We start from the raw sequence: 461,373 nt of genomic DNA on the forward strand, positions 1-461,373 counted from the left end.
GCCGCGCCTGTCCCTATTGCTGTTTTTACTGTACGATATCCAATTTTAAACATATCATTACTCCTATATGTATAAACGTATTTACAGCTAGTATAAAAAAAGGATGACACAATGTCATCCTTTTCTACTTATTATTCACATAACCTTTTCATATTACAATATTTTTTGTAAAAATTGTTGCGCACGTTCACTTTTCGGCGCTGCAAAAAATTCTTCTGGCGCACTATCTTCTACAAGCTTTCCTCCGTCCAAGAAAAGAACACGATCTGCCACTTCTTTTGCAAAACCCATTTCATGTGTAACGATAGCCATCGTCATTCCTGTCGTAACTAACGATTTCATAACTTCTAACACTTCTTTCACCATCTCTGGATCTAGCGCCGATGTCGGTTCATCAAATAACATAACTTCCGGTTCCATTGCTAACGCTCTTGCAATTGCTACACGTTGCTTTTGTCCTCCCGAAAGACGATTTGGATACGTATCTTTTTTATCTACTAATCCAACCTTTTCTAAAAGTTTCTCAGCTTTCTTTTCAGCTTCTTGCTTCGTTACCCCTCTTACATTGATAGGAGCATACGTAATATTTTCTAATACAGTCATATGAGGAAATAAGTGAAAATGCTGAAATACCATACCGACATTTTCACGAACATGCATAACATTCGTTTTCGGATTGGTTACTTCTTCCGTTCCAATCCAAATGTGACCATCCGTTGGTGCTTCTAACATATTCATACAACGTAAAAATGTTGATTTTCCTGATCCAGAAGGTCCTATAATTGCAACTACTTCCCCTTTTTCAATCGTTGTTGTAATTCCTTTTAATACTTCGTTTTTACCAAATGATTTATGAAGGTTTTCAATTTTAATCACTTTTCTTCATTCTCCCTTCAATTGCCTTCCCGACTAATGTAAGAATAATGACTAACATATAATAAATCAGTCCAACAAAAAGTAATGGTTCAAGATATTTAAATGTCTCACCGCCTACAATGTAAGCACGACGCATTAAATCAGTCGCGCCTATTACTGTTACTACAGCCGATTCTTTCGTAAGTGTCGCAAATTCATTCACAAGCGCTGGTAATATATTTTTTAATGCTTGAGGGAAAATAATATTTCTCATCATTTTTCCGTATGGTATCCCTAAAGCCATTGCTGCTTCTGTTTGTCCTTTATCAACCGCTTGAATACCAGCACGAATTACTTCTGACATGTATGCACCTGAATTCAAGCTAAACGCAAGTACAGCTGCTAAGAATGCTGGTATTTCATAACCAATTATTTGTGGGACGCCGAAATAAATAATCATTAATTGCAATACAAGTGGTGTACCACGAAAAATTGATGTATAAAAATCTGCTGCTATATTTAATGCTCGTATTCTAACAATTTTACAAAGTGCTAATAGCGTTCCTAAAATAAATCCTGCTAAAGCTGATACCGCTACAATTTTCAAAGTAACTTCTAAACCTTTTAGTATATATGGTATCGAAGGCGTAATCGCCGAAAAATCTAAATTCATTCTTTTCATTCCCCTCACAGAAAAGTGAAAGGCAGCTTATTTTCCGCTGCCAAACCATTTCTTCACTAATTTATCCATTTCTCCATTTTCTTGCATTTTTTTAATTACTTTATTAAATTCAGCTGTTTTATCACTGTTTTTCGGAAGGGCAATTGCTGCTCCAACTTCTTCTGGTGCTTCTTTAATTTCAATTCCTTGTAAATCTTTCATTTTCTCTAAATAATTTTTAGCAACTGTGTCTTCTATAATTGCAGCCTCAAAACGACCAGCTTTAATTTCTTGTACGATTTCTGGTATACGGTCACGTCCCTCAACTTGGAAATCTACTTGTTTTTTAAATTCGGCTGCTTTCTCTTCTTGAATAGACCCTGTTTGTACTCCTACTTTTTTCCCTTTTAAATCCTCTACAGATTTAATGTTAGAATCCTTTTTAGAAACGACCATATTTTTCGCAACAAAATAAATATCTGTAAAATCAACGTTATTTTTACGCTCTGCAGTTGGCGTCATGCCTGCCATTACGAAATCAACTTTTCCTGAACTAAGAGATGCTAATAAACCACCAAAATCCATATCTTTCACTTTCACTTCATACCCAAGTTCTTTTCCGATATATTTAGCAACATCAACATCAAAACCAATAATTTCATCACTTTTTGAAGCTTCCACGTATTCATATGGTTTATAATCCGCTGAAGTCCCCATTACGAGTACTTTCTTATTTCCTTTTGTTTCTTTCGACTCCCCATTACTACAAGCGCTGAATATACTTACAATTAAAATAAGTGCAAACGATATTGATACTAACTTCTTCATCTTTCTTCCCCCTAATAATGTATATTTAAAAGTTTAATAGAATATTTATTCGATGTTTGTATTGTATCAGCACTTTTATTTTTATGCAATATATAAAATAAAAATAAATAAAACAGCAATACAAACGATGTTTATTATGTATAAAAAATGCATAAAACAACATAACTATGCATATCTCAGAAATTTTAATAATAAATAAAAAAGCGGCACATCCACTTGATTGTGGATGTGCCGCTTTTTCTCTTATTTTTTATAGTTCTTCACAATTCTCTTCGAAATACGATTGTAGTTTCGCAATAACTTGCATCGGTTCATGACCTTCAATTTCATGACGCTCTACCATCGTTACAATTTTTCCATCTTTTAATAAAGCAAATGATGGAGAAGAAGGTGGGTACCCTTCGAAATATTCACGCGCTCTTGCTGTCGCTTCTTTATCTTGACCTGCAAACACCGTTACAAGGTGGTTAGGACGTTTATCATAATGTACGGAATGCGCAGCAGCAGGACGAGCAATACCACCTGCACAACCACATACAGAGTTTACCATTACAAGTGTTGTTCCATTTCTTTTAAATGCTTCTTCTACCGCTTCTGGCGTCGTCAATTCTGTATATCCAGCAGAGACAATCTCTTCACGCGCTTGGCGGACAACATCATTCATAAAAAAGTTAAAATTAATCACTCTTTTCCCTCCTCTAAAACTACCTATTTGTATCTTACCAGTTAATGTTTATGAAATACAAGTAAGTTTACTTGTATTTAAGTATAGAAAAGGTGTTAGAGCTCTTGCTCTAACACCTTTTCTTTAATGACCACGATGTTTTTGCTTTACTTTTTGTACTTTAATTAAACGTCTTCTTTCTTTTTCAGCTTCTCGCTTCTCTTTAGACTGCACTTTCTTTTCTTGCTTATGCAATTCATAAGATAAACTAATCGCCTCTTGCGCCTTAGTAAAACGTTTAATAGTTGTTTCTTTTGCTGCTTGTCGTATGATACGCTTTATGTTTTTAGGACGCTGTTTTTCATTAACTTCTACACCACATTTTGCAAAGTGCTGAAAATGCTCTAAAATTGAACCATTCACAAACATAAGCACTTCTTCATCTGACGGTTCCGCTCCAAAAATATACCTCGCTCCATACAATTTCCCTTTTTCTTTACATGTAATAATTCCAACAAAAAATTGACCATCGTGATATACTGTCAAATCCATTGACAGCCCCTCCTTTAAAAGATTAGAAATACGGGACATCCCGGAGGGGAAGGTTACTGACATGAAATCATGCGTCTGGACTACCAACCAGAGCTGTGTTTTTGTATTTCTTTCACTATTATTATATCTTTTTTTCCATAATCTTCATATATTCAGCAATCATTTTTTTATGCGATCCTACAATATAGTCAGGTAGTTCTGTTAGTGAAAAGAATTTAAGCTGAACTGCTTCTTCTTTATTCATAACAAAATCCCCTTCGTATTCATCCGTATAATAGGCGGTTGTTACAGATTGAAATTCATCACCGTTTGCTAATTTTGTAAAGTAGTTCGCTCCAGAAAATACATTGATTAGTCGCAAATTCTTCACTTTTATTCCTGTCTCTTCATATACTTCACGATAAGCTGTTTCTTCTGGTGATTCACTAAGCTCCATTAGCCCGCCAGGTAGCCCCCATTTTCCGTACGGCTCTGTCCGCTGCTGTAATAAAACATATCCATTTTCATTTATAACGAGTACAACAGCACCAACTAAAATTAAAGGGCGATGACCAACTATTTTTCGTAATTCTTCTACATATCCCACCGTATCGCCTCCTTTTTCGTTGTCCACACTATTGTATCATATGTACGAAACGACAAAATGCGTATATCTTTCATTTTTTTAACAAAATATTTATTTTATGTGATTCATCTATTGTAGCTAACATGATAGATTCGACTTCTGTACTCTCCTCTAGCAATTCTCTCGCCCACGCTTCTGTTTTTCCTAATAATGCAAGAACATCTTTCTGTATCCTCCCATCCTTTACTAATACAAAAGAAACTGGAGATTTTTTTCCCGCCACTTTAAGATCAAGCCGCGAAACTGCTTCATATTTTGGATACCGAAATATAGAAACGACACCGTTTGCTTCCCATAATGCTAATTTAATCGTTTGAATATCGCTCACATTTCGCATACGAAGTTCCGAAAATAAATATTCCGCCGTAATTCTCGCCTTTTTCAAATTGCTACAATCAATGGAACCATTATGTATAAGAATAATCGGTGCAGGCTTTAAAAACCGTCTCCATCTATCCCATTTCAACATTAAAATAGAGCTTACAATATGAAGTACAACTAGTATACAAATTGTACTCATTGAACCAAGTAATCCGACCTTTTCATCAAAAACTGCATTAGAAATATTCCCGCCAAGTAATAACACTAATACAACATCTAAAAAACGAAGTTGTGCGATAGACCTTTGCCCATCGCTTTCGCAACTAATATTAAAAATATGTATGCTATAATAGCCCGAATAACCCATTCACTATTAGAAAGATGCCGTGCTCCTTCAAAAATATGCATATGCATCACTTTGCACTCCTTACCCGTCTCAAACTGCTATCCTGTTTAGTTTGCAACGTTTATGAGCATATATGTAAAAAAGCTGGTTCGTTTAAAAACGAACCAGTTTTTTTTACTTAACTGAAAACATATATTTTTTATAAGTTTTCCGTACCGATAGTATAAGCCCCATCATAATCATATTCGAGAATAAGGAACTTCCCCCATACGATAAGAAAGGTAATGCAATACCTTTTACAGGCATTAATCCAACAATCATACCGATGTTTTGGAATATTTGAACTGTTAATATACCGATCGATCCAGCGCATAATAATGTACCAAATAAATTATCAGCGGAATAACCAATAATAATTGTTCGATATAGTAGTAATAGGAACAAGAAGACAACTAAGGCTGCTACGATAAATCCACCTTCTTCGGCAATTGTAGCGAAAATAAAGTCAGTATGCTTCTCTGGGATATAGACGCTTCCTCCCCCAAACCCTTTGCCTTCCATTCCTCCACTACCTACAGCTAAAATCGATTGCTGTGTTTGATAACCTTGATCTGCATTTTCAAATGGATTTAACCAACCTACAATACGCGACTGTTGGTGAGGTTTTAGTAAAGTAACTAACTTATTATAGAAAAAATCTGGATACTTAAAGAAAATAAATATTAATGTAGATAATATGGTCACCGGAATAACTGTACATAATGCTATCAATTTTTTTTGAATACCTGACATAAATAAAATACATGCAATAGCAGCAGCATATAAGAACACCATACCTGTATCCGGTTGGCTATATACAACAGCCATAGGAGGAAGAGAAACTAGCATAATTTTACCTACTAATTTTAAATCCGTTTGGAATGTCCTTGCCATATACTGCGCATTATGTTTCACAGCTATGCTTGCTACTACAAGAAGCAATGCAATTTTGAAAAACTCAGACGGCTGAATTTGTCCAAGTACTGGAAAAACGAACCATCTTTTTGCACCTAATTTTTCAGGTGTGAAGGTGGAAACCGGTAGTATTTTCAAAAGAATAAGTGAACCAAACCCGGCAATATAAAGTGGCCAAGACAATTTTTGCAATTGATCTAAGTCGATGCTTGCAACAAGAAGTAACAATACAATCCCAATTATGTAGTTAACACCTTGTTTCATAGCAAAGTTTGCAGCTCCATACTGTCCCGTTTGCTGACTGCTATATATAGCAGCTATACTCGTCACACATAGTGCACACAAAATTAAAATTAATTTTACATCTAAACTTTTTAGAAACTCGGTACTTCTTTTCATGACATCCTCCTGAAACATTGTTACGGCAAAAATAAAAAACCAGGAGTCAACATTCTTCATGTTTTGACGACTGATTACACATTATCTATAAAACACTTATATAGAATAACTCTCTTTTTCATACAATACAATATATTATACTACAGTTTCATCAGTAAGATTTGCCAAAAAAATTATTCTTTTCTTATTTTATATCCATATACCATATATCAGCAATGTATTTTCGTAAATTCCTAATACATAATCGTTTATTGTAAGATTACTGGGAAAGATATTTATACATATAGTAGGATGTAGATGAAGAAATAAGATAATAAAAAGCTCGCATAAGCGAGCTTTTTATCATCTTCGGCAAGAAGGTAGGCTGAACTCTTTTGTTTCGCTCATAATAATTTTCAAGGCGAATGTTTGTTTCTTTTTTTCTTACGATATCATGTAGATAAGGAGGGAATAGATTGTAAGACAACGAAATTAGATAATGATTATCATTCCGCTACTTGATCCAAAAGGAATTACGATGAAGACCATGTTCGCATGTTGTTTCATTTCGTTTCAAATATTGATTTGTCAAAAGTAATGAACTCTCTAAGAAAGGTGGTGAAAGAAATGGCTAGAAAGAAAGCAGTGAAAGTATTACGGAAACAAAAGAAAAGAGAAAAGATGCAACGATTCACGCAGAAACAGAATATCGGACGAACTATCCTGACTGCAAAAGAATTTCGTTTACTTGAGCGTATGTCGCATAGTTCAAAAGCTTTGCGAAATGTTGGCTTGTACACGATGAAACAAAGTTACTTAAACAATAACAGGATGGCTACTGTAAAAGAAGTGGATACTGCCATGCAAGCCGATATGAACTACTCGGGCGTTCAATCAAACTCTGTTCAAGCGATTCGTAGAGCCTTATTTACAGAAGTGAAGAGCTTTTTTAAAGCAATGGAACAGTGGAAGAAACATCCTGACAAGTTCACAGGTCGTCCTAAGTTTCCGAATTATTCTCGTTCCACTGACAAACGAATCATCGAAATCTATAAAGCTCCAAAAGTGGATGATAATGGGTATTGGATAATTCCGATGAATGTGGCATTCAGAAAAAAATTCGGTTCCATTAAAATACGTATGCCAAAAAATTTAAGACATAAAAAAATCTCCTACATTGAGATTGTACCGAAGCAAAAAGGTCGGTTCTTTGAGGTGCATTATACATATGAAATGCACGTTTCTCAAATGAAGAAACCATCCACGACTACGAGTAACGCTTTGAGTTGCGATTTAGGTGTAGATAGATTAGTAAGTTGCGTAACCAATACAGGTGACGCCTTCTTAATTGATGGGAAAAAATTAAAATCTATAAATCAATACTTCAACAAAACGATACGTAATCTACAACAGAAAAATATGGAGAATGGACTTTCAAAACGAGTTGTAACGAATAAAATCGCTGCACTTTGGCATAACCGAGAAAAACAAATAAATGGTTACATTTCACAAGCGGTAGGCCTGTTGTTCAAAAAAGTGAAAGAATTCGATATAGATACGATTGTTGTAGGGTATAACGCTGGTTGGAAACAAAAATCTCATATGGGGAAACAGAATAATCAAAAGTTTGTTCAAATCCCATTTCATAAACTGATTGCAGCGATTGAGAATAAATGTATAAAAGAAGGCATTCGATTTTTAAAACAAGAAGAAAGCTATACTTCAAAAGCTAGTTTTCTTGATAAAGATCCGGTTCCAGTTTGGTCTAAGGATGATAGGACGCAGTATCGCTTTAGTGGCAAACGAATTACTCGCGGTCTGTACCAAAGTAAAGCAGGAACATGTATCCATGCTGATATTAATGGTGCGTTGAATACATTGAAAAAATCAAAAATTGTAGAATTGGATGAAAATCTGAAAGTGAAAACGCCGATTCTATTAGAAGTGCAAAAACGTAAGGCTGTTACTTCGCGCATAGCTTAGTGGGTGCGTCAACCATCCATGTGTACTTGACTTGTCGGGGCTTGTAGCACACGCCGGATTCATCTGAGCGGTGGCTTCTTCCATAGGGAAGAACTTCTCTTTTTCGAAAGAGTGGTGCAAGTGGGAAAACAATCGTTCGTTGTCAGTACCGACCAAAAATATACTTGGGGTGTTACCATAAGGTGACATGAATGCTAGAGCGTCAAACTGTCTAGCGATAGCCGAAAAGACCTAGCGTTCAAACTCAAGCCCCCACTGAAATGCTTCATCTCAGTGGGGGTAGTTGACTAATATACAGATGTATTATTTTCTGACATGTTTTCTAAAATTTCTTTAACACGTCCTAAGAACTTACCACAAATTAAACCATCAAGTACTCGGTGATCAAGTGATAAACATAAGTTAACCATGTCACGGGCACCGAACATACCGTTATCCATAATTACTGGGCGTTTTACAATTGATTCAACTTGTAAAATAGCCGCTTGTGGGTAATTAATAATACCCATAGATTGAACAGAGCCGAATGATCCTGTGTTATTAATTGTAAATGTTCCACCTTGCATTTCGTCCGCTTTTAACGATTTCGTACGTACTTTTCCTGCAAGTTCTGTAATTTCACGAGCGATACCTTTAATTGTTTTCTCGTCCGCTTGCTTAATTACTGGTACAAATAGTTCTTCCTCTGTTGCAACAGCGATAGAAAGGTTAATATCTTTCTTCTGAACAATTTTATCGCCAGCCCACATTGAATTAATTTGAGGATACTCTTTTAACGCTTGTGCTACTGCTTTTACGAAGAAAGCAAAGAACGTTAAGTTAAAGCCTTCACGCTTCTTAAATTCACCTTTAATTGAGTTACGGTATGACACAAGGTTTGTCACATCTACTTCAATCATCATCCAAGCATGTGGTGCTTCGTGTTTACTACGTAACATGTTTGCTGCGATTGCTTTACGCACACCTGTTACTGGAATTTCGATATCTCCAGGCATTGTAGGTACAGAAACTGGTTTCGCAGCTTCTACTTTTTGCGCTACTGGTGCTGCTTTTGGTGCTTCTGGGTGAGCTTCTACTACTGCCGCTACAGCTTCCTCTTTCTTCGCCGCACCTGCTTGTGGAATCTTTCCAGATTCCACTAGCTTTAAAATATCTTTACGAGTGATACGGCCGTTTGCTCCCGTACCTTCTACTAAATCTAAATCAACGTTATGCTCACCCGCAAGTTTTAACACAGCTGGTGAAAAACGTGGTTTTCCATCAGTTGGTTGTTTTACTTTCGGTGCTTTTTCAGACGTAGCTACTTCTGCATTTGGTTCTTCTTTTGTTTTTTCCTCAACAGCTGTTGCTGCTACTTCATCTGCGCCTTCTACTTGAATCACACAAACTACTTCACCTACAGCTAACGTATCACCTTCACCAGCGATTAACTCTTTCACAATACCCGTGAAAGAAGATGGTACTTCAGCATTTACTTTATCAGTCATTACTTCTGCAAGCGGATCATACTTGTTTACGTGATCGCCAACATTAACGAGCCATTTACTAATTGTGCCCTCTGTAACGCTCTCCCCGAGCTGAGGCATTGTAATATTTTCTACAGCCATGTATAGTCCCCCCGATTAAAATTCCGCAAGTTCACGCATTGCTTTTTCAACTTTATCTGGATTTACCATAAAGAATTTTTCCATTGTTGGTGCATATGGCATTGCTGGAACGTCTGGACCTGCAAGACGTGCGATTGGCGCATCTAAATCAAATAGACAGTTTTCAGCAATAATTGCTGCCACTTCACTCATAATGCTTCCTTCTTTATTGTCTTCTGTTACAAGAAGAACTTTACCTGTTTTAGAAGCTGCTTCAATGATTGCTTCTTTATCTAATGGATATACAGTACGTAAATCAAGAATGTGTGCAGAGATGCCATCTTGTGCTAACTTTTCAGCCGCTTGAAGAGCAAAATGAACACATAATCCGTACGTGATAACTGTAATATCATCACCTTCACGTTTTACATCTGCTTTTCCGATTGGTAATACGTAGTCATCCTCCGGCACTTCACCTTTAATTAAACGATATGCACGTTTATGTTCGAAGAATAATACTGGATCTTCATCACGAATGGCTGCTTTTAATAAGCCTTTTGCATCATATGGTGTAGAAGGGATAACGATTTTTAAACCTGGTTGGTTTGCAAACATCGCTTCTACAGATTGTGAATGATACAATGCACCGTGAACACCCCCGCCAAATGGTGCACGAATTGTAACTGGACAAGTCCAATCATTATTAGAACGATAACGAATTTTTGCTGCCTCAGAAACAATTTGGTTTACTGCTGGCATGATGAAATCAGCAAACTGCATTTCAGCGATTGGACGCATACCATACATTGCCGCACCAATTGCTACCCCAGCAATTGCAGATTCTGCAAGCGGTGCATCAAGCGCACGATCTTCACCAAATTGATCATACAAACCGTGTGTCGCTTTAAACACACCACCTTTTTTACCAACATCTTCTCCTAAAACGAATACTTTCTCATCGCGTTCCATTTCTTCGCGCATTGCTAATGTAATAGCATCAATATAAGACATTACAGCCATGAAACGTTCCCCCCTATTCTGCGTATACGTGCTTCAATGCATCTTCAGGTGCTGCATACGGAGCATTTTCTGCATATTCTGTTGCTTCATTTACGATATGCATAATTTCGTCTAACATTTGTTTTTCCGATTCCTCAGTTAACACACCAGCTTCTTTTAAATAAGCCGCGAATGTTATAATTGAATCTTTTTTCTTTGCTTCTTCTACTTCTTCTTTATCACGATAAACACGATCATCATCGTCACTAGAATGTGCTGTTAAACGATATGATACTGTTTCAATTAAAGTTGGGCCTTCACCACGACGACCGCGATCTGCTGCTTCTTTTACAGCTTTATATACTGCAAGCGGATCGTTTCCGTCTATTGTATATCCAGGCATACCATAACCAATCGCACGATCTGATACGTTTTTACATGCTAATTGTTTTTCAACTGGAATAGAGATTGCATATTTGTTATTTTCACACATAAAAATAACAGGTAGTTTGTGTACACCAGCAAAGTTTGCCCCCTCATGGAAGTCACCTTGGTTTGAAGAACCTTCTCCAAATGTAACGAACGTTACTAAATCTTTCTTCTCCATTTTTCCAGCTAGTGCAATACCGACTGCATGTGGTACTTGCGTTGTTACTGGAGATGAACCTGTAACAATACGATTTTTCTTTTGACCGAAGTGACCAGGCATTTGACGACCACCAGAGTTTGGATCTCCAGCTTTCGCGAAAGCAGACAACATAAGCTCTTTAGCTGTCATACCAAATGCTAGTACAACACCCATATCACGGTAGTATGGTAATGCATAATCTTTCTCTCTATCAAGAGCGAACGCCGCTCCAACTTGTGCAGCCTCTTGTCCTTGACAAGAAATTACGAATGGAATTTTACCAGCGCGGTTTAATAACCACATACGTTCGTCGATTTTACGTGCAAGTAACATCGTACGGAACATTTCTAATACTTGCTCATCACTTAAGCCAAGCTCTTCATGGCGCTTTTCTTTTACTTCTGCCATTTTTCATAACCTCCTAAATCCACATTTTTATGCGTGTAACGCTCTTCCATCTACAGCAAGTGCTGCTTCACCAATCGCCTCAGATAATGATGGATGCGGATGAATTGTATGTGCTACTTCCCAAGGTGTTGCATCAAGTACTCTTGCAAGACCAGCTTCAGAAATCATATCTGTTACATGCGGTCCGATCATATGAACACCAAGAATGTCATTTGTCTCTTCATCAACTACAAGTTTTACGAAACCATCTGATTCTCCGTATACAAGTGCTTTTCCGATTGCGCGGAATGAGAACTTACCTACTTTTAACTTATAGCCTTTTTCTTTCGCTTCTTGTTCTGTTAAACCGACAGAAGCAACTTCTGGACTGCTATATACGCATTTTGATACCATAGAGTAATCAATTGGTGTAACTTCTTTCCCTGCAATATGTTCTACTGCAGCAATTCCTTCATGAGAAGCAACGTGAGCAAGTTGCAGGCCACCGATTACATCTCCAATTGCGTAAATATGTGATTCTTTCGTTTGATAAAACTCATTTGTTTGAATGTATCCTTTTTCCACAACGATATCTGTGTTCTCTAAGCCAATATTTTGCGTATTCGCTTGTCTTCCTACAGATACAAGCATTTTTTCTGCTTTAAATTCTTTATTTTCACCGTTGTGTTCAGCTTGGATTGTTACTCCATTATCTTTTACCAATGTTTCTGGTAATACTTTTGCACCAGTTACTACTTTAATACCTTTTTTCTTGAATAGACGTTGCATTTCTTTTGAGACGTCTTGATCTTCTAGTGGTAATATCGTTTTCGCATACTCTAATACTGTAACTTCTACACCGAAGTCAGCAAGCATAGATGCCCACTCAATACCGATTACACCGCCACCAACAATAATAATCGAACTAGGAAGCGTTTCCATTTTTAGAGCATGATCTGAAGACATTACGTACTCTCCGTCTAATTCTAAACCTGGTAATGAATTTGGACGAGAACCTGTTGCAATAAGTACATTTTTTGGAATTAACATTTCATTCTCTTCTCCACTTGCAAGTTCAACTGAAATTGTCCCTGGCATCGGAGAGAAAATAGATGGGCCAAGAATACGGCCAATACCTTCAAACACATCAATTTTACCTTGTTTCATTAAGTGTTGAACGCCTTTATGAAGCTGCGTTACAATCTTCTCTTTACGCTCTTGTACTTTCGCAAAGTTTAGTTCTACATTGCTTGCAATAACTCCGAACTCTTCGCTTTTTTTAGCAGTTGCATATACTTCCGCACTACGTAAAAGAGCTTTACTAGGGATACATCCTTTGTGTAAACAAGTACCACCAAGATTTTCTTTTTCGACTAGTGCAGTTTTTAACCCTAGTTGTGATGCACGAATTGCAGCAACATATCCACCAGTACCGCCGCCAACGATGACTAAATCATATTCTTTTGCCATTATCTCAACCCCTAGCTACCGTTTCTTTTTCACGTACAACGTATTCTTTTGGAGCTTCTTCTTCACGTAATACACGAAGTGCTCCTTCTGCTAACGCTTCTAACTCATCTTCGCCTGGATGTACAATAACATCTGCAATCCAGTCCACTCGCTCTTTTATTTCATCGACAAGAATTTTACTGTATGCCAGTCCACCAGTTAATACGATTGCATCGATTTTCCCGTGAAGTACAGCGCTAGCTCCGCCAATCTCTTTTGCAACTTGATATGCCATTGCTTTATAAATAAGAGTTGCTTCAGGATCACCTTTTTCAACCATTTTCTCTACTTTAATCGCATCATTTGTACCGATTAAACTTACAAGTCCACCTTGTCCGACAAGCTTTTTAATCATTTCATCTCGGTAATACTCACCAGAGAAACACATTTCTACTAGTTGCCCTACTGGTACTGTACCAGCACGCTCTGGACTAAATGGTCCTTCTCCGTTTAAACCGTTATTCACATCGATTACTCTTCCTTTTTTATGAGCACCAACTGTAATACCACCGCCCATATGTGTAACTAATAAATTTAAATCCTCATATTTGTGGTTTAACTGTTCGGCTACTTTACGAGCAACTGCTTTTTGATTTAATGCATGGAAGATACTTTTACGTTCCATACCAGCAATACCACTTATACGAGCAACTGGCTCCATCTCATCTACAACGACAGGATCCACAATAAATGCAGGAATGTTTAATCCAGAAGCAATTTCATATGCTAAAATGCCTCCAAGGTTTGAAGCGTGATGACCGCTAAACCCATTTTTTAAATCTTCTAACATCGCATCGTTTACTGTATACGTACCGCCTTCGATTGGACGAAGTAATCCACCACGTCCACAAACAGCGTTTAATTTTGAAATGTTAATACCATGAGAATGTAGAACTTCTAAAATCGTTTCTTTTCGAAACTCATATTGGTCGATAATTCGCTTGTATTTCCCAATCTGTTCTACGTCATGACGAATCGTTTCTTCTAAAACGGGTCTTTCATTATCAAAAACACCAATTTTTGTGGATGTACTACCTGGGTTAATAACAAGAATTCGATTTACAGACAATGTTGCTACCTCCACTAATAAATTCAAAAGGAAGCGGAAACCTCATAAGAGGTAACCACGCCTTTTGTAAAAGTTATATATGAATGATTAGCGACGGCTAATAATATCGTGACCGTTGCGTAAGTAAGTGCTACGAGAATTTTTCAAGCTTGCAATGCGCTCTTCAGCTAGACGATCTGCCGCTACATAAGTTGCTATGCCATCGCGTTTTGAAATTTCGATTACTTTTGCAATTGTGTCATAAATAGACTCAACACGTTTTAGTGCACGTTCTCTATTGTATCCATATAATTCGTCTGCTACGTTAATTACGCCACCTGCATTAATTACATAATCTGGTGCGTATACAATACCCATTTCATGAATGATGTCACCGTGACGATTTTCTTTTAATTGGTTATTTGCAGAACCTGCGATTACTTTTGCTTTAAGTTGTGGAATAGTTTCATCATTAACTGTTGCGCCTAATGCACATGGTGCGTAAATATCGCATTCAACACCGTAAATTTCATTTGGTTCAACTGCTGATGCACCGAATTCTTCTACAGCACGTTGTACAGCTTCTTTATTAATATCTGTAACGATTAATTTTGCTCCTTCAGCGTGTAAATGTTTGCATAGGTGATATGCTACGTTACCAACGCCTTGAACAGCAATTACTTTTCCTTCTAAATTGTCAGTACCGAAAGCTTCTTTTGCAGCTGCTTTCATACCACGGTAAACACCGTATGCAGTTACTGGAGATGGGTTACCAGAAGAACCGAATGATGGTGAGATACCTGTTACAAAGTCAGTTTCTTCATGGATAATATCCATATCATCTACTGTTGTACCAACATCTTCAGCTGTAATGTAACGTCCGTTTAGTCCTTGGATATAACGTCCTAGTGCACGGAACATTGCTTCGCTCTTATCTTTACGAGGATCACCGATAATTACTGTTTTCGCACCACCTAAGTTTAAACCAGCTGCTGCGTTTTTGTATGTCATCCCTTTTGCAAGACGCAATGCATCTTCAATCGCCGCTTCTTCAGAATCATATGTCCACATTCTTGTTCCACCAAGAGCCGGTCCAAGTGTTGTATCATGAATTGCAATAATTGCTTTTAAACCAGATTCTTTATCTTGACAAAATACTACTTGCTCATAATCATATTTTTCTAAGTATTCGAAGATTTCTAATGTCATTGTCGTTTCCCCCTAATGTTTTACCCTTTTTGGTTTATTTTGAAGCAGTCGCAACTGCCAATGCTAATGAATATACTTTTGTTTCTGCTGAATCAGCACGAGATGTTAAAACAATCGGTGCTTTTGCGCCAGCAATCATTGCTCCTACTTTTGCATCCGCAAAGTATACGAGTGATTTATATAGCACATTTCCAGCTTCAATCGTTGGGACGAGTAAAATATCTGCCTTACCTGCTACATCACTTACTATGCCTTTATGCTCTGCTGCAATTTGTGATACTGCATTATCTAAAGCAAGTGGTCCATCAACGATACAATCTTTAATTTGTCCGCGGCGATTCATTTGTGTTAACATCGCTGCATCAATTGTCGCCTGCATCGCTGGATTCACAACTTCTACTGCTGCGATTGGTGCCACTTTGGGCAAGTCGATTCCTATTGCCTGGGCAACTTCTACAGTATTTTGTATAATAGCAGCTTTTTGTGTTACGTCAGGTGCGATGTTCATCGCTGCATCTGTAACGAAAATAAGACGGTCGTAATTTTGAACTTCAAATGCTGCTACATGTGAAAGTACGCTACCTTTACGTAGGCCCCACTCTTTGTTTAACACAGCCTTCAAAATATTTGCTGTTGGGATGTTCCCCTTCATAAGCACATCTGCTTCACCATTTCTCACAGCTTTAACAGAAAGTTCTGCAGCTTCAGCACTAGACATTGCTGCAATCACTTCAACATGTTCTGAAGTTTGTAAACCATGTTCTTGTAGCATCCCCATTATTTTTTCTTGATTTCCATATAGACGAAATTGAGCTAGCTGTAATTTAATTGCTTTCGCTACAGCTTCAATTACTTCATGATCTTCAGCTACTGCTACAGCCACAGTTTTTTTAGGCTGTCCTGCTTGATCAATTAAGTATTCTAACTTCATATTTTGTAATCAACCCTTTCCGTCGTCCCTCGTCCATTTATAAAGCAAATACCGTGCCAACTTTTAAAAGTGGTCTTACCAATAATGAAAACGTATTCAAAATGCAGTAAAATCAATACTTTGGAAAATAACGAAAAATTCTGTCTTATCTTGTCGCTTTTTGTATACCATGCAATAAATTGCACGGTATGCAATTTATTGCGTGCTATTTTTTGCATGGTTATACTTTTCTAGCTTGTAATATAAATTTCGAACGGAAATTCCTAACGCTTTTGCAGTTTGTGTTTTATTCCCATCAAATCTCTCCAAATATTCATAAATAATATTCCCTTCAAACTCTGTCACTAAATGTTCAAGTGGCTTTTCTTCTAATTCAGGTAATAAATGAGATTGCTTTGACTCCACCTGCTCTTCGTTATGTAATGGCGGTAAATGGTGTACATCAATATAGGTCTCGTTATAATTCATAAAGATAATAGCTCTCCCCAAAATATTTTCAAGTTCCCTCACATTTCCTGGCCATTCGTATGATTGTAAATATAAAACGGCTGAATCAGTGAGCCCTTCTACATTACGACCGTAATCTTGATTAATTTTTTGAATCAACCTGTCCGCAATTGTCGGTATATCTCCTTTACGTTGACGAAGAGATGGAATTTGAATTGGGATTTTATTTAATCGATAATATAAATCCTCCCTAAACTTCCCTTCTAGAATAGCCTTTTCTAAATTCACATGTGTCGCTGCAATTACTCGAACATTAATAGGTATCGCTTTCGTTCCACCAACTTTTACAATTTCTTTTTCCTGCAATACACGAAGGAGTTTCGCTTGTGTATTTGCAGACAACTCCCCTATTTCATCTAAAAAAATACTACCGTTATTCGCTTCCTCAAAGAACCCACGTTTCCCGCCTCTTTTCGCTCCAGAAAACGCCCCTTCCTCATAACCAAATAATTCACTTTCTAACAACGTCTCCGAAATGGCCGCACAGTTTACACGGACGAACTTATTGTATTTTCGATTACTTCCATTATGGATTGCATGTGCAAACAATTCTTTACCAGTCCCAGATTCCCCGCGTAACAGTACTGTTGCTGGTGTATTTGCTCCTAGCTTCGCCTGTTCGATAGCTGCAGTTGTTTCATCTGAATTTCCGACAATATCATCAAATGAATATTTCGCTTCTAATGTGCGAATAATTTGCCTTGCTCTATTCAATTCATTTGTTAATTTTTGAATTTCCGACACGTCACGGATAACGCCGACGCTTCCTTTCAATATTCCATCCACAATAACTGGTGCTACGTTTACAATTACATCTCGCTTTTTTTGCCCAATCTTCATATGTATTCCGCGCACCGCACGACGCGTTCGAAGTACTTTCATATGCATACTTTCGCCTTCTACAATATCAGTTGTAGCAGGCTTCCCAATAATATCTTCTTCTGTTAAACCCGTTAATTTCGTATATGCCGGGTTAATGACTAAACCTCTTCCTTTTTCATCCACAACTGAAATCGCTTCTTCAGATGAGTTAATAATTGCCTCTAATAGTGTTTGAATTTCTTTTAAATCTGTAACTTCTTCCGCAAGATCTACAACTTCTGTTATATCTTTAAAAATTGCAAATGCCCCTTGCACCTCTCCGCCTTCTTTTAATATTGGAATACGCGTTGTAATAATTTTCTTTCCATTCTCTAATGTCAGTTCATAATTTACTTCTATTTGTTTCGTACGTATAATGCGAAGTAATTTACTAGTTGGAATGACTTCTAAAATATATTTTCCTATCGCCTCTTCTTTTTTATATCCGATAATACGCTCTGCACTTTTATTAAAAAGACGAACTTGTCCCTCTCGATCAATTACGATCATGCCGTCATGTGTAGAATTTAAAATTAATTCTCCTTGTTGCGTTTGTTCCTCTAACTGCCCAATTAGCCCTTCCTTCTCATGCGCTAATCCTGTAACAATTTTTGCGATATCACCTGGTATAAGAAGAGTGTCTTTTTTCTTTTTTTCCAATAAAACTTTATGTACATCATCTTCACCTGTCATATCAAATATTACATCAATATGCATAGAAAGAAATGGAGTTACACTTTCTCCAATTGCAATCCCGTATTCCTTAGCAATTTGTAATCCTTTTGCCAATGGATTTATATCAATAATCCCTATAATTTGAAATATATTCGAACTTTGTAACAGATTCAGCAGTGCGCTCCCGCCTTCACCTGCACCAACAATTAATACTTTTTGTTTCATATATTACACTTCCTCTCGAAGTAACTCTGCAAATTTTTTCACACCCTTATCTTACTCGTTCAGCACCCTCTTGACAAACCCCTTTCCGTATAACATCATTAAAATATACGAAATAATCTGAAAAGGAGTATTATGTATGCAGCGTTACGTTGCTCTACTATTAGCACTCATCCCTATTTCATTAGCTGTATTTGGTATAAAGTTAATGAGAGATACGGTATTCGGGATTCTATTTCCACCAATTTCTATACTGTGGTTACAATTTTTAATCGGCGCTCTCTGCTTCGCGCTCGGCTTTTATATCTTTGGTGGCTTCGTCTTGCACCGAGATCGCAAACGAAATAAAGTACAAGCTCGCTTTAGAAGATAGGAATGCCCCACTATTTATAAATAAAAAAATGAGACCGTTACACGCGGTCTCATTTTTTTATTGGCAATAACGTTCTTGCCGTTTCAGGGTAATCAGTAATAATCGCCGATATATTCATATCAAAATATTTACGCATAAGCGTTTCTTCATTAATTGTATAAGGGCGAACCTCTACACCACTTTCCATCGTTAGTTCGACAATAGCATCTTGAAGGTAACGATAATTCGGATGTACTGCTGTAGCCCCCATTTTTTTCGCGTATGCCCACGGACTATGCAAACCTTCGCGATATAAAATTGCTGTTTGAATATCAGGAGCCATCATATGGCACCGTTTCATACTGTAGTGATTAAACGAAGAAAATACAACACGATCCTCTAAACTAAATTTCCGTACAAGCGTTATAACTTCTTCCTCTAAACCTCTGTATGGAATTTTATTATTTTTAAGTTCAATATTAAGTAGCAAACTCGTTTGTTCAAGCCATTCTAATACCTCTTCTAAAAGTGGTATTTTACAAAAACCTACTTTATCACCAAATTTATAACTTGCATCTAACTTACATAAGTCCTCATATACATAATTCCGAACCGCACCTTTTCCATTTGTTGTCCGGTCCACCGTTTCATCATGAATGACGACAACTTTCCCATCTTTCGTTAATTGAACATCAAGTTCAATTCCATCCGCTCTAAAAGACTCAGCCGCTTCAAATGAAATCATTGTATTTTCTGGGTACGTTCCAGCCGCACCACGATGTGCAAATATAAGAGTCATCCTCACTCCCCCAATCTTATGCTATACTATACGAAAAAGGAGGTACTTCTATGAAACCATTACAAATTTCTCCAGACACTGCAGTCCGCTTATCAAAAGCACTAGGTGTTCCACTTGAACAACTCATGCATATGCCGCAGCACATTTTAATTCAAAAGCTAGTTGAATTAGAAAAACAAAATAAAGACGAAGAATAATACAGTCCTGTTTTGCAGGACTTTTTATTATTTTCTATTATATCATGGATGCCTTTCCTACTAAAATCCTTTAACAGATGTGCTACGATGCAATTTAGCCGTCCCTTCATCATTTAATAATGAATCACACCTTTTCTTTTTTGTTACATGTAATAAAGAAAGCAGACCATTTATTTATAAGTTCCCATTGCGTCCTAAAAACACGATCATAAAAAAACTAGAAGCCCTTTATATTATTTTTTATTGAACGTGCGGAGCATCCCCTGATTCGTACAATTCTTTCGCTTTTTCCTCCCCGAATGTAGTTAAAATATAATGTTGCTCTTCTAACGCATCCATTGCTCTAGTTGCTTTACAAATGCTATCTTCTTGAGCATCCGACAAATAACTGTGACCTTCTACAATTTTACTAAAATCCTTTTGTACCCATCTATTAGCAATTGCTAATAGCTCATTTTTCTTCGCAAAGCTATTCTTATTTATAATTTCTTTTAATTTTTTAGCATTATTTTGAATAATTGGGATAGAGCCCGATTTTCGTCCTGCCACCACTTTTTGATGAGTCATGCGATGCATTGCTGTAATGACTTCTCTTTCAGTAGAATTTTCAGTAACATACACATCAACAAAGACTCCATCTATCTACTATTGTTTGGTCTTCTTTTTTATCTATTTGAGCACTCTCTTCTTTATCTACTGGATTATGGGCAAGTTCTAACATTCCAAATGTAACTGCAATAGCAAGAACTCCCATAGCTGCTACTATTCCTAGCCAAGTTGAAATTTTATTTTTCATTCCCCTTCTCCCTATCTATATCTATTTAATTGCCTTATAAAAAACTCACTTACATGTAATATTACTAAAAGTAGGTTTTATTTTCCATGATATCAAATAGTCTCTTTTTCTCAACAAAATAAAAAGACCAACGAATTATAACATTCATTGGTCTTTCATTAAAAAGTTTATTGATTTTAAAATTACTATTGAGCATAGAGTTCCAGCATGCATCGGTTTTACTAAAACGAAAACCCTTTGGTACTTCTACTCTCAGCTAGCTTTATGTTCAAGTCTCAACTTATCCGCAACCATTGCGATAAACTCAGAGTTCGTAGGTTTTGCTTTTGACATGGATACTGTATAACCAAATAAGGACGATATAGAATCAATATTCCCACGGCTCCACGCTACTTCAATTGCGTGACGAATTGCGCGCTCCACACGGCTCGCTGTCGTATTATATTTCTTTGCGATATCTGGATACAATACTTTCGTAATCGATCCTAATAATTCGATATCGTTGTATACCATGGAAATCGCTTCTCGTAAATACATATATCCTTTAATATGAGCGGGTACACCAATTTCATGAATGATACTCGTAATACTCGCATCTAAGTTTTTCGGTTTTCCATCTACTGTTGTTGCTGATCGGAATGATGGTAGTGGACGTTTAATCATAGCGTTTGCTTTACCACTCACTTGACGAATATGACTTGTTAAATTCTCCATATCAAATGGTTTTAATATGAAATATGAGGCACCTAAGTCAACAGCTTTTTTCGTCACATCTTCTTGCCCGAATGCCGTCAACATAATTACGCTAGGCTGTTTTAACCTTTCAATATGTCGCATTTTTTCCAATACAGCTAAACCGTCTAAGTGTGGCATAATAATGTCTAAAACGAGTACATCAGGTTGCTTATCTGTTAATAAGTTTAAACACTCTTGACCATTATAAGCAGTACCGATTACTTCCATATCATCTTGAGCGGCTACATAGCTCTCTAACATTGATACTAGTTCTTTATTATCATCCACAAGACATACTTTAATTTTCTCCACAGCTTTTCCTCCCTTACCGAATCGATTCTCCGACATGTGTATCCTTCTAGGCTACATGAATTGTTCGACAATTGTGTGAAAATTCCCTTTTAAAGTTTCTTACTTTCCGATAAAATCACAAAAAAATATGTTTATCGTTCATTTATTCCCTTTCGCAACACATTCCATCATAGAAATACAACGAAACGTTCAACCCTTTCCTTTTATTTTACAACAAAAAACACCTCTTGCGGAGCTTTTACAAAATTTCAACGAATTTTTCAACAGAAAAAGCGAGCTAATAATATATATTAGCTCGCTTTTTTCTCTTGATCATAAATATTAATTCCAGCTTGATGTAACATCCATTCAATATGAACACCATATCCTGATGTTGGATCATTTACAAATACATGTGTAACAGCACCAATTACTTTTCCATTTTGTACAATTGGACTTCCACTCATTCCTTGTACGATACCGCCCGTTTTCGCTAATAGACGTTTATCTGTTACTTTTATTACCATACCCTTTGTAGCTGGGAATTTTTGCTGCACTGTACTAACAACTTCAATATCAAACGCCTCTACTTTATCTTGATTAATAACTGTTAATATTTTTGCTGGTCCTTCTTTTACTTGATGAGATAATGCAATAGGCATTGCTTTATCCATTATACCGTTTTTCATATTCGTCTTTAATTTTCCAAAAATACCATATGGACTATTAATTGTAATATCGCCAATCACTTCACGGTCTGGTGAGAATCTTGCTAATTTCTCTCCTGGATTCCCATGACTACCTCTTTCAATCGATGTAACTGTCGAGCGCATAATTTGTCCATCTTCGACTTGAATCGGCTTTTTCGTATCATTATCAGAAATAACATGACCAAGTGCCCCATATTTCATAGAATCTGGATGAACAAATGTCATCGTTCCAATTCCAGCTGCCGAATCACGGATATACAAGCCAATTCGATAAGACGATTCACCGTTGTCTTTTTGTGGAGTTAGCTTCGTACGAATATATTTTCCATCTCTTAACAATACAAGATTAAGCGGTTCACCTGTTTCTCCACTATTATGAATAAACGGTGCTACATCACTCATTCTTTCAATTGTTTTACCATTAATTTCAGTAATCATATCTCCGATTTGTACACCTGCTGTTTCACCAGGAGATATTTTACCTTTTTCAGTTTGAATTAAATGATGGCCTACAACAAGTACACCTTTTGTATTTAATTTCACACCAATTGATTGTCCACCTGGAATCACTTTAAAATCTTTTAACACTTTCACATTTACTTTTTTCACTGGAAAACCAGCAAGCTGAAATACCATATCAGCTTCACCATTTTGATGAGAATTTACCATAAGTCCTTGTTTTTGTTCATTCGAACTCACTGTAAATACATGACGATTTGTGGATGAAGCTTTGAAAACTGGTAATGATGATATTTCTGATTGTTGTCCTTCAAAAACAACAAGTTGTTTCGGTGATGAAATAAACGTTCGAAGCGGTTTAAAACATCCAATAAAAACTAAAGAAACAAGGAGACAAAGACCTATTATTTTTCGAAATTTTTCTAATTTCAACTTGTTCACTCTCCTCGCTCCTACCCCACATTCAGCCTCTTGGCTTCACTTTTTAATCTCTCCTTGCAATGCTTTATTTATAACCGGAAGAATTAAGAAATCTTCATTTGAGAAAAAAAGCTATCCATTACTGGATAGCCTCTGCTGTCTGTTTAAAATGATGCGCTTGCGTAAGTAATTCTTTCGCATGCTCTGTCGTTAAATCTGTAATTTCCACACCAGAAATCATTCGAGCTATTTCTGTTACTTTATCCTCCATAGTTAAAACAGTAACCGAAGTAATTGTCCGATCATTCGCTACTTGTTTTCGAATAAATAAATGCGAATCCGCCATTGAAGCTACTTGAGGTAAGTGCGTAATACAAAGTACTTGCGAGTTTACTGATACTCGATAAATTTTTTCTGCAATAGCCTGTGCGACCCGGCCACTTACACCCGTATCCACTTCATCAAAAATAACAGATGCAACCCCTTGATGCTTAGAAAAAATGCTTTTTAAAGCTAAAATGATACGAGATAACTCTCCTCCAGAAGCAACCTTTGAAAGTGGTTTTAGCGGCTCTCCTGGGTTCGTTGAAATATAAAATTCCACATGATCGTAACCGTCCGCCGTAAGTCTTACCGGTGCACCTTCCACAAGGGGCTCTTCTGCATTTCCTTCTCTCTTCATAATTCTCACTTCAAATTTCGTTTTTTCCATATATAATTCTTTTAATTCCTGATGAATTGCATTTGTAAGATGTTCTGCAAGCTCATGACGCATATTACTTAACAACGTTGCTTCTTTCAGAATAACACTTTCTAATTCCTTCAACTGTTTCTTCGTCGTTTCAATATGAACGTCTTTATTTTCAATCGTAAAAATTTCCTTTTCAATTTTATCAGCATACGCTAAAATCTCTTCTACAGTATTTCCATATTTTCTCTTTAGCATACGAATTTCATTCAAACGTGTTTCGATTTCATCTAAACGATTTGGATCATATTCCATCATATCGAGCTTTTCTCTCAGTTGATAGGCAACCTCTTCTAATAAGTAATAACTATTTGCAATTGAATCATGATTCTCTTGATACACTTCATCTAAATGTGTAATACTTTCCATTTGCCCCATTGCACTTCTTACATTATCTAATCCTTGTCCGTCGGCACTTAACGAACGATATGCATCACCTAACGCTTTATAAATCTTTTCAAAATTAGAAATTTGTAATCGTTCCTCAGTTAATTCATTTTCTTCATCCAGCTTTAAATCCGCCTTGCGAATTTCTTCATGCTGAAACTGAATTAAATCTAAGCGATGTGCCATTTGTTGTTCATTTTCACTTAACGATTTCAATTGTTTTTTTAATTTTTCATAGTCAGCGTATACGTTTTGATATATATCTAATTGTTTAACGATTCGATCCCCATCAAAATGATCAAGCATAAACAGATGTCGTTCTTCATTCATTAAATCTTGCGTTTCATGCTGTCCATGAATATCAACAAGTGTTTTCCCAATTTCTTTTAATATGCTAAGTGTAACAAGCTTCCCATTTACACGACATACACTCTTCCCGTTCGCAGCAATATCACGCTTTAAAATAATCATGCCATCTTCTATTTCTATATCTAACTCTTCTGCCTTTTCAATACATGGATGCTTCTCATCTTCAACATAAAATAACCCTTCAATCTCAGCCTTTTCTGTTCCATATCGAACAAATTCTGCTGACCCACGGCCACCTACAAGTAAACTAATTGCATCAATAATAATCGATTTTCCGGCCCCTGTTTCACCGCTTAAAACCGTTAAACCTTTTTGAAAAGAAATATTTAATGCTTCAATAATAGCAAAGTTTCTAATCGATAATTCCGATAACAATGCCCCATTCACCTCGTTATAAAATAATCCCTTACTAAAGGATTTTCTCAGTTCTTCATTCAAATAATCATGCTATATATTTGTATGTATATACTCTTCTAACCCGCTTCATTGTACCAAACATTTGTTTTACGGGTCAATCCATCTATTTTTTAACTTTATACACACAAAATATTATATTACAATTGAAAATTCATATTTTTAAACAATAAAAATATCTTGTTCACTTTCCACTTTATGATGGAAAGCAAACAAGATTTTTTGTTACAACATATTTAAGAAACGATCAGAGACAACACCTGTATCTTCAGGTGTACGGCAAATAATTAAGCAAGTATCATCACCACAGATGGTTCCGATGATCTCATCCCACTCTAAATGATCAATAAGTGCTCCAAGTGAATGAGCGTTACCAGGCAATGTTTTTAGCACAAGCATATGTCCTGCCGTGTCTAATTTTACAAATGAATCCACTAGATTTCGTTTTAATTTTTGTAACGGGTTAAATCGTTGATCTGCTGGCAAGCTATATTTATAGCGCCCATCATGTAATGGCACCTTCACTAAGTGCAATTCTTTAATATCGCGCGATACTGTTGCTTGCGTTACATTAAATCCCTCATTACGTAAAATATCAACTAATTCATCTTGTGTTTCAATTTCTTTGTTTGCAATAATTTCCCTGATTTTAATATGGCGCTGACCTTTATTCATACATTTGCACCTCACACTATCTCTTACCATAGTTTAAACATTGGTATACTTCACTTATTTATGTTAACTTATAATTCGTTTCTTGTACACAATTGTTTTTGCAATCATTATACAATTACAGCAAAAAGAGGAACAACGTATGTTATTCCCCTTTCCCTTTTTGTTTTAGAACGTCATGCGCTTCTGTAACAACTTGCTCTATAGAAATTGGAGAATGATTTTCGCCATTCTCGCGTTCACCATGCCATTTCAGATGAATTAAAAATTCAATATTACCATCCCCACCCGTAATTGGTGAGAATGTTAAACCTTCCACATCATAGCCTTCTTTTAAAGCAAAATCGACAATCATTTCTACAACAGCTTCATGTACTTTTCTATCACGAACGATACCTTTTTTCCCAACTTGCTCTCTTCCAGCTTCAAACTGCGGTTTAATTAACGCTGCTACATCTCCGTTAGGCATAAGCATTGTTTTTAAAACTGGCAGTATAAGCTTTAATGATATAAATGAAACATCAATACTTGCAAATTGCGGTAAACCACGTTCTAAATCTGCTGGTGTCACGTAACGGAAGTTTGTTCGTTCCATTACAACAACACGCTCATCTTGACGTAATTTCCACGCTAGTTGATTGTATCCTACATCTAATGCATAAGATAATTTCGCTCCATTTTGAAGCGCGCAATCTGTAAAGCCACCAGTTGATGAACCAATATCTATCATAACTTTATCTTGTAAATCAAGATGAAATGTCTCTAATGCCTTTTCAAGTTTATAACCACCACGACTTACATACGGCATAACTTGTCCTTTCACCGTAATCTCAGTATCTTGCGAGATTTTCTCTCCTGGCTTATCAAGTCTCATCTCATTTGCATATACGAGTCCGGCCATAATGGCGCGCTTTGCCTTCTCACGCGTTTCTATAAGTCCTCGCTCTACTAATAGTACATCTACTCTTTCTTTTTTTACGCTCATTTGTTACGCCCTTTTTTGTTTTGATGGAATCATTGTATGAATACGGTCTACAACAGCATCTGTCGTTAAACCAATTTCTTCTAATAATTTTGTTACACTTCCGTGCTCTATGAAGCGGTCTGGAATACCCATTCGTTCAACTAATGCACTATGGTAACCATTTTCAGATGCAAATTCAACTACTCCTGTTCCAAAACCACCAATTAAACAAGCTTCTTCAATCGTTAAAATCGGTATATTCTTTCCTAGAAGATCATGTAAATATGCTTCATCCATTGGTTTAATAAAGCGAGCATTCACTACTTTCACTGAAACCCCAGCTTTTTCAAGACGCTCAGCTGCTTCCATTGCCATTGGTATTGTCGTACCAAACGTTAAAATAGCTGCTTGTGTACCCTCTTTTAACGTCTCCCACGTACCGATTGGAATCGCCTTTAATTCTTCATCCATATGAACGCCAAGTCCATTACCGCGCGCATAACGCAATGCGATTGGTCCATCTTCATATTGCATCGCCGTATAAACTAAATGTTGCCCTTCATTTTCATCTTTCGGCATCATAAGCACCATATTCGGCAAGTGACGTAAGAATGAGATATCAAATACGCCTTGATGCGTTTCACCATCTGCTCCTACTAATCCCGAGCGATCTATTCCGATGAAAACATTTAAATTTTGGCGGCATATATCATGAACAACTTGGTCATATGCTCTTTGTAAAAATGTCGAATAAATTGCTAAGAATGGCTTCATTCCTTGCGTTGCCATACCTGCTGCCATTGTTGTAGCATGCTGTTCTGCAATACCTACATCAATCATACGATCTGGGAATTCTTTTTGGAATTTCTCAAGTTTTGATCCAACAGGCATTGCAGGTGTAATTGCTACGATACGCTCATCTGCTCTCGCTAGCTTAAGTACTGTTTCACTAACGACAGCACTCCATGCTGGTGCAACTTCTTTCGGCTTAACGAAGTCACCTGATTCAATTTTATAAGGTCCTGTTCCATGCCAAGTACCGATAACGTCACTCTCAGCCGGTTTATAACCTTTTCCTTTTTTCGTAATAACGTGAACGAGTACTGGGCCTTTTGTTTTCTTTGCATATTGCAACGTTTCGAATAACTTTTCATAATCATGCCCATCGACTGGACCTAAATATGTAAAGCCTAACTCTTCGAAAAAGACACCAGATACTAGTAAATATTTAAGACTATCTTTTATTTTCTCTGCTGTCGCAGCCACTTTCCCGCCAACTGCTGGAATTTTCTTTAATATATACTCTAATTCATCTTTTACCCAGTGATATTTTCCTGCAGTACGTAAACGACCGAGTACATTATGAAGCGCACCAACGTTTGGTGCAATTGACATTTCATTATCATTCAAAATAACAATCATGTCTGTTTTTTCATGTCCAATATGGTTCAATGCCTCTAAAGCCATTCCGCCTGTTAAAGCACCATCTCCAATAATTGGTATAACATATTCTTTCGTTTTCTTTAAATCACGTGCCAGAGCCATTCCCATTGCAGCCGATAACGAAGTCGAGCTATGACCAGTTTCCCATACATCGTGCTCACTCTCGCAACGTTTCGGGAAACCACATAGACCTTGATATTGCCTTAATGTACCAAACTCTTTCGCGCGTCCAGTTAAAATTTTATGTACATAGGATTGATGTCCTACATCCCATAAAAATTTATCTTGCGGGCTATCAAATAATTTATGCAGAGCAATTGTGAGTTCTACTACACCTAAATTAGGTGCAATATGTCCACCTGTTTGAGAGAGCTCTTCAATTAAAAACTTACGAATATCCTCACTCAATCCCTCTAGTTCACTGATAGACATATCTTTCAAAAAACTAGGGTTTTGAATTTGCGTTAGATCCACATGGATCACTCACTTTCATTTCATAATCTGTCAACATGTCAAATATTATAAAAAAACATTTACACAAAACAAGAAATTCTCTTTTCTATTTTTCGTCTTGTCCCGCTATTAACCAGTCTATTGCGCCCTAATCCTATTATAAACCATATTTCTTTAGGCGATGAAAAAAATAGCCGCTAACACGAAGTGATAACGGCAATGTAATCTACATATATTTTTGCCAATAACAAGAAAAGAAAAACCTTTTCCTACATTTATATCATAAAATGATGAATGACTCAACAAATGAAAACGCTGTTATATTAGTTATTACGTTTTGCAATCAAATCACAAATAGATAGTAAATATTCATCTTGTAATTGCAAGGAGCTAATCGCACCTTTTGCTTCTGCAATTGTTTCTTCTAAAATATCCTTTGCTCTATCTATAGTAAACAACGTCGTATATGTGCTCTTTTCGTTAGAAAGATCGCTACCAATCGGTTTTCCAATCTCTTCTTCAGTTCCTTCGACATCTAAAATATCATCTCGAATTTGGAAAGCTAGACCGATATATTTAGCAAAAGTAAGCAACTTTTCTTCTTGCTCTTCTGTCGCATCAGAAAGTATCGCACCCGCAAGTACAGCAAATTCAAGCAGTTTTCCGGTCTTATGTTTATGGATGTACTCCAATTCATCAATCGTAAGGCGTTTCCCTTCCGCTTCCATATCTGCCACTTGTCCGCCAACCATTCCTTCTGGTCCTGCTGCTTTTGCAAGTTCAAGTACAAGTCTTACTTTTTTTTCAGCAGAAATTTCTTTTTGCTCATATGCCATAATAACTTGAAAAGCATACGTCAATAAGCCATCTCCTGCTAAAACTGCCATCGCTTCACCAAATACTTTGTGATTTGTGGGCTTTCCTCTTCTTAAATCATCATCATCCATACAAGGTAAATCATCATGAACTAACGAATATGTATGAATCATTTCAAGAGCACAAGCTGCACCTACTCCAAGATTTCTTTCTTTCCCAAACGCTTGTAATGTTGCAAACAAAAGTAACGGGCGGAGACGTTTTCCACCCGCTTCCAAAGAATATGCCATTGCTTCACGAAGTACATTTGGACATTGTAATTCATTTGCATAGCTTACAAGTTTTTCTTCTACGAAAGTTTTACTTTCTTTCAAAAAAGTATCAAAAGCAATCGTCACTATGCTTCATCTCCTAAAGCAGTAAACGGTTCAAGCTCTCCATCTTCCCCAAGAATAACTGCCATTTGTTCTTGTACATTCTTCAGCTTCTCATCACAAAGCTTAGATAATTCCATACCTTCTTTAAAATAAGAAATCGCTTCTTCTAAAGGTACGTCACCTTGTTCTAGCTTAGAAACAAGATGCTCAAGTTGCGAAATTGCCTCTTCAAAGCTTAATTTATTTTCCATTATTCAATTCACGCTCCTCTATGCCTGATACGCTACAATCTAGTATTCCATCTTGTAATTGAACTGAAACAGCATCTCCAAGGCTTACATCTTTCACACTTTTTAACACTTGCTTCTCTTCATCATATACAAGCCCGTACCCTCTCATCATTACTTTAAGCGGACTTAACGCTTCAAGTTTTTGAGCAGCTCTTACAAAGGCAAATTCTTTCGTTTGAAGTAACGTTTGCATTTCACGTTGTAATTGCTTTTGCAACGTTTCAACAGCTACCTTTGTTTGCATAATTTTTTGAGATGGGTGGTGCTTCTCTAAATAAAATGAAAGTTGCTTTAACTGATTCACCTTTTTATCAATATAGCGCTCTTTCGCTAAAACAAGCTGTTCTAGCGCTCTATCTAATTGCTCTTCCTTTTGCTCATATACTTGTCTTGGATAACGGAACGCATACGATTTTTGCAACACTTGTAGTTTTTCTTCTTTTTTATGTACTAACTCTCTCATCGCTCTTTGCAATCTCAGAGTTCTTTGTAATACCTTTTCTTGTAACTCTATAATGTTAGGTGCTGCCAGCTCAGCTGCTGCAGTCGGTGTTGGCGCGCGTAAATCTGCAACAAAATCTGCGATTGTAAAATCCGTTTCATGGCCTACTGCCGAAATAATAGGAATTTCACTCTTAAAGATTGCTCTTGCAATCATTTCCTCATTGAAAGCCCATAATTCCTCAATAGAACCTCCACCACGGCCAACGATTAGTACATCTATCTCTCCCATTTCATTCGCTGTACGAATCGCTTGTACAATCGAGGGAGCCGCTGACTCCCCTTGTACAAGTACCGGAAATACAATAACATTCCCAATTGGATAACGACGTTTAATCGTTGTTATAATATCACGAATCGCTGCTCCTGTTGGCGACGTAATCACACCTATTGTTTTAGCGTAAGGAGGAATTGCTTTTTTATAAACTTGAGAAAAAAGTCCTTCTTCTTCTAAACGAACTTTTAACTGTTCGTACGCTAAATGTAAATTTCCGACTCCGTCAGGCTGCATGTCTTGAATATAAATTTGATAAGAACCACTCGCCTCGTAAACAGAGATTTTCCCTTTCACGAGTACCTTCATCCCATTTTCAGGTTTGAATTTAATATTACGATTATGACCCGCAAACATAACCGCTGCGATTCTTGCATTTTCATCTTTCAATGTAAAATACATGTGGCCACGGCTATGATTTTTAAAGTTGGAAATTTCACCTTTTAACCAAACAGACTGCAAATGCGGATCATATTCTATTTTTGTTTTTATATAGCGTGTTAACGCTGTAACGGTTAAATATTGCTTCTCCATTTCTCTCTCCTCATAGCCGATTCAAATTATTTACAAACGACACCTGCACGTTTGGCAGATTCAACAGTATTATGAAGAAGCATTGTGATTGTCATTGGACCAACACCCTTTGGTACAGGTGTAATGTAACCCGCAACATCTAACACGTTGTCAAAGTCAACATCACCACAAAGTTTTCCTGTTTCTAAACGGTTAACACCAACATCAATTACAACCGCTCCTTCTTTCATATAATCAGCTGTTATCATTTTAGGTCGTCCAACAGCTACGATTAAAATATCAGCTAACTTCGATAACTCTTTCATATTTTGCGTCTTAGAATGACAATATGTGACAGTTGCATTTTCATTTAAAAACAATTGCCCCACTGGTTTACCGACAATATTACTTCTTCCAATTACTACTACATGTTTCCCAGAAATATCAAGATTTGTTTCTTTTACTAATTCTACAATACCATGCGGTGTACATGGAAGGAATGTATCTTGTCCCGTCATCATGCGTCCCACGCTGATTGGGTGAAATCCGTCTACATCCTTTTCTGGTGAAATTCTTTCAATGATAGCTTTTTCTTCAATATGTTTTGGTAAAGGTAATTGCACTAATATACCATTAATACGGTCATCGCCATTTAAGCGATCGATTTCAGCAAGCAAACGTTCCTCAGTAATTGTTTCAGGAAGTTCAATTAGCTCTGAGTAAATTCCTACTTGTTCACAGCCTTTTTCTTTTCCTTTCACATAAGAACGAGATGCTGGATCTTCTCCAACTAAAATAACTGCTAATCCTGGTACAATACCTTGCTCTTTCAACTTCACAACTTCTTCTGTTAATTGTGCTCGTTTTTTCTCCGCAACTTCATTTCCTTTGATGATTACTGCTACCATTTTAAGATTCCCCCTTAAAGAATTTACAGTGTATCTTTTATATTAGATAAAACGCCGTTAATAAAACGACGAGATTCCTCATCCCCAAATGTTTTTGCAATTTCAATTGCTTCGTTAATTGTTACGTTATGTGGAATTTCTTCCATGTACTTCATTTCATACACAGCTACACGTAAAATACTGCGATCAACAATACTAATACGCTCAAGCTTCCACTTTTTTAAGTTTTGACGAATCGCTTCATCGATTGCTTCTTTATTTTCTACAAAACCTACTACAAGTGACTCTAGAAACTCATTTGTTTCTTCGCCTTCATCTAGCGTGTTTTCCACTGCTACTTTCGGTTCTAATTCACCTGTAATATCCATTTGGTATAATGCTTGCATTGCTCTTTCTCTAGCCGTCCTACGTTTCATTGTAACTCTCCTTTATGCTTCAAGTCTTTCCTTATACTTTGTTATATTATTATAATTTATAAGCCGTCAATTCACTTACTCTTACAGTTTTCATTGATTTTCCAACCTTATAATACAATGATAATAACACAATTTATCGTTTCACACACGGGTTACAAGGCTGAAAAATAATAAAAAGATTAACTTCAAGTTCCATATCTTATCACAATGTACGTTTTTTGGAAAAACGACACATTTTCTTGTTTATTTCTTATTTTTTGAAATAGTATAATAATTAGAGGGTTGTAATTTGTGAAGAAATGAAACGATAAAAAAGATGCCTATGTTACTAGGCACCTTTTCATTCTTACACTGGTTCGATTTCTGTTTTTTGTGTTTCGAATGTTACGCCAACGATGTGAACATTCACTTCTTTTGGCTCAAGTCCTGTCATTGTAAAGAGTGCTTGGCGAATATTGTCTTGAATCTTTTGTGCAACAACTGGAATTGCTACACCAAAATACATTACAACATAAAGGTCAACGATAATATCTTCGTTTGCTAATTCAACCTTTACACCTTTACCATGATTTTTCTTACCTAACTTCTCAACAACATCTGTAGCAAAATTACCGCGCATTGCCGCTACACCTTCTACTTCAGCAGCTGCAATACCTGCAATTACTTCAATTACTTCTGGTGCAATTTCTACTTTACCAAGAGTTGTATCTTGACCCATATCTAACATATGTTCAGCCATGAAAAAAACCTCCTTTAATGTATCACTGCGTCACAAGTTCATGCTCTTCCAAAAACTTCGTATTAAACTCACCTTTTACAAAATCAGGATGATCTAACAATTGCAAATGGAACGGGATTGTTGTATGTACGCCTTCAATGACAAATTCACTAAGTGCGCGCTTCATTTTTGCAATTGCCTCTTCACGTGTTTTTCCGTGAACAATTAATTTAGCAACCATCGAATCATAGAAAGGTGGGATTGAATATCCCGGATATACAGCTGAATCGACGCGAATACCAAATCCTCCTGGTGGTAAGTACATTTCTACTTTACCTGGAGATGGCATAAATTTTTTGGCAGGGTTTTCCGCATTAATTCGACATTCAATTGCCCAACCATTAAATTGTACTTCTTCTTGCTGTAACGATAACTTTTCTCCTGAAGCAACAAGAATTTGCTCTTTAATTAAGTCCATTCCCGTTACCATTTCAGTAACCGGATGCTCAACCTGAATTCTCGTATTCATCTCCATGAAATAAAAGGTTTTCGTTTTATATTCATAAATAAACTCAACCGTACCAGCACCTGTATAATCAACCGCTACCGCCGCTTTAACTGCCGCTTCACCCATCTGCTTGCGAATATCTTCATCAAGTGCAGGTGATGGACTTTCTTCTAATAGTTTTTGCAAACGGCGCTGAATTGTACAATCACGCTCTCCTAAATGAATGGCATTTCCGTGTGTATCTGCCATTATTTGAATCTCAACATGGCGGAAATCTTCAACGTACTTTTCTAAGTATACACCAGGGTTCCCAAAAGCGGTACTAGCTTCTTGCTGTGTAATTTGAATTCCTTTTATAAGCTCTTCTTCATGGCGTGCAACACGAATACCTTTTCCGCCGCCACCTGCAGTCGCTTTAATAATAACTGGATATCCAATTTGATTAGCAAGCTCGATCGCTTCTTCGGTATTTTTAATAATCCCTTGTGAACCTGGTACAATCGGAACCCCTGCTTCTTTCATTGTATCACGAGCAACGTCTTTTGTGCCCATCTTTGAAATAGCTTCTGGACTTGGACCGATAAAAATCAAGTTACATTCACGGCATAACTCTGCGAAATCTGCATTCTCTGCTAAAAATCCGTATCCCGGATGAATAGCATCGCAGCCTGTTAACTTCGCAACGCTAATAATGTTTGTCAAATTTAAATAGCTTTCTTTCGAAATCGTTGGTCCTACACAATACGCCTCGTCTGCAATCTGTACGTGAAGTGACTCTTTATCTGCTTCTGAATAAATTGCAACTGTTTCAATATCCATTTCTTTACAAGCACGAATAATTCGTACAGCAATTTCCCCACGATTGGCTATTAATACTTTTTTTATCATCACAAAGACTCCCTTATTACGCTTTTACAAGAAATAGCGGTTGTCCATACTCAACAAGCTGTCCGTTATTAACAAGAATTTCAACAATTTCGCCATCTACATCAGCATCAATTTCGTTAAATAACTTCATAGCCTCGACAATACATACGATAGAATCTTTCGATACTCTATCCCCAACACTTACATATGGAGGTGTATCAGGCGAAGAAGAAGAATAGAATGTACCTACCATCGGTGATGTGATTTTATGTAGGTTTTCATTTTGAACAGCCTTCTTCTCTTCTTGTTTTGGTGCTTCTGCTTGCGCTGCTGCTACTTTCGTTTCAACTTCAACAGGCGCTACTGGTTGCATAGCTTGTTTTGCTGCAGGTGCTTGCACAGCAACAACTTCATTACCACGCTTTTTCATTTTGATTGTTGTACCGTCTTTTTTGTATTCAAATTCATCAATATTAGAGCTATCAATTAATTTAATTAATTCGCGAACTTCTTGAATTTTAAACATGTAAAATCCACTCCCATACTCTTGTTTGTCCCGTTTTTACAGATTCTCGTCACGAAAACTAGATTGACTGTAAAAATACGATGTATTCTATTAGAAAATATATTTCATTAACTAATAGAAATATTTACTATTTCCATCTTACGATAAATTTTTTAAACATTCCAATTTATATTTCTTTATAATAAATCGAAACTCCTGTAAAAATATTATTCCAACAAAAAATTAATACCTAGTAATAATACCAAGTTTCACATGAAATTGGCAAGACCACTTCTTAAAAAACATTCACTACTTTTTCAAAACGTTACACAGCAAACATGCCATTCCCTCTCCACTCTTCACCACATCTATAGTCAATAATATATTTTTACCAAATATTATTTTTTTGTTTACACGCCGTTCATCATTCCTTCATATAAGAATAGTATGTTCAAGGTGTAGAAAATATATTGTGTCGAGGTGTGGAAATATGATATGGCTCATTCTCTTTTTACCTGCCGTAATCGTTTGGGCATGCGTTCTTTTCATCCACGTCAAATCCGGAAAAAGTAATCATCAGTACCATGAACCATTAATCTTTTACTCACAACGTGTTTCTCCATTCCGAGTTGAACATAATAAAAATAAATACAAAGACGAAATAGAAAAAAGCTATCGAAAATGATAGCTTTTTTCTATTCACACGCTTACTTACATACTCTATTTTACTATTTGCATACCTTTTGCTTAGTAAAAGATAATAATCCGCAGGGAAATCCCTACGGATTAAAGTTTCACTTATTTCGCTGGTGGATCAAATTTCACACCTACATCTTTTGATCCACCTTCACTTCTTACAAGTTGAATAATTTTATTTGCTTCTTTCTGTGAATGTTTTGCCGCTTTAACCGTTACTCTAATATCAGTACCATCAGCTCTTACAAGAGCATCTGGATATCCTCCTTGAGATTTAATTACTGTCTCAAGTAATTCTTGCTTCGTTTCCATTGTAGTGATTGCATCAAAGTTATCTTTCGCTTTACTCTTTTCTGTCGCTGAAGATTTCGAAGAATTCATCACTTCTTGTAATTTTGCTTTCTCTTCACTACGCTGATCTTCCATTTGCATACGTAAAGCTGTGAAATTCTCATCACTTGATTGAACTGATACATTACCCTCTTTTTTACTTGTTTCTTTTTTTGCATTTTCTTTTTTGTCTGTTTCTTTATTTGTTGTTTCCTTGCTTGTATTTTCTTTTTTCGGAGTTTCTTTAGGCGCTTCGTTTGTTACCGCTTTATCAGTACCTTGTTTTTCTTGTCCAATCTTTTCACCTGTTGCTGGCGATGCTGTATTCATTTTGTCAGGAGTTGTCACGTAATACACAGATAGTACAACAACTAAACTTAACATCGTTAATAGCCAAACTGTTTGTTTTTTTAACACTTTATTTCCTCCCTATCAATTTTTCGGTGAAACTGAAACGCGATGGGCCGGTACATCTAGCAGCCTTATCACAGCTTCTTTTACCATTGCTTTAACTTGTATATTATCCACTCCCTTTGCTACGACAAGAACACCACGTACTTTCGGCTTCTCTGTTCGTAAAACAACAGGAGTTTCTTTATCCCCTTCACGTATAATGACAGTCTTTTCATCAAGAGACTCGTCCTCTACTTCTCTCTTACCGCCTGTTTTATCTGTTTCACCTGTTGTTTGTGAGCGTTTCACTGTATTTTTTTCTAAAATTTTTTCTTCAGATGAATCTAAATTCACTTTAATCGTTACGTCTTTTACTCCTGCTATTTCTTCTAAAGCAGTTTTTAATTCTTGTTCATACGCTTTTTCATATTTTTCTACATTTGACATACTATCATTACTTTTTTGTCCGAAAGTTGGTACGTCTTTTTCTTGGTTTTGAGTTTTTTGTTCTTTAAATACAGGTACTTCTTCTTTTTTACTTGAAAAGAGACTACTAGAAAACATAAGCAAAATTCCAAGTATGAGTAGGACAAGTAAAAACTTAGGTGTTACCTTTTTACCCTTCTCGTTGCTTTCTTTTTGATCCCCATTCAATAAGTTTCGAAAAAATGAGAACTTCGAATTTTTATCTTTATTGTCCATTTACTCTACCTGTCCTCCCTTCCATTTGAACTTGGATTTGTTTACTCTCTAGTTGCCACCTGCTTGAAAAGAAATCTTTCATTTCTCCATTCGTTTCTTCCACTTTTTTTGGAGGCTCTTTCGTGTTAATTTCAATTGGCTTTACTGTTTCAATTGCATCATTTTTACTACGTTCTTTTTCTTTCAACGTCACAACAACAGATTGAATATCTTTCGCTGACTTTACTTCTTCTGTATTTTCTGCTGCGACTATTTGTATTTCGGAGACAGTCATACCATACTTTTTCTCAAACTCTTTTCCTACTTCTTTTTTCATTTTGGTAGCCATCTCTTCTAAACTATATGCACGTGTTAGAGCTTGTATTTCTTTTTTCTTCGAATCTATTGAATTTTTTACAGATCCTTCTGCTACGTACTTTTCTTCATTAAAATTTGCAATTACTTCATTTATATCTGTCTGCAATAGTTTAAAAAGAGGCGTTAAAATTAATACGACTAACAAAAGACTTACAACGAATTTAACGTATTTTTGCAAATTCGAATTTGGAAGAATAAGATGAAGCATTGTTGCTAAGAGCAAAAAAACGATAATATTTCTGATCCACTCTGTAACAAATTGCATACTCTTCACCTCCTATCGCATCATAAGTGTAATATTCCCCGCAGCAATAATAATTGTAATACTTAAAAAGAACATAAATGATACGATAGCTAAGCAAGCAAATACGTAAATGATGCTTCGTCCAATAATGTCTAAACATTGAATAATTGCTCCGCCGCCAATCGGTTGCAATACTGCTGCTGCAAATTTATAAATAAATGCAATACAGAAAATTTGAATCGCAGGAAAAGCAACAATTAAGCATAAAATGACGAGCCCAATAATTCCGACTGTGTTTTTCAATAATCCTGATGCGCTAATAACAGTATCTGCCGCTTCGGTAAACATCCTTCCAACTACTGGAATGAAGTTTCCTGTTACAAATTTAGCAGTTTTCACAGCTATTCCATCAGCAACGGCTGTCGCTGTTCCTTGTACAGATAATACTCCTAAAAAAATCGTTAAGAAGATACCGATAATCCCAACGCTAACGTTTTGCAGAAGCTTGGACAATTTCGTAACTTTATATTGATCACTCATTGTACTTACAATACTTAATATCGTTGCCAGTAATAAAAGCGGTAGAACGATATAATTCATAAGAAGCCCGCTTGTATTCATTAAGAAAATGATAATCGGATGAAAGAAAGATACAGATACAACCCCGCCACCAGTCGCTATAAGCGCCAATAAAATTGGCAATAGCGCTAATATGAAATCTACCATTGTTTGTATCGTTTCTCTTGCATATGTCATAACGACATAAAAACTATTCAAAGCAAAAATAATAAGTACCATATATACAACAGCATCAGCAATTTTACTTACACTACTTTTTGAAAAAGCAGATTGTAGTGATTGCAACAATGCACTAAAGATTGTGAGCATAATGAGTGTGCCAAGCAGTTTTCCATTAGCTGCAAGCTCATGAAATAAATATTTTAATAACCCTATCATCCACTCTTTTAGAGAGAATTCTTTTTCTCCCTTTACAAACTCCATAAAACTCCCTTTTTGACTCTCTGGCAAATAGCCTCCATATTTTGTAACAAGCCCGTCCCAAAATTGCTTCACATCTTCAATTCCGAGCTTATCCAATTGTTGATCAACGACGTTTGTTTCTACAGGAGAAGCTTGTACAACAACCGGTAAAGAAAAGAAAAGGAAGCAAGCAAATAGCAGCTTAGCTCCAAACCTCCTCAACATTCACTCCCCCTTATCCCGTCGGTAAAAATCCGAGAATAGTTTCAATTACAACCGTCAAAATAGGAATTGCCATAACGAGAATTAAGATTTTCCCAGCAAGTTCAATTTTCGAAGCGATGGCACCTTGACCAGCATCTTTTGTGATTTGAGCTCCAAACTCAGCAATATAAGCAATTCCAATAATCTTTAGTAACGTTTCCACGTAGACATTACTAACTTTCGCTTCACTCGCTACTCTCTCAATCATTTGTAAAATAGAATGAATTTGATCGATTAAAATAAGAAACATCACACTGCCTACGAACACAATAAATAAAGATGTAATACTAGATTTATGCTGGTTCAAAACAGCAGCTAAAAACGTAGCAACGAGGCCTAATCCGACAATTTGTATAATTTCGATTCGAACCGCCTCCTTTACTGGAAGAGAAAGACACTTTTAATCTTGTCGAATAGCGTATTAATTAAAAATGCAACATGAAATAAAATGACGACAAAACCGACAAGGATAACCCAATTTGCAATATCCTCACGCTTCAATTCTTTTAGTACAGTATGAATGAAAGCTAAAACAATGCCGATTCCGGCGATTTGAAATATTAATCCAACATCAATGGACATCGCCTTTCTCCCCCCTATAGCAGTAAAATTACAATTAGTAGCCCTGCTAGTACCCCTAAGCTCTTGATCATTTTTTCGTATTGCAGTTGTAAAGCTTTTGCTTCCTCTTCTTCTCTCTCCAAATGTGTAATACATAAGCGAATATGTTTTTGTTGTGATTCACGATCATGTTGCCCGAGAGTTTCACCAAATTGCTGCAGTATTTCATACTCGGTTTGTTGAAAAGCCGTCAACTTCCAATTCTCTTTCAAACTATCTATCCAAGCTTCCCTTACTGTTTGTTCTCCACTTTCTAGTTTTTTAGCGAAACTTTGAAATATCCAATTTAATGGCTTTGGCATTTGTTTAACTAATCGCTCGGCAGCCTCAGATAAAGGTGTGTGTCCATACATAATTTCTGCCTCTAATGATTGAAGTGCTGATTTTAATAACCTAAGTTGCCTAGGCCTCTCACTGTATCTTTTAGCGTACGAAAACCCGAAAAAGGTGCTGACCGCAACGATTAACACTGCACCAAATATTTTCACCATACGCCCTCAGCCTTTCTATTTGATAACACTGGTTTTCCATATTTATCTTTCACCTGCATAACCGTTCCTGGACCCCTCGCTTTTGACAACTCCACAAACCTATCAAATATACCAAGCTCTAGCACTGCCTTGAGCGATGGACGTCTCACAACATCCTCATAGGAAAATCCGTGTGCACTTATAAAAAGCTGAACACCTGCATGCACTGCCTCCATAATTGCTTCACTATCTTCTTTACGGCCAATTTCATCTACGATCAAAATATCAGGACTCATAGAACGAATCATCATCATCATTCCTTCTGCCTTTGGACATGCGTCTAACACATCGACTCGGGTACCAAAATCGTATTGCGGGATCCCTTTCACACAGCCAGCAATTTCTGACCGTTCATCAACAATCCCCACTTTACAGGAAGGAATTTCCGAAGCACTTACCCCTTGACTCATGCAACGTGCTACATCTCTTAAAAGTGTCGTTTTTCCTGTTTGGGGAGGGCCAATTACCATCGTGTTTAACCACCTTTTTTCATACAAATATGGCAAAAGTGGTTCAGCAATCCCTATTTTTTGACGAGCAATACGAATATTAAAGGAAGAGACATCACGAATCATTTTCACTGCGCTTTTTTCTGTAATGACTTTTCCTGCTAACCCGATTCTATGCCCCCCGCGAAGCGTCACATACCCACGTTTTAATTCCTCTTCCATCGTATAAATTGAGAATTGACTTAACTTATTCAATAAGTAAATAGCATCCTCTGCAGTAGTAATATAGTCATAAAAAAACACCTTTCCGTGTGCAATACACTCTAGCGGCCTTCCAATTCGAACACGAATTTCCTCTAAAGCATCGTATTGCTTACATTCTTCAATTAAGTACTTCATCGTTTTTGGTAAAACTTCTAATACCTCTTTCATCGGCTTCTCCCCACTATACTCGACTTACTATTTCAGTAATGCGATAAAAATACAGCAAATTCCAAGCGCTAGAAAAAAGAGCTTCAAGAAAGAAATTTCACTTGCTACACTCGCTATCCCAATTGTCATTGTTAAAATTAATACGGTAGGTCCAACAAACGCCAACATACCATTTATAAACAACGCTTTCTTCGCATCATTCACATAAAGCATAAGCAAAGCAGCAAATATCTCCGCACTACCTGAAAATAATCGAAGTGCTCCCATAACAAGCACAGATGTTTCCATTGCCGCTAGCCACTGTTTCATTCTTCCACCTTCTCCCGTAACAGTTACTAACTTCGTATTCTAAAAAAGAATATATTTGTACAACCATATGCAGAGGTTGTCTATTTCAGAAGTAAAAACATAATTTTTCTCTAAAGTCTGAATTATAATCTGAATATTCATATTATTTTATGGTATATTTAGTTTAAAAGGGGTATAAACCATGCAGCACGTCACTTTATTACCACTAGATTTATGCTATACAAATGTGATTTTCGAGCTATCAAATGATCTACATATAAAAAATGCATTGGGGATAACGGTAGAAAACATCGAAGATACGAAAGCATTTCTTCTTTTTGCAATAGAAGAAGAACGTCAAAAGAAATCCTTATCGAGAATGATTGTGAATGAAGAGGATGAAATAATTGGCCTCACCACACTTAAACATATTAATAATGAGAAGAAGCAATCTCACATTGGTAGTTGGCTTGGCTATCCGTACTGGGGAAAAGGCTATAACGAGGCTGCTAAAAAAGAAATCTTTAAAATCGCCTTTTTAGACTTACAACTTTCCTACGTATTTGCTGGTGCTAAAACGAATAATATCCGCTCATTAAAAGCACAAGAAAAACTACCTTATATTTCATTGCATGTGGAAAACAAGTTTCCAGATGAACACGCTGCACTAGAGAAAGAAGTAAAGTCACCTTGCTCTCTGCATGTCGTGTCACGTGAAAATTTTTTAAACTGGTTGAAATTACAGAATGAGGAGGAAAAATATGAAGGCATTGAAAGTTAGTTTAACCGTTGTAGTAGAATTAGCTCTTATTTATCTTTTTTCATTATTGGTCGGTTGGTCATTTATAGAGACCTTTTTCCTTGGTAGTTTAGCAATATTTGCAATTATGTGGTTAATTATTATGAGTAACCATAGAAATAACATTACAGATCACGCAATAAGTAAAACATTAACTGGCGTTGAGACTGGCGAAATAAAACCATTTCAAATTGTTTTGACTCCATCTATTATGGGTACTCTTTCACTTGTTTTAGTCAGTTTTATAATAACAGCTATTTACTATCTACCCTATTTCCTATAAAAAAGCACTCGTGAATTATCACGAGTGCTTTTCTACTATGCACGAGAAACGTATTTACCTTCACCAGTGTTGATGATAAGCATTTCGCCTTCGTTAATGAAGATTGGTACTTGTACAACAAGACCAGTTTCTAATGTAGCTGGTTTTGTTACGTTAGAAGCAGTATCACCTTTAATACCAGGCTCTGTTTCTGTAACTTGTAATTCAACTGTGTTTGGAAGTTCAACACCAAGTACTTCGCCTTGGTAAGTCATGATTGCTACTTCCATGTTTTCTTTTAGGAATTTAAGCTCGCGCTCGATTTGGTTTTCACCAAGTTCGATTTGCTCATAAGTTCCGTTATCCATAAATACGTGAGCCTCACCGCTTGCGTATAAGTATTGCATACGACGGTTTTCGATGTGTGCTTTTTCTACTTTCTCGCCTGCACGGAATGTTTTCTCTTGAACAGAACCTGTGCGAAGGTTACGTAGTTTAGAACGAACGAATGCAGCACCTTTACCTGGCTTTACGTGTTGGAAATCAAGTACTTGCCAAAGGCCATTATCCACTGCAATTGTTAAACCTGTACGAAAATCGTTTACTGAAATCATGTAAAAAAATCCTCCTGTATGTTACAAAATAATAAGTTCTTTTGGTGATTTCGTAATTACTTCATTACCTTCACTTGTTACAATGATATCATCTTCAATACGTACGCCGCCAATACCTGGAATATAAATACCTGGTTCTACTGTTACAGCCATACCTGGTTCAAGAACTGTATCAGAACGGAACGCTAAACCTGGTGCTTCATGGATTTCAAGACCGATTCCATGGCCAGTAGAGTGTCCGAAGTATTCACCGTATCCTTTTTCCGTTATGTAATCGCGCGTTAACGCATCCGCTTCACGGCCTGTTAAACCAGCTTTAATACCGTTCACACCACGTAGTTGTGCTTCTAAAACGATATTATAAATTTCTTTCAATTTATCAGATGGTTCACCAACTGCAATCGTACGAGTAATATCAGAACAATATCCTTTATAATAAGCGCCGAAGTCTAATGTAACGAAATCTCCTGTTTCTATCACTTTTTCAGATGCCACGCCGTGCGGTAATGCCGAACGAAGACCTGAAGCAACGATAATATCAAACGAAGAAGATGTTGCTCCTTGTTTTCTCATGAAAAATTCAAGTTCATTTGACACTTCAATTTCAGATACTCCCGGGCGAATGAATGATAGAATATGCTCAAAGGCAGCATCTGCAATCTGTGCAGCTTCCTTTAATATCTTAATCTCTGAATCAGTCTTTATCAAGCGTAACTTTTCTACAAGGCCAGAAGTCGGGATAAATTCAGCATCAATCGCTTCCTTATGCACTGAATAAGAACTATATGTAAGAGTATCTTGCTCAAAACCAAGCTTTTGAATTCCAAGCTCTTTCACTTGCTTTGCCACTTCATCAATGATCAATCCTGCGTGCTGCACAATCTCATATCCAACCGCTTGTTTACTTGCCTGCTCGACATAACGGAAATCTGTAATAAATTGAGCACGATCTTTTGAAATAAGAACAACACCAGCTGTTCCTGTGAAGTTAGCCATATATCTACGACTATGTTCATTTGTTAACAAAATACCGTCAATACCAGCCTCATCAAATGCACTTCGTAATCTTTCGATTTTCTCCATTACTTTATGCCTCCCTCAATTTCTCCATTAATGCAAATAACGCTAACTTATAGCCATAAAAACCAAATCCAACAATTTGTCCCGCACAAACAGCTGCCGTCACAGATTCATGACGGAACGACTCACGCTGGTGAATGTTAGAAATATGTACTTCAATAACAGGAATCGAAATGCTCGCAATTGCATCTCGAATCGCATAGCTATAATGTGTAAATGCTCCAGGATTTAAAATGATCCCTTCATATATATCTTCCGCCTCATGAATACGATCGATAATCGCACCTTCATGATTCGATTGGAAACATTCTAACTCCACTCCCATTGTTTCTGCTTCTTGCTTCATATCTGCTTCAAGTGTCGCTAGCGTGCCCTTTCCATATACATTTACCTCACGAACACCAAGGCGATTTAGGTTAGGACCGTTTACGAGGAGTACCTTTTTCATATGCTTAAAACTCCTTATTATTAAATGTCTATACAACATTTTAACATAGGAGTTACTTATTTGAATAGTTTGTCTTCTCTTCCCCTTCTCGCTCGGCCTTATTGGTATTTACTGCGTAAGAAACAGAGTAGGCTATAAACACACCATACAATATAAAAATGCATATGGTCGTCACAATTGTTTCTTTCGGTAAATGGAGTGCACTTTTAATAGCAGGAGCCATTAAACCCATCCCCAAAAACAGTAGTGCCCACCAAAATAGCCCATAAATAATTCCCGCTATAATCCCTTCAAACTTCGCAAAAAATGCTTTATACAAAAAGGCAATCAAAATTGAAAGAAGTCCCATACACACTATTCCGGACACATTGCCCCATACACCCTCTTTCCAACTTCCAAACGCAAATGGTAAAAGGAAATAATTTGGTCCCGCCTCCGTGAATGAAAATATATGAAGGAAATACCATATTCCGCCCCAAAAGATTCCACCAAACAAACCAATCTGCACAAAATTCCTTGTTCCTAATTGTTCTTGACTCACATCAACACCTCCGCTCAATAGTATGCCCGAAACTATTTTGAAGCATGTTTAAATACTGCGAAATTTGTCTATAAAAAGAATAAGAAATGTCCGACTCTCATAACATTTTCACTTGTCATCTACTTGTATTTGCCGATAAAATAAAGGAAACTCGGTGATTGTCTTATTTCAAAACGACAGAACCCAGTATGACAATTGCCTCTTTTTCTACATAAGAGAGAAACAAATACAGGTTGGTGTTAACATGGCAGAAGAGTCAAAACAAATATATGGCGGGCAAGCGGTCATAGAAGGAGTTATGTTTGGCGGTAGAGAATATACTGTTACAGCGGTTCGTCGTAAAGATAAATCGATTGAATTTTATCGATTACCACGCGTTCGTAATAAAGTACTATCTACCCTAAAAAAAATTCCATTTTTACGAGGGATTGCCGCTATTGTGGATGCAAGTGCGAATGGAGCAAAGCATTTAAACTTCGCTTCAGAACGATTTGACGTCCACCCAGAAGATGATGAACAAATTGCAAATAAAAAAGAAGAACAATCAAAATTAACGATGGTATTAGGAGTTGCAGCTGTTGGCGTTTTATCTTTTATATTCGGTAAAGTCATTTTCACAGCAGTTCCTGCACTATTAGCTGAATTAACGAGACCGATTTTCCCATCTCATACTGGGCAAATCATTGTCGAAAGTGTCATTAAGCTCATGCTATTATTGAGCTATATATACTTTATTTCTTTAACCCCACTTATTAAGCGGGTATTTCAGTATCACGGTGCAGAGCATAAGGTAATCAATGCTTACGAGAATAACCTTCCTCTGACTGTAGAAAACGTTCAAAAGCAAACTCGTCTCCATTATAGATGCGGCAGTAGCTTTATTATATTTACAGTCATTATTGGAATGTTCGTTTATTTCCTAGTCCCTACAGACCCTCTTTGGGCACGAGTTATAAACCGAATTTTATTAATTCCAGTTGTACTTGGTATTTCTTTTGAAGTATTGCAATTTACAAATCGATTAAGAGATATTCCCGTATTACGCGTACTTGGATATCCTGGGTTATGGCTACAACTATTAACAACGAAAGAACCAACAGATGACCAAGTGGAAGTAGCAATTGCATCGTTTGAAGAATTATTACGTTTAGAGAACAAACAATAATTATTTAAAAATGGTGTTCAACTCCTTTCCTCATCGTTAATATACTAATTTTAATATACGTTTTTAGGAGGTGTCCCTTATGAACGGTCGTTCGTTTACTTTCGCTATATTTGTGCTTATTATCGGATTGGCAATATTCGGCCTTGTTTCATCTGTTATTACAAATCCCATGGGTGTATTAAGAAATATCGGGTACATGTTACTTGTTGTCGGTATCTTTTACTTGCTATACAAGATGTTTACAAATTCCAGTGGTTCTGCAAATTCGCAAAGCTCATATAAGCGTGCGGCAAAACAATCGAACCGCAAACATGGGAAACAAAATGTAGCACCCCTAGGCAATTCTTTCTTTAAGTCAAATACTTCTAATGACAAAATTAAAAAAGGGAATTCTTCCACTTTGAAACGAAAAAGAAAACAGTCTCATTTAACTGTCATTGAAGGCAAAAAAAGCAAAAAGAAAGACCGTGCTTCCTTTTAGGAAGTACGGTCTTTTTTTATACTTTGAAGCACTTCTTTTAAACTTTTCTCTTTCATACTTTCAATTCGAAGATGATGATTTTCAAATGGTAAATTCCGCGTCACATCATTAGGTACCACAATGCACGTTAATCCCGCTGCAACTGCTGCTCTCAATCCATTTAATGAATCTTCAAATACAACAGCTTCAGACGGCTTAATTCCTAATTCTTCTATTGCAACTCGATAAAGAGCTGGATCTGGTTTTACCTTCTTAACATCTTCTCTCGTTTTAATTACTTCAAAATATTCTCGAATTTGTAGTTCTTCTAAAAAATGAATAACCCATTCTCTAGACGAACTAGAAGCTAGTGCGATTTTTAATCCCATTTCTTTCGCTTCTTCTAAATATTCTTTTACCCCATCACGAGCTTTTGGTATTTTCATTTTCTCTTTATGTAAAGTTGCCACTTTTTCTTTTAATGCACTTTTGTTAAAATTCTCTTTTAATTGATCATTTAAATATGCATAAAGTACCTCATCTGTTGTTCCAATGCATTTCGCAAATTCCTCTAAAGGTAGTTCCCCGCCGTATTCACGAACAGCATCTCTGAAAGAGTGAAACCATATCGTTTCTGTGTCCACAATTAATCCATCAAAATCAAAAATAATTGCTTTCATAATTCTCCCATCCTTTTCGAATTGAAATAAAAAAGGAAACGCCATACGTTCCCCTTAATTACTTTTCTCTTCATTTGCTCTTTGAACACCGCGAAGTGTTTCCACTCGGACTGCATCTTGTTCAAAGTATTGCACTAAATCACCAATGCGATCAATCGCTTCCCAACTTAAATGATGTTCAATTCCTTCTACATCATTGTAAATTTTACCTTCATCCACACCGATAATACGCATAAATTGCTCTAGCAAATCATGACGATATACGAGACGTTCTCCGATTTTTTTACCTTTTGTTGTTAATACAAGCCCTCTATATTTTTCATAAATTAGATATTCATCTTTGTCTAATTTTTGCACCATTTTTGTTACAGAGGATGGATGTACACTAAGCGCTTCAGCAATATCAGATACGCGGGCATAACCCTTTTCATCAATCAACAAATAAATTTGTTCAATATAATCTTCCATACTAGGGGTAGGCATCGGTTTCCTCCATCCAAGTTCATTTTGCTTATTCCGTACGAAGCAATCAATAAAATGATACACCAGAAAGAATAACGTGACAAGGTGGAAACGAGCCTAAATATATAAAACAAAAAAGAATCTGTATTTGCATACAGACTCCCCTTAAGTAAAATATTGTATTTCGGCATTAGGGAAAAACTCATTTATATAACCTCTTATCGTTTCTTCCAATACTGTTGCATCATCCTTTTTATATACATATTTTCCGATGCCATATCGTCCCCATTTATACTTTCGCTTCTCTTCATCCATTTCAAGCTTCGTATTTGGATAACGCTCTTGAATAACCTTTTTCGCTGGTTTCGTAAAACGATGCTGAATTAATTCAAACGTTAAATTTGGTATCGTCATATCTTTCAGCGCATTGTACAGTCGCTCAAATAGTTCACGATATCCTTCTTCCCATCCTTCATGCATATAAAGTGGCGCGACTATAAAACCAAGTGGATAACCTGCACCTGCTACTTTACGCGCCGCCTCTATTCGCTCCTCAAACGGCGATGTCCCTGGTTCAAAATTTTTAATTACATATCGTGAATTTATACTAAACCTGAAACGAGTTTTCCCATTATGTTTTGCATCTAATAAATGATCAACGTGCGAATATTTCGTTACGAAACGTAAGCGCCCATGTTCACTTTCTCCAATGAATTCAATCGCCCGCTTTAATGCATGTGTTAAATGGTCAATCCCAACAATGTCTGATGTACACGCTGCTTCAAATCTTGTTATTTCAGGTGCCCTTTCATCCATATATTGCTTTGCCTTCTCAAATATTTCATCAAGATTGACATACACACGAACGTAAGGCTTACTCCCAAGTGTCGTTTGCAAATAGCAATAATGACAATGTCCCATACACCCTGTTGCGAGCGGAATTGCATATTCAGCTGACGGTTTTGACGTATCAAACTTTAGCGTCTTCCTTACTCCAACAACAAGTGTAGCCTTTGCATTACGATACTTTTGCAAATCATTTTCTCCTGGCAAATTTCTAATTTGATTATGTGATGTCGTTTCACGAATTTCTAATCCCATCTTCGTAAACTTCTCATAAAGCTCTTTTCCAAGTGGATATTCAAGTGCCTTCGGTTCAAAGTAAACGAGTTTTGGCATAAATGGTTTCATACGCTTCCCTCCTCTTGTTAGTATGAGGAACGCGGAAAAATTAAAACACATTAAAGTTTTCCACTTCAGTAACTCGCATTGCAAGTTACTGGATGTTATAATTTGGATAACAGCTACCTTGCAACGCAAGTTACCTGAGTAAAAGGTGGTGAAATCATGCACAGCCAAATGTTAAAAGGTGTACTAGAAGGTTGCATCCTATACATCATTTCACAAGAAGAAGTGTACGGATATGAACTGAGCACAAAATTAAATAAACATGGCTTTACATTCGTAAGCGAAGGAAGCATCTACCCTTTATTATTACGTATGCAAAAAGAAAAATTGATCGAAGGAACATTAAAAGCTTCCTCACTCGGTCCAAAGCGAAAATATTATCACGTAACCGATAAAGGGTTAGAACAACTTGAAGAATTTAAACAAAGTTGGGGAATGGTTTCTACTACGGTAAATAACTTATTACAGGGGGAGTGATGGGGATGAATGCACAAGACATGATTGAATTGAATAATAAAAAACGTGAGTTTCTAACTTCCGAAAACGAAGCTGCTTATGGCGATATGTTAGTATATCTTCGAATATCAAACGTACCTGAGCAACAAATGGAGGAACTGTTACTAGAAATATTAGATCACCTCATCGAAGCACAAACAGAAAATAAAAGCGCTTATGACATTTTCGGTAGTGATTTACAATCTTATTGCGATGAACTTATATCAGCTTTACCAGCCCAAACAAAATTAGAAAAAACTTCTTTAATCGGTTTTGTTGTTAGCTTACTTCTTGCTATACAGTTTGGCATAAATGCAATTATTTCATTTTTTATGTTTCTCTTTGAAAAAAACAATACATTATCAAGTCCGCCTTTTAGCATCCTTGGAACTACTTTGTCTGTTTCAATAATTATACTAGGTATACTATTTATTTTATATTTATTAAAGCGTTACTCATTTAATCAGAAAATGAATTGGAAAAGAAGAATTCTATTTGGATTCGCATTTGCTACTCCATTTTGTTCCGCTGTATTCTTAAATATTTATTTCCAAAAGCAACCTTATCTCATTTATCATCTAAACTTTTGGCAAAATGCTTTAATTGCTATCTTATTTTTTATTTTATATAAATTACTATATAAAAAATCAAATTTTTAACAGCCCTTCAAAAGGCTGTTTTTTCTTCTGTCTAATTTTACAAATTGAAAAATTTCATAAAGAAAATAAGAAAAATGCAAAATAATTAAAGTTAATTGTTGACGTGATGCTTTTATTATCGGTATCATAAATCTTCGTGAGCAATTATTTTTCGTTATACGATTTTTTTATTATTACTGAATTTTTGAGAGGAGAAATTAGATGTCAGTTAAGAAGAAAACGCAAGTACGCACCGGCAAAATGGTACGTGAACTAATGTTAGCAGACGAAGATGTAAATGCTTCGCTAATTATGGTATATAGTGAAAACGGTGTAAACGCAGAAATTAAAATCGAGGGCTTAACGCCGAAATGTAACGAAGAATTATTTTTGAGCGGAAACGTGGATTGGAACAAGAGTGTTATTTATAAAATTGTTGATTTCACTGGAAACGCTGAAGTTGGTAAAGTTACATTAACAGCGATGAACAAAAACAATGTTTCTCTAGAAATTGAACGCGTTATGTGGAGTAAAGAAAATAAAGAAGCTGCCGAGCAAGAAGAAACACGGGTAGAAGCAGCACCGAAAAAAGAAGTAGTTGTAGAAGCTCCAAAAGCAATTACACCTGCTCCTAAGCCTGTTACGCGGGTGGAAACACCTGCTATGGCACCTAAGCCTACTCCGGTACCGACACCGAAGCCAGTAAGCGTAGAAGCAGCTGTAGAACTAGCAACTCCAGCGCCTGTGAAAAAAGCAGTCCCTACTCCAGTTACAAAGCAAGAGACAGCACCGGTTGCTCCTGCAAAACCGAAGCAGCCTGCTTTGACTGAAACAAATTCAAAACTACAAGAAAATTATGTTAAACTCGTGAAAAAGACAATTGAAGTTTGTCAAGATTACGAGCTTGGCATCGACATAGATGATTCTATTGAAAGCTTAAAAGAAGAACTACAAAACCAAGGTATTAGCGTTACATTTGACAAAGAAATTATGGACGTTGTAAGTCGCCTTCGTTCTTTACAAGATAAAGGAATCAAAGTAGAAAAAGTACTTAATTTACTATAAAAAATAAGAGATGGCAATTGCCATCTCTTATTTTTTATAGTTCCACTCATTACTTTCATACTTTTCTTTCGCTAACGTTTGAACTTCATGTAACTGTTCTTCTGTTAATTCATATGGAACAAGTTCTATATCTAATCCTTCTTCAAAGCCAACTTCAAACGCTTTAATTAACTGTTCTATCGTAAATGTACGGTCTGTTAATTCATTAATTGCTACTGCTTTAGAAGAGAACATACTCTTCATACGTTCCTTCACACGTTCATTTGGGAATAAAAATAGATCATATAGTTCATCTAAATCAATTTCTAATGGAATCGATCCATGCTGTAAAATAACACCTTTTTGACGTGTTTGAGCACTACCAGCAATTTTTCGTCCTTCCACTACAATTTCATACCAAGATGGTGCATCAAAACATACGCCTGAACGTGGATTTTTTAAATTTTCACGATCTGCTTCTGTTTTTGGAACTGCATAATAGGCTTCTAACCCTAATGCCTTAAAACCATCTAATAAACCTTGCGAAATAACACGATACGCTTCTGTAACTGTTTTCGGCATGTTCGGATGATCTTCAGACACAATAACACTATACGTTAACTCTTTGTCATGTAGTACCCCCCTGCCGCCTGTTTGACGACGAACGAATCCATATTTCTTTTCGTTAACTACATCCATATTAATATCTTTTTCAACACGTTGAAAATATCCAACTGTTAATGTTGGTACTTCCCATTCATAAAAACGAATTGTTGGTGGCATTTTCTTGTCACTTTGCCAATTTAACAAACATTCATCTAACGCCATATTAAATGCCGGTGAACATTGACCAGAGTTAATATAACACCATTTTTCTTTTCCCATCCTGCACCTCATATAACCAATTATTTTTCACATTCTCTAGTCTACCAAATTCGACAAAATTTGTGAAAGAATACGAAATTTCTTCTTATATGCAAATGAATCTGTTGCATAAATACATATGGGCATTATAATATTGAAAGTAGGATAAGAAAAAAGGGAGCGATAGAATCGTGTCAACAACTTGGATTATTTTATTAGCCGTAATCGTAGCATTTATCGGCTACACTGTATGGATGTACTTCTATCAGAAAAAATTAATTAAAACTCTTACAGAAGAAGAATTTCGCGCTGGCTACCGTAAAGCACAGCTTATCGATATTCGTGAAGCAGACGAATATAACGCAGGGCATATTTTAGGTGCACGTAACATTCCGTTATCACAAATTCGCCTTCGCCATAAAGAACTTCGTCAAGATCAACCTGTTTACTTATATTGCCAAAGCGGATTCCGTACAGGTCGTGCAGCGCAATACTTAAAAAAACAAGGCTACAAAGATTTCTACCAATTACAAGGTGGATTTAAATCTTGGACAGGCAAAATTAAAAAGAAATAATAACATACAAAAAACTAGCTGAATAAATCAGCTAGTTTTTTCATTTCATCTTATTCACAATGTATAATAAACTCTGCTTGATTACCTTTTCATCGTTCTCTTCTACATTCCGATATAGCAGGCGATATTCAATGCCTTTCTCTTTCCACGTTATTCTCACACATTTTGACAACACTTTTTGCAAACAAAAAAGACCCCTATTATTCTTACGCCCAAGTGAAAAGGTTACGCGAATAAAAAGAAGTCTTATTAATACCATAGTTTGTGAAAAGCTTTTCAGGTCAAGATTTTTTCTTTCTTATTATTTTCCCTTTATAATAAGGGAAAGAGGTGATACATATGGCCAATATAAAACAAATTGCTAAAACTGCTGGTGTATCGATATCAACTGTTTCTCGTGTCCTGAATAATCACCCTTACGTAAAAGAAGAAAAGCGTAAGCGTGTTCTAGATGCTGTTGAAGAATTAAACTACGCAAAAAATATAAATGCTGTCCATTTAATAAAAGGGAAAACATATACAATTGGCGTTATGCTTCCTTTCATTAACCTCCCCTACTTCAGTACGATTATTGAAGGAATCGGAAACGAAGCGTTATTAGCTGGGTATCATATTAATTTATGTCAAACGAATTACGATAGCATTGAAGAAATTCGTGTTCTTGAAATGATGAAAATGAAACAATTTGATGGGATGATTATTTGCTCCCGAACGAGCTCTTGGGAACAAATCGAACCTTTTGCAAAATTTGCCCCTATTATTTCATGTGAAAAAATGAAGCATCCCCTCATTTCATCCATCTACGTAGATCATTATGAAGGTTTCCGTCTCGGTACTGCCTATTTACTAAGTAGAGGCCATGAAAAAATCGGAATTTGTTTAGCAAGAAAAACAAGTGTAAATTCCATGGAGCGCGAAAAAGCATTCGCCGATACACTTCGTAACGAAGGGAAAACGTTGCATCCTGAATGGATTTTCCACCAATGCTATACAATGCAGGATGGTGCACAAGTACTCCATCGTATTGTAAACATGAAAAATCGTCCAACTGCTATTTTTACAGCGAACGATCAAGTTGCAGCTGGTTTATTAACAGAGGCTCGAAAACATGGCATTCGAGTACCTGAAGACCTTGCTATCCTTGGATTTGATAATCATGAAATTTCAAAGGCATTAGAAATTTCCACAATTGAACATCCCGGTCTCGCAATGGGCTCACATGCTTTTTCTTTATTCCATAAGCAGATCCAAAGCGAGCAAATTGTCGGCAGTGCAAAAGAGCTTTCATTCCATTTAATTGAGCGAGAGACTGTCTAAAAAGAGCGTTACCTATAACGCTCTTTTTCAGCTTTTCACCTATTGACTTTATATTTTCCATCTCATATAATGAACCTAACGAACGTTAGGTAGGGGATGAAAATGACAGCAAACCGCATTAAAGCTGTAGCACTTTCTCATTTCGCACGCTACGGCTACGAAGGAACTTCATTAGCAAATATTGCTCAAGAAGTTGGGATTAAAAAGCCATCGATTTACGCACACTTTAAAGGAAAAGAAGAGCTATATTTTATATGCTTAGAATCCGCTCTTCAAAAAGATTTACAAAGCTTCACTGACGATATCGAAAAATTTTCAAATTCGTCTACTGAAGAATTGCTCTTACAATTACTAAAGGGCTACGCAAAACGATTTGGTGAAAGTGAAGAATCAATGTTTTGGTTACGAACTTCTTATTTTCCGCCTGATGCATTTCGCGAACAAATTATCGAAAAAGCGAATGCGCACATTGAAAACGTCGGAAAACTTTTATTCCCTATATTTAAACAGGCAAACGAGCAAAGTGAACTGCATAACATTGAAGTGAAAGACGCTCTAGAAGCTTTTCTATGCTTACTGGACGGACTTATGGTTGAACTACTATTCGCAGGTTTAAATCGCTTTGAGACTCGTTTAAACGCCTCTTGGCAAGTATTTTGGCGAGGCCTTTCAAACTGACGGATTGCTCCTTTGCAATGCGTCGTTTTTAAGCCCTTTACCTAACGACTGGTAGGAAGGAGAAATGACAAATGGCATGGATTTATGTAATCTTAGCTGGTATTATTGAAATCTTTTGGGTGATTGGATTAAAACACGCGGAAGCACCACTTCAATGGGCTGGTGTTGCTCTATTAATTACAATTAGTTTCGTCTTATTATTTAGAGCTTATAAAGATTTACCTGTCGGCACTGTATACGCAGTCTTTACAGGTATTGGAGCTGGTGGAATCGTTCTTACTGAGATTTTCGTTTTCGGAGAACCTTTCTCTATCGTAAAAGTTTTATTAATCGGTTTAATCTTCTTCGGAGTAATTGGTTTAAAACGAGTAACAGAAGAAAAAGAAGCGAAGGAGGCCGCATAAAATGGCTTGGGTATTTTTAATTCTAGCTGGTATTTGTGAAATTATTGGTGTACTCTTTATGAAAGTAGCCACTGAAAAGAAAGGCTGGGCACCAAAAGTTATCTTAATCGCTAACTTCGGCATAAGCTTCTTCTTCTTATCCCTTGCGATGAACACATTACCGATGGGAACTGCTTACGCGATTTGGACTGGAATCGGAACTGCCGGAAGTGCACTTCTAGGCATTCTCATTTTCCGAGAATCAGCGGATTGGCGTCGTCTTGCTTTCTTAAGCTGCATTCTATGCGGCGCTGTTGGCTTAAAACTATTAAGCTAACGTGAGGTGAATGTCATGTGGAAAGAAAAAGGAAAGAAAATATTAGCATGGATCACACTTGGTATCGTCATTCTATTACAAATAAGTTTTCATATAATAGAATCATTGTTTCATAAAGTATTATCCATTCTCACATTCCTTCCTAACATGACACTTGAAATTATATCGATTGTTTGGTCCATTATCGCCTCCATTGCAATCGTCATTATATGGAGTATCGCCAAACTATGGAATAAGTTATTAAAAAAGGACAGTACTTCTGAAAAAGAATAACTGTCCTTTTTTATATTCATTCAGACTTTCTGTAGAAGTTAGATGTGATAAGACAAAACAGACCAATTATAACAATACTTATACCAATTGCTTTATGCAAATTAGGAAACGGTGATGGTATGTCTGAATAAAAATTTGCTAATATGAGACCGATTGAAACGAAAAGTACCCCTATTCTATATAACCATTTTCTTTTGTCCATCATTCTCCCCTCCTAAAATTTTTCATACACTCCTTTCTTTTGGACATACTACCTAAAAAAGGAGTGAATAATATGCAAAATTCTATACATAAGCAAATCCTATTTTTATTTTTCCTCTTTCTTATTCTCGTTATCGTTTTCAGCTTTATATTACATACTCCGAAAGATGTGCCAAATAGCGTTTCTTTTTATAAACTACTGCTCTCGTATTGTCGTTATTGAAGAAGGTGCCTTTTATAGGGCACCTTTTAAAATTCTCTTTTTTCATATATTTTTACTGAAACAAAGATAGATGCTATGAACATGCACATTGAACTAATGAATAACAAGCTGTTGTATAGTTGAATTTGTTCTAAGTTAATTTGAAACAAAGCTTCTAAAACAACTATCGGTGCCATGAATATTACTATCGTAATGAAAATGGTTTTCTTATACCCTAGCCAAAAGGATATTGGTAAAACAAAACTTAAATACAATAAAATAAAGCTAATACTAGCAACCATTGTCGTTTCAATAAATTCAAATAAGTTAACCCCGCTCTTCATTCCCATCGTGAAACAACCGACCGTTACACTTATAAAAAGAATAATAATTGCTACTATATATTTCGCATACACAATTTGTTTTCTCAATATTGGTAAACTATTTACTATAACTTCACTCTCATTTTTACTATCTGCTTCAAATGTTTTTACTGTTGCCCCAATTGTAATAATTACTGACATAATGATGAACAAATTTTCCGTATCTGTTAAGGCCATATAAAAGAAAACAGGATACAATATGTACCAAATTAAAAATTTCCATTGAATGATGAAATCTTTTAAAATTAGTGGCTTGATCATGTATTACCCCTCCTAATATGAAAATGTCCCTTCTATAACTCTGCCTCCTGAAACATTTTCATTGAGAGAAACATTGATATGACTATACTTACTAACACTCCGATACCAAGAACACCCATTGCTTGTGTAGCCTCTTGAGAGTGAAGTACTTTTAACATAATTGTTTTATCACCAAAAATATTGCACATAAGACCAATCATACCCATTAAAGGAAAAAGCATAATCAAATTCAAGACAGTAATAGCTTTATATCCCCCAATGTAATTAGTCGGTATCGTTACTGCACAATAAATCAAAGTTGCTACTATTGCTGAAAATATTGCATATCCAGGCATAACTATATCTCTGTTCAATAAAATATTTCCTAATATTACGACTATAAAAGTTACACTCAAACCAGCCATAATAAATAATGTACTTGAAATATATTTAGCTATAATTATCTCTTTTCTCGTTATAGGCAAACTCACTAATACTTTTTCTGCCTTACTTTTCTCGTCATAATAAAAAGAAATATATATAATCGTACTACATGTTATAAATAATCCTATTGCAATCCCCATTGGTTCGACGGAATTCTTAAAAATAGATAAAATGGGTATTAAAAAATAGAAAGGAAACATCTTCTTCTGTAAGAAAAACTCCTTCAAAATCAACTGTTGCATATGAACTCTCCTCTCTATAAATCACACGTTTCATAAATTTTAATTGTAAGAAACATAGAAGCGATATAGACACTAGCTAATATCATTCCTCCAACTATAAATACACCAATATGTACTGGATTCATAATCCACTCACTGAATGAAGATGTTGTTTCATTCAGTCCATCACTAATAAATATCCAAAGAATTACACCCACTCCTATTGATGCTGCTGATACTATACTTCTTACTACCTTCGATTTTGTACCATAATAACTAGGAAAAAACGTGACAACAAAAAATGTGGCATAAACAGCTCCATTTATGACTTCATACCATGGAATTTCAATGTATAGATTAGTATGATATACACCGATATCACTAATAATCACAATACCTCTTATAAGAAAAACAACTAACATCGTAGAGATCATGCCACCTACAATGAATATTGCACAGGAAATATATCTAGCAATTATGATTTCCTTTCGACTTACCGGTAAACTATTTATAACAATGTCACTTTTATTTCTTTCATCCATAACGGTTAACGTCATAACCGATGAAAAGGTTATAAATAGACAACTCATTGGAAATAACAATTCACCACTTGCATCTAACATAAAGAACAAAAGGGGCATAACAAAATTCACTAACCACATAACCCGAAAAAAGAACAAATCTTTATATACGAGCTGACGCATAGGCACCTCTCCCTTTCGCAGTGTAAACGATGATATCGTCTAATGTAGGCTTTTCTATTACAACCTCATTTCCAAACCAATCGATAATTGCTTGTTTATCCTTCGCTAAACCTTCAAAACCAAATTTATTTTTTCGTAATCCAACAAATAGTTCTTTTCCTTCTTGATCTAATAAATCATTGCTTCCCTTTACGATTACGTAGTTCTCCATTAATTCATCTTTTTCACCAGTAAATATAATCTCTCCATCATTGATGAACGTAATATAATCTGCAATGCGCTCTAAGTCTGTTGTAATGTGTGTTGAGAATAATACAGATACTTCATCTTCCATTACAATTTCTTGCAACATATCAAGTAATTCACTTCGGACAACTGGATCTAATCCTGCTGTCGGTTCATCCATAATAATGAATTCAGCATGATGTGAAAGCGCGATTGCAATCGCAAACTTCATTTTCATCCCTTTAGATAGCTCTTTAATTTTTTTATACTTTGGAACTTGTAATCTGTGCATATACGATTGGTATTGATTTTCGTCCCACTTTTTATATAACGGTGCAATAATACGTTTCATTTGTTCACACGTTAAATCTTCGTAGTAATGATTTTCATCATATACAAAGCCGATATTTTGTTTTATGTCCTTTCCGGCTTTCTTATTGTCTTTGCCAAAAATTTTTATATAGCCGCTATCTTTTCTAATTAAATTCATAATCATTTTGATCGTCGTACTTTTTCCGGCCCCATTCGGTCCGACAAACCCCATAATATATCCGCGTGGCAGTGTAAAACTTATATTTTCCACTGCGAAATCTTCATAACTTTTACAAACGTTTTTTAGCTCTAACACCCTTTATTCCCCCTCATATAAACACGCAATCATCTGCTGTAAATCTTCAAGTGAAAGCTGCAACGCTTTACTTTCATTTACAACCTCTTCCGCTTTACTTTCCAATAGACGAAGCCTTTGTTCTTTTAGTAGTTCATTATTTTTACGTGAAACATAAGTCCCCTTCCCAGCAACAGTTTCTATATATCCTTCTTTTTCAAGCTCCTCGTACGCACGCTTCGTTGTAATTACACTAATTTGTAATTCCTTCGCTAAGCTACGAATAGACGGTAATTGGTCTCCACCCTTTAAACCACCATTTAAAATAAGCTGGCTTAATTGTTTTCTTATTTGTACATAAATAGGGTCTTGGGAAGAATTCGAAATAATAATATTCATGTTTTCCTCCAGTGTGTATATACTGTATATACCTTATATATACAGTATATACACACCATCCTATTTTTGGCAAGAAAAAAAGACCAACATTGCCCTGTTGGTCTTTCGTATATGTATCACTTTTCAAAGCGATCTAACATCTCGTCTCTCATTCCGAAACTTACTACTGCAATTCCTATATACATAAACAGAAGGAATGCCGGATGAACCGTGTTGTACCAGCTGCTGTCAACGATTAAGTAAACCGTTAATGCCACAACAAGAACAAACGCTAAGATAAACATATAAAAGTGTCTTGTACTACCCATGATAAACTCCTCTCTTCTCACTTCACCATTCAACAGTTTATTTTATCGAATAATTGGATATGACTCAAGGTTAACTTTCTGTTATGTAATCAAGTTCCACCTTTACAATATCCTCACATGCTATTGAAATGATTGTTCCTTGTTTATCAATCGCCGTCACTTCTCTATTATCCATTACACGATTTGCTACTCTTTCTAACACTTTTCCTTGGTCTCGATAGCAAAATTCTTTTACATCTTTAATTGTTTCTCCATTTTCTAAATGGTATACCATTCTATAACATCGATATCCCACACTTTCACCCCCGTCTTGCTCGTTTTTTCACATATACATAAAAATGAGTAATCTTTGCCTCATCACACCTTCTTAATTTCAATAAAATTCTAACAAAAATAAATACTTTTATCAAACCGACTTTTTCAACAAAACTACCTATAAAACTACATCTTTACACCATTAGGAAACAAAAAATATAATTTTTCAACATTTTCTTCACTATTTCTGCATAAAGTGAAACTTTAATCAGTGGGGATTTTTGTTCATCTCCACTGATTATTAGTTGAACCAATCGGGCATTAACGGACAGTTTATCTCCCACCTGACTTCTTTGCACCAGCTAAGTTTTGAGTTGGGAGTTTACTGTCCGTTAATGCGGGACAAATTCTCCATACAAAAAAAGAACTCGCATATAGCGAGTTCTTCCTTTGTTATTCTAATCAAACTTGTACAGGAGCTGGCTTTTCATAACGTAAAACTGGTTTACGTGCAGCCATCGTTTCGTCTAAACGTTTAATGACTGTCGTATGCGGTGCTTCTTGTACAACTTCTGGATTTTCTTCTACTTCTTTAGCGATTTGAATCATCTTATCAATGAAACCATCTAATGTTTCTTTTGATTCTGTTTCTGTCGGCTCAATCATAATACATTCTTCCACATTTAATGGGAAGTAAATTGTTGGTGGATGGTAACCGAAATCAAGCAGACGTTTTGCAATATCTAATGTACGTACACCAAGTTTCTTTTGACGACGACCTGATAATACAAATTCATGCTTACAATGTCTATCGAATGGAAGATCGTAGAATGGTGCTAATCTTCTCATCATATAGTTCGCATTTAATACAGCATACTCAGTTACTGCACGCAAGCCATCTGGACCCATAGAGCGAATATACGTGTATGCACGAACGTTAATTCCGAAGTTACCATAGAATGGTTTCACACGACCAATTGCTTCTGGGCGGTCGTAGTTGAAGTGATAACCATTTTCCGTTTTCTCTAAAATCGGTTTTGGTAAGTACGGAATTAAATCAGCTTTCACACCTACTGGACCAGAACCTGGGCCACCACCGCCGTGAGGACCTGTAAATGTTTTATGAAGGTTTAAATGCACAACGTCAAATCCCATATCTCCTGGGCGTGCTTGGCTTAATACCGCATTTAAGTTTGCACCATCATAGTATAATTTACCGCCTGCATTATGGACGATTTCTGCCATTTCTAAAATATTTTCTTCGAATAGACCTAATGTATTAGGATTTGTTAACATAAGTGCTGCTGTTTCTTCGTTTACAACACGTTTTAAATCTTCTAAGTCAACAAGACCATGTTCATTTGATTTTACTGTAATTGTTTCAAAACCAGCTACAGTTGCAGATGCTGGATTCGTTCCGTGAGCAGAGTCAGGAACAATTACTTTCGTACGGTTAAAATCACCATTTGCTTCATGGTATGCACGAATTAACATTAACCCTGTCCATTCTCCGTGTGCACCAGCTGCTGGTTGTAATGTAACAGTATCCATACCTGTAATTTCAATTAAATGCTCTTGTAAGTCGTACATTAATTCCATTGCACCTTGTACTGTCTTTTCATCTTGCAGTGGATGAATATTTGCAAATCCTGCGAAACGAGCTACATTCTCATTAATTTTCGGATTATATTTCATCGTACAAGATCCAAGTGGATAGAATCCAGAATCAACACCGTGGTTACGGTTTGAAAGTGCTGTATAATGGCGCATAATATCAAGTTCAGATACTTCTGGTAGCTCCGCATCTTCTACTCGAATATAATCGCTCTCAAATACATCTTCTAGTTTCACTTCTTCTACATCTAATTTTGGTAGGCTATATCCTATGCGTCCTTCTTTACTCACTTCAAAGATAAGTGCTTGGTCTTGGTTCTTCATTGGATAGCCCCCATTTCGTTTACAAGTGTGTCAATTTCCTCTTTTGTTCGAAGCTCAGTTACTGCTACAAGCATATGGTTTTCATGCTCTTTATAATCACGGCCTAGGTCGTAACCGCCGATAATATTCTTTTGTAATAATGCATCGTTTACTTCTTTCACTGGACGTTTGCAATCTACAACAAACTCATTGAAGAATGGTCCAGAAAATGTTACTGTGAAGCCTTTCGCTTCAAATTGACGTTTGGCATATTGTGCTTTAGAAATGTTTTGACGTGCCATTTCCTTCACACCTTGTTTGCCAAGTGCCGTCATTGCAACAGAAGCTGCTAATGCATTTAACGCTTGGTTTGAACAAATGTTAGATGTCGCTTTATCACGACGAATATGCTGTTCACGTGCTTGTAACGTTAATACAAATCCACGTTTACCATCTGAATCTACAGTTTGTCCAACAAGACGTCCTGGAATTTTACGCATAAATGCTTTCGTTGTTGCAAAGTAACCACAGTGCGGTCCACCAAACTGCGTTGGAATACCGAATGGTTGTGCATCACCGATTACAATATCAGCACCAAATTTCCCTGGTGGTGTTAATGCGCCTAATGATAATGGATTTGAAGAAACGATAAATAATGATTTTTGTTGATGAACGATTTTTTCAATATCAGCTAATTTTTCAACTTGTCCGAAGAAGTTTGGATATTGAACGATTACACAAGCAACTGTATCATCTACTTCACTTTGTAATACGTCTAAATCTGTTACACCATCTTTATGATTAATTTCAACAACTTCAAGATTTTGACCTTTTGCATACGTTTCAAGTACTGCTCTTGATTCTGGATGAACCGCACTAGATACAAGAATTTTCTTTTTGCGAGTATGGCCAGCTGCTAACATTGCCGCTTCAGCTAAAGCTGTTCCCCCGTCATACATAGAAGAGTTTGCTACATCCATTCCTGTTAATTCACAAATCATTGTTTGGAATTCAAAGATTGCTTGTAATTCCCCTTGTGAAATTTCTGGTTGGTATGGTGTGTAAGCTGTATAAAATTCTGAGCGAGAAATAACATGATCTACAATTACTGGAGCGTAATGATCGTATACGCCTGCTCCTAAGAAAGAAGCGTATTCTTTTAAGTTAGCATTTTTACTAGCCATTTGAGATAGCTCTTTTAAAAGCTCTGGCTCTGATTTTGCTTCTTTAATTTTTAAATCCCCTTTAAAACGAACACTCTCTGGAATATCAGAGAATAATTCATCGATCGTTTGAACACCGATCGTTTGTAACATTTCTTTTTTGTCTTCTTCTGTCATTGGAAGATAACGATGCAACATGAAATCTACCCCTCTCCCCGTTACTTTGAACGTTTGTAAAATGGTGTTGGAACAACTACTGCTTTGACGCGTTTATTACGAATTTCAATTTCTACTTCTGTATCAACTGCTGCGTATTTTACATCAATTAGTGCTAAACCAATGCTTTTCTTTAACGTTGGAGATTGTGTACCACTCGTTACTTCCCCAATTTTTTCTTCACCAATAAATACAGGGTAATGCGTACGAGGAATTCCACGTTCGATTACTTCGATGCCGACTAATTTACGAGGCGCACCGTTTTCTTTTTGCTCTTTTAACGTTGCTTTTCCAAAGAAGTCTGCTTCTTTATTTGTTTTTACCGCAAAGCCAATTCCAGCCTCAATCGGTGTAATATCTTTTGATAATTCTTGTCCATAAAGTGGTAATGTTGCTTCGAATCGAAGTGTATCACGAGCACCTAAACCACATGCTTTTAAGCCCTCTTCTGCTCCAACTTCAAGAAGTTTCTCCCAAAGTTTTGCAGCATCTTCACTCTTACAATAAATTTCGAATCCATCTTCACCTGTGTAACCTGTACGAGATACAAGTGTTGGAATTCCATCTACAAGAATATCGTTTTTAAATTTAAAGAACTTAATTTCTTTCAAATCTTCTGACACAACTTTTTGTAAAATGCCTTCTGCTTTTGGTCCTTGAATTGCAAGCTGTGCAACTTCACTAGAAACATTGACTACTGTCGCATCGCCAATTACATGACTTGCTAACCATTCGTAATCTTTCTCGATATTTGATGCATTGATTACTAATAAATAGTCTTCTTCACCACGTTTGTAGATTAATAAATCATCTACTGTACCACCATTTTCGTAGCACATAGCTGTATATTGTGCGCCCCCTACCTTTAAGGTAGATACGTCATTTGTAACAACACGTTGTAAAAATGCTAAACTATCTACACCTTTTACCTCAACTTCTCCCATATGAGACACATCGAACAAACCCGCAGCTGTACGTACAGCTTCGTGTTCTTCTTTAATGCTTGAAAATTGAACTGGTAATTCCCAACCACCGAAGTCGATTGTTTTCCCACCATACTTCGCGTATACATCAAATAACGGTGTACGTTGTAATGTAATCATGCTCTCTCCCCCTTATGCTTTGACAAATCAATAAAAGTTGCTTCCCTTTTCTAAACATTTTCATTCTGAAAAGATAGGATATACGGAATCTCATTATATTTTTTTATGAAAGCGTAAATAAAAAATCACTTTCTTGGATAAAATACGAAAGATTCCACACATTTCACACCATTATCCTAACATCATTCGCTATATTTCATCAATATTCTAGCATAAAAAATAATTTAGAATTTTTTATGTTAAAACACAATAAATACAGCTTTTGAGATTTAATACTTTATTATTGTCTATCATATAGCCTTTAATAACGATAATTATGCCTTCTTTTAAGGCAAATCATCATACATTAAAAAATAATTACTTTAGTTTATAAAAGGTGGGAGAGTTGTAATGAATGTCGATATTTCCGTAGATCGGACATGGCAAAACAATTTTTTAAATAGAATTGACGAAGATGGTCCTTGGACAAACTGGGATTTATATCACTTAGCTTATGAAACAGAAAAATCGTTACTTGTTCCTACTTTTGATGGACTACAAGCACCGAAACATTTATCCCATTTCACACCGCTTCCGCATCAATTAGAAGTCGCTCAAAATGTGATTGAACAAATGAACGGTAAAGCGATTCTAGCAGATGAAGTAGGCCTTGGAAAAACAATCGAAGCTGGACTTATTTTGAAAGAATACATGGTCCGCGGGCTTGTGAAAAAGGTACTTATACTTGTCCCAGCTTCTCTCGTATCACAATGGGCATACGAACTGAATACAAAGTTTTTCATTCCCGCTGTAGCACAAAAGAAAAGCTACTCATGGGAACAAGCTGACGTAATCGTATCATCAATTGATACTGCGAAACGTTCACCACATCGCGATATCGTGTTGAACTTGGAATATGACCTTATTATTATCGATGAAGCACATAAACTGAAAAACAATAAAACAAAAAACTATGAATTTGCACAACGATTAAAAAAGAAGTTTTGTTTATTACTAACCGCTACTCCTGTTCAAAATAAGATTGATGAAATTTTTAACCTTGTTTCTTTATTAAAACCAGGACATTTAGGCAATCAATCCAACTTTGAAGAATATTACGCTTCCAAAAATCGCTCAGCCGAATCAGATGAAGACTTAAAAGCTCTCATTAATAAAGTAATGGTGCGAAATAGACGACATAATACCGGTATCGATTGGCCGAAGAGACATGTACGTACAATTTTTGTTGAGTTTAATGAACAAGAACAAGCTCTATATAATGATATCGAAAATTGGCGAGGACAAGACGCCTTCACATCTGCTTTCTCATCGTTAACTTTAAAACGGGAAGCGTGTAGTAGTCGGGAAGCTGTTTACTATTCATTGAAAAAGCATGTAGAAAAAAGACAGAAAGAAAATGAACATTATATAAAAGATCCACATATCGATGTGCTAATGGACAAAATTAATCATATTCCTTTCAACTCAAAAGCAAATAAAGCTCTTGAGCTTATAAAAGAAATTGACGATAAAGTCGTTATCTTCACAGAATATCGAGCGTCACAAATGTACTTACAATGGTTTTTACAACAACACGGTATTTCTTCCGTTCCATTCCGCGGCGGGTTTAAACGCGGGAAGAAAGATTGGATGAAGGAGCTTTTCCAAAACCACGCACAAGTATTAATTGCAACTGAAGCTGGTGGTGAAGGGATTAACTTACAGTTTTGTAGCCATATGATCAATTATGATTTGCCATGGAATCCAATGCGTCTTGAGCAAAGAATCGGACGTATTCACCGTCTTGGACAAAAAAATGATGTTCATATTTATAACTTAGCTACAAAGCATACTGTTGAAGAACATATTCTGAAACTGTTATATGAAAAAATCAACTTATTCGAGCGTGTTATCGGTGAACTCGATGAAATTTTAACAAGAATTAATATGAAAAACATCGACGCGCACATTCAAGAAATTTTCGCGCAATCAAAAAGCGAAGGTGAAATTAGAATTAAGATGGAAAACTTAACATCTATTATCGACTTTGCGAAACGAAATGAAGCTGAGGTGCAAGGCTATGCAGCAACATGAAATTCATAATTACTTATACAATTTCTTTGAGGCGAATAACTGTGAAATTTTAGAACGTTCTCCTCATTTATTAGATGTACAGTTAACAATTGAGATGGATAAATTATTAATGAATCGCCCTTTTTATTGGCACTATCTTGAGAAAACAGGAGGCGTACCGAATCCAATGCGCCTTACTCTTATTACAAATCCAGAAAATGAAGAAAATGATGGTGAGCTTATTCACTACGGTTCACCACGTCTACATCAAATTTTCCAAACGACAAAAGAATTAGGCTCATACATACGTTTATATGAGGATGTAAGACATAATGGGGCAACACATACACCGCTCCACCCTTGGCTCGGTATTAATATAAAAGTTTTCTATCAATGTGATCGAAAAAAAGACATCCTTCACTCGATTGGTATTCATCTCATTTCTGGAACAATGATGGCAAACTTTCATGAAACATTAACAAACATTAAACTTACACCAAAAATACCTGATTTTTGTTTTACGCTCTCGCCCATCATTAAACCTCAAAGTGGTTTACAACGCATAGAAGACGCTTTAAAAAATATAATTGCAGAAGATGACCATACGTGGGCAAAAGAAGCAAGAGTGCGTTGGAATCATGATTTAGACCTTTTAAACCGTTTTTATGAAGAAAGTGACGAACTTCCTGAGAGCTATGAAATTGAAAAACAAGCTCTGCAAGAACAGTATGAACCACGTATTACAGTGCAAATTATTAACGGTGGACTCTTTTATGTTACCGCGAATCATTTTCTATCAAAATAAAGCTCCTTCTGCTTTAGAAGGAGCTTTATTTCGAGTTATTCTCTATCCTCATTACGCTCTTGTTGTTTTTGCTTTGCCATGCGTTTTTGATACGCACGATCCTTCGCGCTCACATGATTTGCATCAGTTGGAAGATTTTCTTTCGAACGTCCAATTCCATTGCTCATCTTTCCCACTCCTTTTTACGTTTTTCAGAATACATGTTTATTTTCAGCTAGAGTTACAATCCTTATACAAAAAAAAATAAGAGCAGCCATTGGCCACTCTTACTCGCTCACATATTTTTGAAACATATCATGGATGCCTTTATTTACTAGGTTCGAGATCTGCTCGTCAGATTTATTCGGATAACGATCACGCAATCTGATAGATGCCTTCACCATTAAATTTTCTAATACAGAACGGCCACCTTCTCCATAAATAATTTCAGCATATTTAACAAGCCTTCCATCCTCTACTGTTGCTGGATTATGATTGAAGAAAAATTTACTCATTGTCTCCACCTCTCTCTTTTGATAACGTTTACATTTATATAGATTATTTATGTTATTTATTTCACAATATTGTATGCATGTATATTTAATTAGTTTCATTATAAAGCAACATATAGATAGTAAATATGTGATTTTCCGTCCATTTTGTGAACAAATCAAAATGAAAGCGTTTCCTTTATTATATACTAAAAAAACTTACTACGCTAGGGGCAATTTTTTTCAATCTACTAACCCCTCGAAAATTGATATATTTTTTCTTTTCCCATTAAACCTTATACAATTTTCAGAAATTATATTATAAAATATATGTATGACTTAAGGAGGCTTTGTATGAATCAAAATAAAAAAGCTATATTAGATCTTGTCTTTTATCTCGTAATCCCATTCCTCATTTGGAAATTTGCAAAACCTTATATCGATCCTTATTACGCGATGTTACTTTCCTCTGTTCCGGGGATTATTTATACACTGTATACCTTTAAAAAAGAAAAACAGTTTAACGTGACAGGGTTCTTTATTTTAATTACACTTATTTCTAATACAACGGTAGATTTATTATCTGGGTCAGCTGAACGAATGTTGTGGAATGATGCATATTATCACATCGTACTCGGTATTATCGTCATCTGTACAATTTTCATAAAAAAACCACTCATGTTATATTTCGCTGCGGATATTGCAGCGCTGCAAGGGCATGACCGCGATAAAAGTCGTGAGCTTTATCGTGATAGTCGTATCTATCCAGCACTACAATATTTAACGTTATTTTTCGGGCTGCAATTTATATTAAAAAGCTTTTTAAAAATTTATTTCATCTCTGTTTTTGGTGTAGATGGCTATGGTGAAATGAGAGCGATTATGACCGCTGTCGGCTGGGGCATTTCTATTTGTATCGGAATAGGGTTCGTATGGGTTAACAATAAAATACATGCCGTTACGGAAGAAAAAGAATCCGTGCAGTAAATAAAAATCCCCTAGTGTAATACGACACTAGGGGATTTTTGGTTTGCTAGACATATGACTAAAATTTAACTTGATTTTTTTCTTTTACTTTTTACATTTCGGTAAAACAAAGCAGCACTCAGCGGCATAACACCAAACCACTTATTCATAAATGGCTCTTTTTCAGCACGGCGTTGTTCTTTCTTTTGTTTTCGATCTTCTTTTGGAGCATCCATATACGACACAAACTGCTGCGTCACAAAGCGAACATAATCATTAGTAGACATATTATCATCACCTCTACTTGATTAGTATGTCCACTTTTTTATACATTAATCTTTTCCTTTAACTCATTCATAATTTGCCTTACAGACTTATTTGTCGTATCGATATGAATGTGAGCCTCTTCATAATAAGCTCGGCGTGATTCAAATTTCTTTACGAATGCATCTATATCTTTCTTTTGAAATAGTGGACGTGTCGTATCTTCACGAAGCCTTTCTGCAATTACATGCGGATCACAATATAAATACACGACAGTTCCGTTCTCTTTCATCCACTTGCGATTTTCCGCTCGTTCAATAATTCCCCCACCAGTTGTAATAATGACATTATGGACTGGTAGCGAACGTAACATTTCGCTTTCATATTCCCGAAAAGCCATTTCACCTTCTTCGGCAAAAATATTTCGAATTGCCTTCTCTTGCTTCTCTTCAACTTTTTGATCAGTATCTACAACATCTATTTGAAGTTCTTTACTTAACGCTTTTCCAATTGTTGTTTTTCCTGCTCCCATATAGCCGGTTATGTATATAGATTTCATTTTCTGTCCTCTCAATCGTCATTTATTAATTGTTATTATAACGAAAGATGCTACTTTGTTTAATAAAAAACGTTTTGTTCTTATACTATGAAGAACAAAACGTAACACTCGCTTTTACTTATAAGTACCTCTTCTCACCCACTGCGTTGCAATCCATTTCTCGCCTTTCGTTACAGGTGCCCCTCCGTGTAACGTAAGCTCATTTAGTGATTGATCTTGATAAAAATACTCAAAGTATACTGCCATTCCCTTTCTAGGGTGTACAGAAAGATTTAATTTCGGGAAGTACGTTTCCCCGCCTTCTTCTACATCATTTAAGTACATTACAAGCGTACTAATACGATTGTTAGCAGCTGATCTACTATGTTCCGCAAAATAATCATAGTGTGCTTTATATTGTTGATCCACTTCATAATTTAAAATGTGCAATCCTTCACCATGCGACGCAGGAACATTCATGATAGATGAAATTCGTTTTTCAATCTTTAAAGTAAGTTCACTGTCTTCTAAAAATGCACCGCTACTTGTTCGAATATCATTTACATCACGTGATGAACCAACTTTAGAACGCTTCATTTTATTTTTAGACATTTCAATTAATTCATCACACTCTTCATCACTCAGTACATTTGCTAATACGACAATAAGAGGTTCTTCGAATTTTGAAATAATGTGTATTTCTCTATCTTCTGTCATAATCGTATTTCCTTTATGATCAAAAATAGTTTGTTCCTTATTTTCACCTATTTGATTGTTGTTTGTCATTTCCCTATTCTCCCTAAAAATAATGATTGGATAGCATGAATATATCACATTCTTTCTACCTTTCTCTTTTTTGAGAAAATTTAAACTTTTAATCATTATATTTATCCATTTCTTCTAAAAAATCAATTCAATTTACAATAGAAATCCCTGGTTTTTCTTCGTATTTTTTACATATTATCCTTCTATCCAATCGACTATTTTTCCATCCTTTTTTCTATACCGAAAGCTCACCGTATAGAAAGCTTCCTGTTTGAGTGTGCACTGTAACGCAACGAGAATTAAATCATTTTCAAAGACATAATTTCCACTCGCTTCTCCCTTTTCATACTGAAAGAAGAATGTACCTTCATTTTCTTGTTGCTGTAAGTCTTTTTTTATATCTGTAATAGATCGGTTAAGTAGTTCATCCAGTAAAAACTTTTGTTCTATTTCTATATAAAAATTTTTATCTGTAAACAACATATTTGTTTCGTATATAAAAAAAGAAGTTAATAAAATAAGAAAGATAATCGTCCCAGGCATTGTAAATCCATTTTGCTTTCTCATACGTTTATTCCTATTTCGCTATATCGCATAACTACACCTTCATATATTTCCCCACTAGTATCTTTCACATTTATAATGAGTACATGAGGTGTTAGTTTGTAAGAAACCGTTCCAATATTTTGTAAAACAACTTCCCTCCCGCGCCTATTTACCTTTCTTATAAGACGACTATTCTCTTTTTCATACGATACTTCACTCCCATTACGCGATCGGAATCGTAAAATACTTTCTCCATTTTCAAATGCTAGCTGTTCTCCAGATGATACTTCACGAAACTCCAATTGCATTTGACCTAAAAACACATTCCACTCCCAATCATTTAACCCTTTCGACTGTTTATTTTCCATTTCAATGAAATGTAGGCGGGGAAAGAGCAAAAAAAATATTGATAATAGAAACAGACATACAATCATTTCTATTAATGAAAAACCAAATTCTAATTTATTTTTTCTCCTACATAAAAGCATTGTTCCATCATTCTGTCTTTCACATCTCTCCACATGGTACAAACTTCGTTGCCTCCCCAATATGTGTAATACACAATTCCATTTATATTCTTTTCTATTATTCGCTTTTCTTCATTTCCATACATATATATAGCTGCTTCTTTTTTTAATAACCCAGATGCCTTATAACGAATTTGTATATTTTTTCTTTCTTGCATAACTAATGCTGTTTGCGGTAGTAGTAACGATACAGCCATCATTAAAACACTTAACGATACAATCATTTCAGCCATTATGGATCCTTTTTGACATTTCACGATACGTAAATCTCCCTCTTCCAAGCTGAAATACAATTTCATATTTATAATTTCTATACGAAATTATAATCGTACCACCTCTATTAATATTTCCACTTGGATTATATGTCATCGGATTTGGAAACGTATGCAAATCGATTTGTATATCTTCTTCATACTCTCGCTTGACGATATAATACTTTGTACCTGACTCTTTTATAGCATACATATTTCTATCTTTATGCCAACGTAATGTATAGTGCTTTTGACGGTTTATCGCTAATTGCTGCATATATAAAATATCATTTGAAAACTGTCTCAAAAATTGTTCAACTTTTTGTCGCTCATATAAGGAATGAACACTAAAATACGTAACTATACTTAATACAGAAATAGCAAATAAAACGAGTAACATTTCTAAAAAAGTAAATCCTTGCTGTTTCACAATGCCCTAATTGATACTGTGCCATCATCTGATATATGAATAGATTCGCCATTCGGACACTTATCAGCTGTAATATACTTTTCATCTGCCAGTTCTTTTAACGATGGAATTTTATTATGTTGTAATTGATATACTTGTATTTGCGCTTCTATAGATTTCACGTAAGCTGCACACCCTTTTCCTTGGACCGATGAGCGCTGTGTAACTACATTCGGAATAATTAATAGTAATAATATAGTTATGACAACCATTACTAATAGCATCTCTAACAGAGTAAATCCTTCCTCATTTTGCATACAAATGCCCCCTAAATAGAATCCATCATTTGAAACATCGGCATAATCATCGCTAAATACATAAGGACAACGATTCCTCCAATACATGTAAATAAAATAGGCTGAATGATAACTAACATATGTTTAATTTTCCGTTCCATCTTTTCCATAATAAGATCGCTATAGTCACCTAATTCAATCCCTAAATTGCCGTTTGCTTGTCCATGGGTAATAACATAAGAAAGTTCTTTCTCGTAATACCCACTTTTAGCAATGATAGATTGTAACTGTTCTCCTCCAATTAATTGTCTTTCAATCCGGCTCGCTTCATATTGAAAGAACGGATGATATCTTTGCTCCATCATTATTGTTAAAGCTTCGCATACTGATAGTCCACCATTTAATAAACCACTCAACTGAGTAGCAAAATAATGTGAATGCTTTAAAATAAGAAATGTTTTGATGAGAGGAATACGAAGCATGATTTTTACCTGTCTAATATGTGGAAGTTTCCTAAAATACAACATATATAAACTACATCCAATAATAACAGTTAAAATAGCGGTTAAAATAATGTAAGGTAGCAGTTTTATTGCACTTAGAATTTGTTCTGTAAGTAGTGGTGTATTAGAACCGAACGAACTATAAACCATTTCAACCTGAGGTAATAAAATAAGTTTAAAAATAAAAAGCATGATTAGTAAAAAAAACATCAAAAACATAGGATACTGCATTATTTTCATCATGTCTCTCCTATACTTATCTTTCTTATAAAGAAGTGCACTTCCTTGTTGCAAAGCAAAAGAAATATCACCATGTTGCTCGGCATAAAATAAATAACTTAACATGTCCTGATGAAACTTTAACTGATGAAAAGAATCGTGTAGACTTTTCCCATCTTTTAACCCCTCAATCATGCCCTGCAATTGTACTTTCTTTTCTACAGGTAATTGAAACTGTAAAAATTCTAATGCTTGTAAAAGAGAGTAGCCTTTTTCTAATAATTCTCCTAAACGTTTCAACAATACTACTTGATCACTTAAACTCCAAGTTTTCTTAAACATAAACATCTTCTTCTAAAAAACCTAAAGCATATCCTTTTCGTATTGACGATTCTAAAGTCTCATGTTTGTAAGTAACACATTCTCCATCTGCTTCTTTAAGCGCTTGTTTTAACTCATATCCATATAGTAGCTCATAAATGCTTGCTTGCCTTACTTGCCTCATTGATTTACATAAAGTTGAGCACTTTCCTCTGCAAAACGGACACTTCAATTCGACAAGTCGCTGTGCAGCCACAGCCAATAAAGACTGTTCAATCTCTTGCCTCGTTATACCATAATCCATGAAACGAATGATTGCTCCTTTCGCATCATTCGTATGCAGCGTTGTCATTACTAAATGTCCTGTCAAACTTGCTCTTATAGCTATTTTTGCTGTTTCTTCATCACGTATTTCACCGACTAAAATAATATCTGGATCATGACGTAAAATAGCCTTTAATCCTGTTTCATATGTGAGACCCGCTTTTTCATTTATTTGAATTTGTAATACATCGTCACTTCTTTTTTCAACCGGATCTTCAAGTGTAATGATGCGGCGTGTTTTCTTTTTTCTAATTACCTCTAATAATGCATACATTGTCGTCGTCTTCCCAGATCCAGTCGGTCCAGTAAACACGAGTAGCCCCTGTGAATAGCGTAAAAACGAGAGTAGTTTTGCTGCTGTACTTGGAAATAACGAAAGATGTGATAAGGGCTGAACAGATGCTTGTAAATGGAGGCGAATAACAAGACTTTCTTGATATACTGTTGGAAGTGTTGAAAGGCGTAAATACACTTCTTGTCCATCAATTTGCAAATACAACGAACCATTCTGTGGCTTCCGTTTCTCTCCTATGTCCATAGATGCTAAAAATTTGAAATGTGAGACAAGTTTTTCTCCAAACTCCTTTTCAATACACTGTCTCGTCATTAAATCTTTTCCTATACGTAGTTGCACCGCTACATCATTCTGCCGGGGCACAATATGTAAATCTGACGCTTGTACCCTACACGCTTCTTTTAAAATTGCATTCGCAAAAATTTCAATCCCATTCATCACTTTTCCCTCCTCACTATGTATATAGCATGAAAACATGCGCAATAAAAATTGGGACTTTTGTATTTTCAATAGAAGAAAAAGGAAAAATATGTTTGTGAAATTATGAACAATTTCCGAATTATTGTCTGAAATTACCTATACTTATGTTTATCTGTATTATAATGTTATTATCTTGGATAAAGTGATAAAGGTGGAGATCCTCATGGAACAAGCTTTAAAAATTACAGGTGTTTTAGCTGACCCAACTCGTTATTACATTTATAAATATATTTCGCAAAAACATAGTTACGTAACGGTACAAGAAATTGCAGATGAATTCGATATTCATCCAAACGTAGCACGTTTACATTTATCTAAATTAGAAGATGTTCATATGCTTAAATCGGAAACGAAGAAAACTGGAAAAGGCGGAAGACCAAGCAGATTATATGTCTTATCTGAAGATGTTATTCAATTGCAATTTCCATTCCGTGATTATCAATTGTTAGCAAGAATCGCATTCAATTCTTTACTTAGCCTTGGCGCTGCTGGTGAGAAAGCGCTATACGAAACAGGAAAACAATTTGGGGCAGAATTAATGCAACAACATATGCTGCGTTTAAATGTGAGTGAAGATGCTTTAACAGTGGAACAAAAGGTTCAAATTGCAAAAGAAGCTTTCTCAACAGCTGGCTTATCACCTGCATTTGAATTAAGTGCAGATGGAACAAAAATTTTCTATGATGTACACAATTGTCCATTTAAGGAAGTTGCTGTTCATCACCCAACTGAAATTTGTAACATGCACGGAGATATGATGAAAGGAATTTTTGAAATCCTATTCCCTAACATGGAATTAACTCGAAATGATAGTCTATTAGATGGATGTAAATCTTGTAATTATAAACTAACAATTTAATTTCTCATATAAAAAGAAGCCATTTATAAATGGCTTCTTTTTATATGAACGAATATTTACAATAGTAAGAAAAATAAACTATAATGAGGTGAGGTTTACTTTTTTTAGAAAAGGAGGGAGATGGCATGGAGCGCATGTTTCGCGTTCTCGGCTTTTGGACTGGAATTTTCTCGGTTATGTTTTACGTAGGGGATATGCAACAGGCCGCACTACTATTTTTAGGACAAACAGGATTCTTCGTACTTTTAAGCTATTTAAAATTAACAGAGCGTATGTATATATACGTATTCGGGGCATATTTAACTGTTTTCTTCATAGGATTTACATACTACACGACATTCTTACTTGTGCCTGGAGCTGGACATTAAAAGATGGCATTTTGCCATCTTTTTTTTAATTCCGTAATTTCCTAGTTGACTTATAGGTTTTATTACCTTATATTCTATATAACAGATTGGAATTAGGGGGAATCAACATGAATACACTGCTTGTCGGAATTAACGTTGCAGTCATGCTCATCTTAGTTGGCGTATTATATTATATGCAACGTAAGCATGTATCTTTTAATAAACGTGTATTTACCGCTTTAGGAGTCGGTATTTTATTCGGTCTTATATTACAATTTATTTATGAGCCAACTTCTAAAGTAATTATTGAATCAAATACTTGGTTTGGCTTAATCGGTAACGGTTATGTAAAATTACTTCAAATGATCGTTATGCCACTTATTTTAGTATCTATTATTTCAGCATTTACAAAATTACAGTTAACGAAAAATCTTGGTAAAATTAGTGGCCTTATTATCGGTATTTTAATTCTTACTACAGGAATCGCTGCAGCTGTCGGTATCGCTGCAAGTGCAGGATTTGATGTATCTGCAACAGGCCTACAACAAGGTGATGCAGAATCTGCTCGTCTGAAACTAGTTGAAGAAAGATTTACTTCTATTGAAAAGACAACAATTCCAGATAAATTATTAGAGCTATTACCTACAAATCCGTTTCTTGATTTAACAGGCGCTCGTCCAACATCAACAATTTCTGTCGTAATATTTGCAGCCTTTATCGGCATTGCCTTTATAGGTGTAAAACGAAAATATCCAGAACAAGCAGAGCTATTTAAGAATATGCTTGATGCTGTATATGCAATCGTAATGCGTATGGTAACATTAATTTTACGCCTTACTCCATACGGCGTATTAGCTCTTATGGCAAAAACAGTTGCTGGTAGCGATATAAATGCTATTTTAAAACTTGGTAACTTCGTGTTAGCCTCTTACGTAGCACTTATCGTAATGTTTATCATTCACTTATTATTAATTGCATTGTCTGGTTTAAATCCAATTCAATATTTGAAAAAAGTGTTCCCTGTACTAACTTTTGCATTCACATCTCGCTCTAGTGCTGGTGCGATGCCATTAAATATTGAAGCTCAAAAAGAAAAGCTTGGTATTTCCGAAGGAATTGCAAACTTCGCAGCTTCATTTGGGGTATCTATCGGACAAAACGGTTGCGCAGGTATTTATCCAGCAATGCTTGCAATGATGGTCGCTCCAACTGTAGGAATTGATCCATTACAACCACAATTTATTTTAACTTTAATCGCTGTTGTTGCTATTAGCTCATTCGGTGTTGCCGGAGTTGGTGGCGGCGCAACATTCGCAGCTTTAATCGTACTATCTACGATGAACTTACCAATCGGTATTGTTGCTCTAGTTATCTCGGTTGAGCCATTAATCGATATGGGGCGTACAGCTCTTAACGTAAGTGGTTCTATGACAGCAGGTCTTATTTCAAGTAAATGGCTTGGTGAATTAGATCAAGATACGTACAATCAAGATGATACAAAAACTGGTGAAATTGCTTCATAATGAAAAAAGACGCTAACATACAATTGTTAGCGTCTTTTTTATTCCGTTCCCTCTTTATAGATTTTATCTTGAGAATTATCACTCCAAGTATTCTTCTAGTTGCTCTTTTAACTCTTCCTCAATCTCATAACAAGATTCATCAGCGAGTTCCCCTACTTTCTTACTCCCCAAAATGTTTGATTGAATTGGCATTCCTAAAAAGATTCTTTCGCATTTCCAAATTAGAATATTATGAAATTCAATCATCTCTTTTTCTTCATCTAATATAGCTATAGCAACTGATGAATAATAACCCACCTCAAAGGGATTCTCTTTTTCTCTTGCAAATCCCATATCTAATTCCATGTGTTTTTCTATGTATAAATGCGAATACTCTTTATGCAGTTTAAGTGATATTCGCTCTATTTCCTTCTCCATACATTGAATGTTCTCTTTTAACTCCAACGTAAACTCCTGTTCTTTATATTTCATTTTCGCCTCCTTAAACATAGAAAAAGAGAATACAATAACATATCCTCTTTCCTCAAATATATTTCATTATCTCACAGCCCGTCCTTTTCACAAATAACCATTTTGTTCGCACCATTTATGAAATTGTCCTACGTCTACTCCAACTAACACGATATCCTTTAGCTCTACATCAATGATTTGTTCTCCAATTACAATAGCAAACTGCGATGCTAATTTTGTCTTGTTTTTCTTTACAATTCCAATTCGGTTCCGATGCGGTCCATCTTTTATATATGCTTTTTGTCCTACAATATCAAAGTTCAAGATTCTCACCTCTTTTACTGCGCTCAAATTGGAAATACGATCTCCACCTCGGAAAATTTCCTTTCATTGCACTATTTCTCTATATATATGACGAAACAATAAAAGAGTCCTTCCTTCTTTACAATTATTTTTTCTTTGTTTCATTTTTGTGATTGAAACGTAAAGTTTATAATAAAATACATTTGGAAGCGCTTTCTATGTAATTTTTTATGTTATAATATATAAGTAGAACTTCGCAAAGAGGGTTAAAAAATGAATACAAAAATGATTAAAAAAGTAATTGAAGCATTAAAAGTATATGGCTTTCAGGATGTATCATTCTGTGACAAAACGAAGCAATTTTTATTTCATAACGAAACCGATATTATGAGCGGCTATGCAGAAATAACATATAGTAGTCAATTTGAAAAATTCAACGTACAAATTCATCCAATTGAAACACATCACCAAGCAGAGTTACAAGAGATTGAAAGACATATACAAGCTTGTATAAGAAAAGTGGAATATTTAAACGCACTTCTTACCGGGCAGACAAAACTAGATGATAAAATTATTATTATGTAAAAAAGAACGTGATCCAATCACGTTCTTTTTTCATTATACGTTCATCTTTTCCTTTAGTTGTAATCCTGTAACAGATTCTAATACATCCATCGATTCTCCAAATGTCATATCAAAAATTGTCTTGTCCTCTATGTATGGAAATTGTCTGAAACGCTTTTCTAACACCTTCACAGCATCTGATGTAAAGCTTGCACTATCAATGCCAAATTCTGTTTCAAGAAGAACTATCCAATCTAGCACATGAAAACCTAATCCATTGACGAATGAAATAAGTTTTTCTTCTGGGTTTGAAGATAAGAATACTTGGCGTTCCATCTCACTAAAAAGTTCTTCTCCTAAGATTTCAGCTAACTCATCATCATGTTCACGTTCAACAAGTTCTTCGTAGCCGTAATCATCCACAAGCTCTTCTACTTCTTCACTATCCTGACAAAGCAATTGACTAAGAAGTGCCTCTTTCTTAAATTCACTATTTTGTACGACTTCTAAAAAGCTCGTTTCCCATCCATTTTCTAATTTCATATTATGTACTCCTTTATATACGTTTCTTATCATCACTGTACCCAAAAGATCACTTTTATAACCTTTTAGGTAGTTACTATTATTTCATATGATTCATAACATAAGATGCAAACTCAGCTACATCTCCTTCAAAAATATTTATTTCCGGCAAGTGATAGAACGTTGTTTGGAGCGGGTTTTCTGCCTGATATACATATATCGTTTTCTCTAGTGCAATCGCCATTCCAAACTCTGTATGGCTCCCGTTTCCGCCATCTAATATAAGTAAAAATACATCCGCTTTTTTTACAGCGTTTTGTTCTGCCTGACCAATTTCTCTTAATTGTTCTTCATTCGCTACTCTTTCGTTTTTTGTCCAATCATATGTATGGTGCCATCCTGCATGTTTCAGTTCATTTGCTACGGAACGTACAAGATGTTTATTTTGGAAACCTGAGGCGATATAAAAATTCATTTATATACACTCCTTCATTATGTATGGGGAAACTCCTTTTTAGCGTTATTTGTTATAGCTATAATAAAGAACAACTTCAAAAAAAATCCCCATCTTTAAAACTTATTTGCGTTTAAATGATGGGATGCTTCATGGTCTTCTTTTATTTTTTGTTTTTTATAACTTTCATCAGCTAACATTTCTAGTTCAGCTGTTATCTCTGACTTTTCAAGCTCTCTTTCTTGCGAAAATTTCCTTGAAATATAAACAATAACACTACCAACGTACAACACAAAGCATATAATAAGTGCAGTATTTTCATAGAGACTTAGCTCCAACACAGTCACTCCTAATCCATTCGTATTTTCACGCTTCATTAATTGGAATTTCCCTATTAACCCATTTGTTATCCCGCTATTTGAGGGCAGTAAGACTCCCTCCTCAAAATTCAGTAAAAGTAAAGAAGTTAGATGTGGGATGCACCCAACTGATTAAAGTTTCACTTTATTGTAACATAAAAATATCAATTCTTGGAATCTTTCACCCTACTAAAAGAGGCATGATTGTTTCATCATGCCTCTGAAATATTTTGAATGATTGTTTTAATTGCTTCTTTTCCATTATATTTTTTTAGTGCTGTTTTATACTTCTCATTATTTTGATTCAATTCTTCGACATACTTTATAAGAGATTTTACAGTTACATCTTCTTCATATAATACGGAGGCATACCCTTTCCTTTCAAAGGACTCTGCATTTAATATTTGATCTCCACGGCTTGCAAATTTCGATAATGGAATTAAAACCATCGGCTTTTGTAATGTTAAAAATTCAAAAATTGCGTTGGAGCCCGCGCGTGAAATAACAAAATCTGTTACCGCTAATATATCTGGCAGTTCTCCATGTACATATTCAAATTGTCTATATCCATCTTTATTTTGTAAACTTTCGTCAAGGTTACCTTTTCCGCAAAGGTGAACAATTTGATACTTGTTAAGAAGTTCTGGTAATGCTTCTCGAGCCGTATCATTAATTTTTTTCGCGCCCAAGCTGCCCCCCATAATCGTAATAACTGGCTTTTTACGTGAAAAACCTAAAAATGCTAAACCTTTTTCACGATTTCCCTTCAGCACTTCTTCACGTACAGGAGATCCCGTATATATTACTTTTTCTTTCGGTAAATGTTTCGCTGCTTCTTCAAATGTAACAAATATTTTCGAAGCAAAACGAAGCGCAATTTTATTTGCTAGTCCTGGCGTCATATCAGATTCATGTAATAAAACTGGTACTCTATTTAGCCATCCTCCAATTACGACTGGTACAGATACGAAACCGCCTTTTGAAAAAATCACATCTGGTTTTAGTTTTCGAATCCTTACATACGCATCCATAACACCCTTCATTACAAGAAAAGGATCTTTTATATTTTTCAAATCAAAATAACGACGTAGCTTTCCACTCGAAATACTATAGTAGGGAATGCCTTCCTTTTCTATAATCGTTTTCTCAATACCTTGATGAGAACCAATATAAGAGATATCCCAGTTGTCTTCCTGTAAATATGGGATAATGGCTAAATTAGGTGTTACATGTCCTGCCGAACCGCCACCTGTAAAGACTATTTTCTTCATACGTCTCCCCCTTCAAGACTATAATACACTAAAATATCTTGCCTCAGGGTGAGAAAATACCATAGCCGTTACGGATGCTTCTGGCTCCATCATGAATCCTTCTGTTAATGAAATACCTATTTCCTCTGGATGAATTAAGCGAAATAGCTTTTCTTGATCTGCAAGTTCTGGACACGCTGGATAACCAAATGACACACGTATTCCTCTATATTTCGTACGGAAACGTTCTTCCATCGTCAGTTCAGGTGAGTCCGGAATGCCCCAGCGATCACGAATGAGCATATGTGTTTTTTCAGCAAGTCCTTCTGCTAATTCAAGCGCTAACGATTGAATGGCATGACTACGTAAGTAATCACCTTTCCCCTTCCACTCTTCAGCAATGTCCCGAACTCCTTCCCCAACCGTAACAGATAAGAAAGCAACATAGTCCATCTCATCTCCAATTGGGCGCAAATAATCACTTAAAGTACGATAGGGGGCCTTTCCTTGTCTAGGGAATGTGAAACGCTCTATAACACGCGTATGATCTTCTGGATCATATATTACAATGTTTTGTCCGTCGCTTTGCGCTGGGAAAAATTGATACACTGCTTTCGGCTTTAACCAAGATTGTCCTTCCTGCAATAATTCATCTATTAAATCATTTAATTCATGCGCTCTCTTATCTCCCTCTTTCAAAAGCTTCTTCACATTTCCTTTTAATCCAAGGTGATGCCCAAGTAGCATTTGTCTATTTAAAAATGGGGCGAGATGAAGGGCCGGAATATCGCGTAATACAATTCGTTTTGTTGAATCAGGCACGATAACTTCAGCCTTCGGTAATAGCTCAATTACTGCTGGAATTTCTACTTTCTTCTCCTCTTTTTTTACGATATGAAGATGACGTTCTTTTTTATCCTGTTTCATCTTCTCACGCTCTTCTTCTTTTTGAAGCTTATTAATAATATCGAGCCCCGTCATCGCATCACTCGCATAACAAACGAGCCCTTTATATGATGGTGAAATCCGATTATCTGTAAACTTTCTCGTTAACGCTGCACCACCTACAACAATGGGCACATCAATATTTGCTGCTTTTAAATCTTCAGCAGTCGTTACCATTTGTTGCGCTGATTTTACTAATAAACCTGAAAGACCTATAATGTCTGGCTTCTTTTCTTGTACTTCTTGAACAATTCGATCCGAACGTACATTAATTCCTAAATTAATAATCTCATATCCGTTATTCGCTAAAATAATTTCAACGAGATTTTTCCCAATATCATGCACGTCACCTTTTACAGTTGCTAATAACACTTTCCCTTTTTTCGCACTATCACTAGATTCCATATGTGGCTCTAAATAGCTTACAGCGGCTTTCATACTTTCGGCACTTTGCAATACTTCAGCAACAATAAGTTCATTATTATTAAATAGTCGTCCTACCTCGTCCATCCCTGTCATAAGCGGACCGTTAATAATATCAAGAGGTTTTCTTCCTTCTTCAAGTGCAAGACTTAAATCCTCGTGTAATCCTTGTTTCGTACCTTCTACAATATAATTTGCTAGTCTTTCATCAAGCGTTAACGTTTCTTGCACAACGACATCTTTCTTTTTAGCAACTCGGTAAAAATTTGTAAATTCTTCCAATGTCTCTTTCGTCGTTTCAAACAGTAATGCATCTGCAAGTCGTTTTTCTTCCTCTGGAATCGACGCATAGCGTTCTAATTTTTCCGTATTCACAATCGCGTAATCTAATCCTGCTTTCGTAGCATGGTATAAAAAAACTGAATTTAATACTTCACGTCCAGCCGGTGGTAAACCAAATGATATGTTACTTACACCTAAAATCGTTAAACACTCTGGTAACGCTTCTTTAATAAGGCGAATTCCTTCTATAGTCGCTGCCGCTGAACCAATATATTCTTCATCACCTGTCCCTACTGGAAACACAAGTGCATCAAAAATAATATCTGACGGGCGTATCCCATACTTCTTTGTAAGTAATTCATAGCTTCTTTTCGCAATTTCTATCTTTCTTTCCGCACTAACCGCCATACCGTCTTCATCAATTGTTCCTACAACTATAGCGGCACCATACTTCTGAAGAAGCGGTGTCACTTTTTTAAATCGTTCTTCTCCATCTTCTAAATTAATTGAATTAATAACAGCTTTTCCTTGAATATAAGTAAGAGCTCGCTCCATCACATTTTCATCTGTTGAATCAATCATAATCGGTACTTTTAAAACTTTCGTAACTTCTGCTAAGAAGTTTTCCATATCTTCTATTTCATCGCGATCAGGATCTGCCATACAAATGTCAATAATATGAGCATTTTTCTTCACTTGCGCTCTTGCCACTTCAGCAGCCTCTTCAAATTTCCCTTCTGCTACTAATCGTTTAAATTTACGTGACCCAATAACATTCGTTCTTTCACCCACAAATAACGGTCTCATAGACTCATCATATTGCAGTGCTTCTAATCCACTAACTCCATGCCCTTCTCTCTCATGATGGTCACGAGGCTTAAGAGGTGCTAGCGCGGATTTCATTGCTTTTATATGTTCTGGTGTCGTGCCACAACAACCACCAATAATATTAACCCATCCTTCTTCAGCAAATCGCTTCACCTTTTCAGCAAGAGAAGATGGAGATTCATGGTAATGTCCATCTTCATCAGGAAGACCTGCATTTGGATAACAAGAAATGTAACACTCCGATAAATCAGATAGTGAACGAATATGGTCCCTCATAAACTCCGGACCAGTCGCACAGTTTAACCCAACAGATAATGGTTTCATATGTTCTACTGATAAATAAAAAGCTTCAATTGTTTGCCCAGCCAGAGTCGTTCCCATTGGCTCAATCGTTCCTGAAATCATAATAGGAACCGTTTTTTTCAGTTCTTCAAATGCAGCTTGAATTCCAATATAAGCTGCTTTCACGTTACGCATATCTTGACTCGTCTCAACGAGTAATACATCAACTTCTCCTTTTAATAATCCTCGTGCTTGCCTTGTATAAGCCTCAATCAATTCTTCAAAAGTCACACCACCAGTAACACTAATTGCTTTCGTTGTTGGTCCCATCGCTCCCGCAACATATACTTCCTTCCCGCTTTCTTTAACAGCTTGCTTCGCCAAAAGTGCTGCCTTTTCATTTAGTTCTTCATCTAAATGAGACAGCTCATAATCACTTAGTACAATATTCGTTGCCCCAAATGTATTTGTTTCAATAATATCCGCTCCAGCTTCAATATAAGTTTTATGAATCTTTAAAATAACGTCTGGTCTTGTTTCTACTAAATATTCATTACAGCCCTCGTACTCTTCCCCTCCGAAATCTTCAGCAGTTAAATCCTCTTGCTGAATCATTGTCCCCATTGCACCATCTAATATTAAAATGCTATTTTTTAATTTTTCTTCTATACACTTCATCAATTAATACCTTCTTTCACTTCTTGCTTTTCTCTTACATATTTAACAAGATGTTCTGTAATTTCATACTTTAAAAATGGTGTAATAAGATAAATACCATTAAAATATTTCATCGCTGCGTCAATCAATTCTTGTGAAATGCGAATCCCTTCCTCAATTGCTGCCTCTTTCGTTTCATGTCCATCCATTCTCTCTCTTATTTCTTCAGGAAGAGTAATACCCGGCACCTCAAAATGAAGAAAATCTGCATTCCGCTTACTTACTAACGGCATAATTCCAATAAAAATAGGTTGTTCCAAATGCTTTGTCGCTTCATACACTTCTTCAATTAACTTGATATCATAAATTGGCTGAGTTAAAAAATACTCCGCTCCAGCATCTATTTTTCGTTCCATCCGCTTAACCGCTGCTTTTAAGTGCCTTACATGAGGATTAAATGCGCCGCCTACAGAAAACCTTGTCGCCGGTCCAATTGATTTCCCTAAAATTGAACGTCCACCGTTCATTTCTTTAATCATTTTAATAAGCTCAATAGAGGATAAATCATATACAGAAGTGGCACCGGGAAAATCACCAACGCGCGCTGGATCACCAGTTAAAGCTAACACTTCTTCCATCCCTAACGCCGATAAACCTAACAAATGAGATTGTAGTCCAATGACGTTATGATCTCTACACGTTAAATGCGTCAATACCGGGATATCATGCTTCGTTAATAACGCACCCATTGCCATATTAGAAACACGAGGTGATGCTAATGAATTATCTGCTAGAGTAATAGCATCTGCTCCCGCTCTTTTTAACGCTCTTGCTCCTTCAAAAAAACGCTGTGTATCTAACGTTTTCGGTGGATCTAATTCCACTACAACTGTCGTTTGTTTTTTCGCTTTCTCTGCTAGAGTGACGTGAGCCTTCGAGCGTTTCTCATGCGTATGAACGACTTTCGGCCTTTGAATCGTGTCTTTTTCTATTACAGGGGTAATATTCGCAACAGCGCGCTTCATACTTTGAATATGTTCTGGAGTCGTACCACAACAACCACCCAATAACCGAATACCTTGCTCAATAAATCTCGGTGTCATCGCTTCGAAATAAGCTGGGCTTCCCTCATATACGTAACGTCCCTCCACATAATTCGGGAGACCTGCATTTGGGTATGCTGATAAATAGCCATTTTGCGGAATCGATATCATTTTGAAAGCTTCCGTCATATGAAGCGGCCCTAGTTGACAATTCAATCCAACAACATTTGCACCGTAATCTATAAGTTGCTTTAATATTTCATTGACATCATTTCCATTTTGAGTCGTACCTGCTTCATGTAACGCTAATTGAGCAACAATTGGAATATTCGTTTGCTTACGCAATACTTTAACGGCATGAAGTAATTCAAATTCATCGTAAAAAGTTTCTAATAGTAATCCATCAACCTGTTCTTCTAGTAAAGCCTCCGCCTGTTCAAGTAACATAAACTCTCTTTCCATATCAGTCGTTGTAACAGCTCCGATATGTTTCATACCACCGATTGTTCCTAAAATTGCATTTTTATCTGCCACAGATGCTTTCGCCAGTTTTACTGCCGCTCTATTAATTTCTGTAACTTGATTTTCTAAACCATACATACGTAATTTCGCCTCATTTGCTCCATACGTATTCGTTTGAATTACATCTGCTCCAGCAGCTACATATTGTTTATGAATTGATATAATTAAGTCTGGATCAGATACATTCAATTCTTCAAAACTACTTTGCAAACCATGTGAATGCAATAACGTCCCAACCGCACCATCACCTATTACAATTCCTTTTGATAATAAATCTAGTAATTTCACGAATCTCCCTCATTTCTATCAATATAAAAAACCCCTCTTCACTTTGAAGAGGGGGACATAATCGTTCCTCCTCTTATTATGCAAAACATTCGTTTTGCAGGTATTAGCACCGTTTCAAACATTTCGTTTGAAGGTTGCCGGGTTTCACAGGGCCTTTCCCTCCACCGCTCTCAATAAGAGTTGTCTTTATTATTTTATTTATGTAGCTAAAAGGAAATGTGTTCCCCTTTTAACAATGTTTGTTAATTTTTTATAAATTTAGCATGCACAAAAGTAAAAGTCAATGACAATTGCGGAAAAATAAAAATTATTTAAAATAAAGTTGCAATTCAATTATCTTTTGTTGTAAAGTTAAAAACATAATAAAAATTTCATACGAACATTCTTATCTAGAGAGGTAGAGGGACTGGCCCTGTGACGCCTCAGCAACCATTAACATTTTGTTAATAAGGTGCTAATTCCAGCAAATTGTGAAAGATTTGACAGATGAGAAGAAGACTCTATTCAAACCGAAAGCCTTCTTCTTAGAAGGCTTTTTTTATTTTATATTCACTTAATGTTTCAATTTAAAAAGGAGGAATTTTCACATGTCAACAATCGAAACAAAACTAGCACAAATCGGAAATCGCAGTGAAACTAAAACTGGAACGGTTAATCCACCAGTTTATTTCTCAACCGCTTATCGTCACGAAGGAATTGGTAAATCTACTGGCTTTGACTATTCACGAACTGGCAATCCAACTCGCGGTCTTTTAGAACGGGCGATCGCAGACTTAGAATATGGCGAACAAGGTTATGCCTGTAGTTCAGGGATGGCGGCTGTTCTCCTCGTCCTTTCTCTATTCCGCTCTGGAGACGAACTTATTGTATCTGAAGATTTATACGGGGGAACGTATCGATTATTTTCTGAGCATGAAAAAAAGTGGAATGTTCGATGTAGATACGTAAATACACAGTCTATTAAACAAATTGAGCAAGCTATCACAACTGAAGTGAAGGCTATTTTCATAGAAACTCCAACTAATCCATTAATGCAAGTTACTGATATTGCTGCTGTCGCAACTGTAGCGAAAAGGCACGGACTACTTCTTATTGTAGACAACACATTCTACACACCTTATATACAGCAACCATTAACAGAAGGTGCTGACATTGTACTTCATAGCGCAACGAAATATTTAGGGGGACATAACGATGTACTAAGCGGGCTTGTCGTTGCAAAAGGAAAGGAACTTTGCGAGGAAATCGCTCATTATCATAATGCATCAGGTGCAGTTTTAAGTCCATTTGACTCATGGTTATTAATTCGCGGTATGAAAACGTTAGCGCTTCGCATGAGACAACACGAAGAAAATGCGAAAGCAGTTGTTGCGTATTTAAACGATGAAGACGGGGTAACAGATGTATTTTATCCAGGAAGAGGCGGCATGATTTCATTCCGCCTTAAAGATGAAGCTTGGATTAATCCATTCTTACAGTCTTTATCCTTAATTACATTTGCCGAAAGTCTTGGTGGTGTAGAAAGTTTAATGACTTATCCAGCAACGCAAACACATGCTGATATTCCTGAAGAAATTAGAACAGCAAACGGCGTATGTAATCGTCTTCTTCGATTCTCAGTTGGCATTGAAAATAGTAACGATTTAATTCAAGACTTAAAGCAAGCTATTAAACTCGTAAAAGAAGGTGTAAGAATATGAGCTATTCTATAGATACACTCTTACTACACAACCAATATAAACATGACTCGCAAACAGGCGCTGTGAACGTTCCTATTTATAACACATCAACTTTTCACCAGTTTGATGTAGATACGTTCGGAAAATATGACTATAGCAGGTCAGGAAACCCAACTCGTGAAGCTCTTGAAGATATCATTGCTTTATTAGAAGGCGGAACAAAAGGATTCGCCTTTGCATCAGGCATTGCAGCGATTTCCACTGCATTCCTCCTTCTTTCACAAGGTGATCACGTACTCATTTCTGAAGATGTATACGGAGGCACTTACCGAGTGATAACTGAGGTACTCTCCCGTTACGGTGTTTCACATACATTTGTTGATATGACCAATTTAGAAGAAATAAAACAAAACATTAAACCAAATACAAAGCTCTTTTATGTAGAAACACCTTCTAACCCACTTTTAAAAGTGACAGATATTCGCGAGGTTTCTAAACTCGCAAAGTCTATTGGCGCTCTTACTTTTGTTGATAATACATTTTTGACACCACTATTCCAAAAACCATTTGAACTTGGAGCTGATGTCGTTCTTCATAGTGCTACAAAATTTATTGCTGGTCATAGTGATGTTACTGCCGGATTAGCAGTAGTAAAAGATGCAGAACTCGCTCAAAAGCTTGGATTTTTACAAAATGCATTCGGTGCTATTTTAGGGCCTCAAGATTGTTCTCTCGTACTTCGCGGTCTAAAAACATTACATGTACGCCTCGAGCATTCAGCTAAAAATGCCAATAAAATTGCACATTATTTACAAGAGCACGCTAAAGTACAAAATGTCTATTATCCGGGATTACAAACACATCTCGGATTTGATATTCAACAATCTCAAGCAACATCAGCTGGCGCGGTCTTGTCGTTTACTTTGCAGTCTGAAGATGCACTCCGCCAATTTTTATCAAAAGTAAAATTACCTGTTTTTGCAGTTAGTTTAGGAGCTGTAGAGTCTATTCTTTCTTATCCAGCAAAAATGTCACATGCAGCACTGTCGCAAGAAGCTCGTGATGAAAGAGGAATCTCTAATTCATTACTTCGGTTATCAGTCGGTCTTGAAAATGTTAACGATTTAATATCCGATTTTGAAAATGCCCTTTCTTATGTAGAAGAACCTATAAATGCATAGAGAAAAAAGAAGATATGAGATTAGGTTTTCATATCTTCTTTTTATGCGGTTTAGTTATATTCATTTGAATTTCTTCTTTTCTTATAGTCCATAAAAAAATAAAAGTATATCATCTATTTCTAAATAATGGATTAATTGATATATTAAGAAATGAACAGGGGTGAAAATAATGGTTACTTGTGCAGATATTTTAATCGTTATCGATTTACAAAATGGCGTATGTTATAGCGGAGAGCATTTATTTGATTTACAGAACTTACTAACAAAAGTAAATAAAAGAATTTCTTCATACAGAAAATTAAATAAACCAATCCTTTTTGTTCAACATTGTGATGATGATTTAGTACCCGAGAAAGAACTTTGGACTATTCATACCGATCTAGATGTTCAAGAACAAGATTTTTTTGTAAGAAAAACACATGCAAATTCATTTTATAAAACAAACTTTAAAGAAATTTTAGATCAATTATCTGTAAATCGCATTGAATTTTGTGGTGCCCAAACAGAGTACTGTATGGATGCTACGATTAAGTTTGCCCACGGGCTGGGATACGAAAACTTTATGGAACAGAAAACAACCTCTACGTTGAATAATCCTTTTATGTCCGCAAAAGAGACAATTGATTTTTACGAGAACATATGGAATCACAGATTTTTAACGTTGCTAAAAGATGAATTTTAGAATAAATGACTACTGACTTGATTATCCTAAGATTTATCAGCCGTAATCAAATATTTCATTATCACCATAAAGAAGCGAATTACATTCAGCTTCTTTTCTTTTAACCTGTTTTATATTCTATATATATCATTATAATTCCTTTGTCATATTATTTTAAAAATTTAGTATATTCATTTGAAAGAATAAGAAAATCATGATAAAATTGTGTTACAAATATATTTATATCTTTCAATTTTTAAAACGCATCGAAATTTTCACCCAAAAATGTCATTTTACAAAAACGTGCTAATTTACCTATTTTATTTACATCAGGGTCTCTTTTCTTACAATTTCTTTACTTTAGGACTTTTTTTCTGCAACAACTATTTTCTTTTCTTTAAATTTTTGGTATGTATAGTATGGTATAATAGCTCACACGGAGGTGGAAAAGAACATGTTAGAAACCTTTCAAAAAGAATTAGAACTATATGAAAGTAATGCAGAATTATTAAAAGTGCTAGCTCATCCTGTTCGTTTATGTATCGTAAAAGGATTAATCGAGCGCGGTCCAAGCAACGTTTCTACAATGTATACTGGATTAAACATGCCACAATCTACAATTTCACAGCATTTAGCAAAATTAAAAAGCGCTAAAATCGTTTCTAGTGAAAGAAAAGGATTAGAAATTTATTACAAAGTAGAGAACGAAACAATAATTCAACTCGTTCGCGTATTATTAGGTTAGGGACTAATAATCGCAGAAAAAGAACGTATTCTATATTTTTTATCTCATATCTTTAATATAAATATATATCATGAGAGGAAATATATAATACTACATAAGTCGTATTAAAAAACAAGACACAGTATATACTGTGTCTTGTTTTTTATATTGTTACATACCGATCCAAATGTAAATGTTGCATATCTTTTGTATGTATAACAACATCAAACGAACTCCCTACTCCTCCATTTAAAATCATAGAACGAACTGCTCGATTTTGTTTTTGCGTTTCAGAAAAAGGATTCATATCTTGATGGCTCGTAAGCTGTTCTAATATCCCTGCAGCTAACAAGAACTCAGATTGTTTCTTATGCCATACTGCACTCATTCCTTGCATACTAAACATCTCCTTTAGCTCGTCCCAATGAATATGAGTAGTAAGATCCATTTCACCTGGATGCGCTAGTGGATTACGTATTAGCTTGTGCTGATAATACCCTCGCAAACTTCCTTCACGGTGTGCTGGATGCATCCATTCTTCTTTTGTGTATCCGTAATCAACTGTAATACATATACCTCTTTGAAACCATTTCGCAATTTCTTTTATATAATCCTCCATCACAATTGGTACTTCAAAACGTTGCCCTTCAGCAATATGAATATTATATTTCAATAAATAGCGACCAATTCTTTTATCTAACGGCCTACATACTTCCGAAAGGTTTCCTTCCTCTGTATATGTAATACGCACTTCATACAACATACCATTTCTTTTCTCAATTATTTCAACAGGAAATGCATCAAACAACTCATTCGAAAAAAGAATTCCCTCGAAAGAATCTCCCATTTCACTATAAGAGGTATAGTACGATACATTAGAAAATGAGCCAAGGTGCTCCTGCTGTAATTTTCTATGAAAAGGGCTCACTTCAATCATTGAATAGTTTAAATCAATAAAGGTTTTTGGAGATAATTGCTTCCATTCTTGTAAAACATCATAGGCAAACTTCCCTGTTCCTCCACCAATTTCACAAATATTCGGAGCAACTTCACCATTTTCAACAAGACGAATAAAAAGTTTAGCAAAAGTTTTTGCAAACACAGAGGATACGTTGCTACTTGTAAAAAAATCACCTTGTCTTCCAATCTTTTCACGTTCTTTCATATAATATCCATGACCTTCTGTATACAATACAAGGTTCATATACGTACTATATGAAATTGAATAATCCTTTTCTTTCCCCATCCATTCTCTTAAAATGAGCTCCATTCCCATAATGACTCCTTATTGTAAAAACGGATTATTTTCTTTTTCAAAGCCAATGCTTGTTTCTGGACCATGTCCACATAGCACCGCTGTTTCATCTGGTAATACAAATAATTTCTCTTCAATACTTCCAATTAATTCAGCGAAACTTCCACCAGGTAAATCTGTTCTTCCAATGCTCATTTGGAACAATACATCTCCTGAGAATACAGCATTCGCCTCTTTACTATAATAAGAAATACTTCCTGGAGAATGTCCTGGTGTCTCAAAAATTTCAAAATTAAATGATCCAATTGTTAATGTACCTTCTGCATCAATAATATGATCCGCCGGTTTTGCTGTAATACTGCGGTTCATCATAAAAATTTGAGAGCCGTTTACAGTTGCATCTCCTAACCAATCTGCTTCTTCTTTATGTACGTACACAGGAATATGAAAAGCGTCTCTTACCGCATCAACAGCACCGATATGATCAAAATGAGCATGTGTTAATAAAACAGCCAATGGTTTTAATTGTTCTTCTTGTAAATATGTAACGAGCTTTTCACCTTCATGACCAGGGTCAAAGATAATGCACTCTTTTTGATCGTTCATTAAAATATAAGCATTTGTTTGTAATGGGCCTAACGGCATTTGTATCCATTTCATATGAAAATCTCCTCCAGTTATTAAACTTACTTTTAATGATACAACATTTCTTTCTCTGAGGAAAAGAAAGGATGCTATCTCGACAATCATTTTTAAAACATGTACAATATAAAAGAGTAAATATTCCAAAAACTCATAATAAGAAATGGGTAGACAGAGGAGGATATTGTATGGGCCTTGTTATTATTTTTACACTTGTCACTCTGTTAGCTGTATTCGCTACGCTTAGAACACTTCGTGAAAAAAACTTTTTCGCAAGCGGCTTTGCAATTGCAACTGTACTCGTTTTCGGATGGTTTACGATCATGACTGTTCTATATAACGGGTATCCACCAGCAGCTTAATTCGTTTACACTTTATTCTTCATCGAGATTTCACACAAAAAGAGGAAGGGTTCCCCTTCCTCTTTTCATATTTCACAACTTATATCATCTTCGCTTCGTATTTGTGCTTTTTTACAAGCCAAGCTCCTCCGATAACACCTGCATCATTACCAAGTGTTGCAATAGCTAACTTCGTGCTCTTTACAGCACGTGAGAAAGCATATTGCTCGAAATAGCGTTGAATTGGTTCTAATAGCGCATCTCCAGCTTTAGACACGCCTCCACCAATAACAATTTTCTCTGGGTTCAACGTACTAGAAAGGTTCGCTACAGCTAATCCTAAATAAGAAGCTACTTTTTCTACTACTTCTCCTGCTAATTCATCACCTTGTCCAAGTGCTTCAAAGACATCTTTTGATGTAATACGTCCTTCTTCAGCTAACATAGAACGCAACATGCTCTCTTTATTAGTCTCTTGTATTTTTTGCATAGCAACACGTACAATACCTGTCGCAGATGCTACTGTTTCTAAGCAACCAGACTTCCCGCAATTACATGGGAAAGCATTTTCTGTAACTACTGTAATATGTCCAATCTCACCAGCAGCACCACTCACGCCGTGTACAATCTCACCATTGGCGATTACACCACCACCAACGCCCGTACCAAGTGTCATACAAATTAAATCTTTTGCACCTTCACCAGCACCTTTCCACATTTCACCAAGCGCTGCTAAGTTTGCATCATTATCAATAACAACAGGTAATCCTGTTTCTACTTCTAATAAATCTTTTAGTGGATAATTTTTCCACCCTAAATTAACCGCTTCATAAATCATTCCAGATGCCACATGTACAGGACCAGGAGCCCCCATACCAATACCAATTAACTTGCTCTTCAATTCGCCTAATTCTTCTAGCTTTTTATCAATTGCTTTCGCAACATCAAGTGTAATATGTTTTCCTTGCTCACCTGTATTCGTAGGGATTTCCCACTTATGTAAAATTTCACCGTATACATTAATAAATGCTAATTTAATCGTTGTACCACCAAGGTCAACACCAACTAACCATTTCTCTTCCATGTTGCTTACCTACCTTTATCTAATTCTTATTTAGCTCTTTTTGAATTTCTTGCTTCAATAAAAATAAAGCTGTTTGATAGTCTTGTGGATCGATTAGCTGTGATTGATTTAATTCACGCAATTCATCTTGCATTAATTGTAAATCTGCAATTCGATCTCCCGTATAAATAATCGTACCAAATTTCTTTAGCAATTGCTGAATATCATAAATAGATACCATTTCATCACCCTCTATACTCACTTACTATAAAAAATTATAATAAGAAAACGTTCACATATTTTATTATAATCAAGAAGAAAAAGTCTCGTCAATTTTTATTTGTCTATACAAGCTTATTTATAAGTATTGTTCCTTTTTCTGTAATAATTTTTTCTATGTTTTTATCAAATGGCTCTACCGGAATGTGTTTTACCATTTGAAAATCATACGCTAATGATAGCGTTTTCCCTTTATAATGCACGAGATAACGATCATAATAGCCACCGCCGTACCCAATTCGCTCTCCTCGTTCTGTATAAGCTACGCCCGGCACAATTTGAAGATCAATTTCATCCATATTCACTTCTTCCGTAAGCCCAGGAATCGGTTCACGTAAATTCATATACACCGTTTCTAATTGATCAAAATTATTAATTTGCCGGAAAGACATCGTTCTTGTTCCTTTATTACACTTAGGAACTACAACTTTCTTTCCTTCTTCCCAAGCTTTTTCGATAATAGGATATGTATTCACTTCATTTTCCATTGAAAGAGTAATTCCAATTGTTTTAGCTTCAACCCACTCTTTTTGCGCATACAACGAAAATGCAATCTGTTCTGATAAAGTTGTATACTGTTCTTCTGATAAAGAATTCATGTGTTCTATTATTTGTTTACGTAAACGTACTTTCTCTACTTTCACACACTCTCCCCCTTACAGTGACACTTTACTCTATGCTGATAGTGTATCACTTTTAACATAGGAATCGAATAAAAAAAGAAACAGTAGGAAAATATTCCTACTGCTTACTTTGTTTCACGGTGTAACGTAGACTTCTTGTCACGCTTGCAATACTTTTTAAGCTCGATACGCTCAGCGTTGTTACGTTTATTTTTCTTTGAGATATAGTTACGATCTCCGCATTCTGTACATGCTAGAGTAATATTCACACGCATTCTTATTTCCCTCCAGTACTAATAACTTAAATCAGACTATACTATAATACCACTTTTAAAATAAAAATTCTACACCTTTTGATATTGTCTAATTTTTTCTATAAGATTTTTCATGTTTTCCCTTGCTATTACTGGGTTTCTAGCATGTGAATACACCAAAAACTTTGGTTGTTTTGTGTCAGAAACGATATAAGACCACTCTTTTTCAGTATATTTGAACTGTACTCCTTCAAATATACCTTCTCCCTTCCTTTCCATATCATCCAATAATTTCCTCATAATTTCTCCTTTTTCATTCCATGAACATACCACTTCATCATAAAGTAAATAGAGCGGAGGTGATTGCTCTACTATGCTGAGAAACGTTTTTCCTTGCAATGCTATTAGCTCAAATAATTTTCCAATTCGATATAAAATATCTCGCTTCCACCTTACTTGAAACGACTTTCTTTCATCCTGCGTATAAAATAGAAGATAACATTCTCCTAACTTCAAAGACATTGGGTAAATATTTCCTGTCGATTCGAGTAAGAAATCCGGAATATCTACCTCTTCCAAATCTGTACCTTGGTAAATATTACTATGTTTATCGTATAACTCGAAATGATTTCCTTGCTCAGAAAACATAAGAGCCATATTCGCTTTACTTGATTTCATCAAAGCTTTCACATGATCTTTTTGTTCGCTTGCATAAATCCATGTAACTGTACAACCAAGTCTTTGCAGAAAGAGCATGAGTAAATGTTGCAACGTATCATTTCTCTTATTAATAAGAAGATGAAACTTCTGCATCTGTATTTTCTCGATATCAATATGCTCCAATATAACTTCTATATACTCATTCATAGAAACATGAACCAGCTTATTACGCCCCATTTCTTTCTCATGCACGTAATAAAACAATTCGGACATATATACTTGTTCTATCTCTTTTTGCTGCTTATACGTTAACGGCATGCCAGCTTGACCGTATAACTTTATAACAATCTCATTCCCATTCTCCACTTGAATGAAAACACCACCTGCACATTGCAAATGATGAACACTATATTGAAAAAGTGACTCGTTCATTTCTTTACATTCCATCGTATGAATCCCTATACCATGAATAGCATGTAAAAATAAATTTTTATAAGAGGTTGTTTCTATATTTTCTTGACTTCCAATTAATATACTTTCTCCTTTTGTAAAAAGAGAACCATACGCCATCGCAATCTTCACGATAAACTGGGGAGTAATTTCAACATTCCCTCTTCCTACAATGCGGCTTTTTTGTAACCACCCTGCACTCATTTCACTCTCTTGAATACCAGCCGCTCCTACTATCGAATGACTATCAATCGCCTTATAAGGCCATAGTTTTCCTTTTTGCTTAATTACCGTACTTCTCCCGATATGACAGTGATCCGCTACAACGCTTTTTTGAAACAGTGTAACATCATCTTCAACTATTGTACGCTCTCCTATTGTCGTTTCTAATAGTTCACAATACTTCCCAATGTGGGCATTTGCAAAAACAATACTCTTTTGAAGATGAGAATAATTTGAAACGATACTATTTTTCCCAATAATAGAATATGGCTCAATTACAGCTCCTGTACCAATCTTTGCTCCTTCTCCAATAAAAGAGGGGCCATGAATTTTCGTCCCTTTACCAATCGTCACCCCTTCTCCCATCCATACCATCGGTAATACTTCCGTATAAGGAATAGGTACTTGTAACTTTTTCGTTAACAAATCAAATTGTGCTTGTCGATATTGATTAAATGTGCCGATATCTAACCAATAACCTTCTGACAAATATGCGAATAACACATTTTTGTTTGCCAATAGCGGAAACACATCATGACTGAAATCAAAAAATTGCCTAGGCGGTATGTAAGAAAAGATTTCTGGTTCCATAATATATATGCCTGTATTCACAACATTAGATACTACCTCATTCCAGCCCGGCTTTTCTATATATCGTGTAACCTCCTGGTCTTTATTCATTACAACCAATCCAAATGAGAGTGGATTTTCTACTTCTTTCACAAACATTGTTACCATTCTTTTCTTTTGTTCATGAAACCCAATTCCTTCTGATAATTGAAAGTCAGTTAATGCATCCCCGCTTATCACAACAAATGTTTCATCTAAAAATTGTTCTGCTTGTTTAATACTCCCTGCTGTGCCAAGCGGAGGAGAGTCTTCAAAATAATACAAGTTAACTCCCCATTTACTACCGTCACCAAAATATTGCTTAATGGTCGTACTCATATATTGAACAGTAATTGCAATTTCACGAATACCATGCTGGCGTAATAACTCAATATTATATTCTAAAACTGGTTTTTCTAATAATGGTAACATCGGCTTTGGAGTATTACATGTTAATGGCCTAAGGCGTCTTCCTTTTCCTCCAGCTAAAATAACCCCCTTCATATACTTCAGCCTCCACTTATATAATGTTCAATAACTCCATATACCATATGTATATTCCCTATCCCACATGAACTAGCAGCATAAACTTGATTAGTTAAACAAATCCTCATTTAGAAGACCATATAATTAAATTTCTCACCTATAAAAACGTACGTTTCAAACAACAAGAAAGCGCTTACTATTAATTGTTAAATAATACTTATTAACGACAAACATATATACTAATTTTTCCATTATATTATGATACATCTTATCATCATAAACTAAAGGAAACAACGAGCTTTTTTTGTCATGTTTTGACTAAAAAAAGCAGGTGATTTCTCATCACCTACTTTAATTCCTACTCATTCAATAAATAATGCTTTCCTTTTACTAAATAAAAGACATTTTCAGCAATATTTGTAATATGATCTGCTACACGCTCAATATATCTCGCGACAAATGATAATTGTGTAATTTGCGTAATTGCTTCTGGTTGTTCCGGAACTGAAGATATAAACTCACGAATTGCTTTTCCATATATTTCATCAACGGAATCATCCATTTCAGCAATTTGTTTCGCAAAAGTTAAATTTTCTTGTTCATATGCTTCTAACGCTAAATGCAACATCTCATTTGCAACCGCAAACATTTCATCCAGGTTGTGCAAACTAACAGCCACTTCTTTTTCCCCAAGACGAATTGTAGCCTTTGCAATATTAACAGCATGATCTGCAATACGCTCTAAATCTGTCGCTGTTTTAATTGAAATAAAAATCCTTCTTAAGTCACTTGCTACAGGTTGCTGCTTCGTAATGAGCATAAGCGCAAGATCGTTTATTTCCTCTTCTAAATTATCCATGCGGTAATCACCATCAATGACCTCTAACGCTTTCTCTACATCCCTTGTATGCAGACCTTCCATAGCAATCAATAAAGCCGCATTTGCTAATTCTCCAAGCTCGATCACCTTTTGCTGTAACGCTTTTAAATCACCTTGAAACTGTTCTCTTACCATTTTTCTTCCCCCTCAATATTATGTGCCATTATATAAAAGTGAAACTTTAATCAACCCTCATCAATCGGGCTTTTATAGGCAGCAAGATCCCCTCCCTGACTTCTTTGCTTTCGCTAAATTTTAAGGTGGGGGCTTACTGCCTGCAAATAGCGGGGCAAATCTCCTACATAGCCTCTTGCGCTTGTAATAAACCTTAAGATAAGGAGAAGTATTACTTCTCTATTAACAGTAAGATAAAATAAGAAATGCCCTCTGTTAAGAGGGCATTTGCTCTTAGCTTTGAAACGATATCAACCAAAGCGACCTGTAATATAATCTTCTGTACGCTTATCTGAAGGAGTCGTAAATAATTTGTTTGTATCTGTATACTCCACAACTTCCCCGCTTAAGAAGAAAGCTGTTTTGTCTGAAATACGCGCTGCTTGTTGCATATTATGCGTTACGATAACAATACTAAAATCTTTCTTTAGCTCTTGAATTAATTCTTCTACTTTTAATGTTGAAATTGGGTCTAATGCCGATGTTGGCTCATCCATTAAAATAACGTCTGGCTCAATAGCTAAGCAGCGTGCGATGCATAGACGCTGTTGCTGTCCACCAGATAAACCATATGCATTATCGTGCAAACGATCTTTTAACTCATCCCAAATCGCTGCTCCACGTAAACTTTTTTCAACAATTTCATCTAATGCCTTTTTGTCACGAATACCATGGATTTTTGGACCGTATGCTACATTCTCATAAATAGATTTTGGAAATGGATTTGGCTTTTGGAACACCATTCCTACATGCGTTCTTAATTCTTCAACTGGATATGATTTATCAAATATATTGCGTTCTCTATACTCAATTACACCTGTAGTTCGAACGATCGGTACTAGCTCTACCATGCGATTTAATGTTTTTAAGTAAGTTGATTTACCACAGCCACTTGGACCGATAATGGCTGTAACTTCATTCTCATGAATACTTAAATTAATATCTTTTAAAGCATGGTCTTCCCCATACCATAAATTTAAGTTTTTCGTATCAAATACTACCTTCTTTGGCGCAGTCTCGATTTTCTCTTCGTTTTTCACCTGTACATTTACTACTGTTGCTACCATTTGAATTCCCCTTTCATCCACTTCCAACTTATTTTCGATTTCGTAACCATAAAACAAATATATTAATAAATAGCAACAAACCTAACAAAACAATCATCCCAGCTGCTGCTACATACTGAAATTCTTCTTTTGGCCTACTCATCCAATTAAAAATTTGAATTGGTAGAACTGTAAATCTATCAAACATACTAAATGGAACATAATTTGCAAACGCAAGTGCCCCAATAACTAATAGTGGTGCAGCTTCTCCAATTGCTCTTGATATCGCTAACGTACAGCCCGTTATAATCCCTGGGAAAGCATATGGCAATACAATTTGATACATCGTTTGCCACTTCGTAGCACCTAATCCGTAAGAACCCTCTAATAATACACTTGGTACTGATCGAATTGCTTCTTGACTCGCCACAACAACTGTTGGTAAAACGAGTAAACTCATCGTCAGTGCTGCTGCAACTATACTCTCTCCTAAATGAAGAGCATATACAAAAATAGTTAAACCAAGCAATCCAAATACAACGGATGGTACTCCTGCTAACGTTTGATTATTAATCACTATTATTTTTTTAAATAGAGATTCCTTCGCATATTGCTCTAAATAAAGTGCTGTTCCAACTCCAAATATAAAAGAAACAGGTATAACAATACTCATAAATAATATTGTCCCTGACAAAGCTGCAGCAATACCAGCTTCTTTCGGATTACGTGAAGCGAAATTTGTAAAGAAATCTATTGAAAGATAACTTATACCTTTTTCAACAATTTGAAACAGTAACAAAAACAAAATTACAATTGAAAATAAAATTGCTATATAAAATAACAATTTGTAAATTCGATCTTTTAAAAAGCGTGATGCCATGTTTTTTTGTATTTTTTTATGATTCAACATTCGCATATTATGTCATCCTCCTAAAACGGCGCATAATTGACTGCGAAATGATGTTCATAATAAAAGTAAACAAAAATAACGTTGCACCTACAGCATACATGCTGTAATACGTAATCGTTCCATGCGGAGCATCACCTAAACTTACTTGTACAATATAGGCTGTTAACGTTTGAATAGAATGTGTCGGATCAAGCGATACATTTGGTGTGGATCCTGCTGCAATTACAACAATCATCGTTTCACCAATTGCACGAGAAGCCGCTAATATAATTGCTGCCATAATCCCTGTAAAAGCGGACGGAAACACCACTTGTTTTACCATTTCAAACCGCGTCGCTCCGAGTGCTAATGAAGCTTCTTTCGTCCCTTTCGCCACAGCTCTCATCGCGTCTTCAGATAGAGATGCAACTGTAGGCATCATCATAAATCCGATAACGATTCCTGGACTAATCGCATTAAAAAACTGTAAGTCTGGTATAATCCTTTGTAAAAGTGGCGTAACAATTGTTAATGCAAAAAAACCATATACAATTGTCGGGATACCTGCTAATAGCTCTAACATCGGCTTTAATATTTTCCGTGCACTATTTGAAGCATATTCGCTTAAAAATACGGCACACGCTAAACCGATAGGAATTGCTACAAACATAGCAATTGCTGTTACAAGGAACGTTCCACATATAAGTGGTAATATGCCGAATTTAGGATCTTCAAAAAATGGTAACCATTCTTTCTCCGTCAAAAAGGAGTATAATGATATTTTTTGAAAAAACATGATTGTTTCATTAGAGAGCGTAAAAACAATTCCAAGTGTCGTCACAATAGAAACGCTAGCAATTATTTTTAGTAATAAAGGTACTATTCGATTGATTCGCTGCGTTTTTTTTCTTTGTTTTGTATTTCTTTCAATCAAATGTTGTACAGAAAATGTAATTTGACTTTTGTCATTATGAGCCAAAGATGAAAACCCCTTTCCACCCCGACATTACCTTTTTATTTCTGTTAACATACGCAGCTGTTCATTGTATTTTTCTTTTCGTAATTTTACATACCCGACCTCTTCAGCGAGGTTACCGACATGCTGAATCATAAACTCAACATAGTTTGCTACATTCATTTTATTTCGGATAGATGCATTATTCACATAAGCAAGTAGCGGCCTAGATAACGGCTTATACTTACCTGATTGAATGGTCTCTTTCGTCGGAAATACACCATTTACTTTTATTGCTTTCACCTTATCTCGATTAGCCATATAATAAGCATATCCTACAAAAGCAATGGCATGTTTATCATTCATTACCCCTTGCATAATAACTTGATCATCTTCAGACAAAGAGACTTTTTTTACAATGCGATGATTTTGTAAGATGACATTTTGAAAATAATCATACGTACCAGAGTCTACGCCTGGTGCATAAAACTTCACTTGTTCACGTGGCCATGTTGAATGAATTTGTGACCATCGCTTCTCTCTTCCATCTTCACTCCAAAGTAGTCGTAACTCGTCTACTGACATATCGTCTACCCATGTATTGTGGCGATTCACAACAATCGTAAGACCGTCGTTAGCAACCTCAAAAGGTGTGAACTGAATAGAGTTTTTCTTCATTTCATTTTTCTCGACTTGTTTCATTACTCTCGAAGCATTATTTATATCTACTTCTCCTTTACTGAAACGATTAAATCCTCCCCCAGTTCCAGAAATACTGATGGAAATTTTCACGTCTGGATGCACCTTTGTATATTCCTCCGCTACTGCTTCTATAATAGGAAAAACCGTTGAGGATCCATCAACTCTCACTTCTCCCGTATCATTTAAAGCAAATGCAGTAGACATTTCAAAACAGAGGAACCATATTGATAATACGAAAATTTTAATAGGTGTACGCATCCATTTCACGTGTTCTTCCTCCTAGAAGTAACCGGAAATAACAGGATTACAGATATAAGAATACTGCTAAACTATTAATTCGGTTTTAATTGTTTGTAAAAGTTTTGTAAAGTTCCACAAAAATCAACATACGATACAATTTTAATTCATTAGTAGCTATTCATTTCCTCTGATGATTTCCCTATAAAATATTTATCCCCTATCCCACCATATACAAGTATCATTTATACGGCCGCGCTTTTTCCAATGTTGTATACTTGTCCACATTTATTACACGATATGCATAAACCATAAAAAAAAGCACACTATCTTTTCAGATAGTGTGCTTTTTTACAACTTTTTTATTCATCATCTTGATCTTTATTTTTATTGTCTTTATCATCTTTTGAAGCTTGACCATTTACTTCTTTGTTTTTCAAATCAAAGTAAGCATCCATAATTTCACGACCAATATATCCATTAATACCAGTCTTATCATCATGTACCCACGGAACGACAACAGAGAATGCTACTTCTGGATCTTCAAGTGGCGCATAACCTACTAATGTTAAGTTATATGTTTCCACACGTTCACCGTTTGCCTTTCTACCAATCTCTTTATCTCCGCCATACACAGTTTGCGCGGTACCTGTCTTCCCTGCCGCTTTATATTTTGCACCTGTAAAGTATTTTGTAGCTGTACCACCCGAATCATTATACACTTGTCTAAATCCTTCTTGAACGCGTTTAATTTGCGATTCCGGCATATCAACACGATTTAATACTTTCGGTTCCATAGATTGAACAACTTTCCCAACTTCATCTGGTTTCACTGCCGGTTGACGAATTTCTTTTACAACTTGTGGTTGCATACGATATCCGCCATTGGCAATCGTCGAAATATATTGCGCTAATTGAAGCGGTGTATACGTATCATACTGTCCAATTGATAAATCTAGTAAGAAACCTGGTTGACTACTTCTACCCATCTGACCAGCAGATTCATTCGGTAAATCAATTCCTGTTTTTACACCAAGTCCAAACTGTCCGAAATAATAACGCATCGTATCAAATGCTTTTTGAGGTATATCTAACGTACCACCTCTCACATACTGAACACCGGCGATATTCATCGCTGTTTTAAACATATAAACGTTAGAAGACATTTTTAAAGCTGTAAGGTCATTAATATATCCCATCGTTTTCCAAGACGACTTCGTAGGTGTACCTTTTAATTTAATTGGTTCATCCAATTGTACTGCCCCTGGTTGAATCGCACCAGTTTGATATCCAGTAAGTACTGTTGCACCTTTTACAGTTGATCCCATCGGATAAGAACTTGTCATGGTACCTAATGCAAAGTCATTTACTTTCGTTTGGCCATCTTCGTTAACTAATTGTTTCCCCGCCATAGATAAAACTTCACCATTTTTTGGGTTCATCATTACAACGAATGCGCGATCTAAAAGAGGTTCGCTTCCTTTAAACCTCATTAAATTCTTCGCAAGAATATCTTCCACGCGCTTTTGTAATTCCATATCAATTGTTAAGTTCAGGTCATTACCACTTTGTCCTTTTGATACATTAATCGTTTCTAAAATATTACCGTTTTTATCTGTAACATTTCTAACTTCTGCTTTCGTACCGTGCAGACTATCTTCATACTGTTGTTCAAGATAACTTTTTCCTACTCGGTCATTTCGATTATAATCACGAACAAGATAGTAATCTAGTCTTTCTCTCGGTAAGCCTTCATCAGATGTCGACACCCCACCAAGTACACTTCGGAATAAATCATCGTACGTATATTTTCGCTCCCAATCAACATTCGTATCTACACCTGGTAATGCTGCTAGGTTTTCACTAATAATCGAATATTCCTTTTCTGTAGCATCCTTTTTAATAACTTGAGGTGTCATTGCATATCCGCCGTCCATCTTACTTTTAATCGCTAGTATTTCTAGATCTTTTGCGGATAATTGATTAATCTCTTCTTCTGTTACACGACTTCTCTGACGCTCGTCTAATTCTTTATCATCAATTTTTTTATCTTTAAACTCTTGACGATCTTTATTCGTAATTTTTTCTTTAGCTTCCTCTTTATGCATAGCAAGCCAATAATCTTTTTTATCGCGATCTGTTAATTTATCTGTCGGTACTTCAATCAAATCTGCTAGCTTTTTCGCTGTTTCTAAGCGATCTTCTGCAGTTGATCCTTTCATTTTTGTAAATGTAATAGTACGAACGGCTGCATTATCTACTACAGGTCGCCCATAACGGTCAAATATTTTCCCACGCGGTACAGGATTACTTATCGTTGAGTTTTCTTTCTTCTCCACTTCATTCTTATATTCTTCACCGCGAACAATTTGTACATATCCGAGCCTTACAATAACCGCGGAGAACATTAAAAACACGCAGAAAAACAGCACGTTTAACCGAAAAGGAACGTGGGTCTTTTTCTTATTTTGCTTCTGCTTCTTGCTCATACAAACCCCCTCTACCAACAGCTATGTAATGTGAAAGGGACACCTTCTACAGGTGTCCTCACTGCTGTCTTACATCTTTTTCTATTCTAGCATAAAACAAACGAGAAGTTAACCTTCTGGTTCAGTTTGGTTTTGCGCGTTCCCTTGCGTTACAACACTTGTTTTACTCGCATTTCCCTCATCATATTTGACATTTTTAACTGCAAAATAAATAAGAAAATGTCCAGCACCTAAAATACATAATAAGTAAGGTAAACTTTTTTCAGGTGGAAAGAATAGTACAGCACATAAAAAACTTAAAATGGAACAGATTCTTCCGGCGTTTAACCACAGCTCCCGAACAACGACATATTCCACACGCCATTCTCTCGCATTTTTCGCTCTACCAATTACGTCATATGTCATTGATCCGTACGGAACAAGTAAAATAGGATATGCAACCGCAATACATGCCGCATAAATAAGTAATTTCGTGTATGTAACATTGAAAATGACTAAAAAGACGACAGCATATAAAATAATGCCCCCAAGTAAAATTGCTTTTTTTCGCCACTCTTTCTTTAACATACGAGCAACTAAGTAATAACATACAAAGGATACAGCAGAGTTAACTAAACTGTATTTTCCTAATGCGAACTCACTATTAGTTGCTAAATAAACATATACTGAAATGACAAAAATAAACGTTCCTTCTCTCAATCCTTGGAAAAAATGAGCTCGTGTAATCTTTCCCCAATTTTTATCAATCCGTCGTTCTTTCAATACTTGCACGATTTCATAACGCCCTTCACATTCTCTTTTAGATAAAAAGAAGCTTAAGACGACAGCAATTGCAAATAGAACTAATGAAAGAAAGAATATAACAGTATAACCACTCCATTTCTCCATACGTGAAATTGTGTATCCTGCTGCTATTGGTCCGATCATCCCAGAGAAGGATGTAAGAAGTCCAAGAAACCCATTAAAGAAATCTCTTGTTTCTGGTTCTGTAATTTCAAATGTCAATAAGTTAAAAGCCAACCAGTAAAAACCGTATCCTACTCCTAAAAGAGCCCCCATTAATAAAATATACTGAGAAGCACTTTTTCCTGCTACTAAGACAACGATAAAAAAAATTGCGAGCGTTCCTACCCCTATCCGTAATAAAATCGAGCGATCGATACGTTTCGCTAATTTCCCCCCTACAAGAAATGTGAGAGGCTGTAATACCACGCTGGCTAAATTATACAAGCCAAGATTCACATAATTTTGTGTTTGTTTCCATAAATAAATATTTACAAACGTATTCGATAAAGAAATTGCGAGCGTGTATAAACCTCCTATAAGGAGCAATAACACTAAATCCCGATTCACTTCAACGTCACCAATTATATGTTTCCATTTCATACACAACTCTCCTTTACTTCATGTTCTAGTCTTCCAAAGACAAGCCCAATTATGTAAAAGGAAAGCATAGAAAAAAGCTAGGGGCTCTCCCCTAGCTTTTTCTATATTTATTACAATTATTTTGCTTCTTGGTAACGTTTTTCAGCAGCGTTCCAATCTACAACGTTCCAGAATGCACCGATGTAGTCTGGACGACGGTTTTGGTAGTTTAAGTAGTAAGCATGCTCCCAAACATCTAAACCGATAACTGGCGTTTTACCTTCAGTTAAAGGAGAATCTTGGTTTGGAGTGCTTGTTACTTCTAACTCACCATTGTTTACTACTAACCAAGCCCAACCAGAACCGAAGCGAGTTGCGCCAGCTTTTGCGAATTCTTCTTTGAATGCATCGAAGCTACCGAATTTTGCTTCAATTGCAGTTGCAAGTTCACCTACAGGTTGTCCTCCGCCGTTTGGAGATAGGATTGTCCAGAAGAATGTATGGTTAGCATGTCCGCCACCATTGTTACGTACTGCTGTACGGATTGCTTCTGGTACTTCGTTTAAGTTTGCAACTAATTCTTCTACGCTTTTGTCAGCTAATTCTGCATGACCTTCTAAAGCAGCGTTTAAGTTTGTAATGTACGTGTTGTGATGTTTTGTATGATGGATGTTCATTGTTTCTTTGTCAAAGTGAGGCTCTAAAGCATCATACGCATAAGGTAAATTTGGTAATTCGTGTTTTGCCATTGTTATATTCCTCCCAGTTTATGTATTGCCACTTAAGTGACATACAACTTCATTCTACCCTAATTGCCATAGGGTGCAAACAAATAAATCACATTGTCTTGCTATCATTAAAGTAGCAAAATTCCCACTTCTTTTCAATTAAAATGCTCATATATTCCGTAAAAAAAGCTTCCTTCTACAAGGAAGCTTCCTGCTAACATAATAAACATGTGAAATGGATATGGACCCTGTAGGACTCGAACCTACGACCGGACGGTTATGAGCCGTCTGCTCTAACCAGCTGAGCTAAGGGTCCACAATTATGTATGTAACAACATATCAAATAAAGGAATTCCTATCGGATATGCCCTTTAAGAAAGGTAAGATAAATTTACCATATAGAAAAGAAAAGTGTCAATTGTATTTTTCTTATTTAAAAGAAGAAAGTTAATAAAAAGAAATTTAGTTATCTCCACTATATGTAAATATAATATATCTTGAGATTCTCTAGATTCCTACGTTACAATGATTTTATACATACATAAAGGAAGTGAATCTATGTCCATATTTACCCAATTCGTAAAAAGCATATACTCGCCTAAAGATATGGCGCTATTCCGTTTTCAAAAAATCGGTAAAACCATTTTGTATATTATGCTACTTTGCTTAATTACTACTATTCCAAGAACTTTTTTGTACGGTAGTTTTATCCAGGATGGTGTAGGCATGGTAAATCAAGTCATCGATAAAGATTTACCTGATTTTAAAATTGAAAATGGCGAACTAAAAGCCGATATTGATCAACCTATTGAAAAAGAAGAAGGAAATGCACTTTTCGTATTTGATCCAAATTCAACAGACCTAGAAAAATATCAAAATAAAACAGGTTTATTTGTTTTAAAAGATAAAGTAGTCTCTATGGGAAATGGTCAAACACAAACGTATTCTTATAACGATTTGTTAGGTGCATCTCTTGAGAAAAAAGATCTACAAGAATTTATTTCTTTATTCGATAATATTTACCCAATTTTATTATTTGTTATTGGATTTTTAGTGTACCTATTCCAATTATTCATCACTTTTGTAGGCGTGACTTTACTTGCGTTCATCGGTTCTGCTATGAGCGGTCAACGTAAACTATCCTATAAACAAGTTTGGACACTAACTGCATATAGCTACACAATCCCAACCATTTTCTTCATGATTATGGATTTATTCAAAATCGTCGTACCTGGGGCAACGTTCATTTATATCGCTGTTGTTTTAATCGTTCTATACTTAACGATTAAAGAGGTACCCAAACCGAAAGAAAAATAAAAAATGCCTAAATAGGCATTTTTTTTTTGGACAAGCATATATTCCTAGCAAAGGAGTGAAGAATATGAAGAGATTAGGTATATTCCTATTCGTGCTTGTTCTCGGTTATATATTTTATTACGATATAAAAATCGGTACTTTACCGATGTTAAGTGCATATAAAAAAACAACTACTGCTCAAACGATTAAAAAAGAAAACACAGACAGCCAACAAAATAAAGAGAACAAAACAGAAAAAGAAACGGATGTATCTTATAAAACAATTGAAGTAAAAACTGGTGAGACAGTTCTTTCTATTACAGAACAAATTAATAAGAAAAAAATTCCTTCCATAGAAAAAGTCATTGACGACTTTAAACAATTAAACAAAAGTACATCTGCTACAAAAATACAAATTGGAAAGTCTTATAAATTCCCCTTATATCAATAAGCTATCACTTAATCCTTGTCAATTACATAAAGGCGCTGATACAATAGTAAAAGTGAAACCGAGTACTTCGGTTTCTATAGCCCTATATCACGTATACTATCATTGATATGAGGGACTAAATAAGAAACTTCTTTTATAAGGAGAGCGATCTATTCGTGAATGAAATGACTCATCGTACAAAAACACGTCCAGTTAAAGTCGGTAATTTAACAATCGGCGGTAATAATGAATTAATTATACAAAGTATGACAACAACAAAAACACATGATGTTGAAGCAACAGTTGCTGAAATCAAGCGTTTAGAAGAAGCCGGCTGTCAAGTCGTGCGCGTTGCCGTTCCAGATGAACGCGCAGCAGATGCTATTGCTGATATAAAAAAACAAATCAACATTCCACTTGTTGCTGATATTCATTTTGATTATCGCCTTGCTTTAAAAGCAATTGAAGGTGGCATCGATAAAGTACGTATCAATCCAGGTAACATCGGTCGTCGCCATAAAGTAGAAGCTGTTGTAAATGCAGCAAAAGAGCGCGGTATTCCAATCCGTATTGGTGTAAACGCTGGTTCATTAGAGCGTCACATTTTAGAAAAGTACGGGTACCCAACTGCAGATGGTATGGTCGAGAGCGCGCTACATCATATTAAAATTTTAGAGGACTTAGATTTCCACGATATTATCGTATCTATGAAAGCCTCTGATGTTAACTTAGCAATCGAAGCATATGAGAAAGCTGCTCGCGCTTTTGATTATCCATTACATTTAGGTATTACAGAATCTGGAACATTGTTTGCCGGAACTGTAAAAAGTGCTGCTGGTCTTGGAGCAATCTTAAATAAAGGCATCGGAAATACATTACGTATTTCATTAAGTGCTGATCCAGTTGAAGAAGTAAAAGTTGCTCGTGAACTATTAAAATCATTCGGTCTTGCATCTAACGCAGCAACACTTATCTCTTGTCCAACTTGTGGTCGTATTGAAATCGATTTAATTAGCATCGCTAACGAAGTGGAAGAATACATCTCTACACTTCAAGTACCAATTAAAGTCGCGGTACTTGGTTGCGCTGTAAATGGCCCTGGTGAAGCTCGTGAAGCTGATATCGGTATTGCCGGTGCACGTGGAGAGGGATTATTGTTCCGTAAAGGGCAAGTCGTTCGTAAAGTACCAGAAGAAACAATGGTAGAAGAACTGAAAAAAGAAATCGACGTAATTGCTGCTGAAATGGCTGCTGAACGAGAAAAAGAAAAAGAGACGCAAGAACAATAAAAAGAAGGTTGCCACAATATTTGTGAGCAACCTTCTTTTCTACGTAAAAAAGCTCGTCAGTTATATAACCGACGAGCTTTTACTTTGCACATTTTGGACAACGACCATATATTTCAAACTTATGACCCGTTACTTCATAACCGGTAAAATCTTTATTCATAAAATCCATTGGGCAGGAAGTAATCTCTTTCGTTCCTCCACAATCCAAACAAATAAAATGATGATGATGTTCCATAATAGAACAAGTAAAACGAAAATGTTTTTCACCATTTAATTCCGTTTGTTCTAAAACACCAATCTCAGCAAAAACTGTTAAGTTACGATAAATCGTATCAAAACTAAGCCCTGGATAATCATCTTTCATATGCTCTAAAACATCTTTCGCAGTTAAATAACGATTATGTGCTGCAAATAATCTGAGCATCTCTTCTCTTTTTCCAGTATGTTTGTATCCTTTTTCTTTCATTAGGCGTAAAGCTTCTGTTAGATTCATACCTATCCCTACTTTATGCAGTTTTTTTCTTCTTCCATAAAATCGCACCGATTAAAATAAGAACTGCTATCATAACAATTGTACCACCTGGCGCTAGATCAAGTTGATACGAAGCAAACATTCCACCAATTACTGCAATTTCACCAAATAAAATGGAAAAGAAAATTGTTTGTTTAAATCCTTTAGCAATACGAATACTTGCTGCAACTGGTAACGTCATTAATGATGATACGAGAAGAACCCCTACTACACGCATTGATACTGCAATGACAAGAGCAACTAATATAATGAAAATAAAGTGAATCCATTTCGCTCTTAAACCAGTTGATACTGCGTATTCCTCATCAAATGATAATAGAAACAGCTCTTTATATAATAAAATAATTGTCGCAACAACAACAATTGCTACAATCCCAATAATAATTAAATCTGTACTTGTTACAGCACTGACACTACCAAATAAATAACTAAATAAGTCTGTGTTAAATCCATTTGCAAGTGAAATGAAAATAACTCCAACCCCCATCCCTGCCGAAAGGATAATCGGAATTGCTAATTCTTGATAGTGCTTATATACAGTTCGTAACTTTTCGATTAGTAGCGCTCCACCAATCGAGAAAATCATCCCCATATATAAGGGGTTTAAAAATCCACCTGTAAAAATGGTTTTTTCAAGTAATAAACTTGCTGCAATACCCGATAACGTCACGTGACTTAATGCATCCGCAATAAGAGATAAACGACGAATAACAACAAACACACCAATTAGTGGTGCAACAAGTCCAATTAAAATACCTGCGTATAAAGAATTACGTAAAAAGTCATATTGTAAAAAATCTTGTATCATTATATCCTCCCGTGATGCTCATGTTCGTGTTCTAAACGATGAACATGATGTCCATATAAGACGGACATTTCTGCATCTTCTAACTCTCGGAACTTCTCTACATTTCCATGGAAATGTAGATGTTGGTTTAGGCATGCAACATGTGTTACTTTTTCAGTAACAGCTCCCATATCATGAGTAACAAGAATTAATGTGATCCCGAGCCTTTTGTTTAAATCCTCTAATATTTCGTAAAAACTTTCCACATTTTTCACATCGATTCCAACAGTAGGCTCGTCCAAAATAAGCAATTCAGGATCACTAACGAGCGCACGAGCAATAAATACACGCTGTTGCTGTCCACCAGAAAGCTCTCCAATGTTACGACCTTGAAACTCACTCATCCCTACATCAGCAATTGCTTTTTCTACCTTTTTCTTATCCTCTTTTGTGAAAAAGCGAAAAAGCCCTTTTTTCGAAACAAGTCCCATTGACACAACTTCAGAAACAGTTGCTGGAAAACCAGAATTGAAACTATTTGCCTTTTGGGATACATAACCAACTTTGTTCCATTCCTTAAACTTCTTACTATCAACGCCAAACACGCGAATGCTTCCTTCTTTTGGCTTTAAAACACCTAATAAACACTTAAGTAAAGTTGATTTACCTGAACCATTCGGTCCCACTAAACCTAAAAAAGCTCCCTTCGGAACTTGCAAATTAATATTTTCTAACACATTCCGATCTTCGTATTGGAATGTTAAACCTTCAATTTCTAATATATTATTCATAGCATCTCACCTATTTTAATTCAGAATGATTCCGATTTATATCTATTTGAATTATAGTACAGCTTATTATAGTTGTAAACCAATCTGCCTAAAATATATCTATTTTTTCAAGAAACCTTACTATTATAACAAAAAGCAGAGAAAAATTCTCTGCTTTCGAAAAATATTCCTATAAACTTTTTAGTGAATAGCCGATTTAAACTTACCACCATTTGTCTCTTGCGTGCTCATAATCGTAACAAACGCATTTTCATCAATTTCATGCACAATTGATTTTAACTTCGTCACTTCTAGACGCGTTACAACTGCATAAATAACTTCTTTTTCTTTATCCGTGTAACCACCTTTCGCTACAAGCTTTGTAGTTCCACGGCCAAGACGATGCAAAATCGCGTTTGATACTTCCTCATATTGATCAGATACAATTAAAACCGCCTTCGTTTCATCTAGCCCTTGAATTACTGTATCGATCGTTTTAAATGCGATATAGTACGTCATAACAGAATACATCGCTTGTTCCACACCAAACACAAATGCTGCCCATGCAAAAATAAATAAGTTCACAAACATTACGAATTCACCAACAGAGAACGGTAATTTCTTCGTTAATAAAATCCCCATAATTTCAGTTCCATCTAGCGATCCACCATGACGAATTACAAGTCCTACACCAAGCCCTAAAATAAGACCACCAAACACTGTCGCTAAAATAGGTTCTGTTGTAAATGGTGGTACCGCATGTAACGTTGACTCAATGAAAGCTAACGCTACAATACCAAATGTCGAAGATAACATAAATGTTTTTCCAATTTGCTTATAACCGGAATACATAAATGGGATATTGAGAACAACGACTAAAGTAGAAAAACTTAACCACCAAATGTTAGGAGTAAGATAATCTAATATAAGAGAAATACCAATAATTCCACCATCAATAATTTTATTTGGCATTAAAAATAGTTCAATTGCTACCGCCGCGCATGCTGCTCCAAAAATAATCATAACTAAACGATAAATGAGATGAATAACACTTTCTTTTCGATGTTGCTTTTGCTCCATAAGCCCTCCCTGTACTCTTTTTCTGTAGTTTCGTTCTTATATTATAACATACGCTTCTTTTCCTCATGAAAAAAGAAACTCCATACGAATATGTACAAGCTACATGCTCATATATTTCGATAGAAGAACGCGTGAAGGAGGATAACAAGATGAACCTCATTAAACAAATTGTTAATAAAAAATTAAATCATATTTCTACAAAAGAGTTATTAAAATATAGCAAAGAATACGAAGTTCCCATTACAGCAGCACAAGCTGATCAAATTGTTTTACTTATGAAGGGTAAAAATATTAATATTTACGATAACAACGAGCGACTAGAGCTCTTAAAACAGATCGCAAAAGTAACTTCCCCTGCCACTGCCCAACAAGTAAATACGTTATTTCAGCAACTACTAAAATAAGGAGGGGATTTCCCCTCCTTATTGCGCTTTAATTTTTTCAAGAAGCCCTTCATCAAAAGTGCCGTTTTTCAGCATTTCGATTTCCAATTTGTATGGTGGCTTCTTATCTTTTTTATCTTCCCCTACATACGGTGTTTCAAGAATTTTTGGTACATGCATTAACTGTGGATGATGTACAATGTGATGCAATGCTTTATACCCAATGTGACCAAATCCAATGTTTTCATGACGGTCTTTTCCTGCTCCGCGTACATTTTTACTATCATTAATATGAAGTACTTGTAAACGATCTATACCAACGATCTTATCAAATTCGTTTAATACGCCGTCAAAGTCATTTACAATATCATATCCTGCATCGTGCGTATGACACGTATCAAAGCATACAGATAGCTTTTCATTATATTTCACACCATCAATAATCTTTGCAATTTCTTCAAAGCTACGACCGCATTCTGTTCCTTTTCCTGCCATCGTCTCTAACGCAATGTTAACCGTCTGTTCTGGCGTTAATACTTCATTAAGCCCTTTAATAATTTGTTGAATACCAGCATCTGCTCCAGCACCAACGTGCGCTCCTGGGTGAAGAACAATTTGTTTTGCTACACCTAATGCCGATGTTCTTTCAATTTCCATGCGAAGAAAGTCTACGCCTAATTGGAATGTTTCTGGCTTCGTCGTATTCCCAACATTAATAATATACGGTGCATGGACGATAATTTCCTCAATTCCGTTCAGCTCCATATGTTTTCTTCCTGCTTCTATGTTCAATTCTTCAATTGGTTTTCTTCGTGTATTTTGCGGTGCACCTGTATAAATCATAAACGTTGTTGCACCGTATGAAACAGCCTCTTCACTTGCTGCTAATAACATTTTCTTACCACTCATGGAAACATGAGATCCAATCTTTAACATACAATCACCTCTTCAATATACAATAGATATAATGATAGCATAATTTGTAGAAATATGTAGTGAATTGTTTGTTCACAAAAGACGCACTACACAAATTCATATGACTATTTAGACAGACTATACTCTTCATTTAAATTAGCAGGATAAAAAAAAGATAAGGGAAATCCCTTATCTTTTTTTATGGCTGTATTTTCTCTTCACTTTGTCACGTTCTGTTGCAAGTTTACGTTTATAGTTTGGTTTTACTTTTTTCGGTTTTTTAACAACTTTTGTTGCCATAACATCAAGTTCGTCATTTGGCTTTTTACGGCTCTTACGACGACGACGCTCACCTAAATCTGCCCACTCATCTCCACGTAAATCTACATGTTTAAACTCGATATGACGTTGTTTTTCTAAGCTATCTAACGCTTCTTCGTTTGCTGGATCATAAATCGTCACTGCAATACCAGAATGCCCCGCACGTGCTGTTCTTCCAACGCGGTGAACGAAGAAATCTAAATCTGATGGTAGCTCATAGTTAATAACATGGCTAATCCCTTCAATATCAATACCACGTGCTGCTAAATCAGTTGCAACAATATATTGGAATTCCAGGTCACGAATTTGTTTCATCATTTTTTTACGATCACGTGGTGATAAATCCCCGTGAATTCGTCCAACTTTTAAGCCACGTTCCATTAATCCATCAGCAACTTGGTCTGCCATCTTTTTCGTATTCGTGAAAACAACTGCTAAATACGGTTTAAATTGAAGTAGCATTTTATGCACTAAATCAATTTTATTACGATGTTTAGAAGGCACTAAATAGTGTTCAATGTTTCCAGCTGCAACTTGTTTTGGATTGATATGAATATGTTCTGGATTCTCCATATACTTCTTCAGAAACGGTTTTAGTTTTTGAGGAATTGTTGCAGAGAAAACTAACATTTGCAAGTTTTTAGGCATGCGTGCTGCAATTTTATCTACATCATGAATGAATCCCATATCAAGCATTAAGTCTGCTTCATCGACAATAATCGTATTTGCTTTATGAACAAATAATGCTTGCTCTTCTCCTAAATCTTTAATACGTCCTGGTGTTCCAACTACGATATGAGGTTGTTTTTTCAACTTTTCAATTGAGCGTTGTTTATCAGTTCCACCAATTAAACAACGTGCTGTAATCATTTGGTCTTCCGCACAAAACTTTGTTAATTTCACGATTTCTTCGTAAATTTGTTGTGCTAACTCACGAGTAGGCGCTGTAATAACAAGTTGTACTTCTTCACGGCTTGCATTAATTCTGTTTAATGTAGGAAGTAAGTATGCATGTGTTTTCCCAGAACCTGTTTGGGATTGTCCAATTACACTTACACCTTTTTTCACAACCGGGAAAATTTTCTGCTGAATTCCTGTCGGCTCTGTAAAGCGTAGTTCACGAACTGCATCTATTAAAAATGGTTTAAAATCATACTGTGTAAAAGTTTGTTGTGTCATAAGTTACACCTTCTTTCTAAAATTTCTACTGCGCGCACAAATCAGTCAAGTCTACATTATATCGAAATCTACAAGTAAAATCCATCTTTAGTTTAGGTTTTCACTTCAAAAACTAACCTTCTTCCCTTTTATTGCATATTGTATGTGTATATACCTAACTGAAGAAAGGAGGATTTCTCACATGTTTCCGAAATCCCCTACAAGGCAAATGTATCCGAATCCAGGGCAGCAACCTTATACACCATATCCAATTCCACAACTACCACCAATGGTACAAAAAAAGAAAGGTTTTCTTGCCAAGCTTTTTAAAAAACACGATCCAACCGAGCCTTTTATGCAAATGGTTCCACCTTACCGACAAATGGAAGGGCAACCGATGATGCATCAGCAACCACCGTCGCCGCCGCAATATCAACAGCAATATCAGCAGCAATACCACCAACAATATCCGCAGCAACATCCACAATATCAACCATACATGCAGCAACACCCTGAGCAAATGATACCGCCTCAAATGTATGAATCAAATGAAACGCGCGGCGGCGCAACTACAGCTGCGGCAACAGCAAGCAGTGGCATCGGCAGTTTTTTTTCGAACTTAATTTCGAATCCAACTAATATGATAAATAACATCGAAAAAGTATCCCAAGTCGTTCAATCTGTAGGTCCTGTTGTCGAACAGTACGGTCCTATTATGCGTAGTCTACCAAGCATTGTTAAAATCCTCACCTCTGGAAAAAGCACGGAAGAAAATCAAACAGAAAATGTAACAGAGCCAGTTGAGGTAGAAAGTCCGCCTCCTGCACCTCAAAAAAAGAAACGAAAACGAAAGAAAATAGTGATTGAACCTGTAATACAAAAAGAGTTACCGAAAGAACCAGTTCAACAAACAGCAACAAAACCAAAACTATATGTGTAACAATCCTTTGTTTTCTATCCACTCCTCCTTTATAATGTAAAAGACTATGCACAAAAGTATCCCTTGTTTAGAAGGAGAGGATTACTCATATGAAAATTGTTAAAATTTCCCCTCGTGGTTATTGCTACGGTGTTGTCGATGCAATGGTAATTGCACGTAACGCCGCATTAGATAAATCATTGCCGAGACCCATTTATATTTTAGGTATGATTGTTCACAATAAACATGTTACAGACGCTTTTGAAGAAGATGGAATTATCACATTAGACGGTCCAAGTCGCTTAGAAATTTTAGATAAGATTGATTCTGGTACTGTTATTTTCACAGCACACGGTGTTTCTCCAGAAGTTAAACAACGCGCAAAAGAAAAAGGTTTAACAACAATCGATGCCACTTGCCCAGATGTTACCAAAACGCATGATCTTATCGAAGCTAAAAAAGCGGAAGGATATCATGTCATTTATATCGGTAAAAAAAATCATCCTGAGCCAGAAGGCGCAGTTGGTATTGCACCTGACATCGTTCACCTTATCGAAAGAGCCGATGATTTAAAAACATTAGAAATCCCAACAGATAAAATTTTAGTAACGAATCAAACAACGATGAGTCAATGGGATGTTCAACATTTAATGGAGGACATTCAAAAAAAATTCCCAACAGCAGAATTCCATAAAGAAATTTGTTTAGCAACTCAAGTTCGCCAAGAAGCTGTCGCTAAACAAGCTGATGTTGCAGACTTAACAATTGTTGTTGGCGATCCGAAAAGTAACAATTCAAATCGCCTAGCACAAGTATCACAAGAAATCGCGGGTACAAAAGCATATCGAGTTGCTGATGTAAGCGAAATTCAATTAGAGTGGCTACAAGGTGTAGAAAACGTAGCTGTCACAGCAGGTGCTTCTACACCAACGCCGATTACAAAAGAAGTTATCGCGTTCTTAGAGCAATATAATCCAATGAATCCCGCTACATGGGAAAGAGTTCGAAAAGTACCGTTACAAAAGATATTACCTCGCGTAAAGGTGAAAAAAGAAGAATAATAAAAACCGTTGCCCTAATGGAGCAACGGTTTTTATTTTTCTTATACAAATGTGAATGGATCTGTATGTAACTGCGAAGCATGAATTTGAACATTGAATTTCTTTGCATCCACTTTTTCTTGCAGTTGCTTTTGTACACCTTGCTTCATTACTTTTTCAACATTATGTCCTGGGTCAACTATATTTAAACCAAGCATCATCGCATCATGAGCAACATGATAGTACATGTCACCAGTTACATATACATCTGCTCCTTTAAATTTCGCTTGGTTTATATATTTATTACCATCTCCACCAAGTACAGCTACTTTACGCACTTTATCATCTAACTTACCGACAACTCTTGCACCCTTAACATCTAATGATTGTTTCACATGTTCTGCAAATTGACCAAGCGTCATTTCTTCTTGTAAATATCCTATTTTTCCTAAGCCTAACGTTTCACCTTTATTATCAAGCGGATACACATCGTATGCTACTTCTTCATAAGGGTGCGCCGTTACCATTGCTTTAATCACTTTTCGCTGTAATGAAGCTGGAATAATCGTTTCGATTCGCACTTCTTCTACACGTTCTAACTGTCCAGTTTCCCCGATATAAGGATTTGTCCCCTCTTGAGGTACAAATGTGCCTGTACCCTCGCTACTAAACGTACAGTGGCTATAATTGCCGATATGACCAGCACCTGCGTCTCCTAATGCTTTCCTTACTTCTTCTGCATGAGTGACTGGCACAAACACAACAACTTTTTTCATTTCTTCTGCATATGTTGGTGCCAAAACTTCTGTATTTTGCAATCCTAACGCCTCAGCAAGTAAATCATTTACCCCGCCCTTAGCAACATCCACATTTGTATGCGCTGCATAGATTGCAATATCATTTTTAATACACTTTTCAATAATTTTCCCATACGCCTTATCTGTATGAATCGCTTTTAACGGGTTAAAAATTAAAGGGTGATGAGCAATAATGACATTTGCCCCTAATTGAATCGCTTCTTCCACAACTTCCTCCGTTACATCTAAAGCAATCAATACGTGCTGCACAGGTTGATTAAGCGCTCCAATCTGCAAACCAATCTTATCACCTTCCATCGCTAAATGCTTTGGATACATACTTTCAAATAAAGAAATTATTTCATGACCATTCGGAATTTTACTCATGATAAAATCTCCCCTATCATTTTCATTTTCGCTTCTACTTCTTCACGTTTCGCTTTTGTTTCTTCAGAATCAGTCGCACGTTCTAACTGTTTTAAAATATTTTGGAAGTTTTTTAATTCTCCTTCCCATTTTTCAACAAAAGCTTCACTTTTTTCTTTTATTAAAAATGGTCCCATAAACAATTCAGCTTGTTTATTTTCAGAATAAGGCAACGCGATGTTTCCCCGCTCCCCTACTAGAATTTCATAAATTTTTCCATCTTCTTTTACGATTTTTTCATGGATAAGCTCCCATCCATTCTCAATAAACCATTCACGAATGTGATGCGCTGCAATATTCGGCTGTAAAATTAAACGCGTTACACCTTTTAATTTTTCTTTACCACTTTCTAAAATATCACGAATTAACGCTCCACCCATCCCAGCAACCGTAATTACATCTACTTCTCCTGGCGCGATAACAGCTAATCCATTCCCTTTACGCACATCTATCTTATCTTGTAAGCCACTTTCAGCTACAGTTGCTTGTGCAGAGCGGAATGGTCCATCTACAACTTCTCCTGCAACTGCTTTTGTAGCAATATTATTTATAATTGTATAACACGGTAAATACGCATGATCCGATCCAATATCAGCAACTGTAGATCCTACTGGTATTTCACGCACAACTTCTTCTAATCGTTTTGAAAGCTTTACTTCATTCATGTATTTCCATTACTCCTTCTCTTGTCAGTCTGTCTCCATGATAATGAATTTATAGTAGTTGTTGCAACCCCATAACAACAATTCACCACTCTATCATTCATCGTATTTTAGAAAATATAGAAAAACAAGCCCTTTGCATAAGCAAAAGGCTTGTCATACGGAACTTTATTTTTTCTTCGATAACCAATCAGCTACTTTAGCAGCTTGATCAGCTGGAACTATATTGGCAGGCATATTGCCTTTTCCTTTCGAAAGAATTTCTTTAATTTCATCCTTTGAAAGTTTCCCACCAATTTTTTGTAAGTTAGGTCCAACTGCCCCTTGTAACTGATCACCATGGCAGCTCGTACAGCTTTGCTTCACAATATCCTCTGGTTTTGATGCTGTTTGTGCTGGCTTCCCGCCATTTTTTGCATCAGCTAACTCTTTAGATTTATTTAGCCCCTGAAATGAAAATACAAACATAACGATAATACCCAATGCTGCAATAAGAGCGAACGGAATCAGCGGATTACGTTTCATATCTCTTCTCCCCCCTCTATACCCCTAAATAGTTAGATGATTCAGTCATTTATATTGTACTTGAAAACGCTCTATCAGAAAAGAGCAAACTACTACTTGTTAAAAATATTCCATAAATTCAGTTTATTGTTTTTTATTGTCATATCGCTTATTATTTCGATAATTATTAACGTTTCTCATCATATTTTTCGCTTTTCTACATATATTTTTGTATATAATAAACAAAATTAATCGAAAAATCGAAAAATGAGCATTTGCAAATCAAAAGACAATTCTGTAAAATAAATTACAAGAAATTGTAATCGTTGCCCACAGCTAAATTTTAACAAAAATTAACAAAATAAAAAAGTTTACTTCACAAAGGTGAAGTAAACTTAAAAAATAACCTATTCTAAGAAATCCTTAAGACGCTTACTACGGCTTGGATGTCTTAATTTGCGAAGTGCTTTTGCTTCAATTTGACGGATACGCTCTCTCGTTACGCCGAATACTTTCCCAACTTCTTCAAGCGTACGAGTTCGTCCATCATCTAAACCGAAACGAAGACGTAGAACATTTTCTTCACGATCTGTTAGCGTATCTAACACATCTTCTAATTGTTCTTTTAGCAATTCATAGGCTGCATGGTCCGCAGGCGATGTTGCTTCTTGGTCTTCAATAAAGTCACCTAAATGGGAGTCATCTTCTTCACCAATTGGTGTTTCAAGAGAAACTGGCTCCTGTGCAATTTTTAAGATTTCACGTACTTTTTCTGGAGCAAGATCCATTTCCTCACCAATCTCTTCAGGAGACGGTTCGCGACCTAAATCTTGTAATAATTGACGTTGTACACGAATTAACTTATTAATCGTTTCAACCATATGAACTGGAATACGAATTGTTCGCGCTTGGTCTGCAATGGCACGTGTAATAGCTTGGCGAATCCACCAAGTTGCATACGTACTAAATTTGAAACCTTTACGATAATCGAACTTTTCAACAGCTTTAATTAGACCCATATTACCTTCTTGAATTAAGTCTAAGAAAAGCATACCACGGCCTACATAGCGCTTTGCAATACTTACTACAAGACGTAAATTTGCTTCTGCAAGACGACGTTTCGCTTCTTCATCGCCTTCTTCAATACGCGTTGCAAGTCGAATTTCTTCTTCTGCAGATAGTAAGTCTACACGACCAATTTCTTTTAAATACATACGAACAGGATCGTTGATTTTAACCCCAGGTGGTACACTTAAATCATTGAGGTCAAACTCTTCTTCTGTTTTTGAAATTTGGCGATTATTAGGGCCTTCTTCGTTGTCATTATCACCAACTAAGTCAATGCCTTGTTCACCTAAATATTCATAGTATTCATCCATTTGATCGGATTCAATTTCAAATCCATTCATGCGTTCTGCAATCTCTTCATATGTAAGAACGCCACGTTTTTTTCCGAGCTCAGTGAGTTGTTCTTTCACTTGCTCAAGGGTCATTTCAGTTTCAATTTGTTTAGAACGAGCTGGTTTGTCAGCCATCTGTTCCCCTCCTTACGCGAGATACAAACATTCATTATACTAAAAATTTATCAAAAAAGCTATTTTCTCGCTTTTTGATTTTGTAAATATGCTACATAATATTTAGCAGCCTCTACAGGATCTGTTTTTTCCATTTGTTTCACTTTAAAGATGATCTCCATCTTTTCAAGTTTTTCCTGATGCCGTCTAAGCGTCTCCAAATGGCCTTGCAACACTTCTTCAGTGTATTCTGGATTAATAAATTCATCCGTCGAAATATCAGTGATAATATTTTTCAACTTTTCATCAGAGAGCCAACTTAAAAATGTTCCGACTGAAGGTTCATTTCCCTTTTCATAATATGCGTATAGTTCATATAAAATCCCTTTATGTTCTTCTGTATGAAAATCTTCTATATGGGATTCCATACGAACAGCTACTTCTGCACTTTGCAACATATGGTAAATAATTTCTCTTTCCGCTCTTTCAAAACCTGTTAACTTAGGTTTTGTTTGAACGACTTGAGACGGTTTAGCAACCTGCTTTATTTGTTTTTGCTGTACCTTTTGTTCTTTGCGATATTGGTGCAATTGGTTCAAAAGTGTTTCCATTGAATACGAAAATTCTTGCGATAATGACTTCAAATATGACTCTGCCTGCATCGCATCTTGTAACAACGATAACTCTTTTAAAACACTTTTCACATATTCTTCTTTGCCAGACTCATCTTGCAAATTTTTCCCTAAACGCAAATAATTTATTTTAAAACCAACAAAACTCACACTTGATTTCACAAGATTTTCAAAAGCAGTAGTGCCATATTGTTGCACATATTCATCAGGATCAAGCTTATCTGGCAAGGATGTGACTTTCACTTGGCAACCAACTTTTAGCAGTAATTGCCCTGCTTTCATCGTCGCTTCTCGCCCTGCTTTATCACCATCATAGCAAAGAACAACAGTTTCAACGTTACGTCGCAGAAGTTTTGCTTGTTCTTCAGTTAAAGCTGTTCCCATTGTCGCAACAGCTTCTTCCACACCACTTTTTACCGCAGCTAGCACATCGGCATATCCTTCAAAAAGAACCACCTGCCCACGCTTTCTAATAAACGGTCTTGCTTGGTGAAAGTTATACAACAATTTACTTTTGTGAAAAATCGGCGTTTCAGGGCTATTTAAATATTTCGGAGTGTCATCTCCTAACGCCCTTCCACTAAATGCTATTACCTTACCTTGTAACGTATAGATCGGGAACATAACTCTTCCGCGGAAGCGATCGTAATGACTACCATCCTTCTCACTTCTTATTAGAAGGCCAGCTTGTTCCATACTAGACAGCGATAAACCTCTTTTTTGTAAAATTTTCGTCGCTGCGTCCCAAGCAGGTGATGCATAACCAATTTCAAACTTCTCAATCATTTCTTTCGTAATACCACGGTTTAATAAATATGAAAGTGCTTCATTTCCCTCTTCCGTATTTACTAATAAATGATGATAATACTTTTTCAATAATTCATGAGCTTGCTGCATGATGACAGTGTCATCAGATATGTCTTCTTGTTGTCCTTGCCCTGATGTGTACTCTGCAACCGCAATTCCATTTCTTTCGCCTAGCTTTTGAACAGCCTCGGTAAAAGCCAGTCCTTCCATTTTCATTAGAAAGGAAAATACATTTCCACCTTCTCCACATCCGAAGCAATGAAAAATTTGCTTATCGGATGAAACAGAGAATGAAGGAGAGTTCTCACCATGAAATGGACAAAGGCCGAAATAGTTACGCCCCTGTTTTCTAAGTTGAACGTATTCACCAATGACTTCTACAATATCGGATGATGTCCGAATTTGTTCAACAACTTCTTCGGGAATTCTGTTCCCCATAACTCCATCTCCGTGTCGTATTTTGTATTCGATATAAATTAAAAAATTCCTTTATAATTCGACAATATTTTTCTAAACTTGTTAGAAAGTGTTGCCGATTACATTGTATAAACGATTTTGAACCTTCCTATAGGTCCTTTATATGCATAAATCGCATATACATACTTGCTATATAAAATTGTATACATTTGCTCATCTGTTACAAATGTATCTCTTAGAAACAATACATATAGACCTTTTTACAAGAACAGTAGCAAGCCACATATACTGTTTGACCTTGAGATCTGTAACTTTTTCATGTTGATCCATATAACAATCAACTACATTTTGTTCAGTATCTACAAAGATCCAATTGCCTTGCTATTTTCCAAAAGGATGAGCATATGATGCGACAAACAAAATTCCGACATGAAATTCCGCTCCAACTTGCACAACTTCAGCCTTCACGGGACATACATATACACCAACTGATATGTTGTTGATGTTTTGCATATTTCTGTATTCTACATCCCTTCTGTGAATCCTTCCATAATGTGCGTTTTCTTGTATAGATTTTGTCGATTTAACGTAATTACATGTCTTTTTCGTAAATCCTATCCCTAGTTTATTCTGAAAAATTAAAGTCTAAACGTAAAATATAGGTTTTTATCACAATTTTTTATTATAATATATTTTCTTCAACTACGCTACATATCCCTTTATTTTTTCATCTTACATTTCAGGATGACAAACTCACACCTTGAATATACTAAAAGACAAAGGAGTATAAGTATAACCATTACAATACAATCTATTACAAAATCCATAGGTGTCATATTTCACACGAGCGAAAAAAGCACATTCACCTTTGGTAAATGTGCTAAAACATTTTTTGGTTTTGCACTGCATTCACAATAATATTTGCTGTTTCTTCAATCGCTTTATTCGATACATCGATTACTTGGCAATTTATTTTACTAATTACTTCCTCAAAGTGATCAATTTCTTCTTGAATACGATTAATATTTGCATATGTTGCTCCGTCACTTAATCCAAGTGATTTTAATCGCTCTTTTCGAATATGATTTAACTTATCTGGCGTAATTTTCAAACCGAAACATTTTTCTTTTGCCACTTGATATAGTTCTTCAGGTGGGTCAACTTCTGGCACGAGTGGTACATTCGCAACTTTCAAGCGTTTGTTATGAGCTAAATATTGGGAAAGTGGTGTTTTTGATGTACGCGAAACACCGATCAACACGATATCTGCTTTTAAAATACCTCGTGCATCTCTGCCGTCATCATATTTCACAGCAAACTCAATCGCTTCAATCTTTTTAAAGTATTCTTCATCTAACCTACGGACAACACCTGGCTCATATCTCGGCACTTGCCCCGTAATTTCTTCAATTTGATCAATAAGAGGGCCAATAATATCGTATGCCTCTACCCCTTCTTTTGCAGCCTCTGTTACTAAATACTGGCGCATATCAGGCTTAACTAACGTAAAACATATAAGTGCTTGATTACTCTTAGCAATCGAAATCACTTCTTTTAATGTCCCTGTATCTTCTACATACGGTACACGTCTAATATCAGGAGCAAACGGGAATTGCCCCATTGCTGCTCGAACAACCAAATCAGCCGTTTCCCCTACAGAGTCAGATACGACATATACGATTTTATTATCCATTACATTACCTCACTTTAAACAAATTACACTTATTCGTTATTTACTAAATTTACAAACGCACGTGTAATATTTGTTTTTGTAATTCGCCCAATCACTTCTAAACCTTGTTTCGTATCTTTTACAACTGGCATTGCATCAATCTGTCTTTCTATTAATTCCATCGCAATATCATATAAAGAATCCTCTCTACGACACATCGCAATGTTTGGCATCCTTGTCATGATAATATTAACCGGAAGAGAGGTTAAATCCTGCTTTCCTAAGCTCGCTCTTAATAAATCTTTACGAGACACAACACCAACTAATAGAGTCATCTGATCTACAACGAACAATGTACCAACGTCCTCTAAAAACATCGTACAAATTGCATCGTATACGGAAACATTTTTATCAATTACAACCGGTCTAGATTGATAATCTTGTACTTTAATTTTCTTAACAGCTTCAGATAATAGCTGCCCCCCAGTTTTACCCGTATAAAAATAACCTACGCGTGGACGTGCTTCTAAATAACCAGCCATCGTTAAAATTGCTAAGTCTGGTCTTAGCGTCGCACGTGTTAGACCCAATTGTGCTGCAATTGATTCCCCTGTAATAGGACCGTGATCTTTTACAATCTGAATGATATGTTCTTGCCGTTTATTCAGCTCTATGATAATCACCACCTTTAATGCACAACGAAAAAAGTTATACTATCTCTTAAATATTATATACTAAATATGCTATTCGAAAAAGAAAGTATGTAAAAAGGACCGTATACGGTCCAAAATTATATTTGAAACTTATCAAGTTGTTCTAAAAAACGTCTTGATTTCAAATAAATTCCGCAATATTCATCATAATATGTATTCAATACTAAACGCATTTGTTTTTTTGTGCTATCCTTTACCGATACATTTCCGAGCCTATGTAAATCGAAATGGAAGAAAAGACGTAATAATTTATGAACAGCTTCTCCTACCGGTATACGATATGGGTCTTGCTCTGCATGACGTGAGCACAGAAAACCGCCTTCCCTGACGGAGAAGGCGACAAAGTCTGTTTCTTGATGACAAATCGCACAAGTATCAAAGTACGGGCGCATCCCTAATACTGGAAGCATTTTCGTTTGATAAATTAATGATAATACTTCTGAATCAACACCCTCACACATATAATGCAACGTTTGATATAACATTTCAAATAAGTACGGATTATGTTTTTTATCTTCTGTTGCTTTATCAGTTAACTCAACAATAAATGATGCATAAGCAGTTAAAAATATATCCTCGCGAATTTCTTTCATAGTTGAAATAATCTCGCCTTGTTGCAATGTTCCAAGCCCAGATCCCATTTGAATAAGAAAATGGCCATGTGTCATTAATTGCGACACAGATGCTAATCGGCTTTTCGGTTTTTTTGCTCCTCGTGCCATTGCACTTACCTTACCAAGTTCTCTTGAGAATATTGTAACAATCTTGTTCGTTTCTCCGTAATCTGTCGTACGGATAACGATGCCCTCAACTTTTTGAAACATGTTCGTCACCATCCAAGGTTTGAACAAAACGGGTCAAGAAATTGGAGAGTCTAGATGCGCTAGCTCCTCTTCATGTTGATCCATCTCATCGTTTACGTCTTTTTCCATTTCTTTCAAAAGCAAGTACGTTTCAATGCTTCCTGTTTTGGAGAAAAACTTCCAGGTAAAATCTAGCATAAGAATCCACCTTTCTCAATAAGCGTAGCCTATAAACCAATTTCCTTTGTTGTTATTAAATTGACCCATTTTGTCCATTTTCATGTGAGAAAAATTTTTCCTAATTTATCAAAGTTCATAAAAACCAATAATCAGCGGATGAACCAACCATCCACTGATTACAGCTTGACTCTATTTTAGTACTCATCCTCGCGGAAACCTAGGTCACGAAGCTGAGACATTTTATTACGCCAATCTTTTTGCACTTTTACCCATACTTCTAAAAATACTTTAGAACCAAGTAGCGCTTCAATATCAAAACGAGCTCGTTTACCAACTTCTTTTAACATTTTTCCTTGTTTTCCGATGATGATTCCTTTTTGTGATGCACGTTCAACAACAATCGTTGCATTTATATAAACTGCCCCACCCTCACGCTTTTGAATCGCATCGATAACAACAGCCACAGAATGCGGTACTTCTTCACGTGTTAAATGTAGTACTTTCTCACGAATAAGCTCTGCAATAATAAATCTCTCCGGATGATCCGTTACTTGATTATCTGGATAGTATTGTGGTCCTTCTGGTAAATACTTTTTAATTGTTCCAATTAAAGCGTCCACATTATTACCGTCTAACGCAGAAATTGGTACAATCTCTGCAAACTCATGTAGTTTACGATATTGATCAATTAACTCTAGTAATTGCTCTGGATGAAGTTGGTCAATTTTATTAATTACTAAAAATACTGGTTGTTTCGTTTCTTTTAATTTCTCAATGATGAATTCCTCACCACGACCAAAGCCTTCGACAGCATTAACCATAAACAGAACGATATCAACTTCTTTTAATGTCGTTTGCGCCATCTTCACCATGAAGTCGCCTAGTTTATGTTTAGGTTTATGTATTCCTGGTGTATCAATGAAAATAACTTGTGCATCATTTTCTGTATATACACCTTGAATTTTATTACGAGTCGTTTGTGGCTTATCACTCATAATAGCAATTTTCTGGCCGATAATACGATTTAAAAATGTAGATTTTCCAACATTCGGTCTGCCAATAATAGAGACAAAACCTGATTTATAACCTTTTCTATTCATGTAAATCCTCCGCTAAAAATGCTCCTGGTAACAATTCTCCGACTGTCGTCTCTTGAACGTCACCATGTAAATTTGATAAGTATACTTTCGTATCCTGTTTACATAATTCTACCATAACTTGTCGACATGCTCCACAAGGAGGTACTGGGCGCTTTGTATCTGCTACAACCGCAATGGCTACAAATTCTTTATCTCCTTCAGAAACCGCCTTAAATAAAGCTGTTCTTTCAGCACAATTACATAAGCCATATGATGCATTCTCAACATTACACCCACGATATACTTTTCCACCGCGCGTTAATAATGCTGCACCTACTTGAAATTTAGAATATGGTACGTACGCTTGTTTACGCGCTTCGATTGCTTCTAGAATTAATTGTTTACTATTCATATTCCCGCATCCTTCCTGTTCACAGCTATGAAGAGATACACTCTCTCATTAAAGGCCCTTACGGCACTTCCAAAGCTTAATAAAAGCTTCGGAATGCAACTATACCATATACGGTAAAAAGATAATAGCACCAATTATAACAGCTATAATTGTAAATAATAAAACCGCTCCTGCCGCAACATCCTTTGCAATTTTTGCAAACGGATGAATATCGGCAGTCGCTAAATCTACCGTTTTTTCCACAGCCGTATTTACCATCTCTAAACTCATTACAATCCCTATTACAATAAGTAATATCATCCACTCTATTTTCGTAATATGGAAATAAAAGCCGCAGCATATAACAATGACTGCGGCTAAATAATGGATTTTCATATTTCGTTCATGACGAAAACAAAAGAATATACCAGCTATAGCATATCCAAAACTATCTATAAGTTTTCCTTTTTTCATCTTCCTAATCCAAAAGCTTCTAAAATTTCTTTTTGTCTTCCGAACATTTCTTTTTCATCTTCTTCCGTCATGTGATCATAACCAAGTAAATGTAAAAAGCCATGTAACGCCAAAAATCCAAGTTCACGATCGAAAGAATGTCCGTACTCTTCAGCTTGCTCTTTCGCCCTTGGAATAGAGATAATAAGATCACCTAACATGCGCGGCATCTCTGCACCAACGATCTCCATTTCTCCTTCTCCCATCTCTTCCATGGCAAAAGATATTACATCTGTAGGTTGATCTTTATCTCGGTAATCACGATTAATTTCTCTAATGCGCTCATTATCTACAAATGTCACCGATACCTCCACGCCATCCTCGATATTTTCCATTTGAGCTGCTTTTTCTAACACTTCACGAATTAAACTCATATACGCTTCTTTTACTTCTTCTGTTTCATCAATAAAATCAATTAACAAACTCATTCTTTCTCCTTTTCTTCCGGAAGTTCCGGATATGTAATACGCGAATGGAAAATACCATTTAACGTTTCACACAACGTTTTCCCAACGATTTGTAGTTCTTTAAACGTCAAATCACATTCACTAAATTGACCGTCTTGCAATCGATCTTTAATAATACTTTGCACTAAATTATTAATTTGTTCTGGCGTTGGGTGATTCATAGAACGTACCGCAGCTTCTACACTATCAGCAATACCAACAATTGCCGATTCTTTCGAAGTTGCTTTTGAACCTGGATAACGGAACATCTCTTCTGTATATTTTTCTTTATCTTCTTTAATTGCTTTATAATAAAAATATTTCAGTAACGTTGTACCGTGATGTTGCCCAGCGATATCAATAATTTCTTGTGGAATATGATATTCTTCGAGCATTCTTACTCCATCCGTTACGTGAGCAATTATAATATCTTTACTCGTTACAGGATCTAATTTATCATGCGGGTTTTCAATTCCCATTTGGTTTTCAATAAAGAATTGCGGTTGTACTGTTTTTCCTACATCATGATAATATGCACCTACACGTGCTAATACACCATTTGCCCCGACTGCTTCACACGCAGCCTCAGAAAGATTCGCTACCATTACACTATGATGATATGTCCCTGGCGCTTCTAACAAAATTCTACGTAAAAGCGGATGATTTGGACTTGATAGTTCCATAAGCTTCATACTTGATACGATTCCAAGTCCACTTTCTAAATATGGTAAAATCCCCATAGCCAAAACGGACGATATAATCCCTGAAAGTGAAGCCATTAATAATTGCGTACCAATTTCAAGAGGCGAAAAATTCCCATTACGTAATAATAAGAGCGCCGCCAATACGACTACATTTAATACAGAAACGAGTATACCAGCTTGTAAGATCATTGTACGACGATTTTTTTCTCGCAAGAAAATACTAACCGATAATGAACTTAACAATACGTAAATCCCTACACTATAATTTAACGTACTCGTTACTCCTTCATTAAACATAATACTTCCGCATACAGAAAAAATCATACTCGTTAAAAAGACAAATCGATCACCAATCATTAGTTTTACAAGTAATGTTCCCATCGCAACTGGGACAACATATGCAATCCCTGCGTATTCAAGTTTTTGAAACAAACTAATGATTTTCATTAAGACGATTGTGATAGACAAAATTGTAATATACGCTAAAACATACGGTCTATCTTCTCTTTTTCTCTTTAAAAACAATTCAAATTGTTTATGCATAAAGTATAGTAACACACTAATGAGTACCGCTAATCCAACATAAGGTTGAAAGCCATTCCCTTTTTCTAACAAACCAACTAATTTCAACTGATTATACACATCACTTGAAATTGTTTCACCTTCTCTAACAAGAACTTGTCCTTGAAGAATATAAACAGGTGGAACTAAATCTTCCTCTGCTTTTCTCTTCTCTTTCGTTAAGATCGGGTCATAAAAATAGTTCGCTGAAATTGCATATCTTCCTAGCGCCTTAATTGACTCTTTTAAACCATTATCAACATTAACACTATTCATCTCACTTACATATCGTTCTTTCGCATCTTTCAATTCGTCCATTTTAATATGCTCAGTCATGATACTATTAATCGCTGTGACCGCAGCATCTTTCGCTAATACTAATTGGCCCGAATCTGCATTAATCAAATTTAGTAAGTTTGAATCAGATAATTCTTTCGTTAAGTCAGCAGGTAGTTTCTTTTTTAACTTATCCACTTTCTCAGCATCAGTAATCTTTTTTTGATCATCCGGTCCAACAGCTTTAATCTCTTGCACCACTTCATCCACTTTAGCGAAGACGTCATTCACAATATCAACTTTATTTTGTTTATACTCACTTTTATATGTATATTGATCTTCAACTTTTGTAGCGGCTTCTTTTTTCTTTTTATCCGTTGTAACTTTATCTTCAATTTTTATAGGAGAATGGATTGTCTTTTTCGCAATAGAATACATGTTAACATCTAATTGCTCTGGTTTTACATTATTCATAAGCGCAAAAAACAACACTGCTCCTAATACAACGTAAGAAATCCAACTTAGTTTTTTCGAATGTTGTAAATTACGAAACCACTTAGAAATTTCTTGAGATCTTGACATGATTTCAATACTTCTCCTCTCCAGAAATAAAGTGAAACTATTTATAGCTTTCATTTCTTCTACCCAACGATACTTTGAGGCAACATTTTATACACCAGTACCTATAGTTTATTTTCCTTATCTTTCATGATAGTAAAAAATATGACGTTCGCCAACCTTATCATACAAAAAGAAATGATCCTGACAAATAGGATCATTCCATTTTATCATATGCCTCAATAATACGTTGCACCAATGGATGTCTCACAACGTCTGTTTGTTCTAATGTAATAAATGACAGACCTGATACACCAGATAAAATATTAGAGGCTATAGATAGCCCTGATTTTACCCCTTTTGGCAAGTCTACTTGTGAAGGATCCCCTGTAATAACCATTTTAGAACTAAAACCTAATCTCGTTAAAAACATTTTTATTTGAGCACCCGTTGTATTTTGAGCCTCATCTAAAATAACAAATGAATCATCAAGCGTACGTCCCCTCATATAAGCAAGTGGCGCGATTTCAATTACTCCTCGCTCCATCATACGCTGCGTATATTCTTGTCCAAGAATATCATGTAAGGCATCATATAATGGACGTAAGTATGGATCAACCTTCTCTTTCAGATCCCCTGGTAAAAAACCTAAGTTTTCTCCAGCTTCTACAGCAGGTCTTGTTAAAATAATTTTCTTTACATATCCTTGTTTTAAAGCCCTCACAGCCATTACTACAGCTAAGTATGTTTTTCCAGTTCCTGCTGGCCCTATTCCAAAGACAATATCATTCTTCTTCATCGCATGAATATATCGTCTTTGCCCCATTGTTTTTACACGAATGGATTTACCTTTTGCAGTCTTGAAAATTTCTTCTTCATATAACTCTTCAAATTGAGCAATTTTCCCTTGTTGTGCGAGCTGAATTGCATACGCAACATCTCTCTCCGAAATTGATATACTTTTACGAATTACAACAAGTAATTGCTGTAAGATTTTTTCTACGAGTGTTACCGTTTCAACTGCCCCAGATACATGAACAGTTTCTCCTCTAGTTACGATCGATACATTGAGTTCTCGTTCAATTACTTTTAAATGCGCATCATTGACTCCAAAAAGAGCGATTGCTTCGTTAGTATTTTCCAATTGTTGGTTCATTTCTACTAATTGTTCTGCCATTACTCAGTCTCCTTGAATATCGGATTCAGATATTGGTTGTGGCTCTGCAATATTTTCAACTACAGTATAATGCAATGTGACCTTTAGTTGATCCGCCTCAACCTCTTTACTCAAAATCTTATCACTTACAATCATAGCATGTTCATCCAATTTTTTCTTTAGTTCTTTTTCGGCCATCTCTTTCGCTACTTTTAACGCTTGCTTTTCTGTATATTCTCGATTCGCTTCTTCCTCTTCTCTCACAACATCTTTTTCATATGCAATCGGCAGTGTAAAACCAAATAATTTCACATCGTGCTTTACACTTTCAGTACGAGAGCGTTTATACTTATCATGTTGAAATCCCCATATTTTTATTTTCGTATCCCCAAATTTAAGAAAATGTTCATTGTATACATTACCAGTATACACTTGAAATTGCGTCTTTAACGGGACATTCACTTTAGAGGTATACCACGTTTCGCCATACACAATACCTTTCGCTGAAACAATTGTCGGGCTTTCCTCATTACCATATATTCCAGATACGAGAATCTGCCCTTTTTCCACATGATCATTTTTCAGTACAACCGGTTTTCCAACTTCTACAAACGTTTTTGTAATAATCGCTTCTTTTTTTGCTACTAAATTTTGTGGCCTTTGTTCCTTTTCTTTTTTCGGTTCGTTTTTTTCAACAATTTTAAAATGATACGTCGTTCCTCTTACTTCTAGTCCCGCCCAAGTAATGGCATTAATATTATCTGTCAAATGGCGTTGTACATCCTCTACATTCGGCATTTGAAACTGTAGTTTCCCTTTTTTAATACCCATTTTATCCAATTCTTTCATTAATATATATTCTGTTTCAGGTTTTGCTCCTGTAATTTCAATTTTCCAAACCATATTTGACATTGCAATCACACCAAAAAAGAAAATTAAAAACCCAATTAAAAATCCACTATTTTTAATTAAACGCTTATTCCAAAAAGGAAAACCATAACGTCCAATAAAATATAATTTACATTCATTTTTTCTATAAATTGGTTTTATTTTTTTCACATCGCGTAACAATATACAAAAAACTAACGTTTCATCAGCTATCTTCTTAACATCCCAAACTAATAAATTCCTCCGTACACATTCATTAACAAACCGTTCTGCCCCTCTACCTTCAATTCGCACTTTTACATACCCAAGCCACTTTATAAACCATTTATTTTTCATTTACCACCTTCACTACCTTTCTAAAAGTAGGTATACGACTTTTTATTTGAAGCATTAAAATAGCTCGTACTAAAATGAAACAGAGTAAAACTGTAATCAGTCTCTATCAACGGAACTTTTACAGGATAAAGAAGAAAAACTTCACAAATGGAAGTTTCACTTCAATCACCTTTTTTTTCATTTTCTAAAAATGTTACTTGCTCAATTATACCTTCGAGTAAAAGCTCTTCTGGAAGAATCGTTTTAATAACAAAGGATTGTCCTTTAATTAATAATTGACCATGTTTTAAAAGTAATCGCACTTCTTTATCTGAAAACACTAATAACCCCCGATGATTTTCTATATAAATATGTATTTGCCCAACAAGAGTAATCCGAGGCAGATCCATTAATACATCCACTGGTAGATCTACTTGTTTTGTTAACCAATTTTTCATTTGTTCTAATTTCTTCATCTCGAAAGACCCCCTCCTCATCCCATATATATATATGTATTTCTTCACAAGTGCCTATCGTGTTATAACGACTTCACTAACATAACTATATTCTGTAAGAGTTCATATCATGTTAATTAAAACAGTCGCTATATGAAATCATATTTGTCAGGACAATGATGGATCAGAGGATATTACCTTTAATAATAGAAGTATTAATACAAGAATATGCGCCCCTACAGGATATCAGTACAAGTTACATTAAGAAATTGAGCCTAGCGAGAAGTTGGAAACTTGAAAAAACCTGTTACAATTCGTTCTGGACGTGACATACTGACCATAGAATAAGTAGTTGTCATTTATTGGACAAATGAGATAAAGTGAAACTTTAATCAACCCTCACCAATCGGGTTGCCTGTTAATGCGGGATAAAATTCAAAAAAGAAAATTTCCCCGCTCTGAATGTTACGTTGTAAGTAAGAATATTTTATAGATGGTTGTTATATGAATTTCAAAAAATATTAGGGTTCATTAAAAGATGAATTAATAAATGAGGAAATACGAAAGTAAATTGGCTTTGGTCAAGAAATTTTGAATGCTATAAAACAAGTTATCGACAGTCATATCCGGCCATTTTATGCAACTGATGCAAAATCTAATATAGTTAGAATCTCTTTTGTTACCTTCGAGGATTATGCTGAAGAGCACGCTATAAAACTTCAATCTGAGTTTCAGAAGGCTCGGTACTTAGCTTTTATTTGCGAAAGAAGTTTTAGTCAAGGAAGTAAGAACAGGTGTAGAATCAGAATTATACAAGGAAATAATAAATTGAAACTTTAACTAGAGGGGTTTCTATCACTTACAGAAACGCTTTTTAAGCAATATAGCGTTTCTCCTTAATAAGAACAATAAAAAAACGTCTCATACGAAATGAGACGTTTTTTTATGCTAATAGCTGGATAACCAGCTTATTCACAAGTGATCCGTCTGTTTTACCTTTTACTTTCGGCATAACAGCAGTCATCACCTTACCCATATCTGCTTTAGAAGTCGCACCAACTTCAGAAATAACTTGCTTGATTACATCAACTAGTTCTTCTTCAGTTAATTGCTCTGGCAAATATGCGCTTAAAATCTGAATTTCACTTTGCAGTTTATTAACAAGGTCTTCACGACCAGCTTTTTTAAATTCAAGGAGGGAGTCCTTATACTGTTTTACTTCACGAGCTAAAACTGTTATTTCCTCTTCTTCAGTAAGAGTATGTTGCAGTTTAATACCTTCATTTTGTAAAGCAGCCTTAACCATACGAATAACGGTTAATTTTTCTTTTTGTTTATTCTTCATCGCTTGTTTCATATCATCGTTTAAACGACCGAGAAGACTCATAACTTACACCCTCTCTTAGAATTTACGCTTTCTTGCCGCTTCAGATTTCTTCTTACGTTTTACACTTGGTTTTTCATAAAACTCGCGCTTTCTTGCTTCAGCAAGTGTACCAGTTTTAGAAACCGATCTTTTAAAACGGCGAAGTGCATCCTCCAAAGACTCGTTTTTACGAACGACTGTTTTTGACATTCTCTTTCCCTCCCTCCGAAACATCACACTTACATACTAACTTCAGCATGCAAAAAGAAACACTTCTTCAGCATGTCTTTTACGATTATAATACATTTTATCACTTCAGGTCAACTATTTGGCAGAATAAAAGAAGAATAGAAGCATTTCCTTTTCAAAAGTTATGGCAAATAGCTAGTATCCTTCACTGATGAAGACAACTATATTTTTATCATTTCATCTTTTTTCATACAGGGATGCATGAAACGCCTCCACGCCCTCTAGTACTTAACCGATTCAAATAAAGAAAGCATGCAAACCGTTTCCGGTTGCACGCTCTTTTTATGCACTAGCTGATTCTTTTTTTACATCATCTTCAAGAACACGAACAAATTGCGCTTCGTTATATGGATAACCAGCTTTCGTAATTTTCACTTTCACTAGCTTACCAATTAATTCTTCTGATCCTTCAAATACAATTTTCAAGTAGTTATCTGTATAACCTACATATAACCCTTCACGGTCGCCCTCTTTAAATTGCTCTTCCGGAATGATTTCAAGCACTTCACCTTCAAACCCTGATGCGTACTCTTTCGCTAATTGATTAGATAGCTCAATTAAACGATGAACACGATCGTTCTTCACATCTTCAGGAACTTGATCTTCCATGCGTGCTGCAGGTGTTCCTGTACGTTTTGAGTAAGGGAACACATGTAACTCAGAGAAGCGGTTCTCTTTAATGAAATTGTATGTTTCCATGAATTCTTCTTCTGTTTCACCTGGGAAACCAACGATTACATCAGATGTAATCGCAAGGCCTGGTAACGCTTCTTTCAAACGATCTAAACGCTCTTGGAAGAACTCCATCGTATATTTACGACGCATACGTTTTAATACAGTATTAGAACCAGATTGCAACGGAATATGCAAGTGGCGTACAACTACTTCAGATTTATCTAACACTTCAATTACTTCATCTGAAATTTGACTCGCTTCAATAGAAGAAATACGAAGACGTTTTAATCCGCCTACTTCCGCTTCCATATCACGAAGTAATCCAGCTAAGTTATAATCTTTTATGTCTTCGCCGTATCCACCTGTATGAATACCCGTTAATACGATTTCTTTATAGCCTGCATCCACTAATTGTTGTGCTTGTTTAATAACTTCTTTTCCATCACGAGAACGCATTAAACCACGCGCCCAAGGAATGATACAGAATGTACAGAAGTTATTGCAACCCTCTTGTATTTTTAAAGACGCACGTGTACGATCCGTGAAATAAGGTACATCAAGTTCTTCGTACACGCGTGTTTTCATAATATTGCGGACAGCATTAATTGGTTGACGCTCTTTACGAAATTCTTCGATGTAACCTAACATCTTTTCACGATCCTGTGTACCAACTACAATATCCACACCTGGGATTGCCATAATTTCCGCTGGAGATGTTTGTGCGTAACATCCCGTTACACAAATAACTGCATCTGGATTTTGACGCACAGCACGTCTAATTACTTGACGACTTTTTTTGTCCCCAGTATTCGTTACTGTACATGTGTTAATAACATATACATCAGCTTTCTTTTCATATTCTGTTCTTTCATAACCACCTTGTTTAAACAATTGCCAAATGGCTTCTGTTTCATAGTGGTTTACTTTACAACCTAACGTATGGAACGCAACAGTTGACATTGATCATCACCCCATCAATTCAAAATGATACGAAGCAGCACTTAACGCGTATAATGGCGCCGTTTCTGTTCTTAAAATTCTTGGTCCTAAACTACATGGTACAAATTTATGTTCACGAAGCGCTGTAATCTCTTCCTCAGCTAAACCGCCTTCTGGGCCAAATACAATCAATAGCTTTTGACCTGGTTTCATTGTCGTTAAAGCTTTCGCAAAATTAGATTTCTCGCCTTGTTTTGCTTCCTCTTCGTAAGCAACAAGACAAACATCATACTCACCACTCATTGAAAGCAATTGCTTAAATGATGCCGGAGCATGTACTTCTGGAATTTCACTTCTATGTGATTGTTCCGCAGCTTCTTTCACAATTTTTCTTAAACGCTCAACTTTTTTATCAGCTTTTTTCGCATCCCATTTTACGATAGAGCGAGATGCTTGAAATGGTAAGAATGCAGCTGCCCCAAGCTCAGTTCCTTTTTGAAAAATTAACTCTAGCTTGTCTCCTTTTGGCAGTCCACTTGCAATCGTCACGAAAACAGGAAGTTCACTTGACGCCTCTACCCATTCTACAATAGTCGTATTAATAAATTCACTGGTAATTTCATCAATTGAACATACTGCTGTTTTTCCGTTTACACAGCAATAAATATGATCTCCAGCTGACATACGCATCACTCTTGCGATATGATGTACGTCATCACCTACAATACGAATACTTGTCTCATTTACATATTTCTCTTCTACAAAATAACGTTGCATATAATCACCTTAGTAGAGTTTCGTTCCTTTCGTAAGTCAACACTTACGAAAAGAACGAAACGTTATCATTTTTCATATAACAAACGGCAAGTCCCTCACCTTATAGTGAGAGACTCCCCTTTTCATTATAGACTAAAATCTATATTACGCATTTCGTGCAATAATTGCTACCCAATCTTCCATTCGTAACACTTCTTCAATTGTAAATCCAGCTTTTTCTAGCGCCTCAGAAATTACTTTTTCCTTCGTAGCAATAATGCCCGATGTAATAAATAATCCACCTGATTTCACAACTCTTGCTGCATCTTCAGGGAATAATAGAATGATTTCTGCTAATAAGTTAGCTACGATTAAATCAACAGGACCTTCAATACCTTCTAAAAGACTATTTTGTCCAACAGACACGATATCATCTGTTTTATTTAAACGTACATTCATTTCTGCACTTTCAACCGCAACCGGATCTAAATCATATGCTTGAACAGAAGACGCACCTAATTTTGCCGCTGCAATACTAAGTACACCAGAACCTGTTCCTACATCAATAATAGTGTCACCTGGCTGTACTGTTTTTTCTAAAGCACGTATACACATCGTTGTTGTTGGATGAGTTCCTGTACCAAACGCCATACCCGGGTCTAATTCAATGATTTTTTCATCAGGAGAAGATGGTGTATATTCTTCCCAAGTCGGTACGATTGTGAATGTATCAGAAATTTGTACTGGATGGTAATATTTTTTCCAAGCAGTAGCCCAATCTTCTTCATTGACTTCGTTAACGGTAATATTTCCAGTACCAATTTCGATGTCGTAAGATGGAAGCACATCAATAGATGATTTTACACCTGCAATCGTTTCATGTAAAGAATCGGTTTGCGGGAAATATGCTTTTATTAATACACCTTCCGCTGGATATTCATCGGGATTCAATGCATAAATTTCACCATATTGTTGCTCGCGCTCTTTCGTTAACTCCGCTGGGTCCTCAATCGCAACTCCGCTAGCACCAGCTTCGTGTAAAATATGAGAGACAGCTTCTACTGCTTCTTCTGTTGTATGAATACTAATTTCTGACCATTTCACAATTTACCAACTCCATTTTTTATTTCCATTATTCCCCTTTGAAAGCACGTTTAAGCTTTCCGAATAAACTATCATCCTGCTCTTCTTGTCCTGCAAATTCACGTAATAAATCTTTTTGCTGTGAAGTCAATTTCGTTGGTACAACAACACGAACGACTACATATTGATCTCCTTGGCCGTATCCACGTACGTTCGGAGCACCTTTTCCTTTTAAGCGGAATTCAGTTCCAGTTTGTGTTCCTGCTGGAATTTTCAGCTTCACTTTACCATGAACAGTAGGAACTTCCACTTCATCACCAAGCGCCATTTGCGCAAATGTTAATGGCATTTCGCAAATAATGTGATCTCCTTCACGCTCGAAGAATTCATGATTTCTTACATGAACGACAACATATAAGTCTCCTGCTGGTCCGCCATTTACGCCGGCTTCACCTTTTCCAGACACACGAATTTGTTGACCATTATCAATACCCGCTGGAATTTTAACATTAATTTTTTTACGTTTACGAACTTTACCTGAACCGTGACATGTCGTACATTTTTCTTTAATAATTTGTCCAGTTCCTGAACAATGACCACAAGCTTGACGGTTTACGATACGACCAAATGGTGTGTTTTGTTCAACACTCACTTGACCAGAACCTGAACAATGTTTACATGTTTCTTTTGAAGTTCCTGGTTTTGCTCCACTACCTTTACAAGTATCACATGGATCTTCTACTGGAATTTCCACATTTAATTCCTTACCAAAAATAGCTTCTTCAAAATCTAAAGTGACTTGATATTGTAAGTCAGCACCTTGGCGCGGAGCATTTGGATCACGACGTCTGCCGCCGCCACCGCCAAAGAAAGAACTAAATATATCTTCAAAACCGAAGCCACCGCCGAAGTCTCCTCCGCCGCCAAATCCACCGAATCCTTGATTTGCACCAGCATGACCAAATTGATCGTACTGCGCACGCTTTTGATCATCACTTAACACTTCGTATGCTTCTTGTACTTCTTTAAACTTTTCAATTGCATTTTCTTCTTTACTTACGTCTGGATGGTATTTTTTAGCCAAACGACGATACGCTTTTTTAATTTCATCTGTTGCAGCGCCCTTGCTAAGTCCAAGGACCTCATAATAGTCTCGTTTACTCATAAATTCACAACCCCCGATTCTTTCACATAAACGTAATTTTAACACCGAAAGAAAGTGCTTTGCAACAAAGTTTCCTCACTTACAGTATGCAAAGCGAAAAACTTAAGATCCTCACACATCGCTTCTCATTCGTGAAAAAAGCCAAAGTCAAGGCACGCTTGACTTTGACTTTTTGTCATCTTACTTATTATGTTTACAGTTGAATTACTTGTCTTCTTTTACTTCTTCAAACTCAGCGTCAACTACATTATCTTTCTTCGCGCCAGCGTCTTGTGCACCTTGCGCACCTTCTGCTTGACCAGCAGCAGCTTGAGCTTGCTCGTATAATTTAACAGTTAACTGTTGTACGATTTCTTGTAAAGCATCTTTTTTCGCACGAATTTCTTCAAGCTCGTTTTTCTCAATTGCAGCTTGTAATGCTTCTTTTGCTTCTGTTGCTTTTGCAACTTCAGCTGCATCTACTTTACCTTCTAAATCTTTTACAACTTTGTCTGTTTGGAATACAAGTTGGTCAGCTTCGTTACGAAGTTCAACTTCTTCCTTACGTTTTTGGTCAGCGTCAGCATTTGCTTCCGCTTCTTGTACCATACGTTCTACTTCTTCATCAGAAAGACCTGAAGAAGATTGGATTGTAATAGCTTGCTCTTTGCTTGTTCCTAAGTCTTTCGCACGTACGTTAACGATACCGTTCGCATCAATATCGAATGTTACTTCGATTTGTGGAATACCACGTGGTGCTGGTGGAAGGTCAGTTAATTGGAAACGACCTAACGTTTTGTTGTCAGCTGACATTGGACGCTCACCTTGTAATACGTGAATGTCTACTGCTGGTTGATTATCAGCAGCTGTTGAGAATACTTGTGACTTACTTGTTGGAATTGTAGTGTTACGCTCGATTAATTTCGTGAACACGCCACCCATAGTTTCAATACCTAAAGAAAGTGGAGTTACGTCTAATAATAGAACGCCTTCTACATCACCAGTAAGTACGCCACCTTGAACTGCAGCACCTAATGCTACAACTTCATCAGGGTTTACACCTTTATATGGCTCTTTACCAGTTTCACGTTTAATAGCTTCTTGTACAGCTGGGATACGAGTAGATCCACCAACAAGAATAACTTTATCTAATTCGCTTGGAGCAAAACCAGCGTCTTTTAATGCACGACGAGTTGGCTCTAATGTTCTTTCAACAAGACCTGCTGAAAGCTCTTCGAATTTCGCTCTTGTTAACGTTAATTCTAAGTGTAATGGACCAGCAGCTCCAGCACTAATGAATGGTAATGAAATTTGAGTTTGTGTTACACCAGAAAGATCTTTTTTCGCTTTTTCAGCTGCATCTTTCAAGCGTTGAAGCGCCATTTTATCTTGGCTTAAATCAATGTTATTTTCTTTTTTGAACTCAGCTACTAAGTGATCGATGATAACTTGGTCAAAGTCATCGCCACCAAGACGGTTGTCACCAGCAGTTGAAATAACTTCGAATGTGCCGTCTGCTAACTCAAGGATAGATACGTCAAATGTACCGCCACCTAAGTCATATACTAAGATTTTTTGTTCTTCATCTTGTTTTTCTAAACCGTAAGCAAGTGCTGCTGCTGTTGGCTCGTTAATGATACGCTCAACTTCTAAACCAGCGATACGACCAGCATCTTTCGTTGCTTGACGCTCTGCATCGTTGAAGTATGCAGGTACTGTAATAACAGCTTTCGTTACTGTTTCACCTAAGTATGCTTCAGCAGAAGCTTTTAAGTTTTGTAAAATGATTGCAGAAATTTCTTGAGGTGTATAATCTTTACCTTCAACTTCTACTTTGTAGTCTGTACCCATATGACGTTTAACAGACATGATTGTATTTGGGTTTGTAATTGCTTGGCGCTTTGCAACTTCCCCAACTTGACGTTCTTCATTTTTGAAAGCTACAACAGAAGGTGTTGTACGATTTCCTTCTGGATTTGGGATAACCTTTGGTTCTCCACCTTCCATAACAGCTACACAAGAGTTTGTTGTACCTAAGTCAATACCGATAATTTTACTCATGGCGAATCCTCCTAGTTTTATGTAAATTATTGATTTACTTTTACCATTGATGGGCGAATCACACGGTCTTTTAGTTTATAACCTTTTTGGAATTCTTCTACAACCGCGTTTGATTCAAATTCACTATCTTCCACTTGCATAATAGCTTGGTGTTCATTAGGATCAAACTGTTTACCAACAGCTTCAATCACTTCCACACCTTCTTTATTCAGTGCTTCTAACAATTGACGATGCACCATTTCCATACCTTGTAACAAGGATTTCGTTTGCTCATCAGTCGCTTCCACTTGCATCGCTCTTTCAAAATTATCAAGAGCTGGCAAGATGTCTGAAACTAGACTTTGTGCTCTATATTTTTCAGCAGCCTGTTTATCCATTTGGACACGGCGCTTATAATTTTCAAAATCAGCTTGTAGACGTAATGTGCGACCTTCCGTTTCCGTTAGTTTCGCTTGTAACTCATCTACTTTTTCTTGTAAAAGAGCAGCCTCACTTTTTTCTTCTACAGTTTCTTCACTGTTTTCTGGCGTGACAGCTTCTTCAACTTGCGCTTCTTTTACTTCTTCTACCACTTGTTCGTTACGCTCTTCCACAATATTCACCTCCTTAAAAGGTATTAGGTATCATGCATAGCATGATTACCTAAGGATTATATATTACACACAGCAATGAAAATTTCATCACTTGAGCGAATGTATTACTCTCATTTACTTTTTAAGCCCATCAGTAAATTGTCTCGTAAATAACTGTAACAAACTAATTACACGAGAATATTGCATTCTCGTAGGACCTAAAATAGCAATTGTTCCAAGTTGCTCTTCGCCGATCGAATATGTTGCAGAAATTAAACTACAATCCTCCATAGCCGTCGAAGAATTTTCCCTACCAATTTTCACTTGAATCCCGACTTGTTTATGACGCAAAATGTCATAAAATTCGGCTTCATTATCAATCATGGTAAGTAAAGATCTAACCTTTTGAATGTCATGGAACTCTGGCTGCGAAAGCATATTTGCTTTTCCTCCAAAGTATATCTTTTCCGATAACGGAACTTGAAATGTACCATCCAACATTTTTATTGCACTATCGTAATTATGAACATACCCACGTAAAACTGTAACAATCTCTTTAAAGATTTTATTATGAAGTTCTTCCATCGGTACGCCAGATAGCTTTTCATTTAAAATATTAACCATTTTTTCTAAATCTGATAAATCAACAGATTCCGGAACGGTAATCGTTTTACTTTGTACATGCCCTGTATCAGTTACAATAATAGCGACTGCAGTTTGACGATCAAGCGGCACAATTTGTACATTTTTAAGTTTATTTGTACTTAACTTCGGTCCAAGAACAATGGCCGTATAATTCGTAAGTTCTGATAAAATTTGAGCAGATTGCTGTGCAATTTTTTCCGCTTCAAAAATTCTTTCGGCAAATAAATCTTTAATTTGTACAATTTCAGCGTTTGGTAAGTTTTGCGGCGCTAAAAGATGGTCTACATAAAATCGGTAGCCTTTCTCAGAAGGAACACGTCCAGAAGAACTGTGCGTTTTTTCAATAAAACCTAATTCTTCTAAGTCCGCCATTTCATTTCGAATAGTAGCTGAACTAAATGTAATTTCATCTTTTTTAGCCAACGTTCTAGACCCAACGGGCTGCGCTGATCCAATAAAGTCATCAATAATTGTTTGTAAAATTAAGAGCTGACGTTCCGTAAGCATCTCATCATCACCTCTGTTAGCACTCTTTGTCTTTGAGTGCTAAATCTATTAATAACTTACCAAAATTGACATTCAATTGTCAACGGAAACGTCACGAAATAATGAAAATTTTTCACACCTATGGAACATTTAATTAGTCAATCAAAAATGATTGGAATACTTCATTCCCTAATAATTTTCCTTTTCGCGTTAAACGTACATGTCCATCTTCCTCTTCAAGCAATCCCTGCTCTTGATTGCTTTGTAACTGCTTCGCGAAAACTTGATCCATCTCCACATTAAATTTATTGCGGAACGACGTTTTAGAAACACCTTTTGTTTTTCGAAGCCCTAAGAACAGTTCTTCTTCCATTCTTTCTTTCTCCGTCACTTTGTGAACATCTAAATACGGAAATCTTGTTTCATCAATTTTATTAAAATATTGCTTCAGGGGACCTACATTTTGAATACGTTCCCCGTTCACATAACTATGAGCTCCAGCTCCAAATCCATAATACTCTTCATTATTCCAGTATGTGAGATTATGTCTACTTTTATTGTCACCTTTTGAGAAATTACTAATTTCATACTGGTTATAACCGTGTTTCTCCATTTCATCCATTACTATTTCATACATTTTCGCTTCATGGTCTTCACCCGGAAGACGCAATTTCCCTTTGTTCATTAAGTTATAAAACACTGTTTTTGGTTCCACAATTAATGAATATGCCGAGAAATGTTGTACACCAAGCGTAAAAGCAATATCTAATGTTTCTTTTACATCTTCTATCGTCTGTCCTGGCAAAGCATAAATAATATCTACATTAATATTTTTAAAGCCTACTTCCTGTGCTTCTCGAATCGCTAGGAATGCATCTTCCCTCGTATGCTTGCGCCCAATTTTCTCAAGCAGTTCATCACGGAACGTTTGCACACCAAAACTAATTCGATTCACTCCACCTTCTAGCAGTACATTCAACTTCTCTTTCGGTAGATCTCCTGGATTCGCTTCAAATGTTAATTCACAATTCGGGGCGAACGGACGCAAATGACGATTAATAATCTCGAGTAATTTTTTTGTCTGCTCCATATTTAACGCTGTCGGAGTTCCCCCGCCCACAAAAATCGTTTTCATACTATCAAACGGAACTTTTTGAACCGTATTTATTATTTCCTTCTCTAGATAATCTAAATATTGATCAACCGGTTGGCGTTCAATAAACACTTTATTAAAATCACAATAGTGACAAATGTGCTGACAAAACGGAATATGAATATATGCAGCTTGTACCAAATATAACTCCTACCTTTCTAAAAAGAAAACCTCCGCACTCCGGAGGGTTCTCTACTTCTCTAACGTATTACGAATTTGTTCCATTCGCATTTTTCCCCAATCATACATCATTTCAACGATCGGTAAAAGTGACATGCCTAGTTCCGTCATATAATACTCAACGCGAGGAGGAATTTCGGGATATACTGTCCGATCAACAATCCCATCTTCCATTAACTCTTTTAATTGGTTCGACAAAACTTTATGAGAAATGCTTGGGAATAACCGTTGTAATTCACTGAAACGATGCGGCCCTTCCACACCAAGATGCCACAGTATCACAACTTTCCACTTTCCACTAATAATAGAAAGCGTCAATTCCTTTTCACAATTAAAATTACCATTTTGTATTTTATCTTGAATATCTTTTCGAATATTTTCGGACATTAACAGTCTCCTAACTCTATATGAACTAAAAAGCTCTCTCATTATTGTAAATGAGAGCTGCTCAGATGTCTAAAAAGTAATTATACAGAAAAAAGAAGCCGCACAAACGACTTCTTTTTTATTTCAAATATTAGTTGTCATCCATTTTCAGTACAGCCATGAATGCCTCTTGTGGTACTTCTACAGAACCAACAGACTTCATACGTTTTTTACCTTCTTTTTGCTTATCAAGAAGTTTACGCTTACGAGAAATGTCACCGCCGTAACATTTTGCAAGTACGTTTTTACGCATCGCTTTAATTGTAGAACGTGCTACAACTTTATTTCCGATAGTCGCTTGAATTGGCACTTCGAACTGTTGTCTCGGAATTAATTCTTTTAATTTCTCTACGATTACTTTACCACGGTCATACGCTGAATCACGGTGTACGATAAATGATAAAGCATCCACTTGTTCATTATTTAAAAGAATATCCATTTTCACAAGTTTAGATGGTTTATAGCCAATTAACTCGTAGTCAAATGATGCATACCCTTTCGTATTTGATTTCAATTGATCGAAGAAGTCATATACGATTTCTGATAACGGGATTTCATATGTTAATGTAACACGCGTTTCATCTAAATATTGCATATCAATAAACGTTCCACGTTTACCTTGGCAAATCTCCATTACAGCTCCAACATAGTCATTCGGAACCATAATTGAAGCCTTCACAAACGGCTCTTCTACACGATCGATAGACTGTGGATCTGGCATATTAGATGGGTTATCAACTATAACATCTTCACCGTTAGTTAAATAAACTTTATAAATAACGCTTGGCGCTGTTGTAATTAAGTCAATCTTAAATTCACGTTCAATACGTTCTTGAATGATTTCCATGTGAAGAAGTCCTAAGAAACCACAACGGAAACCAAATCCTAGCGCTTGAGATGTTTCTGGTTCAAACTCAAGAGCAGAATCGTTTAACTCTAATTTTTCTAATGCATCACGTAAATCGTTATAACGAGCAGAGTCAATTGGATACAGACCACAGAATACCATCGGGTTTAACTTACGGTAACCTGCTAACGGCTCTGCAGCTGGACGTTTCGCATGTGTAATCGTATCACCAACGCGTGTGTCACCAACATTTTTAATCGATGCTGCTAAGAAACCTACATCACCTACTGTTAACTCGTCACGTTGTGTAGTTTTCGGTGTAAATACACCTACTTCTGTTACTTCAAATTCCTTACCCGTTGCCATCATACGTACTTTATCGCCAACTTTTACTGTTCCATTTACAACACGGATATAAGCAATTACACCGCGGTACGGATCATATAAAGAGTCGAAAATCATACATTGTAACGGCTCTTCTGAATCACCCGCCGGAGCTGGTACTTTTTCAACAATTTGCTCTAAAATTTCTTCAATACCAATTCCAGCTTTCGCAGAAGCAAGTACCGCTTCTGATGCATCTAAACCAATTACGTCTTCCACCTCTTGACGTACACGTTCCGGATCCGCACTTGGTAAGTCGATTTTATTAATAACTGGTAAAATTTCTAAATTATTATCAAGCGCTAAGTATACGTTTGCTAACGTTTGCGCTTCAATACCTTGCGCTGCATCTACTACAAGAATCGCGCCTTCACAAGCCGCTAAACTACGTGATACTTCGTACGTAAAGTCGACGTGTCCTGGTGTATCAATTAAATGAAGAATATACTCTTCACCATCTTTTGCTTTATAGTTTAATTGTACTGCGTTTAATTTGATTGTAATACCACGCTCACGCTCTAAATCCATAGAGTCAAGCAACTGAGCTTTCATTTCGCGTTGTGTTAACGCGTTTGTTTTCTCTAAAATACGGTCTGCTAACGTTGATTTTCCGTGGTCAATATGAGCAATAATAGAGAAATTACGAATTTTGGACTGTCTTTTTGCTCTTTCTTCTTTATTCATCTATGTTCTCAACTCCTAATAGTCTCGCCAATATACACTAGCACTGATTATATCAATAGAGCAACAAAGATTCAATGAAAACTCGTGCTGCTTACGATACAAATCATTCTATCTATATCTTATGCGAATAAACCATAAGAGACAAACCCTTTTCAAATTTTAAAACGGCTGTCTTACAAATCAGTAAAACAACCTTCTCCCATGTTACTCTTAGCTAAAAATTTCTTTTATTTTCCCAACAACTATATCCGTTCCGAACTTCGTCATTTCATAAGCTACACTTGCTACAGCCATCCCAATTCCTTCTACAACATTAAAACTTCTTAAACGTTCTAATTGTTGTTGTTTTTCTGAGGCCGAAAACGAGCTACCCAAAATTTCTGATTCAGCACCTGTACTTTCTGTCCCTGTCATATGAGCGATTTGTTCATATGACAATTGCTGATAGCCTTTCATACTTTTCAAACCATGATTAGCAAGTGCCACTCCTGCTATCATCATAAGTAAACATAAAGCTACACTACATATACACAAAAGCGTAAAGCGACTCAAACGATAATCATCTGTTCCCCTCAATGTGTATATGCTCCCGTATTATCTTGATCAATTTGATGATGCAGCGCCGCATTTAAACCACTCGCTATTACATTCGCCATATCCTCAATAAAAGTATCTACTTCTTTTGGGGTTACCATTAAATTATGACCAAGAGGAGATAGCACCTCATAAATCAGCCTTCTTTTTTCTTCTTCTTCTAACGTACCAACAGCACCTAAAAACATATTTCTGCTCTTTTCATCCGGCATATCTTCTTCTGTTAATTTTTTCTTTTCTCCAAATAAAAATCCCGCTGGTAACAAAGATCGTGAAGGTTTATTTCCTTCTTTCATCTCCCGGCCAAAATGTTTCAAAATAAAATCAATCGTATCACTTGTAATCGAAACAGCATCGACCACAGTCGGAACACCAATTGCGATAACAGGGATACCTAATGTTTCTTTACTTAGTTCTTTACGTTTATTCCCAACCCCCGATCCGGGATGAATTCCAGTATCAGAAATTTGTATCGTGCTATTTACTCGTTCAATAGAACGGGCAGCTAATGCGTCAATCGCAATTACAAAGTCCGGGTTCGTCTTCTCAATAATCCCATAAATAACATCGCTCGTTTCGATCCCTGTAATCCCCATTACCCCCGGCCGAATTGCACTAACAGGCCTAAACCCTTCTTCTACACTTTCAGGCTGTAATTGAAACAAATGTCTCGTTACTAATACATTTTCTACAACTATCGGTCCAAGAGCATCTGGTGTTACATTCCAATTCCCAAGACCTACAATTAAACAGCTTGCTTCTTTTGTAACGCCAATCTCTTCTAAGAAATAAGAAAATTCTTTTGCAAAAATACGCTCCACTTTTTGTTGAAGTTCTGTATCTTGCTGACGTATACCTTGAACTTCAAGCGTTAAATAATTTCCAGGCTTTTTACCCATCGCTTCAGAGGCAGCCTCATCAATTGTTACTTTTGTAATTATAGTACCTTCTTCTTCCCTCTCTTTTACAATAACTCCCTGTATCCCTTTTTGTTCTTCTTGGCTTTCTTGCAACATTTGATGAGCTTCTACAGCTAGGTCAGTTCTAATGCTATATTTACTTAAATCTAATGGTTCTTTCATCGTATCTCCTCCGTAATTCATAGTAAATATCGTTAGATTTCCCAAAGTTATATAAGGTCATTCTTTCCTTTACGTGAAATTTCATGGATATACTATTGCAATTCTCTTCACCGTTTGATAGAATATCACTTGTTCTATGTAAGAATCGAGTCATTCGATTGCACCAGGGAGGTGAAAAGTATGGCAAACATCAAATCTGCTATCAAACGCGCTAAACTTAGCGAAGAGCGTCGTGCACATAACGCTTCTATCAAGTCTGACATGCGTTCTGCTGTTAAAACTGTAGAAGCTTTAGTTACTAATAACGATCTTGAAAATGCTAAAGAAGCTTTCAAAACTGCTTCTAAAAAACTTGACAAAGCAGCTCGCAAAGGTCTTATCCACCAAAACGCTGCAGCTCGTCAAAAATCTCGCTTAGCGAAACAAGTAAACGCGTAAGGCGTTTAAAAAACGATCCATTTGGATCGTTTTTTTATATACAAAAAAGTTCATATACTTAGTACATGAACTTTTTTGTGTCATCACATATGATTTAATCGCATTAAGAAAAACTCGAGCACAAGCTTCTTATCCATCTTTCCCGTCTTCATACTATAATCAGCTTCCGCTAATTCTATAATCACTTTTTTTAATTCTTCAAAAGAGAAAAACTTCGTTTGATTCATTGCCAACTTTACACGATACGGATGTACACCAATATGAGATGCAATTTGATTTTGGCCATAACCACGTTGCTGTAGCTCTTTCACTTGATGGAGCAAGCGGAATTGACTCACTAATAACGCAAGCAATTTAATCGGTTCTTCCTGCTGCGTAAATAATCCATCCAAAATTTGCATTGCACCTGCAATATCTTTTTTCACCACTTTTTCTGTCAAAGCAAATACATTTTGCTCAACTGATTTTGGCACAAGCTCTGCAACAAGTTTCGTCGTAATCTCTCCGCCCATACCAACGTATAACGTTAACTTGTCCATTTCCTTCGCCAACATTGTTACATTACTCCCCACAAGCTCTAGCAACAAACTAACAGCCGCGTTATCAATATGCACATGTACTTCATCTGCACGAGCAACAATCCACTTCTGAACATCCTGCACTTGCATCGCATTTGCTTCTACTACATCTGCTGTTTTCTTTAATAGTTTTGTAATTTTTTTTCGCTCATCAAGTTTTTCGTAAGGCGCAACAAAAACAAGAATAGAAAATGGGGAAGGTTCACCAATGTATTCTTCTAAAATTTTTATATTTTGCTCTAACTTTTCTTTTTGCGAAGTCAAAAATAGCGGTGACTTTATTAACAGTACTTTCCGTTCTCCGAAGAAAGGAAGCGTACGCGCATCCTCAACCACATCTTCTAAATACGCTTCTTCTAAATCGTATGTCACAACATTAAACTCTCGATCTTCTTCTTCAAGTGCTTCTGTCGTAATAAGCTTTATCGTTTCATTTATAAAAAAAGCTTCCGTTCCATATAGTAAATATAACGGAGCAAACTGTTTCTTTTTAATTTTTTTATGTATATCACTCATACTTTTTCCTACTCCCTAACTTGGCAATATATATTTATACTAATGCCCTAGCTTTTGTTTTACAAGTACAAAGGAACAGGCTTTATAACCCGTCCCTTTATTTATATTAAACGCCACGCAATAAGCCCCGGGTTTCTTATTGGTGTGCGGTAATCACCTTCCCTTTATTATTCACAATAAAAATTTGAGTATAAGTGCCAACTGTTAACATGCTTGGAAACGAAAAACTCACATTACTTCATGATTTAAAAGTAACAAAAAAGCTCGTTTTCTCTTCATATGGAAATTGTAGATTTTTTTCTGACAATATTTTATACTAAAGTGGAATGTTGGGGAGGGATTCTAAATGAATGATTTTGAACAAAACGTTCAAAGTAAACGCAATGACGCTATTGATTCAGGGGTAGGATTTATCGTCTCATTTGGTTTTTTCGCAACACTTTTCATCATTGCAACTGTTATTAAATTTATCGGTTCTTAAAGACTGCCACTTCATGGCAGTCTTCTCTTTTTCATCTATTATGTGTTTTATCATATGTGATTTTACTTTTAAAGGTTCCATTTTTCCCTTTAAAAACATAGGAAATAGCACCTTGCTCGTCCGTGCGCCATATCGCACTCCCCATCTTCTCAAAACGCTCTATCACTTCTTTATGCGGGTGTCCATACCTATTCTGCTTACCAACAGATATAATCGCTACACGAGGCTGTATGACGTTCAAAAAAGGCTCTATAGATGACGTATTACTCCCATGATGAGCAACTTTTAAAACATCTACTCGTAAATCTGGATATGCCTCTACTAAAATCTTCTCCCCGTCTTCTTCCAAATCGCCTGTAAATAGCCACTTCAGCCCTCCAAATTTTGCCCATATTACAATTGAAGCGTTATTTTCGCTTTTTTCTTTTCCTTTTGGAGCTAAAACGAAAAATTCTGCTTCATTTACACTCCAATTCTCCCCTTCCCCCACTTCAGTTATTTTCATTTCCTTTTCTAATGCCTGTTTCTTTACTACTTTTTCTAATACTGCATCTTTTCCCTTCCGGCCAAATACCACTTCTTTTACAGGTATATATGATAATAATTCTTGCGCAGCACCTATATGATCTGCATCTCCATGCGTTACGATTAATTTATCAATTGTTTTAATACCTTCTTTTTGTAAATAGGGTATTAAAATATCATTCCCAACAGAAAATTCATGCTTTTTTTGCTGCCATTCTTCCTTATTCACACGAAGCGTTCCACCTGTATCAATAAGATAAATTCCTTTATCATACGGAAGGCGAATTAATATTGCATCACCTTGTCCAACATCAATAAATGTTACACTTCCGCTTCCTCTAAAATATGGATATACATAATGACATGTGCTAATAAAAAGAAATACACTGGCAACTATACAAACTATTTTTTTCGGCGCTCTCCTTTCCCAAACCATCAATATACTGACAATACTCGCGCAATATACAGCTACAAGATTGAAGGGCGTTTTCCCGAAAATAAGCTGGGTAAATGGTAAACTTTCACAATAACTCAGAAAATCATTAGACATACTCAAGCCTATTGATAATATATCCGCAAATTCTTTTGCGAGAAACGGGACAATTGGCATACACAGTAAAATAATAATGCTACATGGTAATACAATGATAGATAAAAACGGAACGTATAAGAGATTGAGGAGAATGCTATATGGAGAAAAATAACCAAAGTGATATAACAAAATCGGAGTACTAACGAGCTGTGAAATGATAGAAATATAAATAGAATTTCGGATTACTCCGTTGCTACTCCCTAACAATAACGGAGCAGACAAAAGTAAAGCGAAGCTACCTACAAAAGAAAACTGAAATCCAATATTAAAAACAAGATAAGGGTCATATATAAGCATACATATAGCTGTTACACTTAAAGCATCTAAACTAGATAAACGAATCGAGCACATAAAAGCAATCAACATCAAAACTCCTGTTATAGAAGCTCTTATAACAGAGGGTGACGCCCCTGCTAAAACCATATACAAAGGAATACAAACGATAAGGCAAATTGTTGCTACCTCCCTTGTCACACCGCTTCTTAGCAAAATAAAATATACTATCACCATTAACAATACAATGTGCGAACCTGAAATTGCTAACAAATGTACAAGACCAAATTGTTGATATTGCTCTTCCACTTCAAACGTCATTTGTTGTCTATCACCAAATAGTAATGCATTCATAAAAGCACCTGATTGCTCTGGAAACATTTCTGTAACTTTCGAGATTGCTTGTTGCCTCAAAAGAAGAATCCATTGCGTGAGCGATAGTGATGTTTTATAGCATTCAGAAATATATGTAGCCTCAAATGTGAAATAAATATGTTGTTTGTATAAATAATCACGGTAATTAAAACCATGAAAATTCCGAGCTGTTTCCGGTTCTTTCCTCTCACCCTCGAATACACATGATATCCCTATGTATAATTGTTGCATTTTTTTCTTTTCCAAGGCTGATTTGATTCTATAACTTAACTGCACTATATTTTTATTCTGATCTTCAAATTGAAAAGATAGGCGATCCCCATTAACAAGCGGTGTATTTTGTATAACCCCTCTTGTAACTCCATAGGACTCCCCTAGAGGCTTATTCCACGTTTGAACATAGGAAGTGTATATAGCGCTACTAAAGCACGCTACAATACAAAAAATGAAGGTTTTACGCGAAGTGCGATATAAACAGAAGAAAACATTTAAAAAGAGGCAAAAAACTATCAATAAAAGTGACGAGGAAAAGGCAATTGCAACCCCTATTATAAACGAGATTGCAACATACCCCCATTGTTCCTGCAACTTATACTCACTCCTTATAGCATCATTTTTGCTTTCGTGAATACATGCTGTAATTCTTCCATTGATAAATTATCTTTTTCTAAAGGCGCAAATAATTCTTTTAACTCCTTATAACGTTTTTGCTCCTCTAATGCAGCAATATCATATTCTAGCGGAACGTGCTTCACTGTTACATTCGCTTGTTCGAATAATTCTATGGCGTATGGATGATTTTTATAATCCTGCGCATAATAAACCGCTGTAATACCACTTTGAATAATTGCCTTACAACATTGTAAACAAGGGAAATGCGTAACGTAAATTTCTGCTTCCTCTGTTTTCGCACCAAACTTGGCACATTGTAATAAAGCATTCATTTCGGCATGAATTGTCCGAACACAATGATTATCGATTACGTAACAACCATCATCTATACAATGTACACCACCTTTAATTGAACCATTATATCCACCCGCAATAATTCGTTTATCGCGAACGATTGTTGCTCCTACCGCAAGCCTTGTACATGTACTACGTAACGATAGTAGATGGCTTTGCGTCATAAAATATTGATCCCATGAAATTCGTTCCATATTTTCACCTACTTTTTTGTCTACTTGTAGTGTAGCGAAAGAAGAAAAACTTCGTCAATCTTTTACGGAATAATAATTTGATCTTTTATCTTTTCAAGAGATTTCGCACCAATCCCATCAATCTCTAATAAATCTTCTATTTTCTGAAACGGACCATGCTCTTCTCGATATTTCAAAATACTTTCTGCCTTTCTAGAGCCAATCCCTGTAATTTTTTCTAATTGCTCTTTCGCCGCTGTATTTATTCGAATCTTGCCATCTTCCTTAGAAGAAGTAAGCATCCCTTGTTCTGACTCATTTTTACTCGGTATATAAAGAAGCATTTGATCTTGTACAATTTGTGCTAAATTCACTTTTTTCATATCTACCTCTGATAAAAAACCACCAGCCTTTTGAACCGCATCCTTTACGCGATCTCCTTCCTCCATTTCATATACCCCTTCTTTATTAACCGCTCCTTTCACATCAATTATAATTGTTCTTTTCTGTTCCTTTGTATCCGACATTTTCGGTTTACTCTTTTTTTCTATATCCTTCTCTTGTACATTCATTGTAATAGGCGTTCGTTCTACACTCTGATTCGTTTTCCAAAAAACAAGAAAAAGTAAAGTTCCAATAATAGCTACTAAACCTAACCACTTTTTCGGAAAATCCCACATCATTTTACACCTCTAATCATAAATTTATAACATCATTCATATTGTTTAGGAGAAAGCTGTTACGAAGGAGGGATGAAACTTTGAACATAGGAATTATAGGGACAGGAAACATGGGGAATATACTAATCGATGCATTTTTAGAAACCCGTGCTGTCAAACCTTCGTGCCTTACAATCATTAATCGGACGCCTGCCAAAGCATATCATATAAAAGAAAAATACCCTTCTGTTCATATAGCAAAAACTATCCCGGAAATAATCGAACAATCACAACTGATCTTTATTTGTGTTAAGCCGATAGATATATACCCTATCCTAAAAAAATACACTGAACATTTTTCTGATGACACGTGCTTAGTTTCTATTACAAGTCCAATATCTCCATCACAATTAGAGACTCTCGTACCTTGCCACGTCGCGCGTATCATTCCAAGTATCACAAATCGCGCGCTCTCTGGCGCCTCACTATTTACATTTGGAGATAATTGCTCTGAAGAATGGCAACAAAAACTACTTCGTCTATTCAAAAATATTTCGACACCTCTTGTAATAGAAGAAGATATAACGCGCGTTTCATCTGATATAGCAAGTTGCGGTCCTGCTTTCTTTAGTTATTTACTACAATGCTTCATTAACGCTGCTGTAGATAAAACAAATATTACACACGAAGAGGCTACTACTTTAGTAAGTGAAATGGTCGTGGGGATGGGGAAATTACTTGAAAAAGAAATCTTCACATTACCTACCTTACAAGAAAAGGTTTGCGTGAAAGGCGGCGTTACTGGGGAAGGCATCCGGGTTTTAGAAGAACACGTTGGAGATATGTTCCATAAGTTAATTGAGCGAACACATGAAAAATTTGATGAAGATTTAGAATGCGTTGATCAGCAATTCAATAAACACACATAATAAATACGTCATTTTCATTCCAAATCCTTTTTATAAATACTTACTTTTTTACAATACATTTTCACTTCAACTACTATTCCCACACTTTACGCATACAATCTTCAGATTATGCTAGAACTAAAAATACATCTTCTTTATAAAACAAAAGCAACCTTCTCGGTTGCTTTTGTTTTATCCGTTTTTCTTCGCCATGAAGAAAATACGCTCTGTTTGTTCTGTAACTTCAAGTCGCTCAAAATCACCTGTTACACGAAGCACTGTAAAACCTGCTTCTTCAAGCCATTTCGTTAACTCTTCCACTTGATATGCACGTTGCACGTGACATTCGTCAAACCGATGGTACACATCTTCTTCCGGATCTTGAACAAAGAATGTTAAATCATGCTCTACACTATTTGATTCTTCACCAGGGAAGCAATTCCAAATAAGAGATATTTCTTCTCCATTTACTGTATACGTTTCATTTTGAAATACATGATGTATTTTATATAAAGAATGTACATCAAATAAAAACAAACCATCTTGACGTAAATGGTGAGATACTCTTCTAAATGTTTCTTGTACTCCATCTTCTTGCAATACATAATTTAATGAATCACAAAAGATGGTTACACAATCAAACTCACCTGGAACATCAAGCTCGCGCATATCTTGTTGATAAAAAGGAATAAAGTATCCCTCTCCTCCTAGTTTTTGCTGAGCGACTGTTAACATTTCTTCTGAAAGATCGACACCTATTAAATCGTAACCCTTTTGCACAAGCGGAAGGGTTACATTACCCGTACCGCATGCTACATCAAGAATTTTTACCTCTTTCATATCTGCCTGCTGTAAACTTTCCTCTGTAAATTCCACCCATTTATCATAAGGGACATCATTCATTAGTTCGTCGTACAACAATGCAAATTGTTCGTATTTCATTGGCCTAACTCTTCTGTAATATCTTCACGTGGCACGTCGCCCCATAGACGCTCTAAATTATAGTGATTACGCTCATCTTTATGGAATACATGAGCAACTACATCTCCAAGATCAACTAATACCCAACGTGCTTCGTCAAATCCTTCCATACGTTGTACGTCGATTTGGAACTCATGTGCTTTTGATTTAATTTCACGTGCAATTGCTTGCACTTGTTTATCTGAATTACCGTGACAAATAATGAAATAATCTGCAATTGGTGAAATACCTTGCATATTTAGGACAACCATATCTTCTGCTCTCTTATCATCAGCTGCTTTTGCCGCTAATACTAATAAATCTTTATCGTTCATTTACTCATTTCCTCCTTGATAACTGCATTGTATGTTTGGAATGTTAATGGATAAATCGTCTGATCTTTTTCCATTAAAAATTGAATTGTTCTCTTTAACGCAAATAATAAAGCTTGATTTATATCCGTATATGCGAGTTTACGAGCCTCTTCCACTCCTGGAAACTTTCGCCCCGGTTCAATGTAATCAGCTACATAAATCACTTTATCTAACATCGTCATGTTCTCATGACCACTTGTATGATATGTAATAGCTTGCAAAATTTCAGAATCCGTAATGCCTACTTCTTTTTCTACTAAGTATGCCCCAACAGGTGCATGCCATAACTCTTTGTTATAGCAAAGTAAATCTTTCGGCAAATCTTTACGTTTAATAATCTCTTCCATCTCTGAAATTGCTCTACATTTCGCATAATCATGGAATATAGCTGCCATCTCTGCTTTTTTCTCGTCCACACCGTATAACTTAGCAAGCTCAATCGCTGTCTCCATTACACCAATTGTGTGTATATAACGTTTTTCATGCATTTGTTGTTTGACAATATGCAGTGCATTCTCACGATTCATACAACCCATTCCTCTCGATATATACCTGTACTTTTTCAGGAAGTAAATATTTACATGTTTTTTTCTCCTTATATCTCTCACGTAATAAGGATGAAGAAACTGCAAATTCCGGAATTTCCACTGTAGTAATCTTATATGGTGTATGCAATGTATACCCAGGTCTTGCAACTCCAACAAACGTTACAAGATTAAGTAAAGCTTCAATGTTATACCACTTCGGTAAATACTCAACCATATCCCCACCAATAATAAAGTGAAACTGCACATCCGGATACTTCTTCGTCAATTGTAACATAGTGTCATACGTATAAGATGGGCCCTTCCTACTTAGCTCTTCTAAACAAATAGAAAAGTGTTCTTCTGCCTCAGTCGCGAGCTCTAACATATGTAAACGACTTTCCACACTTGTAATATTCCGCCCTTGTTTATGTGGCGGAATCTGGTTTGGCAAGAACCATACTTCTTCCAAGTTCAAAGCGTGATATACTTCATTTGCAATTAGCAAATGTCCATAGTGAGGCGGATCAAATGTACCGCCAATGATGCCAATTTTCCTCAAAAGAAACGCCCCTTTCTTTTACATACAGCAACTCTCCTCGGTTAGGAATGAAGAGAGTTGCTATTAATAAAAGTTCAATTGGTTTCGCTCTGTACATCATTACGCATCAGCAATAAAAATAGCGCATGCTAGTCTTTTTATCGAGGAAGCTTAATTTGTTTATTTTCTCTTGATTCTTTGTATAAAACGATTGTGCTTCCAATTACTTGAACGATTTCAGCACGTGCACCTTTTGCAAGTTCTTCTGCAACCTCACGGCGATCGAATTCACAGTTCTGTAGCACACTTACTTTAAATAGCTCACGAGCTTCTAAAGTATCTGCGATTTGTTTAATCATATTTTCATTTACTCCGCCTTTTCCTACTTGAAAAATTGGTGTTAAATGATGTGCTTGTGCACGTAAAAATCTTTTTTGTTTTCCTGTTAACATATATGTTAGCCTCCAAGCTTTCTTATAACTAATTGTTTCATTCGTTCGATATTTGGCGCGCGGCCTGTCCACATTTCAAACGCAAGTGCACCTTGATAAACAAACATATCAATACCATTTTGAATGATTGCACCTTGCTCTTTCGCCTCGCATAAAATTTTCGTTTCAAATGGGTTATAAATTATATCTGATACAATCGTTCCTTTTTTTAACGAAGAAATTTGTAACGGCGTATGTTCAACGCGTGGATGCATACCTATCGTTGTCGTCTGAATGATAATATCATAATTCCCTTGCTCTTCTGTTGCTTTTTCTAAAGATAAAGGAACAGAATGAACAGTAGCCGTACATGCAGCAATAAGTTCTTTCGCCTTATCTACTGTACGATTGGCTACATCAATCTCTTTCACACCTACATCGGCAAGAGAAAAATAAATCGCTCGACTAGCACCACCTGCGCCAAGCAATAAAATACGTTTCTCTTGAAGTGGTTCACTACTAACGGACTGCAATGCTCGGACAAAACCAATTCCATCTGTATTGTAGCCAATCAACTTTCCACCCTTATGAACCACTGTATTTACCGCACCAATTTGTTTTGCTAGCGGGTCAATCTCATCCAAATAATCCATAATCGCAACTTTGTGCGGAGTTGTTACATTAAATCCTGAAATACCTAATGCTTTTAAACCTCTTACTGCTTCCCCTAGCTCTTCCTCTTTAACAAGAAAGGCATGATAATGGGCATCCATATTCAAGTGTTCAAATGCATCGTTATGCATAACGGGTGATAGTGAATGTCCAATTGGATTTCCGATTACACCATATAATTGTTTCATAAATCCCTCTCCATATTAAATTAAAGATTTACGCAATGAAACACTTACTCCTTTTGGTACGTGTGCAACAATTTTTGCTCCCGGTTCGTTCACAGTAACCCATCCTAATCCAGAGAATACAACATCCGTTTTTGGTTCACGAATATTAAACTCGTATTTCACTAGCTCTGGCATATTTTCTAATTCTTCTGGTGTTGGCGGGCTTAGTAAATCTCCAGCATGATTTTTATATAATTCATCTGCTTTCTCAAGCTTTGTACGATGGATTGTTAAACGATTCGAGAAGTGACAAGTAAATGCACGACGACCGCCACTTACATAATCAAAACGTGCCAGTCCACTAAAGAACAATGTTTGTTCTTCATTTAATTGGAACACCATCGGCTTAATTTCTTTTGTTGGTGTAATAAGCTTTAAGCTTTGTTTTCCAACATAGTGAGCCATTTGATGGTGGTTAATAATACCTGGCGTATCATATAAAGAAGATTCTTCATCTAACGGGATATCAATTAAATCAAGTGTTGTTCCTGGGAAATGAGATGTTGTAATTACATTTTCAGTCTCATCACTAAATTCTTTAATCATACGATTAATAAATGTCGATTTCCCTACATTCGTACATCCAACAACATAAACATCTTTGCCGCCGCGATAATACTCAATAGCCTCTGCTAGTTCAGCAATTCCTTGTCCCTTCGCTGCACTAATTAAAAAGACATCTTCTGGTTTTAATCCTAGCTGCTTTGCACTATAGCGCATCCAATGCTTTACTTTATCATGTTTTACTGACTTTGGAATTAAATCAGCTTTATTTCCAACAAGTAATACTTTATTATTTCCTACGAAACGATGTAAGCCAGGTAACCAGCTACCATTAAAATCAAAAATATCTACAATTTTGACTACTAATGCATCTGATTTTCCAATTCCATTTAAAATGCGTAGGAAGTCATCATCTGTTAACGATACATCTTGAATTTCGTTATAATGTTTCAAGCGAAAACAGCGTTGGCAAATGACTTGTTCTTTTTCTAAAGATGAGGCAGGAGCATACCCCACTTCGTTTTTATTTTCTGTTTGAATTTCTACACCGCAACCAATACATTTAATTGTTTCAGTCAAACTTTATTCCTCCCAGTTAATTAAACCTTTTTTCTTCATATTTTTCATAATTCTTCGTTCGATTTTTCGATTAAAGCGCGTTACTAATCCGTCCGTTTGTGCCACCGGTACAACTAAAATTGTATGAAGGCCTACTCGGTTTCCACCAAGCACGTCAGTCAGTAACTGATCTCCAATTACTACAACTTCATCTGGCTGCAAACGCATCTCTTGTATCGCACGCTTAAATGCGCGAACAAATGGTTTACGTGCACTATGAATAAATGGAATACCTAATGGATCAGCAAAATCTTTCACACGTTGCTCATTATTATTTGAAACGACCGTTACTTGGATGCCTTGCTCTTTCATCTCCAAGAACCATTTTTCAAGTTGCGGCGTTGCATTAGGACGATCCCATTCAATTAAAGTGTTATCTAAGTCAGTAATAACGCCTTTAATCCCACGTTTTTTTAAATCTTCTGGTTGAACATGATATACATTTTTTACATATTCATTTGGTAAAAATAGTTTCAATTTCTTTCACCTCTTTGAGGATTTTTCATAAAATTTTTCGACAACATTTTTCGATATATAACCTGTGGATAAAATTGTACACATTTTCCACATTAATTTTTCAGTTAATTTGGAATTTACTAACAAACTATACACACTTTATCCACCTAGGTATGTGGATAACCACTCGTTTGTGGCTGTCATATTTTTTTGGTACATTAAATGCATCAACGAATCAATCCTTATATTATTAGGAGGTGACTCACCTTGAAAACAAAACATATGGAACAGTTATCCACTGAGTTACTCACTGAGTCTTATTATAAAGCAAAAGAACTAAAATTAAATCCCGACTTCATTTTACTTATAAAACAAGAAATCATTAGACGCTCATTAGAGGACAAGCTTGTCAAATCATCTTGATTACATATAGAGTGAAAGTTTAATCAGCCCGTACCAATTAAACAGTTAAAGGATACATTATTGGATGCCCTGTAAAAAGAGCCATCCTACGATGGCTCTCGAATAAACAAGTACTCCCATCTAGGGGATTTCATCATTAAGTATCTTTGCCCATAACTCTTACTTACGGTTATAAAAGCTTTTCTTTATTTATGAGCTAAGCGAGTAGCTATTTTTTCACCAAGACGAAGCTCTTGTCCACTCTTTAATTCCTGCACTACTTCTATCATATCTTTTTCAAACAATAACACAACTGTTGAACCAAATGTAAAGTATGCCATTTCTTCACCTTTTTGAACAGTGTCTCTCTCATGCAAAAGCTCAATACTATTAACAAACATGGCACCTACTTTTACAAGAGCCATATGCTCGCCATCACTGCTTACTTCTGTAACAGAACGATAATTTTTTGACAGTGGTTCTTTCCCGTATTCCATACCAGCTGCATTTACCGGATATGATTTTCTACCGAGTACAAATCTTTCAGTCACAGAACCAGAAAGCGGACTATGAATACGATGATAATGACTTGGGCTTAAATAAATAACCATATATGTACCACCTGCATATCGCTGTGCACGTTCTTCATTACCTAGCATATCCACAATCGAATAACGCTTTCCTTTAATATCAAATGTTTTTGTATCCTCAATAGGACCATGATCTGCAAAAACACCATCAACAGGACTAACGATACTCGATGCATCTGCATCAATACTACGCTTTCCTTCTTTTAGCTTACGCGTAAATAATTCATGCAATGTTCTATATTCCTTCAAACCCTTTTCCATCTCATCTTGATTAATTTGAAAAACTTTCGCATACGATGGAATAATGATAGAGCTCAAACGAGATTGTGCAAATTTACGTAATATATAAGAAGTAAAGCGACCATTTGTAAGTTCTATCATAAGTCGATATAATGTACGTCGCAAATTGCGAAACCCCCTAATCAGTCTATAACTTTAGTTTTCCCTTCTTTTCTTTCTATATCATATGTAAAATTGGTTCTTATTCCCACATATCATATAAAGCAGCCTTATTATACATACAGAAAACTAAGTATGGTATTATTCTTAAATTATTTAGCACCTTCTAATATTACAGATAGAATCCGTCATTTTCAACAGTGAACATGTATTTCTTCTTAGCATAACGCGTTTTCTTTTCTTATTTACAATAAGAAAAGCAGCCCATTTTAAAATATGGCTGCTTCTAATACACTTTACTCTTTCGCTTTTTTCTCTTTCTCTGCCCTTACAAACTCGTGGAACATTTTCATTAAAGCACGCTTTTCGATCCGTGATACGTAGCTTCTAGAAATACCAAGTGCCTTAGCGATTTCCCGCTGTGTTTTCTCCTTATCTAGCCCAAGTCCAAAACGTTTCACAATCACTTCTTTTTCTCTTTCGTCTAAAATATCGATATACTCTTTAATTTTTTCTAACTCCATACTAAGCTGAATCATATCAATTACATCTTCAGACTCTGATTTTAATATATCAATAAGCGATATTTCATTGCCCTCTTTATCTTGCCCGATTGGATCATGAAGTGAAACATCTTTTTTCGTTTTCTTTAGTACACGTAAATGCATCAAAATTTCATTTTCAATACAGCGTGCTGCATACGTCGCAAGCTTCGTTCCCTTTCCTGCAGAATAGCTCTCGATCGCTTTAATGAGCCCGATCGTACCAATTGAAATTAAATCTTCTGCATCTTCTCCTGTGTTCTCAAATTTTTTAACGATATGAGCTACAAGCCGTAAATTATGTTCAATTAAAAGATTTCTCGCTTGAGCATCACCTTGCTCCATTAACTCTAAGTACTTTCTCTCATCATCTGATGATAACGGCTGCGGGAACGCATTATTCTTTACATAAGAAACAAAGACAAACACTTCTCGAACCATGTATCCAATTGCGGCGAATAGACTCAAACCTTTCACCTCCGCCAAAATAGTGGTCTTTATTATGTGTATGTGGGCGTGAGGTTGTTTGTGTCTGTACAGTTTATTTATAAAACTCAACACTTCCAACATTTAAAATATTTTATCGTTATATTATAATTAAATAAAATTGTTATTTATATGAATATGCTATTAAAGGGGACACTATTCATGATTACATTAGATAGATTATTAAATGTAACAATTTATTTAGGGGTATTTTTACTTTTCATTTCGTTCATTACTTTTGTTATTAAAAGAGGGCCTGATTTATTATTTTTTCAATTTGGAATTTCTTTATTTTTTGGAGCTCAAATTATAACTGGAATAAATTTTTTTCATAACTATGGTTTCTCGTTTCACTCAAAACTAGAACTACTTATCTTTATTTTCTATGTAATTGGAATTATTACATGTATACTACTGTTCTTTCACTTTCAAAATCCGTATCGAATTTTTTTATTAATTTGTAGTTTTTTATTTTTAACTGGTTCCAATTATTACTTTAAAGAAACATTAAATTTTAGTAAAAAAACTCCAAATCAACATAAAACTTTTTTAAGTACACAAGAAGACTCTTTTCCAAAAGAAGTCCGTAAATTTTCAGAGGATTATAATAACATAATAAGGAATGATTTTTATGAAATACCGATGATTCCTACTGAATTACAGATTACAAGCAAAAAAGATTCTTCCCATAGTACATCTTTCTTAGTTGAACTTCATAATAGCGAGAATGAAATTACTGATGACTCTGTACAATTAACTCCATCAGACCGTTTTTATATACTGTTAAATACACAAAAAACAAAAATATCAAAAATAGTATATGAAGGGCAGAATTTTTTCACATTTACAGTCACACTAAAAGCTTTTAATTTACAGCAAGAACCAGAAATTCATAATATGTTTTTAGAAATAGATAAACGTAGAGCGATGAATCTTCTTAATTTTGAAATTAAAGCCCATACTAAAGAATGGAACGTAATATTTAAAAGTGATAATTCTTCTTCCCATCTTCCTATCACATTTACTTTTGAAAAACGAACAGGCAAAGTATAAAAATAAAAAGAGTTATTTTCTTTGAAAAATAACTCTTTTTATTTTACTTACTCCAAATCTTTCTCCCAGTTTTGGCATCAATATAACGAATTTCTCGACTACCGTCGAAGAACTCTTTATAATTCTCATCCGTTGTTTGTTTATACAGCAATTGATATACCGTTTCCTCTGCATCATGATCTACAAACCATTCTAATTTAACTCGGATAGCCTCTCTGTATATTTCTAATGCTTTTTCTTTTGTTACTTTTGGTGTTGTTTCATATGTAAGTAATTCTTTTATAAAGTTGCCACACTCTCCAGAGTAGTGCATCACAGCACCATTTTCTGCATTGATGTTGATCATAATATATTTCCGCTCTACATGAATGTCATTTACATAGATTGAAAAGGAAAACCTCTCTATCCCCTCTTCCTCCTCATAATTATCCCAAAGTTGAACATACTTTGTCGCATCTGGGATAATATGCTCTAAAAATTGAAGTGCCTTGCTTAAACATTGCTCTCTTGATAAGATTGTTTTCCTTTTTTTCTCATCCTTCCACATAAAAAAAGAAAGCAATTGATTTGTTTCTTTATCTAGAGTAATTACAACGAATTCATCATGTTTCAACATTGGAAAATGTTTTTTATAAAACTCATCCATTGAATATGAATCCTTCTCTTCTATTTCTTTTTGTAATTCTTCTTTTAATACAAATTTTATCCGGACTTCATCCTCATCTACTTTTTCATCTATTTTGACAAACTTCCCCTTGCCCCAATCAAATAAATCAAACACATCTTTTTTTTGACTACTCTTTAGCGGTTTATCAACAAGTACTGTAGAAGGTAATTTATAATGTTCTGGCCCGTATAAATCTTTGCCTGTACTTGCATCAATAAATGCATGACTAGGCTCTGGTTCATATACAAGATGGTACCCTTTTACTTCTTCCCCGTTTTCATACTCCCACGAAGAGTATGTTAAATCTACAAATACAAGTCTCATATCTTGTCTAGCTTTCAAATTTTCTAAAACGACATTCTCCTCAACAATTTCACTTGGCCATGACGGCTTTTTCTCTATCGCTTTTTGTCCATTATAATGGAAATTCACAATATTTCCTGAAGGATGAACTCGCACAACACACCCTGTATTCGGCAATGGATAGCCATTCACTTCTTGCATATAATTTACTTCTTTCCAACTGCGCCTGTCATCCTTAACAGTTACATATGTATAAAATTCAGATCCTTCTTTTGTATATTTTTTTAAGAATGTATTTGCAATCGCTCTTGCTTTATTTTCCTCTATCGCTTCCTCACCGCTCGAAAAAGCTTTTTCATCCTCTATCCTAAGGTCAACTAAACTACCAGTATGTCTATTCAACGTAATCTGTATTGTTCTCTCCTCATCCGCTTTATGCTCCCACCATAATAGATGATATGGGTCATCCACACCTTCTTGATCATCTACAACAAGCCTATAATCATCTGGAATGTTAATAATATGAGCCACCTGCTCTTTTCTTTCTTTATCTTTTTGATTCATCATACCGCTCCCTTTATTACAATTTAAGGTAATTATAACAAACACAACCAAAAAATATAAACAAAAAAAGACTAGAGATATCTCTAGTCTTCTACTTCGTCTCACGATGCAACGTTACTCGCTTTAATCGTGGACAATATTTTTTTAGTTCGATGCGCTCTGGATTGTTTCGTTTATTTTTTTTAGAAATGTAATTACGATCACCGCACTCCGTACAAGCTAGTGTAATATTTACACGCATATGTAATTCTCCTTTCTTTTTAAGATCGCAAACTAAAACGTAATGATTACGATTTATATATTATATAACTTCATTCTATTTGTCAATTACAAAACAAAAGGGTCTAAATAGAACCCTTTTGTTTAAGTAATCTATGCTTTGTATTAAAATGTTTCGTATGTAACAAACTCACTAATCGGCTTTCGATATCCTCGTGGGCGAGTTTTAGTCGTATCACTTTTTCCTATCGTAATCATTAAAACAGGTACTATATGCTCCGGCATATTTAATTCACTTTGTACTGCTTTTTCATCGAAACCAATCATTGGACATGTATCATAGCCATAATATTTAGCTGCGTACATAAAAGTCATCGCGCTTAACGAAGCATTTCTAATCGCTTCATCCTCCATGAAACGCTCTCCTTTTCCTTCATATAAACCTTTCGTTTGCCTAATTGTATCTTCATATTCACATTCATCAATCATTTTTAAAACTTTCATACCGAAGTAAATATTTTCAACATTTTGGTATGCTTTTTTATCACCACAAACGAGCACTACCGCTGATGCACTCGATACTTTATATTGACCGAAAGCTAATTCTTTTAATCTTTCTTTTCGCTCTTGATCACGAATTACAACATAATGTGTGTGCTGCAAATTATAGCAAGATGGAGAAAGCTTAGTTAACTCAAATATTTTTTTAAAGTCCTCATTAGAGATTTCTATACCTTGTATAAATTTCATTGCAGAACGTCTAGCAATTGCTAATTCTTCAAAGTTCACCATATATCCTCCTCAATAACTATAAATTTAACTATAAATTTAAATATACATTAATTTATACAAATAGATAAATAAAATAAAAACACTTTAAATTCGAATAATAATTATGATTAACAGCAAAAAAGACAAAAAGCTGAAACAATTAGTTCATACGAAATTCACACGAATCTATTACTATAGAAACTGTACATAGTGAACTTATTAACAATCACGTTTATTTATATAAAATCTTACTCGAAAGGAGTTGAAAGTATGAAAACTAAATATCGCTTTATGATCTCATCATTTGCTGCTTGCGCTTATATGATTTGGTATTTAGTATAATAACGACCTCACTTGCAAATAGGAAAAGGTGTGTATATAAATGGAATATAATCAATCAACAGTTAACTACTGGAAAGCTTTTGTATTACCATATACATTTGCTTTAGAAGAGTTAAAAACTAAATTTGAAATTATGAACCGGGAAGCTCAATTTCTAGAGGATTACAACCCGTTTGAACATATAAAAACAAGACTAAAACAACCTGAGAGTATTATTAAAAAACTAGAGCGCAAAAGCTTATTACCAACAGTTGAAAACGCTCAAACACATTTACAAGATATTATTGGTATTCGTATTACATGTTGCTTCGTAGAAGATATCTATCATTTGAAAGAAGTCATTCAAAAACGCGAAGATATGGAAGTCATAGAAGTAAAAGATTATATCGCTAACCCAAAACGAAACGGATATAAAAGTTTACACATGATTATTAAATACCCTTTATCATTAAATTCTGGTACAAAAGATGTATTTGCAGAAATTCAGTTACGTACACTGGCAATGGACTTTTGGGCAAGTTTAGAACACAAACTTTATTATAAATATGAAGGGAAAATACCGGAGTATTTAAAAGATGAACTACATGATGCAGCAATGAAAGCTGAAGATCTTGATAATAAAATGGCCACAATTCGTCAAGATATTGATGATATTGAGGCATGCTCAAATCAAATTATGCTACCACTATAAAAAAAGGTTCTCGCCAATGAGAACCTTTTTTTATACCATTTTGGGAAATATGACTCCTACACTTATTAAAGTTTCACGTTATTTTTTCTCTATTATTCGAACCTCTTCAATCTTCCATTTATCCTCTTCTTTTCCAAGGGCATACTGTACTTTCTTTTGAAGAGTAATGCTGTCGTCTACTTCCTTTTCTTTCGTTTCAACAATAACATACCCTACTTTACTAACTTTCATATCTATATGTTCCAATTCAATTTTCTTATTTCCCTTTTGAAATGCGGCTTCTTTTTGTATTTTTAAGTCTTCGGCACTAGGCATCTTCTTTGAAAATAACTCCATATGTTCTGCAAGATTTTTTTCATTCGTCGTTCGCACAAATGCATTAATAACATCTTGAATAGATCTCTCTTCTTCTTTTGGTATTTGTACCTTTTCCTCAGTTTTTTTAGTAGTAGATTTTTGTTCTACGTTATTCTCTTCTTGTTGACATCCAACTAGTAATACTACAAATACTAAAAGGAACCTTAATTTTCTAAATAATTTTTCCATATTCCCAACTCCTAAAAAGAAAAGTGAGGCATTTCGCCTCACTTTCGCTCTTAATTAGCGTCTTCCTTTATTCGGATCGCCACCGCCAACAATATCAAAGACACGTTTCGCTATATTTGTATTCTCTTGAACGCCAGAGAACAAGTATTTACCTGGACCAAATGCATACACGTTCACATCTTCCCCTGTATGTCCACCCGTTGTCCAGCCTGTAACCGAGCGCTTATTGAAAATATCTTCAATTGCATTATCAATCTTTGTTACATCTTTTGACGGAGCTATATCATTTACAGCTTGAATTTCTTCTGGAGTTAATTGTAAATCAATATACTTTTTCAATGTTTCTTCTACATTTGCACCTTTTGCAATCTCATTTGCCATAAAGTCTGGTGTGCGCTTTGCAGCTTTAATTGGTTCTACTTTAAAGTTATACTCGCCATTGGCACCTAAAGATAAGCCACCAGTAGCGTGATCTGCCGTTGCAACAACTAACGTATTTTTATCTTTTTTCGCAAACTCAATCGCTGCTTTGAAAGCTTTTTCGAAGTCTTCCATTTCACTCATTGCACCAACAATATCATTATCATGTCCAGCCCAGTCGATTTGACTTCCTTCCACCATTAAGAAGAAACCATTTTTATTTTTGTTCAAACGCTCAATTGCTGCATTAGTCATTTCTTCTAATGAAGGTGTTTTTTCATTACGGTCAATCATTTTATCTAATCCACCTGGTGCAAATAAACCAAGAATTTGATCATTTTTATCATTTAACAATTGATCTCTATCCGTTACATAGCTATAACCAGATTTCTTAAACTCTTCTGTAAGATTACGATCTTTTCTAACAAAGTTCTTTACGCCGCCGCCAAGCATAACATCTACCTTATGCTTCCCTTTAATTTTCTCATCAAAATAATCATTTGCAATTGCGTCCATATTTTTACGGCTAATGTCATGCGCACCGAAAGCAGCTGGTGTTGCATGTGTAATTTCAGAAGTTGCAACGAGTCCCGTTGATTTCCCTTTTTCTTTCGCTTGCTCAAGAACTGTTTTCACTTCCGCTTTATCATTATCAACTGCAATTGCAGCATTATATGTTTTAATCCCTGCTGACATAGCTGTTGCTGCCGATGCAGAGTCTGTAATATTTTCATGTTCATCTTCTGGGTATGTTTTTTGTGTTCCTACAAGATGCTTATCAAATTCTGTAGATTCCATTTCAAAGGTTTTCGGATTATCTTTCATATAACGGTGAGCCGTCATATATGAAGGGCCCATACCATCCCCAATTAATACGATAACATTTTTAATCTTTGCATTGCTTCCGTTCTCATCTGCATTAACCTCACTAGAACGAGTAAAATTCCATGTTGCTACCGAAGTAACTGCTAATGATGCCACAACTGCAAATGGCCATGCTTTTTTCACAAACTTTTTCACTGTCTTGTCCCCCTAATTAGGTTATTCATTTCCCACTATCAAATTTAATGGAAGACTATTAAGAGAAAATTAGCTGTATGTAAATTTTTTGTTAACTTATGTAAATATCAGTTATAATTTGTATAACTTTGTCTTTTGGTATCAATCATCCCGCCCTTTACAATTTAAATATAAACAAGTTGGATTTCATTTATTAACCTAAATCTCTTTTTTACATTTTGACTCTATTTTTATGAAAATAAATAGAAATGCGGTGAGCCTTTATGAAAATAGTAAAGCTAAATGAGTCTTTTATTTTTGAATTACTTAATCTTTGCAAATCTGTTGGATGGTTACACGATGAAATTTTTATGAAAAAACAATTCGAAATGTATCTTTCTATCGGCACACTTGTAGGTTACATTCATGAAAACAAACTCATTGCGACTGGAGGAGTATTTCCCTTTACACGTAACTTCGCTTCCATTGGTATGTTAATCGTTCACCCTAATTTTCAAGAACGAGGAATAGGGCGCATGTTGCTAAATCATTGCTTGGAACAAATTCATCCAAAACAACCCATTGCACTTATTGCGACAAAAGCTGGCGAACCTCTATACACATCATGCGGATTTCAAACAGCAACAAAGATTCATCGTTTTGAAAAGCAAACTATTAAGACGGACCCTTCTCACTTACAAGAAGTACAAGAAGAAGACCTTATATCTCTTACTTCTCTCGATCAAATTGCAACTGGTATGAATCGTTCTCTACTTTACTCTTTGCTACTACCAAGGGCCGTACACTCTTTTAAAATTGAAAGAAATAACTGTATAGAAGCTTTTTCATTATGCATACAAAAGGGCAATATATTATGTATCAATCCACTTATCGCCAAGCAAGAAAAAGATGCTATTCAATTATTAAAAAAGATATGTGAATGTTGGAATGGTATAGTACGAATTGATGTCCCACACTCACAATTTACATTTCGTAAATTTCTTCAAACAGAAAATTTCCAAGAAACGCTCCTTTCACCGCTTATGATAAAAAATGGTAGCCGACTTCCTGGAAATCGTAATATGCTATTTGCTATGATAGATACAGCGTTATGTTAGAAAGGAGACACCTAATTGAAGCGATTTAGCTATTTTATGGTAGGTTGTCTTACTCTTACACTATTAGTAGGATGTAGTGCAACAGAAAAGCCAGTAGAACAAGTAAAGCAAGTGAAAAATACAATTACAGCGAAACTAGCTACCGAGGAAAAAATGGTAGAAATAGATGGTCAAACCATTTACTTTAAAAAAATTGGTAATGAAAAACCACCTTTACTTATGATTCATGGCTTTGGAGGGTCATCAGATGGTTTTCAAAAGATTTACTCCGATTTAGCAAAAGATCATACAATTATTTCTGTAGATGCTTTAGGATTCGGGCGCTCATCTAAACCAATGGATTTTTATTATTCTTTTCCAACTCATGCAAATTTGTATTATAAATTAATGAAAAAACTAGGGTATGATTCATTCGCAATACTGGGTCATTCCATGGGGGGAGAAATTTCTCTAAATTTAACATATTTATATCCTGAAGCAGTTACTCACCTTATTTTAACTGATGCTACAGGTGGCCCTCATACATTCGTTAATAAACAAGGCTCACCAAAACCACAATTGTCGACTGATTTAAATGCCGTTTCTTCTATTGCAGATTATGATAAAAGCAAAGTGAAATTCAAACGTAATGATGAAGAGCATTATAATAAAATGAAATTATGGCCTAGGCGTCTTAAAATTAATGCAAATGAAATGAAACAGCCAACTTTAATTATATGGGGAAGAAATGATAGTAGCGTTTCATGGAAAGAAGGAGAAACGTATCATCAATTCTTAAAGAATAGTACCTTCCATATTATCGAAAAAGGTTATCATGCACCGTTTCGTCAAGAGCCACAAGAATTTGTTGGTTATGTAAAAGAATTCTTTAAAAACAATCCGATACAATCTGAAAAATAACATAAACGGGTATCTCATTTTGAGATACCCGTTTTCATATATTAAGCAGCTTGCTTTTGGCGTTTTTGAGTTTTTGATCCTAATACTTTTGGGATAACGAAGCCGTCAATTCCAAATTTACCAGCATTCATACCAGAAACCAGAACGAACATAGATAAGATAACCATTTCAGGATTCACTCCAATTGACCCACTAAACATATAGGAAAAGTTCATTACAAGGCCAAAAAAGACCGCTGTTTTTGTTAAACAGCCTACAATTAAACCAATTCCTACTAAAATTTCTCCCCATGTTACAAGTGTATTAAACAAATCTACATTTGGAATTGCAAATTCTTGTAAGAATGATGCCCACCAAGATTGAACAGCCGGTTGTGCACCTTTAGATTTTTCAATTGCACCTTGCAAATAACCTGTTGCATCGAATCCTTTCCCTTGTAGTTTACCGATTCCAGCCATTAACCATGTGTAACCAAGATATACTCGAATTACTGCTAATACAAAAGAAACTGCTTTGTTTTCTCTTAAAAATTGAATAACCATATCTTCCTCCTAAAGTTGTAATTAAATTAGTTACAGATAATATAATAACATTAGTTACTTATTTTTCAAACGTTAATTATGAATAATCCGTGACATGTGTATGAAACATTAAAAACTAACGTTTATATAGTAACTTTTATTACCTGTAAAAACTTGAACATATCATACCACAGGTGATAATCATTTTCATTGAAAAAATTGTAAAAAAAATGTGAGTTAAATGTGAAACACGTTTATTCGAATATAGAATAAACGTGTTTCACACTAATTATAGAATCGAAATGTATGTGTCTCCTCATCAATTAAACTTGCTTCTTGAAACGCTTCTTCTAACGTTTTCCCATGGTTAATAACCCCATAAAATAAGCGTATAGTAAACATAAGTGCTGCATTTCCATCTACATAATCAATCGATCCAATATACGATTTCGCACCACTATGTAAAAAAGATTTTGCTAGATTTTGCTCCCCTAACGTGCACCCGCTATTTACAATATGTGTATTATGCAATTTTGCATATTCATAAATTTCTTCTGTACCAAAATACCCTCTCGGTTCATCTTGTTCATATACTTCTTCGCCTAACTCTTCCATGACAAACTTCCCTTCTTCACCATGAAAGCAAAAAATAATATAATTAATACCATTAAATAAGTTCTTTCCAGAAAGAACTTCCACAAAATCTTTCGGTCTACCAATCCAATATGTCACAACCCTTGCACCAAAATATTCAAGAGATGCTCGGATTGATTGCGCCTCTAAATCCGAATTAAAACCAACTACTAATGCAATATTCAACATACAACCCCATCCTATAATCAGCCCTTATCAATCAGAATTTTATTGTATAAATCCATTTCATATATGCCCGTTTCCTGCAAAAAATCTGATCTAGTTAAAACGACTTTCTGTAAATATTGCCTATATGCTGTAATTGTTCCATCGTGGGATACAATGCAAATTCTTTCAACACTCAGTTCATAACACCAAAGAAGAAATTCATCTACTATTTGCTGAAAACTATTCTTTGAAATAGTGTTTATACCTTCCTTCCATAACTGATTATTTGAGCTTTTCTCTATCGAAAAATGCGGAAATAACTTTGTTATCATTCCCTGATCTACTATATAATCGCACGGTAATGTTCTCGCTTCTTCTCGATAAGGAAAAATACGCGGGGATACATATGGATGGACGATTTTTTGACAAGCTACCTTCTCACTCCATATTGTCGCCGTTTGTAAAGTTCTAAGTGTAGGACTAGCAATTAATATATCCGTTTCTTGCAATGGCACATTGCATTGAAGTAATTTAGCCTGATTCCTTCCCTCATCCGTTAATGGGGGATGCAACACTTGTAAACTTGACGGCAAGTCCTTTGTATGTTCTCCTTCACCGTGCCGAACAAAGACGAGTTTCATACCCACCCTCCTCTCTCTATGAAATCCTTCAACATAATTTCTTCCCTATCTCATCCATTATTCCTGCTATATAAAAAACCGATATGTCAAATACTTTTTACAAGAGAGAGGGGAATCACAAATATGAAATGGATAACCATCTTAATCGGAATGATCATATGGGTATATATAAACGGATTTTTTAGTAGTGATAAAACTGCTAATCCTTGGATTACAGATGATGAACGGGAAACAAAAATTAAGCAGAAAGCAATTATTGCAAGCTGGTCTGGTGTTTTTATGTTTTGTATCATTAACCTCTTAAACAAATGGTTAGGTGTAGAAACGAGCAACGCGTCACCTTACTTACCACCTTCTGTCGCAACTATTTTAAAAGAAAATGTAGAGCTACAAATTTTATTTATGCTATTTATTACGTATGGCATATTTTACGTATACTATAGAAGAAAACTAAGTGCTTAACTTTTATCTCATGATTATCCTCCTAAATGGATATAGTAATTAGGACGAAATGAAAGGAGCGATATAAAAATGAGTAACTCGAATGATTTTTTAGATACACTGCATGAAAAACAAGCAAAAGATGAACAAAATAGAAAACGTCAGGGGAACGGAAACCCCGCGAAAAAGAAGCCAAATAAAACACATAAATAACAATAAAAACCTGCCTAAAATTATCTTTTAGGCAGATTTTTTATTCTTCTTTCACCGAAATGACATTTTCCCAATTCCATTTCTCATAATACCACGCTGGTACATCTATATTTTCAATCCACTTCTTTTCTTGCTTTCCATCACTATTGGCAAGCCATACATTGGCTTTCTTACGGTCTGAACGTATCCATATTAAGTGATTGCTCTTCTTTATAAAGATTGGATGATAATCACCCTGCTCATGAGGTGGCTTTGTAATTTGATGTTGTTTATCGCTTGTACGATCAATCTCATATAAAGATGGCAGTGGCCTTTTTTCCGGCGGAGTTTCTATTCCTGCCTCTTTTGCCCTCGAAACGATAATTACTTTGTGGTTCTTCCATGCAAAATCCCAATCGACATATCCTTTCGGCGTAAATGTGTTCTGCTGAAGTACTGGCAATTCTTTTACTTTTAAATGTTTATTCTCTAACGCAACTCTCCCGCTTCCTTCAATATAGGCTAATATGTTGCTAGATGGCGCCCATTTGAACCATTGTGTGTTTAATAACATTTGGTCTATCTTTTCAAACCGGCTGCCATCTGCTCGAACTAAGCAAAGCGTATTACTATCAGCTGACCATGAAGCTGTCGGTACCGCTAAAAATGAAATCCACTTTCGATCTGGTGACCACTCAAATCCACTTGCAACTAGCGCTAGAAAATCATCATGCTCATTTGGCAATGCATACAAATGCTTCATTTTGTGAGGATTCATATGTGCATCTTTTTGCACTTCATATAGCTGGGCTCCTGTCCATCCTGTTGGAAGTAAGTGTGCTTCAGATGATATAAGAAAGTTCTTTCCATCAGGGTACCATGCATAATCACCTACACCAGCTGATACATTTTCAAAATCAGCATTCTTTTTTTCTACCTCAAATGTATGTAATGTACCTGTAAATATAAATGCAATTATATTTTCTATTGGTGACCATTGATAATTTGATACTTCTAAGTGAAACGGCGTAACTTTCTTTCCATCTTTCAGCCGATATAACTCAAGAGTACTTTGTTTCTTCCCTTTTACATATGCTAGCCACTCCCCATCATATGACCATTTCGGTCCTGTTATGTATTCTCCTTTTGTAAGTTGTTTTTCTTTTCCATCAACTTTAATCCAGAGGTCATGATGACGAATAAAAGCAATTTTCACTCCACTATTTTCTGCTTTAGTAATAGTAATTGAACTTAAAAATATGAATAATAATGCGGTGACACTTGCTATAGCCTTTTTCATAACACTCCTCCATTTCCCTCATAGCATTCCTCAATGTCCACCTACAATATGTGAAAAATACCTATTCGACATAATCAGAAAAAATTTCTCAAGAAATTTTCAATTCATAGAGGATTAGTATGAATTATGCCGAAAATATAGTTTAGCTAACATCCGATTATGTAATTTAAGAGAAATTTGTAAGATTATATTTCGGAATATTAGCACTTTTTATTAGGGGGAGTCTCAATGAAAAAAACTACATCTACACTATTAAGTATGGTACTCGTCTTTTCTAGTTTTGGAGCTTTAAGCGCCCATGCTGAATCAATGCAAAAGGAGAAGCAATTTAGTCCACAATTAAAAACAACGATTGAACAGTGGGGAGAACATAAAATTGCTCAAAATGTTGAAACGAAAACAACAAAAGAAATATCAGTAATTGTAGAATTGCAACATGCACCTCTCGCTGCTCAAAGTAATATTCAGCATGCTCCAGATTTACAAAATAGTAATGCACAGTCTTATCATGCCGAGCTAAAAAAAGCACAACAAGAGACGACTAAGAAAATAAAAGAAAAAGCACCTGGTGCAAAAATTAAAGAAGTTTATAATACGTTATTTTCCGGTTTCTCTATTTCAGTTCCAGGAGATCAAATTACTGCTCTTGCTTCTTTACCTGAAGTAAAGACAATCTATCCGAACTTAACATATAAATTGCACGAAACAACGAAAAGCGCTACTAACGAAGAAGTACCTAATATCGGTGGACCGACAATTGGTGCGCCTGAAGCTTGGAATTTAAAAGACCCCTGTGGCAAACCTCTTGATGGAAAAGGTATGAAAGTAGCTATTATCGACTCTGGCGTAGACTATACACACCCTGACTTAAAGGCAAATTATATTGGTGGATATGACACTGTCGATGAAGACAACGATCCAATGGATGGTAACGTACATGGTACTCATGTAGCTGGAATTATTGCTGGTAATGGAAAAATTAAAGGCGTTGCTCCAAATGCTTCTATTTTAGCTTATCGTGTCATGAATGACGGTGGTACTGGTACAACAGATGATATTATTCAAGGTATTGAACGAGCGATTCAAGATGGTGCTGATGTGTTAAATCTATCCCTTGGACAAGATTTAAATGTACCTGATCAGCCTGTAACTTTAACGTTAGAACGTGCAGCAAAGCTTGGGGTTACTGCAGTCGTTTCCAATGGAAATGATGGTCCAAAACCTTGGTCTGTTGATGCACCTGGGAATGCAAGTAGCGTAATATCAGTTGGAGCATCTACAGTTTCTATTCCCTTTCCAACATTACAAATAGCTGGTTCCAGCAAAACCTACCAAGGATTACCGTTATCAAAATCAGATTTCCCAATAGGAAATGCTTCTCCACTTGTATATGTTGGCTATGGTAATCCAAGCGATTATGCAAAACAAGATGTGAAAGGAAAATTTGCACTTGTTTTACAAGGTACTTCTAGTACGTTAGTAAAAGCTGAACAAGCGAAGCAAGCTGGTGCAATTGGTGTACTATTCATTTCTACAGAAAAAGAAATCAATATTATGCCTGAATACTTTACACGTGAAAACCTAGCCCTTCCAGTTATGCAATTATCCAATGTAAACGGTGAAGAGTTGAAAAACTTAATTACAAAGCGCAAGAAAAATATAAAAATTAGCCAACCGGTTCCGACTGAATTAATTGGAAACTTTAGTTCCAGAGGTCCGTCACAAGGAAGCTGGCTTATAAAACCAGATATCGTTGCACCTGGCGTACAAATTACTAGTACAGTACCACGAGGCGGCTATGAATCGCATAACGGAACAAGTATGGCTGCTCCGCAAGTAGCTGGAGCGGTTGCCCTCCTGCGTCAAATGCACCCTGATTGGACGACGGAACAATTAAAAGCATCACTTGCCAATACAGCAAAAACTTTAAAAGATGTTAATGAAAATACGTATCCTGTTATGACGCAAGGATCTGGCTTAATTAACATTCCAAAAGCTGTTCAAACAAATGTATTAGTAAAGCCTAACAATATCAGCTTCGGTCTTATAAAGCCAAACAGTGGTAAAGTAAAACTGATGCAAAATATTACGTTACAAAATCTTTCTAGTAAAAAGAAAAGCTTTTCAACTCGTGTAGAATTACTAGATGCAACCACAAAAACAAAAGTAAAAGCTTCTGTTCCTTCATCGATTAGCGTACAACCAAATAGTAATACGGAAAAACCATTTACTATCACTGTCGATAGCTCACTACCACAAGGTGTGTATACTGGGAATGTATATGTAAAAGAGCAAGGAGCAAAAGAAGAAATTCGAATTCCATTTACATTTAGTATCGATCCTAAAGATTATAAACGAATTGATGGTCTCGAAATTGTGAATTCTACTTTTAGTCCAAACGGGGATAACATATTAGATGATAATCTCATCAACTACTATTTAGTTTCTCCTGTTGAAGATGTAACGTTACATGGTAACTTAGTTACAAAAGAACGTGTAACATACGAAGGAATCATTTATGAAGGTAAAAATGAAACAGCAGGTTATAAACCGTTCAAATGGGATGGTACAAAAGTAGATGGATCACCACTCGCGGATGGTTTATATCAAATTGAAGCAGTTGCTTCTAATTCTGGCGGAGAAACAAAGCAAACAGCTGCTGTATTCCTTGATCGAACTGCACCTAAGTTAACACATGAGGTTGACCAAGAAAATCTTGTAATTAGAGGAAAAGTTGATGATATTCTACTAGATTGGATGTCAGAATCTGGTTGGATAGCACCTGGCATTCCAGTGAGAATGCAATATGAAACTAACGGAAATGGTGTATGGGAACAGGCATTCCTGAACCCTTGGGAGAAAAGCTATGACATTTATTTCGATCGTACTCAATTACAAGAAGGAAAAAATACTATTCACATTGTAGCAACTGATGCAGCTGGCAATACCTCTAATTTAACTGTTAATTTAGAAGTGAAATAAAGTGAAACTTTAATCAGTGGAGATTTCATTCATCCCCACTGATTATTAGCCTTCACCAATCGGGGGTTCACGAGCAGTTAGGCTCCCATCTTACTTCTTTACTTCCACTGAATTTTGAGGTAGGAATTTTACTGCTCATTAACACGGGATAAAAAATTTTTGTTGACAATTTTTTTAATATAGTTTTATAATACAAAACATAGTTTAGTTGAACGAATTATATATCGGCTTTGAAGGAATACTAGTAGCGACTTATATCACTGTCTCAGAGAACTGATGGTTGGTGCGAATCAGTACATATACAAGCGTGAATTACAATTCTGGAGCTTCTTTCCCGTAATGCTTTTTATGCATGAAGAGAAAGACGGATCTTTCCGTTATCGTAAAGTGAGTGGTAAACAATTAGTTGTTTACAAATAGGGTGGTACCGCGATTTTTATCGTCCCTATCGGATTTTCCGATAGGGACTTTTTTGCATCCATCCTCTTACACAATTTCATATATACGCGTTGAAAGAATCGCAGTAGTATCTTATATCCCTGTTACAGAGAGCTAATGGTCGGTGGAAATTAGCACATATATAAGTATGAATTACAATTCTGGAGCTTCTTTTTCGTAGTGCTTTTATGTATGAAGGAAAAGACGGAATTTTTCCGTTATCATTAATTGAGATGTAAGTATATTTTCACTTACAAATAGGGTGGTACCGCGATTCTTTCGCCCCTATCGGATTTTCCGATAGGGGCTTTTTCTATTTCTCATAGAAACATATGTTAAATAATTCCGAATCTTATGATAAAATTTTATAAGCGCTTACAAAAATGAAAGGAGGTGATACAAGCTATACGAAATCGATATTCAATTTTATTGAAAAAAAGGAGGATGTCTAAATGACAAAGAAAACAGAAATTCCATCGCATTTAAAACCATTCGTATCCACACAACATTATGATCAATACACACCGGTGAATCACGCTGTGTGGCGTTATATTATGAGACAAAATCATAGCTTCTTAAAAGACGTTGCTCATCCAGCCTATGTGAACGGACTACAATCATCTGGTATTAATATAGATTCAATTCCAAAAGTAGAAGAAATGAATGAGTGTTTGGCACCAAGTGGCTGGGGCGCTGTAACGATTGACGGACTTATTCCCGGCGTAGCATTCTTCGATTTTCAAGGACACGGATTACTACCAATCGCAACAGATATTCGGAAAGTAGAAAATATCGAGTACACACCAGCTCCAGATATCGTACACGAAGCCGCAGGACACGCACCGATTTTACTTGATCCTACATATGCAAAATATGTGAAACGTTTTGGGCAAATTGGTGCAAAAGCTTTCTCTACAAAAGAAGAACATGATGCATTTGAAGCTGTTCGTACATTAACGATAGTAAAAGAAAGTCCTACTTCTACTCCTGATGAAGTTAAGGCTGCTGAAAATGCTGTAATTGAAAAACAAAACTTAGTTTCTGGTTTATCAGAAGCTGAACAAATTTCACGTCTTTTCTGGTGGACAGTAGAATATGGATTGATTGGAAATATAGATGATCCAAAAATATATGGTGCTGGTCTCCTTTCTTCTGTTGGCGAAAGCAAACATTGCTTAACAGACGCTGTAGAAAAAGTTCCATTTTCTATCGAAGCATGTACAGGGACAACTTATGACGTAACAAAAATGCAACCACAACTATTTGTTTGTAAGTCCTTTGAAGAATTAACAGATGCGCTTGAAACATTTTCTAAAACAATGGCCTTTAAAACAGGTGGAAAAGAAGGTTTAGAAAAAGCAATTCGCTCTGAGAACTATGCAACAGCTGAGCTAAATAGCGGATTACAAATTACAGGTACATTTAGCGAGACAATTGAAAACGATGCAGGTGAATTAATTTACATGCGAACAAATTCGCCAACAGCATTAGCGCTTCATAATAAACAGTTAGCGAATCATTCTACTTCTGTACACAGTGACGGATTTGGAACACCAATTGGATTACTCACTGAAAATATTGCATTAGAAAATTGTACAGACGAACAACTACAATCATTAGGAGTTACAATTGGAACTATCGCTGAGTTTACTTTTGCAAGTGGTATTCATGTAAAAGGAACAGTAACAGATATTGTGAAAAACGATAAGAAAATTGCCCTTATTTCCTTTATCGATTGTACAGTTACTTATAACGCCCGCGTTTTATTTGATGCTTCATGGGGCGCATTTGATATGGCTGTTGGCTCACAAATCACTTCAGTATTCCCAGGTGCCGCAGATGCAGCAGCATTTTTCCCAATGGATGAAGAAGTTCAAGAAATTCCTGCTCCACTTGTACTGAATGAACTTGAACGTATGTATCAAACAGTTCGAGATATTCGAAGTGAGGGGATTTTACATGACGCGCATATCGATCAATTAGTAGCAATTCAAGAAGTATTAAATAAATTTTATGCGAAAGAATGGTTGCTGCGCCTTGAAGTATTAGAGTTACTTTTAGAGCATAACAAAGGGCATGAAACATCGGCAGCATTACTACATCAACTTTCTACTTTCACAACTGACGAAGCTGTAACACGCCTTATTAACAATGGTCTTGCGTTACTTCCAGTAAAGGATGTGAAAAATGATGCTAAGATTAACTGAAGAAGAAGTTCACGAGGAATTATTGAAGGTAGATAAATGGATGGTAAAAGATGAGAAATGGATTGAACGAAAATATATGTTTTCCGACTACTTAAAAGGAGTCGAATTTGTCTCTGAAGCCGCCAAACTATCAGAAGAACATAATCACCATCCATTTATCCTTATCCAGTATAAAGCAGTTATTATTACTTTGTCATCTTGGAATGCAAAAGGTTTAACGAAACTAGATTTTGAGCTTGCAAAACAATTTGATGAACTATTTTTACAAAACGAAAATGCAATTATAAGAAAATAAAAAAGAGAAGCCTTTTTAGGCTTCTCCTTTTATTTTGAAATGGATACAATGTCCAAATGGATCCTCGACTTGTAATATTCCATCTTTGTACGTAGCAATCTTGCCAATATTTTTTAAGCTTTCACATACTTGCTCTTTTTGTTTTTCATCCGCTAGTACAATTGTGAAATATTTTAAACCAACAGAACCTGGCATTTGCGGTGGCACCCCTTCACCTTGCCACGTATTTAAGCCGATATGGTGATGATAACCACCTGCTGATACGAACAACGCTCCATTACGAGCTGGGATCGTTACTTCAAAACCAAGACCATCAACATAGAAACGTTTCGCTTCCTCTAAATCAGCTACATGGAAATGAATATGCCCCATCACAGTACCAGATGGAAATCCATTCCATGTACTTCCTTGCTGTAATAATTCTTCACCAGCTAACGGGTTACTAACAAATGGGAGTTCTCCATTCTCATCACGCCAAACTTCTTTTTGTCGATCATGATAAATTTCAATCCCGTTTCCATCTGGATCAGCTAAATAAAGAGCTTCACTAAAGTAATGATCGGCTCCGCCATGTAGTGGATATACCATCTCTACAAGATGACGAAGAACATTCGCTAAATCCTGTCTACTTGGTAATAAAATTGCGTAATGATATAACCCTGTTCTTGCTCTTTGCTTCGGAAAAGCTTCTTTCTTTTCTTCAATGATAAGAAGTGGTTCATCATTTTCATTCCCAAATGTAACGACTGCTTCTTCTTCTTTTAGCACCTTCATACTTAGTACTTCCGTATAAAACTCTAGTGATTTCTTTACATTAGATACGTATAAATGAACAACATCAAGTGTTGTATCGGGATGAAGTTGAAAACTCATCTTGTTAGCCCCCATTTAAATTAGTTCTTCTTTGACATTTTTTCTTTTAAGAAATTATCTACAAAACCATCAGCTTTTGCAACAAATAAATATGCACCCATTGCTAATAATGCAAGTTCTAATTCGAAACCAGGATTTTTTCCATCTCCCAATAAACCAGCTGACCATTTCACTTTTACGATTGCTCCAACCATAACAAGTGCAAATAATAATCCAATATATCTTACACCTAAACCTAGAATTAATAATAGGCCTCCAACTAATTCAAATGTTGCTACACCGTATGCAAGTCCTCCTGGTAAACCAATGCTTGTAAACCACCCTGCAATATTGTCAATTCCTGATTGGAATTTTGTTAAACCGTGCATGAAGAATGTTACCCCTAACACGATACGAATAATTAAGTTACCAATATGTTGATTCATTTCTTTCTCTCCTTTATAGTTTTCTTATACAAAACTTTTATTTACATTACAAAACATACACTAATTTTTTTTATTCGTCAATTCATTTTCACTGGGAAAATATATATTTTTTTTGCTATGATACAAATAGTTGTTTACAAAAAGGAGCTTGATTTTATGAATATTGGTTCTGCAATACGTGAAATTCGTCAACGTAGAGGCATAACAATCGCACAAATTTGCGAGGGAACAGGTCTTTCTAAAGGATTTATGAGTCAGGTTGAAAATAATAAAACATCACCATCTATTTCAACTTTAGAAACGATCTCCAACTTTTTAAACGTTCCCCTTCCCTATTTATTGTTAGAGCAAAAAGATCGATTAAAAATTGTCAAAAAAGAAGAACGGAAATACAGTGTATACGGAAAAGATGAACAAAGAATTGAACATGTCGCTGAGCAAGGGGGCCTTCGCCTATCTTTAGTAGAAATACCTACTGGATTCCCGAAAGAAAACTCACCAAATGCCCATGAAGGGGAAGAATGTCACCTTGTATTACGCGGAAAACTAGAAGTTCAGCACGGTGAAGATATTGCAATTGTAGAAGAAGGTGATTCTTTCTCATGGAATGCATGCGTTCCTCATATTGTTCGTAATATAGGAGAAGAAACTGCATTACTACTCATCTCTAGTTATGCGGAAAATCGAAAACGTGTTTACTAAATAATAAAAAAGAAGCCTGCTAAACAGGCTTCTTTTTTATCCCCTTATAATTCCATAACTTGTCCCCACTAGTACAGTCTTTTCGTGTTGATTGCGATAAACTGACTCGATTGAAACTTTTTTATAGCCTTCCATTTGCTCAACATTTGTTAAAGTTAATTCACAAGTGATTGTATCTCCTGTGAAAACTGGTCTAATAAACTCACTTACTAATTCTCTTGCTATGTAATGTAATTCTTCGCCTACTTTCGTTCCAATGCTAGCAGTCAATAAACCATGGACCATTAATCTTCCATTTTCATCATATTCCACATGGTGTCTGCCTTTATCTCCGGTAATATTTGCAAATTCAAAAACCTCTTCCTCAGTAAATCTTCTTTCATATTTAAATACATCCCCAACTTTTATGCTCATTTTTATCCCCCTAACAATAAACAGAATTTTCTTTTATTTTATCATAAAATGAGCCTCAATCCATTCTCTATTATCAATAGCCTCAAAATTACCTCGCTAAACTTTTTACTTTTCATTCATTTATCGGTGACCATCTCTTCTCGCGACTTGATATCCATAATACGCACATGTTCCATTTCTCGATAGCTCTCTAACTTCAAATCCACAGCTTCTATAAAAATCAAAATTGTTCGCAGAAGTATGTGCAAACCAGTCACCATGTGGTAGCTTTTGCAAACAAAGAGCGACAAGTTTCTTACCTAATCCCTTCCCTCTATATTCACATTTCACAACTAAATTTACTATGTTCGCGACCATGATTCCATCAGAAATGACTCTAACCATCGCAACCATCTCTTCTTCATCCCAAATTGTGAATGCCCATGTTGAATTTTCAAATGCTATCGTGAATTTTTCAATTTGCCAAGAAGGGATATTATCATTGCTCCAACCGGCATCTTCGAATAAAGTCTTAATTGCATATGCAGGTACACCATTCGTTCCCTCACGAATAATAAGTCCATTATGATAAATGTACATGTAATCCCCCCTTTATTTTTATATACCATTCTTCAAAAAATGAAATTAACCTTTTTTCATCCAATGCGCCTAATGGAATAAACGAGAACATCCATCCCATGAAATGAAGTTGTTTTCTCATAACTAAGCCCCGTTTTTCTAGCAACAAAGATTGAGGCGGGGTGGTCCGGATTAATAAGAGAAATTAATTTATTCATTCGTAACGCTTGGAAGCCATAGTCTCGAAATGCTGCCGCTGCTTCTTTCGCATAGCCTTTTCCCCAATACTGAGGTAATAACCAATAACCAATTTCAATTTCCTCTTTTCCATCTATCTGCTGCTTTACTAATCCTGCATGACCAATCCGTATCCTCGTTTCCTTTTCAATTAATACAAATAAACCGAGGCCATTTTTATAGCTAGGAATTACCCACTCCTCCAAACTTTTTTTACATTGCATATATGTTTTTAACGTCCCATTTCCAATATAGCGCATTACTTTTTCGTTTCCCCATAGTGAAGCGTAGAACTGTAAATCATCCATTGTATATTTACGAATTTGTAAACGGTCTGTATGAAACATTCCTTCACTCCTTTCTACTAATTTCTTCTTAATTTCACGATCATATTTTGTATGCACAATAAATGTTACCATTTATTATAAATGAATCAACTACATAACGCAGAATATTCAATCTTATAGAAACAAAAAAAGCAGTAGACAAATATTGTCTACTGCATCCATATCATAACTAGCATAAAGAAAACTACAATTGAGGGGGGTGTAGGATTTTCAAATATACTAGATACTTATCCCGTTCTAACGGGCGGTAAACTTTCCAATTGTTTCAAGTGAAAAGTTTACCGCACATAAGAACTTCCTTCGTTCATTAAGATAGTATTGCTAAATAATCATATACACGCTTAGCTTTCTCTCCACCCATTCGTGCATGCTGAAGAAGAGAAATACCATGAGGACCAGATGCACGTAATGCTTCTGGTTGAGCTACTAAAATAGCTTGTACGACTTCTAATTCCCCAAGCATAGCTGCCGCGAAAATATCCATACGAGCACCCTTTTCTAGTAAATAAAGAGCAATATCTTTACGACCTACATGTGCCGATGCGCCTAACGCACTTTCCCAATCTGATCCACCCCAATTATAAGAGGCGTGAAGTAAGCTTGGTGATTCAACCAATAGCTCTTGTACTTTCTCTAAATCCCCGTGAGCTGCCATAACAAATTCTCTTACTAATTCAGTGGTAATACGCTCTTCTGTTTGCATCGCTCTTCTCCCCTTTTAAAAATTCGTTTCGGTGTAAAAAAAGGCTTGTCACTTCCCTGAAAAATATCTACATCTATGCCAAATACATGTTGAAACATTTCATGGCATAGTACTTCTTCTGGTATACCATCATACTGAATTTTTCCTCGCTTTAATACAAGTAAACGATCGCTATATTGAGCAGCTTGGTTAATGTCATGTAAAACCATTATAATTGTCATTCCAAACTCCTCATTTAATCGTTTCACAAGTTCCATTACTTCCAACTGGTGAACGATATCTAAAAAGGTTGTTGGTTCATCCAATAATAAGACATTTGTACGTTGCGCTAGCGTCATCGCAATCCAAGCACGTTGCCGTTCCCCTCCTGATAAAGAATGTAAAAGACGATATTCATACCCTTCAAGATTTGTAACAGACAATGCCCAATCAACAATTTCTTCATCTTCTTTATTTAAGCGGCTACTCCATGATTTATGTGGACCTCTTCCGAACTCAATTAGTTCTTTCACTGTTAAATCTAATTGATGATCATGCATTTGTGGTAACATTGCTAATTGCTTCGCTACATCAGCACTCTTCATCATATGAATATTTTTCCCATCTAAAATGATGTCCCCTTCGCTTTGTTTCAGTAGCCTTGCTATTAAACGAAGCAAAGTAGATTTTCCCGATCCATTCGGACCAATTAAACTAACGATTTCTCCAGCCTTAATATGTACATTCATATTTTGCATTTGAAATCTTTCAGAGTGTGCGTAAAACACTTTGTTAACGGAAATCACTTTGTTTTCCTCCTCTATGAATTAAATATAAGAAGAACGGACCACCTAAGAAGGACAGTAAAATACCAACAGGCAATTCGATTGGGTCAAACCAACTTCGAGCTATTGCATCCGCAAAAACAAGTAATACCCCGCCGCCAAGGCATGATAAAGGTAGCAAATATCTATAATCATTTCCAACTAATAAACGTAGCATATGTGGTACGACAAGACCGACAAATCCAATAAGACCAGACACACTTACTGCAATTCCAGCTAATAATGTACTTACTACGATTAAATAAAACCGACTTTTTTCCACATTATGTCCTAATAACTTTGCCATTTCATCTCCAAGCATTAACACTCGAATATGCTTAATACCAAAGAAAGCTAATATAATGGCGAATATTGCATAATAAATAATCATGTTTAAATGTGCCCAACTTACACCACCAATACCGCCCGCTAGCCACGGTAACACCGATTGTACTTTGTCACTATGTAATAACATTAATGCTGACGTTGCTGCACCAATTAATGCATTGATCGACACCCCTACTAAGACGATTCTTGAAGGTGGTGCCCCTTTTTGCCATGATAAAGCATAAATAACCATCGCTGTTATGAAAGCTCCTAAAAACGCCCCTAGTGGTAAAAAAGCTAGATGCTGTGGGAATAAAATCATGATGACAATTGCTACAAGGCCTGCTCCAGATGAAACTCCGATAATACCAGGATCTGCAAGAGGGTTTCTCATAACTCCTTGTAGCAGTGTACCAGATGCAGCTAAACATGTTCCTACTATAAACCCAATGAGCACTCTCGGTATGCGAAGATCCCATACAATTCGATGAACTGTCGAACCTTCATCTTGTATACCTGTTAAAATATCTCGTACAGAAAAGGATAAACTTCCTGCGAAAAGACCGTAAAAGAGACCTAGGATTGTTAATACAACTAAAGTAACTGCTATTATCCATCTTTTTTTCGCAAAAGGATGTTCCTTTTCTCTTACTACTTCACTACTTTCCATACGTATCATTTCCTTACATCTTGTATACTTTTATACATAAAGTCCATTGCTTCTGTAACTTTTGTACCAGGATTAGATCCAAATAAATCAGGTGGCAAAATAACTACGCGGTTTTGTTTTACTGCCTCTAAATTTTTCCACGCTTCATTTTTCATCATTTCGCCTTCGAATGCTTTTTTCACACTTTTTGGATCTCCGTGTGTAATTAAATAAATCACATCTGGATTCGCCTCAATAATACGTTCTACACTTAGCTGTGCATATTGCGGGTATTCTTTCGTTTCTGGAAAATCAGAAGCAATATTTTTTCCGCCTGTTTTTTCTAAAATATCACCTGATAAAGATGTTGGTAATGCCGCTAAATAAGTTCCTGGTGCGCCATACACTAGCAAGGCTTTCACATCGCTCTTTTTCTCATATTTCTTCATTTGATCATTCATTTTTTGATTAATTTCTTTTGCTTTATCTTCTTTCTTCATTACCATTCCATATAATTCAATATTTTTTTGAATATCTTGTACAGAATTCGCAGAAGAAATGATAACTTGCGTTCCTTGTCCTTCAACCGTTGGCACATTCTTTTGGAATCCATTGTTAGCAACAAGTACATCGGGCTTTAAACTAGCAATTTGCTCAAAGTTCGGTTGATGTGCATTCCCAATTACTTGTGCTTTCTTTAACTCCTCTGGAAGAGTTAATTTCGTATCTGGGCGACCTACTATGTTTCCACCTAAAGCATGAATAATATCCATGTCTCCCATACTTAATGTTGCAAAACTTTCTGGCACTTTATCGAATGTTACCTTTCTTCCTGATAGGTCGGTAATTTCGATTTTCTTTTTTCCTTTTTCTGTTTTGGTTGCAGACGCTTTTCCGTCCCCTTTGGCACTGCAACCTATTAACAAGAAAAAAATAGATAAAATCGCTGTAAATAGCGTAATAGATTTTTTCATTTCTTCACCTCTAATTGATAATGATAATCATTAACCACTATTCTACTTTAATTGATAAGGATTATCATTGTCAACACGAAACGCATACATTTTTCTACAAAAAACAAAAAGCGTGACAAAAAGATTTTTTCTTTTCGCCGCGCTCTAGTTAACAATATTATTCACATTCATTTTCCTCTAGCTGTTCACGCATCACTTTCACACGCTGAAAGAAAAAGAACGATAAACTTAAAAATATAACGATGCTCCCCATCATAACAAAAAATTGGATTGTCTCTTTTGCTCCACTCGGAATCAATAAGCCAACCATTAACAATGTACTTACAGCGAGAAGCATTTGTCCAAACCGAGTATAATCTTCTATTTTTCCTTTTAATTCTTTCATTATATTCTCACTCCTCCATTTCACTGTATCATATTCTATGAAACTGAAAGACCAGTAAATACAGCCATTCTGGGAGATGTTTTCCAATAAAAAAAGAGCCGCTTTTACTGCGGCTCTTTTTTTATCATTATTCACCTTTATATGCTTCCATATAAATTTCTTTCAGCTCTGAAATAAGCGGTAACTTTGGATTAGCAGTTGTACATTGATCTTCAAAAGCTCTTTCTGCTAATACTCCAACAACCTCTTCAAATTGCTCTTTATCGACTCCTTGTCCCGCAATACTCATATTAATATTTAAGCTTTTTCCAAGCTCAATAATTGCTTGGACGAGTGATTCCACCCCTTCTGCTACCGAACTTGCTGGAAGCCCGAGCATTCTCGCTATATGTGCATATCTTTCATCTGCCACAAAGTGCTCATATTTTGGGAACAATGCGTGTTTTCTTGGCTTAATAGCATTATAGCGGACTACGTGCGGCATTAGAATGGCATTTGCGCGTCCGTGCGGAATATGGAATTCTGGTCCAATCTTATGTGCTAAGCTGTGATTAATACCGAGGAAAGCATTTGCAAATGCCATCCCTGCAATTGCAGAAGCGTTATGCATTTTTTCTCTTGCTTCTTCATCATTTCCATCTTTATATGCTCTCGGTAAATATTTGAATACGAGATCAATAGCTTTTAATGCTAATCCATCTGTATAGTCATTTGCCATAACAGACACATACGCCTCAATTGCATGTGTTAAAACATCCATACCAGTATCTGCTGTTACATTTGGTGGTACTGTCATTACAAATTGTGGATCAACAATTGCTACATCTGGTGTTAATTCATAATCTGCGAGCGGATACTTTATATTATTTTTCTTATCTGTAATAACCGCAAATGGTGTCACTTCTGATCCCGTTCCTGATGTCGTTGGAATCGCAACAAACTGCGCCTTATTTCCTAATTCCGGATATTTACATGTACGTTTTCTTATATCTAAAAATTTCTGTTTAATGCCATAGAATGTCGTTTCTGGATGCTCATAGAATAACCACATTCCTTTTGCTGCATCCATAGCTGAACCACCACCAAGTGCGATAATTACATCTGGCTTAAAGCTTTTCATCATTTCCGCACCTTTGAAAACAGTTTCATCTGATGGATCTGTTTCGACCTCAAAGAAAACTTCAACTTTCACATCATTTGCATGCTTGTTTAAATAGTGCGCGACTGTATCGACATAGCCATGTTCAACCATTCCGGGGTCCGTTACAATAAATGCACGTGAAATGTTAGGCATATTTGCTAAATAAGCTGTAGCATGTTTTTCAAAATAAATTTTTGGTGGCAGTTTGAACCACTGCATATTCTTTTTTCTATTTGCCAGCCTTTTTATATTTAATAAATGAGTCGCTGTTACATTTTGGGAAACTGAATTCTTTCCGTATGAACCACAACCAAGTGTAAGTGATGGAATAAATCCATTATATATATCCCCTATTCCACCTTGTGATGAAGGTGCATTTACAATGAGACGGCAAGCTTTCATACGTAACCCAAATTGCTTTTGCACATCTTTATTTGTAGAATGGATAACTGCTGAATGTCCTAAACCACCGAGGTTCAACATTTCTTCGCAATATGTAAATCCTTCTTCTAATGAATTTGCCTTCACACAAGCTAATACTGGACTCAGTTTCTCACGGGATAACGGATATGCTGCTCCGATACCTTGAATTTCAGCTACAAGCATTTTTGTATGTCCAGGAACAGTAATCCCAACTAAACCGGCAATATACTGTGCTGATTTCCCTACAATATCACTATTTACTGCACATGTATTTTCATTTATAACGAGCTTTTCTAATTTTTTTCTTTCTTCTTCTGTTACAAAGTAACAACTGTTTTCAATCATTTCTGTTTTAACATCATCATAAATTTCTTTATCGACAATGATTGCTTGTTCCGATGCACAAATCATACCGTTATCAAATGTTTTTGATAAAATTAAATCATTAACAGCTCGTTTTACATGTGCTGATTTTTCTATATAACACGGTACATTACCAGGACCAACGCCTAACGCTGGTTTTCCAGTAGAGTAAGCTGATTTCACCATACCAGCGCCTCCAGTTGCTAGAACGAGTGCTACACCATCATGGTTCATCAATTGTTTCGTCGCTTCAACAGACGGTCTTTCAATCCATTGAATACAGTGTTTTGGGGCACCAGCTTTCATCGCTGCATCATATACGGTTTTCGCTGCTGCCACAGAACATTTTTGTGCGGAAGGATGAAATGCGAAAATAATTGGATTTCTTGTTTTTATCGCAATTAACGCTTTAAACATTGTTGTCGACGTTGGATTCGTTACTGGTGTTACTCCAGCTACTACACCGACAGGTTCCGCGATTTCTATTATTTCTTCATGAGGATCTTCGTGAATAATCCCTACCGTTTTATCTTGCTTTATACTATGCCAAATATATTCAGTGGCAAAAATATTTTTAATGCATTTGTCTTCATATACACCACGGCCAGTTTCTTCAACTGCCAATTTTGCTAGCGGCATATGTTGATCAACACCTGCTAATGCCATTTCATGAACAATGTTGTCAATTTCTTCTTGTGTAAAACTTTCTAATGCTTGTAAAGCTTGTTGACCATTATTTACTAGCGTATCAATCATCTTTTTTACTTCCTGCATTTCATTTACAACTTTCTCTTTGACTACCATGTGAATTTCCTCCTATTCTACTATTACGGTCCTTATATGTCCCTGTAGGTCAAAATAAGTCCCAATTAACACAAAAAAATAGAGATGCTTTCCTACATGAATTTCATTGTTTGTGAAATATTTCACAAGTTTATTTGTGAGTAACATTTCCTGAATTCAATATACACGAAATCATTTCGTTTGTGTATGTCTATTTTGTGAAATGTTTCACAAAATAACATAATACAAAATACACTGCTAATATTAGCAGTGCATTTTGTATTATGCTAGCGCTTGTGCTAAATCTTCAATTAAATCTTCACCATCTTCAATACCGACAGAAATACGAATTAATGTATCTGTAATTCCTAATTCTTTGCGGCGATCCGCTGGGATTGATGCATGTGTCATTTGAGATGGAATAGAAATTAAACTTTCTACCGCTCCTAAGCTTTCAGCAAGTGTAAAGTATTGTAGTTTCTCAAGTACTTTATTTAATGTTTCTTCACTATCTACATCAAATGAGATAATAGCACCAAATCCGTTTGCTTGTTCTGTTGCTAATTCGTGATTTTGATGTGATTCAAGACCTGGGTAATATACTTTATTTACTTTTGGATGATTATTTAAGAACTCAGCAATAGCACGTGAATTCGTTTCATGTTCTTCCATACGAATTCCTAATGTTTTTAAACCGCGAAGTAGTAAGAAGCTATCTTGTGGCCCAAGAATACCTCCTGTTGAGTTTTGTACAAAATGAAGATCTTCTGCTAGTTGTGGGCTATTTACAACTACTAAACCTGCAACTACGTCACTATGACCTCCTAAATATTTCGTTGCACTATGAAGCACAATATCTGCTCCTAAAGAAATCGGCGACTGCCAATATGGCGTCATGAATGTGTTATCAATAATTGTTAATAGGTCTTTCTCTTTAGCAAGAGTAGATATTTTCTTAATATCAGTAATTTTTAGTAGTGGGTTCGTTGGTGTTTCCACATAAATTGCTTTCGTATTTGGACGAATTGCTTCTTCAACTTCCTCTAAGTTTGTTGTATCTACAAATGTATGCTCAATACCGAAACGGTTTAATACTTTCGTAATAACGCGGTATGTTCCACCATAAACATCATCTGTTAAAATAACGTGGTCACCTTTTGAGAACAACATAATTGTCGCTGTAATAGCAGCCATTCCTGAACCAAATGCAAATCCAGCATGCCCGTTTTCTAATACAGCAATCATTTCTTCTAAAGCTGCACGTGTTGGGTTACCTGTACGTGAATATTCATATCCTTGATGCTTACCAACTGCTTCTTGTTTGTACGTACTTGTTTGATAAATCGGTACGTTTACAGATCCAGTTGAAGGTTCTCCTATGCGAATACCATGAATTAACTTTGTCTTTGCTCTCATTTTTTATTCCCATCCTTTGTATATGTCTTTACTTAAATAGCGCTCACTGCTATCAGGAAAAATGGTTACAATATTTGTACCTGGTGGTGCCTTCTCTGCCTCCAGTAAGCTCGCATGAAATGCTGCTCCTGAAGAGCTCCCAACGAGAAGTCCTTCTTTTTGCGCTAATTCTTTCACTCGTAAAAATGCATCTCGATCAGAAATCGTATGAATTTCATCAAAATAAGATGTCTTCAAAAATGGCGGGATAAATTCCAGTCCAATTCCTTCGGTCTCATGTGAACCAGCCTTACCACCATTTAAAATAGATCCTTCTGGCTCTACGATAACTGTTTTAATATCTATATTTTTTTCTTTCAAATAAGATGCAGTCCCCATAAACGTACCGCCAGTTCCTGCTCCAGCAACAAATATGTTAATCTCTCCATTCAATGCGTCCCACAATTCAGGTCCTAATGTTTTAAAATATGCACGAGGATTTGCCTCATTTGCAAATTGACTTGGAGAGTATGAATTCGGTATTTCATTTACTAACTCTTTTGCTTTTGCAATTGCACCGGTCATTCCTTGCTCAGTCGGTGTGTGCACGACCGTTGCACCTAGCGCTTTCATTAATTCTTGTTTTTCAATACTAAATTTCTCTGGTACACAAACGATAACACGTAAATCATATTCTAATGCTGCAAGTGCCAGTCCAATACCAGTATTCCCAGCAGTGGGTTCAATAATTGTTCCACCTTGGGTAACAAGCCCTTTTTCTAGCGCATCTTCGATTAATTCTCTTCCTAAACGATCCTTAACGCTTCCGCCTGGGTTATAAAATTCAAGCTTTGCAAATAAACGGACCCCTTTCGGAAGTGGAAAACGAGTAATTTCTACAATTGGTGTATGACCAATTAACTCATGAACTCCACGATATACATTCATCGTGTTCTCCCCCTTGTTTGCCAATAAAGAAAAGGCAACTGTATGTATTTTCTTTATATGAGACAGTTGCCTTTTTGTTACATTACTTTAACTCTTCTAACACTTTTACGATAAAGTTTGTAGAATGAAGAGCTGCTTGATCTAAAAACTGATCAAATGAAACATTTGATTCTTTACCAGCAATATCAGAAAGTGCGCGAATGATAACAAACGGAATTTCATATTGGTGGCATACTTGTGCAACAGCTGCTGCTTCCATTTCTACCGCATAAAGATTTTCAAATTTATCACGGATGGCTGCAACGCGGTTCGGATCACTCATAAATGAATCACCTGTTGCAATCATACCTTTTACAACTTGAATATTTTCTTCAGCCTGCATACATTTCTCAGCTAATGCAACTAACGCCTCATCAGCTTTAAATCCAGGCGGCATTCCTGGTACTTGACCATATTCATAGTTAAATGCTGTTACATCTACGTCATGGTGACGAACTTCAGTGGAAATAACTACATCACCAACGTTTAGAGAGTGATGGAATCCACCTGCTGAACCAGTATTAATTACTTTTTCAGGCTTATATTTTTCTAATAAAATTGTCGTTGACATCGCTGCATTTACTTTACCAATACCAGACTTTAACAAGATTACTTCATGCCCTGCTAATAGCCCTTTCGTAAATTCACAACCTGCAACCGTTTCTGTCTCTGCTTGTTCTAATTTGTCACGTAAAATACGTACTTCTTCTTCCATTGCTCCAATTACAGCAATTCTCAATCTAATCCCTCTTTCTATTGCTTAGTTGCCTCCATTACCCAAACGAAATGATTTAATCTCGTGAACGTTACATGGAAGCCATTGTTTTCAAAAATAGTCTGCATAACTGGAATACGTGTATAGTATTCCGTTTGCAAATCGTTTGCTAACTGATGGAAACCTCTTTGTTTTGCTGTTTCAACAGTTTTATCATATGCATCTTGATCTGCAAATATCGTATCAGCAAACACTATTTTACCACCTTTGTTTAGCAATTGACTATACTTCGCAATCGCTACATTTTTTTCATCATCTGTTAAATGATGAAATGCATAGGTGCTTACAATGGTATCAATTGAATTTGGAACTTCAAATGAAAGAAAATCACCGTCTGTAATTGAAAATTCTTTTGGCAATTTCTCTTTTGCAATCATGCGCATTTCACGCGACGGTTCTATACCGTAAACTGTGCGGCCAGCAAGTAATAATTTATTTGTTAAATTACCTGTACCGACACCAAATTCTAATACATTACCAAATGACTTGTTAACTACATCCTCTAGAATGTCCTCATAATGGGCGAAAACTTCTTTATATTGTATATCTTCGCCTTGTACAAATGAGTCGTACGTATGAGCCCACTCATCAAATAAACCATTAAATTCTGTACCCATAAAAATTCCCCTTTTTCTTATCGGTTTTATCAGTATGATATTCCCTCTTTCTAAAAATGTCAATTGAAATGTACATGGTATTTCCTTCTTTTCTTTGTTACACTATAGTTGATTACATAGGAGAGGGGCCGTCTTCATGTCATTTACCTTTGAAATGTTAGAAGATAAAGTAGAGTTTTTTGAAGCGGGAGACTTAGCTTCTTTAGAACGAAAAATTAGTGAACAAATTGATAATAATAAAGCACTTATGCTTGAAGTTCATCACATCTCACATCAAATGGTTATGGATCCTGAAAGCAAAAGACCGTATTATAGCGCGGTTGTTCATTTTAAATTAAAGAAATTGCGTTAACAAAAAAGAGAAGCTCCTAAGGAGCCTCTCTTTTTTAGTTTAGAGTTTGAACAAGTACTGGTTTCCAGCCCTCATTGTCTACCCAATCAATATTTACATAATATCTTTTCCCACTTTGCTTATCTTGAACATCACCATAAGCTTTGCTCTTTCCAGTTTTGTCTCTTCCAACAAAATGGAATACTAATTGCTCTTTCGGTACTTCAATACCCGCAGCAATTGCACTTTGCATCTCATTCCAATCTGATGACCCCTGTTTAAACGTCATCGCCGGTGATGAACCTTGTTCTGTTCCTACAGCTTTCCAAGAAGGTTTTGTGTAAGCCTCTTTTGCCTTGGATACAGTTTTTTCAGCTGATACTTTCTCGTTAGCTTTCGCTTCTTCTTCAGCTTTTTTCTGTTCTTCTTCAGCCTTTAACTTCTCTTCTTCAGCTTTTTGCTTAGCTTCTGCTTGCTCTTGTTCTTTTTCTTTTTTCTTAGCAGATTCTTTATCTTCTGATTTTCCAGCTTTCTCATGCTTTGTTGTTTGTTGAGAGACTTTCTTATCAGTAGAAGATGCTTGCTCTTTCGTACTAGGAACGAACAATTGATATGCTACAATAGCTACTAATAGTAATACAATAGCGATTGCAATATTTAAAACACCGTTTTGACGACGTTTTTGTTGTTTCTGTTGGAATCTTGATCCTCCTGCCATTCTCCAAACCTCCATGCAGTTTTTCCTAATTGCTATTGTAACATTAAATCTAGAAAGGTTGAACATTTACAATGATATTTTCATGAAATGAAGACATTTCACTATAAATTGCAAGATTACTTTTCATTCTCCAATTGATAGATTGCTCCCACCATATCTTTAAAAATAGGTGTAACTTTATTCACTTTGCTATCAGTCTCTAGATCAACAACAACTAAAGCATATCTTGGATTCTCATACGGAAAATAACCTGCAAACCAGCGATTCACCCTCGTCCCTTTCCCTGTTTGCGCTGTCCCGGATTTTCCAGCGACACTTAGTGGCAACGAACGGAATGCCGTTCCTGTTCCTTTCTCCCTTGTTACAACGCCTCTTAATAACTCTTGTAATGTTTTCACTGTTTCATACGAAAGCTGTTTTCCATTTAACGTATGGCTCTCAAATGTAAAAAAATCCGCTCCATTTTTATATACTATTTTTTCAACTGCTTTCACTTCCATCTTTTCTCCATTCCTCGCAATCGTCGCCATCATATTTGCAATTGCTAGAGGTGATATACGTACATCTTTCTGTCCAATTGCTGTTTGTTCTACCGCTTTTTTACTATTTTTATTTTCTTCATTCCCCCAAATAGTAGTACCCTTTTCTTCTGGCATTTGCTCAAAATGAGGTGTATGAAATACAGAACCTTTCCATCCAACCTTTTCATTTGCTCCTAAAGCTGCTACGTATGTTTCTAGCACCGTCTTATCCTTTTGTAATAGCTCGTTACCTAACTCGGAAAATGTCCTGTTACAACTCCTAGCAAAGCTCTCTTTAAAGTTAAGTGTACCCATCCTAACTTGCGGGTCGTTTTCACCATATAAATCTTTATTACAGTTAAATGTCCGATTAAACAAATTTACTTTTTGATCAATGACTGCAGCTGCAACTACTGTTTTAAAAACAGAGCCTGGAAAATGTGGCGTTAACATTTGATTTTCAAGTGTAGTTTTATATAAATTCTCATCCCTTACTTGTAAAGACGGCTTACTAGCCATCGCTAATATTTCATTTGTCTTTACATCTAGTAATACTAGTCCCCCCTTCTTTATTTCGTTCGCTTCAATCACTTCTTCTGCTTTTTGCTGCAACTCTTTATGTAAAGTAGTTTGAATCCTAACTGGATAAAATGGATTTCCTGGTGAAGTGTATTTCGCTTGCTTTCCGAAAATTGGTTCTCCTTGCCGATCTACTTGATATAATACTTTTGCCTCTCCATCAGTCAATAGAAATTCATCAAATGATTGCTGTAATCCTGAAATACCTATCGGCGTTTGTTTTGAGATTCTTTTCAATTCTCCATATCGCTTTTGAAACTCCCTTTCGTTCTCCCCTACATCACCAATTAAATGATTTATCTCTCCAGTTTGTTTTAATCGCACTTCAGCTGCTACAATACCTAATACATGTAATTCATTTACCTTCTCCATCTGCTCTCGTGTCACTCGAAATGGAGCAGTTTCTCCTTGTAGTGTAAATGCATTTTTATTATTTTTCATTTGTCTTCTAATCTCTTGTCTCGACACACCAATGATATGCGCGATTTTCTCTAACATGTCATTTTTTATTTGTAAAAATGGAAAAATAATTAAAACAGGATATTTTTCCTCACCTATTTTTTTACCATTACGATCTATAAACTGCCCACGTCCATCGTCTACTGTAATGGATTGTGTGCGTTGCGTAACACTTTTTTCAATTAAATTTATTTTGCGATCAGTAAATGATTCTGTATCTATAATTTGAATTTGGATTAAACGACAAAGCAATACAAACATAACGCACATAAAACAAATTAAAACAATTGTAATTCTCCGTTTTATTTTCATAAAAAACACCTCGTCTATTGTAGTTTAGACGAGGTACTATTTTATTTATACAATCTCCAAAACAAAAACAGATATTATATAAGGCTATTATTGTTTCTTTGGCTTCTCTAAAAATTTCATAAGAAGCGATCTAAATTCAGTTTCATTCACTCCAGTGTTTTTAGCAACTTCAATTACAGTGGTTGTTACATTAGCCGCTATTTTTAAATAATCCTTACTAAGATTATCCATTTCATTTCTTTTTTCTTTTGCATTCTCAACTGTTACAGAATCAATACAAGTAATCATCTTATCTACAATATGTAAATAATTATTTTGTGCATCTATTATTTTTTGAATATCATCTTTATTACTTACTTTCGATTGTTTTAAATATGTATATGCTTGATTCACTTCATCTTTTAAAATTTTATCATTATTCTTCGCCTGTTCTTGTAACATATTCTTCATATCATCTATTGTTTTTTGATCCATCGAATCTCGCAATAAATAATCTGGATTCCCAATTGCGTAATCATACTTAATCGTTACATCTTGAAATATTTTCATGACAATAGCTAATTGATACGCTACATCAAAATCATTAAATTCCTTTTTATCTTGTGGATTTTCTAAGGTTTTTGAACTCTCAGTTGCTTTAATATCCTTTTTTTCTTCTTGCTTTACTTTTTCTCCCTTTGATGATGTAGTTTCTTCATTCGTTCCGCATGCAGCAAGTCCTAATATGGATATACTACACACCAATCCTGTAAAGATTTTATGTTTCATAATTAGCCCCTTTTCCCTTTTAAAACCTATATTCTCCAATTATGATATCAAATCTTAAAGTGTTTTTTTGACATTTTTTGTCGAATCACTCTAAGGTTTACACAATTTTTTTCATTCTACAGAAAAAAAAGATTCTCCCGATAGGAGAATCTTTTTTTATTTTACAGAGACAATCTCTACTTGCATTTCTCCGCCTGGTGTTTGGATTGTTACTTTCTCACCAATTTGCTTACCTAATAAGCTTTTTGCGATTGGAGAATCGTTAGAAATTCTTCCTTCGAATGGATCAGCTTCCGCGCTACCTACGATTGTATACGCTTCTTCATCTCCGTTTGGTAATTCTTTAAATGTTACTGTTTTACCTAATGTAACAACAGTAGATACTTCGCCAGTATCTTTAATGATAACTGCGTTACGAATCATATTTTCTAATTGTGTAATACGTCCTTCTACGAACGCTTGCTCATCTTTCGCTGCATCGTACTCAGAGTTCTCAGAAAGATCCCCGAAGCTACGTGCGATTTTAATACGTTCTACTACTTCTTTACGTCTTACTGTTTTTAATTGCTCAAGTTCGTTCTCTAGTTTTTGCTTACCCTCTTGCGTCATAGGGTATGTTTTTTCTGTTGACATATTTTCCACTCCTTTTATATACCAATCCCCTGAAAAAAAGAGGAGTTCCATATGAAAACTCCTCCGCTTCCATTGTTAGCGGAGGTTTCTAGTACCCTTGCACTAGCGGAGTTGTCACATACAACCCCGTATTTCCAATTCTTCTTTATATAAAGAAGATATGTATGGAAAGTTGATATAAATATGCCCTCACCTATATATAGATGAGGTTGCATGTTTCATTGTATTCGATAAGAAGGGAAAAAATCCCTTCCTACCGTATATCTTTTACTATGCTATTACAAATTTACTTTTTGTTCAAGAATTGTTGCAATTTTTGTCACCATAATATCAATTGCAACGTGGTTTTGTCCACCTTCAGGGATAATAATATCCGCAAATTTCTTAGAAGGCTCAATAAATTGATTGTGCATTGGACGTACAACATTTACGTACTGATCGATAACAGAATCCATCGTACGACCGCGCTCTTTAATATCACGTTGCATGCGGCGCAGAATACGAAGGTCAGCATCCGTATCAACGAATAATTTAATGTCCATTAACTCGCAAAGACGTGGGTCTTCTAAAATAAGAATTCCTTCTAAAATAATTACATCTTTCGGCTCAACCGGAATAATTTCTTCTGAACGCGTATGCAATGTATAGTCATATACAGGCTTATCAATTTGCTCATATGCAAGCAACTGCTGCAAATGTTCAATTAACAGATCATTATCAAACGCAAGCGGATGATCATAATTTGTTTTTAAACGCTCTTCCATTGGTAAATGGCTTTGATCTTTGTAATAATAATCTTGCTCTAAGATTAAAATAGAATGACCTTTAAAATGGTCAAAAATCGCTTTCGTTACACTCGTTTTACCTGATCCCGAACCACCAGCAATTCCAATTACAACAGGCTTATTCGTCCCCATTCGACTATCACTCTTTCTTATTGAAGTATGCTTTTGCGCATCATATTATTCACATACACTCGTTGATCCACTTTGAATTTCACGATTTGCAACGGATGTCTCGCTGCATCTAATTCGTTTCCATCCTCATCCCAAATTTTCTCCACCGTTTGCGTAAAGTTTTCTATTTCTGGTCCAAAGAACTCCACTTCATGTCCTGGTTTGAAATGATTACGTTGCTCAATCGTTACGATGCCCGTTTCTTCATTATAATCTAACACTAAACCAGCAAAATCATACGTTGTTTTCTTACTATGATTTCCAAACATTTGCTCTTGATGTCCTGGAACCCCTTCAAAGAATGCAGGAGCTGTATCACGATTTGCACATTTATCAAGCTCATCTAACCATTCTTGTTTAAACTCAAAGTTATCTGGATCCGCACAATACGCATCAATTACTTTACGATATACAGTTGCTACAGTCGCTACGTAATGGATTGATTTCATACGTCCTTCTACCTTTAAGCTATCGATTCCGATTTCAATCATTTTTGGAATTGATAAAATTAAATTTAAATCTTTTGGACTCATCGCAAAGTGAGCATCTCCTTCTTGGAATAGAGGAAGCTCTTTTGCATCTTTATGTTGTGATACTGTTTGAACTAAATCATAATCCCAGCGGCAAGATTGGCAACAACCACCACGATTAGAATCACGCGCTGTCATATGGTTACTTAATGTACATCTTCCTGAATATGCGATACACATTGCACCATGGACGAACGCTTCAATTTCAATATCCACTTTTTCTTTAATTTCTTTCATTTCTTCATAGCTTGCTTCACGAGCTAATACAAGACGATGTAAACCTTCTTCTTTCCAATACTGTGCTGCTTTCCAGTTGGATAGTGATTGCTGTGTGCTTAAATGCACCTCAACAGAAGGCGCTACGCGTTTACAAGTCTCAATGATAAGCGGATCAGCAACGATAATTCCCGTTACGCCAGCTTTTTCAATCCCTTTTAAATATTCCTCTAGCCCGTCCATATTTTCATTATGTGCAAAGATATTTGTTGTTACGTATATTTTTGCTCCATACTTCTTTGCAAACTCAACGCCTTCTGCCATTTCTTCTAGCGTAAAGTTACCTGCATTCGAACGAAGACCAAATTCTTGTCCACCTAAATATACAGCATCTGCCCCGTAATGGATAGCTACTTTTAATTTTTCTAAGTTACCCGCAGGGATTAACAGTTCAGGTTTCTTCACAATAACACGTTTGCCATCGATTACTCGTGAAATTTCTTGTACAGTCATTTCCTACACCCTCCTCGTTTAGTAAACCGTTTCTTTAAAGAAGAATCCTGTATCTAACGGACGATTTACTGGTTGCATTTCTTCTATTTCTTTATATAGATCATCTTTCACGTCATAATATGCATCACGATCTTCTACGCATAAATCAATTGCTTTACGATATTTTTTCGTTACTTCAATAATGTATTCAGAGGTTTTTAGTACTCCGTCGATTTTTAAGCTATCAACTTCAGCTTCGATTAGTTCCTCTAATTCATCGATGAAACAAATATCGTTCGGACTCATAATGTGAGTACCATTTTCATCTTCATAAATTGGATATTTATTGTTACGCTCTGGGTCATATAAGAACATATTCTCTTCATATTTTTTCTTTTCAATGTCTAGATTACGTCCTTGATACTCAAAGTAGTTTCCTACTAATGAACGCTTCGATTGGAACATACAAGTCATACCGTGAATTTGTACTTCCAGTTCCACTTCAGCATTTTCTTTTAAATCAACAATTTCATCTAAGCTCAGCTCACGAGCTAATACAGCACGCTTCGCTCCTCTTTGTCCCCAGTAATTACAAGTGAACCAGTTTGTTGCTGTCGTTTCTGTATTCCAGTGCAACTGCATATTTGGCGCTACTTCGCGAACAGCCATTAATACCGCTGGATCTCCGAAAACAATTGCATCTACATTTACTTCGTTTAAAAATGAAACGTAATCTGTTAATTCTTCTACTTTATCGTTGTGGAACATAGCGTTCATGGCTACGTATACTTTCACACCATTTTCATGTGCAATCTTCACAGTTTGTTTTACATCTTCACGTGAAAACTCCCCTGCTAAACGTAAACCAAACTTTTGCTCACCGATCATTACCGCATCTGCTCCTGCTTTCGCAAGTTGTTCGATATCCGCCACCGCTCTTGGCGTTACTAACAATTCAGGTTTCTTCATACCTTGGTCACCCTCTCTTTTTACTAACAGCTACTCCATCACCAATTGGGAAAATCGTTGTATCGTATCCTTCATGGTTCATAAGCCACTCATTGTACGTCTTAATACGACGGATTAAACCTCGTGTACGTCTGTTTTCAATTTTCTCTTTTGTCGTTACAAGACCGTGATACATAACATTATCTGAAATAATTACGCCACCAGGATTTAATAACGGTTCATATAAGTCAAAAAAGCGACGATACTGTCCTTTTGCTGCATCAATAAAAATAACGTCAAATGTCCCGTGTTCTTTTACTTGTTCACCTGTCTCTAACGCATCACCGTAAATAACTGAAATACGATCTGTTACTGGGGAACGTTCTATATATTCAAGTGCTTTTTCATATCGCTCACGATTGCGCTCAACTGTCACAATACGTGAATTTGGAATAGCTTGCATCATACGAATACTAGAATAACCGATTGCTGTTCCAAGTTCTAAAATGCTTTTCGGTCCAATTAAACGTAAAAATTGCAGCATAAATTCCATTCCAAGTCGATCCATAATCGGCACATGATTTTCTGTTGCATATTCTTCCATTTCAAGAATTAATTTATCTTTCGGATCAATAAATGATAATAGGTACTCGTTAACTGCATCCTCCATAAATGGTCCTCCTTATTTACATGGAGAAGTGCCTCTATGACGTCTTTTCACACATAGAATGCAATAAAAATACAAGCCAGCTTTATCCTTAGCTTGTACGTCCCGTTTTGATATTAAAAACGATTCTTCTGCCAGTTTTTAACCCGATATATTTTACCACAAAAAAGAGGGATGTGCGACTTTTTTCGCTATCCCTCCCCATTTCACTATTTTTTCGTAATGTATTTTTGCTTTAATGCATTATGCTCTTCTAATGTTTTCGCATAGTACACTTCACCACTTGGTGCGGCTAAGAAATAATAATAATCTGTTTGCGCAGGTTCTAACGCAGCTTCTACTGAATGTTTACCAGAGTTTGCGATTGGCCCTACCGGCAATCCTTTTACAACATACGTATTGTACGGTGAGTTGACCTTTAAATCTTCGTATAATACACGTTGTTTATGCTTTCCAAGTGCATATAATACCGTTGGATCCGTTTGAAGCGGCATACCTTTTGCTAAACGATTATAAAAGACACTAGAGATCTTTTGACGATCTGTAAAACCAGTTGCCTCTTCTTCAATAAGTGAAGATAATGTTAAAAGCTGATGAACATCCCAATTCTTCGCTTTCATTTTCGCCTCATTTTGAACAATGATTGCATTTGTTTTCTCAAGCATTGGAATTACAATTTCTTCTAACGTTGTATCTTTCTTATAAAACGAATACGTTGCAGGATATAAATAACCTTCTAATGGGTATTTAATATTACTATCAAAGATTTTATCCGTTAATAACTTCGGATACTTTTGCTGCATTTTTTGAATAAATGCTTTATCGTTTAATTGACGCGTAACATCATCTTTATTCCACTTTAGTTCTGTCGCAATCGTTTCTGCAATTTCAGTTACTTGCGCCCCTTCTTTAATCGTCACTTTATAAAGAGCTGGACGATGCACGTTGCCAGATGACATTTGTTCGATCACATCTTCAGCATTCATTGAAGGATTTAATAAATATGTACCTGCTTGTAAACTTTTCGATTTAGCCTTTGTATAAAAACTAAAAACTGTACCGTTTTTTACAGCGCCTTTTTCTTCTAAAATTTCTCCAATTTTACTTGTAGATGATCCTTTCGGAATTTCTACTTCAATCTCTTTTTTATTCCCGCTATCAACTGGTCCTAATGCGGATGAAATATACGCATAGACTGAACCACAAACTAAAAGCAGTGCAATAATCGAAAATAAAAAGATGCGTCTACGCTTCTTTTTCACTTGATTCTCTATCAAAACATTTCCTCCTTACTTAATTGTAGACCGTATGTACACCTTTCTATACAGCACGATGTAAAAACGCAACAAATTCACTTATCTTTTTTAATTGACACTTTATTTTTCTACAATCCGTCTCATTATACTACAAAGACTTACACAGTTTCGACAAAAAATCTTTCATTTTACATATAAATACAAAAAAAGATGGACTGTATGTCGTCCATCTTTTCAGTACTTATTATTCAGCTTCTTGCTCATCAGCAATAGTGTTAAACGTTTCTTGTACCATTTCCCACTCTTCTTCTGATTCGATTGGAAGTAAAACTCCGCCCTCTTCTTCATTTTGCTCATAGGCCATTGCATCATAAATTGGGTCTCCATCTTCATCTACTTCACCGATTGGAGAGAAGATTACGTATGATTTTTTACCAAATTTGTCAGCATCAAAAGTGAAAATAATTTCACATAAATGTTCGTTACCTTTTTCGTCTACAATTGTAATTTGACGTTCTTCCATTTTGGTCACCTCTTATTTTCTATCTAAAAATCCTTGTAAGATTACGACTGCAGCCATCTTATCGATTACTTGTTTTCGCTTCTTACGACTTACATCAGCTGAAATGAGTAGACGTTCCGCTGCCATTGTTGACAAACGCTCGTCCCACATTACAACGTCTAATTGTAACAGCTCTCGTAGGTTTTCTGCAAATTGTTGGCACGCTTCGCCACGTGGGCCAATTGTACCATTCATATTTTTAGGTAAACCTACTACTATTTTGTCCACATTGTACTGCTTTACTAACTCAGAAATACGATCAAAACCAAAGTGACCTCGTTCTTCGTTAATCTTAATTGTTTCTAATCCTTGTGCTGTCCAGCCCATTTCGTCGCTAATTGCAACTCCGACTGTTTTTGTACCTACATCTAAACCTAATATCCGCATAAACTACTCCTCACGATGATGTTTCAAGTAAGACTTCACAAGCTCTTCAATTAACTCATCACGTTCAAGCTTGCGAATGATGCTACGTGCATCTTTATGGCGAGGTATGTATGCTGGGTCTCCACTTAATAAATAACCGACGATTTGGTTAATCGGATTATAGCCTTTTTCTTGAAGTGCATCATACACAGTTAAAAGTACATCATTTACATGGACACTCTGTTTTTCATCTTGAATGCTAAACTTCATTGTTTTATCAAAACCGTCCATTTCAAGCACCTCACTTATATAGTAAGTATAGGGAGAAGAACTTCTCCTCTCCCTACCATTGTACACTACTATCTCTTTATTTTGAAACAGATTTAACGTACTCTTGTACAAATGCTAAAGCTTCCTCAACTTGCGCTGGGTTTTTACCGCCCGCTTGTGCCATATCAGGACGACCACCACCGCCACCGCCACAACGAGAAGCTACTTCTTTCACAAGTTTACCAGCATGGTATCCTTGGCTAATTAAATCTTTCGTTACGCCAGCTAAGATGTTTACTTTGTCATCATTTACAGACGCTAATACGACAACTGCAGATTGTAATTTATTTTTTAGGTCATCCATCATCGTACGTAAGTTGTTCATATCTGCAACATTTACTTTTGCCGCTAATACGTTTACGCCATCAACTGTCATTACAGAATCAGTTAAGTTTCCAGCTTCAATATTGCTTAATTTCGCAGCAAGAGATTCATTTTCTTTTTGCAGTTGTTTCACTTCAGCAAATAGACCATCAACTCTTGTTAAAATATCTTTCGGATTTGTTTTCATTTTTCCTGCTGCTTCTTTTAATAAACCTACTTGATCGTTCATTAATTCGTATGCAGACTTACCAGTTACTGCTTCAATACGACGAGTTCCTGCACCAATACCAGACTCAGCAACGATTTTGAAAATACCGATAGAAGCTGTATTATCAACGTGACAACCACCACAAAGCTCTAAGCTGTAATCGCCAACTTGTACAACGCGTACAACATCTCCGTATTTTTCACCGAATAATGCCATTGCGCCCATTTCTTTCGCTTCTTCGATTGCTTTTTGAGAAATCTCAACATCAATACTTTCCCAAATTTTTTCGTTTACCATACGCTCAATTTTTTCTAATTCGTCAGCTTGTACTTGACCGAAGTGAGAGAAGTCAAAGCGTAGACGTTCAGAAGTTACAAGAGAACCTGCTTGGTTAACGTGTGTTCCAAGTACGTCTTTTAATGCTTGGTGTAGTAAGTGAGTTGCTGTATGGTTCTTCACAACGCTACTACGGTTTTTCGTATCGATAATAGCTTTCACAGCTGCATCTTTCGTTAATGTACCTTCTTCAACAACAACTTTGTGCAAGTTTTGTCCGTTTGGTGCTTTTTGTACATCTTTTACAAGAACTTTCACGCCATCAGCAAGAAGGTAACCACGGTCTGCAATTTGTCCGCCGCTCTCAGCATAGAATGGTGTTACATCAAGCATTAATTGTCCTTCTTCACCTGTTTGTAAGCTGTCTGTGTATTCGCCATTTTTCACAAGTGCAACAACGTTACTTTCTGTTGCAACTGTACCGTAACCAACGAATTCACTCGCTACTTTCACTTCTCCAAGGACACCGCCTTGAACTTGCATAGAATCAACATCTTGACGAGCAGCACGTGCGCGCTCACGTTGTTTTTCCATTTCATTTTCAAAGCCTTCATGATCAACAGTCATACCAGCTTCTTCTGCATATTCTTCTGTTAATTCAATTGGGAAACCGTATGTGTCATATAGACGGAACGCATCTACTCCAGAAATAACAGTTGTTTTTTCTTCTTTAGCTTTTGCGATAACTTCAGCTAAAATTGCTTCACCATCATGAAGTGTTTCGTGGAAACGCTCTTCTTCATTTTTCACAACTTTTGCGATGAAATCTTTCTTTTCAAGTACTTCTGGATAGAAGTCTTTCATTACTTCTCCAACAACCGTTACTAATTCAAACATGAATGGACGGTTGATGTTTAATTTCTTCGAATAACGAACCGCACGGCGTAATAAACGACGTAATACATAACCACGGCCTTCGTTAGATGGAAGAGCACCGTCACCAACAGCGAATGTTACTGTACGGATATGGTCAGCAATTACTTTGAATGCCATATCTTTTTCTAAATCGCCATTACGATATTTTTCACCAGAAATTGTTTCTGTTGCACCAATCATCGGCATGAATAGGTCTGTATCAAAGTTCGTAGGTACATCTTGAACGATAGATGTCATACGCTCTAGACCCATCCCTGTATCAATGTTTTTCTTAGGAAGTGGTGTATATGAACCGTCTGGATTATGGTTAAATTGAGAGAATACAAGGTTCCATACTTCTAAGTAACGCTCGTTTTCTCCGCCTGGATATAATTCTGGGTCACTAAAGTCATTACCGTAAGCTTCTCCGCGGTCATAGAAAATCTCTGTATTCGGTCCACTTGGCCCTTCACCGATATCCCAGAAGTTTTCTTCTAAGCGGATAATACGCTCTTTTGGAACGCCCATTTTCTCATTCCAAATTGTGAATGCTTCTTCATCTTCTGGATGGATTGTAACTGATAGTAATTCTTTATCGAATCCGATCCATTTGTCGCTCGTTAAGAATTCCCAAGCCCATGTAATTGCTTCTTCTTTGAAGTAATCACCAATTGAGAAGTTTCCTAACATTTCAAAGAATGTATGGTGACGAGCTGTTTTCCCTACGTTTTCAATATCGTTTGTACGAATTGATTTTTGAGCATTTGTAATACGTGGATTTTGTGGGATTACACGTCCATCAAAATATTTTTTTAATGTAGCTACACCACTATTAATCCATAGAAGAGATGGATCTTCATGTGGAACTAGTGATGCACTAGGTTCTACTGCATGTCCTTTTTCTTGGAAAAAGTCTAAAAACATTTGACGAATTTGTGCGCCTGTTAGTTGTTTCATTGTATTTTCCTCCTTAAATATAAAAAACTCCCGTCCCTATAAAAGGGACGAGAGTTAACTCGCGATACCACCCTAATTATGAATTGATTACAATAACAATCAATTCATCACCTCATGGTGCCGTAACGTGGCAAGACGGCAGTGATTAGCTGCTCTCAGGATTAGCTTTCTGTTACCCTTCATTTAAAGCTTCTTTCAGCCATATGGAAGCTTCTCTCTATAAATGGACTGTAACGTACTTGTTCCGTCATTGATTTAATGTATTATATGACTAAATATAATAGAATTCTCTTAAGTTTGTCAATGTAGATAATCATTTATATTGTATTAATTGCTTATTAATCATAGGTATTCTACTATTCATTCTTAACAGCCTTTTCATATATTATGCGTTTATTAACAAATCGGAATCTCCTTATAAGAATGATTTATAAAAATTTCTAAATATTACTTTTTTTGCTACAATTAAATTATTGTTAATAAAATAAAGGAGCGATCACAATGACAACCTTACTTAACAAAGCTAAAAACATATTAGCGACTGACGAAACGATATTATTTTACGCAGCATGTTCATTAGACATATTTATTTATCGTTCCGTCGCAAGGCCAGGATTGCTAATTTTAACGAACAAAAGACTATTCTTTTATGGGCCAGATGTAAGTAAGAATCCAATATTTGAAGAGTACTCTTTCGCAAAAATTTCTAATCTAAAAGAACAAAAGCGTCTTTTCAACAATCAAATTATATTTATGTATGATAACGAATGGAAAAAAATAAAACATATTCAAACAAATGATGTGAGCTCCCTCATTCAAAAAATACACGAGCAACTTTATATGATTAGCCCTCTATTTCTTACATAGAGGGCTTCTATACTTACACATCTTCTTTTTTCAAGAGCGGTCTCACATGAACAATGACAGTGCGAATAACTGCTAAAATCGGAACCGATATTAGCAATCCTACAATCCCAGCTACCTCTCCCCCAACTAGTAAGGCAAGCATAATAATAACGGGATGCATACGAAGTGACTTACCAACGATGTAAGGCGATAAAATGTTACTCTCCACAAATTGCAAAATCGCAATCGTGATCCCCGCCTTAATAAGTAAACTCGTTGATACTGTTGCTGCAATCATTAACGTCGGGATCGCTCCTAAAATAGGACCGAAGTATGGGATTATATCCGTTACCCCAATAATAATGCCAAGCAATAATGGATATTTCATACCGATAAACCAAAAAGAAAGAGCTGATACTCCCCCTAATACTAAACAAACAAATAACTGTCCTCGAATATAACTTCCAAGTGACTTATCAATTTCTTTCGCAAGCATTTGCCCCGTACCTCGCCATTTACTTGGGACTAGTTTCCAAAAGATATGATAAAACTCACCATAATCTTTTAATATGTAAAATACAATGAACGGTATTAAGAAAATAATGAGCAATGAATCGAGTACACCACGAGCTGTACTCATCACTTTATTTAAAAGCGCTTGAATCTTCGTTTCCACACCTACAAAAAGTTGTTTCACCTTTTCATGAATGAACGAAGGGAAATTCGCTGTTTGTTCTGTAACGCCATCCATCCACGAATCGTACATCTTTGTAAACTGGGGAAATTGTTCATTAATCTCTTGTAACTGTTTAATAACGACTGGTGTTCCTTTATAAATCCCATAACCAATTCCGCCAAAGAAAAGGATATAAATGAGCAAAATGGCAAGTGTACGGGGCATCCCTTCCTTATGAATTTTTTCAATTAAAGGGTGCAATAAATACGCAATAAAACACGCGATAAGAAACGGCGTGATTGCTACTTTAAATACAAAAATAATCGGTGCCCATAGCGGCTTAATTTTTAAAAAGACGAGCAGACAAAGAAAAACAAGTAACAATAATCCTAAACGATATATCCAAATGATTTTAAGATTCTTCACATGAAAAACCTCCTCCACCTTTATTTTGAAAATAAATGGGGTAGGTTATGTGCGAAACTTTTAAAATCTTTTCATACGGACCATACTGTTTTTTAAAGACGTACATATAAATAACATAACAAGGACAACCACCCTGAGAATACAGCATGAATTAATATAATCAGGAGGGCTAATTATGGTTTTGTTTATGCTTGGATTATCAGCACTTTTTATGATTCTTGAATGGATTTGTATCGGGTTCGGTATTTGGAAGGGGTTCTTTATTCATTCCTCACGTAAAGAAAAAGCGAAGCAATTATGGCAGTATGGAATACTTGGCGTTGGCTGCTACGGTCTATCTTATCTTTTCTCAGAAATCGGACTTTTTTATTTACATATGAGTGCATAAAAAAACTCCCTTGTCTATAAGGGAGTTTTTCACTTTATCGAAATGATTATAAGTAAGACTTAATCATCTTACGTGCTTTTTTCATATTGCGTTTTGAAAATACATCTTGTTTACGAGCATATTGATATGCTGCAGCTCCAACACCTAATGCGATTAATGAATTGCGTAGATTCAAAGTAAATCCCCCTTTTCGTTATCCGATCGTTCTTTCATTCTCATCAAATAAATCATCAAGAGAGCTTAATGAACCGTCTTCCTCAACTTGATGTGTATGGATTTTCCCCTTTGAAACCGATAATTCGATATAACAATTCCAGCAATAAAATTGGTTGACACCTATTTTTCCAATGTCTTTCCCTTTGCAATTTGGACAAATGAACATATGGCTTTCATCTCCTTACAGTCTCCCAGATTCTATTCGCCATTATGTCCAAACTGCATTCATTTATACATTGCTGGAGCCTTTCAACGCTATGCGTTTGAAAGTTTCACTATATAATTTCACCTTGTTACATGAAATCATACGGTGAAATGTTTTCCACGTCCATTTCCTCGCCATTAACTGTGACCATCTGTACTTCTCCTTGTGATTCTTGCAAGCGACTAGCTAAGGTTGTTTGACGCATTGCATCATCAAGGCGATTTACACCAGATTGGAAAGCTGCTTCCTCTCCGCAAATAATAAGGAACTTCTTACTTCTTGTAATGCCCGTGTAAATTAAATTACGACGTAACATACGGTTGTAACTCCTCACGATTGGCATAATAACAATCGGAAATTCACTACCTTGTGATTTATGAATGGAACAACAATATGCATGCGTAATTTGATTTAAATCGGGCTTCGTATACGTTACCTCAATTCCATCAAACGAAACGATAATCATATCTTGTTGCTCAACGTTTTCTTTCGCATAAAACACCGAAACAATTTCCCCAATATCACCATTAAACACTTGGCTCTCCGGCTGATTCACGAGTTGCAGTACTTTATCGCCTCTTCGGTACACAACATCACCGTAAGCAATTTCTTTACTCTTTTCCCTCTTCGGATTAAATACTTGTTGCAGCGCTTCGTTTAATACATTAATACCAGCAGGCCCGCGGTACATCGGTGCTAATACTTGTACATCTCTTGCGCTAAAGCCTTTTGTTTTAGCATTTTCACAAACTTTTTTCACAACCTCAACAATTTGAGCTCCTGTACAGCCGATAAATGAACGATCTTTTTGATTTTGTGCTAAATCTGGTGGTAGAGTTCCATTTTTTATCGCATGGGCAAGTTGAATCACTGATGAGCCTTCCGCTTGACGATAAATTTCAGTAAGCTTCACTGTCGGAACTGCGCCTGCATTTAATAAATCTTTTAATACTTGTCCAGGTCCTACAGATGGCAACTGATCTTCATCACCTACAACGATAACTTGAATGTTCGTCGGCAACGACTTAAATAGCTGATTTGCAAGCCAAATATCAACCATTGAAAATTCATCGATAATAAGGAGCTTACCTTGGACAGGATCCGTTTCATTACGCTGGAACGATCCTTCTGGCGTCCAACCAAGTAAACGGTGAATTGTGCAAGCTGGAAGTCCTGTTGATTCACTCATTCGCTTCGCTGCTCTTCCTGTTGGAGCTGTTAATAGTATTGGAAATGGATTATCATCACTGTATTCATTCGGATTTAACGATAACCCGTGTAGTGATGCATACATTTCAACAATCCCTTTAATAACTGTTGTTTTCCCTGTTCCTGGTCCACCTGTCAATAACATCATCGGTTTATGAAGTGCCGTTTGAATTGCTTCTTGCTGAAACGGTGCATATTGTACGTTCAGTTGTTCTTCAATTTCACCTAACGTTTTTAACACTTCTGCTTCTGGAAATGAAGGTGTTTCTTCTTGATTCATAAGCCTGCGAATAGACTTTACAACACCTTTCTCAGAGTAGAATAACGTTGCTAAATACACTCGTTCTTCTTCTATGATGACTTTCCCTTCGCTTTGCATCGTTTCAATACAACCTATAATATCTTCCTCAGTCACTCTTCCTTCTTGATTGTTTAAAAGTGACATCGTTTCTCTTACAAGTTGATCTTTCCTCATATAAACGTGACCAAGTTGTAATGAGACATTCTCTAATGTGTAAAAACATCCTGCGCGTACACGGTCGTCATGATTACCCGATATCCCTAACGCACGCCCTATATCATCTGCTCTTCCAAAACCAATCCCATCCACTTCTTCGATAAGTTGATACGGATTATTACGAATCACTTCTAATGTCATCTCTTTATATTGCTGGTAAATCTTAATAGAAAGTTTCGTTCCAAAACCGTAGCCATTTAAAAAGCTCATTACTTTCTCTAGCCCTTGATGTTCAACAATTGTCTCATATATTTCCTGAGCCTTTTGTTTATTAACAACACCATTTAATGCCTCAGGGTCATCCATAATTTTCGAAATAGCATGTTCTCCGAGATGGTCCACAATTTTTTCAGCTGTACGCTTTCCTATCCCTTTAAATAAATCACTCGCTAAATATTGCACCATACCTGCTTTTGTTTGCGGCAATTCTTTTTTAAATGTTTCAACCATATATTGTTTTCCATACTTTGGATGGTCCTTAAAGTGACCTGTCAATGTAAACACTTCATCTTCATGCATGCGGGGAAAATGACCGTTTATCATTACTTTCTTTTCGTCATATGTTTCATTCGTTTCAATGACTTTCATACTGACAACGGAATAGAGGTTTTCTTCGTTGTGGAAAATGGTATGAAGAACTTGCGCTTTTATAAACTTTTTCTCTTCCTCAAACAAATCCATTGCATGTTGATTTCCCATCTTTCCTCTCCTTTCCGATATTTTCACTTTAATGAGCAGTACATCCCCCACCTTTTTAGATGAGGGATAACTACCCATTAAACTATATTTTTATCTTATTCAGCTTCTTGCTCTAATAAACGAATGCCATTCCCCGCTAAAAAGTGATCTGGCTGAATTTCAGTTGCTTTCTTAAATAAAGCGAGAGCCTTCTCATTATCTTCCTCAAATACGTACGCAACACCTAAATTGTAATACGCATCTGCATGCTCTTCATCCATTTCTAATACCTTTTCAAAATAAGGTTTCGCCTCTTGAATGTGTTCTAGTCGCGCGAAGCAAAGTCCACACTGGAATACAGCTTCTACATCGTTTTCATCTAATTCTGTTGCTCTTTGTAAGAATGGTAGTGCAAGACGATCATTTCCAAGCTGCACATGTGTGATACCTACCATAAATGTTACATCAGCTGATTGTAACCCAGCTTGCATTGCTTGTTCAAATACAGCTTTCGCCTCATTAAATTGCTCTTGGCCGTAATATACGTTTCCTAAACCATAATAGGCAGCTGCAGATTTATCATCTAACTCTAGTGCACGTTTATAAAATAAAATCGCTCGCTCACTATCACCTAATACGTCTAATAAATTTGCAAAATTAATGTATCCCAGCGCATCTTTCGGATTTTCTTCGATTGCTTCTGTAAAATTTTTAGCTGCTTCTTCCCAATTTCCTTCTTGCATATATTGAATACCTGTTTCAAGTTTGTTTGACATGTCCTTCACCTCTACAACAAATTATAACAAAGAATGTATTTTCCAAGCGAACGAAAATTCGCTTTATGTAAAAGAAACCTCTAACCGCTAATCGGCAGAGGCTTCTCGTTTATCCTAAATAATCCAATTTCTTACCACTACGGTATACTTCATCAATTGTAGCACCGCCTAAGCACTCATCTCCATCATAGAAAACGACTGCTTGTCCTGGTGTAATTGCACGAATTGGCTCATCACAAAGAATACGAACTGTATTTTCATCAACGATTTGAACCGTTACTTTATTGTCTTCTTGACGATAACGGAATTTCGCCGTGCACTTAAATTCTGTTTCTTTTTCTTTGTTACTTACCCATCCTACATTGGTGGCAATAACTTCATCACCATATAGAAGTTCGTTATGGAATCCTTGATCAACATATAAAATGTTTTCTTTTAGGTTTTTCCCAACAGCAAACCATGGATCACCATTACCACCAATTCCAAGGCCATGACGTTGTCCAATTGTATAATACATTAAACCGTCATGCTTCCCTTTCACTTCACCAGATAATGTTTGCATTACACCTGGTTGTGCCGGTAAGTAGTTACTTAAGAAATCTTTAAAGTTACGCTCACCAATGAAGCAAATACCTGTACTATCTTTTTTCGCCGCTGTCGCTAAACCAGCTTCTTTCGCCATTTCACGAATTTGCGGTTTCTTTAATTCACCTAACGGGAACATTGTTTTTGATAATTGCTCTTGGCTTAATTGATTTAAGAAATATGTTTGATCTTTATTATCATCAACACCGCGAAGCATTTTATATTCGCCGTCCATATAAGCAACGCGTGCATAATGGCCTGTTGCCACATAATCCGCACCAAGCGCAATTGCATGCTCTAAAAATGCTTTAAATTTAATTTCTTTATTACACATTACATCTGGGTTTGGTGTACGACCAGCTCGGTACTCATCTAAGAAGTACGTAAATACTTTATCCCAGTATTGTTTTTCAAAGTTTACTGCATAATACGGAATACCAATTTGGTTACACACTTCAATTACATCATTGTAATCTTCTGTTGCTGTGCAGACACCATTCTCATCTGTATCATCCCAGTTTTTCATAAAAATTCCGATTACATCATAACCTTGCTCTTTTAATAAAAGTGCTGCTACAGATGAATCGACGCCACCGGACATTCCGATGACAACGCGTGTTTCGTGAGGTAGTTTGTTCATCATGTCACCTCCCATGCTAATTTTGTGTTAATCGCTTCACGATTTTCACTGTTTCGTACGCCGCTTTTTCAATTTGCTCTTTCGTATTTCCAAGTCCAAAACTAAAGCGTACGGATGAACGTATTTGATCGGAGTCTTTCCCAAACATCGCTACTAATACATGTGATGGATCAATCGAACCAGCTGTACAAGCAGAACCACTTGATACTGAAATGCCAGCTAGGTCTAAGTTCACAAGAAACGGTTCAATGTTCATTCCTGTAAAACTTATATTAAGTACATGCGGTAAGCGATGTTCTAAGTTTCCGTTTACCTCGAAAGTAATGCCTTCATTTTTGAAGACAGATACCATTATATCTTTAAACTCTTCATATTGGGCATTTTTTTGCTCACGAGTTTTTTCAGCTATAAGAATTGCATGCTGAAGCCCAGCAATACTAGGAACATTTTCCGTACCAGCACGGCGTTTTCTTTCTTGCTCTCCGCCTATTAATAACGGTTCAAATTTCACATTTGCACCAGCGTATAAGAAACCTATACCTTTTGGCCCATTAATTTTATGAGCTGAAATTGATAATAAATCAATACCAAACTCTTTCACATTAATTTCTACTAAACCGTAAGCTTGTACCGCATCTGTATGGAAATACGCTTGATGCTCTTTTAACAGCTTTCCTATTTCCACAATCGGTTGCATCGTCCCTACTTCATTATTCCCAAACATAACAGATACAAGAATCGTCTTTTCTGTTAATGCCTTTTGTATGTCAGAAACTTGAATGCGCCCTGTTTCATCGACAGGTAAATATGTCACTTCAAACCCTTCACGCTCTAACAATTCGCACGTATGCAAAATCGCATGATGTTCAATTTGCGTCGTTATTATGTGGTTACCTTTATGACGATTCGCACGTGCTACACCTATAAGCGCTAAATTATCAGCTTCTGTACCACCGCTCGTAAATATAATTTCATTCGGATTCGCATGAATGCTGCGTGCACACACTCGTCTCGCCTCATCTACTGTGTGACGAGTTTGACGTCCATAAAAGTGAATACTAGACGGGTTCCCGAATATTTCTGTCATATATGGAATCATCTTTTCGACCACTTCTGGGTGAGTCGGAGATGTCGCAGCATGATCTAAGTAAATGCGTTCCATTAAATCTCCTTCTTTCCAAATCGTTTCACAAGGAATTAAATGTAAAACATATAGCCCCCGTGATTTTCTTCCTCATAACGTACTAAATCTTCTAACGTTGTACTATCTAACACTTCTTGCACCGCATCACGAACACGCATCCATAACTGGCGCTGTGCTGGCTCTTCTTCTTCTATCATTTCTACAACACTAATCGGTCCCTCTAATACACGTATTACATCACCAGCTGTAATGTTAGCCGGTTGATCAGATAATACATATCCGCCATATGCCCCGCGCGTACTCTTTACAAGACGAGCGTTACGAAGCGGTGAAATTAATTGCTCTAAGTAATGCTCGGATAAGTCATGCGCCTGCGCAATTGATTTTAATGAAATCGGACCTTCACCAAACTTTTTTGCAAGATCAATCATAATTGTTAAGCCATAGCGGCCTTTTGTTGAAATCTTCATCTATTTTGCACCTCGTTTCAAATTTTCACTTCTATTGGTTATATCTTATTTATAAAAAGAACACAATTTAAAATCCTATGAAATTATAGCATAATATAGTATTATAAGAAATTTCAACTTGTGTATCAAAATGATAACATAAAATCACATTGAAAAACTCGGAAATTATTACAATTGAAAGAAAAATGAAAATATTATCCTTCATTTTTCCCATAAAACAGCATCCTATTTCAAATTTCGTAGAAAAAAATGATACGATAGAACGAGATTATATATTAAGGGAGACGGTCCAAATGAAACAACCACTCGCACATCGAATGCGCCCTACAAATATTCAAGAAATTATTGGGCAACAACATTTAGTTGGTGAAGGAAAGATTTTATGGCGAATGGTCCAAGCCAATCATTTTCAATCTATGATTTTATACGGTCCTCCAGGTACAGGAAAAACATCCATTGCCAGTGCAATTGCTGGAAGTACCGGTACCCCGTTTCGTCTATTGAACGCTGTTACTCACAATAAAAAAGATATGGAAGTTGTCGTGCAAGAAGCGAAGATGCATCGACACCTCGTTTTAATTTTAGATGAAGTTCACCGTCTAGATAAAGCAAAGCAAGACTTTCTATTACCTCACTTAGAAAGCGGACTTCTTACTTTAATTGGTGCAACGACAAGTAATCCATTCCATGCAATAAACTCCGCTATTCGAAGCAGGTGTCAAATTTTCGAATTACACGCACTAACAGAAGATGATATTTTAATTGGGTTAAAAAGAGCTTTAGAAGATAAAGAAAAAGGCCTTGGAGAATATGCTGTAACGGTAACAGATGAAGCACTACATCACTTTGCAAACGCCTCTGGTGGTGATATGCGTTCCGCTTATAACGCACTTGAGCTTGCTGTATTATCTAGCTTTACTACAGACGATCAAGCGGCTGAAATCACACTCGAGATTGCGGAAGAATGCTTACAAAAGAAGAGCTTCGTTCACGACAAAGGCGGCGATGCTCATTATGACGTATTATCAGCATTTCAAAAATCAGTGCGCGGAAGTGATGTAAATGCAGCGCTCCATTATTTAGCACGCCTTATTGAAGCAGGTGATTTACAAAGTATTGGCAGACGCCTTCTTATTATGGCTTATGAAGATATTGGACTTGCTAGCCCACAAGCTGGACCACGTACACTAGCTGCAATTGAATCAGCTGAACGAGTTGGATTCCCAGAAGCACGCATCCCACTTGCAAATGCCGTTATCGAGCTATGCTTATCACCAAAATCAAATTCAGCTTATAAAGCACTGGATGCTGCATTACACGATTTACGCAACGGTCAAACAGGTGACATTCCAAGCCATTTAAAAGATAGTCATTACAAAGGCGCAGAATCACTTGGAAGAGGCATTGGATATTTATATCCACACGACCATCCAAACGGCTGGGTAAGGCAACAATACTTACCTGATAAAATAAAAAGCAAGCAATATTATAAACCGAAAACGACAGGGAAATTTGAGCAAGCACTTTCTACTGTTTATGAAAGATTACAAACTTCGAATAAAACGAAAAATAAAGGGTAACATAAACGAAAACGTCACCATTATGGAGGCTTCGCTTATGAAAACACGTCAAGATGCATGGACAAAAGAAGATGATCTCCTTTTAGCAGAAACTGTTTTACGACATATTCGCAGTGGAAGTACACAAATAAAAGCATTTGATGAAGTCGGCGATACGTTGAACCGGACTTCAGCAGCTTGCGGCTTTAGATGGAATGCTGAAGTAAGACCGAATTACGAAGATGCTGTGCAGCTTGCGAAGAAACAACGTAAAGAATTAAAGCGCTCTGAAGCTAAAATAGAAAAAAATCAGTTCACGAAAACGAAACAACTCGTAATCGATGCTGAGTTTTCTGAAGATATTACGCCAAGTAAACAAGAACTTACGATGCAAAATGTCATCTCATTTTTGCAAAACTTGGAGCATAATAACCCTTCACTCGCAAAGTTGCAAACTGAAAATGATGTATTACAAGCTCAGCTCACTTCTCTGCAAAAAACGAATCATGAACTTGAAACGAAATTAGCGGTACTCACAAAAAAACAACAAGCAATCGAAGAAGATTACGCGATGCTTGTTCGAATTATGGATCGTGCTCGAAAACTTGTTTCAGTCGAAGAACAAGAAGAGCAAATTGCCCCGATTTTCAAAACCGATCAAAACGGGAATTTAGATATTATTTATTCTGCAGAGAATTAAAAACAGGGATGTCACTTTTTTAACTGAGTGACATCCCTGTTTGTTTTTGGTGAAGCGCACATATATATGTGCGTGTCGGTAAATGAAATTATATTAACGATTTTTCAAATATATCTATCACAACTTGCAATATATCAACAATTCGACAAAGATTGACAATATCACTCCTCCCTGTCATACAAGGAAACTCCTAATGTTTATTAGATAATTTTTACTAAAATGTTATTGTAAACATATATCTTTAAAGGGAGATGGTTGCTATTTCATTCATAATCTTCAAAATAACTCTCGGCCTTCTCATCCTGACTTTAGCTCTTTTCACCATTAAAAGTCTACACAAGACGTCCGCCTATAAATCAGATAAATATGATTATTACTTACTAACCTTACTTACATTTGAACTAGTAGTGATGCAAATATCCATATTTCTTTAATACATATAAAAAAGCATATATCCGAAATGGATATATGCTTTCACTTTATTCTTGCCCTACACGCTTCACTTCTACGTTTTTAATACGTTCACGTACAACGTGACTTGCCATAATTAGGCCTGCCACTGATGGTACGAATGCATTTGATGAAGGCGGTAATTTCGCTTTACGAATTTTTGCATTTTCGTCTGGTACGATTTCTTTACGTACTTCTTCACGAATTACGATTGGGTTTTCGTCAGAGAAGACAACTTTTACACCTTTTTTAATACCCTCTTTACGAAGCTTCGTACGAATGACTTTCGCAATTGGATCTGTATGTGTTTTCGAGATGTCTGCAATACGGAAACGAGTTGGGTCCATTTTATTTGCAGCACCCATACTTGAGATAATTTTAATTTTACGACGTAAACATTGTTTAATTAAATGAATTTTGAACGTAATCGTATCAGATGCATCCACTACGAAGTCTAAACCGTGCTTAAAGAACTCTTCATATGTTTCATCTGTATAAAACATTTCTAGTCCAATTACTTCACACTCTGGGTTAATGTCTGCGATACGCTCTTTCATTAATTCTACTTTTGAACGCCCTACAGTAGATACTAAAGCGTGAATTTGACGGTTTACGTTTGTAATATCTACAACGTCTTTATCAACTAATACGAGACGCCCTACGCCAGAACGTGCTAACGCTTCAGCTGCAAAAGAACCTACGCCGCCAATTCCTAAAATACCGACTGTACTATTTTTTAATATTTCAAGTCCTTCTTTACCGAAGGCTAATTCATTACGTGAAAATTGATGTAACATTCAGCTCTACACTCCTATTACAAAAATGGTCTACCATGTATTCTAGCGTTTTTCCGACTATTTGTATAGAAAAAGTTATAGAATTCCTAAAAATACATATTTCGAGAATGAAAACATAGACCAGAATTTTCTTTCTTCCTAAATACACGTTTGATTCAGAGAACCGAACAGATTCAGGCGCTGAAGCCAGGAGGAGCGCAGTGTAGAAATACTACTCGAGCACCGGACTGGCATACGTAACGATGAGATGCGACAGTTATCTGAACCGGACTTTTTTAACTTCCTTCCAAAAAAAGTCTAGATGGTATTAGTATAACCATCTAGACCCTATTCTTACTTCTCTTCTTTTAAGCTTAATTTTAAGTTTAACTCTTCAAGCTGCGCTTCTGCAACTGGGCTTGGAGCTTCTGTTAATAAGCAGCTTGCGCTTGCTGTTTTCGGAAATGCAATTGTATCACGAAGGTTCGTACGGCCTGCAAGTAACATAACAAGACGATCTAAACCTAATGCGATTCCGCCGTGTGGTGGTGTACCGTATTCGAATGCTTCTAATAAGAATCCGAATTGCTCTTGCGCTTCTTCTTGTGAGAATCCAAGTGCTTTGAACATTTTTTCTTGTACGTCACGCTCGTAAATACGAAGTGATCCACCACCAAGCTCATAACCGTTTAATACAAGGTCATATGCTTGTGCACGTGCTTTTTCTGGTGCTGTTTCTAGTAACTCAACGTCTTCACGGAATGGCATTGTGAATGGGTGGTGAGCTGCGAAGTAACGATCTGCATCTTCATCGTACTCAAGAAGTGGCCAATCCGTTACCCATAGGAAGTTAAATTTACTTTCGTCAATTAGCTCAAGCTCTTTACCTAGACGTAAACGAAGTGCGCCTAAGCTATCTGCAACAACGCTCTTCTTATCTGCTACGAATAGTAATAAGTCGCCAGCAGTAGCTTCTAATGTGCTCATTAACACATTTGCATCTTCTTCACTGAAGAATTTCGCAATCGGTCCTTTTAGGCCGTCTTCTTCCACTTTAAGCCAAGCTAAACCTTTCGCACCGTATACTTTCACGAATTCAGTTAATGCATCGATGTCTTTACGAGAGTATTTGCTCGCAGCGCCTTTTGCATTAATTGCTTTTACTTGTCCGCCGCTTTCTACAGCACTTGTAAACACTTTAAAGCCACAACCTGCTGCAAACTCAGATAAGTCTGTTAGTTCCATTTCAAAGCGTGTATCTGGCTTATCAGAACCGTAGCGAGCCATTGCATCAGCATATTTCATACGAGGGAATGGTGCACTAACTTCTACACCCTTTGCATCCTTCATAACTTTCGTCATCATACGCTCCATCATATCTAAAATTTCATCTTGTGTTAAGAATGAAGCTTCGATATCGATTTGCGTGAATTCCGGTTGACGATCCGCACGTAAATCTTCGTCACGGAAACAACGTGCTACTTGATAGTAGCGCTCAAATCCGCCGACCATAAGAAGCTGTTTAAATAACTGTGGTGACTGTGGTAATGCATAGAATTCACCATCATGTACACGACTTGGTACTAAATAGTCACGAGCTCCTTCTGGCGTGCTTTTCGTTAAAATTGGTGTTTCTACTTCTAAGAACTCTTCTGTATCTAGGAAGTTACGAATTGTTTTTGTTACGTCGTGACGCATTTTGAATGTGTTGAACATTACGGGACGACGTAAGTCTAAATAACGATATTTTAAACGCACATCTTCTGATGCATCTGTATCATCAGCAATGATAATTGGCGTTGTTTTCGCTGCATTTAGTACATTTACTTTTATTGCTTGTACTTCAATACGACCAGTCGCCATATTGTCATTAATTGCGCCTTCACCACGTTCAACAACTGTACCTTCTACGTGTAATACGTATTCGCTACGAATTGTTTCTGCTACTTCTAACGCTTCTTTTGATGTTTCTGGGTTAAATACAACTTGTACGATACCTGTACGGTCACGTAAATCGATAAAGATTAATCCACCTAAGTCACGGCGTTTTTGTACCCAACCTTTTAATTGAACCGTCTGTCCAACTGCTTCTACTGTTACTTTTCCACATGAATGTGTTCTTTCAGCCACTGTAAGTTCCCCCTATATTAATTTCTCTGCTACGTATGAAGCAAATACATCTAATGCTACTTCTTCTTGTTCGCCCGTTGCCATATCTTTTAAGTTAATGATGCCTTTATCTAGCTCATCTTCCCCTAATACAGCTACAAATTTCGCTTTTAGACGATCTGCTGATTTAAATTGTGCTTTCATTTTGCGGTCTAAATAATCTTTCTCAACTGATAATCCAGCTTTTCGAAGATCAAACGCAACTTTTGCAGCATGATCTTTTGCTTTTTCACCAAGCGCTACAACGTAACAATCAATGCTATGTTCAATTGGTAATTCAATATTTTCAGCTTTTAGCGCCATAATTAAACGTTCAATACTCATCGCAAAACCGATACCTGGCATTTCTGGTCCACCGATTTCTTGTACAAGTCCGTTGTAACGTCCACCACCACTTAATGTAGTGATAGCACCGAAACCTTCTGCCTCACTCATAATTTCAAATACAGTGTGTTGGTAGTAGTCTAAACCACGTACTAAGTTCGGATCTTTTTCAAATGGAACATCCATCATCGTTAATAGTTCTTGAACTTTGTCGTAGTATACTGCTGAATCTTCGTTTAAGTATTCTGTAATAGATGGTGCTGTTCCCATTAATTCATGGTTACGGTCCTTCTTACAATCTAAAATACGAAGAGGGTTCTTTTCTAAACGAGATTGACAGTCAGAACAGAACTCACCGATACGTGGCTCAAAGTGTGCGATTAATGCATCACGGTGTGCTTGACGGCTTGCTGTGTCACCTAAACTGTTTAATACAACTTTAATATTTTTTAAGCCCATGCCGCGGTAAAATTCAACAGCAAGTGCAATTACTTCTGCATCAATTGCAGGGTCATTACTGCCGATTGCTTCGATACCGAATTGTACGAATTGACGATAGCGACCCGCTTGTGGTCTTTCATAACGGAACATTTGACCGATATAATATAATTTCGTTGGTTGTGTTGCGTCACCGAACATTTTATTTTCAACGTAAGAACGTACAACAGGTGCAGTGCCTTCTGGACGTAATGTTAAGCTGCGCTCTCCACGATCTTGGAATGAGTACATTTCTTTTTGTACGATATCTGTCGTATCACCAACACCACGTAAAAATAACTCAGTGTGTTCAAAAATCGGTGTACGAATTTCTTTATAATTGTAACGACGGCAAATTTCGCGTGCTTGCCCTTCGATATACTGCCATAACTCAACAGTGCCTGGAAGAATATCTTGCGTTCCCCGTGGGATTTGAATAGACATATTCAGTTCCTCCTCAAATTGTTTTAATCTTAATAAAAATAAAAAAACTCCCGCCTCTACTGTTTGAACAGTAGGGACGAGAGTATTATACCCGTGGTGCCACCCTAATTGAAGCACGTATGCTTCCACTTTTTTAATAACGCTTAAATGTGCGTTCATCCCTACTAAGCGTATATGCCGTTCAAGTTGAAACCTCTAGAGTGTCATTCAATCAGTCATCATGTAGAAATGTTTTCAGCCTAAGACATTTCTTCTCTTTCCATGTGTGTCTCATTTACTCTTCTCTATCAACGGTTATATTCATATGTAAATATAAAATTACTATACGTTTGTTCAGTAGGATTGTCAAGTGCTCTAAGAGCGTTCAATCTGCTTCTTTAAACGCTTTACATCTTGAAGAGAAATCCCAAACTCGGAAGCAAGCTCCATTGAAGTATTGTTTTGCTCTTTTGAAATAAAATCATGAAAATTCACGTTAAATAGCTGATTTGCACCATTTGTAACAGAATGCCCTTTTTCATTCATACGCATACGTATATCCCTCACATTCAATATGGATGTTTTACTTTTTATTGTTCCATATTGATGAGAGAGTTATACATAACCGAAACTGCTATTGATTCCAAATAAACATTAGTATTCGATTTACAACAATAACAATAGCCAGTCCACTTGCTAGCATATGATGCTTCAAATGATATAATGCTACAATACCTACTCCAAATACGATAATTTCTAGTAATACATGTAATATACCTTGTACTTCCCATTCTGCATGTGGAGCTCCAAATAGCCCCCAAATGACAGCAAAAACAATTGGAATTATAATAGCAAGTGTAATTTTTATAGCCATTGTTGTTCCTACTCGAACCCCCCAGTATCCAACAATCCCAAGAATACATAACTCTAGCATAAAACGTAAAGCTATATTAAATTCTTGAAGCATACTACACCTTCTTTTCCTTTTATTCCCCTTTAAATTAATCCTATGATAAATGAACAAAACATACAACAATGTATAAAAAAGAGAGGATTATATAACCCTCTCTTTTTTATCAACACTATTTACTTTCTACAATTAAGGTCACCGGACCATCATTGATCAAAGAAACATCCATCATTGCTCCGAACTTTCCTGTTTCCACATGTAATCCTTGTTTACGAACTTCTTCATTAAAGAAATCGTATAAACGCTCTGCATAGTCAGGTTTCGCAGCATCCATAAAGTTTGGACGTCTTCCCTTGCGGCAATCTCCGTATAATGTGAATTGCGAAATAGATAGAACTTGTCCTTCTACATCAAGTACAGAATGATTCATCTTTCCGCTCTCATCTTCAAAAATACGTAAGTTCGCAATTTTTTCTGCAATGTAAGTTGCATCTTTTTCTGTATCTTCATGCGTAATGCCAACTAGTAATGTTAAACCGAACGGAATTTGTCCTACGATCTCACCGTCTACTGTGACAGACGCTTTCTTTGATCGTTGTAAAACAACTCTCATCTTTCTACACTCCCTATTAATGCATCATGCGTCGTACTGCATAAATTTCTGGAACGCGTTTAATGCGTTCTACTACTTTTTTCAAGTGTTGTAAGTTACGAATCGAGATTGACATATTAATTGTTGCCATCTTATTACGGTCACTTCTACCAGAAACAGCTGAAATGTACGTTTTCGTCTCTGTAACAGCTTGCAGTACTTCATTTAATAAACCACGGCGATCGTAACCTGAAATTTCAATATCAACGTTATACTCAATTTCTTTTTCAGGGCTACCTTCCCACTCTACTTCTAATAATCGTTCTACAGCTTCTTCTGTATGAACGTTTACACAATCACGGCGGTGAATCGATACACCTCGACCTTTCGTAATATACCCAACGATATCATCACCTGGAACTGGGTTACAGCATTTCGATAAACGGATTAATAAATTATCAGCACCGCTTACCTTTACACCAGAATCCCATTTTCGAATTTTCATCGGTTTACGAACTTCTTTAACTTCAACAATTTCTTCTTCTTCGCGTTGTTTGCGGAACTTGTCCGTTAGTCGCGTAACAATTTGCGAAGCTGTAATTCCACTATATCCAACTGCTGCAAACATATCTTCTTCATTTGCAAAGTTAAATTTTTCAGCGACGCGTTTTAAGTTATCAGGCGCTAATACTTCTTTCATCTCATACTCTAGACCACGTACTTCCTTTTCAACAAGTTCACGGCCTTTTTCAATATTTTCGTCTCTACGTTGTTTCTTAAAGAATTGACGAATTTTATTTTTCGCATGAGATGTTTGAGCAAGTTTTACCCAATCTTGACTTGGGCCATATGAATGTTTCGACGTTAAAATTTCAATGATGTCGCCTGTTTTTAATTTATAATCCAGCGTCACCATTTTCCCGTTTACTTTTGCACCAATTGTTTTATTCCCAATTTCCGAATGGACACGATACGCGAAATCAATCGGAACCGATCCAAGTGGTAATTCCATTACATCGCCTTTCGGTGTAAAGACGAACACCATGTCAGAGAATAAATCAATTTTTAATGACTCCATAAATTCTTCTGCATTAGAAGCTTCATTTTGCCATTCTAATATTTGACGGAACCATGTGAGTTTCTTCTCTAATGTACCTGTTGTTTCTGCTGTTTTTCCTTCTTTGTACGCCCAGTGTGCCGCGATCCCGAATTCTGCAATTTCGTGCATTTCTTTCGTTCGAATTTGCACTTCAAGTGGATCACCTTTCGGTCCAATTACAGTCGTATGAAGAGATTGATATAGATTTGCTTTTGGCATTGCAATATAATCTTTAAAACGACCTGGCATCGGCTTCCAGCACGTATGAATAATTCCAAGCACCGCATAACAATCTTTAATACTATTTACAACGACACGTACAGCTAATAAATCGTAAATTTCATTGAACTGCTTATTTTGCAGTGCCATTTTACGATAAATACTGTAAATATGTTTCGGTCTTCCAGAAATCTCAGGTTGTATCGCAACTTCGTCTAATTTCTCACGAATACCAGTCATTACTTCCTCTAAATATTCTTCACGTTCTGCACGTTTACGCTTCATTAAATTTACAATACGATAATATTGTTGTGGATTTAAATAGCGAAGTGACGTATCCTCTAGCTCCCACTTAATAGTACTAATTCCGAGTCTATGTGCTAAAGGTGCAAAGATTTCTAACGTTTCATTCGCTATGCGACGCTGCTTCTCTTGAGGCAAATGTTTCAATGTACGCATGTTATGAAGACGATCAGCTAGTTTAATTAAAATAACTCGAATATCTTGAGCCATTGCAATAAACATTTTGCGATGGTTTTCTGCTTGTTGTTGTTCGTGAGATTTATATTTAATCTTCCCAAGCTTTGTAACACCATCAACAAGCATAGCAATTTCTTTGTTAAATTCCCGTTCAATATCTTCTAACGTAATCTCTGTATCTTCCACTACATCATGTAAGAAACCTGCTGATACCGTAGCTGGATCCATGTGTAAATCAACTAAAATACCTGCAACTTGAATCGGATGAATAATATACGGTTCACCCGATTTTCTATATTGTTCGCTATGCGCATCACGTGCATATTCATAGGCACGTGCCACTAGCTCAATATCTTCATCCGCTAAATATTGACTTGCTTTCTCGAGTACCTGTTCAGCTGTTAGTACCTGCTCATTTGCCATCGAATCACCTTTTATTGAAAATTGACTTTATCTTTATTTAATAGAATAAATTATATTCTATCATTATAACCCAATGATTGTGAATTGTGAAAAGGAAAAGATTTTACTGACATTTCACCATGATTTTTTGTTCAATTATACAAAAGTACCCGCTCCTCTCCAAGAGATTCACGGGTACTTTTTATCACCGTAGTTTTACCTATATAGTGATTAGTATTTTTCTAATACTAATACATCGTAACCATCTAACATTTTACGACCATCTAAGTAAGTAAGTTCTACTAAGAATGCAATCCCTGCTACAACTCCGCCAAGTTCTTCAACTAACTTAATTGTCGCTTCGATTGTTCCACCTGTAGCTAATAGATCATCTGTAATTAATACGCGTTGACCTGGCTTAATTGCATCTTTATGGATTGTTAAAACATCTTTACCATATTCTTTACCGTAGTCAACTGTAATTACTTCACGTGGTAATTTTCCTAATTTACGAACTGGTGCAAATCCTACTTCTAACGCATAAGAAACTGGGCAACCGATAATGAAACCACGAGCTTCTGGTCCTACTACAACATCGATATCTCTTTCTTTTGCGTACTCAACGATTGCATCTGTTGCTGCTTTGTATGCTTTACCGTCATTCATTAAAGGTGTAATGTCTTTAAACACAATACCTTCTTTCGGATAATCCGGTACAATTGCGATATGTTGCTTGAAATCCATATTTCTGAATCCTCCTCAGATCTAAAAGGTTTGTAAATACAAATCCTTTACCCTAACTGTTCTACTTCTTTATGATTACGAATCGTTTCAAACCATGTATATAGTTGCTGATATGTGCTATAAACCAATTCTTTTTCTAATTGTAAGTGGTTCATTTTCTCACGATATGTGTTCGATTCAATTAAATCACGCTTTTGTTTTTTGTCTGCCATAAAAATGACGCCATCTTTTATTGTAACAAATTCTAACTCAAAAAACACCTGTGTCATGAAATTTACTGTATCTTTTGACCAACCTTTATGACGACATAGTTGTTCTCCATATTGTCTTAAAGAAAATGGTGTTTTTTGGCTTAAGAAAGAATAGTACCATTTAAAGTGTTCTCTCGTCGGAACTGTACTAAATAAATGGTTATTCTCTTGATAAAATAGCGTATAAATTCGCGCTGGGAATCCTACCTTAAATAGCTCACGTAATTCATCTGTTCCTTTTGGTAAATCAAGTAACACGATATATTGATCATCTAAATGCGTTACTTCTGAAGCATGCATGAGCTTTTCTTTATAGCTCTCTAAAGAAAATTTATTCAATACCTCTTCAGAAAAATACACCATTGTTATTTTTTCTTTCGGAAGTTCTGCTAAATTTGCTTCTGCATTACGCATACTACGCCAATCAAATAATTGCCACGCCTCTACAGCAATATCTTGTACCATTAGTTGTGGCTTCTTAAAATTATTCCATTCATTAATGGACGCTTCTCCTATTACAGATACTTTTGCAACTGGAGAGATTTCTTTCGCATATGCACCAAAACCAAATCCAATTGTATCCAGTGTTGCTTGTCCATCACGAAGAGCCATTTTTAAATGAGAGCCATCTGATCCGATTGCGCGAATGCTTTCTAACTCTGCATCTTTTACTGCAATACGTGGTTTCGGATTTCCAACACCAAATGGAGCTAGTTTTTGCATATCTTCAATTGCCGCTAGCGTTACATCCTCTACTTTACAAAAAACATCAACTGCTGTAATTGGAATAAAATCTTCTTCTGTTAAAATTGCATCTGCTTGTTCATTTAAGCGGCGACGTAATTCATCTACATCATTCATATGTAGCGTCATTCCCGCTGCCATCGGATGCCCTCCGAAGTGTGGTAATAACTCTCTACAATCTGATAAATTTGCAAACAAATCAAATCCTGCAATACTACGTGCTGAGCCTTTTGCTGTTTCTTTTATAGGATCAATGCTTAATACAATCGTCGGACGATAAAAACGTTCAACTAATTTAGAAGCAACAATTCCAATTACCCCTGGGTTCCAGCCTTCTTTTGCAAGTACTAATACTTTGTTTTCTTCTGGCGGGAAGTTATTTTCAACTTCAGCGATAGCCTCTTCTGTAATTTGCTTTACAATATCTTTTCGCAGTTTGTTCAGCTCATCAATTTCTTCAGCTAGCTCCTTCGCTTCCTCTGGATCATCTGATAATAAAAGGTGTACAGCCGGCGCTGCATCTTCTAAACGCCCGACCGCATTAATACGCGGTGCAATTGAGAAGCCAATACTCTCTTCTGTAATTTCACTTTGCGAAACGTTAGCAACTTTAAACAATGCCTTCAAACCAATATTTCTCGTCATACGCATATGTTTTAAACCACGTTTCACTAGCAACCTATTTTCACCATGAAGTGATACTAAATCGGCTACTGTACCGATTACTGCAATCTCTAATAAATGTTCTGGTACACGGCCTAATAATGCATGCGCAACTTTAAACGCAACACCTACACCAGCTAAATAGTGAAACGGATATACGCCACCTTCTAATTTCGGATGTATAATCGCAAGTGCTTCTGGCAATTCTGGCGGTGGCTCATGGTGATCTGTAATAATTAGATCTATTCCAAGCTCCTTCGCTACATTCGCTTCATGTACTGCTGCGATGCCCGTGTCGACCGTAATAATCAGTGAGAACCCTGCGCTATGCGCCCAACGAAACGCTTCTTCGTTCGGTCCATACCCTTCTGTAAAACGATTTGGAATGTAAAATTCTACTTCTGCACCTAATTCTTGAAGAGCAAGATATAAAACCGTCGTACTACTTACTCCGTCCGCATCGTAATCACCAAATATTAATATTTGCTCTCCATTTTGAATCGCCTTATTTACACGTTCTACCGTTCTATCCATTCCTTCTAATAAAAATGGATCATGAAATTCTTGATTTTCTGTATTTAAAAAATCTAAAATCTTATCTTCTGTATCTAGTCCTCTACCGAGGAATAATGAAACGACAAGTGGCGATAACTGTAATTTACTTGCTAATTCACTCACTCGCTCGTCATTATATTCTTTTTCTTTCCAACGCGTCTTCGGTTGTAACACGAAATCACCCCTTAACCTGTTCATTATACAAGACAGATTAAGGGGTGACAATATAATGCAAACTACGATGCAATATCTATATACTAAAATGTTAATGATGTTTAATTTGGAGAATACGGATTTATATGTACGAATACATTTTGTACATTATCTTGTTTCATAAGTATTTCTTTCACATGTTTTCCAATACGGTGTCCTTCTTCTACGGTAATGTATGGGTCTACAGACACTTTAATATCGACAATAACATAATGACCATGCTCCCGTGCATATAAAGAACCAATTTTTTTCACACCATCTACTTGAAGAACTGCTTCCCTAAGCGGAATAACATCCTCCTCATGAAGAACATGGTCAAGCGTTGCATGAATTGCTTCCGCTCCAATGCTCCATGCCATTTTTACAACAAGAAGTGAAACAACTAATCCCGCAATCGGATCGGCATATACAAGCCAGTCTATACCAAGCTTACCACCGATTATAGCTGCACAAATACCGATTAAAGCTGCAATTGAAGAAAATACATCCGAACGGTGCTCATATGCATTTGCAATAATTGCATCACTGTTTACTCTTTTCCCTAATCGGAATTTATATTGAAACATTCCTTCTTTCACGACGATTGAAAGAACAACAGCAAAAATCGTAATTCCTTTTGGCGGTTCTAGTTCTTGCGAAAAAGCTTTTATAGACGAAATCGCTATCTCGAGTCCCACAATAAATAATAATACCGCAACAATAATCGCTGAAATCGATTCCGCTTTACCATGACCATACGGATGATCTTCATCAGGTGGCTGCTTTGCCGCTCGCAATCCAAAAAGTACAGCTAGCGAACCAATTACATCTGATGCAGAATGCACAGCATCCGCTAACAGTGCTTTACTGTTCCCAATATAACCAATTACCGCCTTTACAATCGCTAATATAATATTACCAACGATCCCGACAATAGCACCAAACTCGGCCTGTTTAAAACGTTCATCTTTTTCCATAATTAAAATCCCTTCTTTTCTTAACCTATCTTTTTATTTTAACAAATACAGTGATAACACCACCACTTTCTTCCATCTTCTTTCTGTAAAAAAGTTGCTATCTTATTGTATCCACAAACGAAAAAAGAGATGCCTCATAAAGAGACATCATCTTTTCTATACTTGCGGTTCAGATTCTACTTTCTCAACCTTCTTCTTGTTTCTTCCCTTTTTCAAACGACGGTTTTCAAGCATTAACCAAATTTGAGAGGCAACGAAAACAGAAGAGTACGTACCTACAATTAATCCAACAAGTAACGCAAACGAGAAGTTACGTAGTGACTCACTACCGAAGATAAGCAGTGCAATTACTGGGAATAACACTGTTAATACGGTGTTAATCGAACGACCAAGCGTTTGGCGAATACTTGCATTTACAATTTCTTCTAGGTCTTTTATATCGCGCACTCGTTTTTTCTGTTTGTATAATTCACGGTTTCTATCAAATGTAACAATCGAGTCATTAATAGAATAACCGATGATTGTTAATACTGCAGCGATAAACGTCAAGTCTACCTCTAGTTGGAAAATACTAAACATAACAATCATAACGAATGCGTCATGTAATAATGCAAGTACTGCAGATAACGCATACGTAAATCGGAAACGAATACTTACGTATAAAATGATAACCGCAGAAGCAATCAGTACAGCGATAAATGCATTTCGTGCAATTTCTTTACCGATTGTCGGTGAAACTGTACTTACGTTTGGATCTGTACCATATTTATCGTGGAAGAATGTTTTTGTTTTCGCAATTTCATCTTTTGATAAAACACCTAATGTACGAACTGCGAAACCTTTATTGTCATCTCCAGTCGGTACAATATTTTCTTCCTTCACATCAATGTTCAATTCTTTAAAATCTTTATGAACATCAGACACAGTAACGGCTTGTTTTGATTGCAAGTCGATACGTGTACCACTCGCAAAGTCAATACCAAGATTCAATTTGAAAATTGGTAAAATAATTGCTCCTGCAATTACAACTACAATCGAGAAAATAAGGAATTTATGACCGATATTTACGAAGTTAATACGATCAAATCTTGTCGGTGGATGTACTACACCTTTTGTTAATGGAATAATATCCTTTTGTTTCACACCAAAATATCCTGGTTTTTTATCAAAGTAACGGCTCTTTACAAGTAAACCTAATAAGAAACGAGTACCGAATACGTTCGTAATAAAACCAACTAAAATACTTACGATTAAACTTGTTGCGAATCCTTTTACAGAGCTATTACCATACACGAATAACACACCAGCTGCTGCAAGTGTTGTAACGTTTGCATCTAAAATTGTTGCTAATGAACGATGGTTACCAGCGCGGAATGCCGACATCATGGACTTACCAATTTTCAGCTCTTCTTTCAGTCTCTCGTACGTAATAATATTCGCATCAACTGCGATACCTACTCCGAGCACTAACGCTGCAATACCTGGCAACGTAAGAACTGCATGCATCCAGTTAAAGACAAGTAATGTAACGAAAATGTATAAACCTAACATAATAACCGCTACAAGTCCTGGTAAACGGTAGAATACAAGCATAAATAAGAAAATAAGAGCGATACCAATCGCACTAGCGAAAATCGTTTGCTCTAACGCTTGTTGACCAAATTTCGCTCCAACAGATGTTGAATACATTTCTTTTAAATCAACAGGAAGTGCACCTGCATTTAATAAAGATGAAAGTTGTTTCGCACTTTCAACTGTGAAGTTTCCACCTACGATAGATACTTCAGCTTGGTTAAATACTTGGTTTACTGTTGCTGCTGATAAGAACTTCGGATTCGGTTTTGCAGATTCTGCTTTATACGAATCTTTTCCTTCTTCAAAGTCAAGCCAAATTACCATTAAGTTCGTTGGTGGTGGCATTTTTGAAATTTTTTCAGTTACTTCACGGAATTTTTCAGCGCTTTTTAGTGTAAGACCTACGCTTGCACGGCCTTGCTCATCAAATGTTTGCTTCGCTCCGCCGCCTTTTAAATCCGCTCCATCCATAAGGAGATTGTCATCTACATCACGGAATGTTAATTTCGCTTGTGTCGATAACATTTCACGCGCTTTTTGCTGATCTTGTACACCAGCAAGCTGTACACGAATTCGATCTTGCCCTTCGATTTGAATGTTCGGCTCACTTACACCGAGAACATTGACACGATTTTCAAGAGCACCTACTGTACTTACAAGTACGTCTCGATCGATTTTATCACCTTTTTTGGCTGGTTTTACTTCATACAGAATTTCAAAACCACCGCGAAGGTCTAGTCCTAGACTAATTCCTTTTGCTATGTCTTTTCCTGCCGAACCAATTACTCCACCGATTAATAAGACGATGATGAAAAAGGCAGCAATTCTCGTACCACGCTTTGCCATATGTACCCTCTTTCTGCTACTAACACTTTCAATAAATCTCTTACGATTCACTGCTATACGTGTGCATACGCCTAGTTAGTAGACTTCCTTTCTATAATTTTTGCTAGTTCATCACTAGCTGTATAGGTAAGCTTTTACACTACCTACACTTCCATCATTTATTTTCCTCTTCACTACCTCCTTTATATATAATCTTAGACATAATTATTTCCTCTTTATCAATACATATCATTATACTGCAAAAGGAAGAACAAACCAATTGCAGTCGGTTATTTATTTTCGTACTCATCAAATGACCAAAGTGGCGCTTGGTAAGCTTCAACAGTTAAATATGTCATATATTCATTAGCTGTTACTGTTAATACGTCATTAACTAATTCATACAATCTAACATCGCTGTCTATCTTCTTCCACTTTTTCACTTTAAGAAACTTCCAAATATCATCATCTGTCACTCGGTCGTAACCGAACATTTGAAACTCTTCTACTTTACTTTCTAAAACGACTTGTAACTGTCCGCGGTATGATTCTACCAAAGCCTCTCTATCTAACATCTATAACATCTCCTTCTTATTTCAGCACGAAAAAGTCGCTTTAATCCCGCTCTAATGGACAGCAATAACTACTTTCAAGAGCACTATCATACTTCACTCTCTTAAATGCTTGTCATTCTTGTCTCGTACGTGCATATAAATTATTGTAAATCATTCCATTGATTTTGAGAAGGTAGGAGAAGAACATGACGAGACAAAGCTTTTTAAAAGGCGCATTTATTTTAATGATAGCCGGCTTTATTACAAAAATACTCGGCTTTATCAACCGCATAGTAATGGCACGTATTTTAGGAGAAGAAGGCGTTGGTCTTTATATGATGGCCGTTCCTACATTCATTTTAGCAATTACATTGACACAAATTGGTCTTCCTGTCGCCATCGCAAAATTTGTAGCAGAAGCGGAAGCTGTGAACGATAAACAAAGAGTTAAAAAAATATTAACCGTATCACTAGCTGTTACATCCGTTATTAGTATCATTTTAACAATCGGAATTATGTTCCTCACACCTATTTTAGCAAAAACATTATTAACCGACGAAAGAACGTACTATCCATTAATGGCCATTTTGCCCGTTGTTCCCGTTATTGCTGTTTCTTCTGTTTTGCGTGGTTACTTTCAAGGGAAACAAAACATGAAACCTAGCGCTTATGCGCAAGTTCTAGAACAAGTCGTCCGCATTACCATTATCGCTATATGCATCCAATTATTTTTACCTTACGGCATAGAATACGCTGCAGCCGGCGCTATGTTATCAGCTGTTCTCGGTGAAGTTGCATCGTTATTATTTTTACTCACGTTATTTCAGCGAGAAAAACATTTATCAATACGTTCTGAATTTTTCACTACTGTAAAAGAAAGCAAAGGGACATTTTATTCTCTGATGGATATTGCCCTTCCAACTACAGGAAGTCGTTTAATCGGTTCCGTTTCATATTTTTTTGAACCTATTGTCGTTATGCAAAGTTTAGCAATCGCTGGTGTCGCTGCTTCTGTTGCAACCCAGCAATACGGTATATTAAACGGTTATGCATTCCCACTCCTATCACTACCCGCCTTTATTACATACGCTCTCTCTACAGCGCTCGTTCCTTCTATTAGTGAGGCAATGGCAAAAAGACAACATAAATTAGTAGAGCACCGTTTACAACAAGCACTTCGAATTTCATTAATTACCGGCGGATGGTCTGTCGTTATATTATACGTATTCGCTTCTCCTGTTTTAACTCTTATGTATGGATCAGACAGCGCAACAGCATTCATTCAACTTCTTGCGCCTTGCTTTTTATTTCATTATTTCCAAAGTCCACTTACCTCTGTTTTGCAAGCTTTAAACTTAGCAAGAGCTGCAATGATGAATACATTTATTGGTGCCATCGTGAAATTAATCGTTATTTTTGTACTAGCATCAAGGCCAGAATTTCAAATGATGGGGGTTGCGCTTGCTATCGCTGCAAATATTGTAACAGTAACATTTCTTCACTACGCTACTGTTTTGAAAAAGATTACATTTACCATTTACGCAAAAGACTATATTTTCGGCGGACTTGCCATCGGTATCGCAGGCGCCTTCGGTTTTTATCTTCATAAATATATTATTTTCTCTCATTCCCTTGGCATACAAACATTATGGGAAATCACTTTAACAACAATTGTTTATATCGTACTTCTCTTCACTTTCAAACTCATTCGAAAAGAAGAGTTAAGTCGCCTCCCTATTATTCGTAAACTTTCATTTTTGAAATAAGGTGAAACTTTAATCAGTGGGGTAATCTCCACTGATTATTAGTTACACTAATCATTCTTACTCTTTCAAAGAATAAGTATCTAATTTTCTTTTAAATCAACAAAAAATTGTCCGTTTTGAAAACTACAGTATAAAATTTGTGTTATATCGTTATAACCTAAGTTTTTTAATTTCTCAATAAGCCATTCATCTGTATGCTCAATCATTTGTAAATGGCTAGATTGAATTTCTCCATCAATAATAAGAGGAAGCGTAAACCGCAATGTATCTTGTTTATTTTTTTGTTTTTGAAAGACAGATAACTTCCCAGACGGTTCCAAAATAGCATATTCTACATCCCGAATATCTCCAACTCCTTGTTCCCTTAATTGCATCATTAAATCATCAATATTATATCGCTGGTTTCTCATCTTTTTTTCATCAATCTTTCCCGCATTAATAATAATTGCTGGTTCACCTTCTATTAAATGCCGAAATCGTTGAAACTTTAATGAAATGACTGACAAAATGATTTGTATGCACATAAGAAAAGCCATCGGAACTAATTGATGCCAAAGTGATTTATCGGTATTTTCAATTGCTACTACAGCCATTTCTCCAAGCATAATAAATACGACTAAATCTAATACACTTAGCTCTCCTATCTCACGTTTACCCATAAGACGAAAAATAATTAAGATAATGATATACAAAAGCATTGTCCGTCCAATTACCGATATCCATTCCATTCCTACATCTCCTTTTTTACGTATAGACTCCCCTATAAAAAAGAAACTAGTCTAACTTGGGCAAAAGGAAAATATGCTTGTATTAAAAAGGGGGAATGCATAAATGGATGGAACGAAAAAATTATCAACTGCAATTGGCTTCGGTATTGTTACGCTACTAATTCTCGCATCTATTACTAGTATGATTATGGCTCTTTTATTAAAGTTTACGAATATAAATGAAGGGACATTAACCGTTACTATTTTTATACTCGCTCTTTTATCTATGCTTATGTCTGGATTTACTGCCGGCAAAAAGGCTCAAGGAAAAGGTTGGCTAGTAGGTTTCACAACAGGGCTCACGTTCACTATACTCGTCTTTCTAGTTAACTATTTAGGCTTTTCTCAAACCTTATCGAACTCACAATTACTATATCAATTAGCATTAATGGGGGCGAGTACACTCGGTGGTATTTTCGGTGTAAATATGTCAAAGCAAAGTAACTAAAAAAGGCCCTGCACATTTCATGCAGGGCCTTCCACATTAGTTTTTCACAACTTCACGAATCGCATTGCGATCGAAAGTTAAGTGTGAACCACCAGATTTAATAACGATTTTTGTCTCATCTACTGATTCGATTGTGCCGTGTAAACCACCGATTGTTACGATAGCATCACCTTTTGCTAACTCACTTTGCATTTGAGCAACTGCTTTTTGACGTTTTTGTTGCGGGCGAATTAATAAGAAATAGAAAATCGCAAACATCGCAACGATCATAACGATATTCATCATACCTGCATTCATCTTTTGTTCCTCCTTTTAAATTATGTATTAGAAGTTTTTAGCATTCGGTTTATTAAAGCCATACTGTTCAAAGAACTCTTCGCGGAAATCGCCAAGACGGTCTTCACGAATAGCTTGTCTCACCTGCTCCATTAAGTTTAACAGAAAATGAAGGTTGTGATAAGACGTTAAACGAATTCCGAACGTTTCATCACATTTCATTAAGTGACGAATGTACGCACGTGAGTAGTTTTTACATGTGTAGCAATCACAGTTTGGATCAAGCGGACCGAAGTCTCTTGCGAATTTCGCATTTTTTACAACGAGGCGACCTTCACTTGTCATACATGTACCATTTCGAGCGATACGAGTTGGAAGTACACAGTCAAACATATCAATACCACGAATTGCGCCATCGATTAACGAGTCAGGAGAACCTACACCCATTAAGTAACGAGGCTTATTATCTGGAAGAAGTGGTGTTGTAAACTCAAGAACACGGTTCATAATATCTTTCGGTTCACCAACAGATAAACCACCTACAGCGTAACCAGGGAAGTCCATTGAAACAAGATCTTTCGCACTTTGACGACGAAGCTCTTCGTACTCCCCGCCCTGTACAATACCGAATAAACCTTGATCTTGCGGACGTTCATGCGCTTTTAAGCAACGTTCTGCCCAGCGGCTCGTACGCTCTACAGATTTCTTCATATATTCAAAAGTAGCTGGGAATGGTGGACACTCATCAAATGCCATCATAATATCTGAACCTAATGCATTTTGGATTTCCATCGCTTTTTCTGGTGATAAGAATAATTTATCTCCATTTAAGTGATTACGGAAGTGAACGCCTTCCTCTTCAATACGACGGAAGTCACTTAAACTGAATACTTGGAAACCACCAGAGTCTGTTAAGATTGCACGATCCCAGTTCATAAATTTATGCAAGCCGCCTGCTTCACGAATAATTTCATGACCTGGACGTAGCCATAAATGATACGTATTACTTAAAATAATGCCAGAATCCATTGCTTTTAATTCTTCTGGTGACATTGTCTTAACTGTTGCAAGTGTACCAACTGGCATAAATGTTGGTGTATCAAATGAACCGTGCGGCGTATGCACACGACCTAAACGGGCACCCGTTTGTTTACATGTCTTAATAAATTCATAACGAATTGCTGTCATAACTTACTCCTTTTATTTGTTTCTCATTTTAGCGTGAGATGCAACGAACATTGCATCACCGAAGCTAAAGAAACGATATTTTTCTTTTACTGCTTCATTATAAGCATGAAGTACATTATCTCTATTTGCAAATGCACTTACAAGCATAATTAATGTTGATTTCGGTAAATGGAAGTTTGTAATTAAACCATCAATTGCTTTAAATTCATATCCCGGATACATGAAAATATCTGTCCATCCAGAAGCGGCGCAGAGCTTACCGTCATGATCTGTTGCAATTGTTTCTAACGTACGAGTTGATGTCGTACCTACAGTAATAATACGTCCACCATTCTCTTTCACACGATTTAATAATGCCGCTGTCTCTTCAGACATATGATAATATTCTGCGTGCATATGGTGTTCTTCAATCGTGTCTGCAGAAACTGGTCTAAATGTTCCAAGTCCTACGTGAAGTGTAATGAATGCTAACTGAACGCCTTTTTGCTTTAACTTCTCAAGTAACTCTTCTGTAAAGTGAAGTCCCGCAGTCGGCGCTGCTGCTGAACCGATTTCTTTCGCATATACTGTTTGATAGCGATCGCGATCTTCCAGCGTCTCTTTAATATATGGAGGAAGCGGCATTTCCCCAAGTTCATCTAAAATTTCATAGAAGATGCCATCATATGAAAATTCAAGCTGGCGTCCACCTTGATCTGCAGTTCCTGTGCAAGTTGCTTTTAATTTCCCTTCGCCAAAAGAGATAACAGTTCCTTCTTTTACACGTTTCGCTGGCTTTACAAGCGTTTCCCACTTATCACCTTCTTCTTGTTTTAAAAGAAGTACTTCAATGTGCGCGCCTGTATCTTCTTTCACACCGTGCAAACGAGCAGGCATAACTTTCGTTTCATTTAAAACTAAGCAATCCCCCTCATGTAAGTAAGAAAGAATATCCGTAAAATGTTTATGCTCAATATCACCTGTTTCACGGTCTAACACCATTAATCTTGATGTTTCACGATCTTCTAACGGGACTTGTGCAATAAGTTCTTCTGGTAAATGAAAATCAAACAGATTTATATCCATAGCTATATCCACCTATTTCTTATTTAAATCGATTTATTATATACATAATAAAAGATAATACAATACTTAACACAATACATGTAATGATAGGAAAATAAAAGGTAACGTTTCCTTTTTTCACAAAAATATCGCCTGGAAGCCTTCCAATGAACTTCCAAGCTAATCCAACAACGATGAGTAAGATCCCGGCTGTAATAAGCAGCTTTGGCATCTCCGTCATACTTTTGGTATCTCCATTCCGAAATGTTCATACGCAAGCGGCGTTACAATTCGGCCCCTTGGCGTTCGTTGTAAAAAGCCAATTTGTAATAAATACGGCTCATACACATCTTCAATCGTATGAGATTCTTCTCCAATTGTTGCTGAAACCGTTTCTAATCCAACTGGACCGCCACGGAATTTCTCAATAATACCAAGCAGTAATTTATGATCAATATGATCTAGACCTAATTTATCTACTTGCAGTAGCTCTAATGCCATTTGTGTAATTTCCATCGTAACCGTTCCGTTACCACGAACTTGCGCGAAATCACGTACACGTCTTAAAAGACGATTCGCAATACGAGGTGTACCACGAGCACGTCTTGCAATTTCTAATGCAGCTAACGAATCGATTTCAACTTCAAATACTTCTGCTGTACGTTCAACAATCGCAGAAAGCTGATCTACTGTGTAGTACTCTAACCTTGAAAGTACACCGAAGCGGTCACGAAGCGGTGCCGATAATGCTCCAGCACGTGTTGTTGCTCCAACTAATGTAAATGGCGGTAAATCTAGGCGTACAGAACGTGCTGAAGGCCCTTTTCCAATTACGATATCAAGGCAAAAGTCTTCCATCGCAGGATACAATACTTCTTCAATTGATCTATGCAAACGATGAATTTCATCAATAAATAATACATCCCCTGGCTGAAGCGCTGTTAATACAGCAGCTAAATCTCCTGGTCTTTCAATTGCGGGACCTGAAGTTGTTCTAACATTAACGCCCATCTCATTGGCAATAATATTCGCAAGCGTCGTTTTACCAAGACCTGGTGGTCCATATAAAAGCACGTGATCTAACGTTTCTTCACGCATTTTCGCCGCTTCAATAAATACTTCTAAATTATGTTTTGCTTTATCTTGGCCAATATACTGACGGAGCGTCTGTGGCCGTAATGAATATTCTAAATCCGCATCTTCATATGCAGATTCCCCTGAAAGGAGACGTTCGTCCATTATACTCACCTCTTACCATTTAGTAAAAGACTAAGTGCCTTTTTAATATACTGATCCGTCGTTAATGATTCTTTTAATAACTCTGGTACAACACGAGAAACTTCGCGTTCTGCGTATCCAAGTGCGCGGAGAGCTTCCAGTGCCTCATCAAGCTCAGCTGATGAACCTTTCTTCTCATCAAAACGTTCTGTGTCTGAGAATAAATCAACAAATGCATCTGGTACGACATCTGCTAGTTTTCCTTTTAAATCTAAAATCATTTGGCGTGCTGTTTTCTTTCCGACGCCTGGGAATTTCACTAAAAACTTCTCATCTTCATGCTCAATCGCTTGAACGACCTGTCCTGTTTGACCAGAAGCTAAAATTGCAAGAGCTCCTTTTGGCCCAATGCCAGACACGCCTAACAACTTTGTAAATAATAAACGCTCTTCACGTGTTTTAAACCCGTAAAGTGCCATAATATCTTCTCTCACATAATGATATGTATAGACACGGATTTCTTGCTTACTTCTTTGAAATACATACGGATTTGGTGTGAAAATTTGATAACCAATTCCATTATGATCAATTACGACATATTCCGGCCCTACATACTCCACGTAACCTGTAACATATTCAAACAAAATACGATCTCTCCCTCTTAAATCATGTATTCCATTTTAACATATTTAATGATAGAAAAGCGAGACTGCCCCAACAAATGTTCTCCACTTGAAACTTCTGTTATTTTCCATTGACAGAAAGGTTAAAGCACCTTAATATACAGAAGTCGATAATGATTATCAATACTAATTAAAGGGGTTGCATCAGGATGAAACGTAAGCTATTTATTTTATTTACTATTATGCTCGTTGTTCTTTCTATCGTTGGCTGTTCTTCTCAAAAAGAAGAATCGAAGGCAAAAGAACAACCGAAAACAAAAGTTGTAAAACATGCTAAAGGTGAAGCTACAATTCCAGTAAATCCAAAGAGAATTGTTGACTTATCTGGATCAACAGAAGAACTATTACTTCTTGGACACAAACCTGTTGGTACAGCAAATACATATAAAGATAAAATCCAAACTCACTTAACAGACAAGTTAGATGGAGTAAAAGCAGTAGGTTGGTACTGGGCACCTAAAGTTGATTTAGAAGCTGTTACTGCTTTAAAACCAGACTTAATTATTTTAAACAACCGTCAATTAAAAATTTATGATCAACTAGAAAAGGTTGCACCTACAGTTGTTCTAGAAACAAACTTAGAAGACTGGCGTGGTAAGTTTAAAGAAGTAGGTAAGCTATTTGACGAAGAGAAGAAAGCAGACAAATGGATTGCAGACTACGATAAGAAAGCAGACTCTTTATCTAAAAAAATTAAAGAGAAAACAAAAGATGAGAACTTTATGTTCGTTGCAGTTACACCACAAAACTTCCGTGTATACGGTAGCTTCGGATACGGTGACATCATCTTTAATGACTTAAAACTTCCAGCAACAAAAGGTACGGATTTAAAACAAACGATGGCGCAAGTATCACTAGAAGGTCTAGTTGCATTCCAGCCTGACCAAATGTTTATTGTAAACTTCGGCGGCGAAGCTGATAAAGTTTACGAAGACTACAAAAACAGTGCCGTTTGGAAAGACAATAAAGCAGTTAAAAATAATCACGTATATGAAGTATCAAATGAAGTCTTCAATACGAAAGCATTCAATCCAATCGGAAAAGATATGCTAATTGATGAAATCGCAAAAGAAATTTTAGCTAAAAACAAATAAGAAAAAAAAGCAGCTCACCATGAGCTGCTTTTTTTCTTACTCTGAACTGCGTATTGCTTCATTTTTTCAATCGTCTTCACAAAACCTTCTTTTGATTTAATACGAATGCCACGTTTCAATTTCGCACGTTCATAGCTCTCAAGCTTTTTCATATCAATTTGAAAGAAAGAATGGATCGCATTATCACTTTTCGGTACACCTTTGAAAATTTGTAATATCCCTTCCTCTGAAACACCAAAATACCCGCTCGTTTTCAATAACGGAGAAATATCATCAACTTTCTTTTGCAATACAATTTGTACATCATCACGATCAACGAGCTGCCATTCTTTATACTGCTGTAAAAACTTTTCTAAATCCGTCACTTTTTCTGTAAGTATTTCTTCGCTTACTTCGCCATCAACATACATACGCTCTAATAAAATTGTAACCTCAGGTTCTTTTTTCGTTACTTCTGGTACTGGCCCTTCCGCCTTCACATTCGTTCCATAAACGAAACAAAACATCATAACGAAAGCTTGCATCGCAATCAGTATCCATTTCATTTCCGTTCACCTCTTTTAGGCAAGATCATACTTTCATTAGTAGTTTTTCCGGAAATGGGGGTTTTATCCATATTACATTTCTTTCGAAAAATAAAAAATGCAGATAAGGGTTTACCTCATCTGCATGTATCATTTACTTTTATATAAAATGAAAGACGCCTGCAAAGCAGGCGTCTTGATGCGTTTACGGCGAGAGACCAGGCGACCACATTCGCGTGTTTAGCACTTAAGCATATCTCTCGTCTTACGTAAATTAGCTCATCGCTTTGCTAATATAACATTAATAAAGTATAAGTGCAACATGTTTATAAAAATATTTTATTTCCTCTTTCATCCAAATTATTTTATGTAAATTATAAATTGATAATTGCAATATATATGTTACAATTAATGTGACAGCGAAATCATAATAAGCAGGGGATGAATATTATGAAAAAAATAAAGGATGAACGCCTCATTCTTCAAATGTTAAAAAACATACGTATTGTCTTTCTTTTTCAATACATTGGCGTAGTTGGAATTTTAGGCTATATCGGATTCACTGAAGGCATTGATCAAATTACGAAATCTCCATTGTGGCTATTATTTATGTTTACAAGTATTTTACTTGCTTATTTACAGTTAAGTGTTTCAATCGATGTAGAAGAAGGCGAAAAGGAAATACAGTTAACTCCTTATTACAAACTTGTCTTCCACTCCCTTATTGTAGGAATCGTTACGGCTATTATTTATATTATTTTCAGTCCAGAAAGACCTCTATTTGAAGCTATTTCAACAGGTAGTATTCTTTTCATATGCTTTTTAGTTTCTTATTCCGTTAGTTATTTTATTAAAAAACGTCGCTTACAAGACAACGATGAATAAAGAGGAAGGGCTATCCCTTCCTCTTTTGTTTTGTTATCGCACTGTACCAGTTAAACCGTAACGAATGTCTCGGAACATATTCACTATGTCACGATTAAAATCGTTTGTAACTGTACCGTTACGTAGACGCGTACTCATTGCATCGACACGAGTAAACATATCATTTCTTACAGAAACATATACGTTTCTGTTTCCAACTTCATTTGCAACAGCTTGACGAATTTCGTTAGCCATCGCCGTTTCATTTGTCACTGTGTTACGTGGTTTTACCGCAATCGCTACATCGTTTCCATATACAACTGTAGACACACGGTCTACGTTATTCATACGTTTCACACGATTTGTTATTCTTTCAGCTGTTTTACCATCATTGTTAATGTATGAATTGTTCATTGTAATATTACGAGTTGGATGCGGATTAGCAATTTGTCCATTGTAATTTACATCTCGATAATAATTGTATCCTGTATCGTTACGACCATTTCTATATGTTACATAATCTGTATAACGATCATTACGTGTCACATTATCACGATACTGGTGTGTATCATTATAAGATGTACGCTCGTAATTGTAGTTACGTCCATCCATTGCATTGTTATCTTTCGGTGTACCACATGCAGCTAATGCACTGGTAACTAACAAAGAAGCAGCAATCACTTTTACTTTCGTATTCAATACAAAAACCCCCTCTGTTAGAATGAGCTTCTCTACTGAAAAGCTCCCTCTTATGATGAGTAACCGAGAAGGTTTTTACACTGTTAATATTTCACTGGGAATTTTCTAGCACTTCATAAAAAAACTTCATTTTCTTAATTAACAGGAATGTAAAAAAGGCGGGAATACTCCCGCCTTTTTAAACTTCTTCTTCGTCCTCTTCTTCTGAAACGGGCTCTCCAAATACATTCGGTGGATCTGGTTGATAATACATCGTTCCTGGCTGTGGTGCATATGCAGACTGAGTTGGTTGGTAATATAAAGGATTCGCATATTGCGGACCGCCTGGTTGTGGACTATATAGTCTACTTTCTCCTCCGCATCCACAATCTTCCTCACCCTGCACAAGCGGCGGCATATTATTATCCATTGGCATCATATTCGGGTTTGGCATAGACGTATATTGCGGTCCAAACGGCGCTCCTTGCTGATATGGCATTTGATATGGATTTGGTTGTTGATAATACGGATTCGGCGGCATCATGGGCTGTTGATACGGCATTTGATAGGGCATCATATTTGGTGGTTGATTGTTATCCATAATCGGCATCATATTCGGCATTTGATTGTTATCCATAATCGGCATTATATTCGGCATTTGATTGTTATCCATAATAGGCATTATATTCGGTGGCTGGTTGTTATCCATAATTGGCATTATATTCGGTGGCTGGCTGTTATCCATGATTGGCATTATATTCGGTGGCTGGTTGTTATCCATGATTGGCATTATATTCGGTGGTTGGTTGTTATCCATGATTGGCATTTGAATATTTGGCGGTATGACTTGTGGAATAACTACATTTTCTTTCGATACATTTGGCGATACTATATTCCCTACGTTTTCTTTTTTCACTTGCGGTGACACTATATTCCCTACATTTTCTTTTTTCACTTGCGGTGACACTATATTCCCTACATTTTCTTTTTTCACTTGCGGCGATACTATATTTCCTACATTTTCTTTCTTCACTTGTGGCGATACTATATTTCCTACATTTTCTTTCTTCACTTGCGACGATACTATATTTCCTACATTTTCTTTCTTCACTTGCGGCGATACTATATTTCCTGCATTTTCTTTCTTCACTTGCGGCGATACTATATTTCCTACATTTTCTTTCTTCACTTGCGGCGATACTATATTGTTTTTTTTCGTTTGCGGAGAAATGATATTGTTAGGTTTCATTTTACTAATTTGAGGAGCAATTAACTCGCTTCCTTTTTTTATTACATCTGAAATTTTATATTCTTTTTTCGGTTTTATTGGTGGTTGTGGCGGCTGCGGTAATACATTTACCGAAAACTTCGTGTTTTCTTTTTCCGCCGGTTTTTGTTTTTCTATCACAGGTGGTTTTTGAATAACAGACGGTTTTTCAACTGGTTTTTCTTTTTGAATTGGCTGTTCTTTTTGCACTTCTTTTTGCGGTTTCACCTGTACCTCTTTTTGCGGTTTCACCTGTACTTCTTTTTGCGGCTTTACCTGCATCTCCTTCTGCGGTTTTACTTGCACTTCTTTTTGTGTTTGTTGCATAGCTGGCTGCTGTGTAATTGGTGCTGATTGATACGTAACTTCTTCCTCATCTTCTATTCCAAGCGGAGTTGGTGTTGCTGCAAATTCTTTTTGCTGCACTTCTTTTACGTATTGCTTTGGAGGCGCTGAACCTGCTCCAGCCTGTTGTTTCATGTGAACACTCTTTGATGGCACTTTAATTTTCATACCTGGCATGATTAAATCTGGATTACTAAGTTGTGTATTTGTTTTTTTCAACGTGTCAAAATCCACTCCGTACTTTTTCGCAATTTTCCAAAGGGTATCCCCTTTTTGCACGATATGAATTTTCAAATTTTCCCCCTCCTGTATAACTTATCTATAAGTAACAAATCTCATGAAGTAACTCTTTTTCTAAATAACATTAACTTCTTTTCACTTTTATCACTTCTTCGATTTTCAATATCATTAGAAGCGGAATAAGCATAAAGAACCACAATGATTTCTTCAAAACAATGTATGCCCATTTTGTTCTCGTTATGATTATATGTACGAAAAAAAGCAACGGGAATCCGCTGCTTTACACACGCTCTAACATACGATTTAATGCAAGAACTGCCTCTTCAGTCACTTGTTTATCTACGCTAATAACGTTAATTACTTCTCCTCTTTCTATCATTTCAAGTGCCCATAATAAGTGCGGCAAATCAATTCGGTTCATCGTTAAACACGGACACATAAATGGATTAAGTGAAACAATTTCTTTATCTGGATGTTGCTTAATAATTCGATTCACTAAATTCATTTCTGTACCAATCGCCCATTTACTTCCAGATGGAGCCGCTTCAATCATATCAATAATATATTTCGTTGAACCTGCATAATCCGAAGCAGCTACAACTTCGTAGCAACATTCTGGATGTACAATAATGTTCATGTCCGGATGATTTTTCCGTACGTTCTCAATGTTTTTCACTGTAAAGTTTTGATGAACAGAACAATGTCCTTTCCATAAAATCACTTGAATTTCTTCTATATCTCCATCGTACTCTAATGAATCTGTGTGTGGGTCCCATACTGCCATTTTATCTAACGGGATACCTAAATCGTACGCTGTATTTCTCCCTAAATGTTGGTCTGGTAAAAAGACGAGACGTTCTTTTTGAGTAAACGCCCAAGATACCATTTGCTTTGCATTAGAAGAAGTTACTGTTGCTCCGCCATTACGACCGCAAAACGCTTTAATTGCAGCTGTAGAGTTAACATACGTTAACGGAATCATCGTATCTCCAAATAATTTTGTGAGCTCTTTCCACGCTCTTTCTGTTTGTTCAATATCTGCCATATCCGCCATCGAACAACCTGCACGCATATCTGGTAAGATGACAACTTGATCATCTGTCGTTAACATATCTGCTGTTTCCGCCATAAAGTGCACCCCGCAAAACACAATATATTTTGCGTCTTTATTGCTCGCTGCAACTTGCGCAAGCTGAAGTGAATCCCCTGCTGCATCTGAAAATTGTACCACTTCATCTTTTTGATAATGATGCCCTGGAATGAATAACATTTTCCCCATTTTCTCTTTAATTTCACGAACCCGATTTTCCATATCTTCCGTTGACATCGTGTAATAACGCTCTGGTAACATCGTTTCAATTGGCTGTACTTGTTCTAAAATACTCATATACGTTTCTCCCCCTCTAAGCCACTTTCCTTACCCTTCAATATTGAAACTAATATCAAGTGCTTTCACTGAATGTGTTAACGCTCCAAGTGAAATATAATCTACCCCTGTTTTTCCGTATTTCGATAAATCTTCAATTGTGATGCCACCTGAAGCTTCTGTAACGATAGCGCTTGGTACAATTTTTGAAAACTCCCGAATTTCATCTGGCGTACGATTATCGAACATAATAATATCCGCACCAGCAGCAACAGCCTCTCTCACCTGTTCCTCAGTTTCTGTTTCTACTTCTACTTTCACCATATGTCCTAACTTTTCTTTCACTGATGTAACAGCTTTTGTAATAGAACTAGCAAACGCAATATGATTGTCTTTAATCATGACCCCATCATATAAACCGAAGCGATGATTAAATCCACCGCCGCACACGACTGCATGCTTATCAAACATACGTAGTCCTGGCATCGTTTTTCGCGTATCACAAATGCGAGTATGACTACTATCTAAAGCAAGAACCGCTTTATGCGTCATCGTCGCTATTCCGCTCATACGCTGAATAACGTTTAATATAACGCGCTCTGCTGTTAATAACGATGCAATTGGACCTTGCACAGTTGCAATGATTTCGCCTTTTTCTACAAGGTCCCCATCTTTTTTATGAAGCTCTACTTCAATTCTCTCATCAATTAATTTAAATCCTGATTCAATTACTAAACGTCCTGCAAAGACCCCTGTATCCTTCGCAAGAAACGTTCCTTTCGAAAGCAAATTATCTGGAAAAATAACCTGAGATGTTACATCTCTTTCCCCTATATCTTCTAAAAAAAATCGATTTAATGCTTCTTTAACTTTTATCGTGTTCATAAAGCCCCTCTTCCCCTCATCACACAAGTTGTCGTTTTCTCTTTACTCGAACAATCTCTTTCTTTCCTATATTTCTATCTGGATAATCACTCCGGTAATGCCCGCCAATACTTTCTTCTCTTTGCAAGGCTGACACAACTATAAGCTCACAAACCGTTAACATATTAATAAGCGTTATCTCTTCATTCGTAAGAACATCATGTTGTAATATCATATTTCGAACACCATACTTACTAAGCCATCTCTTCGCATAAGATAAACTTTGCTCTGTTCGCACAATCCCAACATATTTCATCATGCATTTTTGTATTTCTTCTTTCGTCGGTAAATGATTCAGAACGATAAACGTTGCTTCCTTTTCGGCTAGCATATTCACCTTTTCTTTTGTCTCTCTAGATAAAATATGTCGTCCGATTCTTTTTCCAAACACAAGACCTTCTAATAATGAATTACTCGCTAATCTATTTGCACCATGAACCCCGTTACAAGCTACTTCACCGACTGCGTATAAGTTCGAAATAGACGTCTCTCCATCACAGTTCGTTTTCACGCCGCCCATGTGAAAATGAGTACCAGGCACGACTGGAATAAGTTTTTTATTTATATCGACTCCATTTGTTTTACATATCGATGACACGGTCGGAAAGCGTTGTTCAAAGTTTTGAATCATTTCGATGTTTAAGTACACTTTTTCACCCGCAAGTAGCTGTTCATGAATAGCCCTTGCGACTACATCACGAGGCGCTAAATCCTGTTCGGAATGTATATCCATCATAAAACGCTGCCCTTTTCCATTTATAAGGACAGCTCCTTCTCCGCGAACAGCTTCGGACACAAGACCAGAACAACGCCCACCCGCGTATAACATCGTCGGATGAAATTGTATAAACTCTAAATCTACAAGCTCTCCACCTGCACGGTACACCATTGCAAGTCCATCGCCTGTAATCGTCTCATCATTAGAAGTAAAGGCGTATAAACTGCCAATACCACCTGAAGCTAACACCGTATAATCTGCATTGTAACGTTTCAATTCGCCTTTATTGTTGCGAGTTAAAGCCCCAACACATTTATCTTTTTCTATAATAAAATCGAGCACCATTTCCTGTTCCACTACCGTAACATATGGAGCTACTTCTTGAATAAGATGCTCTAATAAATTCTTTCCTGTTGCATCGCCACCTGCATGTACAATACGACGTTTTCGATGCGCTCCTTCTTTTCCAAGATGAGGACCTGTTTCATCTCCATCAAATTTCATCCCATTTTCAATAAGGTTATTAATTTCTTTCGGTCCTTCCTCAACTAAATAACGGACCACTTCTTCATTGTTATAATGACACCCTGCTACTAACGTATCTTCAAAATGATCATTAGGATTGTCGTATGTAGCTACTGCTGCGGCAATTCCACCTTGAGCTAAATGTGTATTATTATTACGTTTCGTCTCCTTTGTGATAATAATCACATTCTTTTCGTGACAAATCTCTTTTGCAACACGAAGTGCCGCAACACCACTTCCAATAATTAAGACATCTGCACTTGGCATAATTGTTGCCTCCTACTTTACACTTTTCAACTGTCTTGACACCTATATTTACATAGTTTTAAAATAATGACAAGAGTTTTTTTATAATTCTTATTTTCACTACCATTTAAAAAGTAAAAGAACTGTAACTCTTACTAGAGAGAGGAACTTACATGATGATATATCTTGACTATGCAGCTACTACACCTATGAGCGAGGAAGCGTTACAAACATATATGAAAGCAGCGTCGCAATACTTCGGAAATGAACAAAGTTTACATGATATTGGAGGAACAGCTGCTTCTTTATTACAAGTTTGCCGAAAAACATTTGCGGAAATGATTGGAGGAAAAGAACAAGGAGTATTTTTCACAAGTGGCGGATCGGAATCAAACTATCTTGCGATTCAATCACTTCTAAATGCCCAAACTAAGAAGCATATTATTACGACACCTATGGAACATGCATCCATTCGAAGTTATTTTCAATCTCTAAAATCAAAAGGCTATACGATCACTGAAATTCCTGTTGATAAAAGCGGACTCCTTTGTTTAGTAGATTTAGAGGCAGCTATTACAGAAGATACTGTGCTAGCAAGTATACAGCATGGAAACTCTGAAATCGGAACCGTTCAAAACATTACAGAAATCGGGGCACTTTTAAAAAAATATAATGTTTTATTTCATACAGATTGTGTGCAAACGTTTGGTAAACTGCCTATCCATGTTTTTGAGATGGGCATTGATAGTCTTTCTGTTTCAGCACATAAAATATACGGACCAAAAGGTGTCGGCGCTTGCTACATAAATCCGCAATCTCGCTGGGAGCAAGTATTTCCGGGAACTTCTCACGAAAAGGGATTTCGCCCAGGTACAGTGAACGTTCCCGGCATCGCATCTTTTTTAACAGCTGCTGAAAATATATTAAAAACTCAATGGGAAGAAAGTTTACGTTTTAAAGAGTTACGCTCCTACTTTTTAGGGCAAATACAAACCCTTCCGCTAGAAATTGAAGTAGAAGGTCATTCTACTTCTTGTTTACCACATATTGTTGGGGTTACAATAAAAGGAATAGAAGGTCAATATACTATGCTAGAATGTAATCGCCATGGTATCGCCATTTCCACCGGAAGTGCTTGCCAAGTCGGTAAACAAGAACCTTCGAAAACTATGCTTGCAATTGGAAAAACGTATGAAGAGGCCAAACAATATGTCCGCTTCTCTTTCGGACAACAAACAACGAAAGATCAAATTGATACTACTATTCATGCACTACACACAATTGGAAATCAATTTTATAGAGGTGTTAAATCATAATGAAACAAAATGACCAAAAAAAGATTTTAGGTGAAGAAAGACGACAGCTTATCCTTCAGTGGCTTCTCGCTGCAAATGAGCCGTTATCTGGGAATGAACTATCGAAGAAGACAAACGTAAGTAGGCAAGTTATCGTGCAAGATATTTCCTTGCTTAAAGCACGAAACGAACCAATTATTGCGACTGCCCAAGGCTATTTATATCTAAAACCACAAGAGAAACAACAAGCTTTTGAACGCGTAATCGTATGCCAGCACAAACCAGCAGAAGTACGTCAAGAACTTACAATGCTTGTTGACCACGGCGTTACGATTAAAGATGTAAAAGTTGAGCATCCTGTATACGGTGACTTAACAGCATCCATCATGGTAAGCAATCGCTTTGATGTAGAGCAATATTTACAAAAAATCGAAAACACAAATGCTTCCTATCTTTCACAACTAACAGATGGTATTCACTTACATACAATTGAGGCAGATTCTAAAGAAAAGTTAGATGCTGCTTGTGAGGCGTTAGATAAAGCAGGATTTCTCGTTTATTAATGTAAAGCACAGAGTTTTTATCATTCTCTGTGCTTTTTTAATGCTATAATATTGTAATCAATCGTAAAGGAGATCAAATATGGGAATTGAACTCGTTCACTTTAGCATTGGCAAGCCGAAACAAATGAAATATAGCGAAGATAAAGAAATGATAACAGGTATATGTAAAGACCCTACAGAAGAGGCCTTTCTCTCAAAAGACGGATTTCGTGGTGATGACGTAGCGGATTTAAAACATCACGGCGGTCCTGATCGCGCTGTTTGTGTATACCCACACGAGCATTACGCACTATGGGAAGAGGAGTTTCAAACTACGCTTCCAGCTTCCACATTTGGCGAAAACATTACCGTAACAAATATGTTAGAGCGTGATGTTTGCATCGGAGATACATATCAACTAGGTGCAGCAATCATTCAAGTAACACAAGCAAGAGTACCTTGTAGCACTATTTCAAAACGCCTCGGTATTCCTGGCATTTTGCCGCGCATTGTAGCAACTGGATTTACTGGCTACCTATGCCGCGTTCTTCAAGAAGGTACTGTACGTAAAGATTCTAAAATTACATTACTAGAACGTCAACCGAGCAATGTTTCTGTTTTGTTCTCTAACGAAATTTATTTTCATAATAGAAAAGATAAAGATGGCATTGAAAAAATTCTTGCCGTTCCAGAACTAGCTGATATTTGGCGTGGTCAGTTAGAAGATCGTCTTGCGAAGTTAAAATAAAGAATCACACCATGTAAAACAGTATTGAGTCCATCATACCAGATGGACTGTTTTTATTTTCTCTTCCTTCACGTCCAAACATATAAAAATATATTTCATATTATATATGGACAACCTTTAATTCTTATATGTGAAGGGAGTGATTAATTATGGCGGATTACTTCTTAAAAAATGGAAAAAAATATTATAAGAAAAATGATCGCCCATGTAATTCTTCAAATTCAGATTCAAATAACTGTTTTATACAGAACTATACTATTTTCGGTACGGGAAATACCCCTCAAGATCTTGATATAACGACTGGAATTCCTCGAACTGTATTTGAAAACTTCACTAAAAATCATAATAAGACACTTATTAAATTTAGTTTCAGTCCTGCATTTGCAACAACGATTAGATTAACAATTGCAAGATTAAACCATCGCTCTCCACTTACATTTACCTTAACACCAGGAGATATTAAAACATTTTTAGTAGAAGATGTTGAGAGTATTACTTTCTCAGATACTGTAGCTCCATCTACACTCAATCTATTCATACAACAAACGAATTGTATTTGCTGCAGTAATTCGAACAATGATGAATCCTATTATTATAATAGTTGTAATGATGCGTACTAAAAACCCGACAAAAGAGTTATCTATTCCTAACAGAAGCCGTCCTAAATATCTTTTAGGATGGCTTCTTTATTTTGCTAGCTTAATTAATCACTTACTTCAATAGAATCGATAGCTTACTCTGCCTCAAACCGATAAACAACTTTTCATTTCAAACAAGTTTAACAACAGCTCCCTTTACAACCAATAAGAAGAATAACTCCCCAGCACAGTAACAGAAAAACCGAGTGCTTCAAGTTCCATCGTTACGCCTGGCAATAATACGTCATCATATGCTTTATCGACATCGATTAAGAAAAAGTAATTTCCAAGACCTGTTTTCATCGGACGCGATTCGATTTTTGATAAGTTTAATTTTCTCCATGCAAAAGCTGATAACACTTGATATAGGGCACCTGCATAATCTGCAGGTAACGTTATCATAAGCGTCGTTTTCTCTCCGCGGTTCTCTCCGTTATTCGGGAGTACTGCTTTCTTTTTCTTATGGAGTACTAGGAAACGTGTGTGATTATTTTTATGCGTATGAATGCTACGCCTCACAATTGTTAATCCATATTTTTCTGCAGCTGCTTCATTTGCAATAGCGGCAATTTTCTCTTCAGGATGTTCTTTCACATATTGCGCAGCGGCACTTGTGGATGTCATATCTCGAACAGTTACTCCTTTTAATTCTTCATTTAAAAATTTATGGCACTGTGCAATGGCATGCGGATGAGAATGCACCGCATATACTTCATCCCACACTTCTGCATACTGCGGATGTACAAGTAAATGCTGCTGAATTGGTACTGTAATTTCTCCTACAATGGAAAGCGGCTGCTCATGTACAAGATAATCAACCGTTATATTCACTGAACCTTCTATTGCATTTTCTAACGGTACAACTGCGAAGTCTACATTTTCATTTGCAGCTGCATCTATACAATCTGGAATCGTTCGATACGGTACATGCTCTGCTTCTGGAAAAAAACGACTCACCGCCATATTTGTAAATGTTGCTTCTGGTCCTAAATATCCTACTCGAATCATCGTCTTTTCCCCTCTTTTTCGTTTTCTTACTGTTATACCATACTTTTTTATATTCTTCTATGTAAATTTCGAATATTAAAAAAAGACTGGCTTTCGCTAGTCTAAATGTTTCTTATATTCTCTTTGAGCGAAGAAGAAATAAATGATACATGCTGCGATATAAAACAGAATGAACAAACCTACTTTTCTTAATGATCCATCCATAAAAAGCGTATTATGAAACGTATATAACGCAACTGCACTATGCATACTCCCTACTATAATTGGCGCAAAAAATAGCATACATAATTGCCAACGAGAAATTTTCCATACTTCTTCCTTCGTCATTCCAAGTTTAGAGAGTGCACCATACTGCTTTCGGTCCGATGCAATATTATGGAACCATTTAAAATACACGATACTACATGAAGTAAGAAAAAATAATATACTAATAAATGAGCCTACAAATAGAGTAATATCGCCGCCTTCTTTCATATTTACATATAACTCCATATTGCTTCGAAATGCATTATTATCTTGTTTCATATGTTTCCGTAAATCTTCATTTAATTTCTTCGTCTTTTCGATATTTGGTAATGTGTAGCCTCTATATATCATTTTTTCAGAATCAGGAACCTGATTTGCTATACTGTCAAAATCTTCATCATTCATAACGAAGAACAGACCATTAATGTACGAGGGATGATGGTTAAATTGAACACCTTCTTTCTGACCGTTAAATACGAATTGATATGGTTGATTCATTACTTGCAATTGAATCTCTTTTTGATTATATACATTCGAATTATTGTATTTATTATAATAAACGAGTGTCACTGTACCTTTTTTAGGACGATACGTTTTCTGTTTTTGTTTCCTCGCTTCTTGGTTATATTCACTTTCTTTTATAAGCGGTGCTATTGTTGTTTCTCCCTTATTAGACTGAAAGGATGCATACACTCCAATAAAACTCATATATTGAAAATCATCATACTCATATTGATGCAGTAATTTTTCAATCGCACCTTCCTCAAAGACCTCATGAGTAGAAATACCTTTTTCTATGTACGAAAACGAGTGTACCCCTCCAGTTCGCCACATATCTTGCATGCTAGAAAAATATAAAAACACCGTACCTGTTGCTGTAACTACAAACGTCGTTGCCATAGACATCAGAAAGAAAAAGCGACCATTTTCCTTCATTCGATGTGACAATTGATTCACTATAAATAAATATGGATATGTATACATAATCTTTTTATTTCGCTTTATCATTTCTAACACTTGGGTAGCTCCATGCGCGAAAGAAAAGTACGTTCCAAAAAAGACAAGTATAGACACAGGGAAAAAGTATATCACTATCGTAGCCATCGTCACTTGTAGCGCCAACGCATACCCGCCCACTAAACAAGCAAAACCGAATAAACAAAGCCACTTTGATGTTTTTTTCTCTTTTTTATCTGTTCGAAATTCTTTCAATAACCGAATGATTTTTATATTCCATATACGTAAAGCACTTATAAAAGATAACAAAATAAAAACGACCATATATGTAATAAATGTTACACCAATCGCCCTTACGTCAAATATAACAGGTAGTTCTTTCGGAAGCCCCAGTAACATACTAAATACCATAAAAAAGAGTTTTAAAAATATCATACCAAGCCCAATACCGAAAATATTCGCGAAGACCCCGATTAAAATTTGCTCGGTCATAATCACTCCTATTACGTTAGACTTCGTTGCTCCCATTAACATATATAACCCTAATTCTTTCTTACGTGCTTCTATGAAAATAGAAGTAGAGTACAAAATAAATATGACGAAAAAAGAAATGATTATAACATTACATATGATAAGTCCCCAGCGTACGTTTTGATACCACATCGTCTCTTGCATATATGGATGCACAATGACAGACATATATGCGTAAGAAGCAAATATTGCAAAACAACTACTTAAGAAAAACACTTTATAATTACGCCAATTTCCTTTTATATTTTGCAGCGCTAGTTGCCGAATGTTCATCTATCGTCCTCCTGTAACTTACTACATTGGCAAAAAGCTAGAGATTCCCCTAGCTTTTTACGTGTTTTAAATATCCTCTTTGCGCGATCATAAAGTAAATGGCAGAAGCTAAAATGTATGCTCCAATTACAAGCGCACCTGATTTCCACAAATCAATATAAAGCATTTTCCCTAACGTATGAAGAGCAACTCCACTATGAATGGAACCGATTAAAATTGGGATAAAGAAGATAACTCCCATTTGTCGAATCGCAATTTTGCGAATTTCTTTATCTGTCATACCGATTCTCTTTAACGATTTAAATTGAATACGATCTTGTTCTTTATCGTTAAACCATTTAAAGTATGTCATACTACAAGCGAAGAAGAAGAACAGTACCGCTACGAAGAAACCGATGAACATTGTAATTGCTCCACCTTCTCTTATATCCTTATACGCAAACACTGAATTTCTCAATTCCCCTTGCTTTTCTGGTGCAATTTCATTTTTCAAATCTAATACAAGATCTTCTGTACTTTTCCAATCCTCAATATAATAACCATAATATTTCGTCTTTTCTTCATCTGGTACGAGTTTTGCATATTTCTCAAAATCTTGATCATTTACAACGAGATATTCACTATCATTAAAAACAGAAAATGAAGTTGGGCTATTTAGCTGAACAGACTGCTTTTGTCCGTTCATTGTAAATTCATACGGTTTCGTACGATCTATCTTCATCAGTTCATTTGCCATATCGACCATAACCATCGTTGCACTACCTGGTACATTATGAACTTCTGTAACTTGCTCTCTCTTTTGTTTGCGCACTTCTGCATTATATTCTTTTTCTGAAATAATCGTGATCGGCACTTCATGTTCACCGTTAAAAAACGTTACTTTCTGTGTTGCCGGTAGTTTTATGTATGTTACTTTTCGCGCATCTTCAAACCCGTGTCTCTTCACAAGCTCCTGTACCTTTTCTTCATTAATAAGGCTATGCGTATTTAACCCCTTTTCCTCATATGAAATAGCATGTGGAGTTTTGACTACCGTTTTATAACTCATATCCTCAAAATATACGTAAAGCGTGCCAACGGCCGAGGATACAATCGCCGTAATAATAGAAATTACAAATAGAAAACGAGCATTATCTTTCATTTTATAAATAAGGTTGCTAAGAACAAACATATTTGGATATGTATAGAAAGATTGCTTTCTTTTTTGTAATGCTTTTAATACAACTGTACTACCTTGTGTAAATAGTAAATACGTTCCGCCAATTGTCAGTCCTACCACCGGTAAAAAGAGGATGAGGAAATTCAGAAACGTTACTTGGAAGCTAAGTACATATGCAGCAATAATACATCCTATACCAACTATACTTAACCATGTAAATGCAAACGGCTCTACTTTTTGCTTTCTTGCCTCTCTTAATAAATCAATAATTTGCAAGCGTCCTACTGTCCAAACACTAAACAATGACAGGATTAAAAATAGAATAAAGTATACACCAGCTGTAATAAGAACTGCTTTACTATTCCAAACGAGTGGAAGTGTCTTATCTATTTTTAATAATACGCTTAACGCTTGGAAAAATAATTTTGAACAAAGCATTCCAACCCCAATACCAACTACAATTGCAATACTACCTAACATCAGTTGCTCTAATATAATCATTCGGCCGAGCTGCGATTTCGTTCCGCCTATTAATGTTAGTAGGCCAAACTCTTTTTTTCTTGCTCGTAAAAACGTTGAATTTGCATATAAAATAAAGAGTGCCGAGAAGATGACCACAATATAATTCATCGATTCTAATCCTTTTGTGATCATCTTTCTCATACTAATATTACCGCTTACGACATCTGGATGATAAATAAAAGAAGCATACATGAAAAATACGACAATCGATAAACAACTACTTATAAGAAACGCTTTATAGTTACGCCAATTTCCTTTTACGTTATTAAGCGCGAGCTGGCGAAAGTTCATGATATTCTCCTCCTAGCATCGCAAGTACGTCCAGAATTTCTTGGAAAAAGGCTTGTTTCGTTCTTCCTTTATGTATTTCTGAGAAAATTTCTCCGTCGCGAATGAATAGAATACGTTCGCAATAACTCGCTGCTACTGGATCATGCGTTACCATTGCAATTGTCACTTTCTTTTGTTCATGTAAGTCTTGCAACGCGCTCATTAATGATTTTGCTGACTTCGAATCTAAGTTTCCAGTCGGCTCATCTGCTAAAATTAACGTAGGCTCATGAATGATCGCTCTCGCAGCTGCTGCACGTTGCTGTTGTCCGCCTGATACTTCGTATACTTTTTTATTTAAAATTTCTTCGATGTTTAAAAACTTCGCAATTTCCAGTACTTTCGCATCGATTTCATTTACAGATTTCTTCGCCATTACAAGTGGTAAAATAATGTTTTCTTTAATGGATAACGTATCAAGTAAGTTAAAATCTTGGAAGATGAACCCTAAATGTGTACGGCGAAACTCCGCTAATTTTGCAGCACGCATTTGATTAATTTCTTCCCCATTTACAAGCACATGACCTGAAGTTTGCTTATCAATTGTCGCCAATAAATTTAAAAGCGTTGTTTTCCCGCTTCCCGAAGGACCCATAATCCCTACAAATTCGCCTTCTTCTATTTTAAAATTTATATCATTTAAAGCAGTCGTCGCTACTGAACCTTTTGATTGGTACACCTTCGTTAATCCTTTTACTTCAAGAACACTCATTTCTAATCCCCCTATGTGTTTTCTTCTTACATTTACTATAAGAAAAATAAGAAAAAGAAACGAGTGATTTCCCTTACAAAACGTTTTGTTATCTTACAGTTTTGTCATTTTTCTCATTAATGTATGATATTCTTCATCTTTTGCAAATTGGAACGTAAATGTCGTCCCTTCTCCTTCAACCGATTGCACATAAATACCGTGATGTAAATTATCGCAAATTTCCTTCGTAATATATAAACCCATCCCAGTCGCTTCTCTCGTTTTACGGCCATTTATCCCCGTAAAGAATGGATCAAATATACGCTTTACATCTTGCTCTGGAATACCGATTCCATTGTCCTTAATATGTAATAACACTTTTTGATCTTTCTCTTCAATTTGAAATTGAATTTCCTTTTTCTCTGCTTCTGAAATTTTCGTATACTTAATTGCATTTACAACGATTTGACCTATAGCAATACTGAGCCATTTTCTATCAGATGCAACCATACAAGTATCTTCTTGAAACATCACTTTCGGAAATACAGACGATTGAATGAAGGATTTTCGATTTTCATTAATAATACCTCGCACTACATCTATAACATTTACTACTTCTACCTTATAATCTTTCGCAAACTGTTCTAGTCTTGCCATATGTAACGCTAAATCTAAACCATTTAGTATGCGGTTATTTTCTTCACGGATACTTTCAACTGTTACTCTTGCCTCACGATGCTCTTTGCCAAACTTCTGCAACAATAATTCAATAACAGATACTGGTGTTTTCATTTGGTGAATCCATTGGTTCATAAATATCATTTGCTGTTGCTCTTTCGCATGCTGTTTATGAACTTCATTCATATATTGCTGTCTTAATAACGTAAAAGATTCAACGACCATTTCTTGCTCTGATGTATAAGATTCATCAATAAGTAAAGAGTCATGTAATGTATTTCCGCCAGTAACGTACTTTTCGATCCTCTTTAAAAACACACTCCGTTTTCGGTAATCGTAAATGAGGTATACAGTAAATACAACAGTTCCTAATAAAAGTCCATATAACCACGTACTCCAATCAATGGATTCCTTTTCTAAAAGACTTTGCAACTGCAAAACGAGCCCAAATAAACAAAGGCTAACAATATAAGAAAGAATTAAAGAAAAGCGGTCCATGAAGTAATTTTTAACCTTCATGCCCTTCGCCCCACTCCGTAAGAAGCGCATAACCATATCCACGTTTCGTTACAATTGCATTTTTAATGCCTAACTCCTCTAGTTTCTTCCTTACACGTTTTACATTTACGGTTAATGTATTATCATCCACAAATGCTACTTCATCCCATAGAGCTTCTAACAGTTCTTCGCGCGTTACATATTGATTCACTTGTTTCATTAAACACTCTAATAAGTAGAACTCATTTTTTGTCAGTTCAGTTTGTTGTCCCTGCCACTCAACAATATGCTGAGACGGGAATAACAACAGTCCATTTACACCTAAACAATCATTCTCAGCAGCAGAAGCATACTCTCCATAACCACGGCGAAGTGCACTCTTCACCTTTGCCATTACGATATCTAAATGGAATGGCTTTGTAATATAATCATCGCCGCCATTTTCAATCGCCATTACTTGATCCATTTCTCCTGTTCTTGCAGAAACAAAAATAATTGGCGCATTCGATACAGTACGAATTTGACGACACCAATAAAAACCGTCAAAGTACGGTAAATTAATATCAAGTAACACGAGATGAGGATTCACTTTTACAAACTCATCTTTTATTTGACGTAAATCACTTGCTCTAAATGATTGATAGCCATACCTTTCTAAATGCTCTTCTAATATTCCCGCGATTTTCTCATCATCTTCTACAATTAATATTTTATACATGTTCGTTTTCTCCCCATAAAAAAATTCTTCTAAAACCACTCCCCTTTTTATTATAAATTGAAAATTTAATTAGTGGGGATTTTTTCCTGTACAAATCCGATTTTTGCGATATAAAAAAGACTGCCGTATTTCGGCAGTCTTAATCGATAAATTCAAATTCATATTCAAGAATTTTTACAATATCTCCGTCTTTCGCGCCACGTGCACGAAGCGCTTCATCAATACCCATTCCGCGCATTTGACGAGCGAAACGACGTACAGATTCATCACGTGAGAAGTCTGTCATCTTGAATGTTTTCTCGATATCGTAACCAGAGATAACAAACGTGCCATCACTTTCACGTGTAATTTCAAATTTAACACCTTCAGTATCAAATTTGTACATTACACTTGTATCAGACTCATCCGCAACTTCATGTATTGGGAATTCTGGTGTTGTTTCTATTAAGTTCGCTACTTCAAACAGTAAGTCACGAACACCTTGTCTTGTTACAGCTGAGATTGGGAAGATTTTTACTTCGTCTCCCACTTTCTCTTTAAATGCTTGTAAGTTTTCTTCTGCATCTGGCATATCCATTTTGTTTGCAACAACAACTTGTGGACGCTCAGTTAAGCGAAGATTGTATTCTTTTAATTCATTATTAATCGTTACGTAATCTTCATATGGATCACGGCCTTCTAAACCAGACATATCAATAACATGCACGATTACACGTGTACGCTCAATATGACGTAAGAATTGGTGTCCAAGTCCGACGCCAGCATGTGCGCCTTCAATTAGTCCTGGAAGGTCAGCCATAACGAAGCTGCGGTTATCACCAGTTTCAACAACACCAAGATTTGGAACGATTGTTGTGAAGTGATACTCTGCAATTTTCGGACGCGCTGATGATACAACAGATAATAATGTAGATTTACCTACACTTGGGAATCCAACGAGTCCAACGTCTGCTAGTACTTTAAGTTCTAGAATAACATCACGCTCTTGACCTGGTTCCCCGTTCTCAGCGATTTCTGGCGCTGGGTTCGTAGCTGTTGCGAAACGTGAGTTACCACGGCCACCGCGGCCACCTTTTGCAATTACAGCAGTTTGTCCATGCGTTACTAAATCGGCAAGAATTTGACCAGTTTTTTCATCTTTTACTACTGTTCCTGGCGGAACCTTTACAAGTAAATCTTCAGATTTACGTCCGTGCTGACCTTTACTCATTCCGTGCTGACCGCGATCAGCTTTGAAATGACGTTGGTAGCGGAAGTCCATTAATGTACGTAAGCCTTCCTCAACTACGAAAACAACATCTGCACCTTTACCGCCGTCGCCACCTGCTGGGCCACCTTTTGGTACATACTTCTCACGACGATACGCAACCATACCGTTACCACCGTCGCCGCCTTTTACATATATCTTGACCTGATCTACAAACATTATTTCACCACACTTTTTTCAATTGGTTGTAATATAACTGAGACTTCTTCGTCTCGCACTGTATAAGAAATGGAATACCATTTATTGTTTTGGGTCGCAAGCCAATTCTGTAGTTCTTCTACACTCGTTAGCTTACCACGAAAATCAAAAAAGAAACGAGCATTATCCGCGTCACATTCAATTGTGATACAAACATAATTTTCAACATATACGTCTAAACTATGCTGAAGCATCGAGAAAAATTGGTTCGTCCATGTACATACAGTCTCATCTAAGTGAGATAAGTTATGTAATTTCCCTAATACTTCGTACTCCAATAAGCACGGCTGCTGTTTCCAATTATATGTTAAAATCCACTCTGAAAATAAAGGCATTGATAGCCCCATCAGATTGGATTCTTGTCTCGCTTCTTGGACAAAACGATCGATGAGACTATGAATTTCTTCCACTTTTCCAAGGGAAAGGTTTCCTTTCACCATCTGCATACGATTGAGCCAATCATGTCTTGAATGGCGCAATGCATCTATAATTGTCCATTTTTCATTCATTTAGATACCCCTTAATATAGAAAAACTCTAACCTGCACTCAGGTTAGAGTTTTCCGTGAGTTCTTATGCTTCTTGAGCAACAGGATATACGCTCACTTGTTTGCGGTCACGGCCAAGACGCTCAAAGCGTACTACGCCGTCAACTTTCGCGTATAAAGTGTCATCGCCACCACGACCAACGTTAACACCTGGATAAATTTTTGTACCGCGTTGACGGTAAAGAATTGAACCACCTGTAACCGTTTGACCATCTGCGCGTTTAGCACCAAGACGTTTTGACTGAGAGTCACGACCGTTCTTTGTACTACCTACACCTTTCTTAGATGCGAAAAACTGAAGATCTAATCTTAACATACGTTACACCTCCTGCACTTTTTCTATTAAACGGATATACTTTCCGTAATCAAGTTCGATCGTCTTAAGCGAAACAACTAATCCTTCTAAAAGCGTTTGTGCTTTTTCTGCTGCATGAACGTCTAAATCATTAGGCAATTCATACGTTAAGAATCCGCCATCACTTCCGAGTTCAATAGTTGCTTGCACATTACAAAGTTGTTCCACTGCATTTATAGAACCAAACACAACCGCTGTAGTTCCAGCACAGACAAGGTCTTGTCCATGTGGCGCATAATCGGCATGTCCAGTCATTTTAAATGATTGGATACTTCCTAATTTCGTGCGACTTATCGTAATTTTAATCATGTTAACCAGAATTAAGCGTTGATAGCTTCAACAACTAGCTTAGTGTAAGGTTGACGATGACCTTGTTTCTTACGATTGTTCTTTTTCGCTTTGTATTTGAAAACGATAATTTTCTTAGCGCGACCTTGTTTTTCAACTTTCGCAGTAACTGTTGCACCTTCTACAACTGGGCTACCAACTTTAACGTTTTCGCCACCAACGAAAAGAACTTTGTCAAAAGTAACAGTTTCACCAGCTTCAACATCTAATTTTTCAATGTAGATTGCTTGACCAGCTTCAACTTTAATTTGTTTTCCACCTGTTTCGATAATTGCGTACATACTTGCACCTCCTCTTAATTACTAAGACTCGCCAAAAACGAGGTAGACATAAATGCCTTTAGGGAACCTGTCTTGTGCGGTTGTAGCATATAGCCGTTTAGGTGCTATAAACTATAACATAAAGATGTTATCATGAATCATAGACAGTTGTCAATAAATGTTCTGCTAACTATTTTTTCCGTTCTACAATTTCTTTTTTACTTCCAAAACGAACGATAGCATACTTTTCGATATTATCATCTTTGAAATAAATTTCAAATGGAATATTTTTTTGTAATTCTTTTTGCAAAAACTGTTTTTGCAGTTCTTTAGGCGCAGCGATTAATACTGCTTCATCTTCTATATTGCCATATGTGATTAGTTCTCTCTCTAACTCATATGCAATTGTTTCATACGACATCACATAACCCGTCGCTTTGCAAGGTACACACTCTTTTAATAATACGTCCCGTAAAGAATGCTTTTTACGTTTACGTGTCATTTCCAAAATCCCTAGCTCCGTAAAGCCGAGCACCCTTGTATATGTGCGGTCATCTTGCATAGCAGCTATGAGACATTCTCTTACCTTTTCTTTATCTTCTCTTTTTTTCATATTAATAAAATCAATTAATATCATACCACCAATATCACGAAGTCTTAATTGGCGTGCAATTTCTTCAGCTGCCATCTCATTTGTGCGAAGTACTGTATCTTGTAAATTTTGTTTTCCCGTAAACTTGCCCGTATTCACATCAATTACAGTCATCGTCTCCATTTGTTCTACAATTAAATAAGCACCATTTGGAAGCCAAACAATTTTTTGGAGTGCTTTCTCAATTTCACGCTCTATTCCAAAATGGTTAAACATCGAAGACTTTTCATTATAAAAAGATACTTTCTCTTTACCGACCTTTTCTTCTAATTCTTTTACTATACTCCTTGTATCTACAACTACTTTTTCAATCGTCTCAATCGGATTTTCTTGAAATACACGATCTAAAAAAGTTGCCGGTCGATGAAGTAGTAACGGTGCCTTTCCTTGGCTCTCTTTTCTTTTTAACTCTTCATATAACTGCTGTAACCTTTGCATTTCAGCTTGTATTTCTTCAATTTCTCCTTTTTCAGAAGCAGAGCGGAAAATGTATCCCCCCGTTCCCTCTCTTTCAATTTGGAGTAACTGTTGTCTTCTTTTATTATTTTTTATTTTTCGAGAAACAGCGCGCATCTCATCAAACGGCATATAAACGACATATTTCCCGGTAAATTCTATATTCGCTGTCAATTTAGGCCCTTTCGTATCAATTGCCTCTTTCACAACTTGTACGAGTATCGCTTGCCCTTCATGTATACGATAAGAAGATGGTACATCATCGTACGAAAGGTAAGCATGCTTTTCTAAACCGATGTTTACAAAAGCTGCATTCATTCCAGCAATTGTTCTTACGACACGCCCAACATAAATATGCCCAACAATCTCTTGCTCTTCATTACGTTTCCATAAAAATTCAACAATCTTTTTCTTCTCTTCAATTGCAACGCGCTTTTCCGAACCAGCGTAATTTACATATAACGTTTTCAAAATTATTTCCTCACTTTATAATCTTCTTTGCTTTTACAATAATAAAAGGTTAGTGCTATCGTCAACACTAACCGATTAATTCTTCAACTGATGAAGTTGTTCGTTTTTCAGTAAAATATGCATAGAGCAATTCATTTTCATCCAATGTGTAATGCTCTTTATATTTTCCACGGACGATAATAGAATGCTTATATCCTCTACGAAATTTTGTGAATATCGTATATAAACGATCTTCCGTTTGCACTTCAATAGGTGCAATCTTTTCGATTCCTCTTTTGTTTCCATAATAACGTTCTAATAAAAAACGCATAAATGCATACCGTCTTTGTTTCCACTCTCGATATAATGATACTGCTAAAAATACGAGTAGTACCCACATCATAATATTGTTACTATTCCAGAGTAACTGCCATCCTAATATTACACCAAAAAAAACACATGACAATTTCATCATCTTTTCATGTGCTTGTAAATAAGGGAAACGATATGATAATACATTAAACAATACTTTCCCGCCATCTAACGGCCAAATAGGGAGTAAATTAAATGCTAAAATAATTATATTATTCCACATAAAGAAATAATATAAATCTGCATTCAGCCAACCGGCTTCGAACAACATATAACCTACCAGCATCATCCAAACATGTTGAATCGGTCCTGCAATTACGACAACAAGTTCCTCTTTCAATGACTTATTACCATGTTCCTCAAGCTCGGCAACGCCACCAAACGGCAAAAGCTGAATTCTTTTTATACGCCAATTATAGTGTGCTGCTGCAAAAGCATGCCCAAGTTCATGAATAAGAACAATACAAAATAACAGTAGTAACTCTTTAAAACGCGCAGTAAAAATACCAATGACAATAATAACCCAAAATAATGGATGCACGGAAATTTTCGTTAAAACGTCCCTATATTTAATCAAATGAGATCACCTGGATCGGATCAATAAATTTTTCATTCTTTTTTATCGCGAAATAAAACTTTCCATTTTTATCATTTGTATCATTACTCACCGTTCCAATTTTTTGTTTCTTTGAAACGTAATCATATAATTTCACTGACATATCATTTAAGTTTGCATACCATGACTCCGTACCATCTGCATGTTGAATTTGAACTGTATTTCCAAGTTCCTCTTTCTTGCCTGCAAAAACAACTAACCCTTCATTCACTGATTCCACTTTTGCATTTGTAGCTGTTTGGACAAATACACCTTGGCCATTTTTTTGAAACCCTTGCATTACCTTTCCAGAAGCAGGAATTGCATAATCTTTTTGCTGAATACTTCCTTCTTTTTTCTCGTTCGGCGAATAGAATACAAGCGGTTTTCCAAATTGCTTTTCGTACCATTTCGCTACAGTAGCAAACTGAAATTCCTCTTTCATCACTTTTTCCGTAACAGCTTTAGCTCCATTAAATGAAGAAGGAGCATTCTTATATAAAATAGCAACCGAAAGAACTAATATTGCTGATAATAAAACTTTGAAGAAAAAGACTTCCTTTCGAAATAAAGGATGCATTTCCTTTTCTCCATCTTCAATAAATACCGCTTCACTATCAAAATTCCCTCCGTTAAAATACTGCTCTTCCTCCATCCTTTCTTGCTCGGCCTTCCTTTTTGCAATCCGCTTTTTAATTTCTTCTACGCGTCTATTCTTCATACTGTCTCCTTTCTTTCGTTAAGCTAATTTCAATAGAAACAGTTGTATACAGTTTGTACATATGTATGAGCTAAGAAAGAAAGATATTCGTGTGAAGAAAAAAGAAAGCACTTCGCATATGTGCGAAGTGCTCTTAACGGATTCCAAAGAAGTTTTTCACCTTTGCAAATACCGATACCTTTTCTTGTTCAAATGCTTGTAATGGTACATTCTCACCTAACAAGCGTCTTGCAATATTACGATAAGCCAACGCTGCTTTTCCGCTTGGTTGCAACGCCACAGGTTCACCTGTATTTGTAGCTCGAATAACTTCATCGTCATCTTCGACAACACCAAGAAGCTCGATTGACAATGTACGTACAATTTCATCAACATCTAACATATCCTGTTCATGAAGCATATGACTACGTACACGGTTAATAACAAGTTTCGGTGGTTCAATATCCTCTTTTTCTAAAAGCCCAATAATACGATCCGCATCGCGCATTGAGGATACTTCTGGAGTCGTAACAACGATTGCTTTATCCGCACCAGCTACCGCATTTTTAAATCCCTGCTCAATCCCCGCAGGACAATCGATTAATATGTAATCATAATCTTGACGTAATACTTGTATTAATTCATCCATTTGTTCAGGTGTTACCGCTGATTTATCACTCGTTTGTGCTGCAGGTAATAAATAAAGATCATCAAAACGTTTGTCTTTAATAAGAGCCTGAGGTAAACGGCAACGCCCTTCAACGACATCAACAAGATCAAATACAATACGATTTTCCAGCCCCATTACTACGTCTAAATTTCGAAGACCGATATCTGTGTCAATTAAGCACACTTTCTTTCCAGATAACGCTAGGGCCGTACCAATGTTCGCAGATGTAGTAGTTTTACCTACTCCGCCTTTTCCAGATGTAATTACTATTGCCTCTCCCACAGCTATACAATTCCCCTTTCTAACTTTGTTAAATTAGGTCTAAGATGAGTGAGAAGTTGCAGGCGATCGACAACAATGTGATTGTTCTCATTAATATACGCACATTCTGCCGCCTCCGCTCCGTCTTCTTTCTCTTCCGGAGCCCGCATTGCCACATCACTAATTCGAAGTTGCATCGGGTTCATAACAGATGCAGCGATTACAGCATCCGAATCCCCATAATACCCAGCATGTGCAATTCCTCTTAATGATCCTACGACAAAAATATTCCCCCCAGCGATAACCGTTCCGCCTGGATTAACATCACCAATTAACAACAAATTTCCTTTTACATGTAAAACTTGTCCAGAGCGAACAATTTTGGAAATAGGGACAATTTCTGTTTCTTCTTTCCAAGCTATTGCTTCTGCTTTAGTGATAACATCACTTTCAATTGAATCCACAACAAGATTCTTTTTATTACGAATTAACGTACGAATCTCTTCTTGTTGGACTTCTGTTAAATAACGATTTCCTACTTTCACATGCACTTCAATTAAAGAGCGCCCATCACCATCGTAGTAATGTGTAGAAAGTTTTTCTTCTAATTCCATCAATAATTCTGAGAATGAACAACAATCATCTAAATGAAGCGTTATCCCATCTTTTGTCCCTTTTATCGTTACATTTTGTTGCTTTTTTTCTTCCACTAAAGTTCACCCCACCGATTCAATTCGACATAAAATTAGAAAATCCTTTTTTCTTTTTCTTCCATCGCTTTTGAAAGACGCACTATATATCGTCTCAGTGGGAAACAAACTATCAATAAGAAAATAGCATTTAACAATAAAGTAGAAAGGAGACGATCTGTGAAAAAGACATACGCTGGCATATGAGTACGTCCTAACAAAGTTAAGAATCCATACACATAATACTCTAGTGCTACAACGCTAGCTAATATGATAGAAACAACAATAAATAAATTCAATTGTAGTACTTTCATCACACTATAAACTAAATAAGCTAAAATCGGATAAGCAAAAATATATATCCCGACAAGCTCTGTGTATACGGTATCAAATAAGAAGCCAAATAATAGTCCGTAATAAATCCCTTGAACCGGACTATAATACACTGTAATAAAACATAAGACGATTATAAAGAAATGCGGTGCTACTATGCTGTCTTTCCAAAACACATCCGTTGGAACAAAAGTAGCAAACATATTTTCAAATAGAAACACAAAAAGGAGCAAAAGAGGAAGAGCTGCTCTTTTTAATATCTTCATCATCTCTTCTTCTCCTCCTATTCTAATGGCGCTGAAGGTGTTGCACGTTTAGCAACCGTAATATGCTCTACGTCATTTAAATCAGCGGAAGGTTTTACATAAGCTGTTTTTGTTAAGCCATATGCATCCGGCTGAACTTCAACGATTTTTCCAATTACAAGACCTTTCGGGAAAATATCACCCAGTCCAGATGTTACAACTAGTTGATCTTTCTCTACCGGTGCATCAGAGCCAATCTTTGTGAAAAGAAGTAATTGCTTTTCTTTGTCATAACCTTCAATCAATCCAAAGATTTTCTCTTGCCCTTGTACAATAGCAGAAACGCGATTTGTTCGGCTCATAGAACTTAGTAATTCTACTGATGATGTAAACTGAGATACACTTTTCACTCTTCCAACTAACCCTTGTGAAGTTACTACCGCCATATCTTTCTTAATTCCTTGCTGTGCCCCTTTATCAATTCCAATTAAATCGTACCATTTATCTGGATTACGAGAAACAACAGTAGCTGGAATTTCAGTATACCCACTATTTAACTCTTTTTTACCAGTTAGCTCTTGTAGCTTCTTGTTATCATCTTCTAATTGTTTTACTTTCCCTGATAGACCTGCATAATTATCTAATTTTGCTTTTAATTCTTTATTCTCTTCATACGTGCGCTTTACATCCTCTACATTTTCGAAGAATCCAGCTACGTATTTCGCTGGCTTTTGGAATACACGTTCTACAACACCGACAGTATCTTTAACAAACTGCTCTGGCCATGTTAAACTGTTCCGTTCTTTCAATGAGATTCCAATCAATGCCACGAGAAGAATAATACTAACCAACAAAACAATTAATCTTTTGTTTAAGAAAAACTGTGGCACGTTCACACCCTCTTAATTTCACTGATTTTTATTTTGCAATATTATCGAGCAGCAGTTTTGAAAAGATCGATATTGTCTAATGCTTTACCTGTTCCAATTGCTACGCAATCTAATGGATCTTCTGCAACAAGAACTGGCATTTTCGTTTCTTCACTAATTACTTTATCTAAATTACGTAGTAATGCCCCGCCACCTGTTAATACGATACCGCGGTCCATAATATCAGCCGCTAATTCAGGTGGAGTTTTTTCTAACGTATTTTTAACTGATTCTACAATCGCATCTACTGTATCTTTTAATGCATCTGCAATTTCTTCTGGCTGAATTAGTACTGTTTTTGGTAAACCACTTACTAAATCACGACCGCGAATTTCCATAGGCTCGATACCTTCTGGCTCGCCTGCAGAACCAATTTCTAATTTTAATGCTTCAGCTGTTCTTTCACCGATCATTAAGTTATAGCTTTTCTTAATGTACTGAATGATTGAATCGTCCATATCATCACCAGCAACACGGACTGACTGGCTTGTTACAATACCACCTAGAGAAATAATTGCAACTTCTGTTGTACCACCACCGATATCAACAACCATACTACCAGTTGGTTCCCAAACAGGTAAGTTTGCACCAATTGCTGCTGCAAATGGCTCTTCGATAGGATAAGCATCACGAGCACCCGCTTGACGAGTCGCATCGATTACTGCACGTCTTTCTACAGCTGTAATACCAGATGGTACACATACCATTACATACGGCTTACGTGAGAAGAAACCGTTTGATTTTTGAGCTTGTTGAATGTAATATTTCATCATTGTTGCAGTTGTTTCATAATCAGCAATTACACCGTCTTTCATCGGGCGAAGTGCCACAACGTTCCCTGGTGTACGACCAATCATTTGTTTTGCATCGCTACCTACAGCAACGATTTGTTTCGTATCAGTTTGTAACGCAACTACTGAAGGTTCACGTAAAACTACACCTTTTCCTTTTACATATACAAGCGTGTTCGCAGTTCCTAAGTCTATTCCAAGATCGCGAGTAAATCCACCAAATCCAAACATATTATTTATCTTCCTTTCTTGTTTTCACGGACTCATTTTTTCTTACTTTATATTATAAAAACAGTACGTTTTTTATATCTTTATCCTTTTTGTAGATAAATTTCTACAAAAAACTCATAAATCACATTATAAAACAAAATAAGTAAAAAGCATAGTCTTAAATATGACCTTTTTCCTTTAAACTCACGAATTTATGGTCACCTATTATAATATGATCAAGCACTTCAATTCCGATAATCTGGCCGCATTCTACTAAGCGTTTTGTTACTGCAATATCTTCACGGCTCGGCGTGGGATCTCCTGAGGGATGGTTATGAAGACATATGATAGAGGCTGCTGCACGACGGAAGGCTTCTTTAAAAACTTCCCTCGGGTGTACAATTGACGTGTTTAAACTTCCAATAAAGATCGTTTGCCTATGTATAACTTGATTTTTTGTATTTAAATATAAACAAACAAAATGCTCTTGTTGTAAAAAACGCATTTCTTCCATCATGTATTTCGCACAATCTTCTGGACTTCGAATACTATATCTATTTTGATATTCTAAACGTACCATTCTTCTGCCTAGTTCAAAGGCTGCCATAAGTTGCGATGCCTTTGAAATCCCAATACCATGTATACTAATTAGCTCTTCTAATGTTGCATCTTTCAACATACGTAAGCCATCAAATTGATGTAAAATTTTATCTGATAACTTTAAAACTGTTTCTTCTTTAGAACCTGTTCTGAGTAACACTGCGAGAAGCTCTCGATTTGATAAACTTCCAGCACCTTCTAACAATAAACGCTCCCGTGGCTGTTCTTCTCTTACAACATCACGAATACCGTTCATCTCTCCACCCCTTTATTTGTTCTCTCAAAGAAAACCCCATGCAATTTTACGCATGGGTTACATCAATATCAAATTGTTTTAATTCCCGAACGAGACGTGCAATTGGTAAGCCAACTACACTATAGTAGTCCCCTTGAATATTTTGAACGAAAATAGATCCTTTACCTTGAATCCCATAACTACCGGCTTTATCAAGAGGTTCTTTCGACGCGACGTATGTATCAATTTCCTCTTCTGTTAACTCCCAAAATGTAACTTCTGTACGCTCATAAAAAGTAACCGTTTTTTCTTTTGCTATAATTGCAACACCTGTATACACTTCATGTGTTTTCCCTGATAGTAATTGCAACATCTCTTTCGCCTCATCCTCATTAGAAGGCTTACCAAGAATACGCGACTCATATGTAACAATTGTATCTGCACCTAACACAATGTGATCACTATTATTTTCTGCCACCGCTGATGCTTTTTGCAAGGCAAGCGACATTACAATATCAGAAGGCGATGAATATGCACCAATTGTTTCCTCTACTTCACTTACAACGATTTCAAATGGCACACTAGCTAACTCAAGCAATTCCTTCCTCCGAGGTGACCCTGAAGCTAAAATTATTTTTCTCATATTTTCTCCTTCCTTTCTCACATGAAGCAGAACAATTTATATTAATCGTATCAAAGGAATAGTTTGTCCACAAATGAAAGAAATATTAATTTCTCTAATTAAAATAACACTTCTTTATTGCATACGATTATATTCCTGTCATAGAGAAAGCACTTTGCTCTAAATTCAAAAGAAAAGAAAGAAGTACATGTACTTCTTTCTTACTCATTTTATTATCCTATCATTTCACTTTCTACGAAACAATTTTTTCATACGAGAGTAAACCATCAATAATAACTTGATTTAATTTCGCCAAAGATTCCTTATCCATCTTCCCATCTTTTACTGTTTGTACAGCTACCGACGTATACATATACAGTTTCTTTGCTTCTTCTTGTTTCATACTTTTCCCTTCTTTTTCAACCTTTTCCCATTCTTTTTCAATTACTTCTATATCTTTTGCGCTGCTTTTTCCACCAACTTGTACGCTAGAAGCATATTTTGCTAAATGATTGTATAATGGCTGCACTTTTGTTAAAAATGTTCCTACTTCTTTATCATCTTTCAGCAATGCTTTATCTGTTATATCCCAGTTCTTTTTTAAAACGGAGACACCATCATTTTTATACTTAGTCATTAATTGATTTATAGACTGTTCATCGCTAGCAATACCAAAAACTATTGCATACTTATCACCGCTCGGTCTCAAAGCACCAATACCCCCATTGCCTTTCCATTCTTCAAGAGCTGCCTGTCCCTTTTCTTCAGAAGAATAAAGCCCCCCTTGAACAAAAAATAATTTCATCGGATCCAATGACGTTCCTGCCTGCGCCTTTTGTTTTTCTTCTTTCGGTGCTGGTGTTTGTTCTGCCGTTCCACCCACCTTTGATTCTCCATTTCCAGTCGGCCTTGAAGCAGTTACTTCACTTCCTCCTGTCGTTCCTTGTCCAGTAAGTAAATGAAGCATCCCCATTCCAAACGCCGTACCGATAATAATTGCGGTTGCAACGATTACAATTAATGTATTACTCCACTTCTTTCTGTATTTTTCCACAGACATTGATTTCGCTTTTTGAAACGGAACAACATTTTTCGGTCGTTCACTTTCTACTACCATCCATTCAAATTCATCTTTCTTCTTTTCCTCATACTTCGCTTCTGTTCCATTCACTTTCACTGAGATCGTTCGTGATTGCTTGTCCATACACTCACACCTCACCTCTTATCGTTGTCCGCATCATATCATATTCATTTCACAAAAAAACGAGATATTTGTCAGAGGAATTCGCCAAATAACCCTATATATTTATCTTATATGTATGCATTTGACTTCATTTGTAGAACAAAAAACTAGATAGCAAAGACTATCTAGTTTTTCTCGCAAATATATTTTCGTACTTCAGAAATGAAATAAAGAGAGCCTGTTATGATAAAAACATCATTTTCTGCTATCATTTCAACTTTTGTATCAATTGCCTCTTTCCAATTTTCAAAAACTAATTTTGATTCTTTCTGTGAATATGATGCAAGCTTATCAGCAGAAATAGCACGATCAAAGGCGAATGTTGTAAAAATAATTTCATCTGCAATGGTTTCTAATTGGCCTACCATGTTATGTAATTGTTTATCACCAAGGGCAGTAAATAACACTATTACATTTTTATCTTTGTAATGCGCTTCTACTGTTTTCACAAGGCTTTCGATACCTTCTGGATTATGAGCACCATCTATAATAATATCCGGGTTACTTTGTAGCTTTTCAAAGCGCCCAATCCAATATGCTAACTGTAATCCCGTTCTTATTTCCTCTTCCTCAATTAAAAATGATACATATGTTTTTACATACATTACTGCCATAAGTGCTAGCGCTGCATTTCCTACTTGATGAATGCCTTTCATTGAGATTTGCAAATCTTCAAATGTGGAAAAAGGACAAGTAAAATCAAACTGTTCTCCATCTTCGTTAGACTGTTTATGTAGCGCTGTAAAATGCTTGCCAAGTTCGTATAAGTTTGCATGGTTTTCCTTTGCAACATTTTGAATGACTTGCAAAGCTTCTTCATCTTGTACACCAGTAATTACAGGCACGCCAGACTTAATAATCCCCGCCTTTTCATATGCAATTTCTCCTAGTGTATTTCCTAAAATATGCATATGATCGTGACCGATATTCGTAATAATCGTGAGAACAGGGTGTATAACATTGGTAGAATCAAAACGTCCACCAAGCCCTGTTTCAAATAATACAACATCACAGAAATTGACTTTACCGAAATAGCAAATCGCCATAACAGTAATAATTTCAAACTCCGTTGCTTCCCCTAAATCTGTCTCGTCTAGTTTTTCAACGACTGGTTTTACCATTTTTACAAGTTCAATAATCTCTTCATCTGCAATTGGTGTTCCATTCACACTAATGCGCTCATTAAATGTTTCTATATAAGGAGAGGTAAACGTTCCTACCTTATATTTCGCGCCTTCTAACATGTAACGCATATATGTTAACGTTGAACCTTTTCCATTTGTACCAGCAAGATGAACACATTTTATATGACGCTCTGGATTTCCAAGTTCTTCTAGCATCCATCTCATTCTTTCTAATCCTGGCTTCATTCCAAATTTCAATCGGCTATGAATCCACCCTATCGCTTCTTCGTATGTATGTATCACGTATGCTTTTCCCCTTTCAAAAGACAACTTTCATAGTTCTATTATACGCAAAGAAAAGAGACTCACCAATATAGTGAGTCTCTAAAAACATTTTTACTTTTCAAGATCTGCTAGACGTTGACGAACTGCTTCGCGTTTTTCTAGGTAATCTTGCTCTTTCGCACGCTCTCCTTCAATAACCGCTGCAGGAGCTTTCGCTACGAAACCTTGGTTAGAAAGTTTCTTCTGTACACGTTCTACTTCTTTATCGAACTTCTCAAGTTCTTTCTCAAGACGAGCTCTCTCTTCATCAAGATTGATAAGATCAGCTAACGGTAAGAATAACTCTGCACCTGTTACGATTGCAGTCATCGCTTTTTCTGGCGCTTGTAAGTCCGTTTGGATTGTTAATTCGCTTGGGTTACAGAAACGCTCAATGTAAGAGCTATTTTTCGTAAGTTGAGCAAGTACAGCCTCATCTTTTGCTTTAATTTGCATTTGAACTTTTTTGCTCATTGGCGTGTTAACTTCCGCACGGATGTTACGAACAGAGCGAATGATATCAACTAGAAGATGCATTTCTGCCGCAGCTTCCGTATCTTGTAAATCTTCGCGAACTGTTGGCCAAGCAGCTACTGTAATAGATTCGCCTTCATGCGGTAAATGTTGCCAAATTTTCTCTGTTACGAATGGCATGAATGGGTGTAATAGACGCATTGTTTGATCTAATACGTAAGCTAAAATAGAACGAGTTGTTTTCTTAGCTGCTTCATCTTCACCGTATAGTGGAAGTTTCGCCATTTCAATATACCAATCACAGAAATCGTCCCAAATGAAGTTGTATAATGAACGACCAGCTTCACCGAACTCATATTTATCCATGTTACGTGTTACGCTTTCGATTGTTTCGTTTAAGCGAGTTAAGATCCACTTATCTGCTACTGATTTTTCACCAGTTAAATCGATTTCTTCATACTTCATATCATCCATGTTCATTAATACGAAACGTGATGCGTTCCAAATTTTATTAATGAAGTTCCAAGTAGATTCTACTTTTTCCATGCTGAAACGTAAATCTTGACCTGGTGCACTTCCTGTTGATAAGAAGAAACGCATTGCATCTGCACCGTACTTTTCGATAACATCCATTGGGTCAATACCGTTACCAAGAGATTTACTCATCTTACGACCTTGCTCGTCACGAACTAAACCGTGAATTAATACATCTTTAAATGGACGCTCTCCTGTAAACTCTAAACCTTGGAAAATCATACGAGATACCCAGAAGAAGATGATATCATAACCCGTTACTAGTGCATCTGTTGAATAGTAACGTTTGAAATCTGCTGAATCTTCATTTGGCCAACCAAGTGTGGAGAATGGCCATAACGCTGAACTGAACCATGTATCAAGTACGTCGTTATCTTGATTCCAGTTTTCAATATCTGCTGGTGCTTCTGTACCTACGTATACTTCACCAGTTTCTTTATGGTACCAAGCTGGAATACGGTGTCCCCACCATAATTGACGAGAAATACACCAGTCATGAATATTTTCCATCCAGCGTAAGTATGTGTTTTCAAAACGCTCTGGTACGAACGTTACTTTTTCTTCTTCTTTTTGTTGAAGCGCTACTGCTTTTTCAGCAAGTGGAGCCATTTTTACGAACCATTGTGTTGATAAATAAGGCTCAACAACTGCACCGCTACGCTCACTATGACCTACTGAATGCATATGTGGCTCGATTTCTACTAATACGCCAGCTTCTTGTAAGTCTTTCACTAATTCTTTACGGCATTCGAAACGATCCATACCGTCATACTTACCAGCTTTTTCATTCATTGTCCCATCTTCGTTCATTACTAAGATGCGTGGTAAGTCATGACGGTTACCTACTTCAAAGTCATTTGGGTCATGAGCTGGTGTAATTTTTACAACGCCTGTTCCAAAGTCTTTTTCTACGTACTCATCAGCAATAATCGGAATCTCACGGCCTACGATTGGAAGTGTAACTGTTTTTCCAATTAAATGTTTGTAACGATCATCTTCTGGATGAACTGCTACTGCTGTATCACCAAGCATCGTTTCTGGACGAGTTGTCGCAAGACGAATGTGACCAGAACCATCTGTTAACGGATAGTTCATATGGTAGAATGCACCTTGAACTTCTTTATGAATTACTTCAATATCAGAAAGAGCTGTGCGTGTTGCTGGATCCCAGTTGATAATATATTCACCGCGGTAAATTAAGCCTTTTTCGTATAATTGCACGAATACTTTATTAACTGCATCTGATAAACCTTTGTCTAATGTGAAGCGTTCACGAGAATAGTCTAGTCCTAAACCAACTTTCCCCCATTGTTGACGAATGTGAGAAGCGTACTCTTCTTTCCACTCCCAAGCTTTTTCAAGGAATTTTTCACGGCCAAGATCGTAACGTGAAATACCTTCTTCACGAAGTTTTCCTTCTACTTTCGCTTGTGTTGCGATACCAGCATGGTCCATTCCTGGAAGCCATAGTACATCGTATCCTTGCATACGCTTCGTACGAGTTAAAATATCTTGAAGAGTTGTATCCCAAGCATGACCTAAGTGTAACTTACCAGTTACGTTCGGAGGTGGAATTACAATTGTATACGGTTGTTTCTTCTCGTCTCCTGTTGCTTCAAAATATTTGCCTTCAAGCCACCATTGATAAAGGCCTTCTTCAACGGACATATGATCATATTTAGTTGGTAAATTCTTTTCCGTGTTTGACATTATTTTCCCTCCTTAAAATAAAAAATGTCCCTCATCCAAAAAGGACGAGGGACATCGCGGTACCACCTTTATTTACAAACAAATTCATAATTTGCTTATACTCTTAATTTGATAACGGACAAATCCGTCTTTTCCTAATGAGAACTATTCCGTTCAGAAAAGATGCTCCAGGGCTACCTTCTAACATAACTATCTAGAGAATCTCCCAGCTAATGATTCTCCTCTCTGAAGACGTTTCTTGTTATACTCTTCCCCTTCAAGGCATTTATATGATTGTTAATTATTATATACAATAGTGTAAAAAACGAAACCTTATTCGTCAAGATAAATTTAAGACTATAGCTTTTGGAATGAAAAAAAGAAGATAAGTAGTACCCTCTACTTATCTTCTTTATCCGTTCCCTTGCTGGGCAGCTTGTAATTGCGAAAGGAAATATTCTATATTACTAACGAGCCAATGCGATTGTTGCAAACTCTTTACTCCGAGAAGTTCATTTTCCTCATTACGACGCTCTCTTCTTTTCTTATAAGACTGGATTTGCCGAATAAATTGCGATGGATACGTCATATACGCAAACATAAGTAGTTGCTCTTCTTTCGTAAAAGGGAAATTTTTTTGATACATTTGAAACCATTCAAACCGATCACTTCTTGCGATTGGATATGTGTTTAAAGACCGTGAATAAAAACCTACTATATCTTGCACAGGCGTTGCAAACTTCGATTTTTCTAAACTAATAAAATAGCCATTCCGCTCATAGTCAAATAAAAAATGATTAAGTGACACATTACCATGCACAAAAGTAATACGCGTTTTCTCTTTTTCTTTCATCGCATCGTTCCACTCATTTAATTGCTTCGTTGCAAATTCACGCGCTCTCATTACATGATGATAGTACGTACAATATTGCAATTCAAACGGGGACATATACCATTTTGATTCAGATTCTACGAGAAACTCTTCTAACATCTCACCATCATTTTCCCAACGATCGGATATAGTTGTATAATGTTTTTCTAAATCTTCTTCCGTATACGTTTCTTCCTTCACAGTTTTTTGATGCAACATTCCAAGTGTCTGAAACATTTTATGGTATTGATCATTGTCCTCACCGTTTCCTTCTGCACGTTCTAACCAAGGCATTAAATAATAATTATACGTCCCGTCACTTAAAATATAACTTCCATCCGTCGCATGATATATAGGTACATAATTTGAAAAACCTTTCTCCTTCAAATATTGAATATGATGCAGAAAGTTATTCCGCTCTAACTTTCTGCCTTCTATTTTCTTGAGTGCATATGGACCTTGATTCGTATAAATTTTCATTACATTTCCGTGCTCTTCCATATGCTGCGTATCCAATCTATATTGCCTCACGATAGGTTCATAGTGATTTCGCAACTCAATATCCATACGAATAACCCTTTCTATTCAAAACATAGCCTCTAAGAAAGGAAGTGAGTGAAAACACTCACTTCCTTATTTCGCCTTTACCCTTGAAACGGGAATATAAATAATTTGCCCCGTATTTAAAAATATATCTTCTGTTTGATTGACACGGTATAAATTTTGTACAGACGTTTCATAACGGTCTGCAATAGATTCAATTGTATCTCCTTCTTGCACGAAATACATTCTTAACTTTGTAAATTCTTCTTCCGGTTCTTTCGTAAATAGTTTTGTTAAATAAAGCGCATTTTCATCTCGCTGTGAGTACTCTTCTTCTTGTTCTTCCTGCTTTTTCGCTTTTTCTTTCTTGAAATCTTTTCGTCCGAACAGTTCAAATTGCGGCGTTGTTTCTTGCTCCTCTTCACGTTCCACAAATTCATGTTCTTCTATTTTCTCTTCTTCTAATTCCTGCTCTTTTCTTTCCTCTAATTGGAACGGTTCAAATGCGTAATCTTCCCACTCATCTGATTCCTTATATGCTGTTTCTTCTACATGCGGCGCCGGTCTATTTTCATCCTCTTGCGCTGAATCTTCTTCTAACTCAGCATACACCGTTTCTTCCTCTTCAACTTCATCCTCGCTTCTCTCTTCATCACACAAACCGGTAATAGATATATCCGCTAATAATTGTAAGCAACCATTTTCCTTTAATTCATAATCAAATTCCTCGATTGATACATATAGCTCTTCAATTACTTTCACTCGATTTCTCGGAATTGATATTTCAAGTGGAAAGGAATGAACAAGTTCATTAACCCCATCTTCTCTTGTTTCTACATAATCAATTGACTTTGCTGGCGATAGTTCTCTTAATGAATACGCGGAATCATCTTTTCGTGCAACATACTCTCCCGTTAAATCTAATTGTCCTCTCACGATTACTTCATGATCAAGCTCTTCTATCTCAACGTCTGGATCTAACGAAATTGACAAAAGTTCTTCGACTTCCTGTCCTTTTTGGAACCACACAGATTCTTTTAATGAAAATCGTAATGAATGATCTGCAGCCACTTCTTTTCCCCCTCCCAAACTATATGTCATTACAGATTTATGTGTGGAAAGCTTACTTTATGAATAAAAAAAATCGCTCCCCTTATGGAGAGCGATTTTCTCTAATACATTACGCTTTTAATTTTGACATTGCAATTTCAGCTGCTGCAATCGTCGCTTCAATATCTGCATCACTATGTGCTGTCGATAAGAATAAACCTTCGAATTGAGATGGTGGTAAGAATACACCTTGTTCTACCATTTCACGATAGTAAGCCGCAAAGAATTCTAAATTTGAAGATTTTGCTGCATCGTAATTAATAACAGGTTCATCTGTAAAGAAAATACCAATCATAGAGCCTGCACGGTTAATATGATGCGGAATGCCATGTTTTTCAGCTGCTTTACGTAATCCATCTTCTAACATTTCAGCTTTACGCTCAAATTCTACATATGATTCTGGCGTTAACTGTATTAACGTTTCATAACCTGCCGCCATTGCAAGTGGGTTACCTGATAAAGTACCAGCTTGGTAAATCGGTCCGCTTGGCGCAACTTGGCGCATAATTTCTGCTTTACCACCGTATGCTCCTACCGGTAAACCACCACCGATTACTTTACCTAAGCATGTTAAATCAGGTGTTACGCCATAATAACCTTGACCACAATTATAAGCTACTCGGAACCCTGTCATTACTTCATCAAAAATAAGCAATGCACCGTTTTGTTCTGTTACTTCACGAAGCCCTTCTAAAAATCCAGGCTGCGGTGGAACAACCCCCATATTTCCTGCTACTGGTTCTACAATTACACAAGCAATATCATCACCGAATTGTTCAAACGCGTATTTTACGCTTTCTAAATCGTTATAAGCTACTGTAATCGTATTTTTCGCTACACCTTCTGGTACACCAGGACTATCTGGTAAACCTAAAGTCGCCACACCAGAACCAGCTTTAATTAATAACGAATCACCATGACCGTGGTAACAACCAATAAATTTCAAGATTTTATTACGACCTGTATAACCACGAGCTAAACGTAGTGCACTCATTGTTGCTTCCGTTCCAGAGTTAACCATACGCACAATCTCAATTGATGGCACACGCTCAATAACAAGTTTTGCTAATTTATTTTCAATTTCTGTTGGTGCACCGAAGCTTGTACCTCTTTCAGCGACAGATTTTAACGCTTCTACAACACGATCATTTGCATGACCATGAATTAAAGGACCCCATGATAATACGTAGTCGATGTATTCATTCCCATCGATATCATATACTTTAGAACCTTTTCCACGCTCCATAAACAACGGATTCATCCCAACAGACTTAAAGGCACGAACCGGGCTATTTACGCCACCAGGCATTAAGTCTTGCGCCTCTTCAAACGCTGCAATTGACTTATCAAACTTTTTCATTATTTAATGCCTCCTTCTTGTAACCATCTTGCTGCATCTTTTGCATGATACGTAATAATTAAATCTGCCCCTGCACGTTTCATACTAATTAATTTTTCAAGAACAACTTCTTTTTCATTAATCCAACCATTTTGCGCTGCCGCTTTAATCATCGAATATTCACCACTTACATTATAAGCGACAACTGGTAAATTAAAGTTATTTTTCACATCACGAACGATATCTAAGTAAGAAAGAGCTGGTTTTACGATTAAGAAATCTGCACCTTCCATTACATCTGATTCTGCTTCACGGAATGCTTCCATACGGTTTGCCGGATCCATTTGATATGTTTTACGGTCACCAAATTGTGGTGCACCATGCGCAGCATCACGGAATGGTCCATAAAATGCTGATGAATATTTCACAGCGTACGACATAACTGGCACGTGTTCAAAACCATTTTCGTCTAATGCTTGGCGAATTGCTGTTACGAAGCCGTCCATCATGTTTGATGGCGCAATAATGTCCGCTCCTGCTTTCGCTTGACTTACAGCTGTTTTCGCAAGAACCGCAAGAGACTCGTCATTTAAAATAATACCATCTTCAATTACACCGCAATGACCATGGCTTGTAAATTGACATAAACATGTGTCTGCAACTACTACTAGCTCAGGGAAATCACCTTTAATTTGCTGAATAGCACGTTGTACAATTCCATGATCACAATATGCTGATGATCCAACTTCATCCTTTTCAGCAGGTAAACCAAATACAATAACAGAACGAATACCTAAATCAACAACTTCTTGCATTTCAGCTTGCAATAAATCTAAAGACATTTGATATACGCCTGGCATAGAAGGAACTTCATTACGAACATTTTCACCTTCTAATACAAAAATAGGGTAAATAAAATCTTCCGTATGTAAAAACGTTTCACGCACAAGCGCACGCATGCCCCCGCTTTGTCTTAAACGACGATGACGATTAAATTGTAAAGAGTTCATAGATTTCTATCCCCATTCTTTCATTTTATAGATTCACAAACATATTGTAGTAATGCTTCTACAGTATACTCTTTCGGCACAATAACAGACGGAAAATAAAGACTTGCCTCTTTTTCCGTAATAGGTCCTATACAAGCAATTGTACATTTTTTTGTCCATTCTCTCCAGTTTGTACCCTCAAGTAAACGAACAAAACTAGTAACAGTTGAAGGGCTCGTAAATGTAATAATGTCTACTTTCCCTAACTTCAATGCCGCTATAAGCTCTTGCTTTTTTTCTATATTCACTTTCGTACCGTATACGATTAGCTCATCTAGAGAAACACCAATTTCCCGAAGTGCAACCGGAATTACCTCTCTTGCTAAATTCCCTTTCGGAAATAAAATACGTTCGTTTCCACTTAATTCTTTTAGAAACTCTTCTGCAAATGCTTCTGCAACAAATGAAGTCGGAACAAAATGAACTTGATAGCCCCTTTTTTCTAACTCTAATTTTGTTTTCACACCTACTGCAGCGATTTTAATGGTTAGTGGTAGTTTCTTTTTTAAACTATCTAGAAAAAAAGCTACACCATTTCTGCTCGTAAAAATAACCCAGTCGTATGAATGTAGCTGCTCTTTGATATGTTGAATTTGCCTATGAGACATACCTTCCATACGCAAAAGCGGAATTTCCAATGGAATTCCGCTCTTTTCTTTCACTGCTACACTCATTTGTTTCGCTTGATGCTGGGCACGTGTAATCAATACCGTTTTTCCAGCGAGAGCGTTCATATTTATTGTTGCTCCTTATTTGCAGCAAGAATGAGTTCTTTGGCGCCTCGCTTAATTAAACGGTCTGCGGCCTCTAATCCTACTTCCTCAGGATTAGTACCCACTACTGTCTCTTTTAATAAAACAGAGCCATCCATAGAGCCGACAAGAGCTGTTAATTCGATTGCATCATTTTTTGTAAGGGTTGCATATCCAGCGATTGGAACTTGGCATCCACCTTCAAGTTTATGAAGAAATACTCGCTCCGCTGCCACTGTTCTTTCTGTTATCGCATCATTAATATGCGCTAACAGCTGCAATAAATCCTTATCGTCCTCACGACATTCAATCGCTAATGCACCTTGTCCTACAGCAGGTACACATAACGTTTCATCTAAATGTTCTGTAATAACTTCATCATCCCAGCCCATTCTTTGTAATCCAGCTGTCGCTAAAATAATCGCATCGTAATCCTCTTCTTTTAATTTACGTAAACGTGTATCGATATTTCCGCGAATCCACTTCACTTGTAAATCTGGTCTCGCAGCGAGTAGCTGTGCACTACGTCTTAAACTACTCGTACCTAAAATAGCACCTTCCGCTAACTCTTTAAACGATGCTCCATTTTTTGAGATAAAAGCATCACGAGGGTCAACACGCTTTGGTGTACAGCCAATCATCAATCCTTCTGGAAGTACGGCTGGCATATCTTTCATACTATGTACAGCCATATCGATTTCTTTCGTAAGTAACGCATGCTCAATTTCTTTAACGAACAAACCTTTTCCGCCTACTTTTGAAAGAGTAACATCTAAAATCACATCACCTTTAGTGACAATTTCTTTCACTTCAAATTCATATGGTAAACCAAGTGCTTTTAACTGATCAATAAACCAGTTTGTTTGTGTTAATGCTAGCTTACTCTTTCGTGACCCTACAATAATTTTGCGCATAATTCTCTCTCCTCATTATAAATACCAAAAGTGGAAATTAGATAAACTACTTAATAAAAAAATGTTAACTAGCATTACGAGAAAGGCCCCTACATTCCACAGTACAATTTTCTTCCCTTGCAACACATCTGCCGCTCTTAAATACAAGCCCGCACAGTATACAAATAGAACGACAAACGAACCAATTACTTTCGTATCATACCAATGAAAATTATCTAATTTTGTATATCCCCATATACATCCTAATAAAATTGCTAGTAAGAAAAATGGAACAGAAAATAAATTTAATCCGTAAGACGTAGATTCAAGCTTCGGTAAATTCCCTAACCTTCTTAATCTCGCATTCCACTTTTTCTTTTTTAATAGGCGATATTGCAGTAAATACATAATAGAAAAAATAAACGATACCGTAAACGTTGCATAAGAAATAATCGCCATTCCAACATGCACGTATACAAGTTCTGAAACTAATTGCTCTGCAAGTACTGGCGACATCTTTCCGAGCGGTGTAAAAATAGAAAAAGCGCTTACGCCAAATGCAACAACATTTGTAAAGAAGACTAAAAAGTCAACGCGCATAAATCGATTTATGACTAATGACATCGTAATCAATAACCAAACATAAAAATAAATCCCTGATAATAAAGTTAAAATGGGGTTCGTTTCTGAATCTGTCGCCCTAAGCAACATAAAAATAGACTGCAATACCCATACAATCGAAAGTAACCAAAAAGCAAATCGGTTCGCCTTTCGGTTACTTTGGAAATAATCTATAAAATATAAACTAATGCTACAAGCATATAAAATAATTGCAATATGATAAATAATACTGTTATTTAAAAAACTCATCCGATCATCCTTCCAAATTATAAAGATGGAACGGATGGTGTCCACACTCTTTTATGTTCTACTTCTTCCGCACGACTCTCTACTTCTTCCGTTTCTAAATCGAAAATCTTCGCAAATAACGCTAATTTTTCGCTCGCTCCCTCTTCAGCAGCTATTTCTTTCGCTACTAAAATTGGGTCTTTTAATAATTGATTAATAATACTTTTCGTATGCTTACTAATAACTTTTTTCTCACGATCACTAAGGTTTGGTATTTTTCGCTCTAGGCTTACCATCGTTTCACTTTGGATTGCAAGTGCCTTATCACGAAGAGCTGATATTAATGGAACAACACCAAGTGTACTTAACCACGTTTTAAATAGAACAATTTCCTCTTCAATCATAAATTGAATTTTCTCCGCTTCTTTCAAACGCTCAGCACGGTTTGCCTCCACTACTCCTTGCAGATCATCAATGTCATACAAGAAAGAACCTTCTAACTCATCAATCGCTGGATCAATATCACGTGGTACTGCAATATCAACCATAAATAAAGGACGACCAGAGCGCATTTTCTCCACCTTTGTCATCATCTCTTTCGTAATGACATACTCAGATGCACCAGTTGAACTAATTAAAATATCTGCTTCTAATAATGCACATTGTAATTCGCTTAACGATTTTGCATGTCCCATATATTTCTCAGCCATTACTTCTGCTTTCGAAAGCGTCCTATTCATAACTGTTACTTTACGAGCACCACTTCCATATAAGTTTTGCAGTGCAAGTTCGCCCATTTTACCAGCACCAAGAATAAGCACATGACAATCTGTTAACTCGCCAAATATTTTCTTTCCAAGCTCAACAGCAGCATAACTAACAGACATCGCACTTTCCCCGATTGTTGTTTCTGAGTGGGCACGTTTTGCTAATGTAATGACTTGCTTAAACAATTCATTAAAAATTGTGCCTGTTGCTTTAACTTGTTGCGCTTCTAAAAAGCTATCTTTTATTTGACCTAAAATCTGCGTTTCTCCGACTACCATTGAATCTAAACCGCACGTTACGCGGAATAAATGATCTATTGCACCATCTTGTTCAAAAATAGTTAAATATGGCGCAACTTCTTCTATTTCAAGCTGAAACCAATCAGCTAAAAACTTCTTAATATAATACCGTCCCGTGTGTAATTGATCGACAACAGCATAAATCTCAGTGCGATTACAAGTTGATACAATGACATTCTCTAACACGCTCTTTTGATTTTGTAATGTAGTCATCGCTCGCTCTAGTTCTGCTGCCTGAAATGTGAGTTTCTCACGAAATTCTACAGGGGCTGTTCGATAATTTACACTAACAACAAGAATATGCACGCAGCATGTCCCCCTTCACCCGTTTTATCACTTTATCTACTATCATAATACAACTTTCCTCTTATGAATCTGACAATCGTGTGAACAACCGATTATTTTTTAATTATTCTCCGTATGTAATAAAGGAGATTCAGTAACACTAATAAAAAAACTTCTACTTTATAATGATTATAAATTAATAACTCTATTTGTACGTTACCAAAAAAAGCCCTCATAATCAAGTGATGGAAACTATTCCATATAAATTATAACATCATCTTCCCTATCTTCTTTCATCATGAAGGAAAATATGTATGATTGTTCCAAAATGTAACAAAGACTTTCTCAATACAATGTATTTGACATTGTATTTCTTTTTCGTTATATTAGTTTTACAAAATTAAATTGTGCACAACTTAATTAGAAGGGAGTTATTTATGACAGAAAACTCTTTGCATCTAGATAACCAACTTTGTTTTTCTATTTACGCCTGCTCTAGAGAGGTTACTCGTTTTTATCGACCTTATTTAGAAGAAATGGGTATTACGTATCCCCAGTACATTACTTTACTCGTACTATGGGAGCAAGATGGACTAACAGTAAAAGAAATTGGAGAACGTCTATTTTTAGATTCTGGTACGTTAACACCTATGTTAAAACGAATGGAATCATTAAAACTTGTAAAACGTGTTCGTTCCAAAGAAGACGAGCGAAAAGTTTGTATTGAATTAACAGAACAAGGCAAAGATTTAAAGGAAAAGGCTTGTTCATTACCGACAACGATGGCTACAAACTTAGGAATTACAGAGCAAGAATATCTCTCTTTATTAATTCAACTAAATAAACTAATTGACACAATGAAAACAATTAATGATGGAAAAGGGGAATAAATATGGATAAATTATATACTGCTTCAGTAACAGCAACAGGTGGAAGAAATGGGAAAGTAGTTTCAGATGATGGCATATTAAATCTTGATGTAAAAATGCCGAAAGCACTAGGTGGTGCAGGCGGAGAAGCAACAAATCCAGAACAACTATTTGCAGCTGGTTATGCAGCTTGTTTCGATAGTGCATTACAACTTGTCATTCGTACAAAACGTATAAAAGTAGAAAGTACAGAAGTAACTGCTCACGTTTCTATCGGAAAAGATACAGATGGTGGTTTCGGTCTATCTGCTGTACTTGATGTACATGTGGCTGGCGTTTCACATAGCGAAGCACAAGAACTTGTAGAAGCGGCTCACGGTGTATGTCCTTACTCGAAAGCAACACGAGGAAATATTGAAGTTACATTAAACGTACGCTAAAAAATTTAGCAAAACAAAAACGCGCGACATTCGTCACGCGTTTTTTGTTTTTGTAAATTTATGAATTGCTTTCCACGCTTCTTCTTTTCCAAGTCCTGTTTCAGAAGAGAATAGAACAATTTCATCGCCAATTTCAACAGCAAGCGTTTCTTTTACAACTTTTAAATGCTTTTGCCATTTCCCTTTCGGAATTTTATCGGCTTTCGTCGCAATAATAATTGTTGGGATTTCATAATGCTTTAAGAAATCATACATCATCACGTCATCACTTGTTGGTTGGTGACGTAAATCAACTACTAATACAGCTGCGTCTAATTGCTCACGAGTTGTAAAGTACGTTTCAATCATTTTCCCCCATGCAGCGCGCTCCGATTTAGATACTTTTGCATATCCGTAACCTGGAACATCAACAAAGTGCATCATCTCATTGATTAAGAAAAAGTTCAGCGTTTGCGTTTTTCCTGGTTTAGAAGAAATACGCACTAACTTTTTACGATTTAAAATTTTATTAATAAAGGAAGACTTCCCCACATTTGAACGACCTGCTAATGCAATTTCTGGTAAATCACTGTCTGGATATTGTTCTGGTTTAACAGCACTAATTACAATATCTGCTTTTGTTACTTTCATTGTTTCACTCCTACTAATGCGTGCTCCAATACTTCATCTAAATGAGATGCAAGCACAAACGTAAGGTTTTCTTTTACGCTCTCTGGAATATCATCTAAATCTTTCTCGTTTTCTGCTGGCAAAATAATTTTTGTTAAGCCTGCGCGGTGAGCACTTAATGTTTTTTCTTTTAAACCACCAATTGGTAATACACGACCACGAAGTGTAATTTCACCTGTCATACCCACTTCTTTACTTACAGGAATACCTGTTAGCGCAGAAATAAGTGCCGTTGCCATCGTAATACCTGCTGACGGTCCGTCTTTTGGAACTGCTCCTTCTGGAACGTGAATATGAATATCATTTTTCTCATGGAAATTCGGATCAATCTGAAGCTCTTCTGCACGAGAACGTATATAACTAAACGCAGCTTGTGCTGATTCTTTCATAACATCCCCAAGTTTCCCTGTTAAAATTAGTTTCCCTTTTCCTGGCGCTACAGAAACTTCAATGGCAAGTGTATCGCCGCCTGCTGCTGTGTAAGCTAGACCTGTTGCCATACCAACTTGGTCTGTTTTTTCAGCTTGCCCATAACGGAATATGTGTTTACCAAGTAAATCAACAATCTTTTTCTCTGTCACAACGATACGTTTACGTTCTGCTGTAACGATAATCTTCGCTACTTTACGGCAAACTTTTGCAATTTGGCGCTCTAGCGTACGAACACCAGCCTCACGTGTATAATAACGAATAATCTCAAGCAGCGCTTCATCACGCACTTGTAAATTACCTTTTCGTAAGCCATGTTCTTTTAATTGTTTCGGCAATAAATGCTCACGAGCAATGTGTACTTTTTCAAGTTCTGTATAGCCAGCAATCGAAATGATTTCCATACGGTCAAGTAATGGACCTGGAATACTTGAAAGTGTATTAGCAGTTGCTACAAACATAACTTTTGATAGATCATATGGTTCTTCAATGTAATGATCACTGAAGTTATGGTTTTGTTCTGGATCTAATACTTCAAGTAATGCCGCTGATGGATCTCCACGGAAATCGTTAGACATTTTATCAATCTCATCTAATAAGAAGACTGGATTAACTGTTTTCGCCTTTTTCATACCTTGAATAATGCGTCCTGGCATTGCTCCAACATATGTACGGCGGTGACCACGAATTTCAGATTCATCACGCACACCACCAAGAGATACACGGACGAAGTTACGATTCAATGATGTTGCAATTGAACGCGCTAACGAAGTTTTGCCGACCCCAGGAGGGCCTACTAAACAAAGGATAGGTCCTTTTAATGAATTCGTTAACTTCTGTACAGCTAAATATTCAAGTACACGCTCTTTCACTTTTTCAAGACCGTAATGATCGTTATTTAAAATCTCTTCCGAATGAGCAAGGTCAATTATATCTTCTGTTGCCTCTGTCCACGGAAGCGCTAATAACCAATCAATATAATTGCGAATAACACCACTCTCCGCAGAACTTGCTGGTAACTTTTCATAACGATCTAATTCTTTCAGCGCAGCCTTCATTGTTTCTTCCGGCATTCCTGACTGTTCAATTTTCTCACGAAGTTCTTCTACTTCTCCGCCCTTGCCTTCTTTGTCGCCAAGTTCAGTTTGAATCGCCTTCATTTGCTCACGTAAGAAATATTCTTTTTGCGTGCGCTCCATGGAACGTTTCACTTTTTGCCCAATTTTCTTTTCTAGGCTAAGTAACTCTTGTTCATCTTGAATAATTGAAATAAGTGTTTGTAATCGTTCTTTTACAGATACAATCTCTAGAATCTCTTGTTTCTGCTTCGTTTTAATTGGCAAGTGAGAGGCAATTAGATCAGCTAATCTCCCTGGTTCTTCCACATCAGCTACCGTTGCAAATGTTTCATTTGAAACTTTTTTCGAAACTTTAATATATTGTTCGAAATGCTCCAGTAACGTACGCATAAAAGCTTTCTCTTCTAAATCATCTTCTACTTCTTCAGTTACCGTTTTAATAGACACTTGTACTACATTTTCTTCTTCGATAAACTCTATTACTTCTGCTCTATGTAAACCTTCCACAAGGACACGAAGCGTACCGTTCGGCAATTTTAACATTTGCTTCACTTTCGCCACCGTACCTACACTATATATGTCATCTTCTTTCGGATCATCGATATTCATTTCTTTTTGCATTGCTAAAAAGATGATATTTTCATCCATTGCCGCCTGCTCTAGTGCTTGTATCGATTTATCACGTCCTACATCAAGATGCAAAACCATCGTTGGATATACGAGAACGCCTCTTAATGGTAGGAGGGGCACGATTCTTTCGTTCGTATTCATACTAGACATAGCACCTCCATAATAAATTAAACTCCTGTTCAACTATTTTATATTACAATACACCTAGATGCAATTGCTGAGATTCCGCGCAATTGTAAATAGCTTGTTTTTCTACCTCACGAAAAGAAAAAAGACTCCGATTAAGCATACAAACTTAAACGAAGTCTGGCAAATTTTATTATTGTTTATTTTTACATAGATTGTGCATCTGTTTCGTCTACGTGAGTATGTACATCTAGCTCTCTATGCATATTTTCTTGCATAAACGTTAACTCAAATACTTCTTTTAACTTACGAACAGGAATAATTTCAATTCCCTTGATCGTATACAAAAATGGTTGCATATTTTCAGCAGGAATAATGACTTTCTTAGCTCCCGCTTTTTTCGCAGCTTTTATTTTTGCGTACACGCCACCAATAGGCTTTACCTCTCCGTGTATACTTATTTCCCCTGTCATCGCTACTTCATTATTTACATACGTGCGGTGCACCGCAGAATATACACCTGTTGCCATAGCGATTCCTGCAGAAGGTCCATCAATTGGGATACCACCTGGAAAATTAATATGTATATCATATCCTTCTGGCAACACATCTAAAGAACGAAGTACTGTTAATACATTATCAACAGAGCCTTTCGCCATACTTTTACGACGAATCGATTTCGTTTGACTACCAATACTTTCTTCTTCCACAATTCCGGTAACATTTACCGATCCTTTATCTTTCGCCAGAATTGCTGTTACTTCAATTTCTAATAACGCACCTGTATTTGGTCCGTATACAGCAAGACCATTTACAAGACCAATCCTTGGAATCGGATAAATGCGCTTTTCATATTTCGGTGTAAGCTGACTCGAGTGAACAACCCACTCTATATCTTCATCCTTAATGAAAGAACGTTCTTCATTTATCGCCATACCAGCAGAGATTTGCACGAGATTAATCGCTTCTCGTCCATTCCTTGCATACATCCCAATCATTTCAATACCATTTTCACCTATTTGCATTTCCACTTTTTCCGCGGCATTTTTCGCTACTTTTTGAATTTCTTCCGTATCTAATTCACGGAAAAATACTTCTAAGCAACGTGACCGAATAGCAGGAGGAATTTCCTCTGGCGAACGTGTCGTTGCTCCAACTAAACGAAAATCTGCCGGTAAGCCTTTTTGGAAAATATCATGTATATATGTTGGGATCATCGTATTTTCTTCACTATAGTACGCACTTTCTAAAAATACTTTTCGATCTTCTAACACCTTTAACATTTTGTTCATTTGAATCGGATGGAGCTCGCCAATCTCATCAATAAACAAAATACCACCATGTGCATCTGTTACAGCACCTTTTTTCGGTTGCGGAATACCTGCTTGCCCCATCGCCCCAGCACCTTGATAAATCGGATCATGCACCGAACCAATTAAAGGGTCTGCGATACCACGTTCATCAAACCGAGCTGTTGTCGCATCAAGTTCAATAAATGTTGCATTCGTACGAAATGGAGATTTAGGATTTCGTTTCGCTTCTTCTAATACAAGACGTGCTGCCGCTGTTTTCCCAACACCTGGCGGGCCATATATGATTACATGTTGCGGATTCGGACCACAAAGAGCCGCTTTTAACGACTTAATCCCGTCCTCTTGCCCTACAATATCTAAAAAGGTTGTAGGACGCACCTTTTCTGCTAGCGGCTCTGTTAAAGAAATCTCACGCATTTTACGAAGCTGTTCTAATTCTTTTTTCGATTCTCGATCAATTGAAACTTTTTGTGTTCGTTGATTTCGAAGTAAATGCCAGAAATACAATCCGACAATTACACCAAAAACAAGTTGAACAACTAAAAATATATTTGTCCAGCTCATTATTTATTTCCTCCCGCAATATTTTATCTCTTAGTATTTCCGCGGAGGAACGTAGCTAAACATAAAGAAAAACAGCAATTATAAAAATTGCTGTTTCCCTTTCGCATTATGCAGATGTTTTTGTATCAAGTACAGTACCGTCTTGTAACACCAATTTTGGCGGCTCATTATCAGCTACTGTTTCTTTTGTAAGAATACACTTCTCGATATCTTTACGAGATGGAAGTTCGAACATTACATCAAGCATTAAGCCTTCAATAATAGAACGAAGTCCACGAGCACCCGTTTTACGTTCAATTGCTTTTTTCGCAATTTCGATTAGTGCACCTTCTTCAAACTCTAACTCAACATCGTCAAGCTCCAATAGTTTTTGGAATTGCTTAACAAGTGCATTTTTCGGTTTCGTTAAAATATCAACAAGAGCATCTTCATCAAGTGGCTCTAGGTTCGCAATAACTGGAAGACGACCGATAAACTCTGGAATTAAACCAAATCTTAAAAGATCCTCTGGTAATACGTGAGATAAAACATGCTTCTCATTTACATCAGCATTTTTCTTCTCAGAACCAAATCCAATTACTTTTTCACCAAGGCGACGTTTAATAATCGGCTCAATGCCATCAAACGCTCCACCACAAATGAATAAGATGTTCGTTGTATCAATTTGAATAAACTCTTGGTGCGGATGCTTACGACCACCTTGAGGTGGAACGCTTGCTACAGTACCTTCTAAAATTTTCAGAAGTGCCTGCTGCACACCTTCACCAGATACATCACGTGTAATTGATGGATTTTCGGACTTACGTGCCACTTTATCAATCTCATCAATATAAATGATTCCTTTTTCCGCTTTCTCTACATCATAATCAGCTGCTTGAATTAATTTTAGTAAGATATTTTCTACATCTTCCCCAACATATCCAGCTTCTGTTAAAGATGTTGCGTCCGCGATTGCAAATGGAACATTTAGAATACGCGCTAACGTTTGTGCAAGTAATGTTTTACCACTACCTGTTGGCCCGATAAGTGCGATATTACTCTTCGCTAATTCTACATCATCAATTTTGCTGTTAGAATTAATGCGTTTGTAATGGTTATATACCGCTACTGCTAGTGCTTTTTTCGCGCTATCTTGCCCGATGACATACTCATCTAAGATTTCACGAATTTCTACCGGTTTCGGTACATCTTTGAATTCTACTTCTTCGTCCTTCGCAAGCTCCTCTTGTACAATTTCAGTACAAAGTTCGATACACTCGTCACAAATGTAAACACCTGGACCTGCCACTAACTTTCGAACTTGCGTTTGTGTTTTACCACAGAAAGAACATTTTAATTGCCCTTTTTCATCATTAAATTTAAACATATTTTCACACCCCTTACAAAGTGCTAACCTCTTGCCTTCGTATGTACACGATAAATGTATCGTATGTAAATACATATTATGTCACTACGTGGCGAGAAATACAAATAATATGACTAGTTATGTACAAATAAAAAATTTTTAAAACTTTTGAAATATGTATATTCGACTTGTAAAGGAACTTTTCCTTCTCCATCGAAAAGTTTTATAAATATATTTCTATATTTATAAAACAAGGCACGATTTTAATCGTGCCTTGTTATTTTATTATGCAGCGTTTTCTACTAAGAAGTCTACAGCTTTACGCACTTTAAGATCTTCAGCTAAAGCGTCTACGCTTCCAAGAGCTTGCTTGATAGCGTCTACTGGCATACCGTACATTTCAGCCATTTTTTCAACTTCTGCAGTTACTTCTTCTTCAGTAACTTCGATGTTTTCAGCTTCAATGATAGCTTCAAGAACAAGATTGATTCTTACACGTTTTTGTGCATCTTCTTTCATTTGCTCTTTTAATTTGTCAGCATCAGTACCTGTGAATTGGTAGTAAAGCTCAAGGTTCATACCTTGTTGGCTTAAACGTTGCTCGAATTCACGAACCATACGATCTAACTCAGTGTTGATCATAGCTTCTGGAATTTCGATTTCAGCGTTAGCAGCAGCTAATTCTACTACTTCGTCACGTACTTTGTGCTCAGCTTCGTGCTTTTTGCCTTCTTCTAAGTTTGTGCGAAGTTTTGCTTTTAATTCATCAAGAGTTGCAACCGCTTCGTCTGCTTCTTTAGCGAACTCGTCGTTTAACTCAGGAAGTTCTTTTGTTTTGATTTCGTGAATTGTTACTTTGAATGTTGCTGGTTTGCCAGCTAATTCAGCAGCATGGTACTCTTCTGGGAATGATACTTCAACGTCTTTAGACTCACCAGATTTAAGACCGATTACTTGCTCTTCGAAACCTGGGATGAATGTACCAGAACCGATTGCTAGAGAGTAGTTTTCGCCTTTTCCGCCTTCAAATGCTTCGCCATCAACGAAACCTTCGAAGTCGATTACAGCTGTATCACCGTTTTCAACAGTTCCTTCTTCTTTAACAACTAGCTCAGCTTGACGCTCTTGTAAAGATTTTAATTCGTTCTCTACATCTTCGTCAGTTACAGTTGTTTCAACTTTTTCTACTGCTAAACCTTTGTACTCACCTAATTTAACTTCAGGTTTCACTGTAACTTTTGCAGTGAAGATAAGGTTAGCATTTTTTTCGAACTTCTCGATGTCGATTTCAGGATGATCAACTGGGAAGATACCAGCTTCTTCAATCGCTTCACCGTATGCTTTTGGTAAAATGATATCTAAAGCATCTTGGTATAAAGATTCAATACCAAAGCGTTGTTCGAATAATGGACGAGGCATTTTTCCTTTACGGAAACCTGGTACGTTAATTGTTTTTACTACTTTTTTGAACGCAGCGTCGATAGAGTTGTTTACTTCTTTAGCATCAACTTCGATTGTTAAAACGCCAACGTTACCTTCTAATTTTTCCCATTTTGTAGACATTTATTCTTTCCCTCCAACTATAATAATGTATGCACATACCTCTATAGATTAAGATCTTCATTATCTCTTTTTTGAAATAACAAATACACAAATAATCCTCTAGCAAAAGCTTTCAGATATAATGTTCCAATCTACTAATTGCCCAGAAGACAACTACGGTATATTTTGTTCGAGAATAATATGAAACATATTAAGTAAGAGAATTACACTTCTCTTCTCTTACAAACAGGCAGTTTTCTGCCTTTTGCAACCCTTACATTATAACATAGAATATGCTCGTTTCAAGAACTGAACGATTCTTTTTCATAATTATACGGGCAAATATCCTTCTCTTTCAACACGTAATAACCATTGATAGGCAATATGAAACTCTTCCAATTCGATATTGTATGCTGCCATAAGCTCTTCTTCATCAATAGCCAATCCGAAACGCTTTCTTCCAATTCTCTCTAAAACAGCTGACCAAATCTCCTCTTTATCCATTAATAGAGCGAATGGGAAAACGCTAATTTGCAATTCTTTCCAATATGTAACCATCGCTTCAAATATATCGGGATAATTTTGCTCTAATCGACTTGATAATTTATGTATAATGTTATTGGATTGCTCCTCATTATGACCTGTAAATGCTGGAATTACCTTAATCGTATTCCCAAACTTTTCTACCTCTATTTCCTCTTCTACCTGACTTTCTATCATTTTATACAAAATAGAAGTTTTCAAATAGGGGTGTTGCTCTTCGTCTATTAAAAATTTCTTTAAAACAGGTAATGCAAGATCTAAGTCTTTTAAAGAAAGTCGCTGAATCGCTCTTAGCTTCTGTCCAAAGTTTTCTCCAAAAATTTCATTAGTAAACTCATCCAATTCAAAATTCGAATCCACTAGCGATGCGTCTCCTTCATTTAGCATACCTTCTGCAAATAAAGCAAGCTGCGCTAATTTTTCCTTTTGATCAGGCATTATATCTTTCGTTTGTAAAACCTTTTCAACAGTTTCAATAACACCTTCATAATCATTTGTTTGAACTAAAATAGTCACGTACGTTTCAAGAATATCACCAAATAAGACAACTCCTGTTTTAAGCAACTGTTCACATTTGTCTTTCGCTTCTTCCATACGTTTTAATTCGAGTAAACAAATAACTGAAGCTAATTCCGTTTGTTCCGTTTCCGCATTATACTGACGTAATATTTCAAAGCAGCGCAATGCATCTTCGAATTTCCGCTCTTTCAGCGCTAAAAAACCTTCATCAATATAGCGCTCTGATAGTTGTGGAAACAATACGACCGTATTTTCTTTTTTATCCATACGTCCGCCTCTTTTTCTTGATTTTAATTATGTTCAAAGTAAATATATCAAATGCGTAATGAGAACACAACATCCCAAAACTATTTGTTTGAAATATAAAAATATTTAATTTTTACATTCCAATACAAATAAATCTCTACTAAAAATTAAAATTGTACAAATAAAAATCCCCAGCAACAAACGCAGAGGATTTATCATTAATGGAAAGCTTTTATAATTGTGGGGTATATTACAAGGGTAATAATTTGGAGAACAATAATTGCCATAACAATCATGCTAAAATAGAAGATTGGTTTACTTCGCTTCATTAAAAACATAATAATAAGCATCGTACAAGCAAACAAACTTAAGAAGAACAAACTTGTTGTCGAACTAAGTATACCACTTGGGACAAAGAACAATAACACTACACTACAAGTACCTATAATTCCAAATAACCATTCCATTCATTCACTCATTCCCTTTCCCTCTCATGGCTGTTTTCTCTAAGCAATCAAATGTTTCACAACATCAACTACATACGTTAATTTCTCATACGCTACAAATCCAAAAGCAACCGTCAAGCCCGTTACAACTAATCCTTTCATCATTTCTTCCTCCTCGTTTTATCGTTGTTATCTTCATTATAGAGGATTAGCAATTTGTTACCATCGAACTACCTTACAGTTACCTTACAGAATTGTAAGATTTCAAAAGAGGATTGAAAAACACCTCATATCGCTTGAGGTGCTTTCACGGAGTTTCTCTATAATCACTTGCAAAATTAACTTTTTTCTCTTGGTTATTTTTCGGAGAATCCACTCTTAAACTAATAGATTTACTAAATAATTTTGGATTGAAATAATAACAAAGATCTGTTTGAGGACAGTATACACAATACACATCTATCTCTTCTTTATTCACTTCTTTTGTAGTGACTCCGCTTGTCGTAGAATAACTAGATCGGAATCTAACTTCTAGTATCCCTCTTGCATTCAATTCTCTATATTTCACTTGTACCCTTTTAAATCTCACGTCTTTATATACTACAAGATCAAACGGCGAATGCTCTGTTTGCGGCATTAAAATCATGTATCCTTTTTCATACAAATCAACTTGTGCCTTTAAAACAGCTAAATCTCCTTTTGTTCTTGTATGATGGTACACTTTTTCTCACACCTTTTTACATATTTTATAATAACATTCGTTCCTTTTCTTAACTTACCTCCCAATATTTTCTCATTAAAAGAAAACTCTTTGTTAAAATCATGTTAATATATTTTTGTACAATTAAGAATTTAATTTACAAGGGGGATTATATATGTTCAAAAAAGTAGCTGCTGATGTTTTAGGGTTAAGCGATGTAGGTTCTGTCATTACACCGAAAGATTACGATAAAGTTGATGCTGATGATTACGTGATGCACGAAGATGGAGAGAAAATTTATTTTCTAATTAAATCCAAATCAGATGAATATTGCTTCACAAACAAAGGATTACTCCACCTAGATGGTACAAGCGCAACAAGTAAAAAACGCACACTGCGCCGCTATAGCTATAGTAAATATCAAATTAAAAACGTAGCACTTGAAACTGCAGGAACGATTGATTTAGATATAGAAATTAAGTTTCAAATGGGAGATGAGCATTACTCAATTGATGTTCATAAAAAACATATTGAAGAATTAAAAGATTTATATAAGGCTTTACTTAAAATTGAAGAAATTTCATACGACAACGACATTACATTAAAATATGCACATAAAAGTTTAGATATGGCATCTAACGCTTTCAGCCGTATTTCAAACGCACAAGTAAACTTAGCAGAGCAATTTAAAGAGATGAACGAGATCGCCTTTAACTGGCTTGTTGATACGAAGAAACAATATAATGTGAAAGATTATGGTTTTGTCTTTGACAAGTTTATTAACAACTAATTTAAAACAAACAAAAAACCTTGTTATCAAAAAGATAACAAGGTTTTCTTAGCGTCCCAGGAGAGATTCGAACTCCCGCTCCGCCCATTTCCGTACTATTTTATATATTTTGATCGCAGTCTTAATATATCTTCTCCTTCGCGAATGCCTGCCGATCCCTTCCTCACATTTTTTACGACAGTCCAATTCGGGTTAGTTTCATCACCGATGTTCTGTACTGTAAAATTGCCATCACCATATTTCCGGTGACCTTCCGCCAATTTCTCCGTTAAATCATTCTCATTTGATCTCGCCATCTTTGCGCCATCTCCCTTTTTTATACGACCTTCTTAAACCATCTAACCAATCACAGGTCCAGTCAATTGGAGATTCTCGTTTTCCGCTTCTATTAATTGTAACACACTACCGGGAATAAGTTCCGATAACTGCTGCTCAATCGTACTAGAATGGTAAAGAGTTTTATAATATTGTAAGTAAACAATTAAGAGAATCTGGATATGGATTTGAGTTCCATCATAAACCTATTGATTCTTTAAATTAAATAAGAGGAATAGGGCGCATAAATGGCGCTCTTTTTATTTAAGAAAAAGAAGTACATATGCAACTGCTTAATATCAAAGGAAAGGTCGCAAATATCAAGAATGAACTACACCTATAACCCAAACATCAAATTTTAGACAAACAAAAAACCTTGTTATCTTTTGATAACAAGGTTTTTTTAGCGTCCCAGGAGAGATTCGAACTCCCGACCGTACGCTTAGAAGGCGTATGCTCTATCCGGCTGAGCTACTGGGACATGGAGCGGGTGAAGAGAATCGAACTCTCGACCAGAGCTTGGAAGGCTCTTGTTTTACCACTAAACTACACCCGCATATGTTATTTTCTTTTCTTCGTTAGCGCCGTTGCCCTATCGACAATATTTATTATATGTATAACCATACATAAAGTCAACACCTTTTTTAAAAGAGGATAAATTTTCTTATCCTCTTTTAAAAACTGCTTGTTCAACTAGTTGTCCGTCTAATGTTTCAAAACGAACTTCCATTTGATTTTCATCCATTTCTAATAAAGCAAATGTCTTTTCTACACGCTGACGTGGTAATAAAATACTGCCTGGATTAATAAATAAAACGCCGTCGATTAATTCCGCACCTAATACGTGAGAATGTCCGAAGCATGCAACTTGCGCTCCTACTTCTTCAGCATGGTACGCTAGCGTTTGTAATGTCATTTTCACATTATGGCGATGTCCATGCACAACTAAGAAGCGAATTCCATTTACATCAGTTACAATTTCATCTTGAAAGTTAGCATAATCACAGTTTCCTTTTACAACATGGAAACCTTGCAGTTCTTCATGAGCAGGTGTTAGCTCTGAATCACCGCAATGAATCATGATATCTACTTTCCCTTCATATTTCTCTTTCAACTGCTGTAATTCCTTCACAGAGCTATGACTATCGCTTACGATTAAAGCTTTCATCGCTCTCTCTCCCTTATTCTTCTAAAAACCATTCTGGGATTTTTTCTTCTAACTTACGAAGAGCACGACCACGGTGGCTAATAGCATTTTTCTCATCTGAACTTAATTCCGCCATTGCCTTTTTGTATTCTTCCACATAAAAGATCGGATCGTATCCAAAACCATTTTCTCCGCGGCGTTGTTCTAAAATAAATCCTTCACATGTCCCATTTACAATGACAGGCTTTTTATCACCTTCAGGGAAAGCAACTGCTAATGCACAATAGAAACGAGCTTTACGCTTTTCAAAGTCAATGCCATTTAATTCTTGTAACACTTTATCGATATTTGCTTGATCATTTTTTGGTTCACCAGCAAAACGAGCTGAATACACGCCTGGTTTTCCGTTTAAAGCATCTACAATAAGACCTGAATCATCCGCAATTACGATTGCATTCAGCTGTTTGCTCAAACTATCCGCTTTTAAAATTGCATTTTCTTCAAATGTTTCACCAGTTTCTTCAACTTCATCAATATGAGGAAAATCGTGTAATGATTTTACTTCTAAATCAAATCGCTCAAATAACTCAGCAAATTCACGTACTTTCCCCATATTTTTTGTCGCTACAACAACTTGTTTCATACTTTCCACCTCTACTCTATATGAGATACGATGTCGCCTAACGCTTCTTTTTGCATATCAATCAGTTGGAAAATGCCCTGTTCTGCAGCATCAAGTAATTCATTTAACTGTGCTCTGCTAAACGTCGCTTCTTCTCCAGTTCCTTGCACTTCAACAAACTGACCTTTTCCAGTCATAATCACGTTCATATCAACGTCTGCTTTAGAATCTTCTGCATAGTTTAAATCTAAAACAACACCTTGTTCTTCAACAATTCCTACTGACGTTGCTGCTAAATAATCTTTTACTGGAATTTTAGATACTTTTTCTGCTTGTAATAGCTTTTCAAACGCTAATACCATTGCTACATATGCACCTGTAATAGAAGCAGTTCTCGTTCCACCATCCGCTTGAATAACATCACAATCAATCCAAACCGTTCTTTCACCAAGTGCTTCTAAGTCAACTACCGCACGTAATGCTCGTCCAATTAAACGCTGGATTTCCATTGTACGTCCTGTTACTTTCCCTTTACTTGACTCCCTAATCGTACGTTGTTCTGTTGCACGCGGAATCATCGCGTATTCAGCTGTTACCCATCCTTTTCCTTCTCCACGCATAAACGGCGGGACACGCTCTTCAATTGTTGCTGAGCAAATCACCTTTGTATCCCCAACTTCAATTAATACAGATCCCTCTGGATGTTTTAAATAATTCGTATGAATATGTATATGGCGTAATTCTGTTTTCTCTCTACCATCTACTCGCATAAAAATAACCTCCTCTTAATTACTACTCGTTAGTATAGCCAAATTTAAATGTATGATATGTATACAATAAAAGAAGGAGAACCCAAAAAGCAATTCTCCTTTCTTACAAGTATATCAAATTATTCAAGATTAAAAACTACCTGTATTCACGTTTTCTGGACGATCTACAGGTTTTATTAACTTTCCACCCTTTTCATCTATAAGATTTGCTTTTCCATTCACTTCAATAGAAATATTTTTCACACCTTTCTTTTCTGTTAAAGATAAAACTAACGACTTCAGTACGTAATTTGAAATCATATTTTTATCTGGGTTTACAAATATATTTTCATTAAAGTTTAATGTAAGATTTCCGTCTTGTAATTTCGGATTCGTAATAAGCTTAACGCCTGGATTAAAATCATTCAGGAGCGATTGATGAATCGGACCTTTTACAAGCTCATCTATAATTGCTGCATAGTCATTTTCTTTACCTTCCGCAACGCGACGTGTGACTGGTACGTAGTATTGCTGTTTATTATTATTTTGCGCCATGAAATACAATGTGACTGGTTTTGTATTCGTTACATCTGCTACTTGTTCATCATCGAAGTTAATACCATTTGCACGGCTCACTCCTTCACCAAGCGGTGTACCCCCAACAGGCATCTTCGCCAATTTCTCACCATTTATTTGGAACTGCACTTGTTTTATCTCTGTAAATTGCGTCAACGTCCACGCTATAGATTCAACGATTTGACGCTCTTCTTCTTTCGCATAATTTTTCATTTCTTTAGAGAAATCAATAACTGCCGTCCCGTCCTTTTTCAAATCTAAGGTCATCGTTGTATTCGCCGGAATGACTGCACGAAATCCATTCGGTAATAAATTTGTTACCGGTCCATCTTTCACAAGGTATTCTAACGTTTGCTTCACAGTCTCATTTGCTTTCGGAGTAGGTATAGCTAACGTTTGTGGTACAACATAACCATTTTTATCAACAAGGTATAGTTCTCTATTTACCATTTGCCCTTGCTTATCTTTTTTAGCTACTTCTTTCTTCCCACCCTCTGTATACGTAACTTGTTTTGGCGGATCAATTTGTTCAGTTGCTTTCTCCTGATTTATAAAGCCACACCCTGTTAGTAAAACAGCGCTCACAGTAGCACCAACAACCCATTTAAAAGTGGATTTAGGCATGCCATTCCCCCCTAAAATCTAAGTTTGTACTATTATGTATACGAGCTGTTTCACATTTTAGAACAAACCGTGCCTCTTATATAGTGAAACTTTAATCAATGGGGGTTTTGTTCATCCCCACATAACTTCTTTTCTTCCACTGAATTTTGAGGTGGAGGTCTTACTGCGCGGAAAATAGCGGGATAAACAAAAAACTCCTGATTTCTCAGGAGCTCACTTATATGAATTCTACTATTATTCTTTTTCTAAATGAATATGCTTCACATTTTCAATCGGTTGACCGAACCATTTTGATGCAATTTCTTTAAACAAGTCTATTTTTCCTGTTGTTAAGAAGAGATGATCGCTTTGTTCTTCTCCTTCATTCAACATTTTACTATGATATAAGATTGTACTTACTTCACGTGCTGTTTCATCACCAGAACTAATTAGTTGCACTTTATCTCCCATTACTTTTTTAATAACAGGTCCTAAAATCGGATAATGTGTACACCCTAATATAAGTGTATCAATATCGGTACTTTTCAGTGGTTGCAGCGTTTCTCTTACAACTTCATACGCCATTTCACTTTCGAAATTCCCACTCTCTACAAGTTCAACGAAAGGTGGACAAGCTAAACTTTCTACCATAACACGGTTATTAATAGACTTTAACGCCTCTTCGTATGCACCACTTTTCACCGTTCCAATCGTTCCAATAATCCCAACGTGATACGTGTTTGTCACTTTTAAAGCTGTACGTGATCCTGGGTGAATAACTCCTACTACTGGAATTGGTAATTGTTTTTGCATCTCTTCTAATACAACTGCAGTTGCTGTATTACACGCAATAACTAACATTTTAATATTTAAATCTAGTAAATGCTCCGTCATTTCCCATGTAAATTGACGTACTTCTTCTCGAGAACGTGGACCATAAGGACAACGTGCTGTATCTCCTAAATATATGATACGCTCTTTCGGCAACTGACGAATTAATTCCTTCGCTACTGTTAAACCGCCAACTCCTGAATCGATAACACCGATTGCTCTATTCAACTTCATCACCCGTTTTCTCATTCATCATCTTTTATGTTTATCATTATATTTTACACACTTTAAGTTCGCTCACTTCAAATGCTTCTGTATGAAAATTTTCATTTGCCCATGTATAGACTAGGACCTTTTTTATTTTGCTCCTTTTTTTCGTAATTTGCAAGATAGAAAAATAACCGACCTTCTATAAGAAAGTCGGTTTCTTCTATATAAAGTGCATATTCATTGCTCCATCTTTTTTTGAAAAGAAGACATTCCCATTAATAAGAAGAAATGAGCAGCAATTAAAATGACGATTAACATAAAATTAAAACGATAACTATTTGTGGATTCCATAATTTTGCTCGCTACAGCTGGTCCAAATGCCATACCGAAGAAGTTAATTAAATTGTATAAACCAAGACCGACTCCAACTTTAGCTACATGTAATGTTTTCGGTATAAATGTGTTCAATGATACTTGAATGGCAGAATAACTCATAAACGTTAAAATAATCGCTACTAAAATAACTATTAAGTTCCCATTCGGAATAAGCCCTAAAATTAAAAAGCCAACAATCATAAGGACAGACGCTACATAAATCATGTTCACATTTCCAAACGAAGGGACAATCTTCCCGGTAATAAAACTAGATACAATACCAAAGAGTGATGCAACAAACAATGCAATTCCGATAACGAATGGAGACAATCCATGCTCTCTTCCTAACAGCAATGGCAATAATAATAAACTAGCACATAACGCCACATTAATTATAAATCCGACTGTTATTAAACGAAGAAATGCTTTGTTCGAAAATAACTCAATATCGATAAATGGATGCTCCGCTTTCTTCATACGAACCGTGAATAAAAATAAGGAAATTATCGATAACACAAATAGCCAACTATTCATATTAACACCTAACAAAACAGTCGTAATAAATACAAATAGTAACGCCGCTCCAATGTAATCAAAATGAAACGCTTCATCCGTATGACGCGCTTCTTCTGGCATAAATTTTATAAGCAAGAAAATCCCCAATACTGAAATAACCATAAATAAAAATAAATATGGCCACCCTAGTGTATTTGTAATAGCCCCACCAACTAAAGGACCAATACCAACCGCTAATGCAATAGAAGAACTAATCATCGCTAAAGCACCAGGCTTCTTAGCAGGAGCGACTAATTTTGCTACCGCAATCATACTAAGCGCAATAAACGCCGCGCCCCCACTCGCCTGCACTAATCTTGCAAAAATGACAATCGCATAAGATTGATTTACAAATCCAATAATGGACCCAGCTACAAATATGATAATTGAAATAATCAATAGTTTTTTTACACTATAACGATCAGCAAGCTTCCCATATATTATCGAACCAACACCGACAAATAAGGAATAACCTACTACAACCCAACTTACTTTCGATTGACTAATGGATAAATCATAAGCCATATCCTCTAACGCAACATTAAATAAAACCGCATTCATCGGTCCTAATAAAACGATAAAACATAATGTGAAAACAAACCATTTTGAATGGTTACTTATATCTTTTCCCATGTGTAACACCTCTCCTGATTATAGTAACTGTAAATAAAAATGAAAAATAAAGTTATTCAGCGCCTCTATCGCTACTAAACAACTTCATCAAATGTATATATTTATCGCGCGACAAACTGGATCCGAAACGCAACATGTATGTTGTTCGATATTCATGGAACTATCATAGTTTCAGCATTACAGTTTGTCAACGAAAAATATACAAAGTAAACTAATTTAGTATTTTTAGTTTACTTTGTTCAAAAATTGTTATACACTAATTTCGAATCCGATATAAAGAGGGCTGACATGGTTATTCAAATTTGCAATTTCTAACTTAATAAAATAATAAATTTTTATATAGAAGAAACATTACAGGAGGATTATGATGAAGAAAAAAATGTTAGTTGTATTAACGAGCGTAGAAAAATATCCAAATTTAAATCGAGCTACTGGTCTTTGGCTTGGTGAAGCTGTCCATTTCGTTAAAAAAGTTGAAGAAGCTGGTTACGAAGTAGATTATGTTAGCCCACAAGGTGGTTATACACCGATTGACCCGCATAGTTTAGCAATGGCGGAGAGCATCGATTGGGAATGGTATCAAAAGAAAGAATTTATGAATCGTCTCGGTTCTACAATGAAACCGAGTGAGGTGAATCCAGAAGACTATGCTGTTATTTATTACGCAGGTGGTCACGGTGTGATTTGGGACTTCCCAGAAAATAAAGAACTTCAAATGATTAGCCGTAACATTTATGAAAATGGAGGAATCGTTTCCTCTGTTTGTCACGGAGCTGCTGGTTTATTTCACATTACATTAAGTAATGGGGAACGTTTAATTAGCGGTAAAAAAGTAACAGGATTTTCAAATGAAGAAGAAAAACTAGCTGAATTAGATCAATTTGTTCCATTTTTAACAGAAGATGAACTCATTAAAAATGGAGGACTTTACGAAAAAGCTGCAGAGCCTTGGGAAGCTTTCGCTGTAGAAGATAATCGTGTTATCACTGGTCAAAACCCAGCTTCAGGTGGTGCAGTAGCTGAATTAGTATTGCAATACGTAAAAAATAACATGTAATAAAAAAGCAGGTTTTCCATTACTATAGGAAAACCTGCTTTTTTACGAAATCATTTGCAAAATAGCAATAACTTCTTTTTCAATTTCCGAATCATCAATTGCTTCTATATACTCTGGTTTAAAAAGTTGATACTTCTTTAGTTGATAAAAATCAAGTATCGCTTTCTTTAACGTAATATCGTACTGAATACAAAAAGAATGATCTATAATACGTCTTAACATCACGTCATCTTGCACCATAAATAATTGTGCGTTCATTTTATTAAAGTAACCTTGTTCCATACCAGCTTCAAAAAACATTTGCAAATTATGATTACGATTTTGTTGCGCGGCGACTAACTGATCAGATAAGTGCGGATATGCCTCTTTCAAATCTTGTAAAAAGACATCTGAAATATACGTCACACATTTTAAAGAGTGAATAAACGTCTTTTGGAAACGTTCTGTAAAAGACATACTTTCATCTTGATTATCCGCATCTCCTTCAAGAAGGTAGTTCATAAAATCTTCTACCACAGCTTCAATAATCTCATCTTTTGAAGAAAAACGTTTATATAAAGTAGCTTTACTAATATCCATATACTTCGCAATTTCATCTATTTTCAATTGACTAAAACTCGTTTTTCTAATAACGGGCTTTATTTTATTAATATAAGTGTTTGCACATGCAACTTTTCTCATTAAAAGAGCCTCCCCTTTTGTCCATACAAGATAGTATAGCAAATTCACAATTAATTATAAATGAAGTCACTATACTCAATATATCTTTTTAGTTTAAGGGGTCATTTATACTATAGAAAAATGCCCGCTACCTTTATAAGTAACGAGCATTTTTTCTATACTTTATTTACAGCTCTCCTTATAGCTTTCCCTATTTCCATACTAGACTGCGGGTTTTGCCCTGTAATTAAACGCCCATCTACTACAACATGCGGCGTGAAATTTGGAGCCACATAAAACAAAGCCCCTTCTTCTTTCAATTTACTTTCTAATAAAAACGGCACTCGCTTTTCTAAATGCACAGCTTTTTCCTCATCATTTGTATAACCTGTTATACGCTTACCGGCAACAAAAAACGAACCATCTTTATTTTTCACACCGACTAAAGAACTTACTCCGTGACAAACAGCCGCCACAATCCGGTTATTGTTGTACATATTTTCAATCAAATTTGCAACATACGGATTACCCGCAAAATCTACAATCGCCCCGTGCCCACCACCAAATAAAACCGCATCATAATCCGAAAAATGAACCGTTGAGATCGGATTCGTATTTTGCAACAAAGATGCAACATGCTTAAACTCACGAGGTATCCCGTTCGGAATAGACACTCTATCAATCGGTACTCTACCACCCTGTATCGACACAATATCAACATCGAACTTAGCTTTTTTAAACAAATTATAAGGAGCTGCGAGCTCTTCCAACCACAAACCAGTCGGGTGTCCATTCATATCATGAGCGCTTGTTGAAACTAACAATATCCTTTTCAACATATCCCCTCCTTACTACCTATTTATGTATGGAGTGTTCTTATCATTCATATAGCAAGCGAAAAAAACGATAACAATAAGCTGACCTTTTGTATAAAATTCAGCTTATTGTTATCGTTTGAATTCTTTCGTACGAAGATGTTCACAACTGTATAGCTTTTATCTCCAACGCCACGCAATTGTTGTATCCTCCATATGAATAGCAGGTATATCAATCCTTAAATACCGCTGATCATCCTCATCAAAAATAGACCAATTTTCTTCATGTAAAAATTCAGGGTCTATGCTTTCAAAATCAAATGCACTATCTTCGTCTACCATCTCACGAAAATATTTTTGGAACGTTTTACTATTCTCGTATAGACGAATTGTTCCATACATCCATGGCATATCTCCAAAAACATCTTTAATTTCACCTATCTCCATATCCTTAAAATACAACTTCATATTTGCACCTTCTTATCCATGAATGACAAGGATACCTCATCATATTTTAAAATAGTTATTTTTAACATTTCTTTCTTAAACATATCTTCCCCCTCACAGTCTGAGATACCTTTTTTAAGTTCAAAATATAAACAAAAAAATAGCCGACTTTTATATAAAAGTCGGCTGCTTTCTTATAGTTCGAGCTCTCCCATGCGAAGAAGCTCAACAACTGCTTGTGAACGTCCTTTAACCCCTAGCTTTTGCATTGCGTTTGAGATGTGGTTGCGAACTGTCTTTTCACTTATAAAAAGTTCACCTGCAATTTCCTTCGTTGTTTTATCTTGAACCAGCAATTCAAATACTTCTCTCTCTCTCTTTGTGAGTAAAGGTTTAGATTGATACGCTTTTTCCTTCAACTGGTATAACCCTCCTTGCTTAAGCCAGAGCTGTGTATGTGTAAGTTGGGTGTTTATTTAGTCAAGATATTGTATGAACGAAATGTGCAGGTGGTGAATGAAAATGGGCTTTATTTCACATGTTATTTTAGACTTTTATACAGTGCGTACACTCTTTTTATCCACTCACTTTCCAACACGCCATATTTGTTCTAGCAATATACTTACAACCGTACCTACAAATAAACCATTACCAAATATATATTGCATAACAGACGGCAAGGATTGGAGTGCTCCAGACGGTAAAAACATAACGCCGCTGCCAAATAATACTGCAACGCCTAAAATCGTTACATTCCTTTCACTCATCGGCACTTGTTTTATATTATTAAATCCAATTCCAATTAACTGTACGAACGAAGCCATTAAAACAGCCGATGCGACAGCAGATGGTAAAGATGCCAAGTAACGAATAATACTTGGAAAAAGAGACATTACGACTAGTAACGCACATGCCATTAAGAACGATCGTATATACTTTTGTTTTGTTAAACGTATAAATCCTGCCGTTGCTGGTAATGGTACGACACCTACAGTTGAAAATACAGAAGAGATGATATGTGAAATCCCCCCAACCCATGTTCCATCTTTCAACTGTTTTTGTTCAATAGTCGCTTTATGAATAGTTGCTTGATTAATTGCTATAATAGCTGCCACCGTATTCGAAACTAAAATACATACCATAACGAAACTTGATACAGCCATACCTATATTCCACTTTGGAAGTCCCCAAGCAAATATATGTGGAAGTTGCACAAAATGAGTTACTTGAGATGGGATTGTCAATTTTCCTGCAATAAGAAAAATAATCCACCCACTAATTAATCCTATTAAAACTGCATAACTTTTGACAAAACCTTTTCCAAAATTAGACAGTATAATAACGAACAAAAATATACTAAACGCAATTATCGCTGTAAATCCATCGATTTGAGAAATAGTAGCTGTAATTCCTAGCATTCCTTTTAAAAATACACCACTTAATTGTAAACATAATAAAAGTAAAAACGTCCCTGTCACAACTGGCGTAAATAAAAATAAAATACGTCCTATAAAACCAGTTACTCCTAATCCTATTAAAATAACACCGGAGATTATCATTCCTAACTCTAAAATTTGCAGTGTACTATGCAATTGATCTTGTCCGGCCGTTGCATAAGCAAGTACTGTAAATACACCAACCCAAGATCCAGCTGGTCCATCCGCAATTGGCAGTCTATGCCCAATCCATCCTTGTAAGAAAGAAGATATACCAACTACAAAAAACGTACGCTGCATTAAATAAAATATTTCTTCCGTCGTAAGATGAAATAATCCTCCAACGACAATTGGTAGTGCGATTGAATTTGCTAATAGAAATATAAACCATTGCAAAGTTCCCATAATATGATTTTGGTTATGTTGATTGTCCAATTTTTTCATCCCTTCTAGCTTTCCTATAAAAATATATTGTAAGAATAAAAAAGAAGAGTTCTATACTCACCATTAGAACCCTCCTCAAAATATTTAAACGATTCTTCTACACAAGATTATTTAATTCCACCTCATTTAAACTTCCAACAACAATATTTCCTTTATACACGACTAAACGTTTTTCTGTTTGACGCGCTACTGCTTCAGCAGCGCATGTCGCATTCGTCAAAACAAAGCTCGCTTCATCCCCTACATTCGGCCATACTCGCTTTCCTTCATTATTTAACGTTTCTTTTCCTCCTGTAATAAAGCGGAGTGCTTTTCCTAAAGACCCTTCGTCACTCCACCCAAAACGCTCTGCTAATCGATTCGCCTTTTGAAGCATATCACCTGTCCCAAACGGTGACCAGTGATCTGTAATGCTATCATTTCCTAATGAAACCTTAACACCTTTTTTATCTAATAACGGAATTGGGATTACTTGTTTACCAATTGGCACTGTTGAAGTAATATCAATATTTACATTTGCGAGTCTTTCTGCCACTTCCTCAGCCTCTTTATCAGTAACACCACCAAGTCCAATTGCATGACTAATCGTTACACGGCCTTGCCATCCTGCTTCTTCTGTTAAACTTGCCAATCTCTTCATCGTAAACGTTCCAAGATTATTCGCATCGTGCAAATGAATATCAACATCCGCATTAAATTCTACTGCGATATCCATAATTGTATGTAATGACTTTTCAATGTCATTATCCACTGTAGCTGGATCTACCCCTCCAACTAGATGAGCACCCATACGCATCGCATCTTTCACGAGTTGCACAGAATCACTGCGCAATAATCCATGTTGCGGAAACGCAACAATTCTACTAGACACTCGATTTTTATATGTTTCTAATGCCGCTAACGTCGCCTCCAAATTACCAAGCCCAATAATCGGATCGACATTACAATGCGTTCTAATATTCGTTGCACCATTTTGCAGTAGTAACTCTAGCATATTTTTCGCTCTATTTTGGGCAGTCGCTAATTGCTTTGGTAAAATTTTTTCTTCTTCATTAAAACGTGTAAAAATACTTTCTGCTGGCATACAAGCTTTCCATGGGCCACTATAATATGTTTTATCAATGTGAATATGCATCTCTTTGAAAGCTGGCAACATTAATAAGTGCTTAGCATCAAAAGTTACTATATCTTCCTCTTGAATAATCCCTTTTATAATTTTTTTAATTCGACCATCTTCAATAAGTAAACTGCATAATTCTGTTTCTGTTTGTGAAATTCTCTCTTCTTCATATGTATATCCTGATTCAAGCATTACGTTATTCAACCAATATACTGTCATCTCTATTTCCCCACCCTTTATTAAAAATCAACTCATAACTACAAGTTTAATATCCACTGAAAATTAAGACAATTAATACGATCGCTTCTCACAAAAAAATGTAATACACCCCCATAGTCTTCTCATAAATTTCCATATAGAATAAAAGTATGCAGTTTGATATAAAAAGGAGTTGATTGGAATATGTCAAAAAAGTTATGTAAATCCGAAACTGATAAAATGCTATTTGGTATATGTGGTGGTTTAGGAGAATATTTTGATATTAGCTCTACTCTTATTCGTATCATTTGGATTATTGCTGTTTTATGTTTTGGGACAGGATTTTTAGTTTATTTCATTTGTTTATTACTTATGCCACGTTCGTACTAACGGCATCATTTCACATACTTAAGAAGAGCAAATCACCTATAGAATCCTATAGGTGATTTTTTCATGAAGAATATTTCATCGTTAAATGTAATACTGCCACTTCTTCTTCTTCATTTTTATAAATATGCTTCTTATTCGCTTCAAATTGAATGGAATCAAACTCATTTAATTCGTATACATCATTCTCCACTTGAATAGACACTTTCCCTTTCATTACCGTTACAAGCTCAATCGCACCTTCATGATGAGCTTCTGGTTCATATATACTATTTGATCGTAAACAAGCACGGTGCATTTCCATCCCTGTTTCTTTCGTATAACGGAACATCGTTTCTAAATGCCACGCTTGTCCTTCATCTACTGCAAATCCTTCTCCACAGCGCGCAACAGCTACAGGTTCTCCAACAACCATTAATCTGGATAAAGGAATTGATAACCCTTTCGTTATTTTCCAAATGACAGCTAGCGTCGGATTTGTTTCCCCTCTTTCGATCTTTCCTAATGTTAATTTACTAACTCCTGTTTTATGAGCTAATTCTTCTAAACTTAATTTCTGTTCATTTCGAATTTGTCTCAATAACTGTCCAACTTGTTGAATGACTTCTTTCGTTTGCATATCTTCATTTTCTTTCATATATAAAACCACCTTAAAGTATAAAATAGTTTACTTTTATTCACAAAAAGTATATCATAATATACATAATTATTTATTTTCGAAAGGAGTGCTATACTTCATGCGCGCAATTTTATTAGGCCTTTTATCATCGGCCTTTTTTTCTGCAACCTTTATTATCAATAGAGCAATGAATGTATCTGGAACGAGCTGGGCTTGGACAGCTTCCTTCCGTTTTTTATTTGCTCTTCCTATTTTATTCCTTATCGTTTTATTTCGCAAAAACTTTAGGGGATTATGGGAAGAGTTAAGAAAACATCCATTGGCATGGATCGGATGGGGTTCTGTTGCCGGTATTGGTTTTTATTCTTTATTAAGTTTTGCAGCTGTCTTTTCTCCAGCTTGGCTCGTTGCTGGAACTTGGCAAGTTACGATTTTAGCTGGTTTACTACTATCACCACTATTTTTCGTGAAAATAGAAACAAAATCAGGTACGAAACTTGTACGTGGAAAAATTCCACTTCGTAGCTTATATGTTGCATTATTTATTTTACTTGGTGTAATTTGTATGCAAGCAACTGCCGCAGGCCATATTACAATGACTCAGTTCATTTCAGGTTTTTTACCTGTCGTATTAGCCGCTTTCTTATATCCGTTCGGTAACCGAAAAATGATGGAGCTTGTTGGTGGACGCCTTGATACGTTCCAACGTGTATTAGGAATGGCAATTGGAAGTCTTCCTATAACAATCTTGCTTGGTATATACGGATTTTCTACTACTGGCATTCCAACATCCAACCAAATGCTTCAAGGATTTTTGTTAGCATTATGTTCCGGCGTTATTGCAACGATGACATTTTTCTTTGCTACTGACTTAGCAAAAGATAACCTCGCTCTACTTGGAGCTGTTGAAGCAACACAAGCTGGAACGATGGTCTTTACCGTACTTGGAGAAATCATTTTCTTAAATGGTTCACTCCCTGGAGGACTTTCTCTCATCGGAATGATTATTATCATGTTAGGAATGGTTGCAAATAGTATTTTAAACCGTTCTGTTCCAGTCGTTAAACAGAAAAAATCGGCATAAAAAAAGGGTATGGTTCTATAGAGATGAACCATACTCTTTTTTATTGTCCCCCTATTTCGCCTTATCAGAATAGTATTTCATTGGCTGCTTATACTAAAACTTATGTTATAATACGTTTCATGCGCATTAATAGGAGGTAAATTATGTTAAAAAAAGCAATCGCTGAATTTATTGGTACATTTGTACTTGTATTATTCGGAACTGGAGTAGCTGTCACTGGCGGCGGAATTGAAGGAATTGGAACATTAGGAATCGCTATGGCTTTCGGTCTATCTATTGTAGCTATGGCATATAGCATCGGAACAATTTCTGGATGTCACATTAACCCAGCAGTATCAGTAGCTATGTTCATCAACAAACGAATGAACGCTATGGAACTTTGTTATTATGTATTAGCTCAAATTTTAGGTGGTTTATTAGGAACTGCAACGTTAGTAACAATTTTAAAATCTGCTAAAACACCTTTAGATAATTTAGGACAAAATGGTTTCGGAACTCTTGGTTTATCTGGAGCATTTTTAGTTGAGTTCATTTTGACTTTCGTATTTATTTTAGTTATCGTTGCTGTAACAGGTAAAAAAGGAAGTTCTTCTTTAGCTGGACTAGTAATTGGTTTCACATTAGTTTTAATTCACTTATTAGGAATTCCGTTAACTGGAACATCTGTTAACCCAGCTCGTAGTATCGCACCAGCTTTATTTGTTGGTGGAGAAGCACTTTCTCAACTATGGGTATTCATCGTAGCACCAATTCTTGGTGGTATCTTCGCAGCTATCGTAGGTAAATTCATTTTAAATACTGAAAAATAGAATTTTCAATATTTCTGAATAAAAAAAGGCGAGCCCTCATTATGAGGAAGCTCGCTTTTTTTATTCTTTCATTTTAGACTTTAAATTTGTAACTAATTGATCTACCGTTACATTTGCAAGTACGTTTTCCATCGCTTCTTGCGCTTGCATTAAAATAATTTCTAATACTGATTGAATATTAGCTCCTACTGGACATTCAATGTTGGGATTTTCATGGAAGGAAAATAGCTGTCCTTCTTCTACAACTTCCACTGCTTTATATACATCAAGTAATGTAATTTCTTCTAAATCTCGAGCAAGTGTCGTACCACCTTTACCAGCTTGTACATCAACAAGTCCTGCTCTCTTCAACATTCCTGTAATGCGACGAATCACAACTGGATTTGTATTCACACTACCGGCAATCCATTCAGAGGTACAGCGAGAGTTTCGATCTATCGCAAGTAATGTCAGCATATGAACACCTACTGTAAAACGACTACTAATCCCCATCTGCACACCCTCCTTTTTATTCATTCTATTAAAAGACGACTCTTATTATTATATACTATTTTTAATTTATACATAAAGAAAAAGCATGATTTCAATAGGAAATCATGCTTTTCTCTCATTATTGACGCTTTATAAATTTCGCTAAATCTTTAAATTTCACTTTATCTGAGTAATTCATTACCCCGTTTACGTAAATGCGGCTTGTAACAGCATTTAATACCGCAATTGTCGCCAATAAGACTGCTAATGTTATCGTAATTTCTAGCATACCTGCTTCACCAGCTACAATACGTGAGAAGGTAACCATCGGTGTAAAAAATGGAACGTAAGAACTTACAACAACGATAGTACTATTCGGATCACTTAATGATTTAATACTAATAAAGAATGCAGCCATAATTAAAATCATTACCGGGAAAGATACAGCTTGTAAATCCTCCGTCTTAGACACAACAGCTCCAGCAGCAGCATACATCATCGCATAAAGTAAATATCCCGTAATGAAATAAACAAGAAACATGCTGATAACCTTTGCATCTAATTTCGTAAAGTCAATTGGAATACCAAATAGTGAGGCACTTTCTAAATCGACCCAACCTAACAAATATGGAATAAGATAACCACACGCCAATATGACAAGTTGCAATAACGCCGTTGAAACAACCGCTAAAATTTTCGCATACATCATCGTAAGAGGCTTCACTTTCGGAAGCATTACTTCCATTACACGTGACGCCTTTTCAGATGCAATATTCATTGCGATTGTATTTCCGAACGCTACAATAAACATATATAAAGCAAATGTAAAGAAATAGGCAATTCCGAAAGAAGATGTACGATCTTTTATCGCTTCTTGCTTTACTTGAATTTCTGTTTGTAATTGCTGTGCAATTTCTGGTGAAACATTATTTTTGGCAATCGTCACCATCGTATATTGTTGCTTTAAATATCCTGCCATAATTGCAGAAGTTGCTTGGCTTGGAAATCCATTATACATATATGTAATCGATGGAGCCCCACCCTTTTCCGTCACATGGAATAGACCATCTAAATCACCTTCTTCTACTTGCTTATGCAGTTTATCAAAATCATCCTTTGAACCAATTGTTATTTTTGCTGATGGCAATAGCTTATTTAGCTCATCCTTTTGAACTTTATATGTGGAACTCTCTACTACAACTGCAATTTTATCTTTATCCTTATTTTTATCATCGCCTGAAGTAAAATGATTAAATGCAAAAATCCCAAACACAACTAAAAATAAAATCGCACTCGTAATTAATGATTTTTTAGATAAAAATGCTTCCCTAAAATAAAATGAAAATACGTGAGAAAATTTACGCATCGTTATTTCGCCCTCTCTACAAAGATTTCGTTTAACGTCGGCTCTAACATTTTGAATTGTCGTAAGCTAACACCTTGCTCTTGCAACTGTTGCAAAATCTTGAGAGCTTCCGCATCGTCTTGTACTTTCACATAAAGAAGGCCTTGTTGTTTTTCATACGATACATGTATAGCTTCTAATCCCTTTTCATTCTCTACTGTATCTTCAATCGTTAAATTACGGAAACCGTATTCTTTCTTAATATCACTTAGCTGTCCTTTTACGACTGCTTCACCTTTTTTCAAAATACATACATGTTGGCAAAAAGCCTCTACTTGTTCCATACGATGACTTGATAAAATAATCGTCTTTCCGCTCTGTACTTGTTCTTCAATAATACTAGATAACATCCCAGCATTAACTGGATCAAGGCCGCTGAATGGTTCATCTAAAATGAGAAGTTCCGGATTATGAAGAAGAGCAGCAATTAATTGGATTTTTTGCTGATTCCCTTTTGAAAGCTCTCCAGCCGTTTTAAATTTATATTCTGGTATCGCTAAACGCTCTAACCAGTGATCAATAGCGTGATCCACTTCTTTCTTCGACATTCCTTCTAATCTACCAAAATATCGCAGCTGATCTATTACTCTACTTTTTGTATATAAACCTCTTTCTTCTGGTAAATACCCAATTGTTACACCACTATTTCCAAATGCTTTTCCATCCCATGTAATCGAACCTTCATTAGGCGTTAATAATCCGAGAAGCATTTTGATTGTTGTTGTTTTCCCTGCACCATTTCGTCCAAGTAACCCTAGTACTTCACCTTTTGGTAACGAAATTTGCAAACCGTTAACTGCTTTTGATTCCCCAAATTGTTTCGTTAAGTTTTGAATTTGTAAACTCAAGTATAAAGCCTCCCCTTTAGTATCATTCGTACTCTCTTTCAAAGACTATGTTTATTCAAGACAAAATATAGCACCACGCTTCATCCTCTTATATGTAAACATCGTCATTAATCCATCATTTGTTCTATTTAGTTAAAATTGTAAATAACAAATTTCTTTTTGTCAATTATAATTGTCATTACGACAATAAAACTTGTCAAAATAACTATTATTATTTTGCTCATCTTTCTAATATAGGACATACTACTATATATACAAAAGACAATATGCAAATGTTCATATAAAAATATTATATTTTAATATATAATATAAAATGATTTTCTAACATCAAGGAGGATACATATGAAGATGAAGAGGGGCATTACCACTTTATTATCTGTAGCGGTTCTATCTACATCACTTGTAGCATGTTCAGGAACACCAGAGAAAACAGTGGCAAAAGAAGAGAAAGTAAAATTAACAGAACAACAATTAATGGCTGATTTATGGTATCAAACAGCCGGTGAAGCGAAAGCACTTTACTACCAAGGGTACAACATTGGTCAATTAAAGCTTGATGCAATTCTTGCAAAAGGGACAGAGAAAAAACCTGCTATCGTGCTTGATTTAGACGAAACTGTTTTAGATAACAGTCCTCATCAAGCAATGAGCGTAAAAACAGGCAAAGGCTATCCTTACAAATGGGATGATTGGATTAGCAAAGCTGAGGCTGAAGCCCTTCCAGGCGCAATTGATTTCTTAAAATATACAGAGTCTAAAGGTGTAGATATTTACTACATCTCAAATCGTAAAACGAATCAACTAGATGCAACAATAAAAAATCTTGAGCGTGTAGGTGCTCCTCAAGCAACGAAAGAACATATATTACTACAAGATCCGAAAGAAAAAGGAAAAGAAAAACGCCGTGAACTCGTTTCTCAAACTCATGATATTGTCTTATTCTTCGGTGATAACTTATCTGATTTCACAGGTTTTGATGGAAAATCTGTAAAAGATCGTAACCAAACAGTAGCAGATTCAAAAGCACAATTTGGTGAGAAATTCATTATTTTCCCGAATCCAATGTATGGCGATTGGGAAGGCGCTTTATATGATTATGATTTCAAAAAATCAGATGCAGAAAAAGATAAAATCCGTCGCGACAACTTAAAATCATTTGAAGTAAAATAAAAGAGGATGGCATTCGCCATCCTCTTTTATTTTACTTTCTCTGTTAAAGGCAAGATAAATACTTCCACACGTCTATTCTTTGCCTTTCCTTCTTGTGTATCGTTTGGAGCAATTGAACGGTATTCTCCGTATCCAATCGCACTAAATTTTTCTGGTTGTAATTCTTTATTTTGCAGTAATACTTGCATAAAATTAACTGCCCGCTGCGTACTTAATTCCCAATTCGACGCAAACTGCGCATTGGCAATAGGGACATTATCTGTATGACCCGATACTGTAATTTCACGAGGTGACGCTGAAACAAGTAAGCTAGACATCTCTTTTGCAATCCCTAAAGATTCTAATTTCACATCTGCTTTCCCCGAATCAAACAGTATATTTTCTAATATTGTCACCATTAATCCCTTTTCAGTTAATTTAGTTTGAAAAGAAGAGGATAATTGTTTTTCATTAATATATTGATCAATCTTTTTTTGTAATGCTTTCAATTCATCCATCTCTTTTTTTTCTTTAGCTCTAGCTTCTTCTTGTTTTTTTGCTTGTTCTGCCTCAAGGCTACTTGCTGATAATTCTTTTTCATCATTTGGCTTTTGATCACTTAAAAATTCTTTGTTACCTGTTCCCCCAGCTAATTCACTTCGAAAAGCAACTGCCATCTGTTTAAACTTCGCAGCATCTATACTACTCATTGCGAATAAAACGATAAACAATGCAAATAACAACGTTAACATATCAGAATATGGGATTAACCACGTTTCATCGATATGCTCATCATGTTTTTTCTTTTTACCTCTTCTATTTTTCTTACTCCGCATTTTTTTCTGCTCCTTTTTCTAGCTTTTTACGCTCAGTTGCAGAAAGTGCACCTAAAATGCGGTTCTTCATAATAAACGGATATGTACCTTCTTGTAACATTAATAAACAATCAATGATTAAACGTTTTTTCTCAATTTCAGCTGAAGATTTTTGCTTTAACTTATTTGCAAATGGATGCCATAATACATAACCTGAAAAAATACCAAAAATCGTTGCAATAAACGCACCCGAAATAGCATGACCTAACTTTTCAATATCAGTTAAGTTACCAAGCGCAGCTACAAGACCGATAACAGCACCTAAAACTCCTAATGTCGGTGCATACGTACCAGCTTGTGAAAAAATAGCAGCTCCCTTTGCATGTCTTTCTTCAATTGCCTCTAATTCAGATTCCAAAATCTGCTCTAAATCTTCTGCGGATACGCCATCAATCACAAATTTCATACCGCGCAAAAGAAATTCATCTTGAATTTTGTCTAATTGTTGCTCTAAAGACAAAATACCGTATTTTCTACTTTCAGATGTCCAATGAACAAATAATTCTAGCAACTGTTCATAACTTAAATCCTTTTTATTTGAACCAAAAAGAACTTTAAATAGTTTTGGAACCCTTTTTAGTTGATTCATCGGAAATGCAATACATACTGCAGCAAATGTACCGATAAAAATAATTAATGCTGCGGCAGGATTTAATAAGGCTGTTATGTCAGCGCCCTTGACGACCATCCCTACTACCACTGCTACAAATCCTAAAATAAGTCCAATAATTGTTGCAAAATCCATTCCCATTCACTCCTAGTCTATACAAGAAGTTCTCTATTCTCGATAATCGCTACATCTTCTTATGTATATATATTACATAAAAAATGCATTTCATGAAAGATAAGAAATGAATTATATAAAAAAATACTACAAATTCACACATTTTCTGACATTTTCTTTGCATTTCTATTACGTTATGACTCTTATATTCCTTTTCCAACAAACTAGATTTATAATAAAAAAAACATTACACATTTTATGAAGAAGGGACTGTGATTACAAGGCATCATGAAAAAGATAATAATTATTTCTGCCACTACTATTGTAATCGGTATCACATCTTTCGCTTACTTTGGTTCTAAAACACCACTAAATAATGAAGCAAAAGCTGTCGAAAGTCAAAAGCATAATAACCATAAAAAAGAAGAGATTCCTGCTTTTCCAAAAGCTGATCATAATGCAAAGAAAATAGACAATGACTTTTCAGTTGTAACAAATCCAAAATCTAATCTTGTCTTAATTAATAAACATCGAAAACTACCAGATGGATACATTCCTGAAGACTTAACGAGACCAAATGTACCATTTATTAGTCCAAAAGATAAAGAAAAAACATTGCTGCGAAAAGATGCTGCAGAGGCACTTGAAAACATGTTTAAAGCTGCGAAAAAAGAAGGGCTTGATCTTACAGCTGTATCTGGTTATCGTTCATACAAACGCCAAAAATCGTTGCATGATACATACGTTAGACGTCAAGGAAAAGCCGAAGCTAATTCGGTAAGCGCAATTCCTGGTACAAGTGAACACCAAACGGGTTTAGCAATGGATATTAGTTCAAAATCAGCTAAATTTCAATTAGAGCCTATCTTCGGGGAGACAGCAGAAGGAAAATGGGTCGCAGAACACGCTCATGAATTCGGCTTTGTCATTCGTTACTTAGAAGATAAAACAGATACAACAGAATATGCATATGAACCATGGCACTTACGCTACGTTGGTAATCCATACGCTACATACCTATATAAACATCACTTAACATTAGAAGAAGCGATGGAAGACAAAAAATAAGAGAGCAAATTGCTCTCTTATTTTTCTTTCACTCTATTATTGTATTAATTTCTTCTTCCATTCTTCAGGCCATGGTTCGCCTCTTCCTGTTTTTTTCGACGCTTGAACCATCATTCCACGACCTACTAAACAAACCTCTCCTGCTGCATTCTTCACCATATAATGTAAATCTAAAGAAGAATTCCCGACCGATCCTGCCTTTACATACACCTTCAGCTGTTCATCAAAATATATTTGCTTAATAAAATTACATTGTAAATCCGCAACAACGATCATCGTTTCTGATGATGCATGTGTCCACTCTTGCATAAATCCAAGTTCTTTAAACAACGCAATACGAGCTTCTTCAAAATAAGTAAAAGCAACGACATTATTTACATGTCCAAACATATCTACTTCACCAAAACGAACCTTTACAGGGTTGTAAAACGAAAAACCACTTTCCCATTGCTCAAAGTCTTCAATATAAGAAATCCTCTTCATTGTTATCTCTCCTTTTCACCTTTAAATAAACAGAATAAACAGAAAAATACAGTTATAAATATTGCCTCTTCGATATGAAGAGGCAATATTTATTAATAGTTATTATCGCTACCAAAGAAATCTTTGAACGATTGAATTGTTGTATCACGGTTTAATGCCGCAATTGAAGTTGTTAAAGGAATACCCTTCGGACATGATTGCACACAGTTTTGAGAGTTACCACAGTTTGCTAGTCCTCCATCTCCCATAATTGCACGTAAGCGATCTGCTTTATGCATTTCACCCGTTGGATGTGAGTTGAATAAGCGAGCTTGTGATAACGGTGCTGGTCCAATAAAGTCAGACTTACTGTTTACGTTTGGACATGATTCTAAGCAAACACCACATGTCATACATTTTGAAAGCTCATAAGCCCATTGACGCTTTTTCTCAGGCATTCTTGGTCCTGGCCCTAGGTCATACGTACCATCAATTGGAATCCACGCTTTAACGCGTTTTAGAGCATTAAACATGCGACTACGATCAACTTGCAAGTCACGTACAACCGGGAATGTCTTCATCGGTTTTAAGCGAATTGGTTGCTCTAATTGATCGATAAGTGCCGTACATGATTGACGTGGTTTTCCGTTAATCACCATCGAACATGCACCACATACTTCCTCTAAGCAGTTCATATCCCATGCAATCGGAGTTGTTTGGTTCCCTTTTGAATCAACAGGATTACGACGGATTTCCATAAGTGCTGAGATAATATTCATATTCGGACGATATGGAATTTCAAACTCTTGGTCAAACGCTTGCGCATCTGGCCCGTCTTGTCTCGTAATGATGAGGCGGATTGTTTTCTCAGACATGTTGTTTATCCCCCTTCTCTTCACCCTTAGCAGCTACATCGTGTTTTGAAGAATAATCACGTTTACGCGGTTTAATTAATGAAATATCAACGTCTTCGTAATGGAATGCTGGTGCATTTCCTTCTCCCTCAAATTTTGCCATCGTAGTTTTTAAGAAGTTTGCATCATCACGATTTGGGAATTCAGGTTTGTAATGCGCCCCACGGCTCTCATTACGGTTATATGCGCCAATTGTAATAACACGTGCTAACTCAAACATATTTGCAAGTTGGCGTGTAAATGAAGCACCTTGGTTACTCCATCTTGCTGTATCGTTAATGTTAATACGTTTGTAACGAGCCATTAATTCTTCAATTTTCGCATCTGTTTCTAATAATTTTTTATTTTCACGAACTACTGTAACGTTATCTGTCATCCATTCTCCAAGCTCTTTATGAAGAACATACGCATTTTCGTTACCATCCATCGTTAAAATATTGTTAAATTTCTCTGTTTCGATTAATTCATTTTGTTCATATACAGTAGATGAAACAGCATCCGATGATTTAGAAAGACCTTTCATATATTCAATTGCGTTTGGTCCCGCTACCATACCACCATAAATTGCTGATAATAGTGAGTTCGCACCAAGACGGTTACCTCCGTGCATAGAATAATCACATTCACCTGCTGCAAATAAACCTGGAATATTTGTCATCTGTTTATAATCAACCCATAGTCCGCCCATTGAATAGTGAACAGCTGGGAAGATTTTCATTGGTAGTTTACGAGGATCATCCCCTGTAAATTTCTCATAGATTTCAATAATTCCACCTAGTTTAATATCTAGTTCTTTTGGATCTTTATGAGAAAGATCTAAATACACCATGTTTTCACCGTTAATACCTAGTTTTTGCTCTACGCAAACATCAAAGATTTCACGTGTTGCGATGTCACGAGGTACAAGGTTTCCGTAAGCCGGATATTTTTCTTCTAAGAAGTACCATGGTTTACCATCTTTATATGTCCAAACACGTCCACCTTCACCACGTGCAGATTCACTCATAAGACGTAATTTATCGTCTCCAGGAATTGCCGTTGGGTGAATTTGAATGAACTCACCGTTTGCATAGTATGCGCCTTGTTGATATACAGCAGAAGCTGCTGTACCTGTATTGATAATGGAGTTTGTTGATTTTCCGAAAATGATACCAGGGCCCCCTGTTGCCATAATCACGGCATCTGCTCCGAAACTTCTAATCTCCATAGTTTGTAAGTCTTGTGCAACGATTCCTCGGCACACACCTTCATCATCAACAACAGCTCGTAAGAAATCCCAACCTTCATATTTCGTTACAAGTCCTGCTACTTCGTGACGACGTACTTGCTCATCTAATGCGTAAAGTAATTGCTGTCCAGTTGTTGCACCAGCAAATGCTGTACGGTGATGTTGCGTTCCACCAAATCGACGGAAATCAAGAAGTCCTTCTTCCGTACGGTTAAACATAACACCCATACGGTCCATTAAATGAATGATACCAGGTGCTGCTTCACACATTGCTTTAACTGGTGGTTGGTTCGCTAAGAAGTCCCCACCATAAATTGTATCGTCAAAGTGGATCCATGGAGAATCCCCTTCACCTTTCGTATTTACGGCACCGTTAATTCCGCCCTGAGCACATACAGAATGTGAACGTTTTACTGGTACTAAAGAAAACAGTTCAACATTTACTCCTGCTTCTGCCGCTTTAATCGTTGCCATTAAGCCAGCCAAGCCACCGCCGACTACTATAAGTTTCCCTTTCATGCTCTCCCACTCCTTACTGGTTTGCTAGCTGTGGATCGATGAACGCTAATAATGCACTCACACCTACATAAGATAAACCTAAGAAAATAGCTAATGTTACATAAGTAGAGATTCTTTGTGAACGTGGAGATACTGTAATTCCCCAGCTGATGCAGAATGTCCATAGTCCATTTGCAAAGTGGAAAATTGTTGAAACAACACCAACTAAGTAGAATGCAAACATAGCTGGATTGTTTAAAATATCTGCCATCATATCATAGTTTACCTCTTTACCTAACATTGCTTGAATACGAGTTTCCCAGACGTGCCAAGAAATGAAGATCAGCGTAACGATACCTGAAATTCTTTGGAAGACGAACATCCAGTTACGGAAATAACCGTAAGAAACCGCATTGTTCTTAGCTGTAAATGCAATATATAAGCCATATATAGCATGGTACAGTATCGGTAAAAAGATGATGAAAATTTCTAGCGCATACCGGAATGGAAGGAGCTCCATAAAGCCTGCAGCTTTGTTAAAAGCCTCTGCTCCTCGTGTTGCAAAGTTGTTTACAATTAAATGTTGCGTCAAAAAGACACCAACCGGGATGACCCCCATTAATGAGTGCCACTTACGAAACGTATACTCGCGGCCTTTCATGTCCCCATTACCCCCCTTGAATGTTTGACTGCTGTTTTCAGATTAGTTTACAACAATAATGTTTTTTCACTATTGGCATAAGAAAAACTGAAAAAATTATTCGAAATATTTCAGCATAATTTGATACCAAGTTCATTTTACTCCTATTTTTGTCGAAGCGTCAAGAAAACGTATACATAATTTGCATATAATTTGCCAATTCTTTTTTTCTTCTTATATATTCAGATTTTCCTAAAGAAAAATCTGTTTTTATAAATGTGAAATGTTATATAATAATCCCTATAGAAAGAGGGGAATATTGTGAGCAAAAATACAATCGATACAACATCTTTAGAAGATGTTTCATTGAACGCCTTCGCTTATGAATTGCTACGTGAAGAATTACTACCTGATTTAATCGGCAACGATTTAGATGGTATTTTATACTGGTCTGGTAGAAACCTTGCAAGAAAATATCCGCTAGAAACAATTGAAGAAGTCATTCAGTTCTTTGAAAAGGCTGGCTGGGGCACTTTAAGCATTGTTGAACATAAGCGTCGTGAAATGCAGTTCCAACTTAAAGGTACACTCATTGCAGAACGTCAAAAACAAAAACGACATTCTTCTTATCAACTAGAAGCCGGATTCATCGCTGAACAAATCCAAAAGCAACGGAACGTCGTTGCAGAGTCATACGAAGAAAAGAAAAAACGTTCTGACTCTATTACATTTCTTGTAAAATGGGATATAAAAGATCTCATTGAAGTGTAAGCATTACCTACAGTCAACTAGACATATCAGTTTAGTTGACTTTTTTGTATTTTCATTCAGATGTGTTTATTTTAAATCTTCAGAAATTATATCAAAAAACAGAAGACGTTGTAAACTACAACGTCTTCTTATCTGTTAAATACGTATAAATCGTCTCCGCGACATTTTTTGGCATACCCGCTTCGACAAATTCCTCTATAGAAGCTTCTTTCATCTTCTTTAATGAACCAAAATGTTTTAACAATACCTTTTTCCGTTTATCACCGATTCCTGGAATATCATCCAACGCTGATTGAATGACAGATTTCCCATGTAATTGACGATGGAATGTAATCGCAAATCGATGCACCTCATCTTGAATACGCTGCAATAAATAAAATTCTTGGCTATTTCTCTCAAGCATCACAGGTTCCGGTGGATCCCCAATAATTAAATGGGAGGTTTTATGTTTATCATCTTTTACAAGACCTGCCATCGGAATATATAATCCGAGCTCATTCTCTAAAATATCACTTGCAGCCGCTAGATGGCCTTTTCCTCCATCAATAATAATCAAATCAGGTAAAGGTGAATTTTCTTTAAGCGCCCTTGTATAACGGCGCCTCACAACTTCCCTCATAGACTCATAATCGTCTGGTCCTTGAACCGTTTTAATTTTATATTTTCGATACTCTTTCTTCGCCGGTTTCCCATCGATAAAAGCAATCATTGCAGAAACGGGATTTGTTCCTTGAATATTTGAGTTATCAAACGCTTCAATACGATACGGTGTTTCAATCCCAAGCTGCTTCCCTAAATGATCTACCGCTTTAATCGTTCGTTCTTCATCACGTTCAATTAAGTAGAACTTCTCTTCAAGAGCAATCTTCGCATTTTTATTTGCTAATTCTACAAGGTCTTTTTTCTTACCACGTTTCGGCTGTGTTGCTTCTACTTCTAAAAACCGCTCTACTAATTCCGAGTCTATACTTCCTGGAACGACAATTTCCTTCGGCTTAAAATGACTACTGTTTTCATAAAATTGGCCGATAAAAGTTAAAAAACCCTCTTCTGGTTCATCGTAAATTGGAAACATAGAAACATCGCGTTCAATTAGCTTTCCTTTTCGAACAAAGAAAACTTGAACACACATCCATCCTTTATCCACTGCATATCCAAACACATCACGATCCACTAAGTCACTCATAATCATCTTTTGTTTTTCCATAATCGCATCAATATGAGCAATTTGATCACGCAACTCTTTTGCACGTTCAAACTCTAGTTTCTCTGAGGCCTCATACATTTTTGTTTCTAATTCTGAACGAACTTCTTTATGTCCACCATTTAAAAACTTAATAATTTCATCTACAATTTCTTTATTTTGTTCTTCCGTCACTTCTTTCACACAAGGTGCTAAACATTGACCCATATGATAATACAAACAAACTTTATCTGGCATATTCGTGCATTTCCGAAGTGGATACATACGATCTAGCAGTTTTTTCGTTTCATGAGCAGATTGTGCATTTGGATAAGGACCAAAATATTTCCCTTTATCCTTTTTTACGTTTCGAGTAATGAGTAAGCGCGGTTGCTTCTCCGCCGTAATTTTAATAAAGGGATATGTTTTATCATCTTTTAATTGAATATTATATTTCGGATCATATTTTTTAATTAGATTTAACTCTAAAATAAGCGCTTCTAAATTCGAAGAGGTTACAATATATTCAAAATCAACAATTTCTCCTACAAGCCGCAGTGTTTTCCCATCATGTGAACCAGTAAAGTACGAGCGCACACGATTTTTAAGCACTTTTGCCTTTCCGACATATATAACCGTTCCTTGCTTATCTTTCATCAAATAACAACCAGGTTGATCTGGTAAAATGGCCAACTTCTCTTTCAAATGTTCGTGCACTCGTCTCCCTCCATTTCTACATACTTAGCATTTTTATTTCCCCTTGAAAACATACTATGCCCAAACACCCAACATACGTTCTTTTATTGTAACGGAAAGACTGTAAAAAAGAAAATAAAAAAAGCTACCAAATGGTAGCCCCTTTATTTTAGAAGTGTTTAGAAACTAATTCTACTAACGCTTCTTTCGGTTTGTAACCTAACGCTTGATCAACTACTTTACCGTCTTTTAATACGAAAAGAGCTGGAATACTCATTACTTCGAATTGACGAGCAGTTTCTTGGTTTTCATCAACGTCTACTTTTACTACTTTTACTTTTTCGCCTAGTTCTGCATCGATTTCCTCTAATACAGGAGCGATCATTTTACAAGGTCCACACCAAGGTGCCCAGAAATCTAATAATACAACACCTTCGCTAGTTTCAGCTGCGAAGCTTTGGTCATTTGCGTTTACAATTGCCATTTTATTTCCTCCTTCAAGTATATTCTACCAAGAGTATATCATTAACTTATATACGTGGCGAATAATATGTATCGTTATGTATTGTAACAAAAAAATGTTCCTTTATACTATATAAAAATACGGATTAAAAACTAAAAAGATGAGAGACAGGGGATCTCTCACCTTTTTCTATATATAGGGGTACTTCACTTGGAACTCAAGGGTACTTAAATCATGAATGTACTTTTAACTTTTTAAACTCTTCTGTTAAAAGAGGTACAACTTCGAATAAGTCACCGACAATACCGTAGTCAGCTACTTTAAAGATACTTGCTTCTGGATCTTTATTAATCGCAACGATGATTTTTGAGTTAGACATACCTGCTAAATGCTGAATCGCACCAGAAATACCACATGCAATGTATAAGTCTGGCGTAACAACTTTACCAGTTTGACCGATTTGTAATGAATAATCACAGTATTCAGCGTCACAAGCACCACGAGATGCCCCAACAGCGCCGCCTAGTACGTCAGCTAACTCTTTTAATGGTTTAAAGCCTTCTTCACTCTTTACACCGCGTCCGCCAGCGATAATAACTTTCGCTTCAGAAAGATCAACACCTTCTGCCGTTTTACGGACAACATCTTGAATGATTGTACGTAAATCTTTCACATCAACTGTAATAGAAGATACGTCACCGCTGCGAGACTCATCTTTTTCCAGAGTTGCAATGTTATTTGGACGCACTGTCGCAAATAAGATGCCGTCTGTTACAATCTTCTTCTCGAATGCTTTACCAGAGTAAATTGGACGAGTGAAGATAACATTTCCACCTTCAACCTCTAAAGCAGTTACGTCAGAAACTAAACCAGCTTCAAGCTTCGCTGCTAATTTTGGTGATAAATCTTTACCAAGTGCTGTATGTCCAAAGACAATACCTTCTGGATTTTCTTCAGCATGTACAGCTAAAAACGCTTGTGCATAACCATCAGATGTATATGATTTTAATTTATCATTTTCAACTGTCACAACGCGATCTGCACCGTAATGAATCAATTCTTTTGCAAAAGAGGCAACGCTGTCTCCAATTAGAAGACCTACTACTTCACCGCCTTCTGCAATTGTTTTTGCTGCTGCTACCGCTTCAAACGAAACGTTACGTAGCGATCCATCACGAACTTCACCCATTACTAATACTTTACGAGCCATAGATTTTCCCTCCTGCATATATAATTTCGTATTTTATTAGATTACTTTCGCTTCTGTATGGAGCAACGATACAAGTTCTTTTACTTGATCTTGCAGCTCGCCTTGTAACACTTTTCCTGCATCTTTCTTAGGAGGCAAATAGATTTCAATTGTTTTTGTCTTTGCTTCCACATCATCATCTTCTAAATCTAAATCATCTAATTCTAATTCTTCTAGTGGCTTTTTCTTCGCTTTCATAATACCTGGAAGCGATGGATAACGCGGTTCATTTAAACCTTGTTGTGCTGTTACTAAAACTGGTAATGAAGTTGCAATCACTTCTGTATCCCCTTCAACATCACGCTCAATCTTCACATTTGTACCGTCAATTTCAAGTTTTGTAATTGTCGTTACATACGGAATATTTAACGCTTCAGCTACGCGTGGTCCTACTTGTCCAGATGCACCATCAATTGCAACGTTTCCGCCTAAAATTAAATCTGCATCTTTATCTTTTAAATATTCAGCAAGCACTTTTGCTGTCGTGAACTGGTCACCATTTTCTACATCATCTTCAATATTAATTAATACCGCTTTATCACAGCCCATTGCTAATGCAGTACGAAGTTCTTTCTCACTATCTTCGCCACCGACTGTTACAACTGTAACTTCTCCACCTTGTGCGTCTCTTACTTGAATTGCTTCTTCAATTGCATATTCATCGTAAGGGTTGATGATGAATTCCGCTTCGCCATCGTAAATTGCACCGTTTTTAATTACGATTTTTTCTTCTGTATCAAATGTTCGTTTCATGAGTACGTAGATGTTCATTCCATTTACCCCCTTGTTTTTCAGAAAGATTCTATCAATTTTAATTTTCTGTTAATTTATATCAAAAAATAATTGAACTACCTGCCACTAAATGAAGGTTTACGCTTTTCTAAAAATGCAGCTACACCTTCTCTTCCATCTTCACTCGTAAATACTTCACCAAAAATCTGTGATTCACGTTGTACACCTTCATAGTAATGAGACGATTTTGTCGTTTGCAATAATTCTAGTACAGCACGAGTTGTTGCTGGACTTTTTCCAGCAATTTGTTTTGCGACTTTAAGCGTATCATCTAAAAGTGATTCTTCAGAGAACAATCCGTTAACAAGTCCCCACTTTAACGCTTCTGCACCAGTAATTGGTGTACTTGTTAACATCATTTCACAAGCTTTCGCTTTCCCAACATAACGTGGTAAGCGCTGTGTACCTGCAAAGCCAGGAATTAATCCAAGTGTTAATTCGGGTAAACCAAGTTTTGCACTTTCAGTTGCAAAGCGCATGTGGCAAGACATAGCAAACTCAAGGCCGCCGCCCAGTGCCGCTCCATGAATTGCCGCAATAACTGGTTTTGAACATTTTTCAACACGCTCAAACGTAACTTGTCCAAGCTGTGCTAATTCTGTTGCTTGCTTCGCTTCAGTAACAGATGTAAATTCTTTAATATCTGCTCCCGCTGAGAAGAAACGTCCTTCACCGTGAATAACAACAACACGAATGTTATCATCCTTTTCCACTTGATCAATTAATTCAGTAACGTCATGCATAACTTGTGAAGACATCGCATTTGCTGGTGCGTGATTTAACGTCGCCACCGCGATATGATCTTCAACTCTTACAGATAGGAATTTCAACATGATCCCTCCCATTATTGACGATAGCCACAAGCTGCAATAAGTAGCCCGTGTACCGTTTTTGAAAGTGCGACCAGATCATACTTATGATCGCTCATTACCCAATTGGTCACAACTTCATCTACTGTTCCAAAGATCATTTGTCTTGCCACGCGAACATTTAAATCTGCTTGAAATTCACCTTGTTTTATACCAGTCTCTAAAATCTCATCCATAACTTGTAAGTAGCCTTTTAATACTTCATTTATTTTAAGGCGCAAGTCTTGATTGGACTGCCTCAGCTCTAATTGCGTAACGATAGCAAGAGGATCATTTTGCGACAACAGCAAGAAGTGCGTTTCTACCAACATGAATAACTTCGATACAGCGCTTTCAATTCCTGCTGTTTTTTGACGAATTGTTTCGACAAATTCTCCCATCTTCTCTTGGAATAAGGATATTAATATATCTTCTTTATTTTTAAAATATAAATAAATCGTGCCATCAGCTACCCCAGCTTGCTTTGCGATTTTAGAAACTTGCGCTTGGTGGTACCCATTTTCCGCAATCACAATGACTGCCGCATCAATAATTTGATTGTATTTCGGTCTATTTTTCTTCACTTTACTGTCCCCTTCAAGAAGATGACTGAATGAATAGTCATTCATATTCTTATAATACTGACTATTTAGAAAAGTGTCAATCCTATTTTTTCAAAAAGAAAGGGCCTTAGCCCGTTTGCTCATCCTCATTCTTTCTCTTCTCTTCATCTATTAGAACACGTCGTAAAATTTTCCCTACTGTCGTTTTCGGCAATTCATCTCTAAACTCATATACTTTCGGCACTTTATAAGCCGCTAAATATTTACGTGCAAACTGATTTAATTCTTCCTCAGAGCACTCCGTACCTTCTTTTAACACAACAAATGCTTTAACTGTCTCTCCTCGGTACGGATCTGGAACTCCAATTGTCACTACTTCTTGCACTTTTTCATGCTCATATAATACTTCTTCAACTTCACGAGGATACACATTAAATCCACTCGCGACAATCATATCTTTCTTGCGATCTTTTACATAGAAGAATCCATCCTCATCCATGTAGCCAACATCACCTGTATGGAGCCAGCCATCTTGCAATACAGCCGCTGTTTCCTCTGGCTTATTCCAGTACCCTTTCATAATTTGAGGACCTTTCACTACAATTTCCCCTATTTCTCCTGGCGGTAATTCCTCACCAGTTTCAAGTGACATAATGATTGCTTCTGTATCTGGCCACGGAACTCCAATGCTACCTGGCACTCGCTTTTCCCATAAAAAATTACTATGTGTAACCGGAGAGGATTCTGTTAAACCATATCCCTCTACTAGTTTACCACCTGTAACTGTTTCGAACTTTTCCTGTACTTCTACTGGCAGTGGTGCTGATCCACTAATACAAGCACGAATAGAAGAAATATCGTATTCTTTTAAAAGTGGGCTATTTAAAAGAGCGATATAAATAGTTGGTGCCCCTGGAAATAGTGTCACTTTATGCTTCTTAATCGCTTCAAAGACCATTTTCATATCAAACTTTGGAATAAGGACCATTTTGTATCCTTGCATAACACTCAAATTCATAACAGCCGTCATGCCGTACACGTGGAAAAATGGAAGAACCCCAAGAACGACTTCTTCTCCTTCTTTGCAATTATATAACCATTGAACTCCCATTAACGTGTTAGAGACGAGGTTTTTATGCGTTAACATAACGCCTTTCGGAAATCCAGTTGTTCCTCCTGTGTACTGTAAAAGAGCTAAATCATTTTCAGGATCACAAGGCACCTCAACATCCGTATCCACTTCTTTTTCTACTGAATTCCAAAGATGAATCGTTTCACTCTCTGATACTTTCACAACTAAATTCGACTGTTTTTTCTGCACAAATGGATACAATAGATTTTTAGGGAATGGTAAAAAGTCCGCAATACGAGTTACGATAATATGCTCAATTTTTGTAGCAGATTGAACATTCGTTACTCTTGGAAACACTAAATCGAGACAAAGAATTACTTTTGCTCCCGAGTCATGAAGCTGATATTCTAATTCTCTTTCTGTATACAGTGGATTTGTTTGTACTACGATACCTCCCGCAAGTAATGTACCGTAATAACCAATTACAGCTTGCGGACAATTCGGCAACATAATAGCAACTCGATCACCCTTTTCCACACCGAGCTTTTGAAGATAATTTGCAAACCTCTTTACCTTATCATGGAAGTCCGAAAACGTAATATCCTTCCCTAAAAAGTGAAGCGCTTTCTTTTCTGGGTAGCGAGAAGCCATCTGTTCTACATATCTATGAAGCGGCTGAATATCATAAGAAATCGTACTAGGAATTTCCTCTGGATAACTTTTCAACCATGGTTTTTCCACCTTCATTCCCCCTTCAAATACATAAAAAATAAAGTGAAACTTTAATCAGTGGAGGTTTTGTTCAGCCCCACTGATTATTAGCCCACACCAATCGGGCTTTTACGGACAGTTAATCACCCAGCTAACTTCTTTACTTTCGCTGAATTTTAAGGCGGGATCTTACTGCCCACAAATAGCGGGATAAATGAATGTTCATTCATGATGGTTATTTTCATTATATTATAGTCACCATAGCGTTACAATCATAATATTCTGACTTTTTTATAACTATGCTTTACTTCATTAACTTCTTATTATATGTAGAAACTCTCCTAATCTTAAAAGAGTAAGAGAGTTATGGTTTAGCTCAATCTTATTATCGTTAACACTGCTCCTGGAGTAGTTGTTGATAATGTTGCAACAGCTAACAAACCAAATAATTGCAAACTAATTGCACTCCCCGCCGCAAGAGTCGTAATAATTGTCGCACTAAATGATGTCGTTGCTAATGCAGGAGAATTAATAGTCCCAGCAAGCGGTGCCCCATTAATTGTAATTCGTGAACTAACTAATAATGAAGCCGTTATATTAATTGAATATGAAATATAATAATTCCCTGCATTTGCAGCCGTAAATACTGTGTTCCCCGCAGACACTGTGATACCCGGACCGATATTCTGATTGTTTGGAAGCGGGACATTTGTTCCACCTAGTAGTACCGATATTGCTGTACCCGACGTATTATTTGCAAATGCGTACGTTGCCGTTATACTTGTGCCTGTTGCTCCCGTTGCTCCTGTTGAGCCTGTTACTCCCGTTACTCCGGTTGAACCTGTCGCTCCCGTTGGACCCGTTGCTCCTGTTATTCCTGTTGCTCCTGTCGCTCCCGTTGGGCCTGTTACTCCTGTTATTCCTGTTGCTCCTGTTATTCCTGTCGCTCCCGTTGGGCCTGTTGTTCCTGTTATTCCTGTCGCTCCCGTCGGGCCTGTTGCTCCTGTTGCCCCCGTCGGACCTGTATCGCCTGTTGCTCCCGTTGGACCTGTGTCGCCTGTTGCTCCTGTTGCCCCCGTCGGACCTGTTGGACCAACTTTAGGGACTGTCCCATCGCAACTAAAACAGCATGAATCAACATGTACACCATTTTGATTATTACACCCACAATATCCATTTATGTTATTGCTCCATGAAGACATGTTGATCACTTCCTTTACATTCGATCTTTTTAGCGCAATCACCGAATTAAAAAACACCTATCTAAATGACAAAGAAATACTTTGCCTAGTCGGGGATAAAACACAGATTTCTTCCATACATTCTAGTAATTATTACATGCGATTCACTCTCCTTTTGCTTGTACTTTCGCCTCATCTCCACAGATTATTAACCATACACATTACACTTTCGTACACAGCCAAGTTCCCATTTAAACTTTCCACATTCGCCAATATTTTTAGTAAAGAGGCTTATTCTTCATAAATAGCGACTGTAACATATAAAAATCCGTATAATCTGTTATTTTTCGTCAAAATTTTAAAAATATATTGACACTTAAAATACCCTCATAGTATGATTTTGGTGTTGTAATTGATAACCATTTTCACTTGTGGTGCTAGTTACAAAAAACACTTAATTTGGGGGCAGAAGATGAAGAAAATTCTCAGTATTTTCATAGTAGTTCTTCTATTCGCTGTTGGATGCGGACAGCAAAAAGAGGAGAAAAAAGAAACAAAAGCGGACAATAAAAATCAAGCTATAACAATTAAACACGCTGAAGGGGAAACGAAGTTAGATAAACCAGCGAAAAAAGTAGTTGTACTTGAGTGGGTATATTCAGAAGACTTATTAGCACTTGGTGTTCAGCCAGTAGGGATGGCAGACATTAAGAATTATAATAAATGGGTAAATACAAAAACAAAACCGAGTAAAGATGTTGTAGATGTAGGGACACGTCAACAACCAAACTTAGAAGAAATTAGCCGTTTAAAACCAGACTTAATTATCACAGCTTCATTCCGTGGTAAAGCAATTAAAAATGAATTAGAGCAAATTGCACCAACAGTTATGTTTGATCCATCAACAAGTAATAACGATCACTTTGCTGAAATGACAGAAACATTTAAACAAATTGCAAAAGCAGTTGGGAAAGAAGAAGAAGGTAAAAAAGTATTAGCTGATATGGATAAAGCATTTGCTAATGCAAAAGCAAAAATTGAGAAAGCAGACTTAAAAGATAAAAACATAGCAATGGCACAAGCATTTACTGCTAAAAACGTACCAACATTCCGTATCTTAACTGACAATTCTTTAGCTTTACAAGTTACAAAAAAATTAGGTTTAACAAATACTTTTGAAGCAGGGAAATCTGAGCCAGATGGTTTCAAACAAACAACTGTAGAATCATTACAAAGTGTACAAGATTCAAACTTCATTTACATTGTAGCGGATGAAGATAACATTTTTGACACGCAACTAAAAGGCAACCCTGCTTGGGAAGAATTAAAGTTCAAAAAAGAAAACAAAATGTATAAATTAAAAGGCGACACTTGGATTTTCGGTGGTCCTGAGTCTGCAACATCTTTAGCAACACAAGTAGCAGATGTCATGACAGCGAAGAAGTGATTACACGATGAATAGCCTAAAACATACACTTCGAGCAAGTCTTGTATTCGGAGGAGGAGCAGCTCTCTTGCTCCTCCTTTTCTTTATTCATATCGGACAAGGTCAAGCAAACATTTCCTATAGTATGATTATTGATGCTCTTATCTCACCGAACCAATCGCTAGAACATCAAACTTTAATCATGCTTCGATTACCTAGAGCTGTAATTGCCATTTTAGCTGGAGGCGCTCTTGCTGCATCAGGGGTTATTTTACAAACGTTAACGAAAAATCCACTCGCTGAATCCAGTACAATGGGTATTCACTCTGGCGCATATTTCTTTCTAGTAGCGGCTACAATTTTCTTACCGAAAGGTTTACAAATTAATTCTCTTCTGTTCACATTTATCGGCGGTGCTATTACTGCTTTATTTGTATACCGTATTTCTGGTGGAAAAAAGGGAACCCTACTTAGAATGGCATTAGCTGGTATGGTCGTTACATTAATGCTTTCTGCCTTTACCGGAACGATGCAGCTTTTCTATGAAAATGAAACAGCTGGTTTATTTTTATGGGGAGCTGGCTCTCTTATTCAAAATAACTGGGATGGCGTTCAATTTGCTTTTCCATTTATCATTATTTCTTTCCTAGTTTTACTATTTATGTCTCGTAAACTCAACATTCTCTTACTTGGTGATGATGTTGCTATTTCTCTTGGTGAAAAAACAGCAGTAACACGTCTTATCGCCTTCATTGCTGCAATCTTTTTAACAGCAGTAATTGTTACTGTTGTTGGACCAATTGGCTTTGTCGGCTTAGTTGCACCTCATTTAATGCGCCTTATCGGATACCGTCAACACTTTACTCTTCTTCTCTCTTCTTTCTTATGGGGGGCAGTATTATTGCTTGGAGCAGATGTTGTCGGTAGATTAATAGATCCAACCGGTGCAGAACTTCCTGTTGGGGCAGTCACAGCAATGATTGGATCTCCTTGGCTTATTTACTTAGTGTATCGAATGATGAAGTCGAAACAATATATGAATGATAACGGTGCGAATGCAGCTGGAGCTAGTTCCCGCTATTACTCTTATAAAAAGGTAATCCTTATTTCTATCACACTTTGTATTGTGACGATTGCTCTTGGTGTTACAATCGGTAGTAACACTTATATCGAAAGCATTACAAATGTTATATCAGGTCAATTAACACAATTTGACAAAAACATGATGATAAATCTTCGTTTACCAAGAATGCTCGTTGCTGCTATTGCTGGCGCATGCCTTGCAATAAGTGGGCTTGTTTTCCAAGCTATATTACGAAACCCACTTGCCGATCCTTCTATTATTGGTATTTCATCGGGAGCTGGTGTCGGTGCTTTAACTATTATGTATGTCTTTCCTACACTTCCTGGTTTCTTCCTACCAATTGGTGCATTTATCGGAGGACTACTTGCAGTAGGAATTGTCCTCTTCTTCTCATGGAAATCAGGGTTTAGCCCAACAGCTCTTGCTTTAATAGGAATTGGTATTTCTGCACTTGGCTCAGCAATTATTCAAATCTTTATCGTTAGAGCCAATTTGAATGTTGCCGCTGCTTTAACATGGTTATCTGGCAGCACGTATGCAAGAGGATGGAATCACTTAGAAAATATCATTCTATATCCATCTCTAATTCTTGTATTCATTATCTTTTTCTTAATAAAACAACTTGACGTTCTCGTACTTGGAGACGATTTAGCAACTGGACTTGGGCAACCAGTAAATAAAACACGGCTTGCTCTAATTGTGCTAGCGACACTACTTGCATCAGTAAATATCGCTGCTGTCGGTACGATTGCCTTTCTAGGCCTTGTCGCACCTCACTTAGCAAGAATTGTTGTTGGTATAAATCATCAAAGACTATTCGTTTGCTCAGCACTGTTTGGAGCAATCCTTCTTGCCATCGCTGACTTACTCGGCCGAACAATTGCATACCCAAAAGAAATTCCTTCTGGACTTGTCGTTGCTGTACTTGGAGCACCTTATTTCTTATGGTTGATGAGGCAGAGCGGGAAGAAGGTTAATTAAAAAAGAGGCTTCTTATGTGAGAAGCCTCTTTTTTAATTCATTCTCATAAGCCTAAAGGAAACTATCTTTTTTTCACGAATTTAACCTATGAACATAACTAGGGGGGATAACAATGTATCAAACACTTAAAGGCTTCTTGCAATCATGGACATACGAGGCTGAGTCTACTCAAAAGATGCTCGATGCATTAACAGATGAATCTTTGTCACAAGAAATCGCACCTGGGCACTGGACGTTAGGCAGGGTTGCTTGGCATATCGTGACGGCAATTCCTGTTATACTATCTGGCACAGGGCTAAAGTTTGAAGGAGAAACAAAAGATTATCCTGTTCCAACTTCTGCAAAAACAATTGCAGATGAATACCGTAAAGTGAACGCGGCTTTCGTTGAAACACTTCAAAATAAATGGACTGATAAAGACTTAGCTACTATTAACGACTTCTTTGGTCGTCCTATGCCGAATTCTATATTTTTAATGACACTTATTAATCATCAAAATCATCACCGCGGGCAAATGACAGTTTTAATGCGACAAGCTGCCTTAACAGTCCCTGGCATATATGGTCCTTCAAAAGAAGAATGGGCTGCGGCTGGAATGGAAGCTCCTAAAATGTAACAACAAAAAAGACAAGGTGTTTACACATCTGGTCTTTTTCTGTAACTTGTTTCATGTGAAACTATTTTTTACTAAATGATTGTTTTATGGAAAAGATAGGTTAAAATAAATACATATTATGAAGAGGAGTAACCAAATTGAATACAAAAAATAAAAAAATAGTTATGGGAACTATTTTACTAACTTCTCTTATTGGAGTTATTAGTGTATCTCTTTATTTCACCTATTATGGTACCCCTTGGGGAAAACAAGCAGCAATTACGGAATCAAAAGAGTATATTACAAAATATTTTAACCTAAATGCAGAAGTCAAAAATACTTCTTACGATGCTAAAATGAATAGCTATGCAATCTCCTTTGAAACAAGTACCGACGGCGAGTTTACTATCGAATATAAAAATCCTAATAACTTTAACATTTCTCCAGAAGTGCAAAAGTATTTAAGCACACACTCTAAATTTATAGAGTAGTAACGAAGCGTACATATACAAAAAAGAGTTGGTGTAACGCCAACTCTTTTTCACATATTCTTATCATACAGTTATATCTTCCTTCTCTATATTTTTAATGCCGTAATATGCAATCACAACTCCAATTGTCGCCAATGCTAGTTGAAGGGGAAGAAAAGTTGCTATAGAAAACGCTGGGTTGCCATTCATTGCAATTGAGACAACGATAAGAGATGAAACAATTGTAGTTGGCACGGAACGTTTACGCATTCCGAAATATAATGGGATTAAACTCATTCCCGCAGTTGCAATGGCTAAAGGAACTAGTTTTATTCCTTCTTGCATCAATTGATCTACTGTGAATGAATTAGGAAGAATTGAAAAATAACTATCTATCCCAAAGAAAACTCCTACTACTAAAATGTTAGATACAATAACTGTTATAAATGTTACTATCGCTGTAATAGTCAACTTACTAGCCATCATTTCCTTTCGGTTAATAGGATAAGAAAACATAAGTAGTATTGTTTTGTTTTTATATTCGCCAATTATTAACCTTGCGATTAATACACTACCAAAAATAATAAACGTTGCTCTTACTATTGTGCTAGCCATTAACAATATCGTCTCTGGATTCCTTATTTCTGCATCACCTTCTACTTGAGCGATGATGCTCACAAAGATCATTAATGCCAGTATAACAACATTTGCAATAATTGCTCTCTTCACGTACCAACCAAGCTTAAACTTTTTCAATTCTAGCTTCATTAAATGTAGCATGATAGTGTCCTCCTTCCTCCTAAGATTTAATCAATATAAATGACTCCTGTTTCACTTAAAATCTTCGCTTCATTTTTTGCATCACCAATCGTTCCTACTTTTATTTTTTCTGTATTTTTATCTTTCTTAAGTCCTTTTAAATCCACTATTACGTCAGCCGAATTACTTTTAGCCATAAGCTTCAATGATGCCGGGACACCTTTATACCGTACGCCAATATCCCCTGATTTTGTTTCTACAAATAATGATTTTCCTTCTGTCATATCTTTCAGTAAGACTTCCCCAGATGTTGAAGTGATGTTCATATTTGAGTTACTTACATTTGTTATATAGTTATCACCAGTCGCAGACTTTATATTTAATTCTTGTACTGAACTATCTTTTACAACTACCTCTCCACTTTGCGATATGAATTCACCTTTCTCCGCTGATAGTCCTACAATCATTCCATCCCCAGATTTCCCTTTTGTCACAATGCTTTTTACTACTATATCGTTTATTTTCACATCACCCGATTTATTATTTAATACAATTTTATCTATCTCTTTCTTCGGAATAGCTATACATATACTATTTTTCTTTCTAAACGTAAAACCATTAAAAATTTGGCTGCCTTTTGTTTTTGCTTAATCACAATTTTATTTTCTTCATTTTCTATCTTGACGGGATCTATCTCTTTATCTACTTGTTCACCTTGAGCGGAAATTACTATTTTATTAGCGTCTGTACTTTTAAATTCAATATCCCAGTTTTCATTGTCTACTTCTATTTCTTTTATATTATTTATCTCAAAAGACTTTTCTTTCTTAAAATCCTTCCCCTGAAATATCTTAAAACCAAAAACCGCACTAGCAATTGTAATGAATAATATTGCAATTACTATTATTTTTTTCACCAGTCATACCCCAGTTCGTTGTTGTTTTAGGCTTGCTTCACGCCACATCGATCTTGTCGATTTTACGAAACGATAGATAACTAATGAAAATTCCTAATAAACAGAGCACGATTGGGATAGCTATAAAATCAAACATACTTACTTGACCGTTTCCAGGACCATAGTTACCACTAATCAGCATGCCAATTATTACTGCCGAAGTAATCGTTGTCGGTGTCGATTTCTTTCTCATTCCAAAAAATAAAGGAATTAAACTTATACCAGATATCATAAATGCACTTATAAAAGTACCTGGAACGATAGCTATTATTTCACCTATCGTAGCAGGTGTTTCAATCAGTCCCATCATTGGACTCACAAAATATACGAGCAAACTAATAATGAAAGTCGCGATAATCGTGCTCACAAAACAAAAACAAAAAACAATTGTTAATTTCGCACTCATTAGCATTTTCCTTTGAAGCGGATACATAAATGATAGTTGTATCGTTTTATTCTTATACTCATCAATTACTAAACGTGATAAAATGACCGAACTAAAAATAATGAATGTTATCCTAATAAAAATATTTACTAAAGCCATATTCTGTGTGAAGTCAAAGAAGAGTACGTCTCCCTCGGCTTTCATTCCCCATGCCATAAGGCTTACTACAGCGAAAATTGCTATAATACAAATTGCTACACTTTTAAAGTAACTAGATAATTGATGTTTCTTCCATTCGAGCTTCATTAATTTAAACATATAAACCACGCCTCCATTCTTTATATACCTGTCTCTACGCTGCTAACATTCTAATTCCAGCAGTAACGAAGCTTAACATTCCTATCATTAGTAGAATTAACAACCATTTCCGCCCTGGTTTCCTATAATATAAAATCCCACTTATGAACATTACGACCAATCCACTTACTAGATTTACTAACAATCCATTAAGCATGAATGCCCTCTCCATCCATTACATTTAAGAAATATTCCTCTAAGGAACTATGTTTCTTATTAATACTTTCAATTTCCACATCGTTCATAATAAGTGCTTTTGAAATGGCTTGCTGAGACACTGCCGTATCATACACACGAATCATATTTCCGCTCATTATTTTATAATTTTTTATGGCAAGTTTATCTTCTAAAATATAAGCTGCACGCTTCACATCAGGAACAGTAATTTCAATGTACTCTGTTTGTTTTCCGTTAATACTCTTCATTGAAACTTCTTTTATTAGTTTTCCATTTTGAATTACACCAATTGTATCCGCCATTAGTTCCATCTCACCTAAAATATGACTAGAAACTAATAATGTAATGCCATATTCTTTGCAGAGCATTTTAAATAAGTCTCGTAACTCTTTAATACCAATTGGATCTAAACCGTTAATTGGTTCATCTAAAATGAGCAGTTCTGGCTTTGTTACGATTGCCCTTGCAATACCAAGTCGTTGTTTCATTCCCAATGAAAAATCTTTTACTTTTTTATTATCTATCCCTTGCAGTTTCACTAAATGTAATGCATGGTCAATTTCATTTTTATCGTAATAGCCCATATATTCACAATGTAATTCTAAGTTTTCTTTCGCCGTTAATTTATCATAAAAGATTGGATATTCAATAATTGTCCCCATTCTTTTTAATACTTCATAAGATGTGTCTGTTAACTTCTCACCGAAAATTTCAATCTCACCGCTCGTCGGTTTTATTAAATTTGTAATCATTTTCATAATCGTTGTTTTACCAGCACCATTCGGTCCTAAGAAACCGTATATCTCTCCTTTTTTCACATGCATGTTAACGCTAGAAATAACTTCTTTCCCTTTAAACACTTTCGTTAACTGATTCGTTTTTAATATATAGGTCATGTCACTTTCCCCTTTCGCACTACTTTATATTTTTATAATAGACAACGGAAATCTCTTTTTTCTTACCCGTTTCTTACAAATTCCTTACGCTGAAAAAAAAGCTTGTAGAATCTACTTCTCTACAAGCTAAAACTGCATCTTTTTTAATGCAACTGTAAAAATTGTTTTTTCATACGGCTTACTAGAAAGATGAATTTTTCCATCCATCGCTTCCACCAGTCTTTTCGTAATCGTTAACCCTAAACCGCTTCCTTGGTACAATCTATTTCTCGAATCTTCAAGTGTGTACATACGCTCAAACACTTTATCAATATGAGATTCATCAATCCCTTTTCCTTTATCCCATACGTATATATACACATTCGTTTCATCATCTCTTAACGTCATACCCAGTATCTTTCCATCGTCTCCATATGTAATTGCATTTGATATTAAATTGTTCAATACCCTACCTAATACTTCTACATTTCCAAGTGCATATATATTTCTTTCTGGTATATCAATATGAACTTGAAACCCTTTCGCCGTCACTAAATCATAAAAAGATAAAATCTTCTCACGACAAACTTCATTCATATTTACTTTTGTCATCTCAATTGCCTTGTCACCAGATTCTAGTTTTGCTAAATCAAAAAACTTATGAATCAGTTCCATTACTTCTAGTGTTTTCACATGCACCTTTTCAAGTAATATTTGCTGTTCTTCTTTATTCATCGTTTTATCCTTATTTAACATTTCTGTATATCCAAGAATAACTGTTAGCGGCGTCTTTAAATCATGTGAAATATTTGAAAGCATTTTTCTCATCGAAATTTCTACTTTTGCATGATCTGCATTCGTTTTCTGTTTTGCATCTAATAATTGATTAATTGCCACTAATAATTTTTGCAATTCTAGATCATCTGTCATAACGAGTAACTTCTCGCCTGTTTGTACATTTACAATACTTTCCAACTTTTCATATGTGTATCGTAGATTTTTACTACTATTTTTTCTCATTTTATATTGTATGTAAATGACACATAACAATATAAAAATAATACTTATTAACAAATTGACCATATTACATCACTTCCAACTTATAGCCGATGCCCCATAACGTTTTAATATATTCTGGATTAGATGGATCACTTTCGATTTTCTCACGCAATCTCCTCATATGAACATTAATAACGTTATCATCTCCATAATACTCTTCGTTCCAAACTAACGTATATATTTGCGATTTTGTAAATACACGATTTTGATTCTTTACGAACAGTTTTAAAATCTCAAATTCTTTTAAAGTAAGTTTGAGAGGCTTCCCGTTTTTTTCTACGGTAAAATTAATTGGATCGATTGTTAAATCGCCAATTTGAATCATCTTTTCTGTTTCTTCTGTAGTCGAATATTTCGTAGATCTTCGAATACCTGCCTTTACACGTGCAGCTAATTCAATCATAGAAAATGGCTTACAAATGTAATCATCTGCTCCAAGTCCTAATCCAACAGCTTTATCAACATCTGTATCTTTTGCCGACATCATTAAAATCGGAACAGCACTTTTTTCTCGAATAATTCGTACAACCTCTAAGCCATCTAGCTTTGGCATCATAATGTCGAGGATAATCAAATCAAATGAACCTTTTAAATATGTGTTCACGCCTTCTTCTCCATCAGACGCAATTGTTACTTGAAAGCCCTCTTTTATCAAATACTTTTCCACCATCTCTTGAATTGAGATATCATCTTCAACTAATAAAATATGATGTGACATATGTCTATCCCCTTTTTACAAACGTTAACAACTCAATTGTATCCTAACTACTACAGACTTGAAACAAATATATGAATTTTCAAACCAACTTCCCTTCCTTCCTTAACAATGATATGATGAAATTCACTATGATTGTTCATAATTAACTTTATATAAAGGAGACTTATCATGTCAGAAAACAAAAAAGTAAGCTTAGCTGATTTAATGCGCGAACAACTTGCAAAGAAAAAGCAAGGAAATGGAAATGGTCAAAATGCAAAAAATCAAAGCCAAGAAACGAAAAAATTGCAAAACCAACAAACAAAGAAAACAAACAACCAACGTAGACGTACAGGTGTGTAAATGAACGGACAAAAACGTTCTAATATCGCGCCCGGTCTTGAAGTTGATATTGTATTAAAACAAGATCAACGAACAGGCAAATTAACACGTGGAATTAATTGTAAAAGATATTTTAACAAACTCCCCTTCCCATCCGCATGGCATTAAAGTACGATTGCAGGACGGGCAAGTCGGTAGAGTACAAAATATCGTTCAATAAGAAAAGGAGCTCAAGTAAACTCGAGCTCCTTTTCTTTATTAACCTTTAATTTTCTCGATGAAAACTACTTTTAAGTAGTCTCCTTCTTTAAATTGATCAATGGTACGGAAATCTTCTGGTAAAGAATGTTCTTCTAATATTTTATATTTGCCATTCATTTCTTTAAATGCTGTATCGATAAAGCCTTTAAACTTTTTCATATCGAATGCGCTACAATTTGTAGAAGCAACGATAATTCCGTTATTTTCTGTAATGGCAATTGTTTCTTTTAATAAGTTTTTATAATCTTTCGCTGCACTAAATGTATATTTTTTTGAGCGTGCAAAGCTTGGAGGATCAAGTACGACCATATCAAATTTCATTTTTTTCTTCGCTGCATATTTGAAGTAAAGAAATACATCTTCTACAATAATATCTTGCGCTTCATAATCAACTTCATTTACACTAAACTGCTCAATCGTTTTACTTAAACTACGATTTGCAAGGTCAACACTCGTCGTTTTACTCGCTCCGCCAAGCGCTGCAAATACAGAGAAAGCACCTGTATAAGAGAACATATTTAACACTGTTCTTCCCTTTGCATATTTATCACGAATTTGTTTTCGAACGTTACGTTGATCTAAAAATACCCCAACCATTGCCCCATCATTTAAATAAACCGCAAAGTTTACACCGTTCTCTTTTACGATAAGTGGGAACTCGCCGCGCTCTCCTGCTACGAAATCATCACCCTCAATATATTTCCCTTTCGTATCAAAACGCTTTTTCTCATAAATACCTTTAAAGTTTGCTACTTTTTGAAGAGCAGCTATAATCTCATCTCTGAAAGTGTAAATCCCTTCACTATACCAACTTACTACGTAGTAGCCACCATAATAATCGATAATTAGTCCTCCAAGACCATCACCTTCACCATTCACCACACGGAATGCTGTCGTATCACTTGATTTGTAAAATTGCTTTCGTTTATGTAAGGCAGATTTGATTTTACTTTCAAAGAAAGATTGATTAATTTGTTCACTCTCTTTTCTCGTTAAAATCCAGCCATATCCTTTATTTTGTTTTCCATAATAACCTTTTCCGACAAAGTTGTTCTTCTCATCTACTACTTTGATGATTGTTCCTTCTTCACGAACATCATTTAAATTTTGAATCGCATCTTTTAAAATAAGCGGATATCCACTTTTAATTTCTTTTATAAATTTCGGTTTTATTTTTACAGTTACTTCTGATCGCATATAATAACTTCCTTTCCATTTGCATGCTTTCTCTACAGGAAGCATTTAAAAACGAGCCTGAAAAAACAGCCCCGTTTCACTATACCATATTATTGCTTTGCTAGTACAACTAGCTCATCCCCTGGCATAACAGCTATATATTTATACAATGTTGAAAAAGTAAGACTACCATCTCGATGGCGAATAAATAATATTAAATCCTCTGAATCGCTTTCTTCTTTATTAATTTTTTGTTCTTCTGCAACTTGTATCGTTTTAAAAATATAACCATCTTCAATTTTTCTATTTAACTCTTCATAAATTTCATTTTGACCAAACAGTAAATGAGCTTTTTTTGAAAGAGAAATGCGTTCTTGTTCAATCTTTTCCACATCATGGATTGGAAGTAAAAATGTATTATGATGTCCAAACTGCGGTACGTATGTATTTGCAACTAATACATTATAAGAATCCGTATCTGTAACTGCAATTAAGTATTCATACTGATTCATATCAACTTCAAATTGTAACTGTTCAGAGAGTACTTGGCCATTATATGTATTAAGCCCTTTCACCTTTGCACATTGCAAATGTTCTTCAGATACATCTACAATTAAGCTCGGAACACCCATCTCTTTACAGTGCAATGCAAAAGCAGATGAGAATGTACTCGCACCTGAAATTAAGATTCCTGGTGGCTCCGTATTTGCCAATCCTAATTTCTTCGCTAAAAATCCAATTGAAAATCCGTGAGCACACACGGTCGTAATAACGAGTGCAAATGTAAGTGCCGTTAATATAGCAGCGTCTTTATAACCTTCTTGTAATAACTCCGTCGCAAAGTAACTTGAAACCGTTAATGCAACGATACCTCGCGGTGCAATCCAGCCAACTAGCGCCCGTTCTGCTTTTGTTAACTCTGTTCCAATTGTCGATATCCAAATCGATAAAGGACGTACAACAAACAACATCATAAGTACAAAACTTATAATAGGCCAGCTGAAAATCTCCATAATAGTTGTTCTTGGAAGCGATGCTGTTAATATAATAAAAACAGTCGACGTTAGTAGTACTGAAATATTTTCGTTAAAATGACGAATATCACCGATAGAAGAAATATATTTCTTCATCCGTGCAAGCGTAATCCCCATTACGGTTACAGCTAGCATACCTGTTTCATGCATCACTTCATCCGCAATGCCGAAGCATAATAATACCGTAACTAACAAAATTGGTGCTTTTAAATATTCTGGTACTTTTCCCTTTAAAATCATATAACTCATAAAAATACTAAATACATAACCGAGCACCATTGCAAATAATGAACCTGCAAAGAAATACAGCAACGTATGTAATTGTACATTATCTTTCGTTAAGAAATTTACAATTTGAAAGGCAAATACAGCAAGTAAAGCTCCAAATGGATCAACAATAATCCCTTCCCATTTTAAAATTGCAGCTGTTCTTGGTTTTAATCGTGCTTGGCGTAACAACGGAATAATTACCGTTGGACCTGTCACAATAAAAAGTCCTCCAATAATAAATGCAACCGCCCAATCTAATCCAGCGACGTAATGAGCTGCAAGTGAGCCAGCAATCCACGCGATAAACGCACCAAACGTAACGATACGAAATACTGGTTTTGATAGTCCCCTCAGTTCACGTATATCTAAACTTAAACTACCCTCAAACAATATAATTGCAACAGAGAGTGATACGAGTGGACTAAAAACATCTCCAAGCACCTCTTTTGGATTAATAATACCGAAAACTGGACCAATTAATAATCCAGCAACTGCCATAACAACAATGGCAGGAAGCTGGAAGCGCCATGCAGTCCATTGTGAAGCAATACCTAACGTAATAATAATAACGATACTAAGTAAAAGTGATTCAACCATAATACCCTCCTTATTCATAGTATTGCGACAGCAAAGTATAAACCATACTTTGCTTCTATATATTTTCAATCAATTCTATTTACATAATATATAACCAAGTTAAATATATAGTCAACCCATTCAAAAAAAGAACACTGTACTTACATAAAGGGAAACTTTAATCAGCCCTCACCTAACTTCTTTGCTTTCGCTGAATTTTGAGGTGGGGGTCTTACTGACCGGCAAATAGCGGGATAAAAAATATTATCATAAACTAAGATTACCATTGACAATGATAATGATTTTCATTATCATTTAATGTATATGAGTTCTTGAAAATATAGCTACATTTATAGGAGGAATAAACATGATTATTGTTACAAATACAGCTAAAATTACAAAGGGAAATGGACATAAATTAATTGAGCGTTTTAATAAAGTAGGTAAAGTTGAAACGATGCCAGGCTTTTTAGGTCTAGAAGTTCTTTTAACGCAAAATACAGTTGATTATGATGAAGTAACAATTAGCACTCGCTGGAATGCAAAAGAAGATTTCCAAGGTTGGACAAAGAGCGCTGCATTTAAAGATGCTCACTCACATCAAGGCGGAATGCCAGAATATATTCTTGATAATAAAATTGCTTACTATGATGTAAAAGTTGTACGTATGCCAATGGCCGCAGCACAGTAAAAACAGTCCTTTTTTAAAGTATAGAATATGAGAAGCGTTATCTATCACTTCTCATATTCTATACTTTTTTCTTTAATTTCTTTTTACTAATTTTGCATGTACAACTAGCCTCCCAGCCTCTGGATCAAGCGCATAATCACAAGTAGAAAGTGTTACGATTTCATCATTAGCCGTCAATTCCGTATCCGTTTTGTACAGTGATTTTTCTTGAATTTCCTTTAAGAACGATGTATATGCTGCATCATTTTCAAAATCCGTTTCAATGTAATAAAAGTCCGTTGTTGTCGTGTATACTGAAAAAACTTCCACGTCGTATCCTTCAAATAATGTATCGTAATATAATTTACGATGAGACATAAAAAAGTCTTCATCCAACATCTTTTTTAAACTACCAAACATAGAACCGTCTTTCATACGATGGCCATATAAAATCGTATTTCGATTTTGAGATTTCACATCATTACGATGGTCCATAAAAATGCTTCCCGCTCTCATATCTTCACCTTTATAATTACGAAATAAATAGTAATCATTATCTTTTGCTTGAACGATTGGATAATTAATTTGTGTATCATCCATCGTAATCCATCCGACTATCTCTGGATTAATTTTCTGGAGATCCTGAAACTGTTTACGTACCTCTCCATCTTCTGATTTTTCTTCCATTGGACTTCTTTTGTAAATATGTTGTGCCTCAGCCATTACTTTACGATTTTCATAATAATCCATGAAAATCCCGCCCAACTCATACATTGAATAGAAAAAGATTCCTAAAAACACAATTGTAAGTATGCGTTGAAAAAAAGAATTCTTTTTCCGTCCTTTCTTACTATTCAAATTATCACCTCAAAACGGATTATGCTCAGCCTTTAGATTCCCATAGGTACCATGTACAATCCGGTATCTTCATCCTGCTTTACAATGACATCTACACCATATATTGCTTTAACCATTTCTTCTGTTATTACATCATTAGGATTACCTTTCGTAATGATTTCTCCATCTTTCATAACGATAATATGGTCGCTATAACGAATGGCTTGATTAATATCATGTAATACCATTACAATCGTTAGTCCATGAACTTCATTTAACTCTTTCACTAACTCTAATATTTCTAGCTGATAGTAAATATCTAAATATGTGGTCGGCTCATCTAAGAAGAGCATTGGTGTATTTTGAGCTAATGTCATTGCGATCCAAACTCGCTGCCTCTCTCCACCAGATAAAGCATAAATTGGCTTATCACGCTTACTTTGTAAATTCGTACATACTAGTGCACGCTCAATCGCTTCTCTATCTTCATCTGTTTGCGGAGAGAATATATTTTTATATGGCATACGCCCGAAGCTTATTAGCTTTTCCACTGTAATATCTGCTGGAGCCTCATTTTGTTGATGGACAACCGCTAGCTTTCTAGCAAACTCTTTCGGTTTATATTCACTAATCGCTTTTCCATCAAGTATTACTTCTCCACTGCTAGGAGCGTGGTTTCTAGACATGACACTAAGTAATGTTGATTTCCCACATCCATTCGGTCCAATGATTGTTGTAATTTTTCCAATTTCTATTTCACTACTAACAGACTTTAATCGATTTGTTACGTTATCGTATGAAAAGGTTACATTTTTAATTTCCATGAACTTTATCACTCTTTCTAAGCAAGAATATTAAGAATGGACCACCAATAACCGCCATAATTGTTGCTGCTGGAATTTCGTTAGGTGGCACAATTAACCTTCCAATCGTATCTGCCGTCAAAATTAATAACGCCCCTGCAAGAGCAGAAAATGGAATTAATACTTTATGGTCTGAACCGACTAATTGTCTTGAAATATGTGGAACTAGTAATCCTACAAAAGCAATAACACCTGCAATCGCTGTTGATACTGCCGCTAAGAGTACTGCAATGGCAGAAATAATAAGACGAACTCTCGTCACGTGCAAGCCTAAGTTTTTCGCAGTCTTATCTTGTAGCGATAATAAGTTACACCAAGCTCCTACGAACAGAGCAAGAATAAGACCAACCGTTCCATAAGTCACCATTATTTCTACATCGCCCCACGTCTTCATTGTTATGTTAGAAGTCGTCGTTTGCTTAATACTCTTAATAAAATACCCACAAATCGTAACGAATGATTCATTTAACCCAGTAAACATTGCATTAATGGCAATACCAATTAAAATAATGCGAAGCGGGCTTAATCCTGATTTCCATGAAAACGAATAAACGAGATAACATGCAAGCGCACCACCTAAAAAGGCGAATACGGGTGTCCAGAAAAAGAATTGCGGGAACAACGTAATAATAATAAGTGTCATAAAACTAGCTCCTGAAGATATACCGATTACCCCAGCATCGGCGAGTGGATTTTTCATAACAGCTTGAAAAAGCACACCTGAAACAGCAAGAGCCGCTCCAGTGAACAACGCAATAATAATACGCGGAAAACGTAAATCTTTAATGACTTCAACATCTTCATTTCCACCTGTAAATATCCCTTGTACAAGTTCAACAATACCTACTTCTAAACTCCCTTTCATCGCTGACAATGATGTCATAACAATAAGCAATGCAGTAACAATGAGGAAACTCCAAGTTTTTTTATTCATTCTACTCTTCCTTTATATTAAAATGCATCACGGATACATCATTTTTTTCAATTCATCTAACGCTTCAATTGCTGCTAAATTGCCTGTCGTTCCAAATAAACGCTCTTCTAAATCGTAAACACGGTTATTTTTAACCGCAGCAAAGTGTTTCCAAATATCATTTGTTTTAAATTCTTTATCAAACATTTTTACAACTTCATCAGGCATACCATGAGCTGCTCGTAAAATAATATCTGGATCAGCTTTCTTTAAATACTCTGTATTAGAAGCTAAATATTCTACTTGTTCACCTTGCACAATATTTTTACCACCTAGTTGTTTCACTAAATCTCCAATATAAGAATGCTCTGTTGCTACTAAATAACTTCCAGGCACACCTAATAAAATAAGCACTGTCGGTTCTTTCTTTCCTTTTACTTCTTTTTGAATGCTAGAAACCTTTTTATCTAATTTAGTTACTACTGCTTCGGCCTGTTTTTCACGCCCATATTTCTTACCTAAATCGCTAATAGAACTTTGCATATTTTTCAAACTCGTTAAATCTAAAAAGTTTGCTTTCATACCCACACCATCAAAAACTGGCTTTAATTCATATTCAAGTGTTGTCACAGATAACACTTCTGAAGGCTTTAATGACTTTACCTTTTCCATATCTGGACTCATTGGATTCCCAACTTCAGGTAAACCTTTATATCGCTTCGGTAAAGTTTTAGAACTTGTTGGAACGCCGACTAAATCTACTTCTAACGCATCCATAATTTCAGTAACAGCCACTGTTGTTGCAACGACGCGCTCTTTACTTTCACTCTTTACCTGCTTTGCTGATTCTTTTTTTGGTGATGAGCACCCGGCTATACTCATTAACAAAATGATAGCCATTAGTACACTTACAATTTTCTTCACTCTCAATCACAACTCCTTTCCATACAATATGAAACAAGTCTTGATGCACGCGAATATGCATCAAGACTCCAAAAATTACAATCTACCTGCTCTATATTTACGAACTAGTAAAGCAAGTGAACCTAGCAGTAACACCATGTATAAACCAAGTTGTGCTGTATCTGCAGTTTTTGAGTTTTTCTCTTTTTTTGAATCATTTTTTGTATCTTCTTTTTTCTTCTGACCATCTGCATTTCGGTTAAAATCAGGAGTACCTACTGTTTTTACATTATCTACTTTCGGTGTAGTCACTGGATTTTTCGGTTCATTTTTCGGTTCCTCTTTAAGAGTTCCTAACGCGCCGATATTATTTGTATCAAATTGAATTTGCACATCGTAGAAATGATGGTAGTTCATCTCATCGATGTCTACCTTTACTTTTGCGTTTAATTTTTTAAATAGATCTTCTACTTCAAACTGTACTACTCGTGTATTTGCATTTTTATCTTCGCTTACTACTTTCGCATCAGCGAATAGTTCATTGTTTTCCGTTTGGAATTTCGTAATCCACGCACTATTTTTCAGCGTCATCTCAATATATTTTTTACCATCTTTTACGATTAATTTCGCTGGATTTACAACATAGTCATGCATCTTTGAAATCTCATCTGTTTTATCTTTTAATACTTTAAATGTAATATCATATTGGCCATCTACTAAATTTTTCGGATCAACTATTACTCTCGGTTTATTATTTTCATCTTGGTTGTTGTTTCCACCTTGGTTGTCATTCCCGCCTTGGTTGTCGTTTCCACCTTGGTTGTCATTCACGCCTTGGTTGTCATTCACGCCTTGGTTGTCGTTTCCACCTTGGTTGTCGTTTCCACCTTGGTTGTCATTTCCGCCTTGGTTATCTAACGGCTTAATGCTACCTTTATCAAATGCAAATTGAATATCGTAAAAATGGTGATAATTCATTGAATCGATATCTACTTTTACTTTTGCATTTAACTTTTTCGATAAATCTGGTACTTCTACTTCCACTACGCGTGAATCAGCTTTTTTATCTTCACTTATTACATTTGCATCAACAAACGAACCATTTTTCTCAAATTCAAATTTTGTAATCCAAGAACTGTTCGTTAACGTAAATGATACATACTTCTTACCATCTTTTACTTTTAGCACACCTGGACTTTTTGTATATGTGTTCATCATTGAAATTTCGTCTGTTTGATCTTTTAATGCTTTGAAATTGATGCTGTATTCACCATCTTTAATTGTCTCAGCATCTGTTTTTTTATTTTCATCTGGTTTTTCTGTTTCTGGTTTTTCTACTTCTGGTTTTTCTACTTCTGGTTTTTCTACTTCTGGTTTTTCTGCTTCTGGTTTTTCTGCTTCTGGTTTTTCTGCTTCTGGTTTTTCTACTTCTGGTTTTTCTACTTCTGGTTGTTTCTCTTCATTTTTAATTTGTTCAAGTTTATCTTGTTCAAATAAAAGTTGTACATCATGCGTTTGCTTATAATTTCTTGATGCCATTTCGATAAATACTTTTGTATTTAGTTTTTCAGATAAATCGTTTACTTCAAACTCTACTACTCTTGTATCTTTTTCCTTATTCTCACTTACTACTTTTGCATCAACAAATGTGCCATCTTTTTCCGTTTGGAAATTTTTAATTAATGAGCTACTTTTCAATGTTACAATTGCTTTTTTCTTACCGTTTTCTACTTTTAATACTCCTGGATTTACCATGTAAGTATTCATCTTAGATTCTTCATCTGTTTGATCTTTTAACACTTTAAATGGAATGCTGTACGCACCATCTGTAATTGTGTTAGAATTTGGTTGTTGATCTGGGTCAGGCTTTTGGTCGGGCTTCTGACCTGGATCCGGTTTTTCATTTGGATCTGGCTTATTAGCTGGGTCCTCTTTTTCATTTGGTTGTTCCACATGAATTGGTGTAATACTATTTTGATCAAATGCAATACGAACGTCGTACTCATGATGATAATTTAAAAAATCAATATCTACTTTTACTTTTGCATTTAATACCTTCTCTACATCTTCTACATCAAATTCTACTACTCTTGTATCTTTTTCTTTATTTTCACTAATTACATTTGTCGCAACTAGCTTACCTGCTTTTTCTGTTTCAAACTTCGTAATCCATGAACTATTTGTTAATGTAAAGGATACTTTCTTTTTCCCATCCTTCACTTTTAAAGTCCCTGGGCTTACTGAATATTGATTCATCATCGATTCTTCATCTGATGTATCTTTTAAAACTTTGAAGCCAATTGAATATTCACCGTCAGCCAACTTGGTAGCTGCTTGAACTGCAAGTGGTTGTAATGTTGATACGAATGTAAATATCATTAAAAACATAGCAACAATAATTTTTGTATACCTGTTCAATGGAACGACTCTCCCTTTTGAAAATTATTTAATACTGCTCCCATCAAATACAAAGCGAATATCATATGAAGCATTATAATTAATAATTGGAATATTAATTTTCACCTTTCCATTTAGTTTTTTTGACAAGTCAGCAACTTCAAATTCTACTACTCTAGTATTATCTTTTTTGTTTTCACTTAACACGTTTGTTTCTACAAATTGACCATCTTTTTCTACTTGGAAACTTTTAATAGAAGCACTATCTTTCACTTTAAATGAAACATATTGTTTTCCATTTTTAACTGTTAATGTTGCTGGGCTTTCAAAATAACTATTCATTCTAGACGATTCATCTTTATCGCCTTTCCATACAGTAAAAGCAATATTATATTTTCCATCAGCTAGTTTTGTAGCAGCTTTTGCATCTTGTAAACCTAGTGTTGCGATAAACGTAAATAAAACAGCAAATACGGCAATAATCATTTTAAATTGTTTAAACATATATTCATCACCCTTCAAAAGATTTATTTACTCAACTTCACTTTACGAATTAAGAAAGCACCTGAAATAAGAATTAACGCTACAAACAATCCAATACGTGCTTCATCGCCTGTTTTTGGGTTATCTGTTTTTTCAGCTTTTCCATTTTCATTTTTTGTTTCTTTGTTCACTTCTTTAGCTGTTTCCTTACTCTCTACTTTTGTTTTCTCTTCTTTTACTTGTGTATCTGTTTTCGCTTGATCATTATTTTTTGTTGTAGCAGCTACGCCGTTATCGCCACCTACAGCTTTTACATTTGCATCAAAAGCAAAACGAATTGTGTAGTGGTGGTCATAGTTTGCATTTGGTACAACAACATGAATTTTTACAGCTGCCGGTTTGGATAAATCATCTACTTTAAACTCTACTGTTCTTTTATCTGCCGATTCATCTTTACTAACAACTTTCGCATCAACAAAATTCCCATTCTCTGGTGCTTTAAATTCTGTAATCCAAGCACTATGATTCATCGGAACTTGTACTCTCATCTCACCGTTTTTCACTATTAATTTTGCCGGCTTTTCAAAATAGTCATTTGCCATTGAAGCTGAATCATTTTCCGCTTTTTGAATTACGTAATTAATATCGTAAGTACCATCAGCTAGTTTTGCTGAAGCATTCCCGTATGGCATTACAAGAAAAGCTAGCATACATACGAACGTTATAATAAAAGCGGGTAATACAGAAACCTTTTTCATTTTTCTTGTTTCCTCCTTGGTTATCTTTCATTTCACTTTTTGAAAATGATAATTATTCTCAATTTATAAGAAAAAAATAATCTCTTCTACCTATTATTTAATTAGCATTCTTTTATGTAACATAAGTATTATTGATTATCATTCTCATTTAATATTAAAAATAATATCTCACCCTATTCCTTATACGAAGGCATAGAAACTGAGAAAAAATTATAAAACGTATTTATTGATTATCATTCTCAATGCGAATCAAAAAAAATAAACTATCTCTTCTCCTCTTCTTTCACCTCTTCCCATAACAACACTATAGTTATAGAAACCCCTTTTCCCTCACTTCCCTTCCAATATTTCCACAACTAAGTCAATCTTAGCCTACTCATAAATTTTTTGTCAACTATATTACGTATAAAATTTTTAATATCTGAATTTCTCTATATGCGGCTTTTTTTACAAAAAAAGAGACTTTCTATAATAGAAAGTCTCTTTTCTCTATTTCTCTACAGCAATTTCCTGCTTTTGAAACTTAGAAACTATATAACCAAATCCTATACCGATTATCCCTGGAACTAACCAACCAATTCCTACACTATATAATGGAATCTTATCTAAAATAGGTGCTAGCGCTGCAATTTGAAGGTTTGCATTGTGTAATCCATCAAAGAAACTTATTGCAAATGCTCCTACAATCCCGCCCACATACATCGCTAATGGAAGACGAACGTAGTTTTCAACAAGTGATAATACGATAAGTACGATTCCAATTGGATAAATTGCGATTAAGATTGGTAACGCTAATGCATTTAACTGAGTTAACCCAAGGTTTGCTACCATAAATGCTAATACACAGAAAATGAAAACGACTTTTTGATAAGAAAGCTTTGGTAATAAGGAAGAGAAGTAATCACCACAAGCTGCAACAATACCTACAGAAGTTGTTAAACATGCTGCTGTAATTGCGATCCCTAGTAATAAAGTTCCGTAGCTACCAAATAAATGATTCACGACATTTGTTAAAATAATTCCTCCGTTTGCGCCCATTCCAAGTGACACACTAGAAGCTCCAAGATAAGCAAGTGCTAAATACACAAGTAGTAGACCAAGCGCTGCAATAAATCCTGCAAAGATTGTTACTTTTGCAATACTGTTTTTATTTGTAATGCCTTTTTCTTTTAACGCATGAATTACAACATTTCCGAATACCAGTGCTGCAAGTCCATCTAAAGTTAAATATCCATCAATAAATCCTTTAAAGAGAGGAGCACTATACGCTTCTGTCGGTGCACCAAATTCTCCAATTGGTGTAATAAGTGCTTTACCTACGATAATTGCAATAACAGCTAATAATATTGGAGTTAGCACCTTACCAATACGACCCACTAATTTCGAAGGATTTAAAGCTAAATAGAAAGTGACTGCAAAGAAAATAAGTGTAAAGATAACAAGTGGATATGACTGACCAGCTATCTCACTTGGTAAAAACGGTGCAACACTCATCTCATAAGCTACTGTTCCTGTACGCGGTACACTTACGAATACGCCTAAACATAAATAAATTGCAGTGATAAAAACAAGTGCGAATATAGGATGTACACGTCCTGCTAGCTCATTAATATCTCCCTTTAAAGCTATAACAATTACTCCTAATAAAGGTAGTCCAACCCCTGTTACGATAAAACCAAACAGCGCGATCCATACGTCCGTTCCAGCACCTTGCCCTAACGCTGGTGGAAAAATCATATTACCTGCACCAAAAAACAGTGCAAATAACATTAAACTTATTGCAAACATCTCTGAAAACTTTAAAGATGATTTCATTTCTACTAACCTCCTAAAATATATAATTGACAAAATATTCTGAATTAAAATCCGTCACATATTCTCTTTCAAGCATACTTCCCCGTAAAAGAACGCAAAAAACACCCGTCCCTAACAAAGGGACGAGTGTTGAAATCGTGGTTCCACCCTTATTCTAATAAAATGAATTTATAACGAAATAAGCTCATTTTATAGCTCGTGTAAATTGATAACGGTTTTATCCGCCAAGAATTACAATGCATCATGTATGCAGTTCACTCTTGAAGTTTAGAGGTGGTAAGCTTGTCTTTTCGTATTAGGAAGCTCACAGCCTAAGGCTTCCCTCTCTGAGAATCGTAAAATACAACTCATGTCCTCATCATTACTTTTATAAAATATCTTGTCGAAACTTGTTGTTTTTTATTATATGGGCTATTTTTTAAAAAATCAATAGTTTTATTTTTTCTGACAAAAAAATATAGGAAGAAAATTTTCCCTCCCTATAACTGCCCTATTAAAATTTCTAACTCTTCAGCTGTAACGCTCCGCCACTTTCCAACTTCAAGCTCATTTAGCTCTATATTCATAATGCGTACTCGCTTTAGCTTTATTACAGTAAATCCGAAAGCACGACTCATTCTACGAATTTGCCTGTTCATTCCTTGCGTTAAAACGATACGAAATGTTGATTGATCGACTCTTGTCACTTTGCACGGCTTCGTCATTCCATCTTTAATCTTTACACCACTGGACATCTCATCAATAAACCAGTCCGTAAAAGGTTTATCGACTGTGACAACATATTCCTTCTCGTGCTCATGATCACCATGTAAAATTTGATTCGCAATGCCGCCGTCATTCGTTAATAAAATAAGTCCTTCCGATGCTTTATCTAATCGTCCAACTGGAAAGATTCGCTCTGGGTAATTGATATAATCAATTATATTATCTTCAATATGATCAGCTGCTGTACAAATAATGCCGACTGGTTTATGGAAGGCGATGTACACCTTTTCTTTCTCTTCTTTTACAATAACTTTCCCATCAATCGTTACCCTATCACCATCGCTCACAAGTGTACCGTGCGTACATATTTCGCCGTTAATAGCCACGCGTCCAGCTTTAATGAGGCGATCTGTTTCACGTCTGGAGCATGATTTTGCTTCGCTTATGTATTGGTTGATTTTCATATTCTATTCCTTTTCATATATATTAAAAGCGTCAATCTATGGCAATATCATTATGCCACGATTGACGCTTTTTCACTTCGCAAAAACAACTAAATAAATAACCCCAATCACCAAAAATATTCCGCAACAAGCTAACAATACTTTTGCAAGTTTGTCCATAAACATATAATGGTTTCCCCTTTGTTTCGTTGTTTTCTATTTTAATTCGACAACTGTTACGCCTAGGCCTCCCTCGCCCATGTCACCGTAACGGAAGGTTTTCACGCCGCGATGCTTCTTCAAGTAATCTTGTACACCTTGGCGAAGTGCTCCTGTCCCCTTACCGTGAATAATTGATACGCGAGGATAGCTTGCAAGCTGGGCATCATCTAAGTATTTCTCAACGCGCGCCATTGCATTTTCAAATCGTTCACCACGAAGGTCAAGTTCTAATGAAACGTGATAGTCTCTACCTTTTACCGTTGCAACTGCTTTTTTCTCTGTTTGCTTCGGTGTGTTAATGTATTCCATATTAGATTCTTTTACTTTCATCTTCAGAATACCGATTTGTACGCTCCACTCTGTATCGCTTACTTTTTCAAGTAGTTGACCTTTTTGACCGAATGTTAATACTTTTACTTCATCACCTGCGCGTAACTGTTGTTTCGGCGCAGTGTTTTTCACGTTTACTTTTTGTTTCTTCACAAGCTCTGGCGCTGCACCTTCTAGACGGCTCTTCGCTTCAATTAGCTCGTGATCTTTCACGTTTGCAAGTTGTGCTTTACGCAATTGACGAAGTTCTTGAATAATGCCTTCCGCTTCTTTCTTTGCAGCTTCGACTTTTTCTTCCCCTTCTTTTTGCGCTTTTAATAATCGTTCATCACGATCTTCGTTAAATTCAATGATTTGACGTTGTAAATCGCGATGAAGTTTTTCAGATTGCTTGCGAAGTGCTTCTGCTTCGTTCCAGTCACGCTCTGCGTTCTTTTGACTTTCTTCTAACTTCGCAATCATATTTTCAATTTTATTCGTATCTGTACTAATGTGATTACGAGCTTGATCAATCACGCGATCAGATAGCCCAAGGCGTTTCGAAATTTCGAAGGCATTACTACGTCCTGGTACACCGATTAATAATTTATACGTTGGGCTTAATGTATTTACATCAAACTCAACGCTCGCATTAATAACTTGCTCACGGTTGTATCCGTATGCTTTTAATTCTGGATAATGCGTCGTTGCAACAACGCGAGCACCGCGATTACATACTTCATCTAAAATCGAAATTGCTAGTGCAGCACCTTCTTGTGGGTCTGTTCCAGCACCTAATTCATCGAATAAAACTAAGCTTTCAAAATCAGCTTTTTCCAAAATATCAACAATGTTCACCATATGTGAGGAGAACGTACTTAAACTTTGTTCAATCGATTGCTCATCACCGATATCAGCAAATATATTTTTAAATACACAAATCTCTGACTCATCCATTACTGGAATGTGAAGACCAGATTGCGCCATTAATACACAAATACCAACTGTTTTCAGCGTAACTGTTTTACCACCTGTATTCGGTCCTGTAATAACAATTGTCGTGAAATCTTTACCTAACATAATGTTATTTGGCACGATAATTTCTGGATCAATGAGCGGATGGCGTGCTTGTCTTAAATCCATGTAACGCTCATTGTTTACGATTGGTTTTGTTGCTTTAATACGCTTCGCATAAAAAGCTTTCGCAAAGATGAAATCAAGATTCGCAACTACTTCTACGTTAGATAAAACGATATCGGCTTCTACTGCCACTTCTTCTGTTAACATCAATAAGATGCGTTCGATTTCTTGTTTTTCTTTCACACGTGCTTCTTGAAGCGCGTTATTTAATTCTACAATGACTTGCGGTTCAATAAATAACGTTTGTCCAGAAGCTGATTGATCGTGAACAATACCGCCATATACGCCGCGGTATTCTTGTTTTACTGGGATTACGTAACGTTCGTTACGAATCGTTACAATCGAGTCAGACAGCATCTTTTGTGCGTTTGAAGAGCGCGTCATATTTTCTAACTTTTCACGAATACGGCTTTCCGCCGTACGAATTTGAGTACGAATACCACGCAGTTTATCACTTGCGCTATCGACTACTTCACCGCCGTCACCGATACAATTTGTAATTTTCTTTTCTAAATCATATAAAGATACAATTTGAGCGACGTGAGTTTCTAAAATCGGAAGCTCGACACCGTTATCAGCCATATCTTCAATGAAACGTTTCATATTACGACTACCATACATCGTATTCGCAATATCAAGTAATTCATTTGGACTTAACATACTCCCAATTTTTGCACGCTTCACATTGGAGCGAATATCTGTAATACCACCTAATGGTGCACTACCTTTTAAACGAATAACTTTCGCAGCTTCATCCGTTGTATCTTGCATTTCTACAATTTCTTCAAAATCAGTGCTCGGCACTAAATGCTTCACTTTGTCACGACCAAGTGAAGATGCTGTATGTTCAAGTAATTGTTCTTTTACTTTATTGTATTCTAATACACGCAACGTTCTTTCTAACATGTTGCAGGTCCCCCTTGTGTTACTTATTACGTTTAATATAGTCTAATAAACGTTCAATATCCCATGTGTTAATCACGTTATCTTTTTGAATCCAACCTTTACGTGCTGCTGCTACACCTGTTTCCATATCTTCTAACATTTCAAGTGTATGAGCATCTGTATTAATCGCTACTTTTACACCAGCATCTTGTGCTTGTTTTAATAATTTCGCGCTTAAATCTAGACGGTTCGGATTCGCATTTAATTCTAAAACTGTATTTGTCTCTTTTGCGAGTTCAATCAATAAATCTGTATCTACATCATAACCCTCACGGCGCCCGAGAAGACGTCCTGTCGGATGAGCAATCATTGTGACATGTTTATTCTCAAGTGCAGTACGCAGACGCTTCATGATCGTTTCACGGTCTTGTGAGAAGCTAGAGTGAATCGCTCCAATGACATAGTCTAATTCTTCTAATACTTCATCATCAAAATCAAGCGAGGCATCTGGTAAAATGTCCATTTCAATTCCGCGTAAAATTGTAATGTCTGGATACTTTTCATTCATACGTTCAATTTCTTTCGCTTGCTCACGAAGACGCTCTTTCGTTAAACCATTCGCTACTTTTAAGTATTGCGAGTGATCAGTAATCGCCATAAACTTATATCCATGAGCACGGCACGCTTGTACCATTTCTTCAATAGAAAAAGCACCGTCACTCCAAGTTGTATGCATATGTAAATCACCTTGTATATCGGAAAACTGAATTAAGTTCGGATACTCTTTAATTAATTCAATTTCTTTTCCATCTTCACGCACTTCTGGCGGAATAAATGGTAGACCGAAATGAGCAAAGAAGTCTTCTTCAGTCTCAAATGTTTTCACTTCACCTGTTTCTAAGTTCTCTACACCGTACTCACTAATTTTCTCGCCTTTATCTTTTGCGATTTGACGCATTTTTACGTTATGGTCTTTTGATCCTGTGAAATGGTGAAGTGTTGTAATAAACTCTTCTGGTTTTACTAAGCGGAAATCGATTGAAATATCATATTCATATTGAAGACGAACAGAAACTTTCGTATCCCCACTTGCGATTACCTCAATCATATTATCGAATTGTAGTAAATGCTCACGTACCGCTGCTGGTTCTGTCGTTGCAATGATAAAATCTAAATCTTTCACTGTTTCTCTCGCGCGGCGCAAACTACCAGCGCGAGAGAAACGAATTACTTCAGCAATATTCGACAATTTCTCCTCTATTTCCCCGGCAATAGGCAATACCATCGCAATTGGTAAACGCTCTGGACGAGAGCCTACTTGATCGATTGCTTCTAATATTTTCTCTTCTGTCTTCTTACCGAAACCAGCTAAAGCTTGTACTTTATTTTCCTCACAAGCAGCTTTTAACGTCTCCATATCAATAACGCCTAGCTCTTTATATAACTTAGCCACCTTTTTACCACCAAGACCTGGTAGTTTTAATAACGGCAATAAGCTACTTGGTACTTCTTTTTCAAGTTCTTGTAATACTTCAGATGTTCCCGATTCTATATATTCTTGAATAACTGCTGCTGTTCCTTTTCCGATGCCCGGAATCTTCGTGAAATCTTCAATTTCAGAAAGACTACGATCGTCACTTTCTAATGCTGCTGCCGCTTTACGAAATGCAGATATTTTAAATGGATTCGCGCCTTTTAGTTCCATAAAAAGCCCGATTGTCTCTAATAATTTGATAACTTGTTTTTTATTTACTTTCATCATTACCCCGCCTTTCTTTCATAGAAAAAAACTTCTCTTTCCGAAAAAAGAGAAGTTATACTCTGCTACCTGTCTGCCATAGTTCCTTCACCTTTTCAGATAGAATCGGTGTATCGTCTACAATTATTTTGCTAATTGATGATTTTTGTAATGGTGTTTGTACTTGTTCAATCGGAAGAATGTTTCCAATGATAATTAAGACAAACAAAACAATATATACTTCTAAAAATCCGAGGATTGCCCCGGCAAACGCATTTACTTGCTTTAAAACCGGTATTTCTGCAAACATATTTAACAAATTACCAAGTAATGAAAGTGCTATTTTTGTAATAATAAACAATATGATAAACGCAAGCGCTTGATAAAATACTGTCTCAATATTATTTGCATCAATCCATTCTGGAACAGATACGTTTTTATCAAATGGATACGGAATAAATTTCGCAAGTGCTGGCGCTAAATCTTTACAGTACCAGTATGCAACAAGGTATGCGATAATAAAGCTTGTTAACTTTACAAGTTGCAGAATAAACCCTCTGCGTAAGCCGAGGAAAAATCCCATAACAAGCAGTAAAATGATAATAATATCAATCATGTTATTCCATTCCTTTTTTTGTCATACTTTCTTTCAATTTCTCATGTTCTTCTTTTAATTTTATGTAATCGTGTATGACGTTTACCGCCGTCAATACCGCTAGTCTACTCGTGTCAAGCGAAGGATTCTTGGCATTGAGTTCGCGCATTTTATCATCCACAATCGCTGCTACCATGCGGATATGACTTGTACTTTCATCGCCAACAACTGAATATTGCTGACCATAGATTTCTACATTAATTCGACTTTTCTTTCCCTTTTGTTGTGACAACTCACCGGCCTCCAATCACGTACAGAATCCTAAAGTTTATCATACCATGAACCTTCATAATATGGAAACAGAAAGAACAATCCGATATGATAAAAATAACAATATAAAAAAAGGGGCGACCATTATGTCAAATTCTATCGTAATTCAAACAAATTCTACAGTAATTGAAGACATGAAACAACAATATAAACATTCGCTTAGCCCGAAAATTCCGCAAGGCGGTATCTTTATGGCTAAGGTGCCATCTTGCACGATTACAGCATATAAATCTGGAAAAGTAATGTTCCAAGGAGGCCGCGCTGAAGCAGAAGCTTCTCGTTGGCAAACTGTCTCTCAAAGACCAAAAACAACTGTAAAAAAACCTGTCGATTCCCATCGTTATGCGCCGCCTGCTTCCATCAGTACAATGTCTATTGTAGGGTCTGATGAAGTTGGTACGGGAGATTTCTTTGGACCGATGACAGTCGTTGCTGTATATGTGGATGCAAAGCAAATTCCACTACTAAAAGAACTTGGTGTAAAAGACTCTAAAAACTTAAATGACGATCAAATTACTGCCATTGCGAAACAACTTCTACACGTTGTTCCTTACAGCTCTCTTGTCCTTCATAATGAAAAATATAACGAGCTATTTGATAAAGGAAACAACCAAGGTAAGCTAAAAGCCTTGCTACATAATAAAGCTATTACAAACTTATTAGCGAAAATGGCACCTACAAAACCTGAAGGCGTCTTAATCGATCAATTCACACAACCTGATACATACTATAAATATTTAGCAAAACAAAAACAGGTACAGCGTGAAAATGTTTATTTCGCTACGAAAGGTGAAAGCGTCCATTTAGCAGTAGCCGCTGCTTCTATTTTAGCTCGCTACTCATTCGTAAAACAGTTTGACGAACTAAGTAAAAAAGCTGGTATGCCACTTCCAAAAGGTGCTAGTAAACAAGTTGATATCGCTGCTGCTAAATTAATTCAAAAGCTTGGTAAAGAACGATTACCTGAGTTTGTGAAACTGCATTTCGCTAATACGGAGAAGGCGCTTCGCTTATTAAAATAGTATCGACAAAAACAGGAGCCTACAAACTCCTGTTTTTTGTTTCATCCTACTATTGTCCTTATAGTTTTGTTATAATTATAATATGCAGATTATTCTAACATAGGAGGAGATCTACATTGCTACTTCTACAAATGATTCTAAATATTTTACTAGGCGATCCACACGAAAGACAGTTCGAAATTAGAGAAAACATTCAGCTACTAAGTGAACAACCAGCGTTCAACGATTTAATAGAGCGTTATGGTCGATCTTTCTTATTAAACTTTCGGATTCGAAGATTTATCGGGAAACACGATGCACGCTTGTTAATACATAATCCAACAAAACTACAACACTTCTGTGAAGAACTTGAATGTATGATTAGAAAAAGGAGTTTTTTCATATGAACGCTGTAAAAGTTAAAAAGATATTATATGTTTTCGTACACCTCGTAGGCCCACTTTCTTACTTCACTATTTCTACCATTTGGGGAGCTTTTTTCACTACTAAATCCACATTCGAAAATATATCTGATAATCTTGGCATGATGGCCATCTATTACGTGTTCATGAGTTTACTGTGGTTTTTCTATTTAGATCGATTAGACAAAGACATAAATAAGATTACAAAAGAAATTAACGATAATAAGATGTAACACATAACAAAGGAGAGCCCTTAAGACTCTCCTTTGTTATGTTAGCTTCGTTTCTGCTTCTTATTTGATGAAGATACTTTATGAGAACCTGTTTCATGTGTCGTCGTTCCTTGTCCTTCAACTTCTGGAGAACCTAGGCTTGATCTTGAATGATCTTTTTTCACTTTTTTACTCATTTATATTCACCCCTTCGCGTTACTTTTTGCTACGGGAGAATAAACTATACAAAATAAAAAAGCGAGAGGAAATCCTCTCGCTTTTTTCATATTTTAGAATTCAGAAGAACCTGGAGTTCTTGGGAATGGAATTACGTCACGGATGTTAGCCATGCCAGTGATGTACATTAGGAAGCGCTCGAAACCTAGACCAAATCCAGCGTGTTTTGTACCGCCGTATTTTCTAAGTTCTAAGTACCACCAGTAGTCCTCTTCGTTCATACCTAATTCTTTAATTCTGTCTACTAAAACGTCCATTCTTTCTTCACGTTGGCTTCCGCCGATTAATTCGCCGATGCCAGGAACTAGAAGGTCAGTAGCAGCTACTGTTTTACCGTCTTCATTCAAACGCATGTAGAATGCTTTAATGTCTTTTGGATAGTCAGTTACGAATACAGGGCGTTTGAAGATTTCTTCTGATAAGTATCTTTCGTGCTCTGTTTGTAAGTCAATTCCCCATTCTACTGGGTATTTGAAGTCAGCACCTGATTCTTGAAGCACTTTAATTGCTTCTGTATAAGTGATGCGACCGAAGTCAGAGTTAATTACGTTGTTCATGCGCTCAAGAACTGTTTTATCAACGAAGCTGTTGAAGAATTCCATTTCTTCTGGTGCATGCTCTAATACGTATTTCATTGCATATTTCAGCATATCTTCTGTAAGGTTCATTACGTCCCCTAGTTCAGCGAATGCAATCTCAGGCTCAACCATCCAGAACTCAGCAGCGTGGCGAGTTGTGTTTGAGTTTTCTGCACGGAATGTAGGTCCGAATGTGTATACGTCACGGAATGCTAATGCATAAGCTTCAGCGTTCAGCTGTCCACTTACTGTTAAGTTTGTTTCTTTACCGAAGAAGTCTTTTGACTCATCAACTTTTCCGTCTTCACCTTTTGGTAGGTTATTTAAATCTTGCGTTGTTACGCGGAACATTTCGCCAGCACCTTCTGTATCACTACCAGTGATGATTGGTGTGTGAACATGTACGAATCCACGCTCTTGGAAGAATTGGTGAATCGCAAATGCTGCGATAGAACGTACGCGGAACGTTGCAGAGAATGCATTTGTTCTTGGACGTAAGTGAGCGATTGTACGTAAGTATTCAAACGTATGACGTTTCTTTTGAAGTGGGTAATCAGAATCTGATAAACCCTCGATATCAATTTTTTCTGCTTTAATTTCAAATGGTTGCTTCGCTCCAGGCGTTGCAATTACTTTACCTTCTACTTTAACTGAAGAGCTAAGTGGAAGTTTTGCAATTTCTTTGAAGTTCTCTAATTCTGTATCGAAAACGATTTGAACGCTTTTGAAGAAGCTACCGTCGTTTAATTCGATGAAACCAAATGCTTTTGAATCACGTAAGTTACGAATCCACCCTGATACTTGTACTGTTTGATCTGCATACTTTTCTGTATCTCTATACAGACTTTTTACTAATGTGTTTTCCATAGTGAAATTCTCCTTTGCTCATATATTTAAATACAAAAAAACCTTTCATCCATAAAGGGACGAAAGGTTAAACTTCGCGGTACCACCCAATTTGTCATAAAGACCAACTTTAACTCGTATGTAATACATACTTCCCGGTTTATAACAGGCCGGATTCCCGTCTAAGCCTACTCTTGAATATAAGATTCAATTTCGGTTAGCAACTCCAAGGTGTTCTTCACATATACCGCCTCATCAGGCTCTCACCGTCCCTGACTCGCTTTGGATTATAGTATATACTACTTTTCCTTATCATCGTCTTTCATTTTGTTAAACTAAAATTAATGTACTACATTCGAGAGAAAGATGCAAGATGCCAAAAAATATATGAGCGATTTTTGTAATATATTGACTTACCGATAGTGTCCGACAACCAATCCAATAAAAAAATTGCCGGAATGAATCCGGCAATTTTCTAATTACTTACGTAACTCCGCACCGAATTTCTCTTCTACCGTTGTTAGTACACGGTTATGTGCTTCTGTTACTTCTTCGTCTGTTAATGTACGTTCTGCATCGAAGTAAGTCATAGAGAATGCAAGTGATTTCTTGCCTTCTTCCATTTTTTCACCTTCGTATAAGTCGAATAATGTTACATCTTTCAGAAGTTCTCCGCCAGCTTCAGCAATGACTTGCTTCATTTCACCAGCTTTTGTTTCTTTTGTTACTACAACAGCCATATCACGCGTCATAGATGGGAAACGTGGAATTGCTGCGTAGTAAGTTTCTTCTGCGTCTGCACCGAATACTTTTACAAGAGATAGTTCGAATACGAATGTATTTTTCACATCTAATTGTTTTTCTGCTTCTGGGTGCAATTGACCGATGAAACCAATTACTTCGCCATCCAATACGATGTCAGCTGTACGGCCTGGGTGCATACCTTCACGTTTTGCTGGTGCATATGTGATTTGGTCTGAAACGCCAAGCACGTCGAATAGTCCTTCTAGTACACCTTTCACAACGAAGAAGTCTACTACTTTCTTCTCACCTTGCCATGCATGGTGAAGAGCAAGACCTGTCATAACACCTGCAAGATGTTGTTCTTCTTTCGGAAGTTCTCCTTCTTCTGTCGGTAAGAAGATAGAACCTACCTCGTATAAAGCAACGTTGTCGTTTTTACGAGCGACATTGTATGAAACTGCTTCTAGTAATTGCGGTACTAAGCTTAAACGAAGTTGGCTACGTTCTTCACTCATTGGAAGTGCAAGACCTACAGGCGCCTTTTCGTTTGGCTCAACCATATATTGTTTCGCTTTATCAGCGCTTGTTAATGAATACGTGATTGCTTCATATAAACCAGCACCCTCTAAGAAGCGGCGTACTTTACGACGTTTCGTTTGTGCTGATGTTAATTTACCACGAGTCATCGTTCCAGAAGGTAATGTAACTGGAATATGGTCATAACCGTATAAACGGCCCACTTCTTCTACTAAGTCTTCTGAAATTGTAATATCAGGACGACGTGCTGGTACATTTACATGGAATGTTCCTTCTACTTCTGTGAATGGGAATTTCAAGTTTGTGAACATTGTACCCATTTCACTCGCAGAAATATTTGTACCTAATACACGGTTTACTTTTTCAGCAGTAACAGATACTGTACGCTCTTGTACTTGTAAGTTGTCAGCTTCTACCACACCTTCAAGTGCTTCACCACCAGCATATTTCGCCATTAAAGCAGCTGCGTGTTGAATTGCTTCAAATGTACGTGTTGGGTCGATTCCTTTTTCGAAACGTGCACTTGATTCACTACGAAGACCTAAGTCTTTTGATGTACGACGTACTGTTTGACCTGCAAAGTATGCAGACTCAATTAGAACGTTTACTGTCTCATTTGTAACTTCAGAATCCGCCCCGCCCATTACACCAGCAACAGCTAAAGCTTTCGTGCCGTTTGTAATTACAAGATGGTGGCTTTGTAATGTACGCTCTTGATCATCTAACGTTTCAATTTTTTCGCCTTCTTTTGCAAGACGAACAACGATTTCTTTTGAACCTAATTTATCGTAATCGAATGCATGTAACGGTTGACCGTATTCCATTAAAATGTAGTTTGTAATATCAACTACGTTGCTAATTGGACGAATGCCAGCTGCCATAAGACGAGTTTGCATCCACATTGGTGACGGACCAATCTTTACGTTTTTAACCATTTTTGCAATGTATAATGGGTTTTCTTCTTTCGCTTCTACGCTTACAGAAATATAATCAGAAGTTTTTTCTGCTGTTTCTTGTAAGTCGATAGCTGGAAGTTTTACTTCGCGGCCATAAATAGCAGCTACTTCGTAAGCAACACCTAACATGTTTAAGCAATCTGCACGGTTTGGTGTTAAGCCAAGCTCAAGTACTTCATCGTGTAAGTTTAAAATTTCAAGTGCATCTGCACCAACTTCAGCGTCACTTGGGAAGATGAAGATACCATCTGCGTATTCTTTTGAAACTAACTTTCCATCAATACCAAGCTCTTGAAGAGCACAAACCATACCATGAGAAGCTTCACCGCGTAGTTTTGCTTTTTTGATTTTGAAGTTACCAGGAAGTACAGCTCCAACTTTTGCAACTGGTACTTTTAAACCTTTTGCAATGTTAGCAGCTCCACAAATAATTTGAACTGGCTCTTCTTCACCGATATCGATTAAGCATTTGCTTAATTTATCAGCTTCTGGGTGTTTTTCACATTCTAATACGTGACCAACTACAACACCTTTTACACCTTTATTTAATACTTCAACGCCTTCTACTTCAATACCACTTTTCGTGATTTTGTCTGCTAGTTCTTGTGCTGTTACATCTTTAATATCTACATACTCTTGTAACCAACGATATGATACGAACATATTTATCCTCTCCTTCCCTTACGCTCGTTTGAATTGTTGTAAGAAACGTACATCATTTGTATAGAAATGACGAATGTCATCTACTCCGTATTTCAACATTGCGATACGCTCTGCGCCCATACCGAATGCGAAACCTTGATATTCTTTTGAATCATAACCAGCCATTTCAAGTACGTTCGGGTGAACCATACCTGCGCCTAGAATTTCAATCCAGCCAGTTCCTTTACAAGTGCCGCAACCTTTGCCATGACACATCATACAAGAAATATCCATCTCTACAGATGGCTCTGTGAATGGGAAGAAACTTGGACGAAGACGGATTTCACGATCTTCACCGAACATCTTTTTCACGAATACTTGCAGTGTACCTTTTAAGTCACTCATACGAATGTTTTTATCAATTACAAGACCTTCAATTTGCATGAACTGATGTGAATGCGTCGCATCGTCGTCATCACGGCGATACACTTTACCAGGACAAATAATTTTAATCGGGCCTTTTTCTTTATTATTTTCCATCGTACGTGCTTGCACAGAAGATGTATGTGTACGTAGTAACGTTTCTTCTGTAATGTAGAATGTATCTTGCATATCACGTGCTGGGTGATCTTTCGGTAAGTTTAGTGCTTCGAAGTTGTAGTAGTCTTTTTCTACTTCTGTTCCTTCAGCTACTTCATAACCCATACCGATGAATACATCTTCAATTTGCTCAACAACAGCTGTTAACGGATGGTGACAACCTGTTTCAACAGGACGACCTGGCAGTGTAACATCGATTGTTTCAGTAGCTAATTTCGCTTCGATTACCGCTTTTTCTAAGTTACTAATTTTGTCATCTAAACGCGTTTGAATCGCTTCACGCACTTCATTTACTAATGCTCCCATACGTGGACGCTCTTCTGCTGACAATTTTCCCATGCCGCGTAATACTTCTGTAATTGGGCCTTTTTTTCCTAAATACGCTACGCGTACGTCGTTTAAGCTCTTTAGCTCTTTCGCTTCTTCAATAAGCTCTAACGCTTTTTGCTTTAGCTCTTTTAAACGTGCTTCCATTTTGGAACCCTCCTAATTTTAAAAATAAAAAAACCTCGCTCCCAAAAAGGGACGAGGTAAATTCGCGGTACCACCCTAAATTGACAGAACAAGTCTGCCCACTCATTAGTTATAACGATCAATTCTGACCGGAACGCCTTTACATATACATGGTCCTGGCGTCAACTCCAGAGGTGAATTCACTTCCGTCTACCATAAGAATGCTTTCAGTCTACGGCACTCTCTCCCTATATGGCGATTTTGTAAGTTACTCTTCTCTATCAACGTTTTTCGTTATTTAACTTTTAATATAATGTACTTCAACTTATTATAAGAAGTTTTTTATTTGTTCGCAACCGGGCTTTGCAAATAATACGTTAAAATCCCTGCTGCAACCGCAACATTTAATGATTCTGCCCCGCCGTAAATCGGAATATACAAGTTTTGATCCGTTTTTGCAAGAATTTCTTGGCGTACGCCGTTCCCTTCATTTCCTACAATTAATGCAAAACTGCCAGCCGGCGTTACTTCACCATACGGAACTCCATTTTCAAGAGCTGTTCCATATACAGGAACGTTATTTTCTTTTAACTTGTCTACCCATTCTTCTAAGTTCCCTTTTACAATTGGTAAGTGGAAAATAGAGCCTTGTGTAGAGCGGAGTACTTTACTATTATAAACATCAACACAACCTTCTCCAAGCACAACGGCGTGAATACCAGCTGCATCAGCTGTACGAATAATTGTTCCTAAATTACCTGGGTCTTGCAGGCCATCTAATAAAAGGAATTTCCCATCAGTAAGAGCTACTTCTTTCTCATGCTTCTCACAAACAGCAAATACACCTTGTGTCGTTTCTGTTTCACGAAGTATTTTGACAATCGCCTCAGGTACAATATACATTTCCACATCATTAACTGTCCAATCTTTCGGAAGGTCTGTCTGATCTGAAACGATAAGTTCCGTTACAATTCCTGCCTTCAAAGCTTCCTCGACTAAGTGGAATCCTTCTACAAAAAATAAACCTTTTTTATCGCGTTCTTTTTTCGTTTGCAGCTTTTTCCACTGCTTTACACGCGGATTTTGTACTGAATCAATGTTTTTCATAATATGTATTTCCCTCTCTTCTTGTCTTATCATTATAGCCTATTTTTCATACATATTTACATAAAAAAGAACAAAAACTAACGTCAGTTTCAATTCTGAAGAAGAGGTGAAAGCAATGAGTTTTAATTTACGCGGTGCCGTATTAGCGAATGTATCTGGAAATTCACAAGATCAATTACAAGAAACAATCGTCGATGCAATTCAAAGCGGTGAAGAAAAAATGCTTCCAGGTCTTGGCGTTTTATTTGAAGTCATTTGGAAAAACGCTGATGAAAATGAAAAGCACGAAATGTTAGAAACACTAGAGCAAGGATTAAAAAAATAAGCAATTTGAAAATCACCTTTGCATCAGCTAAGGTGATTTTTTTGCGGAAAATTTTTTTCTTCTCCTAAACATTTCTACTTTACTAACGAACTATGATGGAGTACAATGTTCAAAATACATTTAAACCGATCGATTTTTCTTCATATACACCATAAGATAAAAGGAGTGAATGTTTTATGCACCGTATTACGCTTGAACAAATTTTTAAACACCACATTACACAAAAATACGTAAACCGTTCTGGAATGGTCCACGCGATCGCTGTCGCTTACCATGCGTTTCACCTAGCCAAAAAGCATCACGCCTCAGTCGATGCTGCCACAAAAGCTGGCTTCCTTCATGATATCGGACATCATACGTGGTACACAGGCGGCGAATGGGATTATGACTTATATAAAAAGAATGATATCCATGCAATTAAAGGCGCTGAAAGAGCACATAAATTACTTATTAGATTAGGAGAACATCCAAAACTAGCAAAAGAAATTTCTATTGCAATTCTTCTTCATACAGATTCTTTCTTAGTGGAACAAGAAATTGAAAGAACATCTCTTCAAAATATTATTAAATGGGCAGATGAAGCAGATGAAGAACCGGGCGGAGCGCATCATTATCGAACAATTTCTTATGAAAAAGCACTTAAAGCAATTCAGCAATTAGATCGATTGGTAGAGCGTGAATTGCAAATAGAGCAAGCAAAATTGAATAACAAGACAGAACATAGTTATCAATGAGAAAGAGGCATCACTACAGGGTGATACCTCTTTTATTATTTTGTGGAAAATACACCTTTATATGTAATATTTAAATATTACGCCTGAAAACAAAATGCCTTATAATTAAATATACAAATATAAAGAGGTGATTCTACATATGCAACCCGCTACACAACTTTCTAATGAACAGAAATACTCTATGTCATGGGGACAATTTATTAGCTCCGTTGTATTCGCTTTTTTCGGAACCGGACTTATTACTGTGTTCCTCGCAATGCCCTTAACAATTTATACAGCCGGTCTTACAGATAAAAAACAAATTGCCCTGTATGAATCTATCGTAAATACTGCAAGTATTGTATTACAGCTAGCCGTGTTGTTATTCTTCATTTTTAAATTCGAACCCGCAAAAAAATTACTACTACAATCATTTAACTTTAAAGCACTGAAAGAATGGCGTACATACGTATACTTACTTCTTTTCTTCGCTATAAACATTTTACTCAATTACATCTTGTTAAATTATGTGTTCCAAGACGCAACAAAGCAGCAATCTTCCGCACTAAACTTAGATGTCTTTAAGCAATATGAAATATTATTACTTCTCGGCTTTGCAATACTCACACCAATTTTTGAAGAGCTTATTTTCCGTGGCTTTATACTTCGCTTTTTCTCAGAACGCTTTCCATTTTGGATTGCAGCGATTATAACAAGCTTCTTCTTCGGTATCGCTCATACATACTCACTTGGGGTAATGGTCATTACTTTCTTCATGGGATTATTAATGGCTATTTTATGTAAAAAAACAAAATCCATTATTCCAGCTATGTTATTTCATATTATGAATAATTTGTTGGCATTCTTGAATTAGAAAGAGGTATCCTCACGATACCTCTTTTATTAATTCGTATGATCACTTCTCATCTCTATCAATTTATACATATTTATTAATAATATCCAAAATAAACCTCATGTAGTAAAATATAACTTAATTCATATAAAGGAGTTTACATATGTTCAGTGTTATTTGGATGCTTTTCACGCCACTTCTCTTACTATGCGGGATTGCTGGTGGTATTTTTTTAATAGTAACAGGAATTAAATATCGGAAATTACTCGTTGGTTTAATGGGGCTACTTAGCCTATCCTTTGTCACACTACCTTTTGTTTTTTTAAGTATAGGAATTAATATGGATACAATCTTCCCCATTCCAACTGCTCTTTACTGGGCCCTATTTTCTTTAACTGGATTATTAGCAGGGATAAGTGGATTCCAAGCAAAAATTAAAAGTATACGTAATATGGGATTCATTATTTTTACCATTGGAATATTAGGGGTTATCTTCTGGGTACTCATGTCTGTAGGTGATTGATTCTATATATAACTTTTTTCGAAACCCACAAATCGCAGGTAATACAGAAGTGTTCGGAATATTAACTTGGATGATTTTAGCTCTTACTTTAATGTTATGCCAATTCAGCATTGGTATTTTTTTAATTATTGCTGGTTTCATTAGCATATCGCTTATCGTTGTTCCTATCGTTTGTATAGGTTCTGGAATAGATTTAGAGGAGGTGGTTCCAATTTCGGGAACTTTATATTGGTGCCTGTTCTCTTTAGCTGGACTATTAGCTATTATAAGCGGCAGGCAAATATCGAGTATTTGTTCTATGGGGACGATTTTGTTTATAACAGGGCTGTGCTCCATAACTGGTTATCATCTTTTATATGTTACTGCATAAAAAAGCACAAAAAAGCAGGGAAATTAATTCCCTGCTTTTCTATTTGGTTTATTGCCTGATTGTAAGAAGAACGATAACACCCAAGCGATACCTGCTAGTATCGTTGCGATTAAGAAGGCATCGTTAATACCGTTAATTGCAGATAGCTTTGAAATTTGTCCATATAATAGTTGTGTGCTCATCGCATCTCCTGCTTGAGCCGATCCAGCTAAGGCCGCTAAGCTTTGGCCCATGCCGTGTACTTTATCAACTAAAATTGGGTTGGATGTTGTTAACATATTGCCGTAATCTGCTACGTGAGCAGTTGTTTGTTGCGTCATAAGTGTGATTAAAATCGCTGTTCCGATTGAACCTGCTACTTGTCTTGACGTATTTTGCGTTGCTGTACCGTGAGAAATTAATTTCATCGGCAGTGCGTTCATACCAGCTGTCATAATTGGCATCATAATGAATGACATACCAATTGAACGTATAATATAATCCGTCATAATAACGCTATACGGTGTATCCATCGATAATTTTGTAAATTCATATGTCGCATACGTCGTAATTGCCAATCCAATTATCGCTAATGGACGAATGCCATATTTATCGAATAATTTACCCGCTACTGGTCCCATGATTCCCATAATTAATGATCCTGGAAGAAGTAGTAAACCAGATTCAATTGGCGTAAAGCCACGAATGTTTTGCAGATATACTGGAAGTAATAACATACCTCCAAATAGTGCCATCGTTACGATTGCGTTAATTACTAAAGTAAAAGTAAATACTGGATATTTAAATACTTGTAAATCAAGCATTTTATTGTCCGTTGTTAACTCTCTCCAAATAAATAACGCTAAACCAATTACACCGATAACAAGTGAAATAATGACTTCTGCACTAGTCCAACTATTATTTCCAGCTTCACTAAATCCGTACAATAAGCTTCCTAGTCCAATACTTGAACTAACCACACCGAATATATCTAATTTCGTTTTAGACACTGGCTGAGCTAGTGTAAAGAATTTTAAAGATAGGAACGTAATAATTAAACCGATAATAAACATCGCATAGAACATTACATTCCAGCTATAATTTTCAATCACCCAACCTGTTACAGTTGGTCCGATAGCTGGTGCTAAAATCATTGCTACACCTAGTAACCCCATCGCTGCTCCGCGTTTATGAGGCGGGAATAATGTCATGAAGATATTCATACCAACCGGCATTAAAATACCCGCACCAACTGCTTGAATTACACGGCCTGTCATCATCATTGTAAAGTTTCCTGAAGTAGCACAAATGATAGATCCTACCGTAAAGAATAACATTGCGGCTACGAATAATTTACGATACGTAAATCGTGAAACTAAAAAGGCACTAATCGGTACTAAAATACCATTTACAAGCATGAAGCCTGTAATTAACCATTGTGCTGTTGAAGTTGATACGTTAAATTCATTCATTAACGGAGGTAATGCAACGTTAATGATTGTTTGGTTTAAAATAGAAACGAACATGCCGAGAATTAATACAGCTACAACTGCTTTTACATTCACATTCTCTACAGGCGTAGACATTTGTTTTTTCGGCACTTCTTTTTCTTGTTTTACTTCTTCTTGCTTTCCTTCTTCTTGCTTTCCTGTTTCTAACTCAACTACATTAGAAATTTCCGATTCTTGCTTTCGTTCAATTTCTTTCTCTTCTGTTTCAACTTTACTTACTTCTATTTTACTTACGGTTGGGACTTGTTCTTCTCCCATTTTCGTTTTTTTCTTTCGTAAAAGACGATTTACAAGGAAGAAGACGATTATACAAAATAGTGCATATCCTGCAATTACAATTGAGGACATCTCATCTCCCCCTTACTTATGAATACGAACTGTCACATTCATGCCAGGAACAATATTTACTGATTTGCTATGGTCTAAAGAAATTTTAACTGGTACTACTTGTGTTACTTTCGTATAGTTCGCTGTTGCGTTGCTTGATGGCAACATAGAGAATGTATTCGCTGTTGTTAAGCCAACTTGTTCTACTTTTCCTGTTAACGTTGTATCTGGGTATGCATCTACATACACATCTACATCTTGACCTTTTTGAACATCATCAACATCTGTTTCTTCAATGTTTGCTGTTACCCATAAATTGTTCATATCGAATGCGTAAGCAATCGGGCTACCAGCTCCAACGAAAGCATTTGTTGTTGCGTTTGATTGTACAACCGTTGCATTTTGTGGAATTGTTACATCTACTGTTTGTTCTCCATTAGCTGCCGCTACAGTAACAGTACCTAGTTTATCGTTCTCATTATAATTTTTTCCTACTTCAGCTTTCCAGTCAGTTAGTTTACCTGCCACTGGTGAAGCAACCGGAATTACCTTTCCATCAATCTTTGCATTGTCTGTTTTTAAGTAATTTTCCGTTTGGTTGTAATAGTAATAACCGCCAATACCGCCGCCAACTAGTACAATTAATGTGATAATGTTGATAATTACCATTCTTCGAAACTGATTCATTGCATTCCTCTCCTTATATCGCATATAATTTTTTTCTAAACTATTTATGTCCTTATTGTTTAGATTGTTTAATTGTTAATTATATTAACCTTTTAACAAAAAAATCACACCATCTGCAGCATAAATCGAAATTTATCTACCTGCGAGCGGTGCTGATTTCTGAAGGACTATCGTTTATAATTATAAATAATTATTTTGAATCTACAACCGACAATTTACGTATGAAATGTCGCTTAAACAACAATATAATACCAATATGTTGTTTAAGTATAGAAAATTAAACGAGGAGAAGAAAAATGTCTATTAAAAATACAAATGATCCACGTGTAAAGCGAACGAGACAACTCATTCAGGATGCTTTTGTCGCTTTAGTAGGCGAAAAAGGCTTTGAAAATGTAACTGTTCAACATATTGCAGAACGCGCTCCTGTAAATCGCGCTACATTTTATAGCCATTACCATGATAAATATGACCTATTAGACAAAAGTATTGAAGAAATGTTAGAGAAGCTAGCAGAAGTAATTAAACCGAAAAATAGAAATAAAGAAGATTTTCAACTTACATTCGATTCACCTCACCCTACATTTTTGGCTTTATTCGAACATATCGCAGAGAATGTAAACTTTTATAACGTTATGCTTGGGGATAAAGCTGCCGGAAACTACTCTTATAAAATGATGAAAACAATACAAGTGCATTTAACATTAAGCTTGTCTATTTCACAACCAGATGATGAAGATCTTATGGTTCCTCGTGATATTTTGATTAGTTATGTGACAGGGGCTCACATCGGAATGATTATGTCATGGTTAAAAAGAGGAATGATATATACTCCGCATTTTATGGCGATGCAATTAACTCGTTTAATTATTTTAGGCGCTCATACTGCAGCAGGATTAGAACGGCCTTTTTAAAACATAAAAAAGCGAAGGAGAATCTCCTTCGCTTTTTCTATTAATTAAATGTAATGTTATGTACAGCCTCTTTATCAAGACGTTTAATAACTTCTACAATTAACTTCACTGCATTTTCATAATCATCACGGTGTAACATTGCCGCATGAGAATGGATATAGCGCGTTGCAATTGTAATTGCCATAGAAGGAATACCATTTATAGCAATGTGAATCGCACCCGCATCCGTTCCTCCGCCCGCTACCGAATCATATTGATACGGGATTTGTAATTCATCAGCAACATCAACTACGAAATCACGTAAACCTGTATGTCCAATAACAGAAGCATCATATAAAATGATTTGTGGTCCATCGCCCATTTTACTTTGCGCTTCTTTTGACGTTACACCCGGTGTATCTCCAGCGATACCAACATCTACTGCGAACGCGATATCTGGTTTAATATAATTCGCAGATGTTTTTGCGCCACGAAGACCGACTTCTTCTTGTACAGTTCCAACGCCGTATACAACGTTTGGATGCTTTTCATCTTTTAATTGTTTTAATACGTCAATTGCAATTGCACAACCGATTCGGTTATCCCATGCTTTTGCAAGTAACATTTTTTCATTCTTCATCACTTGGAATTCAAAGTAAGGTACAACTTGATCTCCTGGTCGTACGCCCCACTCCATCGCTTCTTCTTGGCTAGAAGCACCGATATCGATGAACATGTCTTTAATTTCAACTGGCTTTTTACGAGCTTCTGGAGGTAAGATGTGCGGTGGTTTTGAACCAATTACACCTGTTACATCTCCTTTACGCGTTACAATCGTCACGCGTTGCGCAAGCATAACTTGTGACCACCAGCCACCAACCGTTTGGAAGCGAAGGAAACCTTTGTCATCGATTTGTGTAATCATAAATCCAACTTCATCTAAATGACCTGCAACCATAATTTTCGGGCCGTTTTCTTCCCCTACTTTTTTCGCAACTAAACTCCCTAAATTATCAGTAGAAAGTTCGTCCGCAAACGGCTCGATATATTTCTTCATTACTTCACGTGGTTCACGTTCGTTACCAGCAATACCACGTGCATCCGTTAATTCTTTTAGCATTGTCAATGTCGCGTCTAATTTTGTCATTGCCAACACCCTCCTTTTTCTTCAGTCAATTCATTATACAATAATTAAATTGAAATATTCAAAAATTAAATTAGTATCCTTGTGTTTGACGCTGATGATTTACTTCATTTTTATCTAAATATGCTTTTTCAATCTCTTCTTGCTCAAATTCAAGTGCTTGTCCGAGTCGAAGGTAGCTCGTAAATAATTCAATATAGTTTGTAATAGATGGTTGATCTGTAAAACGAATTACTTTCGCATATGTGTCTAAGAAAATTTCCACTTGTGTTTTATTCGTTTGTGCACATTTATAGAATAGGAAGTTTTTATCAATACCTAAATCAATGCCGATTGATAAAATAAAATGCAAACCATCTACGTATTCTTCTAATATTACTTCACGTTCCGAAGCTGGTTTGTTGCTCCAATATTTAAAACAACGTGTTTCATTTGCAAGTTCTCCAATTTCTACAAGAAGAGCTAACATTTTTTCTTTTAACAATTTTTTCGGTTGTAAGTCATGTTCTTTTGCAATACGGTCATCTAATTCTTTTTGTAATTTAAATAGTTGTAGTAAGTCCATTCTATTGTCCTCCTCCAACATCGCATTTTACGCAACAATGTTGTTTCATCTCAAAGTTCATTATTATGTTTCAGTTCTTATGAATAAGTCAGCTATCTACCTCTTTATAAAATAGCTTGTCCTTAATTTACAAATACGTTTCAGTCATCACTCTTAAATTGTTCATCTGATGAAAGTTCCATATCATCTTTCCATTATAGCAGTGTCGTTTCGGCTAGGAAAGATACTCTTCTTTCCAAACGAGCAGAATTGAAAAAAGCCAGGAGTATTCTCCTGACTTCATATGTATATTCTTCTATACTGCTATAACTTTTATATTGATTTTGTCATATTGATAACGACATAGCCGTTAATCTTTAGAATTTCTTTCACTTCTAACTTCTATTTGAATACAAATAAAAAAACCTTAGAAGAAAATTCTTCTAAGGTTTCAACTAATTAATTAGTTAATGTTGTTTTTTGCAACTGTTGCTAATTCAGCGAAAGCTTTTTCGTCATGAACAGCTAAGTCAGCAAGCATCTTGCGGTTAACTTCGATGCCAGCATTTTTAAGACCGTGCATTAAGCGGCTGTAAGAAAGACCATTCATACGAGCTGCTGCGTTGATACGTGTAATCCATAATTTACGGAAGTCACGTTTCTTTTGACGGCGGTCACGGAATGCATACATTAGAGATTTCATAACCTGTTGGTTAGCAACCTTGAATAATGTATTTTTTGAACCGTAGTAACCTTTTGCTAATTTAATTACTTTTTTACGACGTTGACGAGTAACTGTACCACCTTTTACTCTTGGCATAATATTACCTCCTAATTGTTCTATATATCAGCCGAACTTATTTTAAGTTGTCAAGCATTTGACGAATGCGTTTGAAGTCACCAGCGCTTACTACACCAGCTTTACGTAGTTTACGTTTAGCTTTTGTAGATTTGTTAGCGAATAAATGGCTTGTGTAAGCGTGAGAACGTTTCAGTTTACCTGATCCAGTCTTTTTGAAACGCTTTGCAGCGCCGCGATGAGTTTTTTGTTTAGGCATAGGTATTTCCTCCTCTATCTATTACTTATCGTTTTTCGGTGCTAAAACTAAGAACATACTGCGTCCTTCCATTTTAGGCTTAGATTCAACTGTACTAACTTCAGCACAAGCTTCTGAGAAGCGATCTAAAACACGTTGACCGATTTCTTTATGAGTAATGGCACGTCCTTTAAAGCGAATTGACGCTTTAACCTTGTCGCCTTTCTCTAAAAACTTGATAGCATTACGAAGTTTTGTGTTAAAGTCGTGTTCATCAATTGTTGGACTTAAACGAACTTCTTTCATGCTAATTACTTTTTGATTTTTGCGCTGCTCTTTTTCTTTCTTCTGTTGCTCAAAGCGGAATTTACCGTAGTCCATAATGCGGCATACTGGCGGTTTCGCATTTGGAGCAACTAATACTAAATCAAGATTAAGATTTGCAGCTAAGTCTAAAGCGTCATTACGAGACTTGATTCCAAGTTGATCGCCATTTGCGCCAACTAAACGTACTTCACGTGCACGAATTTGCTCGTTAATCATCATATCCTTGCTAATAGTAAGCCACCTCCAAGGTTTTCTCAGAACATATTTTGTAGTCATAGAACCCGAACAAAAAAAGTGCGGGCATACGACACCCACACTTGTAAAATCTTAAGTAAGAAATACATTTACCTGTTAACTGCGAATGCGTCCATCAGGTGAGAAGCGGGTGCTTCTACTTGTTCCACAAAACAATATTCTATTATCCTTGATGAGTTTATCATAGGACATGACGTCTGTCAAGAAGACGCGATGTGTTTTACTAACAACAAGAAACATTGTAACAAACAACTAACATACTTGCAATACTTTTTTATGATAAGTGTTACATGGTTATTTTTTCTAATTTTTCTCAAGTATATTACATAAAAAAGCCGCGGTATACCGCGGCTTTTTCTTATCGTTTTCCTTCTACTTTAATCATGTCAACAAAAGCATCTAATGCGATTGTTTCTGATTTTTGTTCACCATATTTACGTACGTTTACGCCGTTTTCAGTTACTTCATTGTCACCTACTACAAGCATGTACGGAATTTTTTGCATTTGTGCTTCACGGATTTTGTAACCGATCTTCTCTTCACGAGTGTCTAATTCAACACGGATACCAGCACGACGCAATTCGTCTTGTACTTTCTTCGCATAGTCTAAATGTACTTGCGGAGAAACTGGAATTACTTGTACTTGAACTGGAGCTAACCATGTTGGGAATGCACCTTTGTATTCTTCAATTAAGAAGGCTACAAAACGTTCCATAGTTGATACAACACCACGGTGAATTACAACTGGACGATGTTGTTTACCGTCTTCACCAACGTATGATAATTCAAAGCGTTCTGGAAGTAAGAAGTCTAATTGTACAGTTGAAAGTGTTTCGTCTTTTCCAAGAGCAGTACGAACTTGAACATCAAGTTTTGGACCGTAGAATGCCGCTTCACCTTCAGCTTCATAGTAATCAAGACCCATTTCATCCATAGCTTCTTTTAACATACCTTGTGCTTTTTCCCACATCTCATCATCCGCATAATACTTTTTAGTATCTGCTGGGTCGCGGTAAGATAGACGGAATGAGTAGTTCTCTAAACCGAAATCTTTGTACACTTCTAGAGTTAAGTTTACAACACGTTTTAACTCTTCTTTAATTTGATCTGGACGAACGAAAATGTGCGCATCGTTTAAAGTCATTCCGCGTACACGTTGCAATCCAGATAACGCACCTGACATTTCATAACGGTGCATTGTTCCAAGTTCTGCAATACGGATTGGTAATTCACGGTAGCTGTGAATATCATTTTTATAAACCATCATATGATGAGGACAGTTCATTGGACGAAGAACTAATTCTTCGTTATCCATTTCCATTGATGGGAACATGCCATCACGGTAGTGGTTCCAGTGACCAGAAGTTTCATAAAGCTCTCTGCTTCCTAGTACTGGAGTATATACGTGATCATAGCCTAAGCTTGCTTCTTTATCAACGATGTAACGCTCGATAATGCGGCGGATTGTTGCACCTTTTGGTAACCAAAGTGGTAAACCTTGTCCTACTTTTTGGCTATTAGTAAATAGTTTTAATTCTTTACCTAATTTACGGTGATCGCGCTCTTTCGCTTCTTCAAGCATACGTAAGTGCTCATCTAATTCTGCTTTCTTAACGAATGCAGTACCGTAAATACGTTGTAGCATTTTATTATTGCTATCGCCGCGCCAGTAAGCACCTGCAACGCTTAATAATTTAAACACTTTAATTTTTCCTGTAGATGGAAGGTGAACACCACGACAAAGGTCGAAGAATTCGCCTTGCTCATAGATTGAAATAACTGCATCTTCTGGAAGATCGTTAATTAAATCTAATTTTAACTCATCGCCGATTTCTTCAAAGCGACGAATTGCTTCTGCACGTGGTACTTCATGACGAACGATTTCTAAGTTCTCGTTCACGATTTTTTGCATTTCTTTTTCGATTTTCTTGAAGTCTTCAACTGTAATTGCTTCTTCCATATCAATATCGTAGTAGAAGCCATTTTCAATTACTGGACCAATGCCAAGCTCAACCTTAACATCTTTATATAAACGTTTTAACGCTTGTGCTAAAAGGTGGGCTGTTGAATGGCGTAAAATATATAGGCCATCTTCAGAATCTAATGTAATGATAGAAACTGCACCATCTTCTTCGATTGGTGTAACAAGATCGATCATCTCATCATTTAATTTTCCAGCTACAGCTTTTTTCTTTAAGCCTGGGCTAATAGAAGCTGCGATTTCTTCAGTTGTTACGCCTTTTGGAAACTCCTTCACAGCTCCATCAGGGAAAGTAATTTTAACTACATCTGCCATCACTGGTCACTCCTCTTTTTCTCAAAATAAAAAACACTCATCCCGTAAAAAGGGACGAGTGTTGAATTCGTGGTTCCACCCTTGTTCCAATTAACATAATTGTTAATTGCTCAAGTTCAACATAACGGTGTTGTCCGTTAGCAATTACTAGAAAAACCGTTCACTGCTAAAGTTTAGAGGTGGTAAGTAATAATCCCGTACTAGGAAGCTCACACCCTAAGGCTTCCCTCTCTGAAAATCGTAGAAAACTACTCATGTCCTCATCATGACATTTCAATATATTTCATTTATGTAGGTAATTATATGCTCAAAAACTTAGAAAATCAAGGGCGTTACCTTTATTTTTTAAATTTTTCACATTGCGCTCAAAATCATGTAATCCATGTAATTGGACCCGTTCTTGGAACACATTTCGCAAAGTAATAATCATATTATGATCTTGTTCTTTCGTATATAAATAAATCTTTTTGGGCGAAATAGAAAGAAGCGGCGCAATTACTTTCGTATCAATATATACATCATTTTGCTTTAACAATTCCTCATCTATATATTGGACCAACTTCTCCTGTTTTAAACGTCTACCTTTATCATCATAAAAGATAAAGCTTTCATCAAAAATAAGATGCACACAAGACAAACGTGATTTACGGCTGCTTACTTGTTGCCGAAGCGTCTCAATGAACATTTGGTATTCTTGCTCCATCTTATATTCATCAATTGCCACTTCCGCAAGTTTAGCCACCATTTCCCTATATGTACGAAGACGAAAACGGATATATGATGAAAACGAGAATGAGAGCGGATCACAAAGCCAATTGTTTAAAGAAGACTTAATATATGACTCAAATGCGTTACGCGTTAAATCCTGAGCTACACCTTTTCTTCTTCCCTTTAAAATCTCATGTGCCATGTGCAATATTTGATGACACTCTTCTTGTTCTTCATAAAAAAACTTTTCTTTTAAAATCGTATAAATCCACTCATTTTGTTTCACATTCACAATGAAATACACCATTACTGGCAATAAGATCTTTTCAATATAATTCGATTCACGTACTGGTATGTGAATCACCACTTTTTGTTCCTGTAAATACACACTCGTTTCCTTATATAATACTTCCGCTCTTTTCAGCAATTGTCTATATACGTGCATAGCATCATTTTTTTCTTCGAAGCAAATTTCAATCACTTTTGTCCCCCCTTTTATCCCCGCTCTAAAGGACTGTATCTATACGTTACAAATCCTATAAGAGTCCGTCCCGCGTGAAGTTCACTCTTAGTAGAATCACATTTCCTATTGTTAGAAAATCCACTCAATATGGCTTGCTAATTTTATATATATTAAGGGAGGGAGAAAAAAATGATACAAGCTACTATGAATTTTTATTGTATACTTTACTTATCAATAAAATTATGCATCTGAATGATTGAATATAAATTCGTAAAAGTCGAATTACATTGGGGGCACTCGCTCAAAACCAGCTGAAGACTACCAAGAAATTATTCAAGAACATGCTAGAGATGGCTGGAGGTTCGTACAGATTGTTGCCCCTACGATTGGCAGTTCTGGACAACCTGAATATTTCGACCTCATATTTGAAAAGAAAATATCACTATAATACAAAAGAGCAAGCTTCTCAGCTTGCTCTTTTACTTATGACGACGGTTTTTCCCACCAATTGGAATTGGTTTCGCTAAATATTTAATTCGCTCCATAATACGTGCTGCCTTCATTTCTTCAGCCTCACCACGCTGCGTATACGTTAAATGGTGTTCCAGTTGTTTAAAATCAAAATTAGACGTAAAGAACGTCGGTAAGTTTTCTAACATACGGAATTGCAAGATTGCACCAAGCACATCGTCACGCACAAAGCTTGACATCGCTTCTGCCCCGATATCGTCTAACATTAAAACTTGTACGCGTTTAACCGCATCAATCTTTTCACCAATCGAATTATCTTGAATTGAACTTTTAATTTCACGTAAAAATTCCGGGAAGTATACGAGCATCGAACTTATTTTCTTTCGAGCAAGCTCGTTCGCTATTGCTCCTAAAAGGTACGTTTTTCCTACACCAAATTTACCGTACAAATATAAACCTTGTGCTTTTTTACCTGGTTCATATGTACTTAAAAATTCATTCGCTGCACCAATCGCATCGATACGTGCATTTAAATCAGAAGGGTCTAAGTTTTCCATAGTTGCCTGTAAAATATCCGTTGGCATATATACACTTTGAACGAGTTTTTCATATTTCTTTCTCTCGTCATGCGCTACTTTTCTAACGCAGCGATCGTATTGAATATCAATCATCTTCCCTTGAATAACAAGCTTTGGCTCGTAACCTTGCAGCATATTTTTACATGAACCTAAATCCGGACAATCCACGCAACCTACACTTTGTCCAATATATTCATATAACTTCACAAGACTGCGCTCAATCATAGAAGTCGTTACTTCACCCTTATGTTCGTCTATAAATTCTTTCACACGCGGATGCGCCATTACTTCTGCCTTTAATACTTCATATCTATTTTTAAAGTTTTCATTTTCCATTAATTTTGCAAATGAATTTTGAATATGCTCCATTTTCTCACCTCAAAGAGCGTTCATTCTCTTCTATTAATCACGCTTATATTTTTTTAACACTTCTTCTAGTCGTTTTCGTTCATCTTCTAGCGTACTTGCATCTTTTTCTACACTTACATCTTTCTTCACTGTTTCTTTCTCTTGTTCTTTCGGCTCTTCTTCCTTAAGCCAATCTGGTACCATTTCTTTCCGCACCGTTTTCTTCACCGTACGGCCTTTTTTCTTCGTCTCAGCCCACTCTTGATATTGACGGTTCTCTTCTTTCGCTAACGCCATCGCTTCCGCTACTGTCCCGACCTTTTTACGTGCCCAATGCCCAGCAATCTTCTCGACATACGTTTTCGCAAGTTTCATATCTGAGCGTAGCATAACGTAATAAATAAGTACATTCACAACTCCTGGTGTCAATTTTTGATTAATCATGACATCTTCAACGATCTGCAAATCCGCTTTCGTTGCCTCTGCACCACCAGAAATCTCTTTCAATAGTTGTTTTGGCGAGATTTCCTCTAGCTGCTTTATTAGCATCTCCTCTTGCGATGAAGGCTCTTTCTCTTTCATCGTACGTGCAGCATGAGGCTGTACTCTTTCACTTAATACCGGTAATGCTTGACCATTTTCAAATTGATACCAATCGCGCGCTCCTTTTCTAAGCCTTTCCATATCAATTGTTTGCATCTCTGTCACTGCACCAAGAACGATATTTTGCATCGATAACACATCTACACCATACACGTAAGCAAGTGTTATAACGCAGTCTCTCACTTGATCTGTAATCGCCTTTTTAGGAACAAGAGCGGACAATCCATCTACAAATAAAGAGAAATCAAAGAAATCATTCCAAACTTTCGGAGCGTCTCCCTTCTCGTTACTTGGCATAGTTGTCGTTTTTGGAATACGAAGGTCTTCTTGCGCATGCTCAAGCTGTCCTGGATTAAACGAACCAAACACATCATTGAAAGAACGCGTAACATTTTCATAAGAAGCAAAATCAAATTCTTCTTCTAAGAAATATTGCTTTACTTGATTATATTTTGTCCGGCTCAATCGATTATATAAAAAGATACTTAAAACAATATCATCAAAAAACTGCTTCGGAGATAAAGGTGGTTGCAACTCATATATGAACATTCGAATATCTTTTTCTTTCTTAATATAAACCTTCAATAGCCCAATTGCCTCTAACTTTACTCGTTCCTCATATATTTCAGGAAGTTGCATTTGCATAGTCACCATAAGGGAATGATGCGTATTCTCTTTTCCAAATACACGATCTTGCTCTAGCTCTCCCCATAGTGTCATGTATAAGCTAAAAGCTCTACTACCTATTAACGGCTGATACAACATCGTTAACACTTTTCGGTCGTAATTGTGCAGTAGCCCTTTCGCACTTACTTTATAACGATCAATCGGCAATAGCTCCATCCATGACTGTTTTTCCATTCTTGCTTTTCCTTTCTCTCATCCAATCTATCCTCTACTTCATTCGTTCTATCTTCATTATATAAATTCTTAGTGAAAAAGAGCTATTAGCTTGCGCTTCTAGCTCTCTTATCCTATTACTTACGGTATGTAAAGAGAATAAAATACAACTTCTACTCTCTTTCTTTTTGCAGTATATCTTTTAATTCTTCAATAAATACATTTAAATCTTTAAATTGACGATATACAGAAGCAAAACGTACGTAAGCAACATCATCAATATCGCGCAGTTCTTCCATAACAATTTCACCAATCATATCACTTTTCACTTCTGATATACCTAAATTACGCAGTTCACGTTCCACGCTTTGTGTTACTTCTTCTAATTGTCTTAAAGATACTGGTCTTTTTTCACACGCTTTAATTAAACCGCGTAAAATCTTTTCTTTATTAAACTCTTCTCGTGTGCCTTCTTTTTTTACAACGATAAGAGGTGACTCTTCTACCCTTTCAAAGGTCGTAAAGCGACTTAAGCAGCTTTCACACTCTCTCCTTCTTCGAATAGAGCGCCCCTCGTCTACCGGACGCGAATCTAACACTCTTGTACCATTATGAGAACAGGATGGACAACGCAATTCATTCACTCCTTTACACTATACTCTTTATTTTTCTCTACTCACTTCACCTAAAATATATATACAATATTATATAACTCATTCTAACTCTCTTACCACTTTAAGTTTCAGCGCATCATTTTATCATCTCATCCTTAAAAATAAGATGGTATATAGAGAGCACTACCTCATTTGCAAGAGTCCAATTTATTCAACTAACGATTACGTTATATTTTTCCTTTTTTATAAACTAAAAAAGAGGTGCATTATACACCTCTTTACATTTTAAATCAATTATGTTCTTTTTTAAAGAGCTTTTGTTTCTCTCTGCTTAATTTCGAAGCTACCAGTGCCTCGAGGAAGCTCGATGCTCTCACGCGTTTTCGCGTTTAAACCTTCTGCAATATATTCTGCAGCAACATTTGGATCAATACGATCCCCACAAGTATAAACATCAATACTCGCGTAACCGTGCTCCGGAAAGCTATGAATTGTTAAATGTGATTCTGAGATAATTACTACTCCACTTACACCTTGTGGTGCAAATTTATGGAAAGCAACCTCACGCACTTCAGCACCAGCTCTTAGTGCTGCATCCACAAATAATTGTTCAATATACGGCATGTCATTAAGCTTGTCGAAATCGCAATCCCAAAGTTCAGCGATCACGTGACGACCCATCGTATCCATAGTATCCATTCTACAGTTCCCCCTTGTAAATTTATTCTAACTGTTCGAATTGAAAACTAATTTGCAATTTGGCTTGCTCCACTACCACGGGGGAAAGTTAGTCCAGAGAGGTCCTAACCCTTTAAGTAGTGACTACGTACCTCAGCTCTTAAGTTTACGAGTGTTAGTATACTTTGTTTATTTTCATTTTGCAACAACAGTTTTTTCGATTTTCTGTCATATTTTCCTCTTTACTTTTCCCTAAAAAAAATAAACGATTCACAAATGCAGTAATCACAACGTTTCGTGGTATGTCCACTTTTTAAAATATACTCATATAATTTTTTTCCTTTTCAGAAAAAAATAAAAAAAGAGGGCAAATATTGCCTTGCCCTCTCCTCCCTTATTCACTTAAATGTGTTGCACATTTTCTTGTTTCGCTAACTCTTCAACAACTAACGTTACAAGATCTACAACACGACGAGAGTAGCCCCACTCGTTATCATACCAAGCAAGTACTTTCACTTTACGATCACCCATTACCATTGTAGATAAACCATCGATAATAGCTGAATGCGTATTTGTATTAAAGTCGATAGATACTAAAGGCTCTTCGCTGAATTCTACAATACCTTTTAAAGCACCGTTTGCAACAGTTTTGAATGCATCGTTAATAGCTTCAACTGTCACATCGCGTTTTACATCTACTACTAAGTCAACAAGAGACACGTTTGGTGTTGGTACACGAAGTGCCATACCATGAAGTTTTCCGTTTAAATGCGGAAGAACTTTTGCTAGCGCTTTCGCAGCACCTGTCGTTGTCGGAATGATTGATTGTCCGCAAGCACGTGCTCTTCTTAAATCTTTATGTGGGTTATCAATATTTTTTTGGTCATTTGTATAAGCGTGAACTGTCGTCATTAAACCGTTTTCAATTCCAAACTGCTCATCTAACACCTTCACAACAGGCGCTAAACAGTTTGTTGTACAAGATGCATTTGAAATAACAGTATGTTTTGTAATATCTAATTGGTCTTCGTTCACACCAACTACAATTGTTACATCTTCATTTTTACCAGGCGCCGTTAAAATAACTTTTTTCGCTCCAGCTTCAACGTGAAGAATTGCTTTTTCTTTTGAATTAAATTTACCAGTTGCTTCAATTACAACTTCAACACCTAAATCTGTCCAAGGCAATTCCTTTGGATCGCGGTTGTTTAAAAGGCGAATCATTTTTCCATCAACTAATAAGTGATCTTCAAATGCTTCTACTGTTCCGTCAAACTTGCCATGAACTGTATCATATTTAATTAAGTGTGCTAACGTTTCAGATGGATAGCTTGCATTGATTGCTACAATTTCGAATGCGCTTTCTTTTATTGCTTGACGAAATACCATTCTCCCAATACGTCCAAATCCATTAATTGCCACACGAGTCATAATATGTTATCCCCCTTGAATGCGTTATACTATTTATCTCCAATCCCAATAATAGTATAACACAAAAAGGAGATATGTCACTAAGCATTTTCATTAATTTCACAATTTTTTAGTCAATAATGTTCCACTTCTTTAAAATTACCTGCAATTGTGTTTTCGTTCCCATAATTGTGCCATCATTATTTATCACTTCATCTGCATTTTTCACTTTTTCTTCTAACGGCATTTGAGATTGAATACGAACTGTTGCTTCTTCTTCTGAAAAGTTATTTCGTTTCATTAAACGCTCTAATTGCGTATGCGGCTTAACCGCTACAACTAAAATGCGGTCAACGAGACTTGTTAATTTACTTTCAAATAAGAGAGGAATATCTAACACAACCGCTTGCATACCTTCTTCTATGTACATTTCCTTTTTCCTATTCATTTCCTCACGCACTGCAGGATGAACAATTTTATTTAACTGCAATCGTTTTTCTTCATTATAGAAAACGACATTTCCTATTTTTGGACGATTTAGTTCTCCATCTTCTTGTAAAACTTCCGTTCCAAATACTTCTACTATTTTGTTATATGCTGGTTTTCCTCGCTCTACAACTTCTCGTGCAATAATATCTGCATCAATAACTGGTATACTGAGCTCGCGAAACATTTGAGATACTGTACTTTTTCCGCTTGCAATGCCTCCTGTTAATCCAATTACTACTGTCATCATAATCCTCCTCATAATAAAAGGCGCGAAACTAATGTTCCACGCCCATACTTACATTTTCCAAATTCCAATAATAATGAGTAATACTCCAGGCAGGAATGTAAATTTTTGTAACCACTTCATATTCGATAAAACCGTTCCAAGTTTCATTCCAATAAATAAAAACAAAGAACTCATAACTGCAACTAATATCGCCATCATAGCGGGTGCATACCCTAATAAAGATGCACCAATTCCGGCACCAAATGAGTCTACAGAAAGAGCGATACCAAGAAGCAATGCTTCTCCTGCAGAAATGGTGCCTGATTTATCAAAATCTGCTACAGTCGGTTTCCGTAAAATTTGAATCACTAGCCCTAGCGAGGCAATCTCTAATTTCCAGACCTTCTCCTCTTGCTTCGGTTCTTCTTTTTTCTCACTTCGAAAAAATTGATATAATACCCAAATCCCTATTCCAATAAGAACAAGCCCACCGATACGCGTTGCGATAACAGGTGAAAATACTTTCGCGATCATATGTCCAATTCCCATTGAAACAAGCATAACAGCCGCTGAACACATTCCGATAATTATTATTGATCTTAGTGGTATTCTTACGCTTCTTAAACCATATGTTAGCCCTACACTACAGCTGTCTAAGCTTAATGTAAAAGCTAATAAAATAAGAGATAAATAAAGGTACATCGGTAAGCTCCTCCCTTATACATAGCTCTGCTGTATGTATATGACAAATGCCTATCCGATGTTATCTCTTTTCTATATTCTAGGCTGACAAATCGGGCAGTAATGCGTTCCTCGCCCGCCAACAACTGTTTTTTCTAATATCGTGCCACAAGTTACGCACGGCTCTCCTTTTTTCCCATATACATTTAGGAGTTCTTGGAACGAACCAATTTGCCCTTGTGAGTTGATATACGTCCGAATTGTACTTCCGCCACGCTTTACTGCTTCACCTAGCGTGGTAACTGTAGCCTCATAAATTCGCTCAATTTCTTCTACTGTTAAAGACGAAGCTTCTCGTTCCGGATGAATTTGAGAACGGAATAAAACTTCATCTACATATATGTTTCCAAGCCCTACTAAAAGACGCTGGTCCAGTAGCACAACTTTTATTTTACGATTTGTCTTTTGCAATCTTTCTTGCAAATACTGCGGTGTCATTTCAGCATCAAATGGCTCCGGACCTAAGTCAGCAAGAGGCATTTGGTTCATTTCTTCACCTTTCTTAAAGAGATGCATCGTACCAAACTTTCTCACATCTTTATAATGTAATTCCGTTCCATCTGTAAATAAGAAACGGACGTGCGTATGTTTATCAATTGGCTCATCCTCTTGATGTAGTAAAAACTTACCTTCCATACGCAAATGTGAAACAATGACATAATTCGTTACATATAAAAGCAAAAACTTTCCTCTTCGCTTTATATTTTCAATCTTCTCGCCTTTTAGCGTTTCTTTAAAGATTTCTGCATCATCCGGTCTTTTCACTATTTTTGGATAAGTAACAATAACATCTTCAATCGTTTTTCCTGTTACAAGATTTTCAAGTGTCCGTCTGACGTTTTCAACCTCTGGTAATTCAGGCATTTCATCACTTCCTTATTTTGCGTCGTACCAAGTTGGACCGTAAGAATAATCAACTTTCAGCGGAACTGCAAGTTCAATTGCATGTTCCATTACTTCAGGTACAAGCTGCTCTAATTTTTGAATCTCTTCTTTTGGTGCTTCAAATATTAATTCATCGTGTACTTGCAGAAGAAGACGCGCTTGTAATCCTTCTTCTTCTAAACGATCTGCCATAATAATCATCGCTTTTTTAATAATATCTGCTGCAGTACCTTGAATTGGTGTATTCATCGCTGTACGTTCAGCGAAGCTACGCAAGTTGAAATTACGACTCGTAATTTCTGGAATATAACGGCGACGATTTAATAATGTAGCCACATATCCTTTTTGTTTCGCATCTTTTACGATGTCCTCCATGTATTCTTGTACACCAGGGAAACTTTCTAAATACTTTTCAATAAATTCCGCTGCTGCTTTTCTTGTAATTCCTAAGTTTTGCGAAAGACCATAATCACTAATACCATACACAATTCCGAAGTTAACAGCTTTCGCTTGTCGTCTCATATTTGAAGTTACTTCATCTTTTTCAACGCCAAATACATCCATAGCTGTTTTCGTATGAATATCCATGTCATGTTGGAACGCTTCAACTAGCCCTTTATCATTTGCAATATGAGCTAATACACGCAGTTCGATTTGTGAATAATCAGCTGCATACATAATCCATCCTTCTTCTGATGGAACAAATGCCTGACGAATCTTTCTTCCTTCTTCTAATCGAATCGGGATATTTTGCAAGTTCGGATCCGTTGAACTTAATCGACCTGTTTGCGTTAACACTTGATTAAAGCGCGTATGAATTTTAGATGAATCTTCATGTACAACTTTCAGTAAACCTTCAATGTAAGTTGAATTTAGCTTCCCTAATTGACGATAATGTAAAATATTTGGAATAATTTCATGGTGATTCATAAGCTTATCTAGTACATCAGCTGACGTAGAATAGCCTGTTTTCGTCTTTTTAATAACCGGTAAGTTTAAGTTCTCAAACAAAATAACACCAAGCTGTTTCGGTGAATTAATATTAAATTCTGTTCCCGCAAGCTTATAAATTTCCTGTTCCATTTCCTTTAATCTACCCGCAAGTTCTTCCCCCATATTACGAAGACGATCTGTATCAACTTTTACACCCTTTACTTCCATATCAGCTAATACACGTGCAAGCGGCAATTCTAACTCTGTAAACAGTTCATATTGCTCATTCTTCTTTAACTCTTCCACAAATGTTTGCTTTATATCATATAATACATGCACTTTACGAGCCACATGCTCCGCTACTACCTCTAACTCTGGAACAGCACGCTTCGCACCTTTTCCGTAAACTTCTTCATCTGATTTCACAGCATGCGTTTCTTTCATTTTCGCTACAGTACGGAAATCTTTATCTGTATCAGCCGGGTCAAGTAAATAAGCAGCGATTAATAGATCGAAGTCAATCCCTTGCATATCTATCCCATTCCATTTCAGTGCAACGATTGCACGCTTCGCATCAAATGTATGCTTTCTCATTTCTCCATCTGCAAGCCACTCTTTAAAAGCATCTGACTTAAGAGCAATGTCTGTCTGAATAAAGTAACATCCATTTTCATTTTGAATACCGAAACCTTGAATGTCTGCTTTATGATAATTATCTTCTTGTACTTCAACGATAAGCGCACTATCTTGCTGAAGCATTTCTTCTGTAACTTCTTCCACAATATCAAATGTAATATCATCTAATTCAGCTGGAGCTGTTTCTTCTGGCGTAACGCCTAATTTATTTAAAAGAGATGTAAATCCTAAACTCTCGAACATTGGAATGACATCACTTGCTTCATATCCTTTATACGCCATATCATCCACATGAACTGTAATCGGCGCATCTGTAATAATAGTTGCAAGATCCTTACTCATAAGAGCTTGTTCTTTATTTTCTTCCAGTTTTTCTTTTAATTTCTTCCCACTTACTTGATCTATATTTTCATACACCGCTTCAACCGTTCCAAACTGTGTTAACAATTTAATTGCCGTTTTTTCACCAACTCCTGGTACACCCGGTATATTATCTGACTGGTCTCCCATTAAACCTTTCATATCGATAATTTGCTTTGGTGATAAGCTGTATTTTTCAAATAAAGCTTCTTTCGTATATTCATCCACTTCTGTAATCCCTTTTCGCGGAATACATACAAGCGTGTTATCAGAAACGAGTTGAAGTAAATCTTTATCTCCTGAAATAACTTTTACACTTGCCCCTTGCTCACTCGCTTCTTTCGCTAACGTTCCCATGATGTCATCCGCTTCATAATTTTCTAATTCATAACGCGGTACATTGAACGCATCCAGCATCTCACGAATAAACGGGAACTGCTCTGATAATTCAGGTGGAGTCTTTTGACGTCCTCCTTTATACTCACTATACGTTTTATGACGGAACGTTGTTTTGCCTGCATCAAATGCCACTAACATATGAGTTGGCTTTTCTTCCTCTAATATTCTCATTAACATCATTGTAAAACCGTAAATTGCGTTCGTATGTATACCTTTGTCGTTATTTAAAAGCGGTAGTGCAAAGAAAGCACGATACGCGATATTATTACCATCTACTAATACGACTTTTTTTTCCAAAATTGAAACCTCCCCATACAAATTTGAAATGATTTTTTTCACAGAAAAAAACCGTTCCTTTCCTCTCTCTATATTAACATGACTAATAGAGAGAAGAAAAATAACGGCTATTTTCTTTCATATATAAAACAGACTTATATTGGCATAAAGGGAAGTGACGAGAACAGCTTAACTATTCTCGTCCAAAATTACTCCTTGGATGAAGGGGTTTTCATGTATTATATTAACAGAGCTTTATTAATATTTAATTAAGCCATTGTTAATATATTGTAAACATCCTTCATCCTATTTTTCAGTTGCTGATTTCGGTAAAACAACTGTAAACGTTGTCCCTTCTCCAACTTCACTATCTACTGTAATCGTACCTTGATGCGCCTCAACTAAATGCTTTACGATCGACAATCCAAGGCCGGTACCACCAGTATTTCTACTTCTTGCTTTATCCACCCGGTAGAAACGTTCAAAAATACGCGGAATTTCCTCTTTACTAATACCAATTCCAGTATCCGATACTTTTATATAAGCATTATATTTATCTTCCGCTAACTCTACTGAAACAACGCCTCCAGCCGGTGTATATACGATTGCGTTATTAATTAAATTAATAAAGATTTGTTTCAAACGACTTGGATCTCCAATAACAGAGGCTCGTTTTAATACATTCACTTGTAAAGAGATTTCTTTCTCTCCCGCTTTATTATCAAGCACCATATGAATATCTTCAAGCAGCCCCTTCATGTCAACAGTTCCCATATTTAATTTAAATCCTTGTTGTTCGATCTTTGACAAATCTAATAAATCTTCTATTAATCCTTGCATGCGCTCACTTTCTTTTAAAATAATGTGCAAGAAATGTTCGCAGAATTTTTTATTATCCATCGCTCCGTCTAAGAGTGTTTCTGAAAAACCTTTAATAGAAGTAATCGGTGTCTTTAATTCATGAGAAACATTCGCTAAAAAGTCTTTTCTCATTTGTTCTAATTTCTTTAACTCTGTTATATCATGGAATACGAGAACAATCCCTTTCCATTCATGGTTTGTCCCGATAATAGGCGCTCCATATACTTCGAAATGCTTCCGTTCAATTCCAAGTGGCAATAACATTTGTTTACGCACTTTCACTTCTGTCATAAAGATTTCTTCTACAAGCTCAATAATTTCTGTATGATGAAACGATTCATAATATAAGCGATCTAAATATTCTTCATCTGTTACGTGGAAGGTTTCCTTATAAGAGCGGTTTACAAGGTTTATATATCCTCGGCTATCAATTAAAATCATTCCGCTTCCCATATTTTCAATTAACGTATGCAGACGATCTTGCTGCATTTCTTGTTCAAGTGTCATCTCTTGTAAATTTCGAGCTAAAATATTAATCGCTTTACTCAGCATTCCTGTTTCATCCGAATGACTTTCGTATGCACGTGCTTTATAATTACCCTTTGCCAATTCAATTGCAACTTTCGTAACCGATTCAATTGGCCTAATATATTGCCCTGTAATTTTCATACCTAAAAATACAACTACGAGACAAGCAATGACAAATCCGATAATTAATAATCCCCACGTTTTTTGGTGAACATCTTTCAAAGGCTCAATTGTGCTTTTCACCAAAATGTATCCTTGTTTTCCTTCTACATCTTGAACGAACACCGCATGATAAAATTCATTCTTTCGATCCGTTTCTTTCGTAATCACTTTACTTCGTTGTTTTGCCACTTCCGAAGAAAGTTCTTTAATCGTCTCTGGACTAAATGTCAATTCTTGTCCTTTTCTATATTGAACTTTCTTTTTTTCATCCAAAAATACGATAGAAGCTGGTATTTTTTCTTCTATCTTTTCAAATACGTATGGATTCTTTAAGACATTATCAAAACCTTGCTCTTCTGCTAACGTCGCAACATACTCCGTCTCTTTTACCATTCTCTCTTTAGCATGATCTATATAGTAGTTTTCAAACACAGTTTCTAGTAATAAACCTAGTCCAACTAAAATAAATACAATAAGAGAAACAAATGTAAAAAGAAGCCTGGAACGAAATTTATTCATTCCCTTTTGGCTCCTCTAATTTATATCCTAAACCACGTATCGTTTTAATGTACGTCGGTTTTTTCGTATTTTGTTCAATTTTATCGCGCAAATGGCTAATATGAACATCAACAATTCGTGTATCACCAGCAAAATCGTAATTCCATACAGCACTTAATAATTGATCACGTGTCAACACGCGACTTTTATTTTTCGCAAGATACACAAGTAGTTCAAATTCTTTTGGTGTTAATTCAAGCTTTCTTCCTTGGAAATAAGCCTCATAAAACTCCGGTAAAATTTTAAGTTCTGCAATTGTGATGCTATCTTCATCTGGCGCTTCTGCAACTTGTTCTTCTTGTTGTAATTTCGTACGGCGCAAAATCGCCTTCACACGAGCAACAACTTCTCTTGGACTAAATGGCTTCGTCATATAATCATCTGCCCCAAGTTCAAGGCCTAGCACCTTATCAAACTCATCATCTTTTGCCGTTAACATTAAAATCGGCGTCATAACGCGCTGCAATCGTAATTCTTTACACACTTCCATACCATCCATTTTCGGAAGCATTAAATCTAATATAATTAAATCTGGGCGTTCTGTTGTCGCTTTTTGAAGCGCCATTTCTCCATCCATCGCTGTTATAACTTCAAACCCAGCTTGTTGTAAATTAAATTCAATTAAAGTTAAGATAAATTCCTCATCATCAACTACTAAAATACGATTGTTCATTCTTTTCCTCCAAGTTATAGACTTGAAACCTTCTTCATCCTAGTATTTTCCCCGTTATTCTCATCATACTAGAAAATAAGGTCCCTCTCAATATAATTGTCTATTCATGGAGATCGTTTGTGTAGAATTGAGAAAATAGACGTAATTACGCTTCACCTGCAACTACACAGGATTTTGCCAAACTTTATAGATTGCTCTCTCTTCTTTAAAGCTCACTTCCGTATGAACTATAAAATCTTGATTTTGTGCTAGAAAAAACGAAAGAGCATACGCTATTTTATAATCTGGTGTTTCATATCCATCAAATACTCTCCCGTACATTTCATTCGCAACCCCGTCTGCCCACACTTCAGCTTCTCTTACCGTTTCAAAGATCACACCTTCTCTTTTCCACCTCATCTTAAAGAATCACTCCTTCCATTGACTTAAATTATTAAATTATAATATAGTGAATATTGTTAATTTGATAATTCGAATATAAAAGATAAGGAGTTTCTATTATGCGACTATTACTACCTATTTTAACTTTAGTAGTAACATGTTTCCTTACTTTTAACGTACCGAGCTGGGATACGATTAAAACGGGGTGCTCAGAATTTGCTGAAGGGTTCAAAGAAGGATTCTTCAACTAAAAATAGCGCTATCATCCTTATTAAAGGTATGCTAGCGCTATTCATACTTTCTTCTTTTAAAAATTATCTAATGCTTTTTCCATAATAGAGACTGATTTAAAAGGTGGCGTTACTGTTAATGAACCTTTCACAACAGTTTCTCCTTTTTCATCATGAGCAGATACAAGCATATCAATTGTATGTTCCTCCTCAGAAACAGCCACAACTTCAAAGTGGATTTGTAACGTTTCATAATGGTGAACATGTTTCACGAATGTAAGGTCCTTTCTCGTAATATGACTTCCTGGACCCGGTAAATATTTCGTAACCGCCGTTGTAATCATTCCCGTTAGCATAATGCTTGGTACAATCGGCTTTTCATACGGAGTTTGGGATGCGTAATCATGCTGAATATATAATGGATTGGCATCATTCGTTAACCCTAAGTACAATAACAAATCTTTATCCTCAATTTTTTCAGTGATAGATAATTTCTCTCCTACTGTAATTTCATCCATTTTACGACCAATTTGAACTTTTTTCTTTAACATGTTACAACCCCCTCCGATTTTTTCACCTTATTATCCTACTAAAAGCGATACCTTATCCGAAATTTACTATGATGAGGGCAATGTATAGTATAAATCTACAGTTTCATTATAGGATATTACAAATGATAGCGTTTTCATATTATTTCAAAAAAACAATTCGGTAAATAGTAGAAAAAGATTCGGGATCCCGAATCTTTTTCACTACTATTCAATTATTAAACAAGAACTTTCATTACGTTACGTACAGATTCTACAGAGCGATCTAACGCTTCTTTTTCATCTGCAAGAAGTTCTAATTCAATAATTTTTTCAATTCCGTTACCACCTAGAATTACTGGTACCCCTAAGTAAAGGTCACTATAACCATACTCACCTTCAAGATACGCAATAGCTGGTAATACACGGCGTTGATCTTTTAAAATCGCTTCTGTCATTTCAACTAAAGAAGCTGCTGGTGCGTAATATGCACTACCGTTTCCTAATAAGCCTACAATCTCACCGCCACCTTTACGTGTACGTTCTACAATTGCTTCTAAACGCTCTTTCGGAATTAATGTTTCTAACGGAATACCGCCTGCATAAGAATAACGCACAAGAGGTACCATGTCGTCACCGTGTCCGCCAAGAACAAATCCTGTAATGTCTTTTACAGAAAGATTTAATTCTTGTGCGATGAATGTACGGAAACGAGCTGTATCTAATACACCCGATTGGCCGATTACACGCTCTTTCGGGAATCCTGCTTCTTTAAATACAGAATATGTCATTGCATCAACTGGATTTGTTAACACAACAATAATTGCATTTGGTGAATGTTTTGCAATGTCGCGCGTAATACTTTTCATAATTTTAGAGTTTGTTGCTACTAAGTCATCACGGCTCATACCAGGCTTACGTGCAATACCTGCTGTAATAACGACAACGTCAGAATCAGCAGTATCTGCGTAATCAGATGTTCCAATAATGTTAGCATCAAAACCTTGTACTGGGCTCGCTTCTAACATATCTAACGCTTTCCCTTTTGTTGGATTTTCCAGTTGTGGAATGTCCACTAATACAACATCTGCAAGTTCTTTTTGTGCTAATAAGAATGCCGTTGTTGCTCCTGTAAATCCCGCACCGATGACTGAAACCTTCTTGCGTTTGATTGTCATAATTTACCCCCCGCTTTAATTATGCGTTTTTGATTATCGCTACATCCATGTTTTTAATAAGTTCATTAGCGAACTCAGAACATTTCACTTCTGTTGCACCTTCCATTAAGCGTGCGAAATCATAAGTTACTACTTTTGAAGCAATTGTTTTCTCAACAGAAGCAGTTACTAATTTCGCAGCTTCGTTCCATCCTAAGTGTTCTAATAATAATACACCTGAAAGAAGAACAGAAGATGGGTTTACTTTATCTAAACCTGCATATTTTGGAGCTGTACCGTGTGTAGCTTCAAAGATAGCATGTCCAGTCACATAGTTAATGTTTGCACCAGGTGCAATACCAATTCCACCTACTTGTGCAGCAAGTGCATCAGAGATATAGTCACCATTTAAGTTCATTGTTGCAACAACATCGAACTCACGTGGACGAGTTAAAATTTGTTGTAAGAAGATGTCTGCAATAGAATCTTTTACGATGATTTTTCCAGCCACTTCAGCGTCTGCCATCGCTTTATTCGCTGCATCTTTACCATCTTTTTCAACAATACGATCGTATTCAGCCCAAGTAAATACTTTGTCGCCGAATTCTTGTTCCGCTACTTCGTAACCCCAGTTTTTGAAAGCACCTTCTGTAAATTTCATAATGTTTCCTTTATGAACTAATGTAACAGAAGACCGTTTTTCGTTAATTGCATATTGAATTGCAGCACGAACAAGACGCTTTGTCCCTTCTTCTGAAATCGGCTTAATACCAATACCAGATGTTTCTGGGAAGCGGATTTTATTAACACCCATTGCTTCTTTTAAGAAAGCAAGAACTTTTTCTGCTTCTGGAGATCCTTGTGCATATTCAATTCCAGCATAAATGTCTTCTGTATTTTCACGGAAAATAACCATATCAGTATCTTCCGGACGTTTTACAGGTGAAGGAACACCTTCAAAATAACGAACTGGACGTAGACATACATATAAATCTAATTCTTGACGAAGTGCTACGTTTAGAGAACGAATACCACCGCCAACTGGAGTTGTAAGTGGACCTTTAATCGCGATTAAATATTCACGAATTAAGTTTAAAGTTTCTTCTGGTAACCACTCGCCTGTTTGGTTGAATGCTTTTTCCCCTGCAAGCACTTCTTTCCAAACGATTTTCTTCTCACCATCATAAGCTTTTTCAACTGCTGCTTCTAGTACGCGAGATGCAGCTGCCCAAATATCAGGACCAATTCCATCTCCCTCGATAAATGGAATAATCGGATTGTTTGGTACATTCATAACACCATTAGTTACAGTAATTTTTTCACCTGTCGTCAATGTGATAACCCCCATGTTTGAAATTTCATATGTATGAAACTGAGGGAATAACCCCTCAGTTCAAACCGTTAGTCAAATTAAAATATTCTAATCATTACATCTTTCCGAAAAAATCAGACTTTTGAAAGCGTATTTTCACTATCAAAATAGTGTTATTCGCTTATCGTTGTGCAATTGGAACATACACTTGATGCGTTGGTCCATTATAATCAGCACGCGGACGAATTAAACGGTTGTTTTCATATTGTTCTAGAATATGAGCTAACCAGCCTGACATACGGCTAATTGCAAAAATAGGTGTAAATAAGTCATGGTCAATTCCTAAACAATGGTATACAGAAGCTGAATAGAAATCAACATTTGGTGGAAGACCTTTTTCTTTTGTTACAATGTCTTCAATTTTGATAGACATATTATACCATTTCTCTTCTCCTAAAAGCACGCATAATCTCTTAGACATTTCACGTAAGTGTTTTGCACGTGGATCACCCTGCTCATACACACGGTGGCCAAAGCCCATGATTTTCACTTTATTTTGAAGAGCATTATGAATATATGGCTCTACATTTTCTTCTTCACCAATTTCAGTTAACATCTTCATTACATTTTCATTTGCCCCACCGTGAAGAGGACCTTTTAATGCACCGATTGCTGCTGTAATACCAGAATATACATCTGAAAGTGTAGCTACGCAAACACGTGCAGTAAATGTAGAAGCGTTTAACTCATGGTCTGCATGAAGTACAAGCGCCTTATCAAAAGCTTCAATTTCAACTTCATTTGGCTCGCGATCATTTAACATGTACAAGAAGTTTGCAGCTAATGATAAATCCTTTCTTGGCTCAACAATATCTAAACCTTTACGGATTCTCGCGTAAGCAGCAACTAAAGTTCCCACTTGAGCCTGTAATTTAACCGCTTTCAAATAATTAGACTTTTCATCCATAATTTCAGCGCTCTCATCGTATAATGATAGCATGGAAATTGCAGTTCGTAAAACAGACATCGGATGTGCAACTTTTAAATCTACTTGTTTTAAATATGTTAAAATCTCACCTGGAACTTTATAGTATTCAGATACAATTTCATTAAATTCCGCTAGTTCTTTTTCATTAGGAAGCTTGCGGTGCCATAATAAGTACACTACTTCTTCAAACGTAGCATTCTCAGCTAAATCATCAATATTATACCCAACATAAGTTAATGTATCATCAATAATAGAGCTCACAGATGATGTTGTTGCTACTACCCCTTCTAAACCTCGAATAACAGTCATGACATTCTCTCCTTTTCCTGAAAATTCTCCCAACCTTGCTCCTTATATCTATTTGCTCCCCCTATGAATTATGAACGCCCGTTCACTCTTTAGGCAAGCAAAATGCACGATCATGCAAATTTGTTGCGATGTTCCCCTCTTATTGTCCATTGTCTACATGGAAAGCATGAGCGTGAATGTCTCCCCGAATCCTCACGCTCAAAACAACAAGTTAGTGAGGAAAATACATTCCGAAGAGTTTTATGATAAAAACAACATAAAACAATATCATTATAAAATTGTTTTATGTTGTTTTTATTTTATCTGGTGTAAAGTCTCTGCTGTTATGTAACTTTTCAAAGTTTCTAATCCTATTATAAACAATTATCTGACTTTTGTGAACAGAAAGAATTCAAAAATTTTATATTACTATAAAATTCCTTATTTAAACATTTGTATAATACTCATAACCGCATAGGCAATTCCAGCCCCAATTAACGGACCAACAGCAACCCCATTAAATAGCGCAACCGCTATAATTGTCCCAAAAACAAGCGCAGTTGTAATGTGAGGATCCGTTGTCAACAATTGTACGCCGCCTTTCGCTAACAAAGCGACCGCTACACCTGAAGCTAAAGCAATCCACGCATAATAAGATTTCGCCGCTTCTCCAAGTTGTTTAAAACCTATTTCCCCCGTCGCAATCGGTACGAGCACCGCTATTGTAATGACCGTTACACCTAGATTAATTCCTTTCGTTTGTAAATAAGGAAAGACCTTATCTCCTAAAAATGTAAACTTCAATAAAAATAACACACCAATAGCTACAGTAAGCGATTGGTTTTTAGCAATAAGTCCGATAATAAGTAGTATGAATAAAAATAACGTTGACTGACTAATCATGTTTGCACTTCCTTTCTGAAAATAATGAACTCATTTCCAAACAAAAATACCTTTAAACCTATCGTTATACATGCTATATCGATGCCTATTCAACATGAATCACTTCATTTTTTATGTATTTTAAAATGACAAACTGAGACTTTCACCATCAAAATTTAAGCATGTATACATTTTTAAAAACGGGCGTCTCTTCTTTCTTTTCTAATTAGAAACAGGTAAAATAAAAAGAAGAGAAAATGAAGTTTTTACCATATAGTAGAAGCATCAACACCAAGCTTTCACAGTCACTCACATACTGAAAAAGCAGGAAAAATCCATCATTCCACTATAACATAAAGTGAAACTTTAATCAGTGGGGCATTTTCCACTGATTATTAGTTGAACCAATCGGGCTTTTACGGGCAGTTTATCGCCATCTAACTCCTTTGATCCAGCCGCACTTTTGATAGGAGCTTTACTGCCCGTTAATGCGGGGTAAAGTGAAACTTTAATCAGTGGGGCACACTCGTTATAAGTTGAACGAATTAGGATAATCCAAATCGGAATGGGAGGTATACATCTTTGAACCGAAACTTACTATATATGATATTACGACTCATATTTGTCATTGTAGCAACGGTAGCTGGGTTCTATGTATTACTATACATATCAGGGCTTATCTATCCTTTTATTATCGCTTTTGCATTTGCTTATTTGATTAATCCTGTCGTCAATTTCCTTAATCAAAAACTACAATTTCCTCGCGCACTAGCAGTACTCGTTAGCTTAATTCTCGTATTTGGAGCTATCGTTGGACTTGTTACATATCTTGTGACTGAAGCAATATCTGCCACAACATACTTACTACAACTTGTTACAGTAAAGTTTCCAGATATCGTTACATTCGCTCAGCAATTTGCACTTAATCATATTATGCCTCTCTACGATGATTTAATCTCTAAATTTAATCATCTTGGAGAACCACAGCGCTATACAATTACACAAAACATTCAAAACTTAGGAACAGAAGCGACAACACAAATGAAAGAACTTTTAACCACCATTATAAGCGGGTTAACGAATTTCATTAGTGCACTGCCAACAACTTTAACTGTCCTTGTATTCATTTTATTAGCCACTTTCTTCATTAGTTACGATTGGCACCGTCTTGCTCAGAAAGCAAGAAAATTGCTACCGAATCGTGTACATGGCTATGGAAAAACTATTTTTGTCGACTTAAGAAAAGCTTTGTTTGGTTTTGTGAAAGCACAACTTACACTCGTATCTATGACAACTGTCATTGTACTAATCGGGCTTTTAATATTACGCGTACCATACGCCATTACTATCGCGATTATTACAGGGGTTGTAGATTTACTACCATATTTAGGAACAGGCGCAGTCTTTGTTCCATGGGTTATATACGTATTTTTCACTGGCGATACCGCATTCGCCATTGGTCTTCTCATTTTATACATCGTCGTGATTGTCCAAAGACAAATTATGGAGCCGAAAGTACTTTCATCTAACATCGGTCTCGATCCATTAGCAACACTCGTCGCTCTATTTGTCGGCTTTAAACTTTTTGGCTTTTTAGGGTTAATCATCGGTCCAGTCACCTTAGTACTACTTAATACATTACACAAAGCTAATGTCTTCCATGACTTGTGGAAATATATTAAAGGTTCACCTTCAAAATAATAGTTTCTAATTCATACACAACAAAAAACTTACATGTAATCAGTGGGAAATTCCCACTGATTATTCCTTGTACTTATTTTTCATACTCATTACATAAAACAAGAGAATTGCACTCAAAAAAGATAATTCTCTTGTTTTTTTGCATAAAAAACGCATATTTCGTGGTGTTTTTACATATTTATTCTATTTATTTTATAATTATTATTTACATTTATTACTTTTTATGTAAATGAATAAATATACAAAACAGCATAAAATAAGACTTCAACTAACAATTTCCGCCTTTTTATATGAATTCTTTACACCAATCGTCCCTTTATATACAAAAGCAAAACTTTAATTTAACAGCACTCCCCTCCATCTTATTCATCTAAATAAATAGCACTAAAAAATCACAAGTTTAATCGAAGTACAACAAGAGTTCAAACGAAAATTATATAACAAATATAATAAGCGGACGTTTTGTTCATCCCCACTCATCATTCACCCCACATCAGACACTTACAAGCAGCCCAGCTTTGAGGTAGAAATCCCCCACAAATAGCGAGGTAAAGCAAAGCTTCAATCAAAAAGTTCTTCTCCTCTTACAAGACAAGAAATAGCACTTAGATTTCTACAATCTAAGTGCTATTTCTGAATGATAATAGTAGAGTTCTTTCTAAATTTCCATTCCATCCACTTCATAACAAGAGGCTTCAATAAAGCTCTCGTAATAGGAATCACGCAGATAAACCCTAGCACATCTGTCACATACCCAGGAAGCACCAAGAGAACGCCTCCTACAAATACAAAAATACCATCTAGTACTGCCTCACCTGGCATTTCCCCTCTATTCAACTTAGATTGAATCTCTCTAAGCACTTTAAACCCTTGTCTTTTCGCCAAATACACACCTACAACACCTGTAAATACAATCATAGCGAACGTAGACCATAAACCTATTACATGGCTTGATCCAATTAAGACCGTAATCTCAATCGCCGGTATTAAAATAAACAAGAATAGTAACCACTTCATAGTTCTACACCTCTCTCACAACTCACTTTTAATGCCCTCACAACGCCTACATACATCATATGAAATATAGATACCCTTTCATATTAAAACCCATAACAAACAGCTTTTAAAAGCAATCCTAGGCGCTTTAAGCTAATTCTATCTCGTTTTTGTGTAAAAAAAAGAGAAGGACTCCGATCCTTCTCTCTGTATTACTTATAGCACTTCCGCATGTCCATTATAAACAATTCCGCGTGCTGCATCAACTGTTACTTCTTGGCCATTTTTTAAAGTTGCTGTTACGCCGTTTACACCAACGATAACAGGAATACCGATTGATACGCCTACAACAGCTGCATGGCTTGTTAAGCCACCTTCTTCTACAACTAAAGCCGCAGCTTTTTCGATGGCAGGAATCATATCTTTATCAGTGCTTGTTGTAACAAGGATATCACCTTCGTTTACGTTCGCTACAGCTTCAGCAGCTGTTTTTGCTACAACCACTTTACCTTTTGCAGCTTTACGACCGATTCCTTGTCCTTTAGCAATTTCTTCACCGACAACGTGGATTTTCATTAAGTTTGTTGTACCAGTTTCAGCAACTGGTACACCAGCAGTAATCACTACAGTATCTCCAAGTCCGATTAGACCTGCATCCATACCTGTTTGAATTGCTGTATCTAACATTTCGTCAGTTGAAGCCGCGCGCTCCTCAGCCATAAATGCTTGTACACCCCAAACAAGTGCAAGACGACGTCCTACTTGCTCGTCAGATGTTACAGCTACGATTGGAGATTTTGGACGGTATTTAGAGATCATTTTTGCAGTATATCCACTTTCTGTTGGAGCTACGATTGCAGCTACATCAAGAGCAAGTGCTGTATGCGCAACAGATTGGCTAATTGCATCTGTAATTGTTGGAGTGAACTCTTTAATACGTTTTTTGAACATATCTTCATATTGTAATGATTTTTCAACACGTACCGCAATGTTAGCCATCATTGTTACTGCTTCTACTGGGTATTGTCCAGCAGCTGTTTCACCTGAAAGCATGATTGCATCTGTACCATCAAAGATTGCGTTAGCTACGTCACTTGCTTCCGCACGAGTTGGACGTGGGTTACGTTGCATAGAATCTAACATTTGTGTTGCAGTAATAACCGGTTTACCTAACACGTTACATTTTTTAATTAGACGTTTTTGTACTAATGGTACTTCTTCTGGTGGAATTTCCACACCCATGTCACCACGAGCTACCATTAAACCGTCAGAAACTTCTAAGATTGAATCGATGTTGTCGATACCTTCTTGGTTTTCGATTTTTGGTACGATTTGGATGTATTGAGCGTTATGCTCTTCTAATAATTCACGGATTTCTAATACGTCAGACGCTTTACGTACGAATGAAGCTGCGATGAAATCAACTTTTTGCTCGATACCGAAGATGATATCTTTTACGTCTTTTTCAGTGATACCAGGAAGCTTAATGCTTACGTTTGGTACGTTAACACCTTTTTTATTTTTTACAGTTCCGCTGTTAAGAACTTTTGTACGGATGTTTCCGTCAGCTTTTTCGATTACTTCTAGTTCGATAAGACCGTCATCGATTAGAATGCGAGAACCTGGGTCTACATCGTCATAAAGACCAGCATAAGATACAGAGAACTTCTCTGCAGTACCTAATACTTGCTCAGTAGAAAGAACTACTTCTGCACCTGTTACAAGCTCAGCTTGTCCGTCTACGAAGTCGTGAGTACGGATTTCTGGACCTTTTGTATCAAGTAAGATACCAACTGTTTTACCAGTTTTCTTTGAAGCTTCACGAATGTTTTTAATACGAGCTCCGTGCTCTTCATGGCTACCATGAGAGAAGTTTAAACGAGCAACGTTCATACCTGCTTCGATTAATTGCTCTAATTTTTCAATACTTTCACTAGCAGGACCTATAGTACATACAATTTTAGTTTTACGCATATTGCACCTCCGAAAATTATGAAACCGTTCCCAAATATCTGACATTACGCCGATTAGATGGATAATTCTTTAGATAATTGATACATATCTTTATCGATTGTATGCTTTTGAGCTAACGCTTCGATAATGTCATGATCAACAAGTTTGTTATCTTGAATACCTACACAACGTCCGCCTTTACCAGCAATCAATAATTCAACTGCTCTTGCGCCAAGACGACTTGCTAATACACGGTCTTGTGCACTTGGCGATCCACCACGTTGTACGTGACCTAATACAGTTACACGAGTATCAAAGTTTGTTGCTTCTTCAATGTGCTTACCGATGTCAATTGCACTTCCAACACCTTCAGCTACAACGATAATACTGTGTTTTTTACCACGTTCACTACCACGCTTCAGACGAGCGATAACATCATCCATGTCATACTCTTCTTCTGGAATTAAGATTGTTTCCGCACCATCAGCTAAACCAGCCCATAATGCGATATCACCAGCGTGACGTCCCATTACTTCGATAACATATGTACGTTCATGAGATGTAGCTGTGTCACGAATTTTATCAATTGCATCAATAACAGTGTTTAAAGCTGTATCGAAACCAATTGTGAAGTCTGTTCCAGGGATATCATTGTCGATTGTACCTGGTACACCAACACATGGGAATCCTTGTTCAGTTAATTTTTTAGCGCCTTGGTAAGAACCATCTCCACCAATAACAACAAGTCCTTCGATACCGTGTTTCTTTAATTGCTCGATACCTTTTAGTCGTACTTCTGGATCTTTAAACTCAGGACATCTTGCTGTATATAATTTTGTACCACCGCGGTGGATAATATCGCCAACAGAACCAAGTTCTAATTTTTCAATGTGACCAGAAATTAATCCAGCGTATCCATGGTAAATACCATACACTTCAATATCATGGAAAATCGCTTTACGAACAACTGCACGAATGGCAGCATTCATACCAGGTGAATCTCCACCACTTGTTAATACACCAATACGTTTCATTTGTACTCACCTCATAAAGATTATTTGCCTTATAATAAAATAACACGAAAAAATATAAAAATACAATGGAGAAGATGTGTCTTTTCATAATAAAAACGTGCATTCGCGAAGTGGAACGCACGCTTTTCTTATTTTATCCAAATGGAAGCGTTTGAAAACGAAACTTGCCCAATTTTCATATATTTTTCATAACGTTTCTCGATTAATTCATCTTTCGAAATTCCGTTTAATTGTTCAAAAGTTTTCCGAATCATTAAGTCTATATTTTCTGACTGTTTCAAAATATTACGGTGAGCTCCACCTCTTGTTTCTGGAATAATTTCGTCAATTACACCTAATTCTTTCAAATCTGCTGCTGTAATTTTCATTGCCTCTGCAGCTTCCTTTGCTTTTCCTGCATCTTTCCAAAGAATTGCCGCTGCACCCTCTGGTGTAATAACAGAATAAGTGGAATTTTCTAGCATATGAATGTAATCTCCAACTCCAAGGCCTAACGCACCACCACTACCACCTTCGCCGATAACGATACAAATAACAGGTACCGTTAAACCTGCCATTTCAAATAAATTGCGGGCGATAGCTTCACTTTGACCACGTTCTTCAGCAGCCTTACCAGGATAAGCTCCTTTTGTATCAATAAAACAAATAATAGGACGATTGAACTTTTCCGCCTGCTTCATTAAACGTAATGCTTTTCGATATCCTTCTGGATGAGGCATTCCAAAGTTACGGCGAATATTTTCTTTCGTATCTTTTCCGCGCTGATGCCCAATTACAGTTACAGGCATCCCTTTATATTTCGCAATGCCGCCGACAATCGCTGCATCATCGCCAAATAGACGATCTCCATGACATTCGAAAAAATCAGTAAATAAGTGCTCAATATAATCGAGCGTTGTCGGTCGTTCTGCATGACGAGCAATTTGAACACGGTCCCATACTTTCAGATTGCCGTATATATCTTCCTCTAAATTTTCTAGCTTTTCTTCCAAAATACGAATCTCCTCACTGAAGTCCATCTGGCTGTTTTTCGTATAGTCTTTCAGTTCACGAATCTTATTTCTTAGCTCAACAACTGGTTTTTCAAATTCTAGCTCTGCCATACAGCCATTTCCCCTCCTTGATGAACTTCTAAAATCTTGCGAAGTGATTCTCTCATATCATCACGATGCACCACCGCATCTAATTGACCATGATCTAGTAAGAATTCTGCTGTTTGGAAATCTTCTGGTAGTTTCTCACGCACCGTTTGTTCAATTACACGTCTACCAGCAAATCCGATAAGTGCACCTGGTTCTGCAAGATTATAATCACCAAGTGAAGCGAAACTCGCTGAAACCCCGCCCGTCGTTGGGTGAGTCATAACAGAAATAAATAATCCTCCTGCATTACTATGCTTTTTCAAAGCTACGCTTGTTTTTGCCATTTGCATTAAACTTAATATACCTTCTTGCATACGGGCACCACCCGAAGCAGTAAAGATAATAAATGGAACTTGTAAGTCGTACGCCTTTTCAACCGCACGGGCGATTTTTTCTCCTACCACAGAGCCCATGCTCCCCATTCGAAAACGAGAATCCATTACTGCAACAACAACAAGCATGTCATCAATTGTTCCTTCACCAGTTACAACCGCTTCGTTCAATTCAGTCTTCTTACGATCGCTCTCTAGTTTCTCTTCATAACCTGGAAACTCGAGTGGATTTAATGAAACCATTTCTTTGTCATACTCACGGAATGACCCTTCGTCCAATATACTATCAAGACGTTCCCATGCATTCATAGGATGATGATATCCACAATTCACACATACTTTTAAATTTTTTAGAAGTTCTTTCGTATACATGATTTTTTTACATTCCGGACATTTTGTCATAACGCCATCTGGTACATCTTTTCGTACTTGTTCTGAAGGTATTGCAGCGTACTTTTTCTTTTTCACGAATAAATCTCTTAGCACAATTTGACCCCCTTCGTTGAGAGCTAAGGTTAGCGTAAGAAGAAAATGGGGCTAACACCAAAGTTTGATGTTAGCCTTATCTTCTCAATCTGTCTAATAACCTCACTCTTTACGTTTAACTTTAACCGCTATGCGGTAGAATGTTTGTCATAACGTGTCATGGTCATTTCGACAAATTTTATACATTACGAGTGAAACTGTATATTCTCTACTAATTCATCGTAAATTTTTAGTGCATCATTTTCTTGTTTTTCTTCCAAAGTAGCATAAAGCTTTCTATACATATTGATAGAATCTCTTGAAACTTTACAAGAAAGAGTTGCTACGTAATCATTTACGATCATCCAAATGCGATATAGTAAATAATTATCGACTTGTTCAATAAGGGTTTTAAAGAACGTTTGATGAAGCGTTGGGATTGAGCTTTCATTTCCTTCAAGTACTTGGTGTAATCTACTTAGTACTTTAGAAAACATTTCTTTCGGTAAATTACATACAATTCGAATCATATCTTTCTCAAGTAATCGTTTCGTTTGTAATAAATCACGAATTGTTTTCTCATCTTGCAATAAGAACGGAGCAATTAATTGTACAAGACCGTTATCATAAAAGTTTCGAATAAACGTCCCTTCACCACGTCTCGTTTCAATCAATCCTACCAGTTCTAAAGCACGCAATGCTTCTCTTACAGAGGAACGTCCTACGTTTAAGCGTGAACTTAACTCACGCTCAGACGGCAAACGATCCCCCGCTACCAAACCATCCTCTTCCATAATGGAACGGATTTTTTTTACAATTTCGAGATATACTTTTGTATTTGATGATGTCAATGGAAATTCCTCGCTTATTCTTTACCAATCAGCGCTAATTGTTTTGTTTTTTCAGCGATCTCATTTGGATCTACTTGACGGCGAGCTACTCCTGTCTCCATTGCTGCTTTTGCAACGTAAGCCGCTACTTGAGGCGCTACACGCGCGTCAAATGGCGCCGGAATGATATAGTCTGCATTTAACTCATCTTCTGCTACAAGCTCAGCAATAGCCTGTACAGCTGCCATCTTCATTTCTTCGTTAATTTGTGTCGCATGTACGTCAAGTGCACCGCGGAAAATACCAGGGAACGCTAGTACATTATTTACTTGGTTCGGGAAGTCAGAACGACCTGTTCCAACAACAGCTGCGCCCGCTGCTTTTGCCAATTCTGGCATAATTTCTGGAACTGGATTCGCCATTGCAAAAATAATCGCATCGTCATTCATTGTACGAACCATCTCTTCTGTTAATGCACCTTCTGCAGACACACCAATGAATACGTCCGCACCTTGTACAACATCAGCTAAAGAACCTTCTATACGATTCTTATTTGTATATTTTGCAACTTCATCCTTCACCGGATTCATACCTGTAGGACGACCATCATAGATTGCGCCTTTACGGTCACACATAATAATGTCGCGTACACCATAGCGATATAAAAGTTTAATAATTGCAATACCTGCTGCACCTGCGCCATTTGCGACAACTTTAATGTCAGACATTTTCTTTCCAACTAATTTCAGTGCATTTACAAGACCTGCTACTGTTACGATAGCTGTTCCGTGTTGATCATCATGGAAGATAGGAATATTTGTTTCTTTTTTCAAACGCTCTTCAATAATGAAGCAGTTTGGTGCTGCGATATCTTCTAAGTTAACGCCGCCAAAAGTTGGCTCCATTAATTTTACAGTTTCAACAATTTTATCTACATCGTTTGTATTTAAGGCAATTGGGAATGCATCTACACCAGCAAAGCTCTTGAATAATACAGCTTTACCTTCCATTACTGGAAGAGATGCTTCAGGTCCAATGTTACCAAGACCAAGTACAGCTGTTCCATCTGTCACAACTGCTACCATATTTCCCTTCATCGTATATTCATATACCTTACTTTTATCGTCATAAATTTCTTTACAAGGTTCTGCAACCCCTGGAGAATATGCAAGACTTAAATCTTTTGCATTTTCTACTTTTACTTTTGATACAGTTTCTAATTTTCCTTGATGCACTTTATGCATGTGAAGTGCTTCTTCACGAAGTGTTGACAAACTATCCACTCTCCTCAAATTATTCTTGCTGATATCAATTTCTCCAAGTGGTCTGACCACGAACACTACTACTATAATAATCGAAGTGTAGGGAAATTGTCCATTATATTTTCACAACTACATTTTCTTCCCCGACAATTTCACGAAGTGCTCCTAAACATTCTTCACTTGGATGAATCGATAAACTCCGAGATAATTGTACCATTTTATGTTCCTTTTCATAATAAATTAGTACTTTCGCAAAACCTGAATAGTCGAACAATATTTTCGTAACCTGATTTAAAAGCTTTTTCTCATACTGAGATGGCAATTTCACGTAAACAGATGCGTCTTTCTTTTCTTCATAAACATCCATTTCCTCTAGCGGATATAGTCCATTTACAATCCATTGCAGCTTATGATTTCTTAGCTCAATCGTACCGTCAACTAAAACAATTGCTCCTTCTTGCAACTTATCCGAGAAATGTATATACGTTTCCGGGAAGAGGACCGCTTCCATTTCATCATTTTGATCACAGAATGTAATAAATGCCATCTTTTGAAACTTTTTCGTACGAATCACTCTCACACTTGTTATATACACAATCGCTCTTTGTACTTTTTTCTTGTTTCGCATCGCCTGAGCGAGAGATGGAATTTCTAATTCTTTTGCTAACTTCACATACTGCGCTGTTGGATAACTTGATAAATAAAAGCCAAGTGCTTCCTTCTCTTTATTTAGTTGTTCAATAAAAGATAACTCTTCTCCTTGTACATATTTCGATTTTGGAACAGCATCTCCTAAATCACGTGCGAGATTCGCGTACTCTAACGCCCCTTTAATACTTTTCCATAAATTCGTTCTCGAAACACCAAAATCGTCAAAACATCCCGACCAGACGAAAGCTTCTAAATTACGCTCCGTTACGAACTTTGACGGCATACGGAGACAAAACTCAAATAAATCTTCGAACATTTTTTTCTCTCGTTCTTCTAATAATGCCGTCACTGTAGCCATTCCAATATTTCGGATCGAAAGTAAACTGTAACGTATCGCATTCCCTTCTATTTGGAAGTTGTAACCACTCCTCTGAAGAGACGGCGGCAAAACGTGAAAACCTTTCCGCTTCGTTTCTCGTATATACTGTACAATCTTATCTTCATTTCCAATTGCGCTTGATAATAATGCCGTCATAAATTCCAGCGTATAATTCGCTTTCAAATAGGCAAGCTGATATCCAATCATACTGTAAGCTACAGCGTGACTTCGGTTAAAACCGTAATTCGCAAATCTTACAATTAAATCATAAATTTTCTCTGCGGATGTCTCATCGTATCCATTTCGCAAACATCCTTGGACGAAATGCTTACGTTCCTGATCTAAAATATCACGATTTTTTTTACTCACCGCACGGCGCAGTAAATCTGCTTCACCAAGCGAAAAACCTGCTAACTTCGATGCAATTTGCATAATTTGTTCTTGGTATACAATGACGCCGTATGTTCTTTCTAAAATTGGCTTTAAATCCGGATGTAAATATTCAATTTTTCTTTTTCCATGTTTCGATTCAATAAAAGTCGGTATCTGTTCCATCGGTCCTGGTCTGTATAACGAGTTAACAGCTACGATATCTTCAAACTCATTCGGTTTTAACCCGCGAAGTACATTTCGCATACCACCTGACTCAAGCTGGAATACACCTGTTGTATCCCCTCTCCCTAATAATTGGAACGTCTTTTCATCTTGAAGAGGTAAGTTTCTTATATCGATTTCTTTCCCTGTTTTGTTCGCGATAAATTTTATAATATTTTCAAGTAACGTTAAATTACGTAATCCTAAAAAGTCCATCTTAAGCAACCCAAGTTCTTCTAGCGCATCGGCTGGATATTGCGTAACATAAACATCGTTATGTCCTTCTTGAATTGCTACACTGCCTGTTAGCGGTTCTTGACTCATAATAACACCAGCCGCATGAATAGACGTATGACGTGGTAAACCTTCTACACGTTTTGCGATTTCAAACACACGCTCATGTAGAAGATTCCCTTGTATAAACTCACGAAGTGATTGTGATTCTTCATATGCATCTTTTAACGTTATACCGAGCTTTGATGGGATAAGTTTTGAAAATATATCAATATCTCGCGGCGGAAGCCCCATTACGCGGGCAATGTCTCTAATTGCCGCTTTTGCTGCAAGCGTACCAAACGTTACAATTTGCGCAACACGGAGCTGACCGTATTTATCTTTCACATAGCGAATCATCTCATCACGTCTTACGTCTGGAAAATCAATATCAATATCAGGAAGCGTCACACGTTCAGGATTTAAAAACCTTTCAAATAATAGATCGTATTCAATTGGATCAATATCTGTAATTTCTAATACGTATGAAACGAGTGAACCAGCTGCCGATCCACGACCTGGTCCTGTTAGAATATGATTTTCATGTGCATACTTCATAAAATCCCATACGATGAGGAAATAATCACTAAATCCCATACGAGAAATAACATTTAATTCATGATCCAAACGCTTTATATGCACTTCTTTCGGAGCACCATATCGTTTCCGCAAACCTTCTTCACAAACACGACGCAAGTATATATCACTCGTTTCATTAGACGGAACAGGAAACTTCGGAAGTTGATTTACATGGAACGGTATTTCTACTTGGCAACGCTCTGCAATTTTTATTGTATTTTTGATTGCTTCCGGCGCATGGGAAAATAGTGCTTCCATTTCATCCGATGACTTTAAATAATACTGATCTGTTTTCAGCCTCGGCCTATCTGGATCAGTCATTTTCGTTCCACTTTCAACAGATAGTAAACATTCATGAACAAGCGCGTCACTTTGATTGATATAGCGCACATCATTTGTTGCAACGACTGGAATATTAACCCTACTAATAAATTCAGGTAGTTTCTCTTGTAAAAGCAACTCATCTTGAATCGCATGATGCTGCAAACTCATATAAAAATGGCCGAACATATTTTGATATGTGCGAGCTACTTCTTCAGCCTGACTCTCATTGTCTTCTAGTAATAATTGCTCAATTTCGCCATCTTTACCTGGTGAAATTGCAATTAATCCTTTCGCATAATGCGCAAGCCACTTCTTAGGAATACCTTCTTTGGACTTTGTCATAATACTGCTAGAAATCTTTAATAAATTTTGGTAGCCTATTTCATTCTCAGCAAGTAATACAAGCGGATAAGACCTTTCTTCTTCTTCACTAAAAATAGAAGCGGTTAATCCAATAACAGGCTGTATACCATGTTTCTTACATGCTTTATAAAACGGAATAACGCCATACATAACATTTTCATCCGTAATAGCCAGCGATGAAAAACCGAGTTCTTTCGCCCTGACTACAAGCTCATCAATTTTACAAGCACTTTTTAATAAACTAAAAACGGTTTGACATTGTAAATGCACAAACTTCACTGTTGTACCCTCTCTTTACCTATTTGACTACTTTTATTATAGGTGATGAGGAAAGCGGAAATCAAAACATACTTCTTATACTTTGTCCATATATATGAAGAAGAAAGGGGAATGACGATGGATGTAAGAGAACATACTTTTTTCTCTCTGCTTATTATTAGTTATTTTATTGCCTTTGGGGTTATACTTGGCGGTTCATTAATTGGTGGATTTGGTGCGTTTCTTATCGGAAAACCAGCTCTAACTTACATTAATCAATTCGCCCAAAATTTAAGAATTTGGGCACTCGTTGCAGCAATCGGTGGAACATTCGATACCTTTTATAGCTTTGAAAGAAGTTTCTTTGGCGGAGATATGAAAGATATCGTAAAACAAATTCTCCTTATTTTTTTCGCAACTGGTGGTATGCAAACAGGTCTCATTATTATTAAATGGCTAACGCAGGAACATGTATGAGAGTACCAAGTGCCAATACAGCAAAAAGATGGTACTTAGTATTAGCCGGTGCTGCTGTTGGAGGCGTGTTGAGCTGGTTTATTTTTTTGTACATATACGGTGTTTTTCAAGAAGAACAAGCTAGTAAAATAGCAGAACAAAGAGAAATTATAGAAAAACAAGAAGCAAAGCTCCACGTCCTTCTCGAAGATCAAGAAAAATTGAACACTGAAAATAAACGACTCTTAACCATTCAAGAGATTAAAATAAAACTTATCAATCGAGAAAAATACGATTTAGACAATCTTACACTCGAAAATATGACTACATCTATCCATAATGATCTCCAGCATCTTTTAACGAAAAACATTCAAAGTATCGCAAAAAATAAAGACCTGCTAAAAAAGGTAATCGAAAATAAAACGTACAAACATTACGATCGGCTATACCGTTTTAAAGTCGATACAATATCTTTTGATACAGTGCTTGAAATTAGCATAACTATAGAGAAAGAAAAATAAAGAAGGAGGGCTTTAGCGCCGCTCCTTCTTTTCGTTCTAACATATAGTCTCTTATTTACAAATCTCACGTAAATCAGCAAAAAGACGATCCGCTTCTTCCCAAGAAGATGCCTTGGCACCAGAAGCCATCGGATGCCCTCCGCCGTTATATTGCATTGCCAATTTGTTTATAACTGGTCCTTTTGAACGAAGACGAACACGAATTACGTCGTCTTCCTCTAAAAATAGAACCCACGCCTTTAATCCATCAATATTGCCAAGCGCTCCAACAACACCAGATGCTTCAGAAGGAAGTACATCAAACTCTTCTAATACTTCTTTCGTTAATTTAATGTAAGCTGCTCCTTCTTCTACCATCGTAAAGTTTTGTAAAATATAACCGTTTAAACGAGCAATTTTTTCTTTTGTCTTATACATTTCATTGTATAAATCTGTGAATTTCACACCCATGTCAACAAGCTCACTTACGTAACGAAGTGTTTTTGCTGTCGTATTTGGGAATAAGAAACGACCTGTATCTCCAACAATTCCTGCTAAAATAAGGCGGGCTGCTTCTTTTGTTATTTTTAACCCCTTATCTTTTCCATAGTTATAAAACTCATAAATCATTTCACTTGTAGAACTCGCTGTCGTATCTACCCACGTAATATCTCCATATGGATCTTCGTTTGGATGATGATCAATTTTAATTAACATCTTCCCTTTTGTATAGCGTTGATCGTCAACACGTTCTTGATTCGCAGTATCACAAACAATAACAAGCGCATTTTCGTATACACTATCTTCAATATCATCCATTACTCGTAAGTATGCTAGTGACGGTTCATTGTACCCAATCGTATAAATATTTTTCTCTGGAAACGATTCTTGTAGAATTGTACCAAGACCACCCTGTGAACCTAACGCATCTGGATCCGGACGCACGTGGCGATGAATAATAATTGTATCAAACTCTTTAATTGCTCCTAAAATTTGCTCATGCATATGTATAATCTCCTTTTTAATCAACTTCTTCACTTTAACGTGCAGTAAAAGCCCAATGGATGGGGCTAATCATTAGCGCATGGAAACATCCCCACACTAATTAAAGTTTCACTTTATCCTCCATTATAACGGAAAGTATTTCATACATGCGAACAATTGCTTTATAATAAAAGTTAGAAAGTTTAGATATTTCTTTTTCTTTTCTATTATTTTTCACAAAGCGATGGGAGTGTTCATTATGCCAGTATTAGTCTTCTGTATTATCGTCTCATTTATGTTGTACATCTTTTACAAAACAAAATACTTTCGTACAAACCGCCCAATGGAAAAAGGTTGGCTCTCAGGAAAATCCGCAATGGCACTCGGTTCATTCGTTTTATTTTTCGGGATAAACCAATTCTTTTTAGAACTTTCAACCGCTCGTATTATCGTTGGTGTTTTATTCATTCTATTTGGTAGTGCAAGTGTATTTAATGGATTTCGCCAATACAAACATTTCTTGCCATTAGCAGTTAAAGAAGCCGAAGTCTATGAAGCAACATAAAAAAGCATCAATATTGTGATGCTTTTTTACGTCCCCTAACTTTCAAAATCATATATGCAACAAACGCAGATGGTATATTAAATGGGTTACCTTGTACGTGAAAATGTAATTGTTCTTCTCCAAAAGACATTTTTTCATATAGCTCTCGCTGAGATAATCCTGTCTTTTCCTTTTTTTCATGTAAACCTTGTAAGTATAAATATTGGATCGGTATCATTACAAGAAAGTAAAATAGTGCGATACTACAAAAAAAGAGTACGGCTGACGACATAATGCATACCACCTTTCAGAAATCCATTTTCTTACAATATAATCATAACACAATATACGACGGAATTGAATTACTATTCTGTCTTTTATTACGTTACTTTTCCACTCCATCCCATACATATTCCACTAAAACTCCCATCTAAAATCATGCCTTTCAAATGTAAAACAGCAAAAAAGATGGAACAAATCAAAACGATTTGTCCCATCTTTTTATTTATCGATTAACTGAACCATAAGTAATGCTTTTCCAACAACATTACCTTCATGATGCACCTCTACATCGACCTTACCAAATTTACGCCCAATTTCTAATACTTTCGGATGAACGGATACAACATTATCAATTTGAACCGGCTTTACGAAATAAATCGTTAAGTTTTCAACAATTAAATCGCTTTTCTTTTGCGCACGAATGACGCGATTTGTCGCTTCTGTCACAATTGTTGCAAATACACCGTACGATAACGTTCCGATTGAGTTCGTCATTTGTGGCGTCACCGAAAATTGATATAGATGCTCATTCCTCGCTTCTTTTGGCGTCATAAATTGATTCGTTACAATATCATCAATTGTTTCTCCAACTTGTGGCTGACGTTGAATCATTTGCAGTGCCTGAAGTACATCTTGACGGCTAATAATACCTTGCAGCTTATTTCCTTCCTCAACGACAGGAAGTAATTCAATTCCTTCCCACACCATCATACGTGCCGCAGCCGCGACAGACATTTTACCGTTCACTGTAATTGGGTGTTTTGTCATTACTTTATCAATTGGTGTTTCTTTCGCTACACCGATCATATCTTTTGAAGTTACGATTCCTAGCACTTTGTTATTTTCATCGACGATTGGATATCTTCCGTGCATTGTCTCTTCGTTATACGCATGCCATTGCTGTACTGTATCACTCGGCCTTAAATATAACGTTTCTTCAATTGGCGTTAAAATATCTTCAACGAGTACAATTTCTTTCTTAATAAGTTGGTCATAAATTGCACGGTTAATTAACGTTGCAACCGTAAATGTATCGTAGCTACTTGAAATAATCGGCAGCTTTAATTCGTCTGCTAATTTCTTTACATGATCTTCCGTATCAAACCCGCCCGTAATTAATACAGCAGCTCCAGTTTCTAGCGCTAATTCATGTGCATTCGTACGGTTACCAATAATGAGTAAATTCCCAGCTTCTGTATAGCGCATCATCGCTTCTAATTTCATAGCTCCGATTACGAATTTATTTAATGTTTTATGTAGTCCTTCTCTGCCCCCAAGTACTTGACCATCGACAATGTTAACGACTTCTGCATATGTCAGTTTTTCGATATTTTCTTTCTTCTTTTGTTCAATTCGAATTGTTCCGACACGTTCAATTGTACTAACATATCCTTTATTTTCTGCATCTTTAATTGCACGGTAAGCGGTCCCTTCACTTACACTCAAATCTTTCGCAATTTGTCTTACAGAAATTTTATGGCCTACTGGCAGGCTATTAATATGTTCTAAAATTTGGTTATGCTTGGTAGCCAAATGGTTTCACCATACTTTCTTTTCCCTAAATTCTTCATGTGTTGTACTTTTAGTATACTATATTTTCAAAACTGTTACACTCTCTCTTTGCATACCTGTACTATTTTTTTTATAACAAAATGACTCTTACATTCCACCAGTCATTCTATTACAACAATGTAATGCTATCGTCATCTCATTCGATAGTTCGTACACTTGATTACCTATACAATTAAGACAAGAAATAAAACAAAGGAGCGAACACATGATGAAAAAATTTTTAGAGGTTGTAGGTGCTGTATTTTTTGCTTTCGTAGATGGGAAAAAGGTTGCAATAGAATTGAATGAAACACCTGAACAACCACTTACCAAAAGAAAAGAATCACCAAAACAAATACAAGCATTAAAAGCTGTCCTACACACGTAAAAAACCCTTCACTTTTCTTTTCAAATGAAGGGTTTCTTTTCTATAGTGTAATACTTTCTCCAGCTTCTAATACTTTCCCTGTACAATTTTGTAGCTTTTCTACAAATTGATATGGATCTTGTTCAATAACTGGGAACGTATTGTAATGCATCGGTACAACAGTTTTCGCATTAATCCATTTTGCCGCTAGTACAGCATCTTCTGGTCCCATTGTGAAATTATCACCAATTGGTAAAAATGCTAGATCAACTTTATTTAATTCCCCAATTAACTTCATGTCAGAGAATAGTGCAGTATCTCCTGCGTGGTATACAGTTTTCTCTTCTGCTGTAAATAAAATACCTGCTGGCATACCTGTATATGTAATCGTCTTATTTTCTTCATCAATATAACTAGAGCCGTGGAATGCTTGTGTAAACTTCACTTTTCCGAAGTCAAATTCATGTGAACCACCAATATGCATCGGGTGTGTATTTACACCTTGCCAACTTAAAAATGTTGCTAATTCAAATGGCGCTACAACAACTGCATTATTTTTCTTCGCAAGCTCTACTGTATCTCCAACATGATCACCGTGTCCATGCGATAAAAGAATTGCATCCACTTTTACATCTTCAGCTTTTAAATCTGTTTTCGGATTACCTGTTAAAAACGGGTCAATTAAAATAACTTTTCCATTCGCCTCAATTTTCACAACTGAATGTCCATGATAAGATACTTTCATTATTACATTCCTCCCCTATTCACATTCTCACTTTTTATTCTACATGATTTTTGAATCCCCTGTCTTTTCTAACATCTATTTACTTGTCATAACGCTTTCTTCCGAGTTAAAGTTATATTTGTAATTAAATATCTCGGGGGTGCCAATCGATGAATGCTAGATTAGAAAATTTAATGCAATGGCTAAAAGAAAAAAACATAGAAGCTGCGTTCTTAACTTCTACACCGAACGTTTTCTACATGACAAACTTCCACTGTGAACCACATGAAAGATTACTTGGTATGTTTGTATTCCAAGAAAAAGAACCTATTTTAATTTGTCCTAAAATGGAAGAAGGTCAAGCTCGTAACGCTGGCTGGGCACATGAAATTATCGGATTCACTGACACTGATCGACCATGGGATATGATTGCAAAAGCAATTAAAGACCGCGGCATCAATGCAAATGCAGTTGCAATTGAAAAAGAACATTTAAACGTAGAACGCTACGAAGAATTAACAAAACTATTCCCAAATGCAGCTTTCAAATCAGCTGAAGAGAAAGTTCGTGAACTTCGTTTAATTAAAGATGAAAAAGAGCTTTCTATTTTACGCGAAGCAGCTAAAATGGCGGACTATGCTGTTGAAGTTGGTGTAAATGCAATTAAAGAAAACCGCAGCGAGCTAGAAGTATTAGCAATTATTGAACACGAATTAAAAACAAAAGGCATACATAAAATGTCATTTGATACGATGGTATTAGCAGGTGCGAACTCAGCTCTTCCACACGGTATTCCTGGCGCAAACAAAATGAAACGCGGCGATTTCGTACTATTTGATTTAGGCGTAATCATTGATGGTTATTGCTCTGATATTACACGTACAGTGGCATTCGGTGGGATTTCTGAAGAGCAAACTCGTATTTACAACACTGTACTTGCTGGACAACTACAAGCAGTTGAAGCATGTAAACCAGGTGTTACACTTGGCGCAATCGACAATGCTGCTCGTTCTGTTATCGCAGATGCAGGTTACGGTGACTTCTTCCCGCACCGCCTTGGTCACGGACTTGGAATTAGCGTACACGAATATCCAGATGTAAAAGCTAGTAACGAGTCTCCATTAAAAGAAGGTATGGTCTTCACAATCGAGCCAGGTATTTACGTACCAAACGTAGGTGGCGTTCGTATTGAAGATGATATTTACATCACAAAAGACGGATCAGAAATTTTAACGAAGTTCCCGAAAGAATTACAATTTGTAAAATAAGAAAAAAGGCAGCTTGGTTGCTGCCTTTTTCTATTTCTCTACTATTTCAAATTTCTCTACAATCATTTTTGCTGGATAACTTTCAAGCATTTGAGAAGACCATAATTTTATTTTATCCCCTGTTTTTAATTGATTATATGCACGTTTATCCTTAAAGCTCAAAACTATATGTGATGGATACTCTTTATTCATTTGTTGTTCTATATAATTTTGTAACTCTATTTTTGTTTCAAACGTTTTATCACTGACGAAAAATACCGTGTCATTTCTTACTATGACATACCCTTCTTCAGGTACTTTTTTTACCTCTACTTGTTTTGTAGTGCACGCTGATAATATGATTAGAAATACATTTATAAACATTAATTTTTTCATATGCCTATTCATTTTTAACTCCTTACTCTAGGCTATTTCAAATTTAACACCATCTTCTCCTCATACTTATCATCCCATTTAATCACAACCTCTATCGGTTCATCTTTAGATAAAGGCGCACAACTTACACAAGATGATTTCATTTCAATCTTTGCTCCTTTATGACTTTCTGACGTTTGTGTCATTGTGCTAAAGGCTCCATTAATAGCAATCTCTAAATTTTTAAATTCTGTATTCCCATCTCCGCCTTTGTACTGAAACGTAAACACTCCATCTTCACTGTCGTCCTTAATATGGCCCTTATATTGTCCCGTCCAACTTTTGCTCTCGCTAGAAAAAGTAACATACCAAATCGAACAACTCCCTAAAAAGAAAATACTAATGAAAAAGAATAATGCTCTCTTCATCATGCCCCTCCATTCAAAAGCATTTATTTATTGTCTATTTCTTCCTCTTATTATACTATCAAAATACAGAATTTTCTAAAATAGGAGGTTTATATGTTACAACAACAGTTAGAAGAAATTTGTAATAATAATTACGTAATCAATAATGTCCTCAATATCGATCCTTTAAGTTCCAGTATGCTGGAGCATATTGGGGATACTGATAGTTATTTAAGAGATAAACTTATCTACTCTACTTTTTATCACCTAATCAAGAAGGACTATATTTCACACACACACTTACAGAAACTATTATCAGAAAGCATCAGTGACAAATATTTATTGTATAAAATTCATTTGGATGACGAAGATGCGGTATTTACCCGCGCCTTTACAACATTATTAATTACACTCATTATTGATGCCGATACAAACCATAATTTCTTATCACAGGCTGATCTTTTACATGTAAAAGATCAATTAGTTCTATATATGAACAACGAGCATGATTTCCGCGGATATGTGCAAGACCACGGCTGGGCACATAGTATCGCTCACGCTTCTGATACATTTGAGGCGCTTATTCGTAGTCCTAAACTGGAAACTTTATATTACGAGGAAATATTACAAACTTTATTAAACAAAGTTTGCGTCCATTCTATTTACTACAAATATGAGGAAGATGAACGTCTCGTTTATCCGATTGTCGCAATGCTCCAAAGTGGTCTAAAAGAAGAAGTACTCATATTAGCCCTTCATGATTTAGTAGCTCAATTACCCGTCAAAAAACAAACATTACATATTGAATCGTACGAGTATCTATACGGAAATATAAAATCTTTCTTACGTAGCTTATTTTTCAGATTACGTACAATGTCTATATGTAAAGAAACTGAATGCGAAATTGAAAAATTGCTACAAGAACTTCGAAAATATTATTAAAAAAAGAAGGCCACTTAGAAAGTGCCTTCTTCTATTTCACTAATATTTAATTGAAATTTCACGATCCAAACTGAGAAAAGGTGGACAAGAAGCGCAAACGCCATACATGCTCCGCTTAAAAAAGTTAGTATAGGATGCGAATACACGTGCCCTAATCCATAGGATATCGCCACGAAAAACATTGTTATGTAAATATAAATTGCTCCATGTATTTGCCTCATATAAACCTCCTTTTCACATAGTATACCATAAATTTTCTGATTATTCACATTAATAGACTGTAATTAATATTTCTCAACTGTTACACCTCTTACAGCAGCCTTAATATACGGTGACCCTTGTAAACTTTGTAAATCCTCTGTTTTCCCTGTTACGACTACACCGTATATTGGTAAGTCTTTTGGTTTGGTGTTTTTTTATTTCTTTATAGTTTATCCTAAAATATTCTCGATATCCCTCTTTATTTTCACTTAAAGATATCCAAATGCAGCTTTTATAAATTTTTTCATAATAAAAAGCACATCTATTTTGATGCGCTCTTCACATATATTCTAGTAAAATATGAATCATTTTTTTCAAACAAAGACTCCCACTCCTCTCTCCCCATACTACCGTTATGACTTAGTTGCCATAATAATTGAACGAGGATAAAACCCCAGCTTTTCATAAAACGATACAGCTTCATTTCCGTATACTACTGTTAATTCAATTTCATCTATCTTCTTTTCTTTAAACCATTCCACTGCACCATTCATTAATTTCAAACCAAATCCGTTTCTTCGGTATTTTTCATCGACAAATAAAACTTCAACCTTCCCGCTTACGCTTTTACTATACGCTATACAAAATCCTAATATATTATCTGTTTCTGATTCAATCAATAATTCAATTCTATATTCTCCGTACTTTGAGTTCTTTTTATAATTTTCAATACGTTCCTCAAATGTCATTCTTGGATAATCGCCAGAAAAATATTTTGATTTATTATTATGATATTCATGCAATTTATTTAAGGATTCTCTTATTATCTCTATTTCATCGAGAGTGATATATTTATTACTAATTTTCATCCTACAGCATCTCCAATAATATATATTCCAACAAAAAAGAAGACCATTTTACGGTTATAAAATAACAATCTATTATTTCATCGCTTCCTTCACAACATCTTGAATCATAACAACTTCTGTTTTCATATCAACAGATGGTGCTTCTTCATCAATACATTCATACCAAAACGCTAAATGCTTTTTATCAATTTCATGATGCGAATTTTCGACAAAAATACCACCTTTTCCTTGCACAGAATACCAATATAAGTACTCTTCTCCATCTCTTATTTCCCGGAAAATTGTCTCAACGTACATTTTTTCGTCGTTTAGTGTCAACAGCACTTCTTTCATATTGTCATTCAGAAGCTGCATCCATTCATCTACACGACGACTTTTACCTTGTTTCACTTTGAATCTCGTTAACTCCACATTCATTTTTATTCCCCCGTTTTCTTACGTACAAGCAATCTATATTCTATTGGATGATAAAAACTTAATTTACTAGCTAATTTTTGCGAAGGAATATTGTCTACATAACAATCCCAGCACGGTGTAATATTATTTTTCATACAATGTTCAATGAACCGCATTGCAACAGCTTGGGCTAATCCTTTCCCTTGATATGCTTCATGCGTTACCATATCAATTTCAGCAAATCCATTCCCGTTAAATATCGAAACACATTCCGCTACAATTATCCCATCTTGTTCTATACAGAATCCAAAGCCATTATTTAAAAACACTTTAGTTGATCCCCAATATTCTTTATAATATTCCTCTGTAAATTCATTGCTTTGTGCTATATCTTTTCTATCAATACGCTTCACTTCATATGTATTTATGTTACAATCTTGTTTTTTCTCTTCAAAGGTTATGCTTTGAAATTTCATTCGCGGAATGTTCCGAAGTATATTACTAAATCGCCCTTCTATCATCATTTCCCACTCTTCACTTGAAGTAAAGAGTGTAAATCTCTTCTCTGTTTTTTCAATAGCCATTTTTAAATATGCAAATAAATTTTCGTTATACTTGTGATCATCCGTATCACCAAATAAATAATAGATACCGTTACCTGTAATAATTAATCCTGCTGTTAACTGCCCGTTTGTAAAAACTTCACCATCTATCATTTGATCACATACCGCATAAGCAAACGTCGTCGTTTTTGTATAACTTTCTAAAATCGGAAGGATTTTTCTATACTCGGCTACAGATAATTTTTTCATAATTGCTCCACTATAATTGTATCCGCCTCTATATTTTCAAAACAAAGATTTACCGTTCTCTTTAATGCTCTCGTTCTATGAATCGTACATGCTGGAATTAAAATAGAATCATTTGGCTTTAATACCGCTGTTTCTCCATCCTCAAAATCAATAAGTAATTCTCCCTCTAATACAATGAATAATTCATCCGAATTAGAATGATAGTGCCAATCATATTCACCAGTAAATACAGCGATTCGTAAGCAATGACTATTTACATTTGAAACGACGAAGTTTTTATGTTGATCTTGAATGTCCTTTGTTAATTCTATTAAGTTCACAGTTTCCATCTTTCGTCTCATCCTTTCATTAGTCGTTCTTCTGAAAAACTAGCTTAGTCTCCACCACCTCCGCAATCTCCCTCACCATCACTTGAGCTGCTACAATCATTGCTACTGTAGTCACCGAATCCACTTGATGAACTTGAAGCATATGAAGATTTTTTTCTCATTTTTCTTTGCTTATCTTTCTTACTTTCATGACTAGGCCATACTGTAGCAAAGAGTATAACGAATAAGGCTAATTCTATTACGACAAGTGCAACTTCTAGAATGCTCTCAATAATATTGGGGGTTATCTCAAAACTGTACAACACTCCAAATGAATACATACACAAAATCACATACAGAGCCATACAAATATACCGAAATGTTTTCTCTATCATAATGACCACTTTTTTTGAAAGAGGTATGTTCTGTTCCTGTTTTTTCTTTATATACTTTTGTCTTTTAGCTTGCTTTTTCTTCCTCTTTTTGCTCCCCATTGAATCCCCTCTTTTTGTTATATAATTCTAAATTATCATAATGAAAATCAATTTACACCAATAAATAACAATTATTCACATGTTATTTCTCCATAAAAAAAGACCCTCCTCATAAAGGAAGGTCTTGAATTTGTCTCTATTATGATAAAGCAGGAGCTTTTTCAAGAAGCTCTTTCGCATCAGCGTATTGTAAGCCGTGCGCTTCTGCAACTGCTTCGAATGTTACATATCCGTCTAATGTGTTAATACCTTTTAATAATGCAGTGTTGCCTAGGCAAGCATCTTTGTAGCCTTTGTTCGCAATTTGCACTGCATATGGTACTGTTACGTTTGTTAATGCAAGAGTTGACGTACGTGGAACCGCACCTGGCATATTAGCAACTGCATAATGAACAACGCCGTGTTTTTCGTAAGTTGGGTTATCATGAGTTGTAATACGATCAGTTGTTTCGAAAATACCACCTTGGTCAATCGCGATATCTACAACGACAGAACCTGGTTCCATTGATTGAATCATTTCTTCAGTTACAAGTTTTGGCGCTTTTGCACCTGGAATTAATACTGCACCAATAACAAGGTCAGATTCTTTTACAGCTTCTGCAATGTTGTATGGATTAGACATTAATGTTTTTACTTGGTTACCGAAAATGTCATCTAGTTGACGAAGACGTTCTGCGCTTAAGTCGATGATTGTTACATCTGCACCTAAACCTACTGCAATCTTCGCTGCGTTTGTACCAGCTTGACCACCGCCGATAATTGTTACTTTGCCGCGTTTTACCCCTGGAACGCCTGCAAGTAAAATACCTTTACCGCCTTTGTTTTTCTCAAGGAATTGTGCACCGATTTGTGCAGACATACGACCTGCTACTTCACTCATAGGTGCAAGTAATGGTAATGAACGATTATCTAATTGTACTGTTTCGTATGCAATTGATACAACTTTGTTATCAATTAATGCTTTCGTTAATTCTGGTTCTGGAGCTAAGTGTAAGTATGTGAATAAAATTAAACCTTCGCGAAAATAGCCGTATTCACTTGCTACTGGCTCTTTTACCTTCATAACCATATCTTGATTCCATGCTTCTTCAGCAGTTTCAACAAGTTTCGCACCAGCTTGTACGTATTCTTCATCCGTAAAGCCAGACCCTAAACCTGCTCCTTTTTGAACAAAAACTTCATGACCATTTTGCACTAAATGTACTGCTCCCGCTGGCGTCATTGCCACGCGGTTTTCATTGTTTTTAATTTCTGTTGGAATACCGATACGCATTATTAGTTCCCCCTTGAGTTATGAAATGACCCCTGAATCATTTTTTAAAGCGCTTTCTACGCTCTTATATTTTAACATAATATCTCAATATTTGACAAAAAATAATATAAGTTTTCCGATAGATTTAATTTTATATTAAAGGACAGTATTATCCGCACCTATCAGCATAAAGGATAAACTGTCCAATCATTCGAATCTTCACTTTATTTTTCTCTATCGATGTCTATGAATAACATCTACTGCACCAGTTACTTCAATAATTGTACCGGTAATCATATCGGAATCTTCCTCACATAAAAACGAAATCGTTCTTGCGATATCTTCGCCTGTTCCAGATCTACCAATTGGTGTTTTACGTTCTTTCAACTGACGTGCTTCTTGAATTGTCGCTTCTTTCATTTCACCAATAATATCACCAGGGCATACCATATTTGCAGTAATTCCATATTCTGCTTCTTCGTAAGCAACAGTTTTCGTTAATGAAACAAGTCCTACTTTCGCTGCTGCAAAAGCTGAACGATAAATCCATCCCGGTGCACTATCTGCCCCTTGGAATCCGTAATTAATAATACGGCCAAAGTTCTGTTTTCTCATAACCGGAACGACAAGTTTCAACAAATGAAATACCGCTGTTAAATTACCCTGAATCATTTCATTCCATTCATCTTCTTCATAATCGACTAACTTTTTTCGTTCAAATACATATGGACCAGCATTATTAATTAAGAAATCAATTTTGCCAAAACGGCTTATCGCTTCTTCTACCATTTTATGTAAATCTTCCTTTTTCGTGACATCCGCTTGCACGAATTGTAGACGCTCTTCTACGTTTTTATATATTTCTTTCATCGTTTCCATAGCCGTTATATCGCTATGATATGTTACTGTTACTGAATAGCCTTTAGCCAATAACTTTTCTGTTACTTGCTTTCCTAAACCTTTCGTACCGGCTGTAATGAGCGCATGTCTCACAAAACTGCCCCCTTTTAAATTGCTATACTTCATATGTAACAAGTTCTCGCTCCAATTACAACTAAAATGAATTGAAACAGAGTTTTCAAAATTCTGTAACGTTTCTGGCAAGCACGTTACCAAAATTTGTTTTATAATTAAGTTGTAAACAGTTATAAAACAGATTGGGAGGAATTTACTATGAATAATACATATACAAATATTTTAATCGCGGTGGATGGTTCTAAAGAAGCAGAAAAAGCCTTTAAAAAAGCAATTCAAGTCGCAAAGCGCAATAATGCAACATTAACAATTGCTCATATCGTTGATGTAAAAGCGTACTCAGCAGTAGAGGCTTATAGCCGTGCAATTGCTGAACGTGCAAATCTATTTGCCGAAGACTTATTAGAAGACTACAAAAAAACTGCGCTTGAAGCTGGTCTTGAAAAAATTGAAACTGTATTAGAATTTGGTAACCCTAAATCTAAAATTTCAAAAGAAATCGCTCCAAACCATAAAGTAGATTTAATTATGTGTGGCGCGACTGGTTTAAATGCTGTTGAGCGTTTCCTAATTGGTAGCGTCTCTGAACATATTATTCGCTATGCGAAATGCGATGTCCTTGTTGTTCGTGGTGATGAGGAACAAGGTGAGCTTTAATTTATAGATAAAACACCAAGTCCACATGGGCTTGGTGTTTTTCATTTCACATATTTTACTAGAAATACAAGACAAGCTATAACAACAACGGTAATTGCCAAGATATAAGGAGGTAGAAACTTCAAAGACCATAATGCCATCATAATCGTCGCAACCATTAAGTACGTTTGCTTTGCACCTTCTGTCATTTTTTTACGAAGAAAGAAAACATATAAATAACCAATTGGCGGCGTAATAAAGCAAAGAACGTATATGATTTTTGATTTTAAATACCACTTTTGTTCTCCAAGTTTCTTTATATCTCCTTCAAATCTCTTACTCTCTTGTTCTCTCGCTTCTTCTACAAGCTGGTCTTCCTCTTCTCCTCTCTTTTCTTTCATATAAGGAAGAAAGTGCATAAAAAAATAGTATGCAAATACGAACGCTCCAAATCCAATATTTAATCTTTCTAACGGAATATGCTCACTAAAAAAAGCAGCAGCAATTGCTAAAGAAAAGCAATACGTCGTCATCCAAACTGAACGTTTTCTCCTTTTCCGTTCCATTTCTTTTTTACCTTGTATATCTTTTCTTTTCGAAAGCCATATAGAAATAAAGCAATCTACTACAAATAGAGCAAAAATAAATATCGCAACGTGTACTGTTTCTAAATCCTCAAATGAAAAGATATTTGGGAATGCAACATGTAATACAACTAACGTATACAAAATTACCCCTATAAAATAAATACGCCTCATTTTCCATTCCTTTCTTATTTCCTAACATTACGTTAACATACATTTTTTAGAAATAGACGGACAAAATATATATGTTTAAAAAAGGAGGATGCTATATGGATGATTCTGAACGTATTATTTTAGATGTGAATGGAAAAGAAATTGAAATGTTAGAGACAATCCGTGAACATTTTAAAGAGACACACGGAATTGAACTAAGTAACGGTGCATTACTACGAGATTTAATGGATATTGAGTATATTCGAATTACGGAAGATCGACATAAGTATGATTAAAAGAAAAACGACTGCAGGCGAATGCCATCAGTCGTTTTCTTTCTTTATTTAAGCTCTTGATGCTTCCCGCCCATACCACCTTGCTCATTGCTATCTTGGTGTACAGTTAGTTTATTTGTTTTCGCATCTTTTAAAACTCTATATGTATATGATTCATTTGGTTCATCTTTAAACTGCACATTCATTCCATACGAATCCATTTTGCTATAAAAGGCCGGTTTTATGTATGCAATATCACTTTCTTTATATCCTTTATCTTGCAAATGCCACATCGTTGCGATAATCGCTTCTTCTCGCTTTTCTTTTTCACCAACATACATATATTTGTCCAAAAGAAACACTTTAGCATTTGCAATTAAACTAATTACCAGTACAATGATAAACACTATTTTTTTCATAGACTTCCTCTAAATTGTTATTTTTTACTACATTGTAACTTAAATGCTAGTAAAAAATAAAGTACGCCAGACTTTACTAGACTGGCGTACTTCCCAACTCAATTCTTAATAATTTCTTTCGTTAACCCCTTCGCCTTTTCCAAAGCGTTTTTGATTTGTTCAAACCCTGTCCCACCAGCACTATTACGACGCTTTACAGCCTCATATGGTGAAAGAACTTCATACAAATCTTCTTCAAATAACGAACTCATCTCTTTATACGTTGCAAGTGGGACATCTACTAAATAAATTCCGTTTTGTGTGCAGTGTAGCACTAGCTTCCCAACAATTTCATGAGCTTGACGGAATGGTAGTCCTTTACTTGCTAAGTAGTCGGCAATTTCTGTTGCGTTGGAGAAATCTTGCGTCACAGCTTGCCCCATTTTTTCTTTGTTTACAGTCATCGTTTCAAGCATGCCCGCCATAATATGAAGGCAACCTTCTACTGTTTTAACTGTATCAAACATTCCTTCTTTATCTTCTTGTAAGTCTTTATTGTAAGCGAGTGGTAATCCTTTCATGACTGTAAGTAAACTAAATAAATTACCGTATACTCTGCCTGTTTTACCGCGGATTAGTTCCGCCATATCAGGATTTTTCTTTTGCGGCATAATACTACTTCCCGTTGCGTATTGATCGCTCATTTCAATAAATTGAAACTCTTGGCTACTCCATAAAATAAGTTCTTCGCAAAAGCGTGATAAGTGCATCATGAGCATAGATGAGTTACTTAGGAACTCCAGTATGAAATCACGATCGCTTACTGCATCTAAACTATTTTCATAGATTCCATTAAATCCAAGAAGCTCCGCACTATATTCTCTGTCAATCGGGAATGTTGTCCCTGCTAACGCTCCTGCCCCTAACGGCGAAATGTTAATACGCTTTAACGAATCTTCATAACGACTCACATCACGCTCTAACATCCAAAAATAAGCGAGAATATGATGAGCAAATGAAATCGGCTGAGCACGCTGCAAATGCGTATAGCCAGGCATAATCGTTTCAATATTATTTTCTGCTTGATGAACAAGAACCGTCTGCAATTGTTTTGTAGCTTTTATAATATGTTCTACTTTTTCTTTTAAATATAAGTGCATATCTGTCGCTACTTGATCATTACGGCTTCGGCCAGTATGAAGTTTCCCTCCCACTTCACCGATTTTTTCAATTAACATCTTTTCGATATTTAAATGAATGTCTTCCGCTTCAACTGAAAAATGCAATTTATTTTGTTTCGCTTCTTCTAATAAATATTGAAGACCTATCTTTATTTTCTCGGCTTCCTCTTTCGTAACGATGCCTTGCTTTGCTAGCATCGTTACGTGTGCAATACTTCCGTTTATATCTTGATTTACTAATTGTTGATCGAAGGAGATGGATGCTCCGAACTCTTCAACCCATGCTTCCGCTTCTTCTGTAAAACGTCCGCCCCAAAGTTTGCTCACGCCTCCACCTTCTTTTGATTCACTTGGCTGTATACTTTCGTCGGTAAACCGAATAATGAAATGAATCCAACTGCTGCATCATGATTAAATTCATCTTGAGCAGTATATGTTGCTAATTTTTCATCGTATAAAGAGTATTCAGATTTACGTCCTTCTACAATCGCATGACCTTTAAATAATTTCACACGCACTGTACCTGTTACATTCTTTTGCGTTTCTTGTAAAAATGCATGAAGCGCTTGTTTTAAAGGCGAGAACCATAAACCATTATAAATAAGTTCTGTTATTTTCTGTTCAATCACTGGTTTAAAATGCGCTACTTCTTTTACGTGTGTTAAATCTTCCAACTCTTTATGCGCAGTAATTAACGTCATTGCTGCTGGGCATTCGTATACTTCACGAGATTTAATACCGACAAGACGATTTTCTACGTGATCAATACGTCCAACGCCATGTTTTCCAGCAAGTGCATTTAGCGTTTTAATTAATTCTGCAAGTGAATATGCAGTACCATTTAAAGTCGTCGGTACGCCTGCTTCAAATCCGATTTCTACAAACTCTGGTTTATTCGGTGTATCTTCTAATGCCAGTGTCATCTCATATGCATCTTCTGGCGGTGCTGCCCATGGATCTTCTAAAATTCCACATTCGTTGCTGCGTCCCCATAAGTTTTGATCTATTGAAAATGGGCTATCTAAATTAATCGGAATTGGTACATCGTTTTCTTTTGCATAGGCAATTTCTTCTTCACGTGACCACTTCCATTCACGTACAGGTGCAATCACTTCTAAGTAAGGATTTAATGCTTGAATAGAAACTTCAAAACGAACTTGATCATTTCCTTTCCCTGTACATCCATGTGCAACTGCAGTCGCTCCTTCTTGCTCTGCAATTTCTACTAATTTCTTCGCGATAAGTGGGCGTGATAGCGCCGAAACAAGAGGATATTTCCCTTCGTATAATGTGTGTGCTTGCATCGCCATCAATGCATATTCGTTTGCAAATTCTTCTTGAACATCAATCATATATGATTTAATTGCACCTACTGAAAGTGCCTTTTCTTTTACAAATGCTAAGTCTTTGCCTTCCCCTAAGTCTAAACAAAGCGCGATAATATCATAATCCTTCTCTTGTAACCATTTAATTGCAACGGAAGTATCAAGACCTCCGGAATATGCTAATACAACTTTTTTCTTCTCCATTTTGCATCCCCCTAAAGAATGAATATTCATTTTCTTTTATAATAATTCACACTTTAACACCTTTTACAAAATGTATCAAGAGTCATTTTCAAATTTTTTCAAACAATTTCGTCGAACTTCTTTCTGTTTTTATGTACAATATAAGCAGGAAAACGGGGGTGAACTTATGGAAAAGTATTTCTTTTACGATGAACATCTCGGCATTGAAATTCCGCATTTACAAGAAGATTGGGAAGATATCCCCGAAAAAATGCAACACGCTATTTTATTAAAATGGGAACAAGTTCGCGGGAAAATTCCTGATCGTATAAAAGAACTTGAGCACTATATTAATACAAAACAACATTATTTAAATAACGAAGAAGACTTCGAAGTTTCTTGTAAACTAAATTCAGAAATTGCCGATCTTGCTTCCATCATTAATGACCTTTGGCTTTGGTATCGACTCACTCAAAATGTATCTGAGGGGAAAGCACACCAATGAAAAAAGCATGCCCCTCAATTACTTTGGGTCATGCTTTTTTTGTCGTAACATGATTTACAATATATTTCTTGTGCTGTTTTCGCCAAACATACATCGAATGGACCAACTAATATACTTCTTTCTTTCGGCAACTTTACAAAAGCGACGAGTTCTTCTTCATATTGAATTTTTTTCTGACATGAAATACATATTAATTCTTTTCTTTTGAACATTTCTTTTAGCATACCTTCACTCCCCCATCATCTATCTATATTAATATACTCTCATAACAGTTAAGACTTGTAAAAAAATGACACATTCCGAATCGAATGATTCATATACTATGTACAAAAGGAGGTCTAAAGCTTATGCGTGCTTTCGTTATTATCGCTTTAACTTTTTTAGGTGTGATTAGTTGGGATGCGTTTTTTAAAGATAAAAGTGATGAAAAAAATACAACGGAATAAAACCCTTTTTTTCTTACTTATTGGACAAACCGTTACAAACTGTCCAATAAGTAAGAAATAACTTAGGCTTTTCTACAAAAATATTTAAACATAACATTTTTTGTAGATTCCCTCCGTTTATTGTCGGTTTCCATCCGCATACATTTTTTAAAAGTATGATATAATAGTATAAATCTTGAAGGAAGGGATTTTGATATCATGATCGCTCGAAGGAGCATGTGGCATCGTATTGACGAATCATACACGTAGCGTATTTTTCAGCTCAGATACTTTAGTCTAGCGAAAAAAATACGAGAGTGGGGAAATTATGATTGCCCGAAGGATAATTTGGCAAAAAAAAGACTCTTCTTACACATAGCGTTTTGTTTAGGACTTAATTGTTACTAGCTAAACAAAACAAAGAAGAGCAGGATTGCTAAATGACGAATCCTACTCCACGTTTTGTTTAGTCGTTTTAAGACTTAAACTAAAACGAAGGTAGGGAGAATTGATGGACGAGAGGATTATTCGTTATTTCTTCAGCGACATATAGCGTAGTTAGTTTTTTTCGTAAACTAACTGAAAGCTACATGTGAGCTCGTAGTTAGTTTACAACACAAAAAGGACTACTAACTACGGAAAGAAGGAATAACGATGAGGAACATCCAAAGTCGACAAATTATTAAAGAAGTTTTTATGGTTTTAATCGGTTCATTTATTTTAGCAGCAGCGCTATATCACATTCACTTCCAAAACCACTTAACAGAAGGTGGCTTTGTAGGTATCGCACTATTCATCCAAAATTTTTATGATATTTCACCATCTATTTCAACTGTAATAATGGATATCCCAATTATTCTACTATGTGCTTCATTGTTAGGTAGAAAAATGGTTGGCTATTCATTCTTAGGTTCAATTTCATTCGGAGTATTTTATTCTCTTATGGAAAATTATTCTCCATTTACGGTCGATTTATCAAACAATTTATTTATAGCTGCAGTAGTTGGCGGTGCGTTAGCTGGTATTGGACTCGGTTTTATATTGCGATTTGGCGGTGCAACCGGTGGAGACGATATTTTAACAATTGTATTAAGTAAAAAAACACGTTTTACAATTGGGCAAATTTTCTTCGTCTTTGACGCGATTGTTCTTGCGCTTTCATTATATTATTTAAATTGGACAGAAATTGCTTTTACTATTCTTTCAATTGCCGTACAGGCAAAAACATTGGATTTAATTTATTATCCAAAAGCAGAAGAAAAGCAACCAGTATCTATTCCAATGTCCAAAAAGCATGCAACAAATTAAAAAAGCGAAAGGCTTCGGCCTCTCGCTTTTTTTATGCTCTTTTTTCTTTCTCGACTATGTGACGCACTTGATAAAATCTATTTGCAAATTCAGTAACGTTTCTTGTTAAACGATAATTCACTGTAGATCCAATTGCCATTCCAATTACCGGTATACCTTGGAATAATTTACGACGAAGAGCATAAATCGAAAATGTCTTCAAAATTTGTTTTAACACAACCTCAGTAGAAGCTGTTTGTAGCACTGCTTCGTCTCCTTCGTAGAAGAACGAATCTTCTTGTTCCAGCTCTTGCAATAAATTGGACCATGCGTATTGCTGAAGTCTTCCTGGTAGTAATGATGCATGAAACACCTTTAACGCAAGCATCATTTCATACGGCTTGTTCACATCATGTCCAAATGATGTGGCAATAAGTTGGACTGCCTTCACATTTAACGCGATCATAACCGGAAAATCCGCCGTTAATAATAATAAACCTCCAGCACCTGTTGCCCCGCCTTGTACAAATGAATATAGACGATGACGTGCTGTTTGCTGCTCTGCTATGTATGTTAATTGATCAATAGATAATGCTTTCAAATCTTCAAGCTGTTCAATCGATTCATCAAATAATCTTGATGTTCCTAAAATCCGATTACGTGCATCTAACTGTGCTTGTGAACTTTGAATAAATGCATGCAAATGAAAGAGCCATCCATCTGCTTTCGTGAAGAATTCTTTTCGCTTTTTCTCAGGTAATTTCGCAACTGCAGTATGTAACCATTTATCAAACACTTTTTGAAAATCGGTCGCTTCTTGCTCAACTAATTGCGCTTCCCATTCTTTTATATTGTCTAAAATGGCTTGTTCTCGCTTCGATCGCATCGTAACAACCACCTCGTTCGATTTTTTTCTATTGTAACATATTTCTGCTTATTCTTTACAAATATGCTTGTATATCTCTTTTCACATACCCTTTATAAGCGACATAAAATAATAGCAAAAAGGATGAGTTGCATCACATGAATCTATCCAATCTAAAACAAAATTATAACGCAGTATTCAGCTTAGGACAAAACTGCTGGCCTGCTTGGGCATTATATCAATTCGAATTATCACCTTTTTTTGGCGTTATTGATTTTATGCTAAGCCCCTCATTAGAAAAAGTGAATGTATTATTACAAAATCGATTTGACCGCTTTTTAAATTTCGAAAATTTATCCTTCATCTCATTTTGGGATGATGGTGCAAAATTAAGACTCCGTGATAATCTATATGAAATCGACTCTTGCCACGACTTTAAAACAGATGTAAACACACCAGCTTCTTGGCCTTCTTATACAGAAATTAAGTTAAACTATGAACATCGTATTAATCGTTTTCTAGCTACAATTGAAACAGCAGCATCCATATTATTTATTCGAACTGGAGGAACATATGAAGAAGCATGTTCCCTAGAACAAATTTTATCTCAAATCGTTACACATACATTCTCTGTCCTATTACTCATTCCTGAAGATGTACCAACCATCACCCAAGAAGATTGGGGATTACAAAATATTTGCGTTATAAAATGCCCTATTATGGATGTATACCAATACAATGAAGCATTTTGGAAAAACTTATTTGATGGAATTACAGTTAGACCGCACACTTAAATACACGATACTTTTATCACACCATACATTATAATCGTCCTTATACAAAACAAATAAGGAGTGATTGTATATGTATCCACGTGCAAAAGCTTTCGGTCTTGCTGTACATCAAGATCGCCTTCTCGTACAAGAATATTATACAGAAGGCGAAATATATTATCGTCCTCTTGGCGGTTCAATTGAACTTGGTGAAAAATCAGCACATACTGTTATTCGGGAGTTTAAAGAAGAGCTTCATACGGAGATAGAAATCACCAATTATTTAGGTTGTTTAGAAAATGTCTTTCATCTAGATCGAGAAATTGCTCATGAAATCATTCAACTATATTCTTTACGTTTATTAGACACGTCACTATATGAAATGGAAAAAGTGAATATACAAGATGAGCAAACAATATCGTATGCGAAATGGATTCCTATTACGGCATTCATTCAGAAAGAAAAAACATTATATCCGGATGGAGTTTTAAAATACATCCAAAAGAAAAAAGACGAAATCCTATAGGATCTCGTCTTTCTTTTCATATATTAACCAATATCTCCAAGACGTAGTACGTCACGAGCGATCATAACTTCTTCGTCAGTTGGAATTACGATAATTTTTACTGGAGAGTGTGGGAAGCTGATGAATGCTTCTTCACCGAATACGTTATTACGTTTTGCATCGAAGTATACGCCCATGTACTCAAGGCCTTCTAATACGCGCTCACGAATAATCGCACTGTTTTCACCTACACCAGCTGTGAAGATGATTGCGTCTACACCTTTCATACGAGCAGTGTAAGAACCGATGTATTTGTGGATACGGCTTACGAATACATCAAGTGCTACTTTCGCACGGTGGTCGCCTTCTTCTTCTTTCGCAATGATGTCACGTAGGTCACTAGAGTATCCAGTAAGACCTAACATACCACTTTTCTTGTTTAATACGTTAACTACTTCTTCTACTGTTTGGCCTGTTTTTTCCATGATGTATGGAATTAACGCAGGGTCAAGGTTACCAGAACGTGTACCCATTGTTACACCAGCAAGTGGAGTGAAGCCCATAGAAGTATCGATAGATTTACCGCCTTCTACTGCTGCGATACTTGCACCGTTACCTAAGTGACAAGAAAGTAAGCTTAAGCTTTCAATTGGACGACCTAATAATTCAGCCGCACGCTCAGTTACATATTTATGAGAAGTTCCGTGGAAACCGTATTTACGGATGCCGAATTTTTCATAGTACTCATATGGTAAGCTGTATAGGAATGCAGATTCCGGCATTGTTTGGTGGAATGCTGTATCGAATACTGCTACTGCTGGTACGTTTGGTAATACTTCTTGGAATGCTTTAATACCAACAACGTTTGCTGGGTTATGAAGTGGTGCTAAATCGCTTAATTCTTCGATATCAGCTAATACTTCATCAGTAATTAAAACAGAGTCAGCAAATTTTTCGCCGCCGTGAACAACACGGTGACCGATACCGCCAATCTCATCTAGAGATTTAACGATTCCGTTTTCAGTTAATTTTTTAAGAAGCATATTAACTGCTACTGCGTGATCTGGAATGTTTGTAATTTCTTTTTGTTTTTCGCCATCTACAGTAATAGTGAAGATACTATCTTCTAAACCGATACGTTCTACTAAACCTTTTGTTAATACTGTTTCACTTGGCATTTCAAATAATTGGAATTTTAAGGAAGAGCTTCCTGCGTTAATCGCGATGATTTTTGACATCTAGTCTTTCGCCCCTTTTTCTCTTGGTAGTTGTGTGGATGTTTCCACAAACCGCTCGATTTTATCTGATCAAATTCACCAAATATGAAAACGTTTCATCATTAGCAAATTTTATACTCACGATTTTAATTTAAACATCGTCCGACATATATTTCAAGTGAAAAAATTGTAACACCAAGAAAAAATATATATTACAGATTTCAAAAAAATTCAGTTAAATCTTGTATATATTTAAAAATATGACATATTATATAAAACTGTACTACATAAATCACTAATACTGTTACATATACCTAGCTTTATTTATGTGTTGCAAACCAAGTATTTAATTGATCCATAATGTCTTCCATTGCCTTCATGTTAGAGAATTTAGGCAATTCCACTAATAACGCCTGTTTTGGCATTGTTACATTAGCGCCTTTCTTTTGGAGAACAAATATACTTTTTGCATTTTTCTCGTTTTTAAACATGGAAACAGGAAGCTGTAATAACCCTTGAATAAAGCATGTTTCTTTAATAAATGCATGTAATTTTGGTGCCTGGTCACTTTCAAAAATGAAGTTTGGTACTAAGAAGAATAAGTACCCGCCCTCTTTCGTATGTTTCACACTTTGTTCAATAAATAAGTGATGGGCATACGACATTCCTTCATCTGCTTTTAATTTATATTCACTTGCACCGATTTCGTTTGGATAATAACCAACCGGTAAGTCTGAAACGACTGCATCAACTGGATCGATATAAAGTGGTGCTAGTCCATCTTGATGGAAGAATTCGATTGCATGCTTTTGTAAATTTGCATTTACTAAAGCAAGTTTAATTAGCACTTCATCCACTTCTACACCAAATCCACTCATTGTTAGTCCTTCTTTGGCGCTATTAAACACTGTAGTCATTAAATTTCCTGTTCCAATTGCAGGATCTAAAACTGTGATCTCGTTTTGACCTTGCATAAATTTATGGAATAAGTAACTCATGAACATACCAACTGCATCAGGTGTCATTTCGTGATTCGCTTGTACGCCTTCTTTCATTCCTTTTAAGATGGCTAACTGAAATGCTTTACGAATTTCTTCACCTTTATATGTTTCTTCATTAAACGTACTATATTCACGATTCAGCCTTTCAATTGCTGATTCGGATAATTCCTCTTGTAAAATCGCTCCCTCAAACAAGTTATCACCTGTTTCTACAAGCGCCTCTAAATATGTTACATCTAATTCTTTACGTAAAACTACCGCAGAAGAATCAAAAATAGAAAATAATGTTTCTACTGTCTGACTCACGTACATTCCTCCTTCTCTCTTTTACACATAACTTATATCATACCACAAAGTGATTTTTTCCAAAAAGAAAAAGCGACCTCCTGTAAAGAGCTCCCCTTTAGTTATATGTGATATAACGTTTTTTCTCATATATCGATGCCGTTACAGAGCAATATATGAGAAAAAACGACCTCTTTATAAGAGGTCATTTTCTTCACATTACTTCGCAGATTTAGCTGCTTCTAATGCTGCTTCATAGTTTGGATGGCTTGTACCTTCGCTTACGTACTCTACGTAAACTACTTTGTCATTGCTATCTACTACGAATACTGCACGAGCAAGTAAACGAAGTTCTTTCATTACTAAGCCGTAAGCTTCACCGAATGAAAGGTCACGGTGGTCAGAAAGTGTTACAACATTTTCTAAACCGTTTGCTGCACACCAGCGTTTTTGAGCGAATGGTAAATCAGCGCTAATTGTTAATACTTTTGCGTTTTCAATACCTGCTGCATCTTGGTTAAAACGACGTGTTTGTGCATCACACACACCTGTGTCGATTGAAGGTACAACACTAATTAATTTCACTTCGCCTTTGTATGTTTCTAAACTTACTGGAGATAAGTCGTTTGCTAATACTTGGAAGTTTGGCGCTTGATCGCCAACTTTAACTTCTGTTCCAACTAAAGTCATTGGATTACCTTTAAAAGTTACGTTTGCCACTTGAAAATCCTCCCTTATTTAAACAAAATATGTACAATGTAAATGATAGTTTGTCCCTATCGATAATGCAAATAAAATCGCTTTATTTACAAAAAATTAAAGAAGCTAACCTATTGATTAGCTTCTTTATTCTTTAAATTTGAAATTCTGGATCATCTTCTTTTCGTTTATCCATCATTTCTTTCACTTTATCAACAGCTTGTGGCGCTAATTCAATTATTTTATCGATGACGTGTGTTTGTTTATCTAAATGCAATACTTTCACACCATCTCCATTTATAACAAGAAAGGCAACAGGATTAATAGAAACTCCTCCACCACTTCCCCCGCCAAATGGATGACGGCCTGAATGTTCTACTTTACCAAATTCACTTCCACCAGCAGCAAATCCGAAACTTACTTTCGAAACTGTAAGAATTACGCTTCCATCTGCCGCTTTAATTGGGTCACCAACAATTGTATTTACATCAGTCATTTGTTTTAAATGCTGCATTGCTGTTGTCATTAAACCTTGAATTGGATGGTCCATTCTATATCCCCCCTATGCTTGAACAGATTTTTCTGCCATACCAGATCTTTGTCTTCTCATAAAGACGAGTAATTTGACGCCAGTTTTTATAGCGCGGAATATACGAAAAGATGCTGTTAACTCGCATCTTGATGCAAATCCTTTCCCTTGAAAAACTGGGGTAATTTCAAATTCTGGTACGTCGACAATATGCATATATTGTCCGACAACTCCAGCAACCATACCTTTTGTCCCCCATGCATATCCAGTGACAATTCCAGTACTAGCTGCATCGCCTGCTCCAATTTGTGTATGCCATTTCCAACCATTGATTTTCACTCGTTTGAGAAAATCTTTAACAATAGTATGAACTTCTTGAAGCTTTTTTATCAGTTCACCAATGCTGTCAAGTTGCGCCATAATTTTATTATCGAGTCCGCCGTCTTCTTCAGCTTTTTCGATTTTCTGTCCTGTCTTTTTCTGCTGTTTTTCAATTCTTTCCAACACATCAAATGTATATCGAATCATCCATATTTTCACTTGAAGCAAACATTGCTTTTCCATTTCTGAATATAAAAATGTCACCTTAAGCTTTATTTTCGACAATAGTATAAACAAAATAAAAAGAAGAAGAATTATTATTCCAATTACGAGCCACTTCATACGTATCATCCTTTCACTCCGTACCCATTATCGACAACTTTATGCATCATTAAACAGAGTTCTATAAGATTGAATATAAAAATTTTTCTAAAAATAAAAAGGTGTTTTGACAATTTATATCGAAATATATTATTTGAACATATCATCAAGGAACAGACTCTAATGATATGTAGCACGAAAAACAGAAAATTTAACTGCAGTGGAGGGATACATAATGGCAGATCGTCGCAATTTATTTTTCTTTTATGGTGATGACAAAGCAACGCTCGTTGAAAAAATGAAACCAATCTATCGTATTTTAGAAGAGAATGGATTTACCATATTAGATCATCCAAAAAATGCAAACGCTATCGTCAGTGTTGGAGATGATGCAACTTTCTTACAAGCCGTTCGTAAAACTGGTTTTAGAGAAGATTGTTTATACGCAGGGATTTCTACGAAAGATGAAACTTCGTTCTACTGCGATTTCCATATTGATCACGTTGATACAGCCCTTCAAGAAATTACAAAAAATGAAATTGAAGTGCGAAAATATCCAACAATTCAGGTAGATGTAGATCATAGTACATCTTTCCATTGTTTAAATGAGTTCTCATTACGTTCTAGTATTATTAAAACATTCGTTGTAGATGTTCACGTTGATGATTTATACTTCGAAACATTTAGAGGGGACGGTTTAGTAGTTTCTACCCCAACAGGAAGTACTGCTTACAATAAATCATTGCATGGTGCAGTTGTTGACCCGCTTATCCCATGTTTCCAAGTAAGCGAACTAGCATCATTAAATAACAACACATATCGTACGCTCGGTTCACCGTTCATTTTAAATCACGAACGTACATTAACTTTAAAACTAAAACCAGACGGTAACGATTATCCTGTTATCGGCATGGATAACGAAGCGCTTAGCATTAAACAAGTAGAAAAAGCTGTTGTACGCTTAAGCGATAAACAAATTAAAACAGTTAAATTAAAAAACAATTCTTTCTGGGAAAAAGTACAAAGAACGTTTTTATAGAATTAAAATAACCGCAGAATTATGTAATTCCATAATTCTGCGGTTATTTATTTACCCCAATTGACGCGGACAATAATCTCTTACTATCCGGCCGTTATTCTTGTCAGTTTTTGTCGGTAAGTCGATATATTTTAATAATCGCTCATATATTTTTACTCATCTTTTCTATAGACAACTTGGCCATCTATTACGGTCATTTCTGCTTGCACTTCTTTTATTTCTTCTGCCTCAATTTCAAAAATATTGCGGTCTAATATTGTAAAATCTGCTTCATATCCTTTTGTAATTTGCCCTTGCTTCGCTTCTTTTCCGATTGCATAGGAACTTCCTGTTGTAAATAAAGAAACAGCCTCATAAATCGTTAATCTCTCCTCAGGCATATAGCATACACCGTCAATAAAACTTCTACGTGTAACAGCGCTATATATGCCTAAAAATGGATTCACTTGTTCAATGGGAGCATCTGAGCCACCGTTGCAGTGTAATCCTGCTTCCAATAACGTCTTCCAAGCGTACGCATAACGAAGACGACGCTCGCCTAGTTTTTCAATGACTGACGGAAAATCTGATGAAAGAAAGACTGGCTGTATATCGATAATGGCTTGCAAGTTTTTCATTCTTTCTATCAACTCTTCACGAGCAAGCTGACAATGAATAATACGGTCACGTAACCCTTTTGCTGGTGGATATAATTCGAGTGCATCAATGACATATTCAAGCGATAAATCACCGATAGTATGAATCGCAACTGGCATATGTAATTCTCGTGCTTTCTTCACTAATTCCGCAAGTTCTTCACGTGAGAAAATCGCAACCCCATTCGTTTCCTTCGCATCTTCATACGGTTCACTTAATAATGCTGTTCTTCCGCCAAAAGAACCGTCAGAGAAAATTTTCATTGCTCCAAATTCAATATAGTGTTCATTTTCATATTCTTTTCGTTCATGTGCTACTTCATGATGAACGAGCAAATGGGCTTTAAATGGCATTTCTTTTATAACGTGAGAAAACGCATTATATGTTTTTCTAAAACCACCATAATAATTTAAATCTTCCGTATGCCCGCCAACAAGTCCGTATTTCCAGCAATCTTTAATCGCTGTTTGCAGAGCTCTTTGCAAATAAGCTTCATCAATTTCTGGCTGAACGTGTTTAATTAATTCTTGCCCTTGTTCATATAAAAGCCCTGTTAACTTATTTGATGAATCCCTGCCAATTTTTCCGCCTTTTGGATCTTGCGTCGCTTCTGTTATGTTCGCTTCTTGCAGTATGTATGAATTAACCCATGTAACGTGACGACAAACTCTCTTTAATAAAATGGGATGGTCTTTCGAAATTTCATCTAAATCATGCGCGTGAACATCTTTCGTATCTGTAAAGTTATTTTCATTCCATCCTTCTCCAATAATCCAAGCGCCCTTTGGAGCTTCTTCCGCTTGCTTCTGAACGAGAGTAAGCACTTCACCATAAGATGTGCAATTTGATAAATCTAGACGAAGTAATCTCTCCCCATGTCCAATAAGGTGCATGTGGCTATCAACGAGACCTGGAATCATCGTTTTGCCTTTTAAATCGTGCAATGTAACCGCGGCATATTGGTTTTCTAACTCTTCTTTACTTCCAACATCAACGATCGTACCGTTTTCAACGTAAACTGCGTCCACTTTTTCATTTTCTTCTCTCATTGTGTAAATGGTGCCGCCATACCAAATTTCTCCCATATATCCCATCTCCTTTATTTTTTATTGTATAAAAAAAAGCACCATTTCAAAATATGGTGCTTTTCTTAAAATTACTTTTGTTCAGTAGTAGACGTTGTAACTTGCCATTCAATATTAAATTTATCTTTTACTTGTCCGTATGCTGGGCTCCAGAATGTTTCTTGAAGTGGCATGATAACTTCTCCACCTTCTTGTAACTTATCGAATACTTCTTTTGCTTTTTCTGCATTACTAATTTGAATTGCGATTGTTACTTGAGATCCGATTGCATGCTCTTGACCCGGGAATGTATCAGAAATCATAAGATCCGTATTACCAACTTTTAAAGTAGCGTGTAAAACGCGCTCTTTCGCTTCAGCTGGAACCGGGTATTCTGGATTTTCAGGCATATCACCAAAAGTTTGCATGACTTCTACTTTTGCATCTAAAGCCTCTTTATAAAACTGTACAGCTTCTTGCCCACTGCCATCTAAAACTAAGTACGGATTAATACCTAAAATCATACGGACACCTCTTTTTTTAGTTTATAAAATCGAACTTGTGTTCGTTTTTATTTTATCATTGTTTTGCATTTCATTCAACTATTTACTTCACTGTTTTCAAAATTATTTTGACGGAATCTCCATCTCTTGTTTTCTAAGTTCAATACGGCGAATTTTTCCAGAAATCGTTTTTGGTAGTTCATCTACAAATTCAATTTTGCGAGGGTATTTATATGGTGCAGTGAGTTCTTTGACGTGTTGTTGGAGTGTTGGAATTAATGTTTCTTCGTTCTTTTCTATATTCTCTCTTAATACGATAAATGCCTTCACGACACTTCCACGAATTTCATCAGGACTTGCGACAACTGCACATTCTCTTACGTACGGATGTTTTACAAGAGCATCCTCTACTTCAAATGGCCCGATTGTATAACCAGAACTAATAATGATATCATCACCGCGCCCTTCAAACCAGAAGTAGCCGTCTTCATCTTTCTTCGCTTTATCACCTGTAATATAATAATCACCGCGAAATTGCATCGCTGTACGTTCATTGTCTTTGTAATATTGTTTAAAGAGGGCCGGCGTTTCAATGTGAACTGCAATATCACCAACTTCGCCTACTTTAACTGGAGTACCTTCCTCATTTACGATATCGACGTGGTTACCTGGCGTTGGTTTCCCCATTGATCCTGGTCTAATATCCATCCCTTTCATTACACCAACAAGTAATGTATTTTCCGTTTGCCCATAGCCGTCTCTTACTGTAATATGAAAGTGCTTTTGGAACGTTTCAATGACTTCTCTATTTAACGGCTCTCCTGCGGATACAGCGCTATGTAATGCCTCTAAATTGTACTGGCTTAAATCTTCTACCTTTGCCATTAATCTATACTCAGTCGGTGTACAACAAAGCACATTCACCTTATTATCGTCTAATAAATTCAGGTACGTTTTCGGTTCAAACTTACCGTGATATACAAATCCTGTTGCCCCTGATCCTAGCGTTGCTAAAAACGGGCTCCAAATCCACTTTTGCCAGCCTGGACTAGCTGTTGCCCATACAATATCATTCTCTTCAATTCCGAGCCAATTTGGAGCGCTCGTACGTAAATGAGCGTATGCCCACGCATGTGTATGAACGACACCTTTTGGATTTCCTGTCGTTCCTGACGTGTAAGATAAAAAGACCATATCTTCTTTATCTGTCTTCGCCATTTCTAACATGTCACTCTCTGTTTCTAACGCTGTTTTCAAATTAACCCATCCATCTACTGATTGCTCGCTCAGGACAAATTTTCGAAGAGATTCCATCGCTTTTATATCATCAAATTGCCTAATATACGGCTCATAACTTACTATCGCTTTTACTTCTCCATGTCCAATTCGATATTCTATATCTTTTTTACGTAACATTTCCGAGCTTGGAATTACGACAAATCCTGCTTTAATAGCAGCAATATACGTCATGTACGCTTCAATTAAACGCGGCATCATAATGAGAAGCTTGTCCCCTTTTTGCAAACCACTTTTTATAAAAGCGTTTCCAATTTTATTCGCACCTTGCATTAATTCAGCGTATGTAACTTCCCTTCGATTCCCTTTATCATCTTGCCAAATTAAAGCTAACTTCCCTTTATCACCCGTATATTTCTCTATTTCAGAAACTAAATTATAAGACGGTGGCGCCAACAATTCTTCTCGCTTCATAAAATATCCTCCCTTTTCTTTATGCCTCCTTTATATAATAAAGAATTTTCTGTTAATTTTGAACCCTCTTCTTTTGACAAATTTTTCAGTTCTGTCGAATTAGCAAACGAAATTACATCGACTTACCGACAAATAGCGACACAACACAAAAAAGAAAGAGCGGGAGAACCCGCTCTTTCTAAGCCATCATATGGGATTATTTTTGGTAACCGCCTAATTGTTGCTCAGCTAGTGAAACTAGACGTTTAGTGATTTCACCACCAACAGAACCGTTAGCGCGAGCTGTTGCATCAGCTCCAAGTTGAACACCAAACTCTTGAGCGATTTCGTATTTCATTTGGTCTAATGCTGATTCAGCACCAGGAACCGCTAATTTATTTGTGCTACGTGACATGTTATATCACCTCCTTGTGAGTATAGAGTGTGATAAATAACATGACTTCATACACGTTTTAGATATGGTAATTTATGGTTTTAGAAAAGTTCTTCAAATTTTTCTTCTTCCGCCACTACTTCTACCGTTTGTAATACCATTGTTTCTTTGTTCGCTACAGCTTCATCGATTAATGGCGTGAAATCGTATTTCGCTTCAAAACGATTTGCTTTTTCACGTTTCGGCTTTGTCGCTGGGCTTGCTGGTGTGAATACAGTACAGCAATCTTCATATGGACGAATTGAAATATCATATGTGCCGATTTCTTCAGCGATTTTAATAATCTCTAATTTATCCATCGTAATAAGCGGACGAATAACTGGGTAGTTTGTTACTTCGTTAATCGTATGCATACTATCTAACGTTTGGCTTGCTACTTGTCCAAGACTTTCACCAGTCGTAATTGCAAGTGCGTTACGCTCCTCAGCAATACGTTCTGTAATACGCATCATCATACGGCGCATAACCGTCATTGAATAGCTAGATGGGATTTCTTTATTAATCGTTTTTTGCACTTCTGTAAACGGAACAAGGTGAAGCGTTACTCGTTTACAATACTTCGTTAACTCTTGCGCTAAATCGATTACTTTTTGTTTTGCACGCTCACTTGTGAAAGGTGGACTATGGAAGTGAACTGCTTCCACAGATACGCCGCGTTTCATCGTTAAGTACGCTGCTACTGGGCTATCAATACCACCAGAAAGAAGTACCATTACTTTTCCGCCAACGCCAACTGGTAAACCGCCAGCCCCCATACGCTCATCGCACATGATATAGCTATAGCCACTGCGGATCTCTACGCGTACATTTACATCTGGATTATGAACATCTACTGTAATATCTTCTGTGTTTTCTAGAATATGTCCGCCAATCTCAGGTAATAATTCCATCGTTCTCATTGGGAAATGCTTATAAGAACGGTGTACAGTAATTTTAAATGTTTTCACATCACCTTTTACTTGTAAGAAAGCTGCTAATGCACCTTCTTTAATGTCTTCTAATTCTGATGGTACTTTCATCGCTAAGTTAAATTTATGAATACCGAATACATCCTTCAATCTTTCAGAGACTGCTTCATGATCTTCACCATTTAACTGGATGTACATACGATCATGTGTTGCATCGATTTTAATATTTGGGAATTTTTTCAGTTTGAACTTCACGTTATCTTTTAATGTGCTTACAAACTTAGAACGGTTCTTACCTTTTGTCGTCATTTCTCCATAACGCACTAAAATATATTCATATTTCAACATAATTTCTTTACCTCATCACTTCATATAATTTTGGCATCGTCTCTTTTACAATACCTTCAAATTGTTTTACTTCTTCCATTGTGTTTTCTGGTGCCAAACTAATACGAATAGCGCTTGCAGCTGCTGCATGCGGCACTCCCATTGACACTAACACTCTGCTCACTTCATTTGCTTTTGAAGAACAAGCAGATTTCGTTGACACATATACACCGTGTTCTTCTAAAGCATGAACGACTACTTCTGGTTTTAAACCAACAAATGATACATTTAAAATGTGCGGTGCTGCATAGGCAAGCGACGTGTTAATCGTTACATCTTCCATCTCTTTAAAGAAACGAACAAGCTCTGCTTGTAAACTTTGCAAATGAGCTACCTTTTCTTTCACTTGTTCCATTGTCATGCGAAGTGCTTTCACCATCGCTACAATGCCAGGTAAATTCTCTGTACCAGAGCGATACTTAAGCTCTTGTTGACCACCTGATAAAATTGGATCTAATCTTACGCCATCGCGTACATAGAGAAGACCCGTTCCTTTTACACTGTGGAATTTATGTCCAGATATTGAGCAAAGATCAATATGAGAAGCATATAAATCAAGCGGTACTTTTCCTATCCCTTGCACATGATCTACATGGAATCTTATTTTCGGATGATTCGATAATAACGTTCCAATTTCAGCAACGGGCTGAATTGCTCCAGTTTCGTTGTTCACATGAATAATTGACACAAGAATCGTATCTTCACGAAGTGCTCGTTTCACATCTTCTACCGATACAACCCCATGCTCGTTAACCGGTAAATATGTTACATCAAACCCGAGTTCTTCTAATTGCTTATATGCCTCAAACACAGACGCGTGTTCAATATTTGTTGTAATGATATGTTTGCCGCGCGAACGATTCCTCATCGCTATCCCTTTAATCGCAAGGTTATTCCCTTCCGTTCCACCTGATGTGAAAATAATTTCAGAAGGTTTAACACGAAGAAGCTGCGCTGCAATCGTTCTTGATTGTGTTAATAGACGCTCTGCCTCTCCTCCAAGCGAATGAATAGAAGAAGGATTACCAAAATATTTCCCAGCAACCGTCACGTATGATTGAAGAGCTTCTGGATATGGCTTCGTCGTCGCACTATTATCAAAATAGATCATCGTTCTTCCCCTTTCAGCGCTATCACATCGTATAATCATATCATAAATACGTGTCATTACGCTAAGACTACGCAAAGGTTCCGTTTTATCTCGATTGGTGAAGACTAATAATTGGCGAGGATGCCCTCCTATTACAGTTTCACTTTATCCCGCGTTAACGGGCAATAAGACTCTCACCTCAAAATCCAGTTAGAGCAAAGAAGTTAGATGGGAGATTAACTGCCCGTAAATGCCCGATTGGTGAAGGCTAGTAATCAGTGGGGATGAATCCTCCCACCGATTACAGTTTCACTTTATTTTGAAACGAATAACCTTGCTGTATTCCGCTATTCATTATAGCAACATCGCCTGCAAAATTACATAAAAAAACAAACCCTTTTATGAAAGGGTTTGTTCATTGTCTACATATTCAGCTATTTTTTGAACAACGCCAGGTTCAAGTTGCTCTAATACTGAAGCCGCTTGTTCTAAAGCTGCATCGTATTGGTATTCACGGAATAATTTCTCAGCATAATTTAAACTTTCTGCTAGGTTTTCATCATGACTGCGGTAACGGTTACCGTACTGAATTAATTTTTCCACTAAATATGCTTGTCCAATTAACTCTTCTGTCATTTCAGCTACATCGTTCACAGTTGTATATGCTTCTTCTAAACTGCTATTTACAGCGTTCATATTTAACGGCTTCACTTCTAATTGTTCATATACAGCTTGCATTGCCATTTGCCCTCTTTTTAAATCTTCCATAATACTCTCTGGAAGACCTGGCAAATTCGACTTTTGCATAAAGCGTTTCGTTTCGAAAATAGTATTTCGCATTTCTTGTAACTTCTCACGCGCTTCAAATTCTTCTTTACGCATCGCTTGCAGCATTTCTTTATATTCTGCATGAAGTACTTTTAACGTTTCACATTGCTCATAAACCTCTTCTAGTTCCTCACGAATAATAGAGAAGGCAATATCTTGTTCAGCAACGCGTAATTGCAACATTTCAAAACGTTTCGTTAAAATGTGCATTTGCTTTTCAATTACTTTTTGAGACTCAATATCCTTATCTTGCAATTGATAGCTTTGTTTCACAAGTTGTGTTTCTGTTTTCGTTTCAATCGTTTCGATGCGCATTTCTTCTAAGTCATCATAAACAGAAAGTGTTTTTTGCTCCACATAATGTCTCGCATGTACTTCTTGTTCCAGCTGATCGTAGAACCCATCTAAACGTGTTTTTAAGTTTTCTACTTTTTCAGCCGCTTCTGTTATATGAAGCTCCTGTATATCCATTAAACATGTTTGTAGTTGTTTCGTCATATCGCGAACTTCTTTAGGGACTTCCAAATAATCTAATACATAACCTTGTCTTACCATATCATTATGTCCGTGTAATAAATCTTCCAGTTGAACTGGTAACGTCGCTTGACACTCTACCAATAAATCTGGAATTTGGTGAATAATGATTTCTAAATCTGCTAAACCTTCTTCCAAACTAATAACAATTTCTCTCGCTTTTAAATAGTCGCCATTGTTTGTTGCTTCTTCAAAGGTTTTAAATTTCTCAGATTCAGCGTCTAACATCTCTTCGATTTTCTGCTCTGCTGCTCCATACATATGTCTATGAGCAAGAACACTCTTTTTCATACTACGATATGTATCACGTAACCCTTCAATTTCCGAGCTATTTTTCTCATGGCTTTCTAACAATTGCTGTAATTCATTTAAAATGTCCGTAATACGATTATCAGCGTCATCTAAACCACTTATGGATTCGTTCATCGCATGCTTTGCTTTTCGGAAGGAGAATTGCGAGGCGAATTTTCGCGCTTGCGCTAAATCTTTGTCAGCTTTCGGAAGGGTTGTTGATACAATTTCATCCCATTCTTCACGCCATTTACCAAACAGTTCTTCTGTTTGACCCGTCATGTTTAAATCTTTTACCCGTTTTAGTTCATCTGCCACAGGTTTATCTTTTATCTCTTGTTTCCACTGCTCCAGTGCTTCAATATCTTTATATGAACGATTTCTTATCACAAGCTCTATCATGAGCAGCACTAGAATAGAGCTTACTACAATGATAACGATCGTCAGGATAGAATCCATGCAAAAAAGCCTCCTAGTTATATCTCTTTTTTTGTCCGTTCCGTTTATGAAATGGAAGGCATTATGTATAAAAAGGGAATTCCCCTATATTTAACAACTAACAATGTACTAATCATACCATGTAATGGTTTGTTTTTGACCTAGTTTTTTTTAAAATTTCATGTTTCTTTCAATGTGATTGTAATCTTTCTCAATATTCCGCCTACCTCACTACCTATCCTCAAATGATTGTAATAACAAACAATCTTTCGTATGGGATACGAAATAAATTTTCCGCATGAGTGGTGGTTCAACAGAAATTACATGTACATTTCCTTGCCTTACAGACTGCTCTACTGCCCTTTCTGGAAGTAACGTGATACCAAGGCCAGCTTTTACCATTGCAAGCATCGGTTCTGCGTAAGATGTTTCCACAGCTATAGTTGGTTTTACACCTATTTCATGAAACATGTTCATAATCATTTTCCTTACATCACATATTTCTGGATATACAATTAATTTTTCATTGTGCAGCTCTTCTATTTGAATGACTATCTTCTCTTTGTACGGATGATTAGTTGAAACGGCACAAACAATTTTCTCTTGTTGTACTTCTTTTATATACGTAGCCCCTTCTACTATTGAATCGATGAACATCGCGTCAATCTCCCGCGCTTTAAATAAATCTCTTAATACTTCCGTATGCCCGATTTGCCATTCCAATTCGAACTCATCACCTAATATATCTTTACATTCTGATATGTAATGCTCTGCTAAACTCGGTAGTATACCAATTGAAAATTTCTGGTTCTCTTGATATCCCCTCATTTCTGTTTTCACTTCATTTATTTGCTCCAAAATCGGTAGCATTCTTTTTATAAATAACTCTCCTGCCTCCGTTAACTCTACTCCTTGCGCAGAACGCTTAAGTAAAGTAACCTCTAAATCCGCTTCTAACTTTTGAATTTGTTTACTAAGCGCTGGTTGAGATATATGTAAAATCTTACTTGCCTTTGATAAACTTCGCGTATGCTTCACTTCAATAAACGATCGTACTGCCTCCAAATCCATCGTACACACCTCTAACAAAAAGTTATAACCGTTATAAGAAATCGCTATTTCCTCCTATAAACAATTACTCTTTATACTTATTTCATCAACTTACTATAACGAAATGTAAAGGGGAAAGATACTCTTGAACAAAAAACAAATGCTACTCGGATCCTTTCTATGCTTACTCGCCGTCACTGCCTGGGGATTTATGTTTCCTGTAATGGCAAATGCTCTGCAATTTATCGATCCGTTCTTCTTCACAACGATTCGCTATGGATCAGCAGCTATTATTTTTCTTATTTTGCTATTAATTACTGAAGGAAAGACTTCGCTCAGTTTAGAAAAAAGAACACTTTCTCTATTCTTTTACGGGACAGTCGGTTTCGCGGGGTATGGTTTTCTCGTTTTCTACGGACAACAACTTGCTGGACCTTCCGGAGCAATCCATGCAGCTATGATTCAATCCCTTATGCCACTGATTGCCTTATCACTGCAATGGATAACGAAAAATTGCCGCCCACAAAACTATACATTCCTTTGTATGTTCGTTGCATTACTTGGTGTTATGCTTGTCATTTCAAAAGGAAATATTCACTTATTATTTGGAGCTGCAAGCCACTTATCAACAAACATATTGATGCTATGCGGCGTTACTTGCTGGGTCATTTATACAAACGGGGGTGCTCGTTTTCAATCTTGGTCACCACTTAGGTACACGACATTAACTTGTTTATTTGGCTCCATTTCACTCATCGTTATTGTTACTTTCTTAACGTACACAAATATAGTTACTATGCCGTCACTGCATACAGTTGTGAGCGTTCGTTTTGAGCTCTTTTATATGTCGATTATCGCAGGCGTTATCGCTGTATTTTGCTGGAATATGGGAAATCGCTATATTTCATCTATTAACGGCATATTATTTATGAATTTAGTTCCTATCCTTGCACTGATCGGTTCTATCTTTCGAGGTTATACAGTCGATAAAATTGAAATCGCTGGAGCAGCATTAACAATTATCGCGCTATTATGTAACAATTTATGGCAAAGAAAAGTAAACATAAAAATCCCCACCTCAGTTCGTTAGGTGGGGATTCTTCACATATGAACAGCTCTTGGCCATTCATGGTACATATTCGCTTTACATAATGCTTGTTCCATCCATTGCTCAATCTCTTTCGTATACATTTCTATGAAAAATGTCTCAGATGGGAAAGAATGCAGTACTTCTGATATATATTGTGGATATAAAAACGGCATATTTATCATACCTTTTAATTGCGTCATAAACATTGTAAATGATACTTTCTGAAATTCTTGTTTCATTTGTCCTTGTCTAATCATTTGTTCTATATAATATCTTTCTTTAGAAAAATAAACGGTCATCACTTCACGAATTAATGTCGTATCAAGCGAAAGCTCTCGGTAGAAGAAACGTGTTAGTTCTCTATTTTCAAATTGATATCGTAAAATCCCGCGCACCATTTGCACCATCACATCTTTAGCCGACAAATACTCTCTCTGTTCAAACGACATTTCAATCACATGAATATATCCTTCTAAAAAATCAGTAATAAGCTGTTCTAATAAACCTTGCTTCCCAGCAAAATAATATGAAATATTCGCTACATTCACATCCGCTCGCTTTGCAATGTCTCGCACCGACGTTCCATCATAACCTTTCGTATTAAACAACGATATTGCCGCATCAATTACTTTTTGTTTCGTCTGCTTCATGCGCTCACTTCCCTTCAATGAACAGCTATAGTTTAAATTTCTTGACTTTTAAGACAAATTCCTTTAATTTTCTATCGACAAAGTCATGTGAAATACATCGTATTTTGCTAATATTTTACACATCTCGATAAAAAAGGAGCTGTTTCCATGTTTACTAAAGAAAGTTATGCAGGATCTCGCGTGCAGCAATATGAGACAGTAATTAAACAACTGGATGCGTTATTAACTGGCGAATCAAACGTAGTCGCAAACTTATCAAATGCGTCCGCATTATTAAACCAATTTTTAGATCGCGTTAATTGGGTTGGCTTTTACGTAACAGAAGGAACTCAGCTTGTTCTTGGACCGTTCCAAGGAATGCCTGCTTGCGTGCGCATTCCATTTGGACGAGGCGTTTGCGGCGTAGCAGCTGAAACGAAAACAACACAGCTTGTAGCAGACGTTCACCAATTCCCAGGTCACATCGCTTGCGATAGTGCTTCTAATTCAGAAATCGTTGTACCGATTGTGAAAGAAGGAGTTGTCATTGGTGTACTTGACATTGATAGTCCTGAAAAGAATCGTTTTGATGAAGTAGATCAGCGCTATTTAGAAAAGTTTGTGGAAACACTCCTAAAACATATGTAAAAAGAAAAGAGCGAGTTATCGATTTAGTACGTCCTGTACAAAACCGATAGCTCACTCTTTTTTATTGATTAACAGTAGATATTTTCTTTAATGCCTGCTCTAAATCAGAAGCGATATCCTCCCACGATTCTAAACCGACTGATAAGCGTATTAAATTATCGAAAATGCCCATTTCTTTTCTTAGTTCAGCTGGAATCGCAGCATGCGTCATCGTTGCTGGATGCTGAATTAACGTTTCTGTATCTCCTAAACTCACCGCAATTGTAATAAAGTGAAGATCATTAATAAACGCTTGCGTCTCTTCTTTTCCGCCTTTTACTGAAAAAGAAATAACACCGCCCCCTTGTTTCATTTGACGAGATGCTAACTCCCCTTCTGGATACCAAACACCTTCTACCGCATCATGTTTTCTTAAGAACGATACAATTTTTTCTGCATTATCACAATGACGATCCATTCTTACTGCTAACGTCTTTAACCCGCGTAATAATAACCACGCATCAAACGGCGCCATAATACCGCCGATATCCTTTCGCATCGGGCGAATCTTTTCAGCTAATGCTTTCGTTTTACAAATTGTTACGCCCGCTACAACGTCACCATGGCCTCCAATATATTTTGTCGCACTATGCACAACAGCGTCACAGCCAAGCTCAAGCGGTCTTTGTAAATAAGGTGAACAAAATGTATTATCAACAATAACAAGTAAGCCTTTTCGCTTCGCAACCCGAATCACTTGTTTTAAATCAATTAATTTCATTGTCGGATTAATTGGTGTTTCAACGAAAATAAGCTTTGTATTTGGGCGAATTTTATTTTCAATATCAACCTCTGTCTCCATATCACAAAACGAATGCGTAATCATAAATTTTTCTTCTAACACTTCTAAAAAACCGTACGTACACCCATATAATCCATTTGAACAAATAATATGATCTCCAGCCTTTAAAAAACCAATTAAAGTTGCTGAAATAGCTGCCATACC

General features: G+C 36.2%; 484 protein-coding genes, 3 tRNA genes, 10 pseudogenes, 2 riboswitches and 11 other annotated features (2 of these 510 cut by a window edge). Of the genes and pseudogenes, 108 read left to right on the forward strand and 389 right to left on the reverse strand.

Annotated elements, in window-relative coordinates; genetic code table 11:
- From MR143_RS03535 to MR143_RS03575, 9 genes and pseudogenes are all read right to left on the reverse strand, one after another.
- Nucleotides 1–53 carry the 5' portion of an aromatic acid exporter family protein gene (locus MR143_RS03535; RefSeq protein ID WP_000472672.1) on the reverse strand. 916 nt of this gene lie to the left of the window's left edge, so only the first 53 of its 969 coding nucleotides appear in the window; it begins with the start codon at nucleotides 51–53; its stop codon lies off the left edge, out of view.
- Between the two features lie 100 nt (nucleotides 54–153).
- A complete protein-coding gene (locus tag MR143_RS03540) occupies nucleotides 154–876 on the reverse strand; it encodes an amino acid ABC transporter ATP-binding protein (RefSeq protein ID WP_000590204.1) in 723 nt (240 codons plus the stop codon).
- Nucleotides 869–1,528: an amino acid ABC transporter permease gene (locus tag MR143_RS03545; protein WP_001046920.1), complete on the reverse strand. Its 660-nt coding sequence runs from the start codon at nucleotides 1,526–1,528 to the stop codon at nucleotides 869–871. Before MR143_RS03545 ends, MR143_RS03540 begins: the two co-directional genes overlap by 8 nt.
- Nucleotides 1,529–1,564: 36 nt before the next feature.
- Complete coding sequence (locus MR143_RS03550) at nucleotides 1,565–2,344, reverse strand: transporter substrate-binding domain-containing protein (RefSeq protein WP_000737679.1); 780 nt, start codon at nucleotides 2,342–2,344, stop codon at nucleotides 1,565–1,567.
- Between the two features lie 250 nt (nucleotides 2,345–2,594).
- Nucleotides 2,595–3,008: a BrxA/BrxB family bacilliredoxin gene (locus tag MR143_RS03555; protein WP_001979317.1), complete on the reverse strand. Its 414-nt coding sequence runs from the start codon at nucleotides 3,006–3,008 to the stop codon at nucleotides 2,595–2,597.
- 144 nt (nucleotides 3,009–3,152) lie between these two features.
- Entirely contained in the window at nucleotides 3,153–3,560 is a 408-nt protein-coding gene (locus MR143_RS03560) for a YjdF family protein (RefSeq protein ID WP_000366583.1), read from the reverse strand.
- A 121-nt stretch (nucleotides 3,561–3,681) separates the two neighbouring features.
- Nucleotides 3,682–4,146 carry an NUDIX hydrolase gene (locus tag MR143_RS03565; protein ID WP_000542550.1) on the reverse strand — a complete coding sequence of 155 codons (465 nt, stop codon included), beginning with the start codon at nucleotides 4,144–4,146 and terminating at the stop codon, nucleotides 3,682–3,684.
- A 70-nt stretch (nucleotides 4,147–4,216) separates the two neighbouring features.
- Nucleotides 4,217–4,920, reverse strand: a pseudogene (locus MR143_RS03570) (DUF421 domain-containing protein).
- Between the two features lie 106 nt (nucleotides 4,921–5,026).
- Nucleotides 5,027–6,205: an FtsW/RodA/SpoVE family cell cycle protein gene (locus MR143_RS03575; RefSeq protein ID WP_000831178.1), complete on the reverse strand. Its 1,179-nt coding sequence runs from the start codon at nucleotides 6,203–6,205 to the stop codon at nucleotides 5,027–5,029.
- 606 nt (nucleotides 6,206–6,811) lie between these two features.
- Between MR143_RS03575 and MR143_RS03580 the strand changes: the two genes are divergently transcribed.
- Nucleotides 6,812–8,167, forward strand: coding sequence for an RNA-guided endonuclease TnpB family protein (locus tag MR143_RS03580; protein ID WP_000101438.1), 1,356 nt, complete (start codon nucleotides 6,812–6,814; stop codon nucleotides 8,165–8,167).
- Between the two features lie 287 nt (nucleotides 8,168–8,454).
- On the opposite strand, the gene MR143_RS03585 is transcribed toward MR143_RS03580, so the two are convergent.
- The 8 genes from MR143_RS03585 to MR143_RS03620 all read right to left on the reverse strand — a co-directional run bounded on the left by MR143_RS03585 (nucleotide 8,455) and on the right by MR143_RS03620 (nucleotide 18,732).
- On the reverse strand, nucleotides 8,455–9,774 hold the full coding sequence (locus tag MR143_RS03585; protein ID WP_242280616.1) for a dihydrolipoamide acetyltransferase family protein: 1,320 nt from the start codon (nucleotides 9,772–9,774) through the stop codon (nucleotides 8,455–8,457).
- 15 nt (nucleotides 9,775–9,789) lie between these two features.
- Nucleotides 9,790–10,773 carry a 3-methyl-2-oxobutanoate dehydrogenase subunit beta gene (gene bfmBAB / locus MR143_RS03590; RefSeq protein ID WP_000290071.1) on the reverse strand — a complete coding sequence of 328 codons (984 nt, stop codon included), beginning with the start codon at nucleotides 10,771–10,773 and terminating at the stop codon, nucleotides 9,790–9,792.
- A gap of 13 nt (nucleotides 10,774–10,786) precedes the next feature.
- The gene (gene bfmBAA, locus MR143_RS03595; RefSeq protein ID WP_000852551.1) at nucleotides 10,787–11,788 is read right to left on the reverse strand and encodes a 3-methyl-2-oxobutanoate dehydrogenase subunit alpha; all 1,002 of its coding nucleotides are present in this window, start codon (nucleotides 11,786–11,788) and stop codon (nucleotides 10,787–10,789) included.
- A gap of 27 nt (nucleotides 11,789–11,815) precedes the next feature.
- Entirely contained in the window at nucleotides 11,816–13,237 is a 1,422-nt protein-coding gene (lpdA, locus tag MR143_RS03600) for a dihydrolipoyl dehydrogenase (RefSeq protein WP_001051289.1), read from the reverse strand.
- A gap of 4 nt (nucleotides 13,238–13,241) precedes the next feature.
- Nucleotides 13,242–14,345 (reverse strand): butyrate kinase, encoded by a 1,104-nt coding sequence (gene buk, locus MR143_RS03605; RefSeq protein WP_000115780.1) that lies wholly within the window; start codon nucleotides 14,343–14,345, stop codon nucleotides 13,242–13,244.
- 87 nt (nucleotides 14,346–14,432) lie between these two features.
- Nucleotides 14,433–15,533, reverse strand: a complete 1,101-nt coding sequence (locus MR143_RS03610) for a leucine dehydrogenase (RefSeq protein ID WP_000171357.1) — start codon at nucleotides 15,531–15,533, stop codon at nucleotides 14,433–14,435.
- A gap of 34 nt (nucleotides 15,534–15,567) precedes the next feature.
- Complete coding sequence (yqiS, locus tag MR143_RS03615) at nucleotides 15,568–16,464, reverse strand: phosphate butyryltransferase (RefSeq protein WP_000764680.1); 897 nt, start codon at nucleotides 16,462–16,464, stop codon at nucleotides 15,568–15,570.
- Nucleotides 16,465–16,659: 195 nt separating this feature from the next.
- The gene (locus MR143_RS03620) at nucleotides 16,660–18,732 is read right to left on the reverse strand and encodes a sigma-54 interaction domain-containing protein (RefSeq protein ID WP_000810969.1); all 2,073 of its coding nucleotides are present in this window, start codon (nucleotides 18,730–18,732) and stop codon (nucleotides 16,660–16,662) included.
- A 136-nt stretch (nucleotides 18,733–18,868) separates the two neighbouring features.
- On the opposite strand from MR143_RS03620, the gene MR143_RS03625 reads away from it, so the two are divergent.
- Nucleotides 18,869–19,102, forward strand: a complete 234-nt coding sequence (locus tag MR143_RS03625; RefSeq protein WP_001190210.1) for a DUF2627 domain-containing protein — start codon at nucleotides 18,869–18,871, stop codon at nucleotides 19,100–19,102.
- Between the two features lie 49 nt (nucleotides 19,103–19,151).
- On the opposite strand, the gene MR143_RS03630 is transcribed toward MR143_RS03625, so the two are convergent.
- Nucleotides 19,152–19,880, reverse strand: coding sequence for a glycerophosphodiester phosphodiesterase (locus MR143_RS03630; RefSeq protein ID WP_000172585.1), 729 nt, complete (start codon nucleotides 19,878–19,880; stop codon nucleotides 19,152–19,154).
- A gap of 50 nt (nucleotides 19,881–19,930) precedes the next feature.
- On the opposite strand from MR143_RS03630, the gene MR143_RS03635 reads away from it, so the two are divergent.
- Nucleotides 19,931–20,077 (forward strand): YycC family protein, encoded by a 147-nt coding sequence (locus MR143_RS03635; RefSeq protein ID WP_000803575.1) that lies wholly within the window; start codon nucleotides 19,931–19,933, stop codon nucleotides 20,075–20,077.
- 240 nt (nucleotides 20,078–20,317) lie between these two features.
- Here MR143_RS03635 and MR143_RS03640 read toward each other — a convergent pair.
- From MR143_RS03640 to accB, 15 genes and pseudogenes are all read right to left on the reverse strand, one after another.
- Nucleotides 20,318–20,873: pseudogene (locus tag MR143_RS03640) on the reverse strand (PRK06770 family protein).
- Between the two features lie 252 nt (nucleotides 20,874–21,125).
- On the reverse strand, nucleotides 21,126–21,920 hold the full coding sequence (gene spo0A, locus MR143_RS03645; RefSeq protein ID WP_011110369.1) for a sporulation transcription factor Spo0A: 795 nt from the start codon (nucleotides 21,918–21,920) through the stop codon (nucleotides 21,126–21,128).
- Between the two features lie 290 nt (nucleotides 21,921–22,210).
- Nucleotides 22,211–23,509 (reverse strand): SpoIVB peptidase, encoded by a 1,299-nt coding sequence (gene spoIVB / locus MR143_RS03650; RefSeq protein ID WP_002164177.1) that lies wholly within the window; start codon nucleotides 23,507–23,509, stop codon nucleotides 22,211–22,213.
- Between the two features lie 118 nt (nucleotides 23,510–23,627).
- Nucleotides 23,628–25,367: a DNA repair protein RecN gene (gene recN, locus MR143_RS03655; protein WP_000947761.1), complete on the reverse strand. Its 1,740-nt coding sequence runs from the start codon at nucleotides 25,365–25,367 to the stop codon at nucleotides 23,628–23,630.
- Between the two features lie 264 nt (nucleotides 25,368–25,631).
- A complete protein-coding gene (argR, locus tag MR143_RS03660; protein ID WP_001032581.1) occupies nucleotides 25,632–26,081 on the reverse strand; it encodes an arginine repressor ArgR in 450 nt (149 codons plus the stop codon).
- A 142-nt stretch (nucleotides 26,082–26,223) separates the two neighbouring features.
- Complete coding sequence (locus tag MR143_RS03665; protein ID WP_000111872.1) at nucleotides 26,224–27,063, reverse strand: TlyA family RNA methyltransferase; 840 nt, start codon at nucleotides 27,061–27,063, stop codon at nucleotides 26,224–26,226.
- A 3-nt stretch (nucleotides 27,064–27,066) separates the two neighbouring features.
- Nucleotides 27,067–28,959, reverse strand: a complete 1,893-nt coding sequence (gene dxs / locus MR143_RS03670; RefSeq protein ID WP_000366452.1) for a 1-deoxy-D-xylulose-5-phosphate synthase — start codon at nucleotides 28,957–28,959, stop codon at nucleotides 27,067–27,069.
- 302 nt (nucleotides 28,960–29,261) lie between these two features.
- Entirely contained in the window at nucleotides 29,262–30,152 is an 891-nt protein-coding gene (gene ispA / locus MR143_RS03675) for a (2E,6E)-farnesyl diphosphate synthase (protein ID WP_000150373.1), read from the reverse strand.
- Nucleotides 30,152–30,382, reverse strand: a complete 231-nt coding sequence (gene xseB, locus MR143_RS03680; RefSeq protein WP_000428423.1) for an exodeoxyribonuclease VII small subunit — start codon at nucleotides 30,380–30,382, stop codon at nucleotides 30,152–30,154. Before xseB ends, ispA begins: the two co-directional genes overlap by 1 nt.
- Nucleotides 30,372–31,730: an exodeoxyribonuclease VII large subunit gene (gene xseA, locus MR143_RS03685; protein WP_000415243.1), complete on the reverse strand. Its 1,359-nt coding sequence runs from the start codon at nucleotides 31,728–31,730 to the stop codon at nucleotides 30,372–30,374. Before xseA ends, xseB begins: the two co-directional genes overlap by 11 nt.
- Nucleotides 31,731–31,756: 26 nt before the next feature.
- Entirely contained in the window at nucleotides 31,757–32,617 is an 861-nt protein-coding gene (folD, locus tag MR143_RS03690; RefSeq protein WP_000226734.1) for a bifunctional methylenetetrahydrofolate dehydrogenase/methenyltetrahydrofolate cyclohydrolase FolD, read from the reverse strand.
- Between the two features lie 23 nt (nucleotides 32,618–32,640).
- Complete coding sequence (gene nusB / locus MR143_RS03695; RefSeq protein ID WP_000830247.1) at nucleotides 32,641–33,033, reverse strand: N utilization substance protein NusB; 393 nt, start codon at nucleotides 33,031–33,033, stop codon at nucleotides 32,641–32,643.
- Between the two features lie 346 nt (nucleotides 33,034–33,379).
- The gene (locus MR143_RS03700) at nucleotides 33,380–33,772 is read right to left on the reverse strand and encodes an Asp23/Gls24 family envelope stress response protein (RefSeq protein WP_000807630.1); all 393 of its coding nucleotides are present in this window, start codon (nucleotides 33,770–33,772) and stop codon (nucleotides 33,380–33,382) included.
- Nucleotides 33,773–33,794: 22 nt separating this feature from the next.
- Nucleotides 33,795–35,147 (reverse strand): acetyl-CoA carboxylase biotin carboxylase subunit, encoded by a 1,353-nt coding sequence (gene accC / locus MR143_RS03705; RefSeq protein WP_000592870.1) that lies wholly within the window; start codon nucleotides 35,145–35,147, stop codon nucleotides 33,795–33,797.
- A gap of 16 nt (nucleotides 35,148–35,163) precedes the next feature.
- The gene (gene accB / locus MR143_RS03710) at nucleotides 35,164–35,652 is read right to left on the reverse strand and encodes an acetyl-CoA carboxylase biotin carboxyl carrier protein (protein ID WP_000472858.1); all 489 of its coding nucleotides are present in this window, start codon (nucleotides 35,650–35,652) and stop codon (nucleotides 35,164–35,166) included.
- A gap of 469 nt (nucleotides 35,653–36,121) precedes the next feature.
- Between accB and MR143_RS03715 the strand changes: the two genes are divergently transcribed.
- Nucleotides 36,122–36,316 carry a hypothetical protein gene (locus MR143_RS03715; RefSeq protein WP_000638001.1) on the forward strand — a complete coding sequence of 65 codons (195 nt, stop codon included), beginning with the start codon at nucleotides 36,122–36,124 and terminating at the stop codon, nucleotides 36,314–36,316.
- A 113-nt stretch (nucleotides 36,317–36,429) separates the two neighbouring features.
- Here the strand turns inward: MR143_RS03715 and MR143_RS03720 are convergent, their stop codons facing one another.
- Genes MR143_RS03720 through MR143_RS03760 form a run of 9 tightly spaced genes read right to left on the reverse strand, consistent with a single transcriptional unit; the run spans nucleotide 36,430 to nucleotide 41,939 of the window.
- Nucleotides 36,430–37,074 carry a SpoIIIAH-like family protein gene (locus MR143_RS03720; RefSeq protein WP_000914709.1) on the reverse strand — a complete coding sequence of 215 codons (645 nt, stop codon included), beginning with the start codon at nucleotides 37,072–37,074 and terminating at the stop codon, nucleotides 36,430–36,432.
- Nucleotides 37,075–37,089: 15 nt separating this feature from the next.
- Nucleotides 37,090–37,752: a stage III sporulation protein AG gene (spoIIIAG, locus tag MR143_RS03725; RefSeq protein WP_000368890.1), complete on the reverse strand. Its 663-nt coding sequence runs from the start codon at nucleotides 37,750–37,752 to the stop codon at nucleotides 37,090–37,092.
- Entirely contained in the window at nucleotides 37,742–38,374 is a 633-nt protein-coding gene (gene spoIIIAF, locus MR143_RS03730) for a stage III sporulation protein AF (protein ID WP_001161027.1), read from the reverse strand. The genes spoIIIAG and spoIIIAF overlap by 11 nt, the downstream gene beginning before the upstream one ends.
- 12 nt (nucleotides 38,375–38,386) lie before the next feature.
- Nucleotides 38,387–39,559, reverse strand: a complete 1,173-nt coding sequence (gene spoIIIAE, locus MR143_RS03735; RefSeq protein ID WP_242280617.1) for a stage III sporulation protein AE — start codon at nucleotides 39,557–39,559, stop codon at nucleotides 38,387–38,389.
- Between the two features lie 10 nt (nucleotides 39,560–39,569).
- Nucleotides 39,570–39,953 (reverse strand): stage III sporulation protein AD, encoded by a 384-nt coding sequence (gene spoIIIAD / locus MR143_RS03740; protein WP_077393170.1) that lies wholly within the window; start codon nucleotides 39,951–39,953, stop codon nucleotides 39,570–39,572.
- A gap of 23 nt (nucleotides 39,954–39,976) precedes the next feature.
- Nucleotides 39,977–40,180: a stage III sporulation protein AC gene (gene spoIIIAC / locus MR143_RS03745; RefSeq protein ID WP_000020914.1), complete on the reverse strand. Its 204-nt coding sequence runs from the start codon at nucleotides 40,178–40,180 to the stop codon at nucleotides 39,977–39,979.
- Nucleotides 40,181–40,194: 14 nt separating this feature from the next.
- A complete protein-coding gene (spoIIIAB, locus tag MR143_RS03750; protein ID WP_000238702.1) occupies nucleotides 40,195–40,710 on the reverse strand; it encodes a stage III sporulation protein SpoIIIAB in 516 nt (171 codons plus the stop codon).
- On the reverse strand, nucleotides 40,704–41,630 hold the full coding sequence (spoIIIAA, locus tag MR143_RS03755) for a stage III sporulation protein AA (protein WP_000665905.1): 927 nt from the start codon (nucleotides 41,628–41,630) through the stop codon (nucleotides 40,704–40,706). The genes spoIIIAB and spoIIIAA overlap by 7 nt, the downstream gene beginning before the upstream one ends.
- A gap of 27 nt (nucleotides 41,631–41,657) precedes the next feature.
- Entirely contained in the window at nucleotides 41,658–41,939 is a 282-nt protein-coding gene (locus tag MR143_RS03760; protein ID WP_000816050.1) for a YqhV family protein, read from the reverse strand.
- A gap of 181 nt (nucleotides 41,940–42,120) precedes the next feature.
- On the opposite strand from MR143_RS03760, the gene MR143_RS03765 reads away from it, so the two are divergent.
- Nucleotides 42,121–42,699: a GNAT family N-acetyltransferase gene (locus MR143_RS03765; RefSeq protein ID WP_001164982.1), complete on the forward strand. Its 579-nt coding sequence runs from the start codon at nucleotides 42,121–42,123 to the stop codon at nucleotides 42,697–42,699.
- Nucleotides 42,680–43,000: a hypothetical protein gene (locus MR143_RS03770; protein ID WP_000645695.1), complete on the forward strand. Its 321-nt coding sequence runs from the start codon at nucleotides 42,680–42,682 to the stop codon at nucleotides 42,998–43,000. The genes MR143_RS03765 and MR143_RS03770 overlap by 20 nt, the downstream gene beginning before the upstream one ends.
- 35 nt (nucleotides 43,001–43,035) lie before the next feature.
- Here the strand turns inward: MR143_RS03770 and efp are convergent, their stop codons facing one another.
- Genes efp through MR143_RS03790 form a run of 4 tightly spaced genes read right to left on the reverse strand, consistent with a single transcriptional unit; the run spans nucleotide 43,036 to nucleotide 45,662 of the window.
- Nucleotides 43,036–43,593 carry an elongation factor P gene (gene efp / locus MR143_RS03775; protein WP_000626510.1) on the reverse strand — a complete coding sequence of 186 codons (558 nt, stop codon included), beginning with the start codon at nucleotides 43,591–43,593 and terminating at the stop codon, nucleotides 43,036–43,038.
- 21 nt (nucleotides 43,594–43,614) lie between these two features.
- Nucleotides 43,615–44,676: a Xaa-Pro dipeptidase gene (pepQ, locus tag MR143_RS03780; protein ID WP_000411038.1), complete on the reverse strand. Its 1,062-nt coding sequence runs from the start codon at nucleotides 44,674–44,676 to the stop codon at nucleotides 43,615–43,617.
- Between the two features lie 4 nt (nucleotides 44,677–44,680).
- Nucleotides 44,681–45,121 carry a type II 3-dehydroquinate dehydratase gene (aroQ, locus tag MR143_RS03785; protein WP_000757087.1) on the reverse strand — a complete coding sequence of 147 codons (441 nt, stop codon included), beginning with the start codon at nucleotides 45,119–45,121 and terminating at the stop codon, nucleotides 44,681–44,683.
- A gap of 52 nt (nucleotides 45,122–45,173) precedes the next feature.
- A complete protein-coding gene (locus MR143_RS03790) occupies nucleotides 45,174–45,662 on the reverse strand; it encodes a YqhR family membrane protein (protein WP_000076884.1) in 489 nt (162 codons plus the stop codon).
- A 244-nt stretch (nucleotides 45,663–45,906) separates the two neighbouring features.
- Between MR143_RS03790 and MR143_RS03795 the strand changes: the two genes are divergently transcribed.
- The gene (locus MR143_RS03795) at nucleotides 45,907–46,827 is read left to right on the forward strand and encodes a DUF1385 domain-containing protein (protein WP_000807121.1); all 921 of its coding nucleotides are present in this window, start codon (nucleotides 45,907–45,909) and stop codon (nucleotides 46,825–46,827) included.
- Nucleotides 46,828–46,906: 79 nt separating this feature from the next.
- Nucleotides 46,907–47,308: an SA1362 family protein gene (locus tag MR143_RS03800; RefSeq protein WP_001014460.1), complete on the forward strand. Its 402-nt coding sequence runs from the start codon at nucleotides 46,907–46,909 to the stop codon at nucleotides 47,306–47,308.
- Here the strand turns inward: MR143_RS03800 and MR143_RS03805 are convergent.
- The 3 genes from MR143_RS03805 to splB form a co-directional block, all read right to left on the reverse strand.
- Complete coding sequence (locus tag MR143_RS03805; RefSeq protein WP_033690179.1) at nucleotides 47,305–47,967, reverse strand: HAD family hydrolase; 663 nt, start codon at nucleotides 47,965–47,967, stop codon at nucleotides 47,305–47,307. The two genes, MR143_RS03800 and MR143_RS03805, sit on opposite strands and share 4 nt — an antisense overlap.
- 54 nt (nucleotides 47,968–48,021) lie before the next feature.
- Nucleotides 48,022–48,450, reverse strand: a complete 429-nt coding sequence (gene mntR / locus MR143_RS03810; protein WP_001143082.1) for a transcriptional regulator MntR — start codon at nucleotides 48,448–48,450, stop codon at nucleotides 48,022–48,024.
- Nucleotides 48,451–48,594: 144 nt separating this feature from the next.
- Nucleotides 48,595–49,620: a spore photoproduct lyase gene (gene splB / locus MR143_RS03815; protein ID WP_000802101.1), complete on the reverse strand. Its 1,026-nt coding sequence runs from the start codon at nucleotides 49,618–49,620 to the stop codon at nucleotides 48,595–48,597.
- Nucleotides 49,621–49,776: 156 nt separating this feature from the next.
- On the opposite strand from splB, the gene MR143_RS03820 reads away from it, so the two are divergent.
- From MR143_RS03820 to MR143_RS03830, 3 genes are all read left to right on the forward strand, one after another.
- Nucleotides 49,777–50,094, forward strand: a complete 318-nt coding sequence (locus MR143_RS03820; RefSeq protein WP_000556083.1) for a PadR family transcriptional regulator — start codon at nucleotides 49,777–49,779, stop codon at nucleotides 50,092–50,094.
- Between the two features lie 5 nt (nucleotides 50,095–50,099).
- A complete protein-coding gene (locus MR143_RS03825; protein WP_000993575.1) occupies nucleotides 50,100–50,771 on the forward strand; it encodes a DUF1129 family protein in 672 nt (223 codons plus the stop codon).
- A 201-nt stretch (nucleotides 50,772–50,972) separates the two neighbouring features.
- Nucleotides 50,973–51,815, forward strand: coding sequence for a hypothetical protein (locus tag MR143_RS03830; RefSeq protein WP_000111903.1), 843 nt, complete (start codon nucleotides 50,973–50,975; stop codon nucleotides 51,813–51,815).
- A 27-nt stretch (nucleotides 51,816–51,842) separates the two neighbouring features.
- Here the strand turns inward: MR143_RS03830 and MR143_RS03835 are convergent, their stop codons facing one another.
- A complete protein-coding gene (locus tag MR143_RS03835; protein WP_000514065.1) occupies nucleotides 51,843–52,679 on the reverse strand; it encodes a lipoate--protein ligase family protein in 837 nt (278 codons plus the stop codon).
- Nucleotides 52,680–52,849: 170 nt separating this feature from the next.
- On the opposite strand from MR143_RS03835, the gene MR143_RS03840 reads away from it, so the two are divergent.
- A complete protein-coding gene (locus MR143_RS03840) occupies nucleotides 52,850–53,233 on the forward strand; it encodes a rhodanese-like domain-containing protein (RefSeq protein WP_000108653.1) in 384 nt (127 codons plus the stop codon).
- 40 nt (nucleotides 53,234–53,273) lie between these two features.
- On the opposite strand, the pseudogene MR143_RS03845 reads toward MR143_RS03840, so the two are convergent.
- A pseudogene (locus MR143_RS03845) lies at nucleotides 53,274–53,387 on the reverse strand (DNA polymerase III subunit delta); the annotation flags it as partial.
- A gap of 185 nt (nucleotides 53,388–53,572) precedes the next feature.
- Here MR143_RS03845 and MR143_RS03850 point away from each other — a divergent pair.
- The 5 genes from MR143_RS03850 (at nucleotide 53,573) to MR143_RS03870 (ending at nucleotide 56,221) form a co-directional block, all read left to right on the forward strand.
- A complete protein-coding gene (locus MR143_RS03850; RefSeq protein WP_001273977.1) occupies nucleotides 53,573–54,550 on the forward strand; it encodes a LacI family DNA-binding transcriptional regulator in 978 nt (325 codons plus the stop codon).
- Between the two features lie 96 nt (nucleotides 54,551–54,646).
- On the forward strand, nucleotides 54,647–55,228 hold the full coding sequence (locus MR143_RS03855) for a TetR/AcrR family transcriptional regulator (RefSeq protein ID WP_002181118.1): 582 nt from the start codon (nucleotides 54,647–54,649) through the stop codon (nucleotides 55,226–55,228).
- 71 nt (nucleotides 55,229–55,299) lie between these two features.
- Complete coding sequence (locus tag MR143_RS03860) at nucleotides 55,300–55,632, forward strand: DMT family transporter (protein WP_000312354.1); 333 nt, start codon at nucleotides 55,300–55,302, stop codon at nucleotides 55,630–55,632.
- 1 nt (nucleotide 55,633) lies between these two features.
- Nucleotides 55,634–55,948 (forward strand): DMT family transporter, encoded by a 315-nt coding sequence (locus MR143_RS03865; protein WP_098143898.1) that lies wholly within the window; start codon nucleotides 55,634–55,636, stop codon nucleotides 55,946–55,948.
- A gap of 15 nt (nucleotides 55,949–55,963) precedes the next feature.
- Nucleotides 55,964–56,221 carry a DUF3975 family protein gene (locus tag MR143_RS03870; RefSeq protein ID WP_000265370.1) on the forward strand — a complete coding sequence of 86 codons (258 nt, stop codon included), beginning with the start codon at nucleotides 55,964–55,966 and terminating at the stop codon, nucleotides 56,219–56,221.
- Between the two features lie 16 nt (nucleotides 56,222–56,237).
- Here the strand turns inward: MR143_RS03870 and MR143_RS03875 are convergent, their stop codons facing one another.
- From MR143_RS03875 to gcvT, 11 genes are all read right to left on the reverse strand, one after another.
- Nucleotides 56,238–56,426 carry a hypothetical protein gene (locus MR143_RS03875; protein ID WP_002181117.1) on the reverse strand — a complete coding sequence of 63 codons (189 nt, stop codon included), beginning with the start codon at nucleotides 56,424–56,426 and terminating at the stop codon, nucleotides 56,238–56,240.
- Nucleotides 56,427–56,671: 245 nt separating this feature from the next.
- Nucleotides 56,672–57,265 (reverse strand): ABC-2 transporter permease, encoded by a 594-nt coding sequence (locus MR143_RS03880; protein ID WP_074593489.1) that lies wholly within the window; start codon nucleotides 57,263–57,265, stop codon nucleotides 56,672–56,674.
- Between the two features lie 35 nt (nucleotides 57,266–57,300).
- Complete coding sequence (locus MR143_RS03885) at nucleotides 57,301–57,933, reverse strand: ABC-2 transporter permease (protein ID WP_001186559.1); 633 nt, start codon at nucleotides 57,931–57,933, stop codon at nucleotides 57,301–57,303.
- A gap of 14 nt (nucleotides 57,934–57,947) precedes the next feature.
- Nucleotides 57,948–58,616 carry an ABC-2 transporter permease gene (locus MR143_RS03890; RefSeq protein WP_001249561.1) on the reverse strand — a complete coding sequence of 223 codons (669 nt, stop codon included), beginning with the start codon at nucleotides 58,614–58,616 and terminating at the stop codon, nucleotides 57,948–57,950.
- On the reverse strand, nucleotides 58,597–59,469 hold the full coding sequence (locus MR143_RS03895) for an ABC transporter ATP-binding protein (RefSeq protein WP_000891284.1): 873 nt from the start codon (nucleotides 59,467–59,469) through the stop codon (nucleotides 58,597–58,599). Before MR143_RS03895 ends, MR143_RS03890 begins: the two co-directional genes overlap by 20 nt.
- 3 nt (nucleotides 59,470–59,472) lie before the next feature.
- Entirely contained in the window at nucleotides 59,473–59,847 is a 375-nt protein-coding gene (locus tag MR143_RS03900; protein WP_001021358.1) for a GntR family transcriptional regulator, read from the reverse strand.
- A 116-nt stretch (nucleotides 59,848–59,963) separates the two neighbouring features.
- Nucleotides 59,964–60,155, reverse strand: a complete 192-nt coding sequence (locus MR143_RS03905; RefSeq protein WP_000535936.1) for a hypothetical protein — start codon at nucleotides 60,153–60,155, stop codon at nucleotides 59,964–59,966.
- Between the two features lie 70 nt (nucleotides 60,156–60,225).
- Nucleotides 60,226–60,429 carry a DUF3929 family protein gene (locus MR143_RS03910; RefSeq protein ID WP_000262496.1) on the reverse strand — a complete coding sequence of 68 codons (204 nt, stop codon included), beginning with the start codon at nucleotides 60,427–60,429 and terminating at the stop codon, nucleotides 60,226–60,228.
- Between the two features lie 443 nt (nucleotides 60,430–60,872).
- Nucleotides 60,873–62,348, reverse strand: a complete 1,476-nt coding sequence (gene gcvPB, locus MR143_RS03915; RefSeq protein ID WP_000795690.1) for an aminomethyl-transferring glycine dehydrogenase subunit 2 — start codon at nucleotides 62,346–62,348, stop codon at nucleotides 60,873–60,875.
- A complete protein-coding gene (gene gcvPA / locus MR143_RS03920) occupies nucleotides 62,345–63,688 on the reverse strand; it encodes an aminomethyl-transferring glycine dehydrogenase subunit 1 (protein ID WP_000903242.1) in 1,344 nt (447 codons plus the stop codon). The genes gcvPB and gcvPA overlap by 4 nt, the downstream gene beginning before the upstream one ends.
- A gap of 20 nt (nucleotides 63,689–63,708) precedes the next feature.
- Nucleotides 63,709–64,809: a glycine cleavage system aminomethyltransferase GcvT gene (gene gcvT, locus MR143_RS03925; protein WP_000631774.1), complete on the reverse strand. Its 1,101-nt coding sequence runs from the start codon at nucleotides 64,807–64,809 to the stop codon at nucleotides 63,709–63,711.
- Between the two features lie 390 nt (nucleotides 64,810–65,199).
- Between gcvT and MR143_RS03930 the strand changes: the two genes are divergently transcribed.
- Both MR143_RS03930 and MR143_RS03935 read left to right on the forward strand, forming a co-directional pair.
- Nucleotides 65,200–66,882, forward strand: a complete 1,683-nt coding sequence (locus tag MR143_RS03930) for a DEAD/DEAH box helicase (protein WP_001100037.1) — start codon at nucleotides 65,200–65,202, stop codon at nucleotides 66,880–66,882.
- Nucleotides 66,869–67,666 carry a YqhG family protein gene (locus MR143_RS03935; RefSeq protein ID WP_242280618.1) on the forward strand — a complete coding sequence of 266 codons (798 nt, stop codon included), beginning with the start codon at nucleotides 66,869–66,871 and terminating at the stop codon, nucleotides 67,664–67,666. The genes MR143_RS03930 and MR143_RS03935 overlap by 14 nt, the downstream gene beginning before the upstream one ends.
- 35 nt (nucleotides 67,667–67,701) lie before the next feature.
- Here MR143_RS03935 and MR143_RS32940 read toward each other — a convergent pair whose 3' ends face one another.
- Nucleotides 67,702–67,833: a hypothetical protein gene (locus MR143_RS32940; protein ID WP_000064668.1), complete on the reverse strand. Its 132-nt coding sequence runs from the start codon at nucleotides 67,831–67,833 to the stop codon at nucleotides 67,702–67,704.
- Nucleotides 67,834–67,932: 99 nt separating this feature from the next.
- Entirely contained in the window at nucleotides 67,933–68,160 is a 228-nt protein-coding gene (locus tag MR143_RS03940) for a hypothetical protein (protein ID WP_000032702.1), read from the reverse strand.
- A 73-nt stretch (nucleotides 68,161–68,233) separates the two neighbouring features.
- On the opposite strand from MR143_RS03940, the pseudogene MR143_RS03945 reads away from it, so the two are divergent.
- Both MR143_RS03945 and MR143_RS03950 read left to right on the forward strand, forming a co-directional pair.
- Nucleotides 68,234–68,349 (forward strand): annotated as a pseudogene (locus MR143_RS03945) (GTP pyrophosphokinase).
- Nucleotides 68,350–68,490: 141 nt separating this feature from the next.
- Nucleotides 68,491–69,123 carry a VC0807 family protein gene (locus MR143_RS03950; RefSeq protein ID WP_001073110.1) on the forward strand — a complete coding sequence of 211 codons (633 nt, stop codon included), beginning with the start codon at nucleotides 68,491–68,493 and terminating at the stop codon, nucleotides 69,121–69,123.
- Between the two features lie 65 nt (nucleotides 69,124–69,188).
- Here MR143_RS03950 and MR143_RS03955 read toward each other — a convergent pair whose 3' ends face one another.
- The 10 genes from MR143_RS03955 to comGA all read right to left on the reverse strand — a co-directional run bounded on the left by MR143_RS03955 (nucleotide 69,189) and on the right by comGA (nucleotide 74,798).
- Nucleotides 69,189–69,389 (reverse strand): YqzE family protein, encoded by a 201-nt coding sequence (locus MR143_RS03955; protein ID WP_000106083.1) that lies wholly within the window; start codon nucleotides 69,387–69,389, stop codon nucleotides 69,189–69,191.
- A 38-nt stretch (nucleotides 69,390–69,427) separates the two neighbouring features.
- Complete coding sequence (locus MR143_RS03960; RefSeq protein ID WP_000836648.1) at nucleotides 69,428–69,925, reverse strand: shikimate kinase; 498 nt, start codon at nucleotides 69,923–69,925, stop codon at nucleotides 69,428–69,430.
- A 114-nt stretch (nucleotides 69,926–70,039) separates the two neighbouring features.
- On the reverse strand, nucleotides 70,040–70,690 hold the full coding sequence (locus MR143_RS03965; RefSeq protein WP_000183865.1) for a 2OG-Fe(II) oxygenase: 651 nt from the start codon (nucleotides 70,688–70,690) through the stop codon (nucleotides 70,040–70,042).
- A gap of 174 nt (nucleotides 70,691–70,864) precedes the next feature.
- Entirely contained in the window at nucleotides 70,865–71,236 is a 372-nt protein-coding gene (gene comGG / locus MR143_RS03970) for a competence type IV pilus minor pilin ComGG (protein WP_001231319.1), read from the reverse strand.
- Entirely contained in the window at nucleotides 71,233–71,703 is a 471-nt protein-coding gene (gene comGF / locus MR143_RS03975) for a competence type IV pilus minor pilin ComGF (protein ID WP_000923105.1), read from the reverse strand. The genes comGG and comGF overlap by 4 nt, the downstream gene beginning before the upstream one ends.
- Nucleotides 71,673–71,975, reverse strand: a complete 303-nt coding sequence (locus MR143_RS03980) for a hypothetical protein (protein ID WP_000829463.1) — start codon at nucleotides 71,973–71,975, stop codon at nucleotides 71,673–71,675. The genes comGF and MR143_RS03980 overlap by 31 nt, the downstream gene beginning before the upstream one ends.
- Complete coding sequence (gene comGD / locus MR143_RS03985) at nucleotides 71,968–72,423, reverse strand: competence type IV pilus minor pilin ComGD (RefSeq protein WP_000813141.1); 456 nt, start codon at nucleotides 72,421–72,423, stop codon at nucleotides 71,968–71,970. Before comGD ends, MR143_RS03980 begins: the two co-directional genes overlap by 8 nt.
- On the reverse strand, nucleotides 72,420–72,719 hold the full coding sequence (gene comGC, locus MR143_RS03990) for a competence type IV pilus major pilin ComGC (RefSeq protein WP_001178685.1): 300 nt from the start codon (nucleotides 72,717–72,719) through the stop codon (nucleotides 72,420–72,422). Before comGC ends, comGD begins: the two co-directional genes overlap by 4 nt.
- A gap of 11 nt (nucleotides 72,720–72,730) precedes the next feature.
- Nucleotides 72,731–73,768, reverse strand: a complete 1,038-nt coding sequence (comGB, locus tag MR143_RS03995; protein WP_002164182.1) for a competence type IV pilus assembly protein ComGB — start codon at nucleotides 73,766–73,768, stop codon at nucleotides 72,731–72,733.
- The gene (gene comGA / locus MR143_RS04000; RefSeq protein WP_001013171.1) at nucleotides 73,755–74,798 is read right to left on the reverse strand and encodes a competence type IV pilus ATPase ComGA; all 1,044 of its coding nucleotides are present in this window, start codon (nucleotides 74,796–74,798) and stop codon (nucleotides 73,755–73,757) included. Before comGA ends, comGB begins: the two co-directional genes overlap by 14 nt.
- Before the next feature lie 205 nt (nucleotides 74,799–75,003).
- On the opposite strand from comGA, the gene MR143_RS04005 reads away from it, so the two are divergent.
- From MR143_RS04005 to MR143_RS04015, 3 genes are all read left to right on the forward strand, one after another.
- Nucleotides 75,004–75,699, forward strand: coding sequence for a helix-turn-helix transcriptional regulator (locus MR143_RS04005; protein WP_000434104.1), 696 nt, complete (start codon nucleotides 75,004–75,006; stop codon nucleotides 75,697–75,699).
- A gap of 125 nt (nucleotides 75,700–75,824) precedes the next feature.
- Nucleotides 75,825–76,067, forward strand: coding sequence for a DUF2626 domain-containing protein (locus MR143_RS04010; RefSeq protein WP_000440717.1), 243 nt, complete (start codon nucleotides 75,825–75,827; stop codon nucleotides 76,065–76,067).
- 107 nt (nucleotides 76,068–76,174) lie between these two features.
- Nucleotides 76,175–77,569 carry an L-cystine transporter gene (locus tag MR143_RS04015; RefSeq protein ID WP_001094346.1) on the forward strand — a complete coding sequence of 465 codons (1,395 nt, stop codon included), beginning with the start codon at nucleotides 76,175–76,177 and terminating at the stop codon, nucleotides 77,567–77,569.
- Between the two features lie 78 nt (nucleotides 77,570–77,647).
- Here the strand turns inward: MR143_RS04015 and MR143_RS04020 are convergent, their stop codons facing one another.
- Nucleotides 77,648–78,040: a hypothetical protein gene (locus MR143_RS04020; RefSeq protein WP_000875397.1), complete on the reverse strand. Its 393-nt coding sequence runs from the start codon at nucleotides 78,038–78,040 to the stop codon at nucleotides 77,648–77,650.
- 87 nt (nucleotides 78,041–78,127) lie between these two features.
- Nucleotides 78,128–78,343, reverse strand: coding sequence for a DUF3912 family protein (locus MR143_RS04025; protein ID WP_001008332.1), 216 nt, complete (start codon nucleotides 78,341–78,343; stop codon nucleotides 78,128–78,130).
- Between the two features lie 252 nt (nucleotides 78,344–78,595).
- Here MR143_RS04025 and MR143_RS04030 point away from each other — a divergent pair, with 252 nt between their 5' ends.
- A complete protein-coding gene (locus tag MR143_RS04030; protein ID WP_001093237.1) occupies nucleotides 78,596–78,907 on the forward strand; it encodes a hypothetical protein in 312 nt (103 codons plus the stop codon).
- Nucleotides 78,908–78,940: 33 nt separating this feature from the next.
- Here MR143_RS04030 and MR143_RS04035 read toward each other — a convergent pair whose 3' ends face one another.
- The 6 genes from MR143_RS04035 to MR143_RS04060 all read right to left on the reverse strand — a co-directional run bounded on the left by MR143_RS04035 (nucleotide 78,941) and on the right by MR143_RS04060 (nucleotide 86,741).
- A complete protein-coding gene (locus MR143_RS04035; protein ID WP_000764269.1) occupies nucleotides 78,941–79,429 on the reverse strand; it encodes a hypothetical protein in 489 nt (162 codons plus the stop codon).
- 79 nt (nucleotides 79,430–79,508) lie between these two features.
- A complete protein-coding gene (locus tag MR143_RS04040; RefSeq protein ID WP_001012347.1) occupies nucleotides 79,509–79,883 on the reverse strand; it encodes a nucleoside 2-deoxyribosyltransferase in 375 nt (124 codons plus the stop codon).
- Nucleotides 79,884–79,978: 95 nt separating this feature from the next.
- Entirely contained in the window at nucleotides 79,979–80,239 is a 261-nt protein-coding gene (locus MR143_RS04045) for a DUF3966 domain-containing protein (protein ID WP_000817964.1), read from the reverse strand.
- Between the two features lie 194 nt (nucleotides 80,240–80,433).
- Nucleotides 80,434–81,492 carry an undecaprenyldiphospho-muramoylpentapeptide beta-N-acetylglucosaminyltransferase gene (gene murG / locus MR143_RS04050; RefSeq protein WP_000724778.1) on the reverse strand — a complete coding sequence of 353 codons (1,059 nt, stop codon included), beginning with the start codon at nucleotides 81,490–81,492 and terminating at the stop codon, nucleotides 80,434–80,436.
- 18 nt (nucleotides 81,493–81,510) lie between these two features.
- The gene (metH, locus tag MR143_RS04055) at nucleotides 81,511–84,909 is read right to left on the reverse strand and encodes a methionine synthase (protein WP_000649690.1); all 3,399 of its coding nucleotides are present in this window, start codon (nucleotides 84,907–84,909) and stop codon (nucleotides 81,511–81,513) included.
- Nucleotides 84,909–86,741 (reverse strand): bifunctional homocysteine S-methyltransferase/methylenetetrahydrofolate reductase, encoded by a 1,833-nt coding sequence (locus tag MR143_RS04060; protein WP_000770349.1) that lies wholly within the window; start codon nucleotides 86,739–86,741, stop codon nucleotides 84,909–84,911. Before MR143_RS04060 ends, metH begins: the two co-directional genes overlap by 1 nt.
- 70 nt (nucleotides 86,742–86,811) lie before the next feature.
- Nucleotides 86,812–86,921, reverse strand: a riboswitch (SAM riboswitch).
- A gap of 202 nt (nucleotides 86,922–87,123) precedes the next feature.
- Nucleotides 87,124–87,234, forward strand: a riboswitch (SAM riboswitch).
- Nucleotides 87,235–87,328: 94 nt separating this feature from the next.
- On the opposite strand from MR143_RS04060, the gene metI reads away from it, so the two are divergent.
- The 4 genes from metI to MR143_RS04080 all read left to right on the forward strand — a co-directional run bounded on the left by metI (nucleotide 87,329) and on the right by MR143_RS04080 (nucleotide 91,007).
- Nucleotides 87,329–88,441 carry a cystathionine gamma-synthase/O-acetylhomoserine thiolyase gene (gene metI / locus MR143_RS04065; protein ID WP_000103871.1) on the forward strand — a complete coding sequence of 371 codons (1,113 nt, stop codon included), beginning with the start codon at nucleotides 87,329–87,331 and terminating at the stop codon, nucleotides 88,439–88,441.
- Nucleotides 88,438–89,601 (forward strand): cystathionine beta-lyase, encoded by a 1,164-nt coding sequence (gene metC / locus MR143_RS04070; protein ID WP_000122295.1) that lies wholly within the window; start codon nucleotides 88,438–88,440, stop codon nucleotides 89,599–89,601. The genes metI and metC overlap by 4 nt, the downstream gene beginning before the upstream one ends.
- 169 nt (nucleotides 89,602–89,770) lie before the next feature.
- The gene (locus MR143_RS04075; protein ID WP_000255613.1) at nucleotides 89,771–90,283 is read left to right on the forward strand and encodes a cysteine hydrolase family protein; all 513 of its coding nucleotides are present in this window, start codon (nucleotides 89,771–89,773) and stop codon (nucleotides 90,281–90,283) included.
- 433 nt (nucleotides 90,284–90,716) lie between these two features.
- Nucleotides 90,717–91,007: an ArsR/SmtB family transcription factor gene (locus MR143_RS04080; protein ID WP_000894377.1), complete on the forward strand. Its 291-nt coding sequence runs from the start codon at nucleotides 90,717–90,719 to the stop codon at nucleotides 91,005–91,007.
- A gap of 142 nt (nucleotides 91,008–91,149) precedes the next feature.
- On the opposite strand, the gene MR143_RS04085 is transcribed toward MR143_RS04080, so the two are convergent.
- Together MR143_RS04085 and MR143_RS04090 are read right to left on the reverse strand one after the other, a co-directional pair.
- Nucleotides 91,150–92,262, reverse strand: a complete 1,113-nt coding sequence (locus MR143_RS04085) for a class I SAM-dependent methyltransferase (protein ID WP_000525138.1) — start codon at nucleotides 92,260–92,262, stop codon at nucleotides 91,150–91,152.
- A gap of 9 nt (nucleotides 92,263–92,271) precedes the next feature.
- Nucleotides 92,272–92,901, reverse strand: coding sequence for an MBL fold metallo-hydrolase (locus MR143_RS04090; RefSeq protein ID WP_000871225.1), 630 nt, complete (start codon nucleotides 92,899–92,901; stop codon nucleotides 92,272–92,274).
- Between the two features lie 170 nt (nucleotides 92,902–93,071).
- Here MR143_RS04090 and MR143_RS04095 point away from each other — a divergent pair, with 170 nt between their 5' ends.
- Nucleotides 93,072–93,245, forward strand: coding sequence for a DUF2759 domain-containing protein (locus MR143_RS04095; protein WP_000524852.1), 174 nt, complete (start codon nucleotides 93,072–93,074; stop codon nucleotides 93,243–93,245).
- A gap of 79 nt (nucleotides 93,246–93,324) precedes the next feature.
- On the opposite strand, the gene glcK is transcribed toward MR143_RS04095, so the two are convergent.
- From glcK to MR143_RS04165, 14 genes are all read right to left on the reverse strand, one after another.
- Entirely contained in the window at nucleotides 93,325–94,308 is a 984-nt protein-coding gene (gene glcK, locus MR143_RS04100) for a glucokinase (RefSeq protein ID WP_000391701.1), read from the reverse strand.
- A gap of 19 nt (nucleotides 94,309–94,327) precedes the next feature.
- Nucleotides 94,328–94,528, reverse strand: a complete 201-nt coding sequence (locus MR143_RS04105) for a YqgQ family protein (protein ID WP_000253699.1) — start codon at nucleotides 94,526–94,528, stop codon at nucleotides 94,328–94,330.
- Nucleotides 94,529–94,631: 103 nt separating this feature from the next.
- Nucleotides 94,632–95,210 (reverse strand): 5-formyltetrahydrofolate cyclo-ligase, encoded by a 579-nt coding sequence (locus MR143_RS04110; protein ID WP_000861927.1) that lies wholly within the window; start codon nucleotides 95,208–95,210, stop codon nucleotides 94,632–94,634.
- Nucleotides 95,211–95,314: 104 nt separating this feature from the next.
- Nucleotides 95,315–95,464 (reverse strand): 50S ribosomal protein L33, encoded by a 150-nt coding sequence (gene rpmG, locus MR143_RS04115; RefSeq protein ID WP_001265616.1) that lies wholly within the window; start codon nucleotides 95,462–95,464, stop codon nucleotides 95,315–95,317.
- Between the two features lie 69 nt (nucleotides 95,465–95,533).
- Nucleotides 95,534–97,888 carry a sugar phosphate nucleotidyltransferase gene (locus tag MR143_RS04120; RefSeq protein WP_000679325.1) on the reverse strand — a complete coding sequence of 785 codons (2,355 nt, stop codon included), beginning with the start codon at nucleotides 97,886–97,888 and terminating at the stop codon, nucleotides 95,534–95,536.
- Nucleotides 97,889–98,228: 340 nt separating this feature from the next.
- Complete coding sequence (gene phoU, locus MR143_RS04125) at nucleotides 98,229–98,885, reverse strand: phosphate signaling complex protein PhoU (RefSeq protein ID WP_000251240.1); 657 nt, start codon at nucleotides 98,883–98,885, stop codon at nucleotides 98,229–98,231.
- 290 nt (nucleotides 98,886–99,175) lie between these two features.
- A complete protein-coding gene (gene pstB / locus MR143_RS04130) occupies nucleotides 99,176–99,991 on the reverse strand; it encodes a phosphate ABC transporter ATP-binding protein (protein WP_000226680.1) in 816 nt (271 codons plus the stop codon).
- A 28-nt stretch (nucleotides 99,992–100,019) separates the two neighbouring features.
- Entirely contained in the window at nucleotides 100,020–100,886 is an 867-nt protein-coding gene (pstA, locus tag MR143_RS04135; protein ID WP_001242558.1) for a phosphate ABC transporter permease PstA, read from the reverse strand.
- A gap of 1 nt (nucleotide 100,887) precedes the next feature.
- Entirely contained in the window at nucleotides 100,888–101,838 is a 951-nt protein-coding gene (gene pstC, locus MR143_RS04140) for a phosphate ABC transporter permease subunit PstC (protein WP_000940914.1), read from the reverse strand.
- A gap of 27 nt (nucleotides 101,839–101,865) precedes the next feature.
- Entirely contained in the window at nucleotides 101,866–102,783 is a 918-nt protein-coding gene (locus tag MR143_RS04145) for a PstS family phosphate ABC transporter substrate-binding protein (RefSeq protein ID WP_000871823.1), read from the reverse strand.
- Nucleotides 102,784–103,115: 332 nt separating this feature from the next.
- Nucleotides 103,116–105,242, reverse strand: a complete 2,127-nt coding sequence (locus tag MR143_RS04150) for a peptidoglycan D,D-transpeptidase FtsI family protein (RefSeq protein WP_000038991.1) — start codon at nucleotides 105,240–105,242, stop codon at nucleotides 103,116–103,118.
- 108 nt (nucleotides 105,243–105,350) lie between these two features.
- Nucleotides 105,351–106,628 carry an MFS transporter gene (locus tag MR143_RS04155; protein WP_000871387.1) on the reverse strand — a complete coding sequence of 426 codons (1,278 nt, stop codon included), beginning with the start codon at nucleotides 106,626–106,628 and terminating at the stop codon, nucleotides 105,351–105,353.
- Nucleotides 106,629–106,744: 116 nt separating this feature from the next.
- On the reverse strand, nucleotides 106,745–107,356 hold the full coding sequence (gene sodA, locus MR143_RS04160) for a superoxide dismutase [Mn] (RefSeq protein ID WP_001052031.1): 612 nt from the start codon (nucleotides 107,354–107,356) through the stop codon (nucleotides 106,745–106,747).
- Between the two features lie 221 nt (nucleotides 107,357–107,577).
- Nucleotides 107,578–107,651 (reverse strand) — tRNA-Ile (locus MR143_RS04165).
- Nucleotides 107,652–107,893: 242 nt separating this feature from the next.
- Here MR143_RS04165 and yqgB point away from each other — a divergent pair.
- From yqgB to ispG, 3 genes are all read left to right on the forward strand, one after another.
- Entirely contained in the window at nucleotides 107,894–108,652 is a 759-nt protein-coding gene (gene yqgB, locus MR143_RS04170) for a protein YqgB (RefSeq protein WP_000021894.1), read from the forward strand.
- Between the two features lie 64 nt (nucleotides 108,653–108,716).
- Complete coding sequence (gene yqfZ / locus MR143_RS04175; protein ID WP_000825404.1) at nucleotides 108,717–109,082, forward strand: protein YqfZ; 366 nt, start codon at nucleotides 108,717–108,719, stop codon at nucleotides 109,080–109,082.
- Between the two features lie 164 nt (nucleotides 109,083–109,246).
- Complete coding sequence (gene ispG / locus MR143_RS04180; RefSeq protein WP_153577907.1) at nucleotides 109,247–110,350, forward strand: flavodoxin-dependent (E)-4-hydroxy-3-methylbut-2-enyl-diphosphate synthase; 1,104 nt, start codon at nucleotides 109,247–109,249, stop codon at nucleotides 110,348–110,350.
- A gap of 79 nt (nucleotides 110,351–110,429) precedes the next feature.
- Here the strand turns inward: ispG and MR143_RS04185 are convergent, their stop codons facing one another.
- The 4 genes from MR143_RS04185 to MR143_RS04200 form a co-directional block, all read right to left on the reverse strand.
- A complete protein-coding gene (locus MR143_RS04185; protein WP_001054516.1) occupies nucleotides 110,430–110,843 on the reverse strand; it encodes a Fur family transcriptional regulator in 414 nt (137 codons plus the stop codon).
- A gap of 13 nt (nucleotides 110,844–110,856) precedes the next feature.
- On the reverse strand, nucleotides 110,857–111,690 hold the full coding sequence (locus MR143_RS04190; RefSeq protein ID WP_000613815.1) for a metal ABC transporter permease: 834 nt from the start codon (nucleotides 111,688–111,690) through the stop codon (nucleotides 110,857–110,859).
- Entirely contained in the window at nucleotides 111,690–112,460 is a 771-nt protein-coding gene (locus tag MR143_RS04195) for a metal ABC transporter ATP-binding protein (RefSeq protein WP_001059656.1), read from the reverse strand. The genes MR143_RS04190 and MR143_RS04195 overlap by 1 nt, the downstream gene beginning before the upstream one ends.
- 180 nt (nucleotides 112,461–112,640) lie before the next feature.
- Nucleotides 112,641–113,519: a YitT family protein gene (locus MR143_RS04200; RefSeq protein ID WP_000435963.1), complete on the reverse strand. Its 879-nt coding sequence runs from the start codon at nucleotides 113,517–113,519 to the stop codon at nucleotides 112,641–112,643.
- A gap of 149 nt (nucleotides 113,520–113,668) precedes the next feature.
- Between MR143_RS04200 and MR143_RS04205 the strand changes: the two genes are divergently transcribed.
- Complete coding sequence (locus MR143_RS04205; protein ID WP_001048954.1) at nucleotides 113,669–113,923, forward strand: DUF2624 domain-containing protein; 255 nt, start codon at nucleotides 113,669–113,671, stop codon at nucleotides 113,921–113,923.
- 18 nt (nucleotides 113,924–113,941) lie between these two features.
- On the opposite strand, the gene MR143_RS04210 is transcribed toward MR143_RS04205, so the two are convergent.
- Both MR143_RS04210 and MR143_RS04215 read right to left on the reverse strand, forming a co-directional pair.
- Entirely contained in the window at nucleotides 113,942–114,838 is an 897-nt protein-coding gene (locus MR143_RS04210) for a deoxyribonuclease IV (RefSeq protein ID WP_000912460.1), read from the reverse strand.
- Between the two features lie 168 nt (nucleotides 114,839–115,006).
- Complete coding sequence (locus MR143_RS04215; protein ID WP_199717670.1) at nucleotides 115,007–116,317, reverse strand: DEAD/DEAH box helicase; 1,311 nt, start codon at nucleotides 116,315–116,317, stop codon at nucleotides 115,007–115,009.
- A gap of 181 nt (nucleotides 116,318–116,498) precedes the next feature.
- Between MR143_RS04215 and vrrA the strand changes: the two genes are divergently transcribed.
- Together vrrA and MR143_RS04225 are read left to right on the forward strand one after the other, a co-directional pair.
- Entirely contained in the window at nucleotides 116,499–117,236 is a 738-nt protein-coding gene (vrrA, locus tag MR143_RS04220) for a VrrA/YqfQ family protein (protein ID WP_000484172.1), read from the forward strand.
- Nucleotides 117,237–117,325: 89 nt separating this feature from the next.
- Nucleotides 117,326–118,276 carry a 4-hydroxy-3-methylbut-2-enyl diphosphate reductase gene (locus tag MR143_RS04225; RefSeq protein ID WP_000706661.1) on the forward strand — a complete coding sequence of 317 codons (951 nt, stop codon included), beginning with the start codon at nucleotides 117,326–117,328 and terminating at the stop codon, nucleotides 118,274–118,276.
- A 41-nt stretch (nucleotides 118,277–118,317) separates the two neighbouring features.
- Here MR143_RS04225 and MR143_RS04230 read toward each other — a convergent pair whose 3' ends face one another.
- From MR143_RS04230 to gpr, 31 genes are all read right to left on the reverse strand, one after another.
- Nucleotides 118,318–119,439, reverse strand: coding sequence for a Nif3-like dinuclear metal center hexameric protein (locus MR143_RS04230; protein ID WP_000036253.1), 1,122 nt, complete (start codon nucleotides 119,437–119,439; stop codon nucleotides 118,318–118,320).
- The gene (locus MR143_RS04235; protein WP_001006535.1) at nucleotides 119,436–120,143 is read right to left on the reverse strand and encodes a tRNA (adenine(22)-N(1))-methyltransferase; all 708 of its coding nucleotides are present in this window, start codon (nucleotides 120,141–120,143) and stop codon (nucleotides 119,436–119,438) included. The genes MR143_RS04230 and MR143_RS04235 overlap by 4 nt, the downstream gene beginning before the upstream one ends.
- 165 nt (nucleotides 120,144–120,308) lie before the next feature.
- Nucleotides 120,309–120,665 carry a cytochrome c550 gene (gene cccA, locus MR143_RS04240; RefSeq protein ID WP_000828141.1) on the reverse strand — a complete coding sequence of 119 codons (357 nt, stop codon included), beginning with the start codon at nucleotides 120,663–120,665 and terminating at the stop codon, nucleotides 120,309–120,311.
- A 386-nt stretch (nucleotides 120,666–121,051) separates the two neighbouring features.
- Nucleotides 121,052–122,179: an RNA polymerase sigma factor RpoD gene (gene rpoD, locus MR143_RS04245; protein WP_000764065.1), complete on the reverse strand. Its 1,128-nt coding sequence runs from the start codon at nucleotides 122,177–122,179 to the stop codon at nucleotides 121,052–121,054.
- 59 nt (nucleotides 122,180–122,238) lie between these two features.
- Nucleotides 122,239–124,035, reverse strand: a complete 1,797-nt coding sequence (gene dnaG / locus MR143_RS04250) for a DNA primase (protein WP_000528221.1) — start codon at nucleotides 124,033–124,035, stop codon at nucleotides 122,239–122,241.
- Between the two features lie 859 nt (nucleotides 124,036–124,894).
- Nucleotides 124,895–125,707 (reverse strand): pyruvate, water dikinase regulatory protein, encoded by an 813-nt coding sequence (locus tag MR143_RS04255; RefSeq protein ID WP_000368944.1) that lies wholly within the window; start codon nucleotides 125,705–125,707, stop codon nucleotides 124,895–124,897.
- Nucleotides 125,708–125,736: 29 nt separating this feature from the next.
- Entirely contained in the window at nucleotides 125,737–126,369 is a 633-nt protein-coding gene (locus MR143_RS04260; protein WP_000583756.1) for a transcriptional regulator CcpN, read from the reverse strand.
- 107 nt (nucleotides 126,370–126,476) lie between these two features.
- Nucleotides 126,477–127,223, reverse strand: coding sequence for a DNA repair protein RecO (gene recO, locus MR143_RS04265; protein WP_000487011.1), 747 nt, complete (start codon nucleotides 127,221–127,223; stop codon nucleotides 126,477–126,479).
- 33 nt (nucleotides 127,224–127,256) lie between these two features.
- Nucleotides 127,257–127,400, reverse strand: coding sequence for a YqzL family protein (locus MR143_RS04270; protein ID WP_000883924.1), 144 nt, complete (start codon nucleotides 127,398–127,400; stop codon nucleotides 127,257–127,259).
- A gap of 176 nt (nucleotides 127,401–127,576) precedes the next feature.
- Nucleotides 127,577–128,482: a GTPase Era gene (era, locus tag MR143_RS04275; RefSeq protein ID WP_001080229.1), complete on the reverse strand. Its 906-nt coding sequence runs from the start codon at nucleotides 128,480–128,482 to the stop codon at nucleotides 127,577–127,579.
- Nucleotides 128,475–128,873 carry a cytidine deaminase gene (locus MR143_RS04280; RefSeq protein WP_001086285.1) on the reverse strand — a complete coding sequence of 133 codons (399 nt, stop codon included), beginning with the start codon at nucleotides 128,871–128,873 and terminating at the stop codon, nucleotides 128,475–128,477. Before MR143_RS04280 ends, era begins: the two co-directional genes overlap by 8 nt.
- Nucleotides 128,874–128,972: 99 nt before the next feature.
- Entirely contained in the window at nucleotides 128,973–129,326 is a 354-nt protein-coding gene (locus MR143_RS04285; protein WP_000715462.1) for a diacylglycerol kinase family protein, read from the reverse strand.
- On the reverse strand, nucleotides 129,323–129,793 hold the full coding sequence (gene ybeY, locus MR143_RS04290; RefSeq protein ID WP_000054682.1) for an rRNA maturation RNase YbeY: 471 nt from the start codon (nucleotides 129,791–129,793) through the stop codon (nucleotides 129,323–129,325). The genes MR143_RS04285 and ybeY overlap by 4 nt, the downstream gene beginning before the upstream one ends.
- A complete protein-coding gene (locus tag MR143_RS04295) occupies nucleotides 129,790–131,934 on the reverse strand; it encodes an HD family phosphohydrolase (RefSeq protein ID WP_000091508.1) in 2,145 nt (714 codons plus the stop codon). The genes ybeY and MR143_RS04295 overlap by 4 nt, the downstream gene beginning before the upstream one ends.
- Before the next feature lie 193 nt (nucleotides 131,935–132,127).
- Nucleotides 132,128–133,087, reverse strand: a complete 960-nt coding sequence (locus tag MR143_RS04300; protein ID WP_000840521.1) for a PhoH family protein — start codon at nucleotides 133,085–133,087, stop codon at nucleotides 132,128–132,130.
- 3 nt (nucleotides 133,088–133,090) lie between these two features.
- A complete protein-coding gene (gene yqfD, locus MR143_RS04305; RefSeq protein WP_000792494.1) occupies nucleotides 133,091–134,290 on the reverse strand; it encodes a sporulation protein YqfD in 1,200 nt (399 codons plus the stop codon).
- 161 nt (nucleotides 134,291–134,451) lie between these two features.
- The gene (gene yqfC, locus MR143_RS04310; protein WP_000732269.1) at nucleotides 134,452–134,745 is read right to left on the reverse strand and encodes a sporulation protein YqfC; all 294 of its coding nucleotides are present in this window, start codon (nucleotides 134,743–134,745) and stop codon (nucleotides 134,452–134,454) included.
- 922 nt (nucleotides 134,746–135,667) lie between these two features.
- Nucleotides 135,668–136,111 (reverse strand): GatB/YqeY domain-containing protein, encoded by a 444-nt coding sequence (locus MR143_RS04315; protein WP_000054562.1) that lies wholly within the window; start codon nucleotides 136,109–136,111, stop codon nucleotides 135,668–135,670.
- A 15-nt stretch (nucleotides 136,112–136,126) separates the two neighbouring features.
- A complete protein-coding gene (gene rpsU / locus MR143_RS04320; protein ID WP_000048061.1) occupies nucleotides 136,127–136,300 on the reverse strand; it encodes a 30S ribosomal protein S21 in 174 nt (57 codons plus the stop codon).
- 321 nt (nucleotides 136,301–136,621) lie between these two features.
- The gene (gene mtaB / locus MR143_RS04325; protein WP_000108683.1) at nucleotides 136,622–137,974 is read right to left on the reverse strand and encodes a tRNA (N(6)-L-threonylcarbamoyladenosine(37)-C(2))-methylthiotransferase MtaB; all 1,353 of its coding nucleotides are present in this window, start codon (nucleotides 137,972–137,974) and stop codon (nucleotides 136,622–136,624) included.
- Nucleotides 137,975–137,980: 6 nt separating this feature from the next.
- Nucleotides 137,981–138,730 carry a 16S rRNA (uracil(1498)-N(3))-methyltransferase gene (locus MR143_RS04330; RefSeq protein WP_001190164.1) on the reverse strand — a complete coding sequence of 250 codons (750 nt, stop codon included), beginning with the start codon at nucleotides 138,728–138,730 and terminating at the stop codon, nucleotides 137,981–137,983.
- A 144-nt stretch (nucleotides 138,731–138,874) separates the two neighbouring features.
- Nucleotides 138,875–139,813 (reverse strand): 50S ribosomal protein L11 methyltransferase, encoded by a 939-nt coding sequence (gene prmA, locus MR143_RS04335; RefSeq protein WP_000872104.1) that lies wholly within the window; start codon nucleotides 139,811–139,813, stop codon nucleotides 138,875–138,877.
- 28 nt (nucleotides 139,814–139,841) lie between these two features.
- Nucleotides 139,842–140,957: a chaperone protein DnaJ gene (gene dnaJ, locus MR143_RS04340; RefSeq protein WP_000043934.1), complete on the reverse strand. Its 1,116-nt coding sequence runs from the start codon at nucleotides 140,955–140,957 to the stop codon at nucleotides 139,842–139,844.
- A 204-nt stretch (nucleotides 140,958–141,161) separates the two neighbouring features.
- Entirely contained in the window at nucleotides 141,162–142,997 is a 1,836-nt protein-coding gene (gene dnaK, locus MR143_RS04345) for a chaperone protein DnaK (protein ID WP_000034700.1), read from the reverse strand.
- Between the two features lie 26 nt (nucleotides 142,998–143,023).
- Nucleotides 143,024–143,590 carry a nucleotide exchange factor GrpE gene (gene grpE, locus MR143_RS04350; RefSeq protein ID WP_000392710.1) on the reverse strand — a complete coding sequence of 189 codons (567 nt, stop codon included), beginning with the start codon at nucleotides 143,588–143,590 and terminating at the stop codon, nucleotides 143,024–143,026.
- A 114-nt stretch (nucleotides 143,591–143,704) separates the two neighbouring features.
- Nucleotides 143,705–144,721 (reverse strand): heat-inducible transcriptional repressor HrcA, encoded by a 1,017-nt coding sequence (gene hrcA / locus MR143_RS04355; RefSeq protein WP_000954941.1) that lies wholly within the window; start codon nucleotides 144,719–144,721, stop codon nucleotides 143,705–143,707.
- 133 nt (nucleotides 144,722–144,854) lie between these two features.
- The gene (gene hemW / locus MR143_RS04360; protein WP_000249434.1) at nucleotides 144,855–145,994 is read right to left on the reverse strand and encodes a radical SAM family heme chaperone HemW; all 1,140 of its coding nucleotides are present in this window, start codon (nucleotides 145,992–145,994) and stop codon (nucleotides 144,855–144,857) included.
- Between the two features lie 51 nt (nucleotides 145,995–146,045).
- Nucleotides 146,046–146,420, reverse strand: a complete 375-nt coding sequence (locus MR143_RS04365) for a winged helix-turn-helix transcriptional regulator (protein WP_001293539.1) — start codon at nucleotides 146,418–146,420, stop codon at nucleotides 146,046–146,048.
- Between the two features lie 130 nt (nucleotides 146,421–146,550).
- Nucleotides 146,551–148,374, reverse strand: coding sequence for an elongation factor 4 (gene lepA / locus MR143_RS04370; RefSeq protein WP_001030949.1), 1,824 nt, complete (start codon nucleotides 148,372–148,374; stop codon nucleotides 146,551–146,553).
- Between the two features lie 210 nt (nucleotides 148,375–148,584).
- Nucleotides 148,585–148,950, reverse strand: a complete 366-nt coding sequence (locus MR143_RS04375) for a YqxA family protein (protein ID WP_001215036.1) — start codon at nucleotides 148,948–148,950, stop codon at nucleotides 148,585–148,587.
- Nucleotides 148,947–150,050, reverse strand: coding sequence for a GPR endopeptidase (gene gpr, locus MR143_RS04380; RefSeq protein WP_000662622.1), 1,104 nt, complete (start codon nucleotides 150,048–150,050; stop codon nucleotides 148,947–148,949). The genes MR143_RS04375 and gpr overlap by 4 nt, the downstream gene beginning before the upstream one ends.
- A 180-nt stretch (nucleotides 150,051–150,230) precedes the next feature.
- Here gpr and rpsT point away from each other — a divergent pair, with 180 nt between their 5' ends.
- Complete coding sequence (gene rpsT, locus MR143_RS04385; RefSeq protein WP_001274011.1) at nucleotides 150,231–150,488, forward strand: 30S ribosomal protein S20; 258 nt, start codon at nucleotides 150,231–150,233, stop codon at nucleotides 150,486–150,488.
- Nucleotides 150,489–150,571: 83 nt separating this feature from the next.
- On the opposite strand, the gene holA is transcribed toward rpsT, so the two are convergent.
- On the reverse strand, nucleotides 150,572–151,582 hold the full coding sequence (gene holA / locus MR143_RS04390; RefSeq protein ID WP_001279922.1) for a DNA polymerase III subunit delta: 1,011 nt from the start codon (nucleotides 151,580–151,582) through the stop codon (nucleotides 150,572–150,574).
- A gap of 346 nt (nucleotides 151,583–151,928) precedes the next feature.
- Here holA and MR143_RS04395 point away from each other — a divergent pair, with 346 nt between their 5' ends.
- Entirely contained in the window at nucleotides 151,929–152,063 is a 135-nt protein-coding gene (locus MR143_RS04395) for a YqzM family protein (RefSeq protein WP_000997609.1), read from the forward strand.
- Nucleotides 152,064–152,094: 31 nt separating this feature from the next.
- Here MR143_RS04395 and MR143_RS04400 read toward each other — a convergent pair whose 3' ends face one another.
- From MR143_RS04400 to MR143_RS04410, 3 genes are all read right to left on the reverse strand, one after another.
- On the reverse strand, nucleotides 152,095–154,416 hold the full coding sequence (locus MR143_RS04400; protein WP_199717669.1) for a DNA internalization-related competence protein ComEC/Rec2: 2,322 nt from the start codon (nucleotides 154,414–154,416) through the stop codon (nucleotides 152,095–152,097).
- Nucleotides 154,417–154,430: 14 nt separating this feature from the next.
- The gene (locus tag MR143_RS04405) at nucleotides 154,431–154,988 is read right to left on the reverse strand and encodes a ComE operon protein 2 (protein WP_000439771.1); all 558 of its coding nucleotides are present in this window, start codon (nucleotides 154,986–154,988) and stop codon (nucleotides 154,431–154,433) included.
- 62 nt (nucleotides 154,989–155,050) lie between these two features.
- A complete protein-coding gene (locus MR143_RS04410) occupies nucleotides 155,051–155,650 on the reverse strand; it encodes a helix-hairpin-helix domain-containing protein (RefSeq protein WP_000989933.1) in 600 nt (199 codons plus the stop codon).
- 77 nt (nucleotides 155,651–155,727) lie between these two features.
- On the opposite strand from MR143_RS04410, the gene comER reads away from it, so the two are divergent.
- A complete protein-coding gene (comER, locus tag MR143_RS04415) occupies nucleotides 155,728–156,555 on the forward strand; it encodes a late competence protein ComER (protein ID WP_001020553.1) in 828 nt (275 codons plus the stop codon).
- Between the two features lie 171 nt (nucleotides 156,556–156,726).
- On the opposite strand, the gene MR143_RS04420 is transcribed toward comER, so the two are convergent.
- The 8 genes from MR143_RS04420 to MR143_RS04455 all read right to left on the reverse strand — a co-directional run bounded on the left by MR143_RS04420 (nucleotide 156,727) and on the right by MR143_RS04455 (nucleotide 161,862).
- Complete coding sequence (locus MR143_RS04420) at nucleotides 156,727–157,476, reverse strand: class I SAM-dependent methyltransferase (RefSeq protein WP_000873072.1); 750 nt, start codon at nucleotides 157,474–157,476, stop codon at nucleotides 156,727–156,729.
- A complete protein-coding gene (gene rsfS / locus MR143_RS04425) occupies nucleotides 157,473–157,829 on the reverse strand; it encodes a ribosome silencing factor (RefSeq protein WP_000998173.1) in 357 nt (118 codons plus the stop codon). Before rsfS ends, MR143_RS04420 begins: the two co-directional genes overlap by 4 nt.
- A complete protein-coding gene (yqeK, locus tag MR143_RS04430; protein WP_074593431.1) occupies nucleotides 157,826–158,395 on the reverse strand; it encodes a bis(5'-nucleosyl)-tetraphosphatase (symmetrical) YqeK in 570 nt (189 codons plus the stop codon). Before yqeK ends, rsfS begins: the two co-directional genes overlap by 4 nt.
- On the reverse strand, nucleotides 158,385–158,954 hold the full coding sequence (nadD, locus tag MR143_RS04435; RefSeq protein ID WP_001226048.1) for a nicotinate-nucleotide adenylyltransferase: 570 nt from the start codon (nucleotides 158,952–158,954) through the stop codon (nucleotides 158,385–158,387). The genes yqeK and nadD overlap by 11 nt, the downstream gene beginning before the upstream one ends.
- 137 nt (nucleotides 158,955–159,091) lie before the next feature.
- Nucleotides 159,092–159,385 carry a ribosome assembly RNA-binding protein YhbY gene (yhbY, locus tag MR143_RS04440; RefSeq protein ID WP_000955224.1) on the reverse strand — a complete coding sequence of 98 codons (294 nt, stop codon included), beginning with the start codon at nucleotides 159,383–159,385 and terminating at the stop codon, nucleotides 159,092–159,094.
- Between the two features lie 5 nt (nucleotides 159,386–159,390).
- Nucleotides 159,391–160,224, reverse strand: a complete 834-nt coding sequence (gene aroE, locus MR143_RS04445) for a shikimate dehydrogenase (RefSeq protein WP_000812084.1) — start codon at nucleotides 160,222–160,224, stop codon at nucleotides 159,391–159,393.
- 15 nt (nucleotides 160,225–160,239) lie between these two features.
- Complete coding sequence (yqeH, locus tag MR143_RS04450; RefSeq protein WP_000140801.1) at nucleotides 160,240–161,346, reverse strand: ribosome biogenesis GTPase YqeH; 1,107 nt, start codon at nucleotides 161,344–161,346, stop codon at nucleotides 160,240–160,242.
- Between the two features lie 3 nt (nucleotides 161,347–161,349).
- The gene (locus MR143_RS04455; RefSeq protein ID WP_000765314.1) at nucleotides 161,350–161,862 is read right to left on the reverse strand and encodes a YqeG family HAD IIIA-type phosphatase; all 513 of its coding nucleotides are present in this window, start codon (nucleotides 161,860–161,862) and stop codon (nucleotides 161,350–161,352) included.
- A 246-nt stretch (nucleotides 161,863–162,108) separates the two neighbouring features.
- Here MR143_RS04455 and sda point away from each other — a divergent pair, with 246 nt between their 5' ends.
- Nucleotides 162,109–162,264: a sporulation histidine kinase inhibitor Sda gene (gene sda / locus MR143_RS04460; RefSeq protein WP_000850094.1), complete on the forward strand. Its 156-nt coding sequence runs from the start codon at nucleotides 162,109–162,111 to the stop codon at nucleotides 162,262–162,264.
- Between the two features lie 185 nt (nucleotides 162,265–162,449).
- Here the strand turns inward: sda and MR143_RS04465 are convergent, their stop codons facing one another.
- Together MR143_RS04465 and sigK are read right to left on the reverse strand one after the other, a co-directional pair.
- Nucleotides 162,450–163,238 carry a phosphatidylserine decarboxylase gene (locus MR143_RS04465; RefSeq protein ID WP_001254988.1) on the reverse strand — a complete coding sequence of 263 codons (789 nt, stop codon included), beginning with the start codon at nucleotides 163,236–163,238 and terminating at the stop codon, nucleotides 162,450–162,452.
- A gap of 290 nt (nucleotides 163,239–163,528) precedes the next feature.
- A complete protein-coding gene (sigK, locus tag MR143_RS04470; protein WP_000051382.1) occupies nucleotides 163,529–164,242 on the reverse strand; it encodes an RNA polymerase sporulation sigma factor SigK in 714 nt (237 codons plus the stop codon).
- 150 nt (nucleotides 164,243–164,392) lie between these two features.
- Here sigK and MR143_RS04475 point away from each other — a divergent pair, with 150 nt between their 5' ends.
- Nucleotides 164,393–165,313, forward strand: coding sequence for a hypothetical protein (locus MR143_RS04475; RefSeq protein ID WP_003302736.1), 921 nt, complete (start codon nucleotides 164,393–164,395; stop codon nucleotides 165,311–165,313).
- Nucleotides 165,314–165,356: 43 nt separating this feature from the next.
- Here MR143_RS04475 and MR143_RS04480 read toward each other — a convergent pair whose 3' ends face one another.
- The 3 genes from MR143_RS04480 to MR143_RS04490 form a co-directional block, all read right to left on the reverse strand.
- The gene (locus MR143_RS04480) at nucleotides 165,357–166,850 is read right to left on the reverse strand and encodes a YcdB/YcdC domain-containing protein (RefSeq protein ID WP_050552457.1); all 1,494 of its coding nucleotides are present in this window, start codon (nucleotides 166,848–166,850) and stop codon (nucleotides 165,357–165,359) included.
- Between the two features lie 88 nt (nucleotides 166,851–166,938).
- Entirely contained in the window at nucleotides 166,939–167,088 is a 150-nt protein-coding gene (gene rpmG / locus MR143_RS04485) for a 50S ribosomal protein L33 (RefSeq protein WP_001265617.1), read from the reverse strand.
- A 143-nt stretch (nucleotides 167,089–167,231) separates the two neighbouring features.
- The gene (locus MR143_RS04490; protein WP_000245986.1) at nucleotides 167,232–167,858 is read right to left on the reverse strand and encodes a nitroreductase family protein; all 627 of its coding nucleotides are present in this window, start codon (nucleotides 167,856–167,858) and stop codon (nucleotides 167,232–167,234) included.
- A 361-nt stretch (nucleotides 167,859–168,219) separates the two neighbouring features.
- Here MR143_RS04490 and MR143_RS04495 point away from each other — a divergent pair, with 361 nt between their 5' ends.
- On the forward strand, nucleotides 168,220–168,870 hold the full coding sequence (locus tag MR143_RS04495; RefSeq protein WP_000456230.1) for a GTP pyrophosphokinase: 651 nt from the start codon (nucleotides 168,220–168,222) through the stop codon (nucleotides 168,868–168,870).
- Between the two features lie 78 nt (nucleotides 168,871–168,948).
- Here the strand turns inward: MR143_RS04495 and MR143_RS04500 are convergent, their stop codons facing one another.
- Nucleotides 168,949–169,416 carry a hypothetical protein gene (locus MR143_RS04500; RefSeq protein WP_000413043.1) on the reverse strand — a complete coding sequence of 156 codons (468 nt, stop codon included), beginning with the start codon at nucleotides 169,414–169,416 and terminating at the stop codon, nucleotides 168,949–168,951.
- A 54-nt stretch (nucleotides 169,417–169,470) separates the two neighbouring features.
- Nucleotides 169,471–170,856 carry an alkaline phosphatase gene (locus MR143_RS04505; protein WP_000714913.1) on the reverse strand — a complete coding sequence of 462 codons (1,386 nt, stop codon included), beginning with the start codon at nucleotides 170,854–170,856 and terminating at the stop codon, nucleotides 169,471–169,473.
- A 263-nt stretch (nucleotides 170,857–171,119) separates the two neighbouring features.
- Between MR143_RS04505 and MR143_RS04510 the strand changes: the two genes are divergently transcribed.
- Complete coding sequence (locus MR143_RS04510) at nucleotides 171,120–171,953, forward strand: GNAT family N-acetyltransferase (RefSeq protein WP_000706690.1); 834 nt, start codon at nucleotides 171,120–171,122, stop codon at nucleotides 171,951–171,953.
- Nucleotides 171,954–171,968: 15 nt separating this feature from the next.
- A complete protein-coding gene (locus MR143_RS04515) occupies nucleotides 171,969–172,853 on the forward strand; it encodes an alpha/beta fold hydrolase (RefSeq protein WP_000819833.1) in 885 nt (294 codons plus the stop codon).
- A 41-nt stretch (nucleotides 172,854–172,894) separates the two neighbouring features.
- Here MR143_RS04515 and MR143_RS04520 read toward each other — a convergent pair whose 3' ends face one another.
- From MR143_RS04520 to MR143_RS04530, 3 genes are all read right to left on the reverse strand, one after another.
- Nucleotides 172,895–173,395: a DoxX family protein gene (locus tag MR143_RS04520; protein ID WP_000236609.1), complete on the reverse strand. Its 501-nt coding sequence runs from the start codon at nucleotides 173,393–173,395 to the stop codon at nucleotides 172,895–172,897.
- Between the two features lie 264 nt (nucleotides 173,396–173,659).
- Nucleotides 173,660–174,196, reverse strand: a complete 537-nt coding sequence (locus MR143_RS04525; protein WP_000931926.1) for a hypothetical protein — start codon at nucleotides 174,194–174,196, stop codon at nucleotides 173,660–173,662.
- A 17-nt stretch (nucleotides 174,197–174,213) separates the two neighbouring features.
- Nucleotides 174,214–174,816: a histidine phosphatase family protein gene (locus tag MR143_RS04530; RefSeq protein ID WP_000779735.1), complete on the reverse strand. Its 603-nt coding sequence runs from the start codon at nucleotides 174,814–174,816 to the stop codon at nucleotides 174,214–174,216.
- A 123-nt stretch (nucleotides 174,817–174,939) separates the two neighbouring features.
- Here MR143_RS04530 and MR143_RS04535 point away from each other — a divergent pair, with 123 nt between their 5' ends.
- Both MR143_RS04535 and MR143_RS04540 read left to right on the forward strand, forming a co-directional pair.
- Entirely contained in the window at nucleotides 174,940–175,278 is a 339-nt protein-coding gene (locus MR143_RS04535) for a hypothetical protein (RefSeq protein ID WP_000871283.1), read from the forward strand.
- A gap of 69 nt (nucleotides 175,279–175,347) precedes the next feature.
- Nucleotides 175,348–175,470: a DUF4023 domain-containing protein gene (locus MR143_RS04540; RefSeq protein ID WP_000071861.1), complete on the forward strand. Its 123-nt coding sequence runs from the start codon at nucleotides 175,348–175,350 to the stop codon at nucleotides 175,468–175,470.
- 40 nt (nucleotides 175,471–175,510) lie between these two features.
- Here the strand turns inward: MR143_RS04540 and MR143_RS04545 are convergent, their stop codons facing one another.
- Nucleotides 175,511–176,749, reverse strand: coding sequence for an eIF2A-related protein (locus tag MR143_RS04545; RefSeq protein ID WP_000709063.1), 1,239 nt, complete (start codon nucleotides 176,747–176,749; stop codon nucleotides 175,511–175,513).
- A 228-nt stretch (nucleotides 176,750–176,977) separates the two neighbouring features.
- On the opposite strand from MR143_RS04545, the gene MR143_RS04550 reads away from it, so the two are divergent.
- From MR143_RS04550 to MR143_RS04560, 3 genes are all read left to right on the forward strand, one after another.
- Nucleotides 176,978–179,731: a S8 family peptidase gene (locus MR143_RS04550; RefSeq protein ID WP_000754190.1), complete on the forward strand. Its 2,754-nt coding sequence runs from the start codon at nucleotides 176,978–176,980 to the stop codon at nucleotides 179,729–179,731.
- Between the two features lie 221 nt (nucleotides 179,732–179,952).
- Nucleotides 179,953–180,181: a binding site (T-box leader), on the forward strand.
- A gap of 50 nt (nucleotides 180,182–180,231) precedes the next feature.
- Nucleotides 180,232–180,459 (forward strand) — a binding site (T-box leader).
- A 162-nt stretch (nucleotides 180,460–180,621) separates the two neighbouring features.
- Nucleotides 180,622–182,376 (forward strand): aromatic amino acid hydroxylase, encoded by a 1,755-nt coding sequence (locus MR143_RS04555; protein ID WP_000163215.1) that lies wholly within the window; start codon nucleotides 180,622–180,624, stop codon nucleotides 182,374–182,376.
- Entirely contained in the window at nucleotides 182,357–182,671 is a 315-nt protein-coding gene (locus MR143_RS04560; protein ID WP_000979538.1) for a 4a-hydroxytetrahydrobiopterin dehydratase, read from the forward strand. Before MR143_RS04555 ends, MR143_RS04560 begins: the two co-directional genes overlap by 20 nt.
- 15 nt (nucleotides 182,672–182,686) lie before the next feature.
- Here MR143_RS04560 and MR143_RS04565 read toward each other — a convergent pair whose 3' ends face one another.
- On the reverse strand, nucleotides 182,687–183,544 hold the full coding sequence (locus tag MR143_RS04565) for a VOC family protein (protein WP_000009836.1): 858 nt from the start codon (nucleotides 183,542–183,544) through the stop codon (nucleotides 182,687–182,689).
- 20 nt (nucleotides 183,545–183,564) lie between these two features.
- Nucleotides 183,565–183,969, reverse strand: coding sequence for a DoxX family protein (locus tag MR143_RS04570; protein WP_001071553.1), 405 nt, complete (start codon nucleotides 183,967–183,969; stop codon nucleotides 183,565–183,567).
- A gap of 156 nt (nucleotides 183,970–184,125) precedes the next feature.
- Between MR143_RS04570 and MR143_RS04575 the strand changes: the two genes are divergently transcribed.
- Nucleotides 184,126–184,671, forward strand: a complete 546-nt coding sequence (locus tag MR143_RS04575; protein ID WP_001020693.1) for a helix-turn-helix domain-containing protein — start codon at nucleotides 184,126–184,128, stop codon at nucleotides 184,669–184,671.
- Nucleotides 184,672–184,707: 36 nt separating this feature from the next.
- Here the strand turns inward: MR143_RS04575 and MR143_RS04580 are convergent, their stop codons facing one another.
- The 13 genes from MR143_RS04580 to MR143_RS04640 form a co-directional block, all read right to left on the reverse strand.
- On the reverse strand, nucleotides 184,708–185,085 hold the full coding sequence (locus tag MR143_RS04580) for a hotdog family protein (RefSeq protein WP_000025015.1): 378 nt from the start codon (nucleotides 185,083–185,085) through the stop codon (nucleotides 184,708–184,710).
- 120 nt (nucleotides 185,086–185,205) lie between these two features.
- Nucleotides 185,206–185,664: a GNAT family N-acetyltransferase gene (locus MR143_RS04585; protein ID WP_000276119.1), complete on the reverse strand. Its 459-nt coding sequence runs from the start codon at nucleotides 185,662–185,664 to the stop codon at nucleotides 185,206–185,208.
- Between the two features lie 56 nt (nucleotides 185,665–185,720).
- Nucleotides 185,721–186,299: a GNAT family N-acetyltransferase gene (locus tag MR143_RS04590; protein WP_000256013.1), complete on the reverse strand. Its 579-nt coding sequence runs from the start codon at nucleotides 186,297–186,299 to the stop codon at nucleotides 185,721–185,723.
- Between the two features lie 235 nt (nucleotides 186,300–186,534).
- The gene (locus tag MR143_RS04595; protein ID WP_001192765.1) at nucleotides 186,535–186,930 is read right to left on the reverse strand and encodes an ankyrin repeat domain-containing protein; all 396 of its coding nucleotides are present in this window, start codon (nucleotides 186,928–186,930) and stop codon (nucleotides 186,535–186,537) included.
- A complete protein-coding gene (locus MR143_RS04600) occupies nucleotides 186,897–187,715 on the reverse strand; it encodes an ABC transporter ATP-binding protein (RefSeq protein ID WP_000626529.1) in 819 nt (272 codons plus the stop codon). The genes MR143_RS04595 and MR143_RS04600 overlap by 34 nt, the downstream gene beginning before the upstream one ends.
- Entirely contained in the window at nucleotides 187,702–188,730 is a 1,029-nt protein-coding gene (locus MR143_RS04605; protein WP_002000971.1) for a FecCD family ABC transporter permease, read from the reverse strand. The genes MR143_RS04600 and MR143_RS04605 overlap by 14 nt, the downstream gene beginning before the upstream one ends.
- 5 nt (nucleotides 188,731–188,735) lie before the next feature.
- On the reverse strand, nucleotides 188,736–189,683 hold the full coding sequence (locus MR143_RS04610; protein WP_000748477.1) for an ABC transporter substrate-binding protein: 948 nt from the start codon (nucleotides 189,681–189,683) through the stop codon (nucleotides 188,736–188,738).
- Nucleotides 189,684–189,840: 157 nt separating this feature from the next.
- A complete protein-coding gene (locus MR143_RS04615) occupies nucleotides 189,841–190,068 on the reverse strand; it encodes a YrhC family protein (RefSeq protein WP_000661266.1) in 228 nt (75 codons plus the stop codon).
- A 127-nt stretch (nucleotides 190,069–190,195) separates the two neighbouring features.
- On the reverse strand, nucleotides 190,196–192,799 hold the full coding sequence (gene adhE, locus MR143_RS04620) for a bifunctional acetaldehyde-CoA/alcohol dehydrogenase (protein ID WP_000260504.1): 2,604 nt from the start codon (nucleotides 192,797–192,799) through the stop codon (nucleotides 190,196–190,198).
- Between the two features lie 261 nt (nucleotides 192,800–193,060).
- A complete protein-coding gene (locus tag MR143_RS04625) occupies nucleotides 193,061–194,194 on the reverse strand; it encodes a bifunctional cystathionine gamma-lyase/homocysteine desulfhydrase (RefSeq protein ID WP_001201908.1) in 1,134 nt (377 codons plus the stop codon).
- 3 nt (nucleotides 194,195–194,197) lie between these two features.
- The gene (locus MR143_RS04630; protein ID WP_001103851.1) at nucleotides 194,198–195,121 is read right to left on the reverse strand and encodes an O-acetylserine dependent cystathionine beta-synthase; all 924 of its coding nucleotides are present in this window, start codon (nucleotides 195,119–195,121) and stop codon (nucleotides 194,198–194,200) included.
- Between the two features lie 82 nt (nucleotides 195,122–195,203).
- Nucleotides 195,204–195,899 carry a 5'-methylthioadenosine/S-adenosylhomocysteine nucleosidase gene (gene mtnN, locus MR143_RS04635; RefSeq protein WP_001217024.1) on the reverse strand — a complete coding sequence of 232 codons (696 nt, stop codon included), beginning with the start codon at nucleotides 195,897–195,899 and terminating at the stop codon, nucleotides 195,204–195,206.
- A gap of 14 nt (nucleotides 195,900–195,913) precedes the next feature.
- Nucleotides 195,914–196,552 carry a class I SAM-dependent methyltransferase gene (locus MR143_RS04640; protein WP_000536315.1) on the reverse strand — a complete coding sequence of 213 codons (639 nt, stop codon included), beginning with the start codon at nucleotides 196,550–196,552 and terminating at the stop codon, nucleotides 195,914–195,916.
- Between the two features lie 136 nt (nucleotides 196,553–196,688).
- Here MR143_RS04640 and MR143_RS04645 point away from each other — a divergent pair, with 136 nt between their 5' ends.
- Nucleotides 196,689–196,904: a YrzA family protein gene (locus MR143_RS04645; RefSeq protein ID WP_000010984.1), complete on the forward strand. Its 216-nt coding sequence runs from the start codon at nucleotides 196,689–196,691 to the stop codon at nucleotides 196,902–196,904.
- Nucleotides 196,905–196,938: 34 nt separating this feature from the next.
- On the opposite strand, the gene MR143_RS04650 is transcribed toward MR143_RS04645, so the two are convergent.
- The 13 genes from MR143_RS04650 to alaS form a co-directional block, all read right to left on the reverse strand.
- A complete protein-coding gene (locus MR143_RS04650) occupies nucleotides 196,939–197,601 on the reverse strand; it encodes a YrrS family protein (protein WP_000897093.1) in 663 nt (220 codons plus the stop codon).
- Nucleotides 197,602–197,717: 116 nt separating this feature from the next.
- Complete coding sequence (locus MR143_RS04655; protein WP_000695140.1) at nucleotides 197,718–199,472, reverse strand: peptidoglycan D,D-transpeptidase FtsI family protein; 1,755 nt, start codon at nucleotides 199,470–199,472, stop codon at nucleotides 197,718–197,720.
- Between the two features lie 87 nt (nucleotides 199,473–199,559).
- Nucleotides 199,560–200,240, reverse strand: coding sequence for a hypothetical protein (locus MR143_RS04660; protein WP_000680879.1), 681 nt, complete (start codon nucleotides 200,238–200,240; stop codon nucleotides 199,560–199,562).
- A 156-nt stretch (nucleotides 200,241–200,396) separates the two neighbouring features.
- On the reverse strand, nucleotides 200,397–200,873 hold the full coding sequence (gene greA / locus MR143_RS04665) for a transcription elongation factor GreA (protein WP_000102591.1): 477 nt from the start codon (nucleotides 200,871–200,873) through the stop codon (nucleotides 200,397–200,399).
- 278 nt (nucleotides 200,874–201,151) lie between these two features.
- The gene (udk, locus tag MR143_RS04670) at nucleotides 201,152–201,790 is read right to left on the reverse strand and encodes a uridine kinase (RefSeq protein WP_000537078.1); all 639 of its coding nucleotides are present in this window, start codon (nucleotides 201,788–201,790) and stop codon (nucleotides 201,152–201,154) included.
- Nucleotides 201,791–201,807: 17 nt separating this feature from the next.
- Nucleotides 201,808–203,088 carry a peptidase U32 family protein gene (locus MR143_RS04675; RefSeq protein ID WP_000217974.1) on the reverse strand — a complete coding sequence of 427 codons (1,281 nt, stop codon included), beginning with the start codon at nucleotides 203,086–203,088 and terminating at the stop codon, nucleotides 201,808–201,810.
- 18 nt (nucleotides 203,089–203,106) lie between these two features.
- A complete protein-coding gene (locus MR143_RS04680; RefSeq protein ID WP_000742808.1) occupies nucleotides 203,107–204,036 on the reverse strand; it encodes a peptidase U32 family protein in 930 nt (309 codons plus the stop codon).
- Between the two features lie 7 nt (nucleotides 204,037–204,043).
- On the reverse strand, nucleotides 204,044–204,685 hold the full coding sequence (locus tag MR143_RS04685) for an O-methyltransferase (RefSeq protein ID WP_000389102.1): 642 nt from the start codon (nucleotides 204,683–204,685) through the stop codon (nucleotides 204,044–204,046).
- 206 nt (nucleotides 204,686–204,891) lie between these two features.
- Nucleotides 204,892–205,959, reverse strand: a complete 1,068-nt coding sequence (gene mltG, locus MR143_RS04690) for an endolytic transglycosylase MltG (RefSeq protein ID WP_000572137.1) — start codon at nucleotides 205,957–205,959, stop codon at nucleotides 204,892–204,894.
- 223 nt (nucleotides 205,960–206,182) lie between these two features.
- A complete protein-coding gene (locus tag MR143_RS04695) occupies nucleotides 206,183–206,461 on the reverse strand; it encodes a DUF1292 domain-containing protein (RefSeq protein WP_000392730.1) in 279 nt (92 codons plus the stop codon).
- A 12-nt stretch (nucleotides 206,462–206,473) separates the two neighbouring features.
- Nucleotides 206,474–206,887: a Holliday junction resolvase RuvX gene (ruvX, locus tag MR143_RS04700; protein WP_001221192.1), complete on the reverse strand. Its 414-nt coding sequence runs from the start codon at nucleotides 206,885–206,887 to the stop codon at nucleotides 206,474–206,476.
- Nucleotides 206,888–206,890: 3 nt separating this feature from the next.
- On the reverse strand, nucleotides 206,891–207,157 hold the full coding sequence (locus MR143_RS04705; RefSeq protein ID WP_000348590.1) for an IreB family regulatory phosphoprotein: 267 nt from the start codon (nucleotides 207,155–207,157) through the stop codon (nucleotides 206,891–206,893).
- Between the two features lie 76 nt (nucleotides 207,158–207,233).
- Entirely contained in the window at nucleotides 207,234–209,876 is a 2,643-nt protein-coding gene (gene alaS / locus MR143_RS04710; RefSeq protein WP_131251098.1) for an alanine--tRNA ligase, read from the reverse strand.
- 40 nt (nucleotides 209,877–209,916) lie between these two features.
- Nucleotides 209,917–210,136, reverse strand: a binding site (T-box leader).
- Nucleotides 210,137–210,377: 241 nt separating this feature from the next.
- Here alaS and MR143_RS04715 point away from each other — a divergent pair.
- Nucleotides 210,378–210,743 (forward strand): PH domain-containing protein, encoded by a 366-nt coding sequence (locus MR143_RS04715; RefSeq protein ID WP_000209464.1) that lies wholly within the window; start codon nucleotides 210,378–210,380, stop codon nucleotides 210,741–210,743.
- A gap of 13 nt (nucleotides 210,744–210,756) precedes the next feature.
- Here the strand turns inward: MR143_RS04715 and MR143_RS04720 are convergent, their stop codons facing one another.
- On the reverse strand, nucleotides 210,757–211,824 hold the full coding sequence (locus tag MR143_RS04720) for an AI-2E family transporter (protein WP_000793128.1): 1,068 nt from the start codon (nucleotides 211,822–211,824) through the stop codon (nucleotides 210,757–210,759).
- Nucleotides 211,825–211,999: 175 nt separating this feature from the next.
- Here MR143_RS04720 and MR143_RS04725 point away from each other — a divergent pair, with 175 nt between their 5' ends.
- Nucleotides 212,000–212,212, forward strand: coding sequence for a hypothetical protein (locus MR143_RS04725; protein WP_000242536.1), 213 nt, complete (start codon nucleotides 212,000–212,002; stop codon nucleotides 212,210–212,212).
- Between the two features lie 46 nt (nucleotides 212,213–212,258).
- On the opposite strand, the gene MR143_RS04730 is transcribed toward MR143_RS04725, so the two are convergent.
- From MR143_RS04730 to cymR, 7 genes are all read right to left on the reverse strand, one after another.
- The gene (locus MR143_RS04730; RefSeq protein ID WP_001053553.1) at nucleotides 212,259–212,387 is read right to left on the reverse strand and encodes a YrzQ family protein; all 129 of its coding nucleotides are present in this window, start codon (nucleotides 212,385–212,387) and stop codon (nucleotides 212,259–212,261) included.
- An 18-nt stretch (nucleotides 212,388–212,405) separates the two neighbouring features.
- The gene (locus MR143_RS04735) at nucleotides 212,406–212,594 is read right to left on the reverse strand and encodes a hypothetical protein (RefSeq protein ID WP_000469281.1); all 189 of its coding nucleotides are present in this window, start codon (nucleotides 212,592–212,594) and stop codon (nucleotides 212,406–212,408) included.
- A gap of 127 nt (nucleotides 212,595–212,721) precedes the next feature.
- The gene (gene recD2, locus MR143_RS04740) at nucleotides 212,722–215,058 is read right to left on the reverse strand and encodes an SF1B family DNA helicase RecD2 (RefSeq protein ID WP_000528087.1); all 2,337 of its coding nucleotides are present in this window, start codon (nucleotides 215,056–215,058) and stop codon (nucleotides 212,722–212,724) included.
- A 95-nt stretch (nucleotides 215,059–215,153) separates the two neighbouring features.
- A complete protein-coding gene (locus MR143_RS04745; RefSeq protein ID WP_000066404.1) occupies nucleotides 215,154–215,813 on the reverse strand; it encodes a tetratricopeptide repeat protein in 660 nt (219 codons plus the stop codon).
- Nucleotides 215,814–215,922: 109 nt separating this feature from the next.
- A complete protein-coding gene (gene mnmA, locus MR143_RS04750) occupies nucleotides 215,923–217,038 on the reverse strand; it encodes a tRNA 2-thiouridine(34) synthase MnmA (RefSeq protein WP_001038010.1) in 1,116 nt (371 codons plus the stop codon).
- Between the two features lie 16 nt (nucleotides 217,039–217,054).
- Entirely contained in the window at nucleotides 217,055–218,200 is a 1,146-nt protein-coding gene (locus MR143_RS04755; protein WP_000439895.1) for a cysteine desulfurase family protein, read from the reverse strand.
- A gap of 35 nt (nucleotides 218,201–218,235) precedes the next feature.
- Nucleotides 218,236–218,652: a cysteine metabolism transcriptional regulator CymR gene (gene cymR, locus MR143_RS04760; RefSeq protein ID WP_000704116.1), complete on the reverse strand. Its 417-nt coding sequence runs from the start codon at nucleotides 218,650–218,652 to the stop codon at nucleotides 218,236–218,238.
- 293 nt (nucleotides 218,653–218,945) lie between these two features.
- Here cymR and MR143_RS04765 point away from each other — a divergent pair, with 293 nt between their 5' ends.
- Together MR143_RS04765 and MR143_RS04770 are read left to right on the forward strand one after the other, a co-directional pair.
- Nucleotides 218,946–220,232, forward strand: a complete 1,287-nt coding sequence (locus MR143_RS04765; protein WP_000812921.1) for a replication-associated recombination protein A — start codon at nucleotides 218,946–218,948, stop codon at nucleotides 220,230–220,232.
- Between the two features lie 37 nt (nucleotides 220,233–220,269).
- Nucleotides 220,270–220,911 (forward strand): RsfA family transcriptional regulator, encoded by a 642-nt coding sequence (locus MR143_RS04770; RefSeq protein ID WP_000857722.1) that lies wholly within the window; start codon nucleotides 220,270–220,272, stop codon nucleotides 220,909–220,911.
- 479 nt (nucleotides 220,912–221,390) lie between these two features.
- Here the strand turns inward: MR143_RS04770 and MR143_RS04775 are convergent, their stop codons facing one another.
- The 12 genes from MR143_RS04775 to MR143_RS04830 form a co-directional block, all read right to left on the reverse strand.
- Nucleotides 221,391–222,158 (reverse strand): tRNA threonylcarbamoyladenosine dehydratase, encoded by a 768-nt coding sequence (locus MR143_RS04775; RefSeq protein ID WP_000903177.1) that lies wholly within the window; start codon nucleotides 222,156–222,158, stop codon nucleotides 221,391–221,393.
- 333 nt (nucleotides 222,159–222,491) lie between these two features.
- On the reverse strand, nucleotides 222,492–224,267 hold the full coding sequence (aspS, locus tag MR143_RS04780) for an aspartate--tRNA ligase (protein ID WP_000840926.1): 1,776 nt from the start codon (nucleotides 224,265–224,267) through the stop codon (nucleotides 222,492–222,494).
- 12 nt (nucleotides 224,268–224,279) lie between these two features.
- Nucleotides 224,280–225,551 (reverse strand): histidine--tRNA ligase, encoded by a 1,272-nt coding sequence (gene hisS, locus MR143_RS04785; RefSeq protein ID WP_033673109.1) that lies wholly within the window; start codon nucleotides 225,549–225,551, stop codon nucleotides 224,280–224,282.
- Between the two features lie 69 nt (nucleotides 225,552–225,620).
- Nucleotides 225,621–225,851, reverse strand: a binding site (T-box leader).
- A 54-nt stretch (nucleotides 225,852–225,905) separates the two neighbouring features.
- Nucleotides 225,906–226,082: a hypothetical protein gene (locus MR143_RS04790; RefSeq protein ID WP_001242605.1), complete on the reverse strand. Its 177-nt coding sequence runs from the start codon at nucleotides 226,080–226,082 to the stop codon at nucleotides 225,906–225,908.
- Between the two features lie 82 nt (nucleotides 226,083–226,164).
- Nucleotides 226,165–226,497, reverse strand: a complete 333-nt coding sequence (locus MR143_RS04795) for a YrdB family protein (protein ID WP_000938752.1) — start codon at nucleotides 226,495–226,497, stop codon at nucleotides 226,165–226,167.
- Nucleotides 226,498–226,612: 115 nt separating this feature from the next.
- Nucleotides 226,613–227,053 carry a D-tyrosyl-tRNA(Tyr) deacylase gene (locus MR143_RS04800; RefSeq protein ID WP_001266965.1) on the reverse strand — a complete coding sequence of 147 codons (441 nt, stop codon included), beginning with the start codon at nucleotides 227,051–227,053 and terminating at the stop codon, nucleotides 226,613–226,615.
- A 16-nt stretch (nucleotides 227,054–227,069) separates the two neighbouring features.
- Complete coding sequence (relA, locus tag MR143_RS04805; RefSeq protein ID WP_001262803.1) at nucleotides 227,070–229,253, reverse strand: GTP diphosphokinase; 2,184 nt, start codon at nucleotides 229,251–229,253, stop codon at nucleotides 227,070–227,072.
- Between the two features lie 210 nt (nucleotides 229,254–229,463).
- A complete protein-coding gene (locus MR143_RS04810; protein WP_000346215.1) occupies nucleotides 229,464–229,976 on the reverse strand; it encodes an adenine phosphoribosyltransferase in 513 nt (170 codons plus the stop codon).
- A gap of 47 nt (nucleotides 229,977–230,023) precedes the next feature.
- Nucleotides 230,024–232,363 carry a single-stranded-DNA-specific exonuclease RecJ gene (recJ, locus tag MR143_RS04815; RefSeq protein WP_000941239.1) on the reverse strand — a complete coding sequence of 780 codons (2,340 nt, stop codon included), beginning with the start codon at nucleotides 232,361–232,363 and terminating at the stop codon, nucleotides 230,024–230,026.
- A 101-nt stretch (nucleotides 232,364–232,464) separates the two neighbouring features.
- Nucleotides 232,465–233,358, reverse strand: coding sequence for a cation diffusion facilitator family transporter (locus tag MR143_RS04820; protein WP_000409743.1), 894 nt, complete (start codon nucleotides 233,356–233,358; stop codon nucleotides 232,465–232,467).
- Between the two features lie 156 nt (nucleotides 233,359–233,514).
- Nucleotides 233,515–235,779, reverse strand: coding sequence for a protein translocase subunit SecDF (gene secDF / locus MR143_RS04825; RefSeq protein WP_001119051.1), 2,265 nt, complete (start codon nucleotides 235,777–235,779; stop codon nucleotides 233,515–233,517).
- Nucleotides 235,780–236,048: 269 nt separating this feature from the next.
- Nucleotides 236,049–236,333: a post-transcriptional regulator gene (locus MR143_RS04830; protein WP_000886980.1), complete on the reverse strand. Its 285-nt coding sequence runs from the start codon at nucleotides 236,331–236,333 to the stop codon at nucleotides 236,049–236,051.
- A 185-nt stretch (nucleotides 236,334–236,518) separates the two neighbouring features.
- On the opposite strand from MR143_RS04830, the gene spoVB reads away from it, so the two are divergent.
- On the forward strand, nucleotides 236,519–238,078 hold the full coding sequence (gene spoVB, locus MR143_RS04835) for a stage V sporulation protein B (protein WP_000198295.1): 1,560 nt from the start codon (nucleotides 236,519–236,521) through the stop codon (nucleotides 238,076–238,078).
- A gap of 80 nt (nucleotides 238,079–238,158) precedes the next feature.
- On the opposite strand, the gene MR143_RS04840 is transcribed toward spoVB, so the two are convergent.
- Entirely contained in the window at nucleotides 238,159–238,806 is a 648-nt protein-coding gene (locus MR143_RS04840) for a DUF421 domain-containing protein (protein WP_000454836.1), read from the reverse strand.
- A 103-nt stretch (nucleotides 238,807–238,909) separates the two neighbouring features.
- Between MR143_RS04840 and MR143_RS04845 the strand changes: the two genes are divergently transcribed.
- Nucleotides 238,910–239,293 (forward strand): TIGR04086 family membrane protein, encoded by a 384-nt coding sequence (locus tag MR143_RS04845; protein WP_000349148.1) that lies wholly within the window; start codon nucleotides 238,910–238,912, stop codon nucleotides 239,291–239,293.
- Nucleotides 239,294–239,329: 36 nt separating this feature from the next.
- Here MR143_RS04845 and yajC read toward each other — a convergent pair whose 3' ends face one another.
- The 6 genes from yajC to ruvA are packed head-to-tail and all read right to left on the reverse strand — an operon-like array spanning nucleotide 239,330 to nucleotide 243,663.
- A complete protein-coding gene (gene yajC / locus MR143_RS04850; protein WP_000991115.1) occupies nucleotides 239,330–239,590 on the reverse strand; it encodes a preprotein translocase subunit YajC in 261 nt (86 codons plus the stop codon).
- 27 nt (nucleotides 239,591–239,617) lie between these two features.
- Entirely contained in the window at nucleotides 239,618–240,757 is a 1,140-nt protein-coding gene (tgt, locus tag MR143_RS04855) for a tRNA guanosine(34) transglycosylase Tgt (protein ID WP_000125365.1), read from the reverse strand.
- Nucleotides 240,758–240,769: 12 nt separating this feature from the next.
- Complete coding sequence (gene queA, locus MR143_RS04860) at nucleotides 240,770–241,822, reverse strand: tRNA preQ1(34) S-adenosylmethionine ribosyltransferase-isomerase QueA (protein WP_000354014.1); 1,053 nt, start codon at nucleotides 241,820–241,822, stop codon at nucleotides 240,770–240,772.
- Nucleotides 241,823–241,841: 19 nt separating this feature from the next.
- Nucleotides 241,842–242,042, reverse strand: a complete 201-nt coding sequence (locus tag MR143_RS04865; protein ID WP_000138162.1) for a DUF2905 domain-containing protein — start codon at nucleotides 242,040–242,042, stop codon at nucleotides 241,842–241,844.
- Nucleotides 242,039–243,040, reverse strand: coding sequence for a Holliday junction branch migration DNA helicase RuvB (ruvB, locus tag MR143_RS04870; RefSeq protein ID WP_000344449.1), 1,002 nt, complete (start codon nucleotides 243,038–243,040; stop codon nucleotides 242,039–242,041). Before ruvB ends, MR143_RS04865 begins: the two co-directional genes overlap by 4 nt.
- Nucleotides 243,041–243,045: 5 nt before the next feature.
- Entirely contained in the window at nucleotides 243,046–243,663 is a 618-nt protein-coding gene (ruvA, locus tag MR143_RS04875) for a Holliday junction DNA helicase RuvA (protein ID WP_000464511.1), read from the reverse strand.
- A gap of 188 nt (nucleotides 243,664–243,851) precedes the next feature.
- Here ruvA and MR143_RS04880 point away from each other — a divergent pair, with 188 nt between their 5' ends.
- Complete coding sequence (locus MR143_RS04880) at nucleotides 243,852–244,796, forward strand: iron-hydroxamate ABC transporter substrate-binding protein (RefSeq protein ID WP_000823612.1); 945 nt, start codon at nucleotides 243,852–243,854, stop codon at nucleotides 244,794–244,796.
- Nucleotides 244,797–244,810: 14 nt separating this feature from the next.
- On the opposite strand, the gene MR143_RS04885 is transcribed toward MR143_RS04880, so the two are convergent.
- Entirely contained in the window at nucleotides 244,811–245,341 is a 531-nt protein-coding gene (locus MR143_RS04885; protein WP_000871192.1) for a BofC C-terminal domain-containing protein, read from the reverse strand.
- 429 nt (nucleotides 245,342–245,770) lie between these two features.
- On the opposite strand from MR143_RS04885, the gene MR143_RS04890 reads away from it, so the two are divergent.
- Nucleotides 245,771–246,205 carry a hypothetical protein gene (locus MR143_RS04890; RefSeq protein ID WP_000721223.1) on the forward strand — a complete coding sequence of 145 codons (435 nt, stop codon included), beginning with the start codon at nucleotides 245,771–245,773 and terminating at the stop codon, nucleotides 246,203–246,205.
- 33 nt (nucleotides 246,206–246,238) lie between these two features.
- Here the strand turns inward: MR143_RS04890 and MR143_RS04895 are convergent, their stop codons facing one another.
- The 5 genes and pseudogenes from MR143_RS04895 to nadB all read right to left on the reverse strand — a co-directional run bounded on the left by MR143_RS04895 (nucleotide 246,239) and on the right by nadB (nucleotide 252,514).
- The gene (locus MR143_RS04895; RefSeq protein WP_001093536.1) at nucleotides 246,239–246,883 is read right to left on the reverse strand and encodes a YhcN/YlaJ family sporulation lipoprotein; all 645 of its coding nucleotides are present in this window, start codon (nucleotides 246,881–246,883) and stop codon (nucleotides 246,239–246,241) included.
- Between the two features lie 1,728 nt (nucleotides 246,884–248,611).
- A pseudogene (safA, locus tag MR143_RS33385) lies at nucleotides 248,612–248,768 on the reverse strand (SafA/ExsA family spore coat assembly protein); the annotation flags it as partial.
- 226 nt (nucleotides 248,769–248,994) lie between these two features.
- Nucleotides 248,995–250,101, reverse strand: coding sequence for a quinolinate synthase NadA (gene nadA, locus MR143_RS04905; protein ID WP_000025343.1), 1,107 nt, complete (start codon nucleotides 250,099–250,101; stop codon nucleotides 248,995–248,997).
- Between the two features lie 30 nt (nucleotides 250,102–250,131).
- Nucleotides 250,132–250,965, reverse strand: a complete 834-nt coding sequence (gene nadC / locus MR143_RS04910; protein ID WP_001092248.1) for a carboxylating nicotinate-nucleotide diphosphorylase — start codon at nucleotides 250,963–250,965, stop codon at nucleotides 250,132–250,134.
- 19 nt (nucleotides 250,966–250,984) lie between these two features.
- On the reverse strand, nucleotides 250,985–252,514 hold the full coding sequence (gene nadB, locus MR143_RS04915) for an L-aspartate oxidase (protein WP_001138534.1): 1,530 nt from the start codon (nucleotides 252,512–252,514) through the stop codon (nucleotides 250,985–250,987).
- Between the two features lie 152 nt (nucleotides 252,515–252,666).
- Between nadB and MR143_RS04920 the strand changes: the two genes are divergently transcribed.
- The 4 genes from MR143_RS04920 to MR143_RS04935 all read left to right on the forward strand — a co-directional run bounded on the left by MR143_RS04920 (nucleotide 252,667) and on the right by MR143_RS04935 (nucleotide 255,698).
- A complete protein-coding gene (locus MR143_RS04920) occupies nucleotides 252,667–253,809 on the forward strand; it encodes an IscS subfamily cysteine desulfurase (protein WP_000973756.1) in 1,143 nt (380 codons plus the stop codon).
- Nucleotides 253,809–254,351, forward strand: coding sequence for a transcription repressor NadR (locus MR143_RS04925; protein WP_000812240.1), 543 nt, complete (start codon nucleotides 253,809–253,811; stop codon nucleotides 254,349–254,351). The genes MR143_RS04920 and MR143_RS04925 overlap by 1 nt, the downstream gene beginning before the upstream one ends.
- 79 nt (nucleotides 254,352–254,430) lie before the next feature.
- Nucleotides 254,431–255,078: an MOSC domain-containing protein gene (locus MR143_RS04930; protein WP_000510679.1), complete on the forward strand. Its 648-nt coding sequence runs from the start codon at nucleotides 254,431–254,433 to the stop codon at nucleotides 255,076–255,078.
- Between the two features lie 149 nt (nucleotides 255,079–255,227).
- On the forward strand, nucleotides 255,228–255,698 hold the full coding sequence (locus tag MR143_RS04935) for a hypothetical protein (RefSeq protein ID WP_000796369.1): 471 nt from the start codon (nucleotides 255,228–255,230) through the stop codon (nucleotides 255,696–255,698).
- 174 nt (nucleotides 255,699–255,872) lie between these two features.
- Here MR143_RS04935 and pheA read toward each other — a convergent pair whose 3' ends face one another.
- From pheA to hemA, 32 genes are all read right to left on the reverse strand, one after another.
- Nucleotides 255,873–256,724, reverse strand: a complete 852-nt coding sequence (pheA, locus tag MR143_RS04940) for a prephenate dehydratase (protein ID WP_000621701.1) — start codon at nucleotides 256,722–256,724, stop codon at nucleotides 255,873–255,875.
- Between the two features lie 96 nt (nucleotides 256,725–256,820).
- Complete coding sequence (locus MR143_RS04945; RefSeq protein ID WP_001026368.1) at nucleotides 256,821–258,731, reverse strand: ABC transporter permease; 1,911 nt, start codon at nucleotides 258,729–258,731, stop codon at nucleotides 256,821–256,823.
- Nucleotides 258,732–258,780: 49 nt separating this feature from the next.
- Nucleotides 258,781–260,703, reverse strand: a complete 1,923-nt coding sequence (locus tag MR143_RS04950; RefSeq protein ID WP_001011427.1) for an ABC transporter permease — start codon at nucleotides 260,701–260,703, stop codon at nucleotides 258,781–258,783.
- Complete coding sequence (locus tag MR143_RS04955) at nucleotides 260,678–261,454, reverse strand: ABC transporter ATP-binding protein (RefSeq protein ID WP_000114530.1); 777 nt, start codon at nucleotides 261,452–261,454, stop codon at nucleotides 260,678–260,680. The genes MR143_RS04950 and MR143_RS04955 overlap by 26 nt, the downstream gene beginning before the upstream one ends.
- A gap of 93 nt (nucleotides 261,455–261,547) precedes the next feature.
- Nucleotides 261,548–262,630: a HAMP domain-containing histidine kinase gene (locus MR143_RS04960; RefSeq protein ID WP_000865388.1), complete on the reverse strand. Its 1,083-nt coding sequence runs from the start codon at nucleotides 262,628–262,630 to the stop codon at nucleotides 261,548–261,550.
- Nucleotides 262,620–263,327, reverse strand: a complete 708-nt coding sequence (locus MR143_RS04965; protein WP_002164191.1) for a response regulator transcription factor — start codon at nucleotides 263,325–263,327, stop codon at nucleotides 262,620–262,622. Before MR143_RS04965 ends, MR143_RS04960 begins: the two co-directional genes overlap by 11 nt.
- Nucleotides 263,328–263,466: 139 nt before the next feature.
- Nucleotides 263,467–264,753: a GTPase ObgE gene (gene obgE / locus MR143_RS04970; protein WP_000497128.1), complete on the reverse strand. Its 1,287-nt coding sequence runs from the start codon at nucleotides 264,751–264,753 to the stop codon at nucleotides 263,467–263,469.
- On the reverse strand, nucleotides 264,753–265,301 hold the full coding sequence (locus MR143_RS04975) for a sporulation initiation phosphotransferase B (protein ID WP_001003584.1): 549 nt from the start codon (nucleotides 265,299–265,301) through the stop codon (nucleotides 264,753–264,755). The genes obgE and MR143_RS04975 overlap by 1 nt, the downstream gene beginning before the upstream one ends.
- A gap of 63 nt (nucleotides 265,302–265,364) precedes the next feature.
- Complete coding sequence (rpmA, locus tag MR143_RS04980; RefSeq protein WP_000944958.1) at nucleotides 265,365–265,655, reverse strand: 50S ribosomal protein L27; 291 nt, start codon at nucleotides 265,653–265,655, stop codon at nucleotides 265,365–265,367.
- A gap of 3 nt (nucleotides 265,656–265,658) precedes the next feature.
- Nucleotides 265,659–266,003: a ribosomal-processing cysteine protease Prp gene (locus MR143_RS04985; RefSeq protein WP_002164192.1), complete on the reverse strand. Its 345-nt coding sequence runs from the start codon at nucleotides 266,001–266,003 to the stop codon at nucleotides 265,659–265,661.
- 11 nt (nucleotides 266,004–266,014) lie between these two features.
- Nucleotides 266,015–266,323 (reverse strand): 50S ribosomal protein L21, encoded by a 309-nt coding sequence (gene rplU / locus MR143_RS04990; RefSeq protein ID WP_000270907.1) that lies wholly within the window; start codon nucleotides 266,321–266,323, stop codon nucleotides 266,015–266,017.
- 14 nt (nucleotides 266,324–266,337) lie between these two features.
- Nucleotides 266,338–266,415, reverse strand: a sequence feature (ribosomal protein L21 leader region).
- Between the two features lie 77 nt (nucleotides 266,416–266,492).
- Nucleotides 266,493–267,881 (reverse strand): Rne/Rng family ribonuclease, encoded by a 1,389-nt coding sequence (locus MR143_RS04995; RefSeq protein WP_000855498.1) that lies wholly within the window; start codon nucleotides 267,879–267,881, stop codon nucleotides 266,493–266,495.
- Nucleotides 267,882–267,948: 67 nt separating this feature from the next.
- Nucleotides 267,949–268,809 (reverse strand): stage IV sporulation intramembrane metalloprotease SpoIVFB, encoded by an 861-nt coding sequence (spoIVFB, locus tag MR143_RS05000; protein WP_000599053.1) that lies wholly within the window; start codon nucleotides 268,807–268,809, stop codon nucleotides 267,949–267,951.
- Entirely contained in the window at nucleotides 268,802–269,548 is a 747-nt protein-coding gene (spoIVFA, locus tag MR143_RS05005; RefSeq protein WP_000797471.1) for a stage IV sporulation protein SpoIVFA, read from the reverse strand. Before spoIVFA ends, spoIVFB begins: the two co-directional genes overlap by 8 nt.
- A 133-nt stretch (nucleotides 269,549–269,681) precedes the next feature.
- Nucleotides 269,682–270,479 carry a septum site-determining protein MinD gene (gene minD, locus MR143_RS05010; protein ID WP_000503309.1) on the reverse strand — a complete coding sequence of 266 codons (798 nt, stop codon included), beginning with the start codon at nucleotides 270,477–270,479 and terminating at the stop codon, nucleotides 269,682–269,684.
- 2 nt (nucleotides 270,480–270,481) lie between these two features.
- Complete coding sequence (minC, locus tag MR143_RS05015; RefSeq protein WP_000391523.1) at nucleotides 270,482–271,168, reverse strand: septum site-determining protein MinC; 687 nt, start codon at nucleotides 271,166–271,168, stop codon at nucleotides 270,482–270,484.
- A gap of 35 nt (nucleotides 271,169–271,203) precedes the next feature.
- Complete coding sequence (gene mreD / locus MR143_RS05020; RefSeq protein WP_000975748.1) at nucleotides 271,204–271,749, reverse strand: rod shape-determining protein MreD; 546 nt, start codon at nucleotides 271,747–271,749, stop codon at nucleotides 271,204–271,206.
- Nucleotides 271,750–271,763: 14 nt separating this feature from the next.
- Nucleotides 271,764–272,615 carry a rod shape-determining protein MreC gene (gene mreC / locus MR143_RS05025; protein ID WP_001135489.1) on the reverse strand — a complete coding sequence of 284 codons (852 nt, stop codon included), beginning with the start codon at nucleotides 272,613–272,615 and terminating at the stop codon, nucleotides 271,764–271,766.
- Nucleotides 272,616–272,656: 41 nt separating this feature from the next.
- Nucleotides 272,657–273,676, reverse strand: a complete 1,020-nt coding sequence (mreB, locus tag MR143_RS05030; RefSeq protein ID WP_000466736.1) for a cell shape-determining protein MreB — start codon at nucleotides 273,674–273,676, stop codon at nucleotides 272,657–272,659.
- Between the two features lie 157 nt (nucleotides 273,677–273,833).
- On the reverse strand, nucleotides 273,834–274,511 hold the full coding sequence (gene radC / locus MR143_RS05035) for a RadC family protein (RefSeq protein WP_001013390.1): 678 nt from the start codon (nucleotides 274,509–274,511) through the stop codon (nucleotides 273,834–273,836).
- 46 nt (nucleotides 274,512–274,557) lie between these two features.
- Nucleotides 274,558–275,133, reverse strand: coding sequence for a Maf family protein (locus MR143_RS05040; RefSeq protein WP_001226291.1), 576 nt, complete (start codon nucleotides 275,131–275,133; stop codon nucleotides 274,558–274,560).
- A 232-nt stretch (nucleotides 275,134–275,365) separates the two neighbouring features.
- On the reverse strand, nucleotides 275,366–276,316 hold the full coding sequence (locus MR143_RS05045) for a hypothetical protein (protein ID WP_000361005.1): 951 nt from the start codon (nucleotides 276,314–276,316) through the stop codon (nucleotides 275,366–275,368).
- 164 nt (nucleotides 276,317–276,480) lie between these two features.
- Nucleotides 276,481–277,782, reverse strand: a complete 1,302-nt coding sequence (locus MR143_RS05050; RefSeq protein ID WP_000582093.1) for a bifunctional folylpolyglutamate synthase/dihydrofolate synthase — start codon at nucleotides 277,780–277,782, stop codon at nucleotides 276,481–276,483.
- Between the two features lie 93 nt (nucleotides 277,783–277,875).
- A complete protein-coding gene (locus MR143_RS05055; protein WP_000072247.1) occupies nucleotides 277,876–280,521 on the reverse strand; it encodes a valine--tRNA ligase in 2,646 nt (881 codons plus the stop codon).
- Nucleotides 280,522–280,558: 37 nt separating this feature from the next.
- Nucleotides 280,559–280,790, reverse strand: a binding site (T-box leader).
- Between the two features lie 122 nt (nucleotides 280,791–280,912).
- Nucleotides 280,913–281,938: a spore coat protein YsxE gene (gene ysxE / locus MR143_RS05060; protein WP_000350654.1), complete on the reverse strand. Its 1,026-nt coding sequence runs from the start codon at nucleotides 281,936–281,938 to the stop codon at nucleotides 280,913–280,915.
- 66 nt (nucleotides 281,939–282,004) lie between these two features.
- Nucleotides 282,005–283,015 (reverse strand): stage VI sporulation protein D, encoded by a 1,011-nt coding sequence (gene spoVID / locus MR143_RS05065; protein ID WP_003302846.1) that lies wholly within the window; start codon nucleotides 283,013–283,015, stop codon nucleotides 282,005–282,007.
- A gap of 79 nt (nucleotides 283,016–283,094) precedes the next feature.
- Nucleotides 283,095–284,384 (reverse strand): glutamate-1-semialdehyde 2,1-aminomutase, encoded by a 1,290-nt coding sequence (gene hemL, locus MR143_RS05070; RefSeq protein ID WP_000712940.1) that lies wholly within the window; start codon nucleotides 284,382–284,384, stop codon nucleotides 283,095–283,097.
- The gene (gene hemB / locus MR143_RS05075) at nucleotides 284,384–285,373 is read right to left on the reverse strand and encodes a porphobilinogen synthase (RefSeq protein ID WP_001087066.1); all 990 of its coding nucleotides are present in this window, start codon (nucleotides 285,371–285,373) and stop codon (nucleotides 284,384–284,386) included. The genes hemL and hemB overlap by 1 nt, the downstream gene beginning before the upstream one ends.
- Nucleotides 285,374–285,393: 20 nt before the next feature.
- Nucleotides 285,394–286,146 (reverse strand): uroporphyrinogen-III synthase, encoded by a 753-nt coding sequence (gene hemD / locus MR143_RS05080; protein ID WP_000992355.1) that lies wholly within the window; start codon nucleotides 286,144–286,146, stop codon nucleotides 285,394–285,396.
- A 2-nt stretch (nucleotides 286,147–286,148) separates the two neighbouring features.
- Nucleotides 286,149–287,078 (reverse strand): hydroxymethylbilane synthase, encoded by a 930-nt coding sequence (hemC, locus tag MR143_RS05085; RefSeq protein ID WP_001226400.1) that lies wholly within the window; start codon nucleotides 287,076–287,078, stop codon nucleotides 286,149–286,151.
- Nucleotides 287,079–287,093: 15 nt separating this feature from the next.
- Nucleotides 287,094–287,927, reverse strand: a complete 834-nt coding sequence (locus tag MR143_RS05090; protein ID WP_000009002.1) for a cytochrome c biogenesis protein — start codon at nucleotides 287,925–287,927, stop codon at nucleotides 287,094–287,096.
- Between the two features lie 17 nt (nucleotides 287,928–287,944).
- Nucleotides 287,945–289,279, reverse strand: coding sequence for a glutamyl-tRNA reductase (gene hemA / locus MR143_RS05095; RefSeq protein ID WP_000547868.1), 1,335 nt, complete (start codon nucleotides 289,277–289,279; stop codon nucleotides 287,945–287,947).
- A gap of 416 nt (nucleotides 289,280–289,695) precedes the next feature.
- On the opposite strand from hemA, the gene MR143_RS05100 reads away from it, so the two are divergent.
- A complete protein-coding gene (locus MR143_RS05100) occupies nucleotides 289,696–290,148 on the forward strand; it encodes a MarR family winged helix-turn-helix transcriptional regulator (protein ID WP_000138546.1) in 453 nt (150 codons plus the stop codon).
- A 2-nt stretch (nucleotides 290,149–290,150) separates the two neighbouring features.
- Nucleotides 290,151–290,567 (forward strand): organic hydroperoxide resistance protein, encoded by a 417-nt coding sequence (locus MR143_RS05105; RefSeq protein ID WP_000359772.1) that lies wholly within the window; start codon nucleotides 290,151–290,153, stop codon nucleotides 290,565–290,567.
- 33 nt (nucleotides 290,568–290,600) lie between these two features.
- Here the strand turns inward: MR143_RS05105 and ysxC are convergent, their stop codons facing one another.
- From ysxC to MR143_RS05145, 8 genes are all read right to left on the reverse strand, one after another.
- Nucleotides 290,601–291,197 carry a ribosome biogenesis GTP-binding protein YsxC gene (gene ysxC, locus MR143_RS05110; RefSeq protein ID WP_000869116.1) on the reverse strand — a complete coding sequence of 199 codons (597 nt, stop codon included), beginning with the start codon at nucleotides 291,195–291,197 and terminating at the stop codon, nucleotides 290,601–290,603.
- Nucleotides 291,194–293,524 carry an endopeptidase La gene (gene lon, locus MR143_RS05115; protein ID WP_000097285.1) on the reverse strand — a complete coding sequence of 777 codons (2,331 nt, stop codon included), beginning with the start codon at nucleotides 293,522–293,524 and terminating at the stop codon, nucleotides 291,194–291,196. Before lon ends, ysxC begins: the two co-directional genes overlap by 4 nt.
- Nucleotides 293,525–293,706: 182 nt before the next feature.
- Nucleotides 293,707–295,377: an ATP-dependent protease LonB gene (lonB, locus tag MR143_RS05120; protein ID WP_000119178.1), complete on the reverse strand. Its 1,671-nt coding sequence runs from the start codon at nucleotides 295,375–295,377 to the stop codon at nucleotides 293,707–293,709.
- Between the two features lie 106 nt (nucleotides 295,378–295,483).
- Nucleotides 295,484–296,743: an ATP-dependent protease ATP-binding subunit ClpX gene (gene clpX / locus MR143_RS05125; RefSeq protein ID WP_000472289.1), complete on the reverse strand. Its 1,260-nt coding sequence runs from the start codon at nucleotides 296,741–296,743 to the stop codon at nucleotides 295,484–295,486.
- Between the two features lie 264 nt (nucleotides 296,744–297,007).
- A complete protein-coding gene (gene tig, locus MR143_RS05130; RefSeq protein ID WP_000105215.1) occupies nucleotides 297,008–298,285 on the reverse strand; it encodes a trigger factor in 1,278 nt (425 codons plus the stop codon).
- 309 nt (nucleotides 298,286–298,594) lie between these two features.
- Nucleotides 298,595–299,593 carry a hypothetical protein gene (locus MR143_RS05135; RefSeq protein ID WP_000358275.1) on the reverse strand — a complete coding sequence of 333 codons (999 nt, stop codon included), beginning with the start codon at nucleotides 299,591–299,593 and terminating at the stop codon, nucleotides 298,595–298,597.
- Nucleotides 299,594–299,790: 197 nt separating this feature from the next.
- Entirely contained in the window at nucleotides 299,791–300,039 is a 249-nt protein-coding gene (locus MR143_RS05140) for a hypothetical protein (protein ID WP_001983650.1), read from the reverse strand.
- A 286-nt stretch (nucleotides 300,040–300,325) separates the two neighbouring features.
- Nucleotides 300,326–300,739, reverse strand: a complete 414-nt coding sequence (locus MR143_RS05145) for a group I intron-associated PD-(D/E)XK endonuclease (RefSeq protein ID WP_000274745.1) — start codon at nucleotides 300,737–300,739, stop codon at nucleotides 300,326–300,328.
- A gap of 154 nt (nucleotides 300,740–300,893) precedes the next feature.
- On the opposite strand from MR143_RS05145, the gene MR143_RS05150 reads away from it, so the two are divergent.
- Nucleotides 300,894–301,508, forward strand: coding sequence for a PH domain-containing protein (locus tag MR143_RS05150; RefSeq protein ID WP_000475212.1), 615 nt, complete (start codon nucleotides 300,894–300,896; stop codon nucleotides 301,506–301,508).
- Between the two features lie 95 nt (nucleotides 301,509–301,603).
- On the opposite strand, the gene MR143_RS05155 is transcribed toward MR143_RS05150, so the two are convergent.
- Entirely contained in the window at nucleotides 301,604–301,804 is a 201-nt protein-coding gene (locus MR143_RS05155; protein ID WP_000124460.1) for a hypothetical protein, read from the reverse strand.
- 152 nt (nucleotides 301,805–301,956) lie between these two features.
- On the opposite strand from MR143_RS05155, the pseudogene MR143_RS33680 reads away from it, so the two are divergent.
- Nucleotides 301,957–302,049 (forward strand): annotated as a pseudogene (locus MR143_RS33680) (DUF6572 domain-containing protein); the annotation flags it as partial.
- A gap of 181 nt (nucleotides 302,050–302,230) precedes the next feature.
- Here the strand turns inward: MR143_RS33680 and MR143_RS05160 are convergent.
- From MR143_RS05160 to MR143_RS05195, 8 genes are all read right to left on the reverse strand, one after another.
- Nucleotides 302,231–302,304: transfer RNA gene (locus MR143_RS05160), tRNA-Arg, on the reverse strand.
- Nucleotide 302,305: 1 nt separating this feature from the next.
- Nucleotides 302,306–302,379 (reverse strand) — tRNA-Gly (locus tag MR143_RS05165).
- Nucleotides 302,380–302,487: 108 nt separating this feature from the next.
- The gene (locus tag MR143_RS05170; protein ID WP_000645501.1) at nucleotides 302,488–302,991 is read right to left on the reverse strand and encodes a metallophosphoesterase; all 504 of its coding nucleotides are present in this window, start codon (nucleotides 302,989–302,991) and stop codon (nucleotides 302,488–302,490) included.
- A gap of 13 nt (nucleotides 302,992–303,004) precedes the next feature.
- Nucleotides 303,005–303,613 (reverse strand): XTP/dITP diphosphatase, encoded by a 609-nt coding sequence (locus MR143_RS05175; protein WP_000815924.1) that lies wholly within the window; start codon nucleotides 303,611–303,613, stop codon nucleotides 303,005–303,007.
- Between the two features lie 11 nt (nucleotides 303,614–303,624).
- Nucleotides 303,625–304,362: a ribonuclease PH gene (gene rph / locus MR143_RS05180; protein WP_001261765.1), complete on the reverse strand. Its 738-nt coding sequence runs from the start codon at nucleotides 304,360–304,362 to the stop codon at nucleotides 303,625–303,627.
- A gap of 129 nt (nucleotides 304,363–304,491) precedes the next feature.
- Nucleotides 304,492–305,541, reverse strand: a complete 1,050-nt coding sequence (gene gerM, locus MR143_RS05185) for a spore germination protein GerM (RefSeq protein WP_001126746.1) — start codon at nucleotides 305,539–305,541, stop codon at nucleotides 304,492–304,494.
- Between the two features lie 234 nt (nucleotides 305,542–305,775).
- On the reverse strand, nucleotides 305,776–306,585 hold the full coding sequence (gene racE, locus MR143_RS05190) for a glutamate racemase (RefSeq protein ID WP_000774004.1): 810 nt from the start codon (nucleotides 306,583–306,585) through the stop codon (nucleotides 305,776–305,778).
- 213 nt (nucleotides 306,586–306,798) lie between these two features.
- Nucleotides 306,799–308,124, reverse strand: coding sequence for an MFS transporter (locus MR143_RS05195; RefSeq protein ID WP_000513869.1), 1,326 nt, complete (start codon nucleotides 308,122–308,124; stop codon nucleotides 306,799–306,801).
- A 367-nt stretch (nucleotides 308,125–308,491) separates the two neighbouring features.
- On the opposite strand from MR143_RS05195, the gene MR143_RS05200 reads away from it, so the two are divergent.
- Nucleotides 308,492–309,181 carry a type 1 glutamine amidotransferase domain-containing protein gene (locus MR143_RS05200; RefSeq protein WP_000728508.1) on the forward strand — a complete coding sequence of 230 codons (690 nt, stop codon included), beginning with the start codon at nucleotides 308,492–308,494 and terminating at the stop codon, nucleotides 309,179–309,181.
- 42 nt (nucleotides 309,182–309,223) lie between these two features.
- Here the strand turns inward: MR143_RS05200 and MR143_RS05205 are convergent, their stop codons facing one another.
- The 6 genes from MR143_RS05205 to MR143_RS05230 all read right to left on the reverse strand — a co-directional run bounded on the left by MR143_RS05205 (nucleotide 309,224) and on the right by MR143_RS05230 (nucleotide 314,322).
- Entirely contained in the window at nucleotides 309,224–309,862 is a 639-nt protein-coding gene (locus MR143_RS05205) for a TetR/AcrR family transcriptional regulator (RefSeq protein WP_001233028.1), read from the reverse strand.
- Between the two features lie 155 nt (nucleotides 309,863–310,017).
- The gene (locus MR143_RS05210) at nucleotides 310,018–310,680 is read right to left on the reverse strand and encodes a type 1 glutamine amidotransferase domain-containing protein (RefSeq protein ID WP_002181056.1); all 663 of its coding nucleotides are present in this window, start codon (nucleotides 310,678–310,680) and stop codon (nucleotides 310,018–310,020) included.
- Between the two features lie 156 nt (nucleotides 310,681–310,836).
- Nucleotides 310,837–311,124: a hypothetical protein gene (locus tag MR143_RS05215; protein ID WP_000780763.1), complete on the reverse strand. Its 288-nt coding sequence runs from the start codon at nucleotides 311,122–311,124 to the stop codon at nucleotides 310,837–310,839.
- A gap of 173 nt (nucleotides 311,125–311,297) precedes the next feature.
- On the reverse strand, nucleotides 311,298–311,522 hold the full coding sequence (gene gerE / locus MR143_RS05220) for a spore germination transcription factor GerE (RefSeq protein ID WP_000659484.1): 225 nt from the start codon (nucleotides 311,520–311,522) through the stop codon (nucleotides 311,298–311,300).
- 165 nt (nucleotides 311,523–311,687) lie between these two features.
- The gene (locus MR143_RS05225; RefSeq protein WP_002164195.1) at nucleotides 311,688–312,983 is read right to left on the reverse strand and encodes a purine/pyrimidine permease; all 1,296 of its coding nucleotides are present in this window, start codon (nucleotides 312,981–312,983) and stop codon (nucleotides 311,688–311,690) included.
- A 97-nt stretch (nucleotides 312,984–313,080) separates the two neighbouring features.
- Complete coding sequence (locus tag MR143_RS05230) at nucleotides 313,081–314,322, reverse strand: amidohydrolase family protein (protein ID WP_000219553.1); 1,242 nt, start codon at nucleotides 314,320–314,322, stop codon at nucleotides 313,081–313,083.
- A 183-nt stretch (nucleotides 314,323–314,505) separates the two neighbouring features.
- Here MR143_RS05230 and MR143_RS05235 point away from each other — a divergent pair, with 183 nt between their 5' ends.
- A complete protein-coding gene (locus MR143_RS05235; protein WP_000038409.1) occupies nucleotides 314,506–314,691 on the forward strand; it encodes a PspC domain-containing protein in 186 nt (61 codons plus the stop codon).
- A 61-nt stretch (nucleotides 314,692–314,752) separates the two neighbouring features.
- On the opposite strand, the gene MR143_RS05240 is transcribed toward MR143_RS05235, so the two are convergent.
- The gene (locus tag MR143_RS05240; protein ID WP_000661924.1) at nucleotides 314,753–315,325 is read right to left on the reverse strand and encodes a helix-turn-helix domain-containing protein; all 573 of its coding nucleotides are present in this window, start codon (nucleotides 315,323–315,325) and stop codon (nucleotides 314,753–314,755) included.
- 100 nt (nucleotides 315,326–315,425) lie between these two features.
- On the opposite strand from MR143_RS05240, the gene MR143_RS05245 reads away from it, so the two are divergent.
- Both MR143_RS05245 and MR143_RS05250 read left to right on the forward strand, forming a co-directional pair.
- A complete protein-coding gene (locus MR143_RS05245) occupies nucleotides 315,426–316,391 on the forward strand; it encodes a DMT family transporter (protein ID WP_001201638.1) in 966 nt (321 codons plus the stop codon).
- Between the two features lie 143 nt (nucleotides 316,392–316,534).
- On the forward strand, nucleotides 316,535–317,200 hold the full coding sequence (locus tag MR143_RS05250) for an aquaporin (RefSeq protein WP_000913213.1): 666 nt from the start codon (nucleotides 316,535–316,537) through the stop codon (nucleotides 317,198–317,200).
- Between the two features lie 60 nt (nucleotides 317,201–317,260).
- Here MR143_RS05250 and MR143_RS05255 read toward each other — a convergent pair whose 3' ends face one another.
- From MR143_RS05255 to MR143_RS05265, 3 genes are all read right to left on the reverse strand, one after another.
- Nucleotides 317,261–317,692 carry an Rrf2 family transcriptional regulator gene (locus MR143_RS05255; protein ID WP_000512998.1) on the reverse strand — a complete coding sequence of 144 codons (432 nt, stop codon included), beginning with the start codon at nucleotides 317,690–317,692 and terminating at the stop codon, nucleotides 317,261–317,263.
- Between the two features lie 118 nt (nucleotides 317,693–317,810).
- Complete coding sequence (locus MR143_RS05260) at nucleotides 317,811–319,037, reverse strand: ABC transporter permease (protein WP_001224980.1); 1,227 nt, start codon at nucleotides 319,035–319,037, stop codon at nucleotides 317,811–317,813.
- Nucleotides 319,038–319,039: 2 nt separating this feature from the next.
- On the reverse strand, nucleotides 319,040–319,924 hold the full coding sequence (locus MR143_RS05265; protein WP_000058121.1) for an ABC transporter ATP-binding protein: 885 nt from the start codon (nucleotides 319,922–319,924) through the stop codon (nucleotides 319,040–319,042).
- Nucleotides 319,925–320,266: 342 nt separating this feature from the next.
- Between MR143_RS05265 and MR143_RS05270 the strand changes: the two genes are divergently transcribed.
- The gene (locus MR143_RS05270; protein ID WP_000782758.1) at nucleotides 320,267–321,094 is read left to right on the forward strand and encodes a 5'-nucleotidase, lipoprotein e(P4) family; all 828 of its coding nucleotides are present in this window, start codon (nucleotides 320,267–320,269) and stop codon (nucleotides 321,092–321,094) included.
- A 26-nt stretch (nucleotides 321,095–321,120) separates the two neighbouring features.
- Here the strand turns inward: MR143_RS05270 and motB are convergent, their stop codons facing one another.
- A complete protein-coding gene (gene motB, locus MR143_RS05275) occupies nucleotides 321,121–321,909 on the reverse strand; it encodes a flagellar motor protein MotB (protein ID WP_001256734.1) in 789 nt (262 codons plus the stop codon).
- Nucleotides 321,899–322,693, reverse strand: a complete 795-nt coding sequence (gene motA, locus MR143_RS05280) for a flagellar motor stator protein MotA (RefSeq protein ID WP_000344853.1) — start codon at nucleotides 322,691–322,693, stop codon at nucleotides 321,899–321,901. Before motA ends, motB begins: the two co-directional genes overlap by 11 nt.
- Nucleotides 322,694–322,960: 267 nt before the next feature.
- Here motA and MR143_RS05285 point away from each other — a divergent pair, with 267 nt between their 5' ends.
- Nucleotides 322,961–323,740, forward strand: a complete 780-nt coding sequence (locus MR143_RS05285; protein ID WP_000720203.1) for a M15 family metallopeptidase — start codon at nucleotides 322,961–322,963, stop codon at nucleotides 323,738–323,740.
- 36 nt (nucleotides 323,741–323,776) lie between these two features.
- Here MR143_RS05285 and MR143_RS05290 read toward each other — a convergent pair whose 3' ends face one another.
- From MR143_RS05290 to sdhC, 4 genes are all read right to left on the reverse strand, one after another.
- Nucleotides 323,777–324,223, reverse strand: a complete 447-nt coding sequence (locus MR143_RS05290; RefSeq protein WP_000822733.1) for an acyl-CoA thioesterase — start codon at nucleotides 324,221–324,223, stop codon at nucleotides 323,777–323,779.
- A 92-nt stretch (nucleotides 324,224–324,315) separates the two neighbouring features.
- On the reverse strand, nucleotides 324,316–325,077 hold the full coding sequence (sdhB, locus tag MR143_RS05295) for a succinate dehydrogenase iron-sulfur subunit (RefSeq protein WP_001291827.1): 762 nt from the start codon (nucleotides 325,075–325,077) through the stop codon (nucleotides 324,316–324,318).
- Nucleotides 325,070–326,863 carry a succinate dehydrogenase flavoprotein subunit gene (gene sdhA / locus MR143_RS05300; protein WP_000676750.1) on the reverse strand — a complete coding sequence of 598 codons (1,794 nt, stop codon included), beginning with the start codon at nucleotides 326,861–326,863 and terminating at the stop codon, nucleotides 325,070–325,072. Before sdhA ends, sdhB begins: the two co-directional genes overlap by 8 nt.
- A 13-nt stretch (nucleotides 326,864–326,876) precedes the next feature.
- Nucleotides 326,877–327,503 (reverse strand): succinate dehydrogenase cytochrome B558, encoded by a 627-nt coding sequence (sdhC, locus tag MR143_RS05305; protein WP_000678354.1) that lies wholly within the window; start codon nucleotides 327,501–327,503, stop codon nucleotides 326,877–326,879.
- Nucleotides 327,504–327,803: 300 nt separating this feature from the next.
- On the opposite strand from sdhC, the gene MR143_RS05310 reads away from it, so the two are divergent.
- Nucleotides 327,804–328,253 (forward strand): YslB family protein, encoded by a 450-nt coding sequence (locus MR143_RS05310; RefSeq protein ID WP_000042226.1) that lies wholly within the window; start codon nucleotides 327,804–327,806, stop codon nucleotides 328,251–328,253.
- A gap of 115 nt (nucleotides 328,254–328,368) precedes the next feature.
- Here MR143_RS05310 and uvrC read toward each other — a convergent pair whose 3' ends face one another.
- The 8 genes from uvrC to MR143_RS05350 all read right to left on the reverse strand — a co-directional run bounded on the left by uvrC (nucleotide 328,369) and on the right by MR143_RS05350 (nucleotide 337,032).
- Complete coding sequence (gene uvrC / locus MR143_RS05315) at nucleotides 328,369–330,153, reverse strand: excinuclease ABC subunit C (RefSeq protein WP_000544299.1); 1,785 nt, start codon at nucleotides 330,151–330,153, stop codon at nucleotides 328,369–328,371.
- Between the two features lie 148 nt (nucleotides 330,154–330,301).
- Nucleotides 330,302–330,616: a thioredoxin gene (trxA, locus tag MR143_RS05320; protein WP_001018943.1), complete on the reverse strand. Its 315-nt coding sequence runs from the start codon at nucleotides 330,614–330,616 to the stop codon at nucleotides 330,302–330,304.
- Between the two features lie 211 nt (nucleotides 330,617–330,827).
- Complete coding sequence (etfA, locus tag MR143_RS05325; RefSeq protein ID WP_000101942.1) at nucleotides 330,828–331,805, reverse strand: electron transfer flavoprotein subunit alpha; 978 nt, start codon at nucleotides 331,803–331,805, stop codon at nucleotides 330,828–330,830.
- Nucleotides 331,806–331,841: 36 nt separating this feature from the next.
- Entirely contained in the window at nucleotides 331,842–332,615 is a 774-nt protein-coding gene (etfB, locus tag MR143_RS05330) for an electron transfer flavoprotein subunit beta (RefSeq protein WP_001029027.1), read from the reverse strand.
- A gap of 77 nt (nucleotides 332,616–332,692) precedes the next feature.
- The gene (locus MR143_RS05335) at nucleotides 332,693–333,469 is read right to left on the reverse strand and encodes an enoyl-CoA hydratase (RefSeq protein ID WP_000911292.1); all 777 of its coding nucleotides are present in this window, start codon (nucleotides 333,467–333,469) and stop codon (nucleotides 332,693–332,695) included.
- Nucleotides 333,470–333,480: 11 nt separating this feature from the next.
- Nucleotides 333,481–334,068, reverse strand: coding sequence for a TetR/AcrR family transcriptional regulator (locus tag MR143_RS05340; protein ID WP_000742223.1), 588 nt, complete (start codon nucleotides 334,066–334,068; stop codon nucleotides 333,481–333,483).
- 106 nt (nucleotides 334,069–334,174) lie between these two features.
- Nucleotides 334,175–335,860, reverse strand: a complete 1,686-nt coding sequence (locus tag MR143_RS05345) for a long-chain-fatty-acid--CoA ligase (RefSeq protein ID WP_000414740.1) — start codon at nucleotides 335,858–335,860, stop codon at nucleotides 334,175–334,177.
- 341 nt (nucleotides 335,861–336,201) lie between these two features.
- Nucleotides 336,202–337,032 (reverse strand): BclA C-terminal domain-containing protein, encoded by an 831-nt coding sequence (locus tag MR143_RS05350; protein WP_242280620.1) that lies wholly within the window; start codon nucleotides 337,030–337,032, stop codon nucleotides 336,202–336,204.
- A 451-nt stretch (nucleotides 337,033–337,483) separates the two neighbouring features.
- On the opposite strand from MR143_RS05350, the gene MR143_RS05355 reads away from it, so the two are divergent.
- From MR143_RS05355 to MR143_RS05370, 4 genes are all read left to right on the forward strand, one after another.
- Nucleotides 337,484–338,458, forward strand: a complete 975-nt coding sequence (locus MR143_RS05355) for an ABC transporter substrate-binding protein (protein WP_000722822.1) — start codon at nucleotides 337,484–337,486, stop codon at nucleotides 338,456–338,458.
- Nucleotides 338,459–338,465: 7 nt separating this feature from the next.
- Nucleotides 338,466–340,502, forward strand: a complete 2,037-nt coding sequence (gene fhuB, locus MR143_RS05360; protein ID WP_242280621.1) for a Fe(3+)-hydroxamate ABC transporter permease FhuB — start codon at nucleotides 338,466–338,468, stop codon at nucleotides 340,500–340,502.
- A 112-nt stretch (nucleotides 340,503–340,614) separates the two neighbouring features.
- On the forward strand, nucleotides 340,615–341,118 hold the full coding sequence (locus tag MR143_RS05365; RefSeq protein WP_000285030.1) for a DinB family protein: 504 nt from the start codon (nucleotides 340,615–340,617) through the stop codon (nucleotides 341,116–341,118).
- A 137-nt stretch (nucleotides 341,119–341,255) separates the two neighbouring features.
- Nucleotides 341,256–341,588 carry a YfjL-like protein gene (locus MR143_RS05370; RefSeq protein WP_001093310.1) on the forward strand — a complete coding sequence of 111 codons (333 nt, stop codon included), beginning with the start codon at nucleotides 341,256–341,258 and terminating at the stop codon, nucleotides 341,586–341,588.
- 63 nt (nucleotides 341,589–341,651) lie between these two features.
- On the opposite strand, the gene MR143_RS05375 is transcribed toward MR143_RS05370, so the two are convergent.
- The 7 genes and pseudogenes from MR143_RS05375 to MR143_RS05405 form a co-directional block, all read right to left on the reverse strand.
- Nucleotides 341,652–342,347, reverse strand: a complete 696-nt coding sequence (locus MR143_RS05375; RefSeq protein ID WP_000902930.1) for an ABC transporter permease — start codon at nucleotides 342,345–342,347, stop codon at nucleotides 341,652–341,654.
- Nucleotides 342,348–342,373: 26 nt separating this feature from the next.
- Nucleotides 342,374–343,242, reverse strand: a pseudogene (locus tag MR143_RS05380) (DUF4097 family beta strand repeat-containing protein).
- Nucleotides 343,243–343,279: 37 nt separating this feature from the next.
- A complete protein-coding gene (locus MR143_RS05385; protein WP_000475557.1) occupies nucleotides 343,280–343,984 on the reverse strand; it encodes an ABC transporter permease in 705 nt (234 codons plus the stop codon).
- Nucleotides 343,985–344,018: 34 nt separating this feature from the next.
- Nucleotides 344,019–344,180 (reverse strand): hypothetical protein, encoded by a 162-nt coding sequence (locus MR143_RS05390; protein WP_000931778.1) that lies wholly within the window; start codon nucleotides 344,178–344,180, stop codon nucleotides 344,019–344,021.
- On the reverse strand, nucleotides 344,173–345,096 hold the full coding sequence (locus MR143_RS05395; RefSeq protein WP_000221091.1) for an ABC transporter ATP-binding protein: 924 nt from the start codon (nucleotides 345,094–345,096) through the stop codon (nucleotides 344,173–344,175). The genes MR143_RS05390 and MR143_RS05395 overlap by 8 nt, the downstream gene beginning before the upstream one ends.
- A 126-nt stretch (nucleotides 345,097–345,222) precedes the next feature.
- A complete protein-coding gene (locus MR143_RS05400; RefSeq protein ID WP_000247688.1) occupies nucleotides 345,223–346,158 on the reverse strand; it encodes a HAMP domain-containing histidine kinase in 936 nt (311 codons plus the stop codon).
- A 1-nt stretch (nucleotide 346,159) separates the two neighbouring features.
- Nucleotides 346,160–346,852, reverse strand: coding sequence for a response regulator transcription factor (locus tag MR143_RS05405; RefSeq protein WP_000018036.1), 693 nt, complete (start codon nucleotides 346,850–346,852; stop codon nucleotides 346,160–346,162).
- A 168-nt stretch (nucleotides 346,853–347,020) separates the two neighbouring features.
- Here MR143_RS05405 and MR143_RS05410 point away from each other — a divergent pair, with 168 nt between their 5' ends.
- Nucleotides 347,021–347,194: a hypothetical protein gene (locus MR143_RS05410; RefSeq protein WP_001293578.1), complete on the forward strand. Its 174-nt coding sequence runs from the start codon at nucleotides 347,021–347,023 to the stop codon at nucleotides 347,192–347,194.
- Nucleotides 347,195–347,393, forward strand: a pseudogene (locus MR143_RS05415) (YwbE family protein).
- A 38-nt stretch (nucleotides 347,394–347,431) separates the two neighbouring features.
- On the opposite strand, the gene MR143_RS05420 reads toward MR143_RS05415, so the two are convergent.
- Nucleotides 347,432–348,631, reverse strand: a complete 1,200-nt coding sequence (locus tag MR143_RS05420; RefSeq protein WP_001255969.1) for a class I SAM-dependent rRNA methyltransferase — start codon at nucleotides 348,629–348,631, stop codon at nucleotides 347,432–347,434.
- A gap of 89 nt (nucleotides 348,632–348,720) precedes the next feature.
- Complete coding sequence (locus MR143_RS05425) at nucleotides 348,721–350,511, reverse strand: cation:proton antiporter (protein ID WP_046945867.1); 1,791 nt, start codon at nucleotides 350,509–350,511, stop codon at nucleotides 348,721–348,723.
- A 346-nt stretch (nucleotides 350,512–350,857) separates the two neighbouring features.
- On the opposite strand from MR143_RS05425, the gene isdG reads away from it, so the two are divergent.
- Complete coding sequence (gene isdG, locus MR143_RS05430; protein WP_000587818.1) at nucleotides 350,858–351,181, forward strand: heme oxygenase; 324 nt, start codon at nucleotides 350,858–350,860, stop codon at nucleotides 351,179–351,181.
- Between the two features lie 72 nt (nucleotides 351,182–351,253).
- On the opposite strand, the gene srtB is transcribed toward isdG, so the two are convergent.
- From srtB to zapA, 13 genes are all read right to left on the reverse strand, one after another.
- Nucleotides 351,254–352,018, reverse strand: a complete 765-nt coding sequence (srtB, locus tag MR143_RS05435) for a class B sortase (RefSeq protein WP_001086122.1) — start codon at nucleotides 352,016–352,018, stop codon at nucleotides 351,254–351,256.
- A 32-nt stretch (nucleotides 352,019–352,050) separates the two neighbouring features.
- On the reverse strand, nucleotides 352,051–352,821 hold the full coding sequence (locus MR143_RS05440; protein WP_000403761.1) for an ABC transporter ATP-binding protein: 771 nt from the start codon (nucleotides 352,819–352,821) through the stop codon (nucleotides 352,051–352,053).
- Nucleotides 352,811–353,794, reverse strand: coding sequence for a FecCD family ABC transporter permease (locus MR143_RS05445; protein WP_001036834.1), 984 nt, complete (start codon nucleotides 353,792–353,794; stop codon nucleotides 352,811–352,813). Before MR143_RS05445 ends, MR143_RS05440 begins: the two co-directional genes overlap by 11 nt.
- Before the next feature lie 27 nt (nucleotides 353,795–353,821).
- A complete protein-coding gene (gene isdE / locus MR143_RS05450) occupies nucleotides 353,822–354,703 on the reverse strand; it encodes a heme ABC transporter substrate-binding protein IsdE (protein ID WP_002164197.1) in 882 nt (293 codons plus the stop codon).
- A 69-nt stretch (nucleotides 354,704–354,772) separates the two neighbouring features.
- On the reverse strand, nucleotides 354,773–357,094 hold the full coding sequence (locus MR143_RS05455; protein WP_242280622.1) for an NEAT domain-containing protein: 2,322 nt from the start codon (nucleotides 357,092–357,094) through the stop codon (nucleotides 354,773–354,775).
- Nucleotides 357,095–357,118: 24 nt separating this feature from the next.
- Nucleotides 357,119–357,577 carry an NEAT domain-containing protein gene (locus MR143_RS05460; RefSeq protein ID WP_000476163.1) on the reverse strand — a complete coding sequence of 153 codons (459 nt, stop codon included), beginning with the start codon at nucleotides 357,575–357,577 and terminating at the stop codon, nucleotides 357,119–357,121.
- A 23-nt stretch (nucleotides 357,578–357,600) separates the two neighbouring features.
- Nucleotides 357,601–358,314, reverse strand: coding sequence for a heme uptake protein IsdC (gene isdC, locus MR143_RS05465; protein WP_000757952.1), 714 nt, complete (start codon nucleotides 358,312–358,314; stop codon nucleotides 357,601–357,603).
- A gap of 489 nt (nucleotides 358,315–358,803) precedes the next feature.
- Nucleotides 358,804–360,129: a branched-chain amino acid transport system II carrier protein BrnQ6 gene (gene brnQ6, locus MR143_RS05470; RefSeq protein ID WP_000842650.1), complete on the reverse strand. Its 1,326-nt coding sequence runs from the start codon at nucleotides 360,127–360,129 to the stop codon at nucleotides 358,804–358,806.
- A gap of 115 nt (nucleotides 360,130–360,244) precedes the next feature.
- Nucleotides 360,245–360,500: a binding site (T-box leader), on the reverse strand.
- A gap of 108 nt (nucleotides 360,501–360,608) precedes the next feature.
- Nucleotides 360,609–361,298 (reverse strand): 23S rRNA pseudouridine(2604) synthase RluF, encoded by a 690-nt coding sequence (locus MR143_RS05475; protein ID WP_000700748.1) that lies wholly within the window; start codon nucleotides 361,296–361,298, stop codon nucleotides 360,609–360,611.
- 195 nt (nucleotides 361,299–361,493) lie between these two features.
- On the reverse strand, nucleotides 361,494–363,854 hold the full coding sequence (locus MR143_RS05480; RefSeq protein WP_000893712.1) for an endonuclease MutS2: 2,361 nt from the start codon (nucleotides 363,852–363,854) through the stop codon (nucleotides 361,494–361,496).
- Nucleotides 363,855–363,873: 19 nt separating this feature from the next.
- Entirely contained in the window at nucleotides 363,874–365,592 is a 1,719-nt protein-coding gene (polX, locus tag MR143_RS05485; RefSeq protein ID WP_242280623.1) for a DNA polymerase/3'-5' exonuclease PolX, read from the reverse strand.
- A gap of 55 nt (nucleotides 365,593–365,647) precedes the next feature.
- A complete protein-coding gene (locus MR143_RS05490) occupies nucleotides 365,648–366,187 on the reverse strand; it encodes a CvpA family protein (protein ID WP_000565412.1) in 540 nt (179 codons plus the stop codon).
- Between the two features lies 1 nt (nucleotide 366,188).
- Nucleotides 366,189–366,458 (reverse strand): cell division protein ZapA, encoded by a 270-nt coding sequence (gene zapA / locus MR143_RS05495; protein WP_000082701.1) that lies wholly within the window; start codon nucleotides 366,456–366,458, stop codon nucleotides 366,189–366,191.
- Between the two features lie 124 nt (nucleotides 366,459–366,582).
- Between zapA and rnhC the strand changes: the two genes are divergently transcribed.
- The 3 genes from rnhC (at nucleotide 366,583) to MR143_RS05510 (ending at nucleotide 368,152) form a co-directional block, all read left to right on the forward strand.
- Entirely contained in the window at nucleotides 366,583–367,518 is a 936-nt protein-coding gene (gene rnhC / locus MR143_RS05500; RefSeq protein WP_000071571.1) for a ribonuclease HIII, read from the forward strand.
- A 116-nt stretch (nucleotides 367,519–367,634) separates the two neighbouring features.
- On the forward strand, nucleotides 367,635–367,904 hold the full coding sequence (locus tag MR143_RS05505; protein ID WP_000925538.1) for a hypothetical protein: 270 nt from the start codon (nucleotides 367,635–367,637) through the stop codon (nucleotides 367,902–367,904).
- Nucleotides 367,901–368,152 (forward strand): hypothetical protein, encoded by a 252-nt coding sequence (locus MR143_RS05510; RefSeq protein ID WP_000994744.1) that lies wholly within the window; start codon nucleotides 367,901–367,903, stop codon nucleotides 368,150–368,152. Before MR143_RS05505 ends, MR143_RS05510 begins: the two co-directional genes overlap by 4 nt.
- Nucleotides 368,153–368,193: 41 nt before the next feature.
- Here MR143_RS05510 and MR143_RS05515 read toward each other — a convergent pair whose 3' ends face one another.
- From MR143_RS05515 to MR143_RS05535, 5 genes are all read right to left on the reverse strand, one after another.
- A complete protein-coding gene (locus MR143_RS05515) occupies nucleotides 368,194–368,328 on the reverse strand; it encodes a YuzL family protein (RefSeq protein ID WP_000039594.1) in 135 nt (44 codons plus the stop codon).
- A 93-nt stretch (nucleotides 368,329–368,421) separates the two neighbouring features.
- Nucleotides 368,422–369,813 (reverse strand): asparagine--tRNA ligase, encoded by a 1,392-nt coding sequence (gene asnS / locus MR143_RS05520; protein WP_000432177.1) that lies wholly within the window; start codon nucleotides 369,811–369,813, stop codon nucleotides 368,422–368,424.
- Between the two features lie 52 nt (nucleotides 369,814–369,865).
- Nucleotides 369,866–370,117 (reverse strand) — a binding site (T-box leader).
- Between the two features lie 154 nt (nucleotides 370,118–370,271).
- On the reverse strand, nucleotides 370,272–372,692 hold the full coding sequence (pheT, locus tag MR143_RS05525; RefSeq protein ID WP_242280624.1) for a phenylalanine--tRNA ligase subunit beta: 2,421 nt from the start codon (nucleotides 372,690–372,692) through the stop codon (nucleotides 370,272–370,274).
- Between the two features lie 18 nt (nucleotides 372,693–372,710).
- Complete coding sequence (gene pheS, locus MR143_RS05530; protein ID WP_000388226.1) at nucleotides 372,711–373,745, reverse strand: phenylalanine--tRNA ligase subunit alpha; 1,035 nt, start codon at nucleotides 373,743–373,745, stop codon at nucleotides 372,711–372,713.
- A gap of 44 nt (nucleotides 373,746–373,789) precedes the next feature.
- Nucleotides 373,790–374,018 (reverse strand) — a binding site (T-box leader).
- 48 nt (nucleotides 374,019–374,066) lie between these two features.
- Nucleotides 374,067–374,864, reverse strand: coding sequence for a TrmH family RNA methyltransferase (locus MR143_RS05535; protein ID WP_001986644.1), 798 nt, complete (start codon nucleotides 374,862–374,864; stop codon nucleotides 374,067–374,069).
- Between the two features lie 82 nt (nucleotides 374,865–374,946).
- Here MR143_RS05535 and sspI point away from each other — a divergent pair, with 82 nt between their 5' ends.
- The 5 genes from sspI to MR143_RS05560 all read left to right on the forward strand — a co-directional run bounded on the left by sspI (nucleotide 374,947) and on the right by MR143_RS05560 (nucleotide 377,615).
- Nucleotides 374,947–375,156, forward strand: a complete 210-nt coding sequence (gene sspI / locus MR143_RS05540; RefSeq protein ID WP_000009509.1) for a small acid-soluble spore protein SspI — start codon at nucleotides 374,947–374,949, stop codon at nucleotides 375,154–375,156.
- A gap of 176 nt (nucleotides 375,157–375,332) precedes the next feature.
- Entirely contained in the window at nucleotides 375,333–375,890 is a 558-nt protein-coding gene (locus MR143_RS05545; RefSeq protein ID WP_000554786.1) for an HD domain-containing protein, read from the forward strand.
- A 139-nt stretch (nucleotides 375,891–376,029) separates the two neighbouring features.
- Complete coding sequence (locus MR143_RS05550) at nucleotides 376,030–376,743, forward strand: CPBP family intramembrane glutamic endopeptidase (RefSeq protein ID WP_001182121.1); 714 nt, start codon at nucleotides 376,030–376,032, stop codon at nucleotides 376,741–376,743.
- A 142-nt stretch (nucleotides 376,744–376,885) separates the two neighbouring features.
- Nucleotides 376,886–377,245: a hypothetical protein gene (locus tag MR143_RS05555; protein ID WP_000493173.1), complete on the forward strand. Its 360-nt coding sequence runs from the start codon at nucleotides 376,886–376,888 to the stop codon at nucleotides 377,243–377,245.
- 49 nt (nucleotides 377,246–377,294) lie between these two features.
- The gene (locus MR143_RS05560) at nucleotides 377,295–377,615 is read left to right on the forward strand and encodes a hypothetical protein (RefSeq protein ID WP_033673112.1); all 321 of its coding nucleotides are present in this window, start codon (nucleotides 377,295–377,297) and stop codon (nucleotides 377,613–377,615) included.
- A 23-nt stretch (nucleotides 377,616–377,638) separates the two neighbouring features.
- Here the strand turns inward: MR143_RS05560 and MR143_RS05565 are convergent, their stop codons facing one another.
- Nucleotides 377,639–379,453, reverse strand: a complete 1,815-nt coding sequence (locus MR143_RS05565) for a DHA2 family efflux MFS transporter permease subunit (protein WP_000095301.1) — start codon at nucleotides 379,451–379,453, stop codon at nucleotides 377,639–377,641.
- A 12-nt stretch (nucleotides 379,454–379,465) separates the two neighbouring features.
- Nucleotides 379,466–380,119, reverse strand: a complete 654-nt coding sequence (locus MR143_RS05570) for an HlyD family secretion protein (RefSeq protein ID WP_001071419.1) — start codon at nucleotides 380,117–380,119, stop codon at nucleotides 379,466–379,468.
- Between the two features lie 296 nt (nucleotides 380,120–380,415).
- Here MR143_RS05570 and MR143_RS05575 point away from each other — a divergent pair, with 296 nt between their 5' ends.
- Nucleotides 380,416–381,033, forward strand: coding sequence for a TetR/AcrR family transcriptional regulator (locus MR143_RS05575; protein ID WP_000023661.1), 618 nt, complete (start codon nucleotides 380,416–380,418; stop codon nucleotides 381,031–381,033).
- A 40-nt stretch (nucleotides 381,034–381,073) separates the two neighbouring features.
- Here MR143_RS05575 and MR143_RS05580 read toward each other — a convergent pair whose 3' ends face one another.
- The 7 genes from MR143_RS05580 to ytxC form a co-directional block, all read right to left on the reverse strand.
- The gene (locus MR143_RS05580; protein ID WP_000163552.1) at nucleotides 381,074–382,159 is read right to left on the reverse strand and encodes a M42 family metallopeptidase; all 1,086 of its coding nucleotides are present in this window, start codon (nucleotides 382,157–382,159) and stop codon (nucleotides 381,074–381,076) included.
- 70 nt (nucleotides 382,160–382,229) lie between these two features.
- Nucleotides 382,230–382,721 (reverse strand): dUTP diphosphatase, encoded by a 492-nt coding sequence (locus MR143_RS05585; RefSeq protein ID WP_000365050.1) that lies wholly within the window; start codon nucleotides 382,719–382,721, stop codon nucleotides 382,230–382,232.
- A 442-nt stretch (nucleotides 382,722–383,163) separates the two neighbouring features.
- Nucleotides 383,164–383,520 carry a 50S ribosomal protein L20 gene (rplT, locus tag MR143_RS05590; RefSeq protein WP_001138362.1) on the reverse strand — a complete coding sequence of 119 codons (357 nt, stop codon included), beginning with the start codon at nucleotides 383,518–383,520 and terminating at the stop codon, nucleotides 383,164–383,166.
- Nucleotides 383,521–383,557: 37 nt separating this feature from the next.
- Nucleotides 383,558–383,758, reverse strand: coding sequence for a 50S ribosomal protein L35 (gene rpmI / locus MR143_RS05595; RefSeq protein ID WP_001125945.1), 201 nt, complete (start codon nucleotides 383,756–383,758; stop codon nucleotides 383,558–383,560).
- 21 nt (nucleotides 383,759–383,779) lie between these two features.
- Complete coding sequence (gene infC / locus MR143_RS05600; RefSeq protein WP_000973215.1) at nucleotides 383,780–384,283, reverse strand: translation initiation factor IF-3; 504 nt, start codon at nucleotides 384,281–384,283, stop codon at nucleotides 383,780–383,782.
- Nucleotides 384,284–384,346: 63 nt separating this feature from the next.
- Nucleotides 384,347–384,467 (reverse strand) — a sequence feature (ribosomal protein L20 leader region).
- Nucleotides 384,468–384,677: 210 nt separating this feature from the next.
- Nucleotides 384,678–386,615, reverse strand: coding sequence for a threonine--tRNA ligase (thrS, locus tag MR143_RS05605; RefSeq protein WP_000786083.1), 1,938 nt, complete (start codon nucleotides 386,613–386,615; stop codon nucleotides 384,678–384,680).
- Between the two features lie 47 nt (nucleotides 386,616–386,662).
- Nucleotides 386,663–386,891: a binding site (T-box leader), on the reverse strand.
- Between the two features lie 31 nt (nucleotides 386,892–386,922).
- Nucleotides 386,923–387,804, reverse strand: coding sequence for a putative sporulation protein YtxC (gene ytxC / locus MR143_RS05610; RefSeq protein WP_000569629.1), 882 nt, complete (start codon nucleotides 387,802–387,804; stop codon nucleotides 386,923–386,925).
- Between the two features lie 234 nt (nucleotides 387,805–388,038).
- Here ytxC and MR143_RS05615 point away from each other — a divergent pair.
- Nucleotides 388,039–388,234, forward strand: a pseudogene (locus tag MR143_RS05615) (DUF4177 domain-containing protein).
- Between the two features lie 31 nt (nucleotides 388,235–388,265).
- Here the strand turns inward: MR143_RS05615 and dnaI are convergent.
- From dnaI to MR143_RS05675, 12 genes are all read right to left on the reverse strand, one after another.
- The gene (gene dnaI / locus MR143_RS05620; protein WP_000400104.1) at nucleotides 388,266–389,204 is read right to left on the reverse strand and encodes a primosomal protein DnaI; all 939 of its coding nucleotides are present in this window, start codon (nucleotides 389,202–389,204) and stop codon (nucleotides 388,266–388,268) included.
- 33 nt (nucleotides 389,205–389,237) lie between these two features.
- Nucleotides 389,238–390,647 (reverse strand): replication initiation and membrane attachment family protein, encoded by a 1,410-nt coding sequence (locus MR143_RS05625; RefSeq protein WP_000415027.1) that lies wholly within the window; start codon nucleotides 390,645–390,647, stop codon nucleotides 389,238–389,240.
- A 152-nt stretch (nucleotides 390,648–390,799) separates the two neighbouring features.
- Nucleotides 390,800–391,261, reverse strand: a complete 462-nt coding sequence (gene nrdR, locus MR143_RS05630; RefSeq protein WP_001203687.1) for a transcriptional regulator NrdR — start codon at nucleotides 391,259–391,261, stop codon at nucleotides 390,800–390,802.
- Between the two features lie 285 nt (nucleotides 391,262–391,546).
- Complete coding sequence (gene speD / locus MR143_RS05635; protein ID WP_002003660.1) at nucleotides 391,547–391,930, reverse strand: adenosylmethionine decarboxylase; 384 nt, start codon at nucleotides 391,928–391,930, stop codon at nucleotides 391,547–391,549.
- A gap of 390 nt (nucleotides 391,931–392,320) precedes the next feature.
- The gene (locus tag MR143_RS05640; protein WP_000198974.1) at nucleotides 392,321–393,349 is read right to left on the reverse strand and encodes a glyceraldehyde-3-phosphate dehydrogenase; all 1,029 of its coding nucleotides are present in this window, start codon (nucleotides 393,347–393,349) and stop codon (nucleotides 392,321–392,323) included.
- Nucleotides 393,350–393,458: 109 nt separating this feature from the next.
- On the reverse strand, nucleotides 393,459–394,061 hold the full coding sequence (gene coaE / locus MR143_RS05645; protein ID WP_000219321.1) for a dephospho-CoA kinase: 603 nt from the start codon (nucleotides 394,059–394,061) through the stop codon (nucleotides 393,459–393,461).
- 51 nt (nucleotides 394,062–394,112) lie between these two features.
- Nucleotides 394,113–394,745: a sporulation membrane protein YtaF gene (gene ytaF, locus MR143_RS05650; RefSeq protein WP_000281744.1), complete on the reverse strand. Its 633-nt coding sequence runs from the start codon at nucleotides 394,743–394,745 to the stop codon at nucleotides 394,113–394,115.
- Nucleotides 394,746–394,817: 72 nt separating this feature from the next.
- On the reverse strand, nucleotides 394,818–395,648 hold the full coding sequence (gene mutM / locus MR143_RS05655) for a DNA-formamidopyrimidine glycosylase (RefSeq protein WP_001114495.1): 831 nt from the start codon (nucleotides 395,646–395,648) through the stop codon (nucleotides 394,818–394,820).
- Nucleotides 395,649–395,660: 12 nt separating this feature from the next.
- A complete protein-coding gene (gene polA / locus MR143_RS05660; RefSeq protein WP_000412800.1) occupies nucleotides 395,661–398,294 on the reverse strand; it encodes a DNA polymerase I in 2,634 nt (877 codons plus the stop codon).
- A 285-nt stretch (nucleotides 398,295–398,579) separates the two neighbouring features.
- On the reverse strand, nucleotides 398,580–400,343 hold the full coding sequence (gene phoR, locus MR143_RS05665) for a sensory box histidine kinase PhoR (protein WP_001032105.1): 1,764 nt from the start codon (nucleotides 400,341–400,343) through the stop codon (nucleotides 398,580–398,582).
- Nucleotides 400,336–401,055 (reverse strand): two-component system response regulator PhoP, encoded by a 720-nt coding sequence (gene phoP, locus MR143_RS05670; RefSeq protein WP_001065220.1) that lies wholly within the window; start codon nucleotides 401,053–401,055, stop codon nucleotides 400,336–400,338. The genes phoR and phoP overlap by 8 nt, the downstream gene beginning before the upstream one ends.
- A gap of 162 nt (nucleotides 401,056–401,217) precedes the next feature.
- Nucleotides 401,218–401,454, reverse strand: a complete 237-nt coding sequence (locus MR143_RS05675) for a hypothetical protein (protein WP_001267386.1) — start codon at nucleotides 401,452–401,454, stop codon at nucleotides 401,218–401,220.
- Nucleotides 401,455–401,555: 101 nt separating this feature from the next.
- Here MR143_RS05675 and MR143_RS32945 point away from each other — a divergent pair, with 101 nt between their 5' ends.
- Nucleotides 401,556–401,687, forward strand: coding sequence for a hypothetical protein (locus tag MR143_RS32945; RefSeq protein ID WP_001238014.1), 132 nt, complete (start codon nucleotides 401,556–401,558; stop codon nucleotides 401,685–401,687).
- Between the two features lie 56 nt (nucleotides 401,688–401,743).
- Here the strand turns inward: MR143_RS32945 and MR143_RS05680 are convergent, their stop codons facing one another.
- The 5 genes from MR143_RS05680 to MR143_RS05700 all read right to left on the reverse strand — a co-directional run bounded on the left by MR143_RS05680 (nucleotide 401,744) and on the right by MR143_RS05700 (nucleotide 406,841).
- Nucleotides 401,744–402,217, reverse strand: coding sequence for a MaoC family dehydratase (locus MR143_RS05680; RefSeq protein ID WP_000914180.1), 474 nt, complete (start codon nucleotides 402,215–402,217; stop codon nucleotides 401,744–401,746).
- A 215-nt stretch (nucleotides 402,218–402,432) separates the two neighbouring features.
- Nucleotides 402,433–403,371 (reverse strand): malate dehydrogenase, encoded by a 939-nt coding sequence (gene mdh, locus MR143_RS05685; RefSeq protein ID WP_000153232.1) that lies wholly within the window; start codon nucleotides 403,369–403,371, stop codon nucleotides 402,433–402,435.
- A gap of 19 nt (nucleotides 403,372–403,390) precedes the next feature.
- On the reverse strand, nucleotides 403,391–404,683 hold the full coding sequence (icd, locus tag MR143_RS05690; protein WP_000206898.1) for an NADP-dependent isocitrate dehydrogenase: 1,293 nt from the start codon (nucleotides 404,681–404,683) through the stop codon (nucleotides 403,391–403,393).
- Nucleotides 404,684–404,843: 160 nt separating this feature from the next.
- Nucleotides 404,844–405,992, reverse strand: a complete 1,149-nt coding sequence (citZ, locus tag MR143_RS05695; RefSeq protein WP_000503654.1) for a citrate synthase — start codon at nucleotides 405,990–405,992, stop codon at nucleotides 404,844–404,846.
- A gap of 387 nt (nucleotides 405,993–406,379) precedes the next feature.
- Nucleotides 406,380–406,841: a DUF441 domain-containing protein gene (locus tag MR143_RS05700; RefSeq protein WP_000625507.1), complete on the reverse strand. Its 462-nt coding sequence runs from the start codon at nucleotides 406,839–406,841 to the stop codon at nucleotides 406,380–406,382.
- Between the two features lie 561 nt (nucleotides 406,842–407,402).
- Between MR143_RS05700 and ytvI the strand changes: the two genes are divergently transcribed.
- Nucleotides 407,403–408,521 carry a sporulation integral membrane protein YtvI gene (gene ytvI, locus MR143_RS05705; RefSeq protein ID WP_001081382.1) on the forward strand — a complete coding sequence of 373 codons (1,119 nt, stop codon included), beginning with the start codon at nucleotides 407,403–407,405 and terminating at the stop codon, nucleotides 408,519–408,521.
- A 627-nt stretch (nucleotides 408,522–409,148) separates the two neighbouring features.
- On the opposite strand, the gene MR143_RS05710 is transcribed toward ytvI, so the two are convergent.
- The 8 genes from MR143_RS05710 to dnaE form a co-directional block, all read right to left on the reverse strand.
- Nucleotides 409,149–409,538, reverse strand: a complete 390-nt coding sequence (locus MR143_RS05710) for an FxsA family protein (protein ID WP_000871639.1) — start codon at nucleotides 409,536–409,538, stop codon at nucleotides 409,149–409,151.
- Between the two features lie 195 nt (nucleotides 409,539–409,733).
- A complete protein-coding gene (gene pyk, locus MR143_RS05715; protein ID WP_001232670.1) occupies nucleotides 409,734–411,491 on the reverse strand; it encodes a pyruvate kinase in 1,758 nt (585 codons plus the stop codon).
- 53 nt (nucleotides 411,492–411,544) lie between these two features.
- Nucleotides 411,545–412,504 (reverse strand): 6-phosphofructokinase, encoded by a 960-nt coding sequence (pfkA, locus tag MR143_RS05720; protein ID WP_000821157.1) that lies wholly within the window; start codon nucleotides 412,502–412,504, stop codon nucleotides 411,545–411,547.
- A 128-nt stretch (nucleotides 412,505–412,632) separates the two neighbouring features.
- Complete coding sequence (gene accA / locus MR143_RS05725; protein WP_000818809.1) at nucleotides 412,633–413,607, reverse strand: acetyl-CoA carboxylase carboxyl transferase subunit alpha; 975 nt, start codon at nucleotides 413,605–413,607, stop codon at nucleotides 412,633–412,635.
- Complete coding sequence (gene accD, locus MR143_RS05730; protein WP_000942856.1) at nucleotides 413,595–414,464, reverse strand: acetyl-CoA carboxylase, carboxyltransferase subunit beta; 870 nt, start codon at nucleotides 414,462–414,464, stop codon at nucleotides 413,595–413,597. The genes accA and accD overlap by 13 nt, the downstream gene beginning before the upstream one ends.
- A gap of 185 nt (nucleotides 414,465–414,649) precedes the next feature.
- Entirely contained in the window at nucleotides 414,650–415,294 is a 645-nt protein-coding gene (locus MR143_RS05735) for a FadR/GntR family transcriptional regulator (protein ID WP_000204432.1), read from the reverse strand.
- Between the two features lie 14 nt (nucleotides 415,295–415,308).
- A complete protein-coding gene (gene ystJ, locus MR143_RS05740) occupies nucleotides 415,309–416,517 on the reverse strand; it encodes an NADP-dependent malic enzyme (protein ID WP_161508111.1) in 1,209 nt (402 codons plus the stop codon).
- Between the two features lie 133 nt (nucleotides 416,518–416,650).
- On the reverse strand, nucleotides 416,651–419,977 hold the full coding sequence (dnaE, locus tag MR143_RS05745; protein WP_000673719.1) for a DNA polymerase III subunit alpha: 3,327 nt from the start codon (nucleotides 419,975–419,977) through the stop codon (nucleotides 416,651–416,653).
- Between the two features lie 42 nt (nucleotides 419,978–420,019).
- Here dnaE and MR143_RS05750 point away from each other — a divergent pair, with 42 nt between their 5' ends.
- Both MR143_RS05750 and ytrI read left to right on the forward strand, forming a co-directional pair.
- The gene (locus tag MR143_RS05750) at nucleotides 420,020–420,433 is read left to right on the forward strand and encodes a YtrH family sporulation protein (RefSeq protein WP_002005839.1); all 414 of its coding nucleotides are present in this window, start codon (nucleotides 420,020–420,022) and stop codon (nucleotides 420,431–420,433) included.
- Nucleotides 420,430–420,933, forward strand: a complete 504-nt coding sequence (ytrI, locus tag MR143_RS05755) for a sporulation membrane protein YtrI (protein WP_001265736.1) — start codon at nucleotides 420,430–420,432, stop codon at nucleotides 420,931–420,933. Before MR143_RS05750 ends, ytrI begins: the two co-directional genes overlap by 4 nt.
- Before the next feature lie 51 nt (nucleotides 420,934–420,984).
- Here the strand turns inward: ytrI and MR143_RS05760 are convergent, their stop codons facing one another.
- Nucleotides 420,985–421,917, reverse strand: coding sequence for a DHH family phosphoesterase (locus MR143_RS05760; RefSeq protein ID WP_000545130.1), 933 nt, complete (start codon nucleotides 421,915–421,917; stop codon nucleotides 420,985–420,987).
- A 238-nt stretch (nucleotides 421,918–422,155) separates the two neighbouring features.
- On the opposite strand from MR143_RS05760, the gene MR143_RS05765 reads away from it, so the two are divergent.
- Complete coding sequence (locus MR143_RS05765) at nucleotides 422,156–422,461, forward strand: YtpI family protein (protein WP_001144757.1); 306 nt, start codon at nucleotides 422,156–422,158, stop codon at nucleotides 422,459–422,461.
- 7 nt (nucleotides 422,462–422,468) lie between these two features.
- Here MR143_RS05765 and MR143_RS05770 read toward each other — a convergent pair whose 3' ends face one another.
- On the reverse strand, nucleotides 422,469–422,732 hold the full coding sequence (locus MR143_RS05770) for a DUF3949 domain-containing protein (RefSeq protein ID WP_000093043.1): 264 nt from the start codon (nucleotides 422,730–422,732) through the stop codon (nucleotides 422,469–422,471).
- Between the two features lie 209 nt (nucleotides 422,733–422,941).
- Nucleotides 422,942–424,255 carry a CBS domain-containing protein gene (locus MR143_RS05775; protein WP_000201574.1) on the reverse strand — a complete coding sequence of 438 codons (1,314 nt, stop codon included), beginning with the start codon at nucleotides 424,253–424,255 and terminating at the stop codon, nucleotides 422,942–422,944.
- A 244-nt stretch (nucleotides 424,256–424,499) separates the two neighbouring features.
- On the opposite strand from MR143_RS05775, the gene MR143_RS05780 reads away from it, so the two are divergent.
- Nucleotides 424,500–424,661 (forward strand): hypothetical protein, encoded by a 162-nt coding sequence (locus MR143_RS05780; protein ID WP_000976015.1) that lies wholly within the window; start codon nucleotides 424,500–424,502, stop codon nucleotides 424,659–424,661.
- Between the two features lie 40 nt (nucleotides 424,662–424,701).
- Here the strand turns inward: MR143_RS05780 and MR143_RS05785 are convergent, their stop codons facing one another.
- On the reverse strand, nucleotides 424,702–425,385 hold the full coding sequence (locus tag MR143_RS05785; RefSeq protein ID WP_000868924.1) for a metal-dependent hydrolase: 684 nt from the start codon (nucleotides 425,383–425,385) through the stop codon (nucleotides 424,702–424,704).
- Between the two features lie 149 nt (nucleotides 425,386–425,534).
- Between MR143_RS05785 and pepQ (MR143_RS05790) the strand changes: the two genes are divergently transcribed.
- On the forward strand, nucleotides 425,535–426,632 hold the full coding sequence (gene pepQ / locus MR143_RS05790; RefSeq protein ID WP_000994016.1) for a Xaa-Pro dipeptidase: 1,098 nt from the start codon (nucleotides 425,535–425,537) through the stop codon (nucleotides 426,630–426,632).
- A 30-nt stretch (nucleotides 426,633–426,662) separates the two neighbouring features.
- Here pepQ (MR143_RS05790) and MR143_RS05795 read toward each other — a convergent pair whose 3' ends face one another.
- Both MR143_RS05795 and MR143_RS05800 read right to left on the reverse strand, forming a co-directional pair.
- Nucleotides 426,663–427,019, reverse strand: a complete 357-nt coding sequence (locus tag MR143_RS05795; protein ID WP_001079381.1) for a DUF3221 domain-containing protein — start codon at nucleotides 427,017–427,019, stop codon at nucleotides 426,663–426,665.
- Between the two features lie 20 nt (nucleotides 427,020–427,039).
- A complete protein-coding gene (locus tag MR143_RS05800) occupies nucleotides 427,040–427,414 on the reverse strand; it encodes a hypothetical protein (RefSeq protein ID WP_000816729.1) in 375 nt (124 codons plus the stop codon).
- 93 nt (nucleotides 427,415–427,507) lie between these two features.
- On the opposite strand from MR143_RS05800, the gene MR143_RS05805 reads away from it, so the two are divergent.
- Complete coding sequence (locus tag MR143_RS05805; protein WP_242280625.1) at nucleotides 427,508–428,335, forward strand: DUF2785 domain-containing protein; 828 nt, start codon at nucleotides 427,508–427,510, stop codon at nucleotides 428,333–428,335.
- 14 nt (nucleotides 428,336–428,349) lie between these two features.
- On the opposite strand, the gene MR143_RS05810 is transcribed toward MR143_RS05805, so the two are convergent.
- The 9 genes and pseudogenes from MR143_RS05810 to MR143_RS05850 all read right to left on the reverse strand — a co-directional run bounded on the left by MR143_RS05810 (nucleotide 428,350) and on the right by MR143_RS05850 (nucleotide 433,693).
- Nucleotides 428,350–428,556, reverse strand: coding sequence for a hypothetical protein (locus MR143_RS05810; protein WP_001248905.1), 207 nt, complete (start codon nucleotides 428,554–428,556; stop codon nucleotides 428,350–428,352).
- 63 nt (nucleotides 428,557–428,619) lie between these two features.
- Nucleotides 428,620–428,812, reverse strand: a pseudogene (locus tag MR143_RS05815) (anti sigma factor C-terminal domain-containing protein); the annotation flags it as partial.
- A gap of 137 nt (nucleotides 428,813–428,949) precedes the next feature.
- On the reverse strand, nucleotides 428,950–429,405 hold the full coding sequence (locus MR143_RS05820; RefSeq protein WP_000703676.1) for a GNAT family N-acetyltransferase: 456 nt from the start codon (nucleotides 429,403–429,405) through the stop codon (nucleotides 428,950–428,952).
- A 72-nt stretch (nucleotides 429,406–429,477) separates the two neighbouring features.
- A complete protein-coding gene (locus MR143_RS05825; protein ID WP_001100236.1) occupies nucleotides 429,478–429,822 on the reverse strand; it encodes a DUF6176 family protein in 345 nt (114 codons plus the stop codon).
- 2 nt (nucleotides 429,823–429,824) lie between these two features.
- Nucleotides 429,825–430,613 (reverse strand): GNAT family N-acetyltransferase, encoded by a 789-nt coding sequence (locus tag MR143_RS05830; protein WP_242280626.1) that lies wholly within the window; start codon nucleotides 430,611–430,613, stop codon nucleotides 429,825–429,827.
- The gene (locus MR143_RS05835; protein WP_000450939.1) at nucleotides 430,610–430,942 is read right to left on the reverse strand and encodes a cupin domain-containing protein; all 333 of its coding nucleotides are present in this window, start codon (nucleotides 430,940–430,942) and stop codon (nucleotides 430,610–430,612) included. The genes MR143_RS05830 and MR143_RS05835 overlap by 4 nt, the downstream gene beginning before the upstream one ends.
- Before the next feature lie 44 nt (nucleotides 430,943–430,986).
- The gene (locus MR143_RS05840; protein ID WP_000534939.1) at nucleotides 430,987–431,415 is read right to left on the reverse strand and encodes a hypothetical protein; all 429 of its coding nucleotides are present in this window, start codon (nucleotides 431,413–431,415) and stop codon (nucleotides 430,987–430,989) included.
- 139 nt (nucleotides 431,416–431,554) lie between these two features.
- Nucleotides 431,555–432,688 (reverse strand): alanine dehydrogenase, encoded by a 1,134-nt coding sequence (gene ald / locus MR143_RS05845; protein WP_001219405.1) that lies wholly within the window; start codon nucleotides 432,686–432,688, stop codon nucleotides 431,555–431,557.
- A 213-nt stretch (nucleotides 432,689–432,901) separates the two neighbouring features.
- Entirely contained in the window at nucleotides 432,902–433,693 is a 792-nt protein-coding gene (locus MR143_RS05850; RefSeq protein WP_033673114.1) for an SDR family oxidoreductase, read from the reverse strand.
- 147 nt (nucleotides 433,694–433,840) lie between these two features.
- Here MR143_RS05850 and MR143_RS05855 point away from each other — a divergent pair, with 147 nt between their 5' ends.
- Entirely contained in the window at nucleotides 433,841–434,299 is a 459-nt protein-coding gene (locus MR143_RS05855; protein ID WP_001066673.1) for a universal stress protein, read from the forward strand.
- 41 nt (nucleotides 434,300–434,340) lie between these two features.
- Here MR143_RS05855 and MR143_RS05860 read toward each other — a convergent pair whose 3' ends face one another.
- Nucleotides 434,341–435,036 (reverse strand): hypothetical protein, encoded by a 696-nt coding sequence (locus tag MR143_RS05860; RefSeq protein ID WP_002181044.1) that lies wholly within the window; start codon nucleotides 435,034–435,036, stop codon nucleotides 434,341–434,343.
- Nucleotides 435,037–435,131: 95 nt separating this feature from the next.
- Between MR143_RS05860 and MR143_RS05865 the strand changes: the two genes are divergently transcribed.
- Nucleotides 435,132–435,311 carry a hypothetical protein gene (locus MR143_RS05865; protein WP_000342763.1) on the forward strand — a complete coding sequence of 60 codons (180 nt, stop codon included), beginning with the start codon at nucleotides 435,132–435,134 and terminating at the stop codon, nucleotides 435,309–435,311.
- A 44-nt stretch (nucleotides 435,312–435,355) separates the two neighbouring features.
- On the opposite strand, the gene MR143_RS05870 is transcribed toward MR143_RS05865, so the two are convergent.
- The 3 genes from MR143_RS05870 to MR143_RS05880 all read right to left on the reverse strand — a co-directional run bounded on the left by MR143_RS05870 (nucleotide 435,356) and on the right by MR143_RS05880 (nucleotide 438,398).
- Entirely contained in the window at nucleotides 435,356–435,709 is a 354-nt protein-coding gene (locus MR143_RS05870; protein ID WP_000724673.1) for a DUF3139 domain-containing protein, read from the reverse strand.
- 98 nt (nucleotides 435,710–435,807) lie between these two features.
- Complete coding sequence (gene argH, locus MR143_RS05875; protein WP_000041263.1) at nucleotides 435,808–437,196, reverse strand: argininosuccinate lyase; 1,389 nt, start codon at nucleotides 437,194–437,196, stop codon at nucleotides 435,808–435,810.
- Entirely contained in the window at nucleotides 437,193–438,398 is a 1,206-nt protein-coding gene (locus MR143_RS05880) for an argininosuccinate synthase (protein WP_000412307.1), read from the reverse strand. The genes argH and MR143_RS05880 overlap by 4 nt, the downstream gene beginning before the upstream one ends.
- A gap of 166 nt (nucleotides 438,399–438,564) precedes the next feature.
- Here MR143_RS05880 and MR143_RS05885 point away from each other — a divergent pair, with 166 nt between their 5' ends.
- Nucleotides 438,565–438,882 (forward strand): hypothetical protein, encoded by a 318-nt coding sequence (locus tag MR143_RS05885; RefSeq protein WP_000417120.1) that lies wholly within the window; start codon nucleotides 438,565–438,567, stop codon nucleotides 438,880–438,882.
- Nucleotides 438,883–438,896: 14 nt separating this feature from the next.
- On the opposite strand, the gene MR143_RS05890 is transcribed toward MR143_RS05885, so the two are convergent.
- A complete protein-coding gene (locus MR143_RS05890; RefSeq protein WP_000910674.1) occupies nucleotides 438,897–439,106 on the reverse strand; it encodes a hypothetical protein in 210 nt (69 codons plus the stop codon).
- Nucleotides 439,107–439,961: 855 nt separating this feature from the next.
- On the opposite strand from MR143_RS05890, the gene MR143_RS05895 reads away from it, so the two are divergent.
- Nucleotides 439,962–440,615, forward strand: a complete 654-nt coding sequence (locus tag MR143_RS05895) for a YitT family protein (RefSeq protein WP_001244525.1) — start codon at nucleotides 439,962–439,964, stop codon at nucleotides 440,613–440,615.
- A gap of 31 nt (nucleotides 440,616–440,646) precedes the next feature.
- On the opposite strand, the gene MR143_RS05900 is transcribed toward MR143_RS05895, so the two are convergent.
- Nucleotides 440,647–441,480 (reverse strand): EcsC family protein, encoded by an 834-nt coding sequence (locus MR143_RS05900; RefSeq protein WP_242280627.1) that lies wholly within the window; start codon nucleotides 441,478–441,480, stop codon nucleotides 440,647–440,649.
- Between the two features lie 137 nt (nucleotides 441,481–441,617).
- Here MR143_RS05900 and MR143_RS05905 point away from each other — a divergent pair, with 137 nt between their 5' ends.
- Together MR143_RS05905 and MR143_RS05910 are read left to right on the forward strand one after the other, a co-directional pair.
- Entirely contained in the window at nucleotides 441,618–442,253 is a 636-nt protein-coding gene (locus tag MR143_RS05905; RefSeq protein ID WP_046945884.1) for a DUF1796 family putative cysteine peptidase, read from the forward strand.
- Between the two features lie 70 nt (nucleotides 442,254–442,323).
- Nucleotides 442,324–442,758 carry an NUDIX hydrolase gene (locus MR143_RS05910; protein ID WP_000283502.1) on the forward strand — a complete coding sequence of 145 codons (435 nt, stop codon included), beginning with the start codon at nucleotides 442,324–442,326 and terminating at the stop codon, nucleotides 442,756–442,758.
- A 23-nt stretch (nucleotides 442,759–442,781) separates the two neighbouring features.
- Here MR143_RS05910 and ackA read toward each other — a convergent pair whose 3' ends face one another.
- The 5 genes from ackA to MR143_RS05935 form a co-directional block, all read right to left on the reverse strand.
- Nucleotides 442,782–443,975: an acetate kinase gene (gene ackA / locus MR143_RS05915; protein WP_000034575.1), complete on the reverse strand. Its 1,194-nt coding sequence runs from the start codon at nucleotides 443,973–443,975 to the stop codon at nucleotides 442,782–442,784.
- Between the two features lie 299 nt (nucleotides 443,976–444,274).
- Complete coding sequence (locus tag MR143_RS05920; RefSeq protein WP_000084367.1) at nucleotides 444,275–445,261, reverse strand: class I SAM-dependent methyltransferase; 987 nt, start codon at nucleotides 445,259–445,261, stop codon at nucleotides 444,275–444,277.
- Nucleotides 445,262–445,459: 198 nt separating this feature from the next.
- Entirely contained in the window at nucleotides 445,460–445,960 is a 501-nt protein-coding gene (gene tpx / locus MR143_RS05925; RefSeq protein WP_000024529.1) for a thiol peroxidase, read from the reverse strand.
- A gap of 133 nt (nucleotides 445,961–446,093) precedes the next feature.
- On the reverse strand, nucleotides 446,094–446,489 hold the full coding sequence (ytfJ, locus tag MR143_RS05930; protein WP_000350003.1) for a GerW family sporulation protein: 396 nt from the start codon (nucleotides 446,487–446,489) through the stop codon (nucleotides 446,094–446,096).
- A gap of 12 nt (nucleotides 446,490–446,501) precedes the next feature.
- Nucleotides 446,502–447,140: a DUF2953 domain-containing protein gene (locus MR143_RS05935; RefSeq protein WP_002164202.1), complete on the reverse strand. Its 639-nt coding sequence runs from the start codon at nucleotides 447,138–447,140 to the stop codon at nucleotides 446,502–446,504.
- A 205-nt stretch (nucleotides 447,141–447,345) separates the two neighbouring features.
- On the opposite strand from MR143_RS05935, the gene MR143_RS05940 reads away from it, so the two are divergent.
- Nucleotides 447,346–448,149: an NAD kinase gene (locus MR143_RS05940; RefSeq protein ID WP_000785185.1), complete on the forward strand. Its 804-nt coding sequence runs from the start codon at nucleotides 447,346–447,348 to the stop codon at nucleotides 448,147–448,149.
- 152 nt (nucleotides 448,150–448,301) lie between these two features.
- Here MR143_RS05940 and MR143_RS05945 read toward each other — a convergent pair whose 3' ends face one another.
- The 8 genes from MR143_RS05945 to MR143_RS05980 form a co-directional block, all read right to left on the reverse strand.
- Entirely contained in the window at nucleotides 448,302–449,870 is a 1,569-nt protein-coding gene (locus tag MR143_RS05945; RefSeq protein WP_000504000.1) for an amidohydrolase, read from the reverse strand.
- Nucleotides 449,871–449,941: 71 nt separating this feature from the next.
- On the reverse strand, nucleotides 449,942–450,373 hold the full coding sequence (locus tag MR143_RS05950) for a VOC family protein (RefSeq protein WP_000600361.1): 432 nt from the start codon (nucleotides 450,371–450,373) through the stop codon (nucleotides 449,942–449,944).
- Nucleotides 450,374–450,475: 102 nt separating this feature from the next.
- Nucleotides 450,476–452,062, reverse strand: coding sequence for an acyl-CoA synthetase MbcS (gene mbcS / locus MR143_RS05955; RefSeq protein ID WP_000817776.1), 1,587 nt, complete (start codon nucleotides 452,060–452,062; stop codon nucleotides 450,476–450,478).
- Between the two features lie 196 nt (nucleotides 452,063–452,258).
- Nucleotides 452,259–452,456, reverse strand: a complete 198-nt coding sequence (locus MR143_RS05960; RefSeq protein WP_000091640.1) for an alpha/beta-type small acid-soluble spore protein — start codon at nucleotides 452,454–452,456, stop codon at nucleotides 452,259–452,261.
- Nucleotides 452,457–452,536: 80 nt separating this feature from the next.
- Nucleotides 452,537–453,751, reverse strand: a complete 1,215-nt coding sequence (thiI, locus tag MR143_RS05965; protein WP_000922337.1) for a tRNA uracil 4-sulfurtransferase ThiI — start codon at nucleotides 453,749–453,751, stop codon at nucleotides 452,537–452,539.
- Nucleotides 453,752–453,758: 7 nt separating this feature from the next.
- Nucleotides 453,759–454,901: a cysteine desulfurase family protein gene (locus MR143_RS05970; RefSeq protein WP_000638992.1), complete on the reverse strand. Its 1,143-nt coding sequence runs from the start codon at nucleotides 454,899–454,901 to the stop codon at nucleotides 453,759–453,761.
- Nucleotides 454,902–455,279: 378 nt separating this feature from the next.
- Nucleotides 455,280–456,992, reverse strand: a complete 1,713-nt coding sequence (gene ezrA, locus MR143_RS05975) for a septation ring formation regulator EzrA (protein ID WP_000377300.1) — start codon at nucleotides 456,990–456,992, stop codon at nucleotides 455,280–455,282.
- Nucleotides 456,993–457,202: 210 nt separating this feature from the next.
- The gene (locus MR143_RS05980) at nucleotides 457,203–458,042 is read right to left on the reverse strand and encodes a LysR family transcriptional regulator (protein WP_000362521.1); all 840 of its coding nucleotides are present in this window, start codon (nucleotides 458,040–458,042) and stop codon (nucleotides 457,203–457,205) included.
- A 124-nt stretch (nucleotides 458,043–458,166) separates the two neighbouring features.
- On the opposite strand from MR143_RS05980, the gene MR143_RS05985 reads away from it, so the two are divergent.
- Complete coding sequence (locus MR143_RS05985; protein ID WP_002181039.1) at nucleotides 458,167–459,111, forward strand: DMT family transporter; 945 nt, start codon at nucleotides 458,167–458,169, stop codon at nucleotides 459,109–459,111.
- A gap of 11 nt (nucleotides 459,112–459,122) precedes the next feature.
- Here MR143_RS05985 and refZ read toward each other — a convergent pair whose 3' ends face one another.
- Nucleotides 459,123–459,761, reverse strand: a complete 639-nt coding sequence (gene refZ / locus MR143_RS05990) for a forespore capture DNA-binding protein RefZ (protein ID WP_000814921.1) — start codon at nucleotides 459,759–459,761, stop codon at nucleotides 459,123–459,125.
- Nucleotides 459,762–459,908: 147 nt separating this feature from the next.
- On the opposite strand from refZ, the gene MR143_RS05995 reads away from it, so the two are divergent.
- On the forward strand, nucleotides 459,909–460,388 hold the full coding sequence (locus MR143_RS05995; protein ID WP_000494343.1) for a GAF domain-containing protein: 480 nt from the start codon (nucleotides 459,909–459,911) through the stop codon (nucleotides 460,386–460,388).
- A gap of 61 nt (nucleotides 460,389–460,449) precedes the next feature.
- Here MR143_RS05995 and megL read toward each other — a convergent pair whose 3' ends face one another.
- A protein-coding gene (gene megL, locus MR143_RS06000) for a methionine gamma-lyase (RefSeq protein ID WP_000726560.1) crosses the window boundary here: on the reverse strand, nucleotides 460,450–461,373 show its 3' portion. It continues 252 nt past the right edge of the window; 924 of the gene's 1,176 nt are visible here — the last part of the coding sequence; its start codon lies off the right edge, out of view; its stop codon occupies nucleotides 460,450–460,452.

Source organism: Bacillus cereus group sp. BfR-BA-01347, from assembly GCF_022663835.1.
In the GTDB taxonomy this organism is placed as follows: Bacteria; Bacillota; Bacilli; order Bacillales; family Bacillaceae_G; genus Bacillus_A; species Bacillus_A thuringiensis_K.

Bases quoted from the DNA above. Each gene is read 5' to 3' on its own strand.
- MR143_RS03545 (WP_001046920.1), bottom strand. From the start codon at position 1,528: ATGAATTTAGATTTTTCGGCGATTACGCCTTCGATACCATATATACTA.
- MR143_RS03550 (WP_000737679.1), bottom strand. From the start codon at position 2,344: ATGAAGAAGTTAGTATCAATATCGTTTGCACTTATTTTAATTGTAAGT.
- MR143_RS03555 (WP_001979317.1), bottom strand. From the start codon at position 3,008: ATGAATGATGTTGTCCGCCAAGCGCGTGAAGAGATTGTCTCTGCTGGA.
- MR143_RS03560 (WP_000366583.1), bottom strand. From the start codon at position 3,560: ATGGATTTGACAGTATATCACGATGGTCAATTTTTTGTTGGAATTATT.
- MR143_RS03575 (WP_000831178.1), bottom strand. From the start codon at position 6,205: ATGAAAAGAAGTACCGAGTTTCTAAAAAGTTTAGATGTAAAATTAATT.
- MR143_RS03580 (WP_000101438.1), top strand. From the start codon at position 6,812: ATGGCTAGAAAGAAAGCAGTGAAAGTATTACGGAAACAAAAGAAAAGA.
- MR143_RS03585 (WP_242280616.1), bottom strand. From the start codon at position 9,774: ATGGCTGTAGAAAATATTACAATGCCTCAGCTCGGGGAGAGCGTTACA.
- bfmBAB (WP_000290071.1), bottom strand. From the start codon at position 10,773: ATGGCTGTAATGTCTTATATTGATGCTATTACATTAGCAATGCGCGAA.
- bfmBAA (WP_000852551.1), bottom strand. From the start codon at position 11,788: ATGGCAGAAGTAAAAGAAAAGCGCCATGAAGAGCTTGGCTTAAGTGAT.
- lpdA (WP_001051289.1), bottom strand. From the start codon at position 13,237: ATGGCAAAAGAATATGATTTAGTCATCGTTGGCGGCGGTACTGGTGGA.
- MR143_RS03610 (WP_000171357.1), bottom strand. From the start codon at position 15,533: ATGACATTAGAAATCTTCGAATACTTAGAAAAATATGATTATGAGCAA.
- yqiS (WP_000764680.1), bottom strand. From the start codon at position 16,464: ATGAAGTTAGAATACTTAATTGATCAAGCAGGACAGCCTAAAAAAACT.
- MR143_RS03620 (WP_000810969.1), bottom strand. From the start codon at position 18,732: ATGAAACAAAAAGTATTAATTGTTGGTGCAGGTGAAGGCGGGAGCGCA.
- MR143_RS03625 (WP_001190210.1), top strand. From the start codon at position 18,869: ATGCAGCGTTACGTTGCTCTACTATTAGCACTCATCCCTATTTCATTA.
- MR143_RS03630 (WP_000172585.1), bottom strand. From the start codon at position 19,880: ATGACTCTTATATTTGCACATCGTGGTGCGGCTGGAACGTACCCAGAA.
- MR143_RS03635 (WP_000803575.1), top strand. From the start codon at position 19,931: ATGAAACCATTACAAATTTCTCCAGACACTGCAGTCCGCTTATCAAAA.
- argR (WP_001032581.1), bottom strand. From the start codon at position 26,081: ATGAATAAAGGTCAGCGCCATATTAAAATCAGGGAAATTATTGCAAAC.
- MR143_RS03665 (WP_000111872.1), bottom strand. From the start codon at position 27,063: ATGAGCGTAAAAAAAGAAAGAGTAGATGTACTATTAGTAGAGCGAGGA.
- xseB (WP_000428423.1), bottom strand. From the start codon at position 30,382: ATGGAAAATAAATTAAGCTTTGAAGAGGCAATTTCGCAACTTGAGCAT.
- xseA (WP_000415243.1), bottom strand. From the start codon at position 31,730: ATGGAGAAGCAATATTTAACCGTTACAGCGTTAACACGCTATATAAAA.
- folD (WP_000226734.1), bottom strand. From the start codon at position 32,617: ATGGTAGCAGTAATCATCAAAGGAAATGAAGTTGCGGAGAAAAAACGA.
- nusB (WP_000830247.1), bottom strand. From the start codon at position 33,033: ATGAAACGTAGGACGGCTAGAGAAAGAGCAATGCAAGCATTATACCAA.
- MR143_RS03700 (WP_000807630.1), bottom strand. From the start codon at position 33,772: ATGGCTGAACATATGTTAGATATGGGTCAAGATACAACTCTTGGTAAA.
- accC (WP_000592870.1), bottom strand. From the start codon at position 35,147: ATGATAAAAAAAGTATTAATAGCCAATCGTGGGGAAATTGCTGTACGA.
- accB (WP_000472858.1), bottom strand. From the start codon at position 35,652: ATGTTTAAAATTCAAGAAGTTCGCGAATTAATTAAATTAATTGATAGC.
- MR143_RS03715 (WP_000638001.1), top strand. From the start codon at position 36,122: ATGATATGGCTCATTCTCTTTTTACCTGCCGTAATCGTTTGGGCATGC.
- spoIIIAG (WP_000368890.1), bottom strand. From the start codon at position 37,752: ATGGACAATAAAGATAAAAATTCGAAGTTCTCATTTTTTCGAAACTTA.
- spoIIIAF (WP_001161027.1), bottom strand. From the start codon at position 38,374: ATGCAATTTGTTACAGAGTGGATCAGAAATATTATCGTTTTTTTGCTC.
- spoIIIAE (WP_242280617.1), bottom strand. From the start codon at position 39,559: ATGTTGAGGAGGTTTGGAGCTAAGCTGCTATTTGCTTGCTTCCTTTTC.
- spoIIIAC (WP_000020914.1), bottom strand. From the start codon at position 40,180: ATGTCCATTGATGTTGGATTAATATTTCAAATCGCCGGAATCGGCATT.
- spoIIIAB (WP_000238702.1), bottom strand. From the start codon at position 40,710: ATGGTGAAAATATTTGGTGCAGTGTTAATCGTTGCGGTCAGCACCTTT.
- spoIIIAA (WP_000665905.1), bottom strand. From the start codon at position 41,630: ATGAAAGAGGTATTAGAAGTTTTACCAAAAACGATGAAGTACTTAATT.
- MR143_RS03760 (WP_000816050.1), bottom strand. From the start codon at position 41,939: ATGAAACAGTGGCTAGCGGCAATGGAAACATCTGTGCTTGTTATGGGA.
- MR143_RS03765 (WP_001164982.1), top strand. From the start codon at position 42,121: ATGCAGCACGTCACTTTATTACCACTAGATTTATGCTATACAAATGTG.
- MR143_RS03770 (WP_000645695.1), top strand. From the start codon at position 42,680: ATGAAGGCATTGAAAGTTAGTTTAACCGTTGTAGTAGAATTAGCTCTT.
- efp (WP_000626510.1), bottom strand. From the start codon at position 43,593: ATGATTTCAGTAAACGATTTTCGTACAGGTTTAACAATTGCAGTGGAT.
- pepQ (WP_000411038.1), bottom strand. From the start codon at position 44,676: ATGGAGAAAATCGAAAGATTACGAAGTGCATTTGATGAGGCTGGTATT.
- aroQ (WP_000757087.1), bottom strand. From the start codon at position 45,121: ATGAAAAAGGTACTCCTCGTAAACGGTCCTAACCTAAATCGCCTTGGT.
- MR143_RS03795 (WP_000807121.1), top strand. From the start codon at position 45,907: ATGGCAGAAGAGTCAAAACAAATATATGGCGGGCAAGCGGTCATAGAA.
- MR143_RS03800 (WP_001014460.1), top strand. From the start codon at position 46,907: ATGAACGGTCGTTCGTTTACTTTCGCTATATTTGTGCTTATTATCGGA.
- MR143_RS03805 (WP_033690179.1), bottom strand. From the start codon at position 47,967: ATGAAAGCAATTATTTTTGATTTTGATGGATTAATTGTGGACACAGAA.
- mntR (WP_001143082.1), bottom strand. From the start codon at position 48,450: ATGCCTACCCCTAGTATGGAAGATTATATTGAACAAATTTATTTGTTG.
- splB (WP_000802101.1), bottom strand. From the start codon at position 49,620: ATGAAACCATTTATGCCAAAACTCGTTTACTTTGAACCGAAGGCACTT.
- MR143_RS03820 (WP_000556083.1), top strand. From the start codon at position 49,777: ATGCACAGCCAAATGTTAAAAGGTGTACTAGAAGGTTGCATCCTATAC.
- MR143_RS03825 (WP_000993575.1), top strand. From the start codon at position 50,100: ATGAATGCACAAGACATGATTGAATTGAATAATAAAAAACGTGAGTTT.
- MR143_RS03830 (WP_000111903.1), top strand. From the start codon at position 50,973: ATGTCAGTTAAGAAGAAAACGCAAGTACGCACCGGCAAAATGGTACGT.
- MR143_RS03835 (WP_000514065.1), bottom strand. From the start codon at position 52,679: ATGGGAAAAGAAAAATGGTGTTATATTAACTCTGGTCAATGTTCACCG.
- MR143_RS03850 (WP_001273977.1), top strand. From the start codon at position 53,573: ATGGCCAATATAAAACAAATTGCTAAAACTGCTGGTGTATCGATATCA.
- MR143_RS03855 (WP_002181118.1), top strand. From the start codon at position 54,647: ATGAAAATGACAGCAAACCGCATTAAAGCTGTAGCACTTTCTCATTTC.
- MR143_RS03860 (WP_000312354.1), top strand. From the start codon at position 55,300: ATGGCATGGATTTATGTAATCTTAGCTGGTATTATTGAAATCTTTTGG.
- MR143_RS03865 (WP_098143898.1), top strand. From the start codon at position 55,634: ATGGCTTGGGTATTTTTAATTCTAGCTGGTATTTGTGAAATTATTGGT.
- MR143_RS03870 (WP_000265370.1), top strand. From the start codon at position 55,964: ATGTGGAAAGAAAAAGGAAAGAAAATATTAGCATGGATCACACTTGGT.
- MR143_RS03875 (WP_002181117.1), bottom strand. From the start codon at position 56,426: ATGATGGACAAAAGAAAATGGTTATATAGAATAGGGGTACTTTTCGTT.
- MR143_RS03885 (WP_001186559.1), bottom strand. From the start codon at position 57,933: ATGCAACAGTTGATTTTGAAGGAGTTTTTCTTACAGAAGAAGATGTTT.
- MR143_RS03890 (WP_001249561.1), bottom strand. From the start codon at position 58,616: ATGCGTCAGCTCGTATATAAAGATTTGTTCTTTTTTCGGGTTATGTGG.
- MR143_RS03900 (WP_001021358.1), bottom strand. From the start codon at position 59,847: ATGAATATTATTATTTCGAATTCTTCCCAAGACCCTATTTATGTACAA.
- MR143_RS03905 (WP_000535936.1), bottom strand. From the start codon at position 60,155: ATGGGTAGTACAAGACACTTTTATATGTTTATCTTAGCGTTTGTTCTT.
- MR143_RS03910 (WP_000262496.1), bottom strand. From the start codon at position 60,429: ATGGTATACCATTTAGAAAATGGAGAAACAATTAAAGATGTAAAAGAA.
- gcvPB (WP_000795690.1), bottom strand. From the start codon at position 62,348: ATGAAGAACCAAGACCAAGCACTTATCTTTGAAGTGAGTAAAGAAGGA.
- gcvPA (WP_000903242.1), bottom strand. From the start codon at position 63,688: ATGTTGCATCGTTATCTTCCAATGACAGAAGAAGACAAAAAAGAAATG.
- gcvT (WP_000631774.1), bottom strand. From the start codon at position 64,809: ATGATTACATTACAACGTACACCGTTATTTGATGTATACGCGAAGTAT.
- MR143_RS03930 (WP_001100037.1), top strand. From the start codon at position 65,200: ATGAATGTCGATATTTCCGTAGATCGGACATGGCAAAACAATTTTTTA.
- MR143_RS03935 (WP_242280618.1), top strand. From the start codon at position 66,869: ATGCAGCAACATGAAATTCATAATTACTTATACAATTTCTTTGAGGCG.
- MR143_RS32940 (WP_000064668.1), bottom strand. From the start codon at position 67,833: ATGAGCAATGGAATTGGACGTTCGAAAGAAAATCTTCCAACTGATGCA.
- MR143_RS03940 (WP_000032702.1), bottom strand. From the start codon at position 68,160: ATGAGTAAATTTTTCTTCAATCATAATCCAGCAACAGTAGAGGATGGA.
- MR143_RS03950 (WP_001073110.1), top strand. From the start codon at position 68,491: ATGAATCAAAATAAAAAAGCTATATTAGATCTTGTCTTTTATCTCGTA.
- MR143_RS03955 (WP_000106083.1), bottom strand. From the start codon at position 69,389: ATGTCTACTAATGATTATGTTCGCTTTGTGACGCAGCAGTTTGTGTCG.
- MR143_RS03960 (WP_000836648.1), bottom strand. From the start codon at position 69,925: ATGAAATCTATATACATAACCGGCTATATGGGAGCAGGAAAAACAACA.
- MR143_RS03965 (WP_000183865.1), bottom strand. From the start codon at position 70,690: ATGACAAACAACAATCAAATAGGTGAAAATAAGGAACAAACTATTTTT.
- comGG (WP_001231319.1), bottom strand. From the start codon at position 71,236: ATGAGAAAGCAAAATGGATTTACAATGCCTGGGACGATTATCTTTCTT.
- comGF (WP_000923105.1), bottom strand. From the start codon at position 71,703: ATGCTTTTATGTAGGAGAAAAAATAAATTAGAATTTGGTTTTTCATTA.
- MR143_RS03980 (WP_000829463.1), bottom strand. From the start codon at position 71,975: ATGGCTGAAATGATTGTATCGTTAAGTGTTTTAATGATGGCTGTATCG.
- comGC (WP_001178685.1), bottom strand. From the start codon at position 72,719: ATGCAAAATGAGGAAGGATTTACTCTGTTAGAGATGCTATTAGTAATG.
- comGB (WP_002164182.1), bottom strand. From the start codon at position 73,768: ATGTTTATGTTTAAGAAAACTTGGAGTTTAAGTGATCAAGTAGTATTG.
- comGA (WP_001013171.1), bottom strand. From the start codon at position 74,798: ATGAATGGGATTGAAATTTTTGCGAATGCAATTTTAAAAGAAGCGTGT.
- MR143_RS04005 (WP_000434104.1), top strand. From the start codon at position 75,004: ATGGAACAAGCTTTAAAAATTACAGGTGTTTTAGCTGACCCAACTCGT.
- MR143_RS04010 (WP_000440717.1), top strand. From the start codon at position 75,825: ATGGAGCGCATGTTTCGCGTTCTCGGCTTTTGGACTGGAATTTTCTCG.
- MR143_RS04015 (WP_001094346.1), top strand. From the start codon at position 76,175: ATGAATACACTGCTTGTCGGAATTAACGTTGCAGTCATGCTCATCTTA.
- MR143_RS04020 (WP_000875397.1), bottom strand. From the start codon at position 78,040: ATGAAATATAAAGAACAGGAGTTTACGTTGGAGTTAAAAGAGAACATT.
- MR143_RS04030 (WP_001093237.1), top strand. From the start codon at position 78,596: ATGAATACAAAAATGATTAAAAAAGTAATTGAAGCATTAAAAGTATAT.
- MR143_RS04035 (WP_000764269.1), bottom strand. From the start codon at position 79,429: ATGAAATTAGAAAATGGATGGGAAACGAGCTTTTTAGAAGTCGTACAA.
- MR143_RS04040 (WP_001012347.1), bottom strand. From the start codon at position 79,883: ATGAATTTTTATATCGCCTCAGGTTTCCAAAATAAACATCTTGTACGT.
- MR143_RS04045 (WP_000817964.1), bottom strand. From the start codon at position 80,239: ATGAAGCGTGAAAATACGAATGGATTAGGAGTGACTGTGTTGGAGCTA.
- murG (WP_000724778.1), bottom strand. From the start codon at position 81,492: ATGAAGAAAATAGTCTTTACAGGTGGCGGTTCGGCAGGACATGTAACA.
- metH (WP_000649690.1), bottom strand. From the start codon at position 84,909: ATGAAGTGTATAGAAGAAAAATTAAAAAATAGCATTTTAATATTAGAT.
- metI (WP_000103871.1), top strand. From the start codon at position 87,329: ATGTCAACAATCGAAACAAAACTAGCACAAATCGGAAATCGCAGTGAA.
- metC (WP_000122295.1), top strand. From the start codon at position 88,438: ATGAGCTATTCTATAGATACACTCTTACTACACAACCAATATAAACAT.
- MR143_RS04075 (WP_000255613.1), top strand. From the start codon at position 89,771: ATGGTTACTTGTGCAGATATTTTAATCGTTATCGATTTACAAAATGGC.
- MR143_RS04080 (WP_000894377.1), top strand. From the start codon at position 90,717: ATGTTAGAAACCTTTCAAAAAGAATTAGAACTATATGAAAGTAATGCA.
- MR143_RS04085 (WP_000525138.1), bottom strand. From the start codon at position 92,262: ATGGGAATGGAGCTCATTTTAAGAGAATGGATGGGGAAAGAAAAGGAT.
- MR143_RS04090 (WP_000871225.1), bottom strand. From the start codon at position 92,901: ATGAAATGGATACAAATGCCGTTAGGCCCATTACAAACAAATGCTTAT.
- MR143_RS04095 (WP_000524852.1), top strand. From the start codon at position 93,072: ATGGGCCTTGTTATTATTTTTACACTTGTCACTCTGTTAGCTGTATTC.
- glcK (WP_000391701.1), bottom strand. From the start codon at position 94,308: ATGGAAGAGAAATGGTTAGTTGGTGTTGACCTTGGTGGTACAACGATT.
- MR143_RS04105 (WP_000253699.1), bottom strand. From the start codon at position 94,528: ATGGTATCTATTTATGATATTCAGCAATTGCTAAAGAAATTTGGTACG.
- rpmG (WP_001265616.1), bottom strand. From the start codon at position 95,464: ATGCGTGTGAATATTACTCTAGCATGTACAGAATGCGGAGATCGTAAC.
- MR143_RS04120 (WP_000679325.1), bottom strand. From the start codon at position 97,888: ATGAAGGGGGTTATTTTAGCTGGAGGAAAAGGAAGACGCCTTAGGCCA.
- phoU (WP_000251240.1), bottom strand. From the start codon at position 98,885: ATGGTAAGAGAACAGTTTCAAGGTGATTTAAAAGCGTTACAGCAAAAG.
- pstB (WP_000226680.1), bottom strand. From the start codon at position 99,991: ATGGTAGCAACAGTAGTAAATGTACAGGTGAAAAACGAAGAGAAAATC.
- pstA (WP_001242558.1), bottom strand. From the start codon at position 100,886: ATGCGAATGTTGAATCATAAAAAAATACAAAAAAACATGGCATCACGC.
- MR143_RS04150 (WP_000038991.1), bottom strand. From the start codon at position 105,242: ATGAGCAAGAAGCAGAAGCAAAATAAGAAAAAGACCCACGTTCCTTTT.
- MR143_RS04155 (WP_000871387.1), bottom strand. From the start codon at position 106,628: ATGAAATGGAAACATATAATTGGTGACGTTGAAGTGAATCGGGATTTA.
- sodA (WP_001052031.1), bottom strand. From the start codon at position 107,356: ATGGCAAAACACGAATTACCAAATTTACCTTATGCGTATGATGCTTTA.
- yqgB (WP_000021894.1), top strand. From the start codon at position 107,894: ATGTCCATATTTACCCAATTCGTAAAAAGCATATACTCGCCTAAAGAT.
- yqfZ (WP_000825404.1), top strand. From the start codon at position 108,717: ATGAAGAGATTAGGTATATTCCTATTCGTGCTTGTTCTCGGTTATATA.
- ispG (WP_153577907.1), top strand. From the start codon at position 109,247: ATGACTCATCGTACAAAAACACGTCCAGTTAAAGTCGGTAATTTAACA.
- MR143_RS04185 (WP_001054516.1), bottom strand. From the start codon at position 110,843: ATGAATCTAACAGAAGCTTTACGCCTAATGAAAGAAAAAGGATACAAA.
- MR143_RS04190 (WP_000613815.1), bottom strand. From the start codon at position 111,690: ATGATACAAGATTTTTTACAATATGACTTTTTACGTAATTCTTTATAC.
- MR143_RS04195 (WP_001059656.1), bottom strand. From the start codon at position 112,460: ATGAATAATATATTAGAAATTGAAGGTTTAACATTCCAATACGAAGAT.
- MR143_RS04200 (WP_000435963.1), bottom strand. From the start codon at position 113,519: ATGGAGCAAAAGCAACATCGAAAAGAAAGTGTTATTCATCTCATTTAT.
- MR143_RS04205 (WP_001048954.1), top strand. From the start codon at position 113,669: ATGAACCTCATTAAACAAATTGTTAATAAAAAATTAAATCATATTTCT.
- MR143_RS04210 (WP_000912460.1), bottom strand. From the start codon at position 114,838: ATGTTAAAGATTGGATCTCATGTTTCCATGAGTGGTAAGAAAATGTTA.
- MR143_RS04215 (WP_199717670.1), bottom strand. From the start codon at position 116,317: ATGACACAACAAACTTTTACACAGTATGATTTTAAACCATTTTTAATA.
- vrrA (WP_000484172.1), top strand. From the start codon at position 116,499: ATGTTTCCGAAATCCCCTACAAGGCAAATGTATCCGAATCCAGGGCAG.
- MR143_RS04225 (WP_000706661.1), top strand. From the start codon at position 117,326: ATGAAAATTGTTAAAATTTCCCCTCGTGGTTATTGCTACGGTGTTGTC.
- MR143_RS04230 (WP_000036253.1), bottom strand. From the start codon at position 119,439: ATGAGTAAAATTCCGAATGGTCATGAAATAATTTCTTTATTTGAAAGT.
- MR143_RS04235 (WP_001006535.1), bottom strand. From the start codon at position 120,143: ATGAATGAAGTAAAGCTTTCAAAACGATTAGAAGAAGTTGTGCGTGAA.
- cccA (WP_000828141.1), bottom strand. From the start codon at position 120,665: ATGAAACGTAATCCGCTGATTCCGTTCGCTCTTATTGCAGCATTGGGT.
- rpoD (WP_000764065.1), bottom strand. From the start codon at position 122,179: ATGGCTGACAAACCAGCTCGTTCTAAACAAATTGAAACTGAAATGACC.
- dnaG (WP_000528221.1), bottom strand. From the start codon at position 124,035: ATGGGGAACAGAATTCCCGAAGAAGTTGTTGAACAAATTCGGACATCA.
- MR143_RS04255 (WP_000368944.1), bottom strand. From the start codon at position 125,707: ATGGATAATAAAATCGTATATGTCGTATCTGACTCTGTAGGGGAAACG.
- recO (WP_000487011.1), bottom strand. From the start codon at position 127,223: ATGTTTCAAAAAGTTGAGGGCATCGTTATCCGTACGACAGATTACGGA.
- MR143_RS04270 (WP_000883924.1), bottom strand. From the start codon at position 127,400: ATGCTAGATTTTACCTGGAAGTTTTTCTCCAAAACAGGAAGCATTGAA.
- era (WP_001080229.1), bottom strand. From the start codon at position 128,482: ATGAATAGAAAAGGTTATAAATCAGGTTTTGTCTCTATTATTGGCAGA.
- MR143_RS04280 (WP_001086285.1), bottom strand. From the start codon at position 128,873: ATGAATAGTAAACAATTAATTCTAGAAGCAATCGAAGCGCGTAAACAA.
- MR143_RS04285 (WP_000715462.1), bottom strand. From the start codon at position 129,326: ATGAAAAAAGGAAAACTTATAGATAGTTTTGGATATGCTATAGCTGGT.
- ybeY (WP_000054682.1), bottom strand. From the start codon at position 129,793: ATGAGTTTGTTAATTGATTTTATTGATGAAACAGAAGAAGTAAAAGAA.
- MR143_RS04295 (WP_000091508.1), bottom strand. From the start codon at position 131,934: ATGTCAAGATCTCAAGAAATTTCTAAGTGGTTTCGTAATTTACAACAT.
- MR143_RS04300 (WP_000840521.1), bottom strand. From the start codon at position 133,087: ATGGCAGAACAATTAGTAGAAATGAACCAACAATTGGAAAATACTAAC.
- yqfD (WP_000792494.1), bottom strand. From the start codon at position 134,290: ATGAAAAATAAATGGTTTATAAAGTGGCTTGGGTATGTAAAAGTGCGA.
- yqfC (WP_000732269.1), bottom strand. From the start codon at position 134,745: ATGAAGAAATTAGAACAAATGAAAAATTGGTTAACAAAACAAGTAGAT.
- MR143_RS04315 (WP_000054562.1), bottom strand. From the start codon at position 136,111: ATGAGTCTTCTCGGTCGTTTAAACGATGATATGAAACAAGCGATGAAG.
- rpsU (WP_000048061.1), bottom strand. From the start codon at position 136,300: ATGTCAAAAACAGTCGTTCGTAAAAACGAGTCTTTGGAGGATGCACTT.
- mtaB (WP_000108683.1), bottom strand. From the start codon at position 137,974: ATGTCAACTGTTGCGTTCCATACGTTAGGTTGTAAAGTAAACCACTAT.
- MR143_RS04330 (WP_001190164.1), bottom strand. From the start codon at position 138,730: ATGCAACGTTATTTTGTAGAAGAGAAATATGTAAATGAGACAAGTATT.
- dnaJ (WP_000043934.1), bottom strand. From the start codon at position 140,957: ATGAGTAAACGAGACTATTATGAGGTCCTTGGACTTAGCAAGGGCGCT.
- dnaK (WP_000034700.1), bottom strand. From the start codon at position 142,997: ATGAGTAAAATTATCGGTATTGACTTAGGTACAACAAACTCTTGTGTA.
- hrcA (WP_000954941.1), bottom strand. From the start codon at position 144,721: ATGCTTACGGAACGTCAGCTCTTAATTTTACAAACAATTATTGATGAC.
- MR143_RS04365 (WP_001293539.1), bottom strand. From the start codon at position 146,420: ATGTCCGAAAATATTCGAAAAGATATTCAAGATAAAATACAAAATGGT.
- lepA (WP_001030949.1), bottom strand. From the start codon at position 148,374: ATGAATAAAGAAGAAAGAGCAAAAAGACAGTCCAAAATTCGTAATTTC.
- gpr (WP_000662622.1), bottom strand. From the start codon at position 150,050: ATGAAAGAACCATTAGATTTAAGTAAATATAGCATTAGAACTGACCTA.
- rpsT (WP_001274011.1), top strand. From the start codon at position 150,231: ATGGCAAACATCAAATCTGCTATCAAACGCGCTAAACTTAGCGAAGAG.
- holA (WP_001279922.1), bottom strand. From the start codon at position 151,582: ATGAGTGATATACATAAAAAAATTAAAAAGAAACAGTTTGCTCCGTTA.
- MR143_RS04395 (WP_000997609.1), top strand. From the start codon at position 151,929: ATGAATGATTTTGAACAAAACGTTCAAAGTAAACGCAATGACGCTATT.
- MR143_RS04405 (WP_000439771.1), bottom strand. From the start codon at position 154,988: ATGGAACGAATTTCATGGGATCAATATTTTATGACGCAAAGCCATCTA.
- MR143_RS04410 (WP_000989933.1), bottom strand. From the start codon at position 155,650: ATGATGTGGGATTTTCCGAAAAAGTGGTTAGGTTTAGTAGCTATTATT.
- MR143_RS04420 (WP_000873072.1), bottom strand. From the start codon at position 157,476: ATGAAATACGAACAATTTGCATTGTTGTACGACGAACTAATGAATGAT.
- rsfS (WP_000998173.1), bottom strand. From the start codon at position 157,829: ATGAACGATAAAGATTTATTAGTATTAGCGGCAAAAGCAGCTGATGAT.
- yqeK (WP_074593431.1), bottom strand. From the start codon at position 158,395: ATGAATCGTGAGAATGCACTGCATATTGTCAAACAACAAATGCATGAA.
- yhbY (WP_000955224.1), bottom strand. From the start codon at position 159,385: ATGTTAACAGGAAAACAAAAAAGATTTTTACGTGCACAAGCACATCAT.
- aroE (WP_000812084.1), bottom strand. From the start codon at position 160,224: ATGAAACAATTATATGGTGTAATCGGAAATCCAATTGGACATTCACTA.
- MR143_RS04475 (WP_003302736.1), top strand. From the start codon at position 164,393: ATGAATATGCTATTAAAGGGGACACTATTCATGATTACATTAGATAGA.
- MR143_RS04480 (WP_050552457.1), bottom strand. From the start codon at position 166,850: ATGATGAATCAAAAAGATAAAGAAAGAAAAGAGCAGGTGGCTCATATT.
- rpmG (WP_001265617.1), bottom strand. From the start codon at position 167,088: ATGCGTGTAAATATTACACTAGCTTGTACGGAGTGCGGTGATCGTAAT.
- MR143_RS04490 (WP_000245986.1), bottom strand. From the start codon at position 167,858: ATGGTGAACTTTGAAGAATTAGCAATTGCTAGACGTTCTGCAATGAAA.
- MR143_RS04495 (WP_000456230.1), top strand. From the start codon at position 168,220: ATGGAATATAATCAATCAACAGTTAACTACTGGAAAGCTTTTGTATTA.
- MR143_RS04500 (WP_000413043.1), bottom strand. From the start codon at position 169,416: ATGGAAAAATTATTTAGAAAATTAAGGTTCCTTTTAGTATTTGTAGTA.
- MR143_RS04510 (WP_000706690.1), top strand. From the start codon at position 171,120: ATGAAAATAGTAAAGCTAAATGAGTCTTTTATTTTTGAATTACTTAAT.
- MR143_RS04520 (WP_000236609.1), bottom strand. From the start codon at position 173,395: ATGGTTATTCAATTTTTAAGAGAAAACAAAGCAGTTTCTTTTGTATTA.
- MR143_RS04525 (WP_000931926.1), bottom strand. From the start codon at position 174,196: ATGTTGAATATTGCATTAGTAGTTGGTTTTAATTCGGATTTAGAGGCG.
- MR143_RS04530 (WP_000779735.1), bottom strand. From the start codon at position 174,816: ATGAAACTCGTCTTTGTTCGGCACGGTGAAGGAGAACATACAAAGGAC.
- MR143_RS04535 (WP_000871283.1), top strand. From the start codon at position 174,940: ATGAAATGGATAACCATCTTAATCGGAATGATCATATGGGTATATATA.
- MR143_RS04540 (WP_000071861.1), top strand. From the start codon at position 175,348: ATGAGTAACTCGAATGATTTTTTAGATACACTGCATGAAAAACAAGCA.
- MR143_RS04545 (WP_000709063.1), bottom strand. From the start codon at position 176,749: ATGAAAAAGGCTATAGCAAGTGTCACCGCATTATTATTCATATTTTTA.
- MR143_RS04550 (WP_000754190.1), top strand. From the start codon at position 176,978: ATGAAAAAAACTACATCTACACTATTAAGTATGGTACTCGTCTTTTCT.
- MR143_RS04555 (WP_000163215.1), top strand. From the start codon at position 180,622: ATGACAAAGAAAACAGAAATTCCATCGCATTTAAAACCATTCGTATCC.
- MR143_RS04560 (WP_000979538.1), top strand. From the start codon at position 182,357: ATGATGCTAAGATTAACTGAAGAAGAAGTTCACGAGGAATTATTGAAG.
- MR143_RS04565 (WP_000009836.1), bottom strand. From the start codon at position 183,544: ATGAGTTTTCAACTTCATCCCGATACAACACTTGATGTTGTTCATTTA.
- MR143_RS04570 (WP_001071553.1), bottom strand. From the start codon at position 183,969: ATGAATCAACATATTGGTAACTTAATTATTCGTATCGTGTTAGGGGTA.
- MR143_RS04575 (WP_001020693.1), top strand. From the start codon at position 184,126: ATGAATATTGGTTCTGCAATACGTGAAATTCGTCAACGTAGAGGCATA.
- MR143_RS04580 (WP_000025015.1), bottom strand. From the start codon at position 185,085: ATGAGCATAAAAGTTGGGGATGTATTTAAATATGAAAGAAGATTTACT.
- MR143_RS04585 (WP_000276119.1), bottom strand. From the start codon at position 185,664: ATGTACATTTATCATAATGGACTTATTATTCGTGAGGGAACGAATGGT.
- MR143_RS04590 (WP_000256013.1), bottom strand. From the start codon at position 186,299: ATGGTAACATTTATTGTGCATACAAAATATGATCGTGAAATTAAGAAG.
- MR143_RS04595 (WP_001192765.1), bottom strand. From the start codon at position 186,930: ATGCAAACAGAAGAGCGTATTACCACTGAATTAGTAAGAGAATTTGTT.
- MR143_RS04605 (WP_002000971.1), bottom strand. From the start codon at position 188,730: ATGGAAAGTAGTGAAGTAGTAAGAGAAAAGGAACATCCTTTTGCGAAA.
- MR143_RS04610 (WP_000748477.1), bottom strand. From the start codon at position 189,683: ATGAAAAAATCTATTACGCTATTTACAGCGATTTTATCTATTTTTTTC.
- MR143_RS04615 (WP_000661266.1), bottom strand. From the start codon at position 190,068: ATGAAAGAATTAAAAGGAAAAATAGAAGATTATACTCGGTTTGGACAA.
- adhE (WP_000260504.1), bottom strand. From the start codon at position 192,799: ATGGTAGTCAAAGAGAAAGTTGTAAATGAAATGCAGGAAGTAAAAAAG.
- MR143_RS04625 (WP_001201908.1), bottom strand. From the start codon at position 194,194: ATGAGAGCAAAGACAAAGTTAATTCATGGTATTCGCATAGGAGAACCT.
- MR143_RS04630 (WP_001103851.1), bottom strand. From the start codon at position 195,121: ATGAATGTATATCGTGGAGTTCATGAGTTAATTGGTCATACACCAATT.
- MR143_RS04640 (WP_000536315.1), bottom strand. From the start codon at position 196,552: ATGGGTACAGAATTTAATGGTTTATTTGATGAGTGGGCTCATACGTAC.
- MR143_RS04645 (WP_000010984.1), top strand. From the start codon at position 196,689: ATGTCATTTACCTTTGAAATGTTAGAAGATAAAGTAGAGTTTTTTGAA.
- MR143_RS04650 (WP_000897093.1), bottom strand. From the start codon at position 197,601: ATGGCAGGAGGATCAAGATTCCAACAGAAACAACAAAAACGTCGTCAA.
- MR143_RS04655 (WP_000695140.1), bottom strand. From the start codon at position 199,472: ATGAAAATAAAACGGAGAATTACAATTGTTTTAATTTGTTTTATGTGC.
- MR143_RS04660 (WP_000680879.1), bottom strand. From the start codon at position 200,240: ATGAAACATAAAATCTTTACAGGATTGGTGTGTAGTATATCCATATTA.
- greA (WP_000102591.1), bottom strand. From the start codon at position 200,873: ATGTCAACAGAAAAAACATACCCTATGACGCAAGAGGGTAAGCAAAAA.
- udk (WP_000537078.1), bottom strand. From the start codon at position 201,790: ATGGGGACGAATAAGCCTGTTGTAATTGGAATTGCTGGTGGTTCGGGA.
- MR143_RS04675 (WP_000217974.1), bottom strand. From the start codon at position 203,088: ATGACTGTACAAGAAATTTCACGAGTAATCGATGGCAAACGTGTTATT.
- MR143_RS04680 (WP_000742808.1), bottom strand. From the start codon at position 204,036: ATGAAGAAACCTGAATTGTTAGTAACGCCAAGAGCGGTGGCGGATATC.
- MR143_RS04685 (WP_000389102.1), bottom strand. From the start codon at position 204,685: ATGGAGGATGCAGTTAACGAGTACCTATTATCATTTATTGATCCGAAA.
- MR143_RS04695 (WP_000392730.1), bottom strand. From the start codon at position 206,461: ATGGAAGAACGTCAAATTACAATTGTAGACGAAAAAGGTAACGAACAT.
- ruvX (WP_001221192.1), bottom strand. From the start codon at position 206,887: ATGCGGATATTAGGTTTAGATGTAGGTACAAAAACAGTCGGAGTTGCA.
- MR143_RS04705 (WP_000348590.1), bottom strand. From the start codon at position 207,157: ATGGACGGTTTTGATAAAACAATGAAGTTTAGCATTCAAGATGAAAAA.
- alaS (WP_131251098.1), bottom strand. From the start codon at position 209,876: ATGAAACAACTAACAGGCGCACAAATTCGTCAAATGTTTTTAGACTTT.
- MR143_RS04715 (WP_000209464.1), top strand. From the start codon at position 210,378: ATGACAACCTTACTTAACAAAGCTAAAAACATATTAGCGACTGACGAA.
- MR143_RS04725 (WP_000242536.1), top strand. From the start codon at position 212,000: ATGGTTTTGTTTATGCTTGGATTATCAGCACTTTTTATGATTCTTGAA.
- MR143_RS04735 (WP_000469281.1), bottom strand. From the start codon at position 212,594: ATGTTCATTTGTCCAAATTGCAAAGGGAAAGACATTGGAAAAATAGGT.
- recD2 (WP_000528087.1), bottom strand. From the start codon at position 215,058: ATGGGAAATCAACATGCAATGGATTTGTTTGAGGAAGAGAAAAAGTTT.
- MR143_RS04745 (WP_000066404.1), bottom strand. From the start codon at position 215,813: ATGTCAAACAAACTTGAAACAGGTATTCAATATATGCAAGAAGGAAAT.
- mnmA (WP_001038010.1), bottom strand. From the start codon at position 217,038: ATGAACAAACTACCTCACGAAACACGCGTTGTCATCGGAATGTCCGGT.
- MR143_RS04755 (WP_000439895.1), bottom strand. From the start codon at position 218,200: ATGGAACGCATTTACTTAGATCATGCTGCGACATCTCCGACTCACCCA.
- cymR (WP_000704116.1), bottom strand. From the start codon at position 218,652: ATGAAGATTTCAACAAAAGGCCGCTATGGCTTAACAATTATGATTGAT.
- MR143_RS04765 (WP_000812921.1), top strand. From the start codon at position 218,946: ATGAAACAACCACTCGCACATCGAATGCGCCCTACAAATATTCAAGAA.
- MR143_RS04770 (WP_000857722.1), top strand. From the start codon at position 220,270: ATGAAAACACGTCAAGATGCATGGACAAAAGAAGATGATCTCCTTTTA.
- MR143_RS04775 (WP_000903177.1), bottom strand. From the start codon at position 222,158: ATGTTACATCAATTTTCACGTAATGAATTAGCCTTCGGTAAAGAAGGA.
- hisS (WP_033673109.1), bottom strand. From the start codon at position 225,551: ATGTCTATTCAAATCCCACGGGGAACGCAAGATATTCTTCCAGGCACT.
- MR143_RS04790 (WP_001242605.1), bottom strand. From the start codon at position 226,082: ATGCGTATGAATGAAAAAGGGCATTCTGTTACAAATGGTGCAAATCAG.
- MR143_RS04795 (WP_000938752.1), bottom strand. From the start codon at position 226,497: ATGCTTCAAGAATTTAATATAGCTTTACGTTTTATGCTAGAGTTATGT.
- MR143_RS04800 (WP_001266965.1), bottom strand. From the start codon at position 227,053: ATGAGAGTTGTTTTACAACGATCAAAGAAAGCGTCTGTCACAGTAGAC.
- relA (WP_001262803.1), bottom strand. From the start codon at position 229,253: ATGGCAAATGAGCAGGTACTAACAGCTGAACAGGTACTCGAGAAAGCA.
- MR143_RS04810 (WP_000346215.1), bottom strand. From the start codon at position 229,976: ATGGATTTCAAGCAACATATCGCAATTGTACCGGATTATCCGAAAGAA.
- MR143_RS04820 (WP_000409743.1), bottom strand. From the start codon at position 233,358: ATGGAAAAAGATGAACGTTTTAAACAGGCCGAGTTTGGTGCTATTGTC.
- secDF (WP_001119051.1), bottom strand. From the start codon at position 235,779: ATGGCAAAGCGTGGTACGAGAATTGCTGCCTTTTTCATCATCGTCTTA.
- MR143_RS04830 (WP_000886980.1), bottom strand. From the start codon at position 236,333: ATGTTAGATAGAGAGGCTTTGGTAGAATCATACCGCGGACAGTTACAA.
- spoVB (WP_000198295.1), top strand. From the start codon at position 236,519: ATGACGAGACAAAGCTTTTTAAAAGGCGCATTTATTTTAATGATAGCC.
- MR143_RS04840 (WP_000454836.1), bottom strand. From the start codon at position 238,806: ATGGAATGGATATCGGTAATTGGACGGACAATGCTTTTGTATATCATT.
- MR143_RS04845 (WP_000349148.1), top strand. From the start codon at position 238,910: ATGGATGGAACGAAAAAATTATCAACTGCAATTGGCTTCGGTATTGTT.
- yajC (WP_000991115.1), bottom strand. From the start codon at position 239,590: ATGAATGCAGGTATGATGAATATCGTTATGATCGTTGCGATGTTTGCG.
- tgt (WP_000125365.1), bottom strand. From the start codon at position 240,757: ATGACAGCAATTCGTTATGAATTTATTAAGACATGTAAACAAACGGGT.
- queA (WP_000354014.1), bottom strand. From the start codon at position 241,822: ATGGATATAAATCTGTTTGATTTTCATTTACCAGAAGAACTTATTGCA.
- MR143_RS04865 (WP_000138162.1), bottom strand. From the start codon at position 242,042: ATGACGGAGATGCCAAAGCTGCTTATTACAGCCGGGATCTTACTCATC.
- ruvB (WP_000344449.1), bottom strand. From the start codon at position 243,040: ATGGACGAACGTCTCCTTTCAGGGGAATCTGCATATGAAGATGCGGAT.
- MR143_RS04880 (WP_000823612.1), top strand. From the start codon at position 243,852: ATGAAACGTAAGCTATTTATTTTATTTACTATTATGCTCGTTGTTCTT.
- MR143_RS04885 (WP_000871192.1), bottom strand. From the start codon at position 245,341: ATGAAATGGATACTGATTGCGATGCAAGCTTTCGTTATGATGTTTTGT.
- MR143_RS04890 (WP_000721223.1), top strand. From the start codon at position 245,771: ATGAAAAAAATAAAGGATGAACGCCTCATTCTTCAAATGTTAAAAAAC.
- nadA (WP_000025343.1), bottom strand. From the start codon at position 250,101: ATGAGTATTTTAGAACAAGTACAGCCAATTGAAACGATGTTACCAGAG.
- nadC (WP_001092248.1), bottom strand. From the start codon at position 250,965: ATGAACACGATAAAAGTTAAAGAAGCATTAAATCGATTTTTTTTAGAA.
- nadB (WP_001138534.1), bottom strand. From the start codon at position 252,514: ATGCCAAGTGCAGATGTCTTAATTATTGGAAGTGGTGTTGCGGCACTT.
- MR143_RS04920 (WP_000973756.1), top strand. From the start codon at position 252,667: ATGATGATATATCTTGACTATGCAGCTACTACACCTATGAGCGAGGAA.
- MR143_RS04925 (WP_000812240.1), top strand. From the start codon at position 253,809: ATGAAACAAAATGACCAAAAAAAGATTTTAGGTGAAGAAAGACGACAG.
- MR143_RS04930 (WP_000510679.1), top strand. From the start codon at position 254,431: ATGGGAATTGAACTCGTTCACTTTAGCATTGGCAAGCCGAAACAAATG.
- MR143_RS04935 (WP_000796369.1), top strand. From the start codon at position 255,228: ATGGCGGATTACTTCTTAAAAAATGGAAAAAAATATTATAAGAAAAAT.
- pheA (WP_000621701.1), bottom strand. From the start codon at position 256,724: ATGATTCGAGTAGGATATTTAGGACCAGAAGCAACATTTACAAATATG.
- MR143_RS04945 (WP_001026368.1), bottom strand. From the start codon at position 258,731: ATGAACATTCGGCAACTAGCGCTGCAAAATATAAAAGGAAATTGGCGT.
- MR143_RS04950 (WP_001011427.1), bottom strand. From the start codon at position 260,703: ATGAACTTTCGCCAGCTCGCGCTTAATAACGTAAAAGGAAATTGGCGT.
- MR143_RS04955 (WP_000114530.1), bottom strand. From the start codon at position 261,454: ATGAGTGTTCTTGAAGTAAAAGGATTAACGAAGGTGTACCAATCAAAA.
- MR143_RS04960 (WP_000865388.1), bottom strand. From the start codon at position 262,630: ATGAAGGTTAAAAATTACTTCATGGACCGCTTTTCTTTAATTCTTTCT.
- MR143_RS04965 (WP_002164191.1), bottom strand. From the start codon at position 263,327: ATGTATAAAATATTAATTGTAGAAGATGATGAGAAAATCGCGGGAATA.
- obgE (WP_000497128.1), bottom strand. From the start codon at position 264,753: ATGTTTGTAGATCAGGTCAAGATATATGTAAAAGGCGGCGACGGTGGT.
- MR143_RS04975 (WP_001003584.1), bottom strand. From the start codon at position 265,301: ATGAATGAAAAATGGACAATTATAGATGCATTGCGCCATTCAAGACAT.
- rpmA (WP_000944958.1), bottom strand. From the start codon at position 265,655: ATGTTAAGATTAGATCTTCAGTTTTTCGCATCTAAGAAAGGTGTAGGT.
- MR143_RS04985 (WP_002164192.1), bottom strand. From the start codon at position 266,003: ATGATTAAAATTACGATAAGTCGCACGAAATTAGGAAGTATCCAATCA.
- rplU (WP_000270907.1), bottom strand. From the start codon at position 266,323: ATGTACGCAATTATCGAAACAGGTGGAAAACAAATTAAAGTTGAAGCT.
- spoIVFA (WP_000797471.1), bottom strand. From the start codon at position 269,548: ATGAAGAATAGACGCGTAGAAGAAATTAAAAAGCGGATTGCAAAAAGG.
- mreD (WP_000975748.1), bottom strand. From the start codon at position 271,749: ATGATGAAGATATTAAAAAGAGCAGCTCTTCCTCTTTTGCTCCTTTTT.
- mreB (WP_000466736.1), bottom strand. From the start codon at position 273,676: ATGTTTGGATTTGGTGGATTTACTCGCGATCTTGGAATAGACTTAGGA.
- radC (WP_001013390.1), bottom strand. From the start codon at position 274,511: ATGAACGGTATTCGTGATGTTGTAAGAGAAGAACAGCCACGGGAGCGT.
- MR143_RS05040 (WP_001226291.1), bottom strand. From the start codon at position 275,133: ATGAGAAAAATAATTTTAGCTTCAGGGTCACCTCGGAGGAAGGAATTG.
- MR143_RS05045 (WP_000361005.1), bottom strand. From the start codon at position 276,316: ATGGACAAGCAATCACGAACGATCTCAGTGAAAGTGAATGGAACAGAA.
- MR143_RS05055 (WP_000072247.1), bottom strand. From the start codon at position 280,521: ATGTCAAACACGGAAAAGAATTTACCAACTAAATATGATCATATGTCC.
- ysxE (WP_000350654.1), bottom strand. From the start codon at position 281,938: ATGGATATTGAGTTGCGAAATCACTATGAACCTATCGTGAGGCAATAT.
- spoVID (WP_003302846.1), bottom strand. From the start codon at position 283,015: ATGACATATAGTTTGGGAGGGGGAAAAGAAGTGGCTGCAGATCATTCA.
- hemL (WP_000712940.1), bottom strand. From the start codon at position 284,384: ATGAAAAAGTTTGATAAGTCAATTGCAGCGTTTGAAGAGGCGCAAGAC.
- hemB (WP_001087066.1), bottom strand. From the start codon at position 285,373: ATGAACTCTTTACAATTTAATCGTCATCGTCGTTTAAGACAAAGCGGG.
- hemD (WP_000992355.1), bottom strand. From the start codon at position 286,146: ATGAACGCTCTCGCTGGAAAAACGGTATTGATTACACGTGCCCAGCAT.
- hemC (WP_001226400.1), bottom strand. From the start codon at position 287,078: ATGCGCAAAATTATTGTAGGGTCACGAAAGAGTAAGCTAGCATTAACA.
- MR143_RS05090 (WP_000009002.1), bottom strand. From the start codon at position 287,927: ATGAGTTTTTTAAATAACAGTATTATTTATCATATTGCAATTATTTTA.
- MR143_RS05100 (WP_000138546.1), top strand. From the start codon at position 289,696: ATGACAGAAAACTCTTTGCATCTAGATAACCAACTTTGTTTTTCTATT.
- MR143_RS05105 (WP_000359772.1), top strand. From the start codon at position 290,151: ATGGATAAATTATATACTGCTTCAGTAACAGCAACAGGTGGAAGAAAT.
- ysxC (WP_000869116.1), bottom strand. From the start codon at position 291,197: ATGAAAGTAACAAAAGCAGATATTGTAATTAGTGCTGTTAAACCAGAA.
- lon (WP_000097285.1), bottom strand. From the start codon at position 293,524: ATGTCTAGTATGAATACGAACGAAAGAATCGTGCCCCTCCTACCATTA.
- lonB (WP_000119178.1), bottom strand. From the start codon at position 295,377: ATGAGCTGGACAAATATATTTTTAGTTGTTCAACTTGTTTTTGGTGTA.
- clpX (WP_000472289.1), bottom strand. From the start codon at position 296,743: ATGTTTAAATTTAATGATGAAAAAGGGCAATTAAAATGTTCTTTCTGT.
- tig (WP_000105215.1), bottom strand. From the start codon at position 298,285: ATGTCTACAAAATGGGAAAAATTAGAAGGTAACGTTGGCGTTTTAACA.
- MR143_RS05135 (WP_000358275.1), bottom strand. From the start codon at position 299,593: ATGGATAAAAAAGAAAATACGGTCGTATTGTTTCCACAACTATCAGAG.
- MR143_RS05140 (WP_001983650.1), bottom strand. From the start codon at position 300,039: ATGGAATGGTTATTTGGAATTATAGGTACTTGTAGTGTAGTGTTATTG.
- MR143_RS05150 (WP_000475212.1), top strand. From the start codon at position 300,894: ATGTTCAAAAAAGTAGCTGCTGATGTTTTAGGGTTAAGCGATGTAGGT.
- MR143_RS05155 (WP_000124460.1), bottom strand. From the start codon at position 301,804: ATGGCGAGATCAAATGAGAATGATTTAACGGAGAAATTGGCGGAAGGT.
- MR143_RS05170 (WP_000645501.1), bottom strand. From the start codon at position 302,991: ATGAAAGCTTTAATCGTAAGCGATAGTCATAGCTCTGTGAAGGAATTA.
- MR143_RS05175 (WP_000815924.1), bottom strand. From the start codon at position 303,613: ATGAAACAAGTTGTTGTAGCGACAAAAAATATGGGGAAAGTACGTGAA.
- rph (WP_001261765.1), bottom strand. From the start codon at position 304,362: ATGCGAGTAGATGGTAGAGAGAAAACAGAATTACGCCATATACATATT.
- gerM (WP_001126746.1), bottom strand. From the start codon at position 305,541: ATGCCTAAATCCACTTTTAAATGGGTTGTTGGTGCTACTGTGAGCGCT.
- racE (WP_000774004.1), bottom strand. From the start codon at position 306,585: ATGAAGTTGAATAGAGCAATCGGTGTTATCGATTCAGGAGTTGGCGGT.
- MR143_RS05195 (WP_000513869.1), bottom strand. From the start codon at position 308,124: ATGGGAAAAGATATAAGTAACCATTCAAAATGGTTTGTTTTCACATTA.
- MR143_RS05200 (WP_000728508.1), top strand. From the start codon at position 308,492: ATGAAGAAAAAAATGTTAGTTGTATTAACGAGCGTAGAAAAATATCCA.
- MR143_RS05205 (WP_001233028.1), bottom strand. From the start codon at position 309,862: ATGAGAAAAGTTGCATGTGCAAACACTTATATTAATAAAATAAAGCCC.
- MR143_RS05210 (WP_002181056.1), bottom strand. From the start codon at position 310,680: ATGTTGAAAAGGATATTGTTAGTTTCAACAAGCGCTCATGATATGAAT.
- MR143_RS05215 (WP_000780763.1), bottom strand. From the start codon at position 311,124: ATGAAGTTGTATTTTAAGGATATGGAGATAGGTGAAATTAAAGATGTT.
- MR143_RS05225 (WP_002164195.1), bottom strand. From the start codon at position 312,983: ATGAAAAAATTGGACAATCAACATAACCAAAATCATATTATGGGAACT.
- MR143_RS05230 (WP_000219553.1), bottom strand. From the start codon at position 314,322: ATGACAGTATATTGGTTGAATAACGTAATGCTTGAATCAGGATATACA.
- MR143_RS05235 (WP_000038409.1), top strand. From the start codon at position 314,506: ATGTCAAAAAAGTTATGTAAATCCGAAACTGATAAAATGCTATTTGGT.
- MR143_RS05240 (WP_000661924.1), bottom strand. From the start codon at position 315,325: ATGAAAGAAAATGAAGATATGCAAACGAAAGAAGTCATTCAACAAGTT.
- MR143_RS05245 (WP_001201638.1), top strand. From the start codon at position 315,426: ATGCGCGCAATTTTATTAGGCCTTTTATCATCGGCCTTTTTTTCTGCA.
- MR143_RS05250 (WP_000913213.1), top strand. From the start codon at position 316,535: ATGTTAAAAAAAGCAATCGCTGAATTTATTGGTACATTTGTACTTGTA.
- MR143_RS05255 (WP_000512998.1), bottom strand. From the start codon at position 317,692: ATGGGGATTAGTAGTCGTTTTACAGTAGGTGTTCATATGCTGACATTA.
- MR143_RS05260 (WP_001224980.1), bottom strand. From the start codon at position 319,037: ATGCGTAAATTTTCTCACGTATTTTCATTTTATTTTAGGGAAGCATTT.
- MR143_RS05270 (WP_000782758.1), top strand. From the start codon at position 320,267: ATGAAGATGAAGAGGGGCATTACCACTTTATTATCTGTAGCGGTTCTA.
- motB (WP_001256734.1), bottom strand. From the start codon at position 321,909: ATGCGGAGTAAGAAAAATAGAAGAGGTAAAAAGAAAAAACATGATGAG.
- motA (WP_000344853.1), bottom strand. From the start codon at position 322,693: ATGGATTTTGCAACAATTATTGGACTTATTTTAGGATTTGTAGCAGTG.
- MR143_RS05285 (WP_000720203.1), top strand. From the start codon at position 322,961: ATGAAAAAGATAATAATTATTTCTGCCACTACTATTGTAATCGGTATC.
- MR143_RS05290 (WP_000822733.1), bottom strand. From the start codon at position 324,223: ATGAAGAGGATTTCTTATATTGAAGACTTTGAGCAATGGGAAAGTGGT.
- sdhB (WP_001291827.1), bottom strand. From the start codon at position 325,077: ATGTCTGAGAAAACAATCCGCCTCATCATTACGAGACAAGACGGGCCA.
- sdhA (WP_000676750.1), bottom strand. From the start codon at position 326,863: ATGAAAGGGAAACTTATAGTAGTCGGCGGTGGCTTGGCTGGCTTAATG.
- sdhC (WP_000678354.1), bottom strand. From the start codon at position 327,503: ATGAAAGGCCGCGAGTATACGTTTCGTAAGTGGCACTCATTAATGGGG.
- trxA (WP_001018943.1), bottom strand. From the start codon at position 330,616: ATGGCAATTGTAAACGCAAATGACCAAAGCTTCGCAGCTGAAACTAGC.
- etfA (WP_000101942.1), bottom strand. From the start codon at position 331,805: ATGGCTCGTAAAGTATTAGTAATGGGTGAAGTTCGTGATGGATCGCTA.
- etfB (WP_001029027.1), bottom strand. From the start codon at position 332,615: ATGAACATCTACGTACTCATGAAACGAACATTTGATACAGAAGAAAAA.
- MR143_RS05335 (WP_000911292.1), bottom strand. From the start codon at position 333,469: ATGTTGAAATTCCTATCTGTAAGAGTTGAAGATCATATCGCGGTGGCG.
- MR143_RS05350 (WP_242280620.1), bottom strand. From the start codon at position 337,032: ATGTCTTCATGGAGCAATAACATAAATGGATATTGTGGGTGTAATAAT.
- MR143_RS05355 (WP_000722822.1), top strand. From the start codon at position 337,484: ATGAAGAAAATTCTCAGTATTTTCATAGTAGTTCTTCTATTCGCTGTT.
- fhuB (WP_242280621.1), top strand. From the start codon at position 338,466: ATGAATAGCCTAAAACATACACTTCGAGCAAGTCTTGTATTCGGAGGA.
- MR143_RS05365 (WP_000285030.1), top strand. From the start codon at position 340,615: ATGTATCAAACACTTAAAGGCTTCTTGCAATCATGGACATACGAGGCT.
- MR143_RS05375 (WP_000902930.1), bottom strand. From the start codon at position 342,347: ATGCTACATTTAATGAAGCTAGAATTGAAAAAGTTTAAGCTTGGTTGG.
- MR143_RS05385 (WP_000475557.1), bottom strand. From the start codon at position 343,984: ATGTTTAAATTAATGAAGCTCGAATGGAAGAAACATCAATTATCTAGT.
- MR143_RS05390 (WP_000931778.1), bottom strand. From the start codon at position 344,180: ATGCTTAATGGATTGTTAGTAAATCTAGTAAGTGGATTGGTCGTAATG.
- MR143_RS05395 (WP_000221091.1), bottom strand. From the start codon at position 345,096: ATGACCTATATATTAAAAACGAATCAGTTAACGAAAGTGTTTAAAGGG.
- MR143_RS05400 (WP_000247688.1), bottom strand. From the start codon at position 346,158: ATGGTCAATTTGTTAATAAGTATTATTTTTATATTGTTATGTGTCATT.
- MR143_RS05405 (WP_000018036.1), bottom strand. From the start codon at position 346,852: ATGTCACATCATATTTTATTAGTTGAAGATGATATCTCAATTCAAGAG.
- MR143_RS05410 (WP_001293578.1), top strand. From the start codon at position 347,021: ATGTCAGAAAACAAAAAAGTAAGCTTAGCTGATTTAATGCGCGAACAA.
- MR143_RS05420 (WP_001255969.1), bottom strand. From the start codon at position 348,631: ATGCGATCAGAAGTAACTGTAAAAATAAAACCGAAATTTATAAAAGAA.
- MR143_RS05425 (WP_046945867.1), bottom strand. From the start codon at position 350,511: ATGGTTGAATCACTTTTACTTAGTATCGTTATTATTATTACGTTAGGT.
- isdG (WP_000587818.1), top strand. From the start codon at position 350,858: ATGATTATTGTTACAAATACAGCTAAAATTACAAAGGGAAATGGACAT.
- MR143_RS05440 (WP_000403761.1), bottom strand. From the start codon at position 352,821: ATGGAAATTAAAAATGTAACCTTTTCATACGATAACGTAACAAATCGA.
- MR143_RS05445 (WP_001036834.1), bottom strand. From the start codon at position 353,794: ATGAATAAAAAAACTTGGAGTTTCCTCATTGTTACTGCATTGCTTATT.
- MR143_RS05460 (WP_000476163.1), bottom strand. From the start codon at position 357,577: ATGTTTAAACAATTTAAAATGATTATTGCCGTATTTGCTGTTTTATTT.
- isdC (WP_000757952.1), bottom strand. From the start codon at position 358,314: ATGAAAAAGGTTTCTGTATTACCCGCTTTTATTATAACGTTCGTATGT.
- brnQ6 (WP_000842650.1), bottom strand. From the start codon at position 360,129: ATGAAATCATCTTTAAAGTTTTCAGAGATGTTTGCAATAAGTTTAATG.
- MR143_RS05475 (WP_000700748.1), bottom strand. From the start codon at position 361,298: ATGAAAATCAACCAATACATAAGCGAAGCAAAATCATGCTCCAGACGT.
- MR143_RS05480 (WP_000893712.1), bottom strand. From the start codon at position 363,854: ATGTTAGAAAGAACGTTGCGTGTATTAGAATACAATAAAGTAAAAGAA.
- polX (WP_242280623.1), bottom strand. From the start codon at position 365,592: ATGAAAGTAAATAAAAAACAAGTTATCAAATTATTAGAGACAATCGGG.
- MR143_RS05490 (WP_000565412.1), bottom strand. From the start codon at position 366,187: ATGATTGATATTATTATCATTTTACTGCTTGTTATGGGATTTTTCCTC.
- rnhC (WP_000071571.1), top strand. From the start codon at position 366,583: ATGTCAAATTCTATCGTAATTCAAACAAATTCTACAGTAATTGAAGAC.
- MR143_RS05510 (WP_000994744.1), top strand. From the start codon at position 367,901: ATGAACGCTGTAAAAGTTAAAAAGATATTATATGTTTTCGTACACCTC.
- MR143_RS05515 (WP_000039594.1), bottom strand. From the start codon at position 368,328: ATGAGTAAAAAAGTGAAAAAAGATCATTCAAGATCAAGCCTAGGTTCT.
- asnS (WP_000432177.1), bottom strand. From the start codon at position 369,813: ATGGAAAACACATTAGTAAAAAGTCTGTATAGAGATACAGAAAAGTAT.
- pheT (WP_242280624.1), bottom strand. From the start codon at position 372,692: ATGTTCGTATCATATCGTTGGTTACAAGAGTATGTAGATATTAAAGAT.
- pheS (WP_000388226.1), bottom strand. From the start codon at position 373,745: ATGGAAGCACGTTTAAAAGAGCTAAAGCAAAAAGCGTTAGAGCTTATT.
- MR143_RS05535 (WP_001986644.1), bottom strand. From the start codon at position 374,864: ATGATAAGACAAGAAGAGAGGGAAATACATATTATGAAAAACATTGAT.
- sspI (WP_000009509.1), top strand. From the start codon at position 374,947: ATGAGTTTTAATTTACGCGGTGCCGTATTAGCGAATGTATCTGGAAAT.
- MR143_RS05545 (WP_000554786.1), top strand. From the start codon at position 375,333: ATGCACCGTATTACGCTTGAACAAATTTTTAAACACCACATTACACAA.
- MR143_RS05550 (WP_001182121.1), top strand. From the start codon at position 376,030: ATGCAACCCGCTACACAACTTTCTAATGAACAGAAATACTCTATGTCA.
- MR143_RS05555 (WP_000493173.1), top strand. From the start codon at position 376,886: ATGTTCAGTGTTATTTGGATGCTTTTCACGCCACTTCTCTTACTATGC.
- MR143_RS05565 (WP_000095301.1), bottom strand. From the start codon at position 379,453: ATGTCCTCAATTGTAATTGCAGGATATGCACTATTTTGTATAATCGTC.
- MR143_RS05570 (WP_001071419.1), bottom strand. From the start codon at position 380,119: ATGAATCAGTTTCGAAGAATGGTAATTATCAACATTATCACATTAATT.
- MR143_RS05575 (WP_000023661.1), top strand. From the start codon at position 380,416: ATGTCTATTAAAAATACAAATGATCCACGTGTAAAGCGAACGAGACAA.
- MR143_RS05580 (WP_000163552.1), bottom strand. From the start codon at position 382,159: ATGACAAAATTAGACGCGACATTGACAATGCTAAAAGAATTAACGGAT.
- MR143_RS05585 (WP_000365050.1), bottom strand. From the start codon at position 382,721: ATGGACTTACTACAACTATTTAAATTACAAAAAGAATTAGATGACCGT.
- rplT (WP_001138362.1), bottom strand. From the start codon at position 383,520: ATGCCAAGAGTAAAAGGTGGTACAGTTACTCGTCAACGTCGTAAAAAA.
- rpmI (WP_001125945.1), bottom strand. From the start codon at position 383,758: ATGCCTAAACAAAAAACTCATCGCGGCGCTGCAAAGCGTTTCAAAAAG.
- infC (WP_000973215.1), bottom strand. From the start codon at position 384,283: ATGATGATTAACGAGCAAATTCGTGCACGTGAAGTACGTTTAGTTGGC.
- thrS (WP_000786083.1), bottom strand. From the start codon at position 386,615: ATGGCAGATGTAGTTAAAATTACTTTCCCTGATGGAGCTGTGAAGGAG.
- dnaI (WP_000400104.1), bottom strand. From the start codon at position 389,204: ATGGAGCATATTCAAAATTCATTTGCAAAATTAATGGAAAATGAAAAC.
- MR143_RS05625 (WP_000415027.1), bottom strand. From the start codon at position 390,647: ATGGAAAAACAGTCATGGATGGAGCTATTGCCGATTGATCGTTATAAA.
- speD (WP_002003660.1), bottom strand. From the start codon at position 391,930: ATGGATACGATGGGTCGTCACGTGATCGCTGAACTTTGGGATTGCGAT.
- MR143_RS05640 (WP_000198974.1), bottom strand. From the start codon at position 393,349: ATGACTCGTGTGGCAATTAATGGATTTGGACGTATTGGGAGAATGGTA.
- coaE (WP_000219321.1), bottom strand. From the start codon at position 394,061: ATGACAGTAGTAATTGGATTAACAGGAGGCATTGCAAGCGGAAAAAGT.
- ytaF (WP_000281744.1), bottom strand. From the start codon at position 394,745: ATGTACCTTTATTTATCTCTTATTTTATTAGCTTTTACATTAAGCTTA.
- mutM (WP_001114495.1), bottom strand. From the start codon at position 395,648: ATGCCTGAATTACCAGAGGTTGAAAACGTCAGACGGACACTTGAAAAT.
- phoR (WP_001032105.1), bottom strand. From the start codon at position 400,343: ATGAATAAATTTCGTTCCAGGCTTCTTTTTACATTTGTTTCTCTTATT.
- phoP (WP_001065220.1), bottom strand. From the start codon at position 401,055: ATGAACAATCGTATTTTAGTAGTTGATGATGAGGAATTTATCTTAACT.
- MR143_RS05675 (WP_001267386.1), bottom strand. From the start codon at position 401,454: ATGAGGTGGAAAAGAGAAGGTGTGATCTTTGAAACGGTAAGAGAAGCT.
- MR143_RS32945 (WP_001238014.1), top strand. From the start codon at position 401,556: ATGCGACTATTACTACCTATTTTAACTTTAGTAGTAACATGTTTCCTT.
- MR143_RS05680 (WP_000914180.1), bottom strand. From the start codon at position 402,217: ATGTTAAAGAAAAAAGTTCAAATTGGTCGTAAAATGGATGAAATTACA.
- mdh (WP_000153232.1), bottom strand. From the start codon at position 403,371: ATGACAATCAAACGCAAGAAGGTTTCAGTCATCGGTGCGGGATTTACA.
- MR143_RS05700 (WP_000625507.1), bottom strand. From the start codon at position 406,841: ATGATTAGTCAGTCAACGTTATTTTTATTCATACTACTTATTATCGGA.
- MR143_RS05710 (WP_000871639.1), bottom strand. From the start codon at position 409,538: ATGAAGTGGTTACTATTCTTGTTTATTTTAATACCGGCGATTGAGATT.
- pyk (WP_001232670.1), bottom strand. From the start codon at position 411,491: ATGCGTAAAACTAAAATTGTATGTACTATAGGTCCTGCTAGTGAAAGT.
- pfkA (WP_000821157.1), bottom strand. From the start codon at position 412,504: ATGAAACGTATTGGTGTATTAACAAGTGGTGGAGATTCACCTGGTATG.
- accA (WP_000818809.1), bottom strand. From the start codon at position 413,607: ATGGCAGAGCTAGAATTTGAAAAACCAGTTGTTGAGCTAAGAAATAAG.
- ystJ (WP_161508111.1), bottom strand. From the start codon at position 416,517: ATGCATAAAGTGCATCAAGGAAAATTAGAAACTGTATCAAAAGTAAAA.
- ytrI (WP_001265736.1), top strand. From the start codon at position 420,430: ATGAGAGTACCAAGTGCCAATACAGCAAAAAGATGGTACTTAGTATTA.
- MR143_RS05760 (WP_000545130.1), bottom strand. From the start codon at position 421,917: ATGCATGAGCAAATTTTAGGAGCAATTAAAGAGTTTGATACAATTATT.
- MR143_RS05765 (WP_001144757.1), top strand. From the start codon at position 422,156: ATGCCAGTATTAGTCTTCTGTATTATCGTCTCATTTATGTTGTACATC.
- MR143_RS05770 (WP_000093043.1), bottom strand. From the start codon at position 422,732: ATGTCGTCAGCCGTACTCTTTTTTTGTAGTATCGCACTATTTTACTTT.
- MR143_RS05780 (WP_000976015.1), top strand. From the start codon at position 424,500: ATGATGAAAAAATTTTTAGAGGTTGTAGGTGCTGTATTTTTTGCTTTC.
- MR143_RS05785 (WP_000868924.1), bottom strand. From the start codon at position 425,385: ATGAAAGTATCTTATCATGGACATTCAGTTGTGAAAATTGAGGCGAAT.
- pepQ (WP_000994016.1), top strand. From the start codon at position 425,535: ATGAATGCTAGATTAGAAAATTTAATGCAATGGCTAAAAGAAAAAAAC.
- MR143_RS05795 (WP_001079381.1), bottom strand. From the start codon at position 427,019: ATGAATAGGCATATGAAAAAATTAATGTTTATAAATGTATTTCTAATC.
- MR143_RS05800 (WP_000816729.1), bottom strand. From the start codon at position 427,414: ATGAAGAGAGCATTATTCTTTTTCATTAGTATTTTCTTTTTAGGGAGT.
- MR143_RS05805 (WP_242280625.1), top strand. From the start codon at position 427,508: ATGTTACAACAACAGTTAGAAGAAATTTGTAATAATAATTACGTAATC.
- MR143_RS05810 (WP_001248905.1), bottom strand. From the start codon at position 428,556: ATGAGGCAAATACATGGAGCAATTTATATTTACATAACAATGTTTTTC.
- MR143_RS05820 (WP_000703676.1), bottom strand. From the start codon at position 429,405: ATGAAAATTAGTAATAAATATATCACTCTCGATGAAATAGAGATAATA.
- MR143_RS05825 (WP_001100236.1), bottom strand. From the start codon at position 429,822: ATGAATGTGGAGTTAACGAGATTCAAAGTGAAACAAGGTAAAAGTCGT.
- MR143_RS05830 (WP_242280626.1), bottom strand. From the start codon at position 430,613: ATGAAAAAATTATCTGTAGCCGAGTATAGAAAAATCCTTCCGATTTTA.
- MR143_RS05835 (WP_000450939.1), bottom strand. From the start codon at position 430,942: ATGGAAACTGTGAACTTAATAGAATTAACAAAGGACATTCAAGATCAA.
- MR143_RS05840 (WP_000534939.1), bottom strand. From the start codon at position 431,415: ATGGGGAGCAAAAAGAGGAAGAAAAAGCAAGCTAAAAGACAAAAGTAT.
- ald (WP_001219405.1), bottom strand. From the start codon at position 432,688: ATGCGTATCGGTATTCCAACAGAAATTAAAAACAATGAAAACCGCGTG.
- MR143_RS05850 (WP_033673114.1), bottom strand. From the start codon at position 433,693: ATGAAGTATAGCAATTTAAAAGGGGGCAGTTTTGTGAGACATGCGCTC.
- MR143_RS05855 (WP_001066673.1), top strand. From the start codon at position 433,841: ATGAATAATACATATACAAATATTTTAATCGCGGTGGATGGTTCTAAA.
- MR143_RS05860 (WP_002181044.1), bottom strand. From the start codon at position 435,036: ATGAGGCGTATTTATTTTATAGGGGTAATTTTGTATACGTTAGTTGTA.
- MR143_RS05865 (WP_000342763.1), top strand. From the start codon at position 435,132: ATGGATGATTCTGAACGTATTATTTTAGATGTGAATGGAAAAGAAATT.
- MR143_RS05870 (WP_000724673.1), bottom strand. From the start codon at position 435,709: ATGAAAAAAATAGTGTTTATCATTGTACTGGTAATTAGTTTAATTGCA.
- MR143_RS05880 (WP_000412307.1), bottom strand. From the start codon at position 438,398: ATGGAGAAGAAAAAAGTTGTATTAGCATATTCCGGAGGTCTTGATACT.
- MR143_RS05885 (WP_000417120.1), top strand. From the start codon at position 438,565: ATGGAAAAGTATTTCTTTTACGATGAACATCTCGGCATTGAAATTCCG.
- MR143_RS05890 (WP_000910674.1), bottom strand. From the start codon at position 439,106: ATGCTAAAAGAAATGTTCAAAAGAAAAGAATTAATATGTATTTCATGT.
- MR143_RS05895 (WP_001244525.1), top strand. From the start codon at position 439,962: ATGAGGAACATCCAAAGTCGACAAATTATTAAAGAAGTTTTTATGGTT.
- MR143_RS05900 (WP_242280627.1), bottom strand. From the start codon at position 441,480: ATGCGATCGAAGCGAGAACAAGCCATTTTAGACAATATAAAAGAATGG.
- MR143_RS05905 (WP_046945884.1), top strand. From the start codon at position 441,618: ATGAATCTATCCAATCTAAAACAAAATTATAACGCAGTATTCAGCTTA.
- MR143_RS05910 (WP_000283502.1), top strand. From the start codon at position 442,324: ATGTATCCACGTGCAAAAGCTTTCGGTCTTGCTGTACATCAAGATCGC.
- ackA (WP_000034575.1), bottom strand. From the start codon at position 443,975: ATGTCAAAAATCATCGCGATTAACGCAGGAAGCTCTTCCTTAAAATTC.
- ytfJ (WP_000350003.1), bottom strand. From the start codon at position 446,489: ATGGACCATCCAATTCAAGGTTTAATGACAACAGCAATGCAGCATTTA.
- MR143_RS05935 (WP_002164202.1), bottom strand. From the start codon at position 447,140: ATGATACGTATGAAGTGGCTCGTAATTGGAATAATAATTCTTCTTCTT.
- MR143_RS05940 (WP_000785185.1), top strand. From the start codon at position 447,346: ATGGCAGATCGTCGCAATTTATTTTTCTTTTATGGTGATGACAAAGCA.
- MR143_RS05945 (WP_000504000.1), bottom strand. From the start codon at position 449,870: ATGGGAGAAATTTGGTATGGCGGCACCATTTACACAATGAGAGAAGAA.
- MR143_RS05950 (WP_000600361.1), bottom strand. From the start codon at position 450,373: ATGATTTTAGGTATTAATCCGTACTTAGTTTTAGATGGCAGTGGGCAA.
- mbcS (WP_000817776.1), bottom strand. From the start codon at position 452,062: ATGAAGCGAGAAGAATTGTTGGCGCCACCGTCTTATAATTTAGTTTCT.
- MR143_RS05960 (WP_000091640.1), bottom strand. From the start codon at position 452,456: ATGTCACGTAGCACAAATAAATTAGCGGTTCCTGGTGCTGAATCAGCA.
- thiI (WP_000922337.1), bottom strand. From the start codon at position 453,751: ATGTTGAAATATGAATATATTTTAGTGCGTTATGGAGAAATGACGACA.
- MR143_RS05970 (WP_000638992.1), bottom strand. From the start codon at position 454,901: ATGATCTATTTTGATAATAGTGCGACGACGAAGCCATATCCAGAAGCT.
- ezrA (WP_000377300.1), bottom strand. From the start codon at position 456,992: ATGGATTCTATCCTGACGATCGTTATCATTGTAGTAAGCTCTATTCTA.
- MR143_RS05980 (WP_000362521.1), bottom strand. From the start codon at position 458,042: ATGGATTTGGAGGCAGTACGATCGTTTATTGAAGTGAAGCATACGCGA.
- refZ (WP_000814921.1), bottom strand. From the start codon at position 459,761: ATGAAGCAGACGAAACAAAAAGTAATTGATGCGGCAATATCGTTGTTT.
- MR143_RS05995 (WP_000494343.1), top strand. From the start codon at position 459,909: ATGTTTACTAAAGAAAGTTATGCAGGATCTCGCGTGCAGCAATATGAG.